Source organism: Cupriavidus sp. PET2-C1, from assembly GCF_054515855.1.
In genome coordinates this window covers 1-458,643 of the sequence record NZ_JBTNRJ010000003.1, presented here as the reverse complement: position 1 = coordinate 458,643, position 458,643 = coordinate 1, and the positions used below count along the sequence as shown (strand labels likewise).

The 458,643-nt window shown below is 62.9% G+C and carries 390 protein-coding genes, 42 pseudogenes and 1 other annotated feature (1 of these 433 only partly in view); of the genes and pseudogenes, 234 read left to right on the top strand and 198 right to left on the bottom strand.

The features are described 5' to 3' along the window. The 15 genes from ACX12D_RS35875 to ACX12D_RS35805 form a co-directional block, all read left to right on the top strand. Positions 1-231, top strand: the 3' end of a protein-coding gene (locus tag ACX12D_RS35875; protein ID WP_459377359.1) for an efflux RND transporter permease subunit. 2,130 nt of this gene lie to the left of the window's left edge; the window shows 231 of its 2,361 coding nt (coding positions 2,131-2,361); its start codon lies beyond the left edge, outside the window; its stop codon occupies positions 229-231. Positions 232-262: 31 nt separating this feature from the next. Beyond that, positions 263-1,228, top strand: a complete 966-nt coding sequence (locus tag ACX12D_RS35870; protein WP_459377358.1) for a WD40/YVTN/BNR-like repeat-containing protein — start codon at positions 263-265, stop codon at positions 1,226-1,228. A 74-nt stretch (positions 1,229-1,302) separates the two neighbouring features. After that, the gene (locus tag ACX12D_RS35865) at positions 1,303-2,778 is read left to right on the top strand and encodes a flavin monoamine oxidase family protein (RefSeq protein WP_459377418.1); all 1,476 of its coding nucleotides are present in this window, start codon (positions 1,303-1,305) and stop codon (positions 2,776-2,778) included. After that, the gene (locus ACX12D_RS35860; protein ID WP_459377357.1) at positions 2,779-3,441 is read left to right on the top strand and encodes a c-type cytochrome; all 663 of its coding nucleotides are present in this window, start codon (positions 2,779-2,781) and stop codon (positions 3,439-3,441) included. A gap of 317 nt (positions 3,442-3,758) precedes the next feature. Beyond that, on the top strand, positions 3,759-4,892 hold the full coding sequence (locus ACX12D_RS35855) for a saccharopine dehydrogenase family protein (protein WP_459377356.1): 1,134 nt from the start codon (positions 3,759-3,761) through the stop codon (positions 4,890-4,892). A gap of 117 nt (positions 4,893-5,009) precedes the next feature. Continuing rightward, positions 5,010-6,563, top strand: a complete 1,554-nt coding sequence (locus ACX12D_RS35850) for a class I adenylate-forming enzyme family protein (protein ID WP_459377355.1) — start codon at positions 5,010-5,012, stop codon at positions 6,561-6,563. A 15-nt stretch (positions 6,564-6,578) separates the two neighbouring features. Next, complete coding sequence (locus ACX12D_RS35845; RefSeq protein ID WP_459377354.1) at positions 6,579-7,835, top strand: thiolase family protein; 1,257 nt, start codon at positions 6,579-6,581, stop codon at positions 7,833-7,835. Continuing rightward, a complete protein-coding gene (locus tag ACX12D_RS35840; RefSeq protein WP_459377352.1) occupies positions 7,832-9,328 on the top strand; it encodes an NAD(P)/FAD-dependent oxidoreductase in 1,497 nt (498 codons plus the stop codon). The genes ACX12D_RS35845 and ACX12D_RS35840 overlap by 4 nt, the downstream gene beginning before the upstream one ends. A 113-nt stretch (positions 9,329-9,441) precedes the next feature. Next, positions 9,442-10,140, top strand: a complete 699-nt coding sequence (locus tag ACX12D_RS35835) for a TetR/AcrR family transcriptional regulator (protein WP_459377351.1) — start codon at positions 9,442-9,444, stop codon at positions 10,138-10,140. A 169-nt stretch (positions 10,141-10,309) separates the two neighbouring features. Beyond that, positions 10,310-11,599, top strand: a complete 1,290-nt coding sequence (locus tag ACX12D_RS35830; RefSeq protein WP_459377350.1) for an acyl-CoA dehydrogenase family protein — start codon at positions 10,310-10,312, stop codon at positions 11,597-11,599. An 85-nt stretch (positions 11,600-11,684) separates the two neighbouring features. Continuing rightward, positions 11,685-12,068: a hypothetical protein gene (locus tag ACX12D_RS35825; RefSeq protein ID WP_459377349.1), complete on the top strand. Its 384-nt coding sequence runs from the start codon at positions 11,685-11,687 to the stop codon at positions 12,066-12,068. 44 nt (positions 12,069-12,112) lie between these two features. Further along, entirely contained in the window at positions 12,113-13,594 is a 1,482-nt protein-coding gene (locus tag ACX12D_RS35820; protein WP_459377348.1) for a flavin monoamine oxidase family protein, read from the top strand. A gap of 10 nt (positions 13,595-13,604) precedes the next feature. After that, entirely contained in the window at positions 13,605-14,264 is a 660-nt protein-coding gene (locus tag ACX12D_RS35815) for a c-type cytochrome (protein ID WP_459377347.1), read from the top strand. Positions 14,265-14,304: 40 nt separating this feature from the next. Next, on the top strand, positions 14,305-15,000 hold the full coding sequence (locus ACX12D_RS35810; protein ID WP_459377346.1) for a hypothetical protein: 696 nt from the start codon (positions 14,305-14,307) through the stop codon (positions 14,998-15,000). Between the two features lie 102 nt (positions 15,001-15,102). Further along, positions 15,103-16,008, top strand: a complete 906-nt coding sequence (locus ACX12D_RS35805; protein WP_459377417.1) for a LysR family transcriptional regulator — start codon at positions 15,103-15,105, stop codon at positions 16,006-16,008. A 45-nt stretch (positions 16,009-16,053) separates the two neighbouring features. Here ACX12D_RS35805 and ACX12D_RS35800 read toward each other — a convergent pair whose 3' ends face one another. From ACX12D_RS35800 to ACX12D_RS35775, 6 genes and pseudogenes are all read right to left on the bottom strand, one after another. Beyond that, the gene (locus ACX12D_RS35800; protein WP_459377416.1) at positions 16,054-17,505 is read right to left on the bottom strand and encodes an NAD(P)(+) transhydrogenase (Re/Si-specific) subunit beta; all 1,452 of its coding nucleotides are present in this window, start codon (positions 17,503-17,505) and stop codon (positions 16,054-16,056) included. Between the two features lie 2 nt (positions 17,506-17,507). Beyond that, a complete protein-coding gene (locus tag ACX12D_RS35795; protein ID WP_045240719.1) occupies positions 17,508-17,840 on the bottom strand; it encodes an NAD(P) transhydrogenase subunit alpha part 2 in 333 nt (110 codons plus the stop codon). A gap of 35 nt (positions 17,841-17,875) precedes the next feature. Further along, complete coding sequence (locus ACX12D_RS35790) at positions 17,876-18,997, bottom strand: Re/Si-specific NAD(P)(+) transhydrogenase subunit alpha (protein ID WP_459377345.1); 1,122 nt, start codon at positions 18,995-18,997, stop codon at positions 17,876-17,878. A 48-nt stretch (positions 18,998-19,045) separates the two neighbouring features. Beyond that, positions 19,046-19,810, bottom strand: coding sequence for an SDR family oxidoreductase (locus ACX12D_RS35785; RefSeq protein WP_459377344.1), 765 nt, complete (start codon positions 19,808-19,810; stop codon positions 19,046-19,048). 45 nt (positions 19,811-19,855) lie between these two features. Beyond that, complete coding sequence (locus ACX12D_RS35780; protein WP_459377343.1) at positions 19,856-20,887, bottom strand: phosphotransferase; 1,032 nt, start codon at positions 20,885-20,887, stop codon at positions 19,856-19,858. A 502-nt stretch (positions 20,888-21,389) separates the two neighbouring features. Next, a pseudogene (locus ACX12D_RS35775) lies at positions 21,390-21,704 on the bottom strand (ATP-binding protein); the annotation flags it as partial. 135 nt (positions 21,705-21,839) lie between these two features. On the opposite strand from ACX12D_RS35775, the pseudogene ACX12D_RS35770 reads away from it, so the two are divergent. After that, positions 21,840-22,120, top strand: a pseudogene (locus ACX12D_RS35770) (thioredoxin family protein). Positions 22,121-23,274: 1,154 nt separating this feature from the next. Here ACX12D_RS35770 and ACX12D_RS35765 read toward each other — a convergent pair. Then, entirely contained in the window at positions 23,275-25,551 is a 2,277-nt protein-coding gene (locus ACX12D_RS35765; RefSeq protein WP_459377342.1) for an acyl-CoA dehydrogenase, read from the bottom strand. Positions 25,552-25,666: 115 nt separating this feature from the next. Beyond that, positions 25,667-28,357, bottom strand: a complete 2,691-nt coding sequence (locus ACX12D_RS35760; RefSeq protein WP_459377341.1) for a LuxR C-terminal-related transcriptional regulator — start codon at positions 28,355-28,357, stop codon at positions 25,667-25,669. A gap of 196 nt (positions 28,358-28,553) precedes the next feature. On the opposite strand from ACX12D_RS35760, the gene ACX12D_RS35755 reads away from it, so the two are divergent. The 13 genes from ACX12D_RS35755 to ACX12D_RS35695 all read left to right on the top strand — a co-directional run bounded on the left by ACX12D_RS35755 (position 28,554) and on the right by ACX12D_RS35695 (position 41,430). After that, positions 28,554-29,339 (top strand): enoyl-CoA hydratase/isomerase family protein, encoded by a 786-nt coding sequence (locus ACX12D_RS35755; RefSeq protein ID WP_459377340.1) that lies wholly within the window; start codon positions 28,554-28,556, stop codon positions 29,337-29,339. A gap of 59 nt (positions 29,340-29,398) precedes the next feature. After that, on the top strand, positions 29,399-30,970 hold the full coding sequence (locus ACX12D_RS35750) for a class I adenylate-forming enzyme family protein (protein ID WP_459377339.1): 1,572 nt from the start codon (positions 29,399-29,401) through the stop codon (positions 30,968-30,970). Between the two features lie 21 nt (positions 30,971-30,991). Then, complete coding sequence (locus tag ACX12D_RS35745; protein WP_459377338.1) at positions 30,992-32,161, top strand: thiolase family protein; 1,170 nt, start codon at positions 30,992-30,994, stop codon at positions 32,159-32,161. A 33-nt stretch (positions 32,162-32,194) separates the two neighbouring features. Continuing rightward, on the top strand, positions 32,195-33,394 hold the full coding sequence (locus ACX12D_RS35740; protein WP_459377337.1) for a thiolase C-terminal domain-containing protein: 1,200 nt from the start codon (positions 32,195-32,197) through the stop codon (positions 33,392-33,394). A 12-nt stretch (positions 33,395-33,406) separates the two neighbouring features. Further along, on the top strand, positions 33,407-33,949 hold the full coding sequence (locus ACX12D_RS35735) for a Zn-ribbon domain-containing OB-fold protein (protein WP_459377336.1): 543 nt from the start codon (positions 33,407-33,409) through the stop codon (positions 33,947-33,949). Positions 33,950-33,953: 4 nt separating this feature from the next. Next, positions 33,954-34,430 carry a Zn-ribbon domain-containing OB-fold protein gene (locus ACX12D_RS35730; RefSeq protein WP_459377335.1) on the top strand — a complete coding sequence of 159 codons (477 nt, stop codon included), beginning with the start codon at positions 33,954-33,956 and terminating at the stop codon, positions 34,428-34,430. Between the two features lie 50 nt (positions 34,431-34,480). Continuing rightward, the gene (locus ACX12D_RS35725; protein WP_459377333.1) at positions 34,481-36,037 is read left to right on the top strand and encodes a class I adenylate-forming enzyme family protein; all 1,557 of its coding nucleotides are present in this window, start codon (positions 34,481-34,483) and stop codon (positions 36,035-36,037) included. A 20-nt stretch (positions 36,038-36,057) separates the two neighbouring features. Continuing rightward, on the top strand, positions 36,058-37,254 hold the full coding sequence (locus tag ACX12D_RS35720) for a thiolase C-terminal domain-containing protein (protein WP_459377332.1): 1,197 nt from the start codon (positions 36,058-36,060) through the stop codon (positions 37,252-37,254). A 124-nt stretch (positions 37,255-37,378) separates the two neighbouring features. Continuing rightward, on the top strand, positions 37,379-37,567 hold the full coding sequence (locus tag ACX12D_RS35715; protein WP_459377331.1) for a hypothetical protein: 189 nt from the start codon (positions 37,379-37,381) through the stop codon (positions 37,565-37,567). A gap of 101 nt (positions 37,568-37,668) precedes the next feature. Continuing rightward, positions 37,669-37,920: a hypothetical protein gene (locus ACX12D_RS35710; protein ID WP_459377330.1), complete on the top strand. Its 252-nt coding sequence runs from the start codon at positions 37,669-37,671 to the stop codon at positions 37,918-37,920. A 147-nt stretch (positions 37,921-38,067) separates the two neighbouring features. Beyond that, complete coding sequence (locus ACX12D_RS35705; RefSeq protein WP_459377329.1) at positions 38,068-38,847, top strand: enoyl-CoA hydratase/isomerase family protein; 780 nt, start codon at positions 38,068-38,070, stop codon at positions 38,845-38,847. A 163-nt stretch (positions 38,848-39,010) separates the two neighbouring features. Next, positions 39,011-39,820: an SDR family oxidoreductase gene (locus tag ACX12D_RS35700; protein ID WP_459377415.1), complete on the top strand. Its 810-nt coding sequence runs from the start codon at positions 39,011-39,013 to the stop codon at positions 39,818-39,820. Between the two features lie 344 nt (positions 39,821-40,164). Then, complete coding sequence (locus ACX12D_RS35695) at positions 40,165-41,430, top strand: lipase family protein (protein ID WP_459377328.1); 1,266 nt, start codon at positions 40,165-40,167, stop codon at positions 41,428-41,430. A 536-nt stretch (positions 41,431-41,966) separates the two neighbouring features. Here ACX12D_RS35695 and ACX12D_RS35690 read toward each other — a convergent pair. Further along, positions 41,967-42,659 carry an ankyrin repeat domain-containing protein gene (locus ACX12D_RS35690; RefSeq protein ID WP_459377327.1) on the bottom strand — a complete coding sequence of 231 codons (693 nt, stop codon included), beginning with the start codon at positions 42,657-42,659 and terminating at the stop codon, positions 41,967-41,969. 330 nt (positions 42,660-42,989) lie between these two features. Between ACX12D_RS35690 and ACX12D_RS35685 the strand changes: the two are divergent. Then, positions 42,990-43,403, top strand: a pseudogene (locus ACX12D_RS35685) (Arm DNA-binding domain-containing protein); the annotation flags it as partial. Between the two features lie 52 nt (positions 43,404-43,455). Here the strand turns inward: ACX12D_RS35685 and ACX12D_RS35680 are convergent. After that, positions 43,456-44,868, bottom strand: a complete 1,413-nt coding sequence (locus ACX12D_RS35680; protein ID WP_459377326.1) for a Shedu immune nuclease family protein — start codon at positions 44,866-44,868, stop codon at positions 43,456-43,458. A gap of 419 nt (positions 44,869-45,287) precedes the next feature. Continuing rightward, complete coding sequence (locus tag ACX12D_RS35675; RefSeq protein WP_459377325.1) at positions 45,288-45,833, bottom strand: T6SS immunity protein Tdi1 domain-containing protein; 546 nt, start codon at positions 45,831-45,833, stop codon at positions 45,288-45,290. A gap of 370 nt (positions 45,834-46,203) precedes the next feature. Here ACX12D_RS35675 and ACX12D_RS35670 point away from each other — a divergent pair, with 370 nt between their 5' ends. Then, complete coding sequence (locus tag ACX12D_RS35670) at positions 46,204-46,410, top strand: hypothetical protein (RefSeq protein WP_459377324.1); 207 nt, start codon at positions 46,204-46,206, stop codon at positions 46,408-46,410. A 146-nt stretch (positions 46,411-46,556) separates the two neighbouring features. Here ACX12D_RS35670 and ACX12D_RS35665 read toward each other — a convergent pair. Beyond that, positions 46,557-47,071: pseudogene (locus ACX12D_RS35665) on the bottom strand (DUF6988 family protein). A 661-nt stretch (positions 47,072-47,732) separates the two neighbouring features. Between ACX12D_RS35665 and ACX12D_RS35660 the strand changes: the two are divergent. The 4 genes and pseudogenes from ACX12D_RS35660 to ACX12D_RS35645 all read left to right on the top strand — a co-directional run. Further along, positions 47,733-48,560 (top strand): DUF932 domain-containing protein, encoded by an 828-nt coding sequence (locus ACX12D_RS35660; RefSeq protein WP_459377323.1) that lies wholly within the window; start codon positions 47,733-47,735, stop codon positions 48,558-48,560. A 79-nt stretch (positions 48,561-48,639) separates the two neighbouring features. Then, a pseudogene (locus ACX12D_RS35655) lies at positions 48,640-49,207 on the top strand (ParB/Srx family N-terminal domain-containing protein); the annotation flags it as partial. A gap of 741 nt (positions 49,208-49,948) precedes the next feature. Continuing rightward, positions 49,949-50,260: a DUF736 domain-containing protein gene (locus tag ACX12D_RS35650; protein ID WP_459377322.1), complete on the top strand. Its 312-nt coding sequence runs from the start codon at positions 49,949-49,951 to the stop codon at positions 50,258-50,260. Between the two features lie 485 nt (positions 50,261-50,745). Further along, positions 50,746-50,876, top strand: a pseudogene (locus ACX12D_RS35645) (DUF736 family protein); the annotation flags it as partial. Between the two features lie 164 nt (positions 50,877-51,040). On the opposite strand, the gene ACX12D_RS35640 reads toward ACX12D_RS35645, so the two are convergent. Beyond that, positions 51,041-51,388 carry a helix-turn-helix domain-containing protein gene (locus ACX12D_RS35640; RefSeq protein ID WP_459377321.1) on the bottom strand — a complete coding sequence of 116 codons (348 nt, stop codon included), beginning with the start codon at positions 51,386-51,388 and terminating at the stop codon, positions 51,041-51,043. Positions 51,389-51,823: 435 nt separating this feature from the next. On the opposite strand from ACX12D_RS35640, the gene ACX12D_RS35635 reads away from it, so the two are divergent. The 15 genes from ACX12D_RS35635 to ACX12D_RS35565 all read left to right on the top strand — a co-directional run bounded on the left by ACX12D_RS35635 (position 51,824) and on the right by ACX12D_RS35565 (position 66,111). Then, positions 51,824-52,132 (top strand): hypothetical protein, encoded by a 309-nt coding sequence (locus ACX12D_RS35635; RefSeq protein WP_459377320.1) that lies wholly within the window; start codon positions 51,824-51,826, stop codon positions 52,130-52,132. A 57-nt stretch (positions 52,133-52,189) separates the two neighbouring features. Next, positions 52,190-52,555, top strand: coding sequence for a DUF2958 domain-containing protein (locus tag ACX12D_RS35630; protein WP_459377319.1), 366 nt, complete (start codon positions 52,190-52,192; stop codon positions 52,553-52,555). A gap of 273 nt (positions 52,556-52,828) precedes the next feature. Further along, positions 52,829-54,187, top strand: coding sequence for an MFS transporter (locus ACX12D_RS35625; protein ID WP_459377318.1), 1,359 nt, complete (start codon positions 52,829-52,831; stop codon positions 54,185-54,187). Positions 54,188-54,560: 373 nt separating this feature from the next. Next, on the top strand, positions 54,561-55,316 hold the full coding sequence (locus ACX12D_RS35620) for a DUF7011 domain-containing protein (protein WP_459377316.1): 756 nt from the start codon (positions 54,561-54,563) through the stop codon (positions 55,314-55,316). Positions 55,317-55,441: 125 nt separating this feature from the next. Continuing rightward, complete coding sequence (locus ACX12D_RS35615) at positions 55,442-55,723, top strand: helix-turn-helix transcriptional regulator (RefSeq protein ID WP_459377315.1); 282 nt, start codon at positions 55,442-55,444, stop codon at positions 55,721-55,723. Between the two features lie 26 nt (positions 55,724-55,749). After that, a complete protein-coding gene (locus ACX12D_RS35610; RefSeq protein WP_459377314.1) occupies positions 55,750-56,583 on the top strand; it encodes a replication initiator protein A in 834 nt (277 codons plus the stop codon). A 265-nt stretch (positions 56,584-56,848) separates the two neighbouring features. Next, positions 56,849-57,487: a ParA family partition ATPase gene (gene parA, locus ACX12D_RS35605; protein WP_459377313.1), complete on the top strand. Its 639-nt coding sequence runs from the start codon at positions 56,849-56,851 to the stop codon at positions 57,485-57,487. Further along, on the top strand, positions 57,484-57,735 hold the full coding sequence (locus ACX12D_RS35600) for a chromosome partitioning protein ParB (RefSeq protein WP_459377312.1): 252 nt from the start codon (positions 57,484-57,486) through the stop codon (positions 57,733-57,735). The genes parA and ACX12D_RS35600 overlap by 4 nt, the downstream gene beginning before the upstream one ends. Next, on the top strand, positions 57,732-58,265 hold the full coding sequence (locus ACX12D_RS35595; RefSeq protein ID WP_459377311.1) for a DUF2840 domain-containing protein: 534 nt from the start codon (positions 57,732-57,734) through the stop codon (positions 58,263-58,265). Before ACX12D_RS35600 ends, ACX12D_RS35595 begins: the two co-directional genes overlap by 4 nt. Continuing rightward, on the top strand, positions 58,262-58,849 hold the full coding sequence (locus ACX12D_RS35590) for a S26 family signal peptidase (protein ID WP_459377310.1): 588 nt from the start codon (positions 58,262-58,264) through the stop codon (positions 58,847-58,849). Before ACX12D_RS35595 ends, ACX12D_RS35590 begins: the two co-directional genes overlap by 4 nt. A gap of 424 nt (positions 58,850-59,273) precedes the next feature. Beyond that, positions 59,274-61,229 (top strand): DUF3363 domain-containing protein, encoded by a 1,956-nt coding sequence (locus ACX12D_RS35585; protein WP_459377308.1) that lies wholly within the window; start codon positions 59,274-59,276, stop codon positions 61,227-61,229. A 437-nt stretch (positions 61,230-61,666) separates the two neighbouring features. After that, on the top strand, positions 61,667-61,819 hold the full coding sequence (locus tag ACX12D_RS35580; protein WP_459377307.1) for an acinetodin/klebsidin/J25 family lasso peptide: 153 nt from the start codon (positions 61,667-61,669) through the stop codon (positions 61,817-61,819). A gap of 177 nt (positions 61,820-61,996) precedes the next feature. After that, positions 61,997-62,587 (top strand): lasso peptide biosynthesis B2 protein, encoded by a 591-nt coding sequence (locus tag ACX12D_RS35575; protein ID WP_459377306.1) that lies wholly within the window; start codon positions 61,997-61,999, stop codon positions 62,585-62,587. Beyond that, a complete protein-coding gene (locus ACX12D_RS35570) occupies positions 62,587-64,281 on the top strand; it encodes an asparagine synthase-related protein (protein ID WP_459377305.1) in 1,695 nt (564 codons plus the stop codon). The genes ACX12D_RS35575 and ACX12D_RS35570 overlap by 1 nt, the downstream gene beginning before the upstream one ends. 96 nt (positions 64,282-64,377) lie before the next feature. Then, positions 64,378-66,111 (top strand): ABC transporter ATP-binding protein, encoded by a 1,734-nt coding sequence (locus tag ACX12D_RS35565; protein ID WP_459377304.1) that lies wholly within the window; start codon positions 64,378-64,380, stop codon positions 66,109-66,111. Here ACX12D_RS35565 and ACX12D_RS35560 read toward each other — a convergent pair. From ACX12D_RS35560 to ACX12D_RS35510, 11 genes are all read right to left on the bottom strand, one after another. Then, the gene (locus tag ACX12D_RS35560) at positions 66,097-66,951 is read right to left on the bottom strand and encodes a hypothetical protein (RefSeq protein WP_459377303.1); all 855 of its coding nucleotides are present in this window, start codon (positions 66,949-66,951) and stop codon (positions 66,097-66,099) included. The two genes, ACX12D_RS35565 and ACX12D_RS35560, sit on opposite strands and share 15 nt — an antisense overlap. A gap of 83 nt (positions 66,952-67,034) precedes the next feature. Next, on the bottom strand, positions 67,035-67,823 hold the full coding sequence (locus ACX12D_RS35555; RefSeq protein ID WP_459377302.1) for a nucleotidyltransferase domain-containing protein: 789 nt from the start codon (positions 67,821-67,823) through the stop codon (positions 67,035-67,037). A gap of 625 nt (positions 67,824-68,448) precedes the next feature. Next, entirely contained in the window at positions 68,449-69,291 is an 843-nt protein-coding gene (locus tag ACX12D_RS35550) for a hypothetical protein (protein ID WP_459377301.1), read from the bottom strand. Next, on the bottom strand, positions 69,288-70,517 hold the full coding sequence (locus ACX12D_RS35545) for a methyltransferase domain-containing protein (RefSeq protein WP_459377300.1): 1,230 nt from the start codon (positions 70,515-70,517) through the stop codon (positions 69,288-69,290). The genes ACX12D_RS35550 and ACX12D_RS35545 overlap by 4 nt, the downstream gene beginning before the upstream one ends. Positions 70,518-70,523: 6 nt before the next feature. Continuing rightward, positions 70,524-71,297, bottom strand: coding sequence for a phytanoyl-CoA dioxygenase family protein (locus ACX12D_RS35540; RefSeq protein WP_459377299.1), 774 nt, complete (start codon positions 71,295-71,297; stop codon positions 70,524-70,526). Positions 71,298-71,574: 277 nt separating this feature from the next. Further along, positions 71,575-72,192 carry a YdcF family protein gene (locus tag ACX12D_RS35535; protein WP_459377298.1) on the bottom strand — a complete coding sequence of 206 codons (618 nt, stop codon included), beginning with the start codon at positions 72,190-72,192 and terminating at the stop codon, positions 71,575-71,577. Positions 72,193-72,519: 327 nt separating this feature from the next. Further along, positions 72,520-72,924, bottom strand: coding sequence for a hypothetical protein (locus tag ACX12D_RS35530; RefSeq protein ID WP_459377297.1), 405 nt, complete (start codon positions 72,922-72,924; stop codon positions 72,520-72,522). Between the two features lie 138 nt (positions 72,925-73,062). After that, entirely contained in the window at positions 73,063-74,499 is a 1,437-nt protein-coding gene (locus ACX12D_RS35525) for an efflux transporter outer membrane subunit (RefSeq protein WP_459377296.1), read from the bottom strand. Between the two features lie 9 nt (positions 74,500-74,508). Next, positions 74,509-76,503: a MacB family efflux pump subunit gene (locus tag ACX12D_RS35520; RefSeq protein WP_459377295.1), complete on the bottom strand. Its 1,995-nt coding sequence runs from the start codon at positions 76,501-76,503 to the stop codon at positions 74,509-74,511. Between the two features lie 2 nt (positions 76,504-76,505). Then, the gene (locus tag ACX12D_RS35515) at positions 76,506-77,684 is read right to left on the bottom strand and encodes an efflux RND transporter periplasmic adaptor subunit (RefSeq protein ID WP_459377294.1); all 1,179 of its coding nucleotides are present in this window, start codon (positions 77,682-77,684) and stop codon (positions 76,506-76,508) included. Positions 77,685-78,788: 1,104 nt separating this feature from the next. Next, the gene (locus ACX12D_RS35510) at positions 78,789-79,055 is read right to left on the bottom strand and encodes a hypothetical protein (RefSeq protein WP_459377293.1); all 267 of its coding nucleotides are present in this window, start codon (positions 79,053-79,055) and stop codon (positions 78,789-78,791) included. A 438-nt stretch (positions 79,056-79,493) separates the two neighbouring features. On the opposite strand from ACX12D_RS35510, the gene ACX12D_RS35505 reads away from it, so the two are divergent. The 17 genes from ACX12D_RS35505 to ACX12D_RS35425 all read left to right on the top strand — a co-directional run bounded on the left by ACX12D_RS35505 (position 79,494) and on the right by ACX12D_RS35425 (position 95,010). Then, positions 79,494-80,435, top strand: a complete 942-nt coding sequence (locus ACX12D_RS35505) for a LysR family transcriptional regulator (protein WP_459377292.1) — start codon at positions 79,494-79,496, stop codon at positions 80,433-80,435. Further along, the gene (locus tag ACX12D_RS35500) at positions 80,432-80,680 is read left to right on the top strand and encodes an EexN family lipoprotein (protein WP_459377291.1); all 249 of its coding nucleotides are present in this window, start codon (positions 80,432-80,434) and stop codon (positions 80,678-80,680) included. The genes ACX12D_RS35505 and ACX12D_RS35500 overlap by 4 nt, the downstream gene beginning before the upstream one ends. Positions 80,681-80,911: 231 nt before the next feature. After that, a complete protein-coding gene (locus tag ACX12D_RS35495; protein WP_459377290.1) occupies positions 80,912-82,918 on the top strand; it encodes a conjugal transfer protein TraG in 2,007 nt (668 codons plus the stop codon). Then, the gene (locus tag ACX12D_RS35490; RefSeq protein ID WP_459377289.1) at positions 82,915-83,379 is read left to right on the top strand and encodes a CopG family transcriptional regulator; all 465 of its coding nucleotides are present in this window, start codon (positions 82,915-82,917) and stop codon (positions 83,377-83,379) included. Before ACX12D_RS35495 ends, ACX12D_RS35490 begins: the two co-directional genes overlap by 4 nt. Beyond that, the gene (gene trbB / locus ACX12D_RS35485) at positions 83,376-84,416 is read left to right on the top strand and encodes a P-type conjugative transfer ATPase TrbB (protein ID WP_459377288.1); all 1,041 of its coding nucleotides are present in this window, start codon (positions 83,376-83,378) and stop codon (positions 84,414-84,416) included. The genes ACX12D_RS35490 and trbB overlap by 4 nt, the downstream gene beginning before the upstream one ends. Continuing rightward, the gene (locus ACX12D_RS35480) at positions 84,413-84,790 is read left to right on the top strand and encodes a TrbC/VirB2 family type IV secretion system protein (protein WP_459377287.1); all 378 of its coding nucleotides are present in this window, start codon (positions 84,413-84,415) and stop codon (positions 84,788-84,790) included. Before trbB ends, ACX12D_RS35480 begins: the two co-directional genes overlap by 4 nt. Further along, on the top strand, positions 84,787-85,056 hold the full coding sequence (locus tag ACX12D_RS35475) for a VirB3 family type IV secretion system protein (RefSeq protein WP_459377286.1): 270 nt from the start codon (positions 84,787-84,789) through the stop codon (positions 85,054-85,056). The genes ACX12D_RS35480 and ACX12D_RS35475 overlap by 4 nt, the downstream gene beginning before the upstream one ends. Before the next feature lie 16 nt (positions 85,057-85,072). Further along, on the top strand, positions 85,073-87,508 hold the full coding sequence (gene trbE, locus ACX12D_RS35470; protein WP_459377285.1) for a conjugal transfer protein TrbE: 2,436 nt from the start codon (positions 85,073-85,075) through the stop codon (positions 87,506-87,508). A gap of 11 nt (positions 87,509-87,519) precedes the next feature. Beyond that, positions 87,520-88,257: a P-type conjugative transfer protein TrbJ gene (gene trbJ / locus ACX12D_RS35465; protein WP_459377284.1), complete on the top strand. Its 738-nt coding sequence runs from the start codon at positions 87,520-87,522 to the stop codon at positions 88,255-88,257. 21 nt (positions 88,258-88,278) lie between these two features. Continuing rightward, positions 88,279-89,661: a P-type conjugative transfer protein TrbL gene (gene trbL / locus ACX12D_RS35460; protein WP_459377283.1), complete on the top strand. Its 1,383-nt coding sequence runs from the start codon at positions 88,279-88,281 to the stop codon at positions 89,659-89,661. 12 nt (positions 89,662-89,673) lie between these two features. Then, positions 89,674-90,378, top strand: a complete 705-nt coding sequence (gene trbF / locus ACX12D_RS35455) for a conjugal transfer protein TrbF (RefSeq protein WP_459377282.1) — start codon at positions 89,674-89,676, stop codon at positions 90,376-90,378. Then, positions 90,375-91,367 carry a P-type conjugative transfer protein TrbG gene (gene trbG / locus ACX12D_RS35450; protein ID WP_459377281.1) on the top strand — a complete coding sequence of 331 codons (993 nt, stop codon included), beginning with the start codon at positions 90,375-90,377 and terminating at the stop codon, positions 91,365-91,367. The genes trbF and trbG overlap by 4 nt, the downstream gene beginning before the upstream one ends. A 2-nt stretch (positions 91,368-91,369) precedes the next feature. Continuing rightward, positions 91,370-92,665, top strand: coding sequence for a TraB/TrbI/VirB10 family type IV secretion system protein (locus ACX12D_RS35445; RefSeq protein ID WP_459377280.1), 1,296 nt, complete (start codon positions 91,370-91,372; stop codon positions 92,663-92,665). Beyond that, positions 92,662-92,928: a DUF2274 domain-containing protein gene (locus ACX12D_RS35440; protein WP_459377279.1), complete on the top strand. Its 267-nt coding sequence runs from the start codon at positions 92,662-92,664 to the stop codon at positions 92,926-92,928. The genes ACX12D_RS35445 and ACX12D_RS35440 overlap by 4 nt, the downstream gene beginning before the upstream one ends. A 125-nt stretch (positions 92,929-93,053) precedes the next feature. Further along, positions 93,054-94,328 carry a thioredoxin family protein gene (locus ACX12D_RS35435; protein WP_459377278.1) on the top strand — a complete coding sequence of 425 codons (1,275 nt, stop codon included), beginning with the start codon at positions 93,054-93,056 and terminating at the stop codon, positions 94,326-94,328. Between the two features lie 168 nt (positions 94,329-94,496). Then, complete coding sequence (locus tag ACX12D_RS35430; protein ID WP_459377461.1) at positions 94,497-94,658, top strand: hypothetical protein; 162 nt, start codon at positions 94,497-94,499, stop codon at positions 94,656-94,658. A gap of 160 nt (positions 94,659-94,818) precedes the next feature. Continuing rightward, positions 94,819-95,010, top strand: coding sequence for a hypothetical protein (locus tag ACX12D_RS35425; protein ID WP_459377277.1), 192 nt, complete (start codon positions 94,819-94,821; stop codon positions 95,008-95,010). A gap of 278 nt (positions 95,011-95,288) precedes the next feature. Here ACX12D_RS35425 and ACX12D_RS35420 read toward each other — a convergent pair whose 3' ends face one another. Further along, positions 95,289-97,535 carry a xanthine dehydrogenase family protein molybdopterin-binding subunit gene (locus tag ACX12D_RS35420; protein WP_459377276.1) on the bottom strand — a complete coding sequence of 749 codons (2,247 nt, stop codon included), beginning with the start codon at positions 97,533-97,535 and terminating at the stop codon, positions 95,289-95,291. A 10-nt stretch (positions 97,536-97,545) separates the two neighbouring features. Further along, positions 97,546-98,019, bottom strand: coding sequence for a (2Fe-2S)-binding protein (locus ACX12D_RS35415; protein WP_441637350.1), 474 nt, complete (start codon positions 98,017-98,019; stop codon positions 97,546-97,548). A gap of 751 nt (positions 98,020-98,770) precedes the next feature. Between ACX12D_RS35415 and ACX12D_RS35410 the strand changes: the two genes are divergently transcribed. Next, positions 98,771-99,646 (top strand): AraC family transcriptional regulator, encoded by an 876-nt coding sequence (locus ACX12D_RS35410; RefSeq protein ID WP_459377413.1) that lies wholly within the window; start codon positions 98,771-98,773, stop codon positions 99,644-99,646. A gap of 558 nt (positions 99,647-100,204) precedes the next feature. On the opposite strand, the gene ACX12D_RS35405 is transcribed toward ACX12D_RS35410, so the two are convergent. The 5 genes and pseudogenes from ACX12D_RS35405 to ACX12D_RS35385 all read right to left on the bottom strand — a co-directional run bounded on the left by ACX12D_RS35405 (position 100,205) and on the right by ACX12D_RS35385 (position 105,319). Further along, the gene (locus ACX12D_RS35405; RefSeq protein ID WP_459377275.1) at positions 100,205-100,966 is read right to left on the bottom strand and encodes an SDR family NAD(P)-dependent oxidoreductase; all 762 of its coding nucleotides are present in this window, start codon (positions 100,964-100,966) and stop codon (positions 100,205-100,207) included. A 36-nt stretch (positions 100,967-101,002) separates the two neighbouring features. Further along, entirely contained in the window at positions 101,003-101,845 is an 843-nt protein-coding gene (locus tag ACX12D_RS35400) for an SDR family oxidoreductase (protein WP_459377274.1), read from the bottom strand. Between the two features lie 334 nt (positions 101,846-102,179). Beyond that, positions 102,180-102,845 (bottom strand): annotated as a pseudogene (locus tag ACX12D_RS35395) (MFS transporter); the annotation flags it as partial. Between the two features lie 116 nt (positions 102,846-102,961). After that, positions 102,962-103,768, bottom strand: a complete 807-nt coding sequence (locus ACX12D_RS35390) for an oxidoreductase (RefSeq protein ID WP_441637358.1) — start codon at positions 103,766-103,768, stop codon at positions 102,962-102,964. 90 nt (positions 103,769-103,858) lie between these two features. Beyond that, positions 103,859-105,319 (bottom strand): efflux transporter outer membrane subunit, encoded by a 1,461-nt coding sequence (locus tag ACX12D_RS35385; protein WP_459377273.1) that lies wholly within the window; start codon positions 105,317-105,319, stop codon positions 103,859-103,861. A gap of 88 nt (positions 105,320-105,407) precedes the next feature. On the opposite strand from ACX12D_RS35385, the gene ACX12D_RS35380 reads away from it, so the two are divergent. From ACX12D_RS35380 to ACX12D_RS35360, 5 genes are all read left to right on the top strand, one after another. Continuing rightward, the gene (locus ACX12D_RS35380) at positions 105,408-106,022 is read left to right on the top strand and encodes a TetR/AcrR family transcriptional regulator (RefSeq protein ID WP_459377272.1); all 615 of its coding nucleotides are present in this window, start codon (positions 105,408-105,410) and stop codon (positions 106,020-106,022) included. Positions 106,023-106,109: 87 nt separating this feature from the next. Next, complete coding sequence (locus ACX12D_RS35375) at positions 106,110-107,225, top strand: efflux RND transporter periplasmic adaptor subunit (protein WP_459377271.1); 1,116 nt, start codon at positions 106,110-106,112, stop codon at positions 107,223-107,225. Continuing rightward, positions 107,222-110,350 carry an efflux RND transporter permease subunit gene (locus tag ACX12D_RS35370; RefSeq protein ID WP_459377270.1) on the top strand — a complete coding sequence of 1,043 codons (3,129 nt, stop codon included), beginning with the start codon at positions 107,222-107,224 and terminating at the stop codon, positions 110,348-110,350. Before ACX12D_RS35375 ends, ACX12D_RS35370 begins: the two co-directional genes overlap by 4 nt. A 149-nt stretch (positions 110,351-110,499) precedes the next feature. Then, complete coding sequence (locus tag ACX12D_RS35365) at positions 110,500-111,660, top strand: porin (RefSeq protein ID WP_459377269.1); 1,161 nt, start codon at positions 110,500-110,502, stop codon at positions 111,658-111,660. A 60-nt stretch (positions 111,661-111,720) separates the two neighbouring features. Then, positions 111,721-112,035 (top strand): hypothetical protein, encoded by a 315-nt coding sequence (locus ACX12D_RS35360; RefSeq protein WP_459377268.1) that lies wholly within the window; start codon positions 111,721-111,723, stop codon positions 112,033-112,035. 130 nt (positions 112,036-112,165) lie between these two features. Here the strand turns inward: ACX12D_RS35360 and ACX12D_RS35355 are convergent, their stop codons facing one another. The 3 genes and pseudogenes from ACX12D_RS35355 to ACX12D_RS35345 all read right to left on the bottom strand — a co-directional run bounded on the left by ACX12D_RS35355 (position 112,166) and on the right by ACX12D_RS35345 (position 113,225). Further along, entirely contained in the window at positions 112,166-112,558 is a 393-nt protein-coding gene (locus tag ACX12D_RS35355; RefSeq protein ID WP_459377412.1) for a transposase, read from the bottom strand. Further along, complete coding sequence (locus tag ACX12D_RS35350) at positions 112,516-112,755, bottom strand: hypothetical protein (protein WP_459377460.1); 240 nt, start codon at positions 112,753-112,755, stop codon at positions 112,516-112,518. The genes ACX12D_RS35355 and ACX12D_RS35350 overlap by 43 nt, the downstream gene beginning before the upstream one ends. Positions 112,756-112,908: 153 nt before the next feature. Beyond that, positions 112,909-113,225, bottom strand: a pseudogene (locus ACX12D_RS35345) (DUF1153 domain-containing protein). Positions 113,226-113,379: 154 nt separating this feature from the next. Here ACX12D_RS35345 and ACX12D_RS35340 point away from each other — a divergent pair. Beyond that, positions 113,380-113,517: pseudogene (locus ACX12D_RS35340) on the top strand (IS91 family transposase); the annotation flags it as partial. A 366-nt stretch (positions 113,518-113,883) separates the two neighbouring features. Here ACX12D_RS35340 and ACX12D_RS35335 read toward each other — a convergent pair. Further along, positions 113,884-114,060 (bottom strand): DUF3363 domain-containing protein, encoded by a 177-nt coding sequence (locus tag ACX12D_RS35335; RefSeq protein ID WP_459377267.1) that lies wholly within the window; start codon positions 114,058-114,060, stop codon positions 113,884-113,886. A gap of 423 nt (positions 114,061-114,483) precedes the next feature. Here ACX12D_RS35335 and ACX12D_RS35330 point away from each other — a divergent pair, with 423 nt between their 5' ends. The 6 genes from ACX12D_RS35330 (at position 114,484) to ACX12D_RS35305 (ending at position 120,348) form a co-directional block, all read left to right on the top strand. Beyond that, positions 114,484-115,005: a group I truncated hemoglobin gene (locus ACX12D_RS35330; RefSeq protein WP_459377266.1), complete on the top strand. Its 522-nt coding sequence runs from the start codon at positions 114,484-114,486 to the stop codon at positions 115,003-115,005. 128 nt (positions 115,006-115,133) lie between these two features. Then, positions 115,134-116,648, top strand: coding sequence for an amidase (locus ACX12D_RS35325; protein ID WP_459377265.1), 1,515 nt, complete (start codon positions 115,134-115,136; stop codon positions 116,646-116,648). 49 nt (positions 116,649-116,697) lie between these two features. Further along, on the top strand, positions 116,698-117,297 hold the full coding sequence (gene nthA / locus ACX12D_RS35320; RefSeq protein ID WP_459377264.1) for a nitrile hydratase subunit alpha: 600 nt from the start codon (positions 116,698-116,700) through the stop codon (positions 117,295-117,297). Positions 117,298-117,356: 59 nt separating this feature from the next. Continuing rightward, a complete protein-coding gene (gene nthB, locus ACX12D_RS35315; protein ID WP_459377263.1) occupies positions 117,357-118,067 on the top strand; it encodes a nitrile hydratase subunit beta in 711 nt (236 codons plus the stop codon). Then, on the top strand, positions 118,064-119,311 hold the full coding sequence (locus tag ACX12D_RS35310) for a GTP-binding protein (RefSeq protein WP_459377262.1): 1,248 nt from the start codon (positions 118,064-118,066) through the stop codon (positions 119,309-119,311). The genes nthB and ACX12D_RS35310 overlap by 4 nt, the downstream gene beginning before the upstream one ends. A gap of 137 nt (positions 119,312-119,448) precedes the next feature. Then, positions 119,449-120,348 (top strand): transporter, encoded by a 900-nt coding sequence (locus ACX12D_RS35305; RefSeq protein ID WP_459377261.1) that lies wholly within the window; start codon positions 119,449-119,451, stop codon positions 120,346-120,348. 193 nt (positions 120,349-120,541) lie between these two features. On the opposite strand, the gene ACX12D_RS35300 is transcribed toward ACX12D_RS35305, so the two are convergent. From ACX12D_RS35300 to ACX12D_RS35290, 3 genes and pseudogenes are all read right to left on the bottom strand, one after another. After that, a complete protein-coding gene (locus tag ACX12D_RS35300) occupies positions 120,542-121,471 on the bottom strand; it encodes an AraC-like ligand-binding domain-containing protein (protein ID WP_459377260.1) in 930 nt (309 codons plus the stop codon). Positions 121,472-121,805: 334 nt separating this feature from the next. Continuing rightward, a pseudogene (locus ACX12D_RS35295) lies at positions 121,806-122,458 on the bottom strand (DUF3363 domain-containing protein); the annotation flags it as partial. After that, positions 122,457-122,999, bottom strand: a complete 543-nt coding sequence (locus tag ACX12D_RS35290; RefSeq protein ID WP_459377259.1) for a DUF4158 domain-containing protein — start codon at positions 122,997-122,999, stop codon at positions 122,457-122,459. The pseudogene ACX12D_RS35295 and the gene ACX12D_RS35290, both read right to left, overlap by 2 nt. A gap of 1,060 nt (positions 123,000-124,059) precedes the next feature. Between ACX12D_RS35290 and ACX12D_RS35285 the strand changes: the two genes are divergently transcribed. The 3 genes from ACX12D_RS35285 to ACX12D_RS35275 all read left to right on the top strand — a co-directional run bounded on the left by ACX12D_RS35285 (position 124,060) and on the right by ACX12D_RS35275 (position 126,974). Further along, positions 124,060-124,431: a tautomerase family protein gene (locus ACX12D_RS35285; RefSeq protein WP_045242993.1), complete on the top strand. Its 372-nt coding sequence runs from the start codon at positions 124,060-124,062 to the stop codon at positions 124,429-124,431. 343 nt (positions 124,432-124,774) lie between these two features. After that, complete coding sequence (locus ACX12D_RS35280) at positions 124,775-125,698, top strand: beta-keto acid cleavage family enzyme (protein WP_459377258.1); 924 nt, start codon at positions 124,775-124,777, stop codon at positions 125,696-125,698. Between the two features lie 406 nt (positions 125,699-126,104). Then, the gene (locus tag ACX12D_RS35275) at positions 126,105-126,974 is read left to right on the top strand and encodes an AraC family transcriptional regulator (protein WP_441641172.1); all 870 of its coding nucleotides are present in this window, start codon (positions 126,105-126,107) and stop codon (positions 126,972-126,974) included. A 228-nt stretch (positions 126,975-127,202) separates the two neighbouring features. On the opposite strand, the gene ACX12D_RS35270 is transcribed toward ACX12D_RS35275, so the two are convergent. Then, positions 127,203-128,087, bottom strand: a complete 885-nt coding sequence (locus ACX12D_RS35270) for an NAD(P)H-binding protein (protein WP_459377257.1) — start codon at positions 128,085-128,087, stop codon at positions 127,203-127,205. A gap of 106 nt (positions 128,088-128,193) precedes the next feature. Here ACX12D_RS35270 and ACX12D_RS35265 point away from each other — a divergent pair, with 106 nt between their 5' ends. Beyond that, the gene (locus ACX12D_RS35265; protein WP_459377256.1) at positions 128,194-128,790 is read left to right on the top strand and encodes a TetR/AcrR family transcriptional regulator; all 597 of its coding nucleotides are present in this window, start codon (positions 128,194-128,196) and stop codon (positions 128,788-128,790) included. A gap of 178 nt (positions 128,791-128,968) precedes the next feature. On the opposite strand, the gene ACX12D_RS35260 is transcribed toward ACX12D_RS35265, so the two are convergent. Then, the gene (locus ACX12D_RS35260) at positions 128,969-130,729 is read right to left on the bottom strand and encodes an acyl-CoA dehydrogenase C-terminal domain-containing protein (protein ID WP_459377255.1); all 1,761 of its coding nucleotides are present in this window, start codon (positions 130,727-130,729) and stop codon (positions 128,969-128,971) included. 66 nt (positions 130,730-130,795) lie between these two features. Then, on the bottom strand, positions 130,796-132,469 hold the full coding sequence (locus ACX12D_RS35255; protein WP_459377254.1) for an AMP-binding protein: 1,674 nt from the start codon (positions 132,467-132,469) through the stop codon (positions 130,796-130,798). Positions 132,470-133,027: 558 nt separating this feature from the next. On the opposite strand from ACX12D_RS35255, the gene ACX12D_RS35250 reads away from it, so the two are divergent. The 12 genes and pseudogenes from ACX12D_RS35250 to ACX12D_RS35195 all read left to right on the top strand — a co-directional run. Continuing rightward, entirely contained in the window at positions 133,028-133,606 is a 579-nt protein-coding gene (locus ACX12D_RS35250) for a TetR/AcrR family transcriptional regulator (protein ID WP_459377253.1), read from the top strand. 373 nt (positions 133,607-133,979) lie between these two features. Then, entirely contained in the window at positions 133,980-134,714 is a 735-nt protein-coding gene (locus ACX12D_RS35245; RefSeq protein WP_267602028.1) for an SDR family oxidoreductase, read from the top strand. 169 nt (positions 134,715-134,883) lie between these two features. Beyond that, on the top strand, positions 134,884-136,068 hold the full coding sequence (locus ACX12D_RS35240; RefSeq protein ID WP_459377252.1) for an acetyl-CoA C-acyltransferase: 1,185 nt from the start codon (positions 134,884-134,886) through the stop codon (positions 136,066-136,068). A gap of 86 nt (positions 136,069-136,154) precedes the next feature. Continuing rightward, complete coding sequence (locus tag ACX12D_RS35235) at positions 136,155-136,364, top strand: hypothetical protein (protein WP_441641179.1); 210 nt, start codon at positions 136,155-136,157, stop codon at positions 136,362-136,364. A gap of 129 nt (positions 136,365-136,493) precedes the next feature. After that, the gene (locus tag ACX12D_RS35230) at positions 136,494-137,117 is read left to right on the top strand and encodes a DsbA family protein (protein ID WP_459377251.1); all 624 of its coding nucleotides are present in this window, start codon (positions 136,494-136,496) and stop codon (positions 137,115-137,117) included. 151 nt (positions 137,118-137,268) lie between these two features. Further along, positions 137,269-138,387 (top strand): Re/Si-specific NAD(P)(+) transhydrogenase subunit alpha, encoded by a 1,119-nt coding sequence (locus ACX12D_RS35225; protein ID WP_459377250.1) that lies wholly within the window; start codon positions 137,269-137,271, stop codon positions 138,385-138,387. A gap of 10 nt (positions 138,388-138,397) precedes the next feature. Next, positions 138,398-138,754 carry an NAD(P) transhydrogenase subunit alpha part 2 gene (locus ACX12D_RS35220; protein ID WP_441641182.1) on the top strand — a complete coding sequence of 119 codons (357 nt, stop codon included), beginning with the start codon at positions 138,398-138,400 and terminating at the stop codon, positions 138,752-138,754. Continuing rightward, on the top strand, positions 138,751-140,220 hold the full coding sequence (locus ACX12D_RS35215) for an NAD(P)(+) transhydrogenase (Re/Si-specific) subunit beta (RefSeq protein WP_459377249.1): 1,470 nt from the start codon (positions 138,751-138,753) through the stop codon (positions 140,218-140,220). The genes ACX12D_RS35220 and ACX12D_RS35215 overlap by 4 nt, the downstream gene beginning before the upstream one ends. A gap of 311 nt (positions 140,221-140,531) precedes the next feature. Next, on the top strand, positions 140,532-141,092 hold the full coding sequence (locus tag ACX12D_RS35210; RefSeq protein WP_441641184.1) for a Clp protease/crotonase-like domain-containing protein: 561 nt from the start codon (positions 140,532-140,534) through the stop codon (positions 141,090-141,092). Positions 141,093-141,100: 8 nt separating this feature from the next. Beyond that, positions 141,101-141,499: an AMP-binding protein gene (locus ACX12D_RS35205; RefSeq protein ID WP_459377248.1), complete on the top strand. Its 399-nt coding sequence runs from the start codon at positions 141,101-141,103 to the stop codon at positions 141,497-141,499. Between the two features lie 67 nt (positions 141,500-141,566). Then, the gene (locus ACX12D_RS35200; RefSeq protein WP_459377247.1) at positions 141,567-142,646 is read left to right on the top strand and encodes an AMP-binding protein; all 1,080 of its coding nucleotides are present in this window, start codon (positions 141,567-141,569) and stop codon (positions 142,644-142,646) included. Positions 142,647-142,653: 7 nt separating this feature from the next. Beyond that, positions 142,654-143,001: pseudogene (locus ACX12D_RS35195) on the top strand (hypothetical protein); the annotation flags it as partial. Between the two features lie 2 nt (positions 143,002-143,003). On the opposite strand, the gene ACX12D_RS35190 reads toward ACX12D_RS35195, so the two are convergent. From ACX12D_RS35190 to ACX12D_RS35150, 9 genes and pseudogenes are all read right to left on the bottom strand, one after another. After that, complete coding sequence (locus ACX12D_RS35190) at positions 143,004-143,141, bottom strand: hypothetical protein (protein WP_459377246.1); 138 nt, start codon at positions 143,139-143,141, stop codon at positions 143,004-143,006. A gap of 36 nt (positions 143,142-143,177) precedes the next feature. Further along, a pseudogene (locus ACX12D_RS35185) lies at positions 143,178-143,306 on the bottom strand (hypothetical protein); the annotation flags it as partial. Positions 143,307-143,417: 111 nt separating this feature from the next. Continuing rightward, positions 143,418-144,020, bottom strand: coding sequence for a 2-hydroxychromene-2-carboxylate isomerase (locus tag ACX12D_RS35180; RefSeq protein ID WP_459377245.1), 603 nt, complete (start codon positions 144,018-144,020; stop codon positions 143,418-143,420). 49 nt (positions 144,021-144,069) lie between these two features. Continuing rightward, positions 144,070-145,077, bottom strand: coding sequence for an NAD(P)H-dependent flavin oxidoreductase (locus ACX12D_RS35175; RefSeq protein WP_459377244.1), 1,008 nt, complete (start codon positions 145,075-145,077; stop codon positions 144,070-144,072). Between the two features lie 36 nt (positions 145,078-145,113). Continuing rightward, positions 145,114-145,848 carry an SDR family oxidoreductase gene (locus ACX12D_RS35170; RefSeq protein WP_459377243.1) on the bottom strand — a complete coding sequence of 245 codons (735 nt, stop codon included), beginning with the start codon at positions 145,846-145,848 and terminating at the stop codon, positions 145,114-145,116. A 288-nt stretch (positions 145,849-146,136) separates the two neighbouring features. After that, entirely contained in the window at positions 146,137-146,793 is a 657-nt protein-coding gene (locus tag ACX12D_RS35165; RefSeq protein WP_441641189.1) for a flavin reductase family protein, read from the bottom strand. A 25-nt stretch (positions 146,794-146,818) separates the two neighbouring features. After that, on the bottom strand, positions 146,819-147,805 hold the full coding sequence (locus ACX12D_RS35160) for a tripartite tricarboxylate transporter substrate binding protein (protein WP_459377242.1): 987 nt from the start codon (positions 147,803-147,805) through the stop codon (positions 146,819-146,821). A gap of 106 nt (positions 147,806-147,911) precedes the next feature. Next, on the bottom strand, positions 147,912-149,120 hold the full coding sequence (locus ACX12D_RS35155) for a serine hydrolase domain-containing protein (RefSeq protein WP_459377411.1): 1,209 nt from the start codon (positions 149,118-149,120) through the stop codon (positions 147,912-147,914). Positions 149,121-149,526: 406 nt separating this feature from the next. Continuing rightward, positions 149,527-150,182 (bottom strand): annotated as a pseudogene (locus tag ACX12D_RS35150) (SDR family NAD(P)-dependent oxidoreductase); the annotation flags it as partial. A 639-nt stretch (positions 150,183-150,821) separates the two neighbouring features. On the opposite strand from ACX12D_RS35150, the gene ACX12D_RS35145 reads away from it, so the two are divergent. The 3 genes from ACX12D_RS35145 to ACX12D_RS35135 all read left to right on the top strand — a co-directional run bounded on the left by ACX12D_RS35145 (position 150,822) and on the right by ACX12D_RS35135 (position 153,610). Continuing rightward, the gene (locus tag ACX12D_RS35145) at positions 150,822-151,193 is read left to right on the top strand and encodes a tautomerase family protein (protein WP_459377241.1); all 372 of its coding nucleotides are present in this window, start codon (positions 150,822-150,824) and stop codon (positions 151,191-151,193) included. Positions 151,194-151,331: 138 nt separating this feature from the next. Further along, positions 151,332-152,714 (top strand): MFS transporter, encoded by a 1,383-nt coding sequence (locus ACX12D_RS35140; protein ID WP_459377240.1) that lies wholly within the window; start codon positions 151,332-151,334, stop codon positions 152,712-152,714. A gap of 143 nt (positions 152,715-152,857) precedes the next feature. After that, a complete protein-coding gene (locus ACX12D_RS35135; protein ID WP_441641561.1) occupies positions 152,858-153,610 on the top strand; it encodes an SDR family oxidoreductase in 753 nt (250 codons plus the stop codon). Between the two features lie 143 nt (positions 153,611-153,753). Here ACX12D_RS35135 and ACX12D_RS35130 read toward each other — a convergent pair. Next, positions 153,754-154,074: pseudogene (locus ACX12D_RS35130) on the bottom strand (LysR family transcriptional regulator); the annotation flags it as partial. A 137-nt stretch (positions 154,075-154,211) separates the two neighbouring features. Next, complete coding sequence (locus tag ACX12D_RS35125; protein ID WP_459377239.1) at positions 154,212-155,354, bottom strand: NADH-dependent flavin oxidoreductase; 1,143 nt, start codon at positions 155,352-155,354, stop codon at positions 154,212-154,214. 199 nt (positions 155,355-155,553) lie between these two features. Then, positions 155,554-155,670: a sequence feature (AL1L pseudoknot), on the top strand. A gap of 244 nt (positions 155,671-155,914) precedes the next feature. Between ACX12D_RS35125 and ACX12D_RS35120 the strand changes: the two genes are divergently transcribed. Further along, positions 155,915-156,295, top strand: a complete 381-nt coding sequence (locus ACX12D_RS35120; protein ID WP_441641563.1) for a winged helix-turn-helix transcriptional regulator — start codon at positions 155,915-155,917, stop codon at positions 156,293-156,295. Between the two features lie 1,126 nt (positions 156,296-157,421). Here ACX12D_RS35120 and ACX12D_RS35115 read toward each other — a convergent pair. Then, positions 157,422-159,140 (bottom strand): tannase/feruloyl esterase family alpha/beta hydrolase, encoded by a 1,719-nt coding sequence (locus ACX12D_RS35115; protein WP_459377238.1) that lies wholly within the window; start codon positions 159,138-159,140, stop codon positions 157,422-157,424. Between the two features lie 873 nt (positions 159,141-160,013). Between ACX12D_RS35115 and ACX12D_RS35110 the strand changes: the two genes are divergently transcribed. From ACX12D_RS35110 to ACX12D_RS35100, 3 genes are all read left to right on the top strand, one after another. Continuing rightward, complete coding sequence (locus tag ACX12D_RS35110) at positions 160,014-160,664, top strand: TetR/AcrR family transcriptional regulator (RefSeq protein WP_459377237.1); 651 nt, start codon at positions 160,014-160,016, stop codon at positions 160,662-160,664. A 241-nt stretch (positions 160,665-160,905) separates the two neighbouring features. After that, complete coding sequence (locus tag ACX12D_RS35105; RefSeq protein WP_459377236.1) at positions 160,906-162,597, top strand: AMP-binding protein; 1,692 nt, start codon at positions 160,906-160,908, stop codon at positions 162,595-162,597. 94 nt (positions 162,598-162,691) lie between these two features. Further along, entirely contained in the window at positions 162,692-163,444 is a 753-nt protein-coding gene (locus tag ACX12D_RS35100) for a Crp/Fnr family transcriptional regulator (protein WP_459377235.1), read from the top strand. A gap of 67 nt (positions 163,445-163,511) precedes the next feature. Here ACX12D_RS35100 and ACX12D_RS35095 read toward each other — a convergent pair whose 3' ends face one another. From ACX12D_RS35095 to ACX12D_RS35080, 4 genes are read right to left on the bottom strand one after another with little or no spacing between them, the layout of a single operon-like run. Next, on the bottom strand, positions 163,512-164,714 hold the full coding sequence (locus tag ACX12D_RS35095; RefSeq protein WP_459377234.1) for an acetyl-CoA C-acyltransferase: 1,203 nt from the start codon (positions 164,712-164,714) through the stop codon (positions 163,512-163,514). Positions 164,715-164,721: 7 nt separating this feature from the next. Further along, positions 164,722-165,480 carry an SDR family NAD(P)-dependent oxidoreductase gene (locus ACX12D_RS35090; protein WP_459377233.1) on the bottom strand — a complete coding sequence of 253 codons (759 nt, stop codon included), beginning with the start codon at positions 165,478-165,480 and terminating at the stop codon, positions 164,722-164,724. 19 nt (positions 165,481-165,499) lie between these two features. Next, positions 165,500-166,870, bottom strand: a complete 1,371-nt coding sequence (locus ACX12D_RS35085; RefSeq protein ID WP_459377232.1) for an MFS transporter — start codon at positions 166,868-166,870, stop codon at positions 165,500-165,502. Between the two features lie 44 nt (positions 166,871-166,914). Next, entirely contained in the window at positions 166,915-167,637 is a 723-nt protein-coding gene (locus ACX12D_RS35080; RefSeq protein ID WP_459377410.1) for a nitroreductase, read from the bottom strand. A 236-nt stretch (positions 167,638-167,873) separates the two neighbouring features. Between ACX12D_RS35080 and ACX12D_RS35075 the strand changes: the two genes are divergently transcribed. Next, positions 167,874-169,532: an AMP-binding protein gene (locus tag ACX12D_RS35075; RefSeq protein WP_459377231.1), complete on the top strand. Its 1,659-nt coding sequence runs from the start codon at positions 167,874-167,876 to the stop codon at positions 169,530-169,532. On the opposite strand, the gene ACX12D_RS35070 is transcribed toward ACX12D_RS35075, so the two are convergent. Continuing rightward, complete coding sequence (locus tag ACX12D_RS35070) at positions 169,524-169,751, bottom strand: hypothetical protein (RefSeq protein ID WP_459377459.1); 228 nt, start codon at positions 169,749-169,751, stop codon at positions 169,524-169,526. The two genes, ACX12D_RS35075 and ACX12D_RS35070, sit on opposite strands and share 9 nt — an antisense overlap. Here ACX12D_RS35070 and ACX12D_RS35065 point away from each other — a divergent pair. Next, positions 169,687-169,875, top strand: a pseudogene (locus ACX12D_RS35065) (hypothetical protein); the annotation flags it as partial. The gene ACX12D_RS35070 and the pseudogene ACX12D_RS35065 sit on opposite strands and share 65 nt — an antisense overlap. A gap of 33 nt (positions 169,876-169,908) precedes the next feature. Here the strand turns inward: ACX12D_RS35065 and ACX12D_RS35060 are convergent. Then, on the bottom strand, positions 169,909-170,844 hold the full coding sequence (locus tag ACX12D_RS35060; protein ID WP_459377230.1) for a LysR family transcriptional regulator: 936 nt from the start codon (positions 170,842-170,844) through the stop codon (positions 169,909-169,911). Positions 170,845-170,941: 97 nt separating this feature from the next. On the opposite strand from ACX12D_RS35060, the gene ACX12D_RS35055 reads away from it, so the two are divergent. Further along, positions 170,942-171,826, top strand: coding sequence for an aldo/keto reductase family oxidoreductase (locus ACX12D_RS35055; protein ID WP_459377229.1), 885 nt, complete (start codon positions 170,942-170,944; stop codon positions 171,824-171,826). A 286-nt stretch (positions 171,827-172,112) separates the two neighbouring features. Continuing rightward, positions 172,113-172,383, top strand: a pseudogene (locus ACX12D_RS35050) (transposase); the annotation flags it as partial. Positions 172,384-172,539: 156 nt separating this feature from the next. Here ACX12D_RS35050 and ACX12D_RS35045 read toward each other — a convergent pair. The 12 genes and pseudogenes from ACX12D_RS35045 to ACX12D_RS34990 form a co-directional block, all read right to left on the bottom strand. Beyond that, positions 172,540-172,953 carry an HU family DNA-binding protein gene (locus tag ACX12D_RS35045; RefSeq protein ID WP_459377228.1) on the bottom strand — a complete coding sequence of 138 codons (414 nt, stop codon included), beginning with the start codon at positions 172,951-172,953 and terminating at the stop codon, positions 172,540-172,542. Positions 172,954-173,054: 101 nt separating this feature from the next. Further along, positions 173,055-173,723, bottom strand: a complete 669-nt coding sequence (locus tag ACX12D_RS35040) for a tyrosine-type recombinase/integrase (protein WP_459377227.1) — start codon at positions 173,721-173,723, stop codon at positions 173,055-173,057. A 385-nt stretch (positions 173,724-174,108) separates the two neighbouring features. Then, positions 174,109-175,077 (bottom strand): alpha/beta fold hydrolase, encoded by a 969-nt coding sequence (locus ACX12D_RS35035; RefSeq protein ID WP_441641269.1) that lies wholly within the window; start codon positions 175,075-175,077, stop codon positions 174,109-174,111. 171 nt (positions 175,078-175,248) lie between these two features. After that, positions 175,249-176,511: an NADH:flavin oxidoreductase/NADH oxidase family protein gene (locus ACX12D_RS35030; RefSeq protein WP_441641268.1), complete on the bottom strand. Its 1,263-nt coding sequence runs from the start codon at positions 176,509-176,511 to the stop codon at positions 175,249-175,251. Continuing rightward, a complete protein-coding gene (locus ACX12D_RS35025; protein WP_441641267.1) occupies positions 176,489-178,141 on the bottom strand; it encodes a GMC oxidoreductase in 1,653 nt (550 codons plus the stop codon). The genes ACX12D_RS35030 and ACX12D_RS35025 overlap by 23 nt, the downstream gene beginning before the upstream one ends. A 351-nt stretch (positions 178,142-178,492) precedes the next feature. Continuing rightward, the gene (locus tag ACX12D_RS35020; protein ID WP_441641266.1) at positions 178,493-179,074 is read right to left on the bottom strand and encodes a TetR/AcrR family transcriptional regulator; all 582 of its coding nucleotides are present in this window, start codon (positions 179,072-179,074) and stop codon (positions 178,493-178,495) included. A gap of 239 nt (positions 179,075-179,313) precedes the next feature. Further along, a complete protein-coding gene (locus ACX12D_RS35015) occupies positions 179,314-179,712 on the bottom strand; it encodes a helicase (RefSeq protein WP_459377226.1) in 399 nt (132 codons plus the stop codon). Between the two features lie 55 nt (positions 179,713-179,767). Beyond that, positions 179,768-180,613, bottom strand: a complete 846-nt coding sequence (locus ACX12D_RS35010) for an alpha/beta fold hydrolase (protein ID WP_459377225.1) — start codon at positions 180,611-180,613, stop codon at positions 179,768-179,770. Between the two features lie 60 nt (positions 180,614-180,673). Beyond that, positions 180,674-180,846, bottom strand: a pseudogene (locus ACX12D_RS35005) (alpha/beta fold hydrolase); the annotation flags it as partial. Between the two features lie 161 nt (positions 180,847-181,007). Further along, positions 181,008-181,796, bottom strand: a complete 789-nt coding sequence (locus ACX12D_RS35000; protein ID WP_459377224.1) for an SDR family NAD(P)-dependent oxidoreductase — start codon at positions 181,794-181,796, stop codon at positions 181,008-181,010. A 96-nt stretch (positions 181,797-181,892) separates the two neighbouring features. Next, a complete protein-coding gene (locus tag ACX12D_RS34995) occupies positions 181,893-182,744 on the bottom strand; it encodes an alpha/beta fold hydrolase (RefSeq protein ID WP_459377223.1) in 852 nt (283 codons plus the stop codon). A 69-nt stretch (positions 182,745-182,813) separates the two neighbouring features. Then, positions 182,814-183,896, bottom strand: a complete 1,083-nt coding sequence (locus tag ACX12D_RS34990; RefSeq protein ID WP_459377222.1) for an alkene reductase — start codon at positions 183,894-183,896, stop codon at positions 182,814-182,816. A gap of 134 nt (positions 183,897-184,030) precedes the next feature. Here ACX12D_RS34990 and ACX12D_RS34985 point away from each other — a divergent pair, with 134 nt between their 5' ends. The 12 genes from ACX12D_RS34985 to ACX12D_RS34930 all read left to right on the top strand — a co-directional run bounded on the left by ACX12D_RS34985 (position 184,031) and on the right by ACX12D_RS34930 (position 195,595). Beyond that, positions 184,031-184,660 (top strand): TetR/AcrR family transcriptional regulator, encoded by a 630-nt coding sequence (locus tag ACX12D_RS34985; protein WP_459377221.1) that lies wholly within the window; start codon positions 184,031-184,033, stop codon positions 184,658-184,660. A gap of 245 nt (positions 184,661-184,905) precedes the next feature. Then, complete coding sequence (locus ACX12D_RS34980) at positions 184,906-185,370, top strand: DUF2147 domain-containing protein (protein WP_459377409.1); 465 nt, start codon at positions 184,906-184,908, stop codon at positions 185,368-185,370. Between the two features lie 8 nt (positions 185,371-185,378). Beyond that, positions 185,379-186,380 carry an NADP-dependent oxidoreductase gene (locus ACX12D_RS34975; RefSeq protein ID WP_459377220.1) on the top strand — a complete coding sequence of 334 codons (1,002 nt, stop codon included), beginning with the start codon at positions 185,379-185,381 and terminating at the stop codon, positions 186,378-186,380. 139 nt (positions 186,381-186,519) lie between these two features. After that, entirely contained in the window at positions 186,520-186,708 is a 189-nt protein-coding gene (locus ACX12D_RS34970; protein ID WP_459377219.1) for a hypothetical protein, read from the top strand. Positions 186,709-186,744: 36 nt separating this feature from the next. Further along, positions 186,745-187,434 carry a Crp/Fnr family transcriptional regulator gene (locus ACX12D_RS34965; RefSeq protein WP_441641255.1) on the top strand — a complete coding sequence of 230 codons (690 nt, stop codon included), beginning with the start codon at positions 186,745-186,747 and terminating at the stop codon, positions 187,432-187,434. 116 nt (positions 187,435-187,550) lie between these two features. Further along, entirely contained in the window at positions 187,551-188,138 is a 588-nt protein-coding gene (locus ACX12D_RS34960) for an HD domain-containing protein (RefSeq protein ID WP_459377218.1), read from the top strand. 80 nt (positions 188,139-188,218) lie between these two features. After that, positions 188,219-189,598: an MFS transporter gene (locus tag ACX12D_RS34955; protein ID WP_459377217.1), complete on the top strand. Its 1,380-nt coding sequence runs from the start codon at positions 188,219-188,221 to the stop codon at positions 189,596-189,598. Between the two features lie 21 nt (positions 189,599-189,619). Beyond that, the gene (locus tag ACX12D_RS34950; protein ID WP_459377216.1) at positions 189,620-190,756 is read left to right on the top strand and encodes an alpha/beta hydrolase; all 1,137 of its coding nucleotides are present in this window, start codon (positions 189,620-189,622) and stop codon (positions 190,754-190,756) included. Between the two features lies 1 nt (position 190,757). Next, on the top strand, positions 190,758-192,437 hold the full coding sequence (locus tag ACX12D_RS34945) for a long-chain-fatty-acid--CoA ligase (RefSeq protein WP_459377215.1): 1,680 nt from the start codon (positions 190,758-190,760) through the stop codon (positions 192,435-192,437). 43 nt (positions 192,438-192,480) lie between these two features. Beyond that, positions 192,481-193,236 (top strand): class II aldolase/adducin family protein, encoded by a 756-nt coding sequence (locus tag ACX12D_RS34940; RefSeq protein WP_459377214.1) that lies wholly within the window; start codon positions 192,481-192,483, stop codon positions 193,234-193,236. A 67-nt stretch (positions 193,237-193,303) separates the two neighbouring features. Beyond that, positions 193,304-194,026, top strand: coding sequence for a haloacid dehalogenase type II (locus ACX12D_RS34935; protein ID WP_459377213.1), 723 nt, complete (start codon positions 193,304-193,306; stop codon positions 194,024-194,026). Positions 194,027-194,431: 405 nt separating this feature from the next. After that, positions 194,432-195,595 carry a porin gene (locus tag ACX12D_RS34930; protein WP_459377212.1) on the top strand — a complete coding sequence of 388 codons (1,164 nt, stop codon included), beginning with the start codon at positions 194,432-194,434 and terminating at the stop codon, positions 195,593-195,595. Between the two features lie 496 nt (positions 195,596-196,091). On the opposite strand, the gene ACX12D_RS34925 is transcribed toward ACX12D_RS34930, so the two are convergent. The 4 genes and pseudogenes from ACX12D_RS34925 to ACX12D_RS34910 form a co-directional block, all read right to left on the bottom strand. Then, on the bottom strand, positions 196,092-196,835 hold the full coding sequence (locus tag ACX12D_RS34925) for an SDR family NAD(P)-dependent oxidoreductase (protein ID WP_459377211.1): 744 nt from the start codon (positions 196,833-196,835) through the stop codon (positions 196,092-196,094). A gap of 99 nt (positions 196,836-196,934) precedes the next feature. Next, entirely contained in the window at positions 196,935-197,798 is an 864-nt protein-coding gene (locus ACX12D_RS34920) for an alpha/beta fold hydrolase (protein ID WP_459377210.1), read from the bottom strand. 128 nt (positions 197,799-197,926) lie between these two features. Beyond that, positions 197,927-198,322: pseudogene (locus ACX12D_RS34915) on the bottom strand (SDR family NAD(P)-dependent oxidoreductase); the annotation flags it as partial. Positions 198,323-198,569: 247 nt separating this feature from the next. Further along, positions 198,570-198,902: pseudogene (locus ACX12D_RS34910) on the bottom strand (alpha/beta fold hydrolase); the annotation flags it as partial. Positions 198,903-199,036: 134 nt separating this feature from the next. Between ACX12D_RS34910 and ACX12D_RS34905 the strand changes: the two are divergent. Together ACX12D_RS34905 and ACX12D_RS34900 are read left to right on the top strand one after the other, a co-directional pair. Then, positions 199,037-199,618 carry a TetR/AcrR family transcriptional regulator gene (locus tag ACX12D_RS34905; protein WP_441633172.1) on the top strand — a complete coding sequence of 194 codons (582 nt, stop codon included), beginning with the start codon at positions 199,037-199,039 and terminating at the stop codon, positions 199,616-199,618. Positions 199,619-199,698: 80 nt separating this feature from the next. After that, positions 199,699-200,371 (top strand): annotated as a pseudogene (locus ACX12D_RS34900) (IS110 family RNA-guided transposase). Between the two features lie 709 nt (positions 200,372-201,080). On the opposite strand, the gene ACX12D_RS34895 reads toward ACX12D_RS34900, so the two are convergent. From ACX12D_RS34895 to ACX12D_RS34880, 4 genes are all read right to left on the bottom strand, one after another. Continuing rightward, positions 201,081-202,253 carry a M20 aminoacylase family protein gene (locus ACX12D_RS34895; protein WP_441633170.1) on the bottom strand — a complete coding sequence of 391 codons (1,173 nt, stop codon included), beginning with the start codon at positions 202,251-202,253 and terminating at the stop codon, positions 201,081-201,083. 3 nt (positions 202,254-202,256) lie between these two features. Next, positions 202,257-203,606: a DUF3100 domain-containing protein gene (locus ACX12D_RS34890; RefSeq protein ID WP_459377209.1), complete on the bottom strand. Its 1,350-nt coding sequence runs from the start codon at positions 203,604-203,606 to the stop codon at positions 202,257-202,259. A 79-nt stretch (positions 203,607-203,685) separates the two neighbouring features. Next, a complete protein-coding gene (locus ACX12D_RS34885; RefSeq protein ID WP_459377208.1) occupies positions 203,686-205,212 on the bottom strand; it encodes an aldehyde dehydrogenase family protein in 1,527 nt (508 codons plus the stop codon). 25 nt (positions 205,213-205,237) lie between these two features. Next, the gene (locus ACX12D_RS34880) at positions 205,238-206,122 is read right to left on the bottom strand and encodes an NAD(P)-dependent oxidoreductase (protein WP_459377407.1); all 885 of its coding nucleotides are present in this window, start codon (positions 206,120-206,122) and stop codon (positions 205,238-205,240) included. A gap of 181 nt (positions 206,123-206,303) precedes the next feature. Between ACX12D_RS34880 and ACX12D_RS34875 the strand changes: the two genes are divergently transcribed. Continuing rightward, complete coding sequence (locus tag ACX12D_RS34875) at positions 206,304-207,266, top strand: LysR family transcriptional regulator (RefSeq protein WP_459377206.1); 963 nt, start codon at positions 206,304-206,306, stop codon at positions 207,264-207,266. Further along, positions 207,263-207,835: an L-threonylcarbamoyladenylate synthase gene (locus ACX12D_RS34870; protein WP_459377205.1), complete on the top strand. Its 573-nt coding sequence runs from the start codon at positions 207,263-207,265 to the stop codon at positions 207,833-207,835. The genes ACX12D_RS34875 and ACX12D_RS34870 overlap by 4 nt, the downstream gene beginning before the upstream one ends. On the opposite strand, the gene ACX12D_RS34865 is transcribed toward ACX12D_RS34870, so the two are convergent. After that, positions 207,832-208,758 carry a LysR substrate-binding domain-containing protein gene (locus ACX12D_RS34865; protein ID WP_459377204.1) on the bottom strand — a complete coding sequence of 309 codons (927 nt, stop codon included), beginning with the start codon at positions 208,756-208,758 and terminating at the stop codon, positions 207,832-207,834. The genes ACX12D_RS34870 and ACX12D_RS34865 overlap by 4 nt on opposite strands. 127 nt (positions 208,759-208,885) lie before the next feature. Here ACX12D_RS34865 and ACX12D_RS34860 point away from each other — a divergent pair, with 127 nt between their 5' ends. From ACX12D_RS34860 to ACX12D_RS34830, 7 genes are all read left to right on the top strand, one after another. Next, positions 208,886-209,926: a transporter substrate-binding domain-containing protein gene (locus ACX12D_RS34860; RefSeq protein WP_459377203.1), complete on the top strand. Its 1,041-nt coding sequence runs from the start codon at positions 208,886-208,888 to the stop codon at positions 209,924-209,926. Between the two features lie 72 nt (positions 209,927-209,998). After that, complete coding sequence (locus ACX12D_RS34855; RefSeq protein ID WP_459377202.1) at positions 209,999-211,255, top strand: ABC transporter permease subunit; 1,257 nt, start codon at positions 209,999-210,001, stop codon at positions 211,253-211,255. Beyond that, positions 211,252-212,382, top strand: a complete 1,131-nt coding sequence (locus tag ACX12D_RS34850; protein ID WP_459377201.1) for an amino acid ABC transporter permease — start codon at positions 211,252-211,254, stop codon at positions 212,380-212,382. Before ACX12D_RS34855 ends, ACX12D_RS34850 begins: the two co-directional genes overlap by 4 nt. A gap of 22 nt (positions 212,383-212,404) precedes the next feature. Beyond that, positions 212,405-213,163, top strand: a complete 759-nt coding sequence (locus tag ACX12D_RS34845; RefSeq protein WP_459377200.1) for an amino acid ABC transporter ATP-binding protein — start codon at positions 212,405-212,407, stop codon at positions 213,161-213,163. A gap of 50 nt (positions 213,164-213,213) precedes the next feature. Beyond that, the gene (gene epsC / locus ACX12D_RS34840) at positions 213,214-214,062 is read left to right on the top strand and encodes a serine O-acetyltransferase EpsC (RefSeq protein ID WP_459377199.1); all 849 of its coding nucleotides are present in this window, start codon (positions 213,214-213,216) and stop codon (positions 214,060-214,062) included. 1 nt (position 214,063) lies between these two features. Beyond that, positions 214,064-214,948, top strand: coding sequence for a VOC family protein (locus ACX12D_RS34835; RefSeq protein ID WP_459377198.1), 885 nt, complete (start codon positions 214,064-214,066; stop codon positions 214,946-214,948). A gap of 190 nt (positions 214,949-215,138) precedes the next feature. Continuing rightward, entirely contained in the window at positions 215,139-216,527 is a 1,389-nt protein-coding gene (locus tag ACX12D_RS34830; RefSeq protein ID WP_459377197.1) for an L-serine ammonia-lyase, read from the top strand. Between the two features lie 250 nt (positions 216,528-216,777). Here ACX12D_RS34830 and ACX12D_RS34825 read toward each other — a convergent pair whose 3' ends face one another. The 3 genes and pseudogenes from ACX12D_RS34825 to ACX12D_RS34815 form a co-directional block, all read right to left on the bottom strand. Beyond that, positions 216,778-217,113, bottom strand: a complete 336-nt coding sequence (locus ACX12D_RS34825) for a carboxymuconolactone decarboxylase family protein (RefSeq protein WP_459377196.1) — start codon at positions 217,111-217,113, stop codon at positions 216,778-216,780. 255 nt (positions 217,114-217,368) lie between these two features. Beyond that, a pseudogene (locus tag ACX12D_RS34820) lies at positions 217,369-217,506 on the bottom strand (group II intron reverse transcriptase/maturase); the annotation flags it as partial. A gap of 182 nt (positions 217,507-217,688) precedes the next feature. Further along, complete coding sequence (locus tag ACX12D_RS34815) at positions 217,689-218,069, bottom strand: carboxymuconolactone decarboxylase family protein (protein ID WP_459377195.1); 381 nt, start codon at positions 218,067-218,069, stop codon at positions 217,689-217,691. 258 nt (positions 218,070-218,327) lie between these two features. Between ACX12D_RS34815 and ACX12D_RS34810 the strand changes: the two genes are divergently transcribed. From ACX12D_RS34810 to ACX12D_RS34760, 11 genes and pseudogenes are all read left to right on the top strand, one after another. Next, on the top strand, positions 218,328-219,821 hold the full coding sequence (locus ACX12D_RS34810; protein WP_459377194.1) for an aldehyde dehydrogenase family protein: 1,494 nt from the start codon (positions 218,328-218,330) through the stop codon (positions 219,819-219,821). Between the two features lie 42 nt (positions 219,822-219,863). Then, positions 219,864-220,757, top strand: coding sequence for an NAD(P)-dependent oxidoreductase (locus ACX12D_RS34805; protein ID WP_459377193.1), 894 nt, complete (start codon positions 219,864-219,866; stop codon positions 220,755-220,757). 201 nt (positions 220,758-220,958) lie between these two features. After that, entirely contained in the window at positions 220,959-221,933 is a 975-nt protein-coding gene (locus tag ACX12D_RS34800) for a Bug family tripartite tricarboxylate transporter substrate binding protein (protein ID WP_459377192.1), read from the top strand. A gap of 65 nt (positions 221,934-221,998) precedes the next feature. Beyond that, a complete protein-coding gene (locus tag ACX12D_RS34795; RefSeq protein WP_459377191.1) occupies positions 221,999-223,390 on the top strand; it encodes a M20 family metallopeptidase in 1,392 nt (463 codons plus the stop codon). Positions 223,391-223,474: 84 nt separating this feature from the next. After that, positions 223,475-224,404, top strand: a complete 930-nt coding sequence (locus tag ACX12D_RS34790; protein WP_459377190.1) for a LysR substrate-binding domain-containing protein — start codon at positions 223,475-223,477, stop codon at positions 224,402-224,404. A gap of 61 nt (positions 224,405-224,465) precedes the next feature. After that, positions 224,466-225,195: pseudogene (locus ACX12D_RS34785) on the top strand (IS6 family transposase). Positions 225,196-225,392: 197 nt separating this feature from the next. Further along, positions 225,393-225,734: a beta family protein gene (locus tag ACX12D_RS34780; protein ID WP_459377189.1), complete on the top strand. Its 342-nt coding sequence runs from the start codon at positions 225,393-225,395 to the stop codon at positions 225,732-225,734. A 1,535-nt stretch (positions 225,735-227,269) separates the two neighbouring features. Beyond that, positions 227,270-228,712, top strand: a complete 1,443-nt coding sequence (locus tag ACX12D_RS34775; protein ID WP_459377188.1) for an FAD-binding oxidoreductase — start codon at positions 227,270-227,272, stop codon at positions 228,710-228,712. Between the two features lie 52 nt (positions 228,713-228,764). Continuing rightward, positions 228,765-230,126, top strand: a complete 1,362-nt coding sequence (locus ACX12D_RS34770; protein WP_459377187.1) for an aminotransferase class III-fold pyridoxal phosphate-dependent enzyme — start codon at positions 228,765-228,767, stop codon at positions 230,124-230,126. 12 nt (positions 230,127-230,138) lie between these two features. Then, on the top strand, positions 230,139-230,867 hold the full coding sequence (locus ACX12D_RS34765) for a haloacid dehalogenase type II (protein WP_459377186.1): 729 nt from the start codon (positions 230,139-230,141) through the stop codon (positions 230,865-230,867). 87 nt (positions 230,868-230,954) lie between these two features. Further along, positions 230,955-232,409: an NAD-dependent succinate-semialdehyde dehydrogenase gene (locus ACX12D_RS34760; protein ID WP_459377185.1), complete on the top strand. Its 1,455-nt coding sequence runs from the start codon at positions 230,955-230,957 to the stop codon at positions 232,407-232,409. Between the two features lie 52 nt (positions 232,410-232,461). Here the strand turns inward: ACX12D_RS34760 and ACX12D_RS34755 are convergent, their stop codons facing one another. The 4 genes from ACX12D_RS34755 to ACX12D_RS34740 all read right to left on the bottom strand — a co-directional run bounded on the left by ACX12D_RS34755 (position 232,462) and on the right by ACX12D_RS34740 (position 236,592). Further along, on the bottom strand, positions 232,462-232,791 hold the full coding sequence (locus ACX12D_RS34755; RefSeq protein WP_459377184.1) for a tRNA-binding protein: 330 nt from the start codon (positions 232,789-232,791) through the stop codon (positions 232,462-232,464). 95 nt (positions 232,792-232,886) lie between these two features. Continuing rightward, positions 232,887-234,464, bottom strand: coding sequence for a PucR family transcriptional regulator (locus tag ACX12D_RS34750; protein ID WP_459377183.1), 1,578 nt, complete (start codon positions 234,462-234,464; stop codon positions 232,887-232,889). Positions 234,465-234,553: 89 nt separating this feature from the next. Further along, a complete protein-coding gene (locus ACX12D_RS34745; protein ID WP_459377182.1) occupies positions 234,554-235,261 on the bottom strand; it encodes a haloacid dehalogenase type II in 708 nt (235 codons plus the stop codon). 35 nt (positions 235,262-235,296) lie between these two features. Continuing rightward, positions 235,297-236,592 carry an aspartate aminotransferase family protein gene (locus ACX12D_RS34740; protein WP_459377181.1) on the bottom strand — a complete coding sequence of 432 codons (1,296 nt, stop codon included), beginning with the start codon at positions 236,590-236,592 and terminating at the stop codon, positions 235,297-235,299. A gap of 553 nt (positions 236,593-237,145) precedes the next feature. On the opposite strand from ACX12D_RS34740, the gene ACX12D_RS34735 reads away from it, so the two are divergent. Next, complete coding sequence (locus tag ACX12D_RS34735; RefSeq protein WP_459377180.1) at positions 237,146-238,447, top strand: MFS transporter; 1,302 nt, start codon at positions 237,146-237,148, stop codon at positions 238,445-238,447. Positions 238,448-238,462: 15 nt separating this feature from the next. Continuing rightward, complete coding sequence (locus ACX12D_RS34730; RefSeq protein WP_459377179.1) at positions 238,463-239,614, top strand: branched-chain amino acid ABC transporter substrate-binding protein; 1,152 nt, start codon at positions 238,463-238,465, stop codon at positions 239,612-239,614. 79 nt (positions 239,615-239,693) lie between these two features. Here ACX12D_RS34730 and ACX12D_RS34725 read toward each other — a convergent pair whose 3' ends face one another. The 4 genes from ACX12D_RS34725 to ACX12D_RS34710 form a co-directional block, all read right to left on the bottom strand. Beyond that, positions 239,694-240,746, bottom strand: coding sequence for a CobW family GTP-binding protein (locus ACX12D_RS34725; protein WP_459377178.1), 1,053 nt, complete (start codon positions 240,744-240,746; stop codon positions 239,694-239,696). Further along, positions 240,746-242,341 (bottom strand): amidohydrolase family protein, encoded by a 1,596-nt coding sequence (locus tag ACX12D_RS34720; protein WP_459377177.1) that lies wholly within the window; start codon positions 242,339-242,341, stop codon positions 240,746-240,748. The genes ACX12D_RS34725 and ACX12D_RS34720 overlap by 1 nt, the downstream gene beginning before the upstream one ends. 22 nt (positions 242,342-242,363) lie before the next feature. Further along, positions 242,364-243,221 carry a DMT family transporter gene (locus ACX12D_RS34715; protein WP_459377176.1) on the bottom strand — a complete coding sequence of 286 codons (858 nt, stop codon included), beginning with the start codon at positions 243,219-243,221 and terminating at the stop codon, positions 242,364-242,366. 131 nt (positions 243,222-243,352) lie between these two features. Then, on the bottom strand, positions 243,353-243,973 hold the full coding sequence (locus ACX12D_RS34710; RefSeq protein WP_459377175.1) for a hypothetical protein: 621 nt from the start codon (positions 243,971-243,973) through the stop codon (positions 243,353-243,355). Positions 243,974-245,365: 1,392 nt separating this feature from the next. Here ACX12D_RS34710 and gabP point away from each other — a divergent pair. Together gabP and ACX12D_RS34700 are read left to right on the top strand one after the other, a co-directional pair. Further along, a complete protein-coding gene (gene gabP / locus ACX12D_RS34705; protein ID WP_459377174.1) occupies positions 245,366-246,742 on the top strand; it encodes a GABA permease in 1,377 nt (458 codons plus the stop codon). Positions 246,743-247,064: 322 nt separating this feature from the next. Next, positions 247,065-247,265 (top strand): annotated as a pseudogene (locus ACX12D_RS34700) (transposase domain-containing protein); the annotation flags it as partial. A gap of 64 nt (positions 247,266-247,329) precedes the next feature. On the opposite strand, the pseudogene ACX12D_RS34695 reads toward ACX12D_RS34700, so the two are convergent. The 4 genes and pseudogenes from ACX12D_RS34695 to ACX12D_RS34680 form a co-directional block, all read right to left on the bottom strand. Then, positions 247,330-248,018: pseudogene (locus ACX12D_RS34695) on the bottom strand (aminoglycoside phosphotransferase family protein). A gap of 293 nt (positions 248,019-248,311) precedes the next feature. Continuing rightward, positions 248,312-248,685, bottom strand: a pseudogene (locus tag ACX12D_RS34690) (zinc-binding dehydrogenase); the annotation flags it as partial. 99 nt (positions 248,686-248,784) lie between these two features. Next, positions 248,785-249,714 carry a LysR substrate-binding domain-containing protein gene (locus ACX12D_RS34685; RefSeq protein ID WP_459377173.1) on the bottom strand — a complete coding sequence of 310 codons (930 nt, stop codon included), beginning with the start codon at positions 249,712-249,714 and terminating at the stop codon, positions 248,785-248,787. Positions 249,715-249,839: 125 nt separating this feature from the next. Further along, complete coding sequence (locus tag ACX12D_RS34680; protein ID WP_459377172.1) at positions 249,840-251,678, bottom strand: CocE/NonD family hydrolase; 1,839 nt, start codon at positions 251,676-251,678, stop codon at positions 249,840-249,842. Between the two features lie 392 nt (positions 251,679-252,070). Here ACX12D_RS34680 and ACX12D_RS34675 point away from each other — a divergent pair, with 392 nt between their 5' ends. After that, a complete protein-coding gene (locus ACX12D_RS34675) occupies positions 252,071-253,045 on the top strand; it encodes a Bug family tripartite tricarboxylate transporter substrate binding protein (RefSeq protein WP_459377171.1) in 975 nt (324 codons plus the stop codon). Positions 253,046-253,059: 14 nt separating this feature from the next. Continuing rightward, positions 253,060-254,313: a tripartite tricarboxylate transporter substrate-binding protein gene (locus ACX12D_RS34670; RefSeq protein WP_459377170.1), complete on the top strand. Its 1,254-nt coding sequence runs from the start codon at positions 253,060-253,062 to the stop codon at positions 254,311-254,313. A 338-nt stretch (positions 254,314-254,651) separates the two neighbouring features. On the opposite strand, the gene ACX12D_RS34665 is transcribed toward ACX12D_RS34670, so the two are convergent. Together ACX12D_RS34665 and ACX12D_RS34660 are read right to left on the bottom strand one after the other, a co-directional pair. Continuing rightward, positions 254,652-255,458, bottom strand: a complete 807-nt coding sequence (locus tag ACX12D_RS34665; RefSeq protein ID WP_459377169.1) for an IS5 family transposase — start codon at positions 255,456-255,458, stop codon at positions 254,652-254,654. A 42-nt stretch (positions 255,459-255,500) separates the two neighbouring features. Beyond that, positions 255,501-255,872 carry a DUF6988 family protein gene (locus ACX12D_RS34660; RefSeq protein WP_459377168.1) on the bottom strand — a complete coding sequence of 124 codons (372 nt, stop codon included), beginning with the start codon at positions 255,870-255,872 and terminating at the stop codon, positions 255,501-255,503. Positions 255,873-256,379: 507 nt separating this feature from the next. Here ACX12D_RS34660 and ACX12D_RS34655 point away from each other — a divergent pair. The 3 genes and pseudogenes from ACX12D_RS34655 to ACX12D_RS34645 all read left to right on the top strand — a co-directional run bounded on the left by ACX12D_RS34655 (position 256,380) and on the right by ACX12D_RS34645 (position 260,657). After that, a complete protein-coding gene (locus tag ACX12D_RS34655) occupies positions 256,380-257,204 on the top strand; it encodes a DUF932 domain-containing protein (RefSeq protein ID WP_459377167.1) in 825 nt (274 codons plus the stop codon). A 76-nt stretch (positions 257,205-257,280) separates the two neighbouring features. Continuing rightward, positions 257,281-258,087: pseudogene (locus tag ACX12D_RS34650) on the top strand (ParB/RepB/Spo0J family partition protein); the annotation flags it as partial. Between the two features lie 323 nt (positions 258,088-258,410). Continuing rightward, positions 258,411-260,657, top strand: a complete 2,247-nt coding sequence (locus ACX12D_RS34645; protein ID WP_459377406.1) for a phosphocholine-specific phospholipase C — start codon at positions 258,411-258,413, stop codon at positions 260,655-260,657. A 78-nt stretch (positions 260,658-260,735) separates the two neighbouring features. Here the strand turns inward: ACX12D_RS34645 and ACX12D_RS34640 are convergent, their stop codons facing one another. From ACX12D_RS34640 to ACX12D_RS34625, 4 genes are all read right to left on the bottom strand, one after another. Next, complete coding sequence (locus tag ACX12D_RS34640) at positions 260,736-260,984, bottom strand: hypothetical protein (RefSeq protein WP_459377166.1); 249 nt, start codon at positions 260,982-260,984, stop codon at positions 260,736-260,738. A gap of 297 nt (positions 260,985-261,281) precedes the next feature. Further along, a complete protein-coding gene (locus tag ACX12D_RS34635; RefSeq protein WP_459377165.1) occupies positions 261,282-261,626 on the bottom strand; it encodes a hypothetical protein in 345 nt (114 codons plus the stop codon). A 106-nt stretch (positions 261,627-261,732) separates the two neighbouring features. Further along, entirely contained in the window at positions 261,733-262,065 is a 333-nt protein-coding gene (locus ACX12D_RS34630; RefSeq protein WP_459377164.1) for a glutathione binding-like protein, read from the bottom strand. Then, positions 262,046-263,821 carry a cytochrome c biogenesis protein DipZ gene (locus ACX12D_RS34625; RefSeq protein ID WP_459377405.1) on the bottom strand — a complete coding sequence of 592 codons (1,776 nt, stop codon included), beginning with the start codon at positions 263,819-263,821 and terminating at the stop codon, positions 262,046-262,048. The genes ACX12D_RS34630 and ACX12D_RS34625 overlap by 20 nt, the downstream gene beginning before the upstream one ends. A 378-nt stretch (positions 263,822-264,199) precedes the next feature. On the opposite strand from ACX12D_RS34625, the gene ACX12D_RS34620 reads away from it, so the two are divergent. After that, positions 264,200-265,279: a D-cysteine desulfhydrase family protein gene (locus ACX12D_RS34620; RefSeq protein ID WP_459377163.1), complete on the top strand. Its 1,080-nt coding sequence runs from the start codon at positions 264,200-264,202 to the stop codon at positions 265,277-265,279. A gap of 21 nt (positions 265,280-265,300) precedes the next feature. On the opposite strand, the gene ACX12D_RS34615 is transcribed toward ACX12D_RS34620, so the two are convergent. After that, positions 265,301-266,272, bottom strand: a complete 972-nt coding sequence (locus ACX12D_RS34615) for an AraC family transcriptional regulator (protein ID WP_459377162.1) — start codon at positions 266,270-266,272, stop codon at positions 265,301-265,303. A gap of 95 nt (positions 266,273-266,367) precedes the next feature. On the opposite strand from ACX12D_RS34615, the gene ACX12D_RS34610 reads away from it, so the two are divergent. The 5 genes and pseudogenes from ACX12D_RS34610 (at position 266,368) to ACX12D_RS34590 (ending at position 269,790) form a co-directional block, all read left to right on the top strand. Next, positions 266,368-267,342, top strand: a complete 975-nt coding sequence (locus tag ACX12D_RS34610) for an oxidoreductase (protein WP_459377161.1) — start codon at positions 266,368-266,370, stop codon at positions 267,340-267,342. A gap of 666 nt (positions 267,343-268,008) precedes the next feature. Continuing rightward, a pseudogene (locus ACX12D_RS34605) lies at positions 268,009-268,107 on the top strand (IS5/IS1182 family transposase); the annotation flags it as partial. 251 nt (positions 268,108-268,358) lie between these two features. Next, the gene (locus ACX12D_RS34600) at positions 268,359-268,682 is read left to right on the top strand and encodes a hydroxyquinol 1,2-dioxygenase (protein ID WP_459377160.1); all 324 of its coding nucleotides are present in this window, start codon (positions 268,359-268,361) and stop codon (positions 268,680-268,682) included. 69 nt (positions 268,683-268,751) lie between these two features. After that, positions 268,752-269,171, top strand: a complete 420-nt coding sequence (locus ACX12D_RS34595; RefSeq protein ID WP_459377159.1) for an organic hydroperoxide resistance protein — start codon at positions 268,752-268,754, stop codon at positions 269,169-269,171. 64 nt (positions 269,172-269,235) lie between these two features. Continuing rightward, positions 269,236-269,790 carry a thioredoxin family protein gene (locus ACX12D_RS34590; RefSeq protein ID WP_459377158.1) on the top strand — a complete coding sequence of 185 codons (555 nt, stop codon included), beginning with the start codon at positions 269,236-269,238 and terminating at the stop codon, positions 269,788-269,790. A gap of 424 nt (positions 269,791-270,214) precedes the next feature. Here the strand turns inward: ACX12D_RS34590 and ACX12D_RS34585 are convergent, their stop codons facing one another. Further along, entirely contained in the window at positions 270,215-270,652 is a 438-nt protein-coding gene (locus ACX12D_RS34585) for an HU family DNA-binding protein (protein WP_459377157.1), read from the bottom strand. A gap of 554 nt (positions 270,653-271,206) precedes the next feature. On the opposite strand from ACX12D_RS34585, the gene ACX12D_RS34580 reads away from it, so the two are divergent. Genes ACX12D_RS34580 through ACX12D_RS34570 form a run of 3 tightly spaced genes read left to right on the top strand, consistent with a single transcriptional unit; the run spans position 271,207 to position 273,969 of the window. Then, complete coding sequence (locus ACX12D_RS34580) at positions 271,207-271,932, top strand: hypothetical protein (protein ID WP_459377156.1); 726 nt, start codon at positions 271,207-271,209, stop codon at positions 271,930-271,932. Beyond that, positions 271,929-272,843: a TIGR04222 domain-containing membrane protein gene (locus tag ACX12D_RS34575; protein ID WP_459377155.1), complete on the top strand. Its 915-nt coding sequence runs from the start codon at positions 271,929-271,931 to the stop codon at positions 272,841-272,843. Before ACX12D_RS34580 ends, ACX12D_RS34575 begins: the two co-directional genes overlap by 4 nt. Beyond that, positions 272,833-273,969 carry an MbnB/TglH/ChrH family RiPP precursor modification enzyme gene (locus tag ACX12D_RS34570; RefSeq protein ID WP_459377154.1) on the top strand — a complete coding sequence of 379 codons (1,137 nt, stop codon included), beginning with the start codon at positions 272,833-272,835 and terminating at the stop codon, positions 273,967-273,969. The genes ACX12D_RS34575 and ACX12D_RS34570 overlap by 11 nt, the downstream gene beginning before the upstream one ends. A gap of 210 nt (positions 273,970-274,179) precedes the next feature. On the opposite strand, the pseudogene ACX12D_RS34565 reads toward ACX12D_RS34570, so the two are convergent. From ACX12D_RS34565 to ACX12D_RS34530, 8 genes and pseudogenes are all read right to left on the bottom strand, one after another. Then, positions 274,180-274,904: pseudogene (locus ACX12D_RS34565) on the bottom strand (SDR family oxidoreductase). A gap of 135 nt (positions 274,905-275,039) precedes the next feature. Continuing rightward, positions 275,040-275,498 (bottom strand): MarR family winged helix-turn-helix transcriptional regulator, encoded by a 459-nt coding sequence (locus tag ACX12D_RS34560; protein WP_459377153.1) that lies wholly within the window; start codon positions 275,496-275,498, stop codon positions 275,040-275,042. A 48-nt stretch (positions 275,499-275,546) separates the two neighbouring features. Beyond that, a complete protein-coding gene (locus ACX12D_RS34555; RefSeq protein WP_459377152.1) occupies positions 275,547-276,428 on the bottom strand; it encodes an NmrA family NAD(P)-binding protein in 882 nt (293 codons plus the stop codon). 150 nt (positions 276,429-276,578) lie between these two features. Then, complete coding sequence (locus tag ACX12D_RS34550; RefSeq protein WP_459377151.1) at positions 276,579-277,187, bottom strand: glutathione S-transferase family protein; 609 nt, start codon at positions 277,185-277,187, stop codon at positions 276,579-276,581. Positions 277,188-277,716: 529 nt separating this feature from the next. Further along, the gene (locus tag ACX12D_RS34545) at positions 277,717-277,929 is read right to left on the bottom strand and encodes a hypothetical protein (protein ID WP_459377150.1); all 213 of its coding nucleotides are present in this window, start codon (positions 277,927-277,929) and stop codon (positions 277,717-277,719) included. Further along, positions 277,926-278,195: a BrnA antitoxin family protein gene (locus ACX12D_RS34540; protein WP_459377149.1), complete on the bottom strand. Its 270-nt coding sequence runs from the start codon at positions 278,193-278,195 to the stop codon at positions 277,926-277,928. The genes ACX12D_RS34545 and ACX12D_RS34540 overlap by 4 nt, the downstream gene beginning before the upstream one ends. Then, a complete protein-coding gene (locus tag ACX12D_RS34535; RefSeq protein ID WP_459377404.1) occupies positions 278,179-278,436 on the bottom strand; it encodes a BrnT family toxin in 258 nt (85 codons plus the stop codon). Before ACX12D_RS34535 ends, ACX12D_RS34540 begins: the two co-directional genes overlap by 17 nt. Positions 278,437-278,809: 373 nt before the next feature. Then, entirely contained in the window at positions 278,810-279,238 is a 429-nt protein-coding gene (locus ACX12D_RS34530) for a YciI family protein (protein WP_459377148.1), read from the bottom strand. A gap of 1,194 nt (positions 279,239-280,432) precedes the next feature. On the opposite strand from ACX12D_RS34530, the gene ACX12D_RS34525 reads away from it, so the two are divergent. From ACX12D_RS34525 to ACX12D_RS34515, 3 genes are all read left to right on the top strand, one after another. Continuing rightward, positions 280,433-280,912, top strand: a complete 480-nt coding sequence (locus tag ACX12D_RS34525; protein WP_459377147.1) for a helix-turn-helix transcriptional regulator — start codon at positions 280,433-280,435, stop codon at positions 280,910-280,912. Then, positions 280,912-282,144 carry a type II toxin-antitoxin system HipA family toxin gene (locus tag ACX12D_RS34520; RefSeq protein WP_459377146.1) on the top strand — a complete coding sequence of 411 codons (1,233 nt, stop codon included), beginning with the start codon at positions 280,912-280,914 and terminating at the stop codon, positions 282,142-282,144. The genes ACX12D_RS34525 and ACX12D_RS34520 overlap by 1 nt, the downstream gene beginning before the upstream one ends. 509 nt (positions 282,145-282,653) lie before the next feature. Continuing rightward, on the top strand, positions 282,654-283,292 hold the full coding sequence (locus tag ACX12D_RS34515) for a hypothetical protein (protein ID WP_459377145.1): 639 nt from the start codon (positions 282,654-282,656) through the stop codon (positions 283,290-283,292). Positions 283,293-283,634: 342 nt separating this feature from the next. On the opposite strand, the gene ACX12D_RS34510 is transcribed toward ACX12D_RS34515, so the two are convergent. The 5 genes from ACX12D_RS34510 to ACX12D_RS34490 all read right to left on the bottom strand — a co-directional run bounded on the left by ACX12D_RS34510 (position 283,635) and on the right by ACX12D_RS34490 (position 288,860). Beyond that, complete coding sequence (locus ACX12D_RS34510) at positions 283,635-284,492, bottom strand: PGN_0703 family putative restriction endonuclease (protein WP_459377144.1); 858 nt, start codon at positions 284,490-284,492, stop codon at positions 283,635-283,637. Between the two features lie 370 nt (positions 284,493-284,862). After that, positions 284,863-285,981, bottom strand: a complete 1,119-nt coding sequence (locus tag ACX12D_RS34505; protein ID WP_459377143.1) for a WD40 repeat domain-containing protein — start codon at positions 285,979-285,981, stop codon at positions 284,863-284,865. 253 nt (positions 285,982-286,234) lie between these two features. Beyond that, the gene (locus ACX12D_RS34500) at positions 286,235-287,299 is read right to left on the bottom strand and encodes an ABC transporter substrate-binding protein (RefSeq protein WP_459377142.1); all 1,065 of its coding nucleotides are present in this window, start codon (positions 287,297-287,299) and stop codon (positions 286,235-286,237) included. Then, positions 287,296-288,063: an ABC transporter permease gene (locus tag ACX12D_RS34495; RefSeq protein ID WP_459377141.1), complete on the bottom strand. Its 768-nt coding sequence runs from the start codon at positions 288,061-288,063 to the stop codon at positions 287,296-287,298. The genes ACX12D_RS34500 and ACX12D_RS34495 overlap by 4 nt, the downstream gene beginning before the upstream one ends. 26 nt (positions 288,064-288,089) lie before the next feature. After that, entirely contained in the window at positions 288,090-288,860 is a 771-nt protein-coding gene (locus ACX12D_RS34490; protein ID WP_459377139.1) for an ABC transporter ATP-binding protein, read from the bottom strand. 456 nt (positions 288,861-289,316) lie between these two features. Between ACX12D_RS34490 and ACX12D_RS34485 the strand changes: the two genes are divergently transcribed. Then, positions 289,317-290,522, top strand: coding sequence for a tetratricopeptide repeat protein (locus ACX12D_RS34485; RefSeq protein ID WP_459377138.1), 1,206 nt, complete (start codon positions 289,317-289,319; stop codon positions 290,520-290,522). 137 nt (positions 290,523-290,659) lie between these two features. On the opposite strand, the gene ACX12D_RS34480 is transcribed toward ACX12D_RS34485, so the two are convergent. Then, positions 290,660-290,836, bottom strand: a complete 177-nt coding sequence (locus ACX12D_RS34480) for a hypothetical protein (protein ID WP_441633068.1) — start codon at positions 290,834-290,836, stop codon at positions 290,660-290,662. A 707-nt stretch (positions 290,837-291,543) separates the two neighbouring features. On the opposite strand from ACX12D_RS34480, the gene ACX12D_RS34475 reads away from it, so the two are divergent. Together ACX12D_RS34475 and ACX12D_RS34470 are read left to right on the top strand one after the other, a co-directional pair. After that, the gene (locus ACX12D_RS34475; RefSeq protein WP_459377137.1) at positions 291,544-292,056 is read left to right on the top strand and encodes a lipocalin-like domain-containing protein; all 513 of its coding nucleotides are present in this window, start codon (positions 291,544-291,546) and stop codon (positions 292,054-292,056) included. A 398-nt stretch (positions 292,057-292,454) separates the two neighbouring features. Continuing rightward, positions 292,455-292,898 (top strand): annotated as a pseudogene (locus ACX12D_RS34470) (NAD(P)/FAD-dependent oxidoreductase); the annotation flags it as partial. Positions 292,899-293,123: 225 nt separating this feature from the next. Here the strand turns inward: ACX12D_RS34470 and ACX12D_RS34465 are convergent. From ACX12D_RS34465 to ACX12D_RS34445, 5 genes are all read right to left on the bottom strand, one after another. Next, entirely contained in the window at positions 293,124-293,441 is a 318-nt protein-coding gene (locus ACX12D_RS34465; protein ID WP_459377136.1) for a Rieske (2Fe-2S) protein, read from the bottom strand. Positions 293,442-293,454: 13 nt separating this feature from the next. Beyond that, positions 293,455-294,282 carry an SDR family NAD(P)-dependent oxidoreductase gene (locus ACX12D_RS34460; protein WP_459377135.1) on the bottom strand — a complete coding sequence of 276 codons (828 nt, stop codon included), beginning with the start codon at positions 294,280-294,282 and terminating at the stop codon, positions 293,455-293,457. Positions 294,283-294,314: 32 nt separating this feature from the next. Further along, a complete protein-coding gene (locus ACX12D_RS34455; RefSeq protein WP_459377134.1) occupies positions 294,315-295,589 on the bottom strand; it encodes an MFS transporter in 1,275 nt (424 codons plus the stop codon). 112 nt (positions 295,590-295,701) lie between these two features. Beyond that, the gene (locus ACX12D_RS34450; RefSeq protein ID WP_459377133.1) at positions 295,702-296,757 is read right to left on the bottom strand and encodes a beta-keto acid cleavage family enzyme; all 1,056 of its coding nucleotides are present in this window, start codon (positions 296,755-296,757) and stop codon (positions 295,702-295,704) included. A gap of 41 nt (positions 296,758-296,798) precedes the next feature. Then, complete coding sequence (locus ACX12D_RS34445; RefSeq protein WP_459377132.1) at positions 296,799-297,206, bottom strand: carboxymuconolactone decarboxylase family protein; 408 nt, start codon at positions 297,204-297,206, stop codon at positions 296,799-296,801. A gap of 144 nt (positions 297,207-297,350) precedes the next feature. Here ACX12D_RS34445 and ACX12D_RS34440 point away from each other — a divergent pair, with 144 nt between their 5' ends. Continuing rightward, positions 297,351-298,370 (top strand): AraC family transcriptional regulator, encoded by a 1,020-nt coding sequence (locus ACX12D_RS34440; RefSeq protein WP_459377131.1) that lies wholly within the window; start codon positions 297,351-297,353, stop codon positions 298,368-298,370. A gap of 52 nt (positions 298,371-298,422) precedes the next feature. On the opposite strand, the gene ACX12D_RS34435 is transcribed toward ACX12D_RS34440, so the two are convergent. From ACX12D_RS34435 to ACX12D_RS34405, 7 genes and pseudogenes are all read right to left on the bottom strand, one after another. Beyond that, complete coding sequence (locus ACX12D_RS34435) at positions 298,423-298,575, bottom strand: hypothetical protein (RefSeq protein WP_459377130.1); 153 nt, start codon at positions 298,573-298,575, stop codon at positions 298,423-298,425. Between the two features lie 366 nt (positions 298,576-298,941). Further along, positions 298,942-299,740 (bottom strand): annotated as a pseudogene (locus tag ACX12D_RS34430) (aldolase/citrate lyase family protein). A gap of 39 nt (positions 299,741-299,779) precedes the next feature. After that, positions 299,780-300,586, bottom strand: coding sequence for a 2-oxo-hept-4-ene-1,7-dioate hydratase (gene hpaH / locus ACX12D_RS34425; protein ID WP_459377129.1), 807 nt, complete (start codon positions 300,584-300,586; stop codon positions 299,780-299,782). A 2-nt stretch (positions 300,587-300,588) separates the two neighbouring features. Further along, entirely contained in the window at positions 300,589-301,467 is an 879-nt protein-coding gene (locus tag ACX12D_RS34420) for a fumarylacetoacetate hydrolase family protein (protein WP_459377128.1), read from the bottom strand. Then, positions 301,464-302,351 (bottom strand): amidohydrolase family protein, encoded by an 888-nt coding sequence (locus tag ACX12D_RS34415; protein ID WP_459377127.1) that lies wholly within the window; start codon positions 302,349-302,351, stop codon positions 301,464-301,466. Before ACX12D_RS34415 ends, ACX12D_RS34420 begins: the two co-directional genes overlap by 4 nt. Positions 302,352-302,434: 83 nt before the next feature. Then, on the bottom strand, positions 302,435-302,890 hold the full coding sequence (locus tag ACX12D_RS34410; protein WP_459377126.1) for a RidA family protein: 456 nt from the start codon (positions 302,888-302,890) through the stop codon (positions 302,435-302,437). Continuing rightward, complete coding sequence (locus tag ACX12D_RS34405; protein ID WP_459377125.1) at positions 302,848-303,831, bottom strand: Bug family tripartite tricarboxylate transporter substrate binding protein; 984 nt, start codon at positions 303,829-303,831, stop codon at positions 302,848-302,850. Before ACX12D_RS34405 ends, ACX12D_RS34410 begins: the two co-directional genes overlap by 43 nt. A 206-nt stretch (positions 303,832-304,037) precedes the next feature. On the opposite strand from ACX12D_RS34405, the gene ACX12D_RS34400 reads away from it, so the two are divergent. Further along, complete coding sequence (locus tag ACX12D_RS34400) at positions 304,038-304,667, top strand: flavin reductase family protein (RefSeq protein WP_441633047.1); 630 nt, start codon at positions 304,038-304,040, stop codon at positions 304,665-304,667. A 41-nt stretch (positions 304,668-304,708) separates the two neighbouring features. Beyond that, entirely contained in the window at positions 304,709-305,524 is an 816-nt protein-coding gene (locus tag ACX12D_RS34395) for an IclR family transcriptional regulator (protein WP_459377403.1), read from the top strand. Positions 305,525-305,675: 151 nt separating this feature from the next. On the opposite strand, the gene ACX12D_RS34390 is transcribed toward ACX12D_RS34395, so the two are convergent. Continuing rightward, positions 305,676-305,918: a hypothetical protein gene (locus ACX12D_RS34390; protein ID WP_459377124.1), complete on the bottom strand. Its 243-nt coding sequence runs from the start codon at positions 305,916-305,918 to the stop codon at positions 305,676-305,678. Positions 305,919-306,018: 100 nt separating this feature from the next. On the opposite strand from ACX12D_RS34390, the pseudogene ACX12D_RS34385 reads away from it, so the two are divergent. From ACX12D_RS34385 to ACX12D_RS34350, 8 genes and pseudogenes are all read left to right on the top strand, one after another. Continuing rightward, a pseudogene (locus tag ACX12D_RS34385) lies at positions 306,019-306,210 on the top strand (helix-turn-helix domain-containing protein); the annotation flags it as partial. Positions 306,211-306,385: 175 nt separating this feature from the next. Beyond that, positions 306,386-309,646: an ATP-binding protein gene (locus tag ACX12D_RS34380; RefSeq protein WP_459377123.1), complete on the top strand. Its 3,261-nt coding sequence runs from the start codon at positions 306,386-306,388 to the stop codon at positions 309,644-309,646. A gap of 121 nt (positions 309,647-309,767) precedes the next feature. Next, positions 309,768-311,153, top strand: a complete 1,386-nt coding sequence (locus ACX12D_RS34375; protein ID WP_459377122.1) for an FAD-binding oxidoreductase — start codon at positions 309,768-309,770, stop codon at positions 311,151-311,153. 103 nt (positions 311,154-311,256) lie between these two features. Further along, on the top strand, positions 311,257-311,448 hold the full coding sequence (locus tag ACX12D_RS34370; RefSeq protein WP_459377121.1) for a hypothetical protein: 192 nt from the start codon (positions 311,257-311,259) through the stop codon (positions 311,446-311,448). 468 nt (positions 311,449-311,916) lie between these two features. After that, entirely contained in the window at positions 311,917-312,255 is a 339-nt protein-coding gene (locus ACX12D_RS34365) for a helix-turn-helix domain-containing protein (RefSeq protein ID WP_441633033.1), read from the top strand. A 175-nt stretch (positions 312,256-312,430) separates the two neighbouring features. After that, positions 312,431-312,553 (top strand): hypothetical protein, encoded by a 123-nt coding sequence (locus ACX12D_RS34360; RefSeq protein WP_459377120.1) that lies wholly within the window; start codon positions 312,431-312,433, stop codon positions 312,551-312,553. 109 nt (positions 312,554-312,662) lie between these two features. After that, positions 312,663-314,639 carry a phosphatase PAP2 family protein gene (locus ACX12D_RS34355; protein ID WP_459377119.1) on the top strand — a complete coding sequence of 659 codons (1,977 nt, stop codon included), beginning with the start codon at positions 312,663-312,665 and terminating at the stop codon, positions 314,637-314,639. 201 nt (positions 314,640-314,840) lie between these two features. Next, positions 314,841-314,963: pseudogene (locus tag ACX12D_RS34350) on the top strand (transposase); the annotation flags it as partial. A gap of 34 nt (positions 314,964-314,997) precedes the next feature. Here ACX12D_RS34350 and ACX12D_RS34345 read toward each other — a convergent pair. Next, positions 314,998-315,192 (bottom strand): heavy-metal-associated domain-containing protein, encoded by a 195-nt coding sequence (locus ACX12D_RS34345; RefSeq protein WP_441633029.1) that lies wholly within the window; start codon positions 315,190-315,192, stop codon positions 314,998-315,000. 342 nt (positions 315,193-315,534) lie between these two features. On the opposite strand from ACX12D_RS34345, the gene ACX12D_RS34340 reads away from it, so the two are divergent. Further along, positions 315,535-315,705: a hypothetical protein gene (locus tag ACX12D_RS34340; RefSeq protein ID WP_459377458.1), complete on the top strand. Its 171-nt coding sequence runs from the start codon at positions 315,535-315,537 to the stop codon at positions 315,703-315,705. Between the two features lie 376 nt (positions 315,706-316,081). Next, the gene (locus tag ACX12D_RS34335; RefSeq protein WP_459377118.1) at positions 316,082-316,261 is read left to right on the top strand and encodes a hypothetical protein; all 180 of its coding nucleotides are present in this window, start codon (positions 316,082-316,084) and stop codon (positions 316,259-316,261) included. Here the strand turns inward: ACX12D_RS34335 and ACX12D_RS34330 are convergent. Further along, on the bottom strand, positions 316,258-317,208 hold the full coding sequence (locus ACX12D_RS34330; protein ID WP_459377117.1) for a LysR family transcriptional regulator: 951 nt from the start codon (positions 317,206-317,208) through the stop codon (positions 316,258-316,260). The two genes, ACX12D_RS34335 and ACX12D_RS34330, sit on opposite strands and share 4 nt — an antisense overlap. Before the next feature lie 147 nt (positions 317,209-317,355). On the opposite strand from ACX12D_RS34330, the gene ACX12D_RS34325 reads away from it, so the two are divergent. The 11 genes from ACX12D_RS34325 (at position 317,356) to ACX12D_RS34275 (ending at position 328,682) form a co-directional block, all read left to right on the top strand. Then, positions 317,356-318,822, top strand: coding sequence for a form I ribulose bisphosphate carboxylase large subunit (locus tag ACX12D_RS34325; RefSeq protein ID WP_441633021.1), 1,467 nt, complete (start codon positions 317,356-317,358; stop codon positions 318,820-318,822). 59 nt (positions 318,823-318,881) lie between these two features. Beyond that, positions 318,882-319,301: a ribulose bisphosphate carboxylase small subunit gene (locus ACX12D_RS34320; RefSeq protein WP_416048518.1), complete on the top strand. Its 420-nt coding sequence runs from the start codon at positions 318,882-318,884 to the stop codon at positions 319,299-319,301. Positions 319,302-319,338: 37 nt separating this feature from the next. Then, positions 319,339-320,250 (top strand): CbbX protein, encoded by a 912-nt coding sequence (cbbX, locus tag ACX12D_RS34315; protein WP_441633019.1) that lies wholly within the window; start codon positions 319,339-319,341, stop codon positions 320,248-320,250. 3 nt (positions 320,251-320,253) lie between these two features. Continuing rightward, complete coding sequence (locus ACX12D_RS34310) at positions 320,254-321,018, top strand: HAD-IA family hydrolase (RefSeq protein WP_459377116.1); 765 nt, start codon at positions 320,254-320,256, stop codon at positions 321,016-321,018. A gap of 1 nt (position 321,019) precedes the next feature. After that, positions 321,020-321,745: a ribulose-phosphate 3-epimerase gene (rpe, locus tag ACX12D_RS34305; RefSeq protein WP_459377115.1), complete on the top strand. Its 726-nt coding sequence runs from the start codon at positions 321,020-321,022 to the stop codon at positions 321,743-321,745. Between the two features lie 50 nt (positions 321,746-321,795). Beyond that, a complete protein-coding gene (locus ACX12D_RS34300; protein WP_459377114.1) occupies positions 321,796-322,881 on the top strand; it encodes a class 1 fructose-bisphosphatase in 1,086 nt (361 codons plus the stop codon). 11 nt (positions 322,882-322,892) lie between these two features. Further along, entirely contained in the window at positions 322,893-323,771 is an 879-nt protein-coding gene (locus ACX12D_RS34295) for a phosphoribulokinase (RefSeq protein WP_459377113.1), read from the top strand. An 11-nt stretch (positions 323,772-323,782) separates the two neighbouring features. Then, positions 323,783-325,795, top strand: coding sequence for a transketolase (tkt, locus tag ACX12D_RS34290; protein WP_459377112.1), 2,013 nt, complete (start codon positions 323,783-323,785; stop codon positions 325,793-325,795). Further along, positions 325,795-326,490: a phosphoglycolate phosphatase gene (gene gph, locus ACX12D_RS34285; RefSeq protein ID WP_459377111.1), complete on the top strand. Its 696-nt coding sequence runs from the start codon at positions 325,795-325,797 to the stop codon at positions 326,488-326,490. The genes tkt and gph overlap by 1 nt, the downstream gene beginning before the upstream one ends. Before the next feature lie 319 nt (positions 326,491-326,809). After that, a complete protein-coding gene (gene fba, locus ACX12D_RS34280; RefSeq protein WP_441633005.1) occupies positions 326,810-327,847 on the top strand; it encodes a class II fructose-bisphosphate aldolase in 1,038 nt (345 codons plus the stop codon). Positions 327,848-328,091: 244 nt separating this feature from the next. Next, positions 328,092-328,682, top strand: coding sequence for an amino acid kinase family protein (locus tag ACX12D_RS34275; RefSeq protein ID WP_459377110.1), 591 nt, complete (start codon positions 328,092-328,094; stop codon positions 328,680-328,682). Positions 328,683-328,752: 70 nt separating this feature from the next. Here ACX12D_RS34275 and fae read toward each other — a convergent pair whose 3' ends face one another. The 4 genes from fae to ACX12D_RS34255 form a co-directional block, all read right to left on the bottom strand. Next, positions 328,753-329,265, bottom strand: a complete 513-nt coding sequence (fae, locus tag ACX12D_RS34270) for a formaldehyde-activating enzyme (RefSeq protein ID WP_253932662.1) — start codon at positions 329,263-329,265, stop codon at positions 328,753-328,755. Between the two features lie 365 nt (positions 329,266-329,630). Next, entirely contained in the window at positions 329,631-330,851 is a 1,221-nt protein-coding gene (locus ACX12D_RS34265; protein ID WP_459377109.1) for an ATP-grasp domain-containing protein, read from the bottom strand. A gap of 333 nt (positions 330,852-331,184) precedes the next feature. Continuing rightward, positions 331,185-333,236 (bottom strand): sigma-54-dependent Fis family transcriptional regulator, encoded by a 2,052-nt coding sequence (locus tag ACX12D_RS34260; protein WP_459377108.1) that lies wholly within the window; start codon positions 333,234-333,236, stop codon positions 331,185-331,187. Between the two features lie 227 nt (positions 333,237-333,463). Then, positions 333,464-333,862 (bottom strand): hypothetical protein, encoded by a 399-nt coding sequence (locus tag ACX12D_RS34255; protein ID WP_459377107.1) that lies wholly within the window; start codon positions 333,860-333,862, stop codon positions 333,464-333,466. 426 nt (positions 333,863-334,288) lie between these two features. On the opposite strand from ACX12D_RS34255, the gene ACX12D_RS34250 reads away from it, so the two are divergent. The 9 genes from ACX12D_RS34250 to ACX12D_RS34210 all read left to right on the top strand — a co-directional run bounded on the left by ACX12D_RS34250 (position 334,289) and on the right by ACX12D_RS34210 (position 343,086). Next, entirely contained in the window at positions 334,289-336,097 is a 1,809-nt protein-coding gene (locus ACX12D_RS34250; protein ID WP_459377105.1) for a methanol/ethanol family PQQ-dependent dehydrogenase, read from the top strand. A gap of 98 nt (positions 336,098-336,195) precedes the next feature. Further along, a complete protein-coding gene (locus tag ACX12D_RS34245; protein WP_459377104.1) occupies positions 336,196-336,603 on the top strand; it encodes a c-type cytochrome in 408 nt (135 codons plus the stop codon). 44 nt (positions 336,604-336,647) lie between these two features. Beyond that, positions 336,648-337,529, top strand: coding sequence for a substrate-binding domain-containing protein (locus tag ACX12D_RS34240; RefSeq protein ID WP_459377103.1), 882 nt, complete (start codon positions 336,648-336,650; stop codon positions 337,527-337,529). Next, a complete protein-coding gene (locus tag ACX12D_RS34235) occupies positions 337,447-338,226 on the top strand; it encodes a hypothetical protein (RefSeq protein ID WP_459377102.1) in 780 nt (259 codons plus the stop codon). The genes ACX12D_RS34240 and ACX12D_RS34235 overlap by 83 nt, the downstream gene beginning before the upstream one ends. A gap of 17 nt (positions 338,227-338,243) precedes the next feature. Next, a complete protein-coding gene (locus ACX12D_RS34230; protein ID WP_459377101.1) occupies positions 338,244-339,272 on the top strand; it encodes a tripartite tricarboxylate transporter substrate binding protein in 1,029 nt (342 codons plus the stop codon). Further along, positions 339,269-340,042 carry an ABC transporter ATP-binding protein gene (locus tag ACX12D_RS34225; RefSeq protein ID WP_459377100.1) on the top strand — a complete coding sequence of 258 codons (774 nt, stop codon included), beginning with the start codon at positions 339,269-339,271 and terminating at the stop codon, positions 340,040-340,042. Before ACX12D_RS34230 ends, ACX12D_RS34225 begins: the two co-directional genes overlap by 4 nt. A 35-nt stretch (positions 340,043-340,077) precedes the next feature. Next, positions 340,078-341,034: a PQQ-dependent catabolism-associated beta-propeller protein gene (locus ACX12D_RS34220; RefSeq protein ID WP_459377402.1), complete on the top strand. Its 957-nt coding sequence runs from the start codon at positions 340,078-340,080 to the stop codon at positions 341,032-341,034. A 14-nt stretch (positions 341,035-341,048) separates the two neighbouring features. After that, positions 341,049-342,242: an ABC transporter substrate-binding protein gene (locus ACX12D_RS34215; protein WP_459377099.1), complete on the top strand. Its 1,194-nt coding sequence runs from the start codon at positions 341,049-341,051 to the stop codon at positions 342,240-342,242. Between the two features lie 19 nt (positions 342,243-342,261). Then, on the top strand, positions 342,262-343,086 hold the full coding sequence (locus tag ACX12D_RS34210) for an ABC transporter permease (protein ID WP_459377098.1): 825 nt from the start codon (positions 342,262-342,264) through the stop codon (positions 343,084-343,086). On the opposite strand, the gene pqqE is transcribed toward ACX12D_RS34210, so the two are convergent. From pqqE to ACX12D_RS34180, 6 genes are all read right to left on the bottom strand, one after another. Continuing rightward, a complete protein-coding gene (gene pqqE, locus ACX12D_RS34205; RefSeq protein ID WP_459377097.1) occupies positions 343,067-344,248 on the bottom strand; it encodes a pyrroloquinoline quinone biosynthesis protein PqqE in 1,182 nt (393 codons plus the stop codon). The two genes, ACX12D_RS34210 and pqqE, sit on opposite strands and share 20 nt — an antisense overlap. Continuing rightward, on the bottom strand, positions 344,220-344,498 hold the full coding sequence (pqqD, locus tag ACX12D_RS34200; protein WP_459377096.1) for a pyrroloquinoline quinone biosynthesis peptide chaperone PqqD: 279 nt from the start codon (positions 344,496-344,498) through the stop codon (positions 344,220-344,222). The genes pqqE and pqqD overlap by 29 nt, the downstream gene beginning before the upstream one ends. Then, positions 344,495-345,217: a pyrroloquinoline-quinone synthase PqqC gene (gene pqqC / locus ACX12D_RS34195; protein WP_459377095.1), complete on the bottom strand. Its 723-nt coding sequence runs from the start codon at positions 345,215-345,217 to the stop codon at positions 344,495-344,497. The genes pqqD and pqqC overlap by 4 nt, the downstream gene beginning before the upstream one ends. Beyond that, complete coding sequence (pqqB, locus tag ACX12D_RS34190; RefSeq protein WP_459377094.1) at positions 345,217-346,131, bottom strand: pyrroloquinoline quinone biosynthesis protein PqqB; 915 nt, start codon at positions 346,129-346,131, stop codon at positions 345,217-345,219. The genes pqqC and pqqB overlap by 1 nt, the downstream gene beginning before the upstream one ends. Positions 346,132-346,211: 80 nt before the next feature. After that, complete coding sequence (pqqA, locus tag ACX12D_RS34185) at positions 346,212-346,286, bottom strand: pyrroloquinoline quinone precursor peptide PqqA (protein WP_459377401.1); 75 nt, start codon at positions 346,284-346,286, stop codon at positions 346,212-346,214. 305 nt (positions 346,287-346,591) lie between these two features. Then, positions 346,592-349,162, bottom strand: coding sequence for a TonB-dependent receptor (locus ACX12D_RS34180; RefSeq protein WP_459377092.1), 2,571 nt, complete (start codon positions 349,160-349,162; stop codon positions 346,592-346,594). A 136-nt stretch (positions 349,163-349,298) separates the two neighbouring features. On the opposite strand from ACX12D_RS34180, the gene ACX12D_RS34175 reads away from it, so the two are divergent. From ACX12D_RS34175 to ACX12D_RS34135, 9 genes are all read left to right on the top strand, one after another. Beyond that, positions 349,299-350,717: a histidine kinase gene (locus ACX12D_RS34175; RefSeq protein WP_459377091.1), complete on the top strand. Its 1,419-nt coding sequence runs from the start codon at positions 349,299-349,301 to the stop codon at positions 350,715-350,717. Between the two features lie 12 nt (positions 350,718-350,729). Then, entirely contained in the window at positions 350,730-351,368 is a 639-nt protein-coding gene (locus ACX12D_RS34170; RefSeq protein ID WP_459377090.1) for a response regulator, read from the top strand. A 385-nt stretch (positions 351,369-351,753) separates the two neighbouring features. Continuing rightward, positions 351,754-352,773 carry an AAA family ATPase gene (locus ACX12D_RS34165; RefSeq protein ID WP_459377089.1) on the top strand — a complete coding sequence of 340 codons (1,020 nt, stop codon included), beginning with the start codon at positions 351,754-351,756 and terminating at the stop codon, positions 352,771-352,773. A gap of 22 nt (positions 352,774-352,795) precedes the next feature. Then, positions 352,796-353,665: a DUF58 domain-containing protein gene (locus tag ACX12D_RS34160; protein WP_459377088.1), complete on the top strand. Its 870-nt coding sequence runs from the start codon at positions 352,796-352,798 to the stop codon at positions 353,663-353,665. After that, positions 353,662-354,561 (top strand): calcium incorporation protein MxaA, encoded by a 900-nt coding sequence (locus tag ACX12D_RS34155; RefSeq protein ID WP_459377087.1) that lies wholly within the window; start codon positions 353,662-353,664, stop codon positions 354,559-354,561. The genes ACX12D_RS34160 and ACX12D_RS34155 overlap by 4 nt, the downstream gene beginning before the upstream one ends. After that, complete coding sequence (locus tag ACX12D_RS34150) at positions 354,558-355,550, top strand: vWA domain-containing protein (RefSeq protein WP_459377086.1); 993 nt, start codon at positions 354,558-354,560, stop codon at positions 355,548-355,550. Before ACX12D_RS34155 ends, ACX12D_RS34150 begins: the two co-directional genes overlap by 4 nt. Next, positions 355,547-356,092, top strand: coding sequence for an MxaK protein (locus ACX12D_RS34145; RefSeq protein ID WP_459377085.1), 546 nt, complete (start codon positions 355,547-355,549; stop codon positions 356,090-356,092). Before ACX12D_RS34150 ends, ACX12D_RS34145 begins: the two co-directional genes overlap by 4 nt. After that, complete coding sequence (locus tag ACX12D_RS34140) at positions 356,089-357,042, top strand: VWA domain-containing protein (RefSeq protein WP_459377084.1); 954 nt, start codon at positions 356,089-356,091, stop codon at positions 357,040-357,042. Before ACX12D_RS34145 ends, ACX12D_RS34140 begins: the two co-directional genes overlap by 4 nt. A 95-nt stretch (positions 357,043-357,137) precedes the next feature. Further along, positions 357,138-358,088 (top strand): alpha/beta fold hydrolase, encoded by a 951-nt coding sequence (locus ACX12D_RS34135; protein WP_459377083.1) that lies wholly within the window; start codon positions 357,138-357,140, stop codon positions 358,086-358,088. 105 nt (positions 358,089-358,193) lie between these two features. On the opposite strand, the gene ACX12D_RS34130 is transcribed toward ACX12D_RS34135, so the two are convergent. From ACX12D_RS34130 to ACX12D_RS34100, 7 genes are all read right to left on the bottom strand, one after another. Further along, on the bottom strand, positions 358,194-358,883 hold the full coding sequence (locus ACX12D_RS34130) for an HAD family hydrolase (protein WP_459377082.1): 690 nt from the start codon (positions 358,881-358,883) through the stop codon (positions 358,194-358,196). Beyond that, positions 358,864-360,198 carry an aminodeoxychorismate synthase component I gene (gene pabB, locus ACX12D_RS34125; RefSeq protein ID WP_459377081.1) on the bottom strand — a complete coding sequence of 445 codons (1,335 nt, stop codon included), beginning with the start codon at positions 360,196-360,198 and terminating at the stop codon, positions 358,864-358,866. The genes ACX12D_RS34130 and pabB overlap by 20 nt, the downstream gene beginning before the upstream one ends. A gap of 82 nt (positions 360,199-360,280) precedes the next feature. Continuing rightward, complete coding sequence (locus ACX12D_RS34120) at positions 360,281-361,102, bottom strand: formylmethanofuran dehydrogenase subunit C (protein WP_459377080.1); 822 nt, start codon at positions 361,100-361,102, stop codon at positions 360,281-360,283. Beyond that, a complete protein-coding gene (gene fhcD, locus ACX12D_RS34115; RefSeq protein ID WP_459377079.1) occupies positions 361,099-362,013 on the bottom strand; it encodes a formylmethanofuran--tetrahydromethanopterin N-formyltransferase in 915 nt (304 codons plus the stop codon). The genes ACX12D_RS34120 and fhcD overlap by 4 nt, the downstream gene beginning before the upstream one ends. A 40-nt stretch (positions 362,014-362,053) precedes the next feature. Further along, positions 362,054-363,736 (bottom strand): formylmethanofuran dehydrogenase subunit A, encoded by a 1,683-nt coding sequence (locus tag ACX12D_RS34110; protein WP_459377078.1) that lies wholly within the window; start codon positions 363,734-363,736, stop codon positions 362,054-362,056. Beyond that, positions 363,733-365,079 carry a molybdopterin-binding domain-containing protein gene (locus ACX12D_RS34105; RefSeq protein WP_459377077.1) on the bottom strand — a complete coding sequence of 449 codons (1,347 nt, stop codon included), beginning with the start codon at positions 365,077-365,079 and terminating at the stop codon, positions 363,733-363,735. Before ACX12D_RS34105 ends, ACX12D_RS34110 begins: the two co-directional genes overlap by 4 nt. Positions 365,080-365,365: 286 nt before the next feature. Then, on the bottom strand, positions 365,366-366,094 hold the full coding sequence (locus tag ACX12D_RS34100) for a HisA/HisF-related TIM barrel protein (protein WP_441632940.1): 729 nt from the start codon (positions 366,092-366,094) through the stop codon (positions 365,366-365,368). A 9-nt stretch (positions 366,095-366,103) separates the two neighbouring features. Here ACX12D_RS34100 and ACX12D_RS34095 point away from each other — a divergent pair, with 9 nt between their 5' ends. The 3 genes from ACX12D_RS34095 to ACX12D_RS34085 are packed head-to-tail and all read left to right on the top strand — an operon-like array spanning position 366,104 to position 368,808. After that, positions 366,104-367,099, top strand: coding sequence for an ATP-grasp domain-containing protein (locus ACX12D_RS34095; protein ID WP_459377076.1), 996 nt, complete (start codon positions 366,104-366,106; stop codon positions 367,097-367,099). After that, positions 367,089-368,171 carry a hydantoinase/oxoprolinase family protein gene (locus ACX12D_RS34090; RefSeq protein ID WP_459377075.1) on the top strand — a complete coding sequence of 361 codons (1,083 nt, stop codon included), beginning with the start codon at positions 367,089-367,091 and terminating at the stop codon, positions 368,169-368,171. The genes ACX12D_RS34095 and ACX12D_RS34090 overlap by 11 nt, the downstream gene beginning before the upstream one ends. A gap of 37 nt (positions 368,172-368,208) precedes the next feature. Next, positions 368,209-368,808, top strand: a complete 600-nt coding sequence (locus ACX12D_RS34085) for an amino acid kinase family protein (protein WP_459377074.1) — start codon at positions 368,209-368,211, stop codon at positions 368,806-368,808. Between the two features lie 11 nt (positions 368,809-368,819). On the opposite strand, the gene ACX12D_RS34080 is transcribed toward ACX12D_RS34085, so the two are convergent. Genes ACX12D_RS34080 through ACX12D_RS34065 form a run of 4 tightly spaced genes read right to left on the bottom strand, consistent with a single transcriptional unit; the run spans position 368,820 to position 372,161 of the window. After that, on the bottom strand, positions 368,820-369,524 hold the full coding sequence (locus ACX12D_RS34080) for a (5-formylfuran-3-yl)methyl phosphate synthase (RefSeq protein WP_459377073.1): 705 nt from the start codon (positions 369,522-369,524) through the stop codon (positions 368,820-368,822). Further along, a complete protein-coding gene (locus ACX12D_RS34075) occupies positions 369,521-370,150 on the bottom strand; it encodes a DUF447 domain-containing protein (RefSeq protein ID WP_459377072.1) in 630 nt (209 codons plus the stop codon). Before ACX12D_RS34075 ends, ACX12D_RS34080 begins: the two co-directional genes overlap by 4 nt. Then, a complete protein-coding gene (locus ACX12D_RS34070) occupies positions 370,147-371,532 on the bottom strand; it encodes a DUF6513 domain-containing protein (RefSeq protein WP_459377070.1) in 1,386 nt (461 codons plus the stop codon). Before ACX12D_RS34070 ends, ACX12D_RS34075 begins: the two co-directional genes overlap by 4 nt. Continuing rightward, positions 371,511-372,161: a flavoprotein gene (locus ACX12D_RS34065; RefSeq protein WP_459377069.1), complete on the bottom strand. Its 651-nt coding sequence runs from the start codon at positions 372,159-372,161 to the stop codon at positions 371,511-371,513. The genes ACX12D_RS34070 and ACX12D_RS34065 overlap by 22 nt, the downstream gene beginning before the upstream one ends. Positions 372,162-372,450: 289 nt before the next feature. Here ACX12D_RS34065 and ACX12D_RS34060 point away from each other — a divergent pair, with 289 nt between their 5' ends. Next, on the top strand, positions 372,451-372,978 hold the full coding sequence (locus tag ACX12D_RS34060; RefSeq protein ID WP_459377068.1) for a dihydroneopterin aldolase: 528 nt from the start codon (positions 372,451-372,453) through the stop codon (positions 372,976-372,978). Between the two features lie 69 nt (positions 372,979-373,047). On the opposite strand, the gene ACX12D_RS34055 is transcribed toward ACX12D_RS34060, so the two are convergent. The 5 genes from ACX12D_RS34055 to ACX12D_RS34035 form a co-directional block, all read right to left on the bottom strand. Then, the gene (locus ACX12D_RS34055; protein WP_459377066.1) at positions 373,048-373,977 is read right to left on the bottom strand and encodes a triphosphoribosyl-dephospho-CoA synthase; all 930 of its coding nucleotides are present in this window, start codon (positions 373,975-373,977) and stop codon (positions 373,048-373,050) included. Further along, on the bottom strand, positions 373,974-374,948 hold the full coding sequence (locus tag ACX12D_RS34050) for an ATP-grasp domain-containing protein (RefSeq protein WP_459377065.1): 975 nt from the start codon (positions 374,946-374,948) through the stop codon (positions 373,974-373,976). The genes ACX12D_RS34055 and ACX12D_RS34050 overlap by 4 nt, the downstream gene beginning before the upstream one ends. A gap of 1 nt (position 374,949) precedes the next feature. Then, the gene (gene mch / locus ACX12D_RS34045; RefSeq protein WP_459377064.1) at positions 374,950-375,957 is read right to left on the bottom strand and encodes a methenyltetrahydromethanopterin cyclohydrolase; all 1,008 of its coding nucleotides are present in this window, start codon (positions 375,955-375,957) and stop codon (positions 374,950-374,952) included. Positions 375,958-375,996: 39 nt separating this feature from the next. Beyond that, a complete protein-coding gene (locus tag ACX12D_RS34040) occupies positions 375,997-376,902 on the bottom strand; it encodes an NAD(P)-dependent methylenetetrahydromethanopterin dehydrogenase (protein WP_459377063.1) in 906 nt (301 codons plus the stop codon). Between the two features lie 97 nt (positions 376,903-376,999). Then, a complete protein-coding gene (locus ACX12D_RS34035; RefSeq protein WP_459377062.1) occupies positions 377,000-378,055 on the bottom strand; it encodes a beta-ribofuranosylaminobenzene 5'-phosphate synthase family protein in 1,056 nt (351 codons plus the stop codon). Positions 378,056-378,167: 112 nt separating this feature from the next. On the opposite strand from ACX12D_RS34035, the gene ACX12D_RS34030 reads away from it, so the two are divergent. Then, on the top strand, positions 378,168-378,380 hold the full coding sequence (locus ACX12D_RS34030; protein WP_459377061.1) for a hypothetical protein: 213 nt from the start codon (positions 378,168-378,170) through the stop codon (positions 378,378-378,380). Positions 378,381-378,455: 75 nt separating this feature from the next. On the opposite strand, the gene ACX12D_RS34025 is transcribed toward ACX12D_RS34030, so the two are convergent. Next, on the bottom strand, positions 378,456-379,892 hold the full coding sequence (locus ACX12D_RS34025) for a pyridoxal phosphate-dependent decarboxylase family protein (RefSeq protein ID WP_459377060.1): 1,437 nt from the start codon (positions 379,890-379,892) through the stop codon (positions 378,456-378,458). A gap of 198 nt (positions 379,893-380,090) precedes the next feature. On the opposite strand from ACX12D_RS34025, the pseudogene ACX12D_RS34020 reads away from it, so the two are divergent. Together ACX12D_RS34020 and ACX12D_RS34015 are read left to right on the top strand one after the other, a co-directional pair. Then, a pseudogene (locus tag ACX12D_RS34020) lies at positions 380,091-380,806 on the top strand (IS30 family transposase); the annotation flags it as partial. 276 nt (positions 380,807-381,082) lie between these two features. Beyond that, the gene (locus ACX12D_RS34015) at positions 381,083-382,111 is read left to right on the top strand and encodes a MerR family transcriptional regulator (protein ID WP_459377059.1); all 1,029 of its coding nucleotides are present in this window, start codon (positions 381,083-381,085) and stop codon (positions 382,109-382,111) included. A 419-nt stretch (positions 382,112-382,530) separates the two neighbouring features. Here the strand turns inward: ACX12D_RS34015 and ACX12D_RS34010 are convergent, their stop codons facing one another. Continuing rightward, positions 382,531-382,872 (bottom strand): hypothetical protein, encoded by a 342-nt coding sequence (locus tag ACX12D_RS34010; RefSeq protein WP_459377058.1) that lies wholly within the window; start codon positions 382,870-382,872, stop codon positions 382,531-382,533. A gap of 394 nt (positions 382,873-383,266) precedes the next feature. Further along, positions 383,267-384,187, bottom strand: a complete 921-nt coding sequence (locus tag ACX12D_RS34005; RefSeq protein ID WP_459377057.1) for an AraC family transcriptional regulator — start codon at positions 384,185-384,187, stop codon at positions 383,267-383,269. 122 nt (positions 384,188-384,309) lie between these two features. Between ACX12D_RS34005 and ACX12D_RS34000 the strand changes: the two genes are divergently transcribed. After that, positions 384,310-385,272: an SDR family NAD(P)-dependent oxidoreductase gene (locus ACX12D_RS34000; protein ID WP_459377056.1), complete on the top strand. Its 963-nt coding sequence runs from the start codon at positions 384,310-384,312 to the stop codon at positions 385,270-385,272. Here ACX12D_RS34000 and ACX12D_RS33995 read toward each other — a convergent pair. Beyond that, on the bottom strand, positions 385,188-385,676 hold the full coding sequence (locus ACX12D_RS33995) for a LysR substrate-binding domain-containing protein (RefSeq protein ID WP_459377055.1): 489 nt from the start codon (positions 385,674-385,676) through the stop codon (positions 385,188-385,190). The two genes, ACX12D_RS34000 and ACX12D_RS33995, sit on opposite strands and share 85 nt — an antisense overlap. 320 nt (positions 385,677-385,996) lie before the next feature. On the opposite strand from ACX12D_RS33995, the gene ACX12D_RS33990 reads away from it, so the two are divergent. The 7 genes and pseudogenes from ACX12D_RS33990 to ACX12D_RS33960 all read left to right on the top strand — a co-directional run. Beyond that, a complete protein-coding gene (locus ACX12D_RS33990; RefSeq protein WP_459377054.1) occupies positions 385,997-387,160 on the top strand; it encodes an AAA family ATPase in 1,164 nt (387 codons plus the stop codon). Positions 387,161-387,393: 233 nt separating this feature from the next. After that, positions 387,394-387,867 (top strand): plasmid pRiA4b ORF-3 family protein, encoded by a 474-nt coding sequence (locus ACX12D_RS33985; RefSeq protein WP_459377400.1) that lies wholly within the window; start codon positions 387,394-387,396, stop codon positions 387,865-387,867. Continuing rightward, positions 387,765-388,022 (top strand): hypothetical protein, encoded by a 258-nt coding sequence (locus ACX12D_RS33980; RefSeq protein WP_459377053.1) that lies wholly within the window; start codon positions 387,765-387,767, stop codon positions 388,020-388,022. The genes ACX12D_RS33985 and ACX12D_RS33980 overlap by 103 nt, the downstream gene beginning before the upstream one ends. Before the next feature lie 398 nt (positions 388,023-388,420). Beyond that, positions 388,421-389,143, top strand: a complete 723-nt coding sequence (locus ACX12D_RS33975) for an Imm52 family immunity protein (protein ID WP_459377052.1) — start codon at positions 388,421-388,423, stop codon at positions 389,141-389,143. A gap of 598 nt (positions 389,144-389,741) precedes the next feature. Continuing rightward, positions 389,742-391,148: a cysteine--tRNA ligase gene (gene cysS / locus ACX12D_RS33970; RefSeq protein WP_459377051.1), complete on the top strand. Its 1,407-nt coding sequence runs from the start codon at positions 389,742-389,744 to the stop codon at positions 391,146-391,148. 182 nt (positions 391,149-391,330) lie between these two features. Beyond that, positions 391,331-391,882: pseudogene (locus ACX12D_RS33965) on the top strand (transposase); the annotation flags it as partial. A gap of 106 nt (positions 391,883-391,988) precedes the next feature. Next, a pseudogene (locus tag ACX12D_RS33960) lies at positions 391,989-392,941 on the top strand (transposase family protein); the annotation flags it as partial. Here ACX12D_RS33960 and ACX12D_RS33955 read toward each other — a convergent pair. The 3 genes and pseudogenes from ACX12D_RS33955 to ACX12D_RS33945 all read right to left on the bottom strand — a co-directional run. After that, positions 392,903-393,714 (bottom strand): annotated as a pseudogene (locus ACX12D_RS33955) (IS66 family transposase); the annotation flags it as partial. The pseudogenes ACX12D_RS33960 and ACX12D_RS33955 overlap by 39 nt on opposite strands. Before the next feature lie 30 nt (positions 393,715-393,744). Then, the gene (tnpB, locus tag ACX12D_RS33950) at positions 393,745-394,092 is read right to left on the bottom strand and encodes an IS66 family insertion sequence element accessory protein TnpB (protein WP_459377050.1); all 348 of its coding nucleotides are present in this window, start codon (positions 394,090-394,092) and stop codon (positions 393,745-393,747) included. A gap of 348 nt (positions 394,093-394,440) precedes the next feature. Then, a complete protein-coding gene (locus ACX12D_RS33945) occupies positions 394,441-395,451 on the bottom strand; it encodes an aldo/keto reductase (RefSeq protein WP_459377049.1) in 1,011 nt (336 codons plus the stop codon). 96 nt (positions 395,452-395,547) lie between these two features. Here ACX12D_RS33945 and ACX12D_RS33940 point away from each other — a divergent pair, with 96 nt between their 5' ends. Further along, on the top strand, positions 395,548-396,438 hold the full coding sequence (locus tag ACX12D_RS33940; RefSeq protein WP_459377399.1) for a LysR family transcriptional regulator: 891 nt from the start codon (positions 395,548-395,550) through the stop codon (positions 396,436-396,438). A gap of 290 nt (positions 396,439-396,728) precedes the next feature. Continuing rightward, positions 396,729-397,280: pseudogene (locus tag ACX12D_RS33935) on the top strand (gamma-mobile-trio recombinase GmtY); the annotation flags it as partial. A 133-nt stretch (positions 397,281-397,413) separates the two neighbouring features. Here ACX12D_RS33935 and ACX12D_RS33930 read toward each other — a convergent pair. From ACX12D_RS33930 to ACX12D_RS33920, 3 genes and pseudogenes are all read right to left on the bottom strand, one after another. After that, a complete protein-coding gene (locus ACX12D_RS33930; protein WP_459377048.1) occupies positions 397,414-398,505 on the bottom strand; it encodes a porin in 1,092 nt (363 codons plus the stop codon). 485 nt (positions 398,506-398,990) lie between these two features. After that, positions 398,991-399,245 (bottom strand): annotated as a pseudogene (locus tag ACX12D_RS33925) (MFS transporter); the annotation flags it as partial. 186 nt (positions 399,246-399,431) lie between these two features. Beyond that, positions 399,432-400,127, bottom strand: coding sequence for a DAPG hydrolase family protein (locus tag ACX12D_RS33920; RefSeq protein WP_276287683.1), 696 nt, complete (start codon positions 400,125-400,127; stop codon positions 399,432-399,434). Between the two features lie 99 nt (positions 400,128-400,226). On the opposite strand from ACX12D_RS33920, the gene ACX12D_RS33915 reads away from it, so the two are divergent. Then, positions 400,227-400,868, top strand: coding sequence for a TetR/AcrR family transcriptional regulator (locus ACX12D_RS33915; RefSeq protein ID WP_459377047.1), 642 nt, complete (start codon positions 400,227-400,229; stop codon positions 400,866-400,868). Between the two features lie 62 nt (positions 400,869-400,930). Here the strand turns inward: ACX12D_RS33915 and ACX12D_RS33910 are convergent, their stop codons facing one another. Beyond that, complete coding sequence (locus tag ACX12D_RS33910; protein ID WP_459377457.1) at positions 400,931-401,296, bottom strand: hypothetical protein; 366 nt, start codon at positions 401,294-401,296, stop codon at positions 400,931-400,933. On the opposite strand from ACX12D_RS33910, the pseudogene ACX12D_RS33905 reads away from it, so the two are divergent. After that, a pseudogene (locus ACX12D_RS33905) lies at positions 401,253-401,813 on the top strand (TetR/AcrR family transcriptional regulator); the annotation flags it as partial. The gene ACX12D_RS33910 and the pseudogene ACX12D_RS33905 overlap by 44 nt on opposite strands. A 284-nt stretch (positions 401,814-402,097) precedes the next feature. Here ACX12D_RS33905 and ACX12D_RS33900 read toward each other — a convergent pair. Continuing rightward, positions 402,098-402,343, bottom strand: coding sequence for a hypothetical protein (locus ACX12D_RS33900; RefSeq protein ID WP_459377046.1), 246 nt, complete (start codon positions 402,341-402,343; stop codon positions 402,098-402,100). Positions 402,344-402,710: 367 nt separating this feature from the next. Between ACX12D_RS33900 and ACX12D_RS33895 the strand changes: the two are divergent. Together ACX12D_RS33895 and ACX12D_RS33890 are read left to right on the top strand one after the other, a co-directional pair. Then, positions 402,711-403,636: pseudogene (locus tag ACX12D_RS33895) on the top strand (PDDEXK nuclease domain-containing protein); the annotation flags it as partial. 174 nt (positions 403,637-403,810) lie between these two features. Beyond that, a pseudogene (locus ACX12D_RS33890) lies at positions 403,811-403,903 on the top strand (hypothetical protein); the annotation flags it as partial. Positions 403,904-404,446: 543 nt separating this feature from the next. Here the strand turns inward: ACX12D_RS33890 and ACX12D_RS33885 are convergent. The 3 genes and pseudogenes from ACX12D_RS33885 to ACX12D_RS33875 all read right to left on the bottom strand — a co-directional run bounded on the left by ACX12D_RS33885 (position 404,447) and on the right by ACX12D_RS33875 (position 406,326). Beyond that, a pseudogene (locus tag ACX12D_RS33885) lies at positions 404,447-405,348 on the bottom strand (HlyD family efflux transporter periplasmic adaptor subunit). After that, positions 405,345-405,608 (bottom strand): hypothetical protein, encoded by a 264-nt coding sequence (locus tag ACX12D_RS33880; protein WP_006163265.1) that lies wholly within the window; start codon positions 405,606-405,608, stop codon positions 405,345-405,347. Before ACX12D_RS33880 ends, ACX12D_RS33885 begins: the two are co-directional and overlap by 4 nt. Positions 405,609-405,774: 166 nt before the next feature. Continuing rightward, a complete protein-coding gene (locus tag ACX12D_RS33875; RefSeq protein ID WP_006163264.1) occupies positions 405,775-406,326 on the bottom strand; it encodes an RNA polymerase factor sigma-70 in 552 nt (183 codons plus the stop codon). A 303-nt stretch (positions 406,327-406,629) separates the two neighbouring features. Between ACX12D_RS33875 and ACX12D_RS33870 the strand changes: the two genes are divergently transcribed. Next, positions 406,630-407,340 (top strand): 4'-phosphopantetheinyl transferase family protein, encoded by a 711-nt coding sequence (locus ACX12D_RS33870; protein ID WP_459377045.1) that lies wholly within the window; start codon positions 406,630-406,632, stop codon positions 407,338-407,340. Here ACX12D_RS33870 and ACX12D_RS33865 read toward each other — a convergent pair. From ACX12D_RS33865 to ACX12D_RS33850, 4 genes are all read right to left on the bottom strand, one after another. Next, complete coding sequence (locus ACX12D_RS33865) at positions 407,304-408,674, bottom strand: lysine N(6)-hydroxylase/L-ornithine N(5)-oxygenase family protein (RefSeq protein WP_459377044.1); 1,371 nt, start codon at positions 408,672-408,674, stop codon at positions 407,304-407,306. The two genes, ACX12D_RS33870 and ACX12D_RS33865, sit on opposite strands and share 37 nt — an antisense overlap. A gap of 68 nt (positions 408,675-408,742) precedes the next feature. Continuing rightward, positions 408,743-409,810, bottom strand: coding sequence for a GNAT family N-acetyltransferase (locus tag ACX12D_RS33860; RefSeq protein ID WP_459377043.1), 1,068 nt, complete (start codon positions 409,808-409,810; stop codon positions 408,743-408,745). 95 nt (positions 409,811-409,905) lie between these two features. Then, positions 409,906-410,904, bottom strand: coding sequence for an alpha/beta hydrolase (locus ACX12D_RS33855; protein ID WP_459377042.1), 999 nt, complete (start codon positions 410,902-410,904; stop codon positions 409,906-409,908). Positions 410,905-410,931: 27 nt separating this feature from the next. After that, positions 410,932-412,590 carry a cyclic peptide export ABC transporter gene (locus tag ACX12D_RS33850; RefSeq protein ID WP_459377041.1) on the bottom strand — a complete coding sequence of 553 codons (1,659 nt, stop codon included), beginning with the start codon at positions 412,588-412,590 and terminating at the stop codon, positions 410,932-410,934. Positions 412,591-412,763: 173 nt separating this feature from the next. Here ACX12D_RS33850 and fhuF point away from each other — a divergent pair, with 173 nt between their 5' ends. Then, a complete protein-coding gene (gene fhuF / locus ACX12D_RS33845) occupies positions 412,764-413,546 on the top strand; it encodes a siderophore-iron reductase FhuF (protein ID WP_459377040.1) in 783 nt (260 codons plus the stop codon). Here the strand turns inward: fhuF and ACX12D_RS33840 are convergent. The 9 genes from ACX12D_RS33840 to ACX12D_RS33800 all read right to left on the bottom strand — a co-directional run bounded on the left by ACX12D_RS33840 (position 413,488) and on the right by ACX12D_RS33800 (position 445,799). After that, on the bottom strand, positions 413,488-413,682 hold the full coding sequence (locus ACX12D_RS33840; protein WP_459377039.1) for a hypothetical protein: 195 nt from the start codon (positions 413,680-413,682) through the stop codon (positions 413,488-413,490). The two genes, fhuF and ACX12D_RS33840, sit on opposite strands and share 59 nt — an antisense overlap. After that, the gene (locus ACX12D_RS33835; RefSeq protein ID WP_459377038.1) at positions 413,679-414,839 is read right to left on the bottom strand and encodes a PepSY-associated TM helix domain-containing protein; all 1,161 of its coding nucleotides are present in this window, start codon (positions 414,837-414,839) and stop codon (positions 413,679-413,681) included. The genes ACX12D_RS33840 and ACX12D_RS33835 overlap by 4 nt, the downstream gene beginning before the upstream one ends. A gap of 56 nt (positions 414,840-414,895) precedes the next feature. Then, a complete protein-coding gene (locus ACX12D_RS33830; RefSeq protein ID WP_459377036.1) occupies positions 414,896-417,043 on the bottom strand; it encodes a TonB-dependent siderophore receptor in 2,148 nt (715 codons plus the stop codon). A 164-nt stretch (positions 417,044-417,207) separates the two neighbouring features. Further along, positions 417,208-429,087, bottom strand: a complete 11,880-nt coding sequence (locus ACX12D_RS33825) for an amino acid adenylation domain-containing protein (RefSeq protein WP_459377035.1) — start codon at positions 429,085-429,087, stop codon at positions 417,208-417,210. Beyond that, positions 429,088-436,947: an amino acid adenylation domain-containing protein gene (locus ACX12D_RS33820; RefSeq protein WP_459377034.1), complete on the bottom strand. Its 7,860-nt coding sequence runs from the start codon at positions 436,945-436,947 to the stop codon at positions 429,088-429,090. It lies immediately after the preceding gene. 84 nt (positions 436,948-437,031) lie between these two features. After that, positions 437,032-440,226, bottom strand: coding sequence for a non-ribosomal peptide synthetase (locus tag ACX12D_RS33815; protein ID WP_459377033.1), 3,195 nt, complete (start codon positions 440,224-440,226; stop codon positions 437,032-437,034). 3 nt (positions 440,227-440,229) lie between these two features. Beyond that, the gene (locus ACX12D_RS33810; RefSeq protein ID WP_459377032.1) at positions 440,230-444,780 is read right to left on the bottom strand and encodes a condensation domain-containing protein; all 4,551 of its coding nucleotides are present in this window, start codon (positions 444,778-444,780) and stop codon (positions 440,230-440,232) included. A gap of 60 nt (positions 444,781-444,840) precedes the next feature. Continuing rightward, on the bottom strand, positions 444,841-445,575 hold the full coding sequence (locus tag ACX12D_RS33805; protein WP_459377031.1) for a thioesterase II family protein: 735 nt from the start codon (positions 445,573-445,575) through the stop codon (positions 444,841-444,843). A gap of 2 nt (positions 445,576-445,577) precedes the next feature. After that, positions 445,578-445,799, bottom strand: a complete 222-nt coding sequence (locus ACX12D_RS33800) for an MbtH family protein (protein ID WP_006160788.1) — start codon at positions 445,797-445,799, stop codon at positions 445,578-445,580. Between the two features lie 973 nt (positions 445,800-446,772). Between ACX12D_RS33800 and ACX12D_RS33795 the strand changes: the two genes are divergently transcribed. Further along, the gene (locus ACX12D_RS33795) at positions 446,773-447,012 is read left to right on the top strand and encodes an H-NS histone family protein (protein WP_459377398.1); all 240 of its coding nucleotides are present in this window, start codon (positions 446,773-446,775) and stop codon (positions 447,010-447,012) included. 234 nt (positions 447,013-447,246) lie between these two features. On the opposite strand, the gene ACX12D_RS33790 is transcribed toward ACX12D_RS33795, so the two are convergent. Then, the gene (locus ACX12D_RS33790) at positions 447,247-447,555 is read right to left on the bottom strand and encodes an EthD family reductase (RefSeq protein ID WP_459377029.1); all 309 of its coding nucleotides are present in this window, start codon (positions 447,553-447,555) and stop codon (positions 447,247-447,249) included. Positions 447,556-447,878: 323 nt separating this feature from the next. After that, a complete protein-coding gene (locus ACX12D_RS33785) occupies positions 447,879-448,079 on the bottom strand; it encodes a hypothetical protein (RefSeq protein WP_276268231.1) in 201 nt (66 codons plus the stop codon). 216 nt (positions 448,080-448,295) lie between these two features. On the opposite strand from ACX12D_RS33785, the gene ACX12D_RS33780 reads away from it, so the two are divergent. Genes ACX12D_RS33780 through ACX12D_RS33770 form a run of 3 tightly spaced genes read left to right on the top strand, consistent with a single transcriptional unit; the run spans position 448,296 to position 449,535 of the window. Further along, entirely contained in the window at positions 448,296-449,120 is an 825-nt protein-coding gene (locus ACX12D_RS33780; protein WP_459377456.1) for a hypothetical protein, read from the top strand. After that, positions 449,042-449,236: a tyrosine-type recombinase/integrase gene (locus ACX12D_RS33775; protein ID WP_459377397.1), complete on the top strand. Its 195-nt coding sequence runs from the start codon at positions 449,042-449,044 to the stop codon at positions 449,234-449,236. Before ACX12D_RS33780 ends, ACX12D_RS33775 begins: the two co-directional genes overlap by 79 nt. Before the next feature lie 50 nt (positions 449,237-449,286). Beyond that, on the top strand, positions 449,287-449,535 hold the full coding sequence (locus ACX12D_RS33770; protein ID WP_441639643.1) for an H-NS histone family protein: 249 nt from the start codon (positions 449,287-449,289) through the stop codon (positions 449,533-449,535). A 285-nt stretch (positions 449,536-449,820) separates the two neighbouring features. Here the strand turns inward: ACX12D_RS33770 and ACX12D_RS33765 are convergent, their stop codons facing one another. The 10 genes from ACX12D_RS33765 to ACX12D_RS33720 all read right to left on the bottom strand — a co-directional run bounded on the left by ACX12D_RS33765 (position 449,821) and on the right by ACX12D_RS33720 (position 458,643). After that, complete coding sequence (locus tag ACX12D_RS33765) at positions 449,821-450,537, bottom strand: DNA alkylation repair protein (protein ID WP_459377028.1); 717 nt, start codon at positions 450,535-450,537, stop codon at positions 449,821-449,823. 228 nt (positions 450,538-450,765) lie between these two features. Continuing rightward, complete coding sequence (locus tag ACX12D_RS33760) at positions 450,766-451,452, bottom strand: DAPG hydrolase family protein (protein WP_459377027.1); 687 nt, start codon at positions 451,450-451,452, stop codon at positions 450,766-450,768. Positions 451,453-451,496: 44 nt separating this feature from the next. Next, on the bottom strand, positions 451,497-452,597 hold the full coding sequence (locus tag ACX12D_RS33755) for a porin (protein WP_459377453.1): 1,101 nt from the start codon (positions 452,595-452,597) through the stop codon (positions 451,497-451,499). A gap of 109 nt (positions 452,598-452,706) precedes the next feature. After that, the gene (locus ACX12D_RS33750; RefSeq protein ID WP_459377026.1) at positions 452,707-453,786 is read right to left on the bottom strand and encodes a branched-chain amino acid ABC transporter permease; all 1,080 of its coding nucleotides are present in this window, start codon (positions 453,784-453,786) and stop codon (positions 452,707-452,709) included. Then, positions 453,783-454,655, bottom strand: a complete 873-nt coding sequence (locus ACX12D_RS33745) for a branched-chain amino acid ABC transporter permease (protein WP_459377025.1) — start codon at positions 454,653-454,655, stop codon at positions 453,783-453,785. Before ACX12D_RS33745 ends, ACX12D_RS33750 begins: the two co-directional genes overlap by 4 nt. Next, positions 454,652-455,350, bottom strand: coding sequence for an ABC transporter ATP-binding protein (locus tag ACX12D_RS33740; RefSeq protein ID WP_459377024.1), 699 nt, complete (start codon positions 455,348-455,350; stop codon positions 454,652-454,654). The genes ACX12D_RS33745 and ACX12D_RS33740 overlap by 4 nt, the downstream gene beginning before the upstream one ends. Then, positions 455,343-456,080, bottom strand: a complete 738-nt coding sequence (locus ACX12D_RS33735) for an ABC transporter ATP-binding protein (RefSeq protein WP_459377023.1) — start codon at positions 456,078-456,080, stop codon at positions 455,343-455,345. The genes ACX12D_RS33740 and ACX12D_RS33735 overlap by 8 nt, the downstream gene beginning before the upstream one ends. A gap of 8 nt (positions 456,081-456,088) precedes the next feature. Then, a complete protein-coding gene (locus tag ACX12D_RS33730) occupies positions 456,089-457,399 on the bottom strand; it encodes an ABC transporter substrate-binding protein (RefSeq protein WP_459377022.1) in 1,311 nt (436 codons plus the stop codon). Positions 457,400-457,487: 88 nt separating this feature from the next. Then, the gene (locus ACX12D_RS33725) at positions 457,488-458,276 is read right to left on the bottom strand and encodes an SDR family NAD(P)-dependent oxidoreductase (RefSeq protein ID WP_459377021.1); all 789 of its coding nucleotides are present in this window, start codon (positions 458,274-458,276) and stop codon (positions 457,488-457,490) included. After that, positions 458,269-458,643, bottom strand: coding sequence for a cupin domain-containing protein (locus ACX12D_RS33720; protein WP_043356332.1), 375 nt, complete (start codon positions 458,641-458,643; stop codon positions 458,269-458,271). Before ACX12D_RS33720 ends, ACX12D_RS33725 begins: the two co-directional genes overlap by 8 nt.

Sequence of the window (458,643 nt, the reverse complement as noted above, 5' to 3'; positions counted from 1 at the left end):
CTCGAAGTTGGCGTGGCGACGATCTTTACGGCCATCACGCTCGCGATCGGCGTGGCGACGTGGAGCTTCTCGGCGCTCAAGTTCCAGGCGGACATGGGCAAGCTGCTGGCCTTCATGTTCCTTGTCAACCTGCTGATGGCGATGACTGCGTTGCCGGCGTTGGCCTCGGTGCTCGAGCGTTGGTTTCCGCGTCGCCAGCGGGCACGCGCGCCCGGCCTGTTTAGCCACTGATGCTCGCGAATGGAATGACAGAGACCTAGCCATGATTAAAACTCTAGTTGCAAGCATTGCGCTGTGTGCGGCCACGGTAGCGTTCGCTCAATCTGAAGGAGCAGTGACTACCTGGGCAACGAAGCCAGCTCACGCCTGGACCGATCCGACCCACATGATGCTGTTGGACGCAACCCGTGCTGGCAAGCGCATCGTTGCCGTGGGGGAGCAGGGCATCGTCCTGCTGTCGGACGACGAAGGAAAAACCTACAGGCAAGCCCGTCGTGTGCCGGTTGCGGCCACGCTTTCCGCCGTTACCTTCGCTGATGACAAGCACGGCTGGGTGGTCGGGCAGTGGGGCGTGATTCTGATGACCGCCGACGGCGGCGAAACGTGGGAAGAGCAACGGATGGACGCGGCAGTCGATCAGCCACTGTTCTCCGTACACTTCACCAACGACCACGATGGCGTCGCTGTCGGTTTGTGGTCGTTGATGCTGCAGACTCATGATGGCGGCAAGACGTGGACGCGCACCGTGCTACCCAAGCCACCTGGCGGCGGCAAGGCGGACCGCAACCTGTACCACGTGTTTGCAGATCGCCAGGGCGCGCTTTACATCTCCGCAGAGCAGGGGACGGTGCTCAAGTCGACCGATGGTGGGGCGAACTGGAGCTACCTGACGACGGGCGGAAGGGGCTCGCTATGGTCGGGCGTGGCGATGCCAGACGGCCGGATCGTGGTGGGTGGCCTTCTCGGCAGCCTGTTCCAAAGCAGCGACGGCGGCGCGACCTGGTCTGAGCTGAAAGCGAGGACGAAGAGCTCGATCACCAATCTCGTTGCAACGAATAAGGGTCTGGTGGCTGTCGGGCTCGATGGGCTGGTGCTGAAGCAGCGTGAAGACGGAGCGCCGCTGGAAGTCGCTCAGCGTGAGGATCGGGCGGCACTGAACGCCGCCGTGATCGATGCAGCCGGAAAGCCGATTCTGTACTCGAACGAGGGCGTGTTGGCGGGGCTCTGAGCAGGTCCGCCGTTCTGGCGATGATTAAGGTAAGAATGAGAGAAGCTATGAAAATGGATGAGGCGTCGAGCGTGATGCCGAACAACAATCCAGATGTGCCAGGGCGGCGTCAGCTCCTTCGCATGGCTGCTGTGGGCGCCGCGTCGCTGGCGGCAGGCAAGGTGTCACTGGCGGAAGGTACTACTGCGGCGTCGGCGGATCGCGACGTGCTGGATGTCGCCATCATCGGTGGCGGGCTGGCAGGGCTGACGGCTGCACGAGATCTGAAGCGTGCCGGGTGCGAGTCGTTCGTCGTGCTGGAGGCGCGCGACCGCGTTGGCGGCCGCACCTACAACCATGATCTCGGCAACGGTGTCGTCTCCGAAGCCGGCGGGCAGTGGATCGGACCGGGCCAGACGGCGATCGCCGATCTCGCACGCGAACTCGAAGTCGACACCTTTCCGAGCTACTACGCCGGCAAGACCGTCGTCCTGGCGGGTGACGCAAAGGTGGCGCAGGATTTTCATGGTGGTACAGGCGGTGATAACGCCATCGGCGCCCGGCTTGGCGAGCTTGCACGCGGCGTTCCTTCCGCGGCACCTTGGAACGCACAACGTGCCGCGGAGCTGGACAAGCTGACGTACGGAGAATGGCTGCTCCAGCAGGGCGTGAAGTATGAGGAAGGTTACTTCCTGGCGCTGGCTGCGAAACTGTCGCTCGGCGGGGCGCCGGCGCAGCTCGGTATGTTGCATTACCTGTCGATCATCAATAGTGCCGATTGCAGCTACGAGAAGCTTGAGGCCTTCAAGGGCGGCGCGCAGGAAACGCGATTCGTCGGCGGCTCGCAGATTCTTAGTATCAAAATGGCGAAGGATTTGGGCGACAAGGTCAGGCTGTCCCGCCCTGTGCGCAAAATCGCGGGATGGGATCGCGATGTCGTGGAAGTACATACCGATGAGGGCGTGGTGCGCGCACGCCGGGTGATCGTCGCCATGAACCCCGCATTGTGCAATCAGGTGGTATTCGACCCGCCGCTGCCCCAGGGCCGGTCACAACTGCAGCAACGCTGGCCCGCGAACGCGCCCATGCGCAAGACCGTGCACGTCTACGACAAGCCGTTCTGGCGTGAAGACGGCAACTGCGGAATGCTCTATCAGGTCGGCGGCCCGGTGTTCATGGCTTATGACAATTCGCCGCCGGATGGTTCGGTTGGCGTGATTGCCGCATTCGTGGCGCCCGGAGCTCTGCCCAGCGAGCCGAAGTCAGCCGAGCAAACGCTGTCGGCCATCTATGCACGCGCTCTCGGAGAGAAGGCGCTGCATCCGAAGCAGTTCCACGATCATGACTGGGGCCGCGTCGATCCCTGGACATTGCAATGCATCCACCCGATTCCAGCGGGTTTCTGGACGAAGTGGGGCAAATTCCTGCATCCCGCCGTGGGCGGGTTGATCTGGTCAGGCACGGAAACCGCCGATATCTGGCCCGGTGCGATGGACGGTGCGGTGCGCTCCGGCCACCGCGCCGCGTTGCAGGCGCTGGCCGCTTTGTCCAATCAAGGCGAGGTGGCGTAAATGAAGCGGATCTTGATCATCCTCGCCGTGGTGGTGGTTGCAGCTGCAGTGGGCGTGGGCGCGCTCTACGGACGTGATTTGTTGGACGGCATGCGCTACGAAAAGGCCATGTACCAGATCGGCGAAGCGAACAGGACAGATGCCGGCACGTGGCCGCAGCAGCAGGAAACGTGCTTCGTCTGTCATGGGCCACGCGGGCAATCGCGCAATGCCTGGTATCCGGCGCTGTCGGGGCTGCCAAAGGCGTATATCGCTGCGCAGTTGCACGCGTTCGCCAGCGACCAGCGTCGTAATCCCTACATGGTCCCCCTCTCGAAGGATCTGAGCGATGCGCAAATAGAGGTCTTGGCCGACTACTTTGCCAAACAGGTTCCGACGCGCAACGAGGACGTTCCGGCTAATGCGGAGCTCGAAAAACGAGGGCTGGCCTTGGTCCAGGCGCGAAGTTGCCAGGCTTGCCATGGTGCGACGCTGATGGGCAAAGACCAGGCTCCGCGACTGGCAGGGCAAGGGCAGGACTATCTTGCGAAGCAGCTTGCTGACTTCAAGACGGGCATGCGCAAGGACCCGACGGGTGCGATGAATGGCCTGGCAGCGACGCTGTCCAGCGAAGACATTCCAGTGGTGGCGCACTACCTCGCCGGAATACTGCCCAGCCGCTGATACCAGGCCTGCGCATGCGTCGGTGCGGCGGCCGGCTCCATTGGCGGAGCCGTCGGAAGCGTTCGCGCAGGTCATGCCTCCAGGATCCCGGGCGGTGGTCTCCTCTGGGGTCTTTCGATGCCGTGCCCGCACGGCATTTTTTTCTGCGGGCCTGACGGCAAAAAGACAGGGTAATCCCTGTCTTTTTTTTTCTTTTTTTAGTTGTCATGATGACCTACCTTTGTTCATGTGTACTACAAACGATCAGGCTGAATCGCGGCTCTGATTGCGCGTTTGACGCATTCAATATTCACCAACCCAAATAGCAGGAGACAACCATGGCAAAGCACCCCGTCGTCGTTTATGGCGCAAGCGGTTACACCGGAATGTTGATCATGGACTGGTTGATCGACCAGAACATTCCTTTCACAGCCGTCGCCCGAAACGCCGGCCGGACGAAGGAGATGATGGCGCAGCGCGTTGTGCGCCTTGAGTCGGCCAACTACGAGATCATCGAAGCGGACCACAACGTGGATTCGCTTGTGAATGCATTCCGTGGAGCCAAGGTAGTGTGCAATACCGTCGGGCCGTTCTTTAACTTCGGGCTGGTCGCGGTGGAGGCGGCACTCAAGGCTGGCTGCCATTATCTCGACACCACCGGCGAGCAGCACTACATCCGCCAGGTGCGCGAGCAATTCGGCGAGCTGTATCGACAAGCAGGGTTGCTGGTGTCGCCGTCGAATGCGTACATGTACTCGTTCGCTGAGATCGCCGCCGAACTGGCACTGGAGACGCCGGGTGTCGATGCGCTGGAAACAGCTACGTTGACGCGTGGCCCGCGTGGCCACGGCGCTGGCGTGAGCGTGGGCTCCACGGCGACCATCTTCGAAGGCTATCGTCAGGAATCCAGCTATCTGTGGGAGAAGGCGCTGGTGCCGCATGACAAGCACGCCTCGTTCAACGTGAGCTCCCCTGACTTCCTGCAGTCGGTGTTTGCGCTGCCGTGGGGCGGAACGTCGCTGCCTGTGTACTTCGAGCACGACCCACGCGTGCGCAGCTGCATCTCGTGCGTGGGCTTCTATGACAACAACGCGATGCAGATGGTGCACGCGCTTGGCCAGAAGTGGGACGCCGAGTACGCGAGCCTGCCGCGGGAACAACAGGATGCGGTGCTGAAGCAGCTCGTTGATTCGACCACCCCAACCATGCCGCCGCGCGAGCGCACGGCGGTGCATCGTACCGTGGACTTCGCAATCGGTCGTGGGCAGCTTGCGGCTGTGCGGGCAACTGTGCACGGCATCACGCCATACATCGCGACCGGGGCCATTCAGGCAGCCGGCGCCATCAAGCTACTCGACGCAGACGCAGCCAGGGTCGGCTTCGCTTCCGGATCGAAGGCATTCGGACACCGCTATCTGCTGGGCTTCCTGGAGCAACGCGGTCTGGCGCGCGCCACGATCTCGCAGCTGTAATCGCTTTTCCCTTGCGGCCCAGGTGAGCGGGCGGGCCGCCGCGGAACACATACAAGCGTACCGCCCCGGAGGCTGTCCTGGGGCGGTGCCGAATTCAGTTGAAGAAGGCGTTCATAAATGGCAATCATTGATTTTTTCGACCGTGGGTGGCGCATCAACCCCTGCGGAATCGCCTATATCCAGGGTGAGCGAAGCTTCTCGTTCCAGGAGATCGGTGAGCTTTCGTGCCGCATCGCCAACGGACTTCTGGCCACCGGGTTCGAGAAGGAGGCGAAGGCAGCGGTTTGGGCGGACAACGACGTGATCGGTTGGGGGTGCGCGCTGGGCATGTGGCGGGCCGGCATGGTGTACATCCCTGTCAATGGGCGCAACGCACCTGCCGAGAACCAGTACGTGCTCGATGCCTTCGACTGCGAGGCACTGTTCTTCACCCAGGCGTTCGCGGAGATCATCGAAGGCCTGCGCCTGGGCTTGCCGAAAGTCAAGCTCTGGGTATGCCTTGACGCCGATTTGCCGTGGGCACCGTCGCTGGCGACATGGAGTGCAGGGCAGCCATCGACGATGCCACGGGTCGATTACGACATGGACGATATCGTGACGCTGTCGGCTACGGGTGGTACGACTGGGGCGCCGAAAGGCGTGATGAACTCGCACCGTGCGTTCCAGACGTACTTCGCGCAGTTCATGATCGCGTTTCCGTATGGCACACAGCGTCCCGTCAATCTCGCCGCGGCGCCCATGACGCATACCGCCGGGATGATGTCGCTGCCGTGCACTGCACGCGGCGGCACCGTGGTGGTGCTTCCGAAACCCGACCCCGCGTTGCTGCTGGACGCCATCGCCAGGCATCGGGTCACGGAGTTCTTTCTGCCACCAACGGTCATCTATCGGCTGCTCGATATTCCGGGCATTGAGAACCAGGATTTCTCGTCGCTCAAGTACTTCCTTTATGGTGCCGCGCCAATGTCAGTCGAGAAGCTCAGGCGCGCCATCGAGGTATTCGGCCCCGTCATGGCGGGCGGCTACGGGCAGACCGAAGCAGCGGCATCGATTTCCAACATGACGCCGGCTGAACACTTCGTCGACGGGAAGATCGCGTCCGATGAACGGCTGTCTTCGGTAGGGCGTCCGAACCCGCTGATCCGTGTCGAGATCCTGAACGACCAGGGCGAAGTGCTACCGCAAGGCGAGACCGGCGAGATCTGCGTACGTGGCGACCTCATCATGAAGGGCTACCACAAGGCCCCGGACAAGACCGCTGAGACCATTATCGACGGATGGCTGCACACCGGTGACGTCGGTCACCTGGACGCCGATGGGTACCTGCATATCACCGATCGCAAGAAGGACATGATCATCAGCGGCGGCTTCAACGTGTATCCGAGCGAAGTCGAACAGGTCATCTGGGCGCATCCGGCGGTACAAGACTGCGCGGTAATTGGTGTGCCTGACGAGAAGTGGGGCGAGGCCGTGAAAGCGGTGGTGGAACTCAACGCAGGCCAGACCGTGAGCGCCCAGGAACTTGTCGCGCTGTGCAAGGAGAAGCTCGGCTCCGTCAAGGCCCCGAAGAGCGTGGACTTTGTCGCCGCCCTGCCTCGCAGCACCGTTGGCAAGGTACTGAAGAAGGATTTGCGTGAGCAGTACTGGCAAGGCATGCAACGCAGGATCTGAGACGAAAAGGCAGCCATGAGCAACATCTATATTGTCGGTATCGCCATGACCGTATTCGGTCGGCACTTCGAACGCAGCCTCGATGACCTCGCGGGCGAGGCCCTGCGCGGTGCGCTGCAAGATGCCGGCTGCAGCGCAGATGCGATCGGCACGGCATTCTACGCAGGTATCACCAACGGGCAGTTGCAGGGCCAGCTGTCGATTCCGGGCCAGGTCGTATTCAGCAAGATCGGGCTGGAAGGCATACCAGTGTTCAACGTCGAGAACGCCTGCGCTTCAGGCAGCACCGCCGTACACCTGGCGGTCCAGAGCCTGAAGGCCGGCGCGTGCGACGTGGCATTGGCCATCGGGGTGGAAAAGATGAACGTGCCGGACAAGGCAAAGTCGTTCGCGCTGTTCGAGGGCGGGTGGGATGTGTCGCGTGTTGAAGAGAATTTCGCAAGCCTGATGAGACTCGGTGAGGGTGTCGAGCCGCCACCGGGTTCGGAATCGGACCGGCAGTACAGTCGCTTCATGTCGGTCTACGCCGCACTGTGCCGCTATCACATGAAGACCTACGGCACAACGCAACGGCAGATTGCCGCCGTCTCGGCCAAGAACCACGGGCATTCTGTGCACAACCCGTATTCGCAGTTCCGCCAGGCGTACACGATCGATGAGGTGCTCGCGGCTCCGCCGATCACCTACCCGATCACGCTGCCTATGTGCGCACCTGTCACAGACGGTGCGGCTGCCGCGATACTTTGCACGGAGGAAGGGCTGCGACGCATCGGCGCGGACCGCAACCGCTGCATTCGCGTCGCAGCAAGCGTGATTCGCAGTTTCACGCATCGGCGCATCGACGAGCCGGAGAAGAACATCGGCTGCCTGGCCGCGTTGCAGGCTTACGAGCAGGCCGGTCTGAGCCCCAAGGACATGGACGTTGCCGAAGTGCATGACGCCTCGGCAATGGGCGAAATCATCCAGGCCGAAAACCTGGGCCTGGTGCCACTTGGTCAGGGCGGTCCTGCAGCCGAGCGCGGAGATTTCACGATTGGCGGCCGCATTCCCATCAATACGTCCGGCGGCCTCGAGTCGAAGGGGCATCCGCTGGGTGCGACGGGGATCGGGCAGCTTTATGAACTGGTAACGCAGTTGCGTGGAGAGGCTGGCGCACGCCAGGTGTGTGGCGCGCGGCACGCGATTCAGGAGAACGGTGGAGGTTTCCAGGGTATCGAAGAAGCCGCGCTGGCTGTGCACATCTTGAGCAACGATGGAGGGAGTTGGAGATGACCACGGATGTCGATACCAGGGGGGACGGGCAGGACGGCCAATCCGGAATGACCCGCCGCAATTTCGTGAAAGGTGCGGCAGCCGCGGCATTCGTCGTGCCAGCCATGGCGGCGATGCAAGGCTCGCGCACCGAATCGCTGGAGGGTGCCAATGAAACCGCCGATCTCGAGAAGTATCGCGCCCTTGGTGGATGGGTGGAAAAGCCCGATGACATGCAGCCGGCGCTGGAGGGAGACGTCAACGCGGATGTGGTGATTGTTGGTGCCGGTTTCGCGGGCCTCTCCGCCGCACTGGAACTAGCCAGGCGCGGGGCGAAAGTCATCGTCCTTGAGCGCGAGTTTGCCGGCTTTGGAGCAAGCGGGCGTAACGCGGGCTACCTGGGCGGTGGCGTAGCGCTCGAGTACGACCTCTTTCTCAAGGACATCGGCAAGGAGCGCGCGAAGGAGATCGTCCGCTACTACGAAGACGCTGTCCCCTTCGTTGAAGGCAAGCTGAAGGCACACGGGATCGACTGCGACTACAACCCGTCCGGGTTGATCCGGGCAGGGATTCACCCGTCGCAGGAAGAGAAAGTGCGCGAGGGGGTACGGGCTAGCGCCGAATTTGGGATCCAATCGGAGTTTCTGGACCAGGCCCAGATGCGTGCGCGGGGCATTCCTCCGGCGTTCCTGTTTGGCGAATATACGCCGCGCGGCGGTACGCTCCACCCCGGCAAGTACGTGATGGGGTTGCGGCGTGCAGCACTTCGCGCGGGCGTCAGGATCTATGAGAACACGCCATTGCTGTCTTACACGGAAGGTTCCGTCATTCAGGTGAAGACGCCACGTGGCAGCGCGAGTGCTCCGGTTTTGATGCTTGCCACGAACGCCTATACCCCACAGCTTGGTCTTCTTGCGGACAAGGTGGTGCCCTTGCGGGTGTCGGCCATCGAAACCGAACCGCTTTCCGCAGTGCAACTGAAATCCCTCGGTTGGGGGCGACGCGAAGGCATCATGACTGCGCATTTTGTCATGGAAAGCCATCGCTTGACGGCGCACAACACGCTCGTTGTGACGACCAAGCGGCTTCGCTATCCGTACGGCTCGAAGACGCCGAATGTGCCCGACTACGATCAGTATCGCGAGTTGAGGGGTGCCCTGCACGATCGCTTTCCGACCTTGAAGAACCTGGCCGTTCGGGCATGCTGGAGCGGCTATATCAGCTTTGCCGGTGATGCGCTGCCCGTGGTCGGGAAGACAGGGGGCCACCAGAACATCTACTACTCTGCCGGGTGTTCCGGGCACGGTGTGGCGGCCCAGTCCATGGTTGGCCACATGATCGGCCAGCAGATTCATGGTGCCGAGCCCCCGCTGCTTGCTGCATTGCAGCATGACACGCCTACGACATTGCCTGAACCGATTCGATGGTGTGTCCTTAACGGGGCTCTGGGTGGAGCGGCAGCGATGGACGACTGGACGAACCGCAAGGTACGCGATGCTGCCAGGCAGGTGTAGTCGCACAAGCCGTATGTCGGCAGCGTGGGAAATTCGAAGTTATTGTCAGGTTGTGCCGCTTCCGCCCTTCGAGACGCTATCATTAGCACTTTTGTTAGGTTGGATGTCCAAACATGACGGAAACGACAAAGGCGCCGGTTGAGCGGCGCACCACCAAGAAGCGTCAACTGCCTACGACGGCACCTGCGGGGACGTCCCCCGACGGTTTGCGGGCCCAAGGCGTGCGCACACGCAATGCCATCGTGCGCGTGGCGAGAAAGCTCCTGCTCGAAGTCGGCCCCATGGACTTTTCGCTGCGTGCGGTGGCAGTGCGGGCAGGGATCAGCATCAGCAACCTCCAGTATTATTTTCCGAGCCGGCCTGCTGTGCTACGGGCGGTGATGGAACCCGAGATCAATGTGTACTTGGAGGATCTGAGGCGCGTCGTCGATAGCAACGCACCACCACATGAAGTGTTTGATGCGATGCTCCAGCAGACGCTTCACGACGCGAAAGACGTCAAATACGTGGCGTTGTGGCGGCATTTCCTTTCGTTCGCATCGACCGACCCGGAGTGCGCCAAGTTGTTCGACGAGTGGTACGCGACGCTTACCAACGAGCTCGCGACCGTGATTCGTGGCATGAACCCCAAGGTCGATGTCACTGAGAGCATGCACGTTGCCTCGCTGGTTATCTCCTTGGCCGACGGGCTGGCGCTTCAACTCGGTACCGGGCGCATGAAGCGGACGAACATGAAAGACTTCGAAGAGCGATACGCGGCGACTGCCCATGCCATCGTACAGCTCGGGATGCCCAGGACGCACGCCAGGTAGCCGACGAAATACTGCCGCTGCAGTTCAGGAAGACAGGGGAATACCCTGTCTTTTTTTTTTGCCTTTTGTTTTGTACAGTGACCTATGTTTGTTAGGTCGTTCTACAAAGTGGCCGTCCGCGAGATTGAGCGTCTGGTCGGCATGTATCGAGGAAACGAGGAGCGCTGAGATGATTCGCATGAAGAAAAACGTGGAGTTGCCGTCGGTCGGGCTGACCGGTTTCGAGACGCCGTTGAGTGAAGAGGAAAGTGCGATCCAGAGCACCGTCCACCGCTTTGCGCGTGATGTGCTGCGCCCGATCGGCCGGGAGCTCGATCGCATGACACCGGAAGAGGTGATTGCTCCCGGATCTCCATACTGGACGGCCATGATCGAGGCCTCCAAGCTCGGGCTCGATCCACAGCTGATCGAACAGTTTCCTCCCGACATGGCCGTTCGTATTGAATCACTCATCAGCGAAGAACTTGGTTGGGGTGATGCGGGGCTGGCCATTTCGATCACCGCCTCGCTCATGCCGATGATGGTGGCGCAGTCGGTTGGCAATCAGGAACTGATTGACATGTGCGTCGGCAAGGTGGGCTGCTGGTCGAACACGCAGCCCGACCGAGGCTCGGATGGAGCAATCCTCTACCGCGAAGAAGTCAGCGCGCAGGGACGGCAGTCTCTGGGCAACGTCACCGCGAAAGTCGGTGCCGATGAAATCGTTATCAACGGGCAGTACTCGTCGTGGGTCTCGAATGGCTCGGTCGCGCAAGTGGCGCTTGCATACATGGCGGCAGATTACGGTGACGGCTTCTACGGCACCGACGAACGCGGAGCGTTCACGAATGGCATCGGGATGATCATTCCGCTGGATCTGCCGGGCATCTCGCGGGGCAAGCCGCTGGACAAGATCGGTCAGCGCGGGCTGCCGCAGGGTGAGGTCTTCTTCGACAACGTCAAGGTGCCGAAGCGCTTTGCAATTGCACTGAAGAACGACTATCTGGGCAACATCGCTTCGGCGTGGTCGCACGCCGGGACGAACATGTGTCAGGTTTTCACTGGCGTGGCCCGTTCCGCATTTGAGCTTGCCCTTGCCTATTGCCACGAGCGCAAGCAGGGCGGCGCACTGCTCATCGATCACCAGATGACGCAATTGCGGCTGGGCGAAATGCTGCGCCGGCTCGAGATGGCGCGTGCGATTTCTCGCCGCAGCCTGTCGTACGCACGCATGTCGCCGCAGAGCCACCCGTACGCAACCGCACAAGCCAAGGTCAGCGTGACCGAGGAAGCGATGAGAATCGCGCACGAAGCATTCCAGCTCTTTGGTGGCAACGGCACCACGCGCGAGTATCCGATCGAAAAGATCTTCCGCGACTGTCGCTCTGCACTGATCGAGGACGGCGAGAACTATGTTCTAACTTCACGCTTGGGCGTGCTGGCAAGCCGGCTCTATCAAAACGGATGGACGAAGGAGTAAACGTCGCGAGTGCGCGTTGGCTGTCGCATCAGCCGGGAAGCCACCACGCAGCGACGGACAAGGCCTTCGCATGGGGGAGGTTGTCATGACGACATGTTCCGGCAGCGCGGCAGCCTCCTGGGTGCGGCAGCCTACCGCAAAAGAAATGCTCCACTTCATCCGGGCTTCAGTGGAGAACATTCGCAAGGACGCCGCCGCCGACCTGGGGACGGATGGCGCAGCCATTGAGCGACGCCTCTCCAGTCTGCTGCGGCAGGCGCTGACGACACGTTCCCCGTTTGAGATTGCGCTGGTGTTAGGGAGCGCGGCGGAACTGATGCTGTTCCCGGAACAAGAGGTCCTGGAGCAATGCACCGCAGCCGTGCAGACGGCCAATCAGCTGGTGTTGCGTGGTCTGGTCTGGGCCGTCAGGCACCGAAGCATTCGCGGCGGCCAGCACATCCGCAGGTTCGCGATCGATGCGCAATGAAGCATAGGACGCAACAACATTTTCATGGCAGTTACGGAATCATCATGTTAGAGATCCCTCCCGACAATTCAACCAACCTGCCGCGCAGGCATTGGCTCAAACGCGCTGGCGCTGCGGTCGCCGCTGGCGGCTTGGTGCTTGGCGTCCGGCTGGCCGATGCCGGTGCCGTCAAGGCCGGGCAGACATCGAACGGCGTTCTTGACGTCGTCATTATTGGCGCGGGGCTGGCGGGACTGACCGCCGCTCGTGACCTTCAACTGGCTGGCTGCAACTCCTTCGTAGTCTTGGAGGCGCGAGACCGCGTGGGAGGACGAACGCTCAACTACAACATCGAAGGTGGCTACGTCTCCGAAGTCGGCGGTCAGTGGATCGGGCCTGGTCAGACCGCCGTGGCGGATCTGGCACGCGAGCTGGAGGTGGGTACGTTCCCGAGCTACTACGATGGCAAGACGGTCATGCTGGGCGGCGATGGCCGGATGGAACTCGATCTGAAAGGAACGTTTGGCACGGACGAGGCTGTCAGCGGAAAGCTCAGCCAGTTGTCGCGCGACGTGCCTTCCGGCACGCCTTGGAAATCACCGAAAGTCAGCGAACTGGACAAGCTCTCGGTCGGCGACTGGCTGGCCAAACAGAACATCAAGCCCGAAGATCAAGTCGGTTGGAACGCAAGCATCACCCTTTCCGGCGGCGCGGCGCCGGCCAAGATGGGGCTCTTGCATTTCCTCTCGATGATCAACTCGGCAGACTGCGACTACTCGCAGCTCGACAGCATCAAGCACAGCGCTCAGGAAACCCGCTTCATTGGTGGCTCGCAACTCCTCAGCCTCAAGATAGCGCGGCAATTGGGCGACAAGGTGCGCCTGTCGACTCCGGTGCGACAAATTTCCCATTGGGACGAGGATGTCGTCACGCTGCATACCGATCATGGCGAAGTGCGTGCCCGCAAAGTCATCATGGCCATCCATCCGGCCCTGTGCCATCAAGTGCGATTCGACCCGCCACTGCCGGAGAAACGCGCGGCTTTACAGCGCGCATGGCCTGCCCATTCGCCGGCCCGCAAGACAGCCATGGTCTACCGTCGCCCGTTCTGGCGTGACAAGGGCCTGAATGGACACATCTTCCAAGTCAACGGGCCGGTGATCTGGGCCTACGACAACTCTCCGCCGGGCGGAGAAATCGGGGTTATCAACGCATTCATTGTGAATGCGATGCTTCCGTCCGAGCGTGAGGCGGCGAAGGCAATGCTGACTGAACTCTACGCTCGGGCATGGGGCCGTGAAGCCTTGTCGCCCGTGGCCTATCACGATCAAGACTGGGGCAACGCAGAGTCCTGGTCCATTACATGCATCTCCGCCATCCCGCCTGGGTTCTGGAGCGCCCACGGCGAGGCACTTCGCCCACCGTGCGGCAACCTGATCTGGTCAGGCACCGAGACCGCGGAGATCTGGGCCGGCTACATGGATGGCGCGGTGCGATCCGGCCATCAGGCATCTCTCCAGGTGCTCAATGCACTGCGGCGAGCATAAGGGGCCGAACATGAAGAAAGTCATTCTGATCGGCGTTGCCGCCATCACCGCCGCTCTGGCGCTGATCTTCTATGGTCCGGAAATGCTCGATCTCTATCGGCTGGACCGCTTTATCGACGCGTCGGCCAAGGCTTATGACGCTGACGGAGGTCCCTGGCCCCACGTGAACGACACCTGCTTCATGTGCCATGGAGTCAAAGGCAATTCGCTCCATCAAGGCTATCCGAGCCTGGCAGGGCAGCCTGCCGCCTACCTGGAGACGCAGCTTCGCAATTTTGCGGATGGCTCACGACGCAGCGCGAATATGGGACCGTTGTCGATGACGATGGGGGAGTCGCAGATCAAAAACCTGGCGGATTACTTCTCCAAGGTGTCGCCCGTCGCAAACCACTACTTCAAGCCGGATCCGCAGTTGCGTGGAAAGGGGCAGCAACTGGTAGCAGGTGGGAACTGTGCGGCATGCCACGGGCCGCAACTGATGGGGCATGACCAGTTTCCGCGTCTGGCTGGCCAAGGCTACGACTACATCCTGGCGCAATTCGATGCATTTTCGTCCGGCACACGCAGCGAAGCGACCGGCATGATGAAGCGCATCGCAGAAGGCGCCTCACCAGAAGACCGCAAGGCGATTGCCAGCTATCTCGCGAGTCTTGAACCGAAACAACCTTGACGCGCCACGCGCAATCAATCACTGGTACTGGAGTTTATTCATGGATCCCAGATCACTCACTCTCGTTCTTTCCAGCGCCTTGCTGGCTTTGAGTTCGTTTGTCTACGGTTGGAAGTTTGTCAAGAAGCACAACTATCTTCTCGGGATCGAGATGTGGGTTGTCGGAACCTCTGCGACGAATGCCATCGTGTTCTTCGCTACCGGGTCATCGGTTTCATATGCGATCTCCCACTTCTTCGATGCGTTCTCCCGCGGCTTTGGCATGCCCATCATCGCCGTGGCCGGCATGACGGCCGTCACGCATGGCTATAAGCCGTCGATTCGCCTGGACGTGATAGCGTTTGTGGCCTCGTTCGCGGCGACATTCGTTCTGATTGGCGCCCACTTCATGGAGGCGGTCCTGCCCTACTACTACGTGGTCATGTCGGGGCTGCTGTCGGTCTATATCGCCTTCGTCATCAAGAGATTGCTTGGTATTGGCGCGGTGTTCCGCGCGATGGCACTTTTCTTGGCTTTGGTGGCTTGCCAAGCGATCGCATGTATCTACGACTTTTATAAGATCCCCGGCGAGGAAACGAACGTTGTGTTCAACTTCTACACGCTGGCACTGTGCACCTGGGCTTATCTCATGCCGGCAATCTACTACGCCTACTGCGCCCTTGAGCGCGTGCGGAAGGAAGAGCTGAGGTTCGATCCGAACCACGCGCTTCGCGGCCTCGAGCGGACATCGCAGTGATCGCGTCGATGTTTCGGAACAAGGCCCGATGTACATGGCGGTACATCGGGCCAAAGCGTTTGCGAGTCCTTCGTCCTATGACGTCGCCAGGGGGATATGGCGGTGCGCCTCTCAAAGGTTGACCTGAATCTTTTCTTCGCGTTTGATGCGATCTACCGTCATCGCAACCTGACGCGCGCCGCCGAAGCGCTGTGTATCACGCAACCTGCCGTCAGCAACGCGCTGGCGCGGATGCGTAGAACCTTCAACGATCAGCTCTTCGTCAGCACACCGGCCGGAATGATGCCGACGCCAATGTCGGAAAACATCGTTGGCCGCGTGCGCGAGGCGCTGCAATTGCTCGAGTCCAGTGTGCATGAAGGGGATGTATTCGATCCTGCTGCGTCGGGACGTGTCTTTCCCGTCAGCATGAGCGATTTGACCGAAGCGCTGGTACTGCCAGCGCTGGGTGAGCAGTTGCAACAGCATGCCCCCGGCATGCACGTGCGTAGTTACTACACTGACCGCAATGAAGTCCCCACTGCGCTCGCGAACGGCTCAATCGCCCTCGCCATCGACGCGCCGTTGATCTCCGACCCGTATCTCCACCACGCACCGCTTGGCCAGGATCGCTACGCGTGCATGATCCGGCATGACCACCCGTTCAAGGGTGATGCGCTATCTATAGCGGATTACTTGGCGATGGGGCATATCCACGTGTCTAGCCGCCGCCGGGGCAGTGGGTATGTCGATGCAGAACTGACGCGGCTTGGTCAGCGCCGGGACATCAGGATGCGCGTGCAGCATTACATGGTCGCGCCGCTGATCGCAATGCGCTCCGATCTGGCGCTGACAGCGCCGCTGCGGCTCCTGCAGCGGTATCCGGCGCGCATCCTTGAGCTGCCGTTCGCGATTCCCGATCTGGAGTGGCATTGCTACTGGCACCGCAGTGCTGACCGGGACCCGGGCAACCGGTGGCTGCGCGAGCAACTGATGCATCTGATGCACGATGCGGAAAATCGGCCGTGAAGCGCCCAGAAACACGCTGGGGCTTCACGGAATCTGGCGTGGCCGTCAGACCGCCTTGCCCATGTCTTCCACCACCTTCTTGGCGTCGCCGAACACCATCATGGTCTTGTCCATGTAGAACAGCTCGTTGTCCAGGCCCGCGTAGCCGGCGGCCATCGAACGCTTGTTCACGATGATGGTCTTGGCCTTGTAGGCTTCCAGGATCGGCATGCCGGCAATCGGCGAGTTGGGATCGGTCTTGGCGGCCGGGTTCACCACGTCGTTGGCGCCCAGCACCAGCACCACATCCGCCTGGCCGAACTCGCTGTTGATGTCTTCCATCTCGAAGACCTGGTCGTAGGGCACCTCGGCCTCGGCCAGCAGCACGTTCATGTGGCCCGGCATGCGGCCCGCCACCGGGTGGATGGCGTACTTCACCGTCACGCCTTTCTCGACCAGCTTCTCGGTCAGTTCCTTGAGCGCATGCTGCGCGCGCGCCACCGCCAGGCCATAGCCCGGGACGATGATCACGGTCTCGGCATTGCCCATCAGGAAGGCCGCGTCGTCGGCCGAGCCGGACTTCACGTTGCGCTGCGCCTGGCCGCCGGCAGCGGCCGCCGCGGGCGCGCCGCCAAAGCCGCCAAGCAGCACATTGAAGAACGAGCGGTTCATCGCGCGGCACATGATGTACGAGAGGATGGCGCCGCTTGACCCCACCAGCGAGCCGGCGATGATCAGCATCGGGTTGTTCAGCGAGAAGCCGATGCCCGCCGCCGCCCAACCCGAGTACGAGTTGAGCATCGACACCACCACCGGCATGTCGGCGCCACCGATCGGGATGATGATCAGCACGCCCAGCACAAAGGCGATCGCCAGCATCAGCAGGAAGGGCAGCCAGTCCTGCGACAGGCAGAAGATGATGCCGAAGCCGATCATGGCCACCGCCAGCAGCAGGTTCAGCAGATGCTGCCCGGCGAAGGACACCGGCGCGCCCTGGAACAGGCGGAACTTGTACTTGCCCGACAGCTTGCCGAAGGCGATCACCGAACCGGAGAAGGTGATGGCCCCCACGAAGCAGCCGATGAACAGCTCGATGCGGTTGCCAAACGGGATATCGTGCGAGCCCGGCGGCGTGATGCTGAACGCCGACGGCTCGGCCACCACGGCCACCGCGATGCAGACCGCGGCCATACCGATCAGCGAGTGCATGGCGGCTACCAGTTCGGGCATCTTGGTCATCTCGACCCGTCGCGCCACGAAGGCACCGATGCCGCCACCGACCACCAGCGCGCCGAAGATCAGCGCCATGCCTTCGGCGACCGACGACTGGCCCGCGCCGATGGCCAGGAACTCATTCTTGAGCTTGACGATCAGCACCAGCGTGGTCACCGCGGCGATGGCCATGCCGATCATGCCGAAGGCGTTGCCGCGCCGCGCGGAACTGGGATGGGACAGGCCCTTCAACGCCTGGATGAAGCAGACCGAGGCGAGCAGGTAGAGCAGGGTGACGAGGTTCATGCTCACTTGGCGCCCTCCTCATGACCCTTGCCGGCCTTGGCCTTGGGTTCCTTTTTCTTGAACATCTCCAGCATGCGCTGCGTCACCAGGAAGCCACCGAACACGTTGACCGCGGCGAGCGCGACGGCCAGCGTGCCCATGGTGCGGCCCACGGGGCCCTCGGTCAGGCCGGCGGCCAGCATGGCGCCGACGATGATGATGGCCGAGATCGCGTTGGTCACGGCCATCAGCGGGGTGTGCAGGGCGGGCGTCACCGTCCAGACCACGTGGTAGCCCACGTAGATCGCCAGCACGAAGATGATCAGGTTGATCACCGTGTGGTTCACCATTTCCATCGACTTCTCCTCCGTTGCTTCAATACTGGCGCTGCTCACGCAGCTTGTCTGGCGATCTGGCCGTCATTGCACATCAGGCAAGCGGCGACGATGTCGTCCTCGAGATTCAGTGTGTAGCGGGCGTCCTTGTCGATGATCAGCTTGAGGAAGTCCAGCACGTTGCGCGCGTAAAGCGCGGACGCGTCGGCTGCCACCATGCTCGCTAGGTTCGTGTGGCCGATCAGCGTCACGCCATGGCGTTCGACCACTTCGTCGGCGACGGTCAGTGGGCAGTTGCCGCCCTGCGCCGCGGCGAGGTCGACGACGACCGAGCCTGGCTTCATCTGCTTGACGGTGTCTTCCTGCAGCAGCACGGGCGCTTTGCGGCCCGGGATCAGCGCGGTGGTGATGACGATGTCGGCCTGGGTGGCGCGCTGGTGCACCAGTTCGGCCTGGCGGCGCATCCAGTCGGCAGGCATCGGACGAGCATAGCCGCCCACGCCTTGCGCGATCTCGCGCTCTTCATCGGTGAGGAACGGCACGTCGAGGAATTTGCCGCCGAGCGATTCGATCTGCTCCTTCACGGCGGGGCGCACGTCGGAGCCTTCGATCACGGCGCCCAGGCGCTTGGCCGTGGCGATGGCCTGCAGGCCTGCCACGCCCGCGCCAAGAATCAGTACGCGCGCGGCCTTGACCGTGCCCGCTGCCGTCATCAGCATCGGCATGAAGCGCTGGTAGTGGTGCGCGGCCACCAGCACGGCCTTGTAGCCGGCGATGTTGGCCTGCGACGACAGCACGTCCATGCCTTGCGCGCGCGTGGTGCGCGGCGCCGCCTCGAGCGCGAACGCGGTGATCGCGGCGCTGGCCATGCGCGCGTTGTTTTCGATGTCGAACGGATTGAGCATGCCGACCAGCACCGAGCCGGGCTTGAACTGGGCGCGCTCGGCATCATCGGGCGCACGCACCTTCAGCACGAGTGCGGCACCGAGCGCATCGGCAGCGGAGCCGATGCGCGCACCTGCTGCTTCGAACGCCGCGTCGGGAATACTGGCGCGGACGCCGGCACCGGCTTGCACCGTTACCTGATGGCCTTGCGCAACGTACTTCTTGACGGTTTCCGGGGTGGCGGCGACGCGCGCCTCTCCCGCCCGAGTCTCCTTCGGGATTCCTATCTGCATGGTCTACCTCTTGTTTGGACTGTGTGCGCGAGGCGCTGTCTCTGCTCGTCAGACCGTCATGCCGCCATCGACGACGATGCATTCGCCGTTGGTGTAGCTCGCGGCATCGGATACCAGGTAGAGCACCGTGCCCGCCATCTCGCGCGGTTCGGCGTGGCGGCGGAGCGGGATCTCGTTGATCTGGCGCTCGTAGCTCTCCTTGTCCTCGAACAGCGCACCGGCGAACTTGGTCTTGGTCAGGCCCGGCAGCAGGGCGTTGACGCGGATGCCCAAGGGTCCGCACTCCATGGCGAACGCACGCGTCATGTGGGCCACGGCGGCCTTGGTGATGGAGTAGATGCCCTGCTTGTCGCCAGGGTGCAGCGCGTTGACCGATGCGGTATTGACGATGGTTCCCCCGCCTTGTGCCTTCATCATCCTGCCGGCCTCGACCGACATAAAAAAGTAGCCTCGGATGTTCACTTCCACAGTCTTCTCATACGCAGCGAGATCGGTTTCGAGGATGTGCCCGAAATGCGGATTGGCAGCCGCGTTATTGACGAGAATATCGAGCCTGCCGTGCGAGCGGCGGATATGGTCGAACGCGGCAGCGATGTCTTCCATGCGGCCGACGTGGCAGGCGATGGCTTCGGCCTTGCCGCCTGCCGCGCGGATGCTCTCGGCGACGGCCTCGCAGTCGCCCAGCTTGCGGCTGGACACGATCACGTGCGCGCCCTGTTCCGCAAGCAGCTTGGCGATCTCCTCGCCAATGCCACGGCTGGCGCCCGTTACCAGTGCGATCTTTCCGGTCAGATTGAACAGATTCGTGCTCATGCTTTGCTCCTCCAATGGTGTTGTGCGTTTTGGGCTGCAGCAGTCTCAGTGTTGGGTGTCGATCAATCGCACGGCTTCTTCTGCGAGCAGCCCCGCCATGTCTCCGGCCTTGCTCGCCTGCGCGCTCGATGCGTTGCCGTTGAGCGCGCGTTGCTTGACGCCCTGCGCAATGGCGGCCAGGCGGAAGAAGCTGAACGCCAGATAGAAGTGCCAGTTCTCAATCGGGGCGATGCCGCGCAGCTCGCAATAGCGCGCGACCATTTGTGCTTCCTGAGGAATCCCAAGAGCGTCGCGATCCTGCCCCGCGAGCCCGGGAACAGGCGAGCTCGACGGTAATCTCAGGCACATGCAGAAGTACGCCAGATCCGCCAGAGGGTTGCCCAGCGTGGACAGCTCCCAGTCTAGTACGGCTTTCAGGCGGTAGCTGTGGGGCTCGAACATCATGTTGTCGAGCCGGAAGTCGCCATGCACGAGTGAGGGCTTGTCCGTATCCGCCGGACAGGCCGACGGCAACCATTCAATGAGCCGCTCCATCGCCTCGATGCCCTGCGTCTCCGCCTGGCGGTACTGCTTGGTCCAGACGCCGATCTGACGTGCGAAGTAATTGCCGGGCTTACCGTAGTCGGCCAGCCCGACCGATTCGACATCGATGTCATGCAGTGCGGCCATGGTGCGCAGCATCGCGTCGAAGTAGATGGCGCGGTCGGCGTGCGGCGTGTCGGGCAGGGCAGGGTTCCAGAAGATGCGCCCGTCTTCGAAGCTCATCAGGTAGAACATGCTGCCGATGACATCGCGGTCTTCGCACAGGAGATATGGGCGCGCCACGGGTAGCGCCGTGCCGGATAGCGCGGTCAGGACGCGAAATTCGCGGTCGACGGCATGGGCGGATTTCAGCAAGTCGCCTGGCGGTTGCCGGCGCAGCACGTAGCGTGCTTTGGGTGTCCGCAGGAGAAAGGTGGGGTTCGACTGACCGCCGGAGAACTTCGTGGCAACGACGGGGCCCTCGAAGCCGGGGACATGATCTTCCAGATATCGCGCCAGCCGGGCGATATCGAGTTGCTGTGATGCGTGTGTCATGGTCAGGGGGCGTTCGGGTGTTCACCCGAGATTTTGGAAAACTGCGCCATTCAGGATCGTCTAGATACGGGATGCCGTGAAGGCAGGCCAGCTGCAACGATTCCGCGTTGAAGAAGTACCTGGAGACGCCGCGGTTGCGGATACGAAGGTTCAGCACAAGGCGTTCGACGGAGGCGCCGTGCGCGTCCGCCACGTTCTGCTGCCCGCCGCGGGTCGAAAGCCGACGTTGTTCTCCGTCCGAACGATGCCTGTTCTTGACCTGCGAGATATCGTTCCGCCACCGTGCGCTCACCAACTCACCGGAAGCAGGATAGCGGCCCGTCGCTCATTTTTGAAATTCATTGCCTGAACACTCAGCCATTCATAGTGTGAATGGCGGCGTTCCGAGTTGCCTGATGCCATTGGATGTGCACAAGATCCGCCCTGAGCGCCAGTTTGTTGCTCAGGGCCTGTCGTCGTTCGCGTGGCAAAGGAGTGTGCGCTACCGGTTAGTCGCTCACGTTTAGGGCTGGCCCGCCCGGTCGGGCCAGTTCAACTCGAGCTGCGTTCCGCCACCGGTGGTCGGACTGCACATGGCCTGCCCGCCGTGAGCATGCGCGATGGCGGGAACCACGGCCAGTCCCAACCCACTTCCCGCACTTCCTGCGCTGCCGGCGCTGTCACCTTCCGCGCGGCGGAAGGCTTCGAAGACATGCGGTGCAAAGTCGGCCGGAATGCCCGGGCCATCGTCCTCGACGCGCAGATGACACCTGTCATGCGCCAAGCGGGGCTGGATCCGGATGGAGCCGGGCACGGCGTGCCGACGCGCGTTCTCCAGGGGGGGCCAATAGCGCTACTGCGCCAATGCGCTATACCCGGCTGACACACCAGAGGTCGCTGAACTTGAGAGGTCTGGCGGCGCTATGCAGCATCTCCATCGATTTGACACAATCCTAACTGAAGTGAGGAAAGCATGACGATTAGCGAAACGACGCAGTCCACGTTCGACCGCGACGTGCAGGGCGATATTCCCGTTCTGGTGGATGTCTGGGCGCCGTGGTGCGGCCGTGTCTGGCACTGGCCCCCCATCTGGAGACACTCGCGGCCGACTATGCGGGACGATTGAAGGTGCTCAAACTGAATATCGACGAGGCGCCGGACGGCTTGAAGCATTTTGGCGTGCGTGGCATTCGGCACTGGCATTTCAGAGAAAGCCGGCTTGGGATTGTGGCCCTTTTGAGCCTGTATCGTTGAATGTCGCCCGATGGCCCGAGACCGGCCGTAGCTGAGTCCTGAGCCAACGGCAGAGAATCGGCCAGAGCGGCCATACGCCGGGATTCGTCAAATTCGAAATATCTCCACTAAGGCACTGCTATTTCATAGAAAATCAATTGTTAGGTCAAGTGTGGAGCACGTCGCTGCAGTAGCTTATCCCAAGCTACCTAGCAAGCTCCCGGTATCTTGGCACGGCCTCTACTACGGTAAATGGCAGCGGAATCAAGGCGCCCCCTTTTTGTCAGGCTTTTTGTCAGCGGCATGGCTGCCTGCTGACGCAGATGACGTTCCTGTTCCGCAATCAGTCGCAGAATCGTCTGTTTGAGCAAGGACCCCTCGCTCAGTTTGGAGGCGAGAAATCGGAGTTCATCTAGAGTCATTTTTTTGTGATCAGCGAGTTGCATGTTTGACCTGCCATTTTTCTAGGCTTCGCGAGTTGGTTGATGATGGCCGCAATCTGCTCCTTCACCCGCTGCATTTCCCATCGGTCGTATCCCGGGGAAGTGCACTTGCGAGGGTCTTGTTTGTCCGTAAAGTCCAGCCCACGAACGGGTCGGCGGAGGTGCTGCTCATAACCCATAGGGCGTTACAGGTCCGGCATTGGTGTTCACGTAACATGATCTCGAGATGCGCCGAGTACCGGCGGCGCGAGGCCGCCGAGATCCGATGCAGCGCGGGATGGCCGGATGCGTGGCGGGAATCCTGCAACAGCCCAGAGACGGCGCGGGCACGCCCATCGCCGCATCACCGTCCAATAGAGCACGCGCAGCACCTCGCGCCCAGATTGCATGGCCGTGGCCCGGCAGCGGTCGACGTGCCGCTCCAGCAAGACGCCGATCTCGGCGGCTGACGCAAAGCACACCAGTTGCCGCTGCCCGCTGCTTACGCAAATCCACTCGTCGAAGACCGCCGCTAGCGCAGCCCGGTAGGTGTCCGTGCCCCAGCGACCCTCTGCTGGCGCGGCGCGGTTAGCCTGACGGCGCGTGCCGCGGATCTCAGCCCGCAGCGTCCTCAGATCCGCGAGCATGGCGCGGTCGGGACGGTCCGAGTCCTGTTTGCCGATCACAATGTACCTCGAACAAAATGAAGCCTCGGCTGAGGCAGCCTTGCGAATCAAATATGCCTGTTTGCGACTAACGCGGTAACCCCAACCCACGCTGCGCGATCAGGTTGCGCTGGATTTCCGCGGTGCCCCCGCCGATCACAACCAATATCGAGTAACGCAGCAACTGTTCGAACTTGCCCCTGGCGATCGCGCCCTCAGCGTCCTCAGACAAAGTGGCCCCGGTACCCAGGATGTCGAGCGCGGACTGGCCCAGGCGCTCCAGCAACTCGCCCGTGTAGGTCTTGCTCATCGCCGCTTCGTGGATCGGTGCCTTCCCTTGCTCCGCCATGGCGATGCTGTTCATGAACAGTTGCCGCCCAGCCTCCACCTCTGCCGCGAGGGCGCCGGTGCGGTCGCGAACAGCGCCGTCATCGCGCAGCATCCGATCGCCAGCCGTCGCACCGCGAACGCAGCCAACGAGGCGCTCGAACTCCGCACGGGCGTTGGCTATGAAGCTGCCCATCATCACCCGCTCGGTAGCCAGCGCCGATGTCAGGATGTTCCAGCCATCGTTGACTTGCCCGATCAGCGCATTGGCGGGTACCCGGACATTGTCGAGAAACTCCTGACAGAACGTGTGGCCATACATCGCCATCGATGGACGGACCGTGATGCCCGGGCTTGTCATCGGCACGATGAAAATACTGATGCCTGCATGGGGCCGCGCCACATTTCGGTCGGTACGCGCTGCCAGCCACATGTAATCCGCCTTTTCAGCAGCCGTGGTCCAGATCTTCTGGCCATTGATGACCCAATCGTCGCCGTCGCGCACAGCCGTCGTCCGCATCGAGGCGAGGTCCGAGCCTGACCCCGGCTCGCTGTAGCCGAGGCAGAAGGTGATTTCACCACGCGCAAGTTTGGGCAGAAACTCGGCCTTTTGCTCTGGCGTGCCGAACGCCATCAGCGCATGCGCCTGGATGTCGCCCCGGCCGCCCATTGGTGCGTCGGCTTGCTGGATTTCCTCCATAAAGGCGAGTTGCTCGTAAGGCGTGCGTCCCTGACCACCATATTCCCGCGGCCAGCTCATACTGTTCCAGCCCTTGCGCCCCAACAGGGCGGTGAACTGCGTGCCGAAGCCCCATTCCTCATAGGCCTGGTCGGGCCCACGTGTCTGGCTGGTGCTGGACCAGTTTTCTTTCAGCCACGCCCGTACCTCGTCGCGAAACACGTTGCCGGCTGAACCGAGATCGTGCTCGGGGAGCGTTTGCCCCTCGTCGAGCAGGGCCCGTGCAAGTTCTTCCCGCGCTCGCCGCACGCCGCCGTGGCGAGCCAGATCCGCATGCGTGCGCCGGAAGTGACGCGGTGCTTCATGCTCCTCCGAATAGCCGATCGCACCGAAGGTGTGATGCGTCTCAAGCGATACTTGGCGCAGCGCGGGACCGGCGAAGGCGCGTGCGGTGGCGCCGAGAATCCTCCAGTTATCCGAGCCAAGGTCGTGCGTCCTGGCCGCGTTGTGCAGCATCATCCGCCCGGCTTCCAGAGCCATCAGGCAGTTCGCCAGCTTGTGCTGCAGCGCCTGGAAGCGCCCAATCGGCTGACCGAACTGATGCCGCTCCTTGGCATAGGCGACGGCCATGTCGAAGCCTTGTCGGGCCGCGCCCAGTGCACGCGCCAGTAACGCGAGCCCGCTGATCCGATTCAGATCCTCTGCCAGCGCGCGCGAGACCGCCACCGTCGGTGCTGGCACGTGATCGAAGCGCACGGTCGCCAGGGGGGGGACCGCCAGCCCCGGCGTTTCCTGCACGGTCAGGCCGGGCGCGCTCCGGGGCACGATCGCAAGCGCCGGCCCTGGCTCCGCAAGCACCAGCAGGTGGGTGGCATGCATCGCTGCCTCGACATACGCCATGCGGCCGTTCAACTTACCGTCGACGAACTGCACGCCCCCCGCTTGCGGGTCGCCATCAAAACTGCCGAATGCGAAACTCACGGCGGCGTCGCCCCGGTGCAGCGAGGCCAATAGCGACGCTGCCTCGTCCGACGAGCTGCGCGCGGGCGACAAAGCCAGGTTGGCGAGCGCCGCGCCGATCATCGGTGCAGGGCAGGCGGCGCGGCCCAGTTCTTCAAGGACCACGAAGATCTCGCGCAGGCCGCCTTCGAGGGGCTCGCTGCCCAGGCTGGTCACGCCTTGTTCGGCAAGGGCTTGCGAGATCGATGCGACGGCTTGCGGGTCCGCCGCCAGCGCCACGGCCCGGTCGGCGGGCCAAAGCCGCTCCAGTAGGCGATGCAGACTCTCTTGCAGCATCAGGCGCTCTTCGTCGCTGGGCAACGCCGCGACGTCGGGTGCTTCAATCTGCTCTTGGCCCATGAGGTTTCCTTTGCGTCAATGTCCGATTTGGATTTGGCTCCAAGGAATTCTGGGGTGGCCTGCGGCCAAAGTCGCCACACTTTTAGGGTGGCGCGCGGGCAAGGTGGGCAGGTAGTTACTTGATCAGACCGCGCTTGCGGGCCGCGATCACGGCGTCATAGCGGCTCGAAACGCTGAGCTTCTCGAACACGTTCTTCATGTTCCACTTCACCGTGTCCAACGTGAGGTTGAGCGTTAGCGCGATTCGCTTGTTCGACATGGACTGCGCGGCCAGGCGCAGGATCTCGATTTCGCGCGGCTTGAGCCCATGGTCCTGGCCCGCCTGCGCGGTCTCGCTGGAAAACAGCGGTGCTGCCCGCATCGGGTCGCAGCGACGCAAGACATCCCCCAGATAGTCCTTCACGGGGCCAGGAATTAGCGTGGGCTGCAGCTGCAGCAGGTAACGGTTCAAGGTCTCGCCCTCATCGAGCAGCGTGCGAACGAGGCCCAGCCTGTGTGCGGCCTCGACGCCGGCCGCAAGGCATTGCATGGACTCCGCGGCGCGGCCCATCTGACCGAGTGCGACGCCCGAGAGCAAATTCGCCAGTACCACGATCTTCTGCCGCCCGAACTCGACACCTAGCCTGCGTAGTCCCTCAACACGGGTCAGTGCTTCCTCCCAGCCAGAGCCAGCCAGTGCAAGACGGGCCGCTCCCAATGCGGCGATGGCGCCGATTTCGGCCAGGAATCCGGCTGCCCCGCGATAGCGATCTGCCAACTGGTCTAGCTCACCCTGCAGCTTTCGGGCGATGTCCTGATGGTTCAACCGGAGCTGCAGCCGGCCTTGTTCTGCCAGCACATGTGCCAGCGCCCGGTCCAGGGCGAGCTCGCGGCACCGGGCCTCGTCCTCGGCCAGCCCATGAAGCGCTTCTTCCGGGGAGGTCTGCGCAGCGACCAGGCGGCTGCGGACGATCATGGCGCGGATCATTGGCTCGGGTGACGAGAAGCGCAGCAAATCGAGGCGGTTGGCCAGTAGATCGTGCCCCTCGCTGAGCCGGTCGGCTTCATAGTAGGCGTGGGCCAGGAACGCTGCGCAATTGACGGCGGACACTGAGCGGCGGCCGTGGGCCGTCTCCGCACGCACGACCAGGGCGCCGCCGATACGGATGGCCTCGCCATTGTCTCCCTCCAGCAGGTGGCTCAACAGGAGCGTCGATTCGGCAACCAAAGCCATATCGTCCTGTAGCTCGGAGCGCGGCAGCCGAGCGACATGGCCGTGCAGAGCGCGGGCATCCGCATACCGGCCGGCGGCGCAATAGGAAAGGCTGAGCACGGCCAGGTGCGCCTGGCGCAGGAAACGATCCGTCAGGGTGTCGAAGTCGGACGGCGTCACTAGGGCCAAGGCGGCTTCGGAGTCATCGCGCTGCAGCGCGATGCTGGCGCGAAGGTAGCGCGCATGCAGGGCGAACTCCGGCGCCAGCTCTGCCTGTCCCTGCTGCAGGCGGTCGAGCCAGGCCTGCGCATCGCGCCACCTGCACGTCGCAACCAGCGCCCAGCAGCCCAGCACCAGCAGCCTGGGGTGGTCCAGCAGCACATCGGCCGATAGCTGGTCCATCCAGCGTTGCAGCGTACTGACGAAGCTCATGCTGCGAATCGGCAGGTCGGCACGCTCAACCATGTGCGCGGCGGCTTTGAAGTCGTCCGCGTAGTAAGCGTGTCTCAGCGCTTCGATCAGCAGTCCCTGCGACTCGAACCACTGGCTCGCCCGCGCATGGACCTCGCGCACCAACTGCGGATTGCGCTGCTGGAGCTGGTCCTGCAGGAAGTTCGCAAACAGCGGGTGCAGGCGGTACCAAGGCGACGGGCTGTCGAGTTCGACGGGCAGCAAGAAGAGGTTGTCCCGCTCGATCTGGTCGAGCAGGGACCGGGCTTGCGCGTCGCCGGTGACGTGTTGCGCCAAATCAGCGGTGAAGCGCCGGCATACCGCGATCTGTTCAAGAAAATTGACAACGTTCGGCGCCAAATGGCGGACCACATCCTCGGATAGATAGCGTTGCAGATCGGTGCGGCGATGCAACATCTGGGAAAGTACCGCGCGGTTCGCCGGACTCCGTTTGAGCCTGATGCAAATCATCTGCACACACACCGGCCAGCCGTCGGTGATGTCGTGAATCACGCGCGCATCGTCGGGCGCAACATCGCCCAGGTGCTTGTTGAGAAAATCCTGCGTTTCCTGGAAATCGAAGGGCAAGTCGGGGAACGTGATCTCAGCCAACTCCCCCGTTAGGCGCATGCGACTCACGGCCAGCGGCGGACTGGTCCTGGAGGCGATGAGCAGGTGCAGCTCGTCGGGGCCGTAGTCCAGTAACCCCTGGATCAGTGCGTGCGTCGACGGGTCTTCGGCGTGGTGGTAGTCGTCAATGAACAGGAAGATGTCCTTGCCCGACTGGCACACCGCATCGACGATGGTCGCGACCAATCCGGCGACAGGCAGGTCCGCCCGCGCCTCGGACGTCAATGCGGTCCCGTCGTCGACAGTCAGCCCGGCCTGCTGCAGCGCACCAACAAAATAGGCGCGGAACTGCGGCAACTGCCGCTCATAGGGCGACAAGGACAGCCAGGCGACCAGTTCGCCGTCCTTCAGCAATTCCTGACGCCACTGGGCCAGCAAGGTCGTTTTGCCAAAGCCCGCGCTGCCGCACACCAGGGAAAGCCGGCTGTTGCGCGCATCCCGCAGGCGCGCCAGCAGCAGGGTCCGTGGCGTGGATTGCGAGCTGATGCGCGGTGGCGAGAACTTGGTGGGAATGAGAAGGCGATCGGGGGCCAAGCCAGGGTCTCCTGCGGACAAGCATTTTATGGGTTCCACGGCGCCACTCTACTAACACTCCATTAGTGTGGTGCGTTTCCAGAGCCAAGCACGCATTATGAAGTCATTCAGAAGCAGCGGATCAGACCGCACGCAGCGAGGCAGGCCGGCGGTAGTTGGAAGCCGCCGCCTGGCGAAGACGCAAGGAGACATCACAATGCGCTACGAAACCATTATCTATGAACCGCGGGGGGCTGTCGCGTGGATCACGCTCAATCGCCCGCGAGAACTCAATGCGGTGAACCTGCGCATGATCGAGGAGCTTCAGGACGTGCTGGCCGCAGTGGCGCTTAACGCCGCGCTGCGGGTGGTGGTGCTGACCGGGTCCGGCCGGGCCTTCTGTGCCGGTGCCGACCTCAAGGCCTTGCTCGGCGGCCTCGACTCCGCCCCGGGAGAACCGAATTTCTCCGATCGTACGCTGGCCATGCTTTCGCTGCTGCGCAATATGCCCAAGCCAGTCATCGCTGCCGTGAACGGCCTGACGATCGCCGGAGGCCTGGAACTGGCGATGTGCTGCGACATCCTGATCGGCGCCGCGAGCGCCAGGATGGGCGACGGCCACGCAAACTTCGGCGTATTTCCGGGCGGCGGTGGCGCCGCGGTGTTGCCACGCAAGATCGGGCTCAATCGTGCGAAGCAGTTGCTGTTCACGGGCGAGATCGTCGATGCGGAAAAAATGCAGGCCTGGGGCCTGCTTAACGATGTGGTCGCTGATCAAGAGCTACTGTCGGCGGTCAGTGCTTTGGCCGAGCAAATGGCCGGCAAGAGCAGCCTTGTGCTGCGCCGCATGAAAGCCGTCGCGAACCGGTCAGTTGACCAGGCGCAGGAGGCGGCGTTGCGCGACGAGTTGCTTGAGTGCCAGCAGCACACGCGATCGCACGACTTTCGCGAAGGACTCGCGGCCTACGGCGAGAAGCGCGCACCCGTCTTCACCGGCACATGAACAGGGATCGAGCCGCATTGAAGTTCCCGCGAAGCTAAAAAGCATAAATGGAGACAAGCATGAAGATCGACTTTTCGAGGTGGTCGCTCGACGCGGCATCGCGTTTTGGGCAGCGCGAAGCGCTGGTCAATGTCGAGCGCGGCCGCCGCTATACGCACCTGGATCTGCACCGGCTGACTAATCAGATCGCGCGCATGGTCAAGGAGCGCCTCAATCTGGGAGCCAGTGACGTCTACCTGACCATCCTTGACAACGACAACATGAGCCTGCTGACTTTCTGCACGCTCGCCAAGGCGGACGTGAAGGCGGCGTGGTGCAACTTCCGCGATACCTTCGACGAGCACCTCTGGCAGATCGACTGGATCGAGCCGAAAGTCGTGTTCCTCGAAAGCGCGCTGCTGGACAAATACTATGACGTACTGCGCCAGCGGGGTATCCGCATCGTGTGCATGGACCCGCTACCGGCTTCCCGCGAGGGGGTGGCCTGTTTCTGGGATCTGCTGGATGGCGTGTCGGACGCCGAGCCGCATATCGAGATCGACGCGGATGAGCCGATTCTCTATCGCTTCACTGGCGGCACCACGGGCAGAGGCAAGTGCTGCATGTACAGCGTGAACAATTGGCTGGCCCTCCACCGGTACTTTTACTCGATGCCGGACGACATGTTCGGCTCCAACGCCCGCCACCTGAGCATCACACCGCTAAGCCACGGCTCTGCCGCCTACGCGACGACGCTGGCTTTCAAGGGCGGTTGCCACGTCACGATGAACACCGCGGACCTCAAGCAGTTCTGCGCGAACATCCAGAACGAAAGGATCACGTCAACCCACCTCGTGCCGACCATCCTCTATCGCTTCCTGGAGCTTGATCTGCATGGAATGTTCGACCTATCGAGCTTGCGAACGATCCTCTATGCGGCGGCGCCGATGAGTCCGGCAAAGCTGGCGCTGCTGCAGGAGAAATTCGGCAACATTTTCATTCAGGCTTACGGCAGCAGCGAAGTGCTGGCGCCCGTGGCCGTATTGAGCAAGGCAGACCACCTGTGCGCGCCTGGAGAGAGCGACCACCGCCTCGACTCCACTGGCATCGCGCTGCCTGAAACGGAGATCGTCGTCATGGACGACGAGGGACGCGAGTTGCCAACCGGGCAGACCGGCGAACTCTGGATTCGCGGTCCCGGCGTCATCAAGGGCTACTACAAGAATCCGGACCAGACTGCTGCGGAGTTCCAGAACGGATATTGGAAGTCAGGCGACCTCGGCTTCATTGACGAAGATCGCTACGTGTACATCGTCGATCGCAAGAAGGACATGATCATAAGCGGCGGCTTCAACGTCTACGCCATCGAGGTCGAAGCGGCGCTCAACGCCCATCCCGCGGTGCTGATGTCTGCGGCTGTCGGCGTGCCGCATGCGGAGTGGGGCGAGTCGGTGCATGCCGAGGTCGTGCTCAAGGAGGGGCATACCGCCGATCCCGACGACATCGTCGCTTTCTGCAAGGAACGCATCGGGTACAAGGCCCCGAAGACCGTGACCGTCGTCGAGCAATTGCCCCTGACGGTGGTGGGCAAGGTGCTGCGCAGGACGGTACGCGACAAATACTGGAAAGACCAGCAACGCAAGGTGCACTAGTACGAGGCCAAGAAGATGAGCATGTCAAACCGTGTCGCTATCGTCTCGATGGCGCAAGTCAACTACAGCGAGAAACGCGCTTACTCGCCGGAAGAACTGGCTTACCAGGCCATCAGGCCGGTGCTGGAAGAAACCGGCCAGCGTTTTCTCTCCGCCTACGAGAAGGGCGGGATCGATGCGAGCGTGATCTGTCACGAGCATTCGCGCATTGCGCGGCCGTTTTCGGCGTCGCTGGTGGTCGATGTCGCCGGCGCCCACCTGCGCCCCGATGAAAAGATTGACCAGGACGGCGCCGTCGGTGTGCTGGAAGCTGCCTGGCAGATCGCTTCGGGTGAATTCGAAACCGTGCTGGTGGTTGCCGTGTGCCACGACTCCACGAGCAGCGGCGCTGGCAACGCCATCGAGAACAAGGTGTTCGACCCCTTTTTCTGCCGACCGCTCGGCCTGGACAACGTGCAGGCCGCCGCGCTACAGGCGAACCGATATTTTGAGAAGTACGGCATAACGGCCGAGCAATGCGCCGCAGTGTCCGTGAAGAACTTGCGCAATGCGAAGGACAACCCATTGGCGCTGCGCGCGGGCGACTTCGGCATCGCCGACGTGCTTGCTTCAAAGGCGCTCGCGGACCCGATCACCGCGCTGCAGACGCGCCCGTTCGGCGATAGCGCCATCGTGATGCTGCTGGCCAATGAGGAAAGAGCTAGGCAACTTACCGCCAAGCCGGTCTGGATTAAGGGGCAGGCCAATTGCTCCGACGGCTATTTCCTGGGCGACCGCGATCTCGCGGATTCCGAGGTGCTGGCGATCGCGGCGAACAAGGCCTATCGCATGGCCGGCATTGCCGACCCCCGCCGTGAGATTGATGTGGCCGAGGTGACGGACGAGTTCTCCTACCAGGAATTGATGGCTTATGAGGGGCTGGGCTTGTGCGAGCGGGGACAGGGAGGCCGATGGCTGGAGTCGGGCGCGAGCGCCCGCGATGGCCGCCAGCCTGTCAACTTGTCGGGTGGCGCGCTGTCTGGCTGCTCCCACACCACCATCGGGATCGGCCGCATCGCCGAGATTGTGTTGCAACTGCGCGGCGAGGCGGGTGCACGCCAGGTGGAAGGCGCTCGCACCGGCGTTGCGCATCTTGCTTCGGGGCCTTGCGGGCAACTGCAACAGGTCATGGTCCTGGGCACGACGCTTTAATGACGCCTGCATGCGCGGTAACGGAGAAACAGAATGAATCGCAGAGTGGCAATTGTCGGCTTTGGCCAGACAGAGATGATGGCGCGCAGCCCGCTGACCAAGGTGGAACTGGCCAACCAGGCAGTGCGCAGGGCGTTGGCGGACGCCCAGATCACGATGAAGCAGGTCGACGAGGTCGTGCTGGGAGACATCGACTACGTCTCGGGCACGGCCGAGTCGGAGATGGAACTGGCAGACTGGATCGGGCATTATCGCAAGCCCGTGGTCAAGATCGAGACCGGCGGCACTGTCGGCGGCTCGGCGGCTCTCTCGGCGGTGCATCACATCGCAGCCGGAGCCTGCGATGTCGCGCTGGTGTCTGCGACGGCAAAGTTTGTCGGCCCGCCACCGGGTACGCTGCCGCGCGGGCCGTTCCTGCAGGCGGCGATCAACTCCGGCCTGCACGCGCTCACCGAGAAATGGTGCAGCGTGGGCGCCGTGGGGACCTTCTCGCTGATGGCAAGCTCCTATGTGAAGCTGTCCGGCTGCACCGAGGAAGCGGTTGCCATCGCCCGGGTCAAGGCCGCCAACAATGCGCTGAAAAACCCCTATGCGCATCTGCGCGAGCACCTGACCGTGGAGGACGTGCTCAATTCGCCGATGCTGACTGCGCCGATGCGCCAGCTACATATGTGCCCGATCACCGAGGGCTCGGCGGCGATGATCTTCGCCAGCGAGGAAGTGGCGCACAAGATCACAAAGAAGCCGGTGTGGGTGAAGGACATGGTCACCATCCATTCCGCCCAGCACTGGGCCGCTTTGCAGGATTTCATTGCTCCCAAGGAGCGTTGTGTGCTGCCGAGCCTGGCCAAGGCCTGCGAAGTGCTTTACAAGCGCAACGGCATCACACATCCGGCCAAGCAACTCGACGTGATCGAGATGTATGAGCCATGCACCTGGGCCGAGCTGGTGTGGATGGAGGCCATGGGCCTGTGCGAACCGAACCAGGCATGGAAGCTGATGGGCACCGGGGCGACCGAGATCGATGGCGAACTACCGATCAATCCGTCCGGCGGCGTTACATGCACCAACCCCGGTGTTCCCTCGACCTTGATCCGCTATGGCGAACTCGCGCTACAGATTCGTGGCGACGCCGGCGAGCACCAGGTCCCGCGCGACGTGAATCTCGGCCTGGCCACGGGCTTCGGCGGCACCGGCTGGACGCCGCTGATGCTGCTGTCCAAGGAAAAATGAGGAGGAGAGGCAATGGATACCAACACTCACACTGACACCGAGCAGCCCGAAACCCTTCCCGTGCCGCCGATGCGCCTGCGCACGCCGTTCTACATGGAGTACCCGCTGGGCCTGTTCAACGGCAGGTTCTCGCGCGAGATGTGCGACAACGGCCGGCTCCTGGGCATGGTCTGCCGCAGTTGCGGGTTTAGCATGCTGCCGCCACAGGCCGTATGCAGCGTCTGCCACGGCGAAAATTTCGACGATCCACAATGGGTGGAGATGGGGCCCGAGGCCACCGTGGCCGGTTTCATGTCGTTCAACATGCCCTTCATCGATACCAACGATCTGTCTGTGCAGACCAGCGCCTACCCCGTGGGGGTATTGATGGTTGACTCGCCGGGCCGCACCGCCGGCTTCCTGTGGCATTACATCGGAGAGACCGACCTGAGCAAGGTCCACAACGGCATGCGCGTACGTGCCGTGTTCAGGCCGAAAGCCGAGCGCCAGGGGCTGATGACCGACATCCTCTACTGGGAGCCGGTGCAGGCACCGGCCTCAACGCAAGGAGATTGAGAACATGTACCCCGCAGACCTGGAGAATGCGCCCCCCGCGATGTTGCGGCAGCCGGTGCTGTATGCCGACATCAATTACGACGTAGGCGAGACAAACGGCCGTTTCTTCGCCGCCCTGCGCGACCACGGCAGGATCACCGCGACACGCTGCGCCGCGTGCGAACGCGTGTACCTGCCGCCGAGAATCAGTTGTCATGATTGCTTTGCTGAACTGCGCGACTGGGTGGACGTCAGCGACGTCGGAACGCTAGTGTCATACACCATCGTGCGCGAACCCGGGATGCTCCAGCCGGTCGCGCGCCCCTATGTGCTTGGACTCGTTCGACTCGATGGTGCGGATACCGCGCTGGTGCATTACCTCGGCGAAGTCGATCCTGCGGAAGTGAAGGCCGGCATGCGCGTGCGTGCCGTCCTAGCCGAAGAACGGATGGGAAACATCTGGGACATCCGCTATTTCAAACCGGTCGGCGATAGCGCTTGATCGAGATCCGGGGCGCCGACCGGCGCTAACCGGGCATCAGGAGACAAGACATGGCGATCATTGACCTTTTTGACCGTGGATGGCAGATCGATCCGGACGCGGCGGCCTACGTGATGGACGATGAAGCCTTCACGTTCGACGCGGTGGGCACACTTTCGTGCCGCATTGCGAATGCGCTCGTGGCCGCCGGCCTGGGCCGCGGGAAAGTCGGCGCGGTCTGGGGCGCCAACCATCCCACGGCCTGGACCTGCACGTTGGGCCTGTGGCGTGCCGGCATGGCGTGGATGCCGGTCAACCCGCGCGGCTCGCTGGAAGAGAACCAGCAACTGCTGGACGGCTTCGACTGCGAGGTACTTTTTTTTCAGAAGGCGTTCGCTTCCGCGGTCGAGGCGCTGCGTTCGAAGCTGCCCAAGGTCAAGCTCTATATCTGCATCGAAGAACCCGTTCCAGGCGCCAGCGGCCTGCTCGATTGGATAGCCCGGCAGCCGGCCAGCAAGCCGCAGATCGAATACCTGCCGGACGACACAATAGCCGTGATGCCGACCGGCGGAACGACTGGCCTCCCCAAGGGGGTGATGAACACCCATCGCTCCTTCCAGACCTTTTGCGCGCAGTTCATGATCGCGTGCAGTTACCGGGCCGACGAGAAGATCGTGAATCTGGCCGCGGCGCCGATGACGCACACTGCGGGCGTGCTGTCGCTGCCGTGCACCGCGCGCGGCGGCACGGTGGTGGTACTGACCAAGCCGGATCCCGCCGCACTGCTCGATGCGATCGAAAAGCACCGGGTAAGCGAACTCTTCCTGCCACCCACCGTGATCTACCGGCTGCTCGACATGGCCGGGATCGAGCGGCGCGACTATGCTTCTCTAAAGTACTTCCTTTGCGGCGCTGCGCCAATGTCGACCGAGAAGTTGCGCCATGCCATCTCGGTGTTCGGACCGGTGATGATGGAAGCCTACGGACAGACCGAGGCACCCGGCTCGATCGCGATCAAGCGGCCGGAGGAAAACTTTGTTGATGGGCAACTTGCCGACGACGCGCGACTGCTGTCCTGCGGCCGGCCGGGTCCGCTGGTCAGGGTGGCGATCATGAACGAGCGCAACGAGCCGCTCGGTGCCGACGAAACCGGCGAGATCTGCGTGCGCGGCGACCTCGTGATGAAGGGCTACTACAAGGCGCCGGAGAAGACCGCCGAGGCAATCGTCGACGGCTGGCTCCACACCGGCGATGTTGGGCACATGGATCGCGACGGCTATCTGCGCATCACCGACCGCAAGAAAGACATGGTCATCACGGGCGGCTTCAATGTTTACCCCAGCGAGGTCGAGCAGGCGATCTGGGCTCACCCCGCGGTGCAGGACTGCGCGGTAATTGGCGTGCCCGACGCCACCTGGGGCGAAGCCGTGAAGGCCGTCGTCGAACTGAATCCAGGCATGCACGTGAGCGTCGACGAGCTGATCGCGCTGTGCAAGGAACGGCTGGGCAGCGTGAAGGCGCCGAAGTCGGTCGACTTCGTCGACTCGTTGCCACGCAGCCCGAACGGCAAGGTTCTGAAGAAGGATCTGCGCGCGCCGTATTGGGCAGCGCAGAACCGTAGCATCTGAATGTAGACGCGAGGAAACAAATGAGCAACGACGTGTTGATTGCCGGGGTCGGGATGGTGCCGTTCAAGCGCCCCGGTCACAGCGAACCATATGACGTGATGGCGGAGAAAGCGGTACGTACGGCGCTAGCCGATGCCGGCATCGAATACAGCCTGGTGGAGCAGGCCTTTGCGAGCTTCGTCTACGGCGACTCGTGCTCGGGCGAGCGTGCGCTCTACCGCGTCGGCATCACCGGCATACCGATCACCAACGTCAATAACAACTGTGCCTCCGGATCTTCGGCCCTGTACCTGGCTCGGCAGGCGGTGCTGGCAGGCGAGGCCGAATGCGCGCTTGCGGTCGGCTTCGAGGAGATGCGGCCCGGCGCGCTGGACCGGGTGTTCCCGACTTATGCGGACCCGCTCGAACGCCATCGCGAGAGCGTGGTTGCGGCGATGGGCCTCGGAGAGGCGGAGCGCGCACTTCCGCCCGCACTGCTGATGTTCGGCTCGCAGTTGGAATGGGTCGCCCGTGAGTTGCAGTTGCCGGACGAGGTGTTTGCACGGGTCGCTGTGAAGGCGCGCGCGCATGCGCAGCACAACCCCTTCGCAATCTTCCGCGAACCGCTCACAATCGAAACGGTGCTGGCTGCGCCAACGGTGTGGGGGCGCCTGCGCAAGCTTTACGCCTGCGCACCGAGCTGTGGTGCCGCCGCCGTGATCGTGTGCAGCGATCGATTCGCCCGGCGCCACGGACTGCGCACCGACGTGGCCATCCTCTCGCACGAGATGGGCAGCGACATCGCTTCCGACCTCGACCCGCCCAACGTGCCCGATGCCCTCAGCCGGGCCGCGACGCGGCGCACGGCGGTTCGCGCCTACGCGCGGGCTGGCGTGGAGCCGGGGGACATCGACGTGGCCGAAGTGCACGACTGCTTTGTCAGCAACGAGCTGCTCAACTACTCGAGCCTCGGGTTCTGCGCAGAAGAGGACCTCGAGCGTTTTGTCGTGGAAGGACGCAACACCTACGGCGGACAGGTGGTGGTTTGTCCGTCGGGTGGCCTGCTCTCCAAGGGGCACCCGCTTGGGGCAACCGGGCTGGCGCAGATCACGGAACTCACCGTCCAGTTGCGGGGCGACGCCGGACCGCGGCAGGTCGAACGGGCGTGCACGGCACTGCAGCAGAATGGTGGCCTTGGCACCGCAGTGTCGGTCGCCATCTTGCAGCGGCGCGGGTGAGCTGACGGCCGTTCTCGGCGTGCTGCTATTGCGGCTCCAGGGGCACGGCAGTAGTAAATACCGTACCAATCGTATATCGGGTATTCCGACTCCCGGGATTGCGCTCACCTGTAGAGGGAAAGTCATGGCCGCGGATGATGTTGATTTCGATCTCGATCGACGCTCGTTCCTCAAGCTGGGCGTGGCTGGCACCGTGGTCCTGGACGTAGCCGGGGTCGGCGCGATGCTGAGCGGCTGCAGCGAAAGCGAAAAGCGGCAGCGTAGGGCTACCGTTTCCTGCGTGACGCAGATCTCGAGCTGTTCGCGGCAGTGACGCCGGTGTTGTCATTGGCTTGCCTCTGGATGCCCAAACCAGCGCCGCCGTGATGCACAGCCTTGACGGGCTGCTGATGCGCGCCGGCAAGCCGGTGCGGGGTGAGCTACGCAAGCTGTTTTGACCTGCTCAACTGCGGGCCGACGAGCTGGCTGACCACCGGCGTGCGCAAGGCCTGGAAGGAAGCTAGCACTGAGGAGGTCGAGCACTTCCTGCAGAGCTGGCACGACAGCTCGATCGGCTTGTTCAACGGTGGATACCGCGCGCTGGCCAAGCTTTGCACCACCCCGTATTTTGGCCTGCCGGCCGGCTACAAGGCCGCAGGTTATCCCGGCCCACTGGGCTGGATGTAAAAAACCATCAACGCGTGACGGATAGCCCAGCCATGGCGATCAACGATATCTCGACAAAGACAGGAAAAACATGCCCATATGCCCGGCGCGCGCTTTCGTAATCGTCATAGCGCAGCGCGTTGCGCCGCATTATTGAGGAGTACTTTCATGACCCAGCCTGTGTTGCTAGAGACTCGTGGCCCGATCGCCACCATTACGCTGAACCGGCCCGAACGGGCCAATACCATTGACCTTGACTCGTCACACGCGCTGATCCGGAGCATTGACGAGGTAGCCGCTGATGCATCAGTACGCGCGGTGGTGCTGCGCGCCGTTGGGCGGGAATTCTGCGCTGGTGGAAGCATCGACTTCTTTGCTGGCGCGGGGGCCAAGTTGCCCACCATTCTCGACGCGGTTCTTGGGCCGCTGCACGCTGCACTATACAAACTGGCCACCCTGCCGGTGCCCGTGATCAGCGCCCTCAATGGACCCGTGGGCGGTGGCGGTATCGGTCTGGCTCTTTGTGCGGACATCGTGCTGGCCGCCGAATCAATGAAGTTGCGCGCTGGCTATTCGGCCATCGGGCTCACCCCGGACGCGGGTTCGTCCTGGTTCCTGACCCGTCGCGTCGGCGCCATGCGAGCCAAGCAGATCTTCTTCACTAACTCGACACTTTCGGCACAGCAATGCCTGGAGCAGGGCATAGTGAGTGAGGTGCTCCCGGACGCTCAACTCGCCGCACGCACGGAGGCCCTAGCTGAGGCATTGGCGCATAGCGCGACTGGAGCAGTGGGACGCATCAAGTGTCTAGTGGATGGGGCGCACGAGCGGTCGCTCCAGGCGCAGCTCGAGTTGGAACATCGCCTGATGATTGCGTCGGCCGCAAGCCCTGACGCCACAGAAGGCATTGCAGCCTTTCTAGAGAGGCGGGCACCGCGGTTTTCATGACGACTAGATGCTGCGGAACCGGGCCACGGCCGCCGCAATGGAATCCATGTCGTTCGCATTTCGCCCGCTGCTCTGCCGGACTGGCGCTGCGAAATGACCAATGAGAACCAATCCTGTCCCGCCTGATATGGAAAATGCACCGCGACCTCAACTAGGAAAGTCCATGCAAGTCAATCTCGATTTCAAGGGCCGCCACGTTTTCGTGTTCGGCGGCACCACAGGCATCAACTTTGGTATTGCCGAAGCCTTCGCCCGGCAGGGAGCCAGCGTCACGGTGGCAAGCCGCAAGCGAGAGAACATCGAGGCAGCATGCGAGCAGCTCGCCAAGCTCGGCGGAGCTGTCCATGGCGTCTGCGCCGACGTGCGCGACTTCGACGCGGTCGGCCAGGCATTTGCCGATTCGGTCCAACGCTTCGGTCCCATCGACGTGCTGATCTCTGGAGCCGCAGGCAACTTCCTTTGCGAAGCCAAGGACATGTCGTCGAACGGCTTTCGCGTAGTGGTTGACATCGACCTGGTCGGCACCTTTCACGTGCTGCGCCAGGCGTATGACCATCTGCGCAGGCCGGGCGCGACGGTAATCAACATCACGGCGCCGCAGTCTTTCGTGCCGATGCGCTACCAGGTACATGCATGCGCGGCCAAGGCCGGGGTCGACCAACTGACGCGCGTGCTGGCGCTGGAATGGGGCGGCGACGGCATCCGCATCAACTCAATCTCTCCCGGGCCGATCGAGGGTACCGAGGGCTTCAGGCGGCTAATGGCTCCCAGCGAGAAGGAGCGTGCCGCCGCGATAGCGTGCGTGCCACTGCAACGATTCGGCACCGTAGACGACATTGCGAATCTTGCGCTCTTCCTGGCCTCGCCCTATGCAGGCTATATCTCGGGGGCGCTGATCCCCTGCGATGGCGGGGGCGCCTTGGAGAGCGTGAAGCCGACGCTCGAACTGGCGGGCCGTACAACGTCGGCTTAGGCCTACGTGCCTTGATCACAAGACAGACGCTCCTCGGATTTCCCCGGCTTTCGCCTTGTGACTGTGAGGGGCGGGCTCGGTAGCAGACGATGCTGAGCGGGATCTTACCAGGCCCGCGTCACGCGGTGATCGCTGGGCTGTCACATGACCTGGCAAAGGGCGCCTCCGGGTCAAGTGTTCCTTAGCGCCGGAGACAGGAGATGGATTGTGGTTGGCAGACACACTTGCTTGGTGATGCCAGTTCCCACTGTAGCGGCCCCTATGCCTCCCTATAACCGAGGCGTATCGCGGCTCAAGAAGTGCCCAGGTTTCTTTGACGAAGCAAACATGACTGGAGAAAGCGCATGACCTGCATTCCCGTAGGATCCTTGTCCATCTGCACCGCTTCGCGCTGCCTTGGCGAGGCTATTGCCAAGGGTGCTGCACGCCTTGTTCTGTTGGTTGTCCTGGTGCTGTGCAGTCTGACCATGTCGCTGGCGATAGCGGGTCCACTGGATGACCCGAGGAGCGACCCCTTCTACACCCCACCCCAGCCCTTGCCAGCAGGGCCGCATGGCACTCTGATCCGGTCCCGGCCGTTCATTCCAGTCGGATTGCTCGCCAATGGCTGGCAAATCATGTACAAGTCCGCAGACGTCAACGGCGCAGCCATTGCCGTTACCGGCACCGTGCTAGTTCCCTTGATGCCGTGGTTTTCCGGCCTGCGGCCGATGATCGCGTGGGCGCCTGGCACGCAGGGCCAAGCGGACAATTGTGCGCCTTCGCACCAGTACGCCCTCGGCACCGAATACGAATCCACGATCGCTGGTGCCACGCCCCGGACCCTTGCCCAGGGGTGGGCCATCGCGATGACAGACTATCAGGGACTAGGTACGCCCGGCGACCATACCTGGGGGATTGGCAAGGCCGAAGGGCAGGCGGTCCTCGATGCCGCCCTCGCGGCACAGCAGTTGAGCGGGGCGGGCCTGTCCGCAAACGCCCCGGTCGGCATCATGGGTTACTCCCAAGGCGGGCATGCAGCCGCTTTTGCCGCCGAACTCCAGGCTAGTTATGCGCCCACCCTAAACGTCAAGGGGGTTGCGGCAGGGGCCGGGCCCTTCAGCATCGCGGACGTGTACGCGAATGTGAGTGGCGGAGCGTTTGCCGGGGTCGGTCCGATTGAATTGATCGCCCTGAACGCCGCGTACCCGGATCTCGACCTCCCGGCGATCCTCACCCCCTATGGGCAGTCCGTGATGGCGGACGCCCGTGGCACGAAGTGCGTCGTGGACTTAGCGCTCAGCTATCCCTTTCTGTCCGATGCCGTCCTTGTCCAGGCGCCTGGCATCCTGAACCGTGCGGACTGGCAGGCGCGCATGGCGCAAAATCAGAGCGGCACGGGTGTACCCGCCGTGCCGGCGTTGGTATACGCGGGAACGCTCGACGAGATCATTCCCTACAACCAGAATCAAAAGTTGTTCGCTGCCTGGTGCTCACATGGAGGCAGCGTCGCGTTCCGGACCATCGGCGCCACCGAGCACGCCACGGCGTACCTCCTCGGCTTTCCGATTGCGCTCGATTGGATGGCGCAGCGGTTTGTCGGTGCATCGGCAGTCTCAGCGTGCCCTTAGAGCCAACCCTTTCAAGGTGATTAGACGACGCGTCCAGCCTTGATGACACGGGCGGTAGAAACATGCCGCCGTGCTACGCATCCGGCCACATAGCCTCTCTTCTTCGGCGCTTTCGGTCCCCGCATATGTTTGCGCATCGCGCGGGGGGCAACGTGCGTCGCCATCTTGATCAAATCGCGACCAAGCTGAGCTGGGGTGAGGAGGTCATAGGCCTGCCACACCTCGGGCGGCACCGCGATCATCATGCCGGTATAAGTTGCCCGGATTTCGCTGGCGAGGTAATACGGTGTGAGAGCTCGTCAATATGTCGTGCAGGTCAGCGCCGATGGCTAGCGAGAAGACTGGACACGCAATCGTCAGCAGCGTCGCCGAGCACCGTGCGCAAACGCCGGATCGAGGCCGGTGACGACATCGCCTCGGAATACCAAGCCCCCTCGGTCGCCGGACGACCGCCTCTACAGAGGCCGAGGACGCAGCGGGCGTTAGCGCTGGCGAATCTGGGAAGCCGACAACACGACGGCATCCCAAAATGCGCTTTACGCGCCCGCGAAGCTGGGATCTGCATGGCTGATTCTTCTACACCTGTTCACCTTGGTCGGGTGATAGCGGTGAGCCGGAAACGAGCGGGACGCCGCCGCGGTGGCATCCCATTTGATGACTTGCATGGTGGGCGAGGGTGACAGTGCTCGGTGCGGGTCGATGGTTGAGCTGCGCTGCAGTCGTTCGCTCACTTCATGGGCAGCCAGCAACTGTGAGATCCCGGACAACCCCATTGCCTCGGCCATCTCGCGTGGGGTTTCGTGGTCGTCGATGCGCGTCCGCCTAGCTGCGTCTGCACCAGCGGCCAGCAGCATCTCTACCGCAGGCAAATTGCGCACGCTCACGGCCATGTGCAGCGCGCTGTAGTCGTTGATGCCGCGCTGCGCAGGATCGGCACCGAAGGCCAGCAGCAGCCTGAGCACCTCGATCACATCCGTTCGTGCGGGTGCGCTTGGCCGGGCGAGACTACATGAAAGCGCCGCAATCAGCGGCGGAAAACCCGCGTGATCCACCGGCCGGGGATCCGCCCCGATCTCGAGCAGGGTGCGGATAAGCGGCAGCGGGCTATGGTAGATCGCGTACTCCAGGCAAGGCCCAATCCCCGGCGGCATGGGTCCGTTGGGAATGCCATGCCGGATCATCAACCGCCGCCCGCAGCGCGTCGAGGTCGCCGGTGCAGAAGTCCCCATGGATCTTCTCGAACTGCCGGTATCCTGCGGATCGGGTCCTTCGGGGACTATCGCCAGTTATCGAAAAATCGCCGTAACGTATTGATTTAAAAAGAAATAGGTTGCGGAAGCTATCGGTGACTATCGCCGGCCAGCGGAACAGGTTGGCGGTAGAAGTGGCGGTAGAACCCGGAGGCCGGATTAAGGCCCTCCCGTTTACTATCCAGGCCAAATCGGTCTTTGACGGTAAAAATCTCTTCGGGAAAGCTGGCTTTATGCGGCTTTCCCGGCATCAGCAGGTCTCCTGGCCCCTGACGGTAAAAGCCGTCATGAACAGGAGGAAAAACCTCGATGCTTACCGACACCGCACTGCGGAATCTCAAGCCTAAGTCTAAGACTTATAAGGCTTTTGACCGCGATGGCATGTACGTGACGGTATCGCCCACCGGTACCGTCACCTTCCGCTACGATTACCGTCTCAACGGCCGCCGCGAGACGCTGACCATCGGCCGCTATGGGCCGGCCGGTATCTCACTAGCCCTTGCTCGCGAAAAGCTGCTCGACGCCAAGAAGGCCGTCGCCCAAGGCGAGTCCCCAGCCCACGAGAAGCAGCGCGAGAAGCGCCGCTTGACCGCCACCAAAAGCTTTGGTGACATGACCGCTCAATGGCTGTCCGGTGACATCATGAGCTCGGCGGCGTCTGGTGATGCTGAGTCCGCGGCCGGGCTGCGTGATAGCCGGTTGCTACCGCAATTTCCAGCCAGGGGGACGGACTATCGAACAGCGGTTCAGGCGCTCACCCAAGGGATCGTAGCGGCTAGAATGGGACGGAATCCGCAGTGTTGGCCGCGTGCGATGTTGCCGTGAGCGCTTGATGCAGGTATTCCAGACGAGCGAGCAGTTCGTCAAACGTTAGGACTGTGATGTCTCGAAGCACTTGTCTGAATGCCTCGAATGCCTCCTTGTCCAGCCTTGACGCAGGCAGGGTGCCGATAAGCACTACAGCCTGGGGAGAATAGGCTTCCGCACCTTCGAGCGTACCGTCGTCTTCCAGTTTTAGGTGAGACCACCCGGTGGTTAGGCGTCGGCGCTGACCGAGTACCTGGGTGATTGCGCCCGTCAACTCACTGGACGGACCCTGCTGTTCGGAACGGTACGGTGCCAGGAGCCTCGTCCCTGGCGCCTTGATTTCGATAAGCGCCACGTTACCGGTACCTTGGCCCCGCATTAGGAAGTCAGAGTATTTTCCGCCTTGACCACTCACGCGTTTGCCATGCACGTACGGTGTTTCCTGCACGAAGACCGTCGGTACGGCAAAGGCCATCGACAAGATAAATGTGTTGGCCTCGAAGAAGCTTTGCCACTTCGTCTCGCTGAGGTCCTGGGAGAGTTTTTCCTTGTACTTGGCGATCATCTCCTTCAAGGTCGCTGTCTCGATCTTTGCTGCGAGCTCGTACAACGTCTCTGGCGCTTCCTTCGCGATGGCTGCCGCGTTGTCGGCCACCAGATTGACCACACCACGCTGGGCGGCTTTGGGGATGCCGGTGCTTACGCGCCCGACTTTGACCATCTCGAACACGGCTTCTGCGCTGACTTTTCGCTTTTTGGGGGGAAATCTATCTCGATCGACGGCGGTCAGCAGCGCATTGTGTGCGAAAAGCATTCTGTCTGTGCGCGCCTGTCGTTGATATCGACTCGAAATCGAGCGCATGCTCTTCACAAGCTGCTTGAGATAAAGGTCCGTGATGAAATACACCCGGCCTTCAAAGGTCGGGGGCTGATCGCCGCCGCCAACCAATACCACGACGTCCTCCGCTAAGCTGGCAATGGCGGTGGCGATAAAACGATCTTGAGTCGAGAATCCGAGCCCGTTTAACGGATTGCGTTCCAGCCAATCCGGCAAGCGATCGAGGAGCGCCACGACGTCGTCGTGGGTCGCTGGCTTCTCGTATGGACCCGAGCGCAGTGGGCCCAAGCAAATGCGGTCGAGGCCCGCATATTTCGGCACGTAGCCCTGGTCGGCGGACGGCTTGAAGGGATAGATGCACAACCGATCCGGTAAGACATGCAGCATGAGCGTCATGTCGACGCGCGTTGTCGCGGACGCGTGCTCGAGCCGGAGGAAGAAGTAGACGTACGTGCCGCCGTCCTCCAAATCTTCGCACTCATACACGATGCGCTCGGCGAGCGCGTCCCTGATTACTAGCGATTCCTGCACTGCCTTAGCCATGCGCTTCCTTTGTCACGACCAGCGTTTCCTGACGTTGACCTAAGTCACAAAAATGGTGACCGGCTTGATCTACGCGACGCCGAGGCTCGCCGCAAACTGCGGGATCTGAGGTCCGGCGTCTACCCATCGGCCCGGTCGCGCCTGGAGGCATGAAGCCCCCCGGCGCAGGATAGCGCATAGGCATGCCACGGCACATCCGCGCGGAGGAGGGGGCGGCCGGGCGGCCTATACCGACGCCCTCGCGTGCGCCCCGCAGAGGGGAAACCCGGCGCCCATTCACAGTGCTGCCAGCTTCACATGTCCGGCTGACAGAGAAAGCGCCATATCTTGATAATTATCATTATCACTACGTTCGGCCCGCGTTTCGAACGTTGGGGGGAAGGGAGACCCGGCGGGCGGCGGTAGCCGACCCATCTCGGTCATTCAGAAGATCGTAGAGATTCAAATTGGCCGTGAACTGCTTGTCCGACAAGCGAGAGATAAACCGTTAAGTCGCCTCGCACGTAGGTATCCAGTGTCCCGTGGCCGCCCAATCTTGGCCAAGGCTCCGCGATGAAACATTCCCCATATGCAAGGGTTCCGATCCGAGTACTGAGGAGCTTCATTGCGTCGTTTTGCAGCACCTGCTGACGTACGTCAGGATTGGACAAGAACACGTCGAACAGATAGGTCACATCCCTATCGACAAAGGTGGAGGAGCCACGCTGTGCGTCCAACATGAATACGCCGGAATACCTCTCTGACCAGAAAATGAGATCGCCGCCCCATGTCGACGCAAGTGCTGCGGCATCTTCCCCTAGTAGCCACTGCCAAGGTGCTATCGCTTGTCTCCCGAGGTCGGCATCAAGCACGGTTATCAGGCCACCGTTATAGACGCCCGATGGAATTCCGTTCCTGGGCTCGGAAATGGGGACTCTCGAAACCAAGGCGGGAGCTGTCAGGGTAAAAGATTCAACGAAGCCCATTGTTTTATGTCGAGTTGTTTTATGGCGGCTAGCTCCACCTATTCTAGCGGACGACCGCTATTGGCCGACTTGAGCCGGCCGAACCGCTGCCATATGGTTGATATAAAAGGTTCGGGTCGTGGCACCGCGAGGGATAGTCCAAAAGACAGAACAGAATTCCAACCTTCGCCAACATTTAACATAAATTGCGTTCTATTCCTGCGCGGAAGACCTGCAAAGGCTTTGATCGTCGAAGCGACGTTGTTCCAGGCTGGTCGCAAATAGTTCGAGTTCGACACCACTGGACTGAAGTGGGAATGCGGTGCGAAGATCCAGCACCTGCATCTGGCCGAGCAGGGATGCATCTCTGTGCGATGGTATTGACCTCGCCGTGGTCAATGCCGCGTCGCTGCGCCAGCAAATCGGCGTAGTAAAGCAAGACAACACGCTGTTTGCGTGTTCGATCTGCGACTACATCGCATCGAGCATTCCCGGAGCTCCGCTGGAGGCAGTCCTGCCAGGCTGGCTGATCCTGATTGACCACTGCCATGCCTTCGGTCTGTTTGATCCGGGGTTGAGGCGGATTGCGCCGAACTGATGGCCGTTCGCGTTTCATTGAGTTTGCCGATTTAGCGGGGCTTGAGATTCCGAGCCGAAAGGCGCTTGCGCATCTATGCAAATGTTGCGCGATCCGCCGGCAGCATCGCCATCTGGCCCACCCGGAGGCGGCGGACCCCTTTTTTATCATTTCAGCAGATCCGGCAGGCAATCGGCAAATTCCGGCTGGACCGTGCGCATTGGCTTCGTAATGGCCTCGTCGCCGGTGAGGATCGCGAGGGTCATGCCGGTCATCGTGGTCAACCCGTTAGAGTTGCGCAGCACCTGTAGCATCAGGTGGAGGGGAAAGCCATCGGCGGTGCGGCGCAAAGGATGAATGCCGCCATGCACGAACGAGTTCATGGCGTTCCAGGACACATCCTTGAAGTGGGACAACACTTGATGTGCGGCAGTTGGCGCCGTCCCTTGTCCTGCCCGTATACCGATCCGTTTGATCATCTCGCTGACGCCGGGCAAGTTCTTGGCCGCCTCTCGCTCTCCAAGGTCAACGGGGTTTGCAGCTTGTCAATCGCCGTGTCGCTCGCTGCGTAGAGCAGCCACATCGCCAGGGTCAGGGCCTCGAACTGCAGTCGCATCAGGCTGACGGCAGAGGTGGGCAAGCCCAAAGCCGTCAGGGCTCGCAGGGCAACAGCGTGCTCCATCGCGACCAGACACATGTACAGTGCCGCTTCGCCTCGGGGAGAGCGGTCGAACTCGGCGTCGTCGAGCAGCGCATTCAGTCGCTCGTGCAGCGCGTCCGATCGTTGGAGCATGTGCTCCAAGGGATTGTCGGCCCCGGTATTGTTCTTCGTTTGCATGCCGATATGGTAGCGCGAACCCATTGATGGGCGTCCCCGGCTAAGAAGATGGGCCGGTCGCGCTCTCGTGCTGCGCATCGAGCCTCGCTGCGCGAGTCTCGCCCCATCCGGGCTTCCATCGCTGACGCCTACGGCCCGGTTCTTCGATCCGGGCCTGCGCGCTTCGCTTGCGTGGGGCCTGCGCCAACTGCGGTCGGTTGCCTGTCCAGCCGTCTTCCTTCGCTCATCACCTTGTCCGCGACTGTAGCCCGCGGCCGTGTGCCATCAAGGCGCGCCGGGCCGTGTCCTCGGCTACGCCTGCGGGCCGCACCCACCCGGCGCTTTTCTTCTTGACGGCGCCCGTTCCGCGCGCTCCTGGCCGTCGCGGGCGATGAACTCAGGAAAGACGGTGGCAACGAGGCCGGCCCAGGTCTCCGCGCCGACCCCACCGGAAAAGCCGAAAGGCGGGCTCCGAATCTAGGAATCCGGTGGTTTTCGACAGCGAACCCTTGTCAGGAGAAACACCATGCAACTCGCGTCCCGCTTCGCTTCCCGTTCCCCGGTGCTGCGCTCGGAATTCCCCTTGTCCGACGACCAAATCCGCAGCGTAGCCCCGTCCATCTTCGCAGAAGCCCCGCATGGCAGTCGTTCAGAGCGATACAGCTATATCCCCACCGTCACGGTATTGGACGAGCTGCGCTGCGAAGGCTTCCAACCCTTCATGGTCTGCCAGACACGCGTGCGGCAGGACGACCGCCGCGAATACACCAAGCACATGATCCGGCTGCGCCACGCCAGCCAGATCAATGGCAGCGAGGCCAACGAAATCATCCTGCTGAATTCGCACGATGGCACGAGCAGCTATCAGATGCTGGCCGGCATGTTCCGCTTCGTGTGCCAGAACGGGCTTGTGTGCGGCGATACCGTCGCCGATGTGCGCGTGCCGCACAAGGGCGACGTAGCCGGGCAGGTCATCGAGGGGGCTTACGAGGTCCTGCGCGGATTCGACCGCGTGCAGGAATCCCGGGAAGCCATGCAGGCCATCACGCTGGATGTGGGGGAGTCGGAGGTGTTCGCCGGCGCCGCGCTGGCCCTCAAGTACGACGACCCGGAGAAGCCCGCGCCGATTACGGCATCGCAAGTCCTGATGCCGCGTCGCCTGGATGACCGCCGCGCCGACCTATGGAGCGTTTTCAACCGCACGCAGGAAAACCTCATCAAAGGCGGTCTATCCGCCCGCGCGGCCAACGGCCGCCGCCAGCGCACCCGCCCTGTGCAGGGCATCGATAGCGACATCCGCCTGAATCGCGCCCTGTGGCTGTTGGCCGATGGCATGCGCCAGTTGAAGGCCTGACCCTCGCGGAGGGGCTTTCAAGATCCCGGCCCCTGCGTTTCCTTCCGCCGCTGATTTCGTTACGAATGGAGATACTACGATGAACGCCGTTACCCAAGCCGAAGATCGCGCCATCACCACCACGCTGGAAGTGGCCGATCCGACCAAGAACCTGATCCTGGTTCCGCTTTCGCAGTTGCTGCCGCGCCGTTCCAAGTGCAACGCCCGCACGACCGCGCGCATGTCCGTCCCCGAACTGGCCGCCAGCATTGCCCGCGTCGGTTTGTTGCAAAACCTTGTTGTTATCCTTGCTGGCGATGGCAAGCATTACGAAGTGGTGGCCGGTGATCGTCGCCTGACCGCGTTGAAGTTGTTGGTGAAGAGGAAACACTTCGCCGCAGACCACGAAGTGCCGTGCCTGCTGGTGCCCGACGCCTCAGCCCGTACCGTGAGCCTGGCCGAAAACCTGCTACGCGAGCAGATGCACCCCGCCGACCAGTTCGAGGCGTTCGCCGCGCTGGTCAGGGAAGGACGTCCCATCGAGGATATTGCCGCCGACTTTGGCGTGTCCCCGATGGTGGTGCAGCGCCGCCTGAAGCTTGCGAACGTGTCGCCGCGCTTGATGGCCGATTACCGAACCGGTGGCGTCACGCTGGAGCAGTTGGCCCCGGCGCGTTGCGCCGGGGCATCCGCTCAAAACCGGGCGCGGCAGATCTGCCGCGCCCGGTTTCAACCTCCACAGCAAAATCGCCGTGTCGCCGCCTTCGGCCAGGCGGCGACGTGGCTGCGCGCAAGTGCCTTGCGCATGGTACGGCGATCGGTGCCCCGCTGAGGCGGGCAAGGTTTCGATGGCGCCCCGCCGCAATGGGCTGGGTGTGGAGCTACGCCCTGGATTGCTGGTACAGGTTGTGCGAAAGCGCGTCGTCCTCGATGCTGGCAAATTGTCGCCCACCACGTCACGAAGGGCGGTTCACGGATACGTCGACCGACCGCTATGGAGCTTTCGCGCCCATGCCTCAAAGACGTCGCCGCAAGCTGCGGCAGGGGCGTTCTCGCTTGTCGTTGATGGAGTGGTCCTGACCCGCGTTGGGGTGCAATCCGGTGCAGCTGTCATGCGGGGATGCCGAGTCGGCCACGGCTCCTTTCGGGGAGGTCGGCCCATGCGTCCTTTAGCTGTTGTGCATCCTGGCAGGGGCGCGGCTGCGCCTCGGCCTTCATGGCTGCAACCTTCCGGCACAAACAATTTCCCCGCCGCTGCGCGGCTTCCTCGCCCCAGCAAATTGTTTGCGCCTCCAGGTCCTCCACTGCGTGTCGGCCGCAAGCGGTGCAGCCAGCCCGGCCCCCGCTGATCGGATCACAACAAGGACGCGATGGGCGCGACCTTGGATAACCTGAAAGGAGAATGCATCATGGCTAACATCGGCAACTTCACCGCGCAGAACGACGGCTTCACCGGCACGGTTCGCACCCTGACGCTCAACGTCAAGGTCAAGTTCATCCCCAACGACAAGACCAGCGAGAACGCCCCCGACTTCCGCATCCAGGCGGCCGGCGGCTATGACATCGGCGCGGGGTGGAAGAAAATCAGCCAATCCGAGCGGCCCTACTTGTCCGTGACCCTCGATGATCCTTCGTTCCCGGCGACAATCTATGCCCGGCTGATCGAGGAAGAAGATGGTACGCACAACCTGATCTGGTCGCGCAGCAAGCCGACGGCCTGACGGCCGCCCCAAACGCCCCGCCAATTGCGGCGGGGCGCAGTTGCTGCTAGCCGCAGCATCGCGTGCACGCCTACGGCGCGTCGCGCTCTTTCAAGATTGCCTCCAGTTCCTGGCGCATCAGCGCCAGAAGCTGCTCGGCCTTTCGGTTGATTCAGCTGCTTACGGCTTCTGTTGGAATCCGCATTTGCGGATTCCAACAGATCAGGGTGACCGACCGCATCTGTGCCTTGGCCTGGCTACCGCAACTTCGCTTCCGTACTTCTGTGGTTGCGCGATTCCGAGGGTTTCTGGATCCGTGCTTGTGTACGAATGCGCAAATCTGTGTCGCGTTCTCGCGCTTTGGTGGACACAGTGTCGTGCGTGGTCGGGCCTCCAGGCTTCTACAATGGCCCAAAGCACGGGAGGCGCCGCTAGTCAAAGGCCGCTGGGCCGCTTTGTGACTATGTCAGTCTGATTCAAGACGACGGCGGTCCAGATCGACATATCTCGGCGCGGCGTGGAAAGAAGTCACCCAGTCAAGCGACCCTACCTGTCCGTGACCATCGATGCCCCTTCGTTCCCGGCCACGATCTGCGCCCGTCTGGTCGAGGAAGACGATGGCATGCACAACGTGATCAGTCGGGCCGCAAGTAGGCAGCCCTCCCAACGCTCGTCCACGGCGCGGTGCCCGGATGCTCTAGTGCCCGCTCCCTTGCCGGCCTCCCCAACTTTTGCGCACTCTCAGGCAGATCGCTCGGTCACGACCCCGCTGCTACCGGAGGAGTACGGAAGTGGAGCGGATCAGCGACGAGCCAGTCGCGTGGTAAGGGTCTCGACCATGGCCACGATCATGGCGCGGTCCGGGCTGCTGACCTTCGTCAGTAGCCGGGCGAGATGGTTGGCCTGATCGCTGGAGCGGGTGCTGGCCTCGGTCAGCAGTTCCGAGGTGTCGCACTGGAAGATGTCAGCCAACTCGGCCAAGCGCGCGATCGTGGGCATGACGACGCCACGCTCCATACGGGAGACCGCCTCGTTACCAATCCCCAACTTTTCCGCCACCTGTTCCTGAGTGAGGCTGGCTGCTATGCGGTGCCTGGCAATCGCGTGCCCCACCACACCAGCCAGTCGGTCTATCTCCGTTCTGCCCATGCTATCTCCATATCAACCGATATGGTTGAGCATCATCTTCTTTGTATGAAGTGCTTTACGAGTTGAGATTCAACCTATAAAGTTGTTTACTGGATCTGATGCTAACCCTCCGCGGGAACCAGTCGTTCCTGTCTACGCAAGGAAGAATAATGGATTCAAGCAAGTACAAGCATGGTCTGGGTTTGCTGCCGGGAAGCGGAGTCGCCCTGGCGCTAGCAGGAAACGGTGGTGGCAGTGACGGTTCGCCGGGAGCGAACGGTGGCAGTGTATCGATCTGGCGACACCAAGAGGTTGCCGCGCCTTTCCTGTGGCGCAGGCAGAGGGCGAATGGCAGTTTGCAGTCATGCCGCGTTGCAGGCCGCAATAGTTAGCCGAGGCTCAGAAGGCCTAGCCGCCGTGGCAAGAGGACCGGCAGCCAGTACGAGCCACATCCATATGAAGCAGCATGACCTTCCCCCTCCGACAGGAACCGCCCCGTGCTTCCGGCTTGGCCGCCTGCTTGCCACACCCGGCGCCTTGGCCGCCGTGAAGAAGTCGCAATCGCACCCGATCGCCTTGCTTGTGCGCCATGTATGCGGCGACTGGGGTGAGCTAGACGACGAAGACCGGCAGCAGAATGAAATTGCTCTCGTTGAAGGGTTGCGGCTGCTGTCCAGCTACGTCCTGGAGACCGGTAAGACCGTCTGGGTCATAACCGAAGCGGATCGCTCGGTCACGACCCTGCTGCTACCGGAGGAGTACTGAAGGTGACGGAATTGGGGCGGGTCAGCGGCGAGCCAGTCGCGCCGCCCCTGAATGGCTATGAATTTTTTCGGAGAAGCATCAATGTGCCCAACCCAAATCACCGAGGAGCAACGTGCAAAGCTACTTGCCAACGGCCACAGCGCCTACGCTGGCGATCTTCTACCGGTGGTGCGACTGTTCACGCCGGATGCGCATGCGACATGGCTACTTGCCGCGCTCGACCCGGCCGATGGGGACACCGCCTACGGTCTGTGCGACGTGGGTATCGGCATGCCCGAACTGGGCCATGTGAAGCTGTCCGACCTTGCGTCCATCGTTGGGCCGCTCAAAAGGCCAATTCTTCGCGACCTGTACTTCCGGCCAAACCGATCGCTATCGGCGTATGCGCAGCTGGCGCAGGTTGACGGTTCGATCCCCGACTGACCAAACCCGCCGGCCATTCCGGTAGGCCGGCCCGACAGCCCTCCGCTGCGCCTCATTGATTGATGCAGGGGCGTCGATTCCGAGCAAAGTAACCAGCATGGAAAGACGGTGTGCACAACTTGATGTCCGCGCAGCAACCGACCGTTTCCATGCGGGCGTGGCGCACCGAACGATGCCTGATCGGCATCGCTCACGCGCAACCAATGGGGTCTTGGTCTCAAAAGGACCAGCCCTGACCGAAGTCCATTGACCACAACCTGACGAGGACCGACTGTGAATCCACAACAGGAACCACCTGTGAATCCCCTGAGCGTACCGGGCGGCGTCTTGCCCGCACCGGCGCGCACGCTGGCTGCTCGCGACTACAAGACCTTGGCCCTGGCGGCCCTTGGCGGCACACTCGAATTCTACGACTTCGTCATTTACGTCTTCTTCGTCACGGTGCTGGGCGCGCTATTCTTCCCGCCCAACATGCCAGATTGGCTACGACAACTGCAGACGTTCGGAATCTTCGCCGCCGGCTACCTGGCACGCCCGCTTGGCGGCATCGTGATCGCCCACTTTGGTGACCGGCTTGGCCGCAAGCGCATGTTCACGCTGTCAATCTTGCTGATGGCCGCGCCCACGCTGATGATCGGCCTGCTGCCCACCTACGCCAGCATCGGCGTCGCGGCGCCACTGTTGCTGCTGGCGATGCGGGTGCTGCAGGGCGCGGCCATTGGGGGCGAGATGCCCGGTGCCTGGGTGTTTGTCGGTGAACATGTGCCGAGACGGCACTACGGCTTCGGCATCGGGACCCTGACCTCGGGCATCACGGGCGGCATTCTGCTGGGTTCGCTCGTCGCCGTCGCCATCAATCGCCATTACTCACCGGAGCAGGTGAGCGAGTTCGCCTGGCGCATCCCCTTCCTCCTGGGCGGCGTGTTTGGAATGGTGTCCGTGTACCTGCGCCGATTTCTGCACGAGACACCCGTGTTTCGCGAGTTGGCTGACCGGAGCAATCTGGCGCGCGAACTGCCGATCCGCACCGTGCTGCGCGATCACCGCTCGGCCAGCATGTTCGTTGCACTGCTGACCTGGGTACTTTCTACCACTATCGTTGTGGTGGTGCTGTACACACCCGCCTACCTGCAGAAGGTCCATCATATCCCCGCCGCGCTCGCACTCGAGACCAATGCTTTTGCCACCCTCATGCTGACCATGGGCTGCGTGATCGTCGGATGGGCGTGCGACCGCATCGGCACCCGTGTCGTCATGCTGATTGGCTGGGGCGGACTGTTCATGACCGCATACCTCTTCTACGGCAGCCTGCCTGGCACGCCTGCCACGCTGTTCTGGCACTACGGGCTGCTAGGCCTATTCGTCGGCACCATCGCCACCGTCCCGATTGCCGGCGTGCGTGCTTTTCCAGCACCGGTGCGCTTCACCGGTCTGTCGTTTGCCTACAACATGTCTTATGCAGTTTTTGGTGGCCTCACGCCGATGCTCCTCACGCTCTGGCTACAGCGCGACACCATGGCGCCTGCTCACTACGTGGCAGTACTGGCAACTGTCGGATTCTCGCTTGCACTCTGGCCCGTAGCCAAGTGCGGCCATGCCATGCGCGATGGCGTGGCCAGCACCCGTCAGTGACTGACGGGCGCCGTGCGCCTCAATGGCTCGAATCCACGACTGACCTTGACTCGTAGCCCCAATTCATGGTCGTCACTACGGCGGACCTTCCAGCTGCAAGCCATTGCGCCGCACTGTGGCCATTTCAGTCTGATTCAAGGCGATGGCGGTCTAGATCGACATTCTTACGCACTGCGGTGCGGTTTTGACCCAAAGAGACATGATCCGCCGGGCGGCTTGCGGCAGGGTTACCGGTGCCGCGCGCGATCTCCGCGCGGCATTGCCGTCGCATTCGGACGATCTGCACAAGGCTTCGGAGTCAATGATGCGGTGATGCATTAGTCCTTGCGCTCGATGTCCATGGTGACACTCCTGTTCGACAGAAGGTTAGGTCATGGCCGATCGAGGCGCGGATTCTTGGTACCCGACCGCAGCGTATCTCTACATTCTGCACCTGGACGGGCCCGCGCTGGCCTGGGAGTACCTGCGTCGCCATCCCAAGTACCGGTGCGACTGGCATTGCCGTCAGCGCAGGCCGGAGGCGGCGCACCGCTGGGGCCTGCATCTATGGGAAGACCCGTCTCTGGATGCGCGCGACGCGCATCCGGCCTGGTTCCCTGATCATGATGCGGTGCTCCAACTCTACCCGGATGCCGACCCACCACCCAATGCCAGCGCCTTCAAGTTTTGGCGCATTCCGGGCCAGAAACACCTGGTTCACGACGGCAAGCGGCTAATACTGACGGCTCGCTGGCCCGGCAACTGCGTACGGCTGGTGTTGGCGCCAGGCCTGGAGGATGGCATGGCCTATCTCTATGCCGTCCGCGCCGGCGCCCCGCTCAGCGCGCGCAACCGCACGCTCGTGGCCGAGTGGGACAAGCTCTCGGTGGCTGCCGAAGCTTCCCCTACGGTCGCGGTCCGGTCCCGGCCGGCACCCGCCGCATTGCTGGAATTACACACCTTGCAAGCGCTCGATGCCACCCAGGCAGGTGCGTCCCTGCGCGAGGTCGGGGAGGGGCTGTTCGGGGCCGATGCTGCAGCAAGTGGTTGGCATGCCGACGGCGGCCTGCGCTCTCGCGTGCGTCGCCTGGTACGCCGCGGCCGATCGCTGATGCACGGCGGCTATCGCCGTTTAGCTCAGCTCGACTGACCTTGGTAGGGTCGTCTTGCCTTCGCTGCAAAACGACCCTCTGCGCCCCGCATCCCTTTCTTCAGACTGGCCTCCATCCGGTCGCGTTGTGCGGCTGACGATCTTGATTGATGGAGGATCATCCGATGCGTCCCGCTCCCTTGCGGCCTGCCGCTGCTGCCGTCGCTACGACGCCGCAACCCCAACGCTACCTGACCAACGACGAAGCCGCCGATTACCTGCGGTTGTCGCCGCGCACGCTCGAGAAGCAACGTGTGATCGGCGGCGGACCGAAGTTCCGTAAGTTCGGCCGGCGCGTCATGTACGCCGTGGCCGACCTCGACACCTGGGCCGACCAGCGCAGCTACGAGGCCACCTCCGACCCCGAATACGCCGAACGTCATGCGGCGGACAGCCGTGCGCGCTGATCGCTGGCTCGCCGGTGGCCATTGCCATGTCAAGCGGATCGGGGGAGAGGGAACAACTCGAGCTCTTCCGCGCTATGCCGGGCGACATGGCGCCGCGCGATGCTCAGGACTTGATGGCGTACCCGTTCTTCTCGTTGGCGAAGTCGCGGCGTGCGGTGCCAATCGACTTTCGCAGCGGGGACATCATCATCCGCGTGGAGGGCACGCGGGAACATGGCATTGCCACGATCTGGGACGCGGACATTCTGATCTGGGCGGCCAGCCAGATTGTGGAAGCGCGCGACGCGGGGCTGCGCCCATCGCGGCTGATGCACGCCACGCCGTACGAAATTCTTCGATTCATCGGGCGCGGCGTGTCGCTGCGCGACTACCAGCGCCTCAAAGCCGCGCTCGACCGGCTGCAATCGACCACGGTGGCGACTTCCATCCGCGAGACGAGCGGGCGGCGATTGCATCGCTTCTCGTGGGTCAACGAATGGAAGGAGCTGGCCGACGCCCGCGGCACGCCGCTGGGCATCGAGCTGATCCTGCCGGACTGGTTCTATGCCGGCGTAGTCGACGCTGCCCTGGTGCTGACCATCGACCCGGCGTACTTCCGGCTCACTGGCGGCATCGAGCGGTGGCTGTACCGTGTGGTGCGCAAGCACGGCGGCAAGCAGCCGGACGGCTGGCAATTCGACTTCCGGCAGCTGCACCGGAAATCGGGCAGCGCCACGCGCTTCTCGGATTTCGCTTACGACCTGCGCGCACTGGTGGCGCGGCAACCCTTGCCTGGCTACGTCCTCGGCATCGAGCGGGTGCCGGGCGATGCCACAGAAGTGCTGACCTTCAGGCCCGTGCCGTCCGCGGCACGGGGATAACCCCGGGGCAACTTGTGAACAGCCTCGTGCTATCGGGAGTACCGGGTATCGTGCTATCGGGAGTACGCCTATCGTGCTATCAGGAGTACGAAACGTCCGCAAAGCCAATAACGGCGCGGGTTTGCGGTCCCGTTAACTTATCTAACTTAAAAAGACTAACTAGTAGTAGGCGCGCGTCGCGTCGATGGACAACCATCGAACGGCACGGGAAGCACCGCTTTGCAAAGGCGGCGAAGGCCAGTTTTTCAGTATGGGGGACGAGGCCATGATCGTCGCCTTACTTAACCAAAAGGGCGGCGTGGGTAAGACCACGCTCGCCACGCACATCGCTGGCGAGTTGGCGCTACGCGGCCAGCACGTGGTCCTGCTCGATGCCGACCCGCAGGGATCGGCACTGGACTGGACGCAACGGCGAAGCCATCGGGGCTTGCCGCGCCTGTTCAGCGCCGTGGGCCTCACCCGCGAAACGCTGCACCAGGAAGCGCCGGAGTTGGCCAGACGCTGCGACCAGGTTGTCATCGACGGCCCGCCACGCATCGCCGCCTTGGCGCGCTCGGCACTATTTGCCGCCGAGCGTGTGCTGGTTCCGGTGCAGCCCAGCCCCTACGACCTGTGGGCGTCTGCCGAGATGGTCGCGTTGATCCGTGAGGCGCAGGCTTTCCGGCCAGCGCTACGCGCTGCCTTCATCATCAATCGCCGCGTCAGCACCACCGTCATCGCCCGCGAAGCCCGCCAAGCGTTGGCCGAGCAACCGCTACCCGCGCTGCGCTCGGAAGTGCATCAGCGCATCGTGTTCGCTGACAGCGTGGCTGGGGGCCGGCTCGCCCGCGAAACGGTGCCCGACAGCGCCGCCGCGCGCGAAGTCACCGCGCTGGTTGATGAACTGCTGCGGTGGCCGACATGACGACCACCCGTGGCAAACGCATCGCCATTGGCGCGCGGCCGCCGGCGAACCCGCACGCTGAGGCGTGGGTTCGCCAGGGGGATGCAGACGTCCTCCAGAAGGGTGACGTTTACACCGCACGTCTGACGCTCGATATCACACCGGCGATGCGCGCGCGCATCAAAGTGTCGGCGTTCACGCAAGGCGTGACCGTCGCCGAACTGCTGCGCGCGCTGCTGGAACGCGAATTCCCGGAGTCACCCCAATGAACACACAACCTTCGGCTGCCGCGGCTACGCCGCCGCCACCGCTTGCGGTGCTCGCCAGTCAGGACCGCACCGCGCCGCTGACCCGCGTCTCGCTCGCCTACCTTGAGCAGCGCATCGACGTCTACCTGCGCTTTGGTGAGCCCGCGCATATCATCCGGCTCGACCCCTCGCGTCGCGTCGCAGTGTTCCCGCCGGGCGCGGCGTTCTGCCGCATCCGCTGGCAAGCCAACGACTACGGCACGGTGCGGTGGCAGCTCATGGTGATGCAGACTTGCACGCCGCTGGACGCGGCGCAGCGCATCCCCGGCGTGCTGCCCGGGGCCCGACTCCTGCTGCACGCCGAGGGCGAGTTGGCCGTGCGCGCCGTGCTGGAGCGGATCGACGCCATCGAGGCGCTAGGCATCGCCCCGGTCGCCGTCTCGCCCGCGTACTGGCGCACGCTGGGGAATCGGCTCAGCGCGCGTCTGCCGCTGCCGGCGTATACCGCCGAGCGGCACGCCGCTTGGTTGGCGGGAAGGTCGCTATTATGACGGCTGCTGCCACTGCCGGCACCGCGCCGCATCCTCGCTCGCGCCTGCGCGCTCGCGTCATGCTGGCAGGCCTCTCTATTCTCGGCCTCGCTGCGCTGGCTTGGGCGTCTTTCGTGTCGCCACTGCCGCGCTTGACCTACAACCCGTCCGACAGCGTCGCGGTTGGCTGGTATCGCGTCGATCCGACCGGCAATCGGGCCACCTTGCTGCAAGGTTCCGTGCATGTGGGCACCATCGTGCTGGCTCGGTTGCCGGGCGAAGCGGCCGCACTGGCTGCGCAGCGTGGCTACCTGCCGGCGGACGTTCCCCTGCTCAAGCGCGTGGGTGCGGTGGCGCCGCAGCAAGTCTGCATTGTCGGGCGCAGCATACGTATCGATGGCGTGCCGGTGGCCGCAGCGCTGTCTGCTGACCGCATGGGCCGGCCGTTGCCATCCTGGCAGCAGTGCCGGCGTCTGGTTTCAGGCGAGTTGTTCCTGTTGAGCACGACCGATCCGGCGTCATTCGACAGCCGGTATTTCGGGCCGATTGCCGCATCCGCCGTGATCGGCGTCGCGCATCTCGTTTGGCCGGAGGCAGATCGATGATGTCCACCGGCTCACTGTGCTTTGTCGTGCCATCCGGCGGGTCGTTCCGCTGGGCGTCCCCGTGTCGTCCAACCTGTAGCGCGGACGCACTCGCGCCGCCTCCGGCGCGGCGATCCGACGTGCAGGCTTCTTCCCTTGAACACGGCCGGCCTGTGACCATGGCCGTGGTCGCCGGCGGCGCTGCTGCCTTGTGTGCTACGCCGCCGGGCCGCCGACGTCCGGAGCGACAGCGCAGGGCAGAGGCGGAAGGCAAGATAAAAGGTCGCGGCACCCAGCCGCTTGAAAACCCTGTCTGCACGTGGGTAGGGCGCGGCACGCGCCAAGGTGCGGCAGTGTGCCGCGAGAGGTGGCAATGCCGCAACGGCATTGGCGAAGCGGGGTGCCTTACCCGCCCAGCTACGCTGGTCTTAGTGAGAGGCGCAGCATGAAGAATCACGACGATGAACGTTTCCAAATACGGTCTGGCGCGCCAAGGCGGCGCGGCGACGCATTCATCAACAAGGTGCTGAGCCAGGCCAACAAGGCCGGCGCCACGCTCGGCAAGTCGGTCGGCAAGGCCGGTCAACGGCCGGGCTCCCGGTTGGGACGCGGCCACGTCGCGGCGCGCTTCGCCGGTGGCTCGCTGACTTCCAATGCCCGGCGCGTGACGATCAAGACACGGCTGGTCAATTTAGCGAAGGTCGGGAGGCGCTCGATTGCTGCGCATCTGCGTTACATCGAGCGCGAAGGCGTCGATCGCCACGGTGGCACGGGACGCGCCTATGGCCCGACCACCGACGCCGCGGACCTCGATGCCTTCAAGGAGCGTAGCGAGGGCGACCGGCACCAGTTCCGCTTCATTGTTTCGCCGGAGGACGCCGAACAGCTCGACGGCCTGCGGACCTATACCCGGCACCTGATGGCGCGCATGGAGGCAGACTTGGGCACCGAGCTGGAATGGGTCGCAGTGGATCACTGGAACACCGACAACCCTCACACGCACATCGTCCTACGCGGCAAGGACGACACCGGGAAAGACCTGATCATTTCCCGGGACTACATCGCCGAGGGGATGCGCATGCGCGCATCGGAGCTGGCAACGGAATGGCTTGGGCCGCGCACCGAGCTGGAGATCCAGCGCACCATACTTCGGGAAGTCGATCAGGAACGGTGGACAGGGCTGGATCGCACCTTGCAGCGGGAAGCGGTAGACGGTCTGGTGTTGCCCGAGACGCTGGGCGCCCCTCGGCTGCAACGCCAGCGGCAAATGCTGATTGGCCGTTTGCAGCGCTTGCAGCGCATGGGCTTGGCGACAGAGCGGCAGCCCAGCGCGTGGGCCATTCATGCCGAGGCTGAACAGGTCTTGCGGGCCATGGGCGAACGCGGCGACATCATCCACACCATGCAGCGCGCCATGAGCGGCAAGCAGCGTGAGCTGGCCGTGTTCCAGTCCGGCGAGGATGGGCGCACCGTCATTGGTCGGGTGGTCGACAAGGGCCTGGCGGATGAGTTGTACGACAAGGGCTACCTCATTGTCGACGGGATCGACGGCAAGGCGCATTACGTCGCGTTGCCACCACGGTCAGAGCTGGAGAACTACCCGGCAGGCGCCATCGTGGAAGTGAAAGGTTCGGCCGAGGTGCGCGCGGCCGACCGGAATATCTCTGCACTCGCGGTCGATGGGTTGTATCGCACCGATCACCACCTTGCAGTTGCCAAGGGTCACGCTACCTCTGAGCGCGACCCAGGCGAACTGGTCGCCGCACACGTGCGCCGGCTCGAAGCGCTGCGTCGTGCCGGCATCGTGGAGCGCGTGGCCGAGGGCGTCTGGCAAGTGCCCGACGACCTGCCCGAACGCGGCCGCCATTACGACGTGGAGCGCCTGGGCGGCGGTGTGGCGGTGGAGTTGAAATCTCACCTGCCCATCGACCGGCAGCCCCGCGCGATCGGCGCGACTTGGCTGGATCAGCAACTGATTGGCGGTGGCAAGGGGCTGGGCGACCTTGGCTTTGGCGGAGAGGTCAAGGAATCGCTGCGCCAGCGCACTGAGTTCCTGGTTGAGCATGGCTTGGCCGAGTTGCGCGGAAAGCGGGTGGTGTTGGCCCACAATCTGCTGGCGACCCTACGCGACCGCGAGCTGACGATGACCGCGAAGGACATCGCTGCCGAGACAGGTTCTGAGTACCGGCCCGTGACCGATGGTCAGCGTGTTGCCGGCGTCTACCGACGCAGCATCGTGCTCGCCAGCGGCCGCTACGCAGTGCTGGACGACGGAATGGGATTTAGCTTGGTGCCATGGAAGCCGGTGATCGAACATCGAATGGGGCAACAGCTTGCCGCGACAGTGCTTCATGGAAGCGTCTCATGGGAGATCGGTCGACAGCGTGGGCTCGCGATCTAATGGTGGCTTGAGAACATGGTTAAGCCGCAGCTGACCAGCTTATTGCCTTCTCGCAATAGATAACGGGGCCATGAAATGAGCGTGCTACGCAGGGAAGGGTTGAATCCCCCCGGGCGTCATCCCGTCTCTTGCGATCGGCGCCCTCGGCCGGGCGGCAGAATAAATTACGGGATATATCCGCCTTGCGGTACGGCAGCCTAGCTGCTAAGTCTAGTCATGCGGGTTTTGACTAGCGGCGCATACCCAAAGACAGCAAGCAAAGCGGTCGATTACGAATATATCTGATCAATGATCAAATTATATTTGAAATATAATTCATATATTACGGCTTATTCGTGAAAATGACTACAATCCATTGGAAATCTATGGCGCTGGGGAAGAACAATCGTCAGCGCCATGAGTGCTCTCGTTAATCGATATCTTTCATGGAGAATCATATGAAATGGCTATCTGCTGTGCCATTGGCACCTATTTCAAATAGCACCAAGCCGAAGGTTGTAACGCTCCGGCAGAGCGCAACGAAGATCACGCTTGGCGGTTCAGGCCAGGTCATTGAAATCTGGCCCACGCCGAGCGGCAAGTACGGTTGATCTGGCAAGTACTACTGATCACACCGCGGGAGGCGCTAACGTATTTTCGCCCTCCTGCTTTCCCTACGACATCGGGGGTTTGCTGTGCCCTATGAGTTTAAGTCGCACATAAGGACGGCGTATTGCGATCGAGACCTTGTGGTCCTGAACCTACAGACGGATATCTATCAGGTAGTTATGGATATCAGCGTCACAGATCTTAATGCGGCCCTAAGGGATCACCCTAACGAAGGCGAATCGCCGATCGTTGAAGCGTTGAGGGAGATCGGTGCGATACAGGAGACACGCTCAACCTACGATCAAGTCGTGCCAGTCAAACTGGATGGGTTCTTTGAGCAACGTTGGATGACCCCGATGGTGGGGGCCGTTCAGAACAATGAAAGTTGTCGCGTAAGAAGCATCTTCGAGGTAATTCTTGCAGGGTTGACGATGCCACGAACGTCGCTTGGCAGGATAGCAGAGAGCCTGACGCACCATAGGACGCTGCTTGAAGCTGCAGCCGTCAGAAATGAGTCTGATTTTGAACAAATAAACAGTCTCATGCGCTCGTTGAACGAAGCTTTCATATGGGACTTCAGCGGTAACAAGTGCCTCACATATTCCTATGCGCTCGTCCGTTTGGCACGCGGTCGAGGCATACCTGCCAAACTGATGATCGGTGTGCGGACGAGGCCTTTCTTCTCCCATGCGTGGGTTGAACTCCACAAACAAGTTGTGAGCGATACCCCGACGCTTAAGCAAAGCCTTGCCGTGATTATGGAGGTGTAATGATAATTGTTACTACGAAAAGTCATGGCGAGATAGAGGGCAGACTGCGGGAGCGGGACTTCTGGCTTTCATCCGACATTCAACTACATGAACGCGGGAATTTCACCTGCTTTGTAGGCGGTCACTTCAAATTCCAGACCATAGGAGATGCGACGCTCGTTCACACTGGTCGAGCAGTTTTCCGTGGAAAGGAGGTAAGGCCAGGCGAATATCGAGAGCCAGCCGATTTGGCAGAAGATCTCAGGGTAGCAATCGGATATTTCACATTTCTTCTGGTTGAGTCGACCCGTGTGACGATCATTAGCAGTCTTTATCGGCACATTGATATCTTCTATATGGCGAAGGGTGCCGAAATTGTCGTAAGCTCCGACCTCAGTGCCCTGCTCGCCATCATCGGTACACGACCTATCAATGCAAGCTTTGTGTCGGAGTTCGTCAACGAAGATTGTTTTTTTCGAGGCGACACGCTTTTTGAAGGCGTCGATCACGTACCGCTGGGTGAGGCGCTGGTGCTTCAGCGCCACGTTGCACCGCGCCGTGAAGCCTGGAACGTTCCAAAGCCACGCTGCGTGGATTTTATCGAGGAACTCCACTACAACATTCGGCAATTCGTGGCCGATGAAGAACGTGTCTTTGTGCAGTTCTCAGGAGGATTGGATTCCAGTCTCATCTTGCACATAGCGAAGGGGATTTTCCCAAACTGCGTGGCGTTGCATCTGCTGTCGCTGGACGACGCTGCATCGGAGATCGATATTGCGCGTCAGGTAGCGGGCGAGTTCGGCGTGGATTTACGCATTCATGAATCGCCAGTACGCTTTGCGGCTGCGCGGTCGTCCTTCGTGATGGCCGGCCGCATCAACAGCCCCTTCGATGTCTATCCTCTGTCGCCAAATCCTGCCGACCGAAACTTTGCATACGACGAGCAGATTCGGGCAGTCGGTATCGACGGTGGTTGTTTCCTGACGGGGCAGGGGGGAGACTACGTATTCCTTCAAAATCCCCCGCCTCATGTAGGATTGGACGGGTATCGCGACGGGGGGCTGCGTGGTTTCATCGAAGCGGTAAAGGCTTACAGCCAGCTTAAGAAGGTTCCGTTCTTTAGATTGTTGCGTCTCAACATAGAGGCCGCATTCCTTGGCGTGCGCCCTGGTTCATCCCTCACAGCGGCTAGGATCGGGCACTGTCGGGCAGCGAGCCCATCTCGGCCACATGCGCTGTTGAGCAAACTACCAGTCCAATCCCCAAAGTTCGCGCACCTCCAGAGTGTGCTAATGGGCCTCTATCAACTGAGGCCAAACGATGGCAAGCAATTCCGTGTTATTCACCCGTTGTTCATGCAGAACATCCTGGCCGGCGTTCTGGGTGAGCCCGTTCACAGAACGTTCACAGCTGATTACGACAGAATCCAGATAAGAAGGGCATTTGCACAATCGAGTGCGTCGTGGGTAGCTTGGCGTCGAACAAAGCGGCCATCATCGGGTTTGGTATTTTCGTTCTTTCGCAACAATGAAGAACTTGTGAAATGCTACCTCCGGCGCGGGATTGTCGCGTCTACAATTGGAATCGAGGATAAATGGATCGACGATACCGTCACCGAAAATGCAAATGTTGTCACTACGGGTGAGGCGGGAATCGTACTAAATATGCTTCGATTGGAAATGTTTGCGCAATCTTATGCGAGGTACATCGCCTAGATAAGTACGAAAATCATAATTACAGGGAACTCGCTGGCTGACTGTGGCTCTAACTGAAGCCCTGCGATTAGGGTTTGAACTATGGTAGAGCGAATCATGGAGAGAGATAGCGCGTGGCGCATGGTGGCCACTCCGATCGGTGGTATTTTCCGGGATCTATGGAGAGTTTCCCGTGCTCCATTCATCGTCATTGCGATTATCATTCTCGGATTGTCTTTATCGTCGGTGTCCGGTCCCTATTTGTTCTCGCGCCTTGTCGACCGTATGACTGGTGACGGCTGGCACGGGGCATTCTCGACAGGCTTCCTCGTCTATGCGGTTTTGACCGGTCTGACTTTTGCTCTGCAAAGCACGGTCTCCTACCTGGCTGCAATAAGTGCTGAGAATCTGCGCTTTATTGCCTCGACCAGCTTCTTCGACCGACTGCTAAAGAAGCCGCCGCAGTTCTTTGTGGAGCACAACCCTGCCGAGATTCAGTCCGCGCAAATGCAGGGAACCCAAGCGCTCGATCTGGTTGTACAAGTGGGGTTGATAGTACTGATCCCTGGTTTCGTTCAACTCGCGCTAACATTGGCTATTCTGGGTGCCGTGATCGATTCGCGAATCGCTTTAATCGTGCTGGTCTACGGTTTGATAGTCATAATGTTGACTTACTTCTCCAACATCTGGTCGAGACCGCACCTTGAGACGGCCACTAATGCTGGTCAACAAAATGCGCAGCTGATTGGTAACGCGATTTCATCAATCGAAACGCTGCGCTATTTTGGTAGCACGAATTGGATGAGTAGTCGATTCAGTAGGGGGGCGAGAGAGGTTCTTACCAATTGGCGAAGGTACTGCTTGAAGAGGATCGCCTATGCTAGCGTCTACGGCGTTGCACTTGCGCTTCAGTTCACCATCACGTTCTTAATTTTCCTTCCGCGCTATCGCGCCGGCTTGGTCTCCGTAGGCGACGTCGTGCTTTTCAACACGCTCCTGCTTCAACTTAACCGGCCCTTTGAGATGGTGGGGCTTGCCCTTGAGAGCTTGATGCGTTCGTATGTTCAATTGAAGCCATTTGCCCGCATTTGGATTTCCCCTGAAGAGGACGATTCAACACCAAGTCGAGGCAAGCCGCTTGCCGACAGGGGCTGTCTAGAGTTTCGGGACGTGCACTTCACCTACACGGATGGACGCGGGATTGCTGGCGTCAATTTCGTGGCAGAACGAGGCTCGATCACGTTTATTGCTGGTGAGAGCGGTGCAGGTAAGTCAACGGTATTAAAGCTGGCTCTTAAAGCGGTGGAGCCATCGAGTGGTGCGATTCGAGTTGACGGGGTCGACTTACGGAAGATCAACCGTCGGGACTGGTATGGTGCTGTCGGCGTCGTACCGCAGGAAGTGATGCTGTTAAACGATACGCTTGAGGTGAACATAGCCTTGGGACGGCCGATTTGCGAGACGCGCTTGCGCGAAGCTGCCGCAAAGGCGGCGATCCTTGAGCGGATTGAGGAGCTTCCCGACGGATTCTCGACGTACGTAGGAGAGCGAGGCCTGAAGCTGTCGGGGGGCGAGCGCCAGCGTATTGCCATTGCTCGGGCATTGTACGGCGAACCGCAATTTCTGTTCCTCGACGAGGCGAGCTCCGCTCTGGATGATGCGGCGGAGGCAGGAATCATGGCTCACATCCGTAAGCTTGCTGGTGATGTTACGGTCCTTGCCATTACACATCGAAAGAGTGCCATCTGTGAAACAGACAATGTAATCACTATTCGGGGACGGGATCAGCCTTCTGTGGATCGCGACGGGGTAAGGAGAGTGCCGACAGAGAGTGCCTCACATATAGGGTGAGGGACGCTGATGGGCGCTTTCCAGGTTCGCAATCGATTCAGCCAACTTTGCGTAGCGATCGAAGACATCGCTGATAAAGCTGCCAAGTAGGTCTTTGGTTCTAAACCTCGACCGTTCCGATTCCGTTGCTGCATAGAGCCCGAAATTGTTATAGATGTAGTAGCGATAATGTATGGTCTTCCCCCATATATATCGAACAATGTCAAAATCCGCTTCATTCATTCTTTTTGATGTCAGATAAATAAACATTCGATCGAAATCTATGCATTGACCTTTTTTAGGGAAATCAACGAGTGGATGAATGATGGTCGCCTCAAATGCATGCCAATGCCGCGCGAACAATGAGTTCGTGGCGATACCGGTTCGAATTGCCTCGTGATCGTTCGGATCTAAAATTTGTCGTTGCCGGTCAAGTAAATTCAGGGCGGCATTGAATGAGTGGCATAAAGAAATTGCTTTGACAGGAGGGACGAAGAACCCTTTTGATGGTATGTTATGTAATGCATCTTGCTGTGCAAGTCGAATTAGTGCTTCGCGTACCGGAACAGCGCTAGTGCCGATGTCATGAGCTAGAGGTTTAGCGGAGACTCCTCCCACTATAAAGTGGGGCCTGGAGAATATTTTTTCGCAAACTTGGTCATATACTATATGGTTAATAATAAAACTCACTGTACCCCCTTTTCTTCCGATCAAGGTTTGTTGGGGTGGCCCAAGCAGGAGCGTTACCCGGCCGATAATCCAGTCCAACATCTCACGGCCGTCTTCCGCCCAGACTCTAGCATCGTGCGCACGCGCTACTTTTACCGGACCGCTGTACCGGAATGCGTTCCAGGCGGACATGACATCGCCAATGAGATGCGTGCCCGCTGGCCCAAAGGAAGAAGGGGTCTTAGGGGACATCGGCTATCGTTGGTTGATCACGCCTAGTGGCGTGAACGGGAAGCCAGGAAATCCTGGGTCTGCACCACGCTCGGTTCAATCATCCACAACTCGTCCGGCAGGAAGGAAGCCCCGGCAAGCTCGGCAGTGGCGCAGAACAACTCGAGGCCTGCCTTGACCCGGACGGAAAGACAGGCCTCCGTCAGTCCGATCGCCGTCCTGAGGAGCGTGGACCACCTGGGGCCCCAGCCCACTGCAGTCGTGACATCATCGACAACGGTGTTGTCGCTGCCCTCCAGGACTCTAAGGTGCAGCTGCGCGACCCGCAACATGCCCCAGGAGCAACCGTGGACGGCCTGGAGCATTCTTCCAGAATCCCCGGATTCGAGCCCGGCGACGCCCTTGTGCACCTCTTCCAGCCAACCGATCAATTCTGAGGCCGCCGCACGCTGCGCGCTGAAGATCATCTCGGCTGTCCACTCGAAGTTCCGGGCCTTGTTCAGCAGGTCTCGCAGGAACCCGTCTTGGTCGATGAGGGGGACGGAATTACTCAGACCAGTGAGGTACTGGCAGGCGCTTCGCGGGTCGAGAAGAACCGCGGCGAGCGTCTCCCGGGACTGGATCTTCAAAACGACCAACCTGCCGCGGTGGCGGAAGATCCGCTGTCTGCTTGACTGTATGTCGGCAGAGCTGACGATGAGGTCCACGTCGCTCTGCGGCGTCGCGTTGCCCCTGGCAAAGCTGCCGGTTAGCAACACGCCGACGGTAGCCTCACCATACTTGCGGATGCCGATCGCCTGGACGAGATCACGTATATCGAAGGACTCGCTCATCTCTTGCTCCCTGACGCAGCCGACGGCTGAACGCAACCGCAGCGCGCTTTTTGCGAACGAAGACCTCCAGCTCCAGTTGCGCGCCGAAACCGAGGCCTGGTATGGCGAAGCTAATCCATTTGATGGAAGGGTTGACACATGAAGAACCCGCGATTCTTCGCGAAGACGGAATGAGTCCGCGAAAGTTCCGCAAATACGCGAAGGCTATGGAGGATGACGGCCATCAGCACAGCTTCGCAAGACGACGGACGATAGGAGAAGTCGCTTCCATGCTTCCATGCGCCTCCGACGAACCTCGGGACGCCAACGTTGCCAACCTTATCGTTCCGTGCCCTCCAATTCTCAGCGATCGAACTGCCACGAGGATGGGCCATTCCGACGTATCTGCGCTCCGTCAATGTCTGCCGTTAGTACGGTCCCGTCGCTCGTTGACCGAGCGCTGCGATGGCTAAGCTTGGCCGATACCGTAGTCTTGCGATCTGGTAGTAGTTTGGTGCTCCGGAAATAGGATTTCATAGGCCGTCCGGCGGACACGCTAGACAAGGTTCGTAGAGGCCTCTCGTGTGGTTCTACCGACGAGCCTATTGCTTTCTCCAAACATGACGGGGACCATGACACGATGGCGCTATGCCAGAAAAATGTGAATCCCGCTGGCATCATCCCGTCTTTTGAGGTCAGCGCCTCCGGTAAGGACGGATGCTTCGAAATCCCTGAGCACCTGCAACAGCGAAGGTAGTCCATGCTGTACGACGAGGTGCATTGCCTGCTCGCTGGTCATCAATTGGTAGGTATCCCAAACACGGGATAGACCGTCGCTGCCCAGAACGATATGGGCTGGCGTAGCGATGTCTCGCTGCTCCTCGACAGCATTCATCGCACTGGCAGGGTTCAGGGTAAGGGCGGTGCTGCACTCGCCCGTCTGCTGTTGCAAACGGCGTTGCCATAGGTCGGCCAGCTTTTTCCCCTGGAATCCAGAGTATGGCTTCCAGAGATCATAGCTCGGTGGCAATTGTGTAGCCCTAGCGAAGTGGTTCGCGCTAGGTAGGGTGCCTTGCAAGACTTCCACGAAGCAATCTGCATAGCGATAGATGGACATGTGTACCAGTTCAGTCGTTCGATCAATCTCCACAACCGTTGCGGCGGCTACAGGCCAGGCCCATAGCGGCTGGGCACCGCCTCCGTCGTGGCGATATTCATCCTGGAGGATCTGCAGGCCGTCTCGCAACTGGGCCTTGCTGAAGGGAACCTCTTGAAACTGCCTCTCGAGGAACTGGCTGAGCCGTCGGGCGAACCATCCGGCGTCAGTGATGTCTTCGTAGGTCTTAAATGGTGCAGCCGTGAGGGGGGACGCACCATCAATGGCCCAAGCCAGCATGGAGCGCTCGCGCAGTAGATATCCCACTACGTCCTCCGTCGGAATGTGCTCGTAGATGCCTTGGGATACTTTCGAGATCATCGCCTGCATCATGCTCCTTCTCCGCGTGGAGAAATGGCAATCTGCAGCGTGCGCATCCCTCCGGAGATGACTGCGTCATCCATGAATTCTCTGGCGAGCGATTGAGCAATAGTCTCGGCGCGTTCGTCGTCAAGGAGTCCTCGCTTGATGAGCTGAGGGCGGAACTGCTGGAATGACAAGTAGACGACTTCCTTGTGTTCTTTCTTCCAGACCGTCGGCTGACTGAACCGCGCTTCCTTGATGTTGACATCTAGCCCGGTCACGATGGGCCAAATGTCCTCGACGTAGTCGTACTCGATGTCATTTATCCAGCCGTAGGCCATCATGACCGCATTGGCCTCTTCAAACGCCGCTACTGCCGGCACGGAGAACGGGCTCGCCAGCGATGGTTCCTCCATGACAAGCGTTCCCGACGGGCTGAGCTGGGCAAGGAGCGTCTGGATGACCTCAGCGCGCTCTTTGATATGCAGCAGCGTGAATCGGCAAGTGATGAGATCAAACGCACCTTCCGACCGAAGTGCGTCAGGGAACCGGATTGCATCCCGGACGCGAAATGTCAGGTTGGTCAACCCCAGCCGCTGCGCGGCAGACGTGGCCAAATCGATCTGGCTCGGACTAATATCGAGACCCAGTACCGTTGACCGCGCACTACGGGTGGCCATCCAGCATGCTATCTGGCCGTGGCCGGAGCCGACTTCCAAGATACGTCCCTCTGTTGGGAGATATCGACGCAAGAAGTCCTTCGTAGCTGGGTCGTAAATCGACGACATGATCTGAAGACGCTGTCGATCTGATTCACCGGTCTGCAATGGGTACGTCGCTGCAGCTTTTTGCGACATGTGGGTCGCATGTAAACGCCTCATGCGAACGCAGTCCAAGTTCTGGCAGAAGTCCCAGTAAAAGGATGGAAGAATCTCCGGCTTCTCTGTGGCGACGTCTATCCATTCATAGGCCGTATGTTCGTCACTCAAAGTCAGGCCTTGTCCTGTGAACTCGCACAGAAAGAACACAAGCAACACACGTCTGCCCGGGATAATCTCGCAGGATCTGCTGCCGAGATAACTCGTCGTGGTGATATTCAGTCCGCACTCCTCGCTGACCTCGCGTACCAGCGCTGCCTCTAACCCTTCGCCAGCTTCAGGTCTGCCCCCGGGCAACTCCAATTCATCCCGCGGATTCTTGACGAATAGAATGCCTCGAGGTCCAAACATAATGGCTTTTACGCTAACGGGTTCCATTGCCGTCTAGCTCCGTATGGGTGGGTGGTTTCTTGCGTAGGCGGGTACAGCTACCAACTGGCGCTGCCGTGGCGTAAGAAGATTCGAGGAAAAAGACTGGATACCTAATGCCGAATGGTTTGGCGTGGCCGGGAGCGCAGAAATTTCCTGATGTGAAGGAGGCTTCCTGAAATAGGAGTGGTTGTTCATGTAACGTGCAAACACCGAGCGTCTTTGCCTGGAGTCCGTCACCTTGCAGGTCCCGTGGACAAGCGCTTCCGAGAAAATCACGGCATCCCCTGCCTGTAGGAAGACATGTCGCAACAGGGGATTGTTTGCGACGATCCGGTATCGGTCCGGAACCGGAAAGTTGGCGCGATGCGAACCCGGGATACAGCAGAAGTGATTCTCGGTATTGCGCACATCTGAAATGGCATACTGGACCGCGACAAGACCGCTGTGAATACGCTGGTTTCGTACCCAGTAATATATCCCCTCATCGAACATATCGGCCTCATGGTGTAGATTGCCACCACTACTGACGAACCGCTCGTCGGCGCAGAACATATGGTCAAGCCGGAATCTTGACCGATAAATGATATCTAGGAAGCGATAGACAGTTTCGAGGTCAATCAAGGAACGCCATTCTTCACCCCAATCGAAATTAATGTCGTGCAGAAAGTGAGCGGTGAGATGCTTTGACCAGTACTCCTGCAGGCGCAGAAGGTGGGGCCGAGTGATTGCCGCAGGGATGATGACATAGCCGTTGAGATCAAATTCGTAAACATATTCCAGGTTCATATTCGTCACCTAAGGTTCTCGTCGGGAGTGGTCCTTCCGTGGTGTACGCGTTTTGTCCGCTGAATATATAATTCGGAAACACGCGCTTTTCAGTGGAACGCCCAAACATGCAAGCCATGCGCAGCACACGGCTGACTCGTGCTGACCAGCGGTTCCTGAAGCACGCGCTGCGCGTCTTTGCCGCGCTACGGCAGGTGCGCGAGAGCGTACAGACAGTCGCCAATGGGTTTCCAATTTTCATCGCAGCTTTTCCATTGAGCATATCCGTGGCTATATTTCACAATATGAATTTTCGGTCAATGACTTCGACTTCCGACAGATAGCCCCTCTGGAGATATTCCTTGATCTTCTTATTCTCTTCCAGAATGCGGGACCTCAGTGCGGGTGACTTCCACCACTGAATTCGGTCGACGCCGAAATAGTTGACTGTTGCGCACGAAATACGTTCGATTTCAGGCCATTGCTTTTTGATCGTCATGACGTACCGGCGTTTGGCGTATATCTTTCCGATCAGAAGCAGTTCGCGAAGGCCGAAACGATTCATCATGTTGCGTGTATTCCGAATATTCTCCCCGCTGTTGGACGATTCTTCTTCTAGTACGATGCTCGCCAGACTCAAGCCCGAGGAGACCAACCTATCGGCGATTTCGCTTGCCTCGCTGATATTGTAGTCTCGGGTCATTCCCCCAGCAATGACGAGGGTTTCGTAGTATCCGGCGCGAAATAGAGTGAGTGCGGCGTCGATCAGTTCGTGCTGGGCATGCCGACTACCAAACATCAGCGCAAACTGGGATCCGGAAATCTCTGTTTCAGGGGATATGTAATCAATTAGCTCGATGCGACTGCCGAATTTGTTTGCGGCACGCGACGTTTTACTATTTTCGGTAGATGTCATCTTGTAATATTTCAATTTCCTAATTCAACGGTCACACATCTACGGGATGGGCGGAATTGGTACTGATTACATCAGAAAGGCATGGCCTGCCAATTGCAAAGAAATCCAAGATCCGGTGTGGTTCGATTGATCCCTACAAATTGACAAAATTGTCGCCGCTTGAGTTCCGTGGACATTTATTCCTGTTCTGTCTGAATGATCATAATATCGATCTAGGTTTTTCATGAGATTGAAAATTCACGGATCGAAACGTCTTGAGTCATCCTGAAAATCGCTCGTGATGTGGAAGGGATTCCTTCCGGGGTGGAGGCGTTCTCTCCGATGAACCTACGGATACGGAAACACGCAGCGCTTTCCCGTCGGGCGCCCGAACACGTAGACCATGCGCAGTTGGTCGTCGATGACGGCTTGGGCCTGGTACACGGACGGTGGGATGCAATACTCGTTGGCTCGCCCATACGCTTCGCCGCTGACCAGCGCCTCGATCGCGTTATGGAAGCTTTCGTGCACGTCGCGTTGCGGCGCAGCGAAGTCCACGATGCCGCCAGCAGTTCGTGGTTCCCAGATGACGCCGTAGCCGACGTCGGCCGCCCACTGCTTGACCGCGTTGAATGTCGATCGGCCGTGTGCGCCAGTTACGCTGAAGGCATTTGCTGTAGCCGGCGCCACGAAAAGGGCCGCCAAAGACGCGGCAGCTAGGAAGGAGCGGAGTGGCTGGTTGAATTTCATCATGTGCTGTCCTTGCACGGGGAGCGTTTCAAGCCTGGTCGATGGCAGGGGGTTCCCATTCGCATGGGAGCTTCTGTAGTGACTATGCATCGCTACCTAGGAGGAGGCAGCAATGCCGAACCTTCCAATCGATGTTTGGCTTCAGCCTTGCGACACATATTCGGAGTCGCTGCCGCCCAGCGATTTGTAAAGGGTCATCCGGTTATTGAGCTGCGCCAACCGGTTTTTCGCATCCGCGCTCAGTGCATCGCGTAGCCGCTTCTTCTGTTCGAGCCACCGCTGCAGATCGGTGAATCCAGATAGGTAACGAGTCCGTGCGAGCGCTTCCGCATGCCGTGCCAGGGCTAGCGACTGTGTGAGCTCTTCCGCTTGGCGTTCGAGCTGCTCACGCTTCGCCAACGCGTTATCGACCTCGGCGAGCGCACCATACAACGTCTCTCTGAACTTGATGACGGCTTCCTCGTACTCTGTTTTCGAGACCTTGATTTCCAGTTGCATCGTGTTCCATTGGAGAAATGGCAACGCGATTCCGAGTCCAATGGATGCAAGCGGGTTCGATAATAGGCGCGTGAGGCTTATGCTTGACCCGCCCGTGGAACCTGTCAATGTGAAAGTAGGGTAAAAGCTGGTACGCTTTTGGTCGACATGAGCCAGTGAAACACGCAGGCGGGATTCGGCCTCGCGGACGTCCGGCCGCCGACTGAGCATGTTGGCCGGCATGTACGCCGAGACCACCGGTAGCGGCAGAACGGGTAAGGTCTTTGGCTCGGCCCTCAGCACATCGGGTGGTCGATTGAATAGGATCGACAACGCATTTCTGTCCTCAGTTCGCTGTTGGATCGTCTCCGTGCGCGCAGCACGCAGAGATATCAGCGTTTGTTCGGCATCCATGACATCGATTCGGGACACCGCGCCCGCTGCGTGCCGCACGCGCACCAGCGCAAGCGTGCGTTCTGCGTCAGCGATGTTCGCGTTGTTGAGCGCGAGTTGGTCGTTTCGGTACCCGATTTTCCAGTACAGCTTCGCGGTGTCGCCGATGATCTGGAGGCGCATCGCCTCGCGCTGCGCTTGCGTTGCTTCTGCTGCCCAGCGTGCCGCATCGCGTTCCGCAGCGAGGCTTCCCCACAGGTCGAGCTCGTAGTTCAGTGAGAGGTTGAGAGAGCCCACAACGCGCCGATGCTCGGCTTGGCGTCTAGGTTGGATGCCGCCGTTGGCTGTCACATTCGGCGTTAGGTTGGTCGCGGTAATGCCTGCCTGCAACCGCGCGCGATAGACGCGAATCGCAGCCTTGGCGAGGTCGTTGTTGACGATTAGCGCATGGGCAATCAGCCGGTCGAGTGCAGGATCGTGGAAGGCATGCCACCAATCGGATGCAGTTGGACTTTCCGCAGAGGCCGATGGGGCGGCTGAAGAGGCCGCCAGCGTTGGCGCACTTGCCACCTCGGACCGAGTCCCCGGTGCGGGGAACTCCACAGCGAGCAGTTGGCGACTGCGTGGGTTCGCACAGCTGGCGAGTAGCGCAGCTATGAACGACAGCGCAAGCAGGCGGTAGAGTATGGCAGCGGGTAGGCTCAGCATGGTATCGCCTCACTCTCGCGCGAGCGCGTCAATGGGATTGAGCCTCGCCGCGTGGCGCGCGGGCACGATGCCGAACAGGATCCCGATCAACGTCGAGCACAAGAATGCAACGATGATCGATTCGACCGAGAACACCATGCTCCATTTGGTGACGAACATCGAGAAGATGAAACGTGTACCAAATGACAGCATGATCCCGATGATGCCGCCGACCAGGCACATCATCACGGCCTCAACAAGGAACTGCAGCATGATGTCGCTCTGCCGCGCGCCGACCGCCATCCGGATACCGATCTCGCCTGTACGCTCGGTGACCGAAACGAGCATGATGTTCATGACCCCGATTCCGCCAACGACAAGCGTGATCGCCCCGATCAGCAATAGGAACAGCGCCATAGATTGGCCGGCATTCTTGGTCGCTTTGGCGACACTGTCTTGGTTGTACGTAAAGAAGTCCTTGCGGCCGTGACGCTGCGTCATCAGTCTTTCGACGCTGTTCTCGACAGCCTTGCTAGATTGGCCGTCGCGAATCCGCACGGTGATGCTGTCAAGGTGATGCTGGCCAAATAGCCGGGCACTCGCGGTGGAGGAGGGCACCCAAACGTTCAGGTTCTTCGTGTCGCCGGATGCGCGCTTCGAGTCCGTTGTCACGCCAATCACAATGAACGGCACGCTGTCGACAAGGATGACTTCGCCAAGCGCGTTGGGATTCGAACCGAACAGCTTGCGCCGCGTGTTCTGATCGATCACCGCCACCTGCGCCTGGCGGCCCAGTTCGTCGAGTCCGAACCCGATACCCTGCGCGAGCTTCATCCCACGCACTCGGAAATATTGTTCACCGACGCCGCTCACGAATGCGCTGACGCCGATATTCCGGTAGCGTAGCAGCAGGCTGCGCGACATTTCTGGCGTCGCACTGTCGATGTAGTGCTGCTCGGCGAGTGCGGCCACGTCGGCGGGTACAAGCGTCTGGATCGCTTCCGCTTGGCCGTCGCCCCAGTCGCGTCCCGGATAGATGCTGATCATGTTCGTACCGATGCTGCCGAACAGCTCGAGCAGATACCGCTTAGCACCGCCGCCGATGGCGACCAACGACACCACTGACATGACGCCGATGGTAATGCCGAGGATCGTCAGGATCGTGCGCAGGCGATGCGAAGCGAGCGCGAACCATGCCATGCGCATTGCCTCGACGAAGCGGATAGCGCTCGCCGACCAGCGTTGCGCGCCGGCTTGGTGCGGGGTGGGGTGATCGGTGGGGTCGGTCGGTGCTTTTGCTTGTGCGGTTGCACAGGCAGGCGCCAGGCGCAGCACCGGCGTGTTTGGCTGGTCCGCGACGATCACGCCGTCGCGGATCTCGATGATGCGGCATGCATGCGCTGCCACATGCTCGTCATGCGTGACGATGATGATGGTATGGCCGTTTGCGTTCAGCTCGTGCAGGATCTGGATCACGCTCTGGCCGCTTTTCGAGTCGAGAGCACCCGTTGGCTCGTCTGCGAGTATCACTTCGCCACCATTCATCAAGGCGCGCGCGATGCTGACCCGCTGCTGCTGGCCGCCAGACAGCTGACCCGGCCGGTGTTCGGCGCGGTCCGCGAGCCCAAGGCGTGAGAGGATTTGCCGGGCGCGCGCCTGTCTTTCGGCCTCCAAGGTGTCGGCGTAGACGGCAGGCAGTTCCACGTTGGCCACCGAGTTCAGGTGCGGCAGGAGATGGTAGCGTTGGAAAATGAAGCCGAAGCGCTCTCTGCGCAGTTGCGCGAGCGCGTCCTCGTCAAGGTCGCGAGTTTCGCGACCGCCCACCCGATAACTGCCAGCGCTCGGGTGGTCCAAGCAACCGAGGATATTCATCAGCGTCGACTTGCCGGATCCCGACGCACCGACGATCGCGACAAATTCGCCTGCCCCGATTGAGAGATTGACGTTCTTGAGAGCGATTACTTCCTGATCGCCCGCGGGAAAGCGACGCGTGACGTCGGTAAGCTGGAGCAGTGGACGGGTCATGGTCAGCTGGTCGAGTCGGAGGAAATGTCTGTAGCGTCACCAAGCACGACGCGCTCGCCTTCGTTCAGCCCCTCGCGTACTTCGACCATCACGTTGTTGTTTAAGCCAGTGCGGATGTGGCGTGTCACAACCTTGTCATCCGGACGGAGTACGCGAACTACGTAGCGCCCGTTCGGTGCCTTCTCGCGCAGCGCGGCGACAGGAATGCTGAGCGCCTGGCGCGCGGTATCGAGCAGCACGCTGACTTGTGCAGTCATCGAGATGCGCAGGTCACGGCCGGGATTCGGGACTTCGAATAGCGCGTTGTAAAAGACTGCGGAATTCGCCTTGAAGGTGCCGCCATTCATGGTTCCGGGCGGGCCCTGCGCGTCTTGGAAGCTCTGAGGAGCGGGCTCGATCGCGCGCAACTTGCCGTAGTGCCGCTTGTCGGGGTCCCCGAGGATGGTGAAGTACACTGTCTGGCCAGGGCGCACCTGAATTACGTCCGCTTCCGAAATCTGTGCTTTCACGGTCATCGTGTCGAGCTCGGCGAGCTTCAGAATCACTGGCGCTTGCTGTGTGGCGTTCACAGTTTGCCCTTCTTGCGCGACGATGGCGATGACCTCACCATCTGTCGGCGCAGCAATATGCGTGTAGCTGAGCTTGGCTCGCGCAATCTCGACCTGAAAATGGGCCGCCTTGATTTTGGCGTTGAACGAGGCCAGATTTGCACGCTGCTCGTCGAGTCCTGCCTGCGCCGCTTCGTAGTCTTTCCGCGAGGTGGCATCTTCCGGCAGCATCTGTTGCTGACGACGGAAGGCGAGCTCGGCCTCCGCGAGCCGCGCAGCCGTCGCGCGTCTCTGTGCGACGAGCTCCTGCTCGTTGGCCATCTTCTCGCGCAAATCGTTCTGTGAGACCACAGGGTCAATTTCAGCGAGCCATTGCCCCTTCTTGACCTTGTCCCCAAGCTTGACATGCATCGACTTGATTTGCCCGCCTACCTGTGCGCCGACGTCCACTTGGCTACACGCCTGCAACATCCCCGTCGCGAGCACGACCCTCTCCAGGTCCCTGCGCGCTACTTGCGTCGTCACGTACTGCGGAGCCTTGGTCGGAGACCAATGCCAAGCTAGCGCGGCCAGCATGGCGCTGGCAACGAAGCCAATGGCCGGGTAGCGCCGGCGGTGGGAGAGAATCTTCATCGAAGCGGTGTGTATAGGGACATATTCGAGCAACGAACGCTAAGAGAACAATTGTCCTCAAGACGATTGCTCAACTTGTGGATAGGGGAAGAGGATCTGCAGCGTCGACCAGTGGGGCGCCCGATGACGTAAACCAGGCGCTTGCGGTCTTCGATAATTGTTTCGGCTTGTAACTCCGACGGTAGAATGCAGTAGACGTTGGCATGTCCATACACGGCGCCGCTTACCACTCCCTCCACAGCAATCCGAAAATCCTTATGCACTTCGCAACATGCCCCAGGAGCAACCGTGGGCGGCCTAGAGCATTCTTCCGGCATCCCCGGATTCGAGCCCGGCGACGCCCTTGTGCATCTCTTCCAGCCAGCCGATCAATTGCCCACGCTAGCCTTGAGTTGTAGCGCTGAAGGTCGCCAACTACGCCCTCCGTCGGAATCTCCTCGTAAGTTTCCTTGGAAAATTCCTTCAATCTTTTCCTGCATCTTGGACATTTTCTTGAGGAGGATGGCAGCTGTACCCGGGAACGCCGTTCAACGCTTTTTAAACCGTTCAGGTGAGGCATTTCTATTGACGACTACTGATCGCAAGAGTTCAGTGGATATTTATTCATGTCTACTTGAATGGTTTTCATATCGGTCTGGCGTTAGGTGTGATGAGGACTCGCGGATCAAGCGGTCTTGGGTCTCTGGAATTAAGGGGTGTGGAACAATACAGTGTCGTAAGGTAGGGCGCCCGATCACGTAGATCAGACGCATGCGATCGTCGATGATCGCCTCGAGTTGGAACTCCGAAGGTGGAATGCAGTACATGTTGGCGCGTCCATACGCGGCACCGCTCACCAGTGCCTCCACCGCAACCCAGAAATCCTCGTGCACTTCGCGTGACGGAGCGGGAAAGTCCAGTACGGCGCCGGCAGCGGTTCGCGGCTGCCATGTGACCGCGTAGCCAACTTCCGCCGCCCAATGGGTGACTGCAAGGTAAGTGGAACCACGGTGGGCGTCCGTCACACCAAAGGCCGAAGCTGTTTGTTGCGACACACAGCAGACTGCCAAAAATGCAACCGCCAGGATCCTGTAGCGTGACATGCTTGACTTCATAACCTGCTGTCTATTTGGAGGAGGGAAGCATAAGTTTGGCAAGCTGGGGCCATAGCTCTGTTTGGATAATCCATGGATCTTGGTCTTGAATTCTACGAACTGAAGGGATGATCTCCCAATGAGCTGAGATATTTATTCCCGTTTTGCCTAGATGATTTGAATTTAGATCTGAATTTTTCATGATGTGAAATTTTGCAATTACATTCGTTTTTGTATCTAAGAAGTCGACATGATCATGGTTGCCATTTCCTTCGTGAATCGCTTCAATCTGTGTCAAAGTACTGGCCTCTGTGCGCCATGCCCATCTAGCCACGGTTTATGTACGGTTGACGGGGCGCTCGCAATGGGGTGCTTCTTTAGGACAGAATTATGCGTATTGCATGATTCTGTTTCGGTAGCCTGACTGTTCGGTTAACGAGAAGTATTTCCAATGTGTCGGAGCCTCCAACGTTCGCAGCTCTATATGGCGGAGTGAGCGAGGCTCGAGTTAAGGGCCTTCTTAAGGGGCATGAGTCAGATCGAAGCGGCGGGCCGACAACGACCCGTCTTCCTGAAACCTTCGTCGCGGTCGACTGGAATGGCGGCCGATTCTGTTTTCTTATGAGGAGATGCGCTATGCATGGAGATCAGTACTATTGGCCACTGGTGAACCGCGTCAATACGAATGCGTCACCGAGCGGGAGAGCGCATGCGTAGCAGGTCAGTGAGAGGTCGGATGGAACTGCGTCATTTTCAGTGCTTTTTGGCCGTCGCAGAAGAGCTCCATTTCACAAGGGCAGCCGAGCGATTGCACATCGAGCAGTCGCCGCTATCTCGTGCCATCAAGGAACTGGAAGAAGACCTGGGGGTGCGGCTCTTCGCGCGCACCACCCGTAGTACGCGCCTGACTCGAGCGGGTCAGCTGTTGCTGAAGAACGTACGGCGCGTCTTCGCTGCTGTGGAGCAGGCGCGCGACAGCGTGCAGGCCGTCGCCAATGGATTCGACGACCAGTTGCGCATCGTCTTGTCAGACTGTAGCGCTCGATCACGTCTACCCGCGTTGCTCGCGCTGTGGCGGCAAGAAGACCCGGAAGTCGAGGTTCGACTGTTCGAAGCGCCGTTGTCACAGCAAATCAGAGGACTACACGATGGTCTATACGACGTGGGATTCTCCCTAGCCGACGAAGTGGGCGATGGCCTCATCGCACAGCCTCTTTGGAACGAGCCTCTCGTGGTAGCGGTACCGCCGCGCCATCCGTTGCTTGCCTATAGACATATCCCGCAGGAGGAACTGCTGCGCTATCCGTTGGTGCTCTTCGACCCACAAGCGTGCGAGGGGCATGCGCGTTTGATCGATCGGTTGCTGCGCCGGATGGATCAGGAGCCGCTGGTCGCGGATCGGGTTTCGTCGGTCGACTTGATGATGATATTGGTATCTGCCGGCCTTGCATTGGGCCTAACGGGTGCGTCACAAATTTTTGCGAGCAGAGAGCCTGAGGTGGTGGCGCGACCGCTGGCGGGGCGGGTGCCCACGGTCACGACCTATCTACTGCGACTGGATGCGGAGCCATCAGAGACCTTGGCTCGCTTTATCGAGCGGGCCGGCGCTGTTGAGCCTCCGGCTTGTAGTACACCCGATTCTTCCCAACCTATTGTCTCGGAGGTCGTTGAGCCATGAACAGGATCGCACCGGCATTGTTTGCTCTCATTCTAGTGGCCTGCGGTCGCACTGGATCACCGGACACAGTCGAATCCTTGGCCGCCGATCCCGCTCGACTCGACGAACTGCGCCAGCAGTGCAAGACGGATCGAGCAAGGCTCGGCGACGAGCTCTGCAATCGCGCCGCCGAGGCGACGAATCGACGTTTCTTCGGCGACGGCAAGACGCCCTATACGCCGCCGAAAGAGTCGCCCAGGTTCTGATCGTTGGCACGTCGCGTCGATGCTCCCGCTTTTCCGCCTTGTATGCGGCAACACGCTCCCGCTTGTCGCATTGCATTGGCGCTCGCTCAGGCGCGAACTTTTGCTTTTTCCTGGGCTTTTGTTCCGATAACGGTCTTTGACGGTGCCTGGATTGACCGCGAATCTCATGCATGAGGCACGAGGACGTGCCGATTCCAGGAGGTGTCCGTGCAGGAGAGGGCAGAGGCAAAGATGCAAGGGCAAGGCGTGCTGCTTGGCCAGATTGCCGTTGTACTCGGCATCGTGATCGCCGGCGTGTGGGCAGCCACACAATGGACGGCCGCCGCCTTGGGCTATCAAGTACGCCTTGGCTCGCCCTGGTTTGATCTCTTCGGCACACCGGTCTACCACCCTTGGAGCCTGTTCGAGTGGTGGTTCTTCTACGATGCCTACGCGCCGCGCGTTTTCGACACCGGCGGTGCGATCGCAAGTGGCAGCGGCTTGCTGGCGGCGTTGGGCGCTATCGGTATGTCGGTATGGCGCTCACGGCAATCGCAACGGGTGACGACGTACGGTTCAGCTCGCTGGGCGACGGCGATCGATATCCGCAAGGCCGGACTAACCCGACCCGCGGGCGTCTTTCTTGGTCTGCATGACGACCAGTATCTGCGCCACGAAGGGCCAGAGCACGTCTTGGCCTTCGCGCCAACGCGCTCCGGCAAGGGTGTCGGCCTGGTGGTGCCAACACTCCTAAGCTGGCCCGCGTCAGCCGTGATCCATGACATCAAGGGCGAAAACTGGAGCCTCACCGCCGGCTGGCGCTCTCGCTTTTCGCATTGCCTTCTGTTCAACCCGACCGATCCGAAGTCGGCTGCTTACAACCCGCTCCTTGAAGTCCGGCGTGGCACGCATGAGGTGCGCGACGTGCAGAACATCGCCGACATCCTGGTCGATCCAGAAGGCGCGCTGGAGCGCCGCAACCACTGGGAGAAGACCAGTCATGCCCTGCTGGTAGGCGCGATCCTGCATGTGCTCTACGCCGGCGAAGACAAGACACTGCGCGGTGTGGCTGGCTTCCTGTCCGATCCCGGGTCTCCCTTCGAGCTGACACTGCATCGGATGATGACGACGCCACATCTGGGCGAGGCACCGCATCCGGTCGTCGCATCTGCCGCACGCGAGGTGCTGAACAAGAGCGAAAACGAGCGCTCGGGCGTCCTGTCCACGGCGATGAGTTTTCTCGGCCTGTATCGCGACCCCACGGTGGCCGAGGTTACCTCGCGTTGCGACTGGCGGATCGCCGACCTGATTGCCGCCCAGCATCCGGTATCGCTGTACCTGGTGGTCCCACCGTCGGACATCAGCCGTACCAAGCCGCTGGTGCGGCTGATCCTCAACCAGATCGGGCGACGGCTCACCGAGTCGCTCGACGGCAGCGACGGCATCACACGCCGTCACCGGCTGCTGCTAATGCTTGACGAGTTTCCGGCGCTGGGCCGACTGGACTTCTTCGAGACGGCGCTCGCCTTTATGGCCGGCTACGGTATTCGCAGTTTCCTGATCGCGCAATCGCTCAACCAGATCGACAAAGCCTACGGTCAGAATCATTCGATCCTCGATAACTGCCACGTCCGGGTGACGTTCGCCACCAACGACGAGCGCACGGCCAAGCGTATCTCCGAGACGCTGGGCACGGCCACCGAACTGCGCGCGCAGCGCAATTACGCTGGCCACCGGCTCGCGCCGTGGCTGGGCCACCTGATGGTGTCGCGGCAGGAGATGGCCCGGCCGCTGCTGACGCCCGGTGAGGTGATGCAGCTTCCGCCCGATGAGGCGGTGGTGATGGTGGGAGGATGCCCACCGATCAAGGCGAAGAAGCTGCGCTACTACGCGAATGCCAATTTCAAGGGGCGCGTGCTACCGCCGCCCACGCTCGTGGCGGGCCGCTACGCCGACGCACCACCCACCCGGCCCGACGACTGGAGCAGTTTGGCGATCCCCGCCGTATCGGTTAGCCCGGCCGCCATTGAAGGAGCAAACAGCGAAGCCACCAGCGCCGCCGATGAGGACGGTCCGCGTCAGCAGCCGGAGCTATTGGAGGCGCTGGTGTACAGCCCGGAGCCACCGGCACCGGCGAACGACCTGGCGCTGCTCGATGACGATGACTTGCCGCTACCACTTCCCGGCCCATCCGATTCGGCCATGCGACGCATGGCGCGGCTGGCTAGCCTGGATCCCAACAACGGAATCGACCTATGAGCCAATACCGCCTGAACGTGTTCATTTCCACGGGACATGCCAAGCGCCTGGACGAATTATCTGTCAAGAAGGGCGTGTCGAAGTCATCCATCGTCGCGGCGGCGTTGGCGTCCTGGTTGTCGCCGGATGCCGGCGACCAGCGTGAGGCCGCCATCGCTAAACGGCTGGATCGGTTGTCTCGCCAGTTCGAGAAGCTGGAACGGGACCAGAACATCCTCATCGAAACGTTGGCGCTCTATGTCCGTTATTACCTGACCGTGAGCACGCCGGTTCCCGAAGCGCATCAGCAGGCGGCCCGTGCGCAGGGTAAGGCGCGTTTTGAGCAATTCGTCGAACAGCTTGGCCGTCATCTGCTGCGCGGGCGCAGCTTAGTGCGCGACGTGGTGGAGGAGTTGCAACCGGACACGGCGCGACTGGACGAGGCGGCTGCGCTGGCTGAGGCCCAGGAGCGAATCTCATGAGCGCGCAACAGCAGCCCTTCGTCACGGCCTCGCTCGACCGGCGCATCCGCATGTTACGCACCGCGATGGGGCCGCTGATTGCCGCCGCGCTGGAAGATTCGGACGTGGTCGAAATCATGCTCAATCCTGACGGCACGCTGTGGGTCGATCGGCTGTCCACCGGGCGTGCGCCATTGGGCGCGACACTCTCGGGCGCGGACGGTGAACGCATCATCCGCCTCGTGGCCGCGCATGTCGGCGCGGAAGTCCATCGAGGCCAGCCGCTTTTGACCGCCGAACTGCCAGAGACTGGCGAACGCTTCGAGGGCATCCTGCCGCCGGCCGCGCCAGGGCCAGCTTTCGCCTTGCGCAAGCGCGCCGTGGGCGTCATCCCGCTGGAGCGTTACGTCGCCAACCGGATGATGAACGCAGAACAGGCGGATTTCTTGCGATGCGCGGTGCGTGAGCGGCGGAACATTCTGATCGCCGGTGGCACCAGTACCGGCAAGACCACGCTCGCCAATGCCTTGCTCGCTGAAATTGCCGCCACAGGCGATCGCGTACTGGTGCTCGAAGACACGGTCGAGCTGCAATGCGCGGCGCGCGACCACGTGCCGCTGCGCACGCGCGCCGGGGTGGTGTCCATGACCGAGTTGGTGCGGTCCTCAATGCGGCTGCGCCCCGACCGCGTGATCGTCGGCGAGGTCCGTGGCGGCGAGGCGCTCGATCTCGTCAAGGTATGGGGCACCGGCCACCCAGGCGGCATCGCCACCATCCATGCGGGATCCGCGCAGGGCGCCTTGTTGCGCCTAGAGCAACTGATTCTCGAAGTCGCCGTGAATCCTCCACGCGCGCTGATCGCCGAGGCGGTGAATGTCGTCATCTACATCGCTGGCCGTGGCCGCCGGCGCCGCATCGAGAACATCGCCCGCGTCATTGGCTTCGACGGCGCCGGGTATCGCCTAGTGGATGCGTCGGAAGCACTACGCCCAGAACTGCCGCTGCCTCCTCCCGCCGTCGCGCTCCCGTCGCCCGATCACCCCAGAGAACTGCCATGACGCGCGCCCGTGCTTTCCGCTTTTCCGTAAATCCGGATTCACGCCTTGCTCGTCCACGATGCTTGGCCGGACCGCTTCATCACGGCTTGCTGCTGGCCGCCGTCATGGTGATGAGGGCCGGCACGGCAACGGCGGCTGGCTCGTCGATGCCGTGGGAACGACCACTGCAAGCCATTCTCGACTCCATCCAGGGGCCCGTCGCGCGCATCATCGCGGTCATCATCATCATTGCCACCGGCCTGGCGCTGGCCTTTGGCGACACGTCGGGCGGCTTCCGCAAGCTGTTGCAGATCGTTTTTGGCCTGTCCATCGCCTTCGCGGCGTCCTCGTTCTTCCTGTCGTTCTTCAGCTTCTCCGGTGGAGCCCTCGTATGAGCATGGGCGACGATCTGCCGGGCTTCGAGGTGCCGCTGCATCGCTCGCTGACCGAGCCGATCCTGCTGGGCGGCGCGCCCAGGACCGTGGCGATCGCTAATGGCACGCTGGCCGCCGCTGTGGGCCTGGGCCTGCAGTTGTGGATTCCCGGCATCGTGCTGTGGGTCGTCGGCCACGCGCTCGCGGTATGGGGCGCGCGCATGGATGCGCAGTTCATGCAGGTGTTCGCGCGGCACATCAAGCACAAGCTGCTAATGGACGTCTGACAAGGAGAACGCCACGATGCTGAACCTCGCCGAATACCGCCAGCGCCCGGCTTTGCTGGCCGACTGGCTGCCATGGGCCGGTTTGGTCGCGCCCGGCGTGGTGCTGAACAAGGATGGCTCATTCCAGCGAACGGCCCGCTTTCGCGGGCCAGACCTGGACAGCGCGACGCAAGGCGAGCTCATTGCCACGACAGCGCGGCTCAACAACGCGCTGCGCCGGCTGGGTTCGGGCTGGGTGCTGTTCATCGAGGCTGAGCGCCGGCCGGCGGCTGACTATCCGCACTCGGAATTCCCCGAGCCACTCTCCTGGCTGGTCGAGGAGGAGCGCCGCGCGGCGTTCGAGGAGTCTGGCCACCACTTCGAGAGCAACTATCACCTCACGCTGCAATACCTGCCGCCGGAAGAATCCCGCGCCCGAGCGGCCAAGTTGCTCTATGAGAACAGGCCGACCGCCGGCGTGGACTGGCGCGAGCGGCTGGGCGCGTTTGTCGCGGAGACCGATCGTATCTACGACCTGGTCGACGGGGTGATGCCGGAAATCGCCTGGCTCGATGACGGCGAAACGCTGACCTACCTGCACGCGACCGTCTCGACCCGGCGTTACCGCATTGGCGTCCCGGAGGTACCGTTCCATCTCGATGCACTGCTGGCCGACGCACCGTTGGTCGGAGGCCTGACGCCCGTGCTGGGCGATCAGCATCTGCGCGTGGTGACGGTGCGCGGGTTCCCGACCTCGACTTGGCCAGGGATCTTGGACGATCTCAACCGGTTGGGCTTCGCGTACCGCTGGAGCACGCGCTTCCTCTGCCTGGACAAGGCCGAGGCGGAGAAGGAGCTGGGCCGCCTGCGCCGACAGTGGTTCGTCAAGCGCAAGAATGTCCTGGCGTTGCTCCGAGAAACCATCTTCCAGCAGGAAAGCCCGCTAGTCGATACCGACGCCAGCAATAAGGCCGCCGACGCGGACGCCGCCTTGCAGGAATTGGGCAGCGATCAAGTCGCCTTCGGCTACGTCACCGCGACCGTGACAGTGCTCGACGCTGACGCAGACGTGGCTGACGAGAAGCTGCGCAGAGTGGAGCGGGCTATCCAGGGGCGCGGCTTTGTCACCATGCCGGAGACGCTGAACGCCGTGGAGGCGTGGCTGTCGTCGGTGCCGGGCAACGCCTACGCGAACGTGCGCCAGCCGATCGTTTCGACGCTGAACTTGGCCCACATGATGCCGTTGTCGGCGGTCTGGGCTGGGCCGGAGAAGAATGCCCACCTCGACGGACCGCCGCTGATCGTTACGCGCACGGATGGCGCGACGCCGTTCCGGCTGGTGACGCACGTCGGCGATGTCGGCCATACGCTCGTCGTTGGCCCTACCGGCATGGGCAAGTCGGTCCTGCTCGCCACGCTGGCGATGCAGTTTCGCCGTTATCCCGGTTCGCGCATCTTCGCGTTCGACATGGGGCGGTCCATGCGGGCGACGGTACTGGGCTTGGGCGGCCAGCACTACGACCTCGGCGCCGATGGTGCGATGGCGTTCCAGCCGCTCGCGCGCATCGACCGCGACGGGTATCGCACTTGGGCCGCTGAATGGATCGAGGGCCGATTGCTGCATGAAGGTGTCGCTGTCGGCCCCGAAGAGAAGGCGGCCATCTGGTCGGCGCTCGGCAGTCTCGCCAGCGCGCCGGTCGGGGAGCGTACGCTCACCGGGCTGTCGGTGCTGCTGCAGTCCAACGCCCTGCGCCAAGCGCTCGCGCCCTACGTGCTGGGCGGCGCCCACGGCAAGCTGTTGGATGCGGACCACGACCGTCTGGGCACGGCGGACGTGCAGTGCTTCGAGATGGAGGAACTGATGCCCAGCCGCGCCGCGGTGCTGGCCGTGCTGGGCTACCTGTTTGCGCGCTTCGAGCAGCGTTTCGACGGTGCGCCGACGCTACTGATCCTCGACGAGTCCTGGCTGTTCCTCGACGACCCGGTCTTCGCCGCACGCATCCGCCAGTGGCTCAAGACACTGCGCAAGAAGAACGTCAGCGTCATTTTTGCCACACAGTCGCTGGCCGACATCAAGGAATCGAGCATCGCACCGGCGATCATCGAGAGCTGCGCCAGCCGCATCTTCCTGCCGAACCCGCAGGCCGCCGAGCCGCAGATTCGCACGATCTACGAGGGTTTCGGCCTCAACAGCCGGCAGATCGGGATCATCGCCACTGCGCAGCCCAAGCGCGACTACTACTACCAGTCCCGTGCCGGCAATCGCCTGTTCGATCTCGACCTGGGGCCGGTCGCGCTCGCGTTCGCGGGAGCATCGACGCCCCAGGACCAGCGCGCCATCGACGGCGTGCTGCGCGATGCCGGGGGGCCAGGCTTCGCCGGTGCCTGGCTGCGGCATCGCGACCTCGACTGGGCGGCCAACCTGCTGCCGTCCGCGCCGTCGGCCGCGTCCTTCCTCGCTTCCCACACATAGGAGAACCCGCCATGAAGACCCGTGTGCTTTTCGCGACGCTCGCCATCATGCTGGCCGGCTCGCTCATGCTCGCCCGGCCGGCGGCCGCCATCACCGTTTTTGATCCGTCGAACTACGTGCAAAACACGCTGACTGCCGTGCGCACCCTGGAAATGATCAACAACCAGATCAAACAGCTTCAGAACGAGGCGCAAATGCTCGCCAACCAGCGGCGCAATCTGGCGAGCCTACCGTTCAACGTGGTTAACCGGCTGCGCTCGACGCTTAGCGACTCACAACGATTGATCGCCCAAGCTCAGGGGCTGGCCTACGACATCCAGAGCCTGGATCAGCAATTTGCACGCCTGTACCCCGCGCAGTACGCAGCGACTGTGAGCGGTAACCAGATGTACCAGGACGGACGCCAGCGCTGGCAAAACACGCGCAATGGTTTGCAGACGGCCATGCGGTTGCAGGCCCAGGTATCCCAAAACCTCTCGCGCGACGAAAGCGTTCTGGCCGACTTGGTTGCCCAAAGCCAATCGGCGACCGGCGCTTTGCAGGCCGCCCAGGCGACAAACCAGCTTCTGGCTATGCAGGCGAAGCAGTCCATGCAGTCGCAGCAGCTCCAGCTCACGCAAGGCCGCGCGGTGGCGCTGGAGCTGGCACGGCAGGCCGCCGCTGTCGAACGCGGACTGGAGGTGACGCGGCGCTTCCTCGGCACCGGCACGGCGTACACGCCGCAGCCCGTGAACTTCTACAACCATTGACGGGTGCCACTTGGAGCGGCCATGAATGACGTCGCCATCATCGACCGCTTCCTCAGCACGTTCTCCGCCTACATCGACTCGGGCTTTGGCCTGTTGCGTGGTGAAGTCGCGTTCCTGACCGCCACGCTGGTGACCATCGACATGACGATCGCCGGCTTGTACTGGGCACTGGGCCACGCCACCGGCCAGGGCGAGGACGTGATGGCCAAGCTCATCCGCAAGGTGCTCTACGTGGGCACCTTCGCCTACATCATCGGCAACTTCAACTGGCTGGCAAGCATCGTGTTCCGCTCTTTCGCGGGGCTAGGCCTGACCGCGGCCGGTTCGCTCAGCATGGAGACCTTCCTGCACCCGGGACGGCTGGCCAAGACCGGCATCGAGGCCGGGGCGCCCATTCTCGAGCAGATCAGCAAACTGGCCGGCTTCCCGGAAGTGTTCGTCAACATCACGCCCATCGTTGTGCTGTTTTTGGCGTGGCTCGCGGTCATCGTCAGTTTCTTCGTGCTCGCGGTACAGCTATTCATCACGCTGATCGAGTTCAAGCTGACCACGCTCGCCGGTTTCGTGCTGGTGCCGTTCTCGCTCTGGAACAAGACCGCATTCCTCGCCGAGAAGGTGCTTGGCAACGTGGTGTCCTGCGGCGTCAAGGTACTCGTGCTGGCCGTCATTGTTGGCATTGGCACGGGCCTATTCGGGGAATTCCGGGTCGCGCCCGACGGGCCTTCCGTCGACCACGCGCTGGTCATCGTGCTCGCCTCGCTTGCCTTGCTGGCGCTCGGGATCTTTGGGCCGGGTATTGCCACCGGCCTGGTGTCCGGGGCGCCGCAATTGGGTGCGGGTGCGATGGCCGGCACGGCGCTAGGCGCGGCGGGAGCCGCCGTCGCGGTCGGTGCCGCGGCTACCGGCGTGGGCAGCGCAGTCGCGGCTGGGGCGCGCATGGCCCCGGCCGCGGCGAAGATGGCCGCCAGCGGCGCCCGTGCTGCCACCTCGACGGCCAGCAGCGCGCGGTCGGCGTTCCAGGCTGGCTCTGCCGCTGCTGGCGGTGGCGGGAAGGGTGCCTTATCTGGCCTGGGCAACGTCGCCAGGAGCGGAGCGCAGGAGATCGGCCAGAAGGCGGCCGCTGGGGCCCGAGCGCTCAGGGAGCGTGCAGCAGCGGCCTTCAGTTCGAGCTCAGCGGGGCCGGGGTCCGGCGGTAGCCCCGCGGCCGCTGCTGCCGCACAAGGCTCGGCCGCCGCAGGCGAAGCCACGGCCAGCGCCTCCAATCAGCAGCAACCCGCCTGGGCCAAACGCCTGCATCGCCGCCAACAGATCGCGCACGCTGCCACGACCGCCGCCCACACGTTGCGCGGAGGCGACGGTGGCGGTTCGGGCGGCGGCCCAAGCTTGGGCGATTCCGATTCCTAAGGAGAACGAGCCATGCGATTTAAACGACCGCAAGTGCGCTATGCCCACATGCCGCAGCCCGCCACCCCGTATCAGGCCGCGGCCCAGGTGTGGGACGAGCGCATCGGCTCGGCGCGTGTACAGGCAAAGAACTGGCGGCTGATGGCCTTTGGCTGCCTGGCGCTCGCCTTGCTGATGGCTGGCGGCCTGGTCTGGCGCTCGGCGCAGTCCATCGTGACGCCCTACGTGGTGGAGGTGGACAAGGCCGGGCAGGTGCGCGCGGTCGGCGAAGCCGCCATGCCCTACCAGCCGAAAGATGCGCAGATCGCCTACCACCTGGCGCACTTCGTCACGCTGGTCCGCTCGCTGTCCATCGATCCCGTGGTCGTGCGGCAGAACTGGCTCGATGCCTACGACTACACCACCGACCGCGGCGCGGCGGTGCTCAACGAGTACGCCCGCACCAACGATCCGTTCGCCCGTGTCGGCAAGGAGTCGGTGACGGTGCAGATCACCAGCGTCGTGCGTGCTAGCGACACGTCTTTCCATGTGCGCTGGACGGAGCAGCGTTTCCTCAATGGTGCGCGGGCCGGCACCGAACGCTGGAACGCCGTGATTTCCACCGTTCTGCAAACGCCGCGCACCGAACAGCGACTGCGCAAGAACCCACTGGGCATCTACGTCAATGGGCTGTCGTGGAGTCGCGAGCTCGATGCTTCCGAAGGAGCCAAGCCATGAATCTGTCTTTCCGTGTTTACGCTTTCGTGCTGCCCCTCGTAGCCTTGTCGGGCTGCGCCACACAAGGCAAACCGCCGCCGGCAATCTCGCTCGATGAGCCGGTGCGGGCCCAGCGGCTGCCCGAGCCGCCCAAGCCGATGGAAGTGGTGGAGGTGCCGAAGGTGCTGCCGATGCCGGCGCAGATGAAGCCGCTGCCCGAGCTGGGCGAGGCAATGCCCGCCGCGGAGCCCATCGACGAAACCGTGCGAGTGTCACGCGCCAACACCGAGGCGCGCGTTGCCCCGACGCGCGAGGGTTACGTCAATGCGATCCAGGTCTGGCCGTTCACCGATGGCGCGCTGTACCAGGTCTATGCGGCACCAGGGCGCGTTACCGTCATTTTGCTCCAGCCCGGCGAGGAGTTGGTGACGGTCGCCGCCGGCGATACCGTACGCTGGATCGTTGGCGAGACGTCCAGCGGCGTCGGCGACACGCTGCGCGTCAGCGTACTGGTCAAGCCCATTCGCTCCGGGTTGAAGACCAATCTGGTCATCACCACCAGCCGGCGCACCTACCTGATCGAACTGACTTCCACCGCGAAGGCATGGATGGCGTCGGTGTCCTGGGACTACCCCAAAGACCGGATGCTGGCCTTGCAGCGCCAGGCCCAGGCCGCCCAGGCGAGTACGCCGGTCGATACCGGCCTCTCGCTGGACAAGATCCGCTTCCGCTACGCGATCAGCGGCAGCAATCCGCCGTGGAAGCCGCTACGCGCCTTCGATGACGGCGAAAAGGTCTATGTCCAGTTTCCGGCGGGCATCGCCCAAGGCGAGCTGCCGCCGTTGTTCGTGATTGGCGCGCAGGGCGACGGGCAGCTCGTCAACTACCGTTTCCGGCCGCCGTACTACATCGTGGATCGGCTGTTCGGCGCGGCAGAACTCCGCCTCGGTGGTGACAAGGCCGACGTAGTGCGCATCGAGCGTACGGACGGTGTCGTGCGGGGGAACTGACCATGAGCCAGGACGACACCGCCGGGTTGCCCGCGCCAGAGGTCGCCCCGAAGGTCGCGCCGGAGAGCGTAGCGTTGCGGGCGCAGCCGCGCCCGGTAATGCGCCTCAACCGACGAACGCTTGCCATCCTCGCCGGCGGGCTGGCGCTCGCGGTCATGGCTGCAACGATGTGGTCGCTGCAACCGAAGCAGCGGCGCAGCAATGGAGAGCCGGCCGAACTTTACAACACCGATCGCGTCTCACGCTCGGAAGGACTCGACCAACTCCCCGCCGACTACGCCAAGCTGCGGCCCGGCTTGCCACCGCACGTACCGGAGCTGGGGCCACCGCTACCGGGCGACCTGGGACCGGCCATCGTCAAGTCGCAACAGCCGGAGGTGGCCAGCTACTCGCCTCCCGGCCAAGACCCGGTGGCGGCTGAGCGCGACGCGCTGCGCAAGGAGGCGGACGCGGCGGCGGCATCGTCGGTGTTCTTCCGGTCGGGCAACCAGGGCATGGCCGCCGCGCCGGCGCAGGTTGCGGCGGCAAGCTCGGCGTTCAGCCTGGCCGGCTTCGACCCACTGGCCGCTGGGCCCGCCTCCATGGCGGCCCAGCCTGCCGACCCGACGGCCGTGCAGAACCGCCAAGACCAGAAGGAGGCCTTCCTGAAATCCGGCTCCACGGAAGCCCGTAATTTCGGGAACCTGCAGATGCCGATCTCGCCGTATCAGGTGATGGCGGGAACGGTGATCGCCGGCGCGCTGGTGACAGGGATCAAGTCGGACTTGCCGGGCGACGTGATCGCAACGGTGACGGAGCCGGTGTACGACACCGCGACCGGCCGCTATCTGCTGATCCCGCAGGGGTCACGCATCCTCGGGCGCTACAACAGCCAAGTGAGCTATGGACAGCGCAGGGTGCAGGTGGTGTGGAACCGAATCATCTTACCGGACACGTCCTCGCTGACGCTGGACAAGCTCCCCGGCATCGATCCTGCCGGCTATGCCGGCCTGGAGGACGCCATCGATTGGCATTGGGATCGCATCTTCGCGGGGGCGGCGCTGACGACGCTGCTGGGCGTCGGCGCCGAACTGGCCGCGCCGGAGAACCGCCAGAACGGCGATCGCGTCATCATCGCCGGGCGGAGCAGCCTGCAGGACAGCGTGGGCCAGGTCGGGCAGGAGATGGCCCGGCGCAACCTCAACATCCAGCCTACGTTGACGGAGAGGCCCGGCCTGCCGGTGCGCATCATCGTCAATCGGGATCTGGTGCTGCGGCCGTACCAGCCGCTGTTCTTCAATCGGGAGACTTCACGATGAACACGCCACGCAAGCTGCGGCTCGGGCCGCTGCCCAAGACCGAGAGCGTCAAGCTGACCTTCGCCTGCCCGGCCAGCCTCAAGGCCGACCTTGATCGCTACGCAGCCATGCATGCAAAAACCTATGGGGAGGCGGTGGATGCGATCGCGCTGATCCCGTACATGCTGGAAGCGTTCATGGCACGGGATAGGGCATTCCAGCGAGGTAGCGGCGAACACCAGACTTCTGCTCGCGCCGGCATGGCGACAGGCCAGCAAGGGTAGGGCGGGATCTACTGAGCCAATGCGCTATACCCGGCTGACACAGGAGAGGTCGCTGACCTTGATAGGTTTGGCGGCGCCATGCATCTCCATCGATTTGACACAATCCCAACCGAAGTGAGGAAGTCATGACGATTAGCGAAACGACGCAGTCCACGTTCGACCACGACGTGCAGGGCGATATTCCCGTTCTGGTGGATTTCTGGGCACCGTGGTGCGGGCCGTGTCTGGCACTGGCCCCCCATCTGGAGACACTCGCAGCGGATTATGCGGGACGATTGAAGGTGCTCAAGCTGAATATCGACGAGGCGCCGGACGGCTGGAAGCATTTTGGCGTGCGTGGCATTCCGACGCTGGTGTTCTATTCTGGTGGCAAGGAATACGACCGTCTAATCGGTCCATCGACGATGCGGCTGCGACTGATGATGGAAAGATGGTTTCGCGAACTGGGGTTGACAGTGCCAACACTGGAGCGCGCATCTGTCGAGAACCCGGATGCAGCGTCCCAAACGGTTCGTCCAGAAAAGAATTGGAACAGTTTCGGTGGCGACGTGACTGTCAAGGCAGCCGGACTCGCCCGCCTGCGCGAATGTACCGAGGAAGAGGAATACCTACCGTCGGCACGCCTCTCCGGAGATGAGGAGCAATTTGAAGCGATTGTCGGCGTACCGGCGGCATTGGGTGACCTGCTTGACACGCTGTATTGGATTCAATCCCATACTGACGAGAAGATTGCCCCGGCACAGACACTTGAGATCGTCGACGCCATGCCGGTTGGGGCCGATCTGGGGACAGTCGCAGCCAAGGCGCTGTACCACCTGTTATACACATCGCCATGGGAAATCACGCAATACTTCGCCAACGGTATTGCGAGCATTCCCAGTATGCAGATCAAAATGCGGCATCAGCGCGAGCACGTCGGCGAACGCGTTGCATTGGCAGACTGGGAAGCCCTGCAACGCGAGACAGTGCTCTTGACGGGGTCTGGCCTGGATTCGCGCATGAGCGTGGAACTCGAGCGATTGGCTGTATCGTTGATCGATGAAGGCATGGCAAGGGACGTGCTGCCGTTAGTGATCGAGTATGCGGTAAGAGACTATCGGCAGTATCCGGAGTGGAGCGACGCGGAAGCGGCGCGCATCACAGGCATGCTTGATGAAGATTTTGAGCAAGTTCGGGAGGCACTGGGCGATAGGCCGACGGATGAGGGCGCTGCCCGCGATGAGTGGTACGCGCAACTGTCCGACCGCCTGGGTCTCCGAGAGCGCGAACGTCGCGTAGCGCAGCCAGAACTCTGGGCGCGCTATGACGCGTGGTGCGAGTTTAAACAGGCAACTATCACCGCGATCTGCGCACATGTTGCGGCCGTTCTGCTATCGCTATTGCGCGTAGCCGCGAAGTAATCGGCTGTCGGCGTGCACGCGAGGGCGGGCGACCGCACCGCCTTCGTGTGTTCGGACGGCCCGTCGCTCGAGTCGATCGCCGCCGTGGGCTGCGGGGCGGCAGCAGGCCGGCAACCTCGGCGAAGGGCATCGCGGGCTCGCGGCCCTTGCCTGCCGACCGATCCGCTCGTGTCGCTCGACGCGACCGCCAAGGTCAAGGTGCTTGAGCGCAATCAGGTGATGGCTGGTACTGTGATTGCCGGCGCATTGGTGATGGGCATCAAGTCGGACTTGCCGGGCGACGCGATCGCAACGCTGACGGAGCCGGTGCACGACACCGCGCCCGGCTAAGCCTGGGAGTGGAAGAAGTCCAATGCGACGGAAACCACTCATTGGAATCCAGAGGGTTCGACCCCCTCCCGGGAAAGGCTAACCACCAACCGGAAGCGAGCCTTGCATGCGAGTGCGGTAACGCACTACTTGAAGCGTAGGCGGCGGGTACTGAAGCCGTGTGATTGAGCCTCGATATCAATCAACTGCCGGTGTCTTCATCCGGCTCAAGTCGGGCCGAAATCGCGCTCCGCCGGTTCGTCGTCAATTTATCGAAAAGGCGGACGGCGGCCTTCGCGAGCTCGGCATCCCCTCCCTTGAAGACAAGGTGGCGCAGCGCGCCATCGTTATGCCGCTGGAGCCGATCAACTAACAGGATTTTCAGGACTGCTCGTTTGGCTTCCGGCCGGCTAGCAGTGCGTATCGGGCAACTGGTATTCCTACCGCGATACCTTTACGCCCTGCACGAAGTGGAGGCAGCCGGCCTCGTTCGAATGCAATACGGCACGATCCATGTGCTGGATGTCACAGCCTTGCATGCGTTCGGACGAGGCATCGACCCGAGACCGCAAAGTCCGGAATCGATGCCCCCGGGGCGGATGGCCACGCGCCGACAGCAGCAGGCAAGGCCTATCTGCCGTCGGTGGGCAATTAGGTCAGTTTGAAGGGAAGCTGGCGCAGCGGCTTGCCGGTGAGGCGCGCAATGGCGTTGGCAAAGGCCGGAGCCAACGGCGGCAGGCCAGGCTCGCCCATGCCCGTAGGTGGATCGGCACTGGGCACGATGTGGACGTCGAATGCGGGGGCGTCGGTAATGCGCGCCACCGTGTAGTTGCCAAAGTTGCTTTGCTCGATGACACCGTCCTTCAGCGTGATGGCCGAGCCCTCCAGGCACATCGACAGCCCCATGACTGCCGCGCCCTGCACCTGTGCTTCCACGGTGCGAGGGTTCACCACCAGATTGCAATGCACGCCGGCGGTGACGCGATGCAGTTGGGGGCGACCGTCCTTAACGGAGGCCTCCACGACATAGGCCACCACGGAATCAAATGACTCGTGCACTGCGACCCCCCAGGCGCGGCCGGCGGGTAGCTTCTTCTTGCCGTAGCCGCTCTTGTCCACCGCCAGTTGCAACGCAGTGCTGTGGCGCGGATGCTTGTCGCTGAACAGGCGCATGCGGTAAGCCACCGGGTCTTGCTTGGTGGCGCGCGCAATCTCGTCGAGCAGTGTCTCCATGACGTAAGCAGTGTGGGTGGAACCGACACTGCGCCACCATAGCACCGGCACGTTGGGCGTGGGGTGGTGTACGGTCAGGCGCATCGGTAACGGGTAGGGGTCGCGCATGCCCTCGGTGGCCGTGGCGTCGATGCCGTGCTTCACCTGGAATTCCCCGAACACCGTGCCCGAGGTAATGGACTGGCCAACGATGACATGATCCCAGGCCAGCACCTCGCCTTGCTGGTCGAAGCCAATGCGCGCCCGATGCAGGTGCATCGGGCGGTAATACCCGCCCTTGATGTCATCCTCGCGGCTCCACAGCGTGCGTATCGATGCCATCATGCCGGCGGCGCGCGCGGCCTTGGCGATTGCACAGGCCTCAACCACGTAGTCGCTCGTGCTCGCGAAACGCCGGCCAAAGCCGCCGCCTGCCGTCTGCACATGGATTTTTACCTGCTCGGGCTTGAGGCCAAGTACGCGCGCGGCAGCGGCACCGTCCAGTCCAGGGCACTGGGAGCCGACCCACAGTTCGGCACGCTCGTCGGACAGCTGGACGGTGCAGTTCAGTGGCTCCATCGGCGCGTGCGCCAGGTAGGGGAACACGAATTCCGCGTCCAGTTGGCGCGGCGCGGTGGCCAGCGGCGTCATGTCCGCGTCGAACTGACGCCGCCCGGGTTGCACCGCCAGCTCGCGGTACTGGGCCAGCAACCGTTCGCTGTCAGCCTTTTCGACCGCGGTCGTGTTCCATTGCAGCTTCAGCGCCTCGCGCCCTTGCTTGGCCGCCCAGTAGCCGTCGGCGACCACGGCCACGCCTTCGCCACCACGGTCCACCGGCACGCGCAGCACTGCCTTGACACCCTTGATGGCTCGTGTGGCGCTGTCGTCTACTGCAGTCAGTCGCGCGCCAAACACCGGCGGATGTGCCACCACGGCAGTGAGCTGACCGGGCAGGTGCGTGTCGATGCCGAAGTCCTGGCGCCCGCTGCTCTTGGCACGCGCATCGATGCGTGTGGTGGGAGTGCCGATGATGCGAAAGTCCTTCGGGTCCTTCAGCGTGACCTTCTCCGGCACCGGCAACGCCATGGCGGCTTCGGCCAGTTCGCCGTAGCTCAGCGTGCGGCCACTCGAACCCAATACCAGCCCCGCGCGGGTGCGCAGCGTGGACACGTCCACGTTCCAGCGCGCCGCCGCTGCCGACAGCAACATCGCGCGGGCACGGGCGCCGAGCTCGCGGTACTGCGTGAAGCTGTTCTTGACCGAATGCGAACCGCCGGTGAGATGAATGCCGAACAGCGGGTCGACGTAGGCAGCGTCGTTCGAGCCGTGCTGGCTGCGCACCAGGCTCCAGTCCGCGTCGAGCTCCTCAGCCAGGATCATCGGCAAGGCAGTCTGCACGCCCTGGCCGAACTCCAGTCGGTTGACTGTCACGGTGACCTCGCCGCTGGGAGCGATCTGCACAAACGCCAATGGCTGCTGCGTTGGCTTCAGGGCGCTCGCGGCGCCGCCGGCACTGGTGGCCTGTGCCATGGCCAGATGCGGAAATGCACCAAGCGCCAGGCCGACGGAGCCGGCCAGCTTCAGGAAGCTGCGGCGCGGCAGCATGGCGGGTCCGTCGCTCTGGCTCCGCGCCAGCAGCCGCTGCAGATTGCGCGGCATTTCGCCGTGATCGAGACTAGGCAACATAGCGAATCCTTCAGGCAAGGGCCTTGGCGGCATCGGCCACCGCGGCGCGAATGCGGGGATAGGTACCACAGCGGCAGATGTTGCCCGCCATGGCGGCGTCGATCTCGGCAGCGCTGGGTTGCTTCCCGCGAGGCAGGGACCTGAGGAAGGCGGTAGCGCTCATGATCTGGCCGCTCTGGCAGTAACCGCATTGCGCCACGTCGTGTTTGACCCAGGCTGCATGGACTACGGTGCCGACCCGGTCGCTGCCATCGGTGGCAGCTTCGATCGTGACGATGGTCTTGCCCTCGGCAGCAGAGACCGGCGTGACGCACGAGCGAATGGCCTGGCCGTCCAGATGCACGGTGCACGCGCCGCATAGGGCAGCACCGCAGCCGAATTTGGTGCCAGTCATGCCAAGCCCGTCGCGCAGCGCCCAGAGGATGGGCGTGCCGGGATCGACGTCGACCGTGTGCTTACGGCCGTTGACGTTGAGTGTGCTCATGGAGGAGGGTTCTCCGTAGGTTGTGTCAGAAGACGAATGGCATGTGCTCACGGCGCAAGCGCCCGCATCAGAGAACTCGGATGACGCGCCTAGCCGTGCGGTACCCTGAGCGCTCTTGATTCAGCATCTGGCATGCCCAGGGGAAAGTAACATTAGCGACGGTAGCCAGTTTGAAGGAAGGCCCCCTGAACTGTTTGCTCAATCCGCCCAACGTCTTGTCTAATTTGACGATTTCATGCCGGACCGATCAGTCTCGCGACAGGCTCGCAGGATCGAGCGTCAGACTTGTCCAGTGGGAGACCGCCGTCCCACGATGGAGTGGAGCCTGCCTTATGGCCTGCGGGCCAAGCTGTGTGGCAGGCACGGCACTAGCGTCCTTGATCGTCTAGGCGATACAAGTGAAGCCCTCGACGTGCGCATCGCTCCACAGAGCAGCGTTTTCGGGCGTGATGCGCCGCCCGGCGCGAGGCGGTTGCTTCGACGGCCGGCAGACCCACGCCGCCACAAGCAAGCATGGTGTAGGGGTGTGGTGCCAATTATTCAGAAAGTCGTCGCAAGCCTGGTACTGGTATATCGGGGAGGCAACGATGCGGTCGCGCTTGCCGGATTCATCTGGTTTCTTGCCTAAACTGACTTATCGCCGCCAAAAGTGAGCGTGGGCGAAGCTGACGAATGCTAGACTGCGTCTGACTTGGCTACAGCAGAGTTCGGTTTGAGTAAGCATGAAGGGCCACAATTTTCAGGGGTCACGATGATGAATGTTCTGGCTCAGGCCATCGGAAGATTTGCTCAAACCGATGGCGATCACACCACCGCGATCCCGGCACTGACGCTCCACTGTCGCAAGATGCCCACCACGCCATTGCACTGCATTTACGGCCTGGGGTTGGGCGTCGTCGCGCAGGGTGGCAAGCAGATCACGCTCGGGGAGGAAGTAGTCGACTATGGACCGGGTCAGTCCATGCTGACGACCATCGATCTGCCCGTCCTCGCACACGTCACGCAGGCCAGCATGCGAGAGCCTTTTCTTGGTCTTATGTTGACACTGGACGTCCGTTCCATCATGGAGATCGCTTCCGAAATGGATTTGCCGCGACCTGGGAGAGACTGCTCTTGTCACCCCATTACGATCGAAAAGCTCGACCCAGCATTGGTCAATGCCCTGATCCGGCTCATCGAATTGCTGGACGAGTCGGCATTGATTCCTCGGCTGGCGCCACTGATTCAGGAGGAAATCACCGTCCGCTTGCTGACGGGGCCACACGGCCCACAATTGCAGCACCTTGTTGCTGCCGGCTCCCCCAGTCAGCAGATTGCAAAGGCCGTGGCCTGGCTTAAGCAGAACTTCACTCAGTCGCTGCATGTGGACGAATTGGCGGTTCGCGCACGCATGAGCCCGTCCACCTTCCGGCAACATTTCCGTGCCATCACTGGTATGAGCCCGTTGCAGTTCCAGAAACAGTTGCGTCTACAGGAAGCACGGCAATTGATGCTCAACCAGAACTTCGACGCGGGCTACGCCGGTGGCCTTGTGGGCTATGAAAGCGCATCACAGTTCAATCGCGAATACAGCCGCCTTTTCGGCGCCCCACCTCAACGCGATATCAAGCGCATGAGACTGAGCTGAACGCCATAGAGCTGATGAGAGGTGCACTGGAGGATTCCGTCAAGGCTATCGATCGGACAGCCCTCATGCCGAGGATCTGCGCGCGCTACGACTTCACGGATCGAATAGGCACCGCCATGAAACGGCGTCGTACGGCGGGAATCTCAGCTTTCAGTAGAAGCGACGTGCCGGTGTGAGAACTCGGTGTTACCCCTTGTAATAGCGATCGCAGTCCACCACGTCTGTCTCCCAGCGTTCATTTCGTTCTCTGCTCTTCGTGGCTTCGTTCGTGCTCTTCCGGCTTTCGTTGGTGCAGTTGTCGAATCGGGTTCTTGCCTCCTGAAAACGCATCGGTCGTAGGCATCCCCTTTAATTTCCTCCGCCACGACGGACTGACAACGCGCGCATGCTGCGAGGGCAAAACCGGAGAGAGCCTGTTTCATCGTTGCCTCCATTCGTCGGTAATGATCTCGCGAGCATAGAACGCTCACTTTTGGATCGAGGTGGACTGTGCGCGGTAACGCACAGACGAAATTCAATGTACTCGCTTGGTAACGGGAATGGTCTTTCAGCAACCTGCTAGGCCTGGTCGGTCGGCATGATCCACAACTCGCTCACGGACGCGTGGCGCGGCCGGGTGACCATGTAGGCGACAGCATCGGCGATGTCCTCGGCCTGCAGAACCTCCGTGGTCTCGTAGAAGGCGTCAATGCTTTCGCGCATCGCACCGCTGTTGTGCGAGCCCAACTCCGTGTCGACACCTCCGGGCTCCAGCACACCGACTCGCACGTGCTTCTTGGTGATCTCCTGCCGCAGCGATTCGGTGAACCCGTTCACGCCGAACTTCGTCATGTTGTAGACGCCGTAGTTGGCCCATGCGACACGACCAGCGATCGACGAGATGTTAACAATGTCGGCGACCCGGCGTGGTCCTTCCTCGGCGGCGGCCACCAGGTGCGGAAGGGCCGCATGCGTCATGTAGAGCAGGCCCTTCTGGTTGATCGCGATCATCCGCTCCCATTCCTCCGGATTCGCACCAACGATGGGACCAAGCAGCATCAGGCCCGCATTGTTGACGAGGATGTCAAGGCGTCCGAACCGGTCGACGACCGTCTGAACCGCCGCCTCGGCCTGGGCACGGTCGGTGATGTCGGCGGGTACAGCGAGGGCGGTCCCGCCTGCCTCCTCGACCTGCGCGGCGAGGGCATCCAGCCGATCCTGGCGGCGGGCGACCAAGGCGACGGATGCGCCCTGAGTTGCGAGAGCCCGGGCTGTGGCGTAGCCGATTCCGCTGCTCGTTCCGGTGACGAGTGCGACGGTGCCAGCGAGTGATGATGCCATGAGTATGTCCTGTACGAATTGACGTGAAGACGATAGTCAGGCGTCGTCGTGGGCAAGCGAAGAAGACAGTTTGCGATGAGCATCAGCCTGGTCGAGCAGGGTCTTGGCCTTAACCTCGAAGGTCTGCACAGCATCGGCGCCTGCAGCGAAGCGGGCCGGCGGCTCGTCGAGTCCGGCGAGCTGCACAATGGCGTCGGCGAGCTTGGCTGGGTCGCCTCCCTGTTTGCCGTCCATGCCACTCCAGGCAGTGACGGTTTCCCTCGTGCGCTCGACATAGTCGTCGATGGAAGGCTGCGCGTACGTGGTGGAGTCGGCGGTCAGCAGTTCGGTCCGGAAGAATCCGGGCTCGACAAGCATCGTGCGGATGCCGAAGGGCGCAACCTCTGGCGCGAGCGACTCGATCCATCCCTCGATGCCGAACTTCGCGGCGGCATACGCCGAGCAAAACATTCCGCCGGCGATGCCGGCTGTCGAGGAGATAGTGAGCAGCAAGCCAGAGCGCTGCTTACGCATCACCGGCAGCACGGCGCGGGCGACGTTCATCGGGCCAAACAGTAGCGTCTCGATTTGGTTGCGGACCTGTTCGGGGCTGAGCTCCTCGAAGAAGCCGGCGTAGAAGTTGCCGGCGTTGTTGACCAGTACGTCGATCCGTCCGAACTTGCCGACGGCGGCCGCGATCGCGACCTGGGCGTCCTCGGGGCGGGTGACGTCGAGTTTGATGGCCAGCAAGTCGTCGTGGTCGCCGATTGCCGCCGTGACTTTCCCGGGGTCGCGGCCGGTCGCGACGACGGCGTGGCCAGCGGCCAACGCCGCCTTGGCAATGTCTACGCCCAGCCCACGGCCAGCGCCGGTGATGAACCAAACTTTCTTATCAGTCATGGTGTTCCTCTCTGTTCTTCGTGGCTGTGTGATCACGAATGTCCACGCTAGTGGTGGTGATTCAGGCGTCGTGAGTAAGGTGAACGCCGCGGTAGTGTCTGGCGAGCTCACAAGTGCGTTGCATCCGCCTCGCCCTAGGGCAGCGTCATCAGATGTGATCGTCAGACGAACATCAGTGTGCTTACCCTTTAAATGCGCCCAGATTGTGCCCGGTCTGGGGTCGAACTGCGTGCATGGATCGTCGTATTTGTTGCCTAAAACGACGGATCTTCATGCCGCTGATGACGGCTTAGATAGTGGGGGAGCCCGTGACTGGTGACCACTAGTGAGCGAGGAAAGAGGGTGACTCTTCTACACGGAGATCCTTCAAAGCGCCCGTCCCGATGATCAGTAGGCCCATTCCGAACAGATCAAGCGGGCGGTTGGTGGTGTGCTGTTTTGTCTCGGTGAGCAATGTCGGACCGCGCCACATGGCAGCCAGGCCTAAGGGCACGTTCAAATAGAAGGCCCACTGCCAGCCGATCGATGCGATCACGAATGCCCCAAGGCTTGGCCCCACCGCAGCAGCCAGAGCACCAACCGCTCCCCATAGACTGATCGCCACCGCGCGCTTGCTGATTGGAAATGCCGCCAGCACGAGCGAGAGCGATGCGGGCGTCAGCAACGCAGCGCCGATGGCCTGAAGCGCGCGTGCTGCAATGAGCCACCCTACGTTGACAGCCAAACCACACGCAACCGACGCCGCCAGAAACAGCCCTACGCCGGCCAGAAACCCCCTTTTTTGCCCATGCTTATCTGCCAACCCGCCAGACGGAATGAGCGTTGCAGCGTAGGCGACAGTGTAGGCATTGAGCACTCAGAAGAGATCTGCCCCAGTGGCTTGAGGAAACCCCGCACGTAAGGCACTGAAGGTGGCGAACAGCATCGTGCCGGCCATCGAGACAAGGAACACCGCCACGCTGGCGACCCAGAACACCGGCCAAGGTGACGCGGTGTTGATCTATGCATTCGGCAACGCCGGAGCAATCGTGGCAGTGCCTCCGGTTGCTGAGCTGTCCGGATTTGTCATAGGACTCTTCCGATGATGTGTGCCAGATCTGTTTCCGGTAACGCGCTTCAGGAGAGTCCGAACGTCTTGCGCAGACTCGCGCCGACCGGTCCTGCCGGCATGAAGCGGCGCAGCTTGCTCAGAAGGGAGGCCTCGCCTTTGGGGGTACGGCGCATCTTCCACGCGCCGAGAGCGGCATCGACGACCGTGCTCGCGACGCCATCGGGGTCCGGTGCTTTTTGGACACTTCTTTGAATCGCCTGCGAAACGACGCTGCGCTCGTTGTCGTAGGCAGATAACTTGGAAGATGCGTGGGGGGCGTTGGTATCCAGGCTGGTCTTGGTAAATGAGGGCTCGACAAGCACCACACGGATGCCGAACTTGCGCACCTCGTGGTCCAACGTCTCGGACATCCCCTCCACCGCGTGTTTGGATGCCGAATAGAGACCCATGTACGGCGCCGGCAGAAAGCCGAGCACGGAGCTGATGTTGACGATTCTTCCTGAACGTTGCGCACGCATGTGCGGCAATACGGCTCGTGTGGTACGCAAGATGCCAAACACGTTGGTGTCGAACAGCGCCTGCGCTTCGGCAATCGACGTCTCTTCGGTCGCGCCGAGCAGCGTCACGCCAGCACTGTTGACGAGCACATCGATGCGCTTGGCCTGCGCGATGATGGCCTGGATCCCCCGCTGAACCGAGGCTTCATCGCGGATATCCATCTCGACCAGCTCAACGCCCGGTAGCGGCTGCGCTTTTGCGATGTTGCGCACGGTGCCGAATACCCGGGAGCCCCGCAGCGCAAACTTCGCGGCGGTGGCGCGGCCGATGCCCGAGGACACGCCTGTAACGACGACAACTTTGGAACTCGACATGGCAGTTTCTTTCGGTATGGGTGGGTCGGTGCTGCGGTAAAGGTTCGAGCGATGAGCCGTGCTGAATGCGCAGCCTCAGTCGCGGGGTGACTATTTGCTAGCAATGGCGGTCGATTCGTCGGGCTGCCACCCACCGCCCAGCGCCTTGAATGCCGCGACAGCAGCGCGCGCTGATTCGGTTTGCGCCTGCGCGCGCGCGTCTGATGTACGTAACAGGCTTTCGTCGGCTTGCAGGACTTCAATCAGGCTGACGACGCCTTTTTGATACGCAGCAAACGACGCATTTCGCGCGCGGCCAAGCGAATCCACGCCTTGTGTGAGCATGGCCGCTTGCTCCTCGCGCTTGACGAGAGCAGAGAAGGCGTCTTCCACATCCTCCGTGGCGCGCAGCACGGCGAGCTTGTACGCGGCCAGCATCTCCGCCTCTTGCCCCTTGGCCTGATCGATCTGCGCGTTGATGCGGCCGAAGTCGAACAGGCGCCAGCGCAGACCGAGCACGCCGGCAGATTGATTGGCACCGCTACCGAACAGGCTGCCGGCGCCCACCGATGTAGCGCTGCCGAGCAGGCCGCTGAGCGAGAATTTCGGGTAGTACTCAGCTATGGCGACACCGATGCGCGCGTTGGAAGCCGCTAGCCGGCGCTCGGCGACGATGAGGTCGGGGCGGCGCCTTAGCAATTCGCCCGGCGATCCGCTGATCGCAATTTGCGGAGCGGCCGGGATGTCGCCGCCTTGCGCAAGCTCCGCCCGGTGCGTGCCCGGCAGCGAGCCGAGCATCACATCCAGCGCGTTCATCGCCGCATCGAGGCCAGCCTCAAGCGGAGGGATGGAAGCGCGAACCTGAGCGAGTGCGCCTTCGGCCTGCCGGACTTGAAGCTCGGCCGCCAGTCCCTTGCCGTACAGCAGGTTGATGGTGGAGAGCAATTCTTCTTGCGTCTGTACCTGGTGGCGGGCCACTTTCAAGCGCGTCTGTAAGCCGCGGATGGTGATGTAGATATCGGCAGTCTGTGCGGCCACGGCCAGCCGTGTGGCGACTGCGCCCGCCTGGGAGGCCTGGTAGTCGGCAAGTGCCCCCTCGCGGCCGCGGCGCAGGCCGCCGAAAACGTCCAACTCCCAGCTTGCGCCGACATCGGCCTCAAAGGCGTTGCCGTAGCGGTCGAAGCCGGGCCGCGAATTCAAGACGCGGCCCAAAGGGGTTTCGACGGACTGGTACGCACGCGCGGCCTGGCCCGTGACATTGCCGGAGGGCAGCAACGCGGCATTGGCAGCGCCAAGCCCCGCACGGGCTTGCGTGACGCGGGCGAAGGCCTGTGCAAGGTCCAGGTTTTGTTCCAGCGCGAGCTGCACGTACCGCGTAAGTTGCGGATCGCCAAAGCCAGCCCACCACGCAGGCAGATCGGCTTCGGCATTGGCTGTCCGCTGCTCCACTGCTGTCTGGCCCTGGAATTGTCGGGGAAGCGGCACATTGGGCGTCACATAATCGGGGCCGACGGCACAAGCGGTCGCCAGGCTGGCAGCGAAGAGGGCCATAAGGGAGTGTTTTGGCAACATCGAGGATGTCTTCCATCAGGTTTTTGTGACTATAGTACAAAATGGTCACGCGTTGTTCAACTATCGCGACTCGCGTAAGCTGGAGCCTATGAAGACCACCCCCTACCCCGTTTCCGCCCGTGGCCCGGCGGACCATGACGTGCGAGACCAGATCGTTGCCGCCGCCACCGAGCACTTCAGCCGCTACGGCTACGAGAAGACCGCCGTTTCCGATCTGGCCAAGGCCATCGGTTTTTCCAAGGCCTACATCTACAAGTTCTTCGAGTCCAAGCAGGCCATTGGCGAGATGATCTGCGCCAACTGCCTGCGCGACATCGAGGCCGACGTGAATGCCGCCCTGGCCGACGCCGACTCCCCGCCGGAGAAGCTCCGGCGCATGTTCAAAGCCTTGACTGAGGCCAGCCTTCGGTTGTTTTCCCACGACCGCAAGTTGTACGAGATCGCGGCCTCGGCAGCGACTGAACGCTGGCAAGCGGTGATCGCCTATGAGGACCGCATCCAGAGGTTGCTGCGCGATGTGCTGCAGGAGGGCCGGGAGACCGGAGACTTCGAGCGCAAGACGCCGCTGGACGAGACCACGACGGCCATCTACCTGGTCATGCGCCCGTACATGAATCCGTTGCTTTTGCAGTACAGCTTTGACTACACGGAAAGTGCGCCCGGGCTGCTCTCCAGCCTCGTGCTTCGGAGTCTTTCCCCCTGACGCGCAGATTTTTTGATTGTGACCATTGACTAAAGTGGTCACAAGAACCAGAATGAAAGCCCAGATCATCTTGTCGATGGGGCTTTCATGCTTTCTCGTTGCTTTGTTACCTCTATCGTTATTGGTGCGTTGTCGCTCGCTTTGAGCGCTTGCGGCGAAAAGGCCCCTGCCGATCCGCGCACCGAGGCACCGTTGGTGCGTGCCGCGTTCGTTCAGCCCGTCGCTTCCGCGTCGCGTTCATTCACGGGGGTCGTCGCTGCCCGGGTGCAGAGTGATCTCGGGTTCCGCGTGCCCGGCAAGGTGTTGGAGCGGCTTGTGGATGCCGGGCAGACCGTCAAGCGCGGGCAGCCGCTCATGCGCATCGACCCTGTCGATCTGAAGCTCGCCGCGCACGCACAACAAGAAGCCGTGAGCGCCGCGCGAGCGCGCGCGCACCAGACGGCGGAAGACGAAGCCCGCTACCGCGATCTGCGCGGAACTGGCGCCATTTCCGCCTCGGCCTATGACCAAGCGAAGGCTGCGGCGGACGCCGCCAAAGCCCAGCTGAGCGCAGCGGAAGCGCAGGCCGATGTTGCGCGTAACGCCAGCCGTTACGCAGAGCTTGTTGCCGATGGTGAAGGCGTGGTCATGGAGACGCTGGCCGAGCCCGGCCAGGTCGTCAACGCAGGGCAAGCCGTCGTACGGCTGGCCCACGCTGGCCGACGTGAAGCGGTGGTCCAGTTGCCGGAAACGTTGCGGCCGGCGATCGACTCTGTCGCACAAGCCACGCTTTTCGGTAAGGAAAGCGCCGGTGTACCTGCCAAGCTGCGGCAACTGTCGGATGCTGCCGATCGGCTTACCCGCACGTTCGAAGCGCGCTATGTGCTGGATGGGGAACTGGCCAATGCGCCGCTGGGCGCCACCGTGACGATCCAGATTCCCGATCGGCTTGCCACCGTGCAAGGCGATCTGCAGGTGCCGCTTGGTGCCGTGTTCGACGCCGGCAAGGGCCCGGGTGTGTGGGTCATCCAGGGTGATCCGGCGAAGGTGTCGTGGCGATCCGTCACCATCCTGCGCCTCGGCGACGAAAGCGCTCGGGTTGCTGGCCAAGTCAAGCAAGGGGACCGGATCGTCGCGCTTGGCGCACAACTGCTGCGTGAAGGACAGCAAGTCCGTGTGGCAGGGCAAGGTGCCAGGACTGCCATCGCGGGGGTGCGCCTGTGAGCCAAGGTCGTTTCAATCTATCGGCGCTCGCCGTGCGCGAGCGCGCCATCACGTTGTTCCTTATCTGCCTGATCTCTCTGGCGGGTCTCATTTCCTTCTTCAAGCTGGGCCGCGCGGAAGACCCGGCGTTTACGGTCAAGGTGATGACCATCATCACCGCGTGGCCCGGCGCGACGGCGCAGGAAATGCAAGACCAGGTGGCCGAGAAGATCGAAAAGCGCATGCAGGAGCTGCGCTGGTATGACCGCACGGAAACGTACACGCGGCCGGGCCTGGCGTTCACCACGTTGACCCTGCTCGACAGCACGCCGCCGTCGGAAGTGCAGGAGGAGTTTTACCAAGCGCGCAAGAAAGTCAGCGACGAGGTGGCCAACCTCCCGCCCGGCGTGATCGGGCCGATGGTCAACGACGAGTATGCGGACGTGACCTTTGCGTTGTTTGCGCTCAAGGCGCAGGGCGAACCGCAACGTGTGCTCGTGCGAGATGCGGAGACGCTGCGTCAGCGCTTGCTGCACGTGCCCGGCGTGAAGAAGGTCAACATCATCGGCGAGCAGTCGGAGCGTATCTATGTCGAGTTTTCCCATGACCGGCTGGCGACGCTGGGCGTGAGTCCGCAAGAGGTTTTTGCCGCGCTCAACAGCCAGAATGCGCTGACGGCAGCCGGCTCGGTGGAAACGAAAGGGCCGCAGGTATTCATCCGTCTGGACGGCGCGTTCGACGAGCTGCAGAAGATTCGCGATACGCCGGTTGTATCGCAGGGCCGAACGTTGAAGCTGTCGGACATTGCCACGGTCAAGCGTGGCTACGAGGATCCTGCCACGTTCATGGTGCGCAATGGTGGCCAGCCTGCCTTGCTGCTGGGCATCGTCATGCGCGAAGGCTGGAACGGGCTGGACCTGGGCAAGGCGCTCGACAAGGAGGTGGGCGCCATCAACGCTGACATGCCGCTCGGCATGAGCTTGACCAAGGTGACCGACCAGGCAGTCAACATCGCCGCTGCCGTCGATGAGTTCATGCTCAAGTTCTTCGCCGCGCTGCTGGTGGTCATGCTGGTGAGCTTCGTCAGCATGGGTTGGCGCGCGGGCCTGGTGGTGGCCGCGGCCGTGCCGTTGACACTGGCGGTCGTCTTTGTGGTGATGGCTGCGACAGGCAAGAACTTCGACCGCATCACACTTGGATCTTTGATTCTGGCGCTCGGCTTGCTGGTGGACGACGCCATCATCGCCATCGAAATGATGGTGGTGAAGATGGAAGAAGGCTACAGCCGCGTCGCCGCTTCGGCATATGCATGGAGCCACACTGCGGCGCCCATGCTGTCGGGCACGCTGGTGACCGCCGTCGGCTTCATGCCCAATGGTTTTGCGCGATCCACCGCGGGCGAATACACCAGCAACATGTTCTGGATCGTCGGCATTGCGCTGATCACGTCCTGGGTGGTCGCAGTGGTGTTCACGCCTTACCTAGGCGTAAAGATGCTGCCCGACTTCAAGAAAGTCGAAGGCGGCCACGATGCGATCTACGACACCCCGCGTTACAACCGCTTCCGTGCGCTGCTCGGGCGTGTGATTGCGCGCAAATGGCTGGTCGCGGGTTCGGTCGTCGGGCTCTTTGCCTTGGCCATCCTCGGTATGGCGGTGGTCAAGAAGCAGTTCTTCCCAATTTCGGATCGGCCTGAAGTGCTGGTCGAGGTGCAGATGCCCTATGGAACATCGATCAACCAGACCAGCGCGGCCACCGCAAAGCTGGAGGCTTGGCTCACCAAACAGAAGGAAGCCAAGATTGTGACGGCTTACGTTGGCCAGGGTGCGCCGCGCTTCTATCTGGCGATGGGGCCGGAACTACCGGATCCGTCGTTCGCCAAGATCGTGGTCCGCACCGACAGCCAGGAAGAGCGTGACGCGTTGAAGCAGCGCCTGCGCCGGGCGATTGCCGACGGCCTCGCCCCCGAGGCGCGCGTACGGGTCACGCAGCTCGTGTTCGGTCCGTACTCTCCGTTCCCGGTTGCCTATCGCGTGACCGGCCCCGATGCGGAGACGTTGCGCCGCATCGCGGCCGATGTTCGGCAAGTCATGGACGCCAGCCCGATGATGCGCACGGTCAATACCGATTGGGGGATGCGCGTACCGACGCTGCACTTCACCTTGCAGCAGGACCGCTTGCAGGCCGTGGGGCTGACCTCCAGCGCCGTCGCGCAACAACTGCAATTCCTACTCAACGGCATTCCGGTGACGGCGGTGCGCGAGGACATCCGCACGGTGCAGGTGACCGCCCGCTCGGCCGGCGACATCCGACTGGATCCGACCAAGATCGGCGACTTCACGCTGGCAGGCGCCAGCGGGCAACGCATTCCGCTCTCGCAGGTGGGCAAGATCGATGTGCGCATGGAAGAGCCCATCATTCGGCGGCGCGATCGCATGCCGACGATCACGGTGCGAGGCGATATCGCCGATGGCCTGCAACCGCCCGACGTTTCGACAGCCATCAGCGCACAGCTTCAGCCAATCATCGAGAAGCTGCCCAACGGATACCGCATTGAACAAGCGGGTTCCATTGAAGAATCGGGCAAGGCGACGAAGGCCATGCTGCCGCTGTTCCCGATCATGCTGGCAGTCACCCTGCTGATTCTCATCTTCCAGGTGCGGTCCATTCCGGCGATGGTCATGGTGTTCCTGACCAGCCCCCTCGGCCTGATTGGCGTGGTGCCAACGCTGATTCTGTTCGGGCAACCGTTCGGCATCAACGCGCTGGTTGGCCTGATTGCGTTGTCGGGCATCTTGATGCGCAACACGCTGATCCTGATCGGGCAGATTCAGCACAACAAAGACGAAGGGTTGGATCCGTTCAGGGCCGTTGTGGAAGCCACGGTCCAGCGTGCGCGGCCGGTGATCCTTACCGCGTTGGCCGCCATCCTGGCCTTCATTCCGCTGACCCATTCGGTGTTCTGGGGCGCGCTCGCCTATACGCTCATCGGCGGGACGTTTGCCGGGACGATCTTGACTCTGGTGTTCCTGCCGGCCATGTACTCGATCTGGTTCAGGATCCGGCCCGGCAGCGCGGCCGATGCGCAGCGTGATCGACGCGAGACCGTGCAGGCCGCCGGACAACTGGCGTCCGAGTCATATTGAATCGCGAGGGCATGTTTCCGCCGCATGGCCCCTTGATTTCAATCCACTTGCATTAAAGCGACTTTTAGACGGGACATTGGGTGCATGGCCTCCACCCAAGGCGTGCTGCTGCGCGAGAGGTCAAAAAAATCGTAGTGAGGAGACAAAATATGAAGGTAAATCCAATTCTTCTGGGCTCCTTGAGCCTATTTTCTGGCATGACTTGGGCTCAGTCTAACGTTATCCTGTACGGCGTTGCAGATATGAGCATGGAATACGCAAATCACGTCGGTACGGTGCCATTGGCAAGCAATGGGTTCAATAGTGGGCCCGGAAAAAACGTCTATCGAATGGATTCTGGTGGCCTGTCCGGGTCGCGCTGGGGGATTCGCGGCACAGAGGATATTGGTGTCGGTCTGCAATCCATTTTTGTCCTTGAGAGCGGCGTTAGTCTCGATAACGGAACCCAGATGCAGGGTCGACTTTTTGGCCGCCAGGCGTTCGTTGGATTGCAAAGCAGCTCACTCGGAAAATTCACATTCGGGCGTCAATACACATCGCTGTTCGATTCCATTGCGAATTTTTCACCAACGATCTACGCAACGCAATACTCACCAACCGTACTTCTTCTTGGTCCGGCCTATCGAGAAGACAACACGGCGAAATATAGCGGCGCTTTCGGTCCCTTCACTATCGGTGCCCATTGGTCCTTTGGAACAGGTCTTGCGTTACCCGCCACCGCGCCAAGCACAATCCCGCTCACAGGAACCGGAGAGGTTCCGGGGCAATTTCGCAGAGACTCTGCGTATGGCGTTGGAGTGAATTATTTTGGTGGAAGTTTTGGAGGCGCGCTGGCCTTTGACGAATTCAATCCGAGCATGGTGAACGGGACGGGAGGTTTCAAAAAACTCGCGGTTGCCGGAAGTTATGCTGCGGGGCCTGCAAAGCTAATGGCCGGCTACCGCTGGGGAAAGAATAGAGATGGGGCCGGAAGTGAAATCCTGCGAGACGATTTCTATTGGATCGGCGCAAACTACAAGTTGACACCGGGTGTGGATTTCACTTTGGAGTACGCGTATGACAAGATTCACCGAAGAGTGGGTGAATCGCAAATGGGCAATCCATGGCAAGTAACGGCAATCGCGAATTATTCATTCTCCAAGCGCACAAGTGCCTACGTTGTAACTTCTTTCGCAAAGAACGCGGGACTCAATCTTGATAATAGCGCCGTAAATTACGCCAACAGTCTGGGGACAGGGAATAGCTACGCCCTCGGTGCAGGCGAGACCTCCATGCTCGGGGTAGGGCTTGGGATCCGTCACACGTTTTGAGTGGCGTTTTGAGATGCCTTACAAGAATATTCAGATGGTATTTTCCTCAAGGAGCGAAAAATGATTACCAAGTCGGTAATTTTGGGCGGGTTCGCCGTCGCGGTGCTGGTGGCCTCGAGCTTCACAACGGTTGCGCCCACGCGAAGCAAGGGAGAAAAGAGACGCACTTGGGGGGACGTTGCGCTCCACGTCAAGTTCGACGCCAAAGGCAATGCGGCGAAGTGGGGACCCTTCGATCCGTTCAGCGATGGCACGCGAACTGGCACGCCCGATCCACATGTGGACACCGCGAAGTTCAAGGTGCTCGACACGTTCGCTACTGGCTTCGACATGCAATCGACCGACAGCGAGTCGCAAAGTAACAGGTTGACCTGAACACGTTGCTTCCGATGTTGGGCGCTGCGTAAGCAGCGGCAAACTTTTGCACCCGCCTGCCCATGTTACCTCCGTGCTCTCTCGACCTTGGGGCAGGCGGTCTTTTTTTCATATCCGATTGCTTTCCCAACTAGCCGATCCAGTCGCCAATGACTCGCGAGGCGTGCTGCAACATCTCGAAGCGATGTCGGTACGCAAACTGCTCCTTGGGGGTGCGAATCGCCCGCTCGATCATGCCGTTCTGCTCCGGTGAGTATGGCGTGATGAACTCCTGGCGCAGGCCGTAGCTGCGCGCCAGAGCGGTGTAACTGCGACTGGTGAAGACCAGGCCGTTGTCCGAACGTAGCGGGAACGGCTCGGACACACGCCCGAGGGTGCCGAAGCGCGCAATCAGCGCTTGCTCGAGCGCCGCATCGGCGGTCTCGGCCTTGTCACTGTGAGAGAGATGCCAGTCCAGCAGCTCGCGGGTATGGCAGTCGATCACCAGCGCCAGCGAAACCCAGCCGTCGCGCCCGGTCCAGATCCGGCACAGGTCGCTCGTTCGGCGCTCGTTCGGCGCGCAGCCACGGACGGCAGCGCCTGGATGCGGGGCCGAAATCCCGCCGCCCGCTTCTTGACTTGCCAACCCATCAACTGGAACACGCGCTGCACCGTCTTCTTGTTCAGGTCGAGCAGATGCGCCACCTTGCGGTAACCGAAGGAGGGGTTCTCCTCAATCATCGCCTTGATCGGCTGTGCGAAGCGCTCCTACTCCTTTGGCTCAGCCTTGGTGGACTTGTAGTACCGTGCGCCGGCGCACACCAAACCAGCGACACCGCTTGATGATGAAAGCCTCCACGCCTTCGGCAAGCAATCCCTGCCGGACCGACTCGATCACTTGCCGTCCTCGCCCAGCAGGGACTAGAGCTATTTTTCGTGCACGCTGCTCCAACATGGCTTCGCCAATAGGCTTCCTGCAGTTCCCGGAGTTGTCGCTCGCAGTGTTCCCGGATATCGAGCGGTTTGGCGCGCAAGGCATTCTCCATCCCCTTCTTGGCCTCATCCCGCCCAGTCGTCGATTTCCGACGGGCCAGGCCAAAGGAGCGACTGGCTTCTGCCACCGTCGTCTTGCCCTGAATGATTTCCATTACCAGGGCCGCCTTGCACTTCGCTGTCCAGCGCTTGATATCGTCGTCCATCAACAGGCTCATCTGTGTTTCGTTCAAGGGTAACACCTGAGCAAGTTTTCATCAGGTCATTACAGCGGAATATTGGAACGGGACGGCAACGATGAGGATGCGAATGCCTGAGCGACTCGTGGCCTTCTCGAAAGCGGACATCCGTGTCATGGTTCTGGTCAGCCTTCGCCAGCGATCCGCGGTCGCCATCTGCAACCACCGGCTGCAGCGCTTCGACGGCGACGCGGTCACCTTCCAGTGGAAGGACTACAAACATGGGGCCGCAAGCCGGGCCATGAACGATTTGGCGGCCGCTGAAGTCGTTAGCGCTCAGTGTGTAGGGCGGGTGTTCCTGACCTTGTAGAAATCAGGCTGGCAGTGCGTGCCCAGGCCTGCAGCAGGCTGGTGAGCTGGGCTCTAGCTTCTTAGACGACGGTGGTCGTATAGTCTTCTACCCACTCCCCGCCGTCGCCGCGGCCGCGTGAGGCCATGTCGTCGATCACGTCAAGATCGGCTCCGTCACCGTGCCGATCACGTCGCCCGGCAAAGCCGACTTGATGCCCGCCATCAGCGCGCCGGCCGTCTCGGAGCAATTAGGAATGCGAGGCTTGAGCAGCCAATGTTCGCCCAGCAGGGCTTGGCGCCAAATCCGTGCACGTCTATCAACTTCTGGTGCTGATTGTGATGGCAGTCAGCCGATCGAATTGCCGCGCTGTCGCCCAATCTCCCAAGACACCCACCGCCCCGTACCGTCGCGGCAAGCTGCTGTCCCAGCCGCGGCTCGATGCACCAGGCTGAATCCCTTGCCGCCATCGAGCATGGCGTAGCGCCCGCTGGCGAGCATGACGCTGCGCCGGTACCCGCGCATAGGCCCGATGCCGTGCAAAGTCGGCGGGCAAAGAGCCCATCCCGATCAGGGTCATGCCGCCGCTCCCGCTTCTTCATGCCCTGCCAGCCGGCTTTCGTCCGGCGGCCTGGTGGCGCTGATGATCAAGATCAGTTGGCATTGCAGTGCCCACGTACATCACGCTCGAAAGCACCCTGACGACGAGCGGCACGTAAGGCATCGGGCCAGAGCTGCGAGCAACCTGTCTCGTTTTGCCAAACGCTTGTCCCTCCTAACCATGCCGCAATGGGCTACCCGGAGCACGATGGAAACCACTGCAGCCGGAATCCGACGACCAGGCCATATCAACAGTCGAGGGAGTTGCCGGCGAGGTGCATCGCATATGCCTGGCCCTGAGCCAGGAGCGTAACGATTCCAGCCAAACCAACGCGGAGAAGCCAAACTATGACGGATCAACAGACCCCAAAGGAACAACAGCCATCCCTCTACATGCGGCTGGGCGGCTATGACGCCATCCACCAGTTCGCCGGTGCCGTCCTGAGAAAGACGATGGCGCATCCGGTCATCGGCCATATCTGGGCCCATATGTCCGAATCGACCTTTCAGAAAGAACACATCAACTTCGTCGACTTCCTGTGCAAGCACTGGGGCGGCAATACCGTGTACCGCGGTCGAGACATGGTCACTGCACACCGCGGCATGGGGCTCACCGAGGTGCACTGGCAAGCCGTGATGGATTGCCTGGAAGCATGCTACGACGACTTCGCGCTGCCGCAGGAGTTGCGAAAGGAAGTCAACGACTTCCTCGTCAAGTTCAAGCCGGCCGTTATCGGCAGCCCTTCATATCGCGACGTCGTTCTCGCCCATCCCGAAATGGATGTGGCCAAGGGGATGAAGAGCGTCGGGATTACCTGGCCGAAGAAACCAGAGGACCCGTCTGCAGCGAGCCTCACGTCGGACGCTTAGCCCCTCTGCTGATTGAGCCCGCAACGGGATCGAACCATTCACCGATCAAGCGAGTTTTCGTCGCCGCTAGGCACGGCGGGGGCGCTCGACCTTGGCTGGACACAGGGAACGAGAAACAGGAAAGACCTATGGCTATCGCACGCCCGACTACCGAAGAACTTCAGCAACTCGCCAGTCGATTGCACATTCAGCTTACACCCGAGCAGTCTGACGAGTACCTGGCCCTGATGCAGGCCAATTTCGACGCTTACGACCTGATCGACGAACAGCCTGACGACATTCCGGAAGTGCGCTACCCGCGCGCCGCCGGCCACCGCCCCGCCGACAACCAGAACCCCTACAACGCCTGGGCCTGCAAGACCGAAGTGCAGGGTGCGGCCGGCGGCAAGCTGGCCGGCCGCACGGTCGTGCTCAAGGACAACGTGGCCCTCGCTGGCGTGCCGATGATGAACGGCTCCTCAACGTTGGAAGGTTTCATCCCGTCCTTCGACGCCACCGTGGCCACCCGCCTGCTCGACGCTGGTGCGACAATTCTCGGCAAGGCCACCTGCGAGCATTTCTGCCTGTCCGGCGGCAGCCACACCTCCAACCCGGCGCCGGTGCACAACCCGCGCCGGCATGGCCACGCTGCCGGCGGCTCCTCCTCCGGCAGCGGCGCACTGGTGGCCGCCGGCGAGGTCGACATGGCCATAGGCGCCGACCAGGGCGGCTCCATCCGCATCCCGTCGGCGCTCTGCGGCGCCTACGGTATGAAGCCGACCCTCGGCCTGGTGCCCTACACCGGCATCATGCAGATCGAGGCGACCATCGACCACGCCGGTCCGATCACCGCCAACGTGCGCGACAACGCCCTGATGCTCGAAGTCATTGCCGGGGCCGACGGGCTGGATCCGCGCCAGTATGCGCCGAAGGTCGAGGCCTACACCGAAGCCCTGGGGCGGGGCGTCGAAGGCCTGCGGATCGGCATCCTCAGCGAAGGCTTCCAGCTGCCCAACCTAGATCCGCAAGTGGCCGCCAAGGTGCGCGCCGCCATTGCCCGGCTGGAAAGTCTGGGCGCCGTGGTCGGCGAAGTATCGGTGCCGGAGCATGGCCTGGCCGGCGCTCTATGGAGCCCGATCGGCTGCGAGGGACTGACCGCGCAGATGATGCACGCCAACGGCGCGGGCTTCAACTGGAAGGGGCTCTACGACATCGGGCTGCTCGACAAGCATGCCCACTGGCGCGAGCAGGCCGACGCCCTGTCGCCCTCGCTCAAGCTGTGCATGATGGTCGGCCAGTTCGGCCTGGAACGCTACAACGGCCGCTACTACGCCAAGGCCCAGAATATCGCGCGCCGGGCCGTCGCCGGCTACGACCGCGCGCTGGCCCAGTACGACCTGCTGGTCCTGCCCACCGTGCCGATCACCGCCCCCGCGCTGCCGCAGCCGGACTGCTCGATCACCGAGTACATCGCCCGCGCCTTCGAGCTGATCGGCAACACCGCGGCGCAGAACATCACCGGCCACCCGGCCATGTCCATCCCCTGCGGCACGGTCGATGGCCTGCCGGTGGGGCTGATGCTGGTGGGCCGGTACTACGCCGAAAGCACCATCTACCAGGCGGCCGCGGCCTTCGAGGCCAGCGCCGACTGGCAGACGCTCTGACAGTCGCCGTTTTCCCCTTCTCTTTTGCACTTTAAACAGGAGCCCCACCATGAATGCTCATGCTTCCCCCGCACAGACCTCCACCCCCAGCGAACGGGCGTGGGCGTTGCACAAGGTCCTCAAGGACAAGAACCTGATTCCGGATGGCTATATCGAGGGCCTGACCGATCTGCTGGCCAACAAGTTCGATCCGGCCAACGGCGCCCAGGTCGTGGCCAAAGCCTGGACGGACCCCGAGTACCGCGCGCTGCTGCTCAGCGACGGCACCGCCGCCTGCGAGCAGTTCGGCTACACCGGCCCGCAGGGCGAGTACATCGTGGCGCTGGAGGACACGCCGACGCTGAAGAACGTCATCGTCTGCAGCCTCTGTTCCTGCACCAACTGGCCGGTGCTGGGCCTGCCGCCGGAGTGGTACAAGGGCTTCGAGTTCCGCGCGCGCCTGGTGCGCGAAGGCCGCACCGTGCTGCGCGAACTGGGCACCGAGCTGCCCGGCAACATGGCGGTGAAGGTGTGGGACACCTCGGCGGAAACCCGCTACCTGGTGCTGCCGATGCGCCCGTCCGGTACCGACGGCTGGAGCGAAGAGGAGCTACGCAAGCTGGTCACCAAGGACGTGCTGATCGGCGTGGCGCTGCCCCGCGTGAATTGAACCATCCATCGCGCTTCTTCTTCCCCCACCCCTTCTTTTTTCTACCAGGAGATTCAACTATGGACGGTTTTCACGATCTCGGCGGTGTCCAGGGCTTCGGCCGGATTCCCCACACCATCAACAGCCTGAGCTACAAGCCTGTTTTCAAGGACGACTGGGAGCATTTGGCCTACACGCTGATGTTCCTCGGCGCTGATCACATGAAGTTGTTCAGCGTCGACGAGGTGCGCCATGCGGTCGAGCGCATCGAGGTCCGCCAGCAGGCCAACACCAAGTACTACGAGCGCTACGTCATCGCCACGGCCTCGCTGATGGTCGAACAGGGCGTGCTGACGCAAGAGGAGCTGGACGCCGCGCTGGGCTCGCACTTCAAGCTCGCCATGCCGTACAAGTCCAAGGGCCGCCCGGCCATCACCGGCCGCCCGCCTTTTGAAGTCGGCGACCGCGTGATCGTGCGCGACGAGCATGTCACCGGCCACATCCGTGCGCCAGGCTACGTGCGCGGCAAGGAAGGCGTGATCCTGCATCGCACCACCGAGAAGTGGCCCTTCCCCGACGCGATCGGTCATGGCGACAAGAGCGCGGCGCTGCAGCCTACCTACCACGTGGAGTTCAGCAACAAGGACGTGTGGGGCGATGCCTGCGACGACGGCTTCGTTGTGGTGGATCTGTTCGAGGGCTACCTGGACAAGGTTCCGCAGGAAACCGACGTACTCGAGGCCGCCAGCAAGCCCGCCGCCCAGCCGGCACAGGAAGGCATTCCGCTATGAGGCCCGCGGCACCTGGACTGCTGCAGAACAGCGAGGTGCCGAGGATCCCGGTGACCGTGCTTTCGGGATTTCTCGGCTCGGGCAAGACCACTCTGCTCAACCACATCCTACGCAACCGCTCCGGTATGAAGGTGGCGGTCATCGTCAACGACATGAGCGATGTCAACATCGACGCCGAGGATGTGCGGCGCAGCGTGGAACTGCATCGCGGCAGCGACGAATTGGTCGAGATGAGCAACGGCTGCATCTGCTGCACCCTGCGCGGCGACCTGCTCGAGCAGGTCAGCGCATTGGCCCGCTCGGGGCGCTTCGATTACCTGCTGATCGAATCGACCGGCATCTCCGAGCCCATGCCGGTGGCCGAGACCTTCGCCTTCCTCGACAGCGCCGGCTTCAGCCTGAGCGAGCTGGCGCGGCTCGACACGCTGGTCACGGTCGTCAACGGCGAGACCTTTGAGCAGCAGCTGTCGGCGCACGAACCGGTCGAGGCACAGGAGGGTGGCGACGGCCAGCCGCGCAGGCTGTCCGACCTGCTCATCGAGCAGGTCGAGTACGCCAACGTGATCCTGGTCAGCCGCCTGGACGTGATCGGCGCGGCGCGCTTCGCCGAGCTCAAGGCGCTGCTGGCCCGGCTCAACCCGACTGCCGAGATCCTGCCGATGGAAATGGGCCGCATCGACCTTGGCCAGGTGCTGGACACGCACCGCTTCGACCTGCCCAGCCTGGTCAATTCGCCGGGCTGGATGCAGCACCTCGCGGCCGGCGAGCGCCCACCGGAGTCCGACACCTACGGCATCGCGTCCTGGGTCTACCGCGAGCGGGTGCCGTTCAATCCCGGCCGCCTGATGGACTGGCTCGGGCGCGCCTGGAGCAATGGACGCCTGCTGCGTTGCAAGGGCTACATCTGGACCGCCAACCGGTACCTGGACATCGGCATGCTGGTCCAGACCGGCGGTCGCTTCCAGTGGGGCAATGTCGGCCGCTGGTGGCGCTTCATCCCGCAATCAGACTGGCCGCAGGACGACTATCGCCGTCAGGGCATCCTGGAGAAATGGGACGAGCACGCCGGCGACTGCCGCCAGGAGATCGTCTTTATTGGCCAGGACATCGACTGGGACTTGCTGCGCGAGGAACTCGACACCTGCCTGCTGAGCATGGCCGAGGTTGAGGCCGGTCCCGGTTTCTGGGACAGCCTGCCCGGCGCTCGCGACTATGAGGCCGGAGCCACCGCCCCGGCAGGTTAGCGCGATCGGGAAGGGCTCTTCCCACGCGTTCGATTCTGCATAGCACCCGACGCAGGAGCCCAGCAACGGCCTCGGGCGGGCCGCATCGCGCAGTCCGCATCCTCGCCACCATCAAAACGATAGAAACGGAAACTGACATGCGCAATTCACCTCGGCACGCAACGCTGCGAGCGACCCTGACGGCCATTGCTTCCTGGCTGATCTGCGGCGCCGCCCAGGCGGCTGACCTCAACTCGCAAGACCTCATCCCGGCGCCGGCCAGAACCAATGCCATACTCGGCTACTTCACCTACGCCAGCCGGGACAGCTTTTCACCCACCAGCGGATCGACGCTGCGCGAGGGCACGGGGCTGAAGTCCAATGTCGGCATCTTTCGCTACGTCCACTACATGGACATTGGCGGTTTCATTGTCGCTCCGCAGGTGCTCCTGCCCTATGGCCGACTCTACGATGGTTCTCTCGGCGGCGCCCACCTGGACTCGGCCAGCGGCGCAGCCGACCCTGTGTTGGCCGCGCCAGTCTGGCTGGTCAATACGCCGAGCACCACGTTCGCCGTGGTTCCCTACCTCTATGTCCCACTCGGGTCCTACGACGCCGGCCGCACGCTCAACGTCGGGGAAAACCGCTGGAAGCTCGACCTGCAGGTCGGCGGAGTGCAGCAACTCGGCGGGGGCTTCGCGACCCAGCTTTCGGCAGACGTGATGTGGTACGGCCGCAATAACGACGCCTCGGGCACCGGCGTGGGCCGGCTCGAGCAGGACAACAGCTACCAGTTCCAGGGCTGGCTCACCTATGCACCGCCAGCGGACAAGAGCTGGTCATTCGCGGTGGGCTACTCCAAGCTATGGGGCGGCAGGCAACGCCTGGACGGCGTCGATACCGGACAGGCGACGAAGGCCGATCAACTGCGCCTGGAAGTCTCCAAGTTCGTTACTCCCACCGTTCAGCTCCAGGCCCTGGCGCAGCGCGACATTGAGGTCAGCGGAGGCTTCAAGGAAGACCTGCGCGTGACAATACGACTGATGAAGCTTTTCTGAGAAACTTGCTGCCGAAGCCGGCGGTCGGGGGTCGTCCGCCTGCACCGCCCGAGTCGGCTTGCGGCCGACCAACCGCATTGCTGCAAAGCTCGCTCGACAGGCTTGGTCGCATCGTGGTCGGGAAATGCGCAGCCCGACAGCACCCAGTGAAACAAACCGGGCACGCCGGAAAAGCATCGGACGTCTCAAGGGATCAATGCCGGCGGAGCAGCGTCTGCGGCGAGGTGCCGAAGGCCTTGCGGAACGCATGGCTGAAATGGCTGAAGTCGGAAAAGCCGAAGTCCATCGCGGCCTGAGCGACGCTGTGCACATTGCCTCGCTCGATCGCTTCGCGGCTGGCCTGAAGTCGCTCCTGCCTGATGACCGACATCGGGGACTTCTGGTGGCGTGCGAAAGCCCGGGTGACGGTGCGCGTGGAAACGTGGTGTACGTTGGCGATGTGCTCCAGGTTCAACTCCGGGTTGCTGAGATTCCGGAGGATGTAGTTCATGATTCGACCGTAGAGGTCACGCTCGGCATGAACCTGATCCATGTCCTGCAACTCCAGGCTGATCACCAACAGGTCGAGCAGCGTCTGGGAGAAACGTCCGGAAATAGCCGCATTCTCCAATCCCACGGTTGCCGAAGCCGCCTGGCGTAGCATCTCCCGCAGCGGCACGACACCAGGACGCTGGTCGTCGAGCACCATGGCGGTCAAATGCTCCACACCGGGTAGCCGAGTACTCAGCAGATGGCGAGGGATGCGCACCAGATGGTTATCGCCGCCCAAGCTGAAGCGGAAGGTCTGCGAAGCATCGTAAAGAAAGAGGCGATCCCGTCCCAGAACCGCCTGCCGGCCGTCTTGTTCAAGCTGGCCGTAACCCTCATGGCTGAACCCGAGCCACAGGTCGTCGTCCGGTCCGGTGCGTAAATGCCGTGGGGATCGATCCCAGCGATGCACCGGAGCGGATAACGTGCAAATGTCCAACGTGCCCAGGGAGCGCACGCTTAGCCGGCCATCGAAATCACAGTCGGCTAGTGGCTGACTGGCGGCCGGGATGCAATGGCGACAGACCACTTCCTTCCAGAATTCGAAGCGCTGAGGAGCGGTGACGATCGTCGTGGAATACTGGGCACTACTCATGGAATACACCTCACTCATTTCGGTGGGCGCGCGACAACCCGGAACAGTGAATTAGTCTTTGAATGTACTAGGCAAAATGCGTGCCATTTATCGCTCCTATGGGTTGCAGTCTTGCGGGGGCAGGCGCGCTTCCATGTACTTGCGTTTTCAATTTCAGAATCAATGGGTTGAATATCCTTCCTTGCTCATGGTTACATTCTCGTGCGCGATTGGCCGAGAGTATCCCGCGAAACTAATGCACCAGCCTTGCGCGAGGGTGCACCACGGGAGGGAGTAAGGGCATGCCTAGCGATTGGGCTGGGAGGGCAAGCCGCCAAATTCACCGGCGGAGCCTTTAGTTGATAGACCTTCCTCTCGATTGCCCAATTTCCCACGACACACCACCGCCGCGCAACCAGCGAAAACCCCATACCGTGCGTCGAGCACGGCATAGCGTCCACTCGCCAGCATGACGTTGCGCCGGTAGATGCCGGCCACGCGTTGGCCATCGGCCACGGGATGATGCTCCTGCCCGGTGTCGGTCGCGATGTCCTGTGCGGCCTGCGCCAGTTCCCGACTGCGCAGCGTCGCCAGCAGGTTGCGCGCCAGGATCCCGCGCTCGCCCCGGCGCTCGGCCAGCCCCTATTCGGCCAGGAAGTCGGCACGCTGCTGCATGGCGTGTTTCGCCTCACCGCCAAAGCCCAGGCCGCCCAGTCCTCGGCCACCGCCGATCAGTTGCTAGTCGAGCCAAGTCATCCGGCACCTTCCATAGCCCTTCGGCCACGCGCTCCACGATGCCGGCCCGCCGCAGGGCTTCCAGCCGACGAACATGGGCCGCGACATCCTCCTGAGGATCACGGCCAGCCTTGGCCCGGCCTTGCTCGATCGCCAGGTGATGATCGGTGCGGTACGGTACAGGCCATCGCTCGCCAGCGCGGCGATGTTCTTGTCGGCGGCGCGCACCTCGGCGGAACCACACACCTCCACCACCGCACCGGTGGGATAGTCATCTTCGCCATGTCGCGGGAGGTACCGCCGAATGGATCCAGGCGCAGGCACCGGCCTCAAGCTCGGTCAATGCCGCTGCGACAAGGCTTCGGATGGCGCGCTCATGCGCGATGATCAGTCGATGCTGACACAGCCACTGGTGCGCATATGACAGCAGTCGGTCCCGATCGGCGCAATGGAGCACTTCGTCGCGCAGCGCCCGCACAAGGGCTCGACGTTGACGTACCGTTATCCGACGAAACCCGAGCGTCTGGCAGGCCAGCAGTTGATGGTCGGAGAGCGATCGCCCACGCGCGTAGAGCGCCCGCAAGGACGCCAGATCCGGCGTATTGATACCGAGTTCCGTGCCGAGGTGGCGAAGCAGTACTGGTGGCAGGATACTGAACGCATCCAATAGGCAGCCGCTCATGCGCAAAAAGCCAATGTGCAGCGCCAGGGCCAGCTTCATCCTTGGGCCGCGCCGTCGCCCGATCAGTTCGTGCTCGGCGTGGCTGTATGTGAAGAACGTCTGCAATTCGAAACTGCTGAGCTCTCGCGGCACCCCGCGCTACGGCTGACCAACCTAGCCTTAGCCAAGCAGTTGATTTCGCTGGAAATCAGTCTGACCCAATCTTGAACCGACCAATTTTGCATTCCGAATCCTCATGCTGATAAGAATAGTTATCGACATGGACGCGGGTGGCGAGCAAGCCACTCGAAGGCGGTACCTTCAGCGTCAATCCAGGCGTCCGAATAGCTGCAAACCGTTGTGGACATCCACGGCAACGGACATGGACCCGTCCCTCACCCCAGAGAGAAAGTCTTCCGCCACAGCTGCCGGGTCCCTCGGTGGCGCACTGCCTGCGTTAGCAAACTTGAACATCAGCTCTCGCCACGCTTCCGCGTCTGCGATGCCCGTAGCGCTGGCGAACTCATTGCACGCAGATGTCAATCTATCCATATCGGACCATCCTCCCTTGAAGTGGCGTTTACCTACCTAACCAAGTCACAGAGTGATAGCGTTGAAAGCCGTCAACGATCCCGGACTGGAGTGATATTGACCGCCTCCAACACCTGTTGCGGAAACGCCGTCTGTTGGACGCTTCGATTGAAGCGCCAGGAGGCAACGCTCAAATCTGAAGCTATTTCAGCTGAACTGCGCCTGGCTTTCGCCAAACCGACCTGTGCCTGCTCGACGCTATCGCGCGCGACTCGGCCCGCCTTAAGAGGCGGTGGGCAGCCGGGTGGTAGGGCATGATAACGAGCACTTCGCAGATGGAACGGAGAGCGAAGCATGTGCGAAAAAAAGCGCCTGCAGCGCAGTCTGGCTATTTCGCGCGTCTCTTCACGGCAGTCCAGACGGCCGAGTCGCGATGGAAATAGTTAAGTCATTGATTTTTTGGGAATCGTCCGGCGAATTCCGATTCCTCACAACAGGCCGCCAGCTTGTGCCAAAGCTGCCGTCAGCCGCTCCTGCGGCGCCCGAGCGTCTAGCGGAGGACCGGCGGCACGACCGCATGTCATGGCACTTCCAAGCAAGTGGTGGCACCCCAATGCAATCACCAGCGGCGACGTTCCGAGAGACTGAGGCCTCAGCAGTCCTATTTTCACGGAGACACAACATGCCCATCATTGTTTGCGAATGCAAGGTCGGAATCGAAGCTGGCGTCAAGGCCAAGATCGCCAGCGAGTTCACGAGCGCGATCAGGGAGATCATCCTTTCGCCACTCGACTTGATTAGCGTCGTATTCCATGAAGCCACGCCCGACAACCTCTACCGTTCGGGAGAGCCCACTTCCGAAACGCTGATCTTCTGCCACATACGTGATGGGCGCAGCGACGGCGCCATACTATCGCTGGCCAAAAAAGTGAGCTCGATCTGGAGCGCGTGCACCGGGGCAACGGAAGACGAAGTCGAGGTTCTCGTCACACTGTATCCCGCCAAATACGTCGTGCGCGGCGGTGAACGCCTGCCCGAAGCCCCTCGCGTGTGAGGTCCGGCCATCGTGCATCTGCATGCCGGCGACCCAGAACCTGCCAGCCGGACCGCACTACCGAGCGACTCGAGCCGATCCCGCAGCGGTCCGGGCGCGCTCCAACTGAGTCGTGAATCTAACGCCCGGCGGTTCGCCGGCCATGAGGCTCGAAGAGTGCTTGCGCCATGCCATTCGATTCAACCAGCGCGCGCCATGCTCGGACTACCCGGGGCGAGGTATCGGCCCCGCCGCATCCCGAACCTCGTACCGAAGATAGGAGAAGACAAGTCAATGAAGTCAACCCGCCCTAAGCTGGCAACAGCGGATGCAAGCCGCCTGATGCGGACTTCCTGATTCATATATGAGCAAAGTCATCATCACATGTGCTGTCACCGGTGCGATTCATACGCCCTCAATGTCACGGTATCTACCGGTCACACCGGAGGAGATCATTGAAGCCTCTGTCGGCGCGGCCGAGGCGGGCGCCGCGATCATTCACCTTCATGCTCGCGATCCTGTCACGGGCAAGCCGGACCAGAGCCCGGATGCATTTGGCCGATTCTTGCCGCAAATCAAGGTACGCACCGATGCAGTGTTAAATATCACAAGTGGCGGCTCGCCCTACATGACGATCGAGGAGCGCATTCAGCCGTCAATGCGCTTTGCGCCCGAGTTGGCTTCACTCAATATGGGCTCTATGAACTTCGCGCTGTTCCCAATGCTGGCGCGTTTCAAGGAATTTAAGCATGCCTGGGAGCGCGAAGCGCTCGAAGCCAGTCGTGACCTGATTTTCCGAAACACCTTTAAGGATATTGAATACGCCCTAGCGCAATGTGCCGCCAACGACACGCGCTTCGAATTCGAGTGCTACGACGTCAGCCACCTCTACAATTTGGCGCACTTCGTCGAGCGCGGTCTGGTCAAGGCGCCGTTCTTTGTTCAGACCGTGTTCGGCATCCTGGGAGGTATTGGCACGCATCCTGACGACGTGTTGCACATGAAGCGGACGGCCGATCGGTTGTTCGGCAATGACTATCACTGGTCGGTGCTGGGGGCAGGCAAAGATCAGCTTCGCCTTGCAGGAATGTCTGCCAGTATGGGCGGCAATGTGCGCGTCGGATTGGAAGACAGCCTGTGGCTTGGACGGGGCACGCTCGCCGAGAGCAATGCCGCACAGGTGCGGCAGGCGCGCCAGATTATCGAGGGGCTTGGACTCGAAATCGCCAGCCCAAACGAAGCCCGGGAAATCTTGCAATTGAAGGGCATTGGGAACGTCAAGTTCTGAGAGAAGGAACAGGGGCGGCGTTTTTTGCCAAGCAAATCGCGTTGCGAGGTCCATGGGGGTGAGCGCCGAGATCAGGCGCGCCGGTGTGGCCGACGCTGCAATCGGCCAGCAGTGCCTTTCACCGAGATGTGGCGACGCCATCGGCTAGACCTAAATCGCCGATCCACTGTGCTTGATGCCGGGCCCCTCGCGGGCCCGTTGTCTTGGCTCATCGCATCGCTATTGCTTCAGACCAGCACGAGTCGAGCCAAGGTGCACGATGCGCGGGGGCAAAGCGAACGCGGTTGACGTCCATGCGTCAGCGACCCTCCCCATAAGGGGTCGTCACCAGCGACTGATTCGCTTGCGAGGCTAATCGGCTGCGCGCACAATGAGGCTGGACGTAAGGACGAAGTGGAGGTTAGAAATGCATGGTCACCTTGACTCACAAGCTGAATACCGCGAGGTTGGGGGCGATCTCATATCCGGCACCATTGTTGACTCGCGCACCACCCATGTCGAAGTCCTTGCGCGTCGGGCCACCGGGCCCATCTCTTGGCGTTTTCGTCAACCGCGGCTCGCGCTGTTCTGGTTTCGTAACGGCCTCAAAGAGTTGCATCTGCAACTCGATGGCCGCCGCATCCACTCGGGAATAACACAAGGAACAAACCTTGCGCTGTTCCCGGCCTCGATTTCGGTCGAAGGCGAGTTCGACGTAGCACCGTGCTTCGACTACACGGTGGTCTTCCTGGACCCGGCCATTGCCGCCGAAGCCGGCTGCCACTTCAATCGGCCGTTGATTGCCTTTGGCAACGAAGATCTCCAACGTGGACTTTCGGTCCTATGCCGTGAGGCGCGCAATGCAGACAGCCTTTACGGGTTGTTCGCCGAAGGCTGGGCAATGCAAGCACTCGCCCTCCTGGCGCGGGTCGACGGCAGCCAGCGAGCCGCCATTCGGCCGTGCGGTGGCCTCCCACCTAGCAGCTTGCGGCGCGTTATCGACTACATCGAGGCCGACTTGTCGCGACCGTTCACAATCAAGGGCTTGGCGCAAGTTGCCGGTGTCAGTCCCCGACATTTCATGCGGGCTTTTCGAGAAAGTGCCGGGCAGACGCCATTGCGCTTTGTGTACGGTTTGCGTCTCGAGCGGGCCAAAGAGTTCCTCTTGGATCCTCGTCGCACCGCAACTGAAGTCGCCCTGGATTGCGGCTTCAGCCACGCTCAGCACTTCAGCACCGCATTTAAGAAGGCGACCGGCGTCACGCCGTCTGATTTTCGCAGGGCAGCGACGCGCTAATGCGTTAAGCGGCCCCCGGGGTGCCGTAGTGGCGTTGGTCATCGTGATTTTCTTCAAGGACAAAGTTCGGTGGATCGCACATCAAACTAATCCAGACTTCACGATGGCCACCCAGAACGAAATGGTCGCTGCGCGGCAAGCAGCTTCGGGCGACGCCCTACGCGCTTTGCCGCGCAGCGAGTGGCACAAGACTTACCCCACTTCCTGGGACACCAACCGATGGAGAGCTCACGCTCGAAAAACGTCTAGGTTGTCGGTCAACCATTCCGTTAACGAACGTGGGGCCTTTCCGGTCAGTTCCTCGACCGTCGAGGTCGTTTCGGCGATCACAGACTCACGGAACATTTGGTCGAGTCCAACCAAAAGATCGGCTACGAGCGGAGCAAGTCCGGCGCCGAGCAGAGCCTCTCTCTGCTCGGCAGGCGAACGTTCGACGTAAGTAACCGGATGTCCAAGTAGGCGGGCCAACTCCTCTGCCACCTGGTTCATGGTCCACGCACGTGGACCAGACAGGTGGTACGCACGTTGCGACGCCGGCTCGATTTCCTCGAGCAATGCAATGCGGGCCACGTCAGCAACGTCGCGGGTATCGATGAAGTTCACACGCCCGTTACCCGCGGCGCCGGCCCAGGAACCGGCGGCGATGTGTGGCCCCAGACGCTTGAGCACATGGCTGAAAGTGCTAGGGCGCAAGACGGTAGATGCGATCGGCTGCTGTGCCAAATGCGCTTCGATCTGCATGTGCCAAGCGATGGGAAGAAGTCGGGTCGCGGGACCAAGGGCGGACAGTTTGACGATGTGCCGAACGCCTGATGCAACTGCTGCATCGATCAACGCGATTTCGTTGGCGACCTGTTCGAGGGAGGTGCCGTGCGCGATGAAGAGCCGGTCGACGCCGCGTAGGGTCTCCTCAAGCGTGTCCGCACGTTTGAAGTCGACCTCGAATGGGATCACCCCTTCGGGCAGTCGCGCTGTGCTGGGTTGGCGCGTTAGCGCGACCAGGTCGATTGGGTCGGCGGCGAGCAACGTCGTCAATGTAGCGCCAACGCGTCCTGTTGCCCCCGCGATGGCGATCCGAGGTTTCCTGATCTTAGCTTTGGTGGGGTTGATCATGGTTAGTGCCTCTAAGATGTATCATGGAACGAACGATCCACATATCTTGGAACGATCGGTTCACATATCTTGGAACGATCGGTCCAATTTGTCAAAGGGTATTTCAATGAGTGGTAAGCCGCAATACGACGAAGGTGCCGTCATTGATGCAGCCCTGGATGCCTTCTGGCGTCACGGATACGCGGCTACATCGATCAACGTGTTGACGGAAGCGACCGGACTATCGCGTTCAAGCCTTTACCAACGTTTTAAGGACAAAGATGGCCTGTTCCAGATGGCACTTGCAACTTATACGGATCGGGTGCTACGGAGGATGAAGTCATACGAGGGCGGCAGTGCCCGTGCGCGGCTCGAGGCGCTGCTACGGGGGCTGCTGCCGATGGGGTCCCGTCGCCCCCCTGGTTGCCTGCTCACACGAAGCTGTGCCGAGCTAGTCGATCTGCCGGCAGCAGGGCAGGAGGCGGCGCTCTCGGGGATGAGTCAGCAGCGCGATCTGCTCGAAGGTCTGCTTCGGGAAGCAATTGCAGATGGCGAACTGCCAACTGATGCAGATGTCGCTGCGCTGGCTTGGTATTTTCTCGGCGTGATGCAATCGATCTTGAATTTGCCGCAGGCGGGTGCTAGCAGGGGCGAATTGGACCGCATGATCGCCGTTGTGATGTTGGCGTGGCCGGCGGCCGGAGTCGGACAAACGAGATCTTGAGCCTATACGGGATCAAGATCCAGAATTGGAACTCGGCATTGTCATATTTACCCATGCTGCGCTCGGTTTCAGAGCCAAACTTCTTCGGCGCCCAGATATGGAGCAAACTCTGTATGTCCTGGCGGCAGCCGATTCTGGTGCGGCAGCCGCCAAACAGACCATAGCGAAAGTGGAGGCGTTAGCCGAAATCAAGCTCCATGATCGGACCGGAGCCGGCGGCGATCGCCGCTGCCAGAGATTCTATTTCGGGTAGCAGCTTCTTGAAATAGAAGCGCGCCGTCGCGACTTTCGATGCATAGATCGGATCGGCAGAGGCGGCGTTGACGAGCCCGATCGCAGCCATACGTGCCCACATCCATGCTAGACCGACATGACCGGCAAGCCGAAGGTATGATGCAGCAACGCTTCCCAAGGCGTGAGGATCCGCCTTGGCTTGCATCGATACTTCGTGCGTCGCATTCCTCAACACATCGGTCGCGCTCGAAAGCGGGGCGGTGAACTCCCGCAGGACTGGTTTATCGGCATTCGCGTTGATGAACTCCGTGACGAGTGCAAGGAACATCTCCAGCCGTGTGCCCTGGTCGAGGAGAACTTTGCGTCCAAGGAAGTCCATGGCTTGAATGCCGTTGGCACCTTCGTAGAGCGGGATGATACGTGCGTCACGAAGATGCTGTTCGACCTGGTTATCCACGATATAGCCATGTCCACCAAGGACTTGCATTGCCAGGCTGGTACATTCGACGGCGAGGTCGCTGCTGAACGCTTTAACGATCGGTGTAACCAGGGCAGAGAGTTCTGCCGCCTGATGCCGAATCCCGGCGTCATCGCCGAAGTGCTGGGTGTCGGCCAGCTGGCATGCCCACTGCGCGAATGCTCGTGTTCCTTCGATATAGGCTTTCTGAGTCAGCAGCATACGGCGCACATCAGCATGCTCGATAATCGGATCCGCCGGGCTGTTACGGGCCGATGCTGTTGGGGACCTTCCTTGTGTGCGGTCCTTCGCATAGGCCAGTGCCTTCTGGTACGCCGCCTCCATCAGCCCGATTGCATTGACCCCGACAAGGAGCCGCGCGTGGTTCATCATAACGAACATAGCCGCGAGCCCCTTGTCTGGCTCGCCCACCAGATAACCCGTTGCACCATCGAAGTTCATCGTGCAGGTGGCGTTCGCATGGATGCCCATCTTGTGCTCCAGGGAGCCACAAGTGACTGCGTTGCGTTCGGCCAGATCTCCTTCAGGCGACACCAGGAACTTTGGAACAAGGAAGAGGGAGATACCCTTGACGCCGGCGGGCGAGTCCGGTAACCGGGCGAGTACCAAATGGACGATATTGTCCGTGAAGTCGTGTTCCCCTCCCGAAATGAAGATCTTCGTACCGGTTATGCCGAAGGTGCCATCGGCATTCGGTACGGCACGGGTGCGCAAGAGTCCGAGGTCGGTGCCGCAATGCGGCTCGGTCAAACACATGGTTCCCGCCCATTCGCCGGAAGCTAGCTTCGGCAGGTAGAGCGCCCTCTGCGCGTCCGAGCCATTTGCCGCCAGGCATGTGTAAGCCGCCTGCGACATACCCGGATAAGCCGCCCAGGCCATGTTAGCACCAGCGAATATCTCCATGACTGCCGCATTGACCGCGTTCGGCAGTCCCTGCCCGCCATGCTCCGATTGACATGCCAGTGCGGTCCAGCCTGCCTCAGAGAATCGCCTGTACGCGTTCTTAAATCCCTCAGGCGTTGTCACCACACCTGACGAAGGCATGGTGCAGCCTTGGAGGTCTCCAATGCCGTTCAGGGGCGCCAGAATCTCTGTAGCGAACTGACCTGCGGCTTCGATTACCTGGTTGATCGTATCGGGATCGGCAATTTCGGAGCCGGTGGACACGTCGAGCAGCTCATGCAGCACGAACTGAAGATCGCGGAGGGGGGCGTGATAGTAGTTCATAAGGTCCGGGTGTGCTGGCAGCCGCATGGCTGGCCGGAGAGAAATCGAGAAGGGCTGAGCGGGGCGCTATGCATTGCTTTGCTCGGCAACCAAGCGCGAACGCAAGTCTCTACGCAGGATCTTGCCCACCGTTGATTTGGGCAGGGCATCGACAAACGTAATGTGTCGTGGCACTTTGTAGGCGGCAAGATGGGAGCGACAGTGTGCCTCCACTTGTTCCGTGGTGAGCGCCATATTGCATGGCACGATGAAGAGGTGCGGGGCCTCGCCAGAACGGTCGTCAGGCACGCCGATACAGGCGGCCTCGAGGACATCGGGCATCATAGCGACGACTGCCTCGATCTCATTCGGATAAACGTTGAAGCCTGAGACGAGAATCATGTCCTTCTTGCGGTCGACCATTGTCATGAATCCCAATTCGTCCATGACCACGATGTCGCCCGTCCTGAACCAGCCATCATCAAGGAACGCCTTCCGTGTTTCGCCCTCCTGATTCCAATAGCCGCCGAAGAGTTGTGGTCCCTTGATCAGAAGTTCGCCTGCAACACCGAGTGGGACGTCGTGCCCACTTTCATCTACTAGGCGAACGTCAGTCGAAGGAACAGGAATACCGATCGACCCACTTCGCCCAGGAGGATTGAAGGTGGCGCTCGGTGAGGTCTCTGTAAGACCATAGGCTTCGGTAACAGGGGGAGCGCCGGCCGCGAGCCATCGCTTTGCAATAGCGTCCTGGATTGACGCCCCGGCACCAATCACCAAACGGGTAGCGCTGAAGTCTACGGAAATGAGTTCCGGTGTGTTCACCAAGCTGTTGAACAAGGTGTTGACCCCGACAAGCATCTGAAACGGCCGCCGCTTCAATTCAGCAAGCACAGAACCAGCCTCACGCGGATTGGGAACCAAGCGATTCTCACAACCGAGCGATAGCGCCAGTAGTGCAGTTGCAAGCGGGAAGATATGATACAGAGGCAGCGGTGTCACCATCGATGCCTCCGAGCCTGCTAACGGTGGTCCAACCCAAGTCAAAATTTGCGCCAAACTCGCGCAAACTGACTTGTGCGTGAGGACTGCTCCCTTGGAGACACCCGTCGTGCCACCGGTGTATTGCAGAATGGCGATGTCCTGAGCGGTCTGTGCGACCGGGGAAAGACTGCCCCTGCTTCCCTGTAGAAGCGCGTCGGCTAAAGGTTGGCACGTGCGACCACCGGTCGTGCCGGCTTGTTGAGCAGCGCCAGCGTCTTTTGTGAGTGCCCCGAGTTGACCGACAATAGGTTTCAATCCAACAACCGGTGCCGTCAGCACTTGAACAATGCTGGTTTCCTCCAGCACTTGCTGCAGCGACGGCTGCAGTTGGTCGGCGACGATAATGCAGGTGGCGCCAGAATCCTGTAGCTGATGCTTCAATTCACGCGGTGTATACAGTGGGTTGACTGGAACCGCCACCATCCCTGCTCGAAATACCGCTGCAAAGCCTATCAGGAAAGCGGGGCAACTTGGCAGCATCAACGCTACACGATCCCCCTTTCTCAATCCTGACTGCTGCAGGAAAGTCGCAAGCGCCTCAGACAGAATGCCGAACTCTGCGTAACTAAGTGATTCCTCCAGGCAGGTTACCGCAGGACGCGTGGAGAACGAGGCGACCGCGCCTGCAATCATGGACCCCAGTGTCGCTGTCGCGTCCACATCAATTTCAAGCGGTATCCCGGGCGGATAGGAGCTATGCCAGCGTCTGGTTTCCATATTGATGTCTCTCAGTTGTTATACCCTGGTTAGACCCCAGGGTTGTTTCGCTCTGTTGCCATCTGCCCCACGGCTTCCGAATGAAGTCGACTCCGTGTGGTGAGAAGCATCGTGACGAACGCGCAGCTCACTGGTAGGCCTACCGACGGAATTCTCGTGCCGGGGACTGGCCCAAACAGATGGCGCGTGACTCGTTAGTTAACGATCGTTTTGCAAAAGATGCTAGGTTACACACTGAGTGATGTCAACAACTATTCGCGGTTGGTGATTCGACCTGCGCATGCCATCTGGTGCCCACGGCATAGGAGCGGGACGCGAGCTGGGCGCCTTCGCGTCCCGAGGATGGCACTCACTCGGGCCGAGAAGAGACGGCGCTTAGACGGGCTTCGACGGCCGATGTACAGGACGGTATCCGGGGCACCCAGCCCTGGCGAGCGCAGGCCGGTATCTTGGAAATTGGCAGTCTGTTGCGCTGCAGCATCAACCCGGCGCAGAACTTTCCTGAACGATCGTCATGCTATAATTCGTGCCATGTCCTGAGTTCGAAGTGAGGCGAAAATGCGCTACTCAAGCACGCACAAGCAGGAGACGCGGGAGAAACTCCTTAACAGTAGTCAAGCGATTGCAAAAAAGGGAGGATTCGATTCAACGGGAGTCGATGCCCTGATGGGTGCCATCGGGCTCACTGGGGGCGCCTTCTATAGTCATTTTGGCTCTAAGGCGGAACTGTTCGCGGAGGTCATCCAGCGGGAGTTGACCAACAGCGCTGAAATGCTCGCAGGCGAGGATGAGACGGCCGAAAATCATTTCGTGAAACGCATCAGAAGCTATCTCAGCAGTTCTCATGCGCTGCATCCGGAATCAGGGTGCGTCCTGCCGACCTTGGGACCTGAAATCGCGAGGTCTGGGCCAGCAGTTCGCGCCTCAGTAGAGGAAAGCGCGAAGAAGCTGCAGAGCAGTTGGAAGCAGCGTTTGGACGACCCGGATGCGGCTTGGGCGTTGATTGCGCAGTGCGTGGGTGCCATTTTGCTGGCCCGGGTGGTTGAAACTGACCGGACCAGGCAGCAAATTCTCGCTTCCAGCCGTCGCTTTCTCGGGCGGTCTATTGAACGGCTCGAACCCCTCAGCAAGACCTAAGCGGTGCCAATGTAGCACCCGCCTCCTCCGGGCGCAGTTCTGCGCCCTTCTGGGTTCTTCTCGATGCGCGCAGATATGTGCGTGCATGCCGCGGTACCGCGCTTTCATTGCGACGGCTTCGATTGTCGGACCCGGCCGCACCGCACGTGCTGTCGATGCTTCCGGTTCTGGCCCCGGCGCGCGAAGCCATACAGCAAGCGCCGTCGCGGCTTTTCTTCTTTCCTTACCATCCTCGCCACTTCGCGTGCCGCGCACAGCGTGCTCCTGAGCATTCTCGTTGTAGGTGCGCTAGGGTAAGTCGCCCTTGACTCCTGCGTGGGGGTGAAGTACTCTTTCTTTACTAAACGATCGTTCGTTAATAAAGGAGACAGTGATGGATGTCAGAGAGCAGAGGGTCGCGCTCGTGATCGGAGCGGGGGACTCCACGGGTGGTGCAATCGCCAAGCGTTTCGCCGCGGAAGGCATGGTCGCTTGTGTGACGCGTCGTACAGCGGACAAGCTCCAACCGCTAGTTGACTCCATTCACGATGCCGGCGGGATCGCCTACGCGTTTGGCACGGACGCGCGCAAGGAGGAGGAGGTGGTCGCCCTCATCGATAAGATTGAGTCCGAGATCGGCCCAATTGACGTTCTCGTATTTAACATTGGCGCCAATGTGCCTTCTTCCATCCTTGAGGAGACAGCGCGAAAGTACTTCAAGATCTGGGAAATGGCCTGCTTTGCAGGATTTCTGAACGCAAGGGAAGTTGCCAAGCGCATGGTACAGCGTCAACGTGGCACGATTCTCTTTACCGGCGCTACTGCGGGTCTGCGAGGCAAGGAAAACTATGCCGCGTTTGCGGGTGCCAAGCACGCGCTTCGCGCGCTTGCGCAAAGCATGGCCCGCGAACTCGGCTCGAAGAACATCCATGTGGCCCATATTGTGGTGGACGGCGCGATCGACACTGACTTTATCCGCACCAATTTTCCGGATCGTTATGCATTGAAAGACCAGGATGGCATTCTGAATCCGGAGCATATCGCACAGAACTACTGGTACCTTCATTCGCAACCACGCGACGCCTGGACATTTGAACTCGACCTGCGTCCCTGGACTGAGACCTGGTAATCAAAACGTCTAACCAATGGGATAGAGACCGCTTCCGCACGATCGCAATGCGTGGCCAACCGAAGGAATTTCCCATTCTCTCTGTTGGTGGCCCAGCTTCGCGATGCGTCAGAGAGAGACACGGTCATAGCGGGGGTCTCCCCGGTATTCACATCATCAAGAGGGCAGCATGAGGGAAGCAGTCATTGTCTCGACGGCACGGACCGGGATCGGTCGCGCCTATAAGGGTTCGCTGAACAACACAAAGTCGCCGACCCTCATGGGGCACGTCATATCGCATGCGGTTCAGCGTGCCGGAATCGCCGCGGAAGAGATTGAGGATGTAGTGATCGGGACCTCGATGCCGGGAGGCACGGCTGGCATGAACATTGGCCGTCTTAGCGCGTTAGCCGGCGGACTTCCGGTCAACGTCGCGGGTCAGTCCATCGACCGGCAATGCGCCTCTGGCTTGATGGCGATGGCCACCGCAGCAAAGCAGATCATTGTGGACGAGATGGACGTGGTGGTCGCAGGGGGGCAAGAGAGCATCTCGTTGGTTCAGGACCGTTTTGTCGAATGGATGACGAGTGCGGCCGACACGGGATTGATTGAGCGGGTTCCACATGCCTATATGCCGATGCTGCAGACCGCTGAACTCGTCGCGGGGCGGTATGGCATTTCCCGAGAGGCGCAGGATGTTTACGCGGCGGAATCACAGCGCCGTACGGCGCTTGCCCAGGAAAAGGGCCGCTTTGCGGCCGAAATTGTACCCTTCCAAACCGCCATGGCTATCCAGGATAGGGAGACAGGGGAGATCAGTTTCCGTGACGTGCTACTGGACCGCGACGAAGGGAACCGTCCCGACACAACGGTGGAGGGGTTGGCAAAGCTCAGGACAGTCATTGACCGTGGCGTCGTCACCGGAGGAAACGCAAGTCAGCTTTCGGATGGTGCCTCGGCCTCGGTCCTGATGGATCGCCGCTTGGCCGAGCGGCGCGGATTGCAGCCTCTTGGTATCTACCGCGGCATCGCGGTGGCGGGCTGTGCGCCCGAGGAAATGGGTATTGGTCCGGTTTTTGCGGTCCCGAAACTCCTGGATCGGCATGGGTTGAAAGTTAGCGATATCGGTCTGTGGGAACTGAATGAAGCGTTCGCGTGCCAGGTTCTTTACTGTCGCGATCGCCTTGGAATCGATCCGGACCGATTGAATGTGAACGGTGGCGGGATTTCCATCGGGCACCCGTATGGCATGACGGGTGCAAGGCTTGTGGGTCACGCCCTGATCGAGGGCAAACGCCGTGGAGAGAAATACGTTGTCGTCACGATGTGTGTCGGTGGTGGAATGGGGGCAGCGGGGCTGTTCGAGGTAGCGTAAATCGCCATTGGAACACGGTTTTCGGTCACATCAGATCTATCGGCGATTGCGACGCAACCATACAGAGGATCCACCGGGGGATAGCAATGAAAGACACGACGTTTGGAAATGATGACGTTTCGCAGAAGGCAGCACAGATATTCTCCCTCTTTGTATTAAACGCTGAACTCGAACTGGCAGGTGTCATCACGGTAGCGGCGGAATCGGCAGACGATGCGCGAGGAAAATTCGAAGCTGCCCGATCTGCTCACCAGCACTTGTTGTCGGTGAGTCCCGCACCTGGGCAGGCTGTATGACCGCCCTAGCAGAGCGTGGGCCGATTTCGACAGAGATCGTGGAGCATCCGTCGTCAGATCCACAACAGGTAAGCGGGCTTTGCTAAACGTTCTACCCAAATTTCACTACGTCATATATTAGGAGACACCATGAGCGGCTTACGAGTTCAGTTCCACTTTGATTTCGGCAGCCCGAATTCCTACCTTAGCCACAAAGTCATTCCGATTATTGAGGCACGGCAGGACGTCCTGTTCGAATATATTCCGGTGCTTCTTGGGGGGCTGTTCAGGCTAACGGGGAATCGTTCTCCCGCGGAGGCTTTTGCGGGTATCAAGAACAAGCCGGAGTTTGGGCGTCTAGAGATCCAGCGCTTCATCACCAAGCACGGACTGACCGCCTATCGGGACAATCCATTTTGGCCCGTCAATACATTGCAGATCATGCGCGGGGCTGTGGCTGCCCAGAAGAACGGCACCTTTATGCCCTACGTAAATTCCGTGTTCGCAAACATGTGGGAACAAGGTTTGAAGATGGATGATCCCGCCGTCATCTCGGCAGCCCTGGATGTCGCCGGTTTGGACGGAAAAGGCTTCGAGGCCCGCATTGCGGATCCCGAGGTCAAGCAGATCTTGCTGGCGAATACCCAGAACTCATTCGAACGCGGTGCGTTTGGCTCTCCGACCTTCTTTGTCGGCGACGAGATGTTCTTTGGGAAGGATCAGTTGCGGGATTTGGAGGAGGAAATTGAGAATGCGAAAGCACGACTAAGGTAAGCGAACCGTTGCCCACGGCGCCTCAAGATGCTGGGGAAGCGTGCACGCACGGTGAGCGACAACCATGGCTCTCAAGAGGGCAGCCAAATCTAGATTGGAAGGCTGGCCCCGCCGGGTACCACTCCAGGAACGAACATCATAAGGAGACGAGATGCAAATCGGTATCCCGCGGGAGACGCGGGCCGGCGAGACCCGTGTTGCCGCCACGCCCGAGACGGTCAAGAAGTACGTCGCGCAAGGTCACGAAGTCATTGTCCAAGCGGGCGCCGGAGTCAGGGCAAGCCAGCCGGACCCAGCCTATGAGGCCGCGGGCGCCCGCATCGGCACCGCCGCGCAGGCACTCGGCGTCGAACTGGTGCTGAAGGTGCGCGCGCCGGACGAGGCCGAACTCGGCCAGATGAAGCCCGGTGCCACCCTGGTCGGCATGCTCAATCCCTTCGACGCCGAAAACAACGCGCGTATGGCTGCGGCCGGCATCGTCGCCTTCGCGCTAGAGGCGGCACCCCGCACCACGCGCGCGCAGAGCATGGACGTACTTTCGTCGCAGGCCAACATCGCCGGCTACAAGGCAGTGCTCGAAGCCGCCGACCACTACCAGCGCTTTATGCCGATGCTGATGACCGCGGCCGGCACCGTCAAGGCCGCGCGCGTGCTGATTCTCGGCGCCGGCGTTGCTGGCCTGCAGGCGATTGCCACGGCCAAGCGCCTGGGCGCGGTGATCGAGGCCTCCGACGTGCGCCCAGCGGTCAAGGAACAGATCGAGTCGCTCGGCGCCAAGTTCCTCGACGTGCCCTTCCAGACCGAGGAGGAGCGCGAGATCGCGCAGGGCGCGGGAGGCTATGCCCGCCCCATGCCGGCCGACTGGATGCGCCGCCAGGCGGAGCTGGTGCACCAGCGTGCCAGCCAAGCCGACATCGTGATCACCACCGCGCTGATTCCGGGCCGCCCGGCGCCGGTGTTGCTCAAGGAAGAGACCGTGATGGCGATGAAACCCGGCTCAGTGGTAGTCGACCTGGCCGCCGCGCAGGGCGGCAATTGCCCGCTGACGGTGGCCGACCAGGTGGTCGAGCGGCATGGCGTGGTGCTGGTTGGCCATACCAACCTAGCCAGCATGGTGGCGGCCGATGCCTCGGCGCTATACGCGCGCAACGTGCTCGACTTCCTTAAGCTCATCATCGACAAGGAAGGCAAGCTCTCCATCGACCTGGAAGACAACATTGTCGAGGCCTGCCTGATGACCCGGCGCGACAAGATGGCATTGGCCAGTTAAGGAGACATTAATGGAAATGGTGAACCACACGGTAATCAACCTGATCATCTTCGTGCTCGCGATCTATGTGGGCTACCACGTTGTCTGGACGGTCACGCCCGCTCTGCATACGCCTCTGATGGCCGTGACCAATGCAATCTCGGCCATCATCATCGTCGGCGCGATGCTGGCCGCAGGCCTTACCGAAGGCCCCACCGGCCGCATCATGGGCACGCTGGCCGTGGCGCTGGCCGCGGTCAATGTGTTCGGCGGATTCATGGTGACCCAGCGGATGCTGGAGATGTTCCGGAAGAAGGCACCCAAGGCTGCGCCGCAGGCTAGTACCACGTCCGTGGCCGATGACCTTGTGGCGGAGGTGGCGCGATGAACTTTCTGTCCATGAACTCGGTAACGCTGTTTTATCTGTCCGCCTCGGTCTGTTTCATCCAGGCGCTCAAGGGCTTGTCGCACCCGGCCTCGGCCCGCAAGGGCAATGCCTTTGGTATGGCCGGTATGGCGATCGCCGCAGTGACCACCGTGGCGCTGATCGTCAAGCTCAAGCAGGAATTCCCTCCCGCCGGCGCTGGCCAGTCATCGGTCGGCACGGGCTTGGCGCTGATTCTCGGCGCGCTGGTGGTAGGCGGCGGCATCGGCGCCTACGTGGCGAAGAAGGTCGAGATGACCAAGATGCCTGAGCTGGTCGCGGCGATGCACTCGCTGATCGGCCTGGCGGCGGTGTTCATCGCGGTGGCGGCAGTCGCCGAGCCAGCGGCTTTCGGCATCAGCACGGCGGGCTCGCATGCGATCCCAATGGGCAACCGCGTCGAGCTGTTCATCGGCTGCTTCGTCGGTGCCATCACGTTCTCGGGCTCGGTAATCGCGTTCGGCAAGCTCGCCGGGCGCTACAAGTTCCGCCTGTTCCAAGGCGCGCCGGTGGTCTTCGCCGGCCAGCACATGCTGAACCTGGCGCTGGCCGTGGCGATGTTTGGCTTTGGCGTGGCGTTCTTCCTCACGCAGAACTGGCAGCCGTTCCTGCTGATGCTGGCGATCGCCTTCGTGCTCGGTGTCCTGATCATCATCCCGATCGGCGGCGCGGACATGCCGGTGGTGGTGTCGATGCTGAACTCATACTCGGGCTGGGCGGCGGCCGGCATCGGCTTCTCTCTGAACAACCCGATGCTGATTATCGCCGGATCGCTGGTGGGATCGAGCGGTGCGATTCTGTCGTACATCATGTGCAAGGCCATGAACCGCTCGTTCTTCAACGTGATCCTGGGCGGCTTCGGCGGTGCGGCGAGTGCCGCGGCCAGCGGCAGCGCCGAGCAGCGCAACGTCAAGTCGGGTTCGGCGGATGACGCGTCTTTCCTGATGAGCAATGCCGAGACGGTGGTCATCGTGCCGGGCTATGGCCTGGCGGTGGCGCGCGCCCAGCATGCGCTCAAGGAACTTACCGAGAAGCTGACGGAGCACGGCGTGACGGTAAAGTATGCGATCCATCCGGTGGCAGGCCGCATGCCGGGCCACATGAACGTGCTGCTGGCCGAAGCCGAGGTGCCTTATGACCAGGTCTTCGAGATGGAAGACATCAACAGCGAGTTCGGCCAGGCTGACGTGGTGCTGGTGCTGGGCGCCAACGACGTGGTCAACCCGGCGGCCAAGACCGACCCGAACTCCCCGATCGCCGGCATGCCGATCCTGGAGGCGTACAAGGCCAAGACCATCATCGTGAACAAACGCTCGATGGCGGCCGGCTACGCGGGCCTCGATAACGAGCTGTTCTACATGGACAAGACCATGATGGTATTCGGCGACGCCAAGAAGGTGGTCGAGGACATGGTCAAGGCCGCGGGATAGCCGCATGTGCTGACGGTCGACGAACCGGCCTCAGCCTGGCCAGGTGGCCGCGTCCTTCGATTGCGCCATGCCGTCAAGACGTAGCGGCAGGATTCGATGTGGTGCCACTCGAACATCGGCGCAGCCGCCATCCAGAAAGGACTGGCTACGGTGAGCAGCACCCTCGACCGCCTGATCACTAGTGGCAAAGCGGGTGAGGCCGAACTCGCATGGACGCTTCGGTATCCATCGTGCAATACCCATTGTCGCCTATAACGGGCTGGCGACCTTCTCAAGTCGATGCAAATCGGCGCGATGTTTAGGAGACCGCAATGAAGCACATAGAAGTTGTGGCGGACCGAGGCGTCATGTTCACTGGCCTTAACAGATCAGACCGGAAGAATGCCATCACTTTCGATGGGCACGGAGCCCTTGCTGAGTCAATCAGAGGCGCGGGCAGGCCCGGCGAAGTTCGCGCTGTGGTGATACACGACAGCGAAGAAGCACTCACGAGCGGAAATGAGGATGCCTCAGAGGCACCATCGAGATTGGGAATTTTCCCGGAGTTCGGGTCAAGTCAATTGCCGCCGAACAACCTCGGGACGCCTAGGGCGACTGAGTTGCTTCTGCTTGGCGAGCCCTGCACCCCGCAAGACGAGGCTGAATGCGGCCTGATCAACATTCTCGCGGGAACAGCGTTAGAGCACACGATGGACCCTTGCGCGATTCGGGCAATGCGTTACCTCATTCGCAGAAGTGAAGATGAGGGAAAGCTCGATCCTATCGACCTCAAACTGCCAGAGTCTGCCATCTGTCTCAGGTCTGCCGAACCCAAGAATGCTCTCGCGGCCTTTTTCGAGCGTCGTGCGCGTGACTTCTCCCTGTTCTCGTGAGAGGCGACATGGCGCATCCATCGCACTACGCGCAGACCATGCCCGAGAAGATAGCGGCGGTCTTCATACCTGGCGGGCGCGAAATCACGTATTCCCAACTGGAAGATGGCGCCAATCGGGTTGCCAATCTTCTGCGCAGTGCCGGGATCAAGACCGGAGACGCTGTGCTCTTCTGCGTCGAGAATTGCCCCGAGTTCCTATATCTGGGATGGGGGTGTCAGCGCGCTGGCGTCGTTTTTACACCGGTGTCAACTAAGTTAAGCGCCGACGACCTGCGCTATATCGCGCGCGATTGTGGCGCGCGCTGTGTTCGTTTCAGTGGCCGCCGTCAACAGCGCGGGTCTTTTAGCGTCCGATTTTGGTTCCGCAGCATGTTTCGCCCTTGGGGGCGCTATTCCTGGTTTTGAGCGATTCGAGGACGCGCTTCGTGCGTGCTCAGTGACATCAATCCATGATCCCGCTCGTGGCAGGGAGATGATGTACTCGTCCGGGACGACCGGGCGGCCAAAAGGTGTGCGCAAGCCGATTCCCCCTATAGGGTTCCGTGACATGGACCCGCGCGATGCTGCGTTTGCCAGCAAGCCGGGCGTCGATATGTCCATGGTCCATCTGTGTACATCACCTCTGTATCATGCCGCGCCGCACCGAAACGTCTCGGCGACCCTGGCGTTCGGTGGTACCGCTGTAGTCATGGAGCACTTTGATGCAGTTCAGGCTCTCCATGCCATGGAAAAATTCCGTGTTACCCATAGCTTATGGGTTCCGACGATGTTCCATCGATTGCTGCGCCTTGACCCAGGCATGCGCATGCAGTTTGACCTTTCCAGTCATCGCGTAGCGATGCACGGCGCCGCACCTTGCCCCATCCATATCAAAGAGGCAATGATCGAATGGTGGGGGCCGATCCTGGAGGAGTATTATGCGGGAACAGAAGGGATCGGCGCCTGTGCGATCAGTTCGCTTGAATGGCTCGCTCACAAGGGGTCAGTGGGTCGTGCCGTCGAGGGAATCGTTCATATCCTTGCCGACGATGAGAGCGAAGTGGCTTCTGGCTCGACAGGAACTGTGTACTTTGAGTCGGACGCCGGGTTTGCCTACTGGAACGATATCGATAAAACGGCTGCGAGCCGAAGTAAACAAGGGTGGTGGACCTACGGTGACATAGGCCATCTCGACGAAGAGGGATACTTATACCTCTCGGACCGCCGCGATTTCACGATCATATCCGGCGGCGTGAACATCTATCCACAAGAGATAGAGAACATTCTTGTAACAGATGATCGCGTGCTCGACGTGGCTGTCTTCGGCCTGCCCGATGACGAGTACGGCGAAGTGGTACACGCGGTGGTCCAGGTCGAGCGGCAACCGGGAACCCCTCACGTGCTAGCTGAGGAGTTGAGAGCCCTTTGCCGCAGCAAGCTCGGTCCAATACGAGTTCCGCGATCTTTCTCGTTTGTACTCGATTTTCCGCGCCTGCCCACGGGAAAGCTCCAGAAGAAGCTGCTGCGTGACACATTTATTCGCTCGATGAAATCTTCGTCAGTGGGCATTTGAGCCGCATATCACCAAGACCGGCAACAGCTACGCAAGGAAGCTGCTCGTCGAGGCAGTCTTGAGCTACCGGCACGCGTCAGCCTCGAGATCCAGCGTCGGCACGAAGGCATCCCGAAGGCCATCATCGATCGCGCCTGGGACGCGCAGCTGCGGCTACGTCGCCGCTATCGCAAGCTGGCGGCGCGCGGCAAGAGCACGAACATCGCGGTAGTCGCGTTGGCGCGCGTTGGCCGGGCTCATCTGGAACATCAGCCGGTTGGCCCATGTCGTTGGCCGTGCCGCGAGAGGCGCTCGGTGTAACACAGCGCTTCGACAACTCAGGCACTGTGGGTGCAACTGCAACGGCGAGAGATAGTGCTAGCGAAAGAATTCGAACGGCACGTCGTCGGACGCTTCGAGCCGCGCCTGCTCGCGAAGCGATGCCTCGGCGAGCCCATGGAAGAGCGCGGAGTAGGTATCGGACCAGGCAAGCTCGAGCAGGGCACGCCGAGGCATCGCTGCGCGAGTGGGTGCAATCCACCGCGACTCGCGGAAGTCTGTGGTGATGCAAGCGTGTGTCAAGGCCGAGCTCAGCGCCACCGGATGGGGCGTCACGGCAAGGCTGCCGGCGCGACGTACACGCGGCGACTCTTTCTCGATGCCACGCCGGATGCCCGTCAGCCGGTCGGTCGAAAACGCATTAATTCGGTCGTGAATCGCTGGGATGGGACTTTGCCATGGGAAGCCTGGATGCCGGGTCAGAGCCGCGCCGCCGGAGACGGCCGGATCAATTCACAGAGGCTTGCCTTGCAGCGCGTGACAGACCCATTCGAGGCGGTCTTGGCCGAAGAACATATGCTCGCCAACGAAAGTGGTTGGGGCGCCGAACACACCACGCTTGACGGCCTCTTCCGTCGTCGAGCGCAGCTGCGATTTCACCTCGGCATCGTTGGTGAGTGCCAGGATCGCCTCGACGTCGAACCCCGCGTCGACCAGCGTTTTGGCGACAAACTGGGGCTGGTTGAGGTCCAGCGCATCGACCCACAACGCATGAAAGACGCTGCGCAGGAAATCCTGTAACCGGTCGGGCATTCTCATCTGTACGCCGGTGGCGGCTCGCATTAGCGCGAGCGTGATGATGGGAAAGTGCGGGTTGCACTGATAGGGAACGCCGTAGAGCCTTGCGTGCCGGGCGTAATCGATGTTGGTGTATGCGCCCTTGGCCGGAATTGTCGCGGGCGAGGCATTGCCAATGGCCTGGAATACCCCGCCGAGCAATATGGGCTTGTAGACAAGCGTGCCACCGGTTTCTTCGCAGATCGTCGGCAATTGCGTCCATGCGAGGTACGATGCCGGACTGCCGACGTCGAAATAGAACTCCGCGGTCTTGGACATGAGTTTTCTCCTGAGTCTGATGGATTTCCGATGTGTACGTCGAGTTTCCTCAGGCGGCAACGCTTTCCTCGGGCATTTGTTCGGACCCGAGAATCCGGGCGAGGCGCTGCCCGATCAGGTGGTTGGCATCCGCCATGATGCGATCGATGAGCTCGCGTACGCTCGGAATGTCGTCGATGAGGCCGGCGACCATCCCGCAACTCCAGGCCCCTGCATCCATCTCACCGTCGAGCATCACTTTCGGATAGACGCCTGCGACCTGCTCAAGGATGTCGGAGATCTGGATCTGCTCACCCTTGTCGCGCTCGATATCCAGGATCTTCTCGACGCCAGCGTTCTTCAGCACACGCTCCGTGTTGCGCAGTGGGCGCATCACGAGTCGCGTGTCAAGCTCGGTGGCCGCGACGATGGCGCGCTTCACGTTCTCGTGAACAGGCGCTTCCTTGGTTGCCACGAATCGCGTGCCCATGTTGATCCCGTCGGCGCCGAGGGCGAGGGCAGCCACCAGGCTACGGGCGTCCGCCATGCCGCCGGAAGCCACAAACGGGATCTTGAGCTCATCGGCGGCTCGGGGCAGCAGGATCATGTTTGGGATATCATCCTCGCCGGGATGGCCACCGCACTCGAAGCCGTCCACGCTCACCGCATCACACCCGATCCTCTCGGCCTTCAGAGCATGCCGGACTGACGTACACTTGTGGATCACTCTAATTCCGGCCGCCTTCATCGCCGGCATGTACTCCTCAGGGCTGCGCCCTGCTGTTTCGACGATGCGCACGCCTCCCTCCACGATCGCCTGGATGTACTCGGGATAGGGCGGGGCGGAAAAAGTCGGCAGGAATGTGAGGTTGACGCCGAAAGGCTGGTCCGTCATCTCGCGACATCTGGCGATCTCCTTCGCCAGCAGTTCTGGCGTGCGCTGCGTCAGCGCGGTGATGACGCCCAGCCCGCCGGCGTTCGAGACTGCGGCCGCCAGTTCGGCCAGGCCAACGAAGTGCATGCCGCCTTGCACGATGGGGTGTCGAATGCCGAACAGCTCGGTGATCCGTGTCTTCATGGGATTGAGTCGTATTGGTTGTGGAGTGGGTCCGTCTCAGAAGCGTTCCATGTAGGGCCTGAGATCGAGTTCGTGGGTCCAGGCATCACGCGGCTGCGTGTGCAGGTACCAGTAGTTGTCCGCGATGTGCTCGGGATTGAGGATGCCATCCTGATCCTTGAGAGCATAGCGCTCGGGGAAATTGGTGCGGATGAATTCGGTGTCGATAGCTCCGTCGACGACAACATGAGCCACGTGGATGTTCTTCGGACCCAGTTCGCGGGCCATGCTTTGAGCCAGCGCGCGCAGCGCATGCTTGGCACCTGCAAAGGCGGCGAAGTTGGCCGAGCCGCGAATGCCAGCCGTCGCGCCGGTGAACAGGATTGTGCCGCGGCCGCGTGCCACCATTCTGCGAGCCACTTCCCGGCCGTTCAAGAAGCCTGAGAAACAAGCCATCTCCCAGATCTTGAAGTACTTGCGCCCGGTCTCTTCCAGGATGCTGCATGGCACATTGGCGCCGATGTTGAACACGAGCACCTCGATGGGACCGATCTCCGACTCGATCTTCTCGATGAGTGCGACAACTTCTTCTTCCTTGCGGGCATCGGAACCAAAGCCGTAGGCCTTGCCTTCCTGGTCGCCGATCTCTTCGAGCAGCGGCGTAAGCTTCTCGGCATCGCGGCGCGTGGCGCAGACAACGAACCCTTCACGAGCAAACCGGCGTGCGATGGCTCCGCCGGTCGAATCACCTGCGCCGATGACCAGCGCGACTTTCAGGGTAGTGGGTTCCATGAATTCGCTTTCCTTTGATAAACGAACGTTATGTAAACGTACGTGCTTGCGCACCCGGTGTCAAGACTTCTCTCATGTAAGAACCTCTAGGTGCATTCGTAAAGCCCAGACCGCGCTCAGGCGGCGTCAATTAGACCCGCGTATCGGCTTGCGACCATCCAGCGGTCCACTTCGCCCACGGGGGAATACAGCCCATGGCCTCCCATGTCCATGGCCGACGGTTGCGGCAGCACCAGGCCGGCATGGAGGTGTTGCATCTCCTTGGCATGTGCCGTTTTGCGGACGATGCTATCCCTTGCCGTGCGACGACGGGCTGCTAGCGCCCGCGAGCCGCGCGATCTGAAAGACATTGTCTGGCGAGACCTGGACATAATCATTCAGTCCGCCGGACCGCATGATCGGATATGCCTCGGCTGTCTGATACACGCCGTCTTTCAGGAGTGTCTTGTCGATGTACACGGCCACCACTTCGCCCAAGACGAGCCAGCCACCTACCTTTTCGCCTTCGGTGTTTCGGAATTGCACGATGTCGATCACCTTGCATTCCATAGCCGCGCGGCTTTCGCCCACCCGCGGGACGTTGACCTTGCGACCCGCCACGGCCGTGAGGCCGGCGAACTGGAACTCGTCATCGCCGCGCGGAAGCGGTGATGAGGTCTGGTTCATCTGATCACCGAGTTCGCGGGTGACCAGGTTCCAGGTGAACTCACGCGTTTCCGATGCGTTTTGAACGCTATCCTTCCAGGCGATCGAAGAAAATCCGATGATCGGTGGGTCGTAGTTGAACGCGTTGAAGAAACTGTAGGGCGCGAGATTGACCCGCCCCTGCGCGTCGCGTGACGAGATCCAGCCGATGGGTCGCGGTGCCACCAGCGCATTGAGCGGGTTGTGGCTCAGCCCGTGGCCCTCGGCGGGCTCGTAGTAGTGAAAGTCTCGAACGGTCATAGTATGGGCCTCCGGGGCAGCAGCGTTAATGCGCCACCAGATTAAGGGTCTTTGCGATGTTGACAAACTTCTCGTTTTCTACGCGCAAGAATGCCGCTGCCTGCTGCGGCGTCATTGAGTCCAGCTTGCGAAAGCCCTGCGCAGTAGCGAGCGCGAGGAATTCCGGGCTGTCGTTCCACTGCTGGAAGGCCCTGCTCAGGCGCGCGACAACGGCATCGGTTGTGCGCGCGGGCGCGAACAAGCCCGTCCAGATCCCAAATTCGAAGTTCTTGAATCGAGCGTGCTCGCTCAGCGTCGCGACATCCGGCATGAGCGGATGTCGCTTGGCGCTCGCGAAGGCGATGGCCTTGATCCGCCCGGCCTGAACCATTCCTAGGATTGGCCCCGCAAGAGGAACAAACGCGAGGTCCACCTCGCCTCCTGCGACGGCCGTGGCCATGGGAGCGATACCTTTGTACGGCACCTCCAGCAACTTGACGCCGACCCGCTCCTGGAATTCAGCGGCCGCGAGATGAGCGAGCGTGCCCTGGCCCCAGTGGGCAATGGAGAGCTCCTTCGCGCCACGCTTTTGCATGTGTTCGAGGAGCACGGTGAGGTTGTTGAAAGGGCGATCGGGATGACTGACGAGGACCATGTCCGAGATCCCGAACGAACCGATGAGCTTGAAGCTGTCGAACGTGTACTTGGCCGAAGCGACCGTGAGCGGCGCCACCAGTAAATCCGGACCCGCCGTCGCGAGCAGCGTGTATCCGTCGGGCGACGCCTTCAACACATTCATCGCCGCGATGGAGCCGTTCGCACCGGGCATGTTGTCGATTACGAGAGTCTGCCCAAGGGCGCGCTCCAGCACGGGTGCGGATGGACGTACTGAAGCGTCCACCCCGAACCCGGGCGGGTAAGCGACCTTGATCAGGATGGATTTGTTCGGATAGGACTGCGCCGTCGCGGCGGCGGCGCAGCAAAGCGCGACTACAACAGCGGCATCAAAGAGTCTGCGAGTCAGTGTTTTCATGTTTGTCTCCGTGCGCCGGTCAAAGCGGCAAAGTGTTGTGAAGGAAGGAGTCATGTCATAGACCCTGCGCCTTCGATCATGAAGGGCGGTGACCGCTCTTCAGGCATCAGCTCAGCGAGGCGTAAACGTTCTTTTCAAAACCGTAGAACACCTCCGCGGTTCTGGGGTCCACGCACGGCAGTGACTGCATCATGGCCAGGCCTGCGATGTTCAGGGTGGGGTCGATCCAGAAGTACGTATTGGCCAGCCCCGCCCAGGCCAAGCTGCCGCCGCTGCGGCCGGTGGGCGCTGCGCTCTCGTTGATCATGAAGCCCAAGCCCCAGCTTTTGGGCACGCCCGGGAAGAACTCCATGTCGCGCGAGAGAAAAGGAATCTGCGTCGGCAGCTTGCTCACGCGAAGCGCGCCCATGGCATTGCGCGACATCAGGGCCACCGTCTCCGGCTTGAGGATCTGGTTGCCGTTTCCCCGCCCCGTATTGAGGATCATGCGCATGAACTTCAGGTAATCGTTGGCAGTGGAGTACAGGCCTGCGCCGCCCGACTCGAACTCGGGATCCTGCACTGTTCCCAGATCGATCACGGATAACTTTCCGTCGTCTCCGCGCAAATGCATGCCGGCCAGTCGGGTGCGCATGGCCGTGGTGATCTTAAACGCCGTGCTGTCCATGCCCAGCGGTCCTGTGATGTTGCGCTGGAAGTAGTCACCCAGGCGCAGGCCGCTGGCGGCTTCGATCAGCTGGCCCACCCAATCGATGCCAATGCCATAATTCCAGCGCGTGCCGGGGTCGAAGCACAGAGGCACCCGCAGCGCCGCTTTCTGCCCCGTTAGGATGCCGGGGACGTTCTGCGTGCGGTAGTAGCGCTCCAGGTCCGCGTTCCATATCTCGTAGGTGAAGCCGGACGTATGGGTGAGCAGATGCCGCAGGGTGAGCTGGCTCTCGGCATCTCGCAGTTCGGGCGCGCCATTCGTGTCCCAGCCCTCCAGAACCTTGAGAACGCCCAGCTCGGGAATCACCGAGGCCGCTGGACCGTCCAGGCTCAACTTGCCCTGCTCGACCAGCTGCATGGCCGCGGCGCTGGTAATCGGCTTTGTCATGGAGGCGATGAGCATCACCGTGTCCATGTCCATCGCTGCGGAGGCGCCGAGCGCGCGCACTCCCTGCGCCGCGGTGTAGAGGGTCTCATCGCGACTGATCACCGCGGCGGCTACGCCGGCTGTGTCGCCGGATGCGACGGCACGGGTCAGCACGGAATCGGCGTTGGCTTTCAGTGCGGCGGTGTCATCCGATGACGTGCGGCAACCGGCGACCGGCAACGCTGCCAGCGCGACGGAGGACTTGAGAAATGTGCTGCGACCGTGTGCCAAGGTTTGTCTCCGTACACCGGTCAAAGCCGGCAAATTGTTGTGAAAGAATGAGTGATACTTTGAAGGCTTAGCCAGCTACGGCGGCCCCGAGCCATGCGTGCAAATTCGTGAGGGTGTGGGCAAAGCGCTGACAGGGGTACGCGCGGGCCGGGTTTCGAGCCGCGAAATGCATGCCCAGCGTTGTAGGAGGTCTGGGGAGCCATCGCATCAAGTGTCTACGAACGCTTCTCCGTCAGTAAAGAGGGAGCGGAAGCGCAGCTGGAAATCTGCGGTTGACACCATCCAGGGCCGCGGTTCCATCTCGTCGTCCAGGCATCGCGGACTGCTGATGCGTCCGGGTCTCAGAACGCTAATTCCAGTAAGCATTTGCCATCGAGCTGGGTTGAACGATTCCATCCCGGTCCTTCAGCGCATAACGCTCGGGGAAGCTGTCGCGGATGAACGCCGTGTCGTTCGCAGCGTCGATCACGGGACGCGCGACGTGGATTCCCTTGGGGCCCAGTCCGCAGGCCATGCTTAGTGCGAGCGCGCGCAGCGCATGCTTGGCGCCGGCGAATGCAGCAAGACCTTCGTGTCCACGCAAGCTGGCCGGCGCGCCCGTAAAGATGATGGTGCCGCGACCCCGCGGCAGCATGACCTTCGCCGTTTCGCGACCCATCAGGAAGCCGCCGAGGCAGGCCATCTCCCAGACCTTGGCGTGGGCGCGGGTGGCGGACTCGGTGATGCCGAAGCGAACATTGGCGCCGATGGTGAAGACCGCCACTTCGATCGGCGCGATGTCCTTCTCGATCTGCTGCACCAGCGAGATCATGTCGTCCTCCTTGCGCGCGTTGGAGCCGAAGCCGTGCGCCTCGCCACCTTCGGCCCTGATCTCGTCACCAGGGGCTGGAGCTTGTCAACAGTTAGGCGGGTAACGCATGCGATGTAGCCCTCTTTGGCAAAGCGCTTGGCGATGGCGCCGCCAGTAGCGTCGCCGGCTCCAATCGCCAGAATGGCTTTCTTGTCTGCCATGTGAATTGCTCCATGGATGAGTAAGAGAGGGGCCGCACCTGAGATGCGTTTAATAAACGGACGTTTAGTAAAAGAAGCGTATGTTATCGTCAACCCCCTGTCAACAAGGGTTTCCTCCATCAAGACATGCGCGACCGATTTGGCCTTTCGTGCAGAAAAGTCTTTCAGCGAGCACTGCCTGACCCCGATCCCCGGGGTCGCGGAAAGCATCGACCGGAAAGCGCAGCGACTCACACTCAAGAATGGATTCACGCGTCTGATCGGCGCGTCACTGTGGCTGAGTTGAGGACCTGACGTCGCCGGCCGCAGTTGTGGGGCCATCTGTCTATTACGCCATGAATAGCGCGATGTTCAGCCACTGCGTCAGCGCACATGGCGCGTGGCCTGTGAGTTGCTCGACCGTGGGGTTGACTCCGCCCGACTCTCTCAACGAGCAATCTGGCAGGTGCCAAACGCGTGGGCAATGTTTGCGACACTACATACGTCGCACAGGGGCACCGGCCCACCGATAACGAGCTGGCGGGCCACGACGCCATGTCATGGCACTTCCAAGCAAGTGGTGGCACCCCAATGCAATCACCAGGGGCGACGTTCCGAGAAACTGAGGCCTCAGCAGCCCTAACTTCACGGAGACATAACATGCCTATCATTGTTTGCGAATGCAAGGTCGGAATCGAAGCTGGCGTCAAGGCCAAGATCGCCAGCGAGTTCACGAGCGCGATCAGGGAGATCATCCTTTCGCCGCTCGACTTGATTAGCGTCGTATTCCATGAAGCCACGCCCGACAACCTCTACCGTTCGGGAGAGCCCACTTCCGAAACGCTGATCTTCTGCCACATACGTGATGGGCGCAGCGACGGCGCCATACTATCGCTGGCCAAAAAAGTGAGCTCGATCTGGAGCGCGTGCACCGGGGCATCGGAAGACGAAGTCGAGGTTCTCGTCACACTGTATCCCGCCAAATACGTCGTGCGCGGCGGTGAACGCCTGCCCGAAGCCCCTCGCGTGTGAGGGTGATGCAGCCTGCTCGGACTGAGGGGACCGCCCTTTTCTATGCAAGGGCGGGCGTCGGCCGTGAGGTTTCTGTTCAGAATGTGGCTACTGCGCCGCATACCAAACCTCAAACCGATAATAAAAGGAGACAAGTCAATGAAACCAATCCGCCCTGACCTGGCACCTGCACATTCAAGCACGCACCGGATAGACGTTCACAAACTGGTCGACGAGGCCAAGTTCAACAGTTTTCACTGGTCCGTGCTGATCTGGTGTTTCGTGATCCTAGTGCTCGACGGCTACGACCTGGCGGTCGCCGGCACAGCGCTTCCGTCGATCATGAAGGCGATGAATGTCGAGGCCTCAACCGCGGGCTTCATGGCCAGTTCGGCGCTGTTCGGCATGATGTTCGGGGCGATCGCGCTCGGCGCGCTGGCCGACAAGATCGGCCGCCGCTGGGCGATCTCGATCTGCGTGCTTCTGTTCAGCGCCTTCACCGCGGCCGCCGGGTTCACCAACGACCCTATCACCTTCAGCGCGATGCGCTTCCTCGCCGGGCTCGGCATCGGCGGCGCGATCCCGAATGCGGCCGCGCAGATGACCGAGTACTCACCGAAGAAGGTGCGCAGCGTGATGGTCACGCTGATGTGCTGCGGCTACGCGGTCGGCAGCATCCTCGCCGCGCTGCTCGGCAAGCAGTTCATCGAGACCTATGGCTGGCAATCTGTGTTCATCGCCGCGGGTGCCGCAGTGGTGCTGATCCCGTTCATCCTCAAGTACATGCCTGAGTCGCTGCCATTCCTGATCAAGCAGCACGACCACACGCATCTGCGCGAAGTGATCCGGAAGATCCGACCGGACATGCGGCTCGAGCCGCACGAGGAGTTCCTCGTTCCGGCCGAGGAAAAGGCCGAAGGTCCGACCGTAGGCAGGCTGTTCCTGGACGGCCGAGCCTTCAGCTCAGTGATGTTCTGGGTCGCCTATATGACCTGCCTGTTCATGCTCTATGCCCTCAGTTCGTGGCTGGTCAAGCTGATGGGCATGGCCGGCTACAGCCTCGGTTCCGCGCTGAACTTCCTGCTCGCCTACAACGCCGGTGCAGTCGTCGGCGCCGTCGGTGGCGGATGGCTCGCCGACAAGCTGAACATCAAGTGGGTGACGACTGCATTCTTCGGGGTCGCTGCGGTCTCGCTGACGCAGCTCGGCTACGGCGCGCAGCCGCTGTTCCTGATAGTTGCTGTCGTCGGCGCGTCGACGCTGGGCACGCAAATCCTGCTGTACGCGTATGCCGGGCAGTTCTACCCGACGGCGATCCGTTCGACGGGACTTGGCTTTGCCTCGGGGGTCGGGCGCATCGGCGCGATCGCGGCGCCAATCGTGATCGGGCTGCTGGTCTCGATGAAGCTTCCGCTGGTGCAGAACTTCCTTGCCATTGCAATGGCCGCGGTGATCGGCGGTGTCGCGGTTGCTCTGATCAAGCACAAGTCCTCGGCCTCTTCGCATAGCCACGACTCGAGCGCGGTCGGGCAGCGGCCTTAATGCTCGACCCGCAGCGAGCGTACGAGTTGGTGGAGAGCCCTTTCGCCGACCTGCCTGCTGTAAGCGGCGAGCGCGTGCACCCAGGCGCCAGAGGACGAAGTCGAGGTTCTCGCTCCGACTCACAACCAACCAAGGAAACTTCCATGTCCCGCAAACTTGAAGGCAAGATCGCAATCGTTACCGGTGGATCCACCGGTATCGGGCTCGCAACCGCTAAGCGGTTTGCTAGCGAAGGGGCGCATGTCATTGTCACCGGTCGCCGACAGGCCGAACTCGACGCCGCGGTGTCCGCGATCGGAAACGCTACCGGTATCCGGATCGACTCATCGAACATGGCCGAACTGGACACGCTGTTTGATCGGGTGAAATCGGAAAAGGGTCGGATCGACGTACTGTTCGTCAACGCCGGCGGCGGCTCGCTGATGCCGCTCGGGAATATTACCGAGGAGCAGTATGACGACACCTTTGGCCGTAACGTCAAGGGCGTACTGTTTACTGTGCAGAAGGCTCTACCATTGCTAGCGGACGGTGCATCAGTCATCTTGACCGGCTCCACCGCCGCCAGTGGCGGCACCAAGGCATTCAGTGTCTATGCCGCCTCAAAGGCCGCAGTACGCTCATTCGCCCGCAACTGGATTCTCGATCTCAAGGGTCGCGGTATCCGGGTCAACACGCTCAGCCCCGGACCCACCAAGACGCCGGGTTTGTTTAACCTGGCCGGGCCCGACGCCGCTCGGCAGCAGGGAATACTCGACGCTCTGGCCTCGCAGATCCCAATGGGCCGCGTCGGAGATCCGGACGAAATTGCCAAGGCTGCGGTCTTTCTTGCCTCCAACGATTCAAGCTTCGTCAATGGTATTGAACTATTCGTCGACGGTGGTAAGGCTCAGATCTGAATATCGCAGCAGTTGGGCGGATCTGGCCACCTGATGCAGATTCCTGATTCCTATCATGAGCAAAGTCATCACCGTTGCGCTGTCACCGGTGCGATTCATACGCCCTCGATGTCACGGTGGCTACTGGTGGGCAGGCCGCGGAAGCGCCGCAAGGCCCAACGGTCCGGGACAATCTGCGGCACGCGTCCATCTCCATGGTAGCCATTGGCAGCAGTGTTCACGCTGTCGCGCGCCTGCTGTATGGCGGTAAATACACGAGGGACATGCTCCAGAAACAACTTGCCACCACCGGTCAACCGGGTACTACGCGTAGTGCGTACGAAAAGCTGCGCTCCTAACTCTTCCTCCAAGTTTTTGATAGCCCGCGACAGCGGCGACTGCTCAATATGCAGTTTTTCCGCTGCGCGGGCGAAGTGGAGTTCTTCGACCACAGCCAGAAGGCACCGGAGGTGACGTAATTCCATGCCGTGGGCTTCTCCAACATAGATACCGCTTCGTTACTAACTCACAATATGCCTTCCTACTTGCATAGCGGCACTGGCCTATTCGAGCTTGTAAAGAACTGTAAGACTCCAGGCGCGATCGAAATTAATAAACGTTACTAGGCACTTTTTTGCTGCTTCAAAGGAATCCAGCCCTGGAAGCCCTGAATGATTGCCCAGAGCTTCTGCGGGATTTTGATAGCCGGAAGCTTTGCAGGATCAAGTTCAACATCCACCTCCTGACCCTGCTGAACACGGCTTACCCAGTCAGGGTTGATGATCAACCCCCGGCCAATCGCGACCATTGATAACCCGGTATCCAGCGCTCGGCTGGCATGGTCGGGTGTCAGGATACTGCCGGCAGCGAGCACAGGAGCCCGTCCGGCAACTCGTTCGGCGATGCGGCTGACGATGGATTGCCCGTCAGGGTCGTCGATAGGCCGGTCTGTCAACAGGTTGGCCAGTGAGGCGTGAATGTAATCCACACCCAGTTCCAACAGGCGGTCGACAAAGGCCAGCGTCTGGTCAATGCGATAGCCTTCGTCGCCAGGCTCTTCCGGCGAGAGGCGGACACCGATGGCAAACGGTCGGTCGGCATGCTCTGCAATCACGCGCTTGACCTCTGCGACGACGGCCAGGGGAAACCGCATGCGGTTTTCCAGTGAGCCGCCCCATTCATCGGTGCGGGTATTGGTAGCTGGCGAGAGGAAGTTTTGCAGCAGGAAGCCGTGGGCGCCATGCACTTCGATCCCGTCGAAGCCGGCCTCGATGCCACGCCGTGTTGCCTCACCGAACGCCTTGATCATCTCCACGACCTCATCACCCGTTAGGGCTCGCGGCGTCAGCGGGGCAACGAAGGGCGTGGATTTTGTCAGAACAGCGCTTGAACTTACCACATCCCCGCCAGGGATGAGCTGGGGCAGTGCCTTGTTGCCGGCATGAAAGAGTTGCAGCAAAGCCGGCGCACCGCCACTCTTAGCTGCGTCGGCAAGCCGCTTGAGGCTTGGGATGAAACTATCGTCGGCTGCAGAAAATTCATGCGTGAAACCGATGCCGTTGGAGGTCACCTGGGCGCAGCCGCTGATGACCAATCCTACGCCTTTAACGCGGAGCCGGTAGTACTCCTCCTCCTCCTCCGTGATCTGGAAATCGTCGGTGCCCGACCATGTAGTCATTGGCGACATCACCACGCGATTGCGCAAGGTAATACCTGGGCTGAGGTCGAAGGGGCGAAACAAGGTATTGGTATGCAGAAGAGACATCAAAATGGACTCCATGAAGGGTGTAAAGCTTCATGGTATACATTATAAATCTAGTGTCAATTAGGCACCTTGAGTCGCGTTGGTATATCAGAGGAAACCACCCCGACGTTGGCTGCAGCGGACCAGAAGTGCGTCAAGGAACTCGAACGCGAGATCCAGTTGAGCTGCACCGTGCCAACGAGATACTCAAGCTCGCCAGCGTGTTTTTCGCCAAGGCGGAGCTTGACCACCGATTCAAGTCCTGAAAGCCTTCGCCGACAAATATCGGGGCACCTTCGGGATTGAGCCGATCTCCCAGCAAATGCAGATCGCCCCTTCCGGTTATCGGCGCTATCGTGCCCTGCAGCGTCATCCTGAACGGCGAAGTGGGTGGGTGCAGCGCGATGAATGATTGGTCGCTGAATTCGAACACATCTGGCACGCCAATCTCCAAGTCTAGGCCTCAATAAGGTGTCAGCTGTATAGGGCAGGTGCAAAAGCGCTAGTGCTCTAACCTCTTCGGGCGGTATAATATATATACTAGAGGTGGTAGCGGAGCTTTTGCTTGTACAGGAAAAACCATGAAACATTCGATATTTAATATAGAGCCGCAGTGCTTTTCTTCAGACTGCCCAAGCAGAGCCTTGTTCGATCAGATTGCTGATAAATGGTCAATGATGGTGTTGGCTGTTCTAGACGACGGCCCACATCGTTTTAACGCGATCAAGCGCCGGCTGGAGGGCGTCACCCAGAAAGCTCTGACTCAATGTCTTCGGCGCCTGGAGCGCAATGGACTGGTTTCCCGTCAAGTGATTCCGGCGCCGCTCGCTGTTCTATATGAAATCACGCCGCTTGGGAAAACTTTGCAGCCACCATTGCGACAACTGCATGCGTGGACACTTGAGAAGCTGCCGATGGTCGAAAGCGCTCGGAGCGCTTTCGATCAACAGAATTTGCCTTGAGTCTCGCTTGCGGTATGGGGTGACTTGCCTGGTGCCGGCACGGATAGAAGTTAGACCGGGCAAACGCCCGGGCATCAAACACTCCGACCTCAATCCTGTTGATGTGGCCGCTTTATATGAAGAACTCCAAACTGGAATAAAGCATCTTCGCCATTTGAGTTATCCGCCGTGGCCAGCGACGTGGTCGTGACAGACAACACGTTGGGCGGATGACGGACAACTTGCAGCACTCTCAAATGGAGACGGCTGACTACATGAAACAGACCACCCAAGGGCTTGACTTCCAATGCCCCATATAAATGTGTTGCATCGACCGGTTGAATCCGCAGCCAGATTCGGCCTTTAGCGAAGGCCAGTAAGGCTTACCGTTTATATCGCGGTAGCAGACACTGAGAAAGCATCGAGAGGGTAGATAACGTTTCAACCCTTAAGTTAATTACCGTGGAAATGGCGCAGCTTCGCAACCACAGCACTGTGTGTGCGAGCGCCTTGCGGACCGGGCGTCCGCTTTGCGCTTCCTGCGCGACGATCTGGTATTGGGCCGGACTCAGGCCCAAGCGCCAACGGTCCTATGTCTCTGCGCCGTTTATCGGCGTGTTTCCGATCGTCTCACTACCGGCATTCGCTTGGGGCAGCAGGAAGGCGTGCGACTTGGCGGTTCGTCGCCGAAGATGTCACGCAGGAGCCGTGTTGGATCGGTGCCTAGCGGGTCTGCCTCGATAAGGATTTCGCGAGGTAGACCGACCAGAAATAATGGGAGTGCCGATGGTAGCGCACACATCTTCACGGCAAACAGGCGAACTCGGTCGGCTGCATCGGACGGTAAAACCAAGCGCCCGGAGGATGTCGGTGCTTCGAGTAAAGATGGCCAAGTTGGGGCCGGTTTGAAATGAAAAGGAGCGGGACCGGTGCCTTGGAGCGAACGCTTCTTCCCGGCTTACCCGTAAAACTTGCGCAAAGCTCGCGTACGTCTGAGGTCAGGCGTCCCATTAAAAAAATGCCTAGCGCTAATCCTAGCGCTAGGCGACGAAGGTCTTAAGGCCTCGAACAAGTATGATTGAGTGTCTCCACCTTTGAGTGGCGGCGCCGAAACGTCGCGCCGCGGAGAGTTCAGCTTGTTTCCATGCTATTGCGTGCAGGTAAAGCTAGCAGCAGAATTCACGTCGCCACTAATGTACTTGGGCCACGCCGGATACTCGCAGAGCGGGCGGGTACGGCCTGCAGTTGCCCCGTTCAAGTCTGTGATGACGAGTTTGTTAGGCGGATTTCCGCTCGTAACCCAATTGTCAAGGACAGTCAGGGCGTCATAGCCACCTTCGAATTGGCCGCCAGAACCGTGGGCAGCCCCTGGCACCAAATAGAACTTCACGAACTCGCCTACGGTTGCTTGTCCATATCGCGTCACTAGCCGATTGTAGTAATCGATCGACATTTGAGCGGGGATGAACTGATCCGACTGTCCGTGCTGAAGAATTAACTTTCCGCCTCGTTGTTTGAATGTCGTCAAGTCGGTGCTTGTAGCATCCACCATGTTGCTGACCGCTTGCGTCCGTGCCGTCAGGGCGCCGGGGTCGGAAAAGTCAAACGACATGATGTCTACGAGCTGGGTGCGGGCGATCGCGAAATTCACGAGCGCGTTCGGGAACGCGTAGAAGAACGCTGACTGGCCCGAGGCAGGATCCGATACCGCCGCTGCCGGGGAAAGTCCCAAGGGGCTGAAAGAGGAGTTCCAAAAATCGGTGCCCGAGAGAATATTGTAACCAGCGATGGTGCGGATTCCGTTGGCAAAATCAAACTTGGTTGCCAATGGTGTAGCCATGGTGTTTACGGTATTGAGTTGTGCGTCGGACAGGCAAGTGTCGCCAGTATCTGCCCCCCCTGCACACCGCAATGTCGACGGATCGAAGCTGCATGCCGCCGGATTGCTGATGATGCCATCCGTCGCGCCGTCAAGGGCATCGCATTGGGTCATCACTGCCGCCTTGAGAACCTTCGCCTTTGCCGATGTAATGAATCCTCCGGGCGCGAGCGAGGCTTTTGAGACCCGTCCCATGGCAAATGAGAGCCCTAGAAGCTCGCTGGCCGGAAAAGTTGAAATTACCCCATCGTAGTCTGCGGGATATCGTTGAGCAGCAACCAAGCCTTGCCTTCCCCCTCCCGAACCACCAACGTAGTAGCTGTGAGCGAACGACTTGCCATAGCGGCTTCGTGCAAGATATGCCGCGACGTCGTGAGTCTTTTTGACGTGTTCACCTGCGTAGTTGGCCAGCGCTTCATCGTTCTTCAAGAACGTGCCTTCAGAGGCGTTTCCTTGGTGTCCGCTATCACTCCCCAGTGTCACGAATCCCCGAGCCAACGGGGTCTTGACCGTTTTTAGTTCTCCCAGGAAGGACAGCGAGGAAGTAGCGTAACCAGTAGTCGTCGGAATGGTGCCGTCCAGACCGCCACCACCAAAGTGGACAGATTTCTCATTCCAGTTGCTGGGAAGATCAACTTCAAAACGGATGTCGGGCGCTTGAAAATCGACCGGATGAACTTTTCCTAGCACTTTGCAATATTCGCCCGAGATATTGCCGGTTTCAGTTGACGCCACCAACGTAGCGCTGGATACCGTTCCGCCCGTCGTGGGAAGACCGATCGCCGAGGCGGGAATTTCGAGGTTCTCAAGACCTGCACATATTTCGGCTGCCGTCTTGCTTGGCGTGCTGGGGCTACTTGGCGACGTCGTGGTCGCTGCTGAAGAATCCGGCTCACCGTCTCCTCCGCATGCCGCAAGCATTGCGGTCGATCCGATTGCAAGAATAAAGCCCTTGCGGATCGTGTGTATCAATGCGTGGTACTTCATTTGTCCTGTCTCCTCTGATTGTATGTAGCAAACGTCAGCCGTCCATCTCCGACCCTTGCCTCGCGTGAAGACGCTTCAGTTTTTCGGCTGCTCATCTGGATAAGCGTCAGGCTCAACGCTACCGCGCGCTGTGGCGCCACATTGTCATGTGTGAGACAGTGCGTACGCGTGCGTCAGTGGACTCTGGATCGGCGGCCTCAAGGAGTTGAAAGACCGAAGGAAGTTGATCGGTGTGGAGAGGTGCGGCACATTCGCCACGAGTGTGAGATGCACTCGGGATCATTGCGTCGAAATTAAGAGCCATACAACGTCGCGACTCGGGCCCCTATCATTCAGTTGAGCTTGCGCCGGATGACAGTCGCTGGACTTTAGCGGCCTCGCGGTTCGGCTAGTCAACCGGGCAATCAGTTTGCGCAGCAGCGATTCGTCAAGCCAAATTAGTGATCGACTGTCTCGATCGAGACAATGTCTGCCTGCCTCGGAACCACACGAAGGCTGCTTCAGAGTTGTCACGCTTGAGAGACGCGACATTCACATGCTCCCTTGTAAGCATCGGGCAGAAGCGAGCTTCTTCCTTCAGGGTCTCTAGGACCTTTTAGCCCGGCGCTAGGGGGAGCGCCGGGCTACTTTTTCATTTGCACGGACTGGGCTTATCGTAGCAAATTGTGCGGCCGAAGAGCTTTGGTCACCGAATTCGTTGCGTACGCCACTGCACCCGATATCGATCACGCATATGGCAGCAACGGGTAGGCCTGCCCAAGGGGGCACTCGGATGCCTACCACGACGCCACTACGGTGCAGTGGCATAATGTCTGCCACTACGGTTGGCAACGACAATCTCCAACTACTTGAACTGCCGGCTCAAGGGATGACATGGAAGATATTTTGAATCCTCCTCGCGTGCGCATCCGACGCCGCGGCGCCGACAAGCATCCCTTGATCTTGAAAGCTGCTCGCGAGCTCGTGGCCCAGTCAGGGTTTCGTGAAGCACAGATGACCGTTATAGCGGATGCTGCCGGGATCGCAATTGGAACGCTGTATCGATATTTTCCGTCCAAGACCGAACTCATGGTCGAGGTCGTCAAGTCGACCGCTCAACGCGAGGTGGACGTGGTCGCAGGCATTGCCATGCGCGATGGGTCCGCCTGTGAAAAGCTTGGTGCCGCTGCGTGGACTTTTGCCAGCCGTGCGCTGCGTGGCCGAAGACTCGCGCACGCGCTTGTAGCCGAACCTGTAGAGCCGGAAGTGGAGGCTGCCCGTCTGACTTACCACCGTGCGCTTTCCCGGGTCTTCAAGACAATCATTGAACAGGGCGTAGAAAACCACGAGTTTCCAACGCAGAACGCTGCCGCGTCGGCCGATTGCATTGTCGGCTGCCTGTTTGAAGGCTTGGTCGCACCGCTGAGCAACGGCGCCGCCGATGCATCCACGTCCCTCAGTTCCCACGCCGCGTCGATCATAACGTTCTGCCTTCGCGGAGTCGCCGGACGCCTGCTCACCTTTCCGCCCATGCCTGCAGGCTAGTCATCGGCCGTCAGTTTCCCAGGATTTAAATCCCGAATCGTCATTTCACTTAAGGGCGGCACACTGTCGAAGTGTGGTCTACGAGACACTTGTGATGCGCGCGCCTTCTTTCCATGCTAGTACTTTCCCTGTGAGCGCAAGGCTTGACAGACGTACAGGTGCAACTTAGGCTTAAGTGAAATCGGGATTCACTTAAGGCCAGCGACTGGACCGACGACCACCCGTGTATGGAGACACACTCATGAGTCCGTTAGAACTCAATTCGGGGCTGGATGACCGGGTCGCCGAGCTGGTTTCGGAATACTCAGCGCCTTCGGCGTGCCTGGCGTGGTTACTGTGCGACCGCCACCCTGCAGACAAGGTTGCCTATGACGTCCTCGACTCTCAAGGCAACACGGAGCGCCTAACCTATGGCGAATTGAAACGACGATCCGAGGCATTTTCGGCGGGGCTCGCGAGCATTGGCGTCCGGGCGGGAGATAGAGTCGCGACGCTTTCAGGAAAGAGTGTGGAATACTTGATTGGTCTCGTCGGGATCTGGCGCCTGGGAGCGGTTCACGTCCCGCTATTCACAGCGTTCGCGCCGCCCGCCATCGCACAGCGTCTCGCCGGCAGCAAGGCAAAAGTCGCGATTTGCGACGCATCCCAAGTTGGCAAGCTCGTAGCAACTGAAGGGGACGAACAGCCCATCGCCGTTACCGACCTTGTCGTCATTGGCCGCGATGACACTTCCCTTGCCGGTTGGCAGATTCATAAATTCGACGATCTCGCAGCCGAGGGACGCCCGAAAGTGCCTGCTGCGGTCCTGGGAGGAGACGCACCGTTTATCCATATCTACACTTCTGGGACTACGGGCAAGCCAAAGGGGGTGGTTGTCCCGATACGCGCCATTGCTGCGTTTAGAGCTTATATCGAGTTTGGCATTGGACTGCGCCCAAGCGATGTGTATTGGTGCGCGGCCGACCCAGGCTGGGCGTATGGACTTTACTTCGGGGTCATCGGCTCTCTGAGTACTGGGGTCCATAGCCTGCTGCTCAAAGGCGTCTTTGATGCTGCGGCCACTTACCAAATCCTCGCAGAGCGCAACGTCACAAATTTCGCAGCCGCTCCGACCGTCTATCGATCCCTCATGTGCTCAGAAGTCTCTCCGCCTCAGGACCTCAAGCTGCGCTGCGCATCAAGCGCTGGGGAGCCGCTCACCCCAGACGTGAACGAATGGGCACAGTCGGCCTTGGGCACCCTCGTCTTTGACCACTACGGCCAAACAGAGGCGGGCATGCTCATCAACAACCACCACGATCCTCGCCTCGCTAGGGAAGTCCGGCCTGGATCGATGGGGATATCAATGCCTGGGTGGAAGGCCGTCGTTCTGGACCGCAGCGAAGATGTCGAACTTCCGACTGGCGAGATCGGGCGTGTCGCCTTCAACCTCGCGGAGAGCCCGCTTGCGTGGTTCCACGGGTACGACGCAGCCCCCGAAAAGAGTGCGGAGAAGTTTTCCGCGAACCGGGAATACTATCTCTCCGGCGATCTGGGAAAAATGGATGCTGACGGCGCCTTCTTTTTTTCTGCGCGAGAGGACGACGTCATCATCATGGCCGGGTATCGCATCGGACCATTTGAGGTCGAGTCCGTGATTGCCGCCCATCCGGCGGTTGCGGAATGCGCCGTCATTGCCGCTCCCGACAAGATCCGCGGAGAAGTGGTGGAGGCGTATGTCGTACTGCGTCAGGCATTCGCTCCAAGCCCTGCAATGGCCGAGGAGATCCAACAGTGGGTCAAGACCCGCTATGCCGCTCACGCCTACCCCCGGCGGGTGCATTTCGCAACCGAACTGCCCAAGACCCCTAGCGGAAAGATCCAACGATTCGTGTTGCGTGCAGCACGGAACGCCGGACTTGCTAACCCCGCCAATAGCACAAAAGAATGCTGACGACTGTGTTCGACACATTCGACACACGCAGTCGTTCCTATTTGCACGGCAAACCGTGACGACTCGCCCCAGCGGCACCCGGAGAGACTCACACATGCAAACGCTATCCCACGACTTTAGGAGCCAGGTCACCGCACGACCACCTGCATCCGAGCGTGTTTCGCGTCCGACCCTGGCGTCTTTCTTCGAGAACTCCGCCTGGTTCGGCCATCTCACGGATCAGGAAAGAACGCGCGTTATGGCCGATTCTTTTGAGAAGCGCTTAGTCGCTGGCGGTACTGCATGCCACCGGGGTGCGCCAGCCGACCATTGGCTCGGCGTGGTGGAAGGCATCGTCAAGGTGGACACGGCTTCCGCATGCGGGAGAGCGATTACGTTCGCCGGCGTTCCCGCAGGTGCTTGGTTTGGCGAGGGAGCTGTACTGAAGAACGAACCACGGCAGTATTCCGTTGTCGCGCTGAAGAACAGCCGGGTTGCCTATGTTCCTAAGGACACCTTCCTTTGGCTACTGGAACACAACCACACTTTTAGCCGCTACGTCATCGATCAACTCAACGCGCGTTGCGGCTACTACGTCGGGCTGGTGCATAACCTGAGGCTTCACGAAGCTGCAGGCCGCGTGGCGTTCTGCCTTGCCGAACTGTTTCACCGCCAACTCTATCCCGTCACCGACCGGACCTTGGGGCTGTCCCAGGAAGAAATTGGACGCCTCTCCGGCCTGTCGCGCCAGAACACGAATCGAGCCCTACGCGAACTTGCAGATGCCGGCATGATCGCGATGGAATACGGCGCAATCCATATTCTGAATCTCGAAGGACTCCGACAATTCGCTCACATGGGCGATTGATCTGGCAACTTGTCCCGACCGTTCGGCATTGCATCCGCCCCACGGGCCGGCTGCAATGCCGCTCTCCCTACACCATCTCTACCGCTACGGCGGTGGCTTCACCACCGCCGATGCACAGGCTTGCAATTCCTCGGCGGCCACCGGCCCTGCGAAGCGCACCGATAAGCGTTACCAGGATTCGCGCACCAGATGCGCCAATGGGATGGCCGAGTGCACATGCCCCGCCGTGAATGTTGACCTTCTCCCGGTCTAGTTGCAGGTCCTGCACGACGGCCATCGCAACAACCGCAAACGCCTCGTTAATCTCCCAAAGATCGACCGCGGATGCGGCCCATCCCAATCCGTCGAGAAGCTTCCGGATCGCGCCAATCGGAGCGGTGGTGAACGTCGCCGGAGGCTGCGCGTGCGTCGCATGGCCCATGATCCTAGCAAGCGGCTGGAGTTGCATCTTGTCGGCAATGGACTCCCGGGTAAGGACCATCGCCGCGGCGCCGTCCGAGATCGAACTCGAATTTGCTGCCGTCACGGTCCCCTCCCTCTTGAAGGCCGGCTTCAAGGTGGGAACTCGATTCAGGTCAGCCTTCAGCGGCTGTTCATCACGCGTTACCGATACCGGGCCCTTCCTGGCATCTACGGTAAGAGGCACCGTCTCCCACGCGAAACTACCCGCATTGATCGCAGCCTGCGCCCGCAGCGTCGACATCACCGCCCATTCGTCCTGGGCCTCCCTCGTGAAGCCATACGTCGCGGCGCAATCCTCGGCAAATGTGCCCATCAGGCGCCCACGCGTGTCCTCGCTGTAATGGTCCTCAAGACCGTCCAGAAACATGTGATCCATTACCTTGCCATGGCCGAGCCGATAGCCGGCTCGCGCTTTCGGCAGCAGATAAGGCGCATTCGACATGGATTCCATGCCGCCGGCGATCATGATGTCGTTGCTGTTTGCCAGCAACAGATCATGGGCCAACATGACCGCCTTCATCCCGGATCCGCAAACCTTGCTGATAGTGGTGCAAGGCGTAGCAAGCTCCAGGCCCCCGCGGATACCTGCCTGCCGCGTGGGCGCCTGTCCAACGCCCGCTGGGAGGACGCACCCCATGAGAAGTTCCTGAATGCAGGAGGGAGTCAGGCCGGCACGTTCTACGGCCGCACGAATTGCTGCCCCTCCCATCTCCGGAGCAGTCAAGGAGGAAAGCTCGCCTTGGAACCCACCGATAGGCGTACGCGCCACCGATAGGACGACGACTGGATCGTTTGTCGAGTTCACCATGAGTACCTCACTTCGCTGCCATACGGATGGCACCGTCGAGACGAATGACCTCACCGTTGAGGTAAGGATTGCCGATAACGTGCTGCACAAGATCCGCAAACTCCTGTGGCCTGCCCATGCGCTGGGGAAACGGCACGGATGCCCCAAGCGACTTCTGCACCTCGTCAGGCATGGCGAGCAACATGGGGGTTGCCATGATCCCCGGCGCGATCGTTACCACCCGTACGCCAAATCGCGCCAGTTCGCGCGCCAGTGGCAGTGTCATTGCCACGACTGCGCCCTTCGAGGCGGAATACGCGCTTTGGCCGACCTGGCCGTCGAAGGCAGCAACCGATGCCGTGTTGACGATGATGCCGCGTTCGCCGTCAACCGACGGCTGCTGCTCTGCCATCAGTGCCGCCCCAAGGCGGAGGACATTAAACGTTCCTGCAACGTTGATCTGAAGCGTGCGGCTGAACGATGCCAGGGCATGCACGCCGTTCTTGCCAATCACTTTTTCAGCAGGAGCAACGCCAGCACAGTTGACGAGTCCACGCAAAGATCCCAGCCCGGCAGCGAAGTCGAACATCTCCTTCACGCTGTCCTCGTTTGTGACGTCTGCCGGGACAAAGACGCCGCCTGTCCTGCGCGCGACCTCTTGTCCGGTGTTCAAATCGAGGTCGACGATAACGACTTTCGCCCCCTTCTCAGCAAGTGCTGTTGCGGTGGCAGCACCAAGACCGGAGCCGGCCCCGGTCACCACAAATACGTTGTCCTGAATCTGCATGTCTACGGAAATAGTTGGTTCAGCGGTTGGTGGATGCGTGCACATCGAGCGAGGAAAGTGAAGCTTCCTGCGGCGGTTGCACGGATGCGCTTTGGCGGTGATCGATGAGCATGACCGCCAGGGTCCCGACCAGGCCGGCAAAGCCGATGGCCAAGAAATTCTGTTCAAGTGGAAGCTTCATTGCCACGAGTGCGCCGATGAGCACAGGTGCCGCGATGGCGCCGAGCCGTCCGATGCCCGAGGCGAAGCCCACGCCAGTGGAACGAATGGAGCCCGGATAGAACTCCCCCGCATAGGCATAGGCGAGCAACTGCGTGCCGAGCGTCGAGGCGCCGACAACGAACACGAGTACGAACAGCAGTTCGGTCACCTTCGTGTATCCCATGAGGGAAAGCGACACAGCACCCGTGGCATAGAACGCCACCAGCACGTGCTTGATATTGAAACGGTCCCCCAGCCAGCCGCCACCGACCGCGCCGCATACAGCACCGATGTTGAACACCAGTACAAAGTTCAAGGCAGAACCGAGGCTGTATCCGGACATCGCCATGAGCTTCGTCAACCACGAACTGAGCGAATAGACCATGAAGAGGCCGGTAAAGAAGGCGACCCAGATCATCAGAGTGCTCACGGCGCGCCCACGGGCGAAAAGCGCCGCAACGGGGGCATTGGACGCCATCGCTTCCTGGGGCACGACCAGACGATCATCCGGCGCAATCTGCAGCTCGGGGGCGAGCTTGCGAACCACAGCACGAAGCGATTCGTCCCGCTGCTTTCTCGCGAGAAACGCCATGGATTCCGGCATGGTCCACAAGATGAACGGAATGAAGAGCACCGGCAGCCCGGCAACGAAAAACACCGCCTGCCAGCCATATACTTCGATCAGGCCCTTGCCGGTCAGGGCAACCAGAATCCCGCCGATCGAATACCCGGCAAATACGATGGTTACGAGCCGAGCCCGGATCTTGCTGGGTGCAAACTCTCCCATCTGGGCCGTCACGACAGGCAGCACGCCGCCGATACCGAGGCCTGCCAAGAAACGCATCACACTGAAGCTGATCGGGTCCGTCGTCAGGCCGGCGGCAGCAGTAAAGACGCTGAAAAGTCCGACGCACACGCAGATGGACAACTTGCGGCCGATCTTGTCGGCGAGCGTGCCGAGGTAGATCGCGCCAAACATCATGCCGAACAGCGCAGAACTCGCCATGAATCCGGCCCTCGTGGCATCGACTCCCATCTGCTTCATGATCGACGGCAGCGCCGCACCCACTACCGCCAGGTCGTAGCCATCCAGCACCAGGATCATCACGCACCAGAAGAGAATCATCCGGTGAAAGCCAGAGAACTTGGCTGTGTCTGCTACTTTTTGAACGTCAATTTCTTTTGTCATAGTCTCCTCCATTTTTGATGGGTCAAATCACTCGTGAGCTGCGGTTATTCCTTGTGAAACGTCGTGAAGCTGGAGGCGGGTTCACGCTCTGATGCCAGTGAGTTCTCGATGCGCTCCTCATCGGCATATCCCAGACTCATCCCGACCACGAACTTCTCCTGGGCACCAAGTGCCAACTCCTGTTCGATGATCCTGTGGTACTTCATGAACGCAGCCTGAGGGCAAGTACTCAGGCCGTACGTGCGCGCCACGACCATGATGTTTTGCAGGAACATCCCGTAGTCCAGCAGGCTTCCCTGGTTCATCATTCGGTCAACCGTGAAGAAGAGGCCGACGGGCGCATCAAAGAACTGATAGTTCCGGCCGTGCTGGGCGTGCATGCTGGCCTTGTCGCCCTTCTCGATGCCAAGGAGGCTGTAGAGCTGCCAACCTACCGCGCGACGGCGATCGAGATACGGGGACGTCCATTCCAGCGGGTAATACGCCCATTCGTCGCCGTGCTCCGAGGCAAGCGCCGGATCGTCATCCACGTTCCGAATCGCCGCGCAGACCCGGTCCTTGGCGGCACCCATCAGCACGTGCACCTTCCATGGCTGCATATTCACCCCGGTCGCTGCGAACCGCGCGGTGTTCAGGATCGCCTCGACGACGTCGGTTGACACGGGCTCCGGGAGGAAGGCACGGACGCTACGGCGCGTCGTAATCGCCCATTCGACCGCGCGACGCACGGCTGGAAGCTCCCCAGGCGGGGGACTCAATCTGTTCAGGTTCACGCTCACGCTCTCTACTCAAAATGGCTGCATCAGCCTTTCGGGTAAGAGACTAGGTTTCGCGTTGAACAGGTACTGTCACATAGCCGACAATTCCGGGTTATTCCTGTTCTCGACGCCGAGCGCGTCGGCAATGTCTTGTGCAAGACAGTGTCGCAAGAGGAATCGGCTTACTTTCCGGGTTCCATTTGTGCGCATAGCACAGTACTCATAGAACTCGGTAGGAGACAGTCGTGAGCAACAACATTTACGAAATCGGCCTGGAGCGCAACAACGCCAACCACGTTCCGTTGACCCCGCTGCACTTCTTGGACCGCTGCGCCGAGCAGTACCCGAACAGGGACGCCATTGTTCATGGCAACCTCCGCCAGTCGTGGAGCACGACCAGGGAGCGCTGCCGACGCCTGGCAAGTGCCCTCATCAAGCTCGGCATCGGAAAAGGCGACACCGTGTCGATCCTTGCCCCGAACACTCCGGCAATGGTGGAAGCCCATCATGGCATCCCCCTGAGTGGGGCTGTATTGAACGCTATCAACTGCCGGCTTGATGCGGATGGTGTGCGGTTTATCCTGAAGCACGGCGAAGCCAAGGTCCTGCTGGTGGATCGGGAATTTTCCGCTCTTGCAGCGGCCGCCCTCGAGGGACTCGACAATCCTCCCCTGATCATCGATATCGCCGATACGTTGGCGCCCGAATACGAACTGATCGGCGAACATGAATATGAGCAGTTCCTCCGGCAAGGCGATGCCGACTTTCCGGGAATCTATCCCAAGGACGAGTGGGATGCCATCGCGCTGAACTACACCTCCGGAACCACATCCGATCCCAAGGGAGTCGTCCCGAGCCATCGGGGTGTGTACCTGATGAGCTTGCTGCAGCTCACCGATTGGGGCATGCCGCGCGGCCCTAAGTACTTGTGGACGCTGCCGCTATTCCATGCCAATGGTTGGTGCTTCGCGTGGGCCATTACCGCAGCAGCCGGCACTCACGTGTGCCTGCGCAAAGTGACGGCCGCAAACATCTTCCATGCGATTGAAGCGCACGGCGTGGACCATTTCTGCGCGGCACCCATTGTGCTCGCCTCCCTCGCCACAGCAACAGAGGGAGAGCGCCGAGCGTTCTCGCATCCCGTTCGCATCCGTACGGCGGGCTCGCCTCCTCCTGCAACCGTACTCAAGGCCGTGAGCGAAATGGGCTTCGACGTCGAGCATGTGTATGGGATTACGGAGGCTTCCGGCACACCGGTCAGTTCGTACGCCAATCCCGCCTGGAACTCCATGTCGCCGGACGCCAAGGCTCGTCTGATGGCACGCCAGGGAAACCGTGCGGCCGCGCTAGAAGGGTTATACGTCGCGGATCCCGACACAATGCGCGCGGTACCGTGGGATGGCCGAACACAAGGCGAGCTCTTGTTGCGGGGCAACATCGTCATGAAAGGCTATTTGAAGAATCCCGAAGCCACCGAGCGGGCCTTTGGAGGGGGGTGGTTCCACACTGGCGACGTGGCAGTAGTGCACTCTGACGGGTACATCCAGATTACCGATCGATCCAAGGACGTGATTATCTCAGGCGGGGAAAACATCTCATCCGTGGAGGTGGAAGATGTCCTCCATCAACACCCGGCCGTCCTGATTGCTGCGGTCGTCGCCCAACCCCACCCGAAATGGGGAGAGTCGCCCTGCGCATTCATCGAGCTCAAAGACGGCTACGCCGAGCCATCCGAGGCTGAAGTCATTGCCTTCTGTCGTGATCGACTGGCGCACTACAAGTGCCCCGTTCGCGTTGTCTATGGTGCGCTACCGAAAACCGGTACCGGAAAGATTCAGAAATTCCGGCTGCGCGAAATGGCCCGAAGCCGCGAGGCCATCACCGATTTGGCCAGCTCACGTTAACCCTTCTTGCAGCACTGAACTATGATCGATTGCATTGTTGACGGGCATACCGCACTGGTAACGCTCAAGCGCCCGCCGGTTAACGCCTTCAATATTGAGAGCCTTGCCGCATTGGAGGCGCTGATCGGCCGACTGAACGCCAATGCGGACGTGCGGGCAGTTGGTGCGCTTGTTGCCGGACTGGTACGTCGATGTTGGCGCGCTATCGTTGTATTTCACGAATCAAAAGCTGCTGCCGGCGAAGACGCGCGCGTTCGTGGATTTCATCACCGAATCATTTTGGGCGCGCAAAATGCCCCAGATCGAATCGCTCGTGACAACCGCAAGCGCCGATGGCGAATGAGGTCAGTGCTGCCGTGCGTGGATGGGGCCAGCGTCAAAGGGGCTTGCGCGCTGGGTGCCTCGGTTCGGACACATCCGTGGATCTGATGAACTCGATAAAAGCCTTCAGGGGCGTGGGCATAAAGTTCCGCCCGGAGTAGTACAAGAACGGTCCCGGAAAATCCTGCCACCAGGGCTCCAGAATGGGTTCCAGCGTTCCGTTGGCCAGATGGGGTTTTAGCCAGTCCTCGAAGAGATAGACAATCCCGGTTCCTGCCAGCGCCGCGTCAATCAGCAGGTCCGCCGCGCCCCCCAGGCCGATGACCAGTGGTCCCTTGGGGTCAATGCGCAACGTCTCGCCTTCGCCTTCGAACTCCCAGGCCGGCATGGCGCCACTTGGAAAGCGCCCCCTCAGGCAGGCGTGGCCGATCAGTTCGCGGGGATGCTCTGGCCGACCATGGTGATCGAGGTAGGCCGGCGAAGCCGCCACGGCGATACGTTGTGACCGCGGTCCGATGGGCACTGCAATCATGTCCTGCTCCAGTCGCTCGCCGTAGCGAACGCCCGCATCGCAGCCGGCAGCGAGCACGTCCACGAAGCTCTCTTCGACGATCACTTCAAGGGCGATGTCCGGATACTTGGCCAGAAACGGGGGAATGATGCCGGGCAACACCAGCCTTGCAACGCTCGCGGGCACATTCAGCTTCAGCGTGCCGGCCGGCCTGTCACGGAAGTCGTTGACAGCCGCCAATGCGGACTGCACTTCGGTCAGAGCAGGGACGAGTCTCGCCAACAGGTCTGAGCCCGCTTCGGTGAGTGTCACGCTCCGCGTAGTACGATGCAGCAGGCGCACACCCAGCTGTGCTTCCAGTCGACGCAGTGCCTCGCTGAGCCCCGAGGCACTGACCCCGCTGGAGCGGGCTGCGTCGCGAAAGCCCCCTGCACGCGCCACCGTGACAAAGGCTTTCAGGTCATTGAGATCTGTATTCATTGTGCAAAATGTCGCACGCCCCGTGCCGATTGTCCATATTTTCATTTCTCATTTGCGCGACTACGCTTGGCATTCACGCATCCACAGGAGATGAAAAATGTCAGCAATTGATCAGGTCGGGACGTTCACCCTCGGCAACCGCGCGGTAAAGCGACTGGGTTATGGCGCCATGCAACTGGCGGGGCCCAATGTCTTCGGGCCGCCCAAGGACCGCGAGGCGGCCTTGTCGGTGTTGCGCGAGGCCGTTGCTCAGGGCGTCAACCATATCGACACAAGTGACTTCTACGGTCCGCACTTGACCAACCAGCTTATCCGTGAAGCCCTGTCACCCTATGCGGACGACCTAGTGATCGTCACCAAGATCGGTGCGCTGCGAGGCGCGGATGGCGCCTGGCTTCCGGCGTTCTCGCCGAAAGAACTGGCGCAGGCAGTTCATGACAACCTGCGCAATCTGGGTCTCGATGTCCTCCATGTGGTCAACCTCAGGGTCATGTTCGACGCGCAAGGGCCGGCGGAGGGGTCGATCGAGGCGCAGCTGACCGCATTGGCTGAACTTCAGCAGCAAGGGCTTGTGCGTCACATCGGCCTGAGCAACGTCACGCCGACGCAAGTGGCGCAGGGCCGCGCAATTACCGAGATCGCATGCGTGCAGAACCACTACAACCTGGCGCATCGCACCGATGACGTCTTGATCGATGAGCTCGCTGCATCGAACATTCCGTACGTGCCGTTCTTCCCGCTGGGTGGCTTCAGTCCGCTGCAGTCGTCCACCCTCTCCGACGTTGCGCAGGAACTCGGTGCATCCCACTTGCAGGTAGCACTGGCTTGGCTTCTGCAGCGCTCGCCGAACATCCTGCTGATTCCTGGTACCTCGTCTGTCGCGCACCTGCGCGAGAACCTCAAGACCGCCAATCTGAAGCTCCCAGCCGAAGCGATTGCCAAGCTGAATTCGATTGGGGCGCCGATCGACGCGGCCCACTAAGAAGCCAGACGCTTCCCGGATTGCAAGCGGTTTGGCATGTTGGTAGGCAGGTGAAGGCAGCACGCTTATGTCCGGCCCCTCGCGCAGGTGGTTGCACTCGGCAGCTCCACTTTGGCACAGCTTGGCCTACGCGGTGTAGGATCCCCGGATCCTGATCCTTGTGCCAGAGATACCCGTTGCCAGGGGGAGGCGTCCATACCATCTAACAAAATGAGCTTACGGAGGCTGTTAACTTCAAGTGACTTTTCTTCTGTTCGTGCCGTGGGGTCGGGTCAAAAACAGGACGGGTGATCGTGGATACGACCACGACAAATATCGCCAGCCGCTGCATGCCAACGGCATCAGCACCGAGATTGCTCGCCGCGGCGAGCCGCATGGCAGCGGCCTTGGCAAAACCCGCTGGATCGTCGAACGCACCCATCGCCTGGCTGCACAACCTCAAGCAATTGCGCGTTCGCTTTGACCGCCTCGCCATCATTCACGAAGCCTTCCTGAAAATTGCTTGTTGCATCATCTGCTGGCGGCACCTCAGGAAGTCATTTTGTTGGATGCTCTAGGCGGCCTGCTCGCACTGGCAGGGGTAGTGGTGCTCTGCCACCAGGCTTTGGGCCATCGGCGTCGATTTCCTACCCTGAGAGGCTAAATTCGCATCTCCGCGTCGAATACAAAAGGGAGCCGCGCGGGCTCCCTTCGTGCTACATGCCGGTTCCGGCTTACAGCGCGGCGGCGTCCTTCAGCTTCTTCAGCGGGCGCACCTTCACCTTAACGGTGGCCGGCTTGGCCGCGAACCACTGGTCCTCACCGGTGAACGGGTTCTTGCCGAAGCGCTTTTTGGTCGCCGCCACTTGCAGGGCAGTGATCTTGAACAGGCCAGGGAGCGTGAACTCGCCCGCACCCTTCTTGTGCACCGCGCTCAGGACCGTGTTTTCCAGATGTGCCAGCACGGTCTTGACGGTCTTGGCGTCCAGCTCGGTCTGGGCGACCAGATGGGCCAGCAAGCTCGCCTTGGTGAAGGTTTCCTTCAGCGGTTTCGCTACCGGTGCGGCCGCCTTCGTGGCAGGTGCCGCTGCCTTCTTGGCTGCTGGCTTGGCCGGGGTCTTTACGACAGCTTTCGCTTTGGTTGCCATGGATTCTTCTGTGATCTAGTTATTCGTTGATATGTCGCCGTGGAGGCGTTCGTGAGAATAGCAAATTCCATGAGGTGTGTGCGACTGAGTGAAACCAACGACTACAACTGCGCGGCGATGGTAGCCCTGATTCGGTCGCAGGTTCGCGTGCTGGCCAGTCCAAGCAGCTTGCTGACTTCATCCCGGCTGTGGCCGGCAAGTAGCTGACGCCGGGAGTACGTGTTGCGCAGCACCCGCGGGCTCATGTCTTCGTCTTCGAAATCGATGGCCAAGAGCGCCGCTCGCACAATCTTGCCAAGGCTCATATCAGTGATCGGCCCGCCGCTGGCCCTCAGTGAGAAGACGAGGTCGCCGGCGACCGGCAGTGTCCGGCGGCGAACGTGCCATTCAGCCAGGATCGGCACCGCGAAGGACCCGATGGGGACCGTGCGGGTGTCGCGCGCGCCATGGGCTGGCACGCGCAGAAAGGGTGCGGATGTACCGGGCTGCAGATCCTCCCGCCGGGCCGTGCGCGCTTCTGCTGCGGTGACGCCGGTGGCTAGGAAGAATGCCACGATGGCACGGCTTCGCAAGACAGCGAGATCGTCGCCGTCGTGCGACTGGATCCATGCTTGCAGCCGGGCGTTGGCGTCCTCGGGCAGGTAGATAGGGTCCGGCTCGTCCTTCGGCCAACGGCCATCCCGCACCAGCTGATTGGCTGGGTTGCTCTCGCGCACGCCCACGGCAACCAGATGCCGGCAAAGCCGGTCCAGCAGCTTCAGAGAACGCATGCGCGTGGCGGTGCTATAACCGAGTGCGTCCGGCGATTGCCAGAATTTGAGCGCGGTAAGCCATCAATGGAAGCCGCGTTCGCGACCTAGAGCGCTCGGCGACAAGCCGCCTAGGACCAGTTCGTGGATTGCCATCAGCGTCCCAAGGTCGAGTTCCTTGGGGTCAACCGCTCCGAAATGGTCGACCCACTTTCTGAAGAGGTCGGCTTGATCTTGGGAATATGTTGCATCGTTATTTCCTATCGGATTGGGCAAGATTTCCTCCTTTCATTAGCATTCGCCAAAACAGAGATTGCATCATCTTGGCGACAGGGATGATGAATGTGTGATGTGTGAAGTCAGAATCAAGGCGATTACGAGTCGGAATGCACGTTGTCTTCGGCACCTATCGAGCAAGAAATTCGAGTGCCTTGGGCACAAAGTCGGCGTGGTATTGGAAGATGCCCCCATGGCCGGAATCGGGGTAGATGATTAGGCTGCTGTTCGGCAGGCGCTGCGCAAGGTCTTGCGAGTTCTTGCTTGGCACCATCCGGTCGCTGTCGCCATTGACAACGAAGACCGGGACCTTCACGACCGACAGATCCGCTGGCCCTTTCAACCCCCAGATGCGCAGTGCCTCCAACTGAGCCAGGAACGCGGTGACGCTGATCTCCTTGTCGCGGTCCTCCGAGCGCTCCTTCAGACGCTCTAGGAATGCCTTGCCAGCCTCGATGCCGTTTGGCGTGCGGGTGAAGAACAGGTACTGCTTCGGATCCTGGCCGGTGAAGAAGCCTCGCGCCATATCGTAGAACGTCACGCCGGAAACCGTGCTGATGCCTTCACCGCCAGCGGGCCCGGTGCCCGCGAGAATCATTCTGCGAGCGATCTGCGGCTCCTTCAGCGCGATTTCCTGGGCGATCATCCCGCCCATCGAGAAACCGAAGAGGTCTACTTGCTTGAAGCCCATAGCTTTAATGAAGGCAATGGCGTCATCAGCCATCTCTTCAATCGAGCTCGACGGTGTGCCACTGGAAGCTCCCACCCCGCGATTATCGAAAGTGACAACGTGATGTGCGGCCGCAAAACCTTCAATAACCCGAGGATCCCAGTTGTCCAGTACAGCGGCCAGATGGGTGAGAAACACCACCGGCGTGCCGCCGTGCTGCCTGCCGAGTTCCCGGTATGCGAAGTCCACTCCGCCAGCCGTGATCGTCTGCGTTGGTACGGTCTTCCAATTGACCTCCTGTGCCTGTTCCAGCGGCGGTGGGCTCATCCGCGCTCCGTCTGCCGGGGTATCAGCGGCCCCCGCTTTCGATGAAATGAGTGTTGCTGCCAGAGCGAGTCCGAGCAGGCTTGTCTTCAGTAGATGACGCATTGCACTGATCTCCAAGATTTGGGCGTCCTTAACTGAGCGATTGGCGGCTACCGCCAATCCGCACCTCGAGCATAGAAGTCAGCGCCTTGTGCGAGAACGCGGTAGGGTGTCCAGAGCACATGCGCCGAGATTACCAAGCAGTGAAAGAAATGAAAAAGGGGGGGATGACAATCAAGCCCGCATCCGCTTGGTGCGATAGTTGCCCCAACTGCTGGTCACCAGGCTCTTGAGAAAGGCCACCAGACCGCTTTCGTTTGGACGGGGGTTACTGCCCTCGGCAATGCGCTTGAGTTGGCGGGTGTACCAGAGGACCTCCATGATTCCCATGCGATCCACCGGTTTGATACCTGTGGTGATCGGCCGCACGCGCTGCGTGCTATCGCGACCTTGCAGCAACGCAGCCGGCGCATCGGGATCGATCGCCAACAGCCGTGCAAGGCCGACGATGTCGAGTGCACCGGAGCGTAGTGCGGCGTTCATGCCGTCGGCAGTACGGAAACCGCCGGTGACCATCAGCGGTACCTGGACCTCCGCACGCACTTTCTCCGCGAACTCCAGGAAGTAAGCTTCGCGCGCTGCAGTCGAGGCTTTTTGCGGTTGTTGGAAGGCCCCGCTCATGGCCGGTGCCTCGTAGGTGCCGCCGGAAATCTCGATCAGGTCAATGCCCGCTTCGACGAGCGCCCGGATTGTGGCCATCGATTCCTCTTCGGTGAATCCGCCGCGCTGGAAGTCGGCCGAATTAAGCTTGATGCCCACCGGGAAATCCGCGCCGACCTGGCGACGAATCTCTGCATAGACTGCCATCACAAAGCGGCGCCGGTTCTCCGCAGTCCCCCCCCATTCGTCATTGCGATGGTTGTGATGGGGCGACAGAAACTGGCTGATCAGATAGCCATGGGCACCATGGATCTGTACGCCGCTGAAGCCGGCTTTCTTGCAGATGCCGGCGCTGCGTCCGAAGCGCTGGATGATCTCGTGGATCTCCGCAGTATCGGCTTCTCGCGGTGTCTCAAAGAACGCCGCCATATCTTCACGAAATGGGATGGCCGATGGCGAGAGATTACTGGCGTTCAGCCCCTTGGGCGATTGCTTTCCGGGGTGGTTCAGCTGCACCCACAGGGATGCTCCCTGATCTGTGGCTGCGCGGGCCCATTGCTGCAGGATGAGTAGGTCGGACTCGTCTTCGATCACGACGTTGCCGGGCTCGCCTAGCGCTCGGCGATCGATCATTACGTTGCCGGTCAGGAGCAGACCAATGCCTGAAGTAGCCCAGCGCCGGTAGAGCTCGACGAGCTTTGGCGTCGCATGGTTGTCGTAGGTGCCCAGCGTTTCGCTCATGGACGATTTGGCGAGGCGGTTGCGGAGCATGCCGCCATTGGGCAGGCGCAAGGGCTGATTCAGCAGGTTAGCGTTAGATGTGGACGGGTTGGACATGAGGAGTACTCGAAAGAGAGCGTGCAAGGGGGGATTTCGCTGGAATGTGGGACATCGCGCGCTCGGCCAGCGCGGTGATGGTCAGACTCGGGTTCACGCCAAGGTTGGCGCTGAGCATCGAGCCGTCGCAGACCAGCATGTTTTGATATCCAAAGACGCGGTTTTGAACGTCTATCACGCCGCGCTCGGGAGAGTCCGCCATCGCGCAGCCGCCCATGCAGTGCGCCGTGGTGGGAATGTTGAAAAGAATCTCGGTCAGCAGGGTCGTGGGGATGCCGCCCAACGCCTTTGCTCCCTTTTCCACAAAGGCATTTGCCTCAGGGATGAAGGTGGGGATCGGGTCGCCTTCGGTACACAGCTGCCTTGTAAACGGCCAATACCAGCGGCGCTTGAACTGCATGCTGATAAACGCATCCACCGTCTGCATCACCACGAACAAGACGGTCTGCCGCGCGAAGCCGAAAGGGTTGTGCACACGCACCGCGTTGACGGGATGCGTCAGCAGAGTCCACAGCCACGAAAGAATCCTTGTCCATCCCGCGCGGCCACCGGACAACAGCGTCATCATCAGGCCTGTCGCATCCGAGCCTTCCGGATAGCGTACCGCCCCGATGTGTGTACGCTCGTCGATATAGACTCCTGCGCCCCCGGCCACGCCTGGCGACATGCTTTTATCTTTGGCCGGAAAGCGCACGCCAACAAGAGACTCAGCATTGGTGCGCACGCGCTTGCCGAGGTCATTGCTAATGCGTGGCAAAGAGCCCCTCTGCCTCAGCCGGAACAACAAATCCATCGTGCCCAATGAAGACGCCGAAAATACAACGCCGCGACAGCGGAAGACGCGCCGCTGCTTCTCGAACCATGCGGTCGAGCGCTCGGTGAAGACCTCATAGCCGTCGCTGCCGTCTTCTTTGCCGTTGAGCGGACGCACGTCCACCACTTTGGTTTCGGCAATGACTTGTGCACCCCGTTTTTCTGCGAAGTAGAGGTAGTTCTTGTCGAGCGTGTTCTTGGCGTTATGCTTACAACCCACCATGCAGCCACCGCAACCGATGCAAGTCCCCCGTTCGGGGCCTTCACCACCGAAATACGGATCAGGATAGGTTTGGCCGCCTGGTTCGCCATTTGGTGCAAATAAGGTCGCGACGCGGCCGCTGTGAAATGTGTTGCCCACGCCCTGCAAGTCGGCCATCTTCTTGAGTCGCAGGTCAGCCTCGCCAAGAAGCTTGTTTTCGGTCACACCCAGCATCCGCTCCGCCATCGCGTAATACCGCGGCATGATGTGCTTCCAATCCTGCAGGCCGGCCCAGGAACCCTCATCCCATACGCTGTCGGGGGGAACCAGCAAGGCGTTGGCATAGGTGATGGACCCTCCGCCAACCGCATTGCCGCTCAACACCATGACGTGGCGGAACAGCCGCATGTTGTAAAAGCCGTACATCTTCATGCCCGGCAGCCACATCCAGCGCCGTGCGTCCCAGTTGGTCTTGGGAAAATCTTCAGCCCTCCAGCGCTTACCCATCTCAATGACGCCAACGGAATAGCCCTTTTCGGTCAGTCGGCAGGCCGACACGCTGCCGCCGAAACCAGAGCCAATCACGATGTAGTCGAAGTCGTAGGAGGCGTTCATTTCGAACACCTTAAGCCTGCAGTGGAGGTGCCCCCAACGCGCGCTGCTGCGTCCGAGATGCTCATGGTTCGTCTCCTTTCTATTGGTATGGTGTTTCGTAGTGGCGAAGCCGGGCGTCTGATTCAGAGACAGTTGGCTTGGCGGTGGACAGGCTTCTTCCTAGCTCGCCGGCCAATGGCAATCTCGTGCTCTTGCAGGCGTCTGATTCACGAGGAACTTCATTCGTCGCTGGTCCACGAAGGACTCACTGCCATAGGAGTTCCAGCGCCTTGGGGACGAAGTCGGCGCGATGTTGGAAGAAGCCCCCATGTCCTACGTCTCGGTGGATGGTGAGAGTCGTGCATGGACAATTCAATCCGCCGCACGGGCGAGATGCGCACGCACCGCCTCCAGCACCAACTCGGACAGCGGTTCTTCGTCGACTGCACGCGCCAGCACCACTGCCCCAATCATCGTGGCGGTGATCGCCAAGGCGCGCTTATGCGCACCGGGCTGACCCCAGTCGGCCGATTGGCGGGAAACGACGTCGATCATTTCTTTGATGCGCCGCGTAATTGCACGTCGCACCGCCGGCGCCTGACGTGGCATCTCCGATCCCAAGGCTGCGATCGGGCAGCCTAAATCCGGGTTCTTCACGTGCTCTTCAGACAGATAGGCGCGCAGCAGTGCCTGCTGGGATTGCTCGGCGGCCACTGCTGCCGTCATGCGCAAAAAGGTGGCGATGGCATCGGCACCTGCGCGGTCCGCTAACTCGGCCAGCATGGCCTCGCGCGAGGCGAAATGCACGTAGAACCCGCCGTGGGTAAGGCCTGCCTGCCTCATGATGTCGGCGATGCCGATGCCGTCATAGCCACAGCGGCGGATCGCGCGTGCACCAGCTTCGACGATGCGCTCGTGTGTGGCTTCCTTGGAACGGGTCGTGGATCGTTTCATATGAAGTTCATCAGCGATGAGTTTCTGGTCGCTAGCCCTCGGATCTCAATTGCGCGCCCGCAGGCGCCGCGTGCGAAAGGTGCCCCAGCCGCTGTTGAGCGGAGACTTCAAGAACGCTGACAGCCCATCCTCGTCGGGGCGCGGATCTCTACCTCTTGCAACGCGCTTGAGCCGATTGCGCACCACGCCGCCATTGGTCAACCGCAACGGCTGGTTGGGCAGGGCTGTTTCCATGGGGCTTAGAACGCGGTGCGGTCATATGGGGAGACGATTTTCGGCGGCTGCAGAAATGCTGTCAGACCCTGGAACCACATCACCTCTTGGAAATCGCCGCTGATGATCAAGTCCTTGCTGCCCAGGCCCCTGAGGAACGCTGCCTGGCTGTCTTTGGCCGAAAGGATCGCGAAGCCTTTCACGGCATCCTTGAAGCTCAGGGTGAACTGGGGATTTGCCACCAGCCCTGCCGAGGACCGGATGGCGCCATCGCGGATGACGTAGTAGCGGCCGACACCGGAGACTGTGCGGATCTGAAACACCAGGTTCTTGCTCCCGACGTAACGCGTACAGTCGGGATTGTTTCTGATCTGTCGTTTCAGAAGCTGGGTGAACGCCCACAGCAGGAACTTGAACTTGAGCATGGCGAGGGCCTTTGGATGCTGAATCGTGAATTAGGGTCGAGGAGTGCCGTGGCTTTCACTCGTTCAAGAACCGCACTGCGTGATGCAGAAAGCGCTGCGGGCACTGGAACTGCGCAGCGTGACCGCAGTCCGGGTAGATGAACAACTGCGCATTCGGCAGGTTGCGGGCCATGTAGAACGAGTTGACGGTCGGGATCATCACGTCGTTCACGCCATTGAGGATGAAGGTGGGCTGCTGGATGCCGCGCAGGTAGGCAAAAGGGTCGTCTTCTGACCGTCTGGGCAGGTACAGCATGTTGGCCTCGATCTGCGCTTTGGCGACCTCCGGTGAGGAAGGCGGGTCTTGGTCGACGCGCTGATGACGGCGCTGCCAGAATTCGCGCGCGGCCTGCTCCGCTTGTGCCGATCGACCGAAGAACAGGTACAGGAAGTCTTCGAAGACGGGAACCGGCCGTGGGGCCGTGGTCAGCACCTGCGGCTCCATGTCGGGATTGCCGCCCCGCGGTCCGGTGCCAAGCAGCATCATCTTGCGCACCAGCTCGGGATGGCGCCAAGTCAGATCCAGCGCCTGGAATCCGCCCAACGAAAAGCCCAGAACGTCGATTTTCCGCAAGCCCAGCGCGCGAACGAAGTCCGCTGCGTCGTCGGCCATGTCCTCAATGCAGGTGCGCGGCTGTCCGCTGGACGAAGCAACGCCGCGGGCATTGAAGAGGATGACTTCTCGGCCTTCGGCAAGACCGTCCGTCATCAATGGGTCCCAGTGGTCCATGCCGCCACGAAAGTGCTGAATGAGTAGCAAAGCCGGCTGCGAAGAGTTGGTGTTACCCCAGCGGCGATAGGCGAATCGAGTACCGTCGACATCCACGAAGCGCGTGGGCGTGGTGATATGGGTGTCAGTCATGTGGTTACCTGTTGAGTGCCTGATGCGGGGAATTGGTCTGGTTACGGGAACCTCGCAGACTCACTGCCCGAGAAATGACAGCGCTTTGCGCACGGAGTGTCCTCTTGGTACTGGAGAACTCCCCCATGGCCAGCATCGGGGGCGATGACCAACCGGTTGTTCGGCAGAAGCTTGGCGAGGTCATACGAATTGCTGGTCGGAACCATCCGATCGTCATCGCCATTGGCCACGACTTGCGTCGATGTCGCAGTGCTCGTGCCGCCGTCCACTGCAATCGCATCGTTGCCTGCGGCGAACGGCGAAACAAGCGCCGCGGACAAGGCAAGGAGGCAAAGAACGGTTCTCAGCAAGTAAGGCATGGCGTGACTTTCGAGTAGGACAGAAGCCGCAACGATCAGGCTTGCGGCCGATAGCGCTCGGCCGCGTGTGCTTGTCGAATGTCAGACAGCAGTCCTTGACGCGCGCCATCCAGCGCATCCCAGCGTCCGGCCACGTGCAGTGGTGGGATCGTGACCAGTTCGCGGCGGTCGAAGCCGACCAGTGCCGCATCGACCAGTTCGCCAACTTCCATCACGTCGGTGAGCGTGTTGACGTCAATGCCGGCTCGCTCCCATATCTCCGTGCGCGTCGCTGCCGGCAGCACCGCCTGCACGTAGACGCCCTTGGGCGACAGCTCCAGGTTCAGGCCCTGCGACAGGAACAGCACAAAGGCCTTGGTGGCGCCGTAGATCGACATGCCGAACTCGGGGGCGAAACCCACCACCGAGCCAATGTTGACGATCGAGCCGGCACCAGACTGCACAAAGCGCGGAGCGACCGCAGCTGCGAGCCGCGTCAGCGCCGTCGTATTGAGCGTGATCAGGCGTTCGATACTCTCCGCAGTCTGCTGCGCGAAGCCGCCCGACTGAGCCATGCCAGCGTTGTTGATCAGGATGCCGATGCGAGCGTCGTCGCGCAGGCGAGTTTCGAGCGCAGCCAGGTCGGCGGGTTCGGTCAGATCGGCCTGCCGCACTTCGACGGCCACACCGCTGTCTTCATGCAGGCGCGATGCCAGGGCATCCAGGCGCGCCTTGTCGCGCGCAACAAGCACGAGGTCGTGGCCACGGCGGGCGAAGCGTTCAGCGTAGGTGGCACCGATGCCGCTCGAGGCGCCGGTGATGAGGACAGTCGAATTCGTGGTCATTGGTACTTTCCTTTGCAAAAGTCGTTCAGGCGAGGTCGCAAGCCTGAACGAGTGCCGTCTCGGATAGGCGTCAGGGCGTCGTGACTTGCGGCTGAATCAGGATTGATAGTCCAGACAATCCAGGAACAGCGCGGTATGGGCGACGAACAGTTCGGGGTACTGAAACTGCGAACCGTGTCCAGAGTTTGGATACAAGATCAACTGAGCGTTGGGGATATGCTGCTGCAGGGTGAAGGAGTTGATACTCGGCACCATGATGTCGTCTTGGCCGTTGACCACCAGCGTGGGTTGGGAGATCTCCTTCAGGTAGGCGTATCGTTCGCCTCGCGGCTGGGTCCACTCGATGATGGCGGCCACTTGGCCCTTCAGGGCCTCGACAGAGGACTGCGGATCGGCGTCCTGGCGCTCGGTGCGCCGTTTCCAGAACGCGCGGCCGGCGGCTTGACTGGTCTGCGACGGTGCGAAAAACAGATACAAGAAGTCCTCCTCGGTGGGCACCGGATTGCCCGCAATCTGCATTACGTGCCGATCGGGGTTTGATTCTCCGTTACGCGGCCCAGTGCCGACTAGCGCAAGCCGGCGCACAAGTTCGGGGTAGCGATGTGTGAGGCTCTGTGCGACGAAGCCGCCGATGGAAAAGCCGAGCACATCCACCAACGGCACGCCAAGCGCCTTCACGAAGCTGGCGATACCGTCGGCCATGCCATCGATGGTGGTAGCCGGCTCGCCCCCAGAACTTGCCACGCCTGCATAGTTGACCAGGATGACCGGGCGTCCTCTGGCCAGGCCGTCGGTGACGAGCGGGTCCCAGTTGTCCATGCCGCCACGGAAGTGCTGCAGGAACACCAGCGGCGTTCCAGTCTCGGCGCCAAAGCGCCGATAGGCGAAACTAACCCCGTTCGCCTCAATGAACTGCGTAGGCGCCGTGAGGTGGGTATGAGTCGTCATGTGATCCTCGTTCCAAGAAAAGGCCAGATCGGGGACCAACCGCACGGTCCCCCACGCGAGCGCCAGACGTCAGCCGGAGATGGTCGGGTAGTCGATGTAACCTGCAGCGCCGCCGCCATAGAGCGTGGCCGGGTTGAGCTGCGCCAGCGGTGCGCCGGCCTTCAGGCGTTCGACCAAATCGGGGTTGCTGATGAACGGACGGCCGAAGGCAAACAGGTCTGCCTTGCCCTCGTTGAGCCGGGCGGTGGCGAACTCCAGGCCGTAGCCGTTGTTGGCCAGGTAGGTCTGCTTGAAACGGCGGCGCAGTACGTCGTAGTCGAACGGGGTGACATCGCGCGGGCCACCGGTCGCACCTTCGACCACGTGCAGGTAGACGATGCCCAGCGCGCTGAGCTGCTCGACGATGTAGTCGTACTGCGGCTGCGGATCGCTGCTGGAGATGCCGTTTGCCGGCGACACAGGGGAGATGCGCACGCCAGTGCGGTCGGCACCGATCTCTTTCGCCACGGCGCCGACAACTTCCAGCATCAGGCGCGCACGATTCTCGATCGAGCCGCCGTAGGCGTCGGTGCGCTGGTTGGCCCCATCCTTGATGAACTGCTCCAGCAGGTAGCCGTTGGCACCGTGGATCTCCACGCCGTCGAAGCCAGCGGTAATGGCGTTGGCCGCAGCTTGGCGAAAGTCGTTGACGATACCCGGTAACTCGCTGATTTTGAGGGCGCGTGGCTCGGACACGTCGGTAAACCCGTTGTTGACAAAGGTTTTAGTCGCCGCGCGGATGGCCGAAGGCGCGACTGGTGCAGTGCCGCCAGGTTGGACGTCAACGTGCGAAACGCGGCCCACATGCCAGAGCTGCACGAAGATGCGCGCACCCTTGGCGTGCACAGCGTCCGTGACCTTGCGCCAGCCGGCGATTTGCTCGGGCGTGTACAGGCCCGGGGTGTTCTGATAGCCCTGGGCCTGAGCCGACACTTGGGTGGCCTCGCTGATGATCAGGCCGGCTGAGGCGCGCTGGGCGTAATAGGTCGCGGCGAGTTCGCTGGGCACCAGTCCGGCGCCCGCACGGTTGCGGGTTAGCGGCGCCATGACGATGCGATTGGCGAGCGTCAGACCGCCCAGGACGTACGGTTCGAAAAGCGTTTTCTCGGTCATGTTGTTTCAGCTTCCGGTGGTAGGAGTTGTATTAATGATGACGAGCATAATCTAAAATGTCAATATTTTGATGACGATCGACATCAATGTATAGTAGAGTCTTCATGCGGGCATAAACCCATTGCGGACGGGAAATGAAGGTCACCAAGGCACAGGCGCAGGCCAACCGAGCACATGTTGTCGAGACGGCGTCCACGCTGTTTCGGCAGCGCGGCTACGATGGCGTTGGCGTTGCCGATCTGATGGCCGCTGCTGGCTTCACCCATGGTGGCTTCTACAAACACTTCCGCTCCAAGGCCGACCTGATGGCGGAATCGGCAGCCTGCGGCATAGCACAGACCGCTGCGCTGACCGCGGGTGTGGACACGTTGGAGTTCGTGCAGCTTTATCTCTCGCGTGAGCACCGCGACAGCCGTGCGACCGGCTGCACGATGGCTGCGCTGGGCGGGGAGGCTGTGCGTCAACCGGAAGCGGTCCGGGCTACCTTTGCGGCTGGCATCGAGAGCCTGCTGGCTGCGCTGAGCCGCGATGGGTTTCCGTTGGACGGTGCAGACTCAGGGCAGGCGCGTGCCAAGTCCCTCGACATGCTGGCCCACGCGGTCGGCGCCATTGTCATGTCGCGCGCGTGCCCGGACGATTCGCCGCTGGCCGATGAAATTCTGGTGGTTTGCCGCGACGAGATTCTCGCGTCACTGAGCCGGTCCGCGACAGCGCGCGTACCTGAGTGCAATGACGGTAACGACACCTCCTCCAAGCCGGTGTGACGTGGGTACGGACGGCCGACTAAAAGGCGTCGCGAGAGCGGTGGAGTTGGTGTCCTGTCTCCGCGCCATCGCGCTGCGCGCCGGTCTGGCGTTGATGGCTCTCGACTGGCCAGGGCGCTACCCGCTTCGATCGCTTCTCCGTGTTGCACATACCCAGTCATCCAATCTGTGAGAAAGGAATGCCCATGTCATCATGCATCGCCAGGCGGCCACGCGCTGGCCAGGTAGCGTTAACCGTTGAAGCCATGGCAACGCTTCGTTTCAAACAAGCGGCCGGCGTCGCTCTGATCCTCGCCGCAGCGCTCGCGGCACCGCCGGTGCGGGCCGGCGATGCTTCGCCCGCTGGCCTGTGGAAGAACGTTGACGACGTCAGCGGCAAGCCGCGCGCGCTGATCCGCATCACTGAATCGAATGGAACGCTGCAGGGCAAAATAGAGAAAGTGTTTCCCGCCCCGAGCGAAGACCCGAATCCGAAGTGTGACAAATGCGAGGGTGCAAACAAGAATGCGTCGGTCATCGGCCTGGTCATCCTGAGTGGCCTGAAGAAGGAAGGCGAAGAGTATGTCGGCGGCCAGATTCTTGATCCCGACAACGGCAAGGTCTATCGCAGCAAGGTTCGCCTGGCCGACGATGGCAAGACGCTCAGCGTGCGCGGCTACATTGGCGTGCCAATGCTGGGCCGCTCGCAGACCTGGGGGCGTCAGGAATGAGAGCGACCATGAAAGCATTTCTTCTCGATCGGTACGGAAAAAAGCGCTCGTTGCGTTGCGCGGAGGTACCGAGCCCGATGCTGGGTGAGGATGAGGTCATGGTCGAGGTCCATGCGGCAGGCGTGAATTTGCTGGATTCCAAGATCAGGGACGGAGAGTTTAAGCTGATCCTCCCCTATCGCTTGCCTCTTGTCCTGGGCCACGACGTGGCCGGCGTCGTAGTCAAGGTCGGCTCTCGCGTCCGGCAGTTCAAGCCGGGCGATGAAGTCTATTCCCGGCCTGATGATTTCCGCATCGGCGCCTTCGCCGAGTACATCGCGGTCAAGGAAGCGTCTTTGGCGATCAAGCCCAAGGCGCTGAGTATGGAGGAAGCCGCATCGATCCCTCTGGTGGGGCTGACGGCATGGCAAGCGTTAATCGAGAAGGCCAATCTGAAGAAAGGGCAGAAGGTATTCATTCAAGCGGGTTCTGGTGGCGTAGGCACATTTGCGATCCAGTTGGCCAAGCATGTTGGCGCCACTGTAGCCACCACCACGAGCAGCGCCAACACCGACCTGGTAAGAGGCCTCGGGGCAGACGTCGTCATCGATTACAAGAAAGACGATTTCGAGAATGTACTGCAGGGCTACGATGTGGTCCTCCACAGCCAAGACGCAACGGCGCTGGAGAAATCTCTGCGCGTCCTTAAGCCCGGCGGGGCACTCATCTCGATCTCTGGACCTCCCGATCCTGCTTTCGCAAGTGGAATCGGAGCACCGTGGTTCGTGAGATTGGCTGTTCGTCTTCTGAGTTACGGAGTCCGGAAGCGGGCGATACGTCGTGACCTGAAATACTCATTCCTTTTCATGAAGGCCAGCGGACGCCAGTTGAGCGAGATCACTTCACTGATTGATGCCGGCGCCATACGGCCGGTAATGGATCGGGTCTTTTCCTTCGACGAGACCAACGAGGCCATGGCCTATGTCGAGAAGGGCCGAGCTAGGGGAAAGGTCGTCGTCCAGGTCAGATAGGCGCCATCACACGTTGGTTCTTTTTCGACCCTGCTCCACTGCATGGATGACCAGCCGGGGCGCAGAAGCCGCATGCCGCCAGCGCATGCCAAGAACTGATGCGATCCTACATTGTTCAGTGCCAACCAAGCGACCAGACATGCCCCACCTCCTGCTTGATGTGAATGAAAGCTATGCACTCGCGGACAAGCAGCGTCTTGCGAATGCGCGCTCGCAGACCTACACCTACGCCTGGATGATGAGCGTGGACATCCGGCGTATCAGCCTTGTCGCCAGGGATCCGGGAGAGGGCACCGTCTGGCGCACGATCGAAGGAGGCGATGCGTAGACCAAGCGGTTCGCCCCCTGGCAACAGCATCCTCAAATGTCGACGCCATACAAAGAGCTTCTGGCCATTTTTGGCGACCCGTGGTTCGAGTCGCTTGAACCGGCGTCGCAAGAGGTATTGCTAGCGCAAGGGCGCCCATTTCGTGTCAGAAGCGGCGAGTTCGTTGTGCGCAAGGGGGATCCGGCAAACGGATTCTTCGGCGTCGTGAGTGGCGCTCTCGCTGCCTCCTCGGTCCTTGAAGACGGGCGGCAGATGATTTTCGGCTTGCTCGAGCCGGGGGATTGGTGCGGCGAGGCATCGTCGCTCGACGGATTGCCCCGCACGCACGACATCCATGCCGTGCGCAACGCCGAAGTGCTGCACATCGCACCTCCACTGTTCGAGCAATTGATGCTGAATACCCGGTTCGCACGGGCGATTGCGGTCCTGCAGACGGCGCGCACCCGAGCCATGTTCAGTTTCTTCGAGGATGCGGCGCTTCGTAGCACGCGCGCTCGCGTCGTGCGGCGATTGCTCAGGCTGGCGCGCGGCGACGCCCCGGCCTTGCCCCGTTTCAGGCGGGTAATTCCCATCACACAAGAGACCCTCGCGATGATGCTGGGCCTCACCCGCCAGACCTTGTCCCTGGAGCTCAAGGCCCTGGCTGCGACGGGTGCACTGTCGCTGTCGTACGGCCGCATCGTCATCGAGTCGGAGCAAACGCTGAGCGCGCTCAGCGAGGCCTGATCACGGCTCTGCGGCGATTGACCTAGGACTTACCCGTGGAATGTCAGCTGCATTGCATTCGCACGTGCACGGCCATTCGTACCATGTGCAATCCTTCACCGCACTGGTTGACTCCCATGACTGAACGCGCAACATTTCGTAGCTTCCAAGAAAGCACGGCCCAAGATTGGAAAGCAATCGCGGGTGAGTTTCAATCATTCTCCCAAGGGCTAGCCGACCGAGTCCTTCATCACCTGAGTCTGCTTCGGGGCGACTTTGGCGGCTTTCCTATCGACCGGCTTGACCACTCCTTGCAAACTGCAACCCTGGCCTTGCGCGACGGTCGCGATGAAGCGTACGTGTGCTGCGCCTTGCTGCATGACATCGGCGATACCCTGGGAACCTTCAACCACCCGGACATTGCCGCAGCTGTGCTGAAGCCGTTCGTGAGCGAAGCCGATCACTGGATGGTTCAGAACCACGGGATCTTCCAGGGACATTACTTCTTCCATCATCTGGGCATGGACCGCGACATGCGCGAGCAGTTCGCCGGGCATCCGCACTACGACCGCACGGCGGAGTTCTGCGAGCTGTACGACAGCCCCGCCTTCGATCCGAAGGCTGAGACGTTGCCGCTGTCGGAGTTCGAGCCGATGGTGCGTCGCTTGTTCAAGCATCCCGTCAACAGCATTTACAAGAAAACGGCCGCGATGGCCGAGACCTGACGGGGCCGTGCGGACCGGTCCCGCTCGGCCCTGATGACCGATACGGCCCTTAAGTATAAGAAAAATGTTGGAGACCCACGATGAACCGAACGGCAAAACCCGCCCTGGCAAGTCCTATGGACCATGCGTATGAACTACGCAGGGAGAAGATGTACCGGAAGATCACGTGGCGGCTGGTTCCGCTGCTTTTCCTGGCCTACGTCATCTCGTATATCGACCGGATCAACGTCGGCTATGCCAAGCTGCAGATGAGCTCGGACCTGCACCTGACCGATTCCATCTACGGGCTCGGCGCGGGCATCTTCTTCGTCGGGTATGCGTTGTTTGAGGTGCCCAGCAATATCTTCTTGATGAGGATCGGTGCGCGCCTGACGATCATGCGCATCATGGTGTGCTGGGGCCTGGTCTCCGCGGCGACGATGTTTGTCACTACGCCCTTGCAGTTTTACATTGCACGCTTCCTGCTGGGGGCGTTCGAGGCTGGCTTCTTCCCGGGCATTGTGCTCTACCTGACCTTCTGGTTCCCGGCAGCGCGCCGCGCGCGCATCATCGCCTCGCTTATGAGCGCGACGGTGGTAGGCGGCCTCTTTGCTGGCCCGCTGTCGGGCTGGATCCTGCAGAATCTCGACGGATGGCACGGTCTTCGCGGCTGGCAATGGATGTTCCTGCTGGAAGGCCTGCCCTCTGCTTTTCTGGGTTTCGTTGTCTACGTCTGCCTCTCCAACTCGCCTGAAGAGGCCAAGTGGCTGTCGGAGGACGAGAAGCGAATGATCTGCGTCGAACTGCCCAAGGACGCTGCCCCTCACGCCTCGACGCCGGCGCTGGAGGCCGCGGGTGCCGCACTGCGCGACCCCAAGGTCTACCTGCTGTCTTTCCTGTACTTCGCGGCCGTTTGCGGCGGCACCACCCTGAGTTTCTGGATGCCTACGATGATCCAGAGCTTGGGTGCAAAGAGCATGCAGATCATTGGACTGATCTCCGCCGTGCCTTACGCATTCGCGGCCCTGGCCATGATCCTGTACGGCCGCCATTCGGACAAGCGAGCCGAGCGTCGCTGGCACTACGCCGTGGCGGTTGCCATCGGCGGGGTGGGGCTGGCGCTCACAAGCTGGACCGGTGCCTACATGTGGCTGTCGGTAGCGTTGATCGCGATCGCGATTGCCGGCTCGGTGTCGGCGTTACCTGTCTTCTGGGCGGTGGCGACCGCCCAACTGTCCCGGCAATCGACTGCCGCAGGCATCGCGATCATCACCAGCTTAGGCAACCTGGCCGGGCTTGCGTGCCCGTACGTGCTAGGGGTGATCAAGCAATCCACCGGCAGCCTGACCGGCGGCCTGTTCCTGATCGCCGGCGTCATGCTCGCCGGCGCCTTCGTGATGATCAGCAGCGGGTCGATCCGCCCCCACGCTGATCATCAAGCGCTTCCGGTCGGGAAGATGCCGAATGCCTCCGCGCGCTGAACAATGAACCAAGAGCCATCCATGATGACCTTGCCGCTCGAGCCCGGCGTGCGCGCGTGCTATTCCGACAACGGCAATGGCCTTCGCATGCATTGGCTGGAGGCGGGCGACCCGCGTCCCGAGACGCCGATGATCGTGCTGCTGCATGGCTTCCCCGAGCTGGCGTTCAGCTGGCGGCACCAGCTGAACGCGCTGGCGCAAGCGGGATTTTACGTGGTCGCGCCCGACCAGCGCGGCTATGGCCGCACGACGGGCTGGATCGCCGAAGCCGACACGGACCTGTGCACATTTCGAATGGACAACCTGGTGCGAGACGTACTGGGTCTTGTCCAGGCTATTGGAAGGATGTCGGTCCACGCCGTGGTGGGCCATGACTTCGGCGCGCACGTGGCGGCCTGGTGCGCGCTGATCCGCCCCGACGTCTTCCGGTCACTGGCGATGTTGGCCACGCCTTTCACCGGGCCGCCGCCGTTCCGGCTCGGCGCACCTGATGCCCCGGACCATCGTTCCAGGCAACTGGCGGAAGCCCTCGCGGGCCTGTCGGCCCTCGAGCGTCCGCGCAAGCACTACCAACTCTACTACTCAGGCCCGGACGCCAATGCCGAGATGCACGCTGCCCGCCAGGGCTTGCATGAATTCCTGCGGGGCTACTACTACCTGAAGAGTGCGCAGGGCGCCGACGAGCGGCCCGAGCCCTTGCCCGACCTGACCGCGCAATCCTTGGCCCGGCTGCCGACCTACTACGTGATGGACGCCGACCTGGGCATGTCGGAAACGGTCGCCCGCAGCCTTGCACAACGCGAGATGCGGCCGAGCCCGTGGCTGTCGGAAGACGCGCTTTGCGTGTATAGCCAGGAATTTGGCCGCACGGGTTTCCAGGGCGGCTTGCTGTGGTACCGGGCCGCCACCAGCCGCGAGCTTCAGCGGGGGCTGCAGCTCTATGCCGGATTGACCATCGACGTGCCCAGCTGCTTCATCGCCGGTGAGCAGGACTGGGGCGTCCACATGCTGCCGGGCGCGCTCGCCGCGATGCGCCGCGATGCCTGCCCCCGCTTGGTCTCGTCCCGGTTCATCGCCGATGCCGGCCATTGGGTGCAACAAGAAAAACCCGAGGCGGTGAATGCCGCGCTCCTCGATTTTTTTAATAGAGGCAGTTGATATGCAATCTGCAACCGTGGAACCGAATACCACATCTGACGCCTTTGGTCCGAACTCGTTGCTGATCAAGCAACTGCTGGAAACGGGGCTGACCTGTAACCCTTCACAGGAGGTTGTGTACGGCGACGCCGTGCGTTTCGACTACGCCGAACTGAGCCAACGCATCGGGCGCTTGGCGGCCGGCCTGGCGTCGCTGGGTGCGCGGGCCGGCAACACCATCGCCGTCATGGACTGGGACACGCATCGCTACCTGGAGTGCTTCTTCGCGGTCCCGATGGCGGGCATGGTCCTGCATACGGTCAACGTGCGGCTGTCAGCCGAGCAATTGCTCTACACCATCAACCATGCACAGGACGACTTCATCCTCGTCAATGCGGAGTTTCTGCCGATGCTCGAGGAGATCTGGGATCGTGTGGATCCGGGAAAGCAGTTGGTCCTGATGACAGACGATGGGCATCCGGGTGCGATTCGCCTTCCCATCGCCGCCGAATACGAGGCACTGCTCGCTCGCTCGAACGCGGTGACAAATTGGCCCGATCTGGACGAGTCGACGCGTGCTACGACCTTCTACACAACCGGCACCACCGGCTTGCCCAAGGCGGTCTGCTTCAGCCATCGGCAACTCGTGCTGCATACCCTGGCTAGCCGCTGCGCGTTGGCTGGGCCGGGCACCGGTCGCTTCAACCATGACGACGTCTACATGCCGGTGACGCCCATGTTCCACGTTCACGCCTGGGGCATGCCCTACGTCGCCACGATGATGGGCGTCAAGCAGGTGTACCCCGGGCGATACGTTCCGGACCGTCTGCTCACCTTGTTCGAGCGCGAGAAGGTCACCTTCTCCCACTGCGTGCCGACGATCCTGCAGATGATGCTGGACGCGGCAGCGGCGAGAGGCCAGCGCCTCGACGGCTGGACGGTCGTCATCGGCGGAGCGGCGCTCGCGCAATCCCTGGCCAAAGCCGCGATGGCACGCGGAGTCGACGTCTTTGCCGGCTACGGCATGTCGGAGACCGGGCCCATCCTGACGTTGGCACAACCCCGGTCGGCACGGTCCGAGGCACCCACTGACCAGGAGATCGAAGCCCGCTGCCATGCAGGCTGGGCCATCCCATTCGTCCAGTTGCGCGTCGTCGACGAAGCGATGAACGATCTGCCGCGGGACGGCCGCTCGCCTGGCGAACTCGTGGCGCGATCGCCTTGGCTCACGCAGTCCTACCTCGGTGATGCACAAGCGAGCCAGGCGCTGTGGGGCGGTGGCTGGTTGCATACCGGGGACATCGCCGTGATGAATGCAGATGGCTGCGTTCGGATCGTGGACCGACTGAAGGACGTGATCAAGACTGGCGGCGAATGGGTCTCGTCGCTGCAGCTTGAGGACATTCTCCTCAAGCATCCACAGATCCAGGAAGCCGCCATCATCGGTGTTCCCGACCCCCGCTGGAGCGAGCGCCCAGCCGCAGTGATCGTGCCAAAGCCTGGGGCGACCCTTGATGCTGATGCCGTGCGTGGATACGTCAAGGAGTTCGCGGACGCGGGCGTGATCTCGAAGTTCGCAATCCCGCAGGAGGTGATGTTCGCCGACAGCCTGCCCAAGACCAGCGTGGGCAAGCTGGACAAGAAGCTGATGCGGTCGCGCCACGCGCAGCAGTCGCAAGCGCTGACCTCGGGCACCGTGTAGGTCAGACATCAGCACAGCCCCCCTTCATTCAAAGGAGTCAATCGTGTATATCCCATCTCTCAAAGAAGTCGTCAGCGCCGAAGAGTGGCAGCTGCGTTGCGACCTGGCTGCCTGCTACCGCCTGGTGGCGCTGCACGGTTGGACCGACCTGGTGTTCACGCATATCAGTGCCCGCCTGCCGGGTGACGGCCATGACTTTCTGATCAACCCCTACGGCCTGCTGTTCGACGAGATCACGGCGTCATCGCTCCTACGCGTCGACGCATCGGGCAACCAGCTCACCGAGTCGCCGTTCACGGTAAATCGCGCCGGCTTCGTCATCCACAGCGCCATCCATGCCGCACGGCCGGACGTGCAGTGTGTGTTGCATACGCATACGCGTGCCGGTGTCGGCGTCAGCGCGCAGCAGGCAGGGCTGCTGCCCATTTCGCAGCAATCAATGGTGATCCAGGGATCGCTGGCGTACCACGACTATGAAGGCATTGCACTGCGTGACGCGGAGAAGCCGCGACTGCAATCGGACTTGGGCAAGGCCAACTACCTGATGCTGCGCAATCACGGCCTACTCACGGTAGGTGAGTCGATCGCCGACGCCTTCCTGGCGATGTACATCTTCGAAAGCGCCTGCCAAATTCAGATCGCAGCACAGGCAGGCGGGCCATTGACCATGGTCGATGAGTCCATTCAGGCGACCGCGCAGGCCGATGCGCGCGCGCAGACCGGCGGCATTGGCGGGCGTTTCGTGTGGCCGGCCCTGTTGCGCAAGCTCGAGCGCACCAACCCCGGGTACGACGCGTGATTGATTCGATGGTTGCGCGAGCGGCCCTGTGCCTTCTCCTGCAAGCGTGGGGCATGAAACAAACAAGATGATGGAACACATGAACCCTCAATTGGCTGGCGGCACCAAAGTGCTTGCCTTCGATGTATTCGGAACAGTCGTCGATTGGTACAAGAGCGTCATGCAAGAGCTCGGCGCGATGAACCTCCACGTGGACCGCAACAAGTTCACGCTGGCCTGGAGAGCAGGCTACATGCCGGCTATTCAGAAGGTCATGTCGGGCGAACTTGGCTGGACTTCGATTGACGACCTGCACAGGATGGTCCTGGATGAACTCCTGGAAACGTTTCAGGTGCTGCACTTGACTGAGGCGGAGAAGCGCAACCTGAACAAGGCCTGGCATCGATTGGAGGCGTGGCCGGACACCCTGGAAGGCCTTACCCGATTGAAGTCGCGATACACGATCTGCACCATGTCGAACGGCAATATCGGATTGCTGGCCAATATGTCCAAGAACGCATCTTTACCATGGGACTGCATTCTTTCGGCAGAGGTCTTTCGCAGGTACAAGCCCGACCCGGCGACTTACTTGGGAGTCGCTCAGGTGTTCGATATCGATCCAGGCGAAGTCATGATGGTGGCGGCTCATCAGGATGACTTGGCACATGCGCGCGCATGCGGGCTGCAAACCGCTTACATTGAGAGGCCGCTGGAATACGGTCCTCTCCAGCGGAAGGACGTCTCTCCCAATGCGGACAACACGCTTCACGCCAGGAATCTGGTGGAACTTGCCGTTGCGCTGGACTGTTGATCGATGGCCCGGAAACAACTCGGCCAGCTCCGCGACGACCCGCTTTCGGGCATAGATCGCCAAGACGGGTGTGGATTTACGCCTCCCCCAATCCTCCATCGTGGGGACGATGCAGGGATCACGTAAATCGTTGTAGATGGCGGATTTGAAGCAGCGCATTGCTTTCCTCGCGCACTCGCGTTGGCTGGTGCGTCCGGTCGGTCAAGCCCTTGTTCCGGCAAGGTACGTTAGCGGAATAAGTGGGTACGGCCGAGAAGGAGCATTGCACTTGTCTGCTCGGTTATGCAGGCGGTACGCGCTGCTTGGCTAGTCATCGACATATTGCACGCTAGTTCAATGATTCCAATCAGAGAAAGAATCTGGTTCCATCAGTAGTAACAAGAAGAGAAAAGGAGAGAGACACCAATGACCCTCAGAAAAATCGCCCTTGCAGCACTGCTGGCTTGTCCGCCGGCTGCATTCGCGCAGTTGTCCGTCACGCTCTATGGCGTCGCGGACGTCAACGTCGAGTACGCCAATCACGTTGCTGCATTGCCCACGGCAAGCAACGGCTTCAATTCCGGTTCGGGGAACAACGTTGTCCGCATGGATTCCGGTGGTCTGTCAGGTTCGCGCTGGGGCCTACGCGGTACGGAGGACCTTGGTCAGGGACTTCGCGCGCTTTTTGTGCTGGAGAGCGGCTTCGGTCTCGATACCGGCACCCTGCAACAAGGCGGCCGACTGTTCGGGCGGCAGGCATTTGTTGGCGTGCAAGATGCGCGCTTCGGTCAGATCACCCTTGGCCGCCAGTACACTTCGGTGTTTGACGCACTCGCCAACTTCGTGCCAGGAGCCTACTCGACCCAGTATGAGCCCACTGTGTTGCAGCAGGGCGCCAACTATCGCGAGGACAACACCGTCAAGTACACGGGCAAGGTCGGTCCTATAACAGCCCTCGCTCACTGGTCGTTCGGTGCCGGGGTGGCACTGCCGGCCGCAGTGGGCGCGGCGGTGCCAATCGGCGGCAACGGCGAAGTCCCGGGCCAGTTCCGGCGTGACACCGCGTATGGCGCCGCGCTGGTCTATGGAGCGGGCCCGGTCGGCTTGACTGCTGGCTACGATCAGTGGAATCCGACCATTGGCACCGGCAGCGGTACCGCCAAGAAGGCTGTGGTCGCCGCAAGCTACACCTATGGGCCGGCGAAGGTGATGGGCGGCTATCGCTGGGGTCAGACCAAGAATGGGACCGACATCCTGATCCAGCGTGACGACTACTACTGGATCGGCGGCACCTATCGAGTGACGCCGGCGGTTGGCCTGACGATCGAGTACAGTTACGATGACGTCAAGAGCCTGTTGGGCAACACGAACGTGGCCAACCCGTGGCAGATCGCCTTCATTTCGACCTATTCGTTCTCCAGGCGTACCGATGTTTATCTGAGCACGGCATACGCGAAGCACGCCGGTCTGATGATGGAATCACTGGCAACGACTTTCGCCACCAGCCTCTCCGTGGGCAACAGCTATGCGCTGGGCAATGGCCAGACGTCAATGGTGGGCGTCGCCCTGGGCATTCGCCATCAGTTCTGAGCGCGCTGGGATACCGTCAAGGAGTAGGTGGTGAAAGTCCACTACGATGAGGGTATAGCGAACCACATCGGCCCCGATCCGGGCGTAAGCCATCCACCGTGAGTGTCGTAGGCGAACGTGAGGGTCTGCCCGGACTGGGGGTTGCCCACCCGCTGCTGGCTGAACCAACGCATGCCGATCAGGTCGGCTCACGGGCATTGAGCACGCTGGCAGGGAGATACTGGCGCGGCGCTGTCGGCCGCAGGGTGCGCCGGTAGAGCAATAGGGACCAGAGATGGCTGCGTGGATCAAAGCCTTACTCGGGCTCAGAGCCTCACACCGATCGCACTACCCCCAGGGGGATCCCGTTGGCAGGACGAAACTCTGATCCCTCGTCGTTGACAGGGGGAGGGCGAACGTTTCTAAGCCACCAGAATTGCAGGCTGAGCTGGATCGCAAAATCCGTGCTGTCGAGGGGCATCGATTCCTGAGCCAGCGGCTGCTCGCTTCGGTGTGGTTACCAGTTTTCCTTGAACGGTCTCAGGTCGAGCTCCTGCGTCCACGCCGATTTCGGCTGGCGGTGCAACATCCAGTAGTTTTCGGCAATGGCATCATACTCAAGGAGTCCTTCCGGACCGAGGTGCTCAATCATTTGTGGATAGGCGTCCTGAAGCCGGTCTCCGAGGATGCCACCATCGATGACGATATGCGCGACGTGAATTCCCTTGGGCCCGTATTCGCGGGCCATGCTTTGCGCGATCATTCGAAGTCCCGCCTTGGCGGCGGCGAAGTGCGCAAAGCCGGGCTTGCCGCGCAGACTGCCGGAGGCGCCAGTGAAGATCACGGTGCCGCGGCCCAGCGGGACCAGTCGCCGCGCGGCCTCACGACCGACCAAGAAGCCCGAATAGCAGCCAACGCGCCAGAAGTCTTCGAACTGTGCTGCGGTTAGTTTCGTGAAATCGATGAGGGCGTTGTTGCCAGCGTTGGACACGATGACATCGGCGGGCTCGCAGCCCGCCCCTGGGTTCATCGCGCGGTCGAAAGCGGCGATCACCTGCGTTTCATCGGTCACGTCAGTCCGAAGCGCTTCGGCACTGCCGATTCCCGACGCGGTAATCTCCGCGACCACCTCCTCAATTTTGGACAGCGTGCGTCCGGTCGCGATGACGTGATAGCCCTCGCGTGCGAAGCGCCTGCACACGGCGCCGCCGACTCCGCGGACCGATCCCACGCCGAACACGATTGCAGTTGGCTGACTCATGTCATTGTCTCCATTCAGTTAGTGAGGATACTGTCGTCATCGCGCAAGCTGGCCTCGAGGGCGGCCAGGTTGCCGAACTTGTGCGTTGCGTGAAATCGATCATTCATCCAAGAAGGAAAGGGCCTTTGATACGAAATCGGCCTGATTCTGGAAAATCCCACCATGCCCGGCGTCTTCGTAAATGACCAGTTGTGAGTCCGGAATGCGTCGCGCCATGTCGGTACTGTTCACGGTGGGCACCATGATGTCGTTGTCGCCGTTAGCGATCAGAACCGGGATCCGGATGCTGCCGAGATCCTGCGGCGCTTGCCGGCCCCAGGCCTTGATCGCCTTCAACTGCCGCAGGAAGGCGACCGGTGTCGGGTCTTTGTCCCGGTTTCGCTTGCGTTCCTTCAATCGTTCCAGGAAGGCCTTCGCGGCCTGGCGACCATTCGCCGTGGACGTGAAGAACAGGTAGTACTTGGGATCCCTCCGCGTCAGCAGGCCCTTGATGATCAATGGCCAGGAAACCGCGCCGACCTTGTCGATGCCTTGGCCGCCCGCCGGGCCCGTACCGGTCAGAAGGAGCTTGCGGACCAAGCCGGGTGCTTTCAGCACCATGTCCTGCGCCACGAATCCCCCGAGGGAAAAGCCGAGCAGATCCACCGTCTCGAAACCCAACGCGTGGATCAGGGCGATGGCATCGCGTGCCATTTCATCGACAGTCACAGGCGCCGTGCCGCCCGAGGCGCCGATTCCCCGGTAGTCGGTGGCGATGACGCGATGCCTGCCGGCAAGGCCATCGACAATCCGGGGATCGAAATTGTCCAGCACCGCGCCCCAATGATTGAGAAGAATCAGTGGCACTCCACTGCGCGGCCCCAGGTCGCGATAGGCAAAGGGAGTGCCCCCGACATCGATCAACAGGTTCGCGGCATTGGCGTAGGTCGTGGCCGATCGAACGTCCTTGTCGGAATTGGTCATTGTTTACTCCGCGTGCCCCGTACGGAACCGGAAATCTGGGGATGTGAGGGAGAAGGCCCGCCTCAAGTACGATGCGGCGGTCACGCGTTCATATCGACCATTATGCGCCGTAGGTTTCTGGAGGGCGTTTACGAAGCCGTGCGATACCGCTCTGCGGCGTGCGCCCGCCTGATGTCCGGAAGCAGGCCTTGCCGCGCGGCTTCCAGGGCGTTCCAGCGCGCGGCGTTATGCAGTGGCGGGATGGTTACGAGTTCACGGCGATCGAAGCCGACCAGCGCGGCATCGACCAGCTCGTCCACTTCCATCACTTCGGACAGGGTATTGAGGTCGATGCCCGCGCGCTCCCAGATCTCGGTGCGGGTGGCCGCCGGTAGCACGGCCTGGATGTAGACGCCCTTGGGTGCCAGCTCTAGGCTCAGACCCTGAGAGAGGTACAGTACGAAGGCCTTGGTCGCCCCGTAGACCGACATGCCGAATTCCGGCGCCAGGCCGACGACCGAACCGATGTTGACGATGGATAGGGTCAGGGAGCCAAGCGTGTAGGGCTTGAACAAAGTCTTGTCGGTCATGTCTTCTTTCTTTGCAGTTGATTGATGGTCGTTGTTGCGCGTGCGCGTCGTCGCACGGTCGAACATCCGAATGGGGCTTGTGTCGAGCCCCTCGGGACCGCTCAATTCAGACCAATGCCCCGTAGTCACGGCGACCGCACGCCAAGTACTACTCCTCCAGGAACTGGATCGCGTGCTTCAGGAAGCGCTCGGGATACTGATACTGCACCTGCATGCCGCCGATCGAAAAGCCGAGCAGATCGACCTGCGACAGGCCCAGCGCCCGGATCACCCGGGCGATGTCGTCGGCCATGTCCTCGATCCGGTTGCGAGGCGTACCGGTGGACGAGGCAACTCCACGACCATTGAACAGGATGACCTCGCGGCCCTCGGCCAAGCCATCGGTCAGCAAAGGATCCCAGTGGTCCAGGCCGCCTCGGAAATGCTGCACGAAGAACAGTGGGACGCCGGAGGGCTTGCCCCAGCGGCGGTAGGCGAAGCGGTCGACGTCTACTTCGATGAAGCGAGTGGGTGCAGTCAGGTGAGTGTCGCTCATGGCCTCTAAGTCCTTAGAAGTAGACGAACCTCAATGATGATGATCGTAATCTAAAATGTCAATGTCTTTGATGATGGCCAACATCAATGTATATTGACGCCTTGTTTCTCGGCTTACAGAAAGAGGCTCATGGCATGAAAGTCACCAAAGCACAGGCACAGGAGAACCGGGCGCGCATCGTTGAGACGGCGTCCACGTTGTTCCGTGAGCGCGGCTACGACGGCGTGGGTGTGGCAGAGTTGATGGCGGCCGCCGGCTTCACCCACGGCGGGTTCTACAAGCACTTCCGTTCCAAAGCCGACCTGATGGCCGAGGCGGCCGCCTGCGGGATATCACAAACCGAGGCGCGGACCGGGGGAGTGGACATCCCCGAGTTCATCAATCGCTACATTTCCCGGGAGCACCGCGATGCTCGTGGCAGCGGCTGCACAATGGCGGCCCTTTGCGGCGATGCGGCGCGTCAACCAGAAGCCATCAAGGCCACGTTTGCGGCTGGAATCGAAAGCCTGCTGACTGCACTTGAACGCGAAGGCGTGACGTTGGGTACGTTGGATCAGCGCGAGGCGCGCGCAAAGATGATCGACATGTTCGCCCATTCGGTCGGCGCGATCGTGCTGTCGCGAGCCTGTCCGGATGACTCCCCGCTGGCGGACGAGATTCTGGAAGTCTGTCGCTCAGAAATTCTCGCGCCATTGTCGACGTCGGTGGACAACTAGCAAGCAGGCCGTGCGACCCGGGAGCCTCCGCAGGGTCAAGACACCGCGCAGCCCGATATCGAGGGCCGACCCTCAAGAACGTGTTTGCCGTTCATGGGGTCGATGCGACAGGCAAAGCACTTCTCGTGAAGCCGAGAGTTGCCCGTGATCAGTTGGCCATGCTGATTGCCGAGTTAACACCTTGTCTGATTGGCATGGAAGCTTGCTCGGGCGCGCATCATTGGGCTCGGCTGTTTTGCGTGCATGGACATACCGTCAAGCTGATGGCGCCCAAGCTGGTTGCGCCATGTCGGATGTCCGGCAAGCGTGGCAAGAAAGATGCAGCCGATGCAGCGGCGATCTGTGAGGCGATGACCCGCCCCAACATGCGCTTTGTACCGATCAAAGACGAACAGCAGCAAGGCATCCTCTGCTTGCATGGCACCCGCCAGGGCTTTGTCGAGGAGCGCACCGCGTGCTACAACTGGCTCCGTGGGTTGCTAGGCAAATTTGGCGTCGTCTTGCCACGGAAGCCCGACCGACTACGAAGAGAGATCGGGGCGCACCTGGAATCCCTACCGAGCTGGGGCAGCCGGTGCATCAGCGATTTGCGGGAGCACATTTCAGGACCGCTTCAGTCGCTGGGTCAGAAGCCTGGTTGAGCGTCGGGGATACTGGCGAGCGGCTGTCGCGATCGCCGCCAAGAACGCGCGGTTGGCCTGGGCAGTCTTGCACTTCGGCGACGCCTTCAAGCCAGAGCCAACCTCCCGATGAACTTGATTTCCGCGAAACAAGCAATCTGCAGGAGGCCAGATCAGAAAAGATGCATGGAGCGCAGATCACAGTTGCACTGCCGGCGTTGATGTGAAGCGGGTTGGACCCGCGCGAGGCGCACCTGAGAAAAGTATGGGGAATTCAATCCCGATAATCGAACGAGGCCCTCGCGCGCGTCTCACATCAGGGTCCGGGCCTTTGGCCCAATATGACCGTTTGTAGTCCCGCAGTCCTTCACCTTTTCCCATCACACTGAAAGAGCAATAACGCATCTGCCACGGAAAACTTCGATTGGGTTTGCAACCAACGGGGAAGCCCTTGTAGTACTTTGCGTGCGAAATCTGGCGGTCTGGCCGTGAAATATTTTAAGAATCAACCAGTTGGAAAGCTACAGGCTCCAAGTAGCCTTCATGGCCGAAAAGCCTTACTGTAAGCCGAATCCGGAGCGCCCACCGCCAGATTTCGCACGCAAAGTACGATGACCCCAAGTGGGAAAGCAAACTTGAAGCGCAGATCCTGCGCTACCACGGCGAGTAGCAGGAGGGGCTGCCCAGATGGAAGCCATACTGCGGCCCTCGCGGTTCGATGCCTACCTGCCATTCATCGATGATGGCGCTGGGGAAGTTCCCATCGCATACGGCCAGGCGCCCGGCCGACCCTCAGGATTAGGCTGCAGATTTCTCTCGTCTCTGAGAATGCATGAGTTGATTCAAAGAACCGGCAACAGATACGTCGCAAGCGAGACCCAATAGGCCGCCCCCACCGCAAGCGTCTCATCGTTGAAGTCATAGTGGGGGTTGTGCAGTGGAGCACTTGGCTGACGACCATCGGCTCCCAACCAAATGTAGGCGCCGGGCAGGGCCTGTAGCATGAATGCGAAATCCTCGGACGCCATCGAAGGGGGGATGCCAACACGTACTCCCTGGCCCCCACGGGTAGCCTTCGCAGCCGCGATTGCGTTGTCTGCCTCGTGCGAACTATTCACGGTTGCTGGGTAGCGTCTCGCATACTCCACGTTTGCAGTGGCTCCCTGAGCCGCGGCCAGCGTCGTTGCCATGGACCGGAGTGCATCTTCGGCGCGGTCCTGTACCTTGGCATCGAAGCAGCGGACGGTACCACGGATCAGAACGCGGTCGGGGATCACGTTCCAGGTGTCCCCGCCGTGAATCTGCGTCACACTTACCACGATGGTATCCAGGGCGCTCACGAGCCGGCTTGGAATAGTCTGCAGGCCCAGAACGATCTGTGCAACGCTGATGAACGGGTCGACCCCTCGCTCGGGCATCGCGGCATGCGAGCCCCGACCTTGCACTGTGATCTCGAACGTGTCGAGTGCGGCCATCATTGGACCGTGGTTGATGGCAAATTCCCCAGCGGGCAACCCGGGCCAGTTATGCATCCCATAGACCGCATCACACGGAAAGCGTTCGAACAGTCCGTCCTCAACCATTGCACGGCCGCCGCCTTCGTTCTCCTCGGCCGGCTGAAAGATGAAGTGAATGGTGCCTTTGAAATCCCGATTTTTGGCCAAATGACGAGCGGCGCCAAGCAACATGGCCGTGTGGCCGTCGTGTCCGCATGCGTGCATGATGCCCTTATAGGTCGAGGCGTGGGCAACCACACTGAGTTCCTGCACTGGCAGCGCATCCATATCGGCGCGCAAACCAATACTAGGACCCTCTCCTGTTGTGATGGTGCCGACGACGCCCGTGCGACCCAGACCGCGATACACATCGATGCCCATGCTGGCTAGTTCCCGGGCGACTAGGTCAGCCGTACGATGCTCTTCGAATGCCAGTTCAGGGTGAGCGTGCAGGTCGCGCCGCCAAGCAAACATCGCGTTGACGACGTCGGGGTCGAGTTCAGGGGTGAAATCGGACATGGCTCAGATCACCGGCTTATGCATAAAGAACTGTGCGATCAGCGCAGCGCCAACAAAAGTACCAAAATTGGCCGCGAAGGACACGACGACAATTCGCCAGCCCAGCCTGCGGAATGCCGGAACGTCCTTGGCGATGGAGAGTCCCGCGAAAGCGAGGATGGGGGTGGATAGCGCCAGGAAATTGATTTTTCCCGTCATCTCCGCGATGTGCGCGGCGCCCGGGAAGCTGGGGAACGTCAGGACCATACCCACAAGAGACACCCAGACCACGGCCGGCAGACGCGCTCCAGTTAAGCGGTAGAGCGCGTAGCCCACGATCACAACCGCCACGATGATGGCAATGCCGCCCAGCACCACAGGGTCAAAGGGGGATGTCTTATAGGTAATCCAGTTGCCGCACAGGGCAAAGGCCGCCACAAGCACCCAGGTGAGGACCAGACCTGGCATGCTCAGGCTCGGCGCGGGATCGTGGACGTCCGCTGACAGCGCGGGCGACGACTCAATGGTGGCGCTGGTCGTGCGTCCGATCAGGGGTTCCAGCCGACCGTAGGCCCAGATGGTGAAGGGAAGGGAGAGGAAGAGGGTGAAGTAAGTGCCGATCGTGGTCGTGATCAGATTGCTGGCAGCCGCAAATGTCGCGACGTCCTTGGCCACCTCCGGCGTCTGCTGGGCGGCGATCGAGCCGGCGGCGGCAGCCATCATGCTGCCGGAGCCGACACCGGCGCCCATGGCCAGGGCTAGGGGGTTGAAGATGTTGAGGCTGGCGATCAGGCCCGCCACCACGGCGATAAACACCGCGCCGAAGACCGTGCCCGTCAAGTACTCGGCCAGTACCCCCTGGCCTTCGGGAGACTGCATGCCGAACTTCTCTCCGATGATCGCCAGGCTTGGTTCGCGCCCTACGGAAAACGTCGCGCCGATGGCCTGGCGCTTGATGCCCAGGAGCAGCGCAATCGGCAGTCCGAACACCATCGTGCCGAAGAAGTGGCCGAACTCCTGGAAGACCAGGCCGAAACCGGAGGCTGCGATCTTGGGGAGCGAGCCTCCCACCAGCAGTGCCAGTTTGGCAATGAACAAGAGCAGTGCCGGCTGAAGGATCGTTGCAGCGACGCGCTGGAGTTCCGTGCCGACTGCGACGCCTGGGGGGAGCCGCTTGCTGGCCAGGCCCCAGGCCCCGCCCATCAGCAATGCCCAGAGTAAGGGAAGTAGAACGATCTTGGCCGGGCCGAGCGGGACGCTGACGTTGCCGATGAACTCGGCGACGACGACCAGAACGAATGCGAAGAAGAAGAGCCTGGCCTTGTCGCCAGTAGTACTTGCGGATGTGGCGGCAGACAACGAATGAGTGGACACGGTGGAATCCTCCGGGTGAGGTTAGGGCGCGCGGGCGCGTGGTGTCGTGGCGGCCGGCGCGGCCGCGCGCGCTACCTTCTTAGCGGTCCAGGCTCGGCGCGTAGCCGAACGGCTGGTTCGGGTTGACGGCGGTCTCAACCCAAATGCTCTTCACCTGGGTGTACTCGTGCAGCGCTTCGATGCCGCTGGACCGGCCATAGCCGCTAGCGTCATAGCCGCCGAAGGGCGAGGCCACGTTGATGACTTTGTACATATTCACCCAGAAGGTGCCGGCCTTGACTTGGGACGCCACGCGGTAGGCGCGGCCGATGTCGCTCGTCCAAACCGCACCGGCCAGGCCGAAGTCGCTGTCGTTGGCGATGCGGATGGCGTCTTCTTCGGTATCGAAAGGAATGGCGACGACCACTGGGCCGAAAATCTCGGTCTGGGCCACAGTCATGTCGTTGGTGACGTTCTTGAGCACCGTTGGGCGCACGAAGTAGCCGGGACCCGACGCCTCGCCACTGCTTCCTTCCACCACCGTCGCTCCTTCCTTCACGCCGGTTTGGATCATGTTGAGGACGTGGTTGAACTGCTTGGCATTCTGAACCGGCCCAACCTCGGTTTCCGGGGCAGTGGGCTCGCCGACACGAAGCTGGCGGGCACCGTCGGCCACCATTTGCACGAACTTATCGTAGATGCTGCGTTGTACCAGCAAACGTGAGCCTGCCACGCAGCTTTGGCCCGCGTTGCCGAAAATCGCCGCCTGCGCGCCAATTGCCGCGCGCTCCAGGTTTGCATCCTCGAAGACGATATTGGCAGATTTTCCACCGAGCTCGAGCAGGCAAGGGATCCCGCGCTGCGCGGCGGCCGCGGCGATCTTGCTGCCGGTGGGCACGGAACCCACGAATACCACCTTCTTGGTCGCGCGGCTCATCAGGGCCGCTTGCCCCGTCGTATGGCCGTAGCCGGCAAGGATGTTGATGACGCCCTTGGGTAGGCCTGCTTGCTCGGCCAGCAAGGCCACGGCCAACGAACTCAGCGGGGTGAGTTCCGAGGGTTTGAGCAACACGGCATTGCCCATGCAGATCGCCGGTGCGATCTGCCAGCCACAAGTATTCAATGGTGCGTTCCAGGGCGTGATCTGGAGGACCACGCCACATGGCTCCCGGCGTGTGAAGTTGAGGTGGCCGCTCGGCACTGGGATGACGTTGCCGTAGACCTTGTCGGTCCAGCCCCCGTAGTACTCGAACATCTCTGCGACGCGCAGCGCTTCGCCCCGGCAGTCTCGGATGGGCTTGCCGGCAGAGAGCGATTCGAGCTGCGCCAGCGGCTCGAGGTTGGCCCGAAGCAAACGGCCGATCTCCTGCATGATGCGGCCGCGCTCCGCATGGCTGACGGCTGCCCAGGTACGTTGGCCCGCGACTGCCGCGTCGACCGCCTTGCTGACAACTGCGCCGCCGGCGTCCTTGTAGCTGAGGAAGGTCTCACCGGTCGAAGGGTTGACCAGCGGGATCTCTTCGCCTTCGCCCTGGAGGATTTCGCCGTTGACATAGGAGCCGATGATGCCTTGGGGAAAGAAGACGCCAAAGGACGCGAGCAGTTGTTCGGTGAGGTTGTTCTTCATGGTGGGGATCTCCTGTTAGAAGTGCTCAAGCCTTTGCGGGCTGGGGGCGCGTGCCGAGTTCAACGATGCGGTTGAAGTCCTCATCGTCTTGGATGGTCTCACTGCTCTTGGACCACAGCTCGGCGACCTTGCCGGACAGGGGCAGATCCAGGTCGAGCGCGCCGATCAGTTCCTGCGAAAGACGCACGTCCTTGCGCATCAGCTTCATGGTGAAGCCCGAATCGAACTTGCCGTTCATGATCCACGTCGGGAAGCTATGTTCGGTAACGAAGCTTCGGCCGGAGCCGGCGTTGATCCCTTGCAGCAGGCGCTCGACGGGCACGCCGGCCTTGGCAGCCATCCGCGTGACCTCGGCAGCCACGATCAGGTGGGAGGCGGTGAAGAGGTTGTTGGCGATCTTTGCGACATGACCTGCACCTACGCCCCCTACATGGACGCGCTTGGCGCTCATTGCCTCCAGCACGGGCATAGCTCTAGCAAGGTCCTCGTCGGAGGCGCCAATGACCATGGCCATGGTCCCGGAAATAGCGCCCTTGGGGCCGCCGCTGACTGGCGCGTCCATCATGCTCATGCCAACCGCTGCAAGCTGCGCGGCTAGCCGGCGCGTGGTGTCTGGATGGGAGGTCGAGGTGTCGATCACGAGCACGCCAGGCTTTGCATGGCTGATCAGGCCATCTGGGCCAGCCACGACTTCGGCGACGATCGCTGCTGTCGGCAGTGAGAGGACAAGCGCGTCCGACAACGCCAGCACCTCCTTGACGGTCTCCTTGACCGGGACACCTTCCTTGGCCAGCGCGTCGCGCGTGGCCGCCGAAGCGTCCGTGCCCACGACGGAGAAGCCGCCACGCTGCAAGGATAGGGCCATGCCACGCCCCATGTTGCCCAATCCGATTACGCCAATGGTGTTCATTCGATTTCCTTCGGGTGGATGACTTGTTGCTGTTCTGGCGAGCGGCATGGCCCTGTTCGGACCGATTCGGTGAATCGCGTGGCAGCTCTGCCGTAAACGAAGAATTCCACTGCACGGATTGGCTAGCAATGGCATGAGCAGTAGAATTGTGTTGCTTTCCAGTCAACACACAGGAGTCGCAATGGCGCGCCCTAGTCCGGAGATGGCATCCTCCCTTGAGGATCGACGAGTCCGGTACCTTTACGAAGCGGTTGTATCCGGTTCCATCCGCGCCGCGGCAGACAAGCTGGACATGAATCCGTCGGTGGTGAGCCGGCAGATAGCGCAATTGGAGACTGAACTGTCAATGCCACTGCTCGAGCGGCTGGGGCGCGGGGTCAAGCCCACAGAGGCCGGTCAGATGCTAGTGGAGTACTACAGGCAGCATACGTCTCATAAGGAGGACGTACTCAACAAGCTCGGCGAGGTCGCCGGCCTTGTGCGCGGGCATATCGACCTTGTCCTCGGGGAGGGCTTTGTTGGTGACCTGATGGCGGAACCCTTGCAGGTGTTCTGGAAAAAACACCCGCATCTCACCGTCAGTCTGAGTTTGGCCGGTACCAATGAGGTCTTAAGGCGTGTGGCCGAGGATCAGGCCCATATTGGCTTGGTCTACAACCCGCCCGTGAGCGCAAGCATTCGTTCCAGAGCAGCAATTCGCCAACCGATGTGCCTGATCGCCAAGCCCGATCACCCGCTAGTTGCGTTAAAGCGCGAGCCAGTCTTGCGGGACATTGCAGGCCATGATTTGGCGATGATGCACGGGTCCTACGGCACGCGGCAAGCCATCGAACTTGCGAGTCAATTGGAGCACCTGAGACTGGTTCCGAAGCTAACGACCGACTCCATTTCGGTGGTCAAGCACTTCGTGAAGGCAGGGCTTGGCGTCGGGCTGCTTCCTGCCTTCGCCGTTACACAGGAAATCGACGCAGGCGATCTGGTGGCAATTCCCATCAATAACCGGATCCTGGCGAGTGCGGAGGCGCATATCGTCACGCGTCTCGGCAGGCAGTTGCCGATCGCGTCGAATCAGCTCTTGCTGCAGCTTATATCCACGATGCGTGCTTTCCGGGACGCGAAGCCGAGAAGGAGTGGCAAGGCATGACGGCATGCTGCGGCAACGCAACCGTTGAGTCCCTGGCAGAGGTGCTGCGCAGCGGTGGCGTGGTTGGGTACCCGACGGAAGCAGTCATGGGACTCGGTTGTGACCCGTGCAATGAAGCTGCCGTTCGACGAATCTGTCATCTCAAGGTTCGATCCGTCAGTCAAGGACTGCTGCTAATAGCGGCGGACTTTGGGCAAATTGCGGGATTTCTCGACTTGAGGGGGATATCCGAGGGCCGCCTCCGTGAAGTCACAGAAACCTGGCCGGGCCCGCACACATGGGTGTTCCCGCGCAGCGAGCATGTGCCCGCGTGGGTAAGCGGAACGCGAGGTGGGATCGCGGTGCGCGTGACAGCTCATCCGCCCGCAAGGGCGCTTTGTCGCGCATTCGGCGGCGCGCTGGTCTCGACGAGCGCGAATCCCAGTGGCGAGCCTCCTGCCGTCAACACTGAGCAACTGGTGCGATACTTTGGCCGCGCGCTAGACGGCGTGCTGGATGCGCCAGTCGGCACACTGAGTCGGCCGACCGTCATTCGGGATGCGATCACCGGGCAGATGATGCGCGCCTAAGCCGGGAGTTGCGGCACGGATTGGAGCGCGAGTTCTTTGGCGCTCGCCAGCAACTGGGAAACGAATACCTGCACTGCAGGATGTTTTCGTTCGCCTCGGCGATAGGCGACCGAAATACGTCGCTTCATTTCTGGGCGAAGCTTGACCGCTCGCACGTCAGAAGGGGTATGGGATAGCCTGAGACCCGGAATCACGGAAACGGAGCAGCCGGCGGCGACCATGGCGCCGAGGATCTCGAATCCGCGGCACTCTGCATTGATTCGCGGTTCGTAACCCGCGCGTCGGCAGAGGTTGACGATGAATTCGGCGTAGAAGCTCGACGCTGAATCCAGGGCCCATGCCTCGTTCTTCAACTCTCCCATCGACACCGTCGCGCGATCTGCGAACCGGTGACCGCACGGCAGTAACGCGTACAGTACATCTTCCAGGAGAGGAACCTGCTCGACGGTCTTATCCTCTCGCCGCAACCGGAACGTCAGGTCATCGACAAATGCGATGTCGGCGCGCCATGAGCCGAGCGCCGCCAACCCCTCCGCAGGCTCCATTTCCTCAAGCGCTATCTCGAGGAAGGGGTAGGACACACCCAGTGTCTTGATCACATGTGGCAACAACGCTGCGGCAACGGTCGGAAACGCCGCAACGCGGATCCTGCCAGCAATCTCCTTCTTCAACTGGGCCAAGTCCGACTTGGCCTCCTCGAGCACGCCTAGCAAACGCTCGACATGAGCCACCAGTACTTCGCCCGCGGTCGTTAGCCTCACTCCCCGCCCTTGCCGCTCGGTCAGCTTGATCCCTGTTTCCTCCTCCAACTGCGCGATCTGCTGTGAGACGGCCGAGGGTGTCAAAAAGAGCGCATCAGCCACGGCAGCCATGGTCTGGCGTGTTGAGAGTTCGCGCAAGGCGCGCAGTCGACTGATTTCCATATGGGGAGGGTATACCCAAATAAACAGTTTTGCTAATGCATATCGTAAGAATACATCAATAGACCTATACGAATGTTGTTCCTAGCATGGAGGCATCCCCCAACCCGTCTCGCCCGAGAGGAACCAGATGAAACACTTTGCCGTTCTCTGCCAAGCCGCTGTAGCCAGTGCGATCTGCTTTGCTGCAGGCCACGCTAGCGCAGCAACTTCCGTACTCGACACGGTTAAGGCGCGGGGCGTACTGAACTGCGGAACCGATAATGCCGCCCCTGGCTTTGGATATCTCAACACCAAGACCGGCGAGATGACCGGCATGGACGTGGATCTCTGCAAGGCGGTGGCCGCCGCGGTGCTGGGCGATGCGAAGAAGGTGAAGTACGTGGTGGTGACCGACAAGAGCCGCTTCAATGCGGTGCAGACCAATCAAGTGGATGTCGTGTTTGCCCACACGACGCTCAAGCCTGCGCGCGAATCGGCGGTGGCAGTGGACTTCCTGCCCATCTATTTCTACGACGGCAACGGAATCATGGTCAAGGGCAACAAGATTCAGAGTGTCAAGGCACTCAATGGCGCCACCATCTGCACGACTCAAGGATCGGCGACGGAGCAGACACTCTCGGGCTACATCAAGTCCCAGGGCTGGAGTCCTTCGACGAAGGTACTCACCTATGAGAACCTGGAGAAACTATTCGCCGCCATGGAGTCCGGTCGATGCCAAGGCATGAGTACCGATCGATCCGCTCTCGCCACGTGGAAGGCCAACGCGCCCAACCCCGCCGACTACACGATCCTGCCGGAGACGTTGGACAAGTCTCCTTTTGCCGGCTTCACGGTCGCGAACGACTCTCGTTGGCGCAACGCTCTGCGCTGGATTGTCTTCGCCACTTTCCAGGCAGAGGAGTACAAGATCGACGCGAAGAATCTGGATGCGTCGAGAAAGAGCCAAGATCCCTTCGTGCAGAAGTTCCTTGGTGTAAATGGCAGCTTTGGGCCGGATTTCGGCCTGCCCGTCGATTTCGTCAGCAAGGTCATCGGTCAGGTAGGCAACTTCGGCGAGATCTATGAGCGCAATCTTGGCCCCAAGACATCGACCTTCATCGATCGCAAGGGCACCCTCAATGCCCCTTGGAGCCAGGGCGGTGCACTGTATTCCCCTCCTTGGATCTGATATCCCGCAGAACCCCGCAAGCGTGCGGGTTCAATGCCCGCACCGAACGAGAACCGTACCTCAGAAGCCGCCATGAATCGAATCGTGAATCCGACGTCGGTGGAACCGTCCGCGCCACCCAACGCGGCAGCTGAAATGACCTCCCTAGCCGCATTGTCTCCGCGTCCCGGACTGTCAACGTCAACTCGCCTAAGCTTGCGCGTAGTCAAGTTCGCCAAGCAGGCGGGAATCGTCTTGGCGGCCTTGGCCTTGGTCGCTTGGCTCGCACTGAGTGTGCGTGCGGGCCTGGCGCGCAACGGCATTGGCTTCGACATGGGCTTCTTGAGGCAGGCAGCCAACTTCGATATCAGCGAGGGCTATATTGTCACGTGGAATGGGATACGCTCGTTCACCGCTGCCGATACCAACGCGCAAGCGTTGCTGGCCGGCTTCTACAACACCATCAAGACGGCCGCGGTGTCCATCGTCCTTGCTACGGTGCTCGGCCTACTGGTAGGCATGGCGCGTATCTCGCACAATTGGCTTGTTCGCCAGTTGAGCTTCGGCTTTGTTGAGTTGGCGCGCAACACGCCAATGCTCATCCAGTTGGTCTTCTGGTACTTCGCCGTGGTCTTGCAGATGCCCGCCCTGACAGACGCTTCGCGTTGGTTTGGTGGGATTCTGTTCAGCAAGCAGGGGCTTTACGTGCCGGCGGTAGCGCTGGCCGAACATGCGTCGAATGGTGCTCTGTGGAGCTTGTTTGCGGGCGCTGCCTTCTCGCTAGCGGCATTCGCTGCACGCAAGGTGCAGCGAATAGGGCATCTATTCCTCGCCTTGAGCGCAGCCGCAGTGGTTGCTGCCATCGCACAGGGCTTTCCGTTGACCGTTACCACCCCGCACGTTGATGGGTTCCTGGTGGTGGGCGGTGTGGGGGCCAGTCCTGAGTTCGCGGCATTGTTCCTTGGGCTCAGCGTCTACACCGCAGCATTCATTGCGGAAATCGTCCGCGGCGCCATATTGGCTTTGCCGAAAGGACAATGGGAAGCTGCGGCGGCACTGGGGCTGTCCAGGCGCTATGCCTTCCGGGACGTTGTCATTCCACAAGTGTTCCGCGTGGTGCTGCCCGCTTTCGGAAACCAGTACATCAGCCTGGCCAAGACCACCTCGCTCGGTATTGCCATCGGCTTCTCCGATCTCTTCAATGTCTATGGCACCGTAGCCAATACGTCTGGCCGCAATCTTGAAGGCGTGATCGTGGTGATGCTTGCCTATCTTGTGCTCAGTTGGACAATCAGTTTCGTGGTCAATTTTGTCAACAGACGACTTCTTCTGGCGGGAGCATCGCGATGACTGCTGCATTTCCGCGCTGGGTACGGCGCAACTTGTTGGCGACGCCCTTTGACACGGCGTTGTCGATCCTCTTCATTCCGCTGTGCCTGTGGATGCTGTTCAGTGTCGGCAACTGGGCCATCACCCAGGCGCAATGGCACGTGGTTGGCGACAATCTGCGCGTCCTCATGGTTGGCACCCTCCCCAGCGAGATGGCGATTCAGCCCTGGCTCGCCACCGGCATCCTCGCCTTGGTCAGCGGCATGACGGTCGCGCTGGTCACATGTGCGCGTCGCCGAGTGCTTGGCATTGGCGTAGACATCGCTGCGCTAGCAGCCGCGGGATGCGCGTTCACGGGCAGCTTTCAACTGGCATGCGCGCTGGGTTGCGTCGTCGTGGGTCTTGCAGGTTGGCTAGCCGTCGACGTCTGGCCATCACTGCGCAAGATGGTTGGTGTGGCCTGGCTGCTCGCCTTGCTCTCCATCGGCGCGTTGCTGGCGCCGGCCGGCACCGAGCATTGGGGCGGCTTGCTGATGGGGGTACTTTTTACATTGCTGGCCGCGATATTGAGCGTGCCGTTGGGCATCGGCCTGGCGCTTGGGCGCCGCAGCCGATTCGCAAGCGCACGCATTATCTGCACCGGCTACATCGAGGTGATGCGTTCACTGCCACTGATTCTGATCGTCTACTGGGTCTGGATCATTGCCCCGCTGGTGTCGCCACAGAATGCCATGCCGGACCTGGTGCGGGGGCTGCTTGGCTTCACGCTGTTCTTCGCGGCCTATGTTGCGGAGTACGTACGCAGCGGGCTGCAGAGCGTTCCGCGCGGGCAAATAGAGGCCGCTCAATCGCTGGGACTGTCGCCAGCGCAGATCAGCCGTGACGTGGTGCTGCCCCAAGCGTTCCGCGTCGTCATGCCAGCACTGGTCGGCAACGTGCTCGATATCTTCAACAACGTGCCTTTGCTATTCATCATCGGCCTGACGGATTTTCTTCGGGCCGGCCAGATGGTGCTAGTCAATCCACAGTCTGGCGGTCGGACCTACGAATTGTACGCCTTCATGTTTCTCGTCTATCTCGCTGTGGCTTCGGTGATCACATTCGGCGCGAGACGCCTGGAAGCGCGGATGGCAATTGGCCACCGCTAACCCAACATCCTTTAGGTATCCCATGAACAACATTGTCGAGATCGAGTCGGTCAAGAAATCCTTTGGCCCTGTTCAAGTCTTGCGTGGCGTTGACCTTTCGGTGGCAAGAGGCGAGGTACTCGTCATCATCGGCGCCAGCGGTTCAGGCAAGTCGACGTTGATACGGTGCGTGAACGGCCTCGAAGCGTTTCAGGAGGGGCGCATCGTTGTCGACGGGTGCGAAATGCCATGCGAGGCCGAGCGGGAACTCAGTGAAGACAAGCGCTTGAATGAGGTCCGCAAGGGCGTTGGCATGGTCTTCCAGCAATTCAACCTGTTTCCACACAAGACGGTGCTGGAGAACGTTTCGCTCGCGCCCATACGGGTGCGCGGCAAGAGCAAGGAAGCGGCCGAGGCGATGGGGCGTCGATTGCTCGAGCGCGTTGGCCTGAAGGACCACGCAACGAAGTTTCCCTCACAACTTTCTGGGGGGCAGCAGCAGCGCGTCGCCATCGCCAGAGCACTGGCAATGGAGCCGCACGTCATGCTGTTCGATGAGCCCACGTCGGCGCTCGATCCGGAAATGGTCGGGGAAGTGCTGGACGTCATGCGCGAGCTGGCGGCCGAAGGCATGACGATGATGATCGTGACCCACGAGATGGGCTTTGCGAGAGAGGTTGCCAATCGCGTCGTCTTTGTCGACCAGGGGAAGATCCTGGAGCAGGGGGCGCCTGAACAGATCTTCGACTCGCCCAAGGAGGAACGCACTCGGCTGTTCCTCTCCAGGGTACTCAAGCATTGAATGAACAACACACCGCAGACGAACTCCCCAAGGGATGAGATCGTCATCAAATGATCATGAAAGTTTCAGGAATGAACCCAATGGCTGCGACAATTGTCGACGACCAAAAGTCGACTGCACTCTGGCACAGGTTGACCGAGCAGGCCAAGACTTTGTCAAGAGCGTGCCCGAGCCTTGCCGAGACACTGGTGGCATCGATCCTCCAGCATCCGTCCTTCGCGAGCGCCCTCGGCGCGATGCTCGCACGGTCACTTGCCAACGTTACGCCGCCGGCGCTGCGCCTGGGTCCTCTTTTCGAGCAAGTGCTGCAGTCGCATCCGGAGATCGCGGTGTCGGCTGCATTGGATCTTGAGAAGCTGGAGGCGGTGAACCCAGCTTGCCCGGATCTTCTTACGGGCTTTCTTAGCTTCCGAGGTTTCCAAGGGCTGCAGCTATACCGGCTCAACCATGCCTTGCTGGGCGATGATCAGGAGGCGTTGGCAGTTCTCCTTCAGAACTGGGGCGCCATCCACTACGCCATGGACATCCATCCGGCCGCGCGCATTGGCGATGGCGTCTTTTTTGATCATGGCATGGGTATCGTGATCGGCTCGACCGCCGTCATCGAGGACGGCGTGAACATGTGGCACGGCGTTACCCTCGGCAGTACTCTGACCCAGGGCGGGGACCGCCATCCAAAAGTCCGCCGAAACGCTACCGTCTGCGCGGGTGCCACGGTGCTTGGCAACATCGAGATTGGCGAAGGCGCCATTATCGCCGCCGGCAGTGTGGTGTTGAAGCCTGTTGCGCCAGGCCGCGTGGTTGCCGGTGTTCCGGCCAGGGAGGTGGGAAGGGTGCCAGAGCGGCTCGATGCGATTGACGAGACCGTGAAACGCGCAACGACTGTCCAGGAGGGTTGAGATGGCTAACGTCAGATTTGGTATCGATCATCCGGTCGTTACCGTTCGCGACTTTGATCGCGTGCGCGAGCAGTTCAAGAACCTCGGATTCACGCCCAATCCCGTCGGGTATCACCCGTGGGGCACAACGCTGTCGCTGTTGATGTTCAAGGACAACTTCATCGAGATCATCGCCGTCAACGATCCCTCGAAGTTTGGAACGAATTCAGTCAATGGCTTCTGCTACGGCCGCAACGTCGGGAAATTCACCGACCGTGTCGAAGGGCTGGGGCTGGTGGCGTTGCATAGCAAAGATGCCCGCGCCGACCATGCAGCGCTTGTCGAAAGCGGCTTGCAATCGCAAGGCCTGATCGACTTCCGGCGCAACATGACAAAGCCGGATGGCACGCCGGACGTCGCCGTCGTCTCCTTAGGGCTCTTTCTGAACGAAGAGCAGCGCGACGTGTCGAATTTCATCTGCCACCAGCATCGGCCCGAACTGATTTGGGTGCCGGCATGGCAAGACCACCCCAACGGCGTGGTTGCCGTGACGGCCGTTACCTATCTGGCTGAGCGGCCGCGGGATCTGGCCCAGCGCTACATCGCTTTCTACGGCGAGGCGCGCGTTGCCCAGTCCAAGGACATCGTCGAAGCCGACACCGGCTGCGGCCTGATTCGCATCCTGTCACCGCGTGCGGCTGCAGACTACTACGGCTCCGTACCCATGCCGGATTGGAAGGGCGATACGCAACCGCATGGCATCGGCCTGACTGTCAAAAGCCAAGCCCCAGCGGTACTGGAGAGCCTTTGGCAGTCAAATGGCGTTGACGTCCTGCGAAGTGCCCGCGACACCTGGCTCATCTCGCCGGAACAATGCGGCAATGTCATCATGGAATTCGGCGCGTAGTGGACGGGCGGCAAACCGTCTCGACCCTCAATGCCGCGCCTGGCAACCGTCACCACATGTCGCAATGAGAGGGGCCGGAGTGTTGTCTTGCGGTCAACGGAAATTCACTTCCGATGCCGTTGCTTGGTAACGACGGCTCGTTCATCCTTCAGGCACGCTAGGTACTGATCAACGCATCGGAGAGTAATTCGTGGCAGTCAGTGTATTTGACCTTTTCAAGATCGGCATCGGGCCATCGAGTTCGCACACCGTGGGGCCCATGCGTGCCGCCCGGATGTTCACGCACGCCCTGCGTGGAGAGGCAGGCAGCAGCGAAGCTTGCCGTATCCGCGCTGAGATGTTTGGCTCGCTTGGGGCTACCGGCAAAGGACACGGCACCGACAAGGCCGTGCTGCTGGGCCTCGCTGGCCACGAACCTGACACGATCGACGTTGAACGGATACCCCGCTATCTCGAGGAAATCCGTGCGAGCGAATCGATCTCCTTGGAGGGGGGCACACGTCTCACATTCAAGGAAGAAGAAGACCTGATTTTCTATCGGCGTGAGACGCTGCCATTCCACGCCAACGGCATGCGCTTTACGGCGCTGTCTGGGGCCGGTGGCACAATTCTGGAGCGGACGTACTACTCTGTGGGCGGAGGCTTCATCGTCAGCGAACAGGTAGCCGTGGACGGAAGCAAGCAGAAGAGAGTCGCACCGGACGTGACTGTGCTGCCGGTCCCATTCCGCTCAGGACAGGAACTGCTGGCACAGGCGACTCACCTCGACTGCAGTATCGCAGAGGTTATGCGGCGCAACGAGCGGCACTGGCGATCAGATGCGCAGACACGAACCAGATTGCTGCACATATGGGCTGTCATGCGCGCTTGCATCGATCGTGGTTGCCGAACCGAGGGCGTGCTTCCGGGCGGGTTCAAGGTTCGGCGACGGGCGGCGGCCCTGGCCAAGCGCCTTGAATCGGGCGTTGGGCGCACCGACGATCCATTGGTGGTGATGGACTGGGTTAACATGTTCGCCTTGGCCGTGAACGAGGAGAACGCTGCTGGCGGCCGTGTCGTAACTGCGCCCACCAATGGTGCGGCGGGCATTATCCCTGCAGTGCTCAAGTACTACGTGCAGTTCGTGCCTGGCGCTTCCGACGATGGCATAGTTGACTTTCTTCTAACTGCGGCAGCGATCGGGATTCTGTATAAGGAGAATGCATCGATTTCGGGAGCTGAGGTCGGCTGCCAAGGAGAAGTGGGCGTGGCCTGTTCGATGGCGGCAGGGGCATTGTGCGCCGTGCTCGGCGGAAATCCCGAGCAGGTCGAGAACGCAGCCGAGATTGGCATGGAGCATCATCTTGGTCTGACGTGCGATCCGGTTGGTGGCCTGGTGCAGATACCGTGCATCGAGAGGAATGCCGTAGCCTCCGTTAAGGCGATCAACGCTGCCCGCATGGCGATGCACGGAGATGGCGCGCATCACGTGAGTCTGGACAAAGTCATCAAGACAATGCGCGAGACGGGCGCCGACATGCTGACCAAATACAAAGAGACTTCGCGTGGCGGCTTGGCAGTCAATATTGTCGAATGCTGACGGGCGAGATCGTTGAGGAGGTTGCTTCCGGTTCCTCTCGTTACCGGAAGATGCAAGGCTTCTTCAAAGCAACTCGCCAAGGCAGAGCCGGGTGGGCCACCCAGAACGGCACAAAGTGCTGCGGGCATCGAACAAGCCCATGCCCCTTCGCCCCGACAAGCTTGGCGCCGGGTGGGGAAGCATTGATCAAGTAACGTGCACCAATAGCAAGCGCCAGTTAGCAGAAATTCAACGACGTCGTCAATGTCAATCAGTGCGCATCGAGCTCTGCGAAGTACAGTTTTGCCACTCGCGTGGCATCGCTACCTGCTGGGATGCCGCAGGACATCGATGCGTGCAGGAAGATCTCAGCGATCTCGGCTCGAGCGAGCCCGATGTTCAATGCTGCGCGGACGTGCATCTTTAGCTCACCGGTGCGACCTCGGACCGTCAGGATTGACAGCACACCGATGTTTCGTGCGTGGTGATCCAGGGCCGGGCCGACTCCAGATGTCACCCCACAGGTTCTGGATTGCAAACTCGCGCATAGGCTCGCTGAAAGTATCGGTTCGAGACATAGATACGCGAGAATGCAGCTTCGAGTCATTGGTGGAGCGGCTGGTCGGTAAGCTCGATGCAATCGGATCCTACATCTATGGTGAGCTAGTGCGGGGCAACTTGGCAGAACTTGTGCTCGTTGATCCGTCCGACGAGCGGGTTTTGTTCGAAAATTCGGATGCATCGAGTTCGGGTGTGGGTGCCGCGTTGTTGAGCCGACACCACAAGGGGCAGGCGATCTGGCCTTCCTTGTCGCCAGCGTAGGGGGGAAGTCCTCGCAGCACTCGGACGGTTGATTCTGCGCGATGCCCAGTTTCCTGACCCCGCCCGCAGGCTTTGGGATGTCCACCTCTCGCACTTCCTGCGGGATGTATTGGCTGGTCAGCAGCGCCGCCTTGACACTCGGCCAGTGTACCTTCAGCCAGTCGCGCAACGCCGTTACCGCTCACTTCTTCGACCACGGCGTAGCCCCATTCGCGAAGCTCTCTCAACGAAAGCTGCAGTCTGTCGTCCTTCAAACGCTAGCTCGGGCTGTCTATGCCGCGCTTGCCGCCACGCCGCCATCTCGTAGGCAAGGTCCTCTGTGTCGGAGCAAGAGCAGAAGTCGTGACTGGCCATGTCTTTTCAGTTGGCGTCGATTTCTGCAAAGAGTTGCTTGGCCACGCGCGTGGCTTCGCTACCTGCGGGAATGCCGCAATACATCGATGCCTGCAGGAAAATTTCGCCGATTTCGGCGCGCGTTACGCCGTTGTTCAATGCGGCGCGGATGTGCGTCTTCAGCTCGCCGGTGCGGCCTTGGGCCGTCAGAATCGACAGAACGCCGATGCTCCGGGCTCGGCGGTCCAGGCCAGGGCGATTCCAGATGTCGCCCCACAGGTTCTTGATGGCGAACTCGCGCATCGGTTCGCTGAAAGCGTCGGTGCCCTTGGTCGAAGCGACGACATATTCCTCACCCAGTACTTCACAGCGAATCTGCTCACCCTTGTCAAATAGTTCCTTGCTCACGCTTGCTCCCTTTGCATTGGATGTCCCGGCGGCGGATGCCAGCCGACGTCACAAAGTCTGCGGCGAGCCGACGTAGAAGGAAAGATGCCTGCGCAGTTCTCATGTTCACGAAAAGTGATACCTGCCGCCGTCTGAGCCCGGTGAGAACTTGAAGTGAACATGAGAACAGAATTTGCATCTTCTGCGGGAGCCGAGCCACTCATAGACTAGCTTCACATCGGCGGGCCGGACTGACCGGCTGCCCCTCTCGGAAGGTCAATGACCATGGAAAACTCTTCGTCGGAATTCAATTCGCTGGTGGCTTCTCTAATCGGTGCTGAAGCGATTGGTTCCTACATTGCCGGCGAAATGGTGTCGGGTGATGGTGCAGAACTGCCGTTGGTCGACCCCGCCAGCGAGCAGACGTTGCTGCAGTTCGCCGATACCAATGCCGAGATCGTCCGCGCAGCCATTGTGAGCTGCCAATCCGGGCACAATCAATGGGCCGACTTTTCTGCTCAACGCCGCGGCGAAGTGCTGGCACAGCTCGGCAGGTTGATTCAGCGGGATGCTGAGCCGCTGGCTCGTCTGGAAGCCATCACCAGCGGTAAGGCAATTAAGGCGGCACGTGCCCAGGTTTCTGCTGTAGTGGAGATTTTCCGCTACTACTCGGGCTGGACTGACAAGTTTCTTGGCAACGTCATCCCAGTGCCGGGCGGCCAGCTGAATTACACGCTGCGTCAGCCCCTGGGCGTTGTTCTGGCCATCACGCCTTGGAACTCTCCAATCTATCTTGCGGCTTGGAACGTGGCTCCAGCCCTAGCGATGGGAAACAGCGTACTGCTCAAACCGTCTGAAGTCACTCCGTTGACGGCGCTGGCCATGGCTAAGCTGGCTCTTGAGGCCGGAATGCCCGACGGGACGCTGAATGTCGTCAATGGGTTGGGAAAGACGATTGGTGACGTTGCAATCTCCAATCCCATTGTCAAGAAGGTGGTGTTCGTGGGTTCTACCCAGACTGGGCGAGCGGTGAACGCGGCTGCGGCACAACGACCAATTTCCTGCTTGCTGGAACTGGGTGGAAAGTCGGCCAATATCGTGTTCGACGATGCAAACCTGGCTCGGGCTGCTCGCGCCGCGGTTGTCGCCGCATGCGCGAACACAGGCCAGAACTGCGCCGCTGGCTCCCGCTTGTTGGTGCAGCGACGCATCTACGACCAATTTGTCGACGCCGTGGCGCATGCAACTGTCGAATTTCGGATCGGTCATCCGCTCGATGAGTCGGCCGATGGTGGCCCCATCAATAATCGCGCTCAGTTCGACCGTATCAACCGCATGGTGGAGATGGGGATTTCGGAGGGCGCAAAACTGGTCACAGGCGGCGTTAGCGAGGTCACTGGCCAAGGCTACTACGTCAAGCCTACCGTGCTCAAGCATGTCAACAATGCCATGCGGATTGCCCGTGAAGAGGTATTCGGACCTGTTGTGGTGGCCATTCCGTTCGACACCGAGGCTGAGGCGATTGCCATTGCCAACGACAGTGAGTTTGCACTGGCCGGCGCAGTCTGGACGCGGGATGTGGCGCGTGCCCATCGCGTTGTGGCGCAAGTCAACGCGGGACTGCTTTGGGTAAACATGTATCGCGACATGCACGTCGCTACGCCATTCGGCGGCAATGACAGCAGCGGCTATGGCCGCTCCAGTGGTGCCGAATGCCTCTATGAGTACACCAAGACGAAGAGCGTCTGGGTGCCGATTGCAGAAGGCTGCTGAACGTAGCTCCTCGTACTTCTTATTCTCCTACTAGGTCTTACCATGGATAACTTCAAGACGGTTGGTGTGATTGGCCTCGGCAATATGGGCCGCGGCATGGCCCTGACGCTGCAACGCTCGGGTTATGCCGTCCTCGGCCTCGACAAGTCGGAGCAGGTCTGTGCGATGGCACGCGAAGCCGGTATCCCGCTGGCGGCGAGCTTGCCTGAGCTGGCCAAAGCATGCTCGACCGTCGTACTGTCTTTGCCCACCTCGGCTATCGTTCGCGCGGTGCTGGAAGGTGAGGACGGTTTGCTGGCCAATGCAGCCGCGGGCACGCTCTTGATTGATACGACGACTGCCGACCCGCAAATTACGCGCGAACTGGCCGCTGTGTTGGAGGAGAAGGGACTCCGCTACGTCGATGCGCCGGTAAGCGGCGGTCCGACGGGTGCCATGAAGGGCGAGCTCACCATGTTCATTGGCGGTTCCGAGGAGGACGTGGCCTTCGCAGATCCAGTTCTGTCGGCACTGGGAACGAAGCGCTTCCATATCGGTGGTGTCAGCGCCGGCCATGTTGCGAAGCTCATCAACAACCTGCTGACGGCTTCGCACCTGGTTACGGCAAGTGAGGCCTTCCGTTTGGCCAACGCTGCGGGAATCTCCACTGACCAACTGATTGAGGCCGTCAATGCCGGCTCGGGGCGCAGTGGCGTGACGCTCTTCAATTACCCGAGCCGCATTCTGAACAACACATACAGCTCGGGCTTCACGATGCAACTGATGCGCAAGGACGTGAATCTTGCCGTCTCGTTGGGGGATTCGCTTGGTCTGAGCCTGCCGACCGTGGCTGTCATTGGTGACATCTGGAAGTCGAGCGCCTCTGCTCTGGCCGACGGAGAGGATTTCAACCGTATCGTTAACTTCCAACTCGACAAGTCGCCGGCCAAGGGCTGAGTGTCCTGAGGCATTCGCTTCCGAAAAGGTGCATGCCTCGCATTGGTTTTTGCTTTAGCGCCGTATCCATATAGAGGTGCGTAATCACCCGGGGATACGGCTTCGATTCCCAGCGTCTCTTTCCACAAACCACCGTCTGGCCATGCCGGACGGCGAACCCTGAAGCTCATATGCAATCACCATCCCATTGAGGAGTGAAAGATGTCGTTCCCACGGATTCTCGTTTCCTGTATTGGCCTTTCCATTGCGATGCTGTCGAGCGGCGCTGCGTTGGCAGAGTATCCCGACCGTCCTATCCGCCTCGTGGTCCCGTTTCCTCCGGGCGGCAGCGTCGATTCCGTGGCACGTCTGGTGTCTGTGCAGCTGAGCGAGCGCCTCAAAGAGCAGGTGGTAATTGACTACAAGCCAGGCGCGGCCACGATTGTCGGGGCGGAGACCGTCGCACGTTCGGCCCCTGATGGATACACGTTGCTGCTGGGCACCTCCACGACTTTCGTGGTGAACCCGATTATCTATCCCAAACTGAACTACAACCCGGACACTAGTTTCGAACCAATCGGCATGCTGGGCAGCAATTCCCTGGTACTGCTGGCGAACAATGGCGTAGCGGCGCAGACGCTGCCGCAATTACTATCCGACATCAAAGCAAAGCCATCGACCTATTCGTATGGCTCGCATGGGACCGGCTCCACGGTCAATTTTGCTGGTGAAATGTTGTGGAATGCCGCAGGCGTAAAGGTGTTGCATGTGCCGTACAAGGGCAGCGCTCCTGCCATGACAGACGTGATGGGTGGGCAAATTCCCCTGAGCTTCGATGCAGTGCCCGCGTCGGTGGCAGCCGTGAAGGGGGGAAAGGTTCGGGCGCTTGCCGTAACTGGGCCGAAGCGTAACCCCATGCTCCCCAACGTGCCGACGGTCTCGGAGAGCGGATTTCCGGGCTTCCGCATGGATTCGTGGTTTGCCATTGTGGCGCCCAAAGGGGTTCCTGCTGCAGCAAAGCAAAAACTTGTGACGGAGCTGGCGAAGACCATGGCGGCCCCGGCTTTGCTGGACAAACTGGTGCATCTTGGTTTTGAACCAGAGTATGGTGCCCCGGCGAAGTACATTGGAGCTGTCAAGGCGGATACCACCAAGCTTACGCCCGTGGCTAAGGCCAATAACATGATGCAGAACTGACCAACAGGTCGTCTCTTTGCCGTCCGGGCGTGGACGGCCCGTCTCCACAGCCAAACGAGTTCGATATGTCCCGTTCAGCCGCCCTTGAATCCGCGGTCAATCATCTGGAATCCGGCCAGCTTTTTGCTGACCTTTCCCGACGTGTTTCCATTCGTTCCGAAAGCGATGTGGGTGCGGACCCTGCGACGCTAGGGCACTATTTCGATGTCGAAATTGTGCCGTGGCTTCAGCGTCTCGGTTTTGACGTGTCAGTGGCTCCCAACCCGGTTGCCAAGGGCGGTCCGTTTCTCGTCGGCCGTCGTATTGAAGACCCAGCGCTGCTGACAGTGCTGACTTACGGGCACGGTGATGTGGTGAACGGGCAAGAGGCGAGCTGGCGAAAGGGCTCCGGACCCTGGACGCTTGCAGTCGAGGAAGACCGTTGGTATGGCCGCGGGACCGCCGATAATAAAGGGCAACACAGCATCAATCTCGCGGGCCTTGAATGCGCCCTGGCGGCACGGAACGGCAAGCTCGGTTACAACGTGATTGTGCTGATGGAAATGGGTGAGGAGGCAGGCTCTCCGGGGCTGAGCGAGTTCTGCGAAGCCAATGCCGCTCAGCTGGATGCCGACCTCTTCATTGGCTGCGACGGCCCTCGAGTCAGCGCGGAACAGCCTACATTATTTCTCGGCTCAAGAGGGATGGTCAATTTCAGCCTGTCCGTCCAAGCCCGCGAACGAGCGTACCACTCCGGCAACTGGGGCGGCGCGATTTCCAATCCGGCAACAGTTCTGGCCAACGCCATTTCGACAATCGTCGACGCAAGCGGGAAGATGCTGGTGCCTGAGTTGCTCCCCCCCGCAGTTTCCCCTGCAGTTAAGGCCGCGTTGGCCGATATTGAACTGGGCGGAGGAAAGGATGACCCTCCATTTACGCCAGGTTGGGGCGAACCAGGACTATCGCCAGCTGAGCGGCTGGTGGCGTGGAACACAATGGAAGTGCTCGCTCTTGGCGCTGGCTCGGCACAACGGCCAGTCAATGCGATTCCGTCCGCAGCCGTGGCGCATTGTCAGTTGCGATTCGTGGTCGGCACACCGTGGCAGGGCCTTGAACCGATTCTACGGAGCCACCTTGACGCACGCGGCTTCGCGGGCGTTGCTATCCAGGTGACGATGAGTGGGGCCGCGACGCGCCTGGATGTTGACCATCCGTGGGTGAAGTGGGTGGCTGGCTCCATCGAATTGAGTACGGGCACGCTTCCGGCGATTCTTCCGAACCTCGCCGGTACGCTGCCGAATGACGTCTTTGCTGACGTGCTCGGCCTCCCGACTATCTGGGTGCCTCATTCATACCCCGCTTGCGCACAGCATGGGCCGGATGAACACATGCTTACCAGCGTGACGCGCGAAGGACTGGAGATAATGACAGGGCTCTATTGGGACCTTGGTGAAGAGGCGGGTCTTCCAAGGCGGTAACTGAGGCGTAGTTCCCTGGGATTGACAGGGGATAGTGAAAGGTGTTCACTTGATGAGGTTGAGCACTTCGAGAGATCCCCTGCCATGACGTTGGACCAGCTTCGAGCTTTTGTCGCCGTCGTTGAGCACGGCAGTATTCGTGCGGCAGCCAGATCGCTGGACCTGGCACAAAGCGGCCTCACACAGCAGATTAAGAGGTTGGAGGCGTCGCTCGGCGCCAGCCTGTTCGCGCGAGGAAACCGCGGCATAGTGCTGACGGGACCTGGCGAAGCGCTGTTGGCGCGCTCACGCATTATTCTCGGTGAGTGCGAGCGAACGGAACAGGAGTTCCAGAGCTTCCAGGGTAATCCGGTCGGTTCAATGAATGTCGGCGTGTCGTCTGAAGCCTTCGCACGCGTCGTTCCTCCTGTTCTACGAGCATTCCGTCAGAGATTTCCGTCTTTCTCCGTCCATCTGGCGAGCGGCCCCTCAAGCTCACTGTTGTCTGGCATTCGAGAAGGACGGCTCGATTTTGCGTTGACGCTCGTATCGCGCAAAACCGACATGACGGACCTGACAAGTACAAGGCTGACCAAGTCCGACCCTGTCATCGTGTGCAGGCTCGGACATCCAAAGGAAAAGGCGCGGAGTATCAAGGCTCTGGTGTACTGTGAGTGGGTCAACACGAGGCCACCAGGACAGGCTGGGCTACCATCTAACCGCCTCGTCGACTTGTTTCACAACGCAGGGCTTGAGACGCCGAACATCGTCGTGACTGTGGAGTCGCTCTACGACACGTTAAATCTCGTGTCACGGACAGACTTGTTGTTTCTCGCTCCCAGAATTGCTCTCGAACAGGAGGGATTTATGGACGCACTGAGGGAAATCCGCATTGCTGAGGCCATACCCGCTGCGGACCTATGTCTTGTGCAGCGTACTGCAGTGCCGTTGCCTCCTATCACGGGGGAGTTTGCCAAAATGTTGATTTCCTATAGCCGGATGCTTCGAAAGGGGGCGGCGGAGGGTAGCGCTTGACTTGGAGTTTCCGTTCCGATGGCTTTGTCACGTTGGTGATCCGCTCGCGTAAGATGTCGCGATGACGAAGGCGAAATCTCTCCATCATGGCCACCGCTTCCCGGCGGCGATCATTAGCTGCGCGGTGTGCTGGTGCTTCCGTTTCAATCTGAGCCTGCGAGACATTGAGGAACTGCTGTTCGAGCGCGGTGTGGTTGTGACTTACCATTCGCCGACGGTGTGACAAATTTGGCGCCGGCTATGCTCATCGCGTCAAGGCCGCACGGCGCGGGCCGGGCAGGACGTGGCACCTGGATGAAATGTTCGTGCCGTTGCGCGGCGAGCCCTATCTGCTGTGGCGGGCAGTCGACGAGCATGGCGCCGAACTCGACATCCTGCTGCAGAAGCGGCGCGGCAAGGCCACGGCCAAACGTTTCTTCCTGCGCGTGCTGCGTTCATACCCGACCCCGCGCAAGATCGTCACCGACCAGTTGCACAGCTACCCGGCCGCCATGGCCGACATCCCAGAACTGGCCAGCGTCAAGCACGTGCTCGTGAAGGCCGCCGCCCGCGTGAGCAATCGGGCCGAGAACAGCCACCAGCCGACTCGCGAACGGGAGCGGCGCATGCGTGGGTTTCGCGACTCGAAGCGCACGCAGGCCTTCCTGTTGAGCTTTGGTCCGATCCGGCAGCATTTCGAGCTCAAGCGTCATTTGCTGCGCGGTTCACTCTATCGCAAACAGCTCGCTGCGAGATTCGCTATCTGGCACGAATTCACTGAAGCGGCCCAAAATCCGTCAACCGCTTCCTGAGCAGTGGGGCAACCTGCCACTGCGTTGTCTCCCTTTCGGCAAGTTGACAGAGCCGCCGTGTGCGTCGAATGTCGGGCCGTGCGGCAGATCCGCGCCATCGAGCTTGGCAACTGTTTCGCCTTCGCCGAGCGAGGGGTCTGCGCGCAGGGGCAATAGGACATGAAATACCCGGCAGGTACTGTGGCGACGTCGCGTTCGTGCATTGGCTTGAACTTGAGCGCTCAAGCGCAAAATCGGCCGACAAAGGGTCGGTCGATTTCAATTGGCAGAGGATTGGCGGCGTAAGCTCAATCGACGGCAGCTACTGCGGGGGCGGTCTTCCGACCCCGACTGACTGGCTAGTCGTGTGCGGAGAGCATGGCGGCGGGGATTCGCGCATCATGGCCGACGTGTGCCAGAGGATCGTCAACAGCGGCCACTTCGCAGGCGCCGACTTCTCGCTGCCAGATCGGTACATCCAAAGCAACGTGACCGATGGAACCAACCCGGGCAATGCGCAGATATGGCGTCAGATCAACACGTCACATCACATTACGTAAGTCGTGACTGGCGTAGCGAAGGTCCGGGGCAGTCATATCGCGCCATCGCCTTCAAAGCCCGCAATACTAGAAGGAGCCTTATTCACGCCGGGCGAGTAAGGTCATGTCGCATCTTCACAGCGCCGATGCGAACCACCTCAATGGGGTCATAAGCTGCCAAGTATCACAACCTCATTACGTGGCAACGGCGATTGAAACGGCTGCGTGCCCCGATCCTGCGCTAGCAGGCTGCTGAAGTATTCCCCGCGCAATCGGAATGCTCTCCGCCTATGCGGGCGAGCACTGTCTGGTTTCACAATCCGGAAGCCTTCCAGTTGAAACCGACCCGCCAGCCCGTCGCTGAACTACGGCTGGCGGGTCGGCCCATGGCGGCTTCCCGCCCGAAATTGCGTGCCTATCCTGCGTCGGAAACTCGGTGGTACTTACCTGATCGGGAAATGTGGTCGCTCGCGTTCAGTCCTACTTATCCTACGTAGGCAACGCACAAGTCCTCGACGTAGACTTCACGCGCACTGGTCCTTGCTAGGCTATGACCCACCTAGGACCATCGCGCGGCTCAAGTCCGCGCGCTGAGCATATCCCGAGTTTCCAGGCTACCGCCACCCAGTACTTCTCAGCATGACCTTGCAGAATCAGAATCCCGCATCGGCATTCGCAGACCTTCTTCAGGAGGTACACGCGTTGAGCCGACATCTGGAACACCGTGCAACACAGGCGGCAAGATGTGGCAATTCGACAGCGTACCCGGAGATGCTGTGCGCCGTGATCGACGAACAATTGCGCACCAGGGTGACAAGAGATCGCATCCTATGCTACGCGGCAGCCGCAGAACTCGGGGTCAAAGTTGATCTGGCCCCGGAGCGCTGTGAGACGATCATGGCAGGAGATGCTGGGCGTCCATTGCGAGTATTGTTCTGGGCAGCCTACCGGCGCATGCGGTCCAGAACCCAATGGCGACATGAACGAACACTAGCTCAATAGGCGCTTACGGCGCCGCGCTGACTATTACCTGCGCGATGAAAGTCCAAACTCTACCGACGACGGCTGCCTGAGCCACGTAGTCCATCGTATCTGCCCGCGCCACCAACAGCGTTGGTGAGTATTTCGGCACTTTTCATGACAAGGCTGAAGTTCGCCGGGAGACGGGACTTCATGCACGCATGCGTACTCGACCCCAAGGGGAATCGCGCGCGAGTCGCCAACTGACTAGCGGGCGGGTCCGTGGAGCCTGAGAACGCTGGGCAATGCACCACCGGCCAACTGACGTTCCGACGGCGTCATATCAGGCGACATCTAACCCTCACCTCGATGTCCATCCGCCAGATTCGCCCCCCCCCCCCCCGGCCACTGGTCCACTGTGCAAAACATCGGAAAGCGGCCACGCGAATCCCTATTAATCGTACATATCGCGCTAGGCGATCTGGCAATAAGCTTGTGTCATATCGGAATGGGTACGGTCACTTAACGCTGAACATCAAGGCCACCCCCATACAACTCAACTTACTCGCAAAAAAGCAAGACGCCGGAGCGTGACCATGCCGCAAAACCACCTAGATCACTTGAGCACTATTGTCGGCGCGGCCAATTTGCTGGTTGGTCCCGATGCCGAGCCCTACGCAATCGACTACCGGCGTGTCTACCGCGGCAAGGCACTGGCGGTGGCACGGCCGGGCAGCACGACCGAAGTCAGCGCAGTCATGGCTTATTGCTATGAGCAGGGCATCTCCGTCGTGCCACAAGGCGGCAACACTTCGCTGCTGGGCGGCAGCGTGCCGGATGCCAGTGGCCAGTCCTTAATCCTCAGCCTGGCGCGCCTGAACCGCGTGCGCTCCGTGGACGCCGTCAACGCCACCATGGTGCTCGAGGCCGGGGTGACCCTGCACCGAGCACGCGGTGTCGCGGAGGAGGCAGGAAGCCTGTTCCCGCTGCGTATCGGCTCGGAAGGCAGCTGCCAGATTGGCGGCAACCTCTCTACGAACGCCGGCGGCACGGCGGTGCTTCGCTACGGCAACATGCGTGATCTGGTGCTCGGGCTGGAGGTAGTACTTCCCAATGGCGAGATCTGGGATGGGCTGCGCGCCTTGCGCAAGGACAACGCGGGCTACGACCTCAAGCACCTGTTCATCGGCACCGAAGGCACGCTGGGGATCATAACGGCAGCCGTGCTCAAGCTCTTTCCCCGTCCCCGCTCGGTATCCATGGCCTTCCTCGGCGTCCCCGACCCGGCGGCAGCACTTTCCCTGTTCGGCTACCTCCGCGCGCGGCTCGGCAATGACGTCACCGCCTTCGAACTGATCTCCGCCGATGCGATGGACCTGGTGCTGGCGCATCTCGGCCGGCAGGCCTCGCCCTTGCCGAGCACGCATGGTTGGTACGTGCTGGTCGAATCCTCGACGACCGACGACCAGGCAAGCGCGGACGACGCCTTCTGCGCCGCGCTTGCCGACGCAAGCGAACATGGCTGGATCGCCGACGCGGCGCTCGCTTCCAGCGATCGGCAGGCTGCCGACTTCTGGCTGATCCGCGAGGAGATTTCCGATGCGCAGACGCAGGCGCGCGGCAGCGTGCGCTGCGACGTCTCCGTGCCGCTATCGAGCATCCCCGGATTCATCGCGTCCACCACCACTGCGGTGTTGAACCAAGCACCCGGCACCCGGATGATCGTCTACGGGCACATGGGTGACGGCAACGTCCACTTCAACCCGCTGCGCCCGGCTCAGACGGAGGCCGAAGCCTACCTGCAGGTCCACGGCGGCGCCATCACGCGCATCATCGACGACGCCGCCACCGCGCTTGCTGGTTCGATCTCCGCCGAGCATGGCGTGGGCGTGGCCAAGCGCGACGAACTGCTGGCGGTACGCAGCCGCACCGAACTCGAGCTCGCATGGAAGGTCAAGCGTGCGCTCGATCCCCGCAACTTGCTCAACCCCGGCAAGGTGCTGCCGGCCCTGGACAGCGCCGCCAAGACCGCCGCATAGCCGGCCGACGCTCCCTCGCCTATCGTCCAGACCCATTGAGAGAAGACCGACCATGTCGAATACACGATCGCTTGTCGAGCAAGACTGCGCCCATTGGGTGCATCCCGTCACCCCGCTGCGCCAACACGAAGCGCGCGGCGCACGCATCTGGCAATCCGCCGAAGGTGTTCACCTGATCGACACTGAAGGCCGCCGAGTACAGGATGCCTTCTCGGGGCTGTGGTGCGTAAATGCCGGCTATGGCCAGGCGTCGCTGGTCGAAGCCGCAACGCGGCAGTTGGAAAAATTGCCATATGCCACCGGCTACTTCCACTTTGCGAGCGAGCCGGCCATACGTCTTGCCGCGCGGCTGGCCGAACTAGCGCCGAAAGGCCTGAGCCGGGTACTGTTCGGTCAGGGGGGCTCCGATGCCGTCGATACGGCAATCCGTGTCGTGCGCTACTTTTTCAACGCCACTGGCCGGCCCGAGAAGAAGCATTTCATTGGGCTGCAGCGTGGCTACCACGGCAGCTCCACCACTGGCAGCGGCCTGACCGCGCTACCGCTGTTCCATCGCTACTTCGACGTGCCGGCCGCGAACCAGCACCACATTCCCTCGCCGTACCCCTATCGCCATCCGGACGGCCCTGATCCGGCAGCCGTACTGGACAGCACAGTCCGTGCGCTGGAGGCCAAGGTGGAGGAGATCGGCGCGCAACGCGTAGCTGCCTTCATCTGTGAACCCATCCAGGGTTCGGGCGGCGTGATTGTGCCTCCGCCCGGCTTCCTGCGCACGGTGCGGGCCACCTGCGACCGTCTCGGCATCCTGCTGATCGTCGACGAGGTCATCACCGGCTTCGGTCGCACCGGTCCGTTGTTCGCCTGCGAGAGAGAAGGCGTGAGCCCGGACATCCTGACGCTCGCCAAGGGCCTGACCTCCGGCTACGCGCCCATGAGCGCAACCCTGATCAACGACCGGATATACAGTGCCATCGCCGACGGAGGCGAAGGTCAAGCCTTCGGCCACGGCCAGACCTACTCCGGCCATCCGGTCAGTGCCGCCGTTGCCAACGCCGCACTCGACCTTTACCTCGACGGGGGCCTGCTCGACAACGGTGTACGGATCGGCGAGTACTTCCTCGATCAGCTCAAGGCACTTGAGGTGCTGCCCTATGTGGGCGAGGTGCGCGGACGCGGCATGTTGGCGGCCGTAGAACTGGTGACCGACAAGACCACCAAGCAAAAGCCATCGAAAGACCATCGACTCGGCGAACGCGTATTGACTCACGCGCTCGAGGAAGGCCTGGTTTTCCGCGCCTTCTCCGACGACATTCTCGGATTCGCTCCGGCCCTGAACTACACCAAGGCCGACGTGGATACACTGATCCAAATCCTGCGATTCTCCCTCGACAAAGCAGTCGCAGACACTCTCTAACCAGGAGCCACCATGAAACTCAAAGACTTCAAAGTACTGACCTTCGACTGCTACGGCACGTTGATCGACTGGGAGACCGGCATCTTCAACGGCCTGCGGCCGCTGATCGAGAAGGCCGGCCTGACCGCCAAGTCACGTGACGAGATCCTGGAGGTCTACGCGAAACATGAAGCCGACCAAGAGATCCTGACACCGGCCCTGGCCTACTCGGTGCTGCTGGGCGTGGTGTACCGCCGCCTCGCCAACACCTGGAACGTGGGCGTGACCGACGAGGAAGCCAACATTTTTGGCGCATCGGTGCACGACTGGCCCGAATTCCCCGATTCGGTGGAAGCCCTGCGCTACCTCAAGCAGCATTTCAAGCTGGTGATCCTGTCCAACGTCGACCGCGTCTCCTTCCGCGCCAGCAATGCACGGCTGGGCGTGGAGTTCGATGCGATCTACAGCGCCCAGGACATTGGCTCGTACAAGCCGAGTCCGCGCAATTTTGAATACATGCTTGCGCGTTTGAAGCAGGATCACGGCCTCGAGAAGGCAGACATTCTGCACACGGCGCAGAGCCTGTTCCACGACCACGCGCCTGCCAACGGCTTTGGCCTGGCCTCGGCCTGGATCGACCGCCGCCACGCCGACAAGGGCTGGGGTGCGACCATGCCTCCCCCGGGCACGCCCAAGTATGACTTCCGCTTCGAGAGCATGGCCGCGCTGGCACGTGCGCATCAGGAAGAACTGAAGGGCTGAAGGGCTTTCCCTCGCGCGCCTGCCGACGGCTCATGCAATCGGCGGGCGCCGCGGCGGCGGCCGCGGCCGCCTCACCAGGATTTCGACATGATCAAACTAACGGACCCGGCACTGCTGTGCCAGCAAGCATTTATCGGCGGTGAGTGGGCAAATGCCCGCTCCGGCCAAACACTCGACGTAGTCGATCCCGCCTCCGGAGCTACGCTGGGTACCATCCCCGACTGCGACGAGCAGGACACCCGCGCCGCCATCGAGGCTGCGAATCGCGCCTTGCCCGCCTGGAGCGCGCTGACCACCCACGAGCGGGCGGCCAAGCTGCGCAAGTGGCACGACTTGATGCTGGCGCACGTCGACGATCTGGCGCTGCTGATGACCCTGGAACAAGGCAAGCCGCTGGCGGAGTCCCGCGGCGAGATTCTGTACGGCGCGTCGTTCGTTCAGTGGTTCGCCGAGGAAGGTATCCGTGCCTACGGCGAAACCATCCCGGCTACGCAGGCGGGTCGCCGGATCCTCGTGCGCAAGGTGCCGGTGGGCGTCTGTGCGGCCATTACCCCTTGGAACTTCCCCAATGCCATGATCACCCGCAAGCTGGCACCGGCACTGGCCGCCGGCTGCACCGTGGTGGTCAAGCCCTCGGAGCTGACGCCATACTCGGCGCTGGCATTGGCGGAACTCGGCAAGCGCGCCGGCTTCCCCGCCGGCGTGCTCAACATCGTAACTGGCCGGCCGCAAGCCATCGGCGGCGAACTTACCGCCAACCCCATCGTACGCAAGCTGACGTTCACCGGCTCGACCCATGTCGGCAAGCTGCTGCTGCGCCAGTGCGCGGACACCGTCAAGCGCGTGAGCATGGAGCTCGGAGGCAATGCCCCGGTGATCGTGTTCGACGACGCGGACCTCGACGCCGCCGTGGCCGGCGTGATGGCCAGCAAGTTCCGCAACAGCGGCCAGACCTGCGTCTGCGCCAATCGGATCTACGTGCAGGCGGGAGTCTACGATCAGTTCATCGCTCGCCTGGTGGAGAACGTGAAGAAGCTGCACGTCGGAGTTGGTACCGAGGCGGGCGTGACGATCGGCCCGCTGATCAACAAGGCAGCGCTGGACAAAGTGAAGAACCACGTCAGCGACGCAGTTGCGAAGGGCGCACAGGTCATGCTGGGTGGCAAATCAACGGGGTGCGGTGAGCAGTTCTTCCAGCCGACCGTGGTCGCTGGCGCCACCGACGAGATGCTGGTGGCCAGCGAGGAGACCTTCGGTCCGGTGGCGGCACTCTTCCGCTTCGACAGCGAGGCTGAAGTGATCCGCCGCGCCAACGACACGCCGTACGGCCTCGCCGCCTATCTGTTCTCGCGCGATCTGAACCGCGTGTTCCGTGTCGGCGAAGCACTGGAGTACGGCATGGTCGGCATCAATACCGGCGTGATTTCGTCGGCGGTGGCACCCTTCGGCGGCGTCAAGGAATCGGGGCTGGGCCGCGAAGGTTCGCACCACGGCATCGACGAGTTCCTGGAATCGCAGACCCTGCATTTCGAGATCGGCTGATACCGGCTTGAAACCATGCACTATGGCTTAGGCCATAGTGCATTCAGTGAACTTAGAACACCTTGCTGCCGTTCGGCACACTGCCATCCACCGTCAACAGATTCACCACCGACGGCTCGGACTCCACCCCCATCACAAGCACTTGGGACAGGAAACCGGCGATTCGGCGCTCCCCAAGGTTGGTGGCACAGACCACAGCCCTGCCGACCAGTTCCTCGGCCTGGTAGCGATTCACATACTGCCCACTCGACGTCATCGTCCCGAGCTCCCCCAGATCGATCCACATCTTGTAGGCCGGGTTGCGGGCCTTCTCGTTCAGTTCGACGCGAACGATCGTGCCGACACGCATGTCGACGGACGCAAATGCTTCATATGCACTCATGCATGACTCCTGGTCGTTGAGATTCAATGAGATGGCCGATGCGATCGCGCACCGAGCCAGAGGATGGCAAGGCCATGCCACAGAGGGCATGCGCTCTATTCTTCGGAAAGCCGATACAGGGCAACCGCCACCTGCAGCTCGAACCGGTTTCCCTGGTCCTCCAGCGGAGTACCCAGCAGCGTTTCGATGCGTTCCACGCGGTAGCGCAGCGTACTGATGTGTATGCCGAGTCGACGGGCGGTGTTTGCCAGCTGGAATCCCTCCGCGCAGAGTACCTCGAGCGTCTCCAACAGCGACTCATTCTTCTTGTCCGCCATCAGCGGACCCAGCTTGCTACCGATGAACAGCTCACGCGCGCCTGCATCGCCCATCAGCGCCCGGGGAAACATCACTTCCTGGAAGTGATGCAGCTTGCCAGACTTGAGCAGCGGCAGGAGTGACTGCACGTCCTTGCCGCCCTGGGCCATACCAGCCACACCGCTATGCGAGCGGCTCACAGCCAGCGCCGCACCACGGCTGCCCAGCACGCGCCACAGGGGTTCCAATTCAAACTGTGATGACAGCAGGAAGGTGATCTGGTTCAGCGATACGAGGATCAAAGGTGGCTCGCCAAGACCATCAAGATACTTGCGCAAGCGCTCAACCCAGCGCTCACGGCGCAAAAACCCCTCCCGTGAGAGCGGCAGTGGTTCGTCAAGCAATACAAGGCAGACTCGGTACTCGCCTGCTGGATTCCATCCACCCACGCGGGCACGCTCGAGTGCCGAAGGGGTTTCCTCGAACTTGCCTTCGAGCAACGTGCCGACGAGCGCATAGCCGAGGCGCTCTTCCTGAAGATGCAATGCCCGCATATGCGCGAGATGCAGCGCGCCGATGATGGAAGCACGCTCCGCCGCTCGAATCTCCAGTTCGCCAAGCGGACTGTCGCCTTCGTCGACGAACACGATGGCAGCCATCTCTCCGCGGATCCGGATCGGGCAGCCGAGCCTGCGCGGCATGCCGGTCTCCGACTGCGCATCGATCAGGACCGGGCTCACGCTGTCCAGTATCTGGCGCAGGATGAGACGATTGTTCAGCGCGCGGAAATAGGTGCGCTCCTTCTTTGCCAGCGCGCCATCACTCTGTTCGTTTTCACTCGACCCCAGGAGCAGGCCGTCGGTATCGACAAAATTGACCTTGCGGTCCAATAGATTGCCCAGCGCGTGCGCCAGGTCGCCAAGCGTGTTGGCCATCACCGCGGCGTCTGTCAGCGCGCGGTGAATTTCGTCCGAGCGTTCGATCAGCTCGCTTTGGCGGCGAATGATGCTGGAGTGGATTTCCTCTGTAATCGCGCTGAACGGAATCGCCCAGTCGAGTTCGAGAAGCGGCAGCCCAACTTCGTTGGCGGCCTCCACGGACCCTTCGGGGAAGTGCTCGAGGAAATTCGGCACAGCCAGCACGACCCCCGCCAGATCCCGCTCGCGCAACGCGTGGATCAGTGCCCGGGCCGATGCCTCGTCGCGCGGCCAGTTATAGCCGGTGGTCAGCAACAACTGTCCGCCCTGAACCCATGCGACGATGTCTGGGTGGTCCACCATATGGACCCAGCGGATCTCGTTCGTGAGGGCGCCTTGTCCTGCCACCACGCGTGCGCTGCGCAGAACTGTCGAAACTAGTGCCGTCGAGATGTCCATGATTTTCGTGAGCGGGCGAGTCTATCGCGGCGGCGCCGCTATCAAAAACACACTGCGGATCAACCGTGTCGCGAGTTTCCCAACGCAATTCACAGCATGGCCAGCGCAAAGGACCGCATGTCCGGGAACTCCGCGTCCGGAACCGCGTTGGCCTTGGGCACCGCGCCGAATCCTGGCTTGCCGACACGACGATTGATCCATACCGTCTGCAGGCCCAGCGCCTGCGCCGGGACGTGATCGTGAAAGAGACTCTGCGCGACGTGGAGAATCTGCGACCGCGGTGTCTCGATACGGCCGAGCGCCACGTGGAAATTGTTTAGCGAGGGCTTGTAGCTGCGCGCCTGCTGCGCGGTGATGACATGGTCGAATTCGATTCCCAGGCGCTTGTTGGACAACGCAAAGAACTCATCGTCACCGTTGGTGATGACAGCGAGTCGGAAGCGCCGCTGCAGCGCTACCAGCGCGTCATGGGAATCCGGGAAAACAGGCCAGTCACCCACGGAATGCGAGAATGCGTCCAGCTCGACCTCGTTGGGCTCGAAACCCAGGTCCCCGGCAATGCGCCGTAACGCCTCTTCGAGGATCTCTCGATAAGTCATGTAGGGGCCGGCTTCCAGGGCGGACTCGTGCCAGGCATAGCGCTCCAGCATGTCGTCATCCCCGATCGAGTGCCCCCGGTCACGCAGGATTGGGCCGAGCGCGTTGCAGATGCCCCGCTCCCAATCGATCAGCGTGCCGTAGACGTCGATCGTCAGTACTGTCTTGCCGGCGAACTTTGCCGCAATCTCGCTTTCCATGATGTCCTTGCTATTGTGGGCGAGCCGGCCGCGCCTCAGTGCGCACGGGCCGTCTCGATGGCTCGCCCAAGAATCGCCACGGCTTCGCGCGCGTCGTCGAGCATCGTTGTCAATGGCGCCAGCAGACGCACATTGTTGCGATGCACACCGCACTTGATTACCAGCAGGCCACCTTCACGACAAGCGTCGATGACACGCTGGGCGAAGCCGGCATCGGGCTGCATAGGATCGCCGTTCTTGACGAACTCCAGCGCCAGCATCGGCCCCACACCGCGAATGGTACCAATCTCGGCGTGCCGTAGTGCCAATTCTTCCAGGCCCGTGCGCAGTACGTCACCCAGACGATTGGCCTGTTCCAGCAACCCGTCCTTTTGGAACAAATCGAGCACGGCGAGGGCGGCGGCGCATGCCAGGGGGCTGCCGGCGTAGGTACCACCCAGGCCGCCCGGTTCGGGCGCGTCCATGATGTCGGCGCGGCCGATTACGGCCGACAGCGGCAAGCCGCCCGCCAGGCTCTTGGCCACGGTGACGAGGTCAGGCTTGATGTTGGCCTGTTGGAAGGCAAACAGCTCGCCTGTGCGTCCAAAGCCGGTCTGGATTTCGTCCGCGATCAGGACAATGCCGTGCTTCGTCGCCAGGGCGCGCAGCTTGCGCAGGAAATCCTCGCCCGCGGCGAGGAAGCCGCCATCGCCTTGCACCAGTTCGATGATGATCGCGGCGACGCGCTCGGGCGCGATCTGCGTAGCAAACAACTCGTCGAGGGCACGCAGTGCATCGTCGCCGCTGAAGCCGCGATACGGATCGGGATACGGCGTATGGTAGACGTCGCCGGCAAACGGCCCGAAGTTCTGCTTGTAAGGCGTGCTCATGCCGGTCAGCGTCATGCCGAGCAAAGTACGGCCGTGGAAGCCTCCGCGGAACGCGATCACGCCGGGCGCATTGCGGTGAGCGCGTGCGATCTTGATGGCATTCTCCACGGCTTCCGCGCCGGTGGTCAGGAATACGGTCTTGTAGACGTCATCGCCACCGATCAGTGCGTTCAGGCGCGCGGCCAGATCGATGTAGACATCGTAGCCGGCCACCTGAAATGCTGCATGGCTCAGCCGGTCGAGTTGCTTCTTGACCGCCTCCACCACACGCGGGTGATTGTGGCCGACATTCAGCACGCCGATGCCGCCGACGAAATCCAGATAGCTACGGCCTTCCGTATCCCACACGTGCGAGCCCTGCGCGCGCTCGATAAAGATCGGGTGGGCGGTCACCACACCACGCGCCACATGTTCCGAGCGCGCTTTCGCGAGCGCCGTCTGCTTGTTCGTATCCACTGCCATCTCTTGTCCTCACGTTCTCTGGACTTTCGTCGTTTCAGGGTAGCCATCGCCCCATACCGGGGGTCGATAACATCTTAGGATCGGCGTTGCCGCGCGACTACCTGCACCTGATAGGGAATGAGGGCGTTGCTTTCGTATGTATCGCACGGTCTTTCGCAAAAAATGCGATTCCCTGTTCTTGATGCACAACCCGCACCAGCGAAGTGCAGAGGCGCCATCAAAGTTCGCTCGATATCGATCGGATTGCGGAACCTGTTCGCAGGCGGCGACCCCGGTGCCCTTATCCATCAACCCTTTTGAGAGGCAACCGGCCAAAGCTACGCAATCGTTCGCGCCGCCGGGATCGCACCACAAACAAGCATCAAGGCGCACCAGTGTTGAGGGCTCCTATTCAGTGATGGACGACTGCCTCGGTGATTCCTGCAAAACGTAGATAGGAATGCCATCCGCACTGCTATTGAATGCAATACAGCGCTGCAAGCAGCCGCTACAGGCCGGTCAGGATTGTCAGTGCCCGGCGGAAATCGAAACTGCCAGAGGAAAGGAAACGAAAATGGAGATGACAGCATCAATAGCGGCCTCGCCGGATGAGGCCAGGCGCCGGCGGCGCGCAATCACGGCGACGATATTGGGCAATGGCTTCGAGTGGTTCGACTTCATGGTGTATGGCTTCTTTGCCATCACCATCGGGCAACTGTTCTTCCCCACCGGCAACGAGCTCACCTCGTTGATGCTGTCGGTGGCTACGTTCGGCGTGGGCTTTGTCGTCCGACCGATCGGGGGCATCCTGATTGGCATGTACTCCGACCGCGTGGGCCGCAAGGCGGCTCTGTCGCTGACCATCTTGCTGATGGCGGCCGGCACGGCTCTGATCGGGCTGGCGCCGACGTATGAACAGATCGGCATCGGCGCACCTGTGCTGATCATCATCGCGCGCCTGTTGCAAGGCTTCTCGGCTGGCGGGGAAATGGGCAGCGCCACGGCCTTCCTGACCGAGCATGCACCCGAGGACCAGAAGGGCTACTACGCAAGCTGGATCCAGAGCAGCATCGGATTCGCGGTGGTGCTCGGTGCGCTCGCGGGGACGGTATTGACGCTGTGGCTCACGCCCGCCGAGGTCAAGGCATGGGGTTGGCGCGTTCCCTTCCTGCTCGGCATCCTGATCGGCCCCATCGGCTTCTACATCCGCAGCGGCGTGGACGAGACCCCGGCCTTCCTCGCCAACAAGGACAAGGTCAAGAAGCCCTTCATGGAAGTGCTGCTGAACTATCCACGCGAGACCTTCACCACGTTCTCGATGGTGATCCTGTGGACGGTCTGCATCTACGTGCTGCTGTTCTACATGCCGACCTACGCTGTCAAGACGCTCAAGATGCCGCAGTCGATGTCCTTCATCGCCGGCGTGGTAGGCGGCCTCATCATCACCGTACTGTCTCCTTTCGTCGGCGCCTGGTCGGACCGCATCGGACGCCGCAAGCTTCTGGCCTTCAGTTCCGGCGGGATCCTGCTGATCGCCTATCCGATGTTCGCACTGGTGGTGTCGGCGCCGACCCAGTTCAACCTGATCCTGTTCCAGGCAGTGTTCGGTGTGCTGATTGCCGGATACACCGGCCCCATCCTCGCCGCGTTCTCGGAGATATTCCCCACCAAGATCCTGTCCACCGGACTCTCGGTTGCCTACAACGTCGCGGTGATGACTTTCGGCGGCTTCGCCTCGCTGATCCTCACCTGGCTCATCGCCACCACCGGCAGCGCCATGGCGCCGGCTATCTATGTCATCGCGGCAGCAGCCGTCAGCTTCCTCGGCGTAACGCTGGGATTCCGTGACCGCGTACGTAGCACCACCCATCAATAAAACAAGGAGAAATAGATGAAGCATTGCAATCGAAGCATCACGTTGAGCGCCTGCGCCGCAGCCGCGCTGGTGTTGGCCAGCCCGTTCGCACAGGCGCAGGTCCAGGAAGTGAGGCTTGGTTTTGCCGCACCCATGACCGGCGGCCAGGCGCAGTACGGTAAGGACATGCAGAACGGGGTGACACTCGCACTGGAGGACTTCAACGCCAGCCATCCCAAGATCGGCGGACGCGAGGTCCGTTTTGCCCTCGCCGCCGAGGACGACCAGGCCGATCCCAAGACTGGCTCGGTGGTAGCGCAGAAGCTGGTCGATGGCGGCATCAAGGGGATGCTCGGACACTTCAATTCCGGCACAAGCATCCCAGCGTCAGCGGTGTACAGCCGCGCCGGCGTGCCTCAGATCTCCATGGCCACGGCGCCCGAGTACACGCGCCAGGGCTTCAAGACCACCTTCCGCATGATGACCTCGGACACCCAGCAGGGTAGCGTGGTGGGGGCCTATGTGGTCTCCAAGCTGGGAGCGAAGAAGATCGCCATCATCGACGACCGCACGGCCTATGGCCAAGGCCTGGCAGACGAATTCGAGAAGGCTGCGCGCACGGCGGGCGGCGCTATCGTGCGCCGTGAATTCACCAACGACAAGGCGGTCGACTTCAAGGCCGTGCTGACCAACCTGAAGCGTCTGTCCCCGGACGTGGTGTTTTACGGTGGCGCGGAGGCGCAATCGGCACCGTTGGCCAAGCAGATGCGCGAGTTGGGCATGAAATCGGTCCTGGTTTCGGGCGAGATGTCGAAGACCGACAATTTCATCCGCCTGGCAGGCACGGCGGCGGAGGGTGCCATCTGTTCGCTAGCAGGCTTGCCCCTGGACCAGATGCCAGGCGGCAAGGCTTACAGCCAACGCTATGAAAAGCGCTTCGGCTCGCCGGTGCAGACGTATTCGCCCTATGCCTACGACGGCGCGATGGCCATGATGAAGGCGATGGTCAAGGCGGGATCGACTGAGCCGGACCGCTACCTGCCCGCGCTGGCGTCGACCGCTATGGCCGGCGTCACCTCGCAGCAAATCGCCTATGACAGCCATGGCGACCTGAAGGAAGGCGGCATCACGATCTACAAGGTAGTGTCGGGCAAGTGGCAGCCGCTGGAAAGCCTCGCGGGCCGCTGAAGCCTACGCCGGGCTGCAAATGAAGAGCGCCGTGCGAGTATCCCGTCCGGCGTTTCTTCATTTGGAGTACTTGTCTGGCCTACTCCTGCAGCCGCGCCAGCCGGACCGGAGCACTGCCGGCACCGGGCGATCGTATCATCGACAGGCGGCACGGCATCGACAGCGCCGGCCCGATGTCGCGGATCTCCGTCAATTCAGTATCGCGGGCAATGATGATAAGGCTCGACGGCCGCCCACCCAGACTGTCGGTGGATGAATCATCCGCGCGGATACGCCGCGGCGTATCGAAGTGCTGCCCCACACCCTGGATCAGCAACAACTCCTCGCATCCCTCCACCACAACCAGCCCCTTGACTCGCAGCAACCGCGCCTCCAGGTAACCGGCTAGGTTCTCCAGCCACGCGGCGAGCAATGGCCATGCAACCTGGCCATTCCACTGCAGTGCGTACACGTTGATGCGAGGATGACCAACCGTACCCTCCGCCAGGAAGGCAGCAGGACTGCGCGGGAGCGTGGGTTCCGCTGCGTGAGTCTCGTCGAAGGCGCGCAGGGCACGTACGTGCCGGTCGCGCTCGGCCACCAGCGTGGCCATGGCGCCTAGCGCACGAACCAACGCCGTAGCTTGCACGATCTGTTCGGAGTCGGCGACGTCCATTCGCGTCAGGACGATCATGTGGGCAGCGGCAAGTTGCGCGGCAGCCAGGCCGAACTCCTCCCGATCCGCCATCGGCCTGTCGCAGGCATAGGTGGTCACCACACGCACGCGCATGCGCAAGTGCGCCAGTTCGGAAAGGCTGCGCAACACCGCACCGGGATCGGATAGCCCACTGCACTCCAGGATCATGCGCCGGAAGCCCGGCGCGCCGGAGAGCCTCCGCGTCTCCAGCATGGCCTCGATGGTGTACTGCAGATCGTTGGTCAGGCTGCAGCAGACGCAGCCGTTGCTAAGCGTGGCCATTGGCACGCCCGCGGTCACCGCGATCAGCGCGCCATCGATATTGACCTGCCCCACGTCGTTGACGATGACAGCTGTGCGGCCATCATCATCGGCGGCCAACAGGTCGCCCAGCAGCGTGGTCTTTCCGCTGCCCAGGAAACCCGACAGCACCACGAACTCGGCTGGGGCTTCCATTACTGGCTGTCCTCGGCGGCGTTTGCCGCTGCCACCATCCCTTCAACGTCGTCCAGCAGTTCCTGGGTGTCGAACACCATACCGTCCTTGATGGTGGTGCGCAGGCAGCGCTGCCAATGACCGCGCTGACGCACCTCGTCCAGCCGCAGCGCACCCGTGCCATAGAGCAGTTTGAAGTCGTCGAGCGGATTACTGTCGTGGACCAGCAGGTCCGCGCGCTTGCCAACCTCGACCGACCCGGTTTCCGCCTCCAGCCCGAGCAACTCCGCACCCTGGTAGCTCGCGGCGCGCAGCACTTCCAGGGGGTTGAAGCCCGCTTCCTGCAGCAGTTCCAGCTCGCGCACGAAGCCGAAGCCGTAGACCTGGTACATGAATCCCGAATCGCTGCCGGCACAGACGCGGCCACCGCGGTTCTTGAAGTCGCGCAGGAAGTGCATCCACAGGCGGAAGGTCTCGCGCCACTCGACTTCGTTTTGCGTGGTCCATCGATACCAGTACGATCCATGGCCCCCGCGGTGCGGCTCGAAGTACTTCAGCAGCGTAGGATCGGTGAAGCGCGCGTGCCAGTCGGCGCGGCGTGTACGCATCAGGTCGCGGTTGGCATCGTAGACGTTCATGGTGGGCACGAATGTGTGCCCGGCGGCAAGAAAGGCGTCCAGCACCTGCTCCCATTTCGCGCTGCCGGGTTGTGCAGCCTGCAAGAAGGTGGTGCCCGCCGTGGCGAAGCGCAGGTATTCGTCGTTGTAGTGATAGCCCGAGGGAAATGACTGGACAGTGCGGTCCTCGAACAGAGCTTCCGGTAGACCGTAGGAATGTTCCGAACTGGTCAGGCCCCACTGGGCTGTGGTCAGCGCATTCATGCGGCTGACCGCCAACGTGGCATGGTGGCAACAGGTGCGCAGCCCGAGGTTCCGTGCCTCGTCCAACGCGGCCTCCATGACCGCAGGGGGCGCACCGAAGAACTTGACGCCGTCTGCACCCTTGTCGGCAAGCCGGCGCAGCCACTCGCGTGCGGCGGCGGGCGTGTGGATGGTCTTCAGGTAGTCGTTGATGGCCGGGAAATAGGCATAGGCGTACAGGCTCGGTGCCGCGATGCGGTGCGCAGCCGAGGCGGCCTTCTGCTCCAGCGTCCAGGCCAGGCCGTTGAAGCAACCAGCCTCCCGGACGGAAGTCACGCCGTGTGCCAGCCACAGCTTGTAGACGTAGTCCGCTCCCGGCATGTTGCCGCTTGCCGCGTGGAACGGTGCGCCGATGTGCGCATGGCTGTCGACAAAGCCTGGGGTAACAAAGCGACCTTCGCAATCGATCTCGTGTTCCGCCTGCGGCGGCCTGCGCTCGGGGCGGATCGGCAAGCCAGGTGTACCGACGCTGACGATGTCGGCGATCCAGTTGCCTTCGACCACAATGTCGACCAGGCCCCAGGGGGGAGCGCCGGTGCCGTCGATCAACGTAGCGCCGCGCAGGACCATGCGAGGAAATGGCCCCAGGCCACGATCGCGGCTGCGCGCTGGCGCCACGCCAGGCAGCCCGTACTTGGCGAACCCCACCACGATTTCCTCGCCGATCTCAATGGCCGCCACCTTTGTTTTTTCCATGTCAGTCCCTTCCAGGTTGATGTCAGCGCCGCGGGCCGGCGCGGTTGCCGATGCCCACCGCCACCGTGACCAGCACCGCGCCGATCATCGTGGCAACATCAATGCCGCGACCAAGGAACAAGCTGACGAAAAGGGTGGACACCACCGGCACCGCATAAGCCAGCAGCGCCACCTGATGAGGGTTTCCCTTCTTCATCGCGTAGTCCCACAGATAAAAGGCGCCGCCCAGCGGTCCGAGCGACAGGTACGTCAGGGTAAGCCAATGCCTGGGGGCCAGCGAGGGCATGCCACCGCCCAGCGCAAGCTTGTCGTACGCAGGAAGCTGGCCAAGCACCGCATAGGCCGCAAGCGAAGCCAAGCCGGCAAGCAGGCAGTAGAGAGAGACGGTGGCCGTGGGTACTTCAGCGAAGCGCCGCGACCAGACCGAGTAATAAGCCCAGATCAGCGCCGACACGAGTGCAAGCGCAAAACCGACCCCTGCGCCGGCACCGAACACCGGTACCGCTCCAAGGCAGGCGGCCGCACCGGCGAAGCCGAGCACGCCGGCACCAACATGGCTGCGGGTGAGCTTGTAGCCTTGCAGCATGAGCGGTGTCAGTAAAATGATGAACAGCGGCCACAGATAGTGCAGCAAGTTGGCCGCGACGGGATCGGCGGTCTTCAGGCTCAAGAAGTAGAGCGCGTGATAGCCCAACATGGCCAGACTGCCCACTAGCACGGCGCCCGGCTCCAGCCGTCTCCAGGCAACCCATGGCAGACCGATGATGCCACCCCCAGCCAAGGCCACGCCCGTGGTCAACAGCGGCGACAGACCGGACAAGCTGACCACCGACACGGCGAGCGTGCTCCAGATCAAAAGCGCGCAGACCGCCAAGGCCATGGGTAGCCACGCTCCGACCCTGGGAGTGCCAGAAACGTCGGCGTCATTCAGCTCGGCAGTCGACTTCTGTGTCCCAGCTATGGTCGTGGCGGCCTCCGGCACGCCCTGAAGCAGAGCAGCGGCCTCCCCGTTCACGCCTGCTCCCCTGCGCCCAGTACGAACACCGCAGCAGCACTAGGTGCCAGTGACACGACCTGCGCAAGTGCATCGGGAGCCACACCTTCGTGCTGGCATAGGAAGGCAAATGCCCCTACGGTTCGACGGCAAACCACCACTGGCACGTTGACCAGCGTGCGCGTGCCAAGCGAGCGCAGCAGTGCGTGATCAGGAAAGTAGCGAGCCAGGGCGACATCGCCGGCGGCAACCAGTACGCGCTGCTGCTGCAGGACATGCTCCGCCCATTCGCTACCCCCGAGATGCTTCCAGCCACCCACAGGATAGGCCGAAGGAACGCTGGAATAAAGTCGGCGCACGTCACCTGGCCCGTCTGCGCCGCCCACCGCAGGTGCCTTTGCGACCAGGGCAGTCATGTGGAGAAAAGGCATCGCCTTTGCGGCGACTGCGGCAAAGCGTGCAAAGGCGTCTTGCACCGACTCACCACCTCGCACGGCCGCCGTAGCCTGGCCCGCCAGCGTGCTGTCGACGCCGGCCACGTCGGCCTGCTCTGGCCGGATCCCAGTCTTCTCTTGCGCTAGCGCACCAAATGCAAGCAGTGCCAATCCGCTCCCGGTGGAAAATTGTCGTCGATTCATAGCAGGCCTCCACGTTGTCGATGGAAAGAGCATAGATGCGGCGCGCACCAAGCACTTCCAACGGACAATATGAATTGCGGAGCCTTCCATCCTACGGACCATACTATCTTGCCTCGTGCCGTCGATGGCCGGGGATCAAACTGCATCGCATGCGCTGCGATAGCACTACCCAAGGCCGTCGCGCTGGCCGTGGTACCGACTCGACCGGCGAGGGAAGACCCCGGCTCGGGTTGGCATTCGCTGATGGCGCCACGCGATGGCGCAGGTGCAGGCGGGACCGAGATCTCACAGGATGTCGCCGAATATCCGGCCAAACTACCGGCCACGGCCAAGACGCGCATTTGCGTCGGGTAGCTGCACGCGCTAGTAGAACTAGCATCGGCGAAACTCCTGCCAAACGTAGCACAATGGGACCGCCGTCTACTACGGATACACCGATGCGGCTGAGAGCTGCGATGTCTATCATCGCCTCACTGCCACGAAGGCGTCGCACGGCGTGAGCCGCTTTGACGCCTTGGTGGCAGCTTCACCGCAAGCCTGGTAAGCACGCGCACCACGGGCAATCCCCGACCAAGCGCGAACATTGGTGGACTGGCGGCCGGTTACACCGTTGCTTGTTCGGCCGCCAGATTCTTTGAGTTGGGGGTCGCCTATCCCTGCCATGCCCTGCACCTTTTCCGATCCGATGCAGTCAGCGTTGCTTGCGCATACCGACCTCGGGCCCGCTGAGCCTCACCCCCACCAGGTCACCCGTGCGTGAGCTGGCGGCATATCCAACTAAGCTGAAAAGGTTGACGTTGCTCGCCGCGTCATGCAGCCATCTGAAAAATTGATTGGATTTGATGACGCGAGATGTGCGGCGTGCTGCGGGGGGATTCACACCGAACGGTTTGCGCAGAAGACAAGCTCGTTACGGACAAGAGAGACCGTAAAGCGCTACATGGTGTAGGCTCGTTCCGAGCCCGATGATGATGTGCCGACGCGCTCTCTCTAGGATTGATCGTATCTCTGATCACGCCTCTCATTCTGACGGACACCACCTATTCATAGCACTGCGTATCCCGTCATTCCTACTCTAAAACCGAAGCCAAAGCGGGCCTTCGTTTGTAGCATGTGCGGAATAAATTTACTTCTCTGGCTCTACTCGGATTGAGTCGATGCAGTTTCGCTGCATGCCTAGACGGCACACGGAAGTATGGAGAATCTGCCGATCCGTGAACGTAGGCATCTTGTCGATCTACTCAAAGCTGCGCTGCTTTTTGCCAGCCTCTTCATCGCTCCGGGGGCTCTGTCCATCGATTGCTCACATCGGTTGAGTCGTATGCCTTCTGCCCTCGAAGTCACTAGGGCCAGTGATGGCCACAATAATAAGCACCGTTCAAAGGAGACTAGATGAACAATTCAAGGCATTCGCTTGCGCACGGACTAAAGCAGAGACACATCACAATGCTATCAATTGGCGGAGTGATCGGAGCAGGACTCTTTGTTGGCTCAGGCCACGCAATCGCTGAAGCTGGCCCAGCGGCGCTGCTTGCCTATATGTTCGCCGGTCTACTAGTGCTGCTGGTTATGCGCATGCTTGGGGAAATGGCCGCCGCGTCCCCAGACACGGGATCATTCTCTACCTATGCGGATCGGGCAATAGGCAGGTGGGCGGGGTTCAGTATTGGCTGGTTGTATTGGTGGTTCTGGGTATTGGTTATTCCCCTCGAGGCGAATGCCGCTGCCACGATCCTACACTCGTGGTTCCCAAGCGTCGCCATGTGGGTCTATGCTCTCGCGGTTACCTTTCTGTTGACCTGCGCCAACTTGGCTAGCGTCCGTAACTACGGTGAGTTTGAGTTCTGGCTCTCGCTACTAAAAGTAGTCGCAATTGTTGCATTTTTGGCTGTGGGTGGCGCCGCAGTGCTCGGCTTGATACATGGCAGCGAGGTATCCGGCATTTCGCAGTTGACCAGTCAAGGCGGGTTCATGCCTCACGGACTGGGCGCGGTCTTCGCTGCAATGCTCACGACGATGTTTAGCTTTGTGGGTACGGAGGTAGTCACGATCGCTGCGGCGGAGTCACCAGATGCCAAGCGCCAGATCATCAAGGCCACGAACTCGGTAATCTGGCGAATTTGTATCTTCTATCTCGGATCGATCTTTATTGTCGTTTCACTTGTACCATGGCAAGACCCGCTACTCCCCACACACGGGTCATACCAGCGAACGCTTGAACTGATTGGGATCCCGTATGCGAAGCTCATCGTCGATGCGGTTGTTCTTGTTTCTGTCGCGAGTTGCTTGAACTCCGCGCTCTATACCGCATCGCGAATGCTGTTTTCGCTCGCGAGTCGAGGGGATGCGCCCTCCGCAGCTGCACGAACAAATGCTCGTGGTACGCCGGTCTACGCCGTGCTAGGGTCAACAGCGGTCGGCTTCCTTGCGGTGGTTGCGAACTACGTAGTTCCGGAGCACGTGTTTGCAACACTGATGGCCACATCCGGCACTATTGCGCTGCTGGTCTACTTGGTCGTCGCAGTTTCGCAGCTACGCATGCGATATCAGTCGTCGCGACTCGGCGCGCATCCCGATTTTCAGATGTGGGGATTTCCTTGGCTAAGCTGGGTGGTAATCGTCTTCATCTGTGCAGTTCTGGTACTCATGTTGTTGAGGCCGGAACACCGTTACGAAGTCGCGGCCACTGGGATACTAGCGGTCATAGTGGTCGCCGCCGGATGTTGGCGCAGCCGGCACGTCAATCGTACAGTGGTCGCTATCTCGTAGCGGAGCGCGGCATGAGGGGCTCAGCATTTCTTGGGCGAACAATCGTCAGCGTCCCGTCGTCCCACCTTGTCAGCGGACGGGCGTTTGTGAATGAAGCGATCGCGCTCAGCGCGCGGGATGCCAGTGGTAAGGAAGCAGCTCGTCGGTACGGCTGTTCATGCGTGTAGGAAGGGGGGGCGATACGTTGTTGAGGTAGGCCCATGGATGATGTTCATGGAGCTTGCCGGAATGCACCGGGCTCGTCACGACTGCGGCATGCTGGCCGGCAAACTCGCCGCCGGCGAACGACCAGGCGTGCCTGTTGTGGAAGCTCTTCCATAGCCGCAAGGGACCGATGTTCGCGGACACCGTTGGCGGAGCGGACGCCAGCGCGAACCCCTATTCTTTGGTTGAGACAGTAAAGGCCAACGGTATCGAACCCTATCGATATCTCGTCGGGCTATTCAAGGCCTTGCCCATGGCGCAAACGGCGGATGACTACGAGGCTCTGCTGCCCTGGAACATCCAGTTGCCTCCGGCATAAGCCTCCTCACAATACCCCCCAGATCTGCCAACGGGCACAGTTTGTGTTCCATTCCGCTGTTCACCTACATGTCAGTTGGCAGCGCCATCCCGCATGAGATCGAGTCCACCACGACAGCGACTCGCCTCGCAAAGCGTGCCGGGTTCGCGGCGATCTTGTGACTGGGATTGCAGAAGAGATTCGCGTAGTCGAACTCACGCTCATCCAATTGCCGCTTGGGGTCGATGGCAAGCCAGCGGCGCCCGTCAAAATGGAGAATGTTGCCGTGGTGCACGTCGCCATGCAGGACCACGTCATTCTGCGGGGTGGATAGCAAATCGCTTGCTGCCAACGCAGACAAGCGAAGGATCCCGCCGCGGGCCACCGATGCAGACATCAAGGACGCGAACCATAGCGTCAGCGGAACCAGATCTGGCCGCACGGCAGCGCGCGGCGTCTGCAATCTGGCGACTAAATTGCGAGCTATGCGATTGCCTCCTCGTCGTGCCCGCTGCCGGCGAGACCGGCAAGTGAGGGGGGCACACGCGCTCGTTCCAGGAGAACGGCATCATCACCATGCTCCAATACGAGTGCTGCGCCATTGCCATCCCACCACGTCATGACAGCGTTGCCACGCCTTTCATCGCTGGACACAGCGACTTTGAGCATTGCGCGCGCACCTCGACGCCTTAGGGGCACGAGGTGACTGCTGTTGGTTAGGATAGGGCTGCCATCCGGAGTCAAGGCCCAGCGGCGGAGATAGTCTCTGAACATAGCGGATATCGTACAACGGGCAGTCTAGTTGGACGGTAAATGGAAACTCTGCAACGCCAGCTCTGCAGGTCCAGCAGAAGACGCAGTAGATTGACTGGAACCTGCTCGCCGCTTGCGCCACAGCAGGAGTACAACGGGCGAGTCCGTTCAGCGCCTTGTGTGCGTCTTTTTCCCCCTTCCTCCGGTTTGGCGGCATGTCTTGAAAATACAACACGCAAGATGGTCCCACCTGACTTGATCCCTCCTTTGAGGACACGGTCCTTCGGCTGCCCGCCCGCCGTGCATGACATCGGGGCGCGCACCAGATCCTTATTATGTTGGCGACCGCCCACGATCAGACCTTGCTGGCGCAGCTGGCGGGCCATCAGGGCGGCAGTCGGCGCTGGTCCGGCTGCTCCGGTGAGTATCCCGATAAGTGCGATGTGGCCGGCCACGCGCGCGCCCTGGATCGTCTGTCCCGGCGTGCGGGGCCGCCGACTTCGATGACCTGATCGGCCCCACGGCGGCCGGTGATTTCCAGTTCCGGCTTAGCCCATTCTGGCTCGCGCCAGTAGTTGATCAGTTAGTCGGCGCCAAAGTGACGCGCGCGTTGGAGCTTGTCGTCGGAGGACGAGGTGACGATTACCGTCATGCCCATTGCCTTGGCGAATTGCAGCGCGAAGATTGCACTCCAGGTGGCCTGGATATAGATGCAATCCCCGACAGCCGTGTGTTCAACCTTCCATAATTGCAAAATTGCGATTGTTGCGGGTGTACTAAACACGTCCTAAGCGGCAGGCGTCATTAGCTCAACCTCCAACCATTTTTCTTCCGCTACGAGTGTCTTCACCAACGTCAAGAGCGCTTCTTCTACCGACCTGCAGGAGAGACTGAGTCGCGCCGAAGAAGATGTACATAGGCTAACCCGTCGCGTAAGTTTGGCGTCGGATATACGAAGGCTGACGATCCCTGAATGTGCGTTATCGGCTAACGCGGACCACGGAAGGATGGTCCAACCCATGCCCGCGCGAACCGCAGACAGCAGTACCGAAACTGCGCTGGTTTCAGCGACCAGCTTAAGGTGGAAGCCGCCTTCAGCAAAGGCACGGTCCGAAATCACCCGAACAGAATTTGGAAAGCTCGGAAGGAGTAGCGGGAGTGCCGCGACATGGGCGAGCGTGATCCTGTCGCATCGGTCAGGAATTGGTCTTCCAACAAGCATCAATTCCTCTTCGAGGAGAGGAATTGATTGCATGTTCGGACGGGGCTGCACGTCCATAGCCACCGCAATGTCCAGTCGTTGCATTGCAACGAACTCGGCCAAGTCGGCACTCGAACCCTCGATAATTTCTAAAGTAACCTCTGGGTATTGCGCGGCAATGACCTTCAGAAGGGGGAGGGAAAGCACGCGAGACGTACTTGTCGGAAGTCCCACAGTGACGTGCCCGGACGGCACATCGCGACCATGCATCACCGCCGCCTTAGCCTCGTCCATTTGGCGAAGGACCATTTTTGCATGGCGATAGAGGATATGCCCCATGTCTGTCGGCCGCGCACCAAACGGCCCCCGGACCAGAAGCTTCGCCTTGAGCTCTGCTTCGAGGTTTGCCACGTGCTGGCTCAAGGAGGGCTGCGCGATATGGAGTGCAGCCGCCGCAGCGGTAATGCTCTCCAACTCCACGATGCGGGTGAAATAGTGTAGCTGTCTTAAGTCCATAGTTCGGGGGGAGTGAGGCGGGTGCGATAGGGTGCCTACTTTGGCGGACCTTGTTCATCCGCAGTGCTAATTGAACTTTAGCACTGTAATGCCGCAATGCTCCCGCCCCTCCCGACGGTACTTTGTTAATCGGCCTCGCGAACAGGGATGTCTATATATGAGGCGTTCGCTCCACCGATGCTCAGTGACAAACGTGGCGGCCTGCCATGCGGCACCTGGGGAAAGTGACCTCGGTCGGCCCCGGCAATTGAGATGCGTAGGCGGCTACCGGCCGCGAGTGTCCATGCGACCGGCAGTAGCGCGAAGTGAAGCCTTTCAACCTTCCCTGGTGTGAGCCGGCTGGCATCGGCAGCACTGAAGCTGCGATACGGCCAGGTGGTGCGGTACTCGGGCGGACACTGCGTAGTCTGGCGATGCAGGGCGCGCAACATGCCCTCGGTGATGTAGCGAACTCGACCGGAAGCCTCTACCTCCGACAAGTACACAAACACAGCTGCATCAGGTTGCGATGAAGCAACGCCGAGGTCGACGGTTACGTGGCCGGCAATTGCGAGCTGTGCGGGGAGCGGCGGCGTGTCGAAGCCGGGCAGTAATGCGATGCGTTCGTCCCAGTCGAGGTAATAATCCTCGATGTTCGCAGCACCAAGCCGTTCGTAGCGTGTGTTGCACCCGGTGGACCAATCAAAGCTCACCTGCGTTTCCACTTGCGTTTCGGTGGATGGGCTTGTGTTCGAAAGGGCACTGACGCTATCCAGGTAGAGACGCCGGGAAAGCGGAGCCGGTGGCCATGACGATGCGTTGCGCCATTTCTCGTCGTGAATACTGTAGTAGTGGATGCGGGCTTCTTCCTCTATCCCTGTCGATGAGCCGAGTAGGTGGTGGTCAAAGAAGCGCAGCACCTCTCCGAGTAGCGGGAAATCAGATGTGGCGTGGTTGCGCCATGGGGAAACATTGGTTCGGGCGCCGTGGTCCCACGGGCCGAGTAGCAATCGGCTGTTGTTGTTCGGTAGGGACAGAAAGCGAGTGATGGCACCATTCGCATAGCCGCCACCATCGTACCAACCGGAAATCGAATAGACAGCGACGTCAGCGGAAATGCCATCTAGATAGCGGTAAGGACTGCAACTTCCCGAGTCGAGCGTCGGGTCGTGTAATGCAGCGCCATCGCGGAATGCGAACTCCGGGGCGAGGTCGGCTAGGGCGAAGTTGTTCCTATGCTCGGCAACAGCAGCACGCACCAGGCTGCCATCAGTGTCGGCATCGACACGTTCCGGCCCATCAAAGCGTGGGTCATTGAAGTATGGAAACCTTGCGACCATTTCACGCTGGTCCTGGTCTAGGGCGACCATGAGGTCGTCGTAGGCCTCAACCCAGACTTTGGACAACATCCCGCCCGGATATAACTGCTCACTGTAGATGTCAGACACCGAGAAGAGGGGCGCGATGGCCTTGACAGCAGGATGGCCGGTGCTAGCAAGGAAGCAAGCCGCGGCGCCAAGGTAGGAGATACCTGTCGAGCCAATACATCCGTTTGACCAGGGCTGGCTGACAATCCACTCTGCGACTTCAAAGTAGTCGTCTCTCTCGGTCGGCGAGCGAAGGGCATCCCGCGTGCCAAAGCTAGCGCCTGTCCCTCGTACGTCGACAACGACGACAGCATATCCTCTGGGTACAAAAGCATCCCGGTACTTTGCGGCATTCGGGCTAGGTTCGGCACCGGGAGCGCTCAGGTGGAAGCGGCGATTGTATGGCGTGAAGATCGCAATCGTCGGAAACGACAATGGGGCGGCTGCAGTCTCACTAGGGTGAGGCAAGTAGACGTCGACGGCGAGCCGGCATCCGTCGCGCATAGTGACATGGCAGGATGCGGGGTGTTCGGGAACGCCATAGTCGGAAGGGCGAGTTTCCAGATAGGCTGAGGCTGGCACTTTCCACGCGTTACCGCGGGTATCAATATCGGACATAGGTGAGTCGCTCGGATGGAGGGGAACTGTTCCATATGGTATGTGTATGGCTCTCTGTGCTGGAAAGACGAAATAGCAATGCGGATATCGTTCCAACCTATGATGATTTCTAACACCGTGCTGATAGCGCCCGATACAGTGCGGACGGGAGTGATGAAAGGCCGCCATGTTCCCTCATGTTGGGCAGCGGGACCCATATCAGGGCATACCCTAACCTAATCATAGGTCCAGCCTATGATGACTTCGATATTCCGTATTTGCCGACGTCGAAGGGTCTCCTTACCATCGTTCGTAAGCGCCAGGGCTCCATCGCCCTCGTGCGGTGATACCGACTGCCAAAAGAACGGCAGCGAGTACTTGCTCGAACCATCTTGTATCCCGGAGACGTAACAATGTTCCGCAGACTCTTATCCAGCGCATTTGTAAGCGCACTCGCTCTGATGACCCTGCCGGCCGCCGCGCAGGCCCCATACCCAAGTCATCCAATTCGCTTGGTCGTGCCCCAATCTGCCGGTTCCGGCGCCGATGTCGTGGCGCGCTTGTTGGGCGAAAAGCTTGGAAAGGACCTCGGACAATCCGTGGTCGTAGATAATCGGCCTGGCGCCAATGGCATCATCGCATCCTCGTTTGTCGCGAAGCAACCTGCGGATGGATACACCGTTATGCTGGCAGGTGTTTCACAGGTCAGCTTCAATCAACACCTTTACGCTTCCCTGCCGTACGACGCGCAGAAGGATTTCACCTATATCTCGCCGGTCGTAGATACGCCATTCGTACTGGTTGCAAGCAAGGGGAGTGGCATCACCTCTCTGGCAAGTTTTATCGACAAGGCGAAGACGAAGTCGGGCGGTCTGTCTTACGGCAGCGCGGGTGTAGGCAACTCCACGCACCTTGCAATGGAGATGCTGGCCGACAAAGCTGGCGTGAAGCTTACGCATGTCGCCTACAAAGGCTCGGGACCTGCGTTGACTGGCGTTATCGGTGGGGAAGTGGATGCGATGGTCAGCGTTCTGGGGGCGGCGCTTCCGCAGATTTCTGGTGGCAGTGTCGTTCCCGTTGCTATTGTCGGTCAGAAGCGGGCCCAACAGCTCCCCAACGTGCCGACACTCAAGGAGGCCGGGCTTGACGTTCCCGTGATGCCGGGCTGGTATGCCTTAGTGGGCCCTGCGGCCATGGATCCGAAAATTATTGCTCGCTTGAATGCCTCTGTACAGGCGTTCCTGAACGACCCTCAAACCAAGACCAAGTTGGCATCACTGTACCTGGAGCCTTTGAGCGGTTCGGCGGATAGTATTAAGCAGCGTGCCTTGAGCGACTCGAAGGTGTGGGGCCAGTTCATTGTGCGGCGTGGTATCCAGAACTCTTGAGTGGGAGCGTCCTAATGGCATTGAAGCAAGCCATTCCGCTTGGGATCCTCGAGGCTCTTCGCGAGAGCCCTAGCAATGAGGCCTCCTTCCAGATCATTGATTCGGCCCTCCAGACGATGGTCGGACACAAGCTATTGAGCGTCCTTCGCTTTCACGCTACCGATGGCAGTCTTGAGCGTCTCTACAGCAGTAATATCGGAGCGTACCCAGTGGGCGGCAGGAAAGACCTTGCACTTGCGCCGGCTTCGCAAAAAGTTATTGAGTCCAACCATTACTTTGTTGCGAACAGTGCCGATGAAGTACGCCGTGCATATTGCGACGCAGGACAGATTGCGTCGATAGGATGCGCTAGTGTGTTGAACATGCCGGTACGGATTCAGGGAAGAACTCTCGGAACGCTCAACCTCCTGCACGAGGAGCACTGGTTCACACCGGAGAGAATCCGGGTTGTTGATTTGGCATCGTTCCTTGTCGCCATTCCACTTCTGTTCTCTATGTGCGAGGCTGGAGGAACGATTGCGGCAACATTCGCGCGCAACCAACCCAGCGATGGATACACCCTTTTCCTGGGGACTGTTAGTACACAGTCGGTTGCGCCGTTCCTTTACGCCAAGCTACCGTATGATCCAGTGAAAGATTTCACGGCTTTGACGATGATAGCGAGCGTACCGAATGTTGTCGTTCTGAATAAGTCCATCCCGGCAACTAACCTTCAGCAGTTCACAGCTCTAGCGACGAGTAAACCGGGCAAGCTGTCATATGGTTCTAGCGGGAAGGGCTCGTCGAATCACCTAGCGACCGAAGGACTGATCTCCCGCCTCGGACTACAGGTAGTGCATGCCCCGTACAAAGGCTCCGGTCCGGCTTTAATAGATACCATGGCAGGCCATGTTGATTTTATGCTAGACGTCGTATTGACCTCGCTTCCGTACATCAAGAAAGGGGAATTGAAAGCCATCGCTGTAACGTCCAGCAAACGGATTCCGGTTCTACCGGACGTCCCGACCGTTGCGGAGCAGGGCTTTCCGGGCTTTGAAGCTATTGGATGGTTCGGCCTCTTTGCGCCGCCGGCACTCCCGGATCAGCTGCGCAAGCGCATTTCATCCGAGCTGATCGCTGTCATCCGCAGCAAGGAATTTGGTGCCCATATCGAGTCTTTGGGGGCATTGCCTAGCGGTATTGAGCCCGGCGATTTTGAGCGCGTCGTCGCTGCTGACAGGGCAAGGTGGGGGCAGGTTGCCAAGGCTGCTGGGGTCGTTCCCGAGTAGCAGGGCGGCCGGGTGCGGTCTGGAAGTGATCAATCCAAGGGAGCTGGGCGGTCGTCAAGGACAATTTCGGGGAGGCGTCTATTGCCATCCCTGAGCGCCAGATGCGGTGCCGCCGCGCAGCAAGTCGCGCTCTCGTGGGGGTGACCGGCAGTACGATGGGGCGATCCCCGCCGTGAAGTGGCGCTGGCGGCAAGCCGTGGCCGCTGCGATGGCGCGTCACCTCCATCCAGCTGCGCTCCAGACTGCTCTGGCTGTCGCGTCGGCGAAAAAAAGTGCCCCCCGTTAGCGGGCTTGACACTTCCGCCGTATGCGCCGAGGTACAGCTCGGTTAGAGCGTGTTATGCACTTTGCAGAATGGGGACTGCATGAACAAGCATGAGCATGGCGAAGACGATGAAATGCAAACCAGCCAGGGTTTCAGGCAAGCGTTCATAGTCTCGTGCGAGCCGGCGAAAGCGATTGGCCCAGCCGAAGCTGCGTTCCACAACCCATCGTCTGGGCAGCAGGACGAAGCCTTTCTTGGCTTCGGGCAGTCGAATCACCTGCAACTCTATGCCTTCATTGCGTGCCGCCTCTGCCGGCTCATCACCGGTGTAGCCTTGGTCTGCAAAGGCAACCGTCACAGTCTGGCCGCTTGCACGCTGTACCTGTTGCGCCAGTTCTTGGACTTGAGCCCGCTCTTGTTCGTTGGCCGGCGTTATATGTACCGCGAGCAAGTAGCCGAGCGTGTCGACGGCCATATGAACTTTGCTTCGCCGCTTGCGCTTGTATCCATCGTATCCAGCCCTTGGCCCACTTTCACATGTCGACTGCAACGTCCGACCGTCGAGAATCACGGCGCTGGGCTGGCCACGACGACCCTGTGCGACACGCAGTATCGAACGCAAGTCGCAAACCATTGCTTCAAAACACCCCGCGCGCAACCAGCGCTGCGTTTGCTGATAGACCGCCTCCCACGGCGGGAAATTAGTCGGTAGCAGTCGCCAGGATGCTCCCGCACGTGCTATCCAGCGCAGCGCATTGAACAATTCGCGCAACTCATGCCTGCGCTGGGGAGCCCCCTCATCCATCAACGTTAAATACGGTGCTACAAAGCTCCATTCCTCGTCCGACACGTCCGTTGGGTAGGGTCTGCGTTTCGTCATCTCCCTATGACATGAGCCGTGACGAAAAGTGCATAACACGCTCTAGCAAATCTGCCTATATAGATATCGGTACCTTTCCTTTGCTACTGACTGAGATTGATCCTGATTGACCACTACCATGCCAATCGCCATGTCGCTGGCTGCATAGAGCAGCCACATCGCCCGGGTCAGGGCCTCGAACTGCAGTCGCATCAAGCTGACGGCCGAGGTGGGCAAGCCCAGGGCCGTCAAGGCACGTAGCGCAGTGGCGTGCTCCATCGCGACTAGGCACATGCCCAGTGCCGCTTCGCCTCGGGGCGAGCCGTCGAACTCGGCGTCGTCGAGCAGCACGTTCAGTCGCTCGTGGAGTGCGTCGGATCGTTGGAGCATGTGCTCTAAGGGATTGTCGGCCCCGATTTTGATCTTCCCTTCCATGCCGACATGGTAGCGCAATGCCGTTGATCGGGCGTCCCCGGCCACGAAAGATGGCCGGTCGCGCTGTCGTGCTGCACATCGAGCCTCGCTGCGCGAGTCTCGCCCCATCCGGGCTTCCATCACTGACGCCTACGGCCCGGCTCCTCGATTCGGGCCTGCGCGCTTCGCTTGCGTGGGGTCTGCGCCAACTGCGGCCGGTTGCCCGTCCAGCCGTCTTCCTTCGCTCATCACCTTGTCCGCGACTGTAGCCCGCGGCCGTGCGCCGTCAAGGCGCGCCGGGCCGTGTCCTCGGCTGCGCCTGCGGGCCGCACCAACCCCGCGCTTGTTTCCTTGACGGCGCCCGTCCGCGCGCTCCTGACCGTCGCGGGCGATGAACTCAGGAAAGACGGTGGCAACGAGGCCGGCCCAGGTCTCCGCGCCGACCCCACCGGAAAGCCGAAAGGCGGGCTCCGAATCTAGGAATCCGGTGGTGGTTTTCGACAGCCAACCCTTGTCAGGAGAATGACCATGCAACTCGCATCCCGCTTTGCTTCCCGTTCGCCGGTGCTGCGCTCGGAATATCCCTTGTCCGACGACCAAATCCGCAGCGTAGCCCCGTCCATCTTCGCGGAAGCCCCGCACGAAAGCCGCTCGGAACGGTACAGCTACATCCCCACCGCAACCGTTTTGCAGGAACTGCGCGGCGAAGGCTTCGAGCCTTTCATGGTGTGCCAGACCCGCGTGCGGGCCGACGACCGCCGCGACTACACCAAGCACATGATCCGGCTGCGCCACGCGAGCCAGATCAACGGCAGGGAAGCCAACGAAATCATCCTGCTGAACTCGCATGACGGCACGAACAGCTATCAGATGCTCGCCGGCATGTTCCGGTTCGTTTGCCAGAACGGCCTTGTCTGCGGCGACACCGTGGCGGACGTGCGCGTGCCCCACAAGGGCGACGTGGCCGCGCAGGTGATCGAAGGCGCTTACGAGGTGCTGCACGGCTTCGACCGGGCGCAGGAATCCCGCGATGCCATGCAGGCCGTTACGCTGGACAGCGGCGAGGCCGAAGTGTTCGCCCGCGCTGCGCTGGCGCTGAAGTACGACGAGGATAAGCCCGCGCCCGTCACGGAATCGCAATTGCTGATGCCGCGCCGCACGGACGACAACCGCCGCGACCTGTGGAGCGTGTTCAACCGCACGCAGGAAAACCTTATCAAAGGCGGCCTGACCGCCCGCGCCGCGAACGGTCGCCGCCAGGCCACCCGCCCCGTACAGGGCATCGACAACGGCATCCGCCTGAATCGCGCCCTGTGGCTGCTGGCCGATGGCCTGCGTCAGTTGAAAGCCTGAACCCCATGCTAAGGGGCTTTCAATCGGCCCCTCCATTCCTCCTGCTGTTGTTCCCCTCATGAATGGAGCTACCATCATGAACGCCGTTACCCAAACTGAAGTCCGCGCCGTCGAAACCGCCGCCGCGTTGGAAGTGGCCGACCCGACCAAGAACCTGATCCTGGTTCCGTTGTCGCAGTTGCTGCCGCGCCGCTCCAAGCGCAATGCGCGCACGACCCTGCGCATGTCCATCGCGGAACTGGCCGCGAGCATTTCCCGCGTCGGCCTACTGCAAAACCTTGTCGTCATCCTCGCCACCGATGGCGAGCATTACGAAGTGGTGGCCGGTGATCGTCGCCTTACCGCGTTGAAACTGTTGACGAAGAAGAAGCGCATCGCTGCCGACCATGAAGTGCCGTGCCTGCTGGTGCCGGATGCTTCGGCGCGCACCGTGAGCCTCGCTGAAAACCTGCTGCGTGAGCAGATGCACCCCGCCGATCAGTTCGAGGCGTTCGCCGCACTGGTCAAGGAAGGGCGTCCCATCGAGGACGTTGCCGCCGACTTCGGCGTGTCGCCGCTGGTGGTGCAGCGTCGCTTGAAGCTCGCCAACGTCTCGCCGCGCCTGATGGCCGACTATCGGGCTGGTGGCGTCACGCTGGAACAGTTGATGGCCCTGACCATCACCGACGACCATGCCGCCCAGGAAGCTGCGTTCCACGGCGCGCCGGAGTGGCAGCGCGGCGCATCGGCGCCGCGCGAGCGGCTGACCGAACGCGAAATCGACGCCACGCACCCGCTGGTGCATTTCGTCGGGCTGGACGCCTACACGGCGGCGGGCGGCGGCATCCGCCGCGACCTGTTCGCCGACGCCGCGCTACCGTCATGTCTCACTCTGGCCAAGTTGACAATGCCTCCCTCCCTTGCGCCGGGTCATGCCCGTGTCACAGCGCGGTCTTACACTCGCCGCTTTCCAATTGTCTCTATTTGCAAATAAGCAGTCTTATTTCTTTCACATTCAAAAGAACCCCCCATGTCTCCCAAGCGCCTTGCAAGAATGCTTGCCGCCTTGATCGTTGCCGCGACGCTCGCCGCATGCGGCGGTGATAACAACGATACGTCCAACGCGAACCCGCCAGCGCCCGGCACCCCGGAGCAGCCGGCCGCCCGCGAAATGCGCTGCGCGCCTTGATGAACGATCACGAGTCCAACGAGCACCAGATCCAGAAGATGAATTCACGCCGCAACTTTCTACGGGCAGTCACCGGCACGGGCTTTGCCGCCGCCACACTGGCCGCCTTTCCGCCCAGCATCCGCAAGGCATTGGCGATACCCGCCAACAACGCGACCGGGACCATCAAGGACGTCGAGCATGTGGTCATCCTGATGCAGGAGAACCGCTCGTTCGACCACTACTTCGGCACACTCAAGGGCGTTCGCGGCTTCGGCGACCGGTTCACCATCCCGCTGCCCAACGGTCGCAAGGTATGGCAGCAGCAGCGCACCAATGGCGCAGTGCTCACGCCGTATCACCTGGACGGCAGCGCCAACAACGCGCAGCGCGCGGCCGGTACGCCACATGCCTGGGCAGACAGCCAGAAGGCCTGGGACAACGGGCGCATGGCAAACTGGCCAACCCATAAGACGGATACTTCCATGGGGTACTTCAAGGAGAAGGAGATACCGTTCCAGTTCGCGCTGGCCAATGCGTTCACGCTCTGCGATGCGTATCACTGCTCGATGCATACCGGCACGGATGCCAACCGCTCCTTCCATCTGACCGGAACCAACGGCGCCGCCGCTGGCGTTGCCTTTGTCAATAACGAGTGGGACTGGATCGACGGCTTGCCTGCCACGGCCAACAGGGGCTACACCTGGAAAACCTATGCGGAACGCCTGGAAGAAGCAGGCATCAACTGGATCTCGTACCAGAACATGCCGGACGAATGGGGTGACAACATGCTGGGCGCGTTCCGTCCGTTCCGCCTCGCCAACATTGCGTCCGGCTTCCCGGTATCCAGCGGCGGCGCACCCGGCGTACCCTATGCCAATACGGGCCAGGCCCTGCCGTACCACGCCTACGATGCTGCCACGGACAATGCCGCCAATCCGCTCTACAAGGGCATCGCCAATACGCTGCCGGGCATCGGCCCCGAGAACTACCTGGATGCGTTCAAACGAGACATCCGCGAGGGCAAACTGCCGCAGGTGAGCTGGATGAATGCGCCCTCGATCTATTGCGAGCACCCGGGGCCGTCCAGCCCTGTGCAGGGCGCGTGGTTCCTGCAGGAAGTCCTGGATGCACTCACTGCCGTGCCCGAGGTGTGGAGCAAGACCGTACTGCTGGTCAACTTCGATGAGAACGACGGCTACTTCGACCATATGCCCTCGCCGTCGGCGCCGTCACGCAACGCCGACCTGTCGCTGGCAGGGAAGTCGACGCTCAGCGATGCCGACATGAGCGCCGAGTACTTCAGCCATCCGGCGCCGGCGGGCAGCGGCAGCCAGCCGGCACCGGACGGCCGCGTCTACGGCCCGGGCCCGCGCGTGCCGCTGTTCGCGATTTCGCCGTGGAGCCGCGGTGGGTGGGTGAACTCGCAAGTGTTCGATCACACATCGGTGCTGCGTTTCCTGGAGGCGCGCTTTGGCGTCGCGGAGCCCAACATCAGCCCGTTCCGCCGCGCCGTCTGCGGCGACCTGACCAGCGCGTTCAATTTCAAGACACCGAACGACGAAGCACTGCCCACGCTTAGCGGCCGCAGCACGCGCGCAGCGGCGGATCAGTTGCGTAGCGCGCAACAAGCGCTGCCCGCCGTGCCGTTGCCGCTTGATATGCAGCTGCCGATCCAGGCCAGCGGCACGCGGCCCTCTCGCGCGCTGCCCTATGAGCTGCACACCAGCGCGCGCTGCAACGCCTCCGGCGTAGTGGAGCTCCTGTTCTCCAACACAGGCACGCAGGCTGCGGTGTTCCACGTCTACGACCGCTACAAGCTCAGCCGCCTGCCACGGCGCTACGTCGTCGAAGCCGGCAAGCTGCTGAGCGACACCTGGAACGCGTTCCAGGACAACCTCGGCATGTATGACCTCTGGGTCATCGGCCCGAACGGCTACCACCGGCACATCAAGGGTGACACCAGCCGGATCGCCGATACCGGGACAGCGCCCGAGATCCGCGTGTGCTACGACATCACCAATGGCGATGTCTATGCCGAGCTGATGAACACCGGCGACAAAGCCTGCAACTTCACCATCACGCCGCTGGCCTACCGCAAGGACGGCCCGTGGCCCGTCTCGGTCGCCGGCAAGGGCACCGACTCCCGCCATTGGTCCCTGGCGGCAAGCGGCCAGTGGTATGACTTTGCCGTGACCTGCGACAGCGACCCGGCGTTCTACCGGCGCTTTGCGGGGCGGGTGGAGACGGGCAAGCATACGGTGAGCGACCCGGCGATGGGGGGGAGTGGGGAAATGCCCGGCTGAACCAGCGGGAAGGGGAAGAACGCCGATTTCGGTTGGGTAAGAACGAGGCTGAGAAGGCTGGTGCGCGTTCACCTAAGCTCACGAATGAGTCACCGCGGCGGCGCGATGGCGTGGCGAGGCGGGTGTGTCGTCCCCAAACCGAGGCGTCCTATGTGGAGCCTGTGAACGCTGTTCGGCTGCGGCAGTCGGCTCAGCTAAATCCGCAAGGATTGGGCAATCCGGGTGGTCATTGCCGTGGCAGTGATTGGCCAGGCGCTCGAGCGTTTGCGCCATCGCTTGCAGTTCCGCAATCTTCGCCGTCAGTCTGGCGACATGGGATAGCGCCATCGCCTTGACGTCGGCGCTCGCGCCGTCACGTACCGTAGAAGACCTTCTCACCCACCAAGGCGATCGGCGCTTCGGGGCAGCCATCGATTTGAGACGCGAGTGCCAGATGCCTAAAGGATTTACGACACTGTGGGCGACAGTTATGTCCTGGCCGCGATCCTTCCCGCCTACACGGCAGGCCTGCGGTTTTAGCCCCCATTGGGAAATGGCCTTTCGCGTAGAAAGCCGGGCATCACCTCAGAATCGACCGCTATATTCTTGCTCGGTCTGTCACGAACATCATCGTCGGATTTGCGCCTATCTACCCGTCGTGTTCGTGGTCAGCTTCACCATCGCGTCGCCGATGGTGAAGCTGCCGGGCTTCTGGCGCGGCGGGAATTCCTTAAGCGTTTCCAGCCACTGGCCAATAAAGGCTTGCGCTGGCACCAGTACGTACGCTCGCTCGGATTTCCACTGGGCGTAGCCCCAGCCATCGATCTGGGCTCGCTCAAAGGGATCGGCCCACAAGTCAAACAGCAGCGGCGCGCTCGGTTGCACTGGCGGCTCAGACCACACTTCGAGGCCGTGAGCGCGTTGTTCCAGGAAAACGACCTTCCAGCGGCTCCGCCACTGCCAGGTCTGCCCCTGTTCGAACGCTGGCAATCCGATGTCGTGATCAATGTAGACCGAGCAAGCCCGCCCAACCGGCTCTCACCACGGATGCGGCTGTTCACCGAAACATTTGGCGATGTGGCCGTGTAGCGTCTCGCTATTCCGTATCGTCCAGCTTGACCGTGAAACCGCGCTGCACGCCAGGACGCGCCCATAATGTCTCGTACCAGCGCCTGACGTTCGGGAATTGACTGAGGGCAACCTGATGGCGCTCATGCCGCCATGCCCAGCCGAGTATTGCGAAATCGGCGACGGACAGTTCGCCGGCGACGAACTCCACATCTGCTAGGCGGCGGTCCAGCACCCCATAGGGGCGGTACGTTTCCTCCGAGCTGGTCCGAGTGACCGACGGGTCGTGCGGTGACGTGTCCGACGTCACCGCACAGCGGCTGGCATACCGGATTTGCCCGCTAGCCGAAGGTGAACGCATACGCCTGGACACCGGGATCCAGAAAGCGGATCTCGAACGTGTGCTCGCCGACCTCCCCAGCCTGGCGTACCAGCTGGTAGAGCCGCGTCTGGGTGACGGCGCCATTGCCGCCGGTATCGGTGTCGGCGCCATGACTGGCGCCCGGGCGTTTGCCATCAACGGTGACGACGAAGCGCACCGCCCGGCCATCGGCGGCCGGTCCCAGCACCAGATGCAGGTCGCGCGCATGAAAGCGATAGGCAATGCTGCCGTCCCCGCGATTGAGCGTTGCCCGCTCGGCACCGACGATCCATTGGCCCGACAGGCCCCACTGGTTGAGGCGAAGCCCGCCAACGCTGTACTCACGCGGTGCGTCTGGACGCATACCACCGGGCGAGGCGAAATCTTCCGCCTGCCTGTAACCGACATAGGTCTCGGCCGAGCGAATGTTGCCCAGGTCCGGCGCCGCCTGCACGCCGCTCGCATCGGGCGCGACCACGCCGCGCGCGACCGGCGGATTGCCGGCCTCCGCCAGCAGCGCCTGGATGACGTGCTCTGAGTTGGCATAGTCGCCTTCGCCGAACTGATGATGGCGGATGTTGCCGCGGGCGTCGACAAAATAGGCAGCCGGCCAGTAGCTGTTCCCGAATGCGCGCCAGATGCGGTAGTCGCTGTCGACCGCCACGGGAAAGCCGATGCGGAAATCCGCGATCGCTCGGTGGACGTTGTCCGGCTTCTTCTCAAAGGCAAACTCAGGGGTATGCACGCCAACGACGGTCAGTCCCTGATCCTTGTACTTGTCCGCCCAGGCGCGAAGGTAGGGGAGGGTGCGGATGCAATTGATGCAAGAGTAGGTCCAGAAGTAGACCAGCGTGACCTTGCCTTGCAGCTTGTCGGCCGACAGGGGCGGCGAATTGATCCATTGCACCGCGCCATCGAGCGAGGGCAGGCGACCTTCTAGCGGCAGCTGGCGTGGGAAGCCGGCGGGCAGGCTACTGGCGGTCAACAGCATGCCGCTATTGCCGCGAGCGGCGGTCGTCGCCTGCGGCGGGGGCGGCTGCTTGTGCAGCGCGTTGACCAGCGCCTGTTCGATGCGAGCGGTTCCGCTGGAGGACAAGCCTGCCAGCAGGCCGGTATCTGCGCCGACGCCAATAGCCGCCACCGCACCCAGAGTCGCCACTCCGAGACCGCGGCGCAGCCATGCGCCTGTGCCCATGGTCCGCTTCATCAAGGCAAGCGCGCGCCCGCCGATGCCGAGCGCGGCGGCCAGCGAAGTCGCCGCACCAGCGGCGTAGGCGGTCAGCAGCGGCACCGCGGACATGCCGCCGCCCTGGAGCGCCGCGCCGGTCAGAACCAGCCCGAGGATTGGGCCGGCGCAAGGGGCCCACAGCATGCCCGTGGCAACGCCAAGCATCAGTGATCCCCATGGAGAAGCCTGCGCGGGCGAGGCCGCTGCGGCCAGCCGGTCACCAAGTGTCACGACGGGCCGCGTGAGGATTTGCGCCAGCTGCGGCACGAGCAGCGATAGCCCGAAAGCTGCCAGCAGCACCAGCGCCGCAATGCGCCCGTATTCGTTGGCGCGCACCGCCCATGCGCCGCCTGCCGACGCCAGGGCGGCAACCGAGGTGAAGGTCAGCGCCATCCCCGCCAGCAGCGGCAGCCTGCCGCGCATGAACGGCTGGCCGGTACGGCTGAGGACAAAGGGCAGGACCGGCAGGATGCACGGGCTCAGGATGGTGAGCACGCCTCCAAAATAGGCAAGTAGCAACAGGGTCATGATCGGGGTCCTCTCGGAAAGGCTGGGCTTGCCTTGCATCAGACGCCGCCGATGTCGCCCGGATGTGTCGTGATCGGGCGGATATGTACCGGACAGTGGATGTACCGCCGCCAGATACAGTGCGATACACAGAGCGTCCAGGGCACCGGCTGCGGCGGCTTGTCGCGGGCGCCTCCTTTCCAGCTTCGTCTCGTACCTCAATGCGGGACCAGATCATCGCGGCCACCTATTGCGGGGTCTTTCGCGCGTTTCCGGGGGGCATCATCTTTCGCACGATCGCACGATCGCACGATCAGCGCGATGCGGGCATGGCAGTCGGCGAGCGCCGTGCCTCTCGGCGCACAGCGGCATGGCGTGTTGCGTTGCGAGATCCGTTCTATGATTACCATCGACATCGATGGGGAACCTGATATGAGTGAAATCGAAGTGCTGACCACCGCATTGCATGCGTTCCGTTCCGTGGCGCTGAACGGACATCCGACCCCGATTCAGCGGCTGCACCGTCTGGAACAGGCGATTGGCGCCGTCGGGCTGGGTGTCGAACTCCATGTCAAGCGGGACGACCTGGGCGAAGTCGGCGGTGGCGGCAACAAGCTGCGCAAGCTCGAGTTCCTGCTGGGCGCGGCGCTGGAAAACGGCGCCGACACGATCCTGACGGTCGGAGGCTTGCAGTCCAATCACGCGCGTCTCGCCGCGGCAGCCTGCGCGCGCCTGGGCCTGGATTGCGAACTGTTCCTCGGCGATCTGGTGCCGCGACACGATATCGACTATCGGCGCAACGGCAATGTCCTGCTCGATGCGTTGTTCGGTGCGGCGGTCCAGGTGGTGCCGGCCGGATCCAGTGCGCTGGAACGTGCGACTGAGCGCGCCGCGGAACTGCGTGCGCAGGGGCGTAAGCCGTTCGTCATTCCGACCGGCGGATCGACGCCGCTGGGCGCCCTTGGATACGCGAAAGGCGCGCTCGAGATCGCTCGTCAGGAGCAGGCGCTGGGCATCCGCTTCGATCATATCGTCGTGCCGAACGGTAGTTCCGGCACGCACGCCGGCCTGAGTGCCGGCTTCCACGTGCTGGGAAGGGGCGCCGGGCTGGTCCGCTCATACAACGTACTCGTTGACCAGACGGCAACGCGCCAGAGGACCGTCGAGCTGGTGACCGAGGCGCTAGGCATGCTCGGACAGCCTGTGGATCCGACGCAGGTGGAGGCTAACGTCGAAGGCGGCCATCTGGGCGACGGGTACGGGATTCCGACCGATGAAATGATTGCCACGCTGAAGCTGATGGCGACCACCGAAGGCTTGCTGCTCGATCCCGTTTATACGGGCAAGGCGTTCGCCGGGCTGCTGTCCGATGTGCGGGCCGGCCGGTTCGAGCCGGGCGCGCGGCTGCTGTTCGTCATGACAGGCGGGGCTCCCGGCCTGTTTGCGTATCGAACGGCGTTCGATCCGTTTCAGGCATAGCCGAAGCGTTGAAAGCCACACCTAGAACGTGGTCGTTGCTTCGCTGGCTGATGCGTGCAGTTCGCGTGCTGTCCGCTCTTCGTCGGTCGCCTTGCGATATTGTCCGGGAGCTGTCCCAGTCAGACGCTTGAACGCATGGCTGAACGCGCTTTCAGACGTGTACCCGATAGCTTCCGCGACTTCCGCGACCGATGCGCCGCCGCGCAGGTCCCGCTCGGCGAGCTGCATGCGCCAGTTGGTCAGGTACGTGAGAGGGGGCATGCCCATCACTTGGCGAAAATGAACAACGAACGAGGTGCGTGACATGCCGGCTACCTGCGCGAGACCTTCCAGGCTCCAGGCGCGTTTGGCGTTCTCATGCATGGCGGCCAGGGCGGGAGCCAGCCGCCTGTCGCCCAAGGCCCTGAGCCAACCACCGCCGCTGTTCGGGGACTGCATGGCATAAGCCCTGAGTGTCTGCACAAAAAGAAGCTGAGCCAGTTCCGCGAGCACAATGGGCCATCCGGGACGAGACGGAGGGCGCATTTCACGGACGATCTGTTCGAGCAGCCAGGCGAGGTTTGCCGCTTCGTACTGAGCGCCACTGACATGAATGAGCGGGGGCAGGCCGCCGAGGAGCAAAGGCTGATGCCGTTGGTCGATCTGCACCATGCCGCCAAGCATCACGAATGCCTCGCCCAGCCCAAGACGATAGTTGCCGTTCTCGTCCTGGCTGAGTGATGTCGCAACCGCGTCTGCAATGAGATCCGGTGCGCTGGCCAGCACCAGCGAACGGGAGCCGTTCGTGACCAGAACATCCCCGCGCTCAAACCGCAAAGGGGTTGCCATCCCCTCCATGAAGTACCAGCAATCGCCCTCGACAGCCGCGCAGAATTTCACTGCATCGAGATTCGCAAAGCGGCGCCCCCAGCTTCCCCCAGCGACGAGCCGCCCGGAGATGCTGCACCGGGCACGCACGAGATTGAGCACGTCAGAGAGAAGGTCGGTGGCCATTTTCGAACTATCGCGCATAAAGAGCGGCCTATCAAGTATTCAAAGTACGAGCGGTGCCGGGTAGAGTGCCCCCATCGAACGAATGGAGAGACACCATGTCCACCTTGCAAGCGCCCATCGGCTCCGGCTTCGGCCCGGCCTCCACTGCTGCCGAAGTCATCACTGGCATCGATCTCACCGGCAGGCAGGTTGTCGTGACAGGCGGCTATTCCGGGATTGGCGTGGAAACCGTCCGGGCTTTCCGCTCCGCGGGCGCAACAGTTCTCGTGCCCGCTCGCGACATGACCAAGGCCAGGGAAGCGCTTCGCGACATTCCCGGTGTGATTCTGTCCGAGATGGACCTGCTCGATCCGGCGTCGATCGACCGGTTCGCGGAACGGGTCCTCGCGGCAACTGACGCGCTCCATATCCTTGTCAACAATGCGGGCGTCATGGCTGCGCCGCTCTCGCGGGATGCGCGCGGTTACGAATCCCAGTTCGCTGCCAACCATCTCGGCCACTTTCAACTCACCTGCCGCCTCTGGCCCGCTTTGTGCCGCGCAAACGGCGCTCGCGTTGTTGCACTCAGCTCTTATGGGCATCGGCGCGCGGGTATCGATTTTCACGATCCCAATTTCGAGGCTCGCACATACGACCCATGGGTTGCCTACGGCCAGTCGAAAACCGCGAATGCCCTGTTCGCCGTCGCGCTGGATTCGATCGGTCAACGTCAGGGCGTCCGTGCGTTCTCGGTGCATCCGGGAGGTATCGTGACTGGCCTTGTCCGGCACATGTCGCAGGCGCAGATCGATGCAAGCGAGATCATCGACAAGGCGGGCAAGCCAATCATCGATCCGCGGAACAATAAGAAGACGCCGCAACAAGGCGCTGCGACGACGGTATGGTGCGCGACGAGCCCCCGGCTCGAGGGCATGGGCGGCACTTACTGTGCCGACTGCGATATCGCCCGCGCGTTGCCCTCCGACGACTCAACGGAGTTGCATGGCGTACGCCCGCGGGCGACAGATCCTGTCGCGGCCGGTCGCCTTTGGCAACTCAGCGAGCAACTGACGGGCGCACGGATCGATTGAACTCTTCCCTGTGCTCGCTCAAGGCGGTAAAGCCAATCAGGCCGTATGGCGGTTGCCGCGAAGGGAAGCGATGCTCGTATCGGGATTTAAGCGCCAGTCAGGCGAAAAAGCACTTGTACGTTGGTATTGGGTTTGCATGCATCCCCGCCAGCAAGCTGAGGAGGAAATGCCTGGGGGGCGTCGTTATCCGGCATCTGTTATGCACGCGCGATGAGACCTTCCTGCTCCGCTCTGCAGGCCTGCCAAAATAGAATGGCGGGGGGCTGACTGGATTTGCAGGCCCTTGGCAAGGCACGGGGCGATGCAACCGCCCGCGTTGGCCAGTCCAGTGAAAGATGGGACCCACATTTGCAGCGCGCCTGCCGTAGAGAGGCTGGCACCCGCATTCGCGAGCGCGGATGACCCATGTTAGGCCGCAGGCCGGGGGGCGCCACTGGACGATGGTATTGGCGATGCGCGATGGCACACCGGGCAACCCGTGCCGGATGTCTGCCGGCATAGCGTGCCGCACGGGCGACGGCGGGCGACGCCGACCGCGGTGCACGAAAATGACGTTCGATGGGTAGCGTTGTGAGTTACGCGCATTGATGAGCTGCGGGCCCCAGGTTCGGGCAGTAGGCTTGTAGCGACTGATATCCCGACGGGTGTCGGCGCGGGGCCCGCGAGCAAAAAACCGGCCGGAACCCAACGGACCGGCGCAAGCTCGGCAGCAAGCATCACCTCATCGTCGACGCGCAAGGCATCCCGTGTGCCGCTTTCGCCTCGCCTCTCCCATGCTATTCCGGGGCGCTTCCCCGCTGTTTCCTTTCCTTTTTGTACGCGTTTGTATCAGCCGGCGGTACCAATACGCTAGCTGACACTAAGACCCGTATTTCGCTACGGGCGCGATACGCACACGGTCTTAAATACGTTCCGTGGCAGCGCAACGCATAACCGACGAAGCGAAAACGCTGCTTCACCATACCTGGCAACGTAAGCCGCATATCGCAAACCAATCAATGCAAAGGAAACTGATCATGTCCAAGAACTACGCCAAGCGCCTCGTCCTCGCCGTCGCCCTGGTTGCCGCTGCTGCCGGCGCGCAGGCTTCCGTCCGCGATGCCCGTGACCCGTACTCGAGTGGCGCCCGCTCCGTCCAGGATGCCCGCGATGTATTCAGTGAAGGTGCCCGTTCGTCGAGAGACGCCCGCGACCCGTACACGGATGGTGCGCGTTCCGTGCAGGACCAGCGCAGCCAGTACTACGACGGTGCCCACACCATCGCTGGCATGGACCGCACCGGTGTGTCGGCCGACCCGGCCCGCAAGGTCGATCCGTACCTCGATGGCGCCTATGCCTGACCGCCGCCCATCGCACAACCCTTGTCAATCCGCTATTGAACACCCATTGAACTATAGAAGGAGCGCATCATGATCCGCATCGAGAAAGTCCTGTACACCGGCAAGGTCCACATCACGTCCGGCGGCCGCGATGGCACCGCTCGCAGCAATGACGGCAGGCTCGATATCGAACTGTCGTCTCCAGGCAGCAAGGGGCAGGGCACCAACCCGGAACAACTGCTGGCCGCCGGCTGGTCGGCATGCTTCATCGGTGCCATGGGCCTGGCCGCAGGCAAGCAGAAGATCAAACTGCCGGAAGACTTGTCTGTGGATACGGAAGTGGACCTGGGCACTGCGGGCACCGAGTATTTCCTGCAGGCACGCCTGCGCGTGCAGATCCCCGGTATCGAGCGAGAGGTGGCTCAGGCGCTGGTAGACACCGCGCACCGTACGTGCCCGTACTCGAAGGCGCTGCATGGCAACGTCCATGTCGAAACCGTGCTGGTCTGATCCTTGCCCCCTCTCGCGCCGTGCGAACGAGGGGGCAAGTCATTCAAACTCTGAGGCCTGAATCATGCGTAACGTTATTCGTGCCATCCTGGCCGCAGCAGGCATTGCTGCGATCTATACCTTCGGCACCAGCGTCATTGCAGGGGGCTCCGAGGTGGGGGATCAGGGCAAGGCCCCGGAGTTCGCGAACATCGACCACTGGTTCAATTCGGAACCGCTGACGATGCAGCAACTGCGCGGCAAGGTAGTGCTGGTGGATTTTTGGACGTACTCGTGCATCAACTGCGTGAACACGCTGCCGTACGTCAAGCAGTGGCACGAAAAGTACAAGGACCAGGGGCTGGTAGTGGTGGGCGTGCACACACCGGAGTTTCCGTTCGAGAAATCGACGGACAACGTGCAGGCAGCACTCAAGCGGTTCGACATCCGATATCCCGTGGCGCAGGACAACATGTATGCAACATGGTCAGCGTTCCGCAACCAGTACTGGCCCGCTACGTACCTGATCGATGCCAACGGCCGCATCGTCTATCAGCACTACGGCGAGGGACGGTATAAGGAAACGGAGGCTGAGATTCAGAAACTCCTGACGGAACGCAAGGCAGCGCAGATGCAGTGAAAAGGGGCTGGGCTGCTCCCATGCCGCGAAATGGCCGCCCTTGTCAGTACGGCATGACATTGTCGAGGATATCGTCGCGCGCCCCCCATCGAACACCCGCGCGATCAGCGCACCTGAGAGCACCTTGAGGTATATTTGAGCGACGAGTTTGATGCAAGTACCGAGCCGTATGAAGAGACGTGTCGCATGCTCAAGCGATGGTCGTGGTGTCGCTGACAGTATTTGACCCTGAATCGTATCGGATAGTACGGCATCTCTGCGATGCGCGAACGGCAACAAGCGGCCGATCTCAGCCGCCTGCTTGTGTTGAATCCACCCTGCGCCCGTCCTTCGCGCTGCCATGTAGGGGCCTATTCTTTTGCCAGCCGGGCATACATAAAAATGGAGCCTCGCGGGCTCCATTCGTTCAGCGGGTCAGTACGCCTTACAGCGCGGCGTCCTTCAGTTTCTTCAGCGGGCGGACCTTCACCTTGACGGTGGCGGGCTTTGCTGCGAACCACTGATCTTCGCCGGTGAACGGGTTCTTGCCGAAGCGCTTCTTGGTTGCCGCCACTTGCAGGGCGGTGACCTTGAGCAGGCCGGGGAGCGTAAACTCGCCCGCGCCCTTCTTGTGCACCGCGCTCAGGACGGTGTTTTCCAGGTGGGCCAGCACGGTCTTGACGGTCTTAGCGTCCAACTCGGTCTGGGCGACCAGGTGGGCCAGCAAGCTCGCCTTGGTGAAGGTTTCCTTCAGCGGTTTCGCCACCGGTGCGGCCGCTGCGGCTTTCTTTACCGGTGCGGCCGCCTTCGTGGCGGGTGCCGCTGCCTTCTTGGCTGCCGGCTTGGCCGGGGTCTTTACGACAGCTTTCGCTTTGGTTGCCATGGATTCTTCTGTGGTCTAGTTACTCGTTGAAATGTCGCCGTGGAGGCGTTCGAAAGAATAGCAAATTTCATGCGGTGTGTGCGACTGGGTGAAACCAACAATTACAACTGCGCACCGATGGTAGCTCCGATTCGATCGCAGGTGCGCGTGCCGGCCAGCCCAAGCAGTGCGGCCGGCAAGTAGCTGACGCCGGCAGTACGTGTTGCGCAGCACCCGCGGGCTCATGTCTTCGTCTTCGAAATCGTTGGCCAAGAGCGCCGCTCGCACAATCTTGCTAAGGCTTATATCAGTGATCGGCCCGCCGCTGGCCCTCAGTGAGAAAACGAGGTCGCTAGCGACCGGCAGTGTCTGGCGGCGAACGTGCCATACCGCTAGGATCGGCGCGTCGTTACTATGGCAGTCGCGCTTGACAGCCATGCAGATCTCCCAAGCGGTTCCGGTGGGGCGTTTTTTTATTGTCGAAAGCCTTGTGATCGATTTGCCGTATCTACCTTTTTTGACACTTTCACGTATTATTCACAGCGCAGAACAATACCGATAAAGACGGGGTCATCGTGATCGACACACTCAGCCAGCAGCGTACCAATATGGCCATGGAAAGCTTTGTCGGGGCGGCGCGGACCGCCCTGGGCGACAGCCTGCGTGCCATCGTGCTATATGGCTCCGCCGCCGAAGACGCGGTGCGCGCGCGGTCCGATATCAACGTGCTGGTGGTGCTGCACCGATTCGAGCCCGTGCGGATCGATGCGTTGCGCGATACCCTGCGCGCGCTGCATGCAGCGGTTCGGCTGGATGCGATGTTCCTGCTGGAGGATGAGATCGAGGCGGCGGCGCAGGCCTTCCCCGTCAAATTCTTCGACGTGCTGCGTCGCCATCGGGTGGCGTACGGCGACGATCCTTTCGCAGGTGTCGCGATCGGCCCGGACGTGATCGCCGGCCACCTGAAGCAGTTGCTTCTGAACATGATCCTGCGGTGGCGCAATGCCTATGCCACTCGCGCTGCGCGCGAGGAACAACTCCCGGCCTTGCTGGCGGACGCCACGGGCCCGCTGCGCGCCAGCGCCGCTGCCTTGCTGTCCCTGCAGGGTGAAACGGTGGCGTCGCCTAAGGCAGCCCTGCAACGGGTCGTGGATGGCTGGAGCAATGCTGCCGCCAGCGCCGCGCTGACGCGCTTCTCTGGCTTGCGGGAAGGCGGGGCCCTGGCGCCGGGAGAAGGAGAAGTCCTCTTGCTCACCGTCATCGACATGGCCGGGCGCATGCGCGCGGAGCTCGGTGCATGACGCTGGCCAATCCGCTGAATCCATTTGGCTGGCCCGGCCAAGCGTTTCTTGCATTCTATGTGGTCTTTGGCCTGATGGTGGCGTTTGGCTTGCGCCGCTGGCTGCGTGCGCCCTGGCGTTACCCGGCGACGGCCCCACTCGGGCCGCTGACCTCGGATCCATATTGCGTGGCTTACCTGCGCGGCGGCGAGGGGGAGGCGAAACGGGCCGTGTTGTTTTCCCTGATCGATCGCGGCTTGCTGGAGATCTCCGGCATCAAGCTCTGCACGAAAGGTGCCGTCGAACTCGCCCGGCGTCCACTCGAGCGCGCGGCGCTGACAACCTGCCGAATCCCGCAGCCGACGCGGCAGCTGCTTGAGAACAAGCCGTGGCCGCGCCCGGCCACGGCGGATTACCAGTCGGCGCTGCGCAAGGCCGGACTGCTGACACCGGATGACGACAGCAAGCCCGCGGCCTACTGGTGCGCACTGGCTTTGCTGCTGGGCGTGGCAGGCTTCAAGGTGGTCCACGCGCTGTTGCATGGTCACTATAACGTGTGGCTGCTGATCATTCTCGCAGGCGTCTTCTGGGTGTATCTGATGCCAGATCCGCAACGTCTCACACCGGCCGGCGAGCGCTTCCTGGCGGACCAGCGTGTGCTGTTCGGCAGCCTGCGTTCGCGTAGGCTCAGGCCTGGCGGCCAGGACCCCGATGCCACCTGGCTGGCGGCGGTGTTTGGCCTCGAGGCGCTGCCGCTGGCCGTTTTCCCATACGTGCACACGTTGTTTCCCCTCGGGCCGCTGTCTGTCAAGGACGAGAATCAACCGGACAACAGCGGTGGCTGCGGCAGCTCTTGCAGTAGCAGCAGTGACAGTGGTGATAGCGGCGGGGGTAGCGGCTGCGGGGGCTGCGGAGGCGGCGGTGGCGACTGACGGCGCCATGCCGGCGGACCGCGTCGGGCTGGGCTGGCGACCGGAACTGGTGGCTGGCATCCAGCACCATCTTGACCGCATCGACGTGCTGGAGGTGATCGCGGATGGCTGGTTCGACCGTCCGCGCGCACAATGGCGTGCGCTTGCCACTCTGGCGCGCCAGGTGCCGGTGCTGCTTCACGGGGTGGGCATGGGCCTTGCCTCGGCGTGGCCAGTGCAGCCGGTACGGTTGCAGGCCATGGCGCGGCTGGTGGACAAGGTGCGGCCGCTGGGGTGGTCGGAGCACCTGGCATTCGTGCGCGCGGGGGGTATCGAGATCGGCCACCTCGCGGCGCCGCCTCGCACTGCCGCCACGGTTGAAGGTACTTTGCGCAATCTGCGGGAAGCGCGCCGCGTGGTGGGCAGCATGCCCATGCTCGAGAACATCGCCACGCTGATCGATCCGCCGGTCTCCACGCTGGACGAAAGCGGCTGGCTCGGCGCGATTGCCGAAGCGGCGGACGCCACGCTATTGCTGGATTTGCACAACCTCCACGCCAACGCGCTCAACTTCGGGCAGGACCCGCTTGCCCAGCTGCGCACGCTGCCGCTGGCCCGGGTGCGCTGCGTGCACCTGGCTGGCGGGCGCTGGATCGGCAATCCGGCGGCGTCTGGCCGGCGCTTGCTGGACGATCATCTGCACGATCCGCCGGAGGCGGTCTTTGGCTTGCTGGCCGAACTCGCGGCTCGCGTGCCACACGCGCTGACGGTGGTGGTCGAGCGCGATGGCGCTTATCCACCTATTGCTGAATTGCTGCGGCAACTCGATCTGGCACGCGCCGCGCTGGCGGCCGGGCGTGCGCGGCGCCGTGTGCCGCAGGGGAGCAATGCGCTGCCGGGGCAAGTGGCCCTACATGGCGCGGACCTGGAGCGCGGGCGCCGCGTCGAGCGCCTGCTGGCCAACGTGTACGCCGACGCCGCCGCGCGTGGCGCATTCCTGGGCGACCCGCATGGAACGGCGCTGCGCGCCGGCTGTGCCGAGCAGGACGCGATGGCGCTGGCGTCGCTGGACCGGGACGGTCTGGCGTTCGCGGCCGCCAGCTTCGCGCATAAGCGCGGGGCGATGGCCTTGCCGATGAATCATTGAGCGGTGACAGCGGGGCGCGTTGCTTTTCCTGGCAGGTCACCGATTCCGTGGTGATCCGCGAGATGGGTGTATTTGAAGGCAAAGGCGAACACCCCATCGAGGCAGTGCTTGCTCAACGGTAACCCGCGCGATCAGATCGGTTGGAGGTGTGATGAGGGATAGAAAGCTGCCTTTGACCGTCGCGCGTCTAAGTCGAGAGCGAGATTCAGTTCATGCGTTCGTCTCGAGAACCTCGGGATCAATGTACGCTGGAACTTTGGACGAGAGCGTTTGCTTCAACGCGCGAGTACCCGTATCCGCCAGGACTTCACTTTCGCCCGCGTCAAGGGCGTCGTAGGATTGGCGGACCACGTCCACCGGGTCCGCCTTCGGCACATCGAAACCCCTTGTGAGATCGGTATCCACGAAGCCAACATGCAAGCCGACCACATGGATGCTTCTCTCTTTGAGGTGTGCCCGGATGTTGTTGGTATAACTCCATGCCGCTGCCTTCGATGCCGAATACGGTGTAAGTATCGGCACGGTTCTCCACGTGACGTCGGACAGCACGTTAATGATGCCGCCTGTGCCATTGCTCGGGAGGGACGCCTGGAACGCGCGCGTCGTTCGCATTAGGCCATAGTAGTTCGTCTCGAAGATGCGCCTCGCCTGATCCTCCGCGTTTTCCGAAAACGGAGATTCGCTTATCTCTGCTATTCCCGCGTTGTTGACCAGCAGCGTCACATCGGATGCGATCCTGGCAGCCGCGATGACGGACTCTGGATCGGTGACGTCGAGCTTGATCGGGACGATGCCGGGCTCGCTGAAGCCTTCCGGATTGCGCACGCCTGCATAGACCTTCGCGGCACCGCGAGCTAGCGCGCCTCACGGGAAAACGCCAGGCCAAGTCCGCGACTCGCTCCTGGCAGGAACACAACTGAATCCTTGATCTTCATTTTTGAACCCCAGTGGTTGGTGCAACAGATTGGTTGGAGGCCCCAAAAGGCTCGGTTTCCTAACGCCAGTACGGGTCAGGTAGATGGACATGCGCCGTTCAAACGCGTAAACGGCGGTCCCAACCAGAAAGGCGACTATTCCGGGGAAGATGCAGACTCAATGCTGACTTTCATCTCCGAAAGACTGCGACGCAATACGTCCACATTTACCGCTCCATTCATGACGCTGAAATGATGCTGCGCTTCATGCCAGAGCGGAGCCGCTCGCTCGAAGAGCTCCATGCCATCTGGAGTGAGTTCGACGATACGAATACGACCGTCCTCAGGAGACGGCCGCACCCTGACGAAGCCGTCGCGCTCCAAAAAACCGATCATCTTTCCCATGGCTGTGCGCTCGATGTCGAGACGCTCAGCCAGGGCATTGACCGAGGCGGTTTTCCGCTCGTTCAACGTTGCCAGGGTCAGAAATTGCGTGATACGAAGGCCGGACGGCTGCAGGTACGCGTCGTAAAGACGCGAGATCTGGCGGGCGGCCTTCCTCACCGTAAAGCAGTTGCATTGATCAACCCCGATGGGTTGGCTTTTCGCCCGCATCTCACTTCTCCTCAACGTTGGAAAATTACCCGGATCTTCGTGCGCGTTTCAAGCGAAAGCGCTTCGGTACTTCTCGATGAAGGCCGACACCGATAGCGCGGGTGTACCCGTGATCTGCTCGACGACATTGTTGGTACCCTGGAATACGCCCTCTCGATAATGCTGGGCGACTTCGACGAGGTGCTGCACAAGGAACGGAGGGAACTTGTACACCTGCTCCATCTTCTGTTTGAACTCCTCGATCGAAGTCGGAGCATATTCGATTTTGGCGCCGAGCACCTCACTCATAATCGCTGCGATCTCCGTATGGTTCAACTCCACCGGGCCATGAAGCGTGTACGTCTTGCTCCCATGGCCTGCCGGCTTCGCCAGCAGGTGAGCAATGACCCTGCCCTGGTCGTCCGTGCTGATCGGCGCGTGGCGTCCGTTCTCGAAAGGGAACTCGATCTTCTTCTTGGCCCAGATTTCTTTCGCGAAATGCGGGTAGACGAGCCAATCCGCGAAGAAGGTGGGGCGCAAGTGCGTCGTCGGCACATCAGACCAGTCGAAAACACGCTCGGAAACCCAGTGATCCTGCGCCGCATGGCTGGTCGACTCCCGTCGCGCCGAAATCTGCGACATGTTGACGATAGCGCCGACGCCGGCCTCTTTCGCGGCCTGTGCGAAATAGGCTGCGGCCCCGAGAATCCCCGGTGCGATCGGGTGCAGGAAGTAGGCGGAGCTGACACCTTCCATCGCTGCACGGATAGCGTCGATGTCGGTGAAATCCCCGACGGCGATGTCGACACCGCGTGCGCGCAGAGCCGCCGCCCGCTCGTCGTCCGAGCGCACATAAGCGCGGACGCGCTTGCCCATCTGCAGCAGTTCGTCGATGGCTGCACCGCCGGTACGGCCGGTTGCGCCGCTGACGAGAATGGATGATTCGTTCATGGCTGTAGTCCTCTGTGAAATAAAGAGCATATGCTCTTATTTTTCAGTATAGGAGCATATGCTCCTATCTACAAGTTTTTTTCTACGGGCGGCTCCTGTGCAGCCTTGTGCACGTGTCGCCCCTCACCGAGCCTGGATGAGGGCCTCTCCCTAAAAAGCTGCCATCCCGCGGACGACACCTGGCCGCGCACCAATCCTGGCATACCAGGCGCGAAGCAGAGGCAGGTCGGACCAATCGAGGTTCTGCCTCACGGCAAAGGCGCTTGTATAGGCGGCGATGTCTGCGAGGGTGAATCTGTCGCCGGCGATGTACGGGGTGTCGATCAAGAAGCGTTCAGCCAGAACGAGCGCCTCGATGGAGCGACCTGCAAGAAATTGAGCGCCCCGTTCGTCGTGTTGTTGCGTCAGCGTGAAAGCGCTGCCGTTTGGAGCAATCACTTCCGTGATGAAATAGAACAGGCGGTCGAAGAACAAGGCTCCCTGTTGGCCCGGATCGGGCGTTAGCCTTTCCCGGGATCGACTCGCCGCATAGAACATGATCGCGTTCGATTGGGTAAGGATGAGGTCGGCTCCTGCGTCGCATTCTTCGACCATGACCGGGACGAGGCCACGTGGGTTAAGCGCCCGAAACGCAGCAGTCTTGTGCTCTCCGGCTTTCAGATCCAAGCGGGTGGCGGAATACGAAATGCCAGCCTCTTCCAGGGCAATGGCTGCCCTCCGGCTGTTGCCTGTTTGTGCTCCGTAAAGACGGATTGCCATGAGCCAGTCTCCCCTTGACCTTCAGGATAGCTCGTTGCGCCCTGCGAGCGATGACAAGCCCTCACTCGGGCCGGGAAAATGTGCCGTAGCAGCCACGCGCTCGTATTCTCAAGCGCCAGGCAGGAAAGGTCGTATCGCAGCGGCGGAGATGTCTTGCGGCGTCAGTCGACGATTCGTCGTTGAAATGTGCGACCTTTGAATCCTTCGTAAAGGACTGAATCATTTCCTCGAGATCCCACGTCTCGAACAGCCAGCTAACCCGGTTGGCGGGATACACACAATGCGAGATTCGGCTATCTATCGTAACGGCGGCTGCCATGGCGGCGGCTGGGATCCGCGACGACACCGAGGAGGCCTGGAAGAGGGGCGCCATTGTTGGCCGGGTGGCGATTCGCGCCACGATCAGCGGGGCGACGGATACGGTTATTCACTCGTAGCGCAATCTGTCAACTACCCCGCCCAGAAGGGCGGAGCTTGTAAGGGCTACTGACCAGGCAAAGCGTGGCCTTTTTGCTGCTGCAGGGGAGACTTACTCCCAGGGGAGCGGTTCCGCTCGGATGACCAGCTGCCGATACTCCTCCAAAACGTCGAGCAGCGTTTGGGTCGGGGAGACGCCGGCGGCCACACGGGCCTGCATCAGGAGCAGCTCGCGGTCCAGGTCGGGCCGCGCCAGCAGGATCTGCTTCAGGATCGTGTCGCCGCGGACGGCGACATCGACCTGAGCCTTCGTCAGGGCCATCATCGCCGGCTGCTCTTCAGCATCTCGGCCCGCAGGATGGCATTCATGCGGGTCTGGTAGCCCTCGCCCTGCTCCTTCAGCCAGGCCAGAACGTCGGCGTCGAGCCGAACCGTGAGCTGCTGCTTGATCGGGCGATAGAACTTGCCCCGCTCCGCGTCGACCCAATGCGCAGAGGTGGTCTCTGGCATGTCGGAGAGGTCGATCTCGGTCTCTGGCTTTGCCGCCAGAGCGGCGAGCTCCTTGCGAACTTTCTCAGGTACCTTGCTCATAGATTGTCCTTTCCAACTTGGTGGCGCGTCGCGCCGAAATGATGCGGATGTGTTCCTCCCCGCTATCGTCTTGTGGCCAAGTGTGGGCGACCAGCACCACCACCACACCCTCAACCATGCCGAGCGTCTGCCAGCGCCTCTCCCCGGTCTCGATCCGATCCTGACGGCTGAGATGGTAGGGATCCTCGAACACGAGCTTCGCAGTTTCGAAGCTCACCCCGTGTTTCGCCTGATTGGACAGGTCCCTATTGTGATGCCAGGACTACAATTCTATAACTACATCTCTGTAGTTACAGAATTGTAGTCCACCTCTGCATACAGGTCAAAGTGCAGGGAATAGGAATTCGTGAGACCCCGAGTCCGGGTGCGAGCCGCTGCAGGCGCGAGCTACAGAGATCGGACACGACGACAGCACGTTAGCGCAGGCACTGACTACTGCTCTGCAGGCGCTCTCACAAAGGACAATCGAATCGGCCGATAGCGGACGCTCAGTCGGGTGGTCAACCACTATCCTTCATCAGGCGCCCTGCACGGTATCAGGAAGCCTGCATCAAGTCTCAGACAGCCGGGCTTGGCTGCCGTCGCGTACCCCGCAGACCAATCCGTGAACATCGTTAGCGCATCTGCCCGTCAATCTGCTGCCGTAGACGCTTTTCCTCGTCTTGAAGCTCAGGCGTAAAGGCCTCGCCAAAATCCGCAGGCTCAAAGAAAGGCCGAATCTCGATCTCTGAATCACTCACCATCGGATTCGGGCAGCGTTTTACCCATTCAATTGCTTCGTCCATCGATTGAACTTGCCAGAGCCAGTAACCGGCGATCAGTTCCTTGGATTCAGCAAATGGGCCGTCAACGACGGTTCGGTCCTTCCCTGAAAACCTCACGCGTGCACCTGCCGAACTCGGCTTCAGCCCGTCGCCGCCTTGCATGATCCCAGCCTTCACCAGTTCTTCGTTATATTTGCCCATCGCCGCGATGAGTTCCATGCTTGGCATTTGCCCCGCTTCGGATTCGGTGGTTGCCTTGATGATGACCATGACACGCATTCGGGTTTCTCCTTTGAAGACGATAGTGTTTGGAGGCAAAGGCGCCTCCAGTGACTACGACGAATGATCGTGGGGGGAATCGACATGCGCAAGACACGACTTCGCAGTTTTTTCAGAACGCTACGAACGTAGTCATGCATTGCTCGCCACGAAACGGCCCCACGCGGCGATACACTTCTCTGCGAGTTCAAAGACGTCCAGCTGTCGTAAGAATTGACAGAGCTCCTCGGTCAACTGCGAATGACGCCGGCCGAGTGACAAAGCCGGCATCCAGGCAGCGACCGCTAGCTAGCAGCAAGCGACCGTCCGCAACTGGTGTGCGCCGTGCAAAGGCGGCGCTTTTCCAGTGGGTGAAAGCCCCACCCGGCAACCGCTCCAGCCGGAAGCAACCGGAGCAGCTATGGAGGTAACGAAGTGGCTGAATCCTTCAGGTAAGCGTGTCACGAATTGGTGACAGCGCAAGTGTGCAGGCCGTAACGCGCGTGAACGCCGAGCAAATCTCGAAAAGGACGATGCGCAGGCCGACCCGGCAGCCATTTCGGGGAAGGCTGATACGACTGGATGGATGAGCGAGGCAGTACCGCCAGTCGCTGCGCCGGGGTAGTGGCGACAACATGCACACAAGGAAAGCGCACGCAACACGGGAAGCCCCACGGCGTGGCCAGGGATGGCCAACCGGACGCCCGCGAGGGACAGGCCGGGCGCGGTGAGGTGGAGGAGAGGCCCGAAGTACCGGGGAACGGTCAAGCCGATTGCCAGCAGATGAGCTCGAACATGGCCCGGTGCTGGACGATCGAGCGTGCGGCGAAGGGCCTCCGGTTGCTCTCCAGGGGCAAGGGGCTTGCACGTGGCCTCGCGAAATTCCCGATGTCGCCCAGACACCGCAGGCGCCTGGCTTTACCCAATGGCGATAGTCGCCATGCGTGAGCCCGAGTCGTAGATGCGTTGGGGTTTGGGGCAACGACCTCGTGGGGAGAGTGTCGGCGTGTCAGGGTGCAGCGCTAACCACATCCGCTCGATCATTGGTGTGGTCGGGGACACGATTGACATGAGATATAACATAGCAAATTTGGTGTCTTATAAAGATTAAGATACCAAATTTGATTGGTAATTCTGTTTTCTTGCGAAATGATCCACAATCATCCATATCTGGTGACTTAGCTCATGTAAGATCTCATATTTGGGAGATTACGGATGACTGCGATCTTGACGAAGCGATCTGGTGCACAGGTGGCCATGCCGCGGCCAGTCGAGCGGGCTTTACGGACGCTAGGACAGGATCTTTCGGCGGCGCGTCGCACGCGCCACATGACGCAGGAGGATCTGGCGGAGCGCATCGGGACGTCGGTGAACACCATCGGGCGCATGGAGGACGGTCATCCGGGCACAGCGCTACACACCTTTCTGCGCGCGCTGTACATTCTGGGGCGCTTAGACGCGGTGCTTAAGGTGCTAGCACCGGAACAGGATGCGCTGGGCCTGGAACTGGCGCGAGAGCAACTACCGAAGCGCGTTCACGGGCGTCGAAAACCGAGTGTTGCGGTGAGTACTGCCGCCTACCGCAAGCGGGCCGGCGAGGGCTTGCCCGTCCCCGAGGCTTCCGAAACGAAGCGGGATGACCGCACTCCGAACCGTGACCGGCCAACCGACTCGGACGACTTTGAGGGCTTCTGATGGCAGGCAAACAAGCAAAACGGCAGGAGCTGGAAGTTCATCTCGGTGCCGGCGGTCAGGTAGTGGGCCGCCTGCTCTTCAGCAGCGGTAAGCGCAGCGCGTTTCGCTACGACGAGCAATGGCTCCAAAGCGATCGCTACTTTGCCGTTTCCCCGGATCTGCAGTCGGTGCTCACCGTGCAGCACCCGGTGGGGGTGTATTTCCGTTCGCTGGAGGACACCGGCCCGGACTCCTGGGGAGAGCGCGTGATCCGCCGCGCGCACGCTAAGATGCGCGAGAACAAGAGGGATGTGCCCCCCCTGGATCCAGTTGATTATCTGACGTGGGTCGACGATGAGGCGCGCATCGGCGCGCTACGCCTCTTCGATCCCGAGCAACGGATCTATCTGCGTACCGCTGGCGTCCATCGGCGCGTTCCGCCCTTGGTGGAACTCAGCAAGGTGTTGCACGCGGCACAGGCTCTGGAGGATGGCACAGAGAGCGCCGAGGATCTCCGGTATCTAATTGGGCGCGGCACGTCGCTGGGCGGCGCACGTCCCAAGTCGACCGTGCTGGATACTGACGGTTGGCTGGCCTTGGGTAAGTTTCCCAGCCAGGCGGACAAGCGCGACGTGGTCCGCGGGGAAGTGCTGGCCATGCACCTCGCCGCCAAGGCGGGCATTCGCGTTGCCGACGCCCGGGTAGCGATGATCAATGACACGGCAGTGGCGGTGATCCGGCGCTTTGACCGCACCACCGATGGGGCGCGCATCCCTTACATGTCCGCAGCCACCATGCTGCTGGTCGACGGCCGCGAGGAAGAGCACGCCTACACCGAACTGGTGGACGTACTTCTGAAAGAGGGCTCGAGGGCGATCGCCGATATCCAAGAGTTGTGGCGCCGGCTGGTCTTCAACTTTCTCATCTGCAACACGGACGACCACCTGCGCAATACCGGGCTGCTCTACGACGCACGCGGCAAGGGTTGGCGTTTGGCGCCGGCGTTCGACCTTAACCCAATGCCGGGCGACCGTCGCGAGAGCAAGACGTGGCTCACTGAGGACTCCGGCCTCATCGACAGCAAGCTGATCCTCATGGACGGCGCCCAGTATTTCCGGCTCACCCGGCAGGACGCCGCCACGATCTGGGCCCAGGTGGAAGCGGCGGTGAGCGCCTGGCGTAATGTGGGCTCGCAACTGGGCATGAGCAGCAGCGCACTGGTTGACTTTGCCCCTGCCATGGAGCTCCGCTAGCGGCGCCGCTGCCATCTTGCACTTGGGCCCAGTAGCCGTGCCGAAGGGGACCTTGTTCAGTAGCGGCAACTCGCCAATAGCATATGTCAAGAGGACGCAGCGCTTGTCTCCTGGATTACCGCTCGCGCATGCGCGTCGAGCATCATTCGCCTTTGGCGGTGGTCAGACTGTCCACGCTGGCGCGACAGCAAGCCCATGATGGGATCATTGGCTCGCCGGCTTGCGGCGCGGTGAATTCTATAGCGTGCTATGCACTCGTGCTGCCGGGGTGAAATGAACGAGCATGAGTATGGCGAAGACGACAAAATGCAGGCGGGCCAATGCGCCGGGCAAACGACTCATAGTCGCGAGCTAGTCGAATGGTCCTCGAATGACGGAGCAGCTTTCCACTTGGTCGAGTTCCCCGGTGGCACGGCGCCTGGCAGAGCGCTATCCCAAAGTACAAGTTGACCCCGTTCCCATCTGGGGATAGGACGGTAAGGACTCCAAATTTTCCAGACAGACAACGAATGAAACATAATTGGACCGCTGCATCGGAGATAAAAAAAGCGGGTGCACTAGCCTTGGCTCTTGCGACGACCGGATGTGCGTCGGGCTTGTACCAGGATGCAACAGGCCCCGATACGGCGAAGCTCCGCATCAAGATGGAGCCCCCCGTGGTCTCCAACCTTTTAGTGGCGTCGGTGGACGTCGAAAAATGTCAACAAGCAGGTCTCTTCGCTTGGGTCGCAGGCGGCCGGGACGATCTTTACGAGAAACGTGTGGGCATGTTCGATCCCCTCCCGCCAGGGGAGGAAGGCTCCCTTGAATTCGTAATTCCGGCTGGCAAGCCAGTGGCCGCACGACAGATAATTCATAACGCGAAAGCGAGCTTCGCTGAGATACTGTTCATTCTTAATCCTGTGATCAGCCAGCAAATCCGCGACAGGCAGCCGGGAAAGTGCCCTGCGCCGGTCCTGATTCCCAAAGCGGGCGAACAGTACGAGATTGCGTACACCGTCCGACCCGAATTCTGCTCTACCCGAATCTTTCAGCTAACGCAGACACAGGACGGCGTGGCACGGACCGACATCACGAGCGCTGCACACCTCGAGGTCATCGACATATCTGTTGGCGAGATTGCATGCGTCAAGGCTACCCCACAATGACACTGCGACACTGCTGCGTCGTCAATGACGGCACCTGATAGCGCGGATATCCGTTCCAAGCGCTCCTAGAACTTAGCACTTCCCGAACACTTTGGCTGTACGCCCTACAGCCTTTGAATTGGAAAATTCGGGAGGCCGCTCCGGGTCGGCAAAAGACAGTGAGCAACTCGCGAGGAGCCGTCCAGCGAATTCGCGCTTTGCGCCGGGGCAGTCTCGTCATTTCCCGTTCTGATGGGGGCGAGGACGTAATTCTCGTTAGAGAGCACCACCGGGCTGTGCTGGGCCAGCCCAGCACAGGAGCGCCAAGGAGGTGCGGCGCACAGGCTCGGGGCTTCGGATTCCTTAACTGCGCATGGGGAAATAGCGCTCACCCAGATAGGTTAGGCGTCCGTCTTCGCCCTTTCCCGCGGCGCGCAACCGTTCGAAGACGGTCTGGTAACTGAGCGCCTCGAAACATAGCTCTTCCCCAACTCGATCGGCGAATCGAAAGACTTCATCGCGGTGTTCCTGTCCCTCGGCATTGGGCCAGTCGTAGTAGATGTAGCGCAGGTGCCAACGATCGCCATGATTCCTGGCTAGAGCGAGGGCGTGCTTGAGTAGCTGAGCCGCTCCGCAACGTCTGAAGGCGATCCGCCCCTCGTGCATGTCTGCGGCCAGCGCCTGGGCGCGGAGCAGCCCAACCTCTTCCCAGCGGCGGCGCCCCCCCTCGAAGTAAGCGGGGCGGAATGCGTCTCCCGGACCAACGTCTTTGGGGCTAAGCCATTCGGTGAACTTGCTCTCCACACCGACTACCTGGTCACCTGGCATGGAGAAGAGCACATCCAAATTGGCGCAGCGTTCCAGTCCAGTCGGCATTTGGGCTTCGAAGGCGATCGAGCCTGGCTCCCCCCGGAGGCCCATCGCGTGCCCGAGATCAACGAGGTCGCCTTCAGGCCAATTGTCGAACAAATTAACCGCAAGCGCTGCTGATGAGCGCAAAGCCCGAATCTTGGCTGGGATCAGTTTTCCGCTTCGACTCCTGCGATCTGACAACTCCCCGCCACCTCCTGCCCGGAAGGCGGCCAGCGCGGGAGCTGACAGGGGCCTCCACAGGTTCAACTCGAGGCTGCGCACGTAGTCAGTGTAGCCATCGTCAAGCTCGACACCATTTGCCGCAGCCCACTCACGCTGGGCCTCGCGAATCGCTTTCAGTCCACTCATCCGTCGTCCCCGCTTCGCCTAGCATTGTACAAACAGTATCCTTGCCGGCCGTCGCCAAGAAAATCGGCTATGCGGATGAGGGCGGGCGGCCAAATTCGGTCGTCCGGCGAGTGGCGGCCGACAGAACCGGACCTGAACGGCCAACCGGAAGCAGGCGGATGTCGCATCCCGGCTGCGGAATCAACCGGCCGAAGCGACCGTTCACCAGGTTCCAAAGGTGAGCGGTGGAATGTCCGCTTCCCAGTTCCACGAATGGGCACTTTCTAACGAATGGGTACTTTCTATCCACAGGAGTCGCTGGCTAGCCAGGTTGTCTACTTAGGCTGAGTTCTCGACCTAAATCCACCATGAGGAGTTGTCGATGGGGCGCTCAGCGTGTCAAGGAGATTTCCTTTCCTGTCCGGGGATCAAGCAAAATGACCCGGATAATTCCACTCGTTGCCAGTCGCTGATTGTCGGGGCTGAACGTAATCGATGAGAGTGCTCCGCTATACCGGCTGATGAGGCTTCCGCTCTCGGTGTCGTAGATCTCTAGGTGATAGCTCGCTGAAAACTCGTGAGAGAAGCGGATCATGGCGAGCAATTTCCCATCTGGCGAGAATGCAAGCGGGCAGTTGAAAGCCGGCCATGCCGCCTGCGCGAAACCCGTCACGGGGACTCCGCTCGGCGCGCCCGTCAATTGGATCGCGCGCGCCATTCCGATTACCGAGACAATAGAGACCAGTGCCTCCGCCGATTTCCTGCCCGCCGTAGGCTTTTGGGGATCAACGACCAACTTCTGTACGGCAAAATCGTCGGTTGTCAGCAAGCGAACCTCATAACCGCCAGCCCCAGCAGCGAGTCGCGTGCCATCAGGAGAAAAGGCGATCGACAAGACCGGCCCCGAGAAATCTTTGATGACTGCAGCGATCTTCCGGCTTGGCAATTCCCAGATCGTGACTTTTCGATTGATGTCTCCAGCCGCTAATAATTTGCCGTCAGCGGAAATGGCCACCGACATCGTTCCAGAATGCGCGTCGGTGAACATCGCTTGCAGCGATCCCGTAGCCACGTCCCACAGCTTGACGGAGGTTTCCGGGCCGGCTGTCACCAAGCTCTTTCCATCCGGGGAAAAGGCAAGCGTCATGGAACCATCCGAGTCCTTGAGTCGTGCAATGCTTTGCCATGTCGAGGCGTCCCAGATCAATACACCGTTTTCGAAACCGGCAGTTGCAAACACTTTTCCTTCCGGCGAGAAGGCGACCGACGCGGCACTCGTGTGAAGACTCCAGGGTTCGCCGCTCTTATGCTTCGTGATCGGTTCCAGCGTCTTCGCATCCTCGATCACGATTTCCTGATCGCGAACCACTACGATGGCCTTGCCATCGGGTGCCCATGCAAGCGCACGTGCATACCCCCCAAGGAACTGACCCGGGTGGTCGGCGGTGGAAGCGCAGCCTGTCACCAGCGTCGACAGAAGGAGAAGGGCAAAGAGAGGAAGGCGAGTCATTTATTTACGCTCCAACCTTACTACGGGGAGCGGCTGTGCGCCATCACTCGCCGACCGCTCCCTTGCTCGGCGCAGTTGTATCAGCGCGACTTATGGCGGCGTAGCCATCAGTCTCATGCACTTCCCGGCGCGCTTTGCGCGCTCAGGGCGGATTGCTCCCCGCATACGTTTCCAAACCACTCGGCGATGACTGCCACGCTGATTAAATCAGCCTTTCCCTTAGGTCGAGGGCCGAACGGCGTCGTCATCGGGCTCACTGTGCCTTATAGGCCCTCGCTTTGGCAATGACCTCATCCCAACTGAAGTTGTTGATCTCATCGATGAGTTCATTCGTGATGAGCTCGTTCACCGGGACCTTCTCCTTGGTCACGCCCCATTTCTGCATGAAGTCGGTATATGCCGAGTAGCTCATCTCGGAACTCTCACCCCATTTCGAGACGCCGGATTTCTTGAGGTCCCAGTTCGGGATACGCGCTTCAAGCGTCTTCACCCCTTCACGAATCGCTGTCGATTCGTCGATACCGGTGGGCTTGGTCTCGGGAAAAATCTCCCATAGAATGCGGATCGCCGCCTCCGGATTTGCAATGGTGAATACGGTACCCTTGGCGTAGCCTTGAGCGAGCGCCACTGCCTGCTTATGGTTGGTGCGTAAGGTCTCTTCGAGAGCAAGGAATCCATTTGATGGAAACCGTTCGATTTCCTTGGCGGAAAGAAGCCGAAGCTTGACTCCGGCATTCTCGACCATCGCATACTGGGTGTCGAACTGGCTTAAGGCGTCAACCTGACCTGTCCGAAGAAGTGCTGCCGTTTGCGCCCCTTCGCCGGCGACGACGAGGCGGATGTCGCGATCTGGATCTAGCCCGGCGTTGGCAGCCAGCGCCCGCGCGATGATGACGCCGGCCGAGCCCATCGAGGTTACGCCGATGGTCTTGTCCTTCAAGTCAGTGATTTTCGTGATTGCGCTACCGTGAGGCACGGCAAGACCGTAGATGTTTCCCTGGTATGCCGTGTAGAAGATCTTCGCCTTCACTCCTTGCTGGCGGATGATGGCGAGCGGCTCGACTGAAGGATTTGAGTAAGGAAGTTCCTTAGTCGCGACAAGCTTGACGCAGTCGGTCGAACCCGCGAGCGGCATCAACTCGACCTTAATTCCGTCACGCGCGTACCACCCCATCTTCATGGCAACGGCGAAGGGAGCCGCGGCGGTGCTGAGCGTGCGCGCGCACCAGCCTACTCGCACGACGGTCTGAGCAGCGGCGTCAAATCCGACAAGGCTTAACATATACAAGATTGCAGTAAACAAGTAACGGCGCTTCATCGAAGTTCTCCATGGGTCGGTACATCGGGCACCGTCTTCTGTGACGTGTCCCAGAAAAGCAGCCGCTTCCGGATGACGACAATGATGGTATGGAGTAGCAACCCCAACAGGGACAGAAGGATGAGAACCGAAAACTGCCCGGCTACGTCCATCGTGAATGTCATACTCATGATGAGGACACCGAGCCCTTTCTGCGCACCGACGAACTCCGCAACAATTGCGCCGATGAGCGACAGCATCATAGCAATCTCGAAGCCCGCGAAAATGAATGGCATTGCGCTAGGGATGCGCAGCATCCGGAAGATCTGCATTTCCGAGGCGTCGAGCGAGCGCATGAGGGAAACACGATCTTCGTCGGCAGACCGGAGGCCAACAATGGTGTTGACCATGAGCGGAAAGAAGGCAGTCAGGGCGGCTTGGGCGACCTTCGAGCTGAGTCCCAGGCCAAACCAGATAATGATGAGCGGAGCCAATGCCACCTTTGGCATTGCCTGGAACATGACAATGAAAGGGTAGAGAAAGTACTCGCCGCGCTGGCTCAGGGCAATGAGCGTGCCAAGAACTAGCGCCACGATGGACCCAGCCACGAAGCCGAGGATCGCCTCGATGAGGGTGATCCACAGGTGGCGAATGTAGAGCATCGATGCAATGCCATGGTACAGCGCAAGGAAAACCTTGGACGGCGCAGGCAGAATATAGGCTGGCATCTGGGAGAGGCGAACAGCACCCTCCCAGGCCGCGAGCACAGCGAGGACAAGGAGCAAGCGCAGTAGTGATTTGGGCGGGTGCCTCATCCTGTCAAGCCACCGTTGGTTTTGAAATGGTCTCGAATTCGTTTCACATGTCGGCCAAAATCAGGCGTAGTCATGACATCAAGGCTGCGCGGCCGGGCGAGTTCCACGACAACGTCATCGACGATATGGCCAGGGCGCGGCGTCATTACCAGCACGCGGTCTGCAAGGAAGATGGCCTCGGGGATGGAGTGCGTGATAAAAAGTACGGTCTCTTTCCGCTCGAGCCAGATGCGCTGCAACTGCAGGTTCATCTGCTCTCGCGTCATCGCATCCAGCGCGCCGAATGGCTCATCCATAAACAGGATAGCGGGGTCATGGATGAGCGCTCGTACGATGGCCGCGCGCTGCTGCATGCCGCCAGATAGTTCCCGCGGATAGCGTTCTTCGAAGCCTTGGAGGCCTACTTGGGAGAGCAACTCCATCGCGCGCGGCTTGATCTTGTCACGGCCCAGGCGCTGCACGTCCACAGGAAGCATGATGTTGTCGAGAACCGTACGCCAGGGAAACAAAACTGGTGATTGAAAGACGACACCAATGTCCCGGCGCGGCCCGACAATCGGAGTGTCGCAGAGTCGCGCCTGGCCCTGTGAGGGCGAAATTAGCCCGGACAAGATTTTGAGAAGCGTGGATTTCCCGCAACCGGAGGGGCCGACGATGGCAACGAATTGCCCCTTTTCGATCGTAAAGCAAATATCCTGCAATGCGAACACTGGACTGGCTCGCGTCCCATAGACCTTCCCGAGGCTATTCGCAACAATGAGTTCCATGACAGTACGCGGTGCCAACAGCCACGCTGTTCAGGTCTCCCCCAAGCCCCATTGGGCCGGGTTACCTATGCGTCACTTTAAATCACTGGTTTGCCATGCCCGGGCGCCGGCCCACCGTTTTTTAATCCAGCGGTGGGAATTGGCCACTTTACCGCTGCACTTGATGGATTCTAGGCGATAGATAGGGGCCTGATAGAGCAACCTGTTAGCCGGTGTCAGAAGAATCATGTAGCACGCCGGCAGCTTGCTAGACGTTCCATACCCCAAATGGGGCCGGTCCAAATCCGCGGCAAGCTTGGTCGGGCACCTCATCCCCCAGCGCGCCGGTGTGCAACTGGGTGCTCTCGCCGGCGCAACAGGTTCGCTGCTGTCAGACATCCCAACGCCTTGGGTTGGACTACGCTAAAAGCGCATCGGAGCGTTTCGCATCAGCAATTTGCAACTCAAGGAGCCAATATGATTGATGCGCGTACCGGTAGAACTCTTACTACTGACCGTCCAGAAGCTGTAGAACGGTATCAGCTCGCTGTTGATCGCATCCTCGGTTCTGAGGCGGGCGCCGCGGAAGCCCTCGATCAGGCTTTGGCGCTGGACGGCAATCTCGCCCTGGCCCTGGCTGCGCGCCATATGCTTGCTAAAGATTCGAAGGCTGCGGACGCCGATCTCTTCAAAGAGCGTGCGCTACTGGCAGCACGAGCTGCGCTGCCCTGGGAGCGTGCGCATATCTCCGCGCTCTTTGGCCTGCTTGAAGACCCTTACACCAACCTTGCAGCTACTGAGGCCTACATCGCTGCCAATCCCAGTGACCTGCTAGTCATCTCGCAACTTTGCGGTTATCTGATCTTCTATGGCGGTGCGCGCAAGCTTGAGCGCGTTCTCAATATCGTGGAATCGGTCGATCCCAGTTTGCGTGATGATTGGGCTTGGCTCGCACGCCTGGGGTTCGCAGCCAGTGAGGCCGGTGATCAGAACCGTGGTCGTGCACTTGTCGAACGCGCACTGCAGCAGCGCCCACAGGCTCTCTACGTTATCCATAGCTATGCGCATGTGCTACACGACCAGGGTGAACCTGGAGAGTCATTGGAATTGCTGGGTATCTGGCTAAATGAGCACCGCTCGTCAGCGGAGGGCGGCGCTATGTATGGTCATGTGCAGTGGCACCTGGCACTGGCAGAGTGGCAGTTGGGGTTAACCGAGCAGGCATGGCAGCGCTATGAGCGTTACTGTGCGCCAGAGACCACTCGCTGTGGTCCGGTGTTGACTCTGGCCGATTGCGGCGGTTTTTTGTTGCGTGAATACCTGCGCACAGGAGCTACGCGTCCGATTTCAGCCGCGGTTTCCGCCCTGTCCGAGCGCTTCAACTCTATGCTGTCGCATCCGTTTATAGCGCTGCATCTTGCTGGAATTCAGGCATCGGCGGGCGATATTGCTGCGCTTGAGCAAAGCAAGGCGGTTATCACGGCCAAGGAACCCAGCGACCAGACGCGGCTCTCGCTCAGGCTGGTTGACGCTGTCAGTCAGTTTGCTAGAGGGCAGTACGCTGAGGCAGCCGATACATTGAAACTGATATCTGCAGATCAACGCGTTGGCGTCGGTGGAAGTCGTGTTGAGCGCATACTAATCGATTTGCTTGAAACAAGAGCAGTTGAGCTCGCCGCCTAGCGGATCCGCTTCGGCGGACATCAAGTCGGCAGGGTAGAGCTGGAGGAACGACCGCGTTTCATCCGCCCTTGCGCCGGACAGCCAATTCACGTCAAGCCACCTTCTAAAGCCCGACGCCTTACAAGGGTTGCAGGTGCCTACGTGCCGCCGATGCCGACCTTGCCGCGCCCGACCTTTCGATGCGGCACACAGGGGCGCAGCCTCTTCCTGGAGCCAGCCGTCAACGTGACGTGCTCCGCAGGGTAGCGGGTCGTCCTGTGCAGCGCGGCCTGATAGGCGGAATGGCCCGGATCGATGCGTTTGATAGCTGACATGACTGACACCTCCTCAGAGGATTCTAGTCCGAAACGGCACGGCGCTTATGCCGCCCCGTCGCTAGCAGTCCATGGGCGCTGATCTCGGGGCGCTCACCAGTGAGGGGCCCACGACCGCAACATGCCAGACAGGCGCGGCAAACGTCTCCATCAAGGCAATCGAGGACGCGATCAACACGTGGTGCAACCGACAGCCGACCCCGTCAACGGGCGACCGCATAGCCGCTAAACGAGGGGCAATGCCTTACTAAGCAACGGTTTGAGCGATGCGAAAGTCTTTCATGGTCCGGATCGGGCTGAAGTCCTTTTCGAGCATTCATGGCTGTTAGTACATTCGAGCACGAGTACCCGTTTCTGGAAGTTCCGACGGGCCGTTGTGGGGCGGGAAGAGCCGTCCGCTACCGTGGCGGCCAACGGCGGCTTATCGGCCTTTGCGGACGGCCGCGCCTCGGTTCAGCTCGCAATCGAATGACTGCTTTTCAGCTCCATGAGCCAACTGCAGCTCTCGGCCAGCTACGGTCGTAGCCCATTGCGCCCAATAGCGGCCATTGCTTGGTACTTATCGAGTGGCTGCGGTCGTCACGCGGGCGCGCTTGCACCCGTGCTGGTCGTTCGAGCAGGGAGCAATTGACCCTCCATCTTCCCTTGCGTACATTCTCTATTTGTCGTTAGTGGCCGCTTCGCCAACCCTCAATAGGAGGAGTTTCATGAAACACTTCCACATCGTCACCACCGTTCTGCGATTAGTGCTTCCGGGACTCACGCTGCAATCGGGCGTTGCGTTGGGTCAAGTGCCACTGGACCAGCAACTAACCGGCGCATGGACGTATGTCTCGGTCGACACCGTCCGCCCGGATGGCAGCCGCACGCCAATGTACGGACCTAATCCCCACGGTCTTGTGATCTTTGACGGTCATGGCCACTACGCGCTGGTGAACTCGCGCGGCGACTTGCCTAAGTACGTATCCAAGGATCGAATGGAGGGCAGTGCGGAGGAATATCGCGCCGTGGTGCAAGGTTCGATCGCGCACTTTGGCACATACGTAGTAAACGAAGCAGACAAAACTATCACCTTTCGCATAGAGACGAGCACATTCCCGAACTGGAATGGGGTTGAGCAACGCAGGCCGTTTGTCCTCTCGGGAGATGAGCTCAGGTGGACCACTCCTGCAGCCTCCGGAGGCGGCTCGGGAGAGGTCGTGCTAAAGCGAGCCAAATGAATTTGGCGCACACAGGCCGGGTGCTTGCCGCCGCCCCCCCTCGGGATGGCCGACTCCAGCGGAACGGACCCGCTTCGCGATCTGGATCCGTACCTGCAAGCCAAGTGACCGGTCGGGAAAGCTAGGTACCAAGTTGACGTAACCTGGCGTTCGACCGAGCGCCCGGCTAACAACTACTTCCAACGTCCGGTTTCCGTAGGGCTCAATGACGGCAGTGGGTCGGTCGGGAAGAGCCGACCAACGAGCGACTGGGGAATGTGGTGTTACAGACGGCTTCGGCCGCTGGCCGGTTTTTCCCCGCGGACATTCTCCGCCTACACTGACATGAGTATGGCTTCGACGCCTGCGGGGCAGACCATGGTCGCCCGAATTGTGCGACGCATCGTGCGGGAGGTGTGATGGATGATACCGCGGACGTCATCGTGGTCGGGTCCGGAGGGTTGGGGGCGGCCACGGCCTACTATCTCGCCAAACGCGGAGCAGGGCGCATCGCGCTACTGGATCGTCACGATATTGGCTCGCAGACTTCGCCGCGCGCGGCAGGCATGGCGAGCACGCTGCGAAAGAGCGATCTGATGATCGGCCTGATTCGGCAGGCAGCGGCCAAAATCCGTAACTTCACCGAAGACACCGGCCAGCCGCTCGACTGGGTGCACTCAGGTAGCCTCAAGGTGGCGCGTCGGCCGAAGGACGGTGAAGTCCTGGAGGAAGACCTCGTCCGTGGCAAGCGTCACGGCCTGGACGTCGCACTCATTGCGCCCGAGGACGCAAAGAGGCTTAACCCGTTCCTGCAGGTCCGGGACGTCGTGGCGATACTGCGCATCGGTGATGACATGTACTTCAACCAGGCGCAACTGGCGGTAGGGTTCGCCCGCGCGGCCCAAAGCTGTGGGGTCGAACTGCTGCCAATAGCGATGGATGTCCCCCTCCACCCGGCGGGAGACGATCTGCTGGTCGCCGTGGTGGCGCTCCGCATGGGTCAGCAGCGAGGAGATCAACAGCGGCGGCTGCATCATTTGGCCGTTCATGGCTTCCTTTGGATAACTTCGATTCGTTCGCAACCAGGCTCAGCACGCCGCGTTCGGCAGATCGAGCACGTAGCAGCCCTCGCGCTCCAGCACCGGATAGGTCCTCACGCGCACCGCAGCATTGCCCGGCATGGCGCCGGTTCGCACGTCAAAGCGCAGGCCGTGTGCCGGGCACTGGATGATGTGGTCCTCCAGCCGTCCAGTGCACAGCGCCGCACCGGCGTGTGGACATGAATCGCCGATCGCATGGATGTGTCCCTCGATGTTGAACAGGGCGATTTCCAACCCATTCCGGCGCAGCAAGGCGCGCTGGCCTGTTTGTGGGACTTCATGGGATTGCAGGGACAGAAGGGCCATGTACCACTCGCTTTCAAATTACAGCGCCGCCGTTGGGACTGATGACCTGGCCTACGAGGTAATGCTCGTCCGAGGCCAAGTACACCGCCAGTGAGGCGTATTCCGACGGCTCACCGAGCCGCCCGAGCGGCATCACCTGGAACAGGTTTCTTTGCTCGGCTTCGCTGGCGCTTGCGAGATAGGCCTGGAACGGCGGCGTCATCACCCCGCCGCAGGCGATGGCGTTGACGTAGATGTTGGCGCCCGCCACGTCCATGGCGGTGGTCTTGGTCAGGCTGATGACACCAGCCTTGGTGGCCGAATAACCCGGGCTGTGCGTGCTGAGCGCACTCATTCCGGCAATCGAAGCAATGTTGATGATCTTGCCGCTGCGGCGCGGCTCCATCTGGCGCAGTGCGGCGCGGGTGCAATAGAACACGCCGTGCATGTTCACGTCCCACCACTTGAGCCAGTCGTCGTCGGTCAGCGACGACACGATGCCCAGCGACTGGCGCGGCATGGGTGTGGTGAGGTAGGCGTAGAGCTTGTTGCGGCGCTCGGTGTCCTTCTGGGACACGGGGACGATACCGGCGTTGTTGACCAGAATGTCCACCGCGCCAGAGCGGTCGGCGGCCTGCGCGAACATGGCGTCGACGGCAGCCACATCCGACACGTCGCAGCGCAGCGCCAGGCAGGGCACGCCTTCGGCTTCGATCGCTGCGCGGGTGTGCGCGAGCGTTTCCATGTTGATGTCGCTGATGACCAGACGGGCGCCCTCGCGGGCCATAGCCTGCGCGATGGTCCTGCCCAGGCCCTGTCCGGCCCCCGTGACGAGGGCCACTTTGTCTTGCAGTTTTTTCATGAATTCAGTCCGTTCTGTAGTGGGGGGGAAACCTAGGCGCAGGCAGGTACGCCACTCGCCGCGCCGCGCTGCTGCCGGGCGATGACCACCGCTGCCAGCGCAAACAAAATGATCGCTGCAATGCCCAGGATGTCCGATGCCAGCACCACGTGCGAGAGCGGATTGGCAACCCCCTGGGCCTTCATCACATCCACGGCGCGCCCCGCCACGACGTTGCCGATGGACAGGGCAAAGACGTTGACGCTCAGCATGGTGACGGCGCTGACCGTGGAACGCATCTGCGGCGGTGTCAGGTTCACGATGCCGCCGTTGCCCGCCCCGTAGAGGGCCAGCGGCAGGAAGAAGCCTGCGCACATGCCGGTGTAGAACACCCACGAACCCGGCTCGGCAAAGCGGTAAGCAATCATGGGCCCCGCGCACACGGCAATGAACAGCACAACCACGGCGGCGTGCTTGCCAGGCAGCCGCTGCGCCATGCGGTCCCCCAGCACACCGCCAGCCAGTGAGCCCGTCGCGCCAAACACCAGTTGCAGCATGCCGATGCGCGAGGCGATCGCGGCGGCGTCCATGCCGCGCTCGTTCACCAGCCATAGCTGCGTGAACGTCAGGCCGACGAAGAAGAAGTGAAAGAGGGCAAAGCCGGCGATCATCAGCGAAAGCGCAGGGCTACGGCGCAGCAGGCCCAACGTGTCGCGCACCTGCTGCATGAAGGGGGCACCACGCTCGTGCACCGGCAGTTGGCCCCTGTCGTCCTTGAGGCCAGCCAGCAGCACGGCGATGGCGATGCCCACGCCACCCAGGGCGTAAAAGGTGGTGCGCCAGCCATGCACCGAGCCAAAGGTGCCGGCCAGCAGAAAGCTGACGCCGATGCCCAGCGGAATGCCCATGAAGAAGATGCCCATGGCCGTGCCGCGCCGCTCCTGCACGAACAGCTCAGCCAGCAGTGACACCGTGGCCGGCACGAGCGCGGCCTCGCCAATGGCGACGAAGAAGCGCGCCAGCGCCATTTGCTCGAAGCTCTGGGCATGGCCTGAAGCCCAGGTGCACAGGCTCCAGACAAAGACGCCACTGGCCAGGATGCGCGTGCGACTGAAGCGGTCGGCCATGGAACCGAGGAACACGACCGAGCATGCATAGCTCAGCACCCACACTGCCCCGACGAGGAAGCCGTATTGCGCGTTGCTGAGGTGCAGGTCCGCGATGATCTGGGGCGAAAAGCCCAGCAGCATGTTGCGGTCAACCATGGCCAGCACGTGGATGACCAGCAAGCTGGCCAGTACGGCAGAGGGGCTCTTCTTCCAGAACATCTTTGTCTCCTGTTATGCGTGCGTTTGGCCTCTATCTGGCACGGATCCCTATTTGTTAGTTATGTTTTGAATATCATCCATGCCCCTCTCCAAGAAGGAGAGGGGGGCAAGCTCAGGCGGCCGGACGCAGCGGCACGCCGCGTTGCGTGGGCTGGCGGTTGGGCACCATGCCCAGGCGGGCCAGGGTTTCGTCGGCGCTGTTCCAGTAGGTGCCGGTCTGGTAGATGCGGTGCGCGTCCTCGCCAGTGGCCACCTCGCGATTGAGTTCGCGCGCGATGCGCACCATCTTCTCGATCTGCTGCACCGAGGTGGCGCGCTGGCCGTCCGGGCCGAACAACGTGTCTTCGATGCCCACGCGCACATGCAGCCCCAGCGCGATCGCCATGGTGGTCATGGGGACCACGTTGCGGTTGAGCGTCTCGAGGGTTAGCACGGCGCCGTCAGGCGTACGGCGCACGAACTCCAGCATGTCGCCCGGATGCAGGCCCGCGGCCCCGCCACCGATGGCCACGTAGTTCAGGACCAGCGGCCCGCAATAGACGCCGCGCCGGATCAAGCGATCCACCGTGTCCAGCCCCGTCGTGCCGGTGAGCATGAAGTGCGGCTGGATGCCGCTGGCCACCAAGCGACGGATGTGCTCCTCATGCCACGAGGGATTGGAGGGCACGATCATGTCGCGGTAGGTGGCCTGCAACACCGGGTCTTCGAACGAGGTGCCCTTGTAGTCGGCCTGCGTCATCAGCTCCATGACGTTCATCTGGCTGGTGTTGATGGCCACCGTTACCTGGTCGGGGCGCGGGGTCAGCTCGGCCAGCATGTGGCGCGTGTCGTCGCTGAGCCACTTGGCGGCGGCGCCTTCGGCTTCGGGCGCGAAGGAGATGGAGCCACCCACTTGCAGCACCATCTTGGGCACGGCTTCGCGCAGGCGGGCCAGCATCTCGTTAAACATGGACAGGCGCTTGCTGCCCTTGCCGTCGGCCTCGCGCACATGGACATGGAGCACGGTGGCGCCCGCGTTGTAGCAATCGACCGCCTTCTGGACCTGCTCTTCCATGGTCACCGGAATGTCGTCCGAATCGCCGGGCACCCATTGCGGCCCGTAGGGGGCGACCTGGATGACCAGCTTTTCCTGGTTCTCGGGCAGGAGGGAATCGTCTAGAAAATGCATCTCTGTCTCTCTTGATTGAAGGTGTGTGACGCGAATCTTGGTCAGGCGGCCGCGCGCTCAGCCGACGCCTGTTGCTGTTGAAGTGCCGCGAGTTCTTCCAGCAGGATTGGCGCGCCCAGACTGCTGGTGTGGATGCCGAGCACGCTGACGGCCTGCAGCACCGCGGCGATCTCTTCCTTCGTGGCGCCCAGTTCGAGCGCCTTGCGAATGTGGCGGCGCGTGCCCGGTGCGTACATATGGGTGCACGATGCATCGACCGCGATGGCGATGAATTCGTAGACCTTGGCATCGAGCACGCCGGAGAGGACCGGGTGCATGCCCATCGCCATGAATTTCTCGATCCATGCCGGATCCAGCTCGGCGATGGCGTCCCAGGCGGAATTCCAGTTCCCGGTTGCCCGCAATTGATCACACAGGGGTGTGGCACTAGGGCGGCTCAGGCTGCTCATGTTCGTTTCCCTCCACGGATTAGGTTGACTTCAGGCGCATGGCGCACGGTGGCGCCCACGTTGAAGAGTATCGGCCATCGGTCAGCGTCGATTTGATTAACTACGACATAAATTTTATAATTTACGACACTCAGGGAAAACGCCATGCCCTACCAGCTACGAAGCGCCAGCCTCACCAATTACGTCGATGTAGCCCGCTCGCTGGGCCTAGAGCCGTTCGCGTTCCTGCGGGCCGCCCGCATCAGCCTGACTGCGTTGGTCGATCCCGATATCCGGATTTCCGCGGCGGCCGTGTCTCGCTTGCTCGACGTGTCAGCGCAGGCGGCAGGCGTGGAGGATTTCGGCCTGCGCATGGCCGAGACGCGGGAACTCGCCAATCTCGGCCCCTTGGCGTTCGTCATGCGGGAGGAGCCGACGCTGCGACGTGCGCTGGAATCCATGGTCCGGTACCTGCGCCTGCAGAACGAGGCCCTTGCCATGCGTATCGACGGGGCGGACGGCCTGGTGACCATCCGGCAGGAAGCACTGGCCGGGCTCCCCGGCTCGCTGAGACAGTCCTCGGAGTTGGTGGTCGGTGTCCTGTATCGCGTGCTCACGCTGTTCCTCGGTCCCAGGTGGAAGCCTCGCAACATCTGTTTCACCCATTCCGCACCAGCCAGTACCGCGACGCACCTGCGCGTCTTCAAGATGCCGGTGCTGTTTAACCAGGAGTTCGACGGCATCATCTGCAACGCGTCCGACCTCGACGCCCCGCTGCCCTCCTACGATCCGGCCATCGCCCGTCAGGTGCGGCAGTATCTCGACGCGATGCTGGCCCGGTCCGAGGACAGCATGGCGGACAAGGTGCGACGGCTGGTCATCGCCTTGTTGCCGTCGGGCGCATGCACGATCGGCCGGGTGGCGGAGCACCTCGGCGTGGATGCGAGGACGGTGCAGCGCCGCCTCGCGAGCCAGGGCGATAGCTACTCCGGGCTGCTGAACGCGATCCGGAAGGATCTCGCCGGGCGATATATCGAGAATCGCGAACGTCCCCTGTCAGAAGTGGCCGTTCTGCTTGGCTTTGGCTCGCTGAGCGCGTTCTCGCAGTGGTTCGCCGGCCAGTTCGGGTGCAGTGTTTCGCGGTGGCGGACCCGGGATGCGAGTGCAGAGCAGGCGGATAGATGACAGAGTCTTGAAGAGGGCCGGCTACTCAGATGGGTCGCCACTCAGCACAATGTCACATATCGGTCAGGTCACCCCCAAACGCCTGGCCATCGTCGACAGTGAGCGTCGACCCCGTGATGTACTCGGCCGAGGGCGAGCACACCAGGAGCGGCGCACCTTCGAGCGCATTGGGCGTGCCGACGCTCTGGCGGGGCAACGCTTCCACGATCCCTGTCCCGGCGCCCCAAAGCGTCCCCGCCACGAAAGGACCGTTCGACCGTGAAAGCAGTCGTTGAGATGGCGGAAAATCTAGTGACCGAGTTGGGTCGAGAGCGGCAGTTCGGCGTTCTTCAAAGCGGACACTCTTGATGAGCTCAGAAGGCCAACTACCCGCCGACGGCTTTGGCCGAGGGAGAAACGGTCGCTGCCCTGGGCTCGGATGACCGCTCGTTGCCGCATACCGGCCGTTCGGCAGGCCGAGGCAGGACGCTTATTTGCTGCATCGGCCCAACACCCCAACTTCTGGCAGACGTGTTTCGCGCTCGTCAGCCGGTTGGGGGTTGCCCCCCCAACCTAAGCGCGAGAAGAGACATCAGTTCACCACTCCGTTGAGGCTGCTCTTGAAGCGTGCGGCTACTGCATCGGCGCCACGCGAGAGAATCATCATATCCACGGCTACGGCGACAAACATTGCGCCGAGCGCCAAGCACTCGTGCGCGCGGTTCTCGTCTACCATCAGAATCCCTGGCGCCTTGCCACAGGCCTTGATGCGCCGGATTGCGCTATCGATTGCGGCGCGCACGGCGGGGTGCGTCGGATTGCCAGGGTAGCCCAGGCTGGCGGCCAGGTCGGCCGGCCCGATGAATACGCCATCCACGCCTTCGATGCTGGCAATCGCTTCCAGGTTCTCCAGGGCTTTCGCCGGTTTCGACCTGCACGAGCAGACACAACTCGTCATTGCACCGCTGCATATAGTCTGTGGTGCGGCCGAAGCGTGTCGCGCGTACCGTAGCGCCGCCCACGCCGCGAACGCCGAAAGGCGGGTATCGCAGTGCGGCTACCGCGGCGATGGCCTCGGCTTCGGTCTGGACATAGGGCAGCAGCAGCGTCTGGGCGCCGATATCCAGGAATCGCTTGATAAGGACCTTGTCATTCCACGCGGGCCGGACCACCGCCGATGTCATGCGATCCGGGTCGGCGGCAACTGCTTGAAGCTGCTGGAGAACCATGGAGACTTCGTTAGGCGCATGTTCGGTGTCGAGCATGATCCAATCGAAGCCGGCGCCTGCCATGATTTCCGCGGTGTAGTGGCTGGCTAGCGCGGACCAGATACCGATCTGCGGCCGGCTCTCGAGCAAGCCTCGCTTGAAACGATTGACAGCGACAGCCATGTCTTTGCTCCTTGTTTCTATTCTCCCGACGTCCGGGGGTCAACCGAAATGGCAGGAGACGGTCCCGAAGTCGCCATAGTCTGCAATCACGGTGTCGCCTTTCGCCACGTCCAACGGGCGAATGAACGAACCGGCCAGAATGACCTCTCCTGCCTGCAGGGTGACACCGTACCGATGCAGCCGATTGGCAAGCCATACCACGCCATAGGCGGGATGGTTAAGTACGCCGGCCGCCAGGCCGGTCTCCTCGACCTCGCCATTCTTGCTGACGATGGCCCCGATGCGGCGAAGGTCGGTATCCACTAATCTGGGACGGAAAGGCCGCCCTCCTAGTACTAGCGCAGCATTGGCGGCGTTGTCCGATATCGTGTCGAGCACGGTGCGTGTGCGTCCGCTATCCGGGTCGATCCGCTGGATTCGTGCATCCAGGACCTCCAGCGCCGGCGTGATATAGCCCGTGGCGTCCAGGACGTCGAACAACGTGCACTCTGGGCCGGATAGTGGCTTGTCGAGAACGAAGGCCAGCTCCGCCTCGATTCGGAGTTGCATGAAGCGATCGGTTGGAATGGTTGTGCCATCGCGATAGAACATATCGTCAAGGAGCACGCCGAAATCTGGCTCGCCGATATTCACTGCCCGCTGCATGGCCTTGGAAGTCAGGCCTATCTTGTGGCCCTTGATGGTACGGCCATTCTCCTGCTTGAGCGCAATCCAGGCGTGCTGGATCGCATAGGCATCGTCAATCCGCATTTCCGGATAGTCAAGCGAGAACTGCCGACACGGAGTGCGTGTCCTCTCGGCCTGCTCCAGGCGCAGCGCGGCTTCCTTCAATTGATCCGGGGTCATGCTTAGGCTTCCTCCGCGCGAACGGTATTTGACAGGATGCCCACACCCTGTACCTCGACCTCCACGACATCACCTGGCGTCAGGAAGCGCGGAGGGTCGAAGCGGATACCTGCACCAATTGGCGTACCGGTGGCGATCACGTCGCCGGGATTGAGCGTGGCGAACTGCGACAGATATGACACCAGGTAGTCGAATGGAAACATCAGATTCGCCGTACTGTCGTCCTGGCGAACCTCGCCGTTGACACGCGTCGTGACTCGAACATCGTTGTAGCTCTCGAACTCGTCTGATGTGACCAGCCAAGGGCCGATTGCCCCGGAGGCGTCGAAATTCTTCCCCTGCGTGACGTTGAATTTTCCGTGATGAAGCCAGTCGCGAATGGTGCCTTCGTTGATGCAGGTCAGCCCTGCGATATGGACGGCGGCCTGCTCCCTCGCAATGCGGCGACCCTGGCGGCCGATAACTATGCCAATCTCACCTTCATAGTCGAGCTGTAGCGACTCGGGCGGACGCAACAATGCCTGACCATGGCCGACAAGGGAGGCGGGCGTACGCATGAACACGCTCGGGTACTTTGGCAGTTGGCTGTTGTCCTTGTATTCCGCATTGCGATGCGCATAGTTCACGCCGATACAGAAGATCTTCTCTGGCACGGCAATCGGAGGGAGAAGCTGCGCGGTGGACAGCGAATGGTCCGCCTCTGCACCAGTCAGGGCCGCGCGGGCACGGGCCAGCGCGGATTCGCCGCCCTCCAGCAAGGCTTTCACAGAGGCGATGTCAGGCAGGCGCCGACCGAGATCGACGATGCCCGAGGGGACGTCGTTGCCGATGGCCACGCCCCAAGAGACGGTTTCGCCGGAGCGATAGGTTACGAGTTTCATGCGTTGAATCCGAAGAAGTTCGCCGGGTTGTCGACCAGGATTTTTTTCAGTACGGACGGGTCGGGCGCAAATCGATAAAGTAGCTCGAGCAACGCACCCTCGTTCGGTGGTTGCTTGACCGAGACCGGATGGGGCCAGTCGCTGCCCCAGACGCAACGGTCCGGCGCAGCATCAATCAGGCGCCGCGCAAGCGGCACCACATCGTCCCACGGCGCACCGGCCAAAGAGATCTTTTCGCTCAGGGACAGCATGACCCAATAGTTTCCGCGCTTGAGCAGCTCCAGCATCTTTGCGAGGCTGGGATCGGCATCGCCTTTGCTTGGATCAGCGCGGCCCATGTGGTCCAGCAGGATCGGCGCGTCAAGCTTCTCGAACGCACTGAGCTGCGCGGCGATGCCACTGGGCTCAGGCTGCAACTTGACATACCAGCCCAACTCTTTGATCCGCGCAAACGCCCGGTCCTGCTCGGCCTGAGTGAGACTGATGCCAAGGCCGGCGCGCGTGAATCGCGCGCCGCGCACACCTGCCTCGTGCAGCTTGGCGAGGTAGGCATCATCGCACTCGGTAAGCACAGCGGCATTGGCACAGGCGAGATAGTTGCGCGGTCCGTCGCCAGCGTTGAGATGCGCGAGCGCATCCAGGACTACGGCGTGATCGGCGCCATAGGTGGTGGCCTGCACGATCACGCCGCGGGTGATCCCAAGTGTGCGATGCAGGCGTTGCGCCACTTCCCAGGTAGCGGTTGGCATCTCATAGGCTGCGCCGGGCCGCACCGGAAACCGGTCGCGCGGTCCAAACACGTGGAACTGACTGTCACAACTGAACGTTGGCGGCAGCGGTACCGGGGCGCGCGGATTAGGGTCGAACGGCAAGTATTCTGGCATGGTGGCTGACCCGGAACGACCGGGATTCCTTGGCTAGTGGAAGTAGGAAGGCGAAAGGCTTGGCGCCGCGAACGGCTGGCGGCTCACGCGATATAGGCGGTGAAGTCGCACTCCACCAGCTTGCCCATGTCGAGGTCTGCCTGCATGGTATGGCGCGCTGGTCGCGATCCGGGATCAGGGAACATGTCGAGCCACGGCGTGTTGAGGGCGGGCCGCTGGCTACGATCCTTCATCCAGACCGTGATCTTGACGATGTCGTCCGTCGTTCCACCGGCGGCCTCAACAATGCGTTTCACATTGGCCAGCATGTAGATGCACTGTGCTTCAATCGTGGACGCTGGCTTCCCGGTTGCAGGATCGTTGCCCTGGATGCTGCCGCTCATTAGCAGAGGGCCGATGCGACAGCCCGCCGGAATGGGGTTCTTGTGGCTGAAACCTTCGACGTAGACGCTAGTGCGACTGGGCGGAGCACTCCGCTCGCGCGCTGCGGCCACGCTCACTCGGCCGTGATGTTGGCCTGCTTGATCAGCGGTGTCCATCGGTTGTCCTCCTTGGTCAGGAATTGAGTGAATTGCTCAGGCGTACTGCCCCGCGCTTCAGCGCCAAGGGTCTGAAATTTCGCCTGTACAGACTTGTCGGCAAGAACTCTCTGCAGTGCCTCGGAAAGACGCCGCACAATCTCCTTCGGCGTGCCCGCAGGCGCGAGAACGCCGGTGAAGGTTTCGGCGGTGAGGTCCGGGAAGCCGGACTCCTGCAATGTGGGCACATTGGGCAATTGTGGCAGGCGTTTGGCCGAACCGACTGCCAGGGCACGCGTGCGGCCTTGCTGAATGAAGGGCAACGCAACAGACAGTTGATCGAAGTTGAACTGAACCTGACCGCCGAGCAAGTCGGTGGTGGCAGGGGCGTTACCTTTGTAGTGAACAGTGACCCAGTGCGCGCCTGTCTTGATCTGCAGATACTCACTCACTAAGTGGTTCTGCGTACCGGGGCCGGGCGAAGCCATGGTGAGCGTGTTGCCAGGCTTTTTCGCTGACTCGATGAGATCGGCCACCGTCTTGAATTGCGTGGAGGCATTGACCTGCAGCACGATCGGCGTGAATGACACCGAACTGATTGGCTCGAAGTCCTTTCTCCAGTTGTAGCTGTCCTTCTTGAAGATGATCGGCGAGAACAGGATGGGCCCATTGGCGCCCATGAATAGCGTGTACCCGTCAGACTTCGCCCTTGCCACCGCCTCTGCACCAATCATCCCGCCGGCGCCCGGCTTGTTATCGACCAGAAAGGGCTGTTTGAATATCGTTTGCAATTGCTCGCCGATGATGCGCGCAGCGGAGTCGACGTTGCCGCCCGGTGGGTAGGGCACCACCAGGCGCACCGGCTTATCGGGCCACGTCTGCGCCAATACCGGGGATGTCATAGACATTAGGGCCGCTGCAAGTACAGCGCTGCTGGCACCCAAAGTACAGTTCCATTTCATAGCGAAAGTCTCCTTGCGTCGTCTCATGCGCTGGCAGCGAAAGCATCCGGCGGGCGACACAGTCACTCTACAAACCGGCGTCCATATGTTGCAACGCAATATGCGCGTTATGTTCCATAATGTGGACTCATCGGCAAAAGGCAGGCGGCCGGTAGTCTCGGACCCGTGCACAATTTTCTTCATCGCAACTCATTCCTTCTCATGCCATGCAGATCTTCGCTGACAGCCTTTCGCCTGAAGCCACATATCGCCTCCTTAGCGGCGTAGTGGTGCCTCGCCCAATCGCTTGGATCACGACGCTCTCGCCCGAAGGGGTGGTGAATCTCGCGCCGTTTTCCTGCTTTACCTTCGTGTCGAACAAGCCTGCGCTGATTGGCGTGAACATCGGGCGCAAGGCCGGCGTGCGGAAGGACACGGGCAGCAACATCCATGAACTCGGCGAGTTCGTGATCAATATTGGCGATGCCTCGCATCTGGAAGCCATCCACCTCAGCAGCATCGAGCACCCGCCGCAAGTGAGCGAAGTGGAGGAACTCGGCCTGGCGACGCTGCCATCAACCAAGATTCGCACGCCGCGGCTGGCAGATGTCCCGGTCAGTATGGAATGCAAGCTGGAACGCGTGATCGCGTTCGGAGACACCGGCGCGGAATTCATCGTTGGGGAGGTGCTGACCTACCATCTTCGCGACGGCTTGTATCGCGACGGCAAGGTGGACACACGGGAACTCAATCCCGTCTGCCGCATTGGCGGGCCCAATTACGCCAGTCTGGGCGAGATCTTCACGCTGCGCGGGGTGGCGCAGACGGCAAAATCCGTGCTGAAGCCAGGCGCGTGAAAAAGGCCGCGAACTATACCAGCGGGGGGACGCCGGCCCCGATGTCCGAGGACGCTGCCGCCCTGGCGGACCAAGGCCGCAAGGGTGCGGACGGCGCCCAGAGCATCCGCCGCGCGCTGGCCGTCCTGCGGATCGTCGCGACGGGGCAAGAGCGCGGGGTAAGACTGGTCGACGTGGTGAGGAGCACGGGGTTGAGCCGCCCGACCGTACATCGCATCCTCCGCGTTCTGGTCGAGGAAGGTGCGGTCGAGCAAGATGCTGGCACCCGCCGGTACCTGATCGGCAACGAAGTGACGCTGCTGGGTCTCGCACGGGCGGCGCGCTTTCCGCTTCGCGCCGTTGCCGAACCTTACATGCAATACTTGAGCGAGACATTGGGTGATACGACATTCCTGACCGTTGCCAACGGAGACGACTCGGTTTGCATCGGACGCTGGCCAGGCAGCTACCCCGTCAAGGTGCTGTCTATTGACGTCGGTGCGCGCCGGCCGCTAGGCGTCGGCGTGAGTGGATTGGTGCTGCTCGCCGCTTTGCCGGACGATGAGCTCGAGCGGATAGTCCGGCGCAATGCACAGCGTCTCGCATCGCTACGGATCGATACAAAAGAACTGGTGTCGCGTGCGCACGAGGTCCGCCGGCGAGGCTATGCCTACGCACCGGTTGGCGTAGTCCCAGGGTCGCGTGCGGTGGCTGTGCCCGTCTACGATGCAGCAGGCACAGTTGTAGCAGGGATGGCGCTTGCCACCATCACGGACCGTCTGCCAGATTCCCGCCTGACTTCGATCATCAAGGAGATGGAGAGGCAGGCAGAGCTGATACGGAAGCGAATTGTTGAGATGCAACGCTCGAGAGAGTGAGCGGCAACCCCGCCATGCGGTTTAGTCCACTGGCCGGGTACAGTCGCTGGCCACGTTTGAACTGGGCCGCTGTCGAGCCTTAGGAACCCATCTGACTGTTGATAGAGGCTCGGATTTGTCCGGCGGGGGAATGGTGCCGCAGTACATTCATCTAGCTTTTTTTGTCACGCAGGACAAGCGCCAAGACGATCTCAAAGTGGCTCGATGCGGCGTGTTCCGAGGTGGCCAATAGATTCGATTGCTGAGGTCTCAGCGCTTCATCCATCTCTTGCTGAGACCGCATATCGCGCTGGCGTGGCATCTCGACGAAAACGTCGAGGCCGATCCCATGACGCAGCGCACATGCCGCGCGGAGATTGAGGCGTTTGGCGCACTTGTTAAGCCGCGAAGCCATCGGGCGGTTCCGCTTTCGTCCCGATGCGACAAGCCTCGGCGGCGAGCGTAGTTCGCACTAGACTGAAGAACGCAGAACTGGCATCCGGATGATCCGAACAATGCGCAAGCTCGAAGGCGTGGCCGGCTTCGTCGCCGTAGTGGAAGCTGGCGCGATCAGCGGGGCCGCGCGCCGCGTCCATCTGTCCAAATCCGTCGTCAGCGAGCGCTTGGCCGATCTGGAAAAGAATTCTTTGGGAGAGACCCTGCTGAGACGCACGACACGACGGCTGGCGCCTAGCCGGAATGGCGCACCGCCTCCAGATCCGGAGTCCATCGACATCGTCCACGCTGAAGTCCGATGCGTGCCTGCGCGATTAGGCACGTTTGTCGAGTGCGTCCGCACCGCCATCGGCAGCCCAGCGTACCAGGACGAGTGGGCCGGCCTTCACGACCCCGCCGAAGTCGCCTAGATCGCCGGTGACCCGCATGGCGCCTGACGCTCGCTACTCTGTCCGCCTGTTCGGCGAGTTCCATCTCGACGGCGCCGACGCGCCGATGCCTGACGCGAATTCTCCCCGCTTGCAGGCGCTGCTTGCCTATCTGATTTTGCATCGGGACGTGCCGCAGTCGCGCCAGCAACTCGCCTTCCTGTTCTGGCCCGATTCCACGCAAGCGCAGGCACGCAACGCATTGCGTCAGCTCCTGTTTCATCTACGCAAGTCATGGCCGCACGCAGCCAGTTTCGTCCACGCCGACGCGCAAATGGTGCGATGGTTGCCCGATTCCGCGTTCGATCTCGATATCGCGCAGTTTCAGTCGGCCCTGGCCGCCGCGGCGCGGGCCGCAAGCAACAACGACGCGGCCACCGAGGAAGGGCTCCTGACGCATGCAGTGGGGCTGTATCGGGGCGACCTGCTAGCCAGTTGTTACGATGAATGGATCGCCCTGCAGCGAGATCAGTTGCGCGAAGCGTGCGTCGCGGCGCTCGTGCGGCTCAGCCAGTTGAGCGAGGACAGACGCGACTACGCAAAGGCGTTGAAACACTCGCAGCAGTTGCAGCGGCTCGACCCATTGCGCGAGCCCACCTATATGGCGTTGATGCGCCTGCATGCCCTGAATCACGATCATGCATCCGCGCTGCGCACCTATCGCAACTGCGTTGAAACGTTCACGCGCGAGCTGGGCATCGTGCCCAGTGAAGCCTTGCGCGAGGCCTATGCGCGCCTTGCTGCCCAGGCTGCGCCAACACAGCGTCGACGCCCACGGGACCCCATGCTGCCAATGATCGGACGCCACGACGAATGGCGGCGGCTTCTCGAAGTGTGGCAGCGTAGTCAGCTTGGCGACAAGCAGTTCGTCCTGATCTCGGGCGAGGCGGGCATCGGCAAGTCGCGCCTGGCGGAGGAATTGCTCGTGCACCTTTCCGGGCAAGGCTTCACCACGACGCACTCGCGGGCGTACGCGGCCGAGGGGAAGGTCGCGTTTGCGCCGGTCACCGGTTGGCTGCGCAGCGCGGCCTTGCACGAAGCGATGGGCGGACTCGACAGACTGTGGCTGACCGAAGTCGCGCGCCTGTTGCCAGAGCTGCTGACGCAACAACCCGGCCTGCCTCCACCTTCGCCACTCACCGAATACTGGCAGCGCCAGCGGTTCTTCGAAGCGCTGGCGCGCGCCGTGCTGGCGAGAGAGGGGCCGCTGCTGCTGTTGCTCGACGATTTGCAATGGTGCGACGCGGAGACGCTGGAATGGCTACGCTTCCTGATGCGCTTCGACGTGAGCGCGAAGCTCCTCGTGGTCGCCACGGCGCGGCATGAAGACATCACGCCCTTGCACGCCGTGAGCCGGCTGCTTGACGCCTTGCGACGCGACGACCAGCTCACCGAGATGTTGCTGGGCGCGCTGGATGCCGCCGAAACTGCGAAGATCGCGGCGCAGATCATCAATCGGCCGCTGGCCGATGCGGAGGCAACCCGGCTATTCGAGGAAAGCGAAGGCAATCCCCTGTTCACGGTCGAGATGATGCGCGCCCGGTCCGACACTGCGACGGGCGGCGGCACGCCGCTCGGCACGGTCCCGACGTTGCCACCCAAGGTGTACACGGTGATCTCGAGCCGTCTTGCGCAACTGTCGCCTGCCGCGCGCAATATCGTCGGCGTCGCGGCGATCATCGGGCGAGCATTCACCGCCGCTGTGCTGGCCCAGGCGAGCGACGTGCGCGAGGACGCCCTCACGAATGCGCTGGACGAACTCTGGCAACGAGGCATCGTGCGCCAGCCAGACGGCGGGGGCATTGCCTTTGACTTCAGCCACGACAAGATCCGGGACGTGGCGTACGCCGAGGTCAGTCCGCTGCAACGCCGCCGCCTGCATGAACGCGTGGCACGCGCACTTGAACAGGCGCCAGACAATGATCTCGAGGCTGCCAGCGCGCAGATTGCCGCGCACTACGAACAGGCGGGCCTGCCAACCGATTCAGCCGCGTTCTATCAGCGCGCGGCCGGCGTTGCGCAGAGTGTGTACGCCTATGACGATGCCATCGCCCTGTTGCGGCGCGGGCTGGCGCAAGCCGATCAGATCGTCGATCCGCAAGAGCGCGCCCGGCAGTCGCTGGCATTGCAACTCGACCTTGCGCCGCCGATTCGCATTTCCCGTGGGTGGGCGGCACCGGAGCTCGACACGCCACTGCGGCGCGCCGTGGAGCTCAGCAGACAGACGGGCGACTTCGGTCAGCAGGCGCGCGCCCAGGTCAGCCTTGCCTTCTTTCTCGTCGTCCGTGCGGAGTTTGCCCAGGCGCGGAGCCTGAGCGAGGAACTCATCGCGGGATTAGGCACGTCCGGGTCGGGTACCTACGCGTCGATGGCATGGACCAACATCATGGGGATCCTGGTCCAGCAGGGTGACTGGGCGGCGGCGGAGCCAGCGTATCAACACGCGATCGGCGCTTATGACGAAACCCAGCACGCCGAGCATGTGTCGTTGATGGGCGGAAACTTCGGCGTGCTGGCCTCGGCGTGGTCGGCCCATGCATTCTGGTTCATGGGGCTCGCCGATCAGGCCCTCCGGCGTGGACGCGAAGCGCTGGAGGTGGCAAACCGGCTGGCACACCCGTTCTCCCAGGCGCTGGCGCTGTCTTATCTTGCAACGCAGCATGCCCTGCGCCGGCAGCACGGCCTGACGCTTCACTACGCCCGACAGGCACGTTCGATCGCCGATCAGTACCACGTCGGCTACTACCTTGCCTGGGCTGACGTGCTGCTCGCCTGGGCCAATGCAAAGCAGTCGCCCGGCGCCGGCGCCGTGGCGGCAATGCGAGCGGCGATCGAGGGCTTTCATGGCACCGGCGCGCGCCTGCGGCTGCCGCTGTATCTCGGCATGCTGGCGGAATGCCTGGGTGACGTGGGCGAGACCGAAGCCGCGCTTGCGGCGCTGGATCAGGCGCTCCTCCATGCGGAGCACACTGGCGAGCACTGGCTGGACGCGGAGCTCTATCGCCTGCGCGGCGAGCTTCTGCTGCAACGCAGCGCCAACCTGGCCGAAGCCGAATCGTCGCTGATCAAGGCGATCGAGATCGCTGCCGCCCAACGGGCTCGCCCTCTCGAGCTGCGCGCTGCGCTGTCGCTGGCGGCGTTGCGCGAGCCACGGGAGGGCATCGGCGCGCGCCGGGTGGTCGAGCCGCCGCTCGCCCGATTCGCCGAGGGCTTCGACCAGCCCGACGTCGTCCGGGCGCGCGCATTACTGGCGCGTTAGTCATGGTTTGGCCGCGCCGGGCCAGCCGCGTCGGAGATTGGCGCATATAACGGCGCGCCTAACGCCTTTCAAACGCCGAGGTTGATAGAACTCCTGCATACCAACCGGACAGGAGGCAACCATGGAAGGTGCTCTGAGTGAAAGCGTCGCCACCGCGCTGAAGCCGCATTTTCGGGGGCAATTGATTCAGCCTGGCGATGCTGCCTATGACCAGGCACGCGCGGTGTACAACGGCATGATTGACAAGCGCCCGGCATTGATCGCGCGGTGCACGGATGTCGCCGACGTCATTGCGGGGGTGAACGCCGCGCGAGACAGCGGTATGCTGCTGGCCGTACGTGGCGGTGCGCACAATGGCGCGGGGCTCGGCACATGTGACGGCGGACTGGTGGTCGACCTGTCGCCGATGAAAGGCGTGTTTGTCGATCCGAAGCGCAGCACCATCCGGGCTGGTGGCGGGTGCACCTGGGGCGATGTGGACCACGCCGCCAGCGCCTATGGACTGGCGACGCCGAGCGGTTTCATCTCGACCACGGGCGTGGGTGGGCTGACGCTTGGCGGGGGCATTGGCTACCTTAGCCGCGCCTACGGCCTGACGATCGATAACCTGCTCAGCGCCGAGGTCGTTCTGGCCGACGGGCGACTGGTCAATGCCAGCAGCGACGAGAACGCGGACCTGTTCTGGGCGCTGCGCGGCGGTGGCGGCAACTTCGGCGTGGTCACCTCATTCGAGTTCAAGGCCCATCCTGTCGGCACGGTCTACGGCGGCCCGATGCTGTGGCCGATGGACCAGGCGCGCGAGTTGATGACGTGGTGGCGCGATTTCATCCTGACTGCGCCGCAAGACATCAATGGCTGGTTCGGCTTTGTGACGGTGCCGCCCGGGCCGCCGTTCCCCGAGTCTGTCCACCTGCAGAAGATGTGCGCCGTGGTGTGGTGCTACACCGGCCCACTCGATCAGGCCGAGGCGCGCTTCAAGCCGATTCGCGACGCCATGCCGCCAGCGGTGGACTTTGTCGGCTCCGTTCCTTGGCCGGCCTTGCAGAGCCTGTTCGACGCGCTGTATCCGCCTGGCCTGCAGTGGTACTGGAAAGCCGACTTCGTGAGCGACCTAAGCGACAAGGCCATCGACCTGCACATCAAGTATGGGCACCAGTTACCGTCCATGCACTCGACCATGCACCTGTATCCCATCAACGGCGCGGCGCATCGCGCGGGCCCCAATGACACCGCGTTCAGCTATCGCGATGCGAGCTTCGCCAGCGTGATTGTCGGCGTCGATCCCGACCCGGCCAACAACGACCGCATCGTGCAGTGGGCCAAGGACTACTGGCTGGCGCTGCATCCGCACTCGGCTGGCGGCGGCTACATCAACATGATGATGGACGAAGGCAACGACAACGTGAAAGCTGCCTATCGCGACAACTATGCGCGACTGGCGGAGATCAAGCGCAAGTACGACCCTGCAAACCTGTTCCGCGTGAATCAGAACATCAGGCCCGCCTGAGGGGCGCCGACGGTTGCGACTGCTGAAATCATCGTGGGAGTCGCCGCTCTGATTCCCGGCGACTCCCACGCCCCTTGCCTGCCGGAATCGCGAGGAGAAGTTCATGAGCAAGCTGGTTTGCGCCGGGCTCGCAGCCCTGGTGCTTTTCACTGCCTGCACTGACGCCGGGAGGAGCGTGGACTGTGCCGGCGGCATATCGATGGGTGGGTTGGGTGCAAGCGAAGCGCTGGATGAAATGGCTGGCGCAGCTTTCCCGATGAACGGCGGGCAGTTTTCGCTCTATCTGTTCCGATAGGCCTGGCCCTGCGGGAGACCTATCAAGAAGGCGTGCCGACCACCGGTTACGCCTCGATGAATCCCGATTGTCCCGCCATCCTGTTCGTCGCTTTCGACCGCCACAATTTCGGCGGCCTCCAAGTGATGGGGCGCCTGCTGGCCAATCGGCGCCTTGTGTGCGCCGGCCTTGCCGACCGAGACCTGAAGGGGTGGCCATCGGGTGTAAGCGATCACGCGACTGGCCGCTGCTACCGGACGCCGCGATCGACATCGTCCACGTGGACGGCGAGATCCCGTCTGCGATTGGACCTATCGCTTCTATCTTGCGGAAGGCTTCTATCCGGTGCGCTGCGGTAATGTCGCTACCACGCTGATGCCGTGGTCCTTGAACATGGTAAGAAGCAAGCCGGTTTCCGATATACTTTCATCTTCGTGAAATAACGATGTGGCCGCTACTCCCAGCGGCTCTCATGACTTTGTATTGCCCATGCCGCGACCATTGCCAGATCCAACGTTGCCATCCCGCGCCACGATCAAGATTTGCTCCCATCTTGGGGATAGGGTGCGCGCGACTCGCGCTGCCCAAGGCCTACCAATCGATCAGGCCGCGCGGACGTGCGGGGTGTCTGTGGGAATGCTGTCGAAGCTAGAGAACGGAAAGGGCGTTCATCTTGACTATGTCCTCCGCGCTCTAGCTGGTTTGGGTTTGACAATGCTGGTCGTCCCGAAGGACCACGTGCCTCTTCTTGAGCAAGCCGCATCTCATGCAGCGCGCGAGTCTAAGGCGTACGAAGTAGGGCGGCCGAGGGATTTGGAATGGGACTAATTGCCGTCCCGGCACGGCAACTAGCAAGCGGCAATCGCGAAATGGGACCTTCGCTGCAATGTTAGGTGTGTGGAGAATGTGGGCTTAGCCATTCCCTGTCAGCAGTAGACAATTATCGCAATTAACCGCCAAAATCAAAACCCGTCAGTCAATCCTTCAAGAGGAGCCGTCGCGCTTGGAGGACTTTCTGGCGGCCGACCAGGCATGGCTGACAGTCAATGCCATCAAAGATCCAACAGAATTTGGCTCGCAGGGGGCAATGGAGGTGACCTCGGTCGACGGAGCTGAGACGAAGTGATCCCGATTGCGCGATGCACCATAAAAGTGCATTAAGAGTCATAACGAATTCACAATGACTCTGTAGCATCCGCCGATCCCAATGTCCCGGGCCCGAGCGCCCGCATCTCATGTTTCCTCCAAGTTCCCTCCGTGTCCTGACCGCCGCGTTGATCGGCGCCATGTTGCTGACCGCCTGCGGCGGTGGCGACGATGCCACCACCACATCCGCGCTCACGCAGCCGCTGTCGATCCCCGCCGCACCCAAGGACCTGGGCTTTGCCGACTCCGCACCGGTGGCCGACCAAGCCGCCGTACTGCCCTTCGTGGACTACGCGTATACCAACCAACGCGGCGACGCGCGCTACGCCACCAAGGAAACCAACGCCGGGGTGCGCGTGTTAAGCGGCTTCCTTGACCTGTGGAAGCCCACCACGCTGATCGTTGATGCCGGCGTCACCGCGACCGCGAACGGCAGCTTCCCCGCCGTGGTGGCATCCAGCTGGACCGGCATTCCTGGAGACAGTTCCGACGGCACCATCCTGAACGCAAGCGTGCTCGGCGCCAACATCCAGTACGTAGCCAATGTGACCGCGCAGCGCACTGCCGCGCAGGAACTGGCTGCCTACCTGGACGACCGCCGCAACAAGGGTTACAGCGTCAGTGACGGCCTGGGCCCGCTGACTGCCACCTGGCAAGCCGCTGCGCAACAAACCACCACCATCACCAGCATCGCTGGCGATGCCACCACCGTGTTGTACAACGACGGCGGCAACAACGTCGGCGTGGGAGGTAGCACCAACACCAGTTTTGGCACCGTGGTGGACTTTGTGAGCAACATCGGCGAGAACGGCTCCACTGAGCCGGCCAAGCGCTTCTACAAATACGCGCGACCGTGGCGCTGGAGCAGCAGTGTCAACGTCATCCCCGCGCTGGTGCCTGCCAAAAGCGCCACGCCCGCCACCGATGGCGGCTTCACCAGCGGCCACACCGCCGAAGCCGTGCGCGACGCCATCGCCATGGCCTATGCCGTACCGGAGCGCTTCCAGGAAATGGTCACACGCGGTCTGGAGCTGGGCGAGAACCGCATTGTCGCTGGCATGCACTCGCCCTTGGACGTGGTCAGTGGCCGCATGCTCGGCCAGGCCACCGCCGCTGCCAGCATCGCCACTGGCGCCAACGCCGCGCGCAAGGCCGCCGCTTATGACCAGGCCCACAGCACGCTGATGGCCGCGGCCAAGGCTGATACCAAGCTGGCCTTCAACGACTTCGCGCATTCCGGCACCACGGCCACCGATCGCTTTGCGGACTACGCCACCAACAAGGCCAACTACAACCGCCGGATGACTTTTGGCTTCGCGCAGATTGCCGATACCACCAAACCGGCGGTGGTCCCCAAGAGCGCCGAGGTGCTGCTGGAAACGCGCCTGCCTTACCTGGATGCCAACCAGCGCCGCGTGGTATTGAAGACCACTGCGATGCCATCGGGCTATCCGGTGATGGACGACGCCGAGGGCTGGGGACGCATCAACTTGTTCGCCGCGGCAGACGGCTACGGCGCCTTCAACGGCGACGTGGTGGTCAACATGGATGCCTCTCTGGGTGGATTCAATGCGCTCGATACCTGGCGCAACGACATCGGCGGTGCCGGCAAACTGAACAAGCAGGGCAGCGGCACGCTGCGCCTGGGCGGCCAGAACAGCTACACCGGCGGCACGCAGGTCGCGGCCGGCACGTTGCAGGCCCTCTCGGCCACGGCCTTCGGCAAGGGCGACGTCTACCTCGGCGGCGGCACGCTGGCTTCCAGCGCCGACGCACAGTTGGTGATCGCCGGCGCCTACACGCAGCTGGCCAACACCACGTTGCAACTGGACGTGGGCAGCGGGGGCGCCGGCCGTCTCGCGGTCAGCGGCATCGCCACCGTCGTGGGCGGCGCGTTGACGGTGAACTTCCGCAGCGGCTTCCGTCCGTCGGTGGGGGACACCATCAGCCTGCTCTCCAGTAGCAGCCTGAAGGGGCAGTTCACCACCATCTCGGTGCCAGGCTACAAGACCACGGCCATCTACACGCCTACGGGCTTGTCGCTGCGGATCGACGGGGCGGCTTGATGTTGTGACAACGAAGAATGCCACCTTCGTGAACTGCACCCCAAAGGTTGAACGGGTGTCCAGCTCTTGGGGTGCAGTTCATTCGGGCGGCTTTCCTGATTTCCGGTGACGCGTCCATTGTCGGTGGGTGTCGCCCGTCTCCCAATCGACGAATGGGAGACGGGGCGATGACGAGTCAATCGCCAACCTCAGCCTGGATGACATATTGCCGTGGATACGAATGGCCGGTTGCTGATGGTGAACTTGACGCCGGCGGACATCGCCGACAGTACCGGGGCGTTGGCAGTTCTGGAGGCCCTAAAGAAGCGCGTTTCGTACCCTGGCCAAGGCTGTCAACGTCAATCGTCATCGCTTCGGGTCACTGCTTGTCCGGGTACCCGGCCTCGCTAAGCACCGCGAGGAAAGCGCTCTCGTCCAAGGCGCTATCGACCCGAACTTCACGCGCGGGCGGGTCGGTTTCGACGCGGGCTTGCGGATCGACGCTCAGCAGCGCCTTGGTGACAGATTTGGCGCAGCCGCCGCAGGTCATGTTTGGAATGTAGAAACGAAGCATCTTGATCTCCTGGTTGGTTACTCTGTCCGACTAACATGGGGCTTGACAGCGTGGTAAGGTCAAGCGCTTTTCAGCGGAGTTTTTTACTTCGACTCATTGGCGAAATTCTTGCCCCGCGTTTGAGCGAACCCGAGAAGGGATAACCATTGAAGAACGCTGACCTCGGTTGGGTAAGAATGAGGCAAGAAATCTGGTGCGCGCTCATCTCAGCGCGCGAACGAGTCGCCGTGGCGGCGTGATCGCGTGACGAGGCGGGCGCGTTGACCCCAAACCGAGGCGTCCTATGTGGAGCCCGTGAGCGCTGTTTGGCCGCGGCAGTCGGCACAGCCAAATCCGTAAGGATTGGGCAATCTGGACGGTCAGATCCCCAAGGCCTACGCCATAGATCAGCAGTCGCCGCACGCCTTTGACCAGATTGCGGAGTACTCCGCCAAGCGGCGGGTGCGGCTGCCGTTCAGCGAGCAGGCCATCGCGGCGGACCCGCAGTTGAAGGTAACGCGGCTGAGCCAGTAATCCGGCGGCGTTGGGAGCTGGCCCGCCGGCCCCGCGCTGCCGTCGAGAGGCGATGGCCGTCCCTCGTCTGTTGACGTAAGACGGCGATACGTGTCCTGTCCGCTGGCAGGACAGGCCGCCCAGGAAATCTACATCACCGAGACTGGTTTCGCACTGAACGACCCGCGATTCGGCGCAGGGATGCTTGACGATACGCAACGTGTCGAGCATCTTGGAAGCTACCTTCGCGCCGCGCATGACGCGATAGGCGGGGTGTGCGGCTAAAGGGCCAGTTCTACGGATCTGCCAAGCCGGTGGTGACCCATTTCACACGGATTGTGGCGCAGCAGTACGCGCCGCGCAGGTTCCATGGGCCGCGCATGCACGTGGCCCACGTGTGCACCGCTCTCGCGTCGGAAGCGGCGCCTATGTCACCGGCACCGAACTGCTGGTGGACGGTGGCATCATCGGTGAGTTGATGTTGCGCGCCAACGCCGGCACGGCTGATGTGCGCTTGCCGCGCATCAGCCAACCCTGGACGACGCCCTACGCACCCAGGCACCCCTCCAACCGCTAGGCCGTGCGCCGCCCAGGCAACAGCCCGGCGTATTCCCGCCCCAGGTACGCCGCCGTATGTTCTAGCAGGAACGCACGGCAACCTTCGCTCGCAGGCATCAGCCGCTTGCTCGCCATGTGCACGATATGCCAGACGCGTTCGATCGGCGTGCCGGACACATCCAGCAGAGCAATCTCCCTGGTGCGCAATTCCAGTGACAGAGTGTGCAGTGACAACAGACTGATGCCCATGCCGGCCATCACGGCCTGCTTGATTGTTTCATTGCTGCCCAGAGTGACCACTTTGGCCGGCGCGAACAAGTGGTGCCTGAACATTTCCTCGGCCACCGTGCGGGTGCCGGAGCCGGGCTCGCGCAGCAGGAAGGTTTCGTGGCGCAGTTCTTGCAGATCGAAGCCCTCTGCCTCGAGCAGTGGATGCCGTGGCGAGGCCACTATCACGTGCGGGTGCGTGGCGATGGGCTCCGAGACGGCAACCAGCTCGCGCGGTGGCCGGCCCATCAGCGCGAGGTCGATTTCGTTGTCCTGCAGCAGGCGCAGCAGCGTCTCGCGGTTGCCTTCGGCGAAGCGAACGTCCACGTTCGGGTAGCGCGCCGAGTAGGCAGCGAGCAGCTTTGGCGCGAAATACTTGGCGGTGCTGATCAGCCCGATCGAGATCGAGCCCTGGTCAATGCCCTTGACGGCCTGCAGCCCGTCCTCGGCGTCTTTCACCTCACCTAGGATGCGCGAGGCGTGATGCAGGAGGCGGTCGCCGGCCTCGGTCAGGGTGAGCTGGCGGCTGACGCGCTCGAACAGCGGCAGCCCGACCACGGACTCGAGCTGCTTGACCTGCATTGAGACCGCCGGCTGGGTCAGGTGCAGTTCCTCGGCCGCCCGCACGAAGCTGGCGTGCCGGGCAACGGTGACGAAGATCTGCAACTGGCGAAGGGTGAGGGAACGGAGGAAGGACATGGCTGGAGCGCACTACCTTAAGGGATCCCTTATATGCTGGCTAAGAATATCTGAATTTACCTTATGGGGATAGCTGGGTATCTTTTCCCTCACGACGCCGCAATGCAGTCAGGCAGCCAAGTCGCCAACCCACGGGAAGGAAACACCATGAACGCACCTGAGACGATCCAAGCCACCGCCAAGCCGCGCAAGCGCTACGACGCCGGCGTGATGAAGTACAAGGAGATGGGCTATTGGGATGAAGGCTACGAGCCCAAGGACACCGATCTGCTCGCACTGTTCCGCATCACGCCGCAGGCGGGCGTGGATCCGGTCGAGGCTGCCGCCGCGGTAGCTGGCGAATCGTCCACCGCTACCTGGACGGTGGTGTGGACCGACCGCCTGACCGCCTGCGATATGTACCGGGCCAAGGCCTATCGCGTGGATCCGGTGCCGAACAATCCCGAGCAGTTTTTCTGCTACGTGGCGTACGACCTGTCGCTGTTCGAGGAAGGCTCGATCGCCAACCTGACCGCCTCCATCATCGGCAACGTGTTCAGCTTCAAGCCGATCAAGGCGGCCCGCCTGGAAGACATGCGTTTCCCAGTGGCCTATGTGAAGACCTTCGCCGGCCCGCCCACCGGCATCATTGTCGAGCGCGAGCGCCTTGACAAGTTCGGCCGCCCGCTGCTGGGCGCCACCACCAAGCCCAAGCTGGGGCTGTCGGGGCGCAACTACGGCCGCGTGGTCTATGAAGGCCTGAAGGGCGGGCTGGATTTCATGAAGGACGACGAGAACATCAATTCGCAACCCTTCATGCACTGGCGTGACCGCTTCCTGTTCGTGATGGATGCGGTCAACAAGGCATCCGCGGCGACCGGCGAGGTCAAGGGCAGCTACCTCAACGTGACCGCCGGCACCATGGAGGAGATGTACCGGCGCGCCGAGTTCGCCAAATCGCTCGGCTCGGTGATCGTCATGATCGACCTGATCGTGGGCTGGACCTGCATTCAGTCGATGAGCAACTGGTGCCGCCAGAACGACATGGTGCTGCACTTGCACCGCGCTGGCCATGGCACCTACACACGCCAGAAAAATCACGGCGTGTCGTTCCGGGTGATCGCCAAATGGCTGCGCCTGGCCGGGGTCGATCATATGCATACGGGCACGGCGGTGGGCAAGCTCGAAGGCGATCCACTCACCGTGCAGGGCTATTACAACGTCTGCCGCGACGCTTATACGAAGACCGACCTGACGCGCGGGCTGTTCTTCGACCAGGACTGGGCCTCGTTGCGCAAGGTGATGCCGGTGGCCTCGGGCGGCATCCACGCAGGCCAGATGCACCAATTGCTCGACCTGTTCGGCGATGACGTCGTGCTGCAGTTCGGTGGCGGCACCATCGGCCACCCGCAAGGCATCCAGGCCGGCGCTACGGCCAATCGCGTGGCGCTGGAAGCGATGGTGCTGGCACGCAACGAAGGGCGCGATATTGCCAACGAGGGACCGGACATCCTGCGCGATGCCGCCAGGTGGTGCTCGCCGCTGCGGGCCGCGCTCGATACCTGGGGCGATATCAGCTTCAACTACACGCCGACCGACACCTCGGATTTCGTGCCCACCGCATCGGTGGCCTGAGCGCGCCGCGCGCCCTGATCGAGACCATCCGATACCAACGAACCAGAGACGAGGACATCATGCGCATTACGCAAGGCACTTTCTCCTTCCTGCCTGAGCTCACCGACGCACAGATCACCAGCCAGGTCGAGTACTGCCTGGGCAAAGGCTGGGCCGTCGGCATCGAATACACCGACGACCCGCATCCGCGCAACACGTACTGGGAGATGTTCGGCCTGCCGATGTTCGACCTGCGCGATGCCGCCGGCATCCTGCTGGAGGTCAACAACGCGCGCAAGACGTTCCCCAACCACTATATCCGCGTGATGGCCTTCGACGCGACCCATACGGTGGAGTCGGTGGTGATGTCGTTCATCGTCAACCGTCCCGCGGACGAGCCGGGCTTCCGCCTGGTGCGTCAGGAAGAGCCGGGCCGCACGGTGCGCTATTCGATCGAGAGCTACGCCGTGCAGGCTCGCCCCGAAGGCAGCCGTTATTAAGCCAGCCGACCTTTCGCCGACATTCAGGGAGGACGCCATGTCCGCGCCAGAATCCCCCTCGCACCTGCAGCCGCCCGGCACGCTGGCGGACCTGCTTGCCAGCTCGGGCATCGCCGGCTTGCTGGACCAGCTTGACCGCCAGCTGATCGGGCTGGCGCCGGTGAAATCGCGTATCCGCGATATCGCGGCGCTGCTGCTGGTTGACAAGCTGCGGGCGGCGCGCGGGTTCAGCGCCGGCGCGCCCAGCCTGCACATGTGCTTCACCGGCAATCCCGGCACCGGCAAGACCACCGTGGCCATGCGCATGGCGCAGATACTCCATCAGCTCGGCTATGTGCGCCGGGGACACCTGGTGGCGGTCACGCGCGATGACCTGGTCGGCCAGTACATTGGCCACACCGCGCCCAAGACCAAGGAAATCCTGAAGAAGGCGATGGGCGGCGTGCTGTTTATCGACGAGGCCTACTACCTCTACCGGCCCGAGAACGAGCGCGACTACGGCCAGGAAGCCATCGAGATCCTGCTGCAGGTGATGGAGAACAACCGGGACGACCTGGTGGTGATCCTGGCCGGCTACAAGGACCGCATGGACCGGTTCTTCGAATCCAATCCGGGCATGTCCTCGCGCATTGCCCATCACATCGATTTTCCCGACTACCAGGTCGACGAACTGGGCCAGATCGCGGACCTGATGCTGGATGCGATGCAGTACCGCTTTGACGCGCAGAGCCGTGCCGTCTTTGCCGACTACCTGGTGCGCCGCATGGCGCAGCCGCACTTTGCCAATGCCCGCAGCGTGCGCAACGCGCTCGACCGCGCGCGGCTGCGCCACGCTTCGCGCCTGCTGCGCGACCCCGGCGCGGTCGCCGACGACCTGGCGCTGACCACCATTACCGCCCCCGATCTGCTCGCCAGCCGCGTGTTCGCGCCGGCACCCGACAAGGAGTGAGCCATGCAAGCCCTGATCTTCGATGTCGACGGCACCCTGGCCGATACCGAGTCCGCCCATCTCCATGCCTTCAATGCGGCGTTTGCCGAGGTCGGCCTCGACTGGTGCTGGGATGCGGCGCTCTACACGCGCCTGCTCAAGGTGGCCGGCGGCAAGGAGCGGCTGCTGCATTACTGGCGCATGGTGGATCCGGAGGAAGCCCGCGGCAGCAAGGTGGCTGAAACCATCGCGGCGGTGCACGCCATCAAGACCCGCCACTATGCCGAGCGCGTCGGCGGCGGCGCGCTGCCGCTGCGCCCCGGCATTGCGCGGTTGATCGAGGAGGCCGGCCAGTCCGGCACGCCCATCGCGATCGCCACCACCACCACGCCGGCCAACCTCGACGCGCTGCTGCGCGCGCCGCTGGGCGCGGGCTGGCGCCAGCACTTTGCCGCCATCTGCGACGCCGGCACCACCGCGGTAAAAAAGCCCGCGCCGGATGTCTACCTGGCGGTGCTGGCGCGGCTCGCCCTGGAAGCGGCCGACTGCCTGGCGCTGGAGGATTCCGAGAACGGCTTGCGCGCCGCGCTGGCGGCCGGCATTCCCACTGTGATCACGCCAACCGCCTATACCGCGCAGGAGCGCTTCGATGGCGCGCTGCTGGTGCTGCCGCATCTTGGTGATCCCGGCGAGCCGATGCCACAGCCCCTGCCGGGCGCTGACCACCGCTGGGCCGATCTGGCTGCGCTGCGCCGCTGGCATCGCGGCACCTTGTTCGAGGCTGCCTGATATGCGTACCCATGACCATGAAGGCGATGAAGGCGGAAAGAGCCGGACGATTCGCCTTGCGCCCTCCATCCTGTCCGCCGATTTCGCGCGACTGGGCGAGGAAGTGCGCGCGATCGAGGCAGCGGGTGCCGACCTGGTGCACTTCGACGTGATGGACAACCACTATGTGCCCAACCTGACCATCGGCCCCCTGGTGTGCGAGGCGATCCGCCCGCATGTCTCCATCCCCATCGACGTGCACCTGATGGTGGAGCCGGTCGATGCGCTGATCCCGATGTTCGCCAAGGCTGGCGCCTCGATCATCACCTTTCATCCGGAAGCGAGCCGTCATGTCGACCGCACGATCGGGCTGATTCGCGAGCACGGCTGCAAGGCCGGCCTGGTGTTCAATCCGGCCACGCCGCTGGACTACCTGGCCCACACGCTGGACCAGCTCGACATGGTGTTGCTGATGAGCGTGAATCCGGGCTTCGGCGGACAGCAGTTCATTCCAGGCACGCTCGGCAAGCTGCGCGAGGCGCGCGCCCGCATCGACCGGCACGTCAAGGCCGGCGGCCGGCCCGTCTGGCTGGAGGTCGACGGCGGCGTGAAGCGCGACAACATTGCCGACATCGCCCGTGCGGGCGCGGATACCTTCGTCGCCGGCAGCGCGGTATTCGGCGCGCCGGATCCGGACGGCGGCTATCGCGCCATTCTTCGGCATTTGCGTGAAGCCGCGCTGGCTTAGCGCGGCCCCCGGCACGCAATGCAAAGACAGATAAAAAGAGGAGACCTGCCATGCCACAGCAAAACCAGCCACACCGAATGACCTTGACGCAGTTCCTGATTGAGGAGCGCCGCCGCTACCCGCAGGCCAGCGGCGGCTTCAATGGCCTGATACTCAACGTCGCCATGGCCTGCAAGGAGATCGCGCGCGCCGTCGCGCTTGGCGCGCTGGGCGGCCTGCATGGCACCGCCGATGGCGCCGTCAACGTACAGGGCGAGACGCAGCAAAAGCTCGATGTGCTGAGCAATGCTGCCTTCCTGCGCGTCAACGAGTGGGGGGGCTACCTGGCCGGCATGGCGTCGGAGGAAATGGAGACGCCTTACCAGATCCCGTCGCAGTATCCGCGCGGCAAGTACCTGCTGGTGTTCGATCCGCTCGACGGCTCATCCAATATCGATGTCAACGTCTCGGTGGGCAGCATCTTCTCCGTGCTGCGCGCGCCGGAGGGCGTGGATGCGGTGGCCGAGCAGCATTTCCTGCAACCCGGCACGGCCCAGGTCGCGGCCGGCTACGCCATCTATGGTCCGACCACCATGCTGGTGCTCACCGTGGGCAATGGCGTCAACGGCTTCACGCTGGATCCCAACCTGGGCGAGTTCTTCCTCACCCACGCCAACCTGATGGTGCCGCCGGACACGCACGAGTTCGCCATCAATACCTCCAACAGCCGCTTCTGGGAGGCGCCGGTGCGGCAGTACATCGCCGAGTGCGTGGCGGGCAGGACCGGGCCGCGCGGCAAGGATTTCAACATGCGCTGGATTGCCTCGATGGTGGCCGAGGCGCACCGCATCCTGATGCGTGGTGGCGTCTTCATGTATCCACGCGACAGCAAGGACCCGGCCAAGGCCGGTCGCCTGCGCCTGCTGTACGAGGCCAACCCCATCGCGTTCCTGATGGAGCAGGCGGGCGGGCGCGCCAGCACCGGTCGGCAGCCGTTGATGTCGGTCCAGCCGGGCGCGCTGCACCAGCGCATCGGCGTGGTTTTCGGCTCGCGCAACGAGGTGGAGCGGATCGAGCGCTATCACAGCGATCCGCCCGGCGCCGAGCTTCCTAATCCCCTGTTCAACGAACGCAGCCTGTTCCGCGTCCCCGCCTGAGGTGCATGCTCATGTCCGAACGCTATCCCATCATCGCCATTACCGGTTCCTCCGGCGCCGGCACCACCTCCGTCACCCGCACCTTCGAGAACATCTTTCGCCGCGAAGGCGTGAAATCCGTGGTGATCGAGGGCGACAGCTTCCACCGCTACAACCGCGCCGAGATGAAGGTCCGGATGACCGAAGCGGAGCAGAGCGGCAATATGAACTTCAGCCACTTCGGCCCCGGCACCAACCTCTTTGGTGAGCTGGAAAACCTGTTCCGCACCTATGCGGAGTCCGGCACCGGCATGCGGCGCCGCTACCTGCACAACGCCGAGGAGGCTGCCGCCTGCCAGCAGGAACCGGGCACCTTTACCGCCTGGGAGCCGCTGCCGGATGACGCCGAGCTGCTGTTCTACGAGGGCCTGCACGGCGGCGTGGTGACCGACGAGGTCAATGTGGCCCGCTATCCCGACCTGCTGATCGGCGTGGTGCCGGTGATCAACCTGGAATGGATCCAGAAGCTGTGGCGCGACCAGAAGCAGCGTGGCTACTCGAGCGAGGCGGTGACCGACACCATCCTGCGGCGCATGCCGGACTACGTGAATTACATCTGCCCGCAATTCTCGCGTACCCACGTGAATTTCCAGCGCGTGCCGTGCGTGGATACCTCCAACCCGTTTATCGCCCGCGAGATTCCGGCGCCGGACGAAAGCATGGTGGTGATCCGTTTCGCCAACCCCAAGGGCATCGACTTCCAGTACCTGCTGAGCATGGTGCACGACTCCTTCATGTCGCGCGCCAATACCATCGTGGTTCCCGGCGGCAAGATGGAACTCGCCATGCAGCTGATCTTCACCCCCTTTGTGCTGCGCATGATGGAGCGCCGCAAGCGCGCCGACGAGTAAGGAGTCAAGCCATGAACGCACCAGAACGTATCGATCCGGCGGCGCGCTGCGCCCACGCGCTACGCTTTCTCGCGGCCGACGCGGTGGAGCAGGCCAGGTCTGGCCATCCGGGAGCGCCCATGGGCATGGCCGAGATGGCCGAAGTGCTGTGGCGGCATCACCTGCGCCATAACCCCGCCAACCCGGCATGGCCCGACCGCGACCGCTTCGTGCTCTCCAACGGCCATGCCTCCATGCTGCTGTACGGGTTGCTCCACCTGAGCGGCTACGCGCTGCCGATGGCGCAGCTGCGCCAGTTTCGCCAGTTGCATTCGGCCACGCCGGGGCATCCGGAAGTCGGCCACACGCCGGGCATCGAGACCACCACCGGCCCGCTCGGGCAGGGTCTGGCCAACGCGGTTGGCATGGCGCTGTCGGAGAGGCTGCTGGCCGCGCACTTCAATCGGCCGGGCCATGCCATCGTGGATCACCACACCTATGTGTTCCTCGGTGATGGCTGCCTGATGGAGGGCATCAGCCACGAAGCCTGTTCTTTGGCGGGGACGCTGCGGCTCGGCAAGCTGATCTGCCTATACGATGACAACGGCATCTCCATCGACGGCGAGGTGTCAGGCTGGTTTGCCGACGACACGCCGCGGCGCTTCGAAGCCTACGGCTGGCATGTGATCCCGAACGTCGATGGCCATGATGCCCGCGCCATCGATGGGGCCATCCGCCAGGCCAAGGCGCAGGGCGAGCGTCCTACGCTGATCTGCTGCAAGACGGTGATCGGCAAGGGCGCGCCGGCCAAGGCCGGTGGGCACGACGTGCATGGCGCCCCGCTGGGCGCGCAGGAGATCGCCGCCATGCGCGAAACGCTCGCCTGGGAGGCCGAGCCCTTCACGGTGCCACCCGACGTGGCTGCCGCCTGGGACGCGCGTGCGCTGGGCGCCGAGCGCGAGGCAGGATGGAACGCACGTTTCGCCTGGTACAGCACGGCGTATCCGGAACTGGCCGCGGAGTTCCTGCGCCGCGACCGGGGCAGGTTGCCGGAAGGATTCGAGGCCGGGTTGATGGGCTTGCTGGAGACGCCATCGGCCCTGCACGGCAAGATCGCCACGCGCAAGGCATCGCAGCTCACGCTGGAAGCGCTGAGCGCCGCCTTGCCCGAACTGCTGGGCGGCTCGGCCGACCTGACTGGCTCCAACCTGACCGACGTGAAGGCCTCGGTGTGGGTCAACCACGCCGGGCAAGGCAACTACGTCAGCTACGGCGTGCGCGAGTTCGGCATGGCAGCGGTCATGAACGGCATGGCCTTGCACGGCGGGCTGATTCCGTACGGTGGCACGTTCATGGTGTTTTCCGACTATTCCCGAAACGCCATCCGCATGGCCGCGCTAATGCGGCAACGCGTGATCCATGTGCTCACCCATGACTCGATCGGTCTGGGCGAGGACGGTCCCACCCACCAGCCGGTCGAGCACGCGGCGAGCTTGCGGCTGATCCCGAACAACCAGGTCTGGCGCCCTTGCGACGGTGTGGAAACCGCGCTGGCCTGGCTGGACGCGGTGCAGCGCCGCGACGGGCCGAGCTGCCTGCTGCTGTCGCGCCAGGCGCTGACGCCGTTCGCGCGCGATGGCGGGCAACTTGCCGGCATCCGGCGCGGCGGCTATGTGCTGCAAGACGCGGAGGCGCCTCAGGCGGTGCTGATCGCCACCGGTTCGGAAGTGGAGATCGCGGTGCGTGCCGCTGCCCACCTGGCCGAGGAAGGGATCCACACGCGCGTGGTGTCGATGCCCTGCGTGGAGCGCTTCCAGGCGCAGGATGCGGCCTACCGGGAAGCGGTACTGCCGCCCGGTGTGCCACGCATCAGCGTGGAGGCCGGCGTCACCTGGTTCTGGCGCGCGGTAGTGGGCGAGCAGGGCGCCACGGTGGGAATCGATACCTTCGGTGCCTCGGCACCAGCCGAAGCGCTGTACCCGCACTTCGGCCTGACACCGGCGCGGGTCGCGGATACCGCGCGTTCTCTGCTGGGGAGGCCGTGATGCGCATCGCAGCGGACATGCCTTACACCGCGGTGCTGGTCGACCTCGACGGCACCCTGGTTGATACGGCGCACGACATTGTGGAGGCTGCCAACCGCATGCTGGACGAACTGGGCCGCGCGCCATTGCCCTTTGACACCATCAGCGGCTTTATTGGCAGGGGTGTGCCCAACCTGGTGCGGCGCGTGTTGGAGACCGCGGCAAGCGGCGATCGGGATGGCGCTGATTCCGCCGAGGCGGTGTTCCACCGCCACTATGTGGAAGTCAACGGGCACCTTGGCCGCGTTTTCCCCGGCGTGCAGGCCGGGCTGGAGGCCTTGCAGCAACAGGGCTACCGGCTCGCGTGCGTGACCAACAAGCCCAGAGCGCTGGCAGCGCCACTGCTGGCCGTGACCGGGCTGGCCAGGTACCTGGAGGTTCTGGTCGGCGGCGACTCGATCGCGCGAATGAAGCCGGACCCCGAGCCGCTGCACCATGCTTGCCGGCTGCTGCAGGCGGATGAGAGGCGCAGCGTGCTGGTCGGCGATTCGGCGGTTGACGTGGCCGCGGCGCGCGCGGCGGGCATGCCGGTTTTCCTGGTGCGGTACGGCTATGCCGGCCCCGGCGGCGTTGCCGCGCTGGGTGGCGATGCGGTGATCGATTCGCTGGAAGACCTGCCGGCGCTGCTTGCGCCTGCGTGCCGGATGCTGGCCTGAGTCGGGCAGGCAGAGCGAAGTAGACCAACGATAGATCAAGCCACGCAGAAGCCAGATAGCGACACGCCAACCCTATCCGCCAGGACCCCGCGGTGACGATCCCCGCGGACGTGGTGTGTGCCAAGGCGTTCAGCGCCAGCGTCAAGTACGGTATCGCGGAGCAGGTCGGCTATATCTCGACAGGTGGCGGCGCCTTCTCGAATTCCTGGAGGGCAAGACACTGCTGGCCTTCGAGGTGCTGGAGCAGCGGGCTGCCGCCTGACGGGCGCTCATGTCATCCCGAATTCACCGAATCAGCGTCAACCCACGGAGTTCCATCATGTCACTCGTATCCCTGCGCCAGTTGCTGGACCACGCGGGAGAGTTCGGCTACGGCGTGCCGGCTTTCAACGTCAATAACCTCGAACAGATCCACGCCATCATGGAAGCCGCCGAGGAGAGCGGCAGCCCGGTCATCCTGCAGGCCTCGGCCGGCGCGCGCAAATATGCCGGAGAGGCCTACCTGCGCCATATGGTGCTGGCCGCGGCGGAGACGCATCCGGATATTCCCATCGTGCTGCACCAGGATCACGGCGCCAGCCCGGCGGTGTGCCAGGCCTCGATCCGCTCCGGCTTTACCAGCGTGATGATGGACGGTTCGCTGCGCGAAGACATGAAGACGCCGTCGGACTACGCTTACAACGTCGACGTGACCCGCCGCGTCTGCGAGATGGCGCACGCGGTAGGAGTCTCGGTCGAGGGCGAACTGGGTTGCCTGGGCTCGCTCGAAACCGGGCAAGCCGGCGAGGAGGATGGCGTTGGTGCCGCTGGCATCCTGTCGCACGACATGATGCTGACAGACCCGGACCAGGCGCGCGACTTCGTCGCCCGCACCGGCGTGGATGCGCTGGCCATCGCCATTGGCACCAGCCACGGCGCCTACAAATTTTCGCGCAAGCCGACCGGCGACATCCTGGCGATGGACCGCATCCGCGAGATCCATCAGAAGATTCCCGACACCCACCTGGTCATGCATGGTTCCAGTTCGGTGCCGCAGGAGTGGCTGGAGATCATTCGCCAGTACGGTGGCGAGATCAAGGAGACCTATGGCGTGCCGGTCGAGGAAATCCTGCGCGGTATCAAGACCGGCGTGCGCAAGGTGAATATCGATACCGATATCCGCCTGGCAATGACCGGCGCCATCCGCAAGTCCCTCGCCGATGACCGCAGCGAGTTCGATCCGCGCAGGGCATTGCTGGCTGCCAAGAAGGGCGCCAAGAGCGTGGTGCGGTTGCGCTTCGAGGCGTTCGGCTGCGCCGGACAGGCATCGAAGATCAAACCGGTGCCGCTGGAAAAGCTGGTGCCGCGCTACCGCTAGGCGAGGCGAGCCGTCCCGCGTGCCCGGCAAAGCGCCAGACCATCCCCGCACAATGGAGCGCGGGCGCGGGTCTGGCGCTCTGTCGTGTTGCACGGATCGATGTTCCGCGCGGGACAGCTTGTGCGCCATGCCTGTCGCAGACTGTCACCATGGCGGAAGTGCCGGCACCCCGCCTTGGGCCGCGCCGCGCTGGCACGGAACGTGAATGTGCCAAGGCGGATTCATCAGCCTTGGAGTGGCGGCTATGTGGGTAGTAAAACTCGGCGGCAGCCTTGGCCGCGACCCGTTGTTGCGCGAGTGGCTGCAGGAGCTGAGTGAGCTCGGCGGCGGCCGCATCGTGGTGGTGCCCGGAGGCGGCGGCTTCGCGGGGCAGGTGCGCGAGTACCGGGCGCAGTGGGCGTTCGACCATGTGGTGGCGCACAATATGGCGGTGCTGGCCATGGCCCAGTACGGGCTGATGATGCAGGGCATGTGCCCGGGCATGTCGCTGGCGGTGCACGAGAAAGACATCCAGGGCGTGCTGCGCAACGCCGGCGTGGCCGTGTGGGCACCGTTTTCGCTGTTGCGCGAGCAGGCCGACGAGATGACGCACCCAGGCGTCGGTTCGGACAGCATGGCCGCGTGGCTGTCGAACCGCCTCAACGCCGAGATGCTGCTGCTGGTCAAATCCGCGCCGGCCGATGCCGGCCAGCCGGTGGAGCAATATGCCGCGCAAGGGCTGGTGGACCGGCGCTTCGCGCATTTCACGCGTGGCGCGCCATATCCTATCGAATTTCTGCACAAGAGCGAGCTGGCGCGCATGCGCGAACTGCTGCTGCATCCGGCTGCCGGCTGACTGCTACTGGCTACGGTGTGCGATGCGTGATGCGCAAGCCAGCCGCGGTCGGCCTGCGCATGTCCTCCGATTAGCTATGCGCCGCGAAAGGATGCGCCGAACTCTGCTTCTTGGCTACCACTTCGGCGGCGCTCGGCCAGCCCCCCACGGCGCGCTGGATCGCTTCGCGCGTGGCCTGGTAGTTGTAGTCCTGGATCTTGGTGTCGTCCTCCGCCTGCCAGTGGATGAACACGCCCACGCTGATAAACAGGTCGTCGGCTTCGGCGGCGGGAATGGTGCCGTCTTCCACGCTATCCGCCACCGCCATGGCAACGCCGCGCTGGGCCGGGCCGAACATCTGCACGGCCTGCTTGGCGCCTTTGATGGTGACCTTGTTGAACAGCACGGTATTGGGCTTGGCCTGCAGGTTCGGCGCCACCACGGCGAGCAACGAGGTGAAGCCGTCCTTGTTGTTGGTCAGCGCGTTGCAGAAGGCGGTCTCGGCAGCCGAGCCGCGCGGCCCAAGGATCAGGTCGATATGCGCGACCTCGTTGCCGTCGCCGACCAGCGATTCGCCAACACGAACACGATCGATTTTTGCCATTTGCGAGTCTCCCGGATAAAGGATGTTCAGGAAAAGAAAAGAAGGCGCAATGTGTCCCCCCGGGCTTTACCTAACACGTTCCATGCCAAGCCTGGGCACGGCGTGAAAGGCGGGTCGGCAGGACAGGGCCCGAGGGCGATAGGGGCTGCGATCATTGCGCCGGCGGCGGCGAGAGCGGCGCAGATGGATGACCGTCGCTCAGGCGTCTGTGCCAGACGCGTGCCTGAAGGGTGACACTCTGTGCGAACGGCGAGAGGCGCGCAAGCGGGTGGAGACTGAGCATGCTTGCGCACCTGGCAGGCGCGCGGGCTTGCGTGCGGCAGCACTCGGTGATCCGATCGGGTTGGGAGGCCGGCGAGGGCTGGCTAAGCGTGCTGGTGCAGGCTGTGAGGGCCGCCGTTGAGCGCTGCGGGGACGCCGCTGGTGCGATGGCGTTCATCGTGGCGCGCCTTCAGCAAGGACTGGATCTGCGCGCTGCGCCGGCGCAGTTCGATTTCGGTCGCGGCCTCCGTCAGGCCGGCGGCGGAGACCGAGCAGAAGGGGTGGCCGGCAGCCACATAGCTGCCGGGAACGGGAATGTCGTGGCACCAGCCAGTGCGCATCAGCGCGACAGTGAGCGCGGCGTTGATCTGCGCGGGGTCTTGCGCAAAGACATGCTGGAAGCCGCGCACGACGGTCTGCCGCGCCGCCGGTGGCTCGGGCGTTTCGCCGCGGCAGGCCTGCAGGTGCGCGTGCATCAGGCCAAGCGGATAGGCGTCGGTATAGAGCGCCATGCTGGCCGGCGGCCGCGGGTTGACTTCAAGCACCATGATGTCCGGCGCCTCGAACAGGAAGTCGATGCTGTTCAGGCCGACCAGGCTGGTTTCGCGCGCGATGCATTGGATGATCTCGACGAGGCGCGCGGTGGTGCTTGCCGGCAGCATCGCTGGGCCTGCAGCGCCGTGGAACAGATAGGGGCAGTCGTGGTGCGAGCCGATGCGCTGCAGGCTGATGCCGACCAGCTGGACGCCGCGGCGATGAGCAACAAATAGCGCGGACATCGGCAGCCCGGGGCGTTGCCGCTGGAAGTACCGAGTGGCGTCGGCAGCGTCGGCAGCGACGGCATCTGCGCTGGCCAGCTGGCGGATATGCGAGCCGCCGGTGCCGCCGACAGCTTTGCACAGCCAGCCTGCCGGCTCGCGCGGCATCGCGATGGTGGTTTCCGGATGCGGAATGCCGAGCGCGGCCAGCAGCCGGAAGAAGGCGCCGGGCTGCTTGACGCCGCGCACGGTGGCGGCGCTGTTGCCGAGCAGCGGCACCAGCGCGTGGCCGGCGTCGAGCAGATCGGGGCGTTGTTCGAAGCCGCTACCGGCAACCCAGCCAAACGGATGCACGGTGTCGCGCAAGCGGCGCAGCGCGGCGAGCACGTGCTCGCCGTCGAGCGCCATCGACCCGGTGGCGCCGATCGGCTCCCAGCGCTGCGCGACATGCCGCGTGTCGGCATCGCCGAACAGGTCCAGCGCGGCCACGCGCAAGCCGGCTTGCGCTGCGGACTCGGCCATCATCCGCGATGACAGGGCGGCGACGATGAGGGTCTGGGAGGGCATGGTGGGTCAGGGTGGTTCGGCGGGCATTTCGCGCGCGGGCTCCGGCATATCGGCTGCGATGCCGGCGTCGATGCCAGCGTTGATGTGGCGCTCGCATTCGCTACAAAAAGCAATCGGCATACCAAGCGAGCCACGCGCGTGGGATCGGGGGAGAATCGGGCCTGTTGCAAGCGTCAGGGCCTTGCACTGTCACGGCCACTGTTCCGCTGTTCGCACAGGCTGTCCCGCGTCCGGCGGCGCCATTGGACAAGGGCGTGATCAGCAAGATAGGTAAGGGGGGAAGGGGCACGAGGGGCTGCCAGCCCCCTCGGTGTGACACGCAGGGCGGCGCCGCTACGACTGCTCGGACGTCTCGGCCTGCGCCAGGTTGATATGCAGCCGATGTATCTTGCGGTACAGCGTGTTCCGGCTGATGGAGAGCGAGCGGGCTACGGTGCTGACATTCCAGCGGTGCTTGTGGAGCAGGCCAAGGATGGTGTCGCGTTCGTTCAGCTGGATGGCATTGAACTGCGCCAGCGCCTTGGCTTCATCGTCTGGCATATTGGGCTGCGCCGCCATGGCCGGCTCGCGGGGCGCGCCGGCTTCTCCTGCGCCTTGCACGATTTCCGCCGGCAGGTGCTGGCAAGCGATGGTGTCGCCGTCGCACAGTGCCAGGGCGGTGCGCAGCACATGGCGCAACTGCCGGAGATTGCCGGGCCAGGGGTAGCGCAGCAGCGCCTGCACGGCGTCCGGCGCCAGCGTCGGTGCCTGGTCCGGCTCCGCCTCCTCGGCGAGTATGTGCTGCATCAGCGTGAGCCGGTCGGTGCGCTCGCGCAGCGGCGGCAAGCGCAACTCGATGCCGTTGAGCCGGTAGAACAAGTCTTCGCGGAACTGGCCGCTCTGCACCAGTTCGGCCAGGTTGCGGTGGCTGGCGCTGACCAGCTGGAAGTCGACCTTGACCACCGCCTCCGAGCCGAGCGGCGAGACCTGGCGTTCTTCCAGGACGCGCAGCAGGCGGGACTGCAACGTCATGGGCATGTCGCCGATCTCGTCCAGGAACAGCGTGCCGCCGTTGGCCTGGATGATCTTGCCGCGCCGGCCTTCGCGCTGGGCACCGGTAAACGCGCCGGCGCGGTAGCCGAACAATTCGCTTTCGATCAGGTTCTCCGGCAGCGAGGCACAGTTGATGGCGACAAAGGCGCGCTCGCGCGCCGGGCTCATCTGGTGCAGGGCATTGGCGAAGACCTCCTTGCCGCTGCCGGTCTCGCCGTGCAGCAGGATGGGGATGCGCCGGGTGATCACGCGCTGCGCCAGCCGGACCTGCGCTTCCATCTGCGGGTCGCCAAAGGCCAGTCTGGTGGACGGTGCCACCGTGGCCGGGGCGCGCGGGGCAGCTGTCAGGGGTTCCGCGCTGGCCGCTCGCGGCGCGGCTTGGGTGCTGGCCGCTCTCGCGCCGCCAATGGTGCCGCCGCTGGTGCCGAGGTTCGGCTGCTGGGCCACCATGAAGAAGCGGTTCGATGCGCTCGCGCGATAGACCGGCACCGGATGGAAGGAGTTGCGCGCGCACCGCGCCAGGATTTCGTCGAGCGAGGTCTTGAACAATTCGTCGATCTGTTTGCCGAGCAGGGCAGACAGCGAGCGAAAATCCAGCTGGAACAGCGCGCTGCGATTGGCTGCCAGCACCCTGCCGCTGTCGTCGATCGCGAGCTTGCCTTCGTGCAGCGTGTTGACGAGTTCGGGGCGGCTGTGGAAATGGATCTGGTGCGCGTGCTTGAACCGCTCGTCCATCAAGCGGTTTTCAATCATCTGGCGGGACATGCCGACCAGCACCAGCGAATGCTGCTGCAGCAGCGGCGAGCGGCTGGTGACGTCGAGCACGGCGGTCAGTTCGCCGCGATCGTTGAAGATCGGCGAGGCCGAGCACGTCAGCGAGGTGTACTGCGCGAAATAGTGTTCATTCTGACGCACCGCAACAGGCTCGGCTTCGATCAGGCAGGTGCCCATGCCGTTAGTGCCGGCCTCGCGCTCGCTCCAGACCGCGCCGGTGCGGAAACCCAGGGGTTCCACGTCCTGCGAGAAACCGACTGACGACACCATATGCACGATGACGCCATCCATATCGGTCAGCACCACGGCCAGCTCGGGATCGGCGAGCTGCTGGTAGAGCGTGGTCATCTCCAGCTTGGCGCAGGCGATCAGGTCGCTCATGCGGTCGCGCCGCTCGTTGAACTCCGGCTGGGTCAGGATCGGAGGCATGCGCTGCTGCGCAGGGTCCAGCTGGAAGTCCCGCAGGCAGCGCGCCCAGGAGCGTGTCACCACCGAGCTGTTCTGCGTGCCGCATAACTGTCCGTTGACGACATTGAGAATCTGCGCGACGTGGTGACTGGCGGACTGAAGTGTTGTCACCGAGCTTCTCCTTTTAGCCTGCGGGCTCTTTTGTGCGGTGCAATCTGGCGTGGCGCGAACTGTTGCTATGCAATCGCCGCAGTGCAATCGCTGCGATGCAATAAAGAAACCGGCGCCTGTGGTTATGCGGATGGAAGCCGATCTTGTGTGAAGAGGTGACACTATAGGCCGGACTTCCGATCGCATCAACGGGGCGGAAACCCTCAGGTTTCCCGGCGGCGCCGAATTCAGCGCGCGGCCCGCGTCGCCAGCGAAACACCGCAGGCGCGCAGCGCATCGTCCTGGATGCCGCGATAGCGCTTGGCGGCGTGCTTGCCGTATTCCGGATCGCGGAATATCGCGCCGCCTTCGCCGCCGAGCGTGGCGTACCTGGCGAAGGTAGACGATTCGACATACTCGTCATATGGCAGTTGCGCCGCGATCCGGTCGATCGCGCACGAACACTTGTGCAGGTACACGTAGGCACCGCCGTTCCTTGCCATGCACTCGCCCACATATTCGACGCGGGCGGTAGTGGGGTAGTTGTTGGCAGGCAGGTCTTGAGCGGTTTGCGCGCCGGCGGGAACCATGGACAATGCCGCCAGCACGCAGGCAAGCTGCCGGAGGCCGAAGATGGAGGGCTGCATGCGGGGTCTCCTCGTAGTGTGCGCTTTCTTTGGAACGTCTTGTGCAATCTTGTCCCAATAACGATGCAAGTCGCGCGCCATCCCGCCACGGTGCCGCGCGAACCCGCTACGCCGTCTTTCTGGTCCAGTTCTGACACATATTGTCCCGGCCTCGCGCCCCTGCCTGGAACGAATGGGAGCGCTTCGTGCCGGCCGGGCGACGCAGCGTGAATGCCCGCCGGGCACGAAGCGCTCAAGACCAACCGCACACTCGCCTTGCAAGCGGCGACTGCGCGGCTCGGGCATGGATCGTGCAGAAGCCTGCGCGGCACCTTTCCGACGGCTGCCAGGTTCGCAACCCGCGCAATCAGTTTTAGTTGAGGAGCCGGAGGCGGCGCGCAGGAAGCGGGATCCAGACTTTGTCACGTAAAGAAAGACGGAGGAGACATGAAATTCCGGACCATGATGGTGGGGATGGCGATGCTTGCCACAGCCACCGCGTCATTTACCGCACGCGCGGATGCCGAGCTGGACAAGCTGGTGGCCAATCCGGCCAATTGGGCAGCACAGGCTGGCGACTATGCCAACCATCGCTACAGCGAGCTCAAGCAGGTCAACGCCGGCAACGTGAAAAACCTGCAGGTTGCGTGGACGGTGTCCACCGGCGTGCTGCGAGGCCACGAAGGCTCGCCGCTGGTGATCGGCGATACGATGTTCATCCACTCGCCGTTTCCGAACAAGGTGATCGCGATCAACCTGAAGGACCAGTCCTTCAAGTGGAAGTACGAGCCCAAGCAGGAAAACAACGTGGTGCCGGTGATGTGCTGCGACACCGTCAACCGCGGCCTGGCCTACGGCGATGGCAAGATCCTGCTGCAGCAGGCCGACACCACCCTGGTGGCGCTCGATGCGAAGACCGGCAAGGTCATGTGGACCGTCAAGAACGGCGATCCCAAGGTCGGTGAGACCAATACCAACGCCCCGCACGTCTTCAAGGACAAAGTCATCACCGGCATCTCCGGCGGCGAATTCGGCGTGCGCGGCCGCCTGCTCGCCTATGACCTGAAGACGGGCAAGAAGATCTGGACCGCTTTTAGCACAGGCCCCGACAACGAGCTGCTGTTCGATCCGGCAACCACCATGACCTGGACCGACGGCAAGATGGCGCCGGTCGGCAAGGACTCCTCGGTCAAGACCTGGAAGGGCGACCAGTGGAAGCTGGGCGGCGGCACCACCTGGGGCTGGTATGCCTACGATCCCAAGCTGAACCTGGTCTACTACGGCAGCGGCAACCCGGGCACGTGGAATCCGGCGCAGCGTCCGGGCGACAACAAGTGGTCGATGACGCTGTTCGCGCGGGACCTGGATACCGGCAAGGCCAAGTGGGTCTACCAGATGACGCCGCACGACGAGTGGGACTACGACGGCGTCAACGAGAACGTGCTGGCCGACCTGGACATCAAGGGCAAGAAGGTACCCACGCTGGTGCACCTGGACCGCAACGGTTTCGGCTACACGCTCAACCGCGAGACCGGCGAATTGCTGGTGGCGGAGAAATACGACCCGACCATCAACTGGGCATCCAAGATCGACATGAAGAGCGGGCGCCCCATCGTCAACGCCAAGTACTCGCCCGCCACCACGGGCCCGGATGTCGACGTCAAGGGCATCTGCCCGTCGGCGCTCGGCACCAAGGACCAGCAGCCGATGAGCTACGATCGCAAGTCGGGCATTTTCCTGGTGCCGACCAACCACGTCTGCATGGACTATGAACCCTTCCAGGTCGAGTACACCGCGGGCCAGCCCTATGTAGGGGCGACCCTGTCGATGTACGCGACGCCGAAGAGCCATGGCGGCATGGGCAATTTCATTGCCTGGGATGCCGCCGCCGGCAAGATCCTGTGGTCCAAGCCGGAGCGCTTCTCGGTCTGGTCGGGCGCGCTGGCGACGGCGGGCGATATTGCCTTCTACGGCACGCTTGAGGGCTATGTGAAGGCCGTCAATATCAAGGACGGGAAGGAGCTGTGGAAGTTCAAGACCCCCTCCGGCATCATCGGCAACGTCTTCACGTATCAGTTCGAGGGCAAGCAATATGTCGGCGTCTATTCGGGCATCGGCGGATGGGCCGGTATTGGCATGGCGGCAGGGCTGGAGAAGGCGAACGAAGGTCTGGGCGCGGTAGGCGGCTACAAGGATCTGGCGAAGTACACCGATCTCGGCGGCACGCTGTTTGTCTTCGCGCTGCCTACCACCTGATGCCGGTCTTCCTCACCCCCACGATACGCAGTCTGCAATAAGCGAAGCGGCGGCCCGGCGCGGCCGCCTGCCAAGCGCCCCTACAAGGAGTTGAAGAGATGTTCCGTTCCTCAATGGTGATTTTTGCCCTGCTGGCCTGTACCGTGTGCGACGCGCAAAGCAAGAGCGACGCGGCGCAATCCGCGGCGCCCTATAAGGTAAGTGAAGGCAACAAGGTGGACACCAATACCCTGCAGGGCTGGAAGACCTGGCGCGCCATGGCGTGCGAGCGTTGCCACGGCGCGCAGCAAGAGGGCATGGTCGGTCCCTCGCTGGTGGAGTCGCTGAAGAAGTTGTCGATGGACGATTTCCACACGCTGATGATGGAAGGCCGGATCGACAAGGGCATGCCGAATTTCGGGGGCTCCGAGATGATGCAGAAGAACTGGCAGAACCTGTATGCCTATCTCAAGGGCCGCTCCGATGGCAAGATCAAGCCTGGCCATGTCTATCCGGCTGACAAATGATGACCGGGCCGGCGCGCCGGATAACGGCAAACAGGAGTCGACGGATGCGCAATCGGGGACTGACGCTGATGGCAACGGTGCTGGCTGGAGCGTTGGCGGCGCCACCAGGCGCGGCGCAGGCACCGCCGGCGGACAGGCTGTTGCGGGTCTGTGCCGACCCGAACAGCCTGCCGTCGTCGAACCAGCGCGGCGAAGGCTACGAGAACAAGATCGCACAGGCCATGGCCCACGATCTCGGCCGGGAGGTGGCCTACACCTTCTTCCCGCAGCGCATGGGCTTCGTGCGCAATACGCTGCGGGCGAAGGATCCCGATACCGGCAACTGGAAATGTGACTTGATCGTTGGCGTGCCCAAGGACTATGAGCTGACGGCCACCACGCGGCCGTATATGCATTCGACCTATGCGCTGGTGTTCCGCCAGCGCGATGCGCTGCGCGAGGTAGCCACGCCGGAGGACCTGTTGAAGCTGTCGCCTGAAACGCTGGGCAAGCTGCGCTTCGGCATCTTCTCGCGCGCGCCGTCGGTGGACTGGCTGCTGCGCAACAAGCTGTTCGAGCAGGCCGTGGTCTACCAGCAGCAGAGTGGTGATCCCGACGAGGTGCCGGGTGGCGTGGTCGAGCGCGATCTGCTGGCCGACAAGATCGACATCGCTATCCTGTGGGGACCCATCGCCGGCTACCTGGCCCGCCAGCATGCCGGCGCCGGCGAATGGGTGATGGTGCCGTTCCGGCCCGACCCGCAACTCAAGTTCGATTACGAGATCGCCATGGGCGTGCGCTTTGGCGAGAAGGCGTGGAAAGATGAAGTGGATCGCTGGATTGCCGGCAACCAGGAAAAGATCAATGCGATTCTCGCCAGCTACCGGATTCCCCTGGTGGACGACAAAGGCAATCCGGTCGCGGGCCCGTCCCCCAACCGGCGTTAGGCAGCGTGTCGTCGCTGCGCTGCTGTGCGCCATCACGGGTGCCGTGGCGGCGCCTGCCGGCGCCGCCGACGATCCCATCAAGCCGGCGGAGCGGTTGCTGTTCATGGCCGACCACCTGAAGACGGTACGGGTGCCGGCCGATCTCGTCTACCGCTTCGACAAGGGCGGCAGCCTGGCGCCGGCAGGCAGCGAGGAGGTGCACGTCAGGTTGTCGCGCGGCGGCAAGGGCGTGAGCGCGGTCGTCAGCGATGCGGCCGGCACCATGCCGTTCGCGGTCGAAGCGCCGCTGCGGGGCAATCCGGTCATCCTCTATTTCCTGGAGAAGGACATCGCCGAAATGCGCCAGTTGACCGGCGGCCAGCCGCGCTATTTCCAGAAGCGGATCCGGCTCGCGCTGGCGCAGGGCCCGGCCATCACCCCGGTGACGGCCGAGCTGGATGGCAAGCCGGTGCCGGCGCGGCAGATCGTGATCCAGCCCTACCTGGACGATCCCAACCACGCCCGCTTCGAAAACCTGGTCGGCAAGCGCTACACCTTCGTGCTGTCCGACCGCGTGCCCGGCCAGGTCCTGCTGCTCAAGAGCGAGGTGCCGGGAGTGACGCCGGACCAGGCGCAGAACCAGGCGCAGAACCAGGCGCAGGACTTCGCGCGTCCGGCGCAAACCGAGACTTTGCGCTTTCGCGGCGCCAAGCCATGATGAATCGGGTGAATCGAATGCATGGGAAGCACGCAAGCGAGCGTCGCAGGTTCCTGCGCGCCGGACTGGGTGCGCTTGCCGCGCCGCTGCTTGCCGGCATGGCGGGCCGGGTCCCGGCCAGCACGGGCAGCATGGCCGACAGGTATCCGTCACGGCCGATCACGCTGATCGTCCCCTGGCCGGCAGGCGGCGCGACCGACATCACGATGCGGATCCTCGCCGAACTGGCCAGCCCGGCGCTTGGCCAGCCGATCGTGGTCGAGAACAAGCCCGGCGTGGGCGGCACCTTGGTGGGCCCCGCGCTGGCTGCGGCAAAGCCGAACGGCTACGTTATCGGCCAGTTGCCGTTGACGCTTTACCGCCTGCCGCACCAGCAGAAGACCAGTTGGCAGCCATTGCGCGATATCCAGCCGGTGCTGATGATCTCGGGCGTCACCTTCGGCATCCTGGTCCCGGCCGACAGCCCACTGCGCAGCCTGGGCGACCTGCTTGAGTGGGGCCGCGCACATCCGGGCGAACTGACGGTGGGTTCCACGGGGATAGGTACCACGGCGCACCTCGGCATGGAAGACGTCCTCTCGCGTAACGGCATCTCCTATGTGCATGTGCCGTATCGCGGCACCGCCGACCAGATGCTGGCGGTGGCCAACCATTCGCTGATGGCCGGCGTCAATTCCACCGGCTTCGCGCCCTTCGTGGCGTCTGGGCAACTGCGCTTGCTGGCGGTGTTCAGCGAGGCGCGTTCGGCGCACTGGCCCGACGTCCCGACCGTGAAGGAGCTCGGCTATCCGGATGCCGTTTACAACTCGCCGTATGGCATCGGCGTGCCGCATGGGACCGACCCGCGCATCGTCACACGCCTGCACGATGCGTTTCATCACGCGATGTTCCAGCCCCGTCATATCGTCGAGCTTGCCAAATACGACCAGGAGCTTACCTACCTGAACACGGCGCGGTACCAGGCCTACCTGGAGCATGCCTGGGTCAAGGAGCGTGAATTTGCCGAACGCCTTGGCCTCGGGATCAAGCAGGAGACCTCGTCATGACGCGTGCCCCGGAAGCGGCATTATTTGCCGACGCGCTGGCCTGCGAAGGCGTGCGCAAGCGGTTTGGCGCTCGGGCAGCCCTCGACGGCGTGTCGCTGCGGGTGCGGCGCGGCGAGTTTGTCGCCTTGCTGGGTCCCAACGGCGCGGGCAAGACCACGCTGTTCCAGATCCTCGCGGGGCTTTTCGTCCAGGACGCGGGCCAAGTGGAAGTGATGGGCGCCGATATGCGTGAGGCGCCGGTCCATGCACTGGCCCACATCGGCATCGTGTTCCAGCAACCGGCCATCGATCTCGATCTGTCGGTCGAGGCCAACCTGCGGTTCCATGCCGATCTGCACGGCCTGCCGCGCCGGGAATCGGCCGCCCGGATGGCGCCGCTGCTCGACCACCTGGGCCTGGCGGCGCGGCGCGGTACCCTGGTGCGTGAGCTGTCGGGGGGCAACCGGCGCAAGGTGGAGTTGGTGCGCGCGCTGCTCCACCAGCCCGGCCTGCTGCTGATGGACGAAGCCACGGTGGGCCTCGACCCGGCCTCGCGCATGCAGATCGTCACCGAGGCGCGGCGTCTGGCGACGCAAAGCCGGGTGGGCGTGCTATGGGCGACGCATCTGGTGCAGGAAGTCGAGGCGAGCGACCGCGTCGTGGTGCTGCATCGTGGACTAGTGCGCTTCGACGGCACACCGGCGGATCTGCTGCGCGCGGCAGGCGGCGGCAGCCTGGAATCGGCATTCCTGTCCCTCACCGGGACACCTGAACAGGAGGCGCGGAAATGACGAACCGCCATGCGGTGCCAGCCCGCTTGCGGGCGATGTTGCTGGCCGGGCTTTGCCTGGCGCCAGGGCCGTGCTGGAGCGCGGGCACCGGCCAACTCTTCGTCTCGAACGAGAAGGACGGCAGCCTTACCGTGATCCGGGCGGACACTCGCCAGGTGACTGGCACCCTGGCACAGTGCAAGCGGCCGCGCCACCTGCAGTTCTCGCCGGATCGTACCCGCCTGTACGTCGCCTGCAGCGACGACCACCGTATCGACGTGATCGACGTGGCCAGCCGCAAGACGGTCGGCGCGCTGCGCGTGGGCGAGGATCCGGAAATGTTCGACCTTAGCCCCGACGGCAAGTCCCTCTATGTGTCAAACGAGGAAGACGCCTTGCTGTCGGCCTTCGACGTGGCGTCCGGCAAGAAGCTGTTCGAGGTCAGGGTCGGCGAAGAGCCGGAAGGCGTCAAGGCCAGTGCGGACGGCAAGCGCGTCTATGTCGCCTCCGAAGTGGCGAACATGGTCCATGTCATCGATGTCGCGGCGCGCAAGGTGGTCAAGAACATCCAGGTCGGAAACCGGCCCCGCCGCTTCATCCTGACACCGGATGGCAAGGAATTGTGGGTAAGCAACGAACTCGGCGCCAGCGTCAGCGTGATCCGCACCGACGACCTGACGGTGGCGCATACCATCCAGTTCGAGCCCAAGGGCTTTCGCGCCGACGACATCACCCCGGTCGGCATGACCCTGTCCAGCGACGGCAAGCGCGCCTATGTAGGGCTTGGCCGCGCCAACCACGTGGCGGTGGTGGATGCCGCCGGCAAGCACGTGACGGACTACATCCTGGTCGGCAAGCGTGCCTGGGGGCTGGGGCTGAACCGCGACAACAGCCTGCTCTATGTCACCAACGGCTTGTCTGACGATGTCAGCGTGGTCGACACGGCTCGCAACAGGGCGGTCACCGCCATCCAGGTCGGGCGGGTGCCGCATTCCGTGGTGATCGACGATTGAAGGCGGCAGACGTCATGCGGGTAAACGCGTCCCTATCCTGGCGCCGGCGGGTGTTGCCGCTGGCATCCCTGTTATTGTCGTGGGCCGCGGCCGCGCAGGAAGTGCGCATCGCCGTGGTGTCGCTTGCCGACGATCCGCGCTACGACAGCCGGCAACTGGAGAAGCGCTATCCGGGGCATCCCGAAGGGCGTTCGCTGGATGGTGCCAAGGTGGCCGTCGCCGAGTCGCGCTTCGCGCTCGATGCGGTTGGCGCGACACTGGTGCTGGAACCGGTTGAAGTCCGCGGCGAAACCGAAGTCGCCGCTGCCGTGAGTGGGCTGGTCCGCCGGAATGTGAGGTATGTCGTGCTGGACCTGCCGGCGCCTGCCGTCGCCGTGGCCGCAAAGGCGGTCAAACCGGGGGACGCGCTGCTGTTCAACATATCCGCCGCCGACGACAGCTTGCGCGGCACCGGCTGCGCGCCCAACCTGCTGCATACCTTGCCAAGTCTGCGCATGCGCACGGACGCACTGATGCAATACCTGGCCGCGCGCAAATGGCGCAAGGCTCTGCTGCTGTACGGGCCGCTGCCGGCCGACCGGGAGCAGCAGAGCGCTTTCCTGCAATCGGCCAAGCGCTTCGGGATTGGCTGGGCTGCGCAACGTCCCTTCAAGCTGTCGAACGATCCGCGCGAGCGCGATCTGTCCAACGTGAACCTGTTGACCACCGGGGTTGACTACGATGCCGTCGTGGTTGCGGACAGCGATGGCGAGTTTGCGCGCTCGCTGCCTTATGCCACCCAGCTGCCGCGCCCGGTGGCCGGCGCCAATGGCCTGACCGCACAAGCCTGGCACTGGGCCTGGGAGCGCAACGGTGGGCCGCAGCTCAACCGGCGTTTCAGCAAGGCAGCCGGCCGGCCCATGACCAGCTTCGACTGGGCCGCATGGGCTGCCGTGAAGGCGGTGGCGGCATCGGTGGCGCGCTTTCCGAAAGCCGGCTTCGCCAGACAGCGTGAGGCGCTGGTCTCCGGCGAGGTGGTGGTCGACGGCTTCAAGGGGCCGCGCCTGGGCTTCCGCCCTTGGGATGGCCAGTTACGCCAGCCGCTGTTTCTGTCCCACCCCGACGGCGTGATTGCCACGGCGCCGGTGGAGGGCTTCCTGCATCCTAAGAACAATCTCGACACGCTCGGCGCGGATGCCCCCGACTCAGCGTGCCGCATGACACGCTGAGCGTGCGCAGGGAGACACGATGACCCATCCCGTCATGCATGGAATGCGCGCGCTGCGAGCGGTGGCCGGCCGGGAAATTTGCAAGTTCTTCCGCCAGCCGGGCCGGCTGTTCTCGTCGCTGGTGCGGCCCTTGCTGTGGTTCCTGGTGTTTGCCGCCGGCTTCCAGAACGTCTTCGGGGTAGCCATCATCCCGCCTTACGATACCTATATCGAATACAAGGTCTACATGGCGCCCGGGTTGATCGCCATGATCTCGCTGTTCAACGGCATGCAGTCCTCGCTGGCGATGGTGTACGACCGCGAGATGGGCGTGATGCGGCTGCTGCTTACGGCGCCGTTGCCGCGCGGCTGGCTGCTGGCCTGCAAGCTGTTGGGCGGCACGCTGCTGTCCTTGCTGCAGATGGCGGCTTTCCTGCTGGTGGCGATATGCTTCGGCGTGACGTTCGCGTGGCAGGATCTGCCGGGGGCGTTCGCGGTGATGGCGCTGGCAGCGCTGATGCTGGGCGCGATCGGCCTGCTGCTGTCGGTGCATGTGCGCCAGCTGGAGAACTTTGCCGGCACCATGAATTTCGTGATCTTCCCGATGTTCTTTATCAGCTCGGCACTATACCCGCTCTGGAAGCTGGAGGAATCCGGCGCCACTATCGTGTACCAGCTGGCGCGCTTCAATCCGTTCACGCACGCGGTCGAGGCCATCCGCTTCGCGCTGTACGGCCAGGCGCAGTGGACCAGCCTGGCGGTGGTGGCGGGCGGCGCGGCAGTGTTCTTCACGCTCGCGCTGCTGGGCTACGATCCGCAGCGCGGCGTGGCGCGGGCCGCGCGCGCTAGCGGTCCGGCCCGCTGAAGCGGCGCGATGCCGCGTCGGCGCGAAAGACCAGCGGCACTTCGTGCGGCGCTGCTGGCGGCCCGCTTTGGGCGGCGAGGCGCCCATGCATGACTACGTTGCGCACGGTGGCATGATCCGGCGACTTGTCGCAAACGGGATCTGTTCGGTTGGCATCGCCGGTCAGCAGCCAGGCCTGGCAACGGCAGCCGCCGAGATCGATCTCCTTTTCGTCACATGAGCGGCACGGCTCGGGCATCCATGCCGTGCCGCGAAAGCGCTGGAAGGCATCGCTGTGGTACCAGATATCGCGCAGCGATTGCGTGCGCACGTTCGGCAGGACGAGGCCGGGCAGCATGCGCGCGGCGTGGCAGGGCAGGGCGGCGCCGTCAGGTGCAATCCCGAGAAACACCGAGCCCCAGCCATTCATGCATTTCTTGGGCCGCTGCTCGAAATAGTCCGGCACCACGAACAGGATGCGGCAGCGCTTGCCGATCCTGGCCCGGTAGGACTCCACCACCGACTCGGCCTCGCGCAGCTGCTCCTCGGTCGGCATCAGCGCCAGCCTGTTCTCCCAGGCCCAGCCGTAGAACTGCGTATTGGCCAGCTCCAGGTATTCGGCGCCCATCTCCAGCGCCATCTCGATGATGGTGCCGACATGGGCCAGGTTGTGCCGGTGCAGCACGCAGTTGAGCACCATCGGGTAGCCGTGCGCCTTGATCAGCTTCGCCACCCGTTGCTTCAGGTCGAAGGTGCGGGTGCTCGACAGGAAGTCGTTCATCTCCCGCGTGGAGTCCTGGAACGAGAGCTGGACATGGTCGAGCCCGGCCACGCGCAGCGCGCGCAGGCGCGCGTCGGTCAGGCCCACGCCGGAGGTGATCAGGTTGGTGTAGAAGCCCAGTTGCCGGGCATGGCCCACCAGGTCTTCGAGGTCGTCGCGCACCAGCGGCTCGCCGCCGGAAAAACCAAGCTGGGCGGCGCCGAGCGCGCGCGCTTCCTCCAGTACCCGGTGCCACTGCGCCGTGTCCAGTTCCTGGCCATGGCGCACGTAGTCGACCGGGTTGTAGCAAAAGGCGCAGTGCAGCGGGCAGCGGTAGGTCAGCTCCGCCAGCAACCACAGAGGCGGACCCACCGTGGCGGCAGGCCGGGCCGGCTCAGGCGAGCCAGCCGCGTTCGCAGGCATGTTTGACAAAGGTGTGTACCTCGGTGGCAATGCCCTGCACGCCGAAGGACGTCTGGAGTTCGTCGATCAGCATGTCGAGCGTATGGGCGCCGTCGCAGCGCTGCAGGATGGCGGCCGCGCTGTCGTTCAGCTTGACCATGCCTTCAGGATAGAGCAGCACCCAGGCTTTCTGGGCCTCTTCCCACTGCAGGCGGTAGAGCGGGTCCAGCCGCGGCGTGGCGACGGTGTCGGGCTTGGCAGGGGCGTTCATACGGGATACGCCTTTTCGATGGCGTCCAGCATCGACCACAGGATGTCGAGCTTGAACTGCAGGATTTCCGTGGCGCGCTGCTGTTCGGCCGGCGTGCGGAAATAGTCTAGCGTGACGCGCAGGCCATGGTCGACATCGCGCTGCGCCAGCGGGATGCGCGAACGGAAATAGCTGAGTCCCTCCGCGTCGATCCACGGGTAATGCTCCGGCCAGCCGGCCAGCCGTTCCTTGTGGATGGCGGGGGCGAACATCTCGGTGAGCGACGAGAACACCGCTTCCTGCCACGGCGCACGCCGCGCGAAGTTGACGTAAGCGTCCACCGCGAAGCGCACCCCGGGCAGCACCATCTGCTGGGACCACAGTGCCTCGCGCGTCAGCCCCACGGCTTCGCCGAGGCGGCTCCAGGCTTCGATGCCGCCGGGCTCGGTGGCGGTGCCGTCGTGGTCGAGAATGCGGATCACCCACTCGCGCCGCGTTTCGCGCTCGGGGCAATTCGAGAGGATGGCGGCATCCTTGAGCGGGATATTGATCTGGTAGTAGAAGCGGTTGGCTACCCAGCCCTGGATCTGTTCGCGTGAGCATTGCCCACTTGCCATGCGCCGGTTGAAGGGGTGATGGATGTGGTAGCGCGATTCCAGAGCGCGTAGCCGCGCTTCGAAGGCCGAGCGCTCGGCGTCGGGAATCGCTGGCGGGACGGGTTGGGGGTGTGGTACGGGCATCACAGGGCGATCTCCATGCCGTCATAGGCCACCTCGATCCCGTGCGCGGCCAGTTCGCGGCGCGGCTGCGAGTCTTCCACCAGGATCGGGTTGGTGTTGTTGATATGAATCAGGATCTTGCGTGCCGCTGGCGCTTCGTCCAGCGCGGCAATCATGCCGTGCGGGCCGGACTGCGCCAGGTGGCCCATATCGCGGGCCAGCTTGGACGACAGGCCGAGCCGCCGCATTTCATCGTCGGTCCAGAAGGTGCCATCGACCAGGATGACGTCGGCCTGGGCCAGCTCCGCGCGCACATGCGGCTCGATGCTGCCTAGCCCGGGCGCGTAGAACACGCGCTTGCCGCCGGTGCAGACGATACGCAGGCCGATATTGTCGCCATGCTGCGGCGCGGCGCGGTTGGGGGAGTAGGGCGGCGGCTTGCTGTCCAGCGCGATGGCGTGCAAGGTGAGCCCCGCGAGCGGCGGCACGGTGAAGGGGCTTGCGTCCAGGGGCAGCGGATGGGTTTCCAGGGTGCAGTAATGGGACAGGATGCGGGACAACGGAAAGCCTTCGCTCAGGTCCTTCAGCACCGGGGCCGTGGCGTAGACCGGCAGCGCGCTACGGTGCTCGCGCAGCATCAGCAGGCCAGTGACATGGTCGATCTGCGCGTCCATCAGCAAGACGGCGGCGATCCCGGTGTCGCGCGCCGCGCGGGCCGGCTGTAGCGCCGGGGTAGCGCGGATCTGCGCAAGGATGTCGGGCGAGGCGTTGACCAGCAACCATTGCACGCCGTCCTCGGATAGCGCGATCGAGGATTGCGTACGTGCGGTGGCGGCAATAGTGCCGCGACGCAGGCCGTCGCAGTTGAAGCAGTTGCAGTTCCATTGGGGAAAGCCGCCGCCGGCAGCCGATCCCAGTACCCGAAGTGTCGTCATGGCCTGGTGTTTGTCCAGTCAGGGCCAAGGAAAAAGCCCGCCGGCCGGCGGGCTTTCCCGGATTCCAGCCGTCCGCCCAGTCAGCGGTTGGCAATGTACATGGTGATCTCGAATCCGAACCGCATATCGATGTATGCGGGCGTGGTCCAGGTCATTGGCGGCTCCTTCCAGGATGGGGTAGGCAAGTACAACATAGTCCATGCAAAGGTAACGGCGAAGCTTGCTTGCCGTCGGCATCGGTGTCGCAACAAGCATGCCCGGCCGCCGCCGCCGACCGTTGGGCGAAGCCAATTGCCGTGCAGCCTCTTGCCTGGCTCCGTCTAGCAGGCCAGGTGGGCATCATGCTGCTTCGCAGCATCGCATAACGCTCCGCCTGAGGCTCTCGGTAAGTGCTCGCGGGAGCGGGCAAAGTGTCACGCCATTGCCACAGCGCGGGCCAGATGTGCAACAGGCTGCCTGCCTACATCCGGTACACAAATCCGACCCAGGCGCTGCGCGGTGCGCCGGGCGCGACGAACAGCGCGCTGGCGTTGTCCTCCGGCGTCACGTGCGGGCGCAGCAGGTTGCCGTTGGGAAACAGGTCGTTGGAGATCTGGCCGTAGGTCTCGTAACGGCGGTCCAACAGGTTGGCCACGCGCGCGTAGATCTCGAAATGCTTGTTCACGCGGTAGGACGCCCGCAGGTTCACCGTCGCGTACCCGGGCGTGCTCCAGTCCGCGTACTTGGGCGCCTTGCCGGGCTGCGGGTCGGCGCGCAGGCCGTCTTCATTGCCGTTTGTGGGGCTGCTGGACACGCCAACCAGGTCGGCGCCCAGGGTCAGGCCGGCCAGCGCCTGCCAGTCCACGCCCAGCTTGATGGTGTGCCGCGGCACGCCGGCCCGGCGCATGCCCGGCTTGACGTCGATGGTGCGCTCTCCCACCGCGAGCTGCCCGTTGGCCTGGTAGGTGGCCTGCAGATAGCTGTAGCCCAGGCGCAGCGTGAAGTCGCCCAGGCGCTGCCGCGCGGAGAGGTCGAAGCCCTGGTTGCGGGTCCGGTCGAAGTTGGCGAAGTAGCCTTGCTGCGTGTTGGGGGCGCGCAGGAACAGGATGTCGTCGTGGTTGTCGATGCGGTAGAACGTGCCGGACATCTCGGTGTCCTTCGACGGGCGCCAGCGCGCACCCGCCTCGTAGGAATGCGACACCACCTGCTTGAGGTAAGGGTCGGCCTGCAGGCCGGCGGGCAGGCGGCAGGGCTGGGCCGGATCGGCGCAACCCAGCTCCAGCACCGTGGGCACCCGGTTGTTCTGGGCGTAGCCGCCGAACACCGAGACCCCGCCGCCCAGCTTTTGCGTCAGGCCAAGCGCGGGGTTGAGCCGGCGGTAGGTGAAGCTCTCCTGCGGCTGCTCGCTGCCGTCGCTGTTGCGCAGCGTATTGCTCACGGTGACGTGGTTCCACCTGGCCGAGGCGGTGAGGAAGGTGCTGGGCGTGAGGGACCAGGTATCGGACAGGTACAGGCCAATCGCGCGCGAGGTGCCACTGACGCCGGAGAACAGTTTGTTCGGTGCATTCGGGTCTGCGATCACGCCGCGGTCGTCGGTGAAGGTGGCGAGCTGCTCGTACTGTGAGTAGGTCAGGCGGCTGCGGTCGAAGGTCAGCCCGGCGTTGAGCAGGTGGTGCTCGGTTTCCTTGGCGGCGCTGAGCGCCACGCCGATGGATTGCTGCCACATATGCGTGGTGTTGAGCACGGCCGGGTCCAGCGCGGCGCCTTCGGCCCGGGTGAAGCCGCAGCGGGACTTGCGCGGGCTGCCGTCGGCGTTGAAGCCGTCTTCGCAGTCTTCCGTGTAAGCGTCGTAATCGGGGTTGATGTCGCCGTTGGTGGTGTCACGGCGGCTGGTGCGCACGTAGGCGAGCATGGCGGCGCTGGTCTTGTCGTCGATCCAGTGGCGGCCGTTGAGGGCTACCTGGGTGACTTGGTTGCGGGTCTTGTCCGGGTAGGTGTATGCGGCGGCGCGGTTGTTTTCGTACAGGCCGGGCAGCAGGACACTGCCGCTCGCGCGGTAGCTCGGCACCAGGCCGTTGCCGATCAGGGTGCTGCGCCCGTGCAGCAGGGACACGTCCCAGCTGGTGGTGTCGCTGGCATGCCCGGCCTTGACGAACAGGTTGCCGAGCCGGCCCTCGGAATGATCGCGCCAGCCCTGTTCCTGGAACAGGGTGCCGGCGGCAAAGGCGTGCCAGCCACTGTCGCTGCGGATGCCGCCCGACAGGTCGGCGCGCTTGCGGTTGCCGCTGCCGTAGGACAGGTCGGCCGTGAAACCGGGCGAACTCAGACCGGAGCGGGTGGTCATGGCGAGCGCGCCGCCAAGCGTGTTCAGGCCGTAGGCTGGGTTGGCGCTGGAGACCAGCGAGACGCTCTCGAGCGCGGCCTCGGGGATCATGTCCCAGCTGACCACGTCGCCAAAAGGTTCGTTGACGCGGATCCCGTCCAGGTAGATTGACAGGCCTTGGGACGCGCCGGGGATGGGCGAGGCGCGAAAGCCGCGGTAGGTGAGGTCGGACTGGAAGGGGCTGCCCTGGATGTCGTTGACGTTGACGCCGGTGAAGTAGCGTGCCAGATATTCGGCGAGGGTGCCGGTACGTTTGCCGTTCAGGTCGTCGCCGCTAGCCGTCTGCACGGTGTACGGCACCAGGTCGCGGTCCACGCCGATGCCGGGCAGCGGCGCGGCGGCCACGATCTGGACTTCGGGCAGCATGGCGCCATCCCCGATCGTGCCGGTATTGCCGGTATTGCCTGCATTGCTGGTGGGCCCCGAGGTGACAGTTTGTACCGGAAACGGCATTGCATCGCGCGGCGCGGTGCTCGCCGCCACCGCCGCCACCGCCGGCGCAGCAGGCACGAAATTCGCTGAAGCGGCATGGTCCGCCTGGGCTGATGCCGCACCGGCCGCAAGCGGGAAGCATAGCCGGACGACCGCGCGTGCCAGCGTGGTGCGGCGCAAGCCCGGATTCTTTCGCGGGTGGCGTGGGCGGCGTGGTGGTCTTGGGGCAAGGGGCATGGTGGGTCTCCTCATATTGTTATCTGGGCATCCGCTCCTGCTCAAGCAGGTCCCATACCTCCATAGCCGGGAAAAAATCCCGATTTGATTGAGAGCGAGGCATGGGCAAGACAGGGAATGCAAGGAGACGGGAGCCATGGAGATGTCAAGCCTGCTGATGCGCCGCGCCGCGTGGGTGACCCTACTCGGCTTGTGCTGTGCCCTGCTGGCGGCACTCTGGCAAGCGCAGCGCAATGTGCGGCACGAGGGCATCGGTGCGCTGCGCACCGCCGAGCTGGTGGCGCACCTGGCGGCGCTGCAGGGTGGCGGGCAGGGCGGCGCCGGCGCACGCCTGGATGCCCTGCAGCGCATCAACGCCTCGGGGGAGCTGCGTCACCTGCAACTGCTGCTCAAGGATGGCGAAGGCCGCGTGCTGGTGGCCCCGGCGCAGGACGAGGCCGTGCCGGCGCCGTTCCAGGCCTTGCGCTGGGTCCAGGCCCGCTGGCAAGGCGCCGCCGCACCGGCCCAGACCTGGCGCATCGCGCGCGGCGATGGCAGCGACTGGCAGGCCAGCCTTGTATGGAACCCGCTCAGCGAGCAGCGCGAAGCCTTCGGCGACATCGTCGGTGTGCTGGCGCTGCTATGCCTGTTCAGCGCCATGATGCTGGGCGGCATCTGCTGGGTGGTGCGGCGCGCGCTGGCGCCGCTGCGCGACATCCTCCATGCGATCTCGCGTTATGAGCGCAGCGACTACGCGCACCGCCTGCCCGCCATGCCGACGCGCGAGCTGGATGCGATAGCACGGGCGCTGAACCACCTGGCCGGCGCGCTTGCGCACACGCAGGCGACGCGCCGTGCGCTCAGCCTGCGTGTGTTGACCCTGCAGGAGCAGGAACGCGCGCGGCTGGCCCGGGAATTGCACGACGAGTTCGGGCAGGTGCTGACCGCGATGCGTGCCGACACGGCCTACATGGCGCGCAAGACGCGCGCCGACTCGGCCTTGAACGCGGTGGCGCAGGATCTGGCCAAGCACTGCGAGCGCATCCACCTGGACGTGCGCGACCTGCTGCGCGGGCTGCGCCCGCACGGCTTGCAGCCGGGCGGCGGACCGGTGCCGCTGGCGCGCATGCTGGGCGAGCTGGTGGAGGGCTGGCGTGGGCAGGCGGGCGGGCACACTGCCTTTGCGTTGCGGCTGGACCTGGGTGGCGCCGGCTTGCCGGACGAACTAGCCCTGTCGCTCTATCGGATGACGCAGGAGGCGCTGACCAACGTCGTGCGCCACGCGTGGGCGAGCCAGGCAACGGTGTCGTTGCGGGCCGACGGCGCGGGCACGGTGGATTGGTCGGTGGAAGACGACGGCGTCGGCATGGCTGCCGCCTCGCCATCGGCGCGCCAGGGCCACGGACTTGACGGCCTGCGCGAGCGCGTATGGGCGCATGGCGCGGAGATCGAGATCAGCGAGTCGGCACCCGGCGCCGATCGGCCCGGCCTGCGGCTTGCGGCGCGCTTCTGCCTGGCTGGCGCAGGCGGGCCGGCGGAACTGGCGAATCACGACGACTGGGCGCAGGAGGCCTGAAGGCATGGCGACATGGTGATGGCATCCATCCGGGTAGCGCTCGCGGACGACCACGCCGTGGTGCGCACCGGCTATCGGCGTTTGCTGGAACTGGAAGCCGGCATCGAAGTCGTGGCAGAGTTCGGCGACACCGACGTCGCCTACGGCTGGCTGACGCAGCACGAAGCCGAGGTGCTGATCCTCGACCTGTCGATGCCGGGCCGTGGCGGGCTGGAAACCCTGCAAAGGCTGGGCAGCCGCCTGCCCGGCTTGCGCGTGCTGGTGTTCAGCATGCACGACAGCCCCGCGCTGGTGGCGCAGGCGCTGAAGGCCGGTGCGCGCGGCTACCTGACCAAGAGCAGCCCGCCCGAGGACCTGGTCGATGCCGTGCGGCGGGTCATGCGAGGGGAGCGGCCCCTGTCGGACGATGTCAGGCAGGCCCTGGGGCACATCGGCGGGCAACAGGAAGAGGTGCCTCACCTTGGCTTGTCGCCGCGGGAGTTCGATGTGTTCCGGTTGCTGGCAAAGGGGAAGCAGGTGGATGAGATTGCCGGCCAGCTATTCCTTAGCATCAAGACCGTGGCCAATTATCAGACCATGCTGCGCAAGAAGATGGGGCTTGGCAATACGCTGGAGATGCATCGCTACGCGCGGCAACACGGCTTGCTCTAGCGTCTTGGGTTCAGTAGTGGAAGCGGCACGCGACAAGTTCGATCCGCTCATCGCTGACCGTATATGGCCCGTATATGGCCGTATATGACGGTATATGACTGAGTAGACAAGGCGGTTGACGTCTTCGATGCGGCGAGACCAGCCTGGTCATGCACCGATGTCCTCCCGTAAAAGCCGACAACCCGCTCCGACACAACTTGCTGCACGCTGCAACAAAGTGCTCCACCTGTTCCAACTCGTTTGGCCCCCTGCGTACCGCATTTCTTCCGTTCAATCGCGTCGCGTCAACCGGCACCCAAGTTCCGCCACGCTCCTGGCATGGCTTGTGCTGAAGTCCGCTGACCAGCCGGCGTCGTTCCAGGCCGCGTTGCATCCAGAGGACCCAATGACAGCAGACGAGAAGCTCCAGGACTGGCGGGACAGCGCCCGGCGCGTGGAGCGCGAGGTGGCCAAGGCGGTGCGCGGCCAGCCACAGGTCATCCGCCTGATCAACGTTGCGCTGTTCGCGCGCGGCCACGTGCTGCTGGAGGGCGACGTCGGCGTGGGCAAAACCACGGTGCTGCGTGCCTTTGCCCGCGCCATCGGCGGCGAATTCGAGCGCGTGGAAGGGACCGTTGACCTGATGCCTGGCGACCTGGTGTATCACAGTTACGTGGACGCGCAGAGCAAGCCGCGCATCGACCCCGGCCCGCTCCTGCGCCACGGCGAAAGGCTTACCACGTTCTTCTTCAATGAGATCAACCGCGCCCGGCCGCAGGTCCAGTCGCTGCTGCTGCGGGCGATGGCGGAGCGGTCGGTGTCGGCCTTCAACCGCGAGTACCGCTTCCCCCATATGACGGTGTTCGCCGACCGCAACAAGGTCGAGAAGGAGGAGACCTTCGAGCTGGCCTCGGCCGCCCGCGACCGCTTCATGTTCGAGCTGAACATTGCCACGCCCGCCGATCCCGCCGTGCGCCGCGCGCTGGTCTTCGAACCGGTCTACCACGATACCGAGTCCTTGCTGGAGCAGGTCGCGCCGGATGTGCTGCCTTGGGCGCAACTCAACGAGATTGCCGCGATCATCCAGCGTGGCATACAAGCCAGCGAGACCATCGAGCGCTATGTGCTGCAACTGTGGGAGGCCAGCGAGACGCCGCAGCGTTTCGGCATACGCCTGGACGGCGTCGACATGGAGCGCCTGATTCTTGCGGGCGCCAGCCCGCGCGGCATGAGCGCCCTGATGCGGGCCGCGCGCGTGGTGGCATGGATGGCGGGCCGCACGCACCTCGTGCCCGAAGACATCCATGCCGTGTTGCCTTCGGCGCTCGGCCACCGCGTGTTCTTCACGCCGGTGTACGAACTGCGCCGGGCGGAACTGTCTGACGCGCTGGTGCGGCAGATCATGGGCACCATTGCCGCACCATGATGCGAACGACGCGAACGTGGCCATGACCAGCCTGCGCGAATTCTACTATCGGCTGCCCGCCCGCGCGGGTGGATTCCGGCCGGGTTCCCACCTGGGAACCAGCCTCGGCCACGGGCAGGAATTTGCCGCGCACATGCGCCTGCTCGACAATCCGGACCCGCGGCGGATCGACCTGCGCGCCAGTCTGCGCAACCTGCGGCAGGAATGGCTGGTGCGCGCGCACCGGCAGCGTGTCAGCGTGCCGGTGCATGCCGTGGTCGACGTGTCGGCCTCGATGCGATTCGGGGCACATGCCAGCAAGCTGCACGTCGTGGCGGATTTCCTCGAAGGGTTGGGGCATAGCGCCTTTCGCGCCGGTGACCCGGTGGGCATGCTGGCATTCGACGCGGTGGAGCGCGCCGACCTGTTCTTGCCGGCGCGGCACAACCGCGGTGCCGGCTATGCCATGTCAGCGCTGCTGCGGGCGTCCGCAAGCGCAGGCGCATCGGCCCGCGCGGGTGGTGCCGAAGGGCTAGCGCAAGCGGCGTGCCGGCTGGCCGATCGACAGGGACTGGTTTTCCTTGTTTCGGACTTTCACTGGGCGCTCGAAGCGCTGGACGGTATTCTCGATATGCTGGCGCAGGCTTACGTGGTGCCGATGATTACCTGGGACCCTGCCGAGACCGAAGCGCCGCCGGGCAACGCGCTGCTGGCCGTGCGCGATGCCGAGACCGGCCGCCGGCGCACGCTGTGGGTAGGCAAGGCGCTGCGCGCCCAGTGGCGCGACACGGTGGCTCGGCGGCGCGCCCGGCTTGACGCCCTGTTCCTTGCGCGAGGGCTGCGGCCCATCCATCTGCACGGGGCATTCGAGGCCGAGGCCCTGTCCCGTTATTTTCTCGAGGCCGTGGCATGACGCATCGCCGGCACCTCCCTCCCAGGCTTGCCGGCGCGGCTTGCGCGGCAACGATTGCCGCCGTGCTGGTCCTTCCCGCCGCCCGGGCGCAGGGAAAAGCGGCCACCGTGGTCGTGCAGCAGCCACGCGCCTTTGGCTACGTGCTTGGCGACGTAGTCACGCAGCGCATCCTGCTGCCCGCCGACGGCCGCACCATCGAACCAGCCGCGCTGCCACGCGCGGAGCGCATCGGTGGATGGCTGGAACGGCGTCCGATCCAGTGGGAGACCGATCCTGACGGCCGCCGCTGGCTGCGCGTGAGCTACCAGATCGTCAATGCGCCGCAAACGCTGACCGCGATCGCGCTGCCTGCCTTGTCGCTGCCCATGAGCACGGGTCCGGCGCTGAAGACCAGCGCGCACCTGATCAGCGTCGGCCCGCTGACGCCGCAGGCCGTGCTCGGCAAAGGCGGCCTGCTCGAAATGCGTCCCGACCGGGCCGCGCCTGCGTTGCCAACCGAGCCGATTGCGCGGCGGATGCGGCTGTCGCTCGCTGCGTTGGCGGCCACCCTGGCCGCCTGGCTGGGCTGGTGGGCCTGGCGCAACCGGCGCGAATCCAGGCAACTGCCTTTGGCGCGGGCATGGCGCAGGATGCGCAGTCTCGACCCCAGCCAGGCCGAGGCCTGGCTATGCCTGCACCAGGCCCTGAACGAGACGGCCGGAACGGCCCTGCGTGCGGCAGCGCTCCCCGGGCTGCTGGCGCGGGCACCGCATCTGCAGCCCCTGCGCACGCGGCTCCAGCATTTCCTTGCCCACTCGGATCAGCGGTTCTTCTCGGGCGAGCCCGATGGCGAGCCATTTCCGTTGCGCGCGCTCTGCCGCGACCTCTATCTTGCCGAGAAGCGTGCCCGGCCATGACGATTCCCTTTGACTTCGTCCATCCGTGGGTATTGGCGCTGCTGCCGCTGGCCCTGTTGCCGCTGCTGCGCCGGCGCGGCGACACGCTGTCTTTTCCCTGCGTGGCGTGGCTGCCGCCGGATCGCATCGGCCGCGTCGCCGGTGCGCTGGAGCGGGGCCTTGCCGTGATCGCCATGGCAGGCATCATCGTCGGCCTGGCCAGCCCGGGCCGCTCGGAAACGCAGGTGGCGCGGACCGGGCATGGCGCGGAGATCCTGATCCTGCTGGACCGCAGCGGCAGCATGAATTCCGTCATCGTGGCCAAGGGCGAGCAGGCCGCGCTGCGCACGCAGGGAGACACCAAGGGCGATGTCGCGCGCGAGCTGCTCACGCGCTTCGTCGCGCAGCGGCCCAATGACCGCTATGCCTTCATGATGTTCAGCACCAGCCCCTTGCGTGTGCTGCCGTTCACCGAGCGCAAGCAGGCGATCCAGGCCGGCATCGCGGCCACCCGCATCGGCCGGGGGCTGATGAACACCGATATCGGCAGGGCGGTGCTGGCAGCGATCGCCGAGTTCGACGCGCGCCCTTACTCCGGCAGCCGCATCATCCTGATGGTGTCGGACGGCGGCGCGCAGCTCGATGCCGGCACGCGCAAGCGTATCGAGGCCGGCCTGGCCCGCAACCGCATTGCGTTGTACTGGATCTACCTGCGCACCGGCATCAGTCCAAGCCTGCACGCCGATGTCCCGGACGACAGCCCGGCACAGGAGATCGCACTGCACCGTTTTTTCCAGAGCCTGGCTACGCCATATCGCGCGTACGAGGCGGAGGACGCCAGTGCCATGGCCGCCGCCATTGCTGAAGTCGGCCGCCAGCAGAACCTGCCGCTGTCGTTCACGGAGCGCGTGCCGCGCAAGGATGGCAGCGCCTACGTCTTCGGCGCGGCGCTGGTTTGCTGTGCGCTGCTGCTTGGATACCGATGCCTTCAATTGCGGAGCTGGACATGAGGCGACGCACCATCCATCTGGCGTTTGCCGTGGCGGCGGTTGCCTTCGGCGCGCTCGCGGCCGCCCAGGCCGTGCAACTGCGCAAGGCGGCCCGGATCAACCAGGCCGTGGCATCGGCAAAGGCGAACGCCAGCGCCGCCGCCGAGGTGCCCGAGGCCAGGCTGGCGCAGGCCAGCGCGCTGGCCGAGGCCGGCCAGCATGACGCGGCCTTGGCGGTTTACAACAGCCTGATCCAGCGCGGCCGCACCGATGCGCTCGGGCAGACGGCGCTGTTCAACCTGGGCAATATGTTCCTGCGCAATGCGCGTGAGACCGCCGCGAACGATGCCTTCCAGGCGCAGGCGCTGGTGGAGCTTGCCAAAGCGCGCTACCGCGATCTGCTGCGCGCCGATCCCGGCGACTGGGATGCCCGCTACAACCTCGAGCGCGCGCTCTGGCTGGCCCCCGAGGCGCAGGATGTGTTCGGCGCCGAGACCGACGACATGCCCAAGGAGCTGTTGCGCATCAAGGTGCCGGGCCTGCCCCCGGGAGACCTGCCTTGACGCTGCGCACGCTGGCTGGCCGCTTCTTCGCGCGGGAAAACGGGCTGCTGATGGTGACGTTGCTGCTGCTGGTGGCCGCCGTCTGGATGCCACCGCTGACCCTGCCGCGCGGCACCTTCCGCTATATGGTCACTTTCGACGTAACGCAAAGCATGAATGTCGAGGACATGGGAAGCCCCGCGGCGCCCGTGAGCCGCCTGGCGTACGCGCGCGGCGCCATGCGCGAGGCGCTCAAGCACTTGCCCTGCGGCTCTGAAGTGGGCTGGGCCGTGTTTGCCGACTATCGCGCGCTCCCCCTGCTGACGCCGCTTGAGGTCTGCGCCAACTACGATGCCTTGCTGTCGTCGCTGGATCGCATCGACAGCCGCATGGCCTGGGTCAATGCGAGCAGCATCACGAAGGGGCTTTACTGGACGCTGCGCACGGGCAAGAGCATGGGTGACGGCACCCGCGTCGTCTTCATCACCGATGGCCACGAGTCGCCGCCGCTCCGGCCGTCGGAGCACTCCATGCTGAATGTCACGCCAGGCGAGACCGCCGGCTGGCTGTTCGGGGTAGGGGGCGACACGCCGATGCCCATTCCCAAGTCCGACCCGGATGGCAACCGCATCGGCTACTGGCGCGCCGACGAGGTCGTGCAGCTCGGCGCAGTATCCGGTGGCGTGGCGCCGGCGCAAAGCCAGGAACATCTTTCCGCCTTGCATGAAGCGCATCTGCAAGCGCTGGCCAGGCAGACGGGCCTTGGCTACCGCCGCGTCGCCGAGCCCGGGGCATTGACCAGCGCGCTGCTCGACGGGCGCCTGGCGCATCGGCAGCCGGTCAGGACCGATCTGCGCTGGCTGCCGGCCGTGCTTGCCCTGTTGTTGCTGACCTGGCATTTTCTGCCAGCGCGCGGGCGCCTGCCTCTGCGCCGCCTCTTCGGGCAAGGCAAGCAGGAGGTTTCGCCCTGATATCCTCCTCCGAATGACAACGACGGCTGCCAAAGAGGTTCGCGCCGCTGGCGCGAAACGAGGGCGCAAAGCGGCACCAACACGAGGTGGGAATCATGCCTAGTCTGCCAGAAGGCCAGCCGGCGGCGCGCTCCTTCCATTTTTGCCGTCCGGATGCGCACAGCCTGCACGTTCGCCTGGCGGGGCCGGCCTGCGGGGAGCCCTGGTTGGTGCTGCACGGCGGGCCGGGCAGCGGCTGCAGTCCGGCCATGCTGGCATGGTTCGATCTCGGCCGCGACCGGGTGGTCCTGCCGGACCAGCGCGGCGCGGGGCGGTCGCGGCCAGCCGGCACATTGCGGCGCAACACGGTGACGGCGTTGCTGGCCGACCTGGAAGCATTGCGGGCGCGGCTGGGCATCGCGCAATGGAATGTGGTCGGCGGCTCGTGGGGGGCCGCGCTGGCGCTGGCCTATGCCGCGCGTTTCCCGCAGGCGGTATCGCGGCTGGTACTGCGTGGCAGTTTCTTGGTCGGTTGGGACGACATACTTGCGCTGTTTGCGCCGCGCGCGCGCGGCCTATCCATGCTGCGCCGGGTGGTGCCGGATGGCGAGCGCTTGCCTGGCGCCCGCGCCCAGCACGGCAGCGTGACACGCGCGATGCTGATGGGCTCGCGCGCCAAGCAGGAACAGGTTGCGCAGGACTGGCAGCGGGTCGAGCGCCGGCTGCTCGGGCTGCGCGCTTCGCATCAGCGCTCGCCGTTGCTGCCGGAGCGCGAGGCTTTCCGGCGTAAATACCGGGTCCAGGCGCATTACCTGCAGCGGCGCGCGGGGCTTGGCAAGGCGGTGTTGCTTGCGGCCGCCGCTGCCATTGGCCGATGCGGCCTCCCAGTCACGCTCTTGCACGGAAAGGCGGACCGGATCTGCAGCCCTCGCAATGCCAGGCGGCTTTTGCAGGCCATGCCGCATGCCCGGATGCAGTGGGTGGAGGGCGGCCATCTTGCTAGTGGGGCCATGGCGCGGGCGCTGGCGGCAGCGATTCGGGCGGCGGCGGAGCAAGGTGCCGGCTGATCCGCCGGCGGTCCGGGAAATCAGCAGGCAAGCCGTCTTGGCGCAGTGCCTTGGCTTGCGCGCATGGCTTTGCTCTGGTGGAGCGGCGTTTAGCCCATATCGCATCTAGGTCACGACAAGCGGCCCCGCCTGCTCGACAACCGGCCAGCCCCGGTCCAGCGCGATGGCGCGCAGGCGCGGATCCGGCGCCACCACGATCGGATGGCTGACGTGCTCCAGCAGCGGCAGGTCGTTGGCCGAATCGGAATAGAACAGCGAGCGCTCGAATTCGTCCCAGCGCCGCCCGATTGCGGCCAGCCATTGCGCCACCCGCTCGACCTTGCCCGCGCCGAAGCTTGGCACGCCGACCATCTCGCCGCTGAAGGGGGCCAGCGGGCCGGCACCAACGGTGGCGGCTTGCGAGGCAACGAGGTGCGCCACGCCGAAGCTGTCGGCAAAGCCGCGTGCGACGAAGTCGTTGGTGGCGGTCACGATGCAGCACAGGTCGCCAGCGGCGCGGTGCTGGGCCACCAGCTCGCGCGACGGCGCGGGGATTCGGTCAGCGATGCTGGCGATGAAGGCGCTGCGCCAGGCGTCGAGATCGCTGCGGTCGTAGCGGGCCAGGAAGGACATGCAGAAGCGCTGGAAGGCGTGGATGTCCAGCCTGCCATCGACATAGTCCTGGGCGAAGCGCTGGTTCTGCGGGGCGAATTCGGCTTCATCGAGCACGCCGAGCTGCATCAGGTAGCGCAGCCAGGTGGAGCCACTGTCGAAGGGGATCAGGGTGTGGTCGAGGTCAAACAGTACGAGTTGCATGCGCGATACGGATAGCGGCAAGGTTGGGAACGGGCAGATCCCGCACATGATAAGGCGTTGGCCCGGAGGCGGGCACCAGCCCGGTCAGGAAGGCGGCTTTCAGCGCGCATTCCTCGAACTCCGATTCGGCCTCGCTATCGAGCACGATCCCGGCGCCGACGCCCATGCGGCCGCCCCGCACGCCGCCACGGGCGGGGCCGAGCACCAGCGTGCGGATGGCCACCGACAAGCAGAAGCTGCCGCAGACCCGCGCCGACCCCGGCGCGGGTGCTTCGACCCAGCCGATGGCGCCGGTGTACAGTCCCCGGGGGCTGGTTTCCAGCGCGGCGATCAGCTCCATGGTGTGATGCCTGGGCGCGCCGGTGATGGAACCGCAGGGAAAGATGGCGCGCAGCAGGGCCGGCATCGATACGGCTTCGGGCAGGGTCGCCTCGACGGTGGAGGTCATCTGGAACACGCTGGCGTAGGGCTCGATCGAGAACAGCGCCGGCACCTTGACCGAGCCGATTTGCGCCACGCGGCCCAGATCGTTGCGCAACAGGTCGACGATCATCAGGTTCTCGGCGCGGTTCTTGTCGTCGGCCGCCAGCGCGCGGGCAATCGCGCGGTCTTCGGCCGGGCTCGCGCCGCGCCGGGCGGTGCCTTTCATGGGGCGCGCAGTGAGCTTGCCGTCTTCATGGCGCAGGAACAGCTCGGGCGAGCAGGACAGGATGAAGGGCTGCTGCGCGTCGTGAGGCAAGGCGATCAGCGCTCCGTATGGCACCGGCTGGCGCGCGCGCAAGCGGCGGTACAGGCCAGGCGGGGAGCCCGAGGCTTCGAAATCGATCCGGTAGGTGTAATTGACCTGGTAGGTCTCACCGGCACGCAGCGCTTCGTGGATACGGGCGATCGCGGCGTGGAAGGTTGGACGGTCCACGCTCGGCCGGAATGTGCCGACACTCGCAGGCGAGGGCGTGACGCCGTCCATCGCGGCGAGCCACGCATCCACCTGCTCGCGCGAGAGCCGCGCCAGTTCGCGGAAGAGGAGAATGCGCAGGGCGGGCTCGCGGGAGCCCGGCACTGCGAGATGGCCTAGCCCCTGGAGCGCCAGGCCCCACTCGTAATCGCCTAGCAGCACCGCGTGGGCCCCGCCGCGCATGGCTGCATCGGCTTGCTGCCACGCCTGCCCGAGCCCCGCCGGATCCGTGCAGCGGATCTCGCGCAGGAAGCCAGTGTACAGGCGGCTGGTGGGCTGGCCTGGCGTGGCGGTGGCATCGTCGAGCAACGCGTAGCAGTCGTCGCCGCCCGCTTGCAGCCTAGCATGGGAGTTTGTCATGGCGCAGCCCTCTTCCTGGCCGGGGCGAACCGCTTGCCCGGTCTAAGTCAAACATCAGCAATCAGCAATCAGCAATCAGCAATCAGCAATCAGCAATCAGCAACTCGCCCATGCCGTCCACCGCGAGGTCGCCCACCAGGCGGCGCGGCCGCAGCGCGGGCAAGGCCGTGAAGGGGCCGCCGGCGCGCGCCAGGCTGCGTGCCAGCAGCGTCCAGAACACGTCGAAATTGCCGTCGGTGTGCACGAAGGTGGCGCACGGCTGCGACCTGGCGCTGAGCAGCACGATGGTGCCGCGGCGCATGCCGTAAGCCAGGTGGGCACCGGCGGCGCCCGCGATCGCGATGGTGCCGGCGACCATGCGCGAGCCCGTGAAATCCCCGGCGCAGCCCGCCACAAGTGCGGTGCCGCGCCGCATGCGGTCGCCAAAACGGTCGCCGGCGTTGCCGCCGACGGCGAGCGTGCCGCCGCGCATGCCGTCCATGTCGCCAGGCAGCGCCGCGGCGGCGAAGTCCCCGGTATGGCCGCCGACCGCGATGTGGCCGCCGGCCATTGCCGCCGCCGTGAAGTCGCCTGCGTTGCCGTCCACGCGCAGCGTGCCGCCTTGCATGCCGCAGCCGAGATAGTCGCCTGCGTTGCCGTCGACCCGCATCGTGCCGCCGGCCATTTGCCAGCCGATCCGGTCAAAGCGTCCCAGGTCGCCTTCGAAGGTGAGGGTGGGCTCGCCATCGGCGGCCTGCGCCCGTACGGTAAACAGTTCGCCCAGGGCGATGCGCTCATTGCCATGCCACAAGGACAGGCGCGCTACCGCGTCCGGCGCCATGCCGGCCAAGGCGGCGGGCGTCAGCTGGCGCAGGTCGATCCGCAGCGCGGGGGCGTTGGCCAGGCGCAGGGTCAGGCCGCTCATGCGCATTCTCCCGGGCTGGCGAGCCGGTGCAGGTGGAAGTGGAAGGGGCCGAGCTTGCCGCCGTAGTTGCCGGCGGAAATGCGCACCAGCCCTGCGGCGGCGCCGCGCCCGGCGAGCGCCGCGATCCCGGCCCGCATGGCGGCGGCCACGTCGCCTTGCGTCAGGCCGTCGATCACGATCTCCAGCACGCAGCGCACGGTGGGTCCAAGCTGGCTGCCGGCCACCAGCCCGGCCAGGCTGGGGCAGAAGGCGTCATTGGTGGAAGCATGCATGCCGGCGTACCTGGCGCCGACCTTCGAGCCGGAGCGGACCACGCCGCCAGGAAAAGGCATGATGATATTGGGCACCTGCCGCATCGCCGCCACCGCGGCCTCGGCCGCGGCCAGCGCGCTGTCGGTGTCGCGGGCCAGCATCAGCAGGTTGCCGCCACCCACCGCCTTGACCACCGCGGTGGTTTCCTGACAGACGAACTCGCCGTCCATCACCGGCACGCGCCAGTAGCGCACGCCGTCGATCATCTTGGCGATCTGCCAGCCGTCGCCGAAAAAACGCAGGTTCTTGCCCAGCGGGATGGCCTCGCCCTCAGTCAGCCCCGCGTACACCGCCGTGGTGGGACAGGTCAGCACGCACTGGCCAACGCGGCGCTCGACCTGCTTGGCCAGCTCCTTGCCCGACATCGAGAACAGCAGCACGGCTACGCCGGGGCGCCCGTCAGGGGAGTCGGCTGGCTGGATCTCGCGCTCGATGCCGGCTTCGCAGCCGCAGGCGATCACCGAAGTCGCGAAGCCCGTGAGCGCGGCTGCGGCATGCCGGGCCCAGGTCAGGCTGTGCGCCGTGACCAGCAGGCGGGTGGCCTTCATCGGGAAGGCTTCCGCGAAGGTGTCGTCGATGGTGATTCCGTTGATCAGCATGCGGGATGTCCCCAGGCGCGCGGCAGTGTCGAGAGCCCGTTCATACGGTGTCCTGCCAGCGCAGCGGCTCGCACTGCGCTGGCAGCAGCCGGCCGCCATTGCAGCAGGCGCACAGTTCGTCGTGGCCGATGGCGGCGTTGTCGAAATCGAGCGCGAGATGGCTGTCGCTGTACTTGCGCAGGGTCTTTTCGATGCCTTTGTCGTACTCGGGCTCCACATAGTGCGTGCCGCCGGCAGGCGTGGCGATGATGCGCCCCGCGCGCGCCACCAGGGCGCCGTCCTTGAACACATACTCCGGCGCGGTGAACATGGTTTCGCGGTTGGCATCCTCGCGGTACACCGCGATGTCGGCCGCCGCCCCCGCACCCAGGTGGCCGCGCTCGCGCAGGCCGAGCAGGCGCGCCGGGCCGGCCCGGGTCAGCACGGCAATCTCGTACAGCGTCAGTTCCCGCTTGATATCGGGCAGCGCGCAGTTGGCGGCTACCTCCGGGTGCAGCCTGGCGAGCTGCTCGTCGCGGAAGGACTTGTCCATCAGCAGGCGGATCAGGTGCGGGTAGCTGGTGAACGGGCCACCGTTGGGATGGTCGGTGGTCAGCGTCACCTGCCAGGGGTTCTTGACGGTCAGGAACACTTCCAGGCCGATGGCCCATTGCAGCGCATTGACGTAGCTCTGCTCGCGGTAGCGGAACGGCACCACGCCGCAGCCGGCGTCGCATTCGATATCGGCGCCGATCCATTTGCGCGGGTGCGCCAGGTCGGCGTTCCTCACCTGCATCATGGTGTCGCCCGATGCGGTCACGGTCTGGCCGAAGATGATCTGGCCCACGTCGATCGAGATATTGGGGCGGGCGTTGACCGCCTCGGTGATGCGCAGCGCGGCCGAGGAGAACTTGCGCGGCCCGTCCACGCCGTAGCTGTGGAACTGGATATGGGTCAGGTGGCCCGGCAGGCCTTCGAGCGCGTCGATGGTGGCCAGGGTCGACTCGATATTGCCCGGCACCCCGAGGTTGCTGGCGTGGATATGCAAGGGGTGGGGCACCTTGAGTTCGGTCAGCGCCTGGCTCAGCGTGCGCAGCACGTCGCGCGGGGTGATGCGGTAATGGACGTGCTGGTCGTCGACGTCGAGCTGGCGCTGGTTGAACTTGAAGGCCGAGATGCCGCCCGGGTTGACCACCTTGACCCCCAGGGCCTTGCTGGCGTTGATGGTCCAGCCGACATAGTCGCGGATGCGCTGGAAGTCGGCGCCCTCGGCGAGCATGCGCAGGAACAGGTCGTCGTTGCCGAGCATGACGTAGGCGCCATGGTCGATGACTGGCGTGTCGCCCATCTCGAAATGCGTCTGGCGCGCGTTGGACGCCATCATGGCAGGCTCGAACGCGGCGGTGTAGCCCATCTGCGCATAGCGGTAGCCGGTTGCCAGCGTGCCGGGCGTGCAGGTGCCGCAGGAGGCCAGCTCCAGCGGCCCGGCGGCGGGCAGGTTGTCGCGGTGGTCCTCGGGCAGCAGCATGCGGGCCAGGTTGACCTTGCCGCCGCCGATATGCGAATGCATGTCGATGCCGCCTGCCATCACCACCATGCCGCCGATATCGAGTTCCGCCTCCGCGCGCGTGCCGGGTGGTTGCGCGACGATGCGGCCGTCGCGGATATAGAGGTCGGCAAGCTGGCCGTCGATGCCCCGTGCGGGGTCGTACACGCGGCCGCCGTGCAGGCGCAGGGTGCTCATGATGCGGACTCCGTGGGCGCGCTCGCTTGCCGCAGCCGTGCCAGCAATTGCGCCGCCACCGCCGCGACCGTAGGCAGGCCGTCGTCGCGCAGCGGGGTGAGTGGCAGCACGATGCCGCCATCGGTGCGGAACAGGTGCCCGGCCGAGCCGATGCCCGGCGTCGATACCGGAATGAAGACGCCGGGACGCCCGGCCATCGACGCGGCCAGCGCCGGATGCCCGAGCACCACGGTGGGCACGGGGGTTGCGGGCGCAGGCAGGTCCGGTGTGAAACTGGCGACCCACAGCAGGGCATCGACAGCGCCGCCGCGCAGCAGGCGCTCGGTCCCGTGCCGGTGCGGATCGTGATCGAGTCCGCCAGCGTGCACATGCGTGCGCAGGGGTAAGCCGGACAGCCAGGTAATGGCCTGGTTGACGGTATTGCCGCCGTCGTCGCCGCCGAGCGACACGGCGCCGGCGCGCGTGGTGCGGTTGAGCGTCTTGACCAGGTGGTGGATGCCCTCGATCAGCAGCGCGGCATGCTTGCCGCCCGCCTGCGCACAGAGGGTGGACGGCGTACACACAATGACCGCGTAACGCGCCGCCAGCAAGCGGGCCGAGAGATCGCGCAGCGCTGCCGGAGCGATGTTGCCGTCGGCCAGTGCGCGCGGGCGGCACAGGGCGTTCAGCAGGGCGAGTGCCTGGTACAGGTCCTCGCCCTCGGGCAGCGCAACCTCGCTGCAGCGTGCGTTTGGGAGTTGTGCCGCCGCCGGGTCGGCCGGCGTGCCCAGGAAGACCAGCTCGCGCGTGCACGGCTGCTCGCTGTCCGCCAAGCCGCAGCGCCGGAAGAACTCGGGGTGTTTCTGCGAGGGCTGGGTGCCGATGCACAGGATCAGGTCGGCATGGTTGCGTACCTCGGCCAGCGTGGTGGTGAACGCGCCGCGATCCTGCAGCGCGCGCAGGCTGGCCGTCATGGCATCGCCATGCGCATGGTCGAGCACCGCGCCGCTGTGGTTGGCCAGGGCGTAAAGCGCGCGCGTGCCGGCCACGTCGGTGGCGAGGCCGCCGAACAGCGGGAGCCGGCTCTCGCGCAGCAGGCGCGCGGCAGCGTCGAGCGCCTGGGGCAGTGTCACGGGGCGGCCATCGGCGCTCGGTGTGGTAGCCATTGCTCGCGCATCGAACCAGGCCAGCGCGCTTGCCGCGCGCGGACAGGTGCTGCCGGTCAGTGCCGGTGTCCGTCCGCCCGCGGCTTCCTGCGTAACGTCGAGCCCGTCGCACAGCAGCGCGCAGAAGGGACAGGTCCAGGTGACCCGGCCGGCTGGGCGGCCGCGGGTGTCGGAGGGGAGTTCGGGAGCGGGTGCCATGCCCATGTCGAGCAAAGCCTGTGCCAGCGGTTGGCCGCATGCCGCCGCGCGAGCGCCATCTGCCCGCCACGGCGAGCGCAAGGCGCCTGGCGAAGGGGAACCCGCAGCGCAAGGGATGCGCCAGGGGCCGGAGCAACGAGACAACCGGTGCTCCGTGCGCGGGGCAACCTGTCACCCCGCTTGGTTGCGCATGCGGCGCCAAGCCGCGCCGGCGCGCCGTGGCAGGCTGGCATGGAACGTGTTTATGCCTGCTTGTATGTTTGCTTGAGGGTACCGGGTGCGCGGATCAGGGGGACTTTCCTCCCTGGCCAGCCGGCGGGATACGGAGATCGTGAATGGCCGATGCAACCAGCCAGGCGCTGGCCCCGGCATGCGCGGCGGCGGCCAGGTCGGCGCCATCGCGAATGCCGCCGGCGCCGACCAGCCTGCGCCCGGCGCCCGCTTGCGCGCGGATAGCCGCGAGCGTCGCCAGGTCGGGCCCTTCGAACGCGCCGACGCGATCCAGCGCCATCACGATCAGTTGCGCCGGCCATGCGGCACTGGCCTGCCACCATGCCGCGTTGCCCAGCGGCATGCCATGGCGCCGGTCGAGCGAGAGCACGGCGCCGGGCCAGGTGTCGAAGGGCGGTGCGCTGCCTGCCGCGGCGGGCGGCTCGCACAAGCTTTCGCTGCCGAACACCGGCACCACCCGCGCGCCCTTGCCGTGCAGCGCAGCCAGTGCCGCAGTGGCCTGCGCGGCATTGGAGAAGCCGGCGTCCAGCCAGAGTTCGGTTTCCGGCAAGGCCCGGCAAAGGGCCTGCAACGCCACAAGCTGGGCTGCGCGCCCCGTGAGCGCGTCGAGGTCGGCGATATACAGCGTGCGGCTGGCGCAATACGCAAGCATCGCCCGCGCCAGTGCCACCGGATCGCTGCCCGGATGCAGGCCGGACACGATGGGGCGGTACTGGTCGCGCTGGCCGCGCACCGCTCGGACAACGCGGCCGTCGAGAAGATCGATGACTGGGATGATGTGCATGGAGAGGGAATGATGACGCGTATGTTCGTCTATGAATATGTCAGTGGGGGCGCCATGGACACCCGCGCGGTGCCGCACCTGCTGCGCCAGGGCAGGGCCATGCGTGACGCGATGATCGCAGATTTGGCGCGCATCGGCGACGTGGCGCTCACCTGCGTGGCGCTGCCCGGCGAGCTGCCAGCGGATTGCCATGGCGCGCACAAGGTGAGCTGGTGCGCGCGCATGCCCGGCGAGGACACGGCGGACTTTGTGCGCCGCCAGGCGGCTTGCCACGACGTGAGCTGGGTCGTGGCGCCGGAATCCGAGGGGGTGCTGCTGAGCCTGCACTACATGGTGGGCGACGCGCGCTGGCTGGGCTGCGACGCCGGCGCGATCGCGCTGGCCACCAGCAAGCGCGCCACCGCGCAGCGGCTTGCCGCGCTCGGCGTCGCCGCGACCCGGCCATGGAGCGAAGGGGACGCGGCCGAGCCCGGGCGCTGGGTGGTCAAGCCGGACGATGGCGCGGGATCGGTGGCGACGTACGCCTACGACGGTTTCGACGCGGCGCATGCAGCCTGGCTGCGGCGGCTCGCGCGGGGCGAGCCGGTGGTGCTGGAGCCCTGGGTGGAGGGCGAGCCGCTAAGCCTGTCGCTATTGTGCGGCCCGGGCGGCACCGAACTGCTGAGCGTGAACGCGCAGCGCATTCGCGTCGATGCGCGCGGGCAGGTGCACGACGACGGCGTGCAGATCAATGCCATCGAACGCGAGGGTTCGGCGGGCCGCTGGCTGGCGGACGTGGCAGCGTGCGTGGCGGCGGGCATGCCGGGCTTGCGGGGGTTCGTCGGTATCGATCTGGTCTGGCACCCCGGGCGCGGCCCCGTGGTGATCGAGGTGAATCCTCGGGTGACCTGCGCCTATGCGGGCCTGTCAGCCGAACTGGGCCGCAACCTGGCCTGCGAGATGCTGGCGGGACACCAGATCCTGGCCGAGCGCCTGGTCGCCAATGGAGCCTCCCATGGCCGCTGAGCGCGTTGTCTACGGGTGGGACCTGGGCGGCGCCAATATCAAGGCAACCCGCCTGGAGGACGGCGTCGTGCGCGATATCGCGCAGTGGGCTTGTCCCTTGTGGCAGGGCTTGCATCTGCTGGACGACGTGCTGGCGCAGGCGCGCGCGCGCTGGCCCGATTGCGGGCACGCCGAGCACGCAATCACCATGACCGGCGAAATGGTCGACCTGTTCGAGCACCGCGAGGCCGGCGTGGTGGCGCTGGCTGACATCATGTGGGGCGCCTTTGGTGAGCGCGCCGTCTTCTTCGCCGGCGCCGCGGGCTGGCGCACGCGGCGCCAGGTGGCGGCGGACTGGCAGCACATCGCCTCGGCCAACTGGGTGGCGACCGCCCGCATGGCGGCTGAGCGCATCGGTCACGGCGTGCTGGTGGACATCGGCACCACCACCAGCGACCTGATTCCCATCGTGGATGGCGAGGTGGCGGCGCAGGGACGCGACGATGCTGGCCGGCTTGCTTGCGGCGAACTGGTGTACCTGGGCGTGGCGCGCACGCCCCTGTGCGCGCTGGCGCGCCGCGTCGCCTTGAAGGGCACCAGCTACAACGTGATGAACGAGCTGTTCGCCACCACCGCCGATGTGTACCGGATCACGGGAGAGCTGCCCGACGCGCACGATCCCCACCCGGCCGCGGACGGCGGCGCCAAGACGCCGGAGGCAACACGGCAGCGGCTGGCCAGGATGATCGGCCACGATGCGCGCGACGCGCCACCGGCGGCATGGCTTGAGGTCGCGCGCGAGTGGCGGCTGGCCCAGATCGCGGCGCTGGGCGACAACCTGCTGCGTGTCATCGACCGGTCCGGCTTGCCGCCGGACGCGCCGCTGATCGGCGCGGGCTGCGGGCATTTCCTGGCGCGCGATCTGGCTGGCCGGCTCGGCCGTCCCTATCGGGCCTTTGAAAACCTCACAGGCGTGGCGCCGGCCCACACGGAGTGGGCGCGCGTGTGCGCCCCCAGCGTTGCCGTGGCGGTACTGCTGTGGCAAGCGAGGGGCGAGGCAGTCGCGATGGACGGCACGCAGGCATGCCAATGACGTGTTGCCGGTGTGCCGCACTGAAGGGGGAGTCCCTGTGCACGTCATAAAGATCGGCGGCAGCCTTGGCCGCGACCCACTGTTACGAGACTGGCTGCGGGAACTGGCCGCGCGCGGCGGCGGGCGCGTGGTGGTGGTGCCGGGTGGCGGCGTGTTTGCCGACCAGGTGCGCGAATACCAGGCGCAATGGGCTTTCGACGACCTGGTTGCGCACAATATGGCGGTGCTGGCCATGGTCCAGTACGGCTTGATGTTGCAAGGCCTGTGCCACGGCCTGACGGTGGCCGCCGACGACAATGCGATCCGTGCCGTGCTGCGCGATGGCGGCGTTGCGGTATGGACGCCGTTGGACCTGCTGCGCACAGCGCCGGACGCGTTGACGAACTGGGACGCGACTTCCGACAGCATGGCCGCGTGGCTGGCCAGCCGGCTTGGCGCGCGGCGGTTGGTACTGGTCAAGTCGTGCCCGCTCAAGCCGGGGATGACGCTGGCACAGTATGCGCACGCCGGGGTGGTCGACCGCGGCTTCTGCCATTACACACGCGACGCGGCATATCCGGTCGAGCTTCTGCAAAAGGAGGATCTGCAGCGCTTGCGTGCGTTGTTCAGCGGCGCCCCGCGAGGCGGGGTCGCGTAGACGTGCGCTGCTCAGGCCGGCTGCGATTCCAATGCGGCCGCCGGGTGCAAACCAGCGCGCAGCGCCGCCACTTTGGCCGGATCGAGGTGCCCAGCGCGCCCGCCGTCGCACAGCGCCCCACGGAAGCCGGCAAAGTCCGGCGCCAGCGCATGCAGCCGCGGCAGATGTTCGAGCTGTAGTGAGCCGGCCAGGCCAACCTTGACGCCCCCGGCCCGTGCGATGCGGGTCATGGCCGCGAGCGTGGCCATGTCGACGCAGTCGAACAGGCTGCCCGCCTGCTTGCCCGCCGTATCGGCCATCACCGCCGGAAAGCCCATCCCGCAGGCCTCTTCAACCAGCTTCAGGTTCACCCCATGGTCGGCCAGGAACACCGGCACCACCTGCCATGGCAGGGTGGCCAGGCGCCGTAAGGCTTCGCGCGCGTGCTCGCCGGGCGCCACGCCCACCTTGACGTAGTCGACGCCGCATTCGCCAATGGTGTTGGCCATCAGCATCATGACGGCATGCTCGGCCGGCGCCAGGTCGCCGATCGTCGCGCTCAGCAAGCGCCCGGGCCAGCGTGCGCGCACCGCGCCAACCACCTCGCGCACGGTTGGCGCGGGCAGCGCGCCGAGCGCCCCCGCCCTGGGCTCCTTCAGGTCGATCAGGTCGGCCCCCGCGGTGGCGGCTTGCAGGGCCTCCACCTCATTGCGTACGCTGGTCAGCAGGGATGTCATCGGGTCTTCTCCAGGGTGGGCTCGGGGGCGGCGCTGTGGCCGGTATTGCCTGTATGCCAGGCCGCGACGCGGTCCTGCAGCCATTGCCATGCTTCGCGCTCCGCCGCGCCGGCGGTCTTGTCGATGGCGATCTGCAGGTAGGCCATCTCGCGGGCGATCTTGTCGGCCGGCAGCAGGTGCAGCCGGCTGACCAGCACCGCGCCTTCGATGACTGCCGCTTGCGCGCGGTTGAATCCGGGAAAGTCACCGTGACGGGCCTCGTGCACGCGGCCCATGCGCAGCGAAGGCCGCGCGGGATCGCCGCCTTGCTGCATCAGCCGCAGTTCGATGTGGCTCAGCGCGCTGGCCAGCCGCACGCCATGGATCCGCTCCGTCGGCACGGTGGGCCACTGGCGGCGGCCGGCGAGGCAGCCGGCAAAGACGCGCACGTCCGTGGTCAGGTTGACCACGGCGGTGCCGGTGCCGACGATGTTGTCGTAGGTGGCGGAGGGCCTGAACGGCATCAGCACGATGTCGCTGCCCTGGTAGCGCACGCCCATCGGCGCGATATGTGCCGCTCCGTCCGCCGAGACGGTGGTGACAACGGTTTCGTAGATCACGTCATTGCTCATGGTGCTTGCCCTCATGCCCGCTTTCGCATGGTGGCGCCCGGTGCGCACCATGCGGTCAGATCCTGCGCATCGCGCTCGGCCGCGCAGCCCCAGTCCAGCGGCTGGTCCTGTACGTAGCGCTTGCCCAGGCGCCAGGCGATCTCCGCGCGCGCCAGTTCCACACCCAGGTAGAAGGCGTGGTTGCCGTCGTGCTCCAGTTGCAGCCGGGGAAACAGGGTGAAGGGGTCGGCGGCCACGTGGTGCCCGTCGCGGTTGTAGGCGTGTATCCCTTGCTCGGAGACCTGCACGCGGAAGTTCGGGTCACGGATCGCGCTGGCGGTCTCGGCGATTTCCTCCGGCGTATCAGGGTAGGGCTCGCGCGCATGCAGCGTCATCATCTGATCGGTGATGCCTTTGGGCAGGGCGTTGTGCTCGCGCGCGGCGTACATCATCCGGCGCGCCACGTCTGCTTCGCGAATGGCGCGGCGCGCATGGCCGCTGACCTGGGTGGTCAGGATCGCCGAAGCGTGCAGCTCCACCGCGATGCCCATCAGGATGGCGTTGATGCCGCCGGTGTCCGCCTCGGTCAGCTCGGTCAGGTTGCCCACGCCGAGCATGATGGGCGCCTTGGGAAAGCGTTGGCGCAGCCGCTCGTAGCGCCCGAGCGAGGCCAGCAGGCCGAACGGGATCGGGTCGAGAATGGCGTCGGCGATATAGGCCCGGCCGCGCTGTTCCATGGCTTCGATCGCCGCGTACAGCGACGCTTCGTCGCCCGGCTGCTGCGGCACCAGGATCGGCGTGGCGGCGACTTCGTCCGTCACCCACAGGGTGTCCAGGGTCAGGCTAAGCAGGTAGTCCGCGCCGGCCTTGCCGCCGCGCATCAATTCGCCGGCGTTCATCGAATCCACGCTGACTAGGAAGCCCTCCGCCTTCAGCGCGCGCACCGTGTCCTCCAGGTGCGGGAAGGGCGTGGCGGGCAGGCAGCCAAGGTCGATGACGTCGGCGCCATCCGCCCGGTGCCGGCGCGCCCGCGCGCATACGCTTTCGATATCGAGCTGGGGCGCGTCGACGATCTCGGCGAAGATGGCGATGTCGTGCCGCGACAGGTCGACCGGCTTGGCCTTTCGATTGAAGAACTGCGGCAGGTCCTTGAGCTCTTCCGGCCCGCGCTCCACCGGCATGCCGTAGTGCAGCGACAGTGCATCCAGATCGCCGCGGCAGCGGCCCGGCACGATGATGCGGTCCGCCACCACGGGCGCGGCCACCCGGCGGCGCACCAGGTCGGCAGTCATCAGTGCAGCCACCTGCACGCCGATTTCGCGGATCTCCCAGGAGAACGGCGCGGGCTCCAGGCTCCGCAGCACGCGTTCCAGGCCTTTTTCCGCCAGGCGGCCGGTCAGGAAGACGATGTGTTCCATGTCAGTGTCAGTGCCTTCAGTCGTTGATCCAGCGTGCGCCGCAGCGCGTCAATGGAACACACCACTTCGCAATGGTCGATACGCCGCAGCCGTTCCACGTTCTCCAGTTCGATATTGCGGGGATGCAGCTTCAGCCAGCCGTCCGGCCCCTTGGTGACCACCACGGGCTCCGTGTCGCACGCATACACGATGCCGGGGATGCCGAGCTTGCCCGCCTGGGCGAGGATATTGGTTGGCAGCGTGTCGGAGATGCCGGCGACGCATTTGGCCACGGTATTGCTGGTGGCCGGCGCGACGATGGCGGTATGGTAGCGGCGCGCATAGAACATGCCGACCGGTGCGGCGCTGGCCGTCTTGTCGCGGAAGACCCGGAAGCGCGCTTTCAGGTCCTTCAGCTGCATGCCGTAGATCGCCAGCACTTCCTCGGCCGCGCGCGACAGGAACAGGTCTACATCGGGCAGGGCCGCGGCCAGCGCCAGGCTTTCTTCGAGGAAATGCCCGGAGCCGGTGATGGCCCAGGCAAAGCGCGGGGCGCCATCGCTCGGGGCACGGGCTTCCGGGCCGTCGTTGCCGATGACGGTAAATCCTTCGGCGTCGAGGTGAAGGGCTGCTGATGGGGGGGGCAACATGCGGCTCGCTAAGATGATCGACCTGGGCTGTAACGATTGCAGGAGTCGTGCCTGGCATTGGCGCCTTGATCCGCAAGGCCTTGGCGGTGGATTGCGCCGGCTCGACTGCGCCGTCGGCGGGACAGGTTGTGTCGTTCGGTTGCCTATGTCCCGCGGCCGCGCGCCACACTGGCCGGCCGCCGGGCCGCGTCGGAACTGGGACGCTGGCCCGTGCGTTCGTGTGGCCTGCTTCTTGCGAGACGGGCACGGGAGCGTGGTCGCCGGCCGCGCGCTGTTGCAAGGAGGGCAGATGAAACGAGACGACATGATGTTGCAGGCTGAAGTGGCGAGGTTCGGCCTGCTGCCGGGCCTGATGGCGGAATCCATGGCCGCCCGTGAGGCGCCGGCGTCCTCGCCCGGGTCGATGGACCTGATCTTTATCGAGGGCTTCGAAGGACAGACCATCATCGGCATCGACGACAGCGAGCTGCGCACCCCGCAGCCGCTGCGTATCGACCTGACCGCCGGGCTGGCGCGCAGCGGCGCCTGCAGCAGCGACCGGATCGGCGACACCATCGACTACGGCAAGGTGCGCACCGCGTTGCGGGAGTTGATGGCCACGCACCGCCTGCAACTGCTCGAAGCCTTTGCCGAGCGCGTGGCCCAATTGCTGCTGGAGGATTTTGGCGCGCACTGGGTGCGCGTCGTAGTGGTCAAGCCGAAGAAATTCGATGACGTTGACACGGTGGGGGTTGCGATAGAGCGGCGGCGGGACGAGTCACCGCGCGCGCGCGATCCTGGGCACGGCTGGATGGATCGGGGCGCCGTCAACGTCTAGGGCTGTACCGGCGTGGCGCCGGAACAGCCCTGCGCCACGCCGATTTGCGCTACCCGGTGCTACCCGGTGCTACCCGGTGTGGACAATCCCGGCGGCCGGGCGCGGATCGATCGGCATGACGCATAGCGCCGAATCGAGGCAGCCCGCGATCATCGCGCTGGCCACCGTCAGGTCGGCGCTGGTGCCGGGGTTCAAGCCACCGGCTTTCAGCTCGCGGTCCCAATGCGCCAGTTCGTCCGGGCCGATTGACTGGCCAGCCTCGAAGCGCCAGTGGAACAGGCGCGCCCGAGCGCTCACGCGCCTTGCCGCCGGCAGCCCATGCTTGCGCGCGATATGCGAGTCCGGAAAGCGCGCCAGGAAGGCGAGGTGGACGGCAGTCACCGCCCGATGCAGCCGCTCGGGCCAGGGGCCGTGCCCGGCCAGGTGCCGGCGCAGCACCGGCAGGCCGAGGGTGAAGACGTCGGCGTAGCCGTTCGCATACTGGCGCGCCACGGTATCGCGCATGGCGGCCAGGTGCATGGCGGCGCGCAGGTTGACCGTTGGCCTGGCGGCCACGTCCTGCTCCGGCGCCGCGCCAAGGCCGGCCGGCATGGCGTGCGCGATCGCGCGATAGGCGGCCTCGGCATCGGCCACGGTCAGGCCCGCCAGTACCGCCTCGGTCCGCTTGCGGAGCGTTTCGGCATCGCGCGGCGGCTCGCCTTGCGCGGCGGCGGCCAGCGGCGCGCAGAGCAGCAGGATGCCAAGATTGGTGTTGCACCGCGCCACCGCCTGCGTTTGCGCGACCGCCTCCTCGATACGCGCGCCGACCGTGAGCGCGGCATCGGTCAATGGTGCCAGTGCCGCCGCCGCGCTGTCCAGGAAGAGCCTGGCAGTCATGCCGTGGCCGGGGGCATCCATGCTGACGTTGCCCGGTTTGGCCACCGCCACGTCCAGCGTGCACGCCCACAGGAATGCCGCCGCGGCATTGCCGGTCACGCTGTTGTCCGGTGCCGTTCTCACGCCACGGCTCCCTGGCGCGCCGAGGGCAGCTTGCGCTCCAGCAGATCATCGACGAGCAGGCCGGCGATATCGACCGCCGTGACGGATTGCAGCCCATGCCAGGCCGCCACGCCATTGACCTCGATGACCATCGCCTGATCCGTGTCTTCCCCGTCACCGACGGGAACGAGATCCACGCCGGCGTAGTCGAGGCCAAGCGCTTCGGTTGCGCGCACGGCAAGTGCAGCCAGCGCCGGCGTGATGTCGGCGTGCTCGCAGCTGGCACCTTGCGCCACATTGTGAATCCAGCCGTGGCTGACGCGGCGCATGGCCGCCACCGCCCGTGCGCCGACCACCAGCACGCGCCAGTCGAACCCAGGCCTGCCGGGCGCGGCCGCAGAGGGGACGAAGCGCTGCAGGTAGGCCACATGCCGGTATGCCGCCAGCGCAGGCATCGGCACGGGCGCGTGGTCTGCCTCGACCGTGCCGATGCGCTGCAGCCCCTTGCCCTGCGAGCCGAACAGCGGCTTGAGCACCAGCGCGCGCCCGGCAGCGCTCTCGCGCATCACCGTGCGCTGCGCGTGCGGCGCGGATTCGCTCACCCAGGTCGCGGGCGTGGGAATGCCGGCCAGATGCAGCAGGAAGCTGGTCATGCCCTTGTCCACGCTGCGCTCGATGGCGCGCGCGTCGTTGTACACGGGCACGCCCAGTTCGCGCAGCGCGTGCAGGATGCCCAGCCGCAGCGTGACCTGCTCGAAGCTGCCGGACGCGAGGCCGCGCACGATCACGGCATCTGGCAGGGCGCGCCCATAGCCTGGGATCGCCAGCCCGTGCCAGGCCCACGTGGTGTCGATCCGGCAATCGGCCAGGTCCACGCAGCGGCCTTCGCAGCCGCGTTCGCGCAGCGCCCGCTTCAGCGTGGCGGTGTGCCAGCCGGTTTCGTCGGTCATGATGGCGACGCGTAGCGGGCCGCGCGCAGGGGAGACGGCCATGTCAGGCTTCCTGCAGCCATTGGCCGCGCAGCAGCGGCAGGTTCAGCGCGCCCGCGTGCCACGTCCGGCCGGAAGCGAGGTTGCTGACCCATGCCTCGGCGGGCGCGAACAGGGCCGGGTCGATGCGGTAGAAGTCGTTGCCATATTCCCTGAACACTTCGCCGAAGGGGCGCCCATAGTCGCGCGACCTGGCCGAGGGGAGCGCGAGGGCAAGCGCCCGGGCGGCATCGTCGTCGGTGTCGACCGTCAGGTGCACGCTGCCGCCGTACAGGATGGCGTCGTTGGTGCGGCCCATCGCATCGCCCGCATCGGCGCCCGGTGGCGGCAGTGGCGCAACACCGCTGCCGCCGACGATGCGGTCCAGCGGGAAGCCGAGCACGTGCGCCTTGTGTAGCGCGACCTCCAGCACGCGGCCCACCACCTGCGTGGTGCCGGCCAGGCTTGCCGTCGGCGTCAGGATCACGGTCAGTTGCCCGGGCTGCAGTCCGCAGTCCCGCAGAATCTTCTGGATGACGACCTCCGGCGGCGTGCGGTCGACTTCCAGTACCAGGCAGGCGCCGCCGTCACCGTCGCGCAGGCTGTCGCGGTAGCCGAGCGCCTCGAACAGCGTTTCCTTGCCAGCGAGCGCGCGCGCCGGGCCGGAGCCCAGCGCGAAGAACTTCCTGCCGCCGGTTTCCTCCTTGCTGGCGCTCAGGCTCCAGCCGGCGTACTGGCTGGCCAGGCAGGCCAGCACAGGCTGCCCGCTGCTGACCTCGATTTGCGTGGGCCAGCCTTCGCGGCCGTGGCGCAACCGCACCTGACCCAGTCCGCCCATGCAGATCGCGGCGATGGCAACGCCCGCCTCGACGCTGCCTCGGGTCTCGACGCCGGCATCGACGAGGCGCACGCCCTGTGGCCCTTCGGAGACTGCGATCTGCCATTCGGCGCGATGGCCGAGCAGGTGCGAGACGAGCGGCTGGCTAAGCGCGTTGACGCTCAGCGCGGCGGTGGGATTCGTTGTGCTTGGCATGGTGCCTCGGTTCGGTGGTGGTGGGCCTGGGCCTTGCGCTCAGGACAGTTCGGCCCCGACTGCGCGCGCCATCGCCATGGCTTCGGGCAAGCCCAGGTAGACTGGGTTGGTGGCTTCGCGCATCGCGAGGAACAGCCGGTGCTGGACCTGGTACTTGATATTGCCGATGGCGAGCGCACCGACCCCCACGGCTTGGCCAGCGGCGATGGGCTTGCCGTCGTCCATGGCATCCACGCCGGCGATGCCGGCCGGCGGGACGGCGTTGACGTCGGCGGCCACCAGCAGCTTGCCCGCGGCGGCACGGTTCGCCTCGCTGACGACCTGGACGCCGGCGCTCGCGGTGGCGAAGACGACTTCGGCTTCGGCCAGCGCGGCCCGCAGCATGTCTGCCGAGCGGATCAGGATGCCTTCGGTCTGGGCGCTGAAGCGTTCGTTGGTTTCCCGGCTGATGCGGGTGGCCTGAGTGTCGTCGGTGCGGTTGGACAGCCATACCCGAGCGCCTAGTTGGGAGGCCAGCGCTCCCGCCACGCGGCCCACGGCGCCGCCGCCGCCAAGCACTAGCACCCTGCGGCCGGAGAAATCGGTTTGATGCACCTTGCGCAGTTGCCGCTCGACGGCGGCCACCAGCGCCGCGGCGGTGGTGTAGGAACCGCTGGGGTCGGCGAAGACGGACACCGCGAAAGGCGGCACCATGGCCTTGCGCGCCGCGTCGAGCATGTCGGCCGCCAGTACCACATCACGACCGCCGATGAAGACACCGGTGTTGGCGACGCCTTTCGGGCCGCGGGAGAAGATGGCGTCCTGGGTCAGGGCCGCGATGTTGTCGAGGCCGACTTCGGCGTAGGGGACGACGTGCTCGTAGCCGGCGTCGATGGCCATGTTGACGTCGAAGGGGCTGGCTTGCCGGGTTGGGGTGAACATGTGGAGGATGTAGGGGCGTGCCATTTGGGAGTGCTCCGTGGTCTGGGTGCTCAATATCAAGTCATTGGGAAGTAACAGCCGTCGGCGTTCCAAACGGTGTTGGCGCATCCTGTCACCAGCCTCACGCCGCACTGCGCTGCCGCGCCGATGGCACGACTTGCGCTCCACGATTGCCCCCTGTGACAATGCGTGCTTGCAGGAAGGGCCCCAACAGTCCTGCCGCGCGGATGTCTGCTACTGCCTGTTCGGCCGTGGCTTGCGAAGATACGATGGCGAAGCCGGTCGGGCCCCATGAGCTTTGCCCGACGGCTGCTGCGTTGGCGCCCGCCTGCTGCGAGATCCGGGCCAGCACGCGGCCGACCGCCGCACTGCTGTACACGCCGCCTTGCGCCGGCGCGAAGTAGCGGCCGATGACCTGCTGCAGGTGATTGACGCCTTGGGCGAAGGGCGCGAAGTCCTGCTCGGCTGCGGCGGGCAGGATCTGCATCAGCACGCGGTGGCAGAGATCGGCGGCCAGCGCCTGGGGAAAGGGCGGCAGCCCTTGCATCGCCTGTTTTTCCGCCGCGCCGTGCAGGCCGGTGCGGCTGGTGTCGAGCAGCAGCACGATACGCCAGTCGGCCGGGAAATCCAAACGCGCCATCAGCGGCGCCACGCTGCCCGTGCCAGGCGGGCCGCTATCCACCAGCAGCCCGCCGCGCTCGAATGCTGCGATGCCAACGCCGGAGCGGCCTCCGCGGCCTAGCAGGCTGGCGATGTCGGCGCCGGACCATGGCAGGCCGTGCAGCTTTGCAAACGCCCGGCCCAGCGCCAGTGCCAGCTGCGTGCCCGAGCCGAAGCCCGCATGCGCCGGCAGTACCTCATGCAGGCAGAGCGCGAGCGGTTGCTGGATGCCGCTGGCTTGCTTGAGCCGTTCCAGCCAGGCCGAGACGCGCGGGACTTCCTGCCGCGCGGCGTGGTCCGCCGCGGCGACCCGGTCTTGCGCGGCCGGGCCGAGGTCAAGGATGGTCGACGGGCCGCCGATCGACAAGCCGAGACTGCCGAAGCGCCGCCCAAGCGATGCGCCCGGGTCGAGAAAGCCCAGATGCAGGCGCCCGGTGGCGTGAATCCGGACCGCGCCGGGCGGGTTGATGCCATGACCTTCGTGGGTGAGCTTTTTGAGCTTTTCGAACGTTTGCATGGATGAAGACCTTTTGCGGTTCGCTTTGTCTGCCTGATCTAGCAAGCGGCATACCACTACGCCGCCGGCCCGCGGGGGACGCGGCGCGGCGGCGCTGGAGTGACAGCGTGTCATGGTCCGCGTTCCGCTTTGCGTACAAGGTGTCATGGCGCCGAGCCGGGTGCGGGTGGGCCGCGCTCAGGCCCCGGTCGCATGCCGTGACGCTGCCGCCTCTCGTGCGATCTCGATGCACCGCTGGTGCGATGCCTATGCCGAAAAAATGCGATTCCGCTTCCGGCTGAGCGACTTCGGCCGCCAGCGCATGTGGGATACCGGATTGCTGTGAGGCACCGCGCCGCGCACGCTCACCTGCGCTTAGCCTGACCGCGCTGTATCACGCCAGGACTTTTGTCGCCAAGATCTAGACGGACTGGATTCGCTCGAGCCTGGCGACATACCGCCAGGCTTCGACGATGCTGTCCGCGGCGCGATCGATGTCGTCCTCTTCGGTAGGCCAGGAGATGACCGACAGGCGCATGATTTCGCGGCCCTTCCAGCAGGCGCCGCTGACATAGCAGTCGCCCGTGGACTGTACGCGTGCCACCACGTCCCGGGTCAAACGGTTGGCACCGGCATCGTCCTCACCCGTACCAAAGCGGACGATGACCTGGTTGAGCGATACCTGGTTCAGCACAGTAATGCCGGCTTGCTCGTCCAGGCGCACAGCCATGCGGCGCGCGAGCCTGCAGTGGCGTGACACCATCTCGGCGATGCCCGCGCGGCCGAAATGGCGCAGCATGGCCCAGGTGGCGAAGCCGCGCGCACGGCGGGAAAGCTCCGGCACGTAGTGCGACGGATCGCGCTCGTCTTCGGCCGCATGGGGCAGGTAGCTGGCGGTAGCCGTCAGCGCGCGCCGGTGGGCTTCGGGATGGGCGACGATGGCATAGCCGCTGTCATACGGGGCCTGCAGCCATTTGTGCCCGTCGGTCGCCCATGAATCAGCCGCTTCGTAGCCGGCGGCGAGCGGCGCTGTCTCGGGGCACGCCCTGGCCCACAGGCCGAAGGCGCCATCCACATGCAGCCACGCGCCGCGTGCACGGATATCCGGCAGCATCTCCTGCACCGGATCGAACGCACCGGTATTGATCTGGCCAGCCTGCGCTATCACGATGGCGGGGCCTTCGCAGGCGGCCAGCGCTGAGCGAAAGGGCGCCAGCAGCATGGCGCCGTCGTGCCCACTCGGCACGCGCTTGACGCGATCCCGCCCGAACCCCAGCAAGCGCAGCGCGGCAAAGACAGATGTGTGGGCCTCGTCGCCGACCAGCACGTGGATCTCGGGTGCGCCGAACAGGCCCTGGGCCTCCACATCCCAGCCGGCCTTTTGCAGGACATGGGTGCGCGCGGCAGCGAGGCAGGCAAAGTTGGCCATGGTCGCGCCAGTGACAAAGCCCACGGAAGCACCGGCTGGCAGGCGGAGGATATCGAGCAGCCATCTTGCCGAGGTGTCCTCCGCGGCTGCGGCGGAGGGTGCGCCGTGGTGGTTGCCGCAGTTCTGGCCCCAGGCACTGGTGAGCCAGTCAGCGGCGACGCCGACTGGATGCGACGCACCTACGACCCAGCCAAAAAAGCCCGCACCGGTGGTCGGGAGCAAGCCGGATTCCGCCAGCGCGCGCAAGGCATCGATCGTGTCCGCCGCTGGCATGCCGCTTTCGGGCGTGGGGCCGTCCCATGCCTGGCGGCATGCCGCGTACGATCTGGCAGGCGGCTGCACGTTTTCCGCGACCGATTCCCGGTATCGCGTGGCCGCCGCGGCAGCGCGGCCTAATACACCGAGATCCCCTGTTTGCCTGCGCGACATACCAGTACTCTCCTGCAGCGAGATGCCGATCTCTTTCGAGAAGGGATGCTACACGAAATCGTCCTGCATTGAGGGGCTGGGCGCAGCAACGGGTGCCGGCGGTGGCGACATGCAAGGGCGCCCATGAGCGGGAACGCCGCGACCTGCGAGCCCATCGGCACGTCCGCCGTCATCACGGGGCGCTTCGCTTTCAGGTGGCTTCGATTGCAGTGGTCGCCAGAGCAGATTGCGGGTTGGCTTAAGCACGTGTAGGCGGTCAACAAGGACTATCAGGTGTCGCACGAGACAATCTATCGGAGCCTCTACATCCAGGCCCGTGGTGCGCTGAAAAGAGAGTTGCTGGAACACCTGCGCCGTTCTCGAGCCATGCGTAGATCGCGCCAACACACGCTGAAGACCGACGATCGTAGGAACATCCGGGATGCCGTATCGATCAGTGAACGCCCTGCCACGGCAGAGGATCGCGCGATACCCGGGCACTGGGAAGGCGATTTGCTGTTCGGCAGCGCCAACAGCCAGATTGCAACACTCGTCGAACGCCAGACCCAGTTCGTGATGCTGGTGAAGATAGCCAGCAAGGACTCCGAGGCTGTCGTCAACGCCCTGATCAAGCAGGCTGGCAAGCTGCCGCAGGAATTGTGCAAATCGCTGACTTGGGATCGTGGCACGGAGATGGCTGGTCACAAGCGCTTCACTGTCGCGACCGACATCAAGGTCTACTTCTGCGATCCTCAGCATCCGTGGCAATGCGGCTCGAACGAAAACACGAATGGCCTTCTGAGACAGTACCTCCCGAAAGGCACCAAGCCAAGCTCAACGCCATCGCCAGGCGGCTAAATGAGCGTCCGCGCAAGACACTAGACTTCGATACACCGGCTGAACGATTCCATCAAGCTGTTGCATCCACCGGTTGAATCCACAATCGACGCTGGCCATTGACGATTGCCGGACCCATGAGCGTCAGTTACCTGCACGAGTTCGATGTCCGCATTAGAGCGTTGAACTACCGAGCGCGACGACTGTGGCGGAGCCGGCCTGGCTATCGAACATCGGATCCGGAGGCCGCGTGTAAGGGGCGTTGAGGTGGAGACGCTGCATAGTCGACCGTAGAGCGGCATAGCTCTTTCCTCTTGACCCTCACGTAGCGTAAGGTCTTAGCCTCCATCGTGCGCACTTTAACGGAGGCTCGCATGTTTTTGAAAGTGGGAGAACTGGCGAAACGCAGCGGACTCACGGTTCGTACGCTGCACCACTATGATGCAGTCGGTCTTCTCACGCCTTCGGCGCGCGCCGATAACGGCTACCGCCTGTATGACCGCAACGACGTTGCCCGGCTTCACCTGATCCTGGCATTGCGTAGTTTTGGTCTCTCGCTCACCGAAATCGGCGCTTGTTTGGATCAGCCGGATATCCCACTCACATCCATCGTCGAACGGCAAATAGCAACACTTGATCAGCAGATCGAGCAGGCTGCGCGTCTGCGCGATCATCTGAAGCGATTGCGAGGCACGCTGATGGACGGAGAGGAGCCGGAGCTAGCCGATTGGCTCACTACGTTGGAGTTGATGACCATGTACGAAAAATATTTCTCTCAAGATGAACTTGCCCGCCTGCCTGTGTACCGCAATAACCCGGAAGCGGAGGCGGGATGGAGCGATCTTGTTGAGCAGGTACGGGCGCTGATGGAAAGTGGGACACCGCCGGAGCACGAAAAGCCTCGCGAGTTAGCGATCCGATGGATGACGATGCTTGTACGCGACACAAATGGCGATCCACGGTTGGCCGCAAAGCTAAACCATATGCACGACAACGAACCGTCGCTGCAGGCCCACATCGGGATCTCTTTGGCGCTACGCGACTACGTGCTTCGGGCATTCTCGGAATCAAAAATGCTGATCTACGAAAAATACCTGTCGCCTGACGAGATTCGCTTCATGCGCGCGAATTACGGCAGGCGGGCGATGGAGTGGCCCCAATTGATGGCCGACGTTCGAGATGCGATCGATGCAGGCATCACGCCTGATTCGCCGCAAGGTGCTGAGCTTGCGCGGCGCTGGCTCGATCTCTTCAGAAGCTACGCAGGAGATGACCCAGGTACACAGCTTAAATTCCGCAAGGCGCTGGAGAATGAGCCCGATCTCATGATCGGAACCTGGGCTGATGAGGCGCTGCTTACCTTCGTTCGTCAGGCTATATCGCGCGTGGTGCAATTGAACTGATCTACGGCGCACCGATACTTCAATCCGGTGAACGTTGTGCAACACACATCGTTCACCCCACTGCCGTCTATGCCAATTGGATCTTGTTGCTGAGAGGTCATTAGCGGATCGATACCAGTCGAAGGACGCTTGCTGGACGGCGGTGGCGACCGAACAGCGTGTCGCAGTAGAGCGTCACGCGGTGACGCTCAAAGTGCTGGATGATCTGACCGAAAGAGGACGCAAGCGCGCGGCGTGAAAACCAGCGTGACGATCTGGGAAGTCCGTTGCCGGCCGCGAAGCGGACGTTCGGACTGGATAAGCGAGCGTCCGAAAATGGCTGCGGATTCAACCGGTCGATGCCTTGTCGGCCAACGGCGCTTCCCCGAAGCCGCCATAGATCTCCGCGAAATGATTGCTTCTCGGCGTTGCTTTGGTGGTCAGGGAGCCAGCCGTGAGTTATCCGGCGCCGCAAAGACAACACAGTGAAGATTGCGGCAGAGCCTTGCAAGATGCTCAACAAACAGGTGGTGAGCCGCTTCGGACCAGGACGCTCCAAAGCGCAGCGCCATATGGGCCGAAGTCACTGGGTCTCCGTCCAGTGAGACGTCAAGGGAAAAATTCTCTTCGTTAAAATGGATTCCCGCTGCCACGCCGGGGAATATGGCATCGAACTCGCCGCGAACTGATTGGGCGTCGCCAAGAAAGGCTACGTCCCGGATGCCATTTAGGTCTTTCGCATCGCGGTCCGCAGGTTTCAAGATGATGATGTCGAAACGCATTGTTGACCCCAGAGCAAGTTGAACCCGGTTAGGTTCAGTGCCACCGCCATTTCGCCGAATCGAGCGGTCTCCATCACGGGGCGCATCCCGGATTGTCTCCGAACTGCGCTCACAAGTCGAACGACGGCTCCTGGCCGGCAAGCGCCCTCCGTCGGTCGCTCCTCGGTCGGCTCTTGCCGACCCGCACCTGTCATTCGCAGTCATCTGGCGAATGCCGGCTATGCCGCCATAAACGATCGCCGACAAGAAGGGGCGCTACCAGATGTGCGTGCCGCTGAAGTCTGGTGTCGCAGAGAGCCCGACGGGGGGGACTCGCCACGACGGTGCGCGGTGGTGGGAGTTTTTGGAAATCGGTAAGAAGCATGGCCCGCAACGTTACGTGCGCAATTTTCGCCTATTGGTGCAGGACGGGGCCCCGGCTTTCCCTGTACTCACGTGGTGAGCATTTCATGATGCGCTTGAATGCGTTGCTGAATGCACTGTCTGAGTCGTATCCCAGCTTTTGCGCTATCGAGGAAATCGTCTCATGGTTGCTTCTCAATGCACGGGTCGCTAACTGCATACGCCAGCGCGAAACATATTCGAGAGGACCGGATCCAGTCTTTAGCTTGAATTTCAGGGCAAGTGTCGAACGTGAGACGTTGGCGACCTCGGCCAGGTTCGCGACCGTCCAACGCCGAGCAGGATCCGCATGGATAGCCTGGATGACAGACCCGATGCGAGGGTCGGATAGGGCCAGAAGCCAGCTCGGTGCACTGTTTCCCTCTTTTGCCAGGTAAATCCGTAGGACTTGCACGAGCATGATGTGGCCGAGGTGTTGGACTACGAGAGCGCTGCCTGGAGTTGGGCTGGTCAGTTCGATGGCCAGCCGCTCCAACGCCCAACTCAGCACGGACGCCTGCTCCGAACCGCTCTTGATAACCGCCACCGGGGGCAACGCATCGAACAAAAGGCCCGCTTCCTCACCAAAGGCAAAACGGCCGCCGATCAGGAAGAACGCATCGGCACTGCCGCAATGCGCTATGCCGTTGACTGCATGACAATAAACCGTCTCAGACTTCACGGCCGGCAACGCGAAATCGCTGCCAAGTGAGAACGCCCGCTTGCGGGACAGCAGGAAGCAATCGCCTGCATCCAGTTGGATAGGCTGGTCCTCGCCTTCAACGGCCAGCCAGCATCTCCCCTTAACGACGGCATTGAACTTGATGCCGTTCGGCGCAGGAAAGTCGATGGCCCACGCATCTCCCGCCTTCAGGCCGGAAAAAAATGAGCTTTGCGTGCTCAGCAGGGAAAGAACTTCAGAAAGTGGGTCCATGCGTGCCTCCGGACGCTCTCGACAGAAAATAGGACTTTGTTGCATTCACGATCCCAAGTCTACCTTCCACAATGCACCTATAACGTTCTCTGGCTTCTTTCCGGAACTTAACAGGAAACTGCATGGCACATAAACAAACTTCCATCCAATTCGGCTTCGGCGCAGCGACTACAGCAGCGAACGTGCTCGAAGGGCTCGATCTTGCGAATGTCACGGCCATCGTTACCGGCGGGCATTCGGGCTTGGGACTGGAGACGACACGAGCATTAGCAGGGGCTGGCGCACATGTCATTGTCGCGGCACGCGATCTCGATAGAGCTCGTAGCAAGGTTGCTGGCATAGAAAATGTGGCGACGGCCCGACTGGATCTTGCTGATCTGGCCAGCGTGCGCGATTTCTCTGAGCGCTTTCTTGCAACAGGTCGGCACCTCGACATCCTGATCGGCAGCGCTGGCGTCATGGCTTGCCCGGAAACTCGTGTGGGCTCAGGCTGGGAGGCACAGTTCGCCACGAACCATCTTGGGCACTACGCACTTGTGAACTTGCTCTGGCCAGCACTACAAGGTGGTGCCAGGGTCGTGTCCGTGTCTTCCGCGGGTCATCATCAGTCTGGTATTCGTTGGGACGACGTGCAATTTGTCAATGGCTACGACAAATGGTTAGCCTATGGCCAGTCCAAGACCGCAAATGCGCTCTTCGCCGTCCACTTGGATCGACTGGGACAGAATTCAGGTGTTCGCGCCTTCTCGCTCCATCCAGGCAAGATCTTTACGCCGCTCCAGCGCCATCTAACCCGAGATGAAATGATTGCTGCAGGCTGGCTCGACCCCAACGGGAATCCTGCTGATCCGACGTTCAAGACGACTCAACAGGGGGCAGCCACTCAGGTGTGGGCCGCGACGTCTGCGCAGTTGAACGGAATCGGGGGAGTGTACTGTGAAGATTGTGACGTCGCAGTGCTGAACGAGGGGGAGTTTCCACCTTTCACGGGTGTCGTGCCCTATGCCGTTGACCCCGAGCAGGCTGAACGTCTCTGGACATTATCCGCGCAGCTTACCAATATCAATGCCTTCGCCCTAAAGTAATCGCTAGCGATGGCAGAGGGATCCCTGATCCGGTGCGAATTGGAAGATGGGTATTCACTGCAGGATCTGGAGTCCGGGCTCGCATCGAAGTAGCGCGGATTGATAATCGGGATGAGTTCCTCCTCGAAGAGGTCGACCTTCACAACGCCTGCCCAGGAAGGATGGTCAAAGTTGAGTGCTGCATCGAAATTGGTGTCGTCGAAGCTGAAGGGAAGGGGGCGTTCGGACAGGTTCAAAATCACATCCGGATGTCGTTCGCGGAAATCTCGCAGCCGGGGCAGCAGCCAGCGGTTGGCAAAGGTCGGGATGACAGCCAGTTCCAGCACGCCGCCAACGCCCTTGTGGGACATCAAGGCGGCGGTGTGCTGTTCGATGTCGGACAGGTTGCGGGCAATGCCTTCCAAGGTCTCGACGCCGAGGCTAGTGAACCAGAATGGGAGTGCCCAATGCTGCGCATCGCTTTGATCTCATCAACGGCGAAGTCGTCGACCTCTGCAAGTACAGCACTGTCGCCGAGCGGGCGACATGATAGTGCAGCCTAGATCGAGTGGGGTTCGCCATCGGAAGGCCGCGAAGGCTGGCGGCCCGCAGTCTTATGGAAGTAGTGCATAGACTACAATTTCGTCATGTAAGTTACTTATTAGACACATTAAGCTATCGTTTTTATCGAAAATTATTCATTGGCTATAATTATTCCGCACGAATAATTTTCCATAAATGCCCCATGACTAACATTTACAGGCGCCCGCAGCTTGCGGAACAGATGGCCAGGCAGCTCCTCAATCCTAGTGTCTTGGATGAGGGGTTGCGGTCAGGGCTTTTCCTGTCCGGTTTGCGGCGCACAGGAAAAACCACGTTCCTGCAGAACGACCTCATCCCTGCTCTAGAGAATGGCGGGGCGATCGTGATCTACGTCGACCTCTGGAGCGACACTCGGCGAAGCCCAGCGGCGTTGATCTTGGAGGCGGTCAAGAAGGCGCTCAAGGACCTTGAGACCGCACCTGCATCGGCGACCAAAAAGCTACGGCGCCTCACCGGGGCGGATGTTGGGGCGTTCGGTTTCAAGTTTGGCTTTAAGCTCGACAGCCTAGGTGAGCCCTGCGGAGCAACGCTCGCCGAGGCGCTGAAGGAAGTCGTCGACCAGGCGAAGACCGATTTAGTGCTGATCGTTGATGAGGTGCAGCACGCCATCACCTCCGATGAGGGCAATCAGTTGTTGTTTGCCGTGAAAGCGGCGCGCGAAGCCATCAACCTCCGCCCGGATACGCCCGGCTACTTCCTGTTCGTCGGGACGGGGTCGCATCGAGCCTTGGTCAGCGAGTTGACGGCCCGACGCAATCAGGCCTTCGCTGGCGCCACGTCAGTTGCGTATCCGGTCCTGGACCAGGATTACGTCGCGTACCTGCTTGATCGCCTAGCTGCGGAGGGATTCTCGTCACTGCCGTCATTCGACGTCGCTGTGAAGGCATTTCAGGCGCTCGGCAACCGCCCTGAAGAAATGATCAAGGCTCTGCGGCAACTACACTTTCACCTACCGGCTGGGGCCAACCCAGACGAGCACTTGCCGGTGATTGCCAACACGCTACGGTCGGCCGCCGCGGACATCGAGATCATGAAGCTGGAGCAGCTCGGCAGTGTCCCGACAGCCGTCTTTGATCGGATCGCCTCGACTGACGGCGACGCCCGAGGCCTGTTCTCGGGAGAGGCAGCGGCAAGCTACTCCAAAGCCGTCGGACGTGAGGTCAAGGTGGAAGAGGTTCAGCCAGTCATCAATGAACTACTAGCGACCAACCTGATCATGCGTAAGGGACATGGTATCTACGGCGTCACCGACCCCTTTGTCCAGGAGATCTGGCGCGAGCGGAAGTCCCTCGAAGGCAAGATCTAGTTCCGTCCGCAACGCCAAGCGCTGGCCGGCCAATAGAACCCCGAGGGGCGTCACTCGGCAGTCATCTCCCCCACAAGTCTCTCGGCGATCTGACGGCCGGTCAGTTTCGCATGCGCGCGCACCTTCGTATGTATCCGGTCGGCGCACACACGTGCGTGCCGGAGACCGGGCCACTGCTGAGAGGCCAATGAGGCACCTAAAATGCGCGCACGGCTTCCGTTCCTGGGCCGGCGATCTCCGTCCTTCAACTTCGAATTGCTCTGAGCGGCCTGAGCCCGCCGGTTTGGCGACGCGTCCTCGTTCCTGAGCACTTGACGCTCGGACAATTGCACAATGTCATCCAGGTAGTTATGGGCTGGGCCGACGAGCATCCGCACACGTTCAGCATTCGTGGCAGGCGTTACGGCGAAGCTCATGAGGGCGTCTTGCAGTTCTCCGCCGCGGCAAACGAACTGCCGCTGACCGCGCTTCGTCTCCGCGAACACGAAGGCTTCGTCTATGTGTCTGACTTCAACGCGTGGTGGCGCCACGAGATACGGGTGGAGCGGCGTAGGCTGCGGCAACATCCTGGCGGGCTGCCACGTTGCGCGGCTGGTTGCGGGCCTTGCCGTTTCGCCAAGTGGCCATCTTCCGGCCCTCCACAATCATCCCTGAAGACGGCATCGAGTCGCGCACCAACGCATATCGGTGGATGTACATCTTACTGAAGCCGATACTGACCATGCTTCGGCGTTCTTCTCCAGGGAGTGTGCTGACCACGCAGATCATCGGTGACGCCATGCTCAATGCCGTACGACACGGCGCGCCCCATGCCATCCTGGCGCCTGCCGACATTCATCGATTGGCCTCCTCACTGGCGTGATCGGCCGGTGATGACGGTCGGAACACAGAATGCAAGGCTACCTCTGCCCACGTTGGCAGTACGCCGCCTCAGTGTGGGTTCTTGAAGACGAAGAAGGGCGAACTCGGCCCCGCAGACGGCCGGCGTAGTCTTGCATCATGAGGGAGCGGGCAGTAGGCCCTGCGTTGGCCTGCAGGCGCCTCAATTGCTCGCGCTTGGCTACAATATCATCGTCGATGGTCCCCTACGGGGCGGCGACTGCGGTGCCGTGCGGCCCGGCGGCTGCATGCGGACAGTGGAGATGCTCCGCATGCAGCCGCCGAGGAGTATCAGGAAGTGCTTCGTTAGGGGAAAAAGGCGCTGGACGAGTACTACAAGCAGAACCCAGACTTATTGGCTTGAGGCCGTGTGGAGTACTCATGGATACATTCAAACGTTTTAATTTCAAATTGAGCTTTGATAAACAAAAAATTTCTCGGGTTCCTGTACAAGTACAAATCGACAGAAGTCTTACCTTTCTCAAAGAGATAGGCCAGATCGACCCCATTCTCAAGAACTGGTTTTTATGTGCCGAAGGGAAGGATGATGGTCTGACGCACAATGTTCTTCTGGACCAAAGCAGCCTCCTGCGTGAGATAGAGTCCTGGAAAGACTCGGATTCCGATGTCAATGACATGAGTTTTGTGCTTTGGAATGGTGTGTCCAATCCGCTCAAAGGCGGACTTTCTATCACCTACCACGCAAGAAGTGGTGGTTCGTTGCCAGCGTATATCGAATTTTCCGAAGCAGGGACATTGGCTCGTTGTTTACAAGATCCTCGACAGGGCATTGTCGAATTGATGAACACGGCTGCTGATCTCTGGCCGGAAATTTACTGGGCCGTGGCCGCCCCCAATGAATACTTGCGCAAGCAGCGGGTTTTTCAGGACCGGCAGACAGTCGGTTGGATCGGCTACTGTCCTCATCCTTTGTCAACGGCCGACTTCCCGGACGTTGCTGAGCTACGAGCGACTCAATCCCAAGGAACCATCGTCGTTTCCTGTTCCGGCATCATGGACGAGAAGAACGTCCAGCATGTGAAGGTCGCGGGTGAAACCGATATCAAATTGGTAGAACTCGGGCTTTTGCCCGCGCGGTATTGAGGCACACTGGCAAGCTCACCTCCACAGTCCCGAGGGCCGATTCCAGTTCCGGCCATTCCTCTATCAATCGCGGTAGGAATGCTCATTGCTGAACGCCCTCCCACACATCCCGGCGAGCCCAATTCGGGCACCGGGCTCCTACCTTGGCTGCTTGACGGCAAAGCGCTGGTTGGGCCATGGATGTAGGATTTGAGGTTTCGGGAGCCAAGCGTCGGCGATGCGGGCCATCCGTTCCCACGTCATGCCGTCTTTCCCGGATCTGGCGTCCTTGCGGGCGCTCTACGCGCGTGGGCGAACGCTCTCCGACCATCAACTGCTGGCCTGCCAGACGCTCGGGTTTCGTTGTGCGGCCATGAACGGTCGTCCGAAGGCCATTCGACGGTATTGACCTGCGCAGCCAACAGACGCTAGGATAGTCCGCATGCCTAGTCGCGCCAAACTCCTCTTTTCGCTGGTTCGTGCATGTTGTCAGGACATGCCGGGGGGAAGCTGCGTCTAGCGATTCCGCTGCACGTTGAATCAATCGCCTTCTGGCCGCCCGTTGCAAAACCGGCGGCCTTTTTGTTTTGGCCGGACACCTTCGGGATGGAGAAACTCGATGCCGCTTGCTTTGTATGACACTTGGTCGCGTACCGTGCGCCCGTTCACGCCAATCCGCGCTGGTCACGTCGGCATGTATTGCTGCGGTCCCACCGTCTATGATCATGCGCATATCGGCAATCTGAGAACCTACGTGTTCGAGGACATCCTACGTCGCTCACTGACACGCAACGGATTTGAGGTCCGGCACGTCGTCAATATCACCGACGTCGGTCACCTGACTTCGGATGCCGACGAAGGCGAAGACAAGATGGAAAAAGGCAGCAGGCGGACCGGGGAGTCGGCGTGGGCTATCGCTCGGCGCTACACCGAGGCCTTCGTCGCGGACTGGCGCGCCCTCCACCTACTGGAGCCGACGGTATGGTGCCGTGCAACCGATCACATCGCTGAACAGATCGCGTTCATCGGCGAGCTGGAACGAGCCGGCTACGTGTATCGGACCGATGACGGCCTATATTTCGACACAGACAAGCAGGACAACTACGGCTTTCTGGCCCGGCTCGACCGTGCCGGCCTGCAGGCGGGCAAGCGCGTCGCAGTCGGCGCCAAGAGAAGTATCACGGACTTTGCGTTATGGAAGTTCAGCCCGATCGATGTCACGCGACAGATGGAATGGGACAGCCCATGGGGGCGTGGATTTCCGGGCTGGCATATCGAGTGCTCGGCCATGTCGGCGAAGTATCTCGGCATCTGGTTCGATATCCACTGCGGCGGCGAAGATCATGTCGCTGTACATCACAGCAATGAGATTGCACAGACCCAGGCTGCCCACGGCACGCGGCTTGCAAATTTCTGGATGCACGGACACTTTCTGACGCTCGACGCCGACACGAAGATGTCGAAGTCGAGCGGAGATTTCGTTCGCTTGCAGACCTTGCAGAGACGGAACATCGATCCGGTCGCGTACCGTTACCTGTGCCTGACGGCCCATTACCGGAGCCAGCTGCATTTCAGCTGGGCGTCTCTCGATGCAGCACAGACAGCGTTGAACCGGCTGCGGCGTCTCTATTCCGGCTGGCCCGACGGAGGCCGCGTCGATCCAGATTTCGCCGCGCGATTCGACGCCGAAGTGAACGAGGACCTGAATCTGCCCAGGGCACTGGCCGTGCTTTGGGAACTCGTCAAGAGTAACCTGCCACCCGCGACCTTGAGAGCAACCGTGGACAGCTTTGATACTGTGCTGGGTCTCGGGTTGCGCGACTGGAGGCCAGCTGTGTTCGACATTCCGGAAAACATCCCGGTGTTACTCAGCGAGCGCGAGCGGGCCAGAGCGGAAAGGAACTGGGCAAGAGCCGATGAAATACGTGAGACGCTCAACGCACTAGGTTGGAGAATCGAGGACGGCAAAGTAGGACAACGCCTAATCGGAATCACTACGGACCAAACAGAAATTGGGAGTGAGTGACCACCGCGTTGGCGCCAAACTGAGTGCCCGTTCTGCATGAGCTCGACTGACCGGTCAGGGCTGTGGATTCAACCGGTCAGCGACGATCGCCGTCGCCCGGATGGCATGCGACCGAGTCCGGCCGAGGCTGTGTGAAAACGCCGGTACATCGCCTAGACTGAAGCAACTTGTCAGCGCGGCCCATGAAGCGATTCATCGAAGGCGAAGACCGGCACCAGGTTACTCTGCTACCAGAGTGTCTTGATGACTATATCGGTGAAAAAAATCCCGTGTGCGTTATCGATGCCTTTGTTGATGAGCTCGATCTACATAGGCTTGGTTTTAAGGGGGCCGCTCCTGCAGCCACCGGTCGGCCGGCATATCACCCGTCGGACTTGCTGATGATTTATATCTATGGCTACCTCAACCGTATCCAGTCGAGCCGCCGCCTGGAGCGCGAGTCACAGCGCAACGTCGAATTGATGTGGCTGACCGGACGGTTTGCACCGGATTTCAAAACCATTGCGGACTTCCGTCATGACAACGGGGTGGGGATCCGCAACGTCTGCCGGCGCTTCATCGCACTGTGCCGAGACTTGAAGCTGTTCTCACAGGCAGTCGTGGCCATCGATAGCAGCAAGTTCAAGGCAGTCAACAGTCGGGACCGCAACTTCATGCCAGGTAAGATCGACAAGCGCCAGCAGCAGATTGAGCAGAGCATCCAGCGCTATCTCGACGCACTGGAGACCGCCGACGAACCCAGCTCGCTGAAATCGAGGCAAAGACAGTGAGGTTGCCCCCCGCGGCAGAATAGATATCGCCCCAATAGAATTTGAACCCTGGGGGCGATAAGAGATAGAAGTGGCTCGTTACGGACAAGAATTCAAGGACCGGGCGGTAGCACGGTTGTTACCACCGGAGAGTGCGGCGTTGGAAGTGGTTTCAAGGGAATTGGGTGTGGCACTGGCCACGTTGGAGCGCTGGCGTGCGGACGCTATGTCCATGCCCGCTTGCGAGCGGGCATGGACAGCGGCGGCCAGGTTTGAGGCGATGCTGGCGACGGCTGCGATGGACGAGGTCAGCAGGAACGCCTGGTGCCGCGAGAACGGTGTGTATCCGCAGGAGTTGGAGCAGTGGCGCACTGCCGCCACGCAGGCGCTGACTGAGCCCGAGGATGCGCGCGCCACCCATCGTGAGACAAAGGCCGATCAGCGCCGCATCAAGGAACTCGAGCGCGAGCTGCGCCGCGAGGAGAAGGCCCTGGCCGAAGCCGCCGCCTTGTTGATACTCTCAAAATAGCTCGAAGGGATCTTCCCGAAGGGCAAGGACGAGGACGCATGATCGGCCTGGAAGATCGCCAAACGATGGTCCGCCATATCGAAACCGCTCACACAGGCGGTGCTTGCCTGCGCCTGGCCTGCGAGGTAGCGGGCATCACCGTGCGCACGCTGCAACGCTGGAAGGCACACGATGGCTTGGTGGTCGGCGACCGCCGCCCCGGGGCCGAACGGCCCACGCCCGCGCACGCGCTGAGCATCGAGGAGCGCGAACGCATTCTGGCCGTTGCCAACGAGCCGCGTTTCGCCGACATGCCGCCGGCGCGCATTGTGCCCATGCTGGCCGATGAAGGTGTCTACCTGGCCAGCGAATCGCGCTTTGGCCGGGTGCTGCGCGCCCATGGGCAGACCCGGCGCCGAGGACGCGCCCAGGCGCCGCGCCAAAGCCATCCGCCCACCACGCACGTGGCCACCGGGCCACGCCAACTGTGGTGCTGGGACATGACCTACCTGCCGGCCGAGGTCGCCGGGCGCTGGTCCTCGCGCAAGTACCGGCAGCGGCGCGTCGTCCGTGTGCACCTTGCCGGGCATCATCACGTATTGGTGCATAGCCTCGACCAGGGGGCGTACCAGCGCACCGCACCGACACCGCGAGCCATGGTCGTGCGGTCCAGCTCCACTCCCTGCCGGGCATAGATAGCGGCTTGGCGGTACAGCGGTTGATGATCAGCGTATTTGGCAACCAGTATGTGAGCGTGCAGCCCCGCCGTGGCAATGCCACGCTCAATCGGCCGGCTTGGCGCTGCAGCCTGGACGATGCAATCACAACAGGCGCAGGCCTTCTTGCGCCGCACCTGCCGAATCACCCTGAATGAGCTGCTGATGATATCGAGTTGCTCCGAGATGTCCTCGCCCAGCGGCTTGAGCTTACCGCCGCATTCTGGACAGGCTTCGGTCTCGGGCTCGAGAATGCGCGCCTCCCGCTCCAAGTGCTCCGGCAACGGCTTGCATACCGCTTTCTTCCGGACAGGAGGGGTAGCCTGCGGATCGGTTTCGGTTTCGGCCGCACCTTCCTCGGCCAGCAGATCTTCCAGTCGGGTCTCGAGCTGTTCAATCTGTCGATCCAGCTTCTCGGACTTCTGGCCAAACTGCATCCGCCTCAGCTTTGAGATCTGCAGGTTTAGCTGCTCGATCTCCATGGAGCTGACCGCCAAGGCCCGTTCCATGAGTGCGATCGATTCCCGCTGTGCCAACACCAAGGCCTTCAGGGCCTGAATGTCGTCGGGGAGATCGCTGGGGTCGATTGGCATGCGCGGCAGTTTACGCACATGCCGCAAGGTTTACAACACCGACGGTGGCGGCCAGGTGCGCTCGGGCTGCTTCCAGTTGATCCCCTCCAGCAGCATCGACAACTGCGCTTGCGTCAGGTGGATCTTGCCGCCGTCGGCCTGCGGCCGGACGAAACGTCCACGCTCCAGGCGCTTCGAGAGCAAGCAAGGCCCATCGCCCGTTGACCACAATACCTTGATGACGTTGCCGCGCCTGCCACGGAAGACGAAGACATGGCCGGAGAACGGGCTCTCCTGCAGAGTCGCCTCCACCTTCGCTGCGAGCCCGTTGAATCCGCAGCGCATGCCGGTCACGCCTGCAGCGATCCAGATGCGTGTTCCCGCCGGCAACCCGATCATGGTGCCAAACGGTCCAGGACGGTACGCAACGTGGCCGGGTCGACTGCCCCTTCAATGCGAATCACCGCTCGGCCCAAACGGATCTCAATGGCGCCGTGCGGCGGCGTCGGCTCGCAAACCGCAGCGGCCGGACTCATTGGCATCGGACCGGGTGATCGAGACGAAGGAATAACGATCACCACCGGCCACAAGCCGTTCCGCCTTGGGGCCGGTGGTCAAAAATCCGGGCGCGGCGGTGGCCTCGCCCGGTTTCAAAGCCCAAGCCAAAAACGCCACTCCGCCGCCTTCGACCAGGCGGGGACGTGGCGGGCGTGCAAGTGCCTTGCACGCGGCACAGCAACTGCCCGCTCAGGATGCGGCTTCGGGCACGTTCGTACCCATGCCCTCGGGCAGCAGCGGCGTGATCTCGGCCAGTTCTTCCGCGCTTAGCCGGCAGTCCGCCGCGCCGATCAATCCATCCACCTGCGCGGGACGGCGCGCGCCGACGATGGCGCCGGTCACGGCCGATTGTCGCAGCACCCAGGCGATCGCCACGGCCGCAGGCGTCAAGCCGTGCCATTCGCCGATCCGACGGAAGGCTTCGACCAGTGCGAGATTGCGCGTCAGCCGCGGTTCCTGGAAGTCCGCGCTGCGGGTCTTCCGCCAATCGTCGGCCGGCAAGCCCGCGATGCGCTCGCGCGTCATCGCGCCGGTCAGCAGGCCCGATTGAAGCGTGGAATAGGCGATGACGCCGATGCCGGCCTGCTCGCAGAACGGCAGGATGTCCGTCTCGACCTCGCGCATCAGCGCCGAATAAGGCGGCTGGAGCGAAGCAATGTCGGTGACAGCCTGGGCGCGCTTGAGCTGGGCCACGTCGAAGTTGGAAACGCCGATGGCGCGGATCTTTCCCTGTTCGCGCGCCTCGGACAGCACCGACAGCGCGGCTTCGATGCCACCGTCTGGGCCGCCCGGCGGGAACGCCGGCCAGTGAAGCTGGTAGAGGTCGATGGTCTCGACCTGGAGGCGGCGCAGGCTGTCCTCGATCTCGCGCACCAGCGAGCCTGGGGCCAGCGAGTGCGAGATTTGTTTGGTCGCACGATCCCAGACCAGGCTGCCCTTGGTGAACACCAGCGGGCGGCGCGAAGCTGGCACGCGGCGCAGGAGCTGGCCGACGATTTCCTCGGCGTGGCCCAGGCCGTAGACGGCGGCCGTGTCGATCCAGTTCACGCCGCGCTCAACGGCGTATTCCAGCGCGGCCAGGCTCTCTGCGTCGTCCTGTACGCCCCAGCCGAACTCCCAGCCCGGCCCGGCGATGGCCCACGTGCCCAGTCCGATGGGCGAAATCGTGAAATCGGCGCTGCCGAGGCGTTGCTGTTGCATGGCTAAATCCTTCGTTCAATGAGAGGTTGCCAGTGTCGCGCGGTAGATAGAAAGCGATAAGCCGGGTTATGCTTGATGAACTACTGAATAGTGTTCATCAATATGTCTCCCGATCTGCATGAACTGGATGCCTTCGCTGCGGTGGCCCGCCACCGCAGCTTCCGCAAGGCCGCCGACGAACGCGGCGTATCGGCTTCGGCCTTGAGCCACGCCCTGCGCGGCCTGGAGGAACAGTTGGGCGTGCGCCTGCTCCACCGCACCACGCGCAGCGTGACGCCGACCGAAGCCGGCCAGCGCCTGCTGGCGCGGCTCGACCCTGCCTTGCGCGAGGTGGCCGAAGCACTGGCGGACGTGACCGCCTTGCAGGCGGAACCGGTCGGCACCCTGCGCCTGAACGTACCGCGTCCGGCGGCCCGGCTGCTGTTGGCGCCGATGCTGGCCGGTTTCGTCGCGGCCCATCCGCGTGTCCAGGTCGAAGTCGTGACCGACGACCGCCTGGCCGACATCGTGGGCGATGGTTTCGACGCCGGAATTCGCTTCGGCGAGAGCCTAGCCGGCGACATGGTGGCGGTGCCGATCGGGCCGCCGCAGCGTTTTGTGTGCGTGGCCGCGCCGGACTACCTGGCCGCGCGCGGCGTGCCGCAGGCGCCACGCGAACTGCTCGGCCATGCCTGCATTGGCCGGCGCTTTCCCAGCGGCAACCTGTATGCTTGGGAATTCCTGGCCGACGCGCAGCCGCTGCGCATCGAGGTCGCCGGGCCGCTGGTATTCGACGACGACGCGTTGATGATCCAGGCCGCCCGCGACGGCGCCGGTATCGCCTACGTCTACGAGGCGCTGGTGCGCGAGGATAGCGCCGCAGGCCGTTTGGTGGTCGTGCTGGACGCCTGGAGCGCACCGCCCAGCCGGTTCTTTCTTTACTACCCGGGGCGAAGGCACCTGCCCACAGCGCTACGGGCGTTCGTGGACTTCATCCGCCAGGACTGAAACAGACGAGGCCGGTCGTTTCGTTGCCAAACACGCGCCGTGCAGCACCCCATATCGGCGATACCCGGCTTTCGCCCCTTCAGTGCCTATGTGCTCCGCTTGCCAAGACGTAGCGGGTCGTCAGATTCGCACATTGACAACCTTATGGAATCAGAAGAATGAAAGCAAAATTGCTTGCGGTCGCCGTTGCTGGAAAGCGCGCCAAAGCGGGGGCTGAGATCAGCCCTCACGAAAGAGCATAATGAGTCACCTACAGTGGGCGGATTCAACCGGCGATTTCCGTCCTCCAGTTGCGAATCAGCGTCAAAGCAAGGGTCCTTACGGACGAAACCAACGTCTACACCGAGATCCCCGCGCTTCTTACCGCGTCAGGGATTCTCGAGCCGTTGATCGACTACTTCCTACATCGGAACCATGATCGGAGTTTGGAATGGATGCGGAAGGTAACGCGGTCAATTCGACTCTTCCTCGAATACCTTCAGGCCAATCCAACTGAACGCGATCCCCATCGTCTGTTTCAGAAATTTGCGCAACGCCTGTACACGGGCACCTTCAATCGCGAAACCGGAATTGACTCCACCGGGTTGTGCTGGTCGCCCCGATCGCCGCACGACGCGGCGCGCATCATTACCCATTTGACCGACTTCTTCGATTGGTTGGGGGAGGTTCGACCCGAAGCATCAAAAATCAATCCACGATATGGCGGCGGGGTTCTCGACCGACAAACCGGCGAAGCTGCCTATCAGTACCGGCGAAACAAGGCGTTCCTCGGACACACATGGGCAGCAAACTTACGTCGAGGACTGCCGCAACGAAGGCTCAAAGGCGACAGGAGAATCCCTGTTGGCGCGCATGAAGCAGCCAGGACCGCCATCCATCGGAACGCGGCGTTTCAAGCCGCGTTTTAAGCTGAGGGGCAACTGTCCTTTCAATCAGGCAAGCCACCCACCGCAATTCAGCAATCAAACATCTACACTAGAAGACATGTTTGATCCCGACCGTGCTGCCAAACTGGGACCCACCCGGCTTAGGGCTGGAGTTTGGTGCACCGGTGCTGACAGACATGGCAAGCTCCCCTCCATTTTTGATATAGCCTACTGTGGCATAAACAGAAGAGCGCTTGGAAAGCGCGTAGGACCCACGCAGCGCGTACAGGATTGCTTTGCCTCCACTGTTGTGGAACTTGAGATAGTAGACCTGCCCCGCCAGCGTGAGTGCTGGTGTGACATCGTAGGCGGCACCGCCATACCATAGTTCACTGCGTGGCGTACTGCTGCCGTCATTGTCGCGGCGAATCACCCCCGCCCCGAGCTTGGCTTGCGAAAGAAGGACATATCCGCTGACCAGGAGGCGGTCGTCAGTCAAATTCTTGCTAGTAAGGCCGGCAAATGCCCCGGGACCACCGCGCAGAGAATCGTAGCTGGCAGCGACGCCCCACCAACTGGACTCGTACTGAATCAGGGCCGACCACTCGCGGCAAGCAGACTTGCTGGCAGCATTCTCACCCGCGCAGTTCGTGCCGGCCGGGCTTGGACCCGCATTGACTGTGTCACGGCCGAAGCTGTATGTTGCACCGACGGTCAGTCCCCCAAATTTTCCCTTGTATGCCAATGCGTTGTCCGCACGAGTATTGGGAATGTAGTTGTCCAGCGAGCCAGTGCCATAGATATTGGGGCCAAGAATGTCAGAATCCAGGTTCGCCCAGAACATCATCGTGTATTGTCTTCCGAGCGATAGTTGTCCCCACTGCCCGGACAATCCCACCAGCGCCTGCCTGCCGAAGAGCCGCCCACCTTGATTAGCGGTACCAGAATCCGGAGCAAAACCCGACTCGAGGACAAAGATGCTCTTCAGGCCGCCACCCAAATCCTCGGAACCTCGCAGACCCCACCGCGAAGGCACCATTGCTGTCAGTGCAGGCATGCGCACCAGACTATCACCGGCTGGACCGACGTTATTCACATATTCGACACCAGTGTCGATCACGCCATATATTGTGACGGACTGGGACCAGGCAAGCATGGGGGCTGTGGCAAACAATGCTGCAGCCAGTCTTTGATAACTCATCGTCGTCTCCTCCTTGTTGATATTTATATTTCGCTGACGATCTACGTCGTCGTTGAGGCTTAAAGAAGCCATAGTCATAGTATTGGTATGACCTGCTCTACAGGTTGACGCAGATTGGCTGGAAGCCAAGTCATCCCGCTTGTCGCTTAACGATTAACCCGCTTTGCGGACAAGGTGAACGCGAGGGCGGGCTCCAATGAGGAGAATTGCTCCGAACACCCACATTGCCACTGCCGCACGACCAGTAAGGTGAATCACCACGCCGATGATTCCGTTATTAAAAAGGATAGATATCCTGTAAACCAGAATTTCGAATGAGCGTCGGAATCCAGAAACTGATTGCATAGATGCAGAGGAGAATGGCGAAATCGATAATACCCAACAACCACACCCTCATATCCTTTTGTCCATCCACCGAGCAGCGACTGCTATGTCCGCTTTCGCCGGCGTCGGTGGCTAATATGCCTGCTACGATCTCCTTCTCCCTATGCGAAAGCCATTTCGCCTCGTTGGGCGAGTTCGCGAGTAAAAAAAGGGCATGAATCCGAGCACAATGTGGGGAGCGCTTCGAGCAGAAATAGCCACTGCCACCCATAGAGACCGCTGCCCTTATGGAAGTGAGCCAAGATCCAGCCAGAAAGGAGGCCACCTGCCACGCCAGAGAGAGCTGCCCCGAGAAAGAACAGACTCATGACACGAGCACGGCGATACGATGGAAACCAACTAGCGAGGAAAAACGCGACACCTGGATGAAGATCGCCATACGACGCATCTCACCCGAGGCTTGTCTCGGAGACTATCGTGAAAGCTATGCTGGTGATCGCGGTGCCAACCCGCAGCTCTCGATCGGACGAGTGCTGTGCGTCGGGCAGGACATGCGTGCAGCGATAGACAGAGAGATCGACAATCTCGCGTACCTTTTCAGGCTACCACGGCAAAGGTACTACTTCTCCGTTGGCACGTTCCCCAAAATAGAGCGATGGCAGAAAGCGCGAAAGAAACGTGAACTCCGTATAGCAATGACGCATTAGCGCAAGGCCCATGGCGTCCGTCGGGCCACTGCCCGTGGATTGGTCGTCAAGGCCCAACACGAAACGACTGCGCAATACGCATCCCCAATCGGTGTCGCGAGCAACATGAAGCATTTGACCATTGAGCGGGTCACCCGAATCATCAAGCTGCACGTGCTCGCCAAAGCCAATTCTGGCCGCAACCACCGCCGATACGCGCGCGTCGCTCAGTGCTTGCTTCAACGTTATTGGGTTAAAGATGGTTGCGGGATCATGGAACTTTAGCTTCGCGGCCACCGGAGGAATCTCTGCGAGCGATTCAACCGCGTGAATGCTCGCGCCGTAATAGTTTTCGCCCTTGCGCCACTTGTCGTCCCACCCGCGGTGTTCGACGTGGTCAACCGGATGCCACCATTTAATGTGTTGGGTCGTCTCGAAGAACTTGAACCACCAATCGAACATACGCCCTTTGCAGCCGTGTAAATCTGTTCGCACGGCAACCATTAGTGCACCGCTCTCTAAACGTTGAACACCTGTTTCAATCATCATCGGCGACGGGTCAAGAAGTGCCGAATGATCGAGCCAAGGGGTAGCGCTTCGTTTCGAATCCATGTGTGTACTCCATAGACGGGGTAGGGTGAGTATATAGGAAACGCTATGCGTTTCCAAGTATGATGCATACTCTCGTCTATCGTTTTTTGAGGGGTAAAGATGACCGTCGAAGCGCGACGCGGGCGAGGTCGGCCTGCGCAACGAGACGAGGAAATTCGGCAGTTTGTGGTTCAAAGCGCGATGCAGCTATTGTTGGACGTCGGGTACGAATCGACGACGATGGAAGCGATAGCAGCGCATGCAGGCGTGGCGAAGAAGACCGCCTACCGATTCGGCGCAAATCGCGACGAGTTGATTGGACTGGCTGTGCGCGAGTGGACAGACTTGTATGCGCCGGCACTATTCGTCCAACCTGACTCGGTGCAGGACGTACCTCGAGTGCTGCGAGAAATCCTGGAGAGCATTTGTGCGCACGTGTTGTCGGACTCTGCGGTGAGGATGTTCCGCTTACTGACTACTGAGTTTCCTGGAAAGGACTCGCTACTCACCCAATATCAACGCAATGGTGTCGAGCGCGGTCGGAGGATGCTCGCGGACTGGCTTGCGGTGCAGCACGAAAGGCGGCTAGTACATGTGCCCGACGCAGTCATGCTGGCAGAGCTACTACTTTCGATGGCAGTTGCGGAGCCGCTGCGTCAGATCGCGCTCGGCGTTCAGCCGCCGCTGCCGGTTGGCAGCGTTAAGGCTCATCTCGACGGTTGCCTTTCCTTGATATTGCCGTTAATCCAACGGCAAAAGTGATGGGGGCCCGGGGTCGGAAATTGTCCGCCGCCGGGGGGAGTTTTCCGCATCCTGAAGCTTGCTCACGCGGGCGCGACGCCGTACCGGCAGGCAATGGGCAGGAGCAGCGCGTCCATCTCTTGCAGGATCAGCCGGTGGTCGTCCACACGCCGTACCAAGGCCGAGGGCATGGCTGGCAGGTCGATCTCGACAAAGGCCATCTGAGGGGTCGCGTAGTAGCTGGCGGCCCGTTTGGTCAGCATGAGCAGGCCCTGCTTTGTGCAAACCGCGGAGATGGCTTCGCGGATCGTGCGTATCACGGGACCTTCACCGATCCGCTTGCCTTGCGGGGTGTGGCGCGGGAAATGATAGTCCTGCCATTCATGGTTGACCGATCCCGGCACCATGCGCACGAGCCGCTCCAGGGAGCGAATCTTGGTGGCAGCCACAAAGATTGCGCAGGCGCACGGCTACAACGGCTTGAATTTTCGCGATCTCGCTGAAGCTGTCGGCATCAAGGCTGCGAGCATCTATCACCACTTCGCAAGCAAAGCTGATCTTGGCGCAGCGGTGGCGAGGCCGTATTGGGAGGAATCAGCAGCTACTCTGGATGCGCTTTTGGCCGAATACGCAGATCCGATCGATTGCCTGCGCCACTATCCCGATACGTTTCGCAAGGCGCTTGAGAGTGGCAATCGCATATGCCTGTGTAGCTTCATGGCTGCCGAATCTGATGACCTGCCGGAAACGGTGACGAAGGAGGTCCAGACTTTTGCTGATGTGAATGTTGCGTGGCTGAGCAAGGTGCTGTCCGCCGCGGCCGTGGTCAGCGCCGAGGATAGCGAACGGCGTGCTCGCGCCATCTATGCCGCCGTCGCCGGCGCTCAGCTCATTGCCAGGAGTCGCTCGGATATTTCTCTCTATGACGGGTTAATTGAAAGTTATCGCATTGCTGGTCTTCTGCCGGAGCCGCATCGAGCAAATCGGCTTTGCGGACTCTCGTCTCAGCGAGGTACGGACGGCCGCTTTTTCGCAGTGAAGGGACCTACGAACGTCGGATCAGGCGTCACTCTCAATGTCGCTTCCTGGGCGGGAACGGCCGACCACTGTCCTCGTACCTAGCCGTTGAAGGAACTCCCTATCCTCTGGTCAAGCCGTCGAATTTCACATAATGCCCGATCAAAGAAAAATGGACTCGACTGTTTGTAGGGTTCGAAACGTACCCCACGGCCAGGGGAATCGTCAGACTCTCAATTGTCCGTCGGCGAGCGGTTAATTGGACCCGGTGCAAAGTCGAAATGCGCGGCGGCATACACGGCATTGCACGCCCATACTTCTTCCCCGCCCTTATAGAAGGTGACCCATTTTCCGTCGCTGAGGCATTGGGCGCCGGGGAAGACCTCCTCGTGGCCGTTTGGACCGTCCAGCGGGAAGGGCGCGTGGGGCGTGGCCCAGTAGTGGCCGTTCGGTAAGGCCGTGATCGATTCTCGGGACATTCTCTTGGCCGGCTCGAGGGCGAGAGAGGGGAATTTGTCCATCGCGCCACAGGATAGGCCGCTACCTCACCGGGCGACTGCCGACCCAGCGCGTGGGGCGGCGCGCTAACCGCCGTTACAATGTGCGCACAGTGCCAAGTGCACAAATCGTTGTACTCGAACTAGAGCTAACTGGTGCGTTTGTGGAGAAACCGAGTCGTGCAATGAGCGTCCATCTTGGCGCGGACCTTATAACGGCTCGCTGGATGGAATCCTGCGTGGCCCGTGGTGAGTAGCCCGACGCGCTCCTCACGGACCCGCGAGGCGTTGAGGTTGAGGTGATGCACCAGCCGTGCAAAATCGAGGGGCTTCTGAACGAGGTCGAGGCATGACCGACCTCGTATCCTCCAGTCCCGCCTACAGCGGCATCCACGGCGACATCGTCGCCTTGCTGGAGAGCGCTCGTCGTGTCGGCGCGCGCAGTATCAATGCACTGACGACGGCAACCTACTAGGAAATCGGTCGCCGTATCGTCGAGTTCGAGCAAGGCGGGCAAGATCGAGCAGCCTATGGACAAGCACTGCTCAAGCGGCTGTCTGCCGACTTGTCTACCCGATTTGGGCGAGGTTTTTCCGAGCGCAACTTGGAGCAGATGCGTTCCTTTTACCAGGGGTGGCCCCCCTGAGCGGATTTCGCAGACAGCGTCTGCGAAATTGCCGCGCGCTCGAAAGTCGCAGACGCTGTCTGCGTACCGTGTTTTCGGAATCACTGCGGCGCAATGCGATTGATCTAGCCGCCCTTGCCAAGGCCTTTCCCTTGCCTTGGTCGGCCTATGTGCGTCCGTTATCGGTAAAAAAATGAGCAAGCGCGCCATTTCTATGAGACCGAAACCTTGCGCGGGGGCTGGTCGGTACGGCAACTTGATCGGCAAATCAGCACCCAGTTCTACGAACTACTGCCTTGTCGCGCAACAAGGCTAGCATGCTGGAAAAAGGTGAGTTGGCCGAGCCTAGTGATGCGATCACACCAGAGGAGGCCATCAAAGACCCGTTCGTTCTGGAGTTTCTCGACCTAAAGGACGAGTATTCCGAATCTGACCTCGAAGAGGCATTGATCCGACATCTGGCTGACTTCCTGCTCGAACTGGGCGATGACTTTGCCTTCATCGGGCGCCAGCGCCGACTGCGAATTGACGACAGTTGGTTTCGCGTCGATCTCCTCTTCTTTCACCGTAGACTATTGGTGATCGACCTCAAGGTGGGCAAGTTCAGCTACGCAGACGCAGGGCAGATGCGCCTGTATCTTAACGGCGCAAGTATGGACCGCAGGGGAACATGTCCTGAAGCGACTTTTGATATTGAGCGTCGGTTGCACAGGCAAACCTCCAGGCAATTCTTCAGATCGACAGAAACAGTAAGCGCGTGAGGACGTCCTTGAGATACGCGCAGGGGTCATGCTCGGCAGATCGTCGTTTCTCCGTCGCTGCAGTTGGAGGCGGAGTATGGTAGCGGCTTCAGCGCCAAGAGTTCGCGGCATATGCTGCGCTTCGCCGAGGCTTTTCCGAGCGAGGACATTGTCTACGCACTGAGTAGACAATTGAGTTGGAGCCACCTCTCCAGCCTGATTTACATAGACGACCACGACGTTGGCACCGATGGGAATCGCGACCATCAGCCACGCATAGAGCCGCCCGCGCGTGGCCAGTTCATCGGCGTGCACGAGGCCCAGTTCGTCGAGACCGAAGCCGATGATCATGGCGACAATGACGCCAATGGGTCGCAGCATGCTGGCGGACGTCAGGAACGGCAGGCCGGCGGACAGCACCGCCATGCACGCAACGCGCAGCATCGGGCTGTCGAGCGTGAAATCGGCCAGCCCGATCACCAGGCCGATGATCAGGCTGACGAGAAACAGCGCCGCCACGCTCATCACGATGCTCGTGGTGCGGTCGGCGTGGTTGATAAAGAAGATGACGTAGGTGGATATGGCCGCTTCGGGCGTGCCGTAGATCGCGCAGATCAGGGCGGTGAGCGTGCTGGCCACCGCGATGCTCGTGGTGCGGTCGTGCGGCCCGGGAAGGGGGCCAGCAAGGCGCGCAGGTCCCCCAGCCGGAGCCGGAATCCATCAGCGGCAGGACGCGCTATGCCGAACCTCGACGATTGCGCTCGCACCCACGCGCGCCAGCGTCTCCGGCGGAGCTTCCAGCTTGATCCGCACCGGGAAGCGGCGCGCCACCCGCACCCAGTTCACGGATGCCTGGACATACGGCAGCGAGCGCGGCAGGTTGATCTTGTCGGTATCGGTGATGCCTACGCCGATGCTTTCCACCTTCCCCGGCACGACCTGTCGGTGATCGATCATCGAATAGACGGTCGCGCAGTCGCCCGGATGGATATTCGCGAGCTGCGTTTCGCGGAAGTTCGCCACGGCGAACCACTCGCCGGTGTGGACGAGCACGAAGAGCGACTGGTTGGGCAGCACGACTTCGCCAGACAGCATGCTCAGGCCGGTCACCCGGCCCTCGTGCGGGGCGCGGACCACGGTGTCCTCCAGCGCGCGGGGGCGATGGCCAGCGCCGCTTCGCGGACATGGACGGTGGCGATGGCGTCGTCGTCGTTGCCCACGGCCTGCGCCGTCGTGGAGCGCTGGAGTTGCGCCTGTTTCAGCGTGACCGCCGCGTCCCGCTTGGCCACTTCGGCCTGGTCGAGCTGCTGCTTCGGCACATAGCCATCGGCGGCCAACGGCCGCAACCGTTCTACCGTCCGCGCGGTCAGTGCGTAGTTCTGCTCGGCGCGCGCGATCTGTTCGGATGCCACGGACACCGTGCCACGCTCCGTGCCGATGGTGCGTCGCCGCGTGCCCAGCATCGCGCGGGCGAGGTCCGCATCGAGCGAGGCGTCGTCCGAAGCGGGATAGCGGACGGTGCGTTCGTAAGCGTAGACCGACAGGAGGACGGCGAGCAGGACGATGAGGAGGACGATCAGCTTTCCGCGCAGCGGTCCGCGGCGGACACCGGCCATTTTCATAGGATGTGCCCCGTACCGAGGAGCCAGACGATCTCGGCGATCATCAGGCCGATTGCCGTGTTGACGAGCAGCGGGAAACCGAGAATATCCGCCCAGCCCGTGGCGATGAGGATGCGCCAGGCAACGATGGCGCCCGCGATGCCAATCACGGCGCTCAGCAGCCAGAGCGGGAAATAGGCTCCAAACAGGCCTATGGACGGGGCGCCGGCACAACCAGACAGCGAAGCGGCCAACGCGACGAGCGCAAGCGAGCGTGCCATGGAATCGGGGGGCGGAATCGGTTCACGCAATATAGCAGTGCCGATTCCGGATTGTCCACGGGGGCTCGGTGGATTGGCAACGCGGTGGCTTCGGTCAGCCTTGCCAGCGGGGGGCAGGCCGTGATACCGGCGTGGCGGCGATTCGAGGCGGTCTTGGGTGCGCCAGTCAGATGGCCTGCTGGCGGGTCAATCGGGCACGGCAATGGATGCAGGCATCGCGCACCATGAAGTTCACGAGCGTCGGCGAGACGCCGAGTTCCGAAGCAATATCCTTCTGCGCCATGCCCTGCACGCGGCACATCTCGAACGCGCGTTGCGTGCGCTCCGGCAGTTCGGCCAGCGCGCCCATCAGCGCGCACAGCGCCTGGCGATCCCGGACGATGATGTCGGGCAGCGTGGCCGGGGAGGGCGCGTTGACGCCTTCGTCCTCCGGCGCCATCCATTTCTGTTCCAGCGACTGCCGTCGGTACGTGTCGATCGCCAGGTTTCTAACGATCTGGAACAGGTAGCTGAGACGGCTGCGGATCGACGGCTCGTCCGTCATGGTGCGCAAGCGCAGGAAGGCGTCCTGCACCACGTCTTCGGCCTGATCGCGAGAACCCACGATGCGGGCCGCGGCACCCACCAGCGCACGTCGATTTGCCACGAAAAGCCCCAACAGCGTGTCCGCGCCAAGGGCGGGCGTCAGACTGGTGCCAATTTCGGTTAAGGGAATCACGGGGGCGGCTCCTTGAATTGGTGCAGTGCGGAGCAGGTACGTTAATAAGAATGAGAATGATAGTCAATTAATAAAAAAGTAACCCTGTTGTTAGTAAAGATGAGATTGCTATCCCGATTTCGGGATGTGAAAGCCATTAAATTTCGCCTTTGCTCACTCGTCCAGGCTGCGGTTGATACGCCTTGGCAGTCACGTGACGCATCGGCTGGCCCATCTAAATAGATACGCTCGCCGTTCGTCATGGTCTTAATGGAGATTCGATTCGCCCCGGGCGCGCCGCCCCTCACATCTCTTCCCAGTCCGATGCCGAGCGTCGCGCTGTGGCAGTTGCATCTCGACGGGAAAAGCGCCTCAAGGGGCATATTGATCGAGTGCCTGAACGCCGAAGAGCAAGCCCATGCGGCGAATCTTCGGCTGCAATCCGACCGACTGCGCTACGCCGCCACCCGCGCCGCACTGCGCGCGCTGTTGGGGCGGAGGCTTGACCTGCCTGCCGATTCCCTGCGCTTTGAAACCGGCCCGCACGGCAAGCCATGGCTAGATATTTCGGCGGCCCCGGGATTCAACGTGTCGCATGCGGGAGATTTCGCGTGGATCGCCCTGGCGGAGGGCGGCGGGGAGGTGGGGGTCGATATTGAATGGATCGACCCCGGACTAGGGCAGGACTCGCTGCGCGAGATGGCGGCGCACTGCCTGACCGCGCGGGAGCGCGACTGGCTCGAAACCATGCCGGCGGCGGCATGGCCCGAGGCGTTTCACCTGCTATGGACCGCCAAGGAAGCCTTGCTGAAGGCGCTGGGGCTGGGGATTGCCGACCACCTGCAGCACGTTTCGGTGGCCGTCGATACGAAAAAAGGCGATGTGGGCGACGCGCACGGCGCGCGCTGGCTCACCGTCCGCCCAGAATCCGGCCAGCTCGCTGCCCATGCGGCAGCGCTGGCGCGGACCCGGCTCTATCGGCTGGACGCGCCTCCGGGCTATGCCGCGGCAATGGCCTGGCTGCCACCCTTCTGAACCGTAGACGGGGCCCAGCAACGATCGCGATTCGCGCTCAATGCATCGTGGATCGCCCCGGCGATTTCCTCGGCGCGCACGGGCAGCACGGACAGCAGCGTATCGCTCAGACCATGGCTGCTCTGGCAGAAGCCCTGGAGGTACACGGGCACGGCCAGCTCCGGCGCCGCCTGCACGCGATAGTTGCGATCCACCGAAAAGTCTCCGAGATAGCGCGCCAGCGGCTCCAGCAGGCGACGATGGCTTTCGCGCTCGTAGCCGGTGGCCAGCACCACGGCGTCATAGCGGCGCGTCTCGGAATCGGCATTGATACCCGCGCCGGGCGCCGTCGTGGCGACCGTCAGCTCGATCCCATTCGCACCGCCATGGGCGGCCCGCACGGCCTTGCACGTCAGCAGGTTCGCGCGGAACTGGCCGCTGACCTTCTGGCGATACAGCATCGCGTAGATCTGCTCGATCAGGTCGGCGTCGATCACCGAGTAGTTCGTGTTCAGGTACGCCTCGATCAGCCGGTCACGGCCAGCCTGGGCCTGCTCGAACACCACGTCGGTATAGGCCGGCGCGAAGATCTCGTTGACGAACGGGCTGTCGTCAGCGGGTTTCAGCGCCGCGCCGCGCACCATCCAGTCCACCTTTACCGACGGATAGTTGTCGTGAAGGTCGATGAACGCTTCGGCAGCGCTCTGGCCGGCGCCGATCACGGCAATCCGCATCGGCTTGCCGCCCACGCAGGGCTGGTTGCGGATCCAGTTCAGATAGCCGCTATGGTGCGTGACCCGGCTGTCATCGCGCATGCCGCGGAACGCTTCCGGAATGCGCGGTGTGCCGCCGGTCGACAGCACGATGGAACGTGCCACGCGGGTGCGTTCGCGCCCCTGCGCATCGCGCGAGATCACGCGCACGCGGTCGATCCTGCCACCATCCATCTCGGGCTCGATCGTCTGCACCTCTTCGCCCAGGCTGCATTGCCCCGCGAAGTGGCTCGCGGCCCAGCGCAGATAGTCGTTGTACTCCATGCGGCTCGGATAGAACGTGCGCAGGTTGATGAAGTCCACCAGTCGCCCGTGGCGATGCAGGTAGTTCACGAAGCTGTACGGACTGGTCGGGTTGCGCATCGACACGAGGTCTTTCAGGAACGAGATCTGCATCTCGCTCTGCGAAACCAGCGTGTTGCCGTGCCACTGGTAGTTCTGCTGCTTTTCCAGGAAGTGCGCGTCGAGCGGCCGGCCGGAAGCCGCCTGCTCCTGAAGCGCGATAGCCAGGGCCAGGTTCGATGGCCCGAAGCCGATGCCGACCAGATCGTGGACGGCGGGAGAGATGTCGCGGAGCGTCATGTTTCGGTCCTTGCTGAGCAATCGGGAAAGAGGGAAGAGGGCGCACGCGCGCCCCGTTGGCAGAGGAATCAGTTGCGTGGCGTGGCTGGCGCCGTGGTGTCCGGCAAGAGCAGGTGTTCGCCGAAGAACCGCTCGCGCAGCAGCATCACGAGCATCGCGCGCTTGTGCGGGAAGTCGAACTCCTTGATCTTCGAAAAGCCCGCCTTGTCGAGGTTGGCGATCTGGCGCACGTGGTCGGCGCGCGGCTCGCCGACGATGCGCTGCGTGCGCGGATCGTCCAGGAACTGGTAGTGCTGGATGGCCGGGAACCACGCCGTCAGGAACGCCTTGCCCCGGAACGCCGGTTCGCCAATCAGCACGTGCCAGCCGCGATCGTGATCGTGCGCATCGTAGAACGGCGCGATGCGGTTTTCCTTGGCCCAGTACACCTCGAAATAGCCGAAGGGCGTGTCGTCGAACGACGCGATCAACGGCAGCATATGCGGATCGTCGATCAGCCCTTGCAGATAGGCGCGATGCTTGGCCTCGTCGCCTTCCTCGTTCCAGAAGTAGGCGACATCCGGATCGTTCATCCAGCGATGCAGCAGCGGCAGATCCCGCTCCAGTTCAGCGGCGCGCAGCATCAGCGTCTTGTCGAGCCACGGGATATGGCGCGCGTAGACCACGCCATCCGGCTTGCCCGGCCGCAGCGGATGGCGCTTGCCATCGGTCATCGCATAGCGCAGCGGGAACGGCCCTTCGGACGCCGCCATGTACAACTCGGGGCGTTGCCAAAGCAGGCTGGCGTGCGCAGTACCCGCGATACCGCCACGCGCGTCACCGGGCTCGCGCAGCAGCGCGCCGATCTGGTGAAGACGATTCTGTGCGCCGCGCGATTCGATATCGACGCGCAGCGCGTACGGCGCGCCGTTGGCGAAAGCGGCATCCAGCGCGACCATCGTCGCATGGGCCAGTTCGTGGTCATCGGCGTGGCTGTCGTGCAGGCGCAGCGCGTCGCCAGCGAACTGGAAACTGGCAAGGGGCTGGCCGTCCCTCGTCACCGTCAGGCGCGAACCGTCGTAGCGGCTCTCGCGGCGCAACGTGGGCTGCGCCGCGAACGACAGGTGGCGCGAAAAATGAGCAAGCGTTGTCGGCATATGGATCTTCGTGTCTGGCATGGCATTCGTTGGACGGTGCATGACGTCTGCCGTCATGCCTATCGAGACGATGCGCGGCGTGGAGAATTTAGCGCTCAGGCGGCGCGTTCCAACGGCACCGCCGTTGCATCGCGCGTTTGGAAGGCGCGGGCCAGTGCACCGGCAATTTCCACGCGGGCCTCGCCGGCGTCGGCGACGATATTGCCCATGCGCAGGAACTCGTGAACCATGCCCGCGTATTCACGCACGACGACCGGCACGCCGGCATCGGCGAGCTTTCGCGCATAGGCGTGGCCCTCGTCGCAGAGCGGATCGCATTCGGCCAGCACGATCAGCGCGGGCGCCACGCCGCGATGGTCCTCGGCACGCAATGGCGCAAAGCGCCAGTCGCGACGGTCCGCCTCGTCGCGCAGGTACTGGCTGTAGAACCACTCGATCGTGTCCGTATCGAGCAGATACCCTTCGCCGTACTGCCGATGCGAAGCGGTGTCGGTGGTGCCGCCAAGGCCCGCATAGCAAAGCACCTGAAAGCATGGCCGGGGCAGGGCGGGTTCGTCGCGCGCCGCCAGGGCAAGCATGGCGCTGAGGGTTCCGCCCGCGCTGTCGCCGCCCACGGCGATCCGGGAGGCGTCCAGACCCAGTGATGCGGCATGCCTGCCCAGCCATGCCAGCGCATCGATGGCGTCATATGCCGCAGTTGGAAACTTGCACTCCGGCGCCAGCCGGTACGCCACAGACACCACGGCGCAAGGCGTGGCTGCGGCGATCGCCGTGCATAGGGACGCATGGGAATCGAGACTGCCGACCGTGAAACCGCCGCTATGGAAATGCAGCAGGACCGGCAGCGCATCCCCGTCTCCTTGTCGATCGGGCGCGTAGAGCCGGGCGTCGATGTCGGACCCGTCTCGCGTGGCAATACGCAGCGCTTCGACGCGGCCCACGGGTTCGGGCGGCAAGTCGAGCGCCGTGGACGCGTCATCGAACTCGCGCCGCGCCTGCGCGGGCGTCAGTTGATGAATCACCGGGCGTTTTCCGGTTGCGGTGGCGATTTCCACCATGTCGAGCAGCGCTTCGAGGTCGGGATGCAGGGGCATGGAATTCTCCGTAGACGTTGCCGCGCGTCAGGCAGCGGTGGCCGTGGCCAGCGTGGCCGTGTCGCTCTGCGCCCCGCGATGCGCCTGCACGGTGTCGCTGACGATCTGGCCGTTCTCGATCTTCACAACGCGGTCGGCCAGGTCGAAGTAGCGGTCATCGTGCGAGATCACGAGCACCGCCTTGCCCTGCGCGCGCAGTTCCGGCAGCACTTCGCGATAGAACACGTCCTTGAAGAGCGGGTCCTGGTCGGCGGCCCATTCGTCGAGGATCATCACCGGGCGACGCTCCAGGCACGCGACGATCAGCGCCAGTCGTTTGCGCTGGCCTTGCGACAGCGACTGCGTGGTGAAGCGACCGTCGCGCACGGTGACCTTGTGGCCCAACTGGAAGCGCTGGATCAGGCGATTGGCCAGCGCGTCGTCCTGCGGATCGTGCGCAAGCAGCGTGTCGAACAGGTGGAAATCGGAGAACACGGCGGAGAACTGCGCTCGATAGTCGGCGAGATGCGCGGGGTCGGCCGCCTCGCCGTTATGGCGAAGTTCGCCGGCCAGCGGTGGATACAAGCCAGCCATCAGCTTGGCCAGCGTGGTCTTGCCGCTGCCGTTGCCGCCCACCAGGAACACGATTTCACCGGCATGGAGCGCAAGATCGACCGGCCCCAGCGCAAAGAAGCTGTTTTCGCCTTCGTGGAAGTAGCGATGGCTGGCGGCATCCAGCGACACGCTGGCAAAGCGGGAGACTGCTCGGTCGCGGGGCGGAGCCTCGGGCGCGGCATCGGCGCCCAGCGCCTCGATGCGCGCGTATGCCACACGCCCCATGCTCAGCGCCGGCAGCGCATTGAGCAGCGATTCCAGCGGCGACATGATGTACAGGAACATGATCGTGAAGCCAGTCATCACGGCCGGGTCCAGCGGCGTTGCGCGCGGCGCGAAGAGCACGCCGCCGATCACCGCGAAGAACAGGAAGCTGCCGAAGCCCAGCGCCACAAAGAAGATCGACAGGCCACGCGTGCGTGCGGTGCGCACGGCATCGAGCGTCACGCCCAGGCTGTCGCGAATGAAACTGCGCTGCTTGTCGTGATTGAGCTTGAGTTCGCGCGCGCCCGACACCAGCGACTTGAAATGGCCGTGCAGCGCATCCTGTGCGATACCGGCCTGCTTCAGGTGCACCAGCGCGCGGCGGTGGTTCCAGTGATAGAACCACGAGCCGACACCGAGAATCGCGCAGGCGATGGCGAACGTCGGCAGCGACAGCCACGCCAGATAGCCAAGGCAGCCGAGCACAACCATCGAGTTGGTCAGCACCACCGGAATCACGGACAGGCCGTTGGCCACGTGCGTGCTGTCATCGGCCAGCGCCGCTTGCACCCGCGCATTGCCGGTCTGCTCGATATGCGGGTAGGGCGCGCCAATGAAGCGCTCGCAGATCTGCGCACGGATACGCGCCAGCGCGCTCTGGCTGACGCGCACGAACAGCGTCGACGCCAGCGTGCGGCACGCCAGCACGGCGATCGCCAGCGCCGCGAACGGCAGTGCCAGTGGCGGCGCGTCCGCGCCTTGCGTGGCCAGCACGCGGTTGATGAGCGCCACCATGCTGACGGCGCACAGGCCAGCGGCCAGGCTGGCCGCGGCGGCCAGGACGATGGTAAGCCGCAGCTTGCGCGGCAGGGAGGCAATAAGCGACATGCTGGCTAGATCCGGGATCGGCATTGCCTGGATGACGTGCGGCGCGCGGGGAAAATTAGGGGCCGTCATGCAGGCCCATCGTCATGGAGCCACCTCCCTAATTTCCATCGCAGGCTATTCGTCATCCGTCAGGCAGGCCGGCATCTCGCCATAGCCGACGCAACACGTACCGCATGATCGACTTTCTCGCCCCATTCTTCGCCGGGCCCTTGCGGCCTTATGCCGAACGACTCGCGCTGGCCGGTGCGGCGGGGTCGGAACCATCGGGGGTGATGGCACGCGGTGCCAGTCTGGATGCCGGCTGGGCCGCCGAATGCCTGGCGCGTGCGTCCCGTGCGAGCGATTGCGAGGACCTGCGGGCGCTCGCTGCGGCGTGGTTCCGCGACTACACGATGGCGGTGCTACCAGGAGCGCTTGTCGCGGCCACGCTGCATCGGCGCGGTCTGACGTTCGACGCTGATGCGGTGGTCTGGTGTGGCGCAGCCAATGGCTGGCTGGCGATGCTGGTACTGCCGGACGGCGGCGAGGCGTCCGGCGCCACGCTTGCCGCGTTGCTGTCACCGCTGGTCAACGCCCATCTGCCGCGCGTGGTGGCGGCGTTTTCCGTAGCCGCCCGGGTATCCCAGCGTTTGCTCTGGTGTACGGGTGGCGTGGCCGCCGCGGGCATCGCGCGGCAACTGGCCGCGCATCCGGTGCTGACGCCCGCGCAGCGCGCGGAAGTGCTGGCATGGATCGACGCACCCGTGTCCATCGACGGCTTCGCCAACCCGTTCCATGGCGCATTCCGACCTGGCGCGGAACCGGGCCAGCCGGGCGTGGCGCCCGTGCGACGCATCTGCTGCCTGAACTACCGCCTGCCGGGCGAGGGCCATTGCGGCACATGCCCGCGCACGGCGCCTACGCCTTCGCGGACGCCGTCCGCACGCGCCAATGTCGCCATAGCCAGTACGCCGTGACGGCAACGGGCACACCCAGGCCGATCCAGCACAGGGCGTCCCACGCGCCATCGCCGAAAATGCCGGCCGCCAGACCCGCGAAGGACAGCACGCCAAGCAGCACCGGCATCGGCCAGGTATCGTCGATCAGCTTCATGCCTGGTCTCCCGACAGTTGCGGCGGCAGCGTTGCAGTGGCGTCCTCGCGGCTGCGCCGTGGTCGCTTGAGCCAGAAAATGAAACCCGTCACCGTGGCGCCCGCCGTGATGACCGTCAGTAGCGCCCACAGGATCTGCAGCGGCCGGCCCGCATAGTCGCCGAAGTGGAACGGCGCCGACAGCAGCAGTACCTGCAGATACCACGGCATGCCGCGCACGGCGGCCACGCTGCCGTCGCCCGCATCGACAAGCACGATCGCGTAGACGCGCTTCTGCAGCTCCGTGTGGCCGCGCAGCACCACGCCGTAGTGGCGTCCGGTGGAAAACTCGGTATTCGGATAGAAGACGAAGGCCGGGTCCTTCCCCGGTACCTCCTTGTGCGCCTGCTCCAGCGCGCGATCCACCGGCACGAACGATGCGGGCGTCGGCCCCGGCAGCGTCGCGATCAGGTGCTGCAGCTCGGTCTTCTGCCAGACCCCGATGATCAGCGGGGAAAACGACAGGAACGTCCCCGTCAGCCCGACCACCAGTGCCCACACCATCACGACGATGCCGAACAGGTTGTGCAGGTCCGCCTGCACGATGCGCACCGGTTTGCCGAAGCGGATCAGGCCAAAAGCCAGCTTGCGCATGAACGGCCCGTAGACGACGAGCCCGCTCATCAGGCTCAGCGCGAACAACACGCCGACAAAGCCGATGAAGAACTGCCCCGGCAGGCCAAGGAACAGGTTCAGGTGCAGCTTGAGGATGAAGCCGCTGAAGGTTTCGCCCGGCGGCCCCGGCTTGCGCGTGGCGCCCGTGGCAGCGTCGAACTGGACCGTCGTGCCATTGCGCAGCTGCGGCTCGCCAACGGGTCCCACGCGCACGCCAACGGCGTCGGCATCGTCGTCCGCAAACGAAATCGACTTGGTAATCTGGCCCGGATGCGCGGCCTGGGCCGCGTCGACCAGCGTCTGCAACGCGGGCCGCTGTGCCGGCACGGCAACGGTGCGCTCGGCAGCCACCGCGCCATGATGTTCCTGGCCGAGCAGCGCGTCGATGTCCTCGTGGAAGATCAGCAACAGGCCGGTGACGCACAGCGCCAGCAGATTCAATGTGCAGAGCAGGCTGGTCCAGCGATGGATCGCGTACCAGAAGCGCAGCGTGGGGGCTTTCATGTTCTTGGACTCCTGCAAGGCAACGCCGCCCGGACGGAAGGGCGGCGTCTTGCTGCTTACCAGCGGTAGGTGGCCGTACCGATGACGGTGCGGCGGCGACCGTAGTAGCAGTTCGTGGCGCTGTCGCACCCGGCCACATACGTCTTGTCGAACAGGTTGTTGACGTTCAGACGCAGCGTGTAGTGCTTGGCGAAGGAGTAGCTCGCGGCCAGATCGAACAGCGTGTACGCCGGCACGGTCGTCACGTTCGTCTGGTCATACGACTTGCCCATGTACCGCACGCCACCGCCTAGCCAGACGCCCCGCAGGAAGCCGCTCGACAGGCGGTAATCCGCCCACAGCGAGGCCATGTGCCGCGGGATGTACTGCGGCGTCTTGCCTGCGTTCGGCGCGTTCGGGCCCGCCTGCGTGACTTCGGCATCCGTGTACGTGTACGACGCCAGGATGTTGAAGCTGTTCGTGACGGCCCACGTGCCTTCCAGCTCCACACCGCGCGAGCGCACTTCGCCGAGCTGCGAGACCTGGGTGGGCACCGGCGACGTCGTCAGCACGTTCTGCTGCGTCAGGTTGAACAGCGACAGTTGCGCGAAGCTGCGCGTACCCTTCGGCTGCCACTTCAGGCCGGCCTCGTACTGCTTGCCGGTGGTGGGCTTCGGCGTGCCGCCGCCGTACAGCACGGTGGTGGCCGTCGGCTCGAACGAGGTCGAGTAGGCAAAGTACGGCGACAGGCCATACGGGCCTTCCCACAGCAGGCCGGCGCGGCCGGTGAACTTGCCGTCGTCGGTGCCGGAGTGCGTCACGACGTTGGTGGCCAGCGTGCGGGCGTCGGCATCGACCTTCGCCTTGTCGTAGCGGCCGGCCAGTTGCACCACCCAGCGGTCCGCCACGCGCAGCATGTCCTGCAGGTAGAAGCCCACCTGGCTGCGCACCGTGGTGGTGTCGCTCTGGTACGCCGGCGCCACGAAGTTGCCGTACACCGGGTTGAATATGTCGATAGGCGGTTGCTGCGTCGGCAGGCTGCCGGTCTGGCCCAGCAGGCGACCGAACGTGGACCGCGTGTAGTCGATCCCGGTGAGGATCGTGTGCTCGAAGATGCCGTGCTTGACCTTGATCTGCGCCTGATTGTCGACAGTGAACAGGTTGTACGACTCGTTCGACCTCAGGCCGATGCGGCGCAGCAGGTACGGGCCATTCGCCGGATTCGATACGAGACCGCCATTGCCGTTGATGTCCTCGTAGCTGGTGTACATGTGGCTGTAGCGCAGGTTCTGGCGCAGCGTCACCGTGTCATTCAGGCGATGCGAGAACTCGTAGCCCACCATGTACTGCTCGCGCTTGAAGCGCTCGAAGGACGGTTCGCCCGGGAAGAAGTCGGTCGGGATCTTGGACCCGTTCGCCAACGGCGTGATCGTACCCACGGCCGGCAGGAAGCCGGCGCTGTTGCCGGCGTTGTCGTGATAGATCTGCGAGTACAGCGTGAAGCTGGTGGCGTCGGTGGGGCGCCACGTGACCTGCGGCGAAATGAACAGGCGGTCGTCGCCGGCGTGGTTCGTCTGCGTCCCGCTATCGCGCGCCAGCGCGGTCAGGCGGTAGAGCACCTTGCCGTCCTTGTCGAGCGCGCCCGTGAAATCGCCCGAGATCTCGCGGCGATCGTAGTTGCCGAAACTCAGGTTGATCTCGTTCGACGATTCCGCCTGCGGCCGCTTGCTGACCTGGTTGATCAGGCCGCCCGGCGCGGTCTGGCCGTAGAGCACCGACGAGGGCCCGCGCACGATGTCGACGCGCTCCAGGCTGTACGGCTCCAGGTCCCAGTAGGCATAGCCGCCGGACCAGGGCATCTTCAGCCCATCCCAGTACTGGCCGTTCTGGGCGGCGTTGAAGCCGCGGATGTAGTACGTGCCGCGCCGCGTATCGACGATCGGCTCGGTGCGCACGCCGGCGCTGTAGCGCAGGGCTTCTTCCACGCGCTGGGCGCCCTGGGCACGGATCTGGTCCGACGTGACCACGCTGATCGACTGCGGCGTGTCCTCGATGGGCACGTCCGTCTTGGTGGCCGATACCGACTTCTTGCCCACCGGGCCGTAGTTTTCGGCGACCGTATCGGCGCGCACGCTGACGGCCGGCAACTGGACTTCGCCGCCGCTGGCGGAGGCAGGCGTGGCGTCGTTCGTCTGCGCGTACGCCGTCTGGATCGTGACAGCCATGGCCAGCGCGGTCAGCGCGAATGGTTGCCGATTCGCCCAAGCCTGACGCGGCCTGGCGCTTTTACCCGTCCTCATATTTCTCCTGATTCTGCAGTTTTTTGATGGAGCAGTTATTCTAAATGCAAACTATTCGCATTTGCATTTATAAAATTACGATTCCTGGCCTACGTCGGTAGGGTTGTGGCGGACATGCCCTCAGTCGGGACAGGGGAATGCGGGCGTCCATCGCCCGAAAGCCCGGCGTCGAGGCTGGCGGCCAGATCGGCCAGCAGCCGCGCGTCGCGGACGATTCCGTGGTGATCCACCCCATCGAGCACCGCCTCCCGCCATGGCGCTCCCTGCCATGCGGCCAGCCGCGCAGCGGCAATATCGCGGCTGGAACGCCACCAGACGGCGCGTGGCGCGCTTACGACAGGCACCGCCTGCTGCGATGCCGCCATGGCGCCCAATCGATGCGCGGCGACGAACATCTGCGCCAGTTCTGCGGCCCCAAGCCCGGCCTGCGGCGATGGCGAGGCGGCCACGAGCGGCGCCAGCAGGCTGGCCACAAGGTCGGCCGCCGGCGCAGCGGCCGCCTGCGCGGGCAGCGCCAGGGCGCCGGCGCCCGGCAGCAACCGCGCCGCGAAATCGGCCAGCGCCGCGAGCCAGCCTGGCGCGGCGTCGGCAGCCGGCGCCCGGCCTTCCGGCACGAATGGGTCTATCAGGCCAAGCCATTGCACCGACTGCCCCTGGGCCTCAAGCTCGCGCGCCATCGCCGTGGCCAGCGTCGCGCCCAGCGACCAGCCCAGCAGCAGATAGGGCCCTTGTGGCTGGGCGACACGCCATTCGCGAACGTAGTCGGCCGCGATCGACGCCAGCGACGTGTCGCGCCACGCCGGATCGCCCAGCGCCCGCGACTGGAAGCCATAGACCGTCCGCGCCTTGCCGAGCTGGCCCACGATGGCGTCGTAGTCGAACAGCGTGCCCAGCGCGGCATGGACGCACGCCACGGGCGGCAGGGCGCCGCCGGCGGGGCCCTGCGCCAGCACCCGCAGCGCCGTGGCCGCCACGGGCGCGGCTTCCGCATCGGGCAGCAACTGGCCGATGGTCGGCGTCCGCATCAGGTCGCGCAGCTTCAGGTCGATTCCCAGCGCCTTGTTGGCCCGCACGCGCGAAATCACCTTCAGGCTCAGCAGCGAGTCGCCCCCGAGCGTGAAGAAGTTGTCGTCAAGGCCGACGCGCTCCACGCCAAGCACCTCCTGCCAGACCTGCGCCAGCCAGCGCTGGGCTTCGTTGCGCGGCGCCACGAAGTGCTCGGCACCCTCGGCCTCCGGCGCCGGCAGCGCGCGACGGTCCAGCTTGCCGTTCGGGGTCAGGGGCAGGGCATCGATCACGACGAACGCCGCCGGCACCATGTAGTCGGGCAATTCGGCGGCCAATGCGGTGCGCACGGCGGCGATATCCACCTGCGCGCCACCAGCCGGCACGACATAGGCCACCAGCCTTGCGCCGGAAGGGCCCTCGACAGCCAGCACCGCCGCGTTGCCCACACCTTCCTGCGCGAGAATCCGCGCCTCGATCTCGCCCGGTTCGATCCGGAAGCCGCGAATCTTCAGTTGCTGGTCGATCCGGCCCAGGTACTCCAGTTGCCCGTCAGGCAGCCAGCGCGCCAGGTCACCCGTGCGGTAGAGCCGCGCACCGTCGTCGGCAAACGGATCGGGAATAAAGCGCTCCGCCGACATGCCCGGACGATTCAGATACCCACGCGCCAACCCTTCGCCGCCGATATGAAGCTCGCCCGCCACGCCCGGCGGCACGAGGTTCAGCTCCGCGTCGAGCAGGTGGCAGCGCCGGTCGCCCACGGGGCGGCCAATCGGGGCGTAGGTGCCCGCGAAATCCGCTTCCGGCGCATCGCCGCGCACCTTCCAGACCATCGGCGTGACCACGGTTTCGGTCGGGCCATAGCCATTGATATAGGTCCGCGCACCCAGCGCGCGCCGTGCCTGGGCAAAGGCGCCACGCGGCATCGCTTCGCCACCGAAGGAATAGAGCGAGACGTCCGGACGCTCGCCGCTCTGTTCGACGTATTCGGCCAGTTGCCGCAGATACGCCGGCGGGAAGCCCGCGTTGGTCACGCCGTGCCGGATCATCGCCTGCGCCGTCTGCTCGGGCGTCCAGAGCGCGTCGTCGCGCAGTACCAGCGAGCCGCCGCAGGCCAAGGCGCAAAGCCAGCGTTCGTGGGCGCCATCGAACGCGAACGACAGGAAATGCAGTTCGCGCGAGTGCAGGCCCATTTCGTAGGCGTCGATGGTCGCCGCCACGTGCATGGCCAGCGGGCCGTGGGACACGCACACACCTTTGGGGCGTCCCGTCGAACCGGACGTGTAGATCACGTAGGCAAGTTGAGACGGATGGACCGGCGCCTCGGCAGCCAGCGTCGGGCCGTTGCCCACCATGTCCAGAGTCAGCACGGGCAGAGAAGTCGGTGCCGGCAGCGCATCGAGCAAGGCCGGCTCGGTGACGAGCAGCCGGATCGCGCTGTCCTCGAACAGATAGGCCAGCCGGTCCTTGGGATAGGCCGGGTCGAACGGCACATAGGCCGCGCCAGCCCGCATCACGGCCAGCAGCGCGACGATGATGTCGGGCGAGCGGGACAGGGCGATGCCCACACGATCCTCGGCGCCGATGCCGCGTGCATGAAGCACGGCGGCCAGACGATCGGCACGCGCCAGCAGTTCGCCATAACGCAGCGTCTGCTCGCCACAGGTCACGGCAACGGCCTGCGGCTGCGCCAGCGCGTGGCGGGCGATCTGCGCGTGGACCGGCATGCAGGCATCGGCCGGCACTTCGCCCTGGCCCAGCGCAAGCAGCGCCGCCTGCTCATCCGGCCCCAGCAGGCTCAGCGAGCCCACGGTCTGCACGGGCGACGTCCCCATCGCGCCGAGCAGCGCCATCATCTGCGCGCAGATGGCGGCCACCTGCTCGGCGTCGAACGCGCGCCGCATATAGGTGAAGCTCAGCCGCAGCGTCTGGCGCAGGCTGACTTCGACGTCCATCTCGTACTCGGTCAGGCCGGTACTGCCCTGGGTCTCGAAGCGCAGGCCGCTGCGCCCGGCCGACGCCAGCGCGTCTTCCAGCGGGAAGTTCTCGAACACGAGGATGCTGTCGAACAGGCGCTGGCCGGCCTGGCCGCCCCAGCGCTGAATGTCCGACAGCGGCGTGTGCGCGTGTTCCCGCGCCGACAGGTTGAACGCCTGCAATTCCCGCAGCCAGTCGCCCAGATCCTGCGCGGCACGCGGCTCGGCCAGCACGGGCAGCGTGTTGATGAACAGTCCCAGCATCTGCTGGGCGCCGGGCACCTCGGCAGGGCGGCCGGCCACGGTGGCGCCAAACGCCACGCGCCGCTGGCCCGTGTAGCGCTGCAACAGCAGCAGCCACGCCGCCTGCACCACGGTATTCATCGTGACCTTCTGCACGCGGGCGTATGCCGCCAGCCGCTCGGTCTGCGCGGCGCTGCAGGCGTGCTGCAGCAGGCCATATCCGCTGCCGGAGGCCGGTGCGGCCAGTGTCTCCGCCAGCCGCGTCGGCGTGTCGAATCCCGCCAGCGATCCGCTCCAGAACGCCTGTGCCGCCTGCGCGTCGCGCGCCTGCAGCCAGTCGATGTAGTCCGCAAAACGGCCTTCCGGTGCCGCTACCGCTTCGCCGGCATAGCGCTGGAGCACCTCGCCCAGCAATTGCGACGTGCTCCAGCCGTCGACCAGCAGATGGTGGACGGTCCACACCAGGTGATGGCGCGCCGCCGCCGTGCGTACCAGCGTCAGGCGCATCAGCGGCGGACGTTCCAGATCGAAGCCGTGTGCCAGATCGGCGGCCGCCAGTTCGTCGAGCGCGGCGCCCAGCGATGCCGGCGCGCGCAGCGACCAGTCCTCCTCGGCGTACGGCAGCACCACGTCGCGCGCCACCCACTGCAAAGGCTGCTCGCCGCGCTGGAGGAAGCCGGTCCTCAGCGTGTCGTGGCTGCGCAGCGCGTCCCGCCAGGCCGCTGCAAAGCGCCCGGCGTCCAACCCGTCGATGTCGACGCGCAACTGGTTGATATAGGCGCCGCCGCCGGCATCCGAGCGGGCGACGCTGTGATACAGCATGCCTGCCTGCATCGGCGACAGCGGATAGACATCCTGCACCGCGTCGACGTCCAGCCCCAGCGCGTCGAGTTGCGCCGGCGACAGCCGTGCCGGCGCGAGATCCCCAGCACGCGACGGCTCGCGCACCGGCGCCGACGGTGCGGACGCGGTATCGAGCGCCGTCACCACGGCCGCCACCGCCGCCAGCGTCTGCCGCTCGAACAACTGCTTGGGCGTCAGCTGCCAGCCCTGCGTGCGCAGGCGCGCGACGATCTGCAGGCTCAGGATCGAATCGCCACCGAGTTCGAAGAAGTTATCGCCGCGGCCCACGCGTGCCACCTTCAGCACGGCGGCCCAGATCTCGGCCAGCGTCGTTTCGATGCCCGGCTGCGGCGCCTCGTATTCGGCGGTACCTGCGAAGTCGGGCGAGGGCAGTGCGCGGCGATCGAGCTTGCCATTCGGCGTGACCGGCATCCGCTCCAGCACCACGAAGGCGCTCGGCACCATGTAGTCGGGCAATGCCTGCGCAAGCCACTGGCGCAGGCCGTCGATATCGCAGCCCGCCTCGTCGGCCGACACCACGTACGCCACCAGCCGGGCCGGGCCGTCCTGGGTCAGCGCGATGACGACGGCGTCCCGCACGGCGTCGTGCGCCAGCAGCCGCGCCTCGATCTCGCCCAGTTCGATCCGCAGGCCGCGAATCTTGACCTGATGGTCCAGGCGGCCGAGATATTCGATATGCCCATCGGCATGGCGCCGTGCGAGGTCGCCGGTGCGATAGAGGCGCTCGCCGTTTGTGCCGTGCGGGTCGGCGACGAAGCGCTCGGCCGTCAGCGTCGCGCGCCCCAGATAGCCGCGCGCCAGGCAGGCACCGCCGAGATAGAGCTCGCCAGCCACGCCGGCGGGTACCGGCTGCAGCGCGGCGTCCAGCACATGGGCGCTGACGTTGGCGATGGGATGCCCGATCGGCACCGAATGCCCGCCGTCGTCGCGGCAGGTCCAGTGCGTGACATCGATGGCTGCCTCGGTCGGCCCGTACAGGTTGTGCACGGCCGCCCACGGCAGCAGGTGCATCGTGCGTCGCGCCAGATCGGCAGGCAGGGCCTCGCCGCTGCACACCACATGACGCACGCTCTTGCACAATGCCGCCAGCGCGCCATCGGTCCCGTCGCCGACAAACGCCTGCAGCATCGCGGGCACGAAGTGCAGCGTGGTGATGCGGTGGCGGGCAATCAACGCCGCGATGCGCTGCGGATCGCGATGATCGCCCGGCGCGGCCAGCGCCAGCCGCGCGCCCGTCATCAGGGGCCAGAAGAACTCCCAGACGGACACGTCGAAGCTGAACGGCGTCTTCTGCAGCACGGTATCGCTGGCGTCCAGCCGGTACTGCGCCTGCATCCACCACAGCCGGTTATGCAGCGCGCCATGCCGGTTGCCGGCGCCCTTGGGCCGTCCGGTCGAGCCGGACGTGTAGATCACGTAGGCGAAATGCTCGGCCGACAGCAACGGCGCGGGGTTGCCCGAATCGTCGCCGGCGTACAGCGCCGGATCGGTCAGATCGATGGAGGCGACCACGCCGCTCGACGCCGGCATGGCCTCTGGCCGTTGCACCAGGATCACCGCTACCGCGCTGTCGTCGATCATGTAGGCCAGCCGGTCCGCCGGGTAGTCCGGATCGAACGGCACGTAGGCGCCGCCGGCCTTCAGGATCGCCAGCAGCGCCACCACCATTTCCACCGAGCGCTCGGCCAGCACGCCCACGGGCACGTCCGGCCCCACGCCCCGCGCGATCAGGCGATGGGCCAGCGCGTTGGCGCGCCGGTTCAGTTCGGCATAGGTCAGCGTGGCGTCGCCAAAGACGAGGGCCACCGCATCGGGCCGCGCGGCCGCCCGGGCCTCGAACAGCCTGTGAACGGGCTCGGCCGCCGGGTATGGCACGGGTGCGGTGCCGGCGGCCAGCGCCGCCGTGCGCTCTGCGGGTGCCAGCAGCCCGATGGTTGCCAGCGGTGCCGCGCCGTCGGCAGCCATCTGCCGCAATACGGCGAACAGCGTGTCCACCAATTGCCGCGCCTGCGCGTCGGCCAGCAGCGTGCGGTCGAAGCGGCAGGTCAGGTGCAGCGTATCGGTCTGGGCAATGAGCAGCGTCAGCGGGTAGTTCGTCTCGGCCAGATTGCGGACGTTGGCAAACGACAGCCCGCCCGGCGTGCGGCGCAGCGCGGCGTCGACCGGGTAGTTCTCGAACACGACGAGGGAATCGAACAGGGCCTGCCCACCACGGCCCGCCCAGCGCTGCACGTCGTAGAGCGGCGTGTGCTCGTGTTCGCGCAACGCCAGGTTCAGCGTCTGCACCGTGTGCAGCCAGTCGCCGACGGCCTGTTCCGGCTGCGGCGTGGCAATCACGGGCAGCGTATTGATGAACAACCCCAGCATCTGCTGCGCGGCCGGCAGATCGGCGGGGCGGCCGGACACCGTCGCGCCGAACGCCACGGCGGGCTGGCGCGTGCAGCGTTGCAGCACCAGCAGCCACGCGGCCTGCACCAGCGTATTGAGCGTGACCTTCTGCGCGCGGGCAAAGCTGGCCAGCGCCGCCGTTTCGCCCGCATCGAGCGCATGGAGTTGCTCGCCTTGCCCATGGCGGCCCGCTTCGGCCGCGTCCGGGGCGCGCAGCGCCGCCAGCAGGCGCGTCGGCTCGTCGAGCGCCTTCAGCTGATCGCGCCAGAACGATTCGCTGGCGTCGGCATCGCGCGATTGCAGCCAGCCGATGTAGTCGGCAAAACGGCCCGCCACGCCGGGCAATGCTTCACCGGCGTAGTGGCGCAGCACCTCGCCCAGCAACTGCGCGGTGCTCCAGCCGTCCAGCAGCAGATGGTGGACGGTCCAGACCAGATGATGGCGATCGGGCCCCGTGCGCAGCAGCGCCACACGCATCAGCGGCGGCTGCCTGAGATCGAATCCCTGGGCACGCTGGCTGGCCGCGAAAGCGTCGATATCGCTTGCGTCCCGGCCAGCCCAGTCTTCCACGATCGTCGGCAGGGCCACGTCCCGGGCCACCCACTGGAGTGGCGACGCCTCCCGATGGAGGAAGCCGCAGTGCAGGCTGTCGTGGCGCGCCAGCACCGCTTGCCACGCCGCGACGAAGCGACTGGGGTCGATGCCGTCGACGTCGACGCGCAACTGGTTCGTATACGCGCTGCCTTCCGGGGCAAAGACGCTGTGGAACAGCATGCCCGTCTGCATCGGGGACAACGGGTAGAGGTCCTGCACACGGGAAGGATCGAGAAGCAGGCTGTCGAGTTCGGGCTGCGACAGCCGCACCAGCGGGAAATCCGACGGCGTGAGCCCGGTGGCGCCCAACGTGCAATGCGCGACCACCGCCTCCAGCTCCCCGCGCAAGGCCGCCGCCAGCGCTTCGATCGTTGCCGCGCGGTAGCGCGTGCCGGCATAGGCCAACGACAGCTTCAGCCGCCCGTCGAAAACCTGCCCGCTGATCGACAAGGGATGGGAAAGCGGCGTCGCGGCGTCCTGGTTAGCGCCCGTGCCTTCGGCCGCGGGCCGCCACGCGGCGCCTTCGGCAAAGCTTGCATCGAACTGGCCCAGGTAGTTGAACACCACCTCGGGCTTCGGGACCGCCGCCAGCGCCGACTGCTGGGCCGGCGTGCCCCAGCGGCGCAGCAGGCCGAAGCCGATACCTTCGCCCGGGACCGCGCGCAGTTGCTCCTTGACCGTGCGGATGGCCGTGCCGATCTCGCCGCTGCCGTCGAGCGCCACCGGGAACATCGTCGTGAACCAGCCGACCGTGCTGCTGAGATCGAGCGAATCATCCACGCCCGCGACGCGGCCGTGGCTTTCGAGGTCCACCAGCACGTCTTCTCGGCCGGTCCACGCGGACAGCGCCCGAGCGAGCGCGGTCAGCAACAGGTCGTTGACCCGCGTGCGATAGGCGGCGGGCGCCCGCTGGAGCAGCGATTGCGTGACGTCGGCCGGCAGGGTCAGCGTCACGCTGGCGCGGTCGGCGATGGTGAGGGAGCCGGTGGCTTCGTCGGCCGGCAAGGAGGCGTCGAATTGAGCAAGCGCCTCCCAGTGCGGGATTTCCTCGCCACGGCGGGCGGCGCTGTCGCGCAGGGCTTCGGCCCAGCGCTGGTACGACGCCGTGCGCGCCGGCAGTTCGATCTGCTTGCCTTGCAGCCGTGCCCGATAGGCCGTATGCAGATCCTCGATCAGCACCCGCCACGACACGCCATCGACCACCAGATGGTGGATCGCCAGCAGCAGTTGCCAGCGGTCTCCGGTCCGCAGCGCGACAGCGCGCAGCAGCGGACCACGTGCCAGATCGAGGCTGCGTTGGGCGGCCTCGCAGTGCGCCAGCCGTTCGGCTTCCGTTGCGGCGTCCCGCACCCACAGCAGGTCGGCGCAGGTCTCTTCATCGGCGTACGTCTGCTGCCAGACACCCGACGCTTCGACGAACCGCAGCCGCAGCGCATCGTGATGGACGACCAGATCGCCCAGCGCTGCTGCCAGCGCCCCGGTATCGAACCCATCCCGGCAATCGAGCAGCACCGACTGGTTCCAGTGGTGACGCCGGGCCATCGGCATGGCGAAGAAATCGGCCTGGATCGGCAGCAGCGGCACGATGCCGGTGGGCACCGCGTTGCCGGCGTCGGCGTCGTGTGCCACCGGCGCCGCCATGGCGGCCAGTTCGGCCAGTGTCTGGCGCTCGAAAAGCTGGCGCGGCGTCAGCAGCCAGCCGGCCGCGCGTGCGCGCGCCACGATCTGCAGGCTCAGGATCGAGTCGCCGCCGAGTTCGAAGAAGTTGTCCGAGCCGCCCACACGCGGCAGGCCGAGCACTTCGGCCCAGATACCAGCCAGTGCGGTTTCCACCTCGCCCTCGGGGGCGACGAAGGTCTGGGCGCTCTCGAAGGCCGGCGCCGGCAGCGCACGGCGGTCCAGCTTGCCGTTCGGGGTCAGGGGCAGGGCGTCGATCACGACGAACGCCGCCGGCACCATGTAGTCGGGCAATTCGGCTGCCAATGCCGTGCGCACGGCGGCCACGTCGATCTGGGCAGCGCTGGCCGGCACCACATAGGCCACCAGCCTTGCGCCGGAGGGGCCCTCGACAGCCAGCACCGCCGCATTGCCCACACCCGCCTGCGCCAGAATCCGCGCCTCGATCTCGCCCGGTTCGATCCGGAAGCCGCGAATCTTCAGTTGCTGGTCGATCCGGCCCAGGTACTCCAGTTGCCCGTCAGGCAGCCAGCGCGCCAGATCACCCGTGCAGTAGAGCCGCGCACCGTCATCGGCAAACGGATCGGGGATAAAGCGCTCCGCCGACATGCCCGGACGGTTCAGATACCCACGCGCCAACCCTTCGCCGCCGATATGAAGCTCGCCCGCCACGCCCGGCGGCACGAGGTTCAGCTCCGCGTCGAGCAGGTAGCAGCGCCGGTCGCCCACGGGGCGGCCAATCGGGGCGTAGGTGCCCGCGAAATCCGCTTCCGGCGCATCGCCGCGCACCTTCCACACCATCGGCGTGACCACGGTCTCCGTCGGGCCATAGCCGTTGATATAGGTCTGTGCGCCCAGCGCGCGCCGTGCTTGGGCAAAGGCGCCTCGCGGCATCGCTTCGCCACCGAAGGAATAGAGCGAGACGTCCGGACGCTCGCCGCTCTGTTCGACGTATTCGGCCAGTTGCCGCAGATACGCCGGCGGGAAGCCCGCGTTGGTCACGCCGTGCCGGATCATCGCCTGCGCCGTCTGCTCGGGCGTCCAGAGCGCGTCGTCGCGCAGTACCAGCGAGCCGCCGCAGGCCAAGGCGCAAAGCCAGCGTTCGTGGGCGCCGTCGAACGCGAACGACAGGAAGTGAAGTTCGCGCGAGTGGCTGCCCATCTCGTAGGCGTCGATGGTCGCCGCCACGTGCATGGCCAGCGGGCCGTGGGACACGCACACACCTTTGGGGCGTCCCGTCGAACCGGACGTGTAGATCACGTAGGCAAGTTGAGACGGATGGACCGGCGCCTCGGCAGCCAGCGTCGGGCCGTTGCCCACCATGTCCAGCGTCAGCACGGGCAGAGAAGCCGGCGCCGGCAGCGCATCGAGCAAGGCCGGCTCGGTGACGAGCAGCCGGATCGCGCTGTCCTCGAACAGATAGGCCAGCCGGTCCTTGGGATAGGCCGGGTCGAACGGCACATAGGCCGCGCCAGCCCGCATCACGGCCAGCAGCGCGACGATGATGTCGGGCGAGCGGGACAGGGCGATGCCCACACGATCCTCGGCGCCGATGCCGCGTGCATGCAGCACGGCGGCCAGCCGGTCCGCACGCGCCAGCAGTTCGCCATAACGCAGCGTCTGCTCGCCACAGGTCACGGCAACAGCCTGCGGCTGCGCCAGCGCGTGGCGGGCGATCTGCGCGTGGACGGGCATGCTGGCATCGGCCGGCACTTCGCCCTGGCCCAGCGCAAGCAGGCTGTCCCGCTCGGCGGCGTCGAGCAATTCGACCGCATCCAGCGCGCAGTCCGGTGCGTCGGCAAGCTGCTGCAGCAGTCGCAGATAGTGGCGCGCCAGGCGCTGCGCGGTCGCCACGTCGAACAGTTCGGCAGCGTAGTGGAAGCACGCGTGAATCTGGCCCGCGGAGTCCTCGCGTGTATCGAGCGTCAATTCCAGCGCTGTCGCGCGCTCGCCCACGGGCGCGCTTTCGAGTTCCAGACCGGGCAGCGAGAGCCGGCCCGCGCGGTCACCGCGCCGATGGTTGTGCACCACCTGAAACAGCGGGTGATAGCTCATGCTGCGCTCGGGCTGCAACGCATCCACCAGTTGCTCGAACGGCAGGTCCTGATGCGCCTGCGCGCCCAGCACCGCTTCGCGGATATCGCCAAGCAGCGTGGAAAGCGGCCGGCGGCCATCGATCTGGCCGCGCACGATCTGCGTGTTGACGAAGAGCCCCACCACCCGCTCGGTCTCGATGCGGTTACGGCCCGCCACAGGCACGCCCACGCAGATGTCGCGGCGGCCGGTGTAGCGGTAGAGCAGCGCGTGAAAGCCCGCCAGCAGCGCCATGAACAGTGTGCCGCCTTGCGCCTGCGCGCGCTCGCGCAGGGCTTGCGCCAGCGCATCGGGGATGTGGATCTCGCAGCGCTGCGCCAGATAGGCCGCCGTGGCGGGGCGGGGGCGGTCGGTCGGCAGCGCGAGTACCGTGGGCGCGCCGGCCAGCGCATCGCGCCACCAGTTCAGCTGCCGTTCCCGCTCGCCAGCTTCCAACCAGTTGCGCTGCCACGCCGCATAGTCGGTGTAGCCGATCTGGGGCGCCGGCAGCGCCAGCGGCTGATCGGCAACGCGCGTGCGGTAGGCCGCCCCCAGTTCGTCGATCAGCAATTGCATCGACCAGCCGTCGGAGACGATATGGTGCATCACCAGTACCAGCCGATGCGATTGGTGCCCAAGTTTCAGCAGATGCACGCGCAGCAGCGGCGCAACGCCCAGATCGAACGGCGCTTCGGCGATGGCGGCCGCGTGCACGTCGGCGGCGTCCGGGTTCGCCGACAGGTCCGTCACCGGCAACGCGATCACCACTTCCGGGCGCACAAGCTGCCGCGCATGGCCGGCCGCGTCGGCGACAAAGCTCGTCCGCAGCGCTTCGTGGCGGCGTGCGAGCGTTGCGAAGGCCGCCGCCAGTGCGTCCACGTCCAGCGCCCCGCGCAGTTCCACGCTGCTGCTGATGTGGTACGCGGCGCTATCGGGCTCGAAACGATGCAGGAACCATTGGCGCTGTTGCGCGTAGGACAACGGCGCGCCGTGGTCCGCCGACGCGTCCGGGCGCGGCAGCGCGGGGATCGGCAATTGCGAGAAGGCCATGCCTTGCTCGGCCATCTTGTCGAGGAACGCACGGCGCTGGGCCGGCGCCAGCGTGGCAAAGCGCGCGGCCAGCCGGGCCGCGGTATTGGCTTCGATCATTCAGACTGACTCCAGGGTATTGGCAAACGCCTCCAGCTCCAGCAGGGCGGCTTCGTCGGCATGGCGATGCTGCGCGGGCAGCGCGGCAGCCAGTTCGGCCAGCGTGCCGGCGCCAAACAGCAGCGCAAGCGGCGCATCGATGCCGAGTTCGCCTTGAATGCGGGACAGAAGCTGGACGGCCAGCAGCGAATGGCCGCCCAGGGCGAAGAAGTTGTCGTGGCGGCCCACCGTGGGCACGCCGAGCAGGTCCTGCCAGATCGCGGCCAGCCGCGTTTCGAGATCGCCCTGCGGCGGTTCCGCGGCAACGACAACGGGGGCGTCGACCTTTGGCAGCGCGCGGCGATCCAGCTTGCCGTTGGCGGTCAGTGGCAGCGCGTCGAGCCAAACGATCGTGGCCGGCACCATATTGCCGGGCAGCACGGCGGCCAGCGCGCGCCGCAGTTCGGCGGGATCGGTTCGCCGGCCGTCCTCCGGCACGGCATAGCCGGCCAGTTGCATGCCCGTTGGCGTCGCGTCGGCCACCACGGCGGCTTGCCGGACGCCCGGCAGCGCGGCCAGTTGCGCCGCCACTTCGCCGGGTTCCACGCGGAAGCCACGGATCTTGACCTGATCGTCGATCCGGCCGAGGTATTCGAAAACGCCGTCCGCCTGGCGCCGCACACGATCCCCTGTGCGGTAGAGACGGCCACCATGCGCCGAGAACGGGTCCGGAACGAAGCGGTCGGCCGTCAGCGCGGCGCGGCCTAGGTAGCCGCGTGCCAGCGCCGGTCCGCCCAGATACAGCTCGCCGGCCACGCCGTCGGGCAATGGCGCCAGCGCGCCGTCCAGCACATGGGCCACGGTGCCGGCCAGCGGCTGCCCCAGCGGCAGGCCGGTTCCGGGCTGCGGCGCCGTGCCGGCCACGTGCACGAGGACGCCGACCGTGGTTTCCGTGGGCCCGTAGTGGTTGACCAGCCGGCAGGCGGGACGCGCTTCATGAATGCGGGCGCGCAGCGCGGAGTCGGTGGCTTCGCCGCCGAGCACCAGCGTGTGGGCCGGCAGCACGTCTGCCGGCGCCGTGCCGGCCGCCGCCGCGCCGTCCAGCAGCGCGCGCAGATGGCTCGGGACGATCTTGAGCACGTCGATGCGGTGCTCGGCCATATAGCGCGCGAAAGCAGCCGCATCGAACACGCAACGGCGTTCGGGCAGATGCAGCGCAGCGCCGCTGGCCAGCGCGCCAAACAGTACCGTATGCCCGAGGTCCGCCGCCGGTGTCGATACCATCGCCATGCGCAGCCCGCGCGGCAATGCCAGTTGCGCCAGCACGCCATCGAGATAGTGGGCCAGTGCGCCGTGGGAAATCCCCACGCCCTTGGGCCTCCCGGTCGAGCCGGAGGTGTAGATCACATAGGCCAGATGCGCCGGATGTGGCGTCCGCTCCGGGTTCGGCGTCGTGCCTGCGGCGTCGCCGATGTAGAGCGCGGGCTGCGTCAGGTCCAGCATGGACACCGAGGCCGGTGCGGCCAGCAGGGCCTCGGGGCGCTGCGTCAGCAACAGCGCCACGCGGCTGTCCTCGACCATATAGGCCAGGCGGTCGGTCGGATACTCGGGATCGAATGGCACATAGGCGCCGCCAGCCTTCAGGATCGCCAGCAGCGCGACGACCATTTCCACGGACCGCTCGGCCAGCACGCCCACGGGCACATCCGGCCCCACGCCGCGCGCGATCAACTGCCGCGCCAGCGCGTTGGCGCGCCGGTTGAGTTCGCCATAACTCAGCGCCTGGCCGTCGGCGACGAGCGCCGTGGCGTCGGGCGTATCGAGGGCATGGGCCTCGAAGCGCCGATGGACGGGCTGATAGCTGCCGACGAACGCCGAGGAAGGCGACGTCCGCAGACGCGTCGCGTCGATCAGGCTGATCTGCCCCAGTGGCTGCGCCGCATCGGCCGCCATGGCGCGCATCGTGGCCAGCAGCGCCTGCGCCAGCGTTTCGGCCTGGGCTTCCGCCAGACGGGCGCGGTCAAAGCGGCAGGTCAGGCGCAGCGTATCGGTCTGGGCCAGCACCAGCGTCAGCGCGTAATTGGTTTCCGCGCGGTTGGTGATGTTCGCGAACGCCAGCCCGCCCGGCGCGCGGCGCAGCGCGGCATCGACCGGGTAGTTCTCGAAGACCACGATCGAATCGAACAGCGCCTGCCCGCCGTGGCCGGCCCAGCGCTGGATGTCATAGAGCGGCGCGTGTTCGTGCTCGCGCGTGGCAAGGTTCAGCGCCTGGACCTCACGCAGCCAGTCGCCCACGCTCTGGCGCGGCGAGGGCGTGGCCACCACCGGCAGCGTGTTGATGAACAGCCCCAGCATCTGCTGGGCGGCCGGCAGATCGGCGGGGCGGCCGGACACGGTGGCGCCAAACGCCACGCTGGGCTGCGCGGTGCAGCGTTGCAGCACCAGCAGCCATGCCGCCTGCACCAGCGTGTTGAACGTCACCTTCTGCGCGCGGGTAAACGCGGCCAGCGCGGCCGTTGCGTCGGCGTCGAGGTGATGATGCTGCTCGGTATGGCCATCCCCGGACGCGACCGCTGGCAGTGCATCCAGCAGGCGCGTTGGCGTTTCCAGCGACTGCAGTTGCGCCTTCCAGAACGTCTCGCTGGCATCCCGGTCACGCGACTGTAGCCAGCCGATGTAGTCGGCAAAGCGATGTCCGGCAGCCGGCAGCGCTTCGCCCGCGTAGTGGCGCAGCACCTCGCCCAGCAAATGCGCGGTGCTCCAGCCGTCGAGCAGCAGATGATGGACGGTCCAGACCAGATGATGGCGATCCGGCCCCGTGCGCAGCAGCGCGACGCGCATCAGCGGCGGCTGTTGCAGGTCGAAGCGCTGTGCAAGCTGCTCGGCCGCCAGCCGATCCACGTCCTCGGCGGCGCGCCCCGTGAAGTCCGCCTCGATCACGGGCAAGGCGACGTCCTTCGCCACCCATTGCAGCGGCTGGTCGCCGCGATGCAGGAAACCGCAGCGCAGGCTGTCGTGGCGCGCCAGCACGGCCTGCCATGCCGCGACAAAGCGGGCCGGATCGAGACCGTCGATATCGACACGCAACTGGTTCCTATACGCGCTGCCTTCGGGGGCGAAGACGCTATGGAACAGCATGCCCGACTGCATCGGGGACAACGGATACAGGTCCTGCACGCGCGCGGCATCGAGGCATAGTGCGTCGAGCCGGGCCTGCGTCAGGCCAGCTAGCGGAAAATCGGAAGGCGTGAGGCCGACGGCGCCGGAGGTGCAGTGGCGTACGACGGCTTCCAGTTCGGCCCGCAAGGCTCCGGCCAGGCGCTCGATGGTGGCCGTGCGATGCCGGTTCTGGCTGAACGCCAGCGTCAATTGCAGTTCGCCGCCAAGCACTTGCCCGCTGACCGACAGCGGATGCGACAGCGGAGCGGCGGGGTCCTGGGTGCCTCCCGCCGCCTGCGCCCCCTCTGCGGCCGGCCGCCATGCGGCGCCTTCGGCAAAGCTTGCATCGAACTGGCCCAGGTAGTTGAACACCACCTCGGGCTTAGGGACCGCCGCCAGCGCCGACTGCTGGGCCGGCGTGCCCCAGCGGCGCAGCAGGCCGAAGCCGATGCCTTCGCCGGGCACCGCGCGCAGTTGCTCCTTGACCGTGCGGATGGCCGTGCCGATCTCGCCGCTGCCGTCGAGCGCCACCGGGAACATCGTCGTGAACCAGCCGACCGTGCTGCTGAGATCGAGCGAATCATCCACGCCCGCGACGCGGCCGTGGCTTTCGAGGTCCACCAGCACGTCTTCTCGGCCGGTCCACGCGGACAGCGCCCGAGCGAGCGCGGTCAGCAACAGGTCGTTGACCCGCGTGCGATAGGCGGCGGGCGCCCGCTGGAGCAGCGATTGCGTGACGTCGGCCGGCAGCGTCAGCGTCACGCTGGCGCGGTCGGCGATGGTGAGGGAGCCGGTGGCTTCGTCTGCCGGCAAGGAGGCGTCGAATTGAGCAAGCGCCTCCCAATGCGGGATTTCCTCGCCACGGCGGGCGGCGCTGTCGCGCAGGGCTTCGGCCCAGCGTTGGTAGGACGCCGTGCGCGCCAGCAGTTCGATCTGCTTGCCTTGCAGTCGTGCCCGATAGGCCGTATGCAGATCCTCGATCAGCACCCGCCACGACACGCCATCGACCACCAGATGGTGGATCGCCAGCAGCAGTTGCCAGCGGTCTCCGGTCCGCAGCGCGACAGCGCGCAGCAGCGGACCGTGCGCCAGATCGAGGCTGCGCTGGGCGGCTTCGCAGTGCGCCAGCCGTTCGGCCTCCGTTGCGGCGTCCCGCACCCACAGCAGGTCGGCGCAGGTCTCTTCATCGGCGTACGTCTGCTGCCAGACGCCCGACGCTTCGACGAACCGCAGCCGCAGCGCATCGTGATGAACGACCAGATCGCCCAGCGCTGCTGCCAGTGCCCCGGAATCGAACCCATCCCGGCAATCGAGCAGCACCGACTGGTTCCAGTGGTGACGCCGGGCCATCGGCATGGTGAAGAAATCAGCCTGGATCGGCAGCAGCGGGACCGCACCGGAGGGCACCGCGTTGCCGGCATCGGCCCCTAGCGTCACAGGCGTGGCGACCGCCGCCAGTTCGGCCAGTGTCTGGCGCTCGAAAAGCTGGCGCGGCGTCAGCAGCCAGCCGGCGGCGCGTGCGCGCGCCACGATCTGCAGGCTCAGGATCGAGTCGCCGCCGAGTTCGAAGAAGTTGTCGGAGCGGCCCACACGCGGCAGGCCGAGCACTTCGGCCCAGATGCCGGCCAGTGCGGTTTCCACCTCGCCCTCGGGGGCGACGAAGGTTTGGGCGCTCTCGAAGGCCGGCGCCGGCAGCGCACGGCGGTCTAGCTTGCCGTTCGGGGTCAGGGGCAGGGCGTCGATCACGACGAACGCCGCCGGCACCATGTAGTCGGGCAATTCGGCGGCCAATGCGGTGCGGACGGCGGCGATATCCACCTGCGCGCCACCAGCCGGCACGACATAAGCCACCAGCCTTGCGCCGGAAGGGCCCTCGATAGCCAGCACGGCCGCGTTGCCCACACCTTCCTGCGCGAGAATCCGCGCCTCGATCTCGCCCGGTTCGATCCGGAAGCCGCGAATCTTCAGTTGCTGGTCGATCCGGCCCAGATACTCCAGTTGCCCGTCAGGCAGCCAGCGCGCCAGGTCACCCGTGCGGTAGAGCCGCGCACCGTCGTCGGCAAACGGATCGGGAATAAAGCGCTCGGCGGTGAGTGCCGCGCGGTTCAGGTAGCCACGGGCCAGGCCATCTCCCGCGATAAACAGTTCCCCGGCCACACCCGGCGCCACCGGATGCAAACCCGGATCGAGCACGCGGATGCCGAGGTCGGGGATGCGCTCCCCGATGGGGCTGCGTGCGCGCGTGGCGGGGTCCAGGTCGGCACACCTAATCGGCCGGTACGTCACGTGGACCGTGGTCTCGGTGATGCCGTACATATTGATCAGCTGCGGCGCGGCATCACCGGCATGGTCGATCCACGGCCGCAGCGCCTGCGGATCGAGCGCTTCGCCGCCGAAAATGACGTAGCGCAGCGCCAGCGGTGCCTCGTAAAGCTCGGGTTGCGCCAGCAAGGCGCGGAAGGCCGATGGCGTCTGGTTCAGCACCGTGACGCGCTCGCGCCGCAGCAGCGCGATGAATTCCTGCGGGGCGCGGCTCACGTGGAAGGGAACGATCACAAGCTGGCCGCCGTGGCACAGCGCGCCGAAGATCTCCCACACCGAGAAATCGAACGCATACGAGTGGAACAGCGTCCAGACGTCGTCCGCGTTGAAGCCGAACCAATGCTGCGTGGACGCCAGCAGCCGCGACAGGTTGCCGTGCTGCAGTTGGGCCCCTTTCGGCCGCCCCGTGGAGCCCGACGTATAGATCACGTACGCCAGATGTTCCGGCCGCACGTCGACATCGGGCGCCGTGTCGGGCCACACGAGATCGTCGGCATCCAGCATCAGCACCGGCAGGCCATCGCGCGGCGGCAGCAGGTCGCGCAGCGCCGGTTGCGTCAGCAGCGCCGCAATGCCGCTGTCCTCGAACAGATAGGCCAGCCGCTCGGCCGGATAGGCCGGATCGAACGGCACATAGGCGCCGCCGGCCTTCAGGATCGCCAGCAGCCCGACGATCATCTCGGGCGAGCGTTCCATGGCGATGCCGACGCGCACCTCGGGCCCCACGCCGAGCGCGATCAGCCGGTGCGCGAGCCGGTTGGCGCGCCGTTCGAGGTCTCCATAGCTGACCGTGGTGTCGCCATGGCGCAGGGCGATGGCATCGGCGGAACGCGCCGCGTGGCGCTGGATCTGGCGATGCGCGGGCTCGATGGCAGCGGCGCGCCGCAGCGGGCGGCCGGCGGGAAGCTGGTGCGCAAGCACCGCGCCGTCGTACGCGTCGAGCAGCGGCGTCGCCGTCAGCGGCAGGTCCGGTTGATGCATCAGGCCCGACAACTGCGTCACGTAGTAGCGCAGCAGGCGCTCGGCGCTGGCGGCGTCGAACAGCGCGCAGTCGTACTCCAGATGGAGCGTGACATCCTCGGCGCCGGTTTCCGCATCGAGAATCAGGTCGAACTTGGCGCCCGTCTCGCGGGCCTCCACAGCCTCCACCGTCAGGCCCGGCAGCGACAGTCCGGCACCTGCCGTGGCGGTGCGCAGGTTGAACATCACCTGGAACAGCGGCGGCCGGCCCGCATCGCGCGGCACGTGCATGCGGTCGAGCAGCACTTCGAACGGCAGTGCCGCATGGCCCAGCGCGCCCAGCGCATCGGCGCGCAGGCTTTCGCAGAGCGCGCGGCCGGTCACGCCGGGCAAGACGCGCGAGCGGTAGACGTGGGTATTGGCGAAGAAGCCGACCACATCGTCGAGCCCATCGCCGTCGCGGCCGGTGTGCGGCACGCCCACGGCAAAGTCATCCTGCCCCGCATGGCGGCTCAGCAGCGCCTGCCACGCCGCCAGCAGCGCCACGAACGGGGTGCAGCGCTGCGCGACGCAGAACGCGCGCAATGTGCGGGCGAGCCGCGCGGGCAAGGCAGCGTTGACGCGGCGGGCGATACGCGTCGCGTCGGCGCCATGCGGGCGGTCCGTGGGGAGCTGCAGCGCGGGTACATGGCTACCCAGCAGGCGTTGCCACCAGTCGCGCTGCGTATCGAGCGCGCCGCTTGCCAGGGCATCGCGCTGGCGGCTGGCATGGGCGGCAAAGGTCGCACCTGGTGTCGCAAGGCGCACGGCGTCGCCCGCCAAGGCCTGACCGTAGGCTTGCGCGAGATCGCGCGCAATCACGGCATTCGAGACGAAGTCCGAGACGATGTGGTGCAGCGACAGCAGCAGCACGTGGTCGTCGGGGGCGCGCATCAGCAGCGTCGCCCTCAGCAGCGGCGCCTGGCCCAGGTCGAACGGCCGCGCGGCTTCGGCGTCGATGCGGGCGTGCAGCGCGTCAGCGCCCATCGCCAGCGGGGCCTCTGCCAGCGCAAACGCCGGCGAGGGCTCCACCACCTGTCGCGGCAGCGCGCCCGGCGTGGCCGCATCGGCGACGAAGCGCGTGCGCAGCGCCGGATGCCGCGCCATCACGGCGCGCAGCGCGGCATCCAGCGCGGCGCGGTCCAGCGCCCCGCGCAGCACATAGGCGCGCGTCTGGTTGTAGGCAGTGCTGCCCGGCTCGTATTGCAGCAGGAACCACAGCCGCTGCTGCGAGAACGACAGCGGGGCGTCGCCGCCATCGGCTGGCCCAGTGGACGCCATGGCGTCGGCATCCACGCCAGCAGGCAATTGGGCGGCCGCGTGCGTTGCGGATTCGGCGTCCTGCTCCAGCAGAAGTGCCAGTAGCGCTGCCTGCTGAGCAGCGTTGGAAGATTGCGTCATGAATGCGGTCCTGAAGAAGTAGCCTGTTTTCCCGGTATCCCGATCGGTCGACGCCCCGGCGCGTCCATCGCGCCGGGGCTGTCGTCATGCCGTGGCGCCGGCCGATGCGCGCAGGGCGGCAAGGGCCTCCGGAGACATCGCCGCCAACTGGCGTTGCAGGCCGGCGAGCGTCTCCAGGCCATCGGGGTCCGTAGCCGTGGCGCGCAGGGCGCCGGCCAACGCGGCGGCACTCGGGGCGTCGAACACCACCGCAGGCGCGATTTCCAGCTTGAGCAGCTTGCGAATCCGCGCCACCAGCTTGATGACCAGCAGCGAATGGCCGCCGGCCTCGAACAGATCGTCATGGACCGCCAGCGTGGGCGCGCCAAGCAGATCGCGCAGTTGGTCGAGCAGCAGCGCTTCCAGCGCGCTGTCCGGCTCGCGGGACGGGACGGACGCCCCGGCCGGCTCGGCAAGGGCCGAAGCAGCGAGTGCCCGGCGATCGATCTTGCCGTTGCGCAGGCGCGGCAGCGCCGCGACGGCAAACCACTGCGCGGGAATCATCGGATCGGGCAGGCGCTCCGCCAGCGCCTGGCGCAGTGCATTGCGTCGCGCGGCTGTCAGCGCGCCATCCGCTTCCGCCTCGGGCACGAGCCACGTGGCCAGACGTGTCGTCCCGTTGTCGGCCGTCACCGGCAGCACGACCGCCTGACGGACGCCGGGCAGTGCTTCCAACGCCTGTTCGATCTCGCCGCACTCGATGCGGAATCCGCGAATCTTGATCTGGCTGTCGGCGCGGCCAATCAGCTCGATACCGCCTTCGGGCAGATAGCGTGCAAGGTCGCCGCTGCGGTAAAGCCGCCGGCCAGCGTGCTCGGGATGCGGGACGAAGGCGTCACTGGCCACGCCACCGAGATAGCCGGCGCCAAGCTGGGCGCCGCCCAGATAGAGTTCGCCCGTTTCACCGACCGTCGCCGGCTGCCCCGCCACAGTGCGGACATGAGCCTCGCAGTTCGCCAGGACACGCGTCAGCGGCAGGGGCGCTTCCGGCAGGTCGGCGGCACGGCCCGCTTCGTGGACCAGGATGCCCACGGTGGTCTCCGTGGGGCCGTAGTGATTGCAGAGGCGGACATCGGGTGCACGCTTGCGCAGGCGCGCCAGCAATGCCGGCGAGGCCGCTTCGCCGCCCACCACCACCGTGGCGTGCGGCGGCAGCGCCAGCGGCGCCGCATCGCCGTCGAGCAGCGCATCGAGATGGGACGGGACGATCTTCAGGCAGTCCACCTGTTCGCGGGCAAGGAAGCGGGCAAAGCTGGCGGCATCCTGCATATCGGCATCGTCCGCCACACAGAGGCAGCCGCCATGCCACAATGCGCCGAACAGCGTGGTGTTGCCGAGATCGGCCGCCACGGTGGACGTCAGCGCAAAGCGCTCGCAGCGATCGAGCCGCAGCGCCTGGCCGGAGGCCGCCGCATAGTTGAGCAACTGGGCGTGCGAGATCGGCACCCCCTTTGGCGTGCCCGTGGAGCCCGACGTGTAGAGCACGTAGGCCGTCTGGTCCGCTTCGATATCGGGCAGCGACGCCCCGGACGTGACGCCGGACGAAGACGCCGGCCACGCGGCGACATCCGCGTGCGGTGTCGGACCGGCTGCGTCCGCGAGGTGCGCGGCGTCGGTCAGCACCAGCGTGGCGCCGGCGTCCGCCAGGATCCGCGCGCGCCGCTGCGGCGGCCATGCGGGGTCCAGCGGCAGATAGGCGCCACCGGCACGCATCACCGCCAGCAGCGCGATCACGAGTTCGCCGGAACGTGGCAGCAGCAGGCCCACCGGCTGGCCCGGGCGCCAACCCAGTGACGGCAGATGGCTCGCCAGCGCATCGACGGCGGCGGACAGTTCCGCATAGCCCCACTGGCGACCACCGGCGGATAGCGCGGCGGCCAGTGGCCGTTCGGCGGCCCAGTGTGCCAGCCGCTGCGGCAGCATCTGGGTGCCGACGTGCAGCGCCGGACCGTGCATCGCCGCGATACGAGCCTGATCCGCGGCCGTGGCCAGCGGCAGCGCCGAGACGGTGGTCCCCGACTGCGTCGGCAGGGTCCGCAGCAGGGTCAGGTACTGGTCGAGCAGGCAGGCCATCGCGTCGGCGCGATAGTGCTCAGCCGAATAGTGCAGCGCCAGTTCGCCCGGCAAACCAGCATCGCCGGCATGGACGTGCAGCGCCAGCTCGACGCCCGGCGTCGGTGCCTGCGGCGCAGCGATGCGCCATGCGATATCGCCGTGATGCGCGCGGAGCAGGGCAGGGCCGGTGGTGGCGAAGCCGATACGCGTCGGCGTGCCGGACGCGGCATCGGCCGTGGCGTGCTCGCGCCAGCCCGCGTGCTGCTGAAGCTGGGCGCTGAACTGGCCGAGCCAATCGGCGACGCTGCGTTCCGCGTCGGGCTCTACCGTGACGGGGAGCACCGACTCGTAGCGGCCGACGGCGCCGGCCAGCGCCTCGAAATCGTCGCGGCTATCTTGCCACCAGCCCGCGCAGAATCGGCCCGTGGGATCGAGTCGGGCGAGTAGCAGCCACCATGCCGCCTGCAGCACATGCACGAGCGGCAGGTCGAGCTGGCTGGCCAGGCCGGCGAGCGCAGCGGCATCTGCCTCCGGCATTTGTGCCGATAGCGTGCGCAGCGCGCCAATGGGCGCCGTGCCCGCCTGCCGCCACGGCAGGCGCGGGGCGTCGAGCCCGGCAAGACGGTCGCGCACGGCCTGCCAGTAGGCTTGCCCGGCCTCGACGTTGTCCTGCGCGAGACCGGCGGTCCACTCGAGGTAATCGGCATAGGACAGCGGGGCTTCCCCGGCCGGCACGGCATCGTCGGCGTACGCCTGCGCGAGTTCGCGCATCAGCGTGACCAGGCTCGGGCCATCGATGGCGAGCGGATTGGCGGCCAGCGATACGTGCGTACGTTCGGCGCCGCCCGGTTCGCGAAGGCGCTGGACGCTTGCCTGCAAGGCCGGCACATCACCACGGGCTGCAGGCGCCGACAGCGTCATGACGGGCGCCGGGCCTTCGAAATGCTGGCGCAGTCCGCGCAGGCCGTCGACGCATCTGAATGCCAGGCGCGCAGCCGGATGGCGCGCGGCGACGTGCGCCAGTGCCCGCTGCAGGCGCTCGGAATCGAGCGTGCCGTCGAGGGTGGCCGTCAGCGTGAGCGGAACGTCCGCGTGTGCTTCGAATGCCCGCTGTTCGCGGCCAAGGGCCTGGGCGTGGCCCGGGAAATCGCTTCCGGTGCCGAACGGATGGACGATGGCATTCATCGTTCAGCCCTCCAGCGTGGCGAGGGCCACTTCAGCGCTGTCCGCCGTAGCGGGACGGCCCGCCAATGCCGGCAGGTCGCGGCGCTCGAACATGTCGCCCATCGCCACGACGATCTTGCGCGGCCCCTCGAACGGATCGCGCGCGTGGGCGGCCAGCATGTTGTCGAGCATGACCACGTCGCCCTGGCGCCACTGGAAGCGCACGGCGCAGGCTTCATACAGTTCGCCGATCAGCGCCATCACGTCGTCGCCGATCGGGCTGCCGTCGCCAAACAGCACCTGCCGTGGCATCCGCTGCGGGCCGACGATCTCAAGCAGGTCGCGTCGCACCTCGGGGTCCAGGCAGGCCGTGTGGTGCAGCTGCACCTGATTGAAGAAGCTGCGCTCGCCGGTGACCGGGTGGGCAATCACGGCGGGACATTGCTCGCGGGTCTGCAGCGTATCGGCGTCCAGCCATGCGAAATCGGTGCCCGAGGCGCGCAGCCGGGCCTCCACCTCGTCGCGCGAGTCCGTCTTGAAGAAGTCGCGCCAGCTCACATCGAGCTTGTCGTTGAACGTGCGCACGTAGCGCAGCCCCTTGCTTTCGAAGCGGGCGGCCAGTTCGCGCGGCAGCCGGCGATACATCTCGCGGCAGTCGACAATCGGCGTGGCACCGCCGACGGGCGAGGGCAGCTCACAGAAGAACCACTGCTTGCGCGGCCAGCGCGACAGATGCGCGCTTTCGTTGTGGTACAGGATCATCTCGCGCTCCGGATACGGCGTGGAGCGATACGTGTTGCGGCCGCCTTCCTTCTTCGGCAGATCGCCATACGACCCATAGAGCCCCGGCTCGATCGATTCCGCGAACCGTTCGAACTCCTGCGGCGTGCGCAGGCCGAAGCCGCGCAGCAGGATGCCGCCGTGGCGGCACAGCGTGGCCTCGATGTCCTGCCGATGGGCCAGCGCCCATGCCACGGGGTCCAGGTCCAGCGTGGTCGGTTCGATCACGATGGGGAAGGTCTGGCCCGGCGACAGGAACGACGTCCGCACGAGCGGCGCGGCCGGAGCCGCTTCTGCCGCCGTTTTCGGGAGCCCGGCGACATTGCCGAGTTTGTTGAGCTTGGCGAGCTTGTCGAGCTTGCTGGGACTGGAAATCTGGCTGGAAGTCATGGCGGGCATATCGGTAGCGGGTTCGCAAAGGCTGGCCGGCACAACGAGGCCGGACAACGGAAGGGCGGGGTTCGACACGGCCTGGGCCAGCACGGCGCCGTAGGCATCGGCAATGCGGTGAGCGGTGGCGCGCGGGAACAGGGCCGTCGCGTAGACCCATTCGGCGCGCAGGCCATCGGCGTGGGGGGCGAGGAACACGGCGAGGTCGAACTTGGCGGCGTGGACAGGCGTCGGCAGGCGTTCGGCACGCAGGCCCGCGAACTGGCGCGCGTCGGCAGGCGTGTTCTGCAGTACGAACAGCATCTGGACCAGCGGGTGCCACGCGCGCTCGCGCGGCACGCCGGCCACTTCGACAATGCGCTCGAAGGGAAGAGCCTGATGATCGAAAGCGGCCAGCGTGGCATCGCGCAACTGGGCCAGCAGGGCGGCGAACGTCAGCGTGGCATGGGGCCGCGCGCGCAGCGGCAGCACGTTGACGAAGAAGCCGATCAGTTCCTCCAGCTCGCGCCGCGTGCGGCCGGCCACGTCGATGCCGACCAACTGGTCTTCGGCACCGCCCAGCCTGTGCAGCAGCGCGTGGAAGGCTGCCAGCAGCACCATGTAGCGCGTGGCGCCGTGGGCACGGGCCAGCGCATCGACGCGCGCCAGCAACGCATCGGGAAGCTCGCTGTGGCATGCGGCGCCGGTGGTCGAAGCCACGGGCGGGCGACGGTTTGGCGACGGGATCGTCGTAAGGCGCGGCGCGCCTTGCAGCGCATCGCGCCAGAACGAGGCCTCGGATGGCTGGGACCGCGCGCCGTCCGCGCCATGCTGATGGACGGCGTAATCCGCGTACTGGATCAGCAGCGGCGGCAGATCGAGCGCGGTGCCCGCGATGGCGGCGTTGTAGCCGGCCGCGAGCGTATCGAGCAGGATGTCGATGGACCAGCCATCGCCGACGATATGGTGCAGCGTGAGCAGCAGCGCGTGATCGTCGTCGGCCAGCCGCACGAGCCGCGCGCGCAGCAGCGGGGCGCTGGACAGATCGAATGGTTCGCGCGCCTGGGCTTCAGCCAGTTCGTGCAAGGCCGCCGCGCGCTGGGATGCGTCCAGCGACGACAGGTCGTGGTACGGCAGATCGATCGTCAGCGCGGACGCGATGCGCGCGGAGGGCGCACCGTTCGCGTCGGCCGGATAGGACGTACGCAGGATTTCGTGGCGTTCGACGAGCGCGTTCAGGCTGGCGCGCATGGCCTGCGCGTCGAGCGGGCCGGAAAGGCGCAGGCCGCCGGCCATGTTGTAGATCCAGCGGTCAGCGGGCGCGGCAATGCGGTCCGTCAGCCACATGCGCTGCTGCGCGGGCGCCAGCGGCATCTCGCCGGTACGCGGTGCGCGCGCAATCGGCGCGTCGGCGCCATCGTTGCCGCCGACTTGGAGCGACTCCAGCGCGGCCGCGCAGGCGGCGAGCGTAGGGTGCTCGAACGGCAGACGCATGGGCACCGCCGCGCCGAATCGCTCACGCAGGCGTGCCACAAGGCGCGCGGCCGTCAGCGAACTGCCGCCGGCCGCAAAGAAATGAGCCTGCCGGTCGGCGGGCGCCGCGCCCAGCAGCTCTTGCCACAACGCGGCAAGGGCAATCTCGGCTTCGCCGCGAGGGGGCTCACCGGCGGCCGGGGCCTGGCCGTTGGCGGAGATTCCGCCGCGCGAGAAGGCGCCATGCGACCACACGGCGCAGGCGTCCAGGCCGTCGTCGAGCCAACCCTGCCGACACGCGCTGCGTTGGAGCTTGCCGCTGGTGGTCTTGGGCAGGCCACCGGGGTTCAGCAGCAGCGCCACGGCCAGCGTTTCGCCACAGGCATTGCCGACCGCTTCCGCGAGCGCCTGGACCAGCGCCACATGTCCGATGCGCTTCTGGTCCGGCCGCGAGATCTCGACGGCAATGCCAATCGCCTCGCCATTGGGGCCCTGCACGGGAAACGCCGCCACGCGGCCACGGCGCGCGGCGGTGACCTTCGCTTCCACAGCCTGCTCGATATCCTGCGGATAGAGGTTCTGGCCGCGTACGATGATCAGGTCCTTGCGCCGGCCCGCGATGTAGAGCTGGCCGTCGCGCATCAGGCCGACATCGCCGGTGCGCAGCCGGCGTTCGGCACCGGCGTCGCCAGTGAACGTGGCCGCCGTGGCGCTGGCATTGCGCCAGTAGCCGTGGGCCACGCTCGGGCCCGCGATTTCGATCTCGCCAACGTGCCCATCCGCGACTGCCTGGCCATCCCGATCGGCAATGCGCACGGTATGGTCGGCGCGGGGGAATCCGCAGGCGACCAGTTCCATGCCGCTGTCGGTGGCATTCGCCGTCTTCCCCAGGCCCTGTGCCAGGGCGGCAGGGTCGAAGCGCTCGCTCAGCATGCCCGTGCCACGCTTGCCGCCAGTGGCGAACAGCGTAGCCTCGGCGAGGCCGTAGCACGGATACAGCGCCTGCTTGCGGAAGCCGGCCGGTGCGAAGCGGTCGACGAAGGCACGCAGCGTGTCGGCGCGCACGGGCTCCGCGCCCGAGAATGCGACGTCCCAGCTCGACAGGTCGAGCCCTTCGAAATGGCTGTCGCGCACGCGTTCGACACAAAGCCGATAGGCGAAATCGGGGCCGCCCGACAGCGTGCCGCGATGCCGGCTGATGGCCTGCAGCCAGCGTGCCGGCCGCTCCAGGAAGAACTGCGGCGACATCATCGCCACGGGCACGCCGCTGTGGATGGGCTGCAGCAGGCCGCCGATCAGGCCCATGTCGTGATACAGCGGCAGCCAGCTGACCATCGTGTCGCCGGGCCGCACGCCCATGCCGGTCGCGATCGCCACCTCGTTCGCAATGACATTGCCATGGCTGACCATGACGCCCTTCGGCGAAGCCGTGGACCCCGACGTGTATTGCAGGAAGGCCAGCGTGTCCGGGCCGGCAGGGTAGGGATGCCAGTCGTCCCGCGTGGGCGGCTGCGGATCATCGGCCAGGATCACGGCGGCACGCGGTGCGATGGCGGCCAGCGCATCGTGGTGCGCGGTGGCCTGCGCCGTGCTGGTCAGCAGCAGCGCGGGGTCCGCATCGCAGGCCATGGCGCGCAATCGCGCGACCTGCGCCGAGCGGACCGCGCCGGGCTCGAAGGCGGGCACGGCGATCAATCCCCCGTAGAGGCAGGCGAAAAACGCGGTCATATAGTCGATCCCGCTGTCGAGCAGCAGCATCGCGCGGTCGCCGGGCGCGGCGCGCGACGCCAGATGGGAGGCGAGGGCGCGCACGCGGGCATCGAGCGAGGCGTAGTCGTAGCGGGTATCGCCGGCGGCGTCGATGGTGATCAGTGCCGTATCGCCGGCGCGGTGCACGGCCAGTTGGCCGAGGTGGGCCACCAGCGTGGCCGGGACGTTTGGAGCGGACTGCATACTTGGGATCGACTTTTCAGGAAGACGGTTGGCTTGGATGCTTGGGCGACGCGGCGGGCGTCACGCAAACGCGGGCATGGTGGATGCCTGAGGCGCCTCCAGATGGGTCACGAGGCGGCGAACCACTGCGGCCGGATCGTCGTGCAGGAAGAAATGCCCGCCGGCAAACCAGTCCAGCGTGTGGCCGACCTGGGATTCGATGGCCCAGGCATGGAGGTCGGCGGGCAAGATCGGATCGTCGTGGCCCGCGAAGACATGCAGCGGCATCGGCAGCGGTGGGACGTCGGCACGCTGGAAGCTCTCGCAGACGCGATAGTCGGCATCGAGCACGTCCAGCGTCATGCGCAGCAGCTCGGGATCGGCAAAGACGGCCTCGGGCGTGCCGCCGTGCTTGCGAAGGTCTTCGGCCAGCGCCGCGTCGCCGCGCAGGGCGGCCAGGCGCCGGGAATCCCGTCGGGTGGGTGCGGCGCAGCCGGAAACGACCAGGCCACGCGGCAAGCCATAGCCACGCTCGCGCAGCAGATGGCAGACGCGCCAGGCAAGCAAGCCGCCCATGCTGTGGCCGAAGAGCCCATACGGCATGCCGGCATGCGCGCGATGCCGGCACAGGGCGTCGGTCATCGCGCTGGCAAGGGCCTCGAAATCCCGCAGCAGCGGCTCGTCGAGACGCGCGCCACGGCCGGGCGGCTCCAGCGGAACCAGCGCGATATCGGCCGGCAACAGGCGGCGCCAGCGCAGATACGTCGTGGCACTGGCCCCCGCGTGCGGCAGGCAGAACAGCTGCAACGCGGCCATGGTCAGGCGTTCGTCCGCGTTGGATCCTCCATGAAGCGGCGCAGGCTCAGCGGACGCATGTCGGTCCACGTGCGCTCGATATAGTCCAGGCAGGCCTGCTTGCCACCGCTGAAGCCCGCCGCGCGCCATCCGCCCGGAATGGCCTTGTAGTCAGGCCAGATCGAATACTGCTCTTCGTGATTGACGAGAACCAGGAATGTGGCGTCGTCGCGATCGAAACTCATGGAAAGCTCCCGTTCGGTACTGGATCATCCGGCGCCACCGATATGGCGCCCGTCACCTTGTTGGACGAAACGGGGAAGCAAGTATTTAGGGGGGGGTTTTGGGGCTGGGGTGTGGGGGTGGATGGGGGTTTAGGTGGTTATCGTATTTAACATAATAAACGGCTGCGGCGAAACCTATTATGTCAATCCTGCAACGGCATGGCACCGTCCCGAGAGATCCTCGTATAGTCTCCCTACCCGTCACCTCCTGCTACACGGTTCAATTTAGCCATGGGGCAATACCTCCAAATTGCAGTCCGAGCCTTCGGCGTCGGCGCCATCCTTGTGATCGTCGCCGTTGCCTCTCGGCAAGTATATCTGCGGGTCGCTGCTGAGGCTGGTAGTGCCGGCGGTGAAGAGGATCCTGCAGCAATGATGTTGATCCGATGCGAGGCCATGCACAGCCGCCTGCAGAATCGGCCTGTTTCCGAAGACACTGCAGATGCTGACGAGGCGCCGCGTGCCCGGTGTATGGAGTCCTGAATTCGCAGCAAATCTAAGCAGTCTTCAGTTCACGCTCCTTGTGTGGCGCTAATGGGCCGTCCCGCGCGCCGGCCCTGGTTCGATCTGACTCCGGAATCACGGCGGCGCGTATGTGGCCGGCATGCGGCTGGGCCGGGACCTCCCCGCAAGCGCCCCTCGCACGCGCCCAGCCTTTGCGAATATCCTCCCCAAGGGGGCTTACCGCTGCGGGGCGACAAGGTGAACATCAGAGGTGCGTCATGCCGAGCGGCAAGCGCATGCTGCAACCCTGGCGCGGCTGGAGGCCTGGCGGGCGGAGCTGGAGGCAGCTGGCCGTCCGCTGGTGGAGCTACGTACCCAATTCTCGACCGAACAGGAACGGGCCCGTGGCGGAAGGCCGGTGGCCAAGGGCCGATCACGAATGAAGAACCGGGTGCGCCGGCGCTCCCCCTCAACCCACATGACGGTAGCGATGGCAATGGAAATTGAGCGGGCGGACGCGATCCGCTGGATCTGGGCGCAGATGCTCGAGTATGGGCTGACGATGGAAGAGTTGGAGGCGGCCGGGTGCTTTGCGCCGCCGCCGAGCCCGAGCCCGGTCTGCTACCGCAATGCAGAGGGGCTGAGTTGGGACGGGGCGGGCGAAATGCCGGACTGGCTGCGGCGGGCGGTCAATGCCGGGCAGACGGTAGAGTTTTTCCGCGTCGAGTAGCACAAGAAAGCGACCCTGCTAGTTTCGAGGCCTGCGACGGCGCCGAGAATTGGGCACGCCGAGGTGGGGTCCATGCTCGATGGCGTGAGGTTGAGGGCATCCCAAGATTCGCCCAAACCGCTATCACATGCGCGCGTCCCTCGCGGTGTGGCGACAACTCCCGGGCGCCTGCCATGGCCCTTGTGATAGCGGGCACATCCCCTTCTCGCAAAAAATGAGCCGTGAACTGCCGGCCTAAACTTCCTTCGTGTCGAATATGAGCATGTCAACGCCGGCCTGGGCAAAATTGGCCACGTCAGCTGCTGCTGCGGTGCCCTCAGGCGAAGCCATTGCCTGCTGGAGCGCCGCCAGCGAATCAAAGCTCAGCACCGCGACCAAGTGAAATGGCGAATCGCCGGCCGGGCTTGCAACCGAGCCGCTGCTGACCTCGTAGCGTCGCAGGCCGGCGATCTTCTTGGCGATCGGAACATGGGTCGAGAAGTAATAGGAATCGAACGCCGCCGTGTCCGCAGGCTTCTTGTATAGCACCACTAGCTTTGCCATCGTGGTTTCTCCAGACGTGAGTTAGATAGAGCCTGAGTTTGCTTGTGTAGCTTTCCTATAGCGTGTGAACCCCATTTCCGTCAGGGCACGTATTGTCCGGTGCGCTTGATGCATAACGGTACAAAACTGTGGTTCGCAGCGGGTTCCGGCGTAGGTCGACAGGGGCATGGCTTGGGGCACGCGCCGTGGAACGTTACGGAGTCACGCCCCCCCCCGCCATTCCATCCTTCGGGGTCGGGAGCTTGATGGACAACTAGCTTCAGCTATTACGGCCGCTGTGCCGAGAGCGCTCCGTTTGGTCTTCGGTACAAGCTGACTGACTCTTAACGAATGCGGCGCACGGCTTCGAGCATGGAATGCCCCTGACTTGTCAGGCGGGGGTAGGCATCGCCGGTATCATGACCATGCTCCAACGTGACCAGCTTGTGAACCAACAAGGTGTCCAATTGCTCGGGCTCGAGGTCGTCGATCTCCTGCGTGTCGCCAAGCAGCAGTAGCGCGGCGATTTCATGCGGACTTAGCATCTCGGCCTCCTTTGTCGCGGTTGGAAAAACGAACTACGACTGCTTCCCCGAGCTCGATTCCACAGTGGACGGTGGCGACGGCAGTGGGTCATCGGTGCGAGGAACTGGGAGCGTGCACCGAACGGCCACAATAGACTTCTTTATCGCCGGCATCAAGTCAGATATATGCGGCAACGCCGCAAAGTGAAGCAGCGCCGGAGCCTGTCACCGCCGACGGTGGATTGGTACGCCTCGCGTTCGCGCGAGCGGTGGATCCAGGTCTGGAGGCCCTTCGAGGGCCCGCTGTTGTCGCGCGCGCAGGGCTACGCGCTCGGGGTGCTCAACAACCTCTACCGCTTCCTGGCCGACCGGAACTACCTGATGGGCGATTCCTGGCACGGCATCCACGTGCCGCGCAAGGCCCGGCCGGCACTGGACGTGGGGCGCAGCCTGACCGAGGACCAATGGACGTTCGAGCTGGCCCAGCTCGATGCACTGCCGCCCATCTCGGCCCACCAGCGCCTGCAGGTCGCCTTGCCGCTGCGGCACGCCACCCGCCTGCGCTTGTCGGAAGTGGTCGCTGCCGCCACCGGCCATCTGGAGTGGGTCAACCTGCCCGGTGCTGGCCACCGCGCCGGCACCAAGAAGCGGATCGAGGGCCGGTGTCTGGAAGTGGTGGGCAAGGGCAACAAGCTGCGCCGCGTGCCGGTGCCGCCGGGGGCGATCGCGCGGCTGGGGGCGTATCTGGTGGCGCGCGGTCATCCGGCCGACCGGGGAGCCAACCGGGTCCCGGGCGGCGTCACGCTGCTCGGCCACACCACCGACCTGGGCGAGCGGGCGCCGTGGGCCGGTGCGCACACCGCCGCCAACCCCGTCGGTTCCGCAGCCGAGATCAGCGCCGTCACGCTCGCCAAGCAGATCAAGAGGTTCCTGATGACTGTGCCGGCACGCTGCGTCTCGCCGATCCGCGCCGCGCGGATCGGCTGGAGGCCGCCAGCACGCACTGGCTGCGGCATACACACATTTCGCATGCGCTGGCGGCCGGCGTGCCGATCGAGGTGATGCAGCAGAATGTCGGCCATGGCTCGCTGGCGACGACCAGCCGCTACGTGACGACCGAGGACGCGCGGCGCATGGAAGCGATGCAGGCCGTGTGGGATACCGGCAATGATGATTGATTGTGCGGCCCAAATCGTTGCACCTTTCCGACTACCAAAACGTTATACCTATGTCTCTTGAGATTGAGCGCGCCGCAGCCACGGTGTGGATCCGTGTGCAGATGGCCAGGCACGGCCTGACCTTGACCGACCTGCAGGCGGCCGGCTGCTTCGCCGAGAAGGCACCGCCGCCGGTTCCCGAGCCGGCGCGCACCTACCGCAACGCCGAAGGGCAAAAATGGGACGGGCAGGGCGAGATGCCAGCCTGGTTGCAGCGGGCGGTCAACGCGGGGCAGTCGCCCGAATTCTTCCGGGTCTAGTTGTGCCGTGCTCCAATCTCCGGCTAAAGGGCGATGGATGACCTATCACGCGAAGAACTCGCGCTTCGCGCCGCCAATCGCCGCATTGACGGGGCGCAAAGAAGAATCACCAAAATGAACGGCAAAGTACAGCGCCTTCGTGCAAACGGAACCGTAAGCTCCGACGCAGACGAGCTGCTATCTGAGTCCGGTGCTCGGCCACATCCCGGCGACGATCGCGGTCGTACGGCTGGGCGACTGAGCCCTTCCGCCTTTCGCCACCATGCATCCGCGAGACGTCTGTCGTCAAGCTTGCAGGTGCCTCCCAGCCTCGCGAAGCGTCAACGCGGAAAGGCTGTAGCGATGGGCGGCGAGGAATGCTGACACTGCATCCGGATTCCAGTTCGCGTAGTCGCGCAGGGCCCAGCCGATCGCCTTACGGATGAAGAATTCGGTCTCCGGCGCCAACGTTCGCGCGTAGCGGAATAGCCGCGCCTCGTCCGTCTCTAGCCGCCAGCCCAGTTGGTGGAGCATCGCGACGCGCCGCACCCACGGCGAGTCATGCCCGAGCCAAGCATCAGCGCAGGCCTGCGCGTCGGCATCGGTTTTTCGCTCGCGCGCGATCACGGTGCCGATCGTAACGGCGAGACTGTCGACTGTGTCCCACCATGGCTCGGACTGGGCGAGCGCGAGGATCGGCGCGATCCGCGTGGCATCGAACCGGGCAGCGTATTTGCGCAGCAGATCCGCGGCTGCATAGCGGTACTCGCGCTCGGGTTCGCGCCACAGCAGTTGCGCGACGGCCACCCATTCGCGGTCGCGCCACGGCACCGTCGGCAGGGCGCGCAGCGCTCGCCGGCGGGCCGGCGTGGGAATGCCGAGAAACGGAAACTGATCGCGCATGTAGGCGCGCATTTGGGCAGCGGCGGCCGGATCGGCCAGCGGCTGCAGCGCGCGGCGGATGTGCCCGACGTAGGTCTCGGGAGTGATGTCAGTGGGGGGAGTTGGCCGTTCTGCCGTCATGCCTGTTGGCTCCGATGCTTGTGCATAGCACGAATGGTATGAACATCCGTTGCGGTATGGGGGTGAACAGCTACCACGACGTTGTGAACACTGCCTCCGTCAGGCAGATGTCGGCCATCAGCGTTCACTCTACTTTGTCAGCGCGAAGCGGTCACTCGCCGTATATCATCAAGGCTTCGCACGAAAGTACCCGCCAAGGGGGTTTGGCCGAAAAAGTTTGCCTGCCTCTCACCACGGTAGCCGAACCTTGACGCTATCCCGATGCTCTGCGATATAGAGCGAGGGCAGGAAGCGGGAAAGGAAGGTGAATTCGTTGTAGCAGTGCATGAGCAGTGCCTGTCCGAATACATCGGGAAATGCCGCCTTGATCTCCTCGGCGCTATGCCCTTGCGCGGGCATATCCTCGCCAAGGTAGAAATGACTTCTCAGCGTCATCCCCGATTGCGTATCGCGTCCCATGTGCAACAGCCGGCCGCCAAGTATTTCGCCGCTGCCAGTGCGGCCAGGCGCATCTCCCATGCCTACCCGGCCGCAAACCGCCGCGCTGACAGCGCCCCGGTCCCTGGCATCGTCGTACGCCGCGGCATCGAAATACTCATGGGGATGACGAAACTGAATCGCGAGCTTTTCCGCTGGCGATCCGGAGAAATGCTCCTCGACCAGATGAATGGACCCGATATGTGTGCCATCCTGAGCCTCTGCCCACTCGCTTGAGACATGGTCGGCAGGATGCCACCAGATGTACTGCTGCGTATTTGGGCGAAAGCGGAACCACCATTCAAACATTTCCCCCGTACAGCCGTGTAGTTCCGTGCGGCAGGCTACGTGCAAGACGCCGCTTGCGAGACGTTCATAGCCGGTCTCCAGGGCAAGCGGAGCCGGATCGAGCAAGGCGTGCGCTTCAGACAATTCCATCCCTATCTCCTTCAGAAAAAATTGAACACCAACTGACTGCCACCTTAAAACCGTGTGGCCATCCCGATACGCCCGATGGCCTGACTGGATCCGGAAGACGCCGCGTCTGGCCCGAAGAGTCCATTGATCCATGCCTGCGCGCCGTGGTCGCCGGCAGCATGCTGGTAGACGCCTTCCAGGTAGACCGAGGTGCGTTTCGACAACGCATACATCAAGGTCGACGTGATCTGTTGCGCTTTGTTGTGGCTGAGCTGTGCATTTCCCTTCATCCACTGGTAGTTGGCCCCAAGTGTCAGGGCGCCGGAGAGGGTCCAGTTTGCGCCCGCCTGCACGACGTTGACCATGGCACCGGAGAGTGTGTTGCGCGTGTTCGTGTAAAGAAGGTGGGCCAGCACCGAAGGGAATCCATAGTGCACGCCCACGCCGATGTTGCGTATGCCGTCCCGGCCATTGTTGATCGCGCTGTAGCGCGCGTCCGTGACGGCAGCACCAAGCGCCAGCGGTCCGCGCTCATAATTCACTCCTGCGCTGGCGGTCCTCCCGGAGGTTGTCGAACCCGCGACCTCGCCGAAGCCATACAGGGCGCCAAGCGTGAAGCCGCCAATTGACGGTGTCACATACTTGACGGAATTTGCGACCCGCGTGGAGGCGCCGACGCGATCGAAGTCGGTCGCTCCCGTTGGATTATTCGGAATGCCGAGGCCAGTGAACGGACCATTCCGGAAGTTGTAGAAGCCGCCATATAGCAGGCCACCGTCAAGACCGGCGAACAATAGGGATTCAGTCATGAAGTCGTACTGGTTCCCCAGGGAAATCTTCCCCCAGGATGCATTGCCAAGACCGACCAGTGCCTGTCTGGCGAAGAGCGAGCCATTCGACGGAATCGTTGCTCCATTGTCATTGCTGAACTGGCTGGCCAGTTCAAAGAATACCTTGCTGCCTCCGCCAATGTCCTCGTTCCCGCGCATCCCGAATATGCTTGGCACATACACACCGGTGTCGAGCAATACGCCCCGATTGCCGGATTGATTGTTTACATACGTCACACCGGCATCGAGCATGCCGAACAGGGATACGCTGCTCTGAGCGCAAGCGCCGGCACCGAATCCAAGACACGGCAGCGCCAACAGCCATCTTGCCTTCATCGTATTCGTTGTTTTCAACGTCGTCTCCTCCTTATATTTTTTGTACGCCAGGCTGCGAGCGCGAACTGCGGCGCGCCCCATGGCACGTGGCGCCATCACATATCGGTCATCACCGGTTGCCGGCAACTTCCGCTGCCCGCCGTTCAGCCTCCCGCGCAGGCGGGGCACTTGGGTACCCGGCCGGGAGGTGCCAGCGCATGGGCAGAAATGCAATACCACGGCGCGCGGCGAGTTCTCCCCAGATTCCCCTTGGATAGAAGCGCATCACGACGATGCCGATCAATCCCAGGAGAATCAGGTAAGTGCTGCCGGTATCGGCAAGGTACTGCCGCATCACGAAATAGACGATGCAGCCGATGATCGGGCCCTCAAGCGTGCCGATTCCGCCAATCACCACGATGAAGATGATGTAGCCGGTCCAATTGATGTCGAATGCGGAGGCCGGCGAAATACGCAGTTTGGTCAGGAAAATAAACGCGCCCAGCATGCCGTAGGCAGCGCTGACCACGATATAGACAGCGAACTTGAGGTGCCGCTGATGAATCCCCATGGTGGATGCCGCGCTCTCGTTGTCTCGTATCGCGCAGAGCGCGAGACCATACTTCGACCTGAGCATGCGGTACGCGCCATAGTTCACCGCGACGGCAAGCAGCAGGGCGATGAGATAGAGCAACGTATCGCGGCTCATCCAGCCGAGGTCAAGGGAGCGCACCGCATCCAGGGGAATGCTGATTCCCGACCCTGCACCAAGCGCGCTCGCTTGTGAAAATGTCAACCGGAACACCTCGGCGATTACCCAGGTCCCGATCGCCAGGTATGGTCCGGCCAGGCGAAAGACCGCAAATGCGACGATGCACGCCATGCCGGCAGCGCATAACCCGACTAGGACAATCGACGCCAACGGCGGCATCTTGAAGAAGATCGCCAGGGCAAAGAGGACATACCCCCCGCTGCCAAGATAGGCCTGCTGTCCGAGCGACATGAAACCGCCGTAGCCAGCCAGGATATTCCAGAGCTGCGCGAGCGCGACGAAATAGAAGAACTCGACGAGCATGGACTGCTGTCCTGTATCGAGAACGAAAGCCAGTGCGGCCAGCGCAACGGCCGTGGCCGCAAAGGCGCCGTCGGTGCGCGAAAACCTCGGCGCGCCAGCAGGCAGCGCCAAGGGAGATGTCAGGTGTGCGCTCATTGGTTGCCTCGTTGGGGAAAGAGTCCGTTGGGCGCGATCAGCAGCACCACGAGAAACAGCAGATGGCCGGCAAGGAGTTGCCAGTCGGGGTCAAGCGATGCGCCGACGCTCTGTGCGACGCCGAGCGCGATGCCGCCGGCAAGGGTGCCCCACAGGGAACCCAGCCCGCCGATGACCACCGCTTCAAACGCAAAGATCAACCGGTCTGGTCCGCTGGCAGGATCGAAACTTGCCCGCGTCCCCGTGAAGACCGCGGCGATGCCAACGACGGCCATCGACATGCCGGTCGCCAGCGCGAACAGGTTGCGGTGATTGATGCCCATCCAGCCAGCCGCCTCCGCGTCATCGGAGGTTGCCCTGAATGCCCGTCCGATGGCGGTGCGTCGCAGCATGAACTGGAGCGCGCCAAGAACGGCAATGGCCGCCAGCAGCGTGATCACCGGGAGGATACCGACGGCGATGCCGCCGCCTAGAGGCAGGCTCATTGTCTCGATCGCGCCGCCAGGAAGCTTCCTGGAGTCCGCCGAGAATATATCGAGGAGACCATTCTGCAGGACGATGGACAGGCCGAACGTCAGCAGCATCGGACGCAGCACGTTGGCGCCCATGGCGCCGTTCAGTAGCGCGCGCTGCAAGACATAGCCGATCGCAAACATGACCGGGACGGTCAGCAGCAGCGAGGCAAATGAAGTTTCCGCCCCCGGGATGCGAATGGCAAAGGCAAGGAATGCCGCCAGCACGATCAGGTCGCCGTGCGCGACGTTGACCAGCCGCATGACACCGAAAATGAGCGACAGCCCGCTGGCATACAAGGCGTAGAGGCCGCCCAGAAGAATGCCCTGAACGATCACATCGATCCAGCCCGTCATTGTTTTTCTCCAAAGTACGCGCGTCCGATCTCTTCCTTGCTGGCCGATGCGGATTGGCCGGACAGCGTGACCCGCCCCTTCTGCATGCAGTAGTAGCGGTCCGAGAAGCGAAGCGCCTGATGAATATCCTGCTCGACGATCAGCAGAGTCGTGCCTTCCTCCTTGAGGGTTGCAAGGTGGCCATACATCTCTCGAATGATCTTGGGCGCCAGGCCCAGCGACAGCTCATCGCACATCAGCATGGCGGGGTTCGACATGAGCGCACGCCCGATGGCGACCATCTGCTGCTCCCCACCGCTCAGGGACGTCACGTTCTGCCGGCGCCGCTCTGCGAGGCGGGGAAACATCGTGTAAATGCGTCCCAGATTCCATGGACCCCGCCGCCTGGCGTACGCCCCGATCTGCAGGTTCTCCTCCACGCTCAGGCTCGGAAACATGCGGCGCCCCTCGGGAACGAGCGCAATGCCCTTGCGCACCACTTCCGCCGCACTGTCGCGTCCGAGACTGTGTTCGCGCAGGCGGATCGCGCCGTGCCTGACAGGGAGCGCTCCCGAGATCGCCTTGAGCAAGGTCGATTTCCCGGCGCCATTCGCACCGATGATCGCCACCGACTCGCCTTGGCGGATCGTCAGGCTCAGGGCAAACAGTGCCTGAAAGTCACCGTAGTACGCATCGAGTTCATGAATGCTAAGCATGGGCTTCCACCTCGATACCCAGATACACATCCCGCACCGCGGCGCTGTTCATCACAGCCGACGGCTCGCCTTCCATGAGCTTCTTGCCGAAGCTCAGCACCATCAGCCGGGAGACAACCGCCAGGAGCGCGTGCACGACGTGCTCGATCCAGATGATGGCGGTGCCGTGGGCGTGGATGCCTTGAATGGTTGCAACCAGCTCCGCCGCCTCGCCCTCCGTCAGGCCGCCGGCAATTTCGTCGAGCAACAGGACCTTCGGGCGGGTCGCCAGCGCTCGCGCCAGTTCCAGTCGCTTGCGTTCGAGCAGCGACAGCGCAGCCGCCGGTTTATCGGCATGCCGGAGCAACCCGGTCAGTGCGAGCGTTTCGTAGCAGTGCTGCTGAGCGCGGCGCGCGTCCATCCTGGCGCCGAAGAACGCGCCCACGAGCAGGTTTTCAAATACCGTCAGTTGGGAAAAGGGCCGCGGGATCTGGTACGTTCGCCCGATCCCGGCAATCGCCCGCTCGTTTGGAGAGGCATTGGTGACGTCCCGCCCTTCCAGCAGGATACGGCCGCTGTCCGCGCGGATGTTGCCGCTCAGCAAGTTGAAGAAGCTGCTCTTTCCCGCACCGTTTGGGCCAATGACGCCCAGCGCTTCGCCGGCACCGAGCGCAACGGACAAATTGTCGGCGACGGTCACCGCGCCGAATCGCTTCACCAGCATTTCGGCGGAAAGGACACAATGATCCATACGACCCCTCAGGTGAGAATTGCCAAGCGCTTCTGCACGCCGATATCCTTCGCAAGCGTTGCGCTCACGATCTGCAGATCCAGTGGATGCCTGTTGCCCGCGGTCCATTGCGCACCCACCAGCGGCGTCTTGGTGACGTTCTTGACCGGGCTTCCGGTCCACTTGACGGGACCGACGGCTGACGCGTAGTCGGTAGCGCGGATCGACGTGACAATCGCCTGGGGCGTCAGCGCGGTGCTCCGCTTGAGCACGTCGAGCGCGACTTCGAACAAGGACAGTGCGCCGAGGGGTTGCACCCACTGCCGGCCGGTAGCCGCTTCATAGGCAGCGGCAAACTGTGCGCTGGTTTCGCCGGTCAGTGTGGAGCGATAGGGATAGGCGGGCGACCACGCCACCTCCGTGGACAAGCCGACGCCTCGCGGCCCGAGCCCTGCAACCGCGGAAGGGAAGAGCAGTGCCTTGGCAAAGGTCACGACCTTCGGCTTGAAACCCTGCTGTGCCGCCTGGCTCCAGAATGTGGCGAATGCCGCGGGCGGCAGGACGCCCGTCACGATCTCCACCTTTGCCGCCTTGAACGCGCGGATCTGCGCCGAGAAGTCGTTGGCGGTTGGCTGGAACCGGCCAAGGTCGACAAGCTTGTAGCCGTTCGCGGCAAGCGCCGGCGGAAAGCCGAACGCCTTGTCACTGAACGCGTTGCTTTCCGCATCGTTCGGCCAGAGCGCTCCGACGGTGCGATTGGTGGCGGCGCCGGCGCTGTCCCAGATGGCCGTATATACCGCGATCAGGTCTTCCAGTCCCCAGCAAAAGTGATAGGTGTACTCGAAGCCCTTCGCCGGCGAACCGCCTCGCCCGAAGTAGTAGGGTTGCCACGGGCAGTTCGTGGTGATGCAGGGGATCCGGCCCAGCTCGCATTGATCGGATACGGGGTTGACGGTGTCCGCGGTGCACGCGGACACAATCAGGTCTACCTTGTCGTCCTTGATCAGGCTTGCCGTGACTTCGGCGGCGCGATTCGGATTCGACTGGCTATCCTTCTCGATGATCACTACAGGATGTACATTGCCTGCGACAGAGATGCCGTTCGCAATCGCTGCGCGCACGCGCTGCAGGATGAATCCATCGGTCTCTGCGAACGGGGCGAGCGGCCCGGTTCGCGGGCTCACGTAGCCAATCTTCAGCGTCCGCGCGGCCGCCGAAGCGGGCCGGATAGATTGCACGCCAACCGTGGACGCGCCCAGCGCTACCAGGCCGCGCAAGGTGGCGCGGCGCCCGGCGGAGTGCATTCGGTGGACAGTGCCACCTTCCATTTCCTTCTTCATGTCTTGTCTCCTGTCATGCTCATGTCGGCGCGGCTCTTCTTTGGAACCGCTTGCCTTTCGCGCCTGCCGCTCCGGGCAGGGCGAACCACTATCCGGCTGTGTAGCCTCCGTCGATGTATAGCGTCTGGCCGGTGCAAAACTCCGACGCCCTGGAAAGCAGGAACTGCAATGCCCCGACGAGATCCTCGGGTTCCCCCAGGCGCCCGAGCGGGATACGCGCGAGCATCCCTTCGCGCGCCGCGCGGCCGCGATCGTCGTCGGCGAACATCCATGCCGTGAGTTCGGATCGGAACACCGTCGGCGCGATGGCGTTGACGTTGATGCCGTAGCGGCCCAGCTCGCATGCCAGTGTTCGCGTCAAGCCATCGATCGCCGCCTTTGAGGGGCAGTAAGCCGAGTAACCGGCGGCAAGCCCGAGCTTGCCGCGCGTGGACGACAGCAGGACAACCCTGCCGCGCTGCGCCGTCTCGATACAGTGGGTGGCGAAGGCCTTGCAGACCAGCCACGATCCGCGCACGTTGGCTGCCATTACGTGTTCCCACTGTTCCGTGGTCATATCCTGGATCGGCGCGGGATCGTTGGTACCCGAGCCGACGACGACGAAATCGATGGCACCGAACTGCGCAACCGCTTCGTCGATCAGGTTGCGGGCATTGGCCTCCGAGTCGGGCCTGCATGCCCTGGCCTTGACCCGGAGGCCGTCGGCATTCAATTGCACTTCGAGTTCGCGCAGCGTCTGCGCATTCGCCCCCGCGATCACGAGTCTCGCGCCGGCATCGGCCAGGCTGCGTGCCGCAGCCCGTCCGAACGCGCCGGTGGCACCCGTGATCACGCCTACCTTGCCCGACAAGCCAAAGGCGGCACTGGTACTAGCCATTGTTTCCTTCTCCTGTAGATTGGCTCCCGGGCAAGGCCGAAGCCAGGATGACGAGCATCGAGGCCGGCAGCCTGGAATCGTTCCTGATGCTTCGCCCTTCGCCCGCCGGAATCACGCACGAGTCCAACGCCTTGAGCACGACGTCCCCGCCGGCGGTGGTGAGCGTGATCTCACCGCTCAGCACCACGTAGACCTTCTCTGTCGGCCCTGCGTCCCATTGCGCGCCACCGTCTGGCAAAAAGTGCGACAGGCCTACCCAAAAGTGCTCCACGTGCGTGGCATCAAGCCCCTGCAACCGCAGGGACCGCATGTCGAAATGCCTGGCCGCGTCGTAGCGGGCCGCGGCATGCAGTCGTTTGACTTCCAT

Bases quoted from the DNA above. Each gene is read 5' to 3' on its own strand.
- ACX12D_RS35815 (WP_459377347.1), top strand. From the start codon at position 13,605: ATGAAGAAAGTCATTCTGATCGGCGTTGCCGCCATCACCGCCGCTCTG.
- ACX12D_RS34150 (WP_459377086.1), top strand. From the start codon at position 354,558: ATGACGATTCCCTTTGACTTCGTCCATCCGTGGGTATTGGCGCTGCTG.
- ACX12D_RS34370 (WP_459377121.1), top strand. From the start codon at position 311,257: ATGAGCAAGCTGGTTTGCGCCGGGCTCGCAGCCCTGGTGCTTTTCACT.
- ACX12D_RS35120 (WP_441641563.1), top strand. From the start codon at position 155,915: ATGAAACATTCGATATTTAATATAGAGCCGCAGTGCTTTTCTTCAGAC.
- ACX12D_RS34885 (WP_459377208.1), bottom strand. From the start codon at position 205,212: ATGAAGAACAACCTCACCGAACAACTGCTCGCGTCCTTTGGCGTCTTC.
- ACX12D_RS35410 (WP_459377413.1), top strand. From the start codon at position 98,771: ATGATGAATGTTCTGGCTCAGGCCATCGGAAGATTTGCTCAAACCGAT.
- ACX12D_RS35550 (WP_459377301.1), bottom strand. From the start codon at position 69,291: ATGATGCAGGCGATGATCTCGAAAGTATCCCAAGGCATCTACGAGCAC.
- ACX12D_RS35365 (WP_459377269.1), top strand. From the start codon at position 110,500: ATGAAGGTAAATCCAATTCTTCTGGGCTCCTTGAGCCTATTTTCTGGC.
- ACX12D_RS34670 (WP_459377170.1), top strand. From the start codon at position 253,060: ATGGCATTGAAGCAAGCCATTCCGCTTGGGATCCTCGAGGCTCTTCGC.
- ACX12D_RS35380 (WP_459377272.1), top strand. From the start codon at position 105,408: ATGAAGACCACCCCCTACCCCGTTTCCGCCCGTGGCCCGGCGGACCAT.
- ACX12D_RS34480 (WP_441633068.1), bottom strand. From the start codon at position 290,836: ATGTCAGCTATCAAACGCATCGATCCGGGCCATTCCGCCTATCAGGCC.
- ACX12D_RS35650 (WP_459377322.1), top strand. From the start codon at position 49,949: ATGGCTAACATCGGCAACTTCACCGCGCAGAACGACGGCTTCACCGGC.
- ACX12D_RS34745 (WP_459377182.1), bottom strand. From the start codon at position 235,261: ATGGAAAGCGAGATTGCGGCAAAGTTCGCCGGCAAGACAGTACTGACG.
- ACX12D_RS35735 (WP_459377336.1), top strand. From the start codon at position 33,407: ATGGATACCAACACTCACACTGACACCGAGCAGCCCGAAACCCTTCCC.
- ACX12D_RS35405 (WP_459377275.1), bottom strand. From the start codon at position 100,966: ATGGCATCATCACTCGCTGGCACCGTCGCACTCGTCACCGGAACGAGC.
- ACX12D_RS34170 (WP_459377090.1), top strand. From the start codon at position 350,730: ATGGTGATGGCATCCATCCGGGTAGCGCTCGCGGACGACCACGCCGTG.
- ACX12D_RS35100 (WP_459377235.1), top strand. From the start codon at position 162,692: ATGCAAACGCTATCCCACGACTTTAGGAGCCAGGTCACCGCACGACCA.
- ACX12D_RS34935 (WP_459377213.1), top strand. From the start codon at position 193,304: ATGATGGAACACATGAACCCTCAATTGGCTGGCGGCACCAAAGTGCTT.
- ACX12D_RS34175 (WP_459377091.1), top strand. From the start codon at position 349,299: ATGGAGATGTCAAGCCTGCTGATGCGCCGCGCCGCGTGGGTGACCCTA.
- ACX12D_RS35540 (WP_459377299.1), bottom strand. From the start codon at position 71,297: ATGAACCTGGAATATGTTTACGAATTTGATCTCAACGGCTATGTCATC.
- ACX12D_RS35700 (WP_459377415.1), top strand. From the start codon at position 39,011: ATGCAAGTCAATCTCGATTTCAAGGGCCGCCACGTTTTCGTGTTCGGC.
- ACX12D_RS35580 (WP_459377307.1), top strand. From the start codon at position 61,667: ATGAAATGGCTATCTGCTGTGCCATTGGCACCTATTTCAAATAGCACC.
- ACX12D_RS35595 (WP_459377311.1), top strand. From the start codon at position 57,732: ATGAACACACAACCTTCGGCTGCCGCGGCTACGCCGCCGCCACCGCTT.
- ACX12D_RS33730 (WP_459377022.1), bottom strand. From the start codon at position 457,399: ATGAAGAAGGAAATGGAAGGTGGCACTGTCCACCGAATGCACTCCGCC.
- ACX12D_RS35810 (WP_459377346.1), top strand. From the start codon at position 14,305: ATGGATCCCAGATCACTCACTCTCGTTCTTTCCAGCGCCTTGCTGGCT.
- trbG (WP_459377281.1), top strand. From the start codon at position 90,375: ATGAATCTGTCTTTCCGTGTTTACGCTTTCGTGCTGCCCCTCGTAGCC.
- ACX12D_RS34155 (WP_459377087.1), top strand. From the start codon at position 353,662: ATGACGCATCGCCGGCACCTCCCTCCCAGGCTTGCCGGCGCGGCTTGC.
- ACX12D_RS33830 (WP_459377036.1), bottom strand. From the start codon at position 417,043: ATGGCTGTCACGATCCAGACGGCGTACGCGCAGACGAACGACGCCACG.
- ACX12D_RS35845 (WP_459377354.1), top strand. From the start codon at position 6,579: ATGAGCAACATCTATATTGTCGGTATCGCCATGACCGTATTCGGTCGG.
- trbE (WP_459377285.1), top strand. From the start codon at position 85,073: ATGCTGAACCTCGCCGAATACCGCCAGCGCCCGGCTTTGCTGGCCGAC.
- ACX12D_RS34725 (WP_459377178.1), bottom strand. From the start codon at position 240,746: ATGGAAGCCCCAGCCGAGTTCGTGGTGCTGTCGGGTTTCCTGGGCAGC.
- hpaH (WP_459377129.1), bottom strand. From the start codon at position 300,586: ATGACCCCGGATCAATTGAAGGAAGCCGCGCTGCGCCTGGAGCAGGCC.
- ACX12D_RS34575 (WP_459377155.1), top strand. From the start codon at position 271,929: ATGACGCTGGCCAATCCGCTGAATCCATTTGGCTGGCCCGGCCAAGCG.
- ACX12D_RS35585 (WP_459377308.1), top strand. From the start codon at position 59,274: ATGAAGAATCACGACGATGAACGTTTCCAAATACGGTCTGGCGCGCCA.
- ACX12D_RS35420 (WP_459377276.1), bottom strand. From the start codon at position 97,535: ATGTTGCCTAGTCTCGATCACGGCGAAATGCCGCGCAATCTGCAGCGG.
- ACX12D_RS35010 (WP_459377225.1), bottom strand. From the start codon at position 180,613: ATGACTGACACCCATATCACCACGCCCACGCGCTTCGTGGATGTCGAC.
- ACX12D_RS34110 (WP_459377078.1), bottom strand. From the start codon at position 363,736: ATGAGCACCCTGCGCCTGCACGGCGGCCGCGTGTACGACCCCGCACGG.
- ACX12D_RS35095 (WP_459377234.1), bottom strand. From the start codon at position 164,714: ATGGTGAACTCGACAAACGATCCAGTCGTCGTCCTATCGGTGGCGCGT.
- ACX12D_RS35545 (WP_459377300.1), bottom strand. From the start codon at position 70,517: ATGGAACCCGTTAGCGTAAAAGCCATTATGTTTGGACCTCGAGGCATT.
- ACX12D_RS35225 (WP_459377250.1), top strand. From the start codon at position 137,269: ATGCAAATCGGTATCCCGCGGGAGACGCGGGCCGGCGAGACCCGTGTT.
- ACX12D_RS34395 (WP_459377403.1), top strand. From the start codon at position 304,709: ATGTCCGAGGACGCTGCCGCCCTGGCGGACCAAGGCCGCAAGGGTGCG.
- ACX12D_RS33815 (WP_459377033.1), bottom strand. From the start codon at position 440,226: ATGAATGCCATCGTCCATCCGTTCGGCACCGGAAGCGATTTCCCGGGC.
- ACX12D_RS34475 (WP_459377137.1), top strand. From the start codon at position 291,544: ATGAAACACTTCCACATCGTCACCACCGTTCTGCGATTAGTGCTTCCG.
- ACX12D_RS35515 (WP_459377294.1), bottom strand. From the start codon at position 77,684: ATGAAGATTCTCTCCCACCGCCGGCGCTACCCGGCCATTGGCTTCGTT.
- ACX12D_RS35520 (WP_459377295.1), bottom strand. From the start codon at position 76,503: ATGACCCGTCCACTGCTCCAGCTTACCGACGTCACGCGTCGCTTTCCC.
- ACX12D_RS34620 (WP_459377163.1), top strand. From the start codon at position 264,200: ATGATTACCATCGACATCGATGGGGAACCTGATATGAGTGAAATCGAA.
- ACX12D_RS35690 (WP_459377327.1), bottom strand. From the start codon at position 42,659: ATGGGGACTTCTGCACCGGCGACCTCGACGCGCTGCGGGCGGCGGTTG.
- ACX12D_RS35385 (WP_459377273.1), bottom strand. From the start codon at position 105,319: ATGTTGCCAAAACACTCCCTTATGGCCCTCTTCGCTGCCAGCCTGGCG.
- ACX12D_RS35060 (WP_459377230.1), bottom strand. From the start codon at position 170,844: ATGAATACAGATCTCAATGACCTGAAAGCCTTTGTCACGGTGGCGCGT.
- ACX12D_RS35630 (WP_459377319.1), top strand. From the start codon at position 52,190: ATGAATTTTTTCGGAGAAGCATCAATGTGCCCAACCCAAATCACCGAG.
- ACX12D_RS34075 (WP_459377072.1), bottom strand. From the start codon at position 370,150: ATGAGGGCAAGCACCATGAGCAATGACGTGATCTACGAAACCGTTGTC.
- ACX12D_RS33735 (WP_459377023.1), bottom strand. From the start codon at position 456,080: ATGGATCATTGTGTCCTTTCCGCCGAAATGCTGGTGAAGCGATTCGGC.
- ACX12D_RS35140 (WP_459377240.1), top strand. From the start codon at position 151,332: ATGAAACCAATCCGCCCTGACCTGGCACCTGCACATTCAAGCACGCAC.
- ACX12D_RS35560 (WP_459377303.1), bottom strand. From the start codon at position 66,951: ATGTCCGCCTGGAACGCATTCCGGTACAGCGGTCCGGTAAAAGTAGCG.
- ACX12D_RS35310 (WP_459377262.1), top strand. From the start codon at position 118,064: ATGAGGCCCGCGGCACCTGGACTGCTGCAGAACAGCGAGGTGCCGAGG.
- ACX12D_RS34090 (WP_459377075.1), top strand. From the start codon at position 367,089: ATGGCCGCTGAGCGCGTTGTCTACGGGTGGGACCTGGGCGGCGCCAAT.
- ACX12D_RS34265 (WP_459377109.1), bottom strand. From the start codon at position 330,851: ATGCCCTCCCAGACCCTCATCGTCGCCGCCCTGTCATCGCGGATGATG.
- gph (WP_459377111.1), top strand. From the start codon at position 325,795: ATGCGCATCGCAGCGGACATGCCTTACACCGCGGTGCTGGTCGACCTC.
- ACX12D_RS33720 (WP_043356332.1), bottom strand. From the start codon at position 458,643: ATGGAAGTCAAACGACTGCATGCCGCGGCCCGCTACGACGCGGCCAGG.
- ACX12D_RS33870 (WP_459377045.1), top strand. From the start codon at position 406,630: ATGCCGAGCGTCGCGCTGTGGCAGTTGCATCTCGACGGGAAAAGCGCC.
- ACX12D_RS34925 (WP_459377211.1), bottom strand. From the start codon at position 196,835: ATGAGTCAGCCAACTGCAATCGTGTTCGGCGTGGGATCGGTCCGCGGA.
- ACX12D_RS33765 (WP_459377028.1), bottom strand. From the start codon at position 450,537: ATGACGGCAGAACGGCCAACTCCCCCCACTGACATCACTCCCGAGACC.
- ACX12D_RS35335 (WP_459377267.1), bottom strand. From the start codon at position 114,060: ATGCGCGGGTACCGGCGCAGCGTCATGCTCGCCAGCGGGCGCTACGCC.
- ACX12D_RS35020 (WP_441641266.1), bottom strand. From the start codon at position 179,074: ATGAAACGATCCACGACCCGTTCCAAGGAAGCCACACACGAGCGCATC.
- ACX12D_RS34905 (WP_441633172.1), top strand. From the start codon at position 199,037: ATGAAAGTCACCAAAGCACAGGCACAGGAGAACCGGGCGCGCATCGTT.
- ACX12D_RS34545 (WP_459377150.1), bottom strand. From the start codon at position 277,929: ATGATGGCCCTGACGAAGGCTCAGGTCGATGTCGCCGTCCGCGGCGAC.
- ACX12D_RS34675 (WP_459377171.1), top strand. From the start codon at position 252,071: ATGTTCCGCAGACTCTTATCCAGCGCATTTGTAAGCGCACTCGCTCTG.
- ACX12D_RS34100 (WP_441632940.1), bottom strand. From the start codon at position 366,094: ATGCACATCATCCCAGTCATCGATCTTCTCGACGGCCGCGTTGTCCGA.
- ACX12D_RS34975 (WP_459377220.1), top strand. From the start codon at position 185,379: ATGAAAGCATTTCTTCTCGATCGGTACGGAAAAAAGCGCTCGTTGCGT.
- ACX12D_RS35350 (WP_459377460.1), bottom strand. From the start codon at position 112,755: ATGATTGAGGAGAACCCCTCCTTCGGTTACCGCAAGGTGGCGCATCTG.
- ACX12D_RS35235 (WP_441641179.1), top strand. From the start codon at position 136,155: ATGAAAGACACGACGTTTGGAAATGATGACGTTTCGCAGAAGGCAGCA.
- ACX12D_RS35220 (WP_441641182.1), top strand. From the start codon at position 138,398: ATGGAAATGGTGAACCACACGGTAATCAACCTGATCATCTTCGTGCTC.
- ACX12D_RS35830 (WP_459377350.1), top strand. From the start codon at position 10,310: ATGATTCGCATGAAGAAAAACGTGGAGTTGCCGTCGGTCGGGCTGACC.
- ACX12D_RS35780 (WP_459377343.1), bottom strand. From the start codon at position 20,887: ATGACACACGCATCACAGCAACTCGATATCGCCCGGCTGGCGCGATAT.
- ACX12D_RS35115 (WP_459377238.1), bottom strand. From the start codon at position 159,140: ATGAAGTACCACGCATTGATACACACGATCCGCAAGGGCTTTATTCTT.
- ACX12D_RS35145 (WP_459377241.1), top strand. From the start codon at position 150,822: ATGCCTATCATTGTTTGCGAATGCAAGGTCGGAATCGAAGCTGGCGTC.
- ACX12D_RS35755 (WP_459377340.1), top strand. From the start codon at position 28,554: ATGCGCTACGAAACCATTATCTATGAACCGCGGGGGGCTGTCGCGTGG.
- ACX12D_RS34895 (WP_441633170.1), bottom strand. From the start codon at position 202,253: ATGTCCGATTTCACCCCTGAACTCGACCCCGACGTCGTCAACGCGATG.
- ACX12D_RS35695 (WP_459377328.1), top strand. From the start codon at position 40,165: ATGACCTGCATTCCCGTAGGATCCTTGTCCATCTGCACCGCTTCGCGC.
- ACX12D_RS35720 (WP_459377332.1), top strand. From the start codon at position 36,058: ATGAGCAACGACGTGTTGATTGCCGGGGTCGGGATGGTGCCGTTCAAG.
- gabP (WP_459377174.1), top strand. From the start codon at position 245,366: ATGAACAATTCAAGGCATTCGCTTGCGCACGGACTAAAGCAGAGACAC.
- ACX12D_RS34165 (WP_459377089.1), top strand. From the start codon at position 351,754: ATGACAGCAGACGAGAAGCTCCAGGACTGGCGGGACAGCGCCCGGCGC.
- ACX12D_RS35135 (WP_441641561.1), top strand. From the start codon at position 152,858: ATGTCCCGCAAACTTGAAGGCAAGATCGCAATCGTTACCGGTGGATCC.
- ACX12D_RS35535 (WP_459377298.1), bottom strand. From the start codon at position 72,192: ATGACATCTACCGAAAATAGTAAAACGTCGCGTGCCGCAAACAAATTC.
- ACX12D_RS33805 (WP_459377031.1), bottom strand. From the start codon at position 445,575: ATGGCCGCGTTGCAGCTGTTCTGCCTGCCGCACGCGGGGGCCAGTGCC.
- ACX12D_RS35105 (WP_459377236.1), top strand. From the start codon at position 160,906: ATGAGTCCGTTAGAACTCAATTCGGGGCTGGATGACCGGGTCGCCGAG.
- ACX12D_RS34945 (WP_459377215.1), top strand. From the start codon at position 190,758: ATGCAATCTGCAACCGTGGAACCGAATACCACATCTGACGCCTTTGGT.
- ACX12D_RS35040 (WP_459377227.1), bottom strand. From the start codon at position 173,723: ATGCGTTCTCTGAAGCTGCTGGACCGGCTTTGCCGGCATCTGGTTGCC.
- ACX12D_RS34225 (WP_459377100.1), top strand. From the start codon at position 339,269: ATGACGCGTGCCCCGGAAGCGGCATTATTTGCCGACGCGCTGGCCTGC.
- ACX12D_RS35840 (WP_459377352.1), top strand. From the start codon at position 7,832: ATGACCACGGATGTCGATACCAGGGGGGACGGGCAGGACGGCCAATCC.
- ACX12D_RS34230 (WP_459377101.1), top strand. From the start codon at position 338,244: ATGCATGGGAAGCACGCAAGCGAGCGTCGCAGGTTCCTGCGCGCCGGA.
- ACX12D_RS35555 (WP_459377302.1), bottom strand. From the start codon at position 67,823: ATGAGCGAGTCCTTCGATATACGTGATCTCGTCCAGGCGATCGGCATC.
- ACX12D_RS33920 (WP_276287683.1), bottom strand. From the start codon at position 400,127: ATGGATTCGAAACGAAGCGCTACCCCTTGGCTCGATCATTCGGCACTT.
- ACX12D_RS34870 (WP_459377205.1), top strand. From the start codon at position 207,263: ATGACGGCATGCTGCGGCAACGCAACCGTTGAGTCCCTGGCAGAGGTG.
- ACX12D_RS34345 (WP_441633029.1), bottom strand. From the start codon at position 315,192: ATGCTTCGTTTCTACATTCCAAACATGACCTGCGGCGGCTGCGCCAAA.
- ACX12D_RS33745 (WP_459377025.1), bottom strand. From the start codon at position 454,655: ATGACGGGCTGGATCGATGTGATCGTTCAGGGCATTCTTCTGGGCGGC.
- ACX12D_RS34765 (WP_459377186.1), top strand. From the start codon at position 230,139: ATGAAACTCAAAGACTTCAAAGTACTGACCTTCGACTGCTACGGCACG.
- ACX12D_RS34850 (WP_459377201.1), top strand. From the start codon at position 211,252: ATGACTGCTGCATTTCCGCGCTGGGTACGGCGCAACTTGTTGGCGACG.
- ACX12D_RS34715 (WP_459377176.1), bottom strand. From the start codon at position 243,221: ATGGCCTTGGCGGTCTGCGCGCTTTTGATCTGGAGCACGCTCGCCGTG.
- ACX12D_RS35640 (WP_459377321.1), bottom strand. From the start codon at position 51,388: ATGGGCAGAACGGAGATAGACCGACTGGCTGGTGTGGTGGGGCACGCG.
- ACX12D_RS34825 (WP_459377196.1), bottom strand. From the start codon at position 217,113: ATGACTCGAAGCTGCATTCTCGCGTATCTATGTCTCGAACCGATACTT.
- ACX12D_RS35110 (WP_459377237.1), top strand. From the start codon at position 160,014: ATGGAAGATATTTTGAATCCTCCTCGCGTGCGCATCCGACGCCGCGGC.
- ACX12D_RS35280 (WP_459377258.1), top strand. From the start codon at position 124,775: ATGAGCAAAGTCATCATCACATGTGCTGTCACCGGTGCGATTCATACG.
- ACX12D_RS34000 (WP_459377056.1), top strand. From the start codon at position 384,310: ATGGCACATAAACAAACTTCCATCCAATTCGGCTTCGGCGCAGCGACT.
- ACX12D_RS34810 (WP_459377194.1), top strand. From the start codon at position 218,328: ATGACCATGGAAAACTCTTCGTCGGAATTCAATTCGCTGGTGGCTTCT.
- ACX12D_RS34980 (WP_459377409.1), top strand. From the start codon at position 184,906: ATGGCAACGCTTCGTTTCAAACAAGCGGCCGGCGTCGCTCTGATCCTC.
- ACX12D_RS35260 (WP_459377255.1), bottom strand. From the start codon at position 130,729: ATGAACTACTATCACGCCCCCCTCCGCGATCTTCAGTTCGTGCTGCAT.
- pqqC (WP_459377095.1), bottom strand. From the start codon at position 345,217: ATGCCCGTACCACACCCCCAACCCGTCCCGCCAGCGATTCCCGACGCC.
- ACX12D_RS35575 (WP_459377306.1), top strand. From the start codon at position 61,997: ATGGATATCAGCGTCACAGATCTTAATGCGGCCCTAAGGGATCACCCT.
- ACX12D_RS35825 (WP_459377349.1), top strand. From the start codon at position 11,685: ATGACGACATGTTCCGGCAGCGCGGCAGCCTCCTGGGTGCGGCAGCCT.
- ACX12D_RS34920 (WP_459377210.1), bottom strand. From the start codon at position 197,798: ATGACCAATTCCGACAAGGACGTTCGATCGGCCACGACCTACGCCAAT.
- ACX12D_RS35495 (WP_459377290.1), top strand. From the start codon at position 80,912: ATGCAAGGGCAAGGCGTGCTGCTTGGCCAGATTGCCGTTGTACTCGGC.
- trbL (WP_459377283.1), top strand. From the start codon at position 88,279: ATGAATGACGTCGCCATCATCGACCGCTTCCTCAGCACGTTCTCCGCC.
- ACX12D_RS35180 (WP_459377245.1), bottom strand. From the start codon at position 144,020: ATGTCCAAGACCGCGGAGTTCTATTTCGACGTCGGCAGTCCGGCATCG.
- ACX12D_RS34520 (WP_459377146.1), top strand. From the start codon at position 280,912: ATGGCAGGCAAACAAGCAAAACGGCAGGAGCTGGAAGTTCATCTCGGT.
- ACX12D_RS34735 (WP_459377180.1), top strand. From the start codon at position 237,146: ATGGAGATGACAGCATCAATAGCGGCCTCGCCGGATGAGGCCAGGCGC.
- ACX12D_RS34320 (WP_416048518.1), top strand. From the start codon at position 318,882: ATGCGCATTACGCAAGGCACTTTCTCCTTCCTGCCTGAGCTCACCGAC.
- ACX12D_RS33795 (WP_459377398.1), top strand. From the start codon at position 446,773: ATGGCAATGGAAATTGAGCGGGCGGACGCGATCCGCTGGATCTGGGCG.
- ACX12D_RS33860 (WP_459377043.1), bottom strand. From the start codon at position 409,810: ATGCCGACAACGCTTGCTCATTTTTCGCGCCACCTGTCGTTCGCGGCG.
- ACX12D_RS35790 (WP_459377345.1), bottom strand. From the start codon at position 18,997: ATGCAGATAGGAATCCCGAAGGAGACTCGGGCGGGAGAGGCGCGCGTC.
- ACX12D_RS34465 (WP_459377136.1), bottom strand. From the start codon at position 293,441: ATGGCCCTTCTGTCCCTGCAATCCCATGAAGTCCCACAAACAGGCCAG.
- ACX12D_RS34145 (WP_459377085.1), top strand. From the start codon at position 355,547: ATGAGGCGACGCACCATCCATCTGGCGTTTGCCGTGGCGGCGGTTGCC.
- ACX12D_RS35525 (WP_459377296.1), bottom strand. From the start codon at position 74,499: ATGCTGAGCCTACCCGCTGCCATACTCTACCGCCTGCTTGCGCTGTCG.
- ACX12D_RS34035 (WP_459377062.1), bottom strand. From the start codon at position 378,055: ATGCAAACGTTCGAAAAGCTCAAAAAGCTCACCCACGAAGGTCATGGC.
- ACX12D_RS34095 (WP_459377076.1), top strand. From the start codon at position 366,104: ATGATGACGCGTATGTTCGTCTATGAATATGTCAGTGGGGGCGCCATG.
- ACX12D_RS34440 (WP_459377131.1), top strand. From the start codon at position 297,351: ATGCCCTACCAGCTACGAAGCGCCAGCCTCACCAATTACGTCGATGTA.
- pqqE (WP_459377097.1), bottom strand. From the start codon at position 344,248: ATGCCTGCGAACGCGGCTGGCTCGCCTGAGCCGGCCCGGCCTGCCGCC.
- pabB (WP_459377081.1), bottom strand. From the start codon at position 360,198: ATGACAAACTCCCATGCTAGGCTGCAAGCGGGCGGCGACGACTGCTAC.
- ACX12D_RS33915 (WP_459377047.1), top strand. From the start codon at position 400,227: ATGACCGTCGAAGCGCGACGCGGGCGAGGTCGGCCTGCGCAACGAGAC.
- ACX12D_RS34600 (WP_459377160.1), top strand. From the start codon at position 268,359: ATGTCCAAGAACTACGCCAAGCGCCTCGTCCTCGCCGTCGCCCTGGTT.
- ACX12D_RS35870 (WP_459377358.1), top strand. From the start codon at position 263: ATGATTAAAACTCTAGTTGCAAGCATTGCGCTGTGTGCGGCCACGGTA.
- parA (WP_459377313.1), top strand. From the start codon at position 56,849: ATGATCGTCGCCTTACTTAACCAAAAGGGCGGCGTGGGTAAGACCACG.
- ACX12D_RS35795 (WP_045240719.1), bottom strand. From the start codon at position 17,840: ATGGAAATGGTGAACCACACGGTGATCAACCTGATCATCTTCGTGCTG.
- ACX12D_RS35255 (WP_459377254.1), bottom strand. From the start codon at position 132,469: ATGGAAACCAGACGCTGGCATAGCTCCTATCCGCCCGGGATACCGCTT.
- cysS (WP_459377051.1), top strand. From the start codon at position 389,742: ATGCCGCTTGCTTTGTATGACACTTGGTCGCGTACCGTGCGCCCGTTC.
- ACX12D_RS35210 (WP_441641184.1), top strand. From the start codon at position 140,532: ATGAAGCACATAGAAGTTGTGGCGGACCGAGGCGTCATGTTCACTGGC.
- ACX12D_RS33785 (WP_276268231.1), bottom strand. From the start codon at position 448,079: ATGCTAAGTCCGCATGAAATCGCCGCGCTACTGCTGCTTGGCGACACG.
- ACX12D_RS34585 (WP_459377157.1), bottom strand. From the start codon at position 270,652: ATGGCAACCAAAGCGAAAGCTGTCGTAAAGACCCCGGCCAAGCCGGCA.
- tnpB (WP_459377050.1), bottom strand. From the start codon at position 394,092: ATGATCGGGTTGCCGGCGGGAACACGCATCTGGATCGCTGCAGGCGTG.
- ACX12D_RS34325 (WP_441633021.1), top strand. From the start codon at position 317,356: ATGAACGCACCTGAGACGATCCAAGCCACCGCCAAGCCGCGCAAGCGC.
- ACX12D_RS34730 (WP_459377179.1), top strand. From the start codon at position 238,463: ATGAAGCATTGCAATCGAAGCATCACGTTGAGCGCCTGCGCCGCAGCC.
- ACX12D_RS34590 (WP_459377158.1), top strand. From the start codon at position 269,236: ATGCGTAACGTTATTCGTGCCATCCTGGCCGCAGCAGGCATTGCTGCG.
- ACX12D_RS34645 (WP_459377406.1), top strand. From the start codon at position 258,411: ATGAATTCACGCCGCAACTTTCTACGGGCAGTCACCGGCACGGGCTTT.
- trbJ (WP_459377284.1), top strand. From the start codon at position 87,520: ATGAAGACCCGTGTGCTTTTCGCGACGCTCGCCATCATGCTGGCCGGC.
- ACX12D_RS34610 (WP_459377161.1), top strand. From the start codon at position 266,368: ATGTCCACCTTGCAAGCGCCCATCGGCTCCGGCTTCGGCCCGGCCTCC.
- ACX12D_RS35765 (WP_459377342.1), bottom strand. From the start codon at position 25,551: ATGGGCCAAGAGCAGATTGAAGCACCCGACGTCGCGGCGTTGCCCAGC.
- ACX12D_RS35035 (WP_441641269.1), bottom strand. From the start codon at position 175,077: ATGCGTCATCTACTGAAGACAAGCCTGCTCGGACTCGCTCTGGCAGCA.
- ACX12D_RS34680 (WP_459377172.1), bottom strand. From the start codon at position 251,678: ATGTCCGATATTGATACCCGCGGTAACGCGTGGAAAGTGCCAGCCTCA.
- ACX12D_RS35375 (WP_459377271.1), top strand. From the start codon at position 106,110: ATGCTTTCTCGTTGCTTTGTTACCTCTATCGTTATTGGTGCGTTGTCG.
- ACX12D_RS33725 (WP_459377021.1), bottom strand. From the start codon at position 458,276: ATGGCTAGTACCAGTGCCGCCTTTGGCTTGTCGGGCAAGGTAGGCGTG.
- ACX12D_RS35275 (WP_441641172.1), top strand. From the start codon at position 126,105: ATGCATGGTCACCTTGACTCACAAGCTGAATACCGCGAGGTTGGGGGC.
- ACX12D_RS34005 (WP_459377057.1), bottom strand. From the start codon at position 384,187: ATGGACCCACTTTCTGAAGTTCTTTCCCTGCTGAGCACGCAAAGCTCA.
- ACX12D_RS35245 (WP_267602028.1), top strand. From the start codon at position 133,980: ATGGATGTCAGAGAGCAGAGGGTCGCGCTCGTGATCGGAGCGGGGGAC.
- ACX12D_RS35045 (WP_459377228.1), bottom strand. From the start codon at position 172,953: ATGGCAACCAAAGCGAAAGCTGTCGTAAAGACCCCGGCCAAGCCAGCA.
- ACX12D_RS33825 (WP_459377035.1), bottom strand. From the start codon at position 429,087: ATGATCGAAGCCAATACCGCGGCCCGGCTGGCCGCGCGCTTTGCCACG.
- ACX12D_RS34665 (WP_459377169.1), bottom strand. From the start codon at position 255,458: ATGACGAAACGCAGACCCTACCCAACGGACGTGTCGGACGAGGAATGG.
- ACX12D_RS34400 (WP_441633047.1), top strand. From the start codon at position 304,038: ATGCAGATCTTCGCTGACAGCCTTTCGCCTGAAGCCACATATCGCCTC.
- ACX12D_RS34960 (WP_459377218.1), top strand. From the start codon at position 187,551: ATGACTGAACGCGCAACATTTCGTAGCTTCCAAGAAAGCACGGCCCAA.
- ACX12D_RS33820 (WP_459377034.1), bottom strand. From the start codon at position 436,947: ATGACGCAATCTTCCAACGCTGCTCAGCAGGCAGCGCTACTGGCACTT.
- ACX12D_RS34240 (WP_459377103.1), top strand. From the start codon at position 336,648: ATGCGCAATCGGGGACTGACGCTGATGGCAACGGTGCTGGCTGGAGCG.
- ACX12D_RS35215 (WP_459377249.1), top strand. From the start codon at position 138,751: ATGAACTTTCTGTCCATGAACTCGGTAACGCTGTTTTATCTGTCCGCC.
- trbF (WP_459377282.1), top strand. From the start codon at position 89,674: ATGCGATTTAAACGACCGCAAGTGCGCTATGCCCACATGCCGCAGCCC.
- ACX12D_RS34330 (WP_459377117.1), bottom strand. From the start codon at position 317,208: ATGTCCTTCCTCCGTTCCCTCACCCTTCGCCAGTTGCAGATCTTCGTC.
- ACX12D_RS35435 (WP_459377278.1), top strand. From the start codon at position 93,054: ATGACGATTAGCGAAACGACGCAGTCCACGTTCGACCACGACGTGCAG.
- ACX12D_RS34875 (WP_459377206.1), top strand. From the start codon at position 206,304: ATGGCGCGCCCTAGTCCGGAGATGGCATCCTCCCTTGAGGATCGACGA.
- ACX12D_RS35835 (WP_459377351.1), top strand. From the start codon at position 9,442: ATGACGGAAACGACAAAGGCGCCGGTTGAGCGGCGCACCACCAAGAAG.
- ACX12D_RS33945 (WP_459377049.1), bottom strand. From the start codon at position 395,451: ATGCAACAGCAACGCCTCGGCAGCGCCGATTTCACGATTTCGCCCATC.
- ACX12D_RS34560 (WP_459377153.1), bottom strand. From the start codon at position 275,498: ATGCGGGCGAAAAGCCAACCCATCGGGGTTGATCAATGCAACTGCTTT.
- ACX12D_RS34030 (WP_459377061.1), top strand. From the start codon at position 378,168: ATGGTCCGCGTTCCGCTTTGCGTACAAGGTGTCATGGCGCCGAGCCGG.
- ACX12D_RS35740 (WP_459377337.1), top strand. From the start codon at position 32,195: ATGAATCGCAGAGTGGCAATTGTCGGCTTTGGCCAGACAGAGATGATG.
- ACX12D_RS34530 (WP_459377148.1), bottom strand. From the start codon at position 279,238: ATGCGTGTCATGGTCATCATCAAGGCAACCACCGAATCCGAAGCGGGG.
- ACX12D_RS35480 (WP_459377287.1), top strand. From the start codon at position 84,413: ATGACGCGCGCCCGTGCTTTCCGCTTTTCCGTAAATCCGGATTCACGC.
- ACX12D_RS34880 (WP_459377407.1), bottom strand. From the start codon at position 206,122: ATGAACACCATTGGCGTAATCGGATTGGGCAACATGGGGCGTGGCATG.
- ACX12D_RS35330 (WP_459377266.1), top strand. From the start codon at position 114,484: ATGACGGATCAACAGACCCCAAAGGAACAACAGCCATCCCTCTACATG.
- ACX12D_RS35390 (WP_441637358.1), bottom strand. From the start codon at position 103,768: ATGTCGAGTTCCAAAGTTGTCGTCGTTACAGGCGTGTCCTCGGGCATC.
- ACX12D_RS34295 (WP_459377113.1), top strand. From the start codon at position 322,893: ATGTCCGAACGCTATCCCATCATCGCCATTACCGGTTCCTCCGGCGCC.
- epsC (WP_459377199.1), top strand. From the start codon at position 213,214: ATGATCATGAAAGTTTCAGGAATGAACCCAATGGCTGCGACAATTGTC.
- nthA (WP_459377264.1), top strand. From the start codon at position 116,698: ATGAATGCTCATGCTTCCCCCGCACAGACCTCCACCCCCAGCGAACGG.
- ACX12D_RS34595 (WP_459377159.1), top strand. From the start codon at position 268,752: ATGATCCGCATCGAGAAAGTCCTGTACACCGGCAAGGTCCACATCACG.
- ACX12D_RS35600 (WP_459377312.1), top strand. From the start codon at position 57,484: ATGACGACCACCCGTGGCAAACGCATCGCCATTGGCGCGCGGCCGCCG.
- ACX12D_RS35820 (WP_459377348.1), top strand. From the start codon at position 12,113: ATGTTAGAGATCCCTCCCGACAATTCAACCAACCTGCCGCGCAGGCAT.
- ACX12D_RS34770 (WP_459377187.1), top strand. From the start codon at position 228,765: ATGTCGAATACACGATCGCTTGTCGAGCAAGACTGCGCCCATTGGGTG.
- ACX12D_RS35750 (WP_459377339.1), top strand. From the start codon at position 29,399: ATGAAGATCGACTTTTCGAGGTGGTCGCTCGACGCGGCATCGCGTTTT.
- ACX12D_RS33790 (WP_459377029.1), bottom strand. From the start codon at position 447,555: ATGGCAAAGCTAGTGGTGCTATACAAGAAGCCTGCGGACACGGCGGCG.
- ACX12D_RS35675 (WP_459377325.1), bottom strand. From the start codon at position 45,833: ATGGGCTTCGTTGAATCTTTTACCCTGACAGCTCCCGCCTTGGTTTCG.
- pqqB (WP_459377094.1), bottom strand. From the start codon at position 346,131: ATGACGACACTTCGGGTACTGGGATCGGCTGCCGGCGGCGGCTTTCCC.
- ACX12D_RS35200 (WP_459377247.1), top strand. From the start codon at position 141,567: ATGATGTACTCGTCCGGGACGACCGGGCGGCCAAAAGGTGTGCGCAAG.
- ACX12D_RS34800 (WP_459377192.1), top strand. From the start codon at position 220,959: ATGTCGTTCCCACGGATTCTCGTTTCCTGTATTGGCCTTTCCATTGCG.
- ACX12D_RS35300 (WP_459377260.1), bottom strand. From the start codon at position 121,471: ATGAGTAGTGCCCAGTATTCCACGACGATCGTCACCGCTCCTCAGCGC.
- cbbX (WP_441633019.1), top strand. From the start codon at position 319,339: ATGTCCGCGCCAGAATCCCCCTCGCACCTGCAGCCGCCCGGCACGCTG.
- ACX12D_RS34760 (WP_459377185.1), top strand. From the start codon at position 230,955: ATGATCAAACTAACGGACCCGGCACTGCTGTGCCAGCAAGCATTTATC.
- ACX12D_RS35475 (WP_459377286.1), top strand. From the start codon at position 84,787: ATGAGCATGGGCGACGATCTGCCGGGCTTCGAGGTGCCGCTGCATCGC.
- ACX12D_RS35500 (WP_459377291.1), top strand. From the start codon at position 80,432: ATGAACAGGATCGCACCGGCATTGTTTGCTCTCATTCTAGTGGCCTGC.
- ACX12D_RS34025 (WP_459377060.1), bottom strand. From the start codon at position 379,892: ATGTCGCGCAGGCAAACAGGGGATCTCGGTGTATTAGGCCGCGCTGCC.
- ACX12D_RS35025 (WP_441641267.1), bottom strand. From the start codon at position 178,141: ATGAACGCCTCCTACGACTTCGACTACATCGTGATTGGCTCTGGTTTC.
- ACX12D_RS34355 (WP_459377119.1), top strand. From the start codon at position 312,663: ATGTTTCCTCCAAGTTCCCTCCGTGTCCTGACCGCCGCGTTGATCGGC.
- ACX12D_RS35160 (WP_459377242.1), bottom strand. From the start codon at position 147,805: ATGAAAACACTGACTCGCAGACTCTTTGATGCCGCTGTTGTAGTCGCG.
- ACX12D_RS34220 (WP_459377402.1), top strand. From the start codon at position 340,078: ATGTTGCTGGCCGGGCTTTGCCTGGCGCCAGGGCCGTGCTGGAGCGCG.
- ACX12D_RS34300 (WP_459377114.1), top strand. From the start codon at position 321,796: ATGCCACAGCAAAACCAGCCACACCGAATGACCTTGACGCAGTTCCTG.
- ACX12D_RS35265 (WP_459377256.1), top strand. From the start codon at position 128,194: ATGAGTGGTAAGCCGCAATACGACGAAGGTGCCGTCATTGATGCAGCC.
- ACX12D_RS34485 (WP_459377138.1), top strand. From the start codon at position 289,317: ATGATTGATGCGCGTACCGGTAGAACTCTTACTACTGACCGTCCAGAA.
- ACX12D_RS34405 (WP_459377125.1), bottom strand. From the start codon at position 303,831: ATGAAATGGAACTGTACTTTGGGTGCCAGCAGCGCTGTACTTGCAGCG.
- ACX12D_RS34490 (WP_459377139.1), bottom strand. From the start codon at position 288,860: ATGGAACTCATTGTTGCGAATAGCCTCGGGAAGGTCTATGGGACGCGA.
- ACX12D_RS33800 (WP_006160788.1), bottom strand. From the start codon at position 445,799: ATGAGTTTCGATCGCGACGACGCCACATTCCTGGTTCTCGTCAATCAC.
- ACX12D_RS35715 (WP_459377331.1), top strand. From the start codon at position 37,379: ATGGCCGCGGATGATGTTGATTTCGATCTCGATCGACGCTCGTTCCTC.
- ACX12D_RS33750 (WP_459377026.1), bottom strand. From the start codon at position 453,786: ATGAGCGCACACCTGACATCTCCCTTGGCGCTGCCTGCTGGCGCGCCG.
- ACX12D_RS34625 (WP_459377405.1), bottom strand. From the start codon at position 263,821: ATGACCCTGTTGCTACTTGCCTATTTTGGAGGCGTGCTCACCATCCTG.
- tkt (WP_459377112.1), top strand. From the start codon at position 323,783: ATGAACGCACCAGAACGTATCGATCCGGCGGCGCGCTGCGCCCACGCG.
- ACX12D_RS35680 (WP_459377326.1), bottom strand. From the start codon at position 44,868: ATGGCTAAGGCAGTGCAGGAATCGCTAGTAATCAGGGACGCGCTCGCC.
- ACX12D_RS33880 (WP_006163265.1), bottom strand. From the start codon at position 405,608: ATGGCACGCTCGCTTGCGCTCGTCGCGTTGGCCGCTTCGCTGTCTGGT.
- ACX12D_RS35860 (WP_459377357.1), top strand. From the start codon at position 2,779: ATGAAGCGGATCTTGATCATCCTCGCCGTGGTGGTGGTTGCAGCTGCA.
- ACX12D_RS34215 (WP_459377099.1), top strand. From the start codon at position 341,049: ATGCGGGTAAACGCGTCCCTATCCTGGCGCCGGCGGGTGTTGCCGCTG.
- ACX12D_RS35785 (WP_459377344.1), bottom strand. From the start codon at position 19,810: ATGAGCACGAATCTGTTCAATCTGACCGGAAAGATCGCACTGGTAACG.
- ACX12D_RS35400 (WP_459377274.1), bottom strand. From the start codon at position 101,845: ATGACTGATAAGAAAGTTTGGTTCATCACCGGCGCTGGCCGTGGGCTG.
- ACX12D_RS34010 (WP_459377058.1), bottom strand. From the start codon at position 382,872: ATGCGTTTCGACATCATCATCTTGAAACCTGCGGACCGCGATGCGAAA.
- ACX12D_RS34040 (WP_459377063.1), bottom strand. From the start codon at position 376,902: ATGGCACGCCCCTACATCCTCCACATGTTCACCCCAACCCGGCAAGCC.
- ACX12D_RS33840 (WP_459377039.1), bottom strand. From the start codon at position 413,682: ATGAAGCTGATCGACGATACCTGGCCGATGCCGGTGCTGCTTGGCGTG.
- ACX12D_RS34160 (WP_459377088.1), top strand. From the start codon at position 352,796: ATGACCAGCCTGCGCGAATTCTACTATCGGCTGCCCGCCCGCGCGGGT.
- ACX12D_RS35615 (WP_459377315.1), top strand. From the start codon at position 55,442: ATGCGTCCCGCTCCCTTGCGGCCTGCCGCTGCTGCCGTCGCTACGACG.
- ACX12D_RS35090 (WP_459377233.1), bottom strand. From the start codon at position 165,480: ATGCAGATTCAGGACAACGTATTTGTGGTGACCGGGGCCGGCTCCGGT.
- ACX12D_RS34375 (WP_459377122.1), top strand. From the start codon at position 309,768: ATGGAAGGTGCTCTGAGTGAAAGCGTCGCCACCGCGCTGAAGCCGCAT.
- ACX12D_RS34955 (WP_459377217.1), top strand. From the start codon at position 188,219: ATGAACCGAACGGCAAAACCCGCCCTGGCAAGTCCTATGGACCATGCG.
- mch (WP_459377064.1), bottom strand. From the start codon at position 375,957: ATGCCAAGCACAACGAATCCCACCGCCGCGCTGAGCGTCAACGCGCTT.
- ACX12D_RS34985 (WP_459377221.1), top strand. From the start codon at position 184,031: ATGAAGGTCACCAAGGCACAGGCGCAGGCCAACCGAGCACATGTTGTC.
- ACX12D_RS35660 (WP_459377323.1), top strand. From the start codon at position 47,733: ATGCAACTCGCGTCCCGCTTCGCTTCCCGTTCCCCGGTGCTGCGCTCG.
- ACX12D_RS34775 (WP_459377188.1), top strand. From the start codon at position 227,270: ATGCCGCAAAACCACCTAGATCACTTGAGCACTATTGTCGGCGCGGCC.
- ACX12D_RS35850 (WP_459377355.1), top strand. From the start codon at position 5,010: ATGGCAATCATTGATTTTTTCGACCGTGGGTGGCGCATCAACCCCTGC.
- ACX12D_RS34720 (WP_459377177.1), bottom strand. From the start codon at position 242,341: ATGGAAAAAACAAAGGTGGCGGCCATTGAGATCGGCGAGGAAATCGTG.
- trbB (WP_459377288.1), top strand. From the start codon at position 83,376: ATGAGCGCGCAACAGCAGCCCTTCGTCACGGCCTCGCTCGACCGGCGC.
- ACX12D_RS34410 (WP_459377126.1), bottom strand. From the start codon at position 302,890: ATGGACACCGCTGATCAAGCAGGCCAACATCACGGCCGAGTGAGCGTG.
- ACX12D_RS35175 (WP_459377244.1), bottom strand. From the start codon at position 145,077: ATGAAGACACGGATCACCGAGCTGTTCGGCATTCGACACCCCATCGTG.
- ACX12D_RS35085 (WP_459377232.1), bottom strand. From the start codon at position 166,870: ATGACAAAAGAAATTGACGTTCAAAAAGTAGCAGACACAGCCAAGTTC.
- ACX12D_RS35325 (WP_459377265.1), top strand. From the start codon at position 115,134: ATGGCTATCGCACGCCCGACTACCGAAGAACTTCAGCAACTCGCCAGT.
- ACX12D_RS34790 (WP_459377190.1), top strand. From the start codon at position 223,475: ATGACGTTGGACCAGCTTCGAGCTTTTGTCGCCGTCGTTGAGCACGGC.
- ACX12D_RS34445 (WP_459377132.1), bottom strand. From the start codon at position 297,206: ATGAGCAGCCTGAGCCGCCCTAGTGCCACACCCCTGTGTGATCAATTG.
- ACX12D_RS34555 (WP_459377152.1), bottom strand. From the start codon at position 276,428: ATGAACGAATCATCCATTCTCGTCAGCGGCGCAACCGGCCGTACCGGC.
- ACX12D_RS34250 (WP_459377105.1), top strand. From the start codon at position 334,289: ATGAAATTCCGGACCATGATGGTGGGGATGGCGATGCTTGCCACAGCC.
- ACX12D_RS34120 (WP_459377080.1), bottom strand. From the start codon at position 361,102: ATGAGCGGCCTGACCCTGCGCCTGGCCAACGCCCCCGCGCTGCGGATC.
- ACX12D_RS34845 (WP_459377200.1), top strand. From the start codon at position 212,405: ATGAACAACATTGTCGAGATCGAGTCGGTCAAGAAATCCTTTGGCCCT.
- ACX12D_RS34380 (WP_459377123.1), top strand. From the start codon at position 306,386: ATGGCGCCTGACGCTCGCTACTCTGTCCGCCTGTTCGGCGAGTTCCAT.
- ACX12D_RS34080 (WP_459377073.1), bottom strand. From the start codon at position 369,524: ATGACATCCCTGCTGACCAGCGTACGCAATGAGGTGGAGGCCCTGCAA.
- ACX12D_RS34060 (WP_459377068.1), top strand. From the start codon at position 372,451: ATGAAACGAGACGACATGATGTTGCAGGCTGAAGTGGCGAGGTTCGGC.
- ACX12D_RS33850 (WP_459377041.1), bottom strand. From the start codon at position 412,590: ATGTCGCTTATTGCCTCCCTGCCGCGCAAGCTGCGGCTTACCATCGTC.
- ACX12D_RS35190 (WP_459377246.1), bottom strand. From the start codon at position 143,141: ATGCCTCGGCGTGCCCTGCTCGAGCTTGCCTGGTCCGATACCTACTCC.
- ACX12D_RS34630 (WP_459377164.1), bottom strand. From the start codon at position 262,065: ATGCGTTCACCTTCGGCTAGCGGGCAAATCCGGTATGCCAGCCGCTGT.
- ACX12D_RS34950 (WP_459377216.1), top strand. From the start codon at position 189,620: ATGATGACCTTGCCGCTCGAGCCCGGCGTGCGCGCGTGCTATTCCGAC.
- ACX12D_RS35610 (WP_459377314.1), top strand. From the start codon at position 55,750: ATGTCAAGCGGATCGGGGGAGAGGGAACAACTCGAGCTCTTCCGCGCT.
- ACX12D_RS35620 (WP_459377316.1), top strand. From the start codon at position 54,561: ATGGCCGATCGAGGCGCGGATTCTTGGTACCCGACCGCAGCGTATCTC.
- ACX12D_RS34615 (WP_459377162.1), bottom strand. From the start codon at position 266,272: ATGGCCACCGACCTTCTCTCTGACGTGCTCAATCTCGTGCGTGCCCGG.
- ACX12D_RS34855 (WP_459377202.1), top strand. From the start codon at position 209,999: ATGAATCGAATCGTGAATCCGACGTCGGTGGAACCGTCCGCGCCACCC.
- ACX12D_RS34640 (WP_459377166.1), bottom strand. From the start codon at position 260,984: ATGGCGCTATCCCATGTCGCCAGACTGACGGCGAAGATTGCGGAACTG.
- ACX12D_RS35865 (WP_459377418.1), top strand. From the start codon at position 1,303: ATGCCGAACAACAATCCAGATGTGCCAGGGCGGCGTCAGCTCCTTCGC.
- ACX12D_RS34065 (WP_459377069.1), bottom strand. From the start codon at position 372,161: ATGTTGCCCCCCCCATCAGCAGCCCTTCACCTCGACGCCGAAGGATTT.
- ACX12D_RS35030 (WP_441641268.1), bottom strand. From the start codon at position 176,511: ATGTCCAACCCGTCCACATCTAACGCTAACCTGCTGAATCAGCCCTTG.
- ACX12D_RS35230 (WP_459377251.1), top strand. From the start codon at position 136,494: ATGAGCGGCTTACGAGTTCAGTTCCACTTTGATTTCGGCAGCCCGAAT.
- ACX12D_RS33865 (WP_459377044.1), bottom strand. From the start codon at position 408,674: ATGACGCTCCGCGACATCTCTCCCGCCGTCCACGATCTGGTCGGCATC.
- ACX12D_RS35205 (WP_459377248.1), top strand. From the start codon at position 141,101: ATGGCGCATCCATCGCACTACGCGCAGACCATGCCCGAGAAGATAGCG.
- ACX12D_RS34550 (WP_459377151.1), bottom strand. From the start codon at position 277,187: ATGGCAATCCGTCTTTACGGAGCACAAACAGGCAACAGCCGGAGGGCA.
- ACX12D_RS35440 (WP_459377279.1), top strand. From the start codon at position 92,662: ATGAACACGCCACGCAAGCTGCGGCTCGGGCCGCTGCCCAAGACCGAG.
- ACX12D_RS35165 (WP_441641189.1), bottom strand. From the start codon at position 146,793: ATGACCGTTCGAGACTTTCACTACTACGAGCCCGCCGAGGGCCACGGG.
- ACX12D_RS35745 (WP_459377338.1), top strand. From the start codon at position 30,992: ATGTCAAACCGTGTCGCTATCGTCTCGATGGCGCAAGTCAACTACAGC.
- ACX12D_RS35250 (WP_459377253.1), top strand. From the start codon at position 133,028: ATGCGCTACTCAAGCACGCACAAGCAGGAGACGCGGGAGAAACTCCTT.
- ACX12D_RS35800 (WP_459377416.1), bottom strand. From the start codon at position 17,505: ATGAACCTCGTCACCCTGCTCTACCTGCTCGCCTCGGTCTGCTTCATC.
- ACX12D_RS35705 (WP_459377329.1), top strand. From the start codon at position 38,068: ATGACCCAGCCTGTGTTGCTAGAGACTCGTGGCCCGATCGCCACCATT.
- fhcD (WP_459377079.1), bottom strand. From the start codon at position 362,013: ATGCTGATCAACGGAATCACCATCGACGACACCTTCGCGGAAGCCTTC.
- ACX12D_RS35855 (WP_459377356.1), top strand. From the start codon at position 3,759: ATGGCAAAGCACCCCGTCGTCGTTTATGGCGCAAGCGGTTACACCGGA.
- ACX12D_RS34415 (WP_459377127.1), bottom strand. From the start codon at position 302,351: ATGCCAGAATACTTGCCGTTCGACCCTAATCCGCGCGCCCCGGTACCG.
- ACX12D_RS34275 (WP_459377110.1), top strand. From the start codon at position 328,092: ATGTGGGTAGTAAAACTCGGCGGCAGCCTTGGCCGCGACCCGTTGTTG.
- ACX12D_RS34210 (WP_459377098.1), top strand. From the start codon at position 342,262: ATGACCCATCCCGTCATGCATGGAATGCGCGCGCTGCGAGCGGTGGCC.
- ACX12D_RS35445 (WP_459377280.1), top strand. From the start codon at position 91,370: ATGAGCCAGGACGACACCGCCGGGTTGCCCGCGCCAGAGGTCGCCCCG.
- ACX12D_RS34750 (WP_459377183.1), bottom strand. From the start codon at position 234,464: ATGGACATCTCGACGGCACTAGTTTCGACAGTTCTGCGCAGCGCACGC.
- ACX12D_RS33770 (WP_441639643.1), top strand. From the start codon at position 449,287: ATGTCTCTTGAGATTGAGCGCGCCGCAGCCACGGTGTGGATCCGTGTG.
- ACX12D_RS35270 (WP_459377257.1), bottom strand. From the start codon at position 128,087: ATGATCAACCCCACCAAAGCTAAGATCAGGAAACCTCGGATCGCCATC.
- ACX12D_RS34710 (WP_459377175.1), bottom strand. From the start codon at position 243,973: ATGAATCGACGACAATTTTCCACCGGGAGCGGATTGGCACTGCTTGCA.
- ACX12D_RS34365 (WP_441633033.1), top strand. From the start codon at position 311,917: ATGCCGCGACCATTGCCAGATCCAACGTTGCCATCCCGCGCCACGATC.
- ACX12D_RS34255 (WP_459377107.1), bottom strand. From the start codon at position 333,862: ATGCAGCCCTCCATCTTCGGCCTCCGGCAGCTTGCCTGCGTGCTGGCG.
- ACX12D_RS35240 (WP_459377252.1), top strand. From the start codon at position 134,884: ATGAGGGAAGCAGTCATTGTCTCGACGGCACGGACCGGGATCGGTCGC.
- nthB (WP_459377263.1), top strand. From the start codon at position 117,357: ATGGACGGTTTTCACGATCTCGGCGGTGTCCAGGGCTTCGGCCGGATT.
- ACX12D_RS35305 (WP_459377261.1), top strand. From the start codon at position 119,449: ATGCGCAATTCACCTCGGCACGCAACGCTGCGAGCGACCCTGACGGCC.
- ACX12D_RS35730 (WP_459377335.1), top strand. From the start codon at position 33,954: ATGTACCCCGCAGACCTGGAGAATGCGCCCCCCGCGATGTTGCGGCAG.
- ACX12D_RS34180 (WP_459377092.1), bottom strand. From the start codon at position 349,162: ATGCCCCTTGCCCCAAGACCACCACGCCGCCCACGCCACCCGCGAAAG.
- ACX12D_RS34685 (WP_459377173.1), bottom strand. From the start codon at position 249,714: ATGGACTTAAGACAGCTACACTATTTCACCCGCATCGTGGAGTTGGAG.
- ACX12D_RS33990 (WP_459377054.1), top strand. From the start codon at position 385,997: ATGACTAACATTTACAGGCGCCCGCAGCTTGCGGAACAGATGGCCAGG.
- ACX12D_RS34235 (WP_459377102.1), top strand. From the start codon at position 337,447: ATGCGATTCTCGCCAGCTACCGGATTCCCCTGGTGGACGACAAAGGCA.
- ACX12D_RS33835 (WP_459377038.1), bottom strand. From the start codon at position 414,839: ATGAAAGCCCCCACGCTGCGCTTCTGGTACGCGATCCATCGCTGGACC.
- ACX12D_RS35590 (WP_459377310.1), top strand. From the start codon at position 58,262: ATGACGGCTGCTGCCACTGCCGGCACCGCGCCGCATCCTCGCTCGCGC.
- ACX12D_RS35360 (WP_459377268.1), top strand. From the start codon at position 111,721: ATGATTACCAAGTCGGTAATTTTGGGCGGGTTCGCCGTCGCGGTGCTG.
- ACX12D_RS33760 (WP_459377027.1), bottom strand. From the start codon at position 451,452: ATGGAATTGTCTGAAGCGCACGCCTTGCTCGATCCGGCTCCGCTTGCC.
- ACX12D_RS34655 (WP_459377167.1), top strand. From the start codon at position 256,380: ATGCAACTCGCATCCCGCTTTGCTTCCCGTTCGCCGGTGCTGCGCTCG.
- ACX12D_RS33755 (WP_459377453.1), bottom strand. From the start codon at position 452,597: ATGAAGGCAAGATGGCTGTTGGCGCTGCCGTGTCTTGGATTCGGTGCC.
- ACX12D_RS34050 (WP_459377065.1), bottom strand. From the start codon at position 374,948: ATGGCCGTCTCCCCTGCGCGCGGCCCGCTACGCGTCGCCATCATGACC.
- ACX12D_RS34965 (WP_441641255.1), top strand. From the start codon at position 186,745: ATGTCGACGCCATACAAAGAGCTTCTGGCCATTTTTGGCGACCCGTGG.
- ACX12D_RS34070 (WP_459377070.1), bottom strand. From the start codon at position 371,532: ATGGAACACATCGTCTTCCTGACCGGCCGCCTGGCGGAAAAAGGCCTG.
- ACX12D_RS34505 (WP_459377143.1), bottom strand. From the start codon at position 285,981: ATGACTCGCCTTCCTCTCTTTGCCCTTCTCCTTCTGTCGACGCTGGTG.
- ACX12D_RS35490 (WP_459377289.1), top strand. From the start codon at position 82,915: ATGAGCCAATACCGCCTGAACGTGTTCATTTCCACGGGACATGCCAAG.
- ACX12D_RS35000 (WP_459377224.1), bottom strand. From the start codon at position 181,796: ATGACCACGAATTCGACTGTCCTCATCACCGGCGCCTCGAGCGGCATC.
- ACX12D_RS35570 (WP_459377305.1), top strand. From the start codon at position 62,587: ATGATAATTGTTACTACGAAAAGTCATGGCGAGATAGAGGGCAGACTG.
- ACX12D_RS35565 (WP_459377304.1), top strand. From the start codon at position 64,378: ATGGAGAGAGATAGCGCGTGGCGCATGGTGGCCACTCCGATCGGTGGT.
- ACX12D_RS34455 (WP_459377134.1), bottom strand. From the start codon at position 295,589: ATGTTCTGGAAGAAGAGCCCCTCTGCCGTACTGGCCAGCTTGCTGGTC.
- ACX12D_RS35285 (WP_045242993.1), top strand. From the start codon at position 124,060: ATGCCCATCATTGTTTGCGAATGCAAGGTCGGAATCGAAGCTGGCGTC.
- ACX12D_RS33975 (WP_459377052.1), top strand. From the start codon at position 388,421: ATGGATACATTCAAACGTTTTAATTTCAAATTGAGCTTTGATAAACAA.
- ACX12D_RS34500 (WP_459377142.1), bottom strand. From the start codon at position 287,299: ATGAAGCGCCGTTACTTGTTTACTGCAATCTTGTATATGTTAAGCCTT.
- ACX12D_RS35530 (WP_459377297.1), bottom strand. From the start codon at position 72,924: ATGATGAAATTCAACCAGCCACTCCGCTCCTTCCTAGCTGCCGCGTCT.
- fhuF (WP_459377040.1), top strand. From the start codon at position 412,764: ATGATCGACTTTCTCGCCCCATTCTTCGCCGGGCCCTTGCGGCCTTAT.
- ACX12D_RS35170 (WP_459377243.1), bottom strand. From the start codon at position 145,848: ATGGAACCCACTACCCTGAAAGTCGCGCTGGTCATCGGCGCAGGTGAT.
- ACX12D_RS34970 (WP_459377219.1), top strand. From the start codon at position 186,520: ATGCCCCACCTCCTGCTTGATGTGAATGAAAGCTATGCACTCGCGGAC.
- ACX12D_RS34740 (WP_459377181.1), bottom strand. From the start codon at position 236,592: ATGGCAGTGGATACGAACAAGCAGACGGCGCTCGCGAAAGCGCGCTCG.
- rpe (WP_459377115.1), top strand. From the start codon at position 321,020: ATGCGTACCCATGACCATGAAGGCGATGAAGGCGGAAAGAGCCGGACG.
- ACX12D_RS35415 (WP_441637350.1), bottom strand. From the start codon at position 98,019: ATGAGCACACTCAACGTCAACGGCCGTAAGCACACGGTCGACGTCGAT.
- ACX12D_RS34865 (WP_459377204.1), bottom strand. From the start codon at position 208,758: ATGGAAATCAGTCGACTGCGCGCCTTGCGCGAACTCTCAACACGCCAG.
- ACX12D_RS34310 (WP_459377116.1), top strand. From the start codon at position 320,254: ATGCAAGCCCTGATCTTCGATGTCGACGGCACCCTGGCCGATACCGAG.
- ACX12D_RS34835 (WP_459377198.1), top strand. From the start codon at position 214,064: ATGGCTAACGTCAGATTTGGTATCGATCATCCGGTCGTTACCGTTCGC.
- ACX12D_RS35505 (WP_459377292.1), top strand. From the start codon at position 79,494: ATGGAACTGCGTCATTTTCAGTGCTTTTTGGCCGTCGCAGAAGAGCTC.
- ACX12D_RS33930 (WP_459377048.1), bottom strand. From the start codon at position 398,505: ATGAGTTATCAAAGACTGGCTGCAGCATTGTTTGCCACAGCCCCCATG.
- ACX12D_RS34860 (WP_459377203.1), top strand. From the start codon at position 208,886: ATGAAACACTTTGCCGTTCTCTGCCAAGCCGCTGTAGCCAGTGCGATC.
- ACX12D_RS34660 (WP_459377168.1), bottom strand. From the start codon at position 255,872: ATGGAAGGGAAGATCAAAATCGGGGCCGACAATCCCTTAGAGCACATG.
- ACX12D_RS34515 (WP_459377145.1), top strand. From the start codon at position 282,654: ATGAAACATAATTGGACCGCTGCATCGGAGATAAAAAAAGCGGGTGCA.
- ACX12D_RS35055 (WP_459377229.1), top strand. From the start codon at position 170,942: ATGTCAGCAATTGATCAGGTCGGGACGTTCACCCTCGGCAACCGCGCG.
- ACX12D_RS34015 (WP_459377059.1), top strand. From the start codon at position 381,083: ATGTTTTTGAAAGTGGGAGAACTGGCGAAACGCAGCGGACTCACGGTT.
- ACX12D_RS34525 (WP_459377147.1), top strand. From the start codon at position 280,433: ATGACTGCGATCTTGACGAAGCGATCTGGTGCACAGGTGGCCATGCCG.
- ACX12D_RS34990 (WP_459377222.1), bottom strand. From the start codon at position 183,896: ATGACCGAGAAAACGCTTTTCGAACCGTACGTCCTGGGCGGTCTGACG.
- ACX12D_RS33810 (WP_459377032.1), bottom strand. From the start codon at position 444,780: ATGCAGTCCGCTCCAAACGTCCCGGCCACGCTGGTGGCCCACCTCGGC.
- ACX12D_RS34450 (WP_459377133.1), bottom strand. From the start codon at position 296,757: ATGCATTTTCTAGACGATTCCCTCCTGCCCGAGAACCAGGAAAAGCTG.
- pqqD (WP_459377096.1), bottom strand. From the start codon at position 344,498: ATGAACGCCCCTGCCAAGCCCGACACCGTCGCCACGCCGCGGCTGGAC.
- ACX12D_RS34135 (WP_459377083.1), top strand. From the start codon at position 357,138: ATGCCTAGTCTGCCAGAAGGCCAGCCGGCGGCGCGCTCCTTCCATTTT.
- ACX12D_RS34755 (WP_459377184.1), bottom strand. From the start codon at position 232,791: ATGAGTGCATATGAAGCATTTGCGTCCGTCGACATGCGTGTCGGCACG.
- fba (WP_441633005.1), top strand. From the start codon at position 326,810: ATGTCACTCGTATCCCTGCGCCAGTTGCTGGACCACGCGGGAGAGTTC.
- ACX12D_RS34510 (WP_459377144.1), bottom strand. From the start codon at position 284,492: ATGAGTGGACTGAAAGCGATTCGCGAGGCCCAGCGTGAGTGGGCTGCG.
- ACX12D_RS34420 (WP_459377128.1), bottom strand. From the start codon at position 301,467: ATGAAACTCGTAACCTATCGCTCCGGCGAAACCGTCTCTTGGGGCGTG.
- ACX12D_RS34390 (WP_459377124.1), bottom strand. From the start codon at position 305,918: ATGGCTTCGCGGCTTAACAAGTGCGCCAAACGCCTCAATCTCCGCGCG.
- ACX12D_RS34805 (WP_459377193.1), top strand. From the start codon at position 219,864: ATGGATAACTTCAAGACGGTTGGTGTGATTGGCCTCGGCAATATGGGC.
- ACX12D_RS35125 (WP_459377239.1), bottom strand. From the start codon at position 155,354: ATGTCTCTTCTGCATACCAATACCTTGTTTCGCCCCTTCGACCTCAGC.
- ACX12D_RS35635 (WP_459377320.1), top strand. From the start codon at position 51,824: ATGAAGCAGCATGACCTTCCCCCTCCGACAGGAACCGCCCCGTGCTTC.
- ACX12D_RS34930 (WP_459377212.1), top strand. From the start codon at position 194,432: ATGACCCTCAGAAAAATCGCCCTTGCAGCACTGCTGGCTTGTCCGCCG.
- ACX12D_RS33900 (WP_459377046.1), bottom strand. From the start codon at position 402,343: ATGTCCCGAGAATCGATCACGGCCTTACCGAACGGCCACTACTGGGCC.
- ACX12D_RS35725 (WP_459377333.1), top strand. From the start codon at position 34,481: ATGGCGATCATTGACCTTTTTGACCGTGGATGGCAGATCGATCCGGAC.
- ACX12D_RS34105 (WP_459377077.1), bottom strand. From the start codon at position 365,079: ATGGCACCCGCTCCCGAACTCCCCTCCGACACCCGCGGCCGCCCAGCC.
- ACX12D_RS33740 (WP_459377024.1), bottom strand. From the start codon at position 455,350: ATGCTTAGCATTCATGAACTCGATGCGTACTACGGTGACTTTCAGGCA.
- fae (WP_253932662.1), bottom strand. From the start codon at position 329,265: ATGGCAAAAATCGATCGTGTTCGTGTTGGCGAATCGCTGGTCGGCGAC.
- ACX12D_RS35015 (WP_459377226.1), bottom strand. From the start codon at position 179,712: ATGCTCAAGTTCAAGTTCCTGCTGTGGGCGTTCACCCAGCTTCTGAAA.
- ACX12D_RS34540 (WP_459377149.1), bottom strand. From the start codon at position 278,195: ATGAGCAAGGTACCTGAGAAAGTTCGCAAGGAGCTCGCCGCTCTGGCG.
- ACX12D_RS34245 (WP_459377104.1), top strand. From the start codon at position 336,196: ATGTTCCGTTCCTCAATGGTGATTTTTGCCCTGCTGGCCTGTACCGTG.
- ACX12D_RS33855 (WP_459377042.1), bottom strand. From the start codon at position 410,904: ATGCCCCTGCATCCCGACCTCGAAGCGCTGCTCGACATGGTGGAAATC.
- ACX12D_RS34130 (WP_459377082.1), bottom strand. From the start codon at position 358,883: ATGCAACTCGTACTGTTTGACCTCGACCACACCCTGATCCCCTTCGAC.
- ACX12D_RS34460 (WP_459377135.1), bottom strand. From the start codon at position 294,282: ATGAAAAAACTGCAAGACAAAGTGGCCCTCGTCACGGGGGCCGGACAG.
- ACX12D_RS34995 (WP_459377223.1), bottom strand. From the start codon at position 182,744: ATGACGACTCATACCCACCTCACGGCGCCTACGCAGTTCATTGAGGCG.
- ACX12D_RS34795 (WP_459377191.1), top strand. From the start codon at position 221,999: ATGTCCCGTTCAGCCGCCCTTGAATCCGCGGTCAATCATCTGGAATCC.